Genomic DNA, 461,373 nt, shown 5'->3' on the forward strand with positions numbered 1-461,373 from the left:
GGGGACGGTCACCAGGTTCAGTCCTACATCGATACACAGACTCTGCTCTCCAATAACTTCGATGGTATTTCGGCTTTTGCCGCCAGTAGTCCGGAAATCGGGAGCGAAATCGATCCCGCCTTAACGTTACAGACCCGCATCGCCGACCTGCATAGTGGGCGGGGGGCCAAACTGGGGTCGATCTCAGTGACGCTGGATAACGGGACTCCCGAAACTCAGACGATTGATCTTTCCAGGGTAGAGACCATCCAGGATCTCAAAACCGTGCTGGAGAATGCGTTTTCCGGTAGTCCGGTCACGCTGACGGTCGACATCGATCCTTCGAGTCAGAACGGACTGCGGTTAACTCCCTCTGCGGGAACCGTGGCGGTTTCCAATGTTTCCGGTTCGAGTCTGGCGACGCAATTGGGGATTGCCAGTACCGCGGTGGCACAAATCAACGGAGGCGACCTCGATCCGGGGATCACCCTGCAGACCACGCTGGCTTCTCTGAATGGGGGGGGCGGAATCGGCTCGACTGTCGGAACCGGACTTGTCATCAATCATGGAGGCGAGACCCACACTGTCGACCTGTCGACGGCGACCACCATTGAAGATGTCTTCAACCTGATTCGTACGGCTGATCCTAATCTTAATCTGGGAATCAATGAGGCCCAGAATGGACTGGCGATTTCAAGTCGCATCAGTGGTGCGGACTTCTCAATTGGTGAGAACAACGGCGGATCCAATGCCGCAGGACTGGGGATTGCCACCTTTTCTGCCAGTACGCCCCTTTCGGAACTGAATTACGGGCGGGGCGTCGATGTTAATTCTTCGAATAAGCTGCAGATCAACCGGCGCGATGGAAGTACCATCAATATTGATCTGAGCGGTGCGACGACCGTGCAGGACGTGCTGGATAAGATCAATGACTTTGAGACGTTCGACGGTACCACGCCGCTGGCGGATCTGAATCTGGGGCAGGGCGTTCCAGTCGGGGCGACCACCCTGGATATTACCCGGCGAGACAGTTCCGTGGCGAATGTGAGTCTGGCCGGCGATGCGACCGTGCAGGATGTGCTGGACTCGATCAACGCCGTGGATCCAGGAAATCTGGTTGCGAGTATCGACCCGAATACGAATGCGATTCGCATTTCCGATAATTCGGGGACCGGGCCGTTGAGTATCGCCAGCAATGCGGTTTCCGATGCACTGGGGCTGGCGGTCAGTGAGACCGGGACCGATAACAGTGTGCCTCTGCAGGGAAACTTTATTCCCATCAAGCTGCAGGCCACACTGAATAGCACGGGGAACGGCATTACCATCTATGATGCCTCAGGCACCGGACCGTTGGAGATTCCGCCGATTGAACTCGCCTATGCATTGGGGATCGATGGTACCGAATCCGGCAGTGACCCGCTGGTGGGGTTGCAGGGGAAAGAACCCAATCCGAAAGAAGCGACGGGAGTGCTAAATCTGCTGTCCCGCCTGGAAACGGCATTGCGGAACAATGACAATCAGGGAATTGAGCGGATCGGGGTGAAACTGGATGCCGAAATCAATCGCGTGAATGGCGTGCGATCGGAGATCGGGAACCGGTTGAGTATTCTCGAGGACGCCAGTGGTCGACTGCAGGATCAGGAAGTGCAGATCAGGGAAGCCATTTCCCGGGATTTTGATACCGACCTGACGGAAGTGATTGTTGAGATCACCCAGCGCCAGACGGCCTTTCAGGCAAATCTCCAGGTAACCTCGCAGGCCTTGCAGCTGACGCTGCTCTCCTTCCTTTAATCAGGACTGACAGGACGCATTTTCGCCACCTGATGCCAGCCCGTACCGGTTTTCTCTCCTTTTTTGCCTTCTGGCCCGGATTTTCCTCCTCGCTGAAGTTGAAGATCGCCTGCAAAAAGGTTACTGTTACCCGCTCCCTTGAGGTTGGTATGCGCTCTCTTTACCGGCGTAAACCGGCCTGCTACAGACTTTTTGAAGTCAATCTGAAGACGCCCGGATGTTGGGCGTTTTGATATAAGTCTATAATATAGTATCGTTTACGTTTGAGGAATAACCGGTGTCTACTACAAAATCTTTTATGGCGAATGCAAAGACTGTCGACCCTCAGTGGCTCGTTGTTGATGCAGATAACATGATTGTGGGACGGCTGGCTACCAAAATTGCTACCGTACTGATGGGCAAACACAAGCCAACTTATACTGCCCACGTTGATACCGGTGACTATGTCGTCGTCGTAAACTGTGATAAGGTCAAGTTTACTGGCAAAGAGCTGGCCCACGATTCGCATCCCTACTTCTCCCGCAAAATGCAGGAAAAGAGCTACGCGAAGTACAGTGGTTATCCCAGCGGTCTGAAAAACGTGACTGCAGAGCAGAAACTGGAACGCGGACAAGCAACACAGGTTCTGTCAGAAGCCGTTCGTCGCATGCTGCCTAAAAACAAGCTGGGGCGTCAGATGCTGAAAAAGCTGAAGCTGTATTCCGGCCCGACTCACGATCATCAGGCCCAGCAGCCCCAGGAATGGCCTGAGTACCTGCTCCCGTAAGACACTGAGAGTAAAGACTCGATCTTCCCTTTATCCCTTTTCAGTAAAACAAGATAAGAGTAGTTGACCGTTATGGAAAATGAGACTCCAGAATCAGAAGTAACAGAAGAAACCACAGAACAGCAGACCCCGGTTGAAGCAGAAACAGCGACATCAGAGGATGCGACTGCCGAATCGATGACAGTCTCGTCTGGTGTTCCTGAGTTGACTCTGGGATCAGGTCTGGCCACTGAAACGGAAGAGGAAGATGTCGTCAAACCAGAGCCCGTCATCCGTGGCAAACTGGACAAGCATGGTGTCGCCATGGGAACCGGTCGTCGTAAGACCGCTGTGGCCCGCGTTCGCATCAAAGCCGGTTCCGGTAACCTGACCATCAACGGAGTTGGTTTGAATGACCACCTCAAGGTCGAACGTGACCGCCAGATGGTGGAAGCCCCCCTCAAAGCGACCGACACCTACGGTAAGGTTGATGTCTGGGTTCGCGTCAGCGGTGGTGGAACGACTGGCCAGACTGGTGCGATCGTTCTGGGTATCGCCCGTGCTCTGGAAGCTTACAACAACCAGCTCCACGAAGCTCTGAGTGCAGGACGCTTCCTGACTCGTGACAGCCGTATGGTTGAACGTAAGAAATTCGGATTCAAGAAAGCCCGCAAAAGCTTCCAGTTCTCAAAACGCTAAGCGACCTGCGAGCAACCAGGCAACGTTCCACTTACTTGCCTGTTAGAAGTCATCAACACCCTGACTGGCGTTCTCCGGTTAGGGTGTTTTTTTACAGAAAATGGACCGGCCGGAAGGCAGGCAGGCAGGCGCTCTCATCCTGTCGCGGATCATCATCGTAGCCGGTGCGGGCGTCTGACCAACATCACAATCAAAAGGAGCGTTCAGCATGTATGGGCGGTTATTGCTACCTGAGCTCCGGGTGATGCTGGATGAAAATGATAACGCAGGCATCAGGGAATTCTGTGAAGCCCTCTATCCGGCTGTGACTGCCGAAATTCTGGCTGAGCTGGACAGCCGGGAGGTCTGGCGGGTCATCTCCTGTTGCGATCCTCAGAAGCAGGCTGAGATCTTCCAGTTCCTGTCTCTGCCTCAGCAGATTGAAATCGTGGCGGTCATTGATCGGGGACCACTGTCCAAGCTGATTGAAGAGATGGCGCCGGACGACCGTGTCGACCTGCTCTCGCGGATGGACGAGGAACACGTCGAAGAGCTGCTGCCACTGATTGCCCAGGCCGAACGCAGCGATATTCGCAAGCTGCTCTCCTATCCGGAAGACAGTGCCGGCGCGATCATGACGACCGAATATGCGTATTTACCTGCGAATATCACCGTGGCACAGGCCCTGGAGAAACTGAGGCAGCAGGCACCCGACAGTGAAATTATCTCCTACATTTACGTGGTCGATGAAGGCCGCAGACTGCAGGGGATTGTCTCGCTGCGAGAGCTGATCTTTGCTCGCCCGACGCGGCCCCTCTCGGAATTAATCAACCGGGATGTGATTTCGGTCCGCGTTGATGATGACCAGGAATTTGTGGCACAACAGATGGCGAAATTCGACTTCGTGGCGATTCCCGTGGTCGATAACCAGAACCAACTGGTCGGGATTGTGACGCACGACGACGCGATCGATATTATGCAGGAAGAGGCGACCGAGGATGCCTACCGTCTGGCTGCGGTCGAGCCACTTGAAGACAGTTATCTGTCAACGTCTCTGGTCACAGTCATTCGCAAGCGGATCGGCTGGCTGATCTTCCTGCTGGTCCCCTCGTTCCTGGCTGCCAGGGTACTGGAACATTACGAGGCGGTGTCCGACAAGTTCGAATGGCTGGTGTTGTTTATTCCCCTGATCCTGGCCAGTGGTGGAAATGCGGGATCGCAGTCTGCCACTCTGATCATTCGGGCGATGGCACTGGAAACGAATATCCAGCGCGAAGAATTAAATGCGCTGTTAATGAAAGAGTTTAAGCTGGGCCTGCTACTGGGAAGCATGCTGTCGCTGATCAGCTTCGGTATCTCGTGGGCTTTTACCGGTGCGCTGATGCAGGCGACAGTCGTTGGTCTGGCAGTCTTCCTGGTGGTGCTGATGGGAATCTCAGCTGGGGGAATGCTGCCCATGGGCTTTCGCAAACTGGGTATGGATCCGGCGCTGATGTCGAATCCGTTTATTACCGCCCTGGTGGATATTCTGGGGCTGATTATCTATTTCCAGGTCGCGATGTACATCGTCAGTTGAGTGGCTGCGGTCTGCGGTTTGCAGCTCAGGATTCGGGGTCGATTTCGACTTCTTTCAGCTGAATGCCCATCATCTTCATCAATTCCAGGGCATTGCTGTGCTCGACGACACCGGGACGCATGCGGTAGTCGAACGTCATTTTGCCGTCCACCAGCTGATCCTCAAAATGCACGTTGCGGGCCTTATCGCCGAACAGGTCCGTGATTTCGGTTAAGGCCAGGTCGTGAGTTGTCACAATGCCGATTCCGCCCCGTTCGATGAGCGTTTCAATCACGCTCTGAGCGCCGATCCGGCGGTCATGCGAGTTGGTTCCCTGCAGGATTTCGTCGAGCAGGAACAGCACGGGTTCGGGAGCGTCCGCCAGGTGCACTACGGCTGACAGACGGGCGACCGACTGGTAAAACAGGGAAGCCCCCTGCTGCAGCGAGTCCTGCACCCGCATCGCGGTTCCCGCCTGCATGGGTGAGACGCGAAGTGAGACGGCCCGCACCGGCGCTCCAGCCAGGGCGAGCACAAAGTTCGTGCCCACGGTTCGCATCAGCGTACTTTTGCCGGACATGTTCGAACCGCTGATCATCAGCAGGCGGTCCTGTGAATTCAGTGTGACATCGTTGCGAACGACCTGATGTTCGGGAATCAGGGGGTGTCCCAGGCTGGTTCCTTCGAAACAGGGACCATCTGTCGGTTCCACGATTTCGGGGAACCGATCTGTGGGGTGTTCATAGGCGTGGCCAGCCAGGGAGCAGAGGGCCTCAAATTCGCCGACCGCGGCCAGCCATTCGGGGCAGTGTGGTCCCACGCGTTTGAGCCAGCGTTCGATGGCGCTCAGGTAGTGAAACGGGATTCCCAGCAGAATCGTCAACGGGGCGGAGAACTGATTGCGGAAGCAGTTGTTCAAGCCTTGAATGTATCGTCTGAGCTGGGCGATGCTCTTTGAAGGAGGGACGCCGTCGGTCTGCAGGGCAGCGATAATTGCCTGGAGGTGCGGCGAGTTAAATTCGCGCTGTTCAATCAAAGACAGAACATCGGAGAGCACCGGCAGTCCGTCGCGGACTTCATCGGTCTGGCTCAGCAGTTCGCGGATCTGCGGACCCACAAAGAAGAGCAGGCAGACCTGAATGATGATGGCGACCACGATCGGGGCGATTCCGGTCCAGGAGAACAGCCAACTGATGACTGACAGGGCGGCGAAGATCCCCGTGATCATCGAGGCCCACTGCAGGGGAGCGGGAATGGAGATCAGGGGTTGCCCGACCCAGTCGGCCAGGTGAGTCTGTTCGATTTCACTATGGGTTTCCGCTTCGAGCAGTTCTAACGTCTCGCGAAAATCGAGTTCGTTGCGGAGCTCTTCGACGGATTGCTGACGCGCGCGGATGACACTGGTCTCAGCCGGGCCAAGCAGCCAGCGGGCCAGCGTCTCTTCTCCCAGCTTCGTACGGGCGGCACAGATCAGCTGGAACAGAGAGCCTCGCCCTAACAGGTCCAGGTCGCCGGCGTACATGTGTTGCGGGTCGTAATATTCCTCTCCCGTGGGCCGGACGTCAATCCACTTGTCGTCCAGGCGATCCAGGGCGGTTCGATAGTAGGCTTCCGCGAGCCGGGCCCGTTTGAGGCGGCGGATACAGCGGGCGTGCAGAACCACCAGTACAATGAAGGCGACCACGGGCACAAACAGCCACTGCGCGCTCAGGATTTCGCCCAGCGTTGAGGCCAGCAGGATTCCTACTGCTGCCAGAAAGACAAAGCCCCGCCACGTCGAATAGCGGTCGCTTTCCTTCACAAATGCCTGTACGTCCGCCGCACGACTGGCGAGCCGTTGTTCGTATTCGGTCCGGGGATTCTGCTGATTCTGGGGGGCTTGCATCGAGTTCGTAATCTTCTGAGAACGCTCTTCTGGTAAAGCTCACTTCTAACGGATTGACGGGTTCTTTGCCAGCGTAAACAACGGTGAATTCTGATTTGCAATGAGTCTTCGTACAGGGTAAAACAACCATGCATCTCAGTTATTTTTCAGGAGAAACCGGGCATGGATCAAGTACCTGTTATCGACACGCATCAGCATCTCTGGGATCTGGATCTATTCGAGTTGTCCTGGCTGCAACTGCCTGGAATGGATGTCCTGCGCCGCAGCTTTCGGATGTCCGACTACCGGGAGGCGACACGAAATTGCCCGGTCTCCAAAACAGTTTACATGGAAGTAAATGTTCACCCGGATCTGCATCCGAAAGAAGCCCACTACGTACTCGAGTTGTGCGCTCAGTCTGATAATCCAATGTCAGGAGCCGTCATCGGAGGGCAGCCGGGCGAAGCCGGTTTTGAATCGTATCTGGAAGAGTTCCTTGGGAATCCGTTCCTGAAGGGCGTGCGGAGCATTTTACACGATCCGGATCGGCCTCGGGGCATGTGCCTGACGCCTCAATTCAAACAGAATATCCAGCTGCTTGGTCAGCATGATCTGAGTTTCGATTTGTGTATGCGACCGGCGGAGTATCTGGATGCGGTGGAACTGGTTGATGCCTGCCCGGAGACGCGGTTCATTGTCGATCATTGCGGCAACATGAGTGTGCAGCCCGATCAGCAGGAGGCCCGTGCGGAATGGGAATCGGGGCTGAGGCAACTGGCTGAGCGGGAGCAGGTGATGTGTAAGATTTCGGGAATCGTGGCGACCGCGACTCCCGAAACATGGAAACCGGCAGACCTCAAACAGAACATCGACTTCTGCCTGGACACGTTTGGCGATGACCGTGTCTTCTTCGGAGGGGACTGGCCCGTCTGTACGCTGACGGCGACGTTTGAAACATGGTACGAGGCACTGCAGTGGATTGTGCAGGATCGCTCCGAGGCTTTTCAGCGAAAGCTGTTCCACGACAATGCGGAAGCGTTCTATCGACTTTAAGCATGAGGTCGTTTCAATCTAACAGCTGATTCTCATTCAGGGAGGCAGGAATATGAGGCACTTACTTTTTGCGGTTCTGATCTTGATGGTGCTGCCACAGGTGGCTTACTCGGAAGGACCGGATGCCGCTGCAGGAGACGCGCTGCTGAAGCTGAATGGGGACTTCATCAAAGCACATGCGGCCGCGAGAAAACTGGATCTTGCGTCTGGGGGACCGATCATTCTGCTGAAAGATGGTCAGCTCGTGTTGATCCGTGGCGGGAAGGAAACGACTTCGGAAATTCTGTTTCCCCGGTACGACACGGTGAAAGTCTTTGCGCATATGCCGGTCGCGATCTACCTCATGCTGGGGCCGGCTGGTGCAGGAGAACTGGATACGGAACGCCTGCAGCAACTGGCCGAGTATCATGGTCAGATTGACCGGGTCGAGAAGCAACTGGATCACATTGGCCTGGAGGGAGAACAGTTGAAGCGGCAGAAACAGTTGCTGGCCGGTTCAAAACAGTTCTTGGAACAGGTAATTCAACAGCAACGCTTTAGTACTGAAGAGCTTTATACGTTCACACGCAGTATGCTGCCGATGATTCAGGCGAATATTGCGGAGGCGGCCGCCAGTCAGCTTGATGCCATGCATCAGCAGGTCATGGCGTGGAAAAAAGAGATGACGTCTGAAGAATGGCAGAAACTCCGGGTGTCGGTGAAGGGGGCTGTGCTGGCCCGCGAGGGTAATCTGGCGATGCAGTATTTCGAACGCCTGCTGAATCTTGAGGGACCCGGCATGCGGCTGATTTACATGGAACGCTATGTGCCTCCCACGCCGATGCAGACCCTGCTGGCGACCCGCTCCGTGGATCGCGGAATCAGCATCGCTTTTTTCGACAATCCCGACCGCATGTTCCGCGACGTCCTGGCAGACGCCGCGGCGGCACACATTAAGCAGATGAACTTCGATTAAAGTTTCGTGCGAGTGTTAGTGCCTTCGGTGGGGAAAGCAGAAAAATGCCTACTCCTGTTCGAAGTCTTCCTCCAGTTCGTCGCGCATATCCAGGCTGGGGCCGATGTCTTCCTTGAGATCCTTGGAACGGTAGTAGATCTTGATGGGGATCTCATTGAAGGGGAGTTCTTCCCGCAGCACGCCGCTGAGGTAGCGTTTCCAGGACTCGCTGAACAGTTTCGAATCGTTGCACTTCAGAACGATGGTCGGCGGTTCGGTGGCGACCTGGGTGGCGTAGAAGATTTTCGGACGCCGGTTCTTGGAGTAGGGGGGCTGATTATTTTGAATCGCCGCCCGCACGACCTTGTTGAGCCGTCCGGTGGAAACCCGCTTGCGGGACTGCTTGTAGATCGTCTGTGCCAGGTTGACGACCTGCTTGATGTTTTTCGAATCGCGGGCGGTCACCAGGGCGACCGGGGCGTGTCGCATGGTGCGGAACTGGCTGGTCAGGTATTCGTCCCACTTCTCCGATGTCATTTTGCTTTCGCGGGCCAGGTCCCATTTATTCACGACGAAAATACAGGGCTTGTGGTTCTCTTCAATTTCCGCGACCAGCTGTTTGTCGACCTTGGAGATGGTCTGCTGGGAATCGAAGAACATCAGTACCACATTGGCGCGGCGGATACTGCGTTTGGCCCGGGTCAGGCCGTAGAATTCGATATCATTCGCCAGACTCTTGCGTTTCCGCACACCCGGCGTGTCGATAGCCAGGAATGATTTGTCGTCGAACTCAAACCGGATGTCGACACTGTCCCGCGTGGTACCGGCGACTTCGCTGACGATCATGCGTTCTGACTCGGCCAGGGCGTTGATGAAGGTACTTTTCCCGACATTCCGCCGACCGACGATGGCGATTTTGAGTTCGGGTGGATTGGAGAGATGTTCGCCTTCCGATTCTTCAAACTCTTCAGCCGGGGGGAGGTTATCCAGAATTGTGTTGATCAGTTCATTCCGGTTGCGGTTCCCTTTGACGCTGGTGAGCACGACGGGCGCTTTGGTCAGGCCAAAAAACTGGGCCGCTTCGTCATCGGTGCGGGTGGAATCGCATTTGTTGACGCAGAGGATCTTGGGCTTTTCGATTGAACGGAGCCGCTGGGCGACTTCTTCATCCAGGTGGGCCAGGCCCATGGAACCATCCACGACAAACAGGATCAGGTCTGCTTCGTCGATGCCGACCTGGATCTGGCGTTCAATGTCTTCCGACAGATCGTCGCTGTCGGTAATGCCGATGCCCCCCGTATCGACGAGTTCGAAGTAGCGTTCTTTTTCATGTACGAGGTACGTGACGCGATCGCGGGTTACGCCGGCGGTCGGATCGACAATCGCGATCCGGTGTCCGGCGATCCAGTTAAAGATTGAGCTTTTGCCTACATTCGGGCGGCCGACGATGGCAATTTTGGGTATGGCCATGATGAATCTATATTATCCAAAGGAATCGTTTTCAGTTTGAATTCGACGGGAGCCGGTTCACTCGCTTGATTTCCCGCTGTCGGGGCTGTATCCCTGAAAGCTGGCAGGGGGAAACGGTGAAGCGCCTGTCAAATCGGAGCTGATTGCTGCTGACATTCAAGCCGGTGAGGGGACCGGGCGGTCACAAACAGAGCTCGGCGAACCACAGCCTGCGGTTCGCATATTATAGCGGCTGAGTCATATTTCTACAGGTTATCCAGTTGACCGGCGATTGTTAATCAACTGGAGCCCTGCGTTTGGGAACTTCCGGCTAAATGACGGTATTTGAGCACGAATTAGCAGCCTGGGGACCGGATTCGGCCTATTTTGAGGGGACGGATGCTCCTGTTTCCCTGTCGGAGGCACAGGCCTACTGTCGGCGGGTCGCGCTGGGGCATTACGAGAATTTCCCCGTCGTCTCCTGGGTGCTGCCGCGCGAGTTACGTACGCACTTCTTCAACGTGTATGCCTTCTGCCGCTGGGCCGATGATCTGGGGGATGAAATCGAAGGGGCAGAGCGATCGCTGGCACTGCTCAGCTGGTGGCGGTCGCAGCTTGAGGCCTGTTACGCCGGACTGCTTCAGGCAGGACAACAGCATGGCTCAGAGACGGTCAAACTGCACCCGGTCTTCATTGCGTTGACGCCGACGATTGTTGAGTTCGATCTGCCGCAGCAGGCCTTTGATGATCTGATTCAGGCGTTCGAACAGGATCAGCGGGTACAGGAATACGAGACCTTCGCACAACTGCTGGAGTACTGCCAGCGAAGTGCCAATCCGGTGGGACGACTGGTCCTGCATCTGTGCCGATCGGTGACCGAGGAGAACCTGGCGTGGTCCGATTCGATCTGCACTGGCCTGCAACTCGCGAATTTCTGGCAGGATGTGGCCCGGGATTATGAGATCGGCCGCATCTATCTGCCCGCGGAGGATCGACGTCAGTTCGGTTATACCCGGGAGCAGTTAGAGAACCGTGAATTTAACTCTGCCTTTCAGTGTCTGCTGGCGTTTGAGGTCGAACGGGCGCGTAAATATCTGCGGGACGGATTACCTTTGGTGCCCCGCCTGCCGGGCCGTCTGCAGGTGGATATCGATCTGTTCGCGCGGGGAGGCTTGAGGATCCTGGATCATGTGGAAGGCGTGCAGTTCAACGTCTGGAAAACACGACCGGTGGTCTCCAAGGGGGAGTTCTTCGGCCTGTTGATGCAGAGTCTCGCCCGGCGGTGGGGGTTGTTGGGACGTTAGGTTCCTGGTTCAGCCGTTGCGTTCCTGCAAATTCAGTGGGGATTAAGTTCTGATGAAGAATGGTGAGTTCGCCCCGTTTGCCCTCTTTTAAGCTGGTCTCATTTTGCAAGATGCAAGGGGATCGGTGAGTTTGACGATGGGCGGATTCGGAAAAGATTCTTTTGATTTTTTTCGTGAGTTCGGGGTTGGATTTGAATGAAATTTGTGTGTAATTTCTACAAATACAGGCTTTTGATGAGTCTGGTTAATGATTCTTGACATCTTTGGACGATGTCCAACATTTAGTATTGACTACTGAAATATACACACTATATTGGGTGTTATGAGTGAGTGACACAGACGAAACAGTACACAGCTGTTCCGTTCTGGGTCAAAAAGAAGTTGGTTTTCACAAGCCTTGGGATGGTAAATCTCCGGATCGTTGCGGGCCGCGTTTTTGTCGCTTTTCAGAGTGCGCAACGTGTCTGCTGATGACTCGAAAAACCTGTCTGACAGAGACTTGCTGGAGCCTCGACTCTCACATGCGGTTATTGTTCAGAAATTGAATTTCAGATCAGTGAGGGTTCTGTAAGAGCAAACGGAGTTGCCAGTTCATGCAATGCGTAAATGCTGCCTGCCTGCTCCATTCTCTTTACGTTTCCTGTCTTGTCTGTTGTGCCTTTTCTGGCATTCGGAAGCGAGAGCACTTCATGTAGTGTCACTGGGGGTGTCACTGCAGATCATCTCACCACACATCTTTTGGATACACCTAAGCTGCTGTCGGCATGGACACAGCCGGATTTTTAGCATTCCATTTTAAGGAGGCAATCGAATGATTCGAGCGCAAACAGAATGGATCGTCAGGAAGCGCGGGGGCCGCAAAGCTCCGTTTGATGCTTCGTTGATCGGTCGAGCAATCTCCAACGCTTTTCGTGCAGAACTGAATCTCGCGGAAAATCAGCCACTCGATGATGAAATCCGGATGGAAATTCCGGAGATGGTCGAGACAGTGGCCAACGAAATTTCTTCAGCAGCCAGCAGTGATGAAGGCATTGAAGTCGAAAAGATTCAGGACGTCGTCGAGATGATGCTGATGCGTCGCGGGCACTACCGGATCGCCCGTCGCTACATCGTCTATCGTGCTGAACGCGCCAAACTGCGAGCCCTGCGTGGTGCCTCAGAGCTGGAAGACGATGCAGATACCGTCAAGTCTTCCGCACCTCGTTTCCACGTGGTCCTCAAAGACGGCACGAAAGTTCCCTTTGACGAATCACGAATTCTGGCCCGCCTGTCGGAAGCCTGTCGCGGCCTGGAAGGGGACTGCTCAGCAGAAGACCTGCTGGAAGAAGTCATGCGTTCCATCTTCGATGGTATTTCGGTAGAAGAACTGTATCGCGCCATGATTCTGGCAGCCCGGACCCGTATCGAACGGGATCCTGCTTACGATACCGTTGCTTCACGCCTGATGCTGAAGATCATCTACAACGACGCTCTGGGTAATGCTCCCGCAGATGTAAATGAGCTGAATCAGCTGTACGTTGATCGGTTTCAGCAGTTCCTGAACGACGGCATCGAAGCCAAACGTCTGAGCCCCGATCTGCTCAGCTTTGATCTGAACCGGATTGCTCTGGCCCTCGAGCCCAAGCGGGATCACCTGTTCCAGTACCTGGGACTGCAGGCGATCTTCGACCGTTATCTGCTGCACATTGGCGGCCGTCGCATTGAAACACCTCAGTATTTCTGGATGCGTGTTTCCATGGGCCTGGCAATCCAGGAGCAGGACGATCCGACCGGACGGGCGATTGAGTTCTACAATATTCTTTCAACCTTCCGCTTCACCTCTGCGACGCCGACCCTGTTCAACTCCGCCACACTGCACCCGCAGTTGAGCTCCTGTTACCTGTCGACCGTCGATGACGACCTGGATCATATCTTCAAGTGTGTTTCCGACAACGCCAAGCTCTCCAAGTGGGCCGGCGGACTGGGGAACGACTGGACTCAGATTCGGGCGACCAACTCGCACATCAGTGGTACCAACGGCCAGAGCCAGGGCGTGATTCCGTTCCTGAAAGTGGTCAACGATACGGCAGTGGCTGTGAACCAGGGTGGCAAGCGGAAAGGGGCTGTCTGCTCCTACCTCGAAACCTGGCACCTGGATGTCGAAGAGTTCCTCGATCTGCGGAAGAACACCGGCGATGATCGTCGTCGTACTCACGACATGCACACCGCCAACTGGATTCCCGACCTGTTTATGCGTCGCGTTCGCGAAGACGCCGAATGGACCCTGTTCAGCCCGGACAGTGTACCCGATCTGCATGACCTCTACGGTCACGATTTCGAAAAACGGTATGTCGAATACGAGCAGATGACCGAAACCGGCGAGATTGAGCTGTTCCGGAAGGTCTCTGCCGTCGAACTGTGGCGGAAGATGTTGACCCGTCTGTTCGAAACCGGTCATCCCTGGATTACCTGGAAAGATCCGTCCAACATCCGTTCTCCGCAGGATCATACCGGCGTGGTTCACAGCAGTAACCTCTGTACCGAGATTCTGCTCAACACCTCCCGTGATGAGACCGCGGTCTGCAACCTGGGTTCCGTCAACCTCAAGCTGCACATCGTCGATGGTCAGCTCGACCTGGGCATGCTGGAAGAAACGGTTCGCACCGCGATGCGGATGCTCGACAACGTGATCGACATCAACTACTACCCGACTGCCGAAGCACGCAACTCCAACACCCGTCATCGTCCCGTCGGTCTGGGCGTGATGGGCTTCCAGGACGCGCTGCTTGCCCAGGGAATCAGCTATGCCAGCATGCAGGCGGTTGAATTCGCCGATGCCAGCATGGAAGCCATTTCCTACTTCGCGATTCTGGCTTCGTCCGAACTCGCCGGAGAACGGGGACGCTATGGTTCCTATCACGGTTCCAAGTGGGAGCGGGGGCTGCTGCCGATCGATACGCTCGACCTCTACGAGAAAGAGCGGGGCGTGCCGATTGACGTGGATCGTCAGACCCGTCTGGACTGGCAGCGTGTTCGTGATTCGATCGCGACGAACGGCATGCGTAACAGTAACGTGATGGCGATTGCCCCTACGGCAACGATCTCCACGATTATTGGTGTATCACAGTCGATAGAGCCTTCCTACAAGCACCTGTATGTGAAGAGCAACCTGTCTGGTGAGTTCACCCAGGTCAACCGCCAACTGGTGGACGACCTGAAAGGGCTTGGCCTGTGGGATGCCGACATGCTGGAAGCTCTCAAGTACTATGATGGTTCGGTCGTCGAAATTGAGCGGATTCCCGATGATGTAAAGGCCCGTTACCTGACGTCATTCGAAGTGGAACCCAAATGGATCATCGAATGTGCGGCCCATCGCCAGAAATGGATCGACATGGGGCAGTCACTGAACCTGTACCTCTCAGAACCGTCCGGGAAGAAGCTGCATGAAATGTACATGCTGGCCTGGGAACGCGGTCTGAAAACTACGTACTACCTGCGAACGCTGGCAGCCACCCAGGTTGAGAAATCGACCGTGGACGTCAACAAGTTCGGCATTCAGCCCCGCTGGATGAAGAACGCCAGTGCTTCCGGCGACATCCAGGTGGAACGTGCTACTGCTGCAACAATCGTCACTCCCGGTCAATCCTGTAACCTGGAGGATGGCGAGTGTGAGGCTTGCCAGTAATCGGCTGTCTGTTCTCGCGACCAATTTTGTGCTTATGTTACTTTTCCAAATGGATTTTAATGAGGTGTTATGATGACAATTCTCAATTCCAATACATCCGGTTCTCCTTCACTGACTCCCGTAGGAGATACCCCCACGGGCCGCTTCAAGGCGGATAAAAAACGACTGATTAACTGCTCGCAGGTCGACGTGAATCAGCTGATGCCGCTGAAGTATCACTGGGCCTGGGAACATTACCTGAATGGCTGTGCCAACCACTGGATGCCCACCGAAGTCGGAATGACCAAGGATATCGAAATGTGGCGTTCCAGTAAGCTCAGCGAAGGCGAGCGGTTTGTGATCATGCGGAACCTGGGTTTCTTTGCGACTGCAGAGAGCCTGGTGGCCAACAACATCGTGCTGGCGATCTTCAAGCATGTGACCAACGCCGAGTGCCGTCAGTACCTGCTGCGTCAGGCGTTTGAAGAAGCCGTGCACTCGCATACCTTCCTGTACATCGTGGAAAGCCTGGGACTCAACGAGTCTGAGGTCTTCAACATGTACCACGAAGTGCCTGCGATCGCCAAAAAAGATCAGCTGGAGATGGAACTGACTTCCGAAATTCTGGATCCTGATTTCTCCACCGATTCCTTCGAAGGAACTCAGGCATTTCTGAAGAACCTGATCGGCTACTACCTGATCATGGAAGGACTGTTCTTCTACACCGGTTTCGTGATGGTGCTCTCGTTCCATCGCCGCAACATGATGACCGGAATTGGCGAACAGTTCCAGTACATCCTGCGGGATGAAACCATTCACCTGAACTTCGGGATCGACCTGATCAACGGCATCAAGCAGGAAAACCCGGAAGTCTGGACTCCCGAGTTCCAGCAGACCATTATCGAACGCGTCAAGTACGCAGCCGAACTCGAAATCGAGTACGCTAAAGACTGTCTGCCCACCGGGATTCTGGGACTGAACGGCGATCTGTTCCGCGAATACGTGCAGCACATTGCTGACCGTCGTCTGGAACGCATCGGTCTGCCCGCCCAGTACGGTTCTTCGAATCCGTTCCCGTGGATGAGTGAAACCATGGATCTTTCGAAGGAAAAGAACTTCTTCGAAACCCGCGTGACCGAATACCAGAGCTCAGGATCACTGAGCTGGGACTGATTCGTTCGCGACAAAATGGAATGCACCCTCGAAGGGACCACCAGCCGGTGGTCCCTTTTTTGATGCGTGTGAAGTGTTGGGAGAAACGGAAGGGAGGCTCTCAACTAAGCGTTTTGTCTGTGGCAATTCGAAAGAAAGAAGCTAACGCAGCTGGCGATAACCGCGTGTATTAGAGAGTTCACCGTCCTATGATTCTGCTGATCTCTGGTGCGAAATTAATTGGCAATCATCAAAAAGTTATGGCACTCACGAAGTTCTCCTCCAATGTCTCAAAGTCTGCCCATTCTGAGGCGACGAAATACAAGTTCCCCTAAGTAAAGCATGGATAACAGGTTGTGTCTCGATGTCTGGTGTCCGGCAAGCTGAGAAATTTAACTGCCCCTTTTGATACCCGTGACGGCACATGCTTTGCATTACTGTGTGCTGGAACATTGTGCTCTGTCCCCTCCCGTTGAAGACCTCTCTTCGAGCCTCACGTTGAATGTCCTCCTGCTGCATTTCATCCACTACTACATCAGGACAAGAACAAGAGTTACTTATTGGAAAACAATTCCTTGTGCCATTCTACAAGTCCCCTTTTTCTTTCCTAGAAACGGTGATTCAGAAGGTGGGGCAGAAGTCAGCAGAGTTTTGTTGGCGACTCCCTTTTAATTCGGGGAACTTATGTTCATTTTAGGATTTAGTATTGAATCAATGGCTTAACCATAGTTTAATAAATAATTAAAATAAACGATCTGTTTTCCCTCCAATAAGTGACCCTCCAATACGCTATAGACCTCCGTTTGTGAGAATCCTTCTCATTATCATCATCACGAAACTAATCCAGCACACATATTAAGCTTCTGTACTTTCTAATCCTGTGGATTTATCTCTAAACCTATGAATTTTAAGAGGGAGTTATTTGATGTCGAGGACCATACACAACAAGAAGGGTTTTACTCTGATTGAACTGCTGGTGGTAATTGCAATTATCGCTATTTTGATTGCATTGCTGCTGCCTGCCGTACAGCAGGCGCGCGAAGCCGCCCGCCGTTCCACCTGTAAGAACAATATGAAGCAGCTTGGACTGGCGTTGCACAATTATCACGATGCTCACAGCAAGTTTCCCTACTCGAGTGCCAACAATGCCATGGTCTGGACGCAGGCCGGAGATGCGATCCTGAATCAAACAGGCTGGACGCTGCTGCTGCCCTATATTGAACAGACTGCACTCTATAATCAGTTCAACTTCAGTGCCGCCCAGCGCAACAGTACATTTAGCGGATGGTCTTCGAACAGTGCGGGAACCGTGATGGGCGCGTCTGCAGACATCACCGCGAATATGGAGCTGACGAAAAAGGTCATCGCTGTTTTCAATTGTCCGAGTGATGACAACAACCAGACCTACAATGCCGTGTCTCCCAACTACGGCTGTGGTGTCTCGGGAAGTGCCATGACCAACTATGGGTTCAGTGTCACCTCCGGTACGGGCCCCTGGGCGTTGTGGCGAAATGAAGGAGCTACCACAAGAGCGCTCTTCGGGGAGAATTCCGATTCTGATATCTCGAAGATCAAAGATGGGACCAGTAATACCGTCATGGTCTGCGAAACGACTCGTCAGGTGCGGGATGGAACCGGTAACTACTGGGGCTGTAGCGTCTATGCAGGAAATGGCGTCAACCTGGGTCACAGCCGCGGAATCAACTACTGGCTCTGTTGCTCCTGGACTCCTCCAATGACGGAACGTCCCGGCGTACTGGGATCTTACAGTATGCCCGGAAGTGCCCATGTCGGCGGTTGTATGATTCTGCTTGCCGATGGTGCAGTGCGTTTTCTCAGCGAGAACGTCGATGCTTCTATCCGCACCGGCCTCTCCAGAATCAAAGACGGCCAGGTACTCGGTGAATTCTGATCAGGGAATTTGTTTTCCGATATGTCTGATGCTTACGGATGAGGAAATCCGTGAGCATCAGACTCTTTTCTCTTATTCAATCCTGCTTCTTCTTACTCTGGTGGAACAACATGAGCGCGTGCTTAGATACGATGCGTCAATTGACTCGAGGAACCGCGATCCTTTTTGCGGTAATGCTGACTGCTCTTTCCGGTTGTGGCGGTTCGGATACCGGTCCCGGCACTGATATGATTCCTGTTACGGGATCCGTGACGATGGATGGAGAACCGCTTGTCGGTGCCATGGTGGAATTTCATCCCACGAGCGGAACGAAAGGGAATGGCGCTTTTGGCCTGACCGATGAGGCGGGCAAGTTTACTTTGACGGACTACCATTCGAATCCGGGATGCCCTCCCGGGGACTACGGTGTGACCTTCTCGAAGATCACCCTCCCGGACGGATCTCCGATTCCTCCTGATTCTCAACAAGGTGGAGTCGGGATGAAAGAACAGATTCCGCCGGGCTATAACCTGTTCAAGCCACATGCGATTATCCAGGCAGCCTCAGTCAAAGCGCCGGAATCGACATTCGAATTTCAACTCGACTCAAAATTCAAACCCCCGCAGTCGTTTTATCATGAATAGTCAGCGGGGCTCAAATGTGACCCGGGACTGATTCGTCTGCAACAATATGGAATGCCTCTAAAAGGGACCACCGGCCGGTGGTCCCTTTTTTGATGCGCGACCGCGTCTGCGAGAAAATGACAGACTCTGGATACTGCATGATGCTGTCAGGGGATGAGTGTAGTAGACTGATGGGGCTGGTCGTTATTGAAACAGGTTGCTTAGCAGCATGTCTGTTCTTAGTGAGAGATTATTGTCAGGAGAAAACTGTTGAGAAATGCCATTCAGGATTTAATGAAATTAGTTCCCCCTTCAACAGGAAAAACCAGGTTTAGCTACGAGGATCAATTGAATGTTTAATATGGTAATCCTGTTCAATTGCCGCGCGATTATATCGATTTTCTAAATCAATATTCCGTGGGTGCATTTACCGAAGATGGTTATCCAAGTTGGGATATCCTGGATTTGATTTCTGACGGGGGGACATCATTCTCAATGGAATACATCGCATTAGCCTGGGAAAAATGCGCAGAGGAACCTGAAATAAATCCTGCTGTCTACCCAACTCTTCCGGGCTTATTGCCATGGGGTGCGTACAACCAGGGTTGCACATTTTACTGGTGGGTCGCAGGAGATCCCGATACTTGGGAGGTTGTTGCCGATCGAGGTGATCAAGCATTTCACTTCCAATTAACAATGACCGAATTTTTATTGAAACTGTTTTCAGATCAGTTACATGAGTTGTATCCGCAGGGCTTTCTGAGCGACCTTGATATTGGTTACATGCCCCGGGATGAGGGGTAAGCAAACACGAAACAGCCGGAGAACAGTGAAGGGGGGCCTGACTTTTTTATATTCCGTTCAAAATTTCATTGATCTAAAGGTGGTCCGCTTGCGTTCAACTTCAGTCGGCCTGTTTAACAACATGACTTACTGGAGATTCTCATGAGTACAATACCACGGTGCCCTGACTGCGAAACGGAGATGGAAAAAGGATTTGTCCCGGATAATACCTTCCTGGGGGCCCTGCAAACGGTGTGGCATCCAGGTGATCCCGAAAGTGCAGGCGACACTTTTTTCGGGATGAAGGTGAAGAACAGAACGAAGACGGTGCATGTCGACGAATCCGGAACGAGAAAGATTACAACCTATTGTTGCCCGGCGTGTGGTCTGCTGCGGTCGTATGCGGAGTGAGTGGATTTCTAAACGGTTGAATAAAGAGGCGATACAGATTTGTTCTGTCCCCTTTATTGGCGATTATTTATTACGTTGTGTTGAAGCGTATGAAGACATAAAAGGGTGAAGAGAAAAGGGGGCTCTGATAATTATTCTATAAGTTATGAGGTCGGTAATGCGGACATATGGTCTCGGGCGAATGAGAAGTTTGCAAATGTATGTCTTGAATTTGGGAGGTGCACTCTGCGGGGTGCCAAGCGACTTGGCAAAAGAAGAAGATCGAATTGATGCAATGAGAAGAGCATTGCATTATCTTCGCGAATTGACGGGGCAGAATTATGGATACGATTTAGAAAAATGGCATCACTATCTTCAGTCATCTGATGAATTTAAAAACGATTACACTAATCGATACGGTTGGACGGCGGTATGTGTAGGGATCAAAGAATTAATTGCTGACAAAGACCACTCACGGCGAGTTGAATTGGCCCAGCAAACAATGGATGAAGAGATGTAAAAGTAACAAGAAGACATAAAAAGGCTTTTCGTGATTTTCGTGTCGTTCGTGGTTCATCAAATGATCAATCAAAATACAGAAAACGCCGGGTGCCCCCGAATGTAATTCGGGGTTGTCGGAGACAACAGGAAACTTTCAGAGCACTCTGGCAATGGAGAAAGCAGAAACCGATTCGACTTTGGTCCGCAGAGGAGTGGTGCTCTGAAAACGTGAGACTTCACTGTCAGTTTCCCGCTCGCTGCGCTCGGCCCGAATTGCATTCGGGCCTACCCTCTCTTCGGTGTTGAAATCAAATTGGCTCGATAGTCAAGGCGCGGGACTCTTAAAATATGACACCAATGTAAATGTACTGCGAACAGAATATTTTCGTGTGTTTCGTGCCTTTCGTGGTTCATAAAATTGATCAAGCAATACACAGAAAATCGCAGCGACTGTTTGAGACAGTACTATCTGGACTGGAACCAGTTTCTCTTTCGTGTGTCTTCTTGTCAGATTCGGTTCTCACACCGACTGATCGTTTTGACTGATTTTCAAGTTGACGAATCTTGTGTCGACTGTTAAGCTCGCTGTCCGTTGGAATTGATGAAACGTTGAACGCTTCGTTTCACTTCCTGGCTTTGTTTCGTTTTCACAGGAAAACAGCTATGACTCTCTACATGCAGCGCGTCCACTGGTGTGACCGACTGTATGTCTCGCCCGAATACAGACGGGTTGGAGACGCAGATGATGCAGAGTCTGACATGCGCCTGGTCTAAGACTGGCACTGCTGTTGCGCGCACCGCGAGTTGAGTGTGCGGCCCTCGTTCTCGATTGCGTGTTCGATCCTGCGCGAGTGTTAATGCCTGTAAACCCCGTCAGATCCCTGTTCGGTTTCTGCCTGCGCGCCTTGAGGTTGCGCCGGTAATCGTGCCGGCGTGGTTCCTGTCTGCAGTGCTCCGTCAAAGATCAGCGTGCTGTGTCTGATCTCGATCGCTTTTTGTTTTTTCACGGTCTGTGAACTCAGGGAAGGTCTGCGCACAACGTGCGCGCTGCTTTCAAAAAATTCACAGACACGTCGCCGCTGCCGGTACGCACCGATGTCACGTGCGCTCGCGGTACGCGCGGTGGCGGAATGCATACCAACACAATATTTATCAATACACTTTGAAAGGAGCCAGCAGATGGCTATTGCTACCAATCTTGGATTTCCCCGTATCGGCGCACAACGAGAACTGAAACGGGCCGTTGAAAAATTCTGGTCCGGAAAAATTTCGGAAGCGGAATTACACAATGTCTGTCGTGAACTGCGTGAAACTAACTGGAAACGACAACAGCAGGCGGGGATCGCGCACATTCCCTCCAACGATTTTTCGCTTTACGACCAAGTGTTGGATACCGCGGCGCTGGTCGGTGCGATTCCCCGGCGGTTTGACTGGTCAGGGGATGAAGTTGACCTGGCGACCTACTTCGCGATGGCGCGGGGTGGCAAAGGGGGGCAGTCGGTGACCGCCTCAACCGAAGGTGTCGCGGCACTGGAGATGACCAAATGGTTCGATACGAACTACCATTACCTGGTCCCTGAGTTTGAGGGGGATCTGCAGTTCCAGCTCGCTTCGCGGAAGCCGATCACGGAGTACCTGGAAGCGAAGGCGCTGGGAATCGAGACGCGTCCCGTACTGCTGGGGCCGGTTTCGTTTCTGCTGTTGGGGAAGACCTGGGAGGCGGATATCGATCCCTTAAGTCTGCTCGATGCATTGTTGCCCGTGTATGCGGAAGTGCTTGCGGAACTGGCGGCAGCCGGGGCGGAGTGGGTGCAGATTGACGAACCGTGCCTGGTGCTTGATCTGACGGAGGCCCAGCAGGCGGCATTTCAACGGGCCTACGATCGGCTGTCGATTAATGGAAACCAGCTCAAAATTGTGCTGGCCACGTATTTTGGTGATCTGAAAGAGAACCTGTCGACGGCGGTGTCGTTGCCGGTCGAAGCGCTGCACATCGATCTGGTGCGGGCACCGGAACAACTGGAAGACGTACTGGCCCAACTGCCGGAAGAGCTTTCGCTTTCATTGGGAGTCGTCGACGGCCGGAACATCTGGAAGAACGATGTCAGCCGCTCGATTTCACTGGTGGAAACCGTCGTGGAACGGCTGGGGACAGATCGCGTTTTGATCGGTCCTTCCTGTTCGCTGCTGCATACGCCCGTCGATCTGTCACTGGAATCAGCGCTGGATCCGGAAATCCGCCAGTGGTTGGCTTACGCGCAGCAGAAGCTGGAAGAGATCAACCTGATCACGCGAGCCAGCAATGGCGGACGGAATTCGGTGACTGCGGAACTGGCGTGGTACGATGAAAAGATGGAATCCCGACGCAAGTCGGAACGCGTCCATCGTGCGGAGGTGAAGGATCGCTGTGCCGGGGTGACGGAAGAGATGCTGCGACGGCAGTCTCCTTATCAGGACCGGCAGACGATCCAGACGCATGAACTGCAACTGCCTTTATTTCCGACGACGACTATCGGTTCGTTCCCGCAGACCGACGACATCCGCAAGGCGCGGGCCGCGTTCAAGAAAGGGGAACTGCAGGAAGCGGCGTATGAGGAGTTTCTCAAGAACTGTATCGCCAGTGATATTCGCTGCCAGGAAGAGATCGGTCTGGATGTGCTCGTGCATGGCGAAGCGGAGCGCAACGACATGGTCGAATACTTCGGCGAACAGCTGGAAGGCTTCATCGCGACGAAGCATGGCTGGGTGCAGAGTTATGGCTCACGCTGTGTGAAGCCGCCCGTGATCTTTGGTGATGTGCTGCGAAAAGAGCCGATGACCGTGAAGTGGACTGCTTATGCGCAGTCCTGCACCGAGAAGCTGATGAAGGGAATGCTCACCGGTCCGGTGACGATTCTGCAATGGTCGTTTGTCAGAGACGATCAGCCACGGAGCGTGACCTGTCAGCAGATCGGGCTGGCGATTCGGGATGAAGTGCTCGATCTCGAGGAGAGCGGCATCCGGGTGATTCAGATTGATGAACCGGCGATCCGCGAAGGTCTGCCGCTCAGGAAAGCCGACTGGGACGCGTATCTGCAGTGGGCAGTGGACTGTTTCCGGCTGGCCTCGGCGGGAGTGGAAGACGAAACGCAGATCCACACGCACATGTGCTATTCGGAATTCAACGATATCATCGAAGCGATCGGGGCTCTGGACGCGGATGTGATTTCGATTGAGACTTCACGGAGCAACATGGAACTGCTGGATGCGTTCGTGCAGTATCAGTATCCGAATGAAATCGGACCCGGCGTATATGACATTCATTCGCCCCGGGTACCGACGGTGGAGTCGATCGCGTATCTGCTGGAGAAGGCCCTCGAAGTATTGCAGCCCCGCCAGTTGTGGGTGAATCCGGATTGCGGCCTGAAAACCCGCAAATGGGAGGAAGTCAAACCTTCGCTGGAGAATATGGTCGCGGCGGCACAGCAGCTGCGGGCCCGGTGGCTGTCACGCGTCTGAACGTGTGATTCATAGGAAAAGATGACTGAAAACGTAGTCAGCTGCGGAATGTTCGTTGTCGGACATTCCGGGCTGATCTACGATAGGGACTGGTGGGGCTGTTCCCCGCGAAAAGAAATAGAAACAGACACTGATATGAAACATCAATTCGAATTGAAACTGATCCTGTTGTTACTGATGCTGGCCTGGTTGGTGGGTTGTGGTACGCAGGAAGCGGGGTCGGTTGCATCACAGACAGAGCAGGGGGTGCCGGCACCTGCGTCTGAGCTGCCGGCTGCTTCGGAAGAGGCTGCAGTCGACGTTGTTGCGGAGACGCAGTCGTTCCCGGTGACGGTGAAAGATTACCAGGGGCGGGATGTCACGCTGGCGAAACAGCCGCGGCGGATTATTTCGCTGCTTCCCTCGCATACGGAGACGCTGTTTGCGCTGGGGGCGGGTGAGCAGATGGTGGGCTGCACGTCGCTGTGCAATTATCCACAGGAGACAGAGGAACTGAAACAGATAGCGCTGGCGAACCCGGGCAGCATCAGCCTGGAAGCGCTGGTGGAGTTACAGCCGGACCTGATAGTAACCGGCGGGGATTATCATCGGCAACTGGCGGCGCAACTGGAGACACTTAAGATTCCGGTGCTGGCCCTGGAGTCGCAGTCGGTAGCGGATATCGAAAAAGCGATGCTGGGAATCGGGCAGGCGACCGGGCATTCTCGACAGGGGCAAAAGTTGATCGCCCGGTTGAAGGATGAGATCGCTGGAGTACAGAAACAGATCAAACCGTTTCAGAAAGAGGAGCGGCCCCAAGTTTTTTACCGGGTCTGGGATCAGCCGTTGATGACCGCCGGCCCGCATTCGTTTATCGGCGAGTTGATCACGCTGGCCGGGGGAGAGAATGTGTTTGCGGATGTGGAACCTGCTTATCCCCAGGTGAGTGAAGAGACCCTGATTCTGCGCAACCCGGACGTGATTGTACTACCACGGATGAAAGCGGGGCCCAGCGACGCGCGTGAGGTGGTTGAGAAGCTGCGTCAACGTCCGGGGTGGTCGGACATGGCTGCGGTGAAAGAGGGACGCGTGTATCTGATTGAAGACGATGTGATTTCCCGGCCCGGTCCGCGGGTGGTGCAGGGACTTCAAAAACTGGCACAGGCGTTGTACCCTGAGGCATTTCCCCATCCTTAAGCTTGAGAGTGGATTCTGCAGGTGAGACCCACGCAACCCCGTTTTGCTGTCTGGCGGATACTCCCGTTTTGGGGAGGGCTGCTGCTGGCGCTGCTGGTGGGGATTCATTTTGGTGCGGTGAAGTTGTCGCTGTCCGAGATCTGGCAGGGTCTGACAGGGGCCGCAGCCGGCGCGCAGATCGAGACGATTTTATGGCAGATCCGCCTGCCGCGAGTGGTGCTGGCAGCTTGTGTCGGTGCCGGGCTGGCGATTGCGGGCGCTGCGTTTCAGGGAGTGTTTCGGAATCCGCTGGCCGATCCGTTTGTGATCGGTGCTTCAAGCGGTGCCGCGTTGGGGGCGACACTGGCTTTGCTCTGTCTGGCGGGAAGTGTGACGGTCATCACGAGCACCGGTCAGGTACCCTGGCTGATCCTGGCGGCGTTTGGCGGGGCGATGCTGATTGTCGGGGCTGTGTTTGTGATTGCCTCACTCAGTAAATTGGGACGAAGTGCGCCGCTGTTGACGTTGATTCTGGCGGGGATGGCACTCAGCAGTTTTACCGGAGCGCTGGTTTCGCTGATCATGTTTCTGAATCATGAGATGCTGAATACCATTTTCAACTGGCTGCTGGGGAGCTTTTCCGGCAGACACTGGAATGAAATTGCGATTGCCGGTCCGGTGATCCTGGTGAGCGGCGGACTGTTATGGATGTTGTCGCGACCATTGGACCTGTTGTCATTCGGGGATGAGACGGCGATGTCACTGGGGCTGCCGAGCGGCAAGGTGCGGTTATTGATTTTAGCGGCGGCCACATTGTGTACGGCGGCCTGTGTGTCGGTGTCGGGGGTGATCGGCTTTCTGGGACTGATGGCACCACACATGACGCGTATTCTTCTGGGCCCTAGACACGGACTGTTGATTCCGGGCAGTGCGTTACTCGGGGCGACACTACTGGTGATTGCCGACACGCTGGCGCGGACCGTGATTGCGCCGACGGAGATTCCGGTGGGTGTGGTGACTGCCTTGATGGGCTGTCCGTTTTTTCTGTTCCTGCTGATCAGCCGCGGCCGACAGACGATGTGAAAGGTCTCCCATGCCTGAAATTCAACTGGAGAATGTGACGTGCGGCTATCCCAACCAGGAAGTTCTGCACCAGGTATCACTGGCAGTGGAGCCGGGTAAGGTGCTGGTGCTGCTGGGACCCAACGGGTCGGGGAAGACGACGCTGCTGCGTGCGCTGTTTCAATTGATCGTGGTGCAGAAGGGGACGATTCTGGTGGAAGGACAGGATGTGCAGCGACTGTCTCGACGGGAGATGGCCCAGAAACTGGCACTGGCACCACAGCTGGAGATGCCTCAGTGGCCGATGACAATTGAAGAAACCGTGCAACTGGGACGCTCGGCGCATCGAGGCTGGGTGCAGCCGTTTAGCGGAGAAGATGCGGAGCATGTCGAAACGGCGCTGGCGCAGACTGGATTGACAGAACTGCGGGGGAAGAAGATTACCGAGATCTCCGGCGGGGAATGGCGGCGGACCCTGATTGCCCGGGCGCTGGTGCAGCAGACGAAGGTGCTCTGCCTGGATGAGCCAACAACGGGCCTCGATCTGAAATACCAGGTGGAGGTGCTGTCACTGATTCGCGATCTGGCACACGAGCGGGAGTTGACGGTGCTGCTGACCATTCACGATCTGAATCTGGCCAGCTGTTTTGCCGACCAGATTGTGCTGCTGGCCGGGGGCGAGATTGCTGCGTTGGGAACCGCGGCGGAGGTATTAACGGAAGCACGTTTGAGCGAGGTCTATCAGACCCGGGTCAAGGTTGTGCCCCATCCGGAATACCAGACGCCGCTGGTGGTTCCCCTGCTGTGAGCGAGATGCACGTCACAGATCAGCTGGTGACATAGCTGTCACAGACCTGGACTTTAGCCCAGGAGGCTTTGTTCTCTTCGATGAATTTCAGGTGATCGGGAGCGGTCTGGTAGATATCGTGCGATTCCTTGTTGTCGAAAACCACGTTCAGCGCGACGTGAAATTCCTGATTATTCACTTCCCGCTGGAACTCGGGGCCACGCTGGCCGGCGGAAAAATAGACGACGCCGGGATGGTCTTTGAGATATTTATGACAGGCGTCCACCATGGTCTGGATCGCTTCGGGAGAGCCGTCATTGAGGGTGAAATAGACCATATGAGCCAGTTGTGTGTCTGCCATGGGGGTTCCTTTGCGGGTTTTCTAGTGTTCTAAGTGTAGAAATAGAATGATGTTAGGTGCGAGCAAGGCGGTCCTGCCCGGATTCAATCTTCCTATCTTCTCAAAAACGGGGGTAAATGTCACCGGTACCGAGAGTGAATGAATTTTGGAATTCCGGAAATTTAAAATAAAGCGACTTTAACGATTATGCCGATAAAGAAGAACGGTGGGTAGTTCGTTCGGGGACCTCATTCGGGGAACCCATGTTTCAGTGAGTCTGAAACAGGAACGAAATCAAGGAGTGCCTTTCAGCACACTTAGTCAAAAAAAGGAGTTTTTCGATGTCCCCCTGGATTCGAAATGTCATTGTAGTCGCATCACTGTTTCTGATTTTTGCTGATAGTAACGAAGCCGACGCGCATCTGTTTCGCAGATTGTTCAACCGTGGTGGCATGGGTTGTTATTATCCGCAGCACAGCCGTTGTGGACATCGTTGTCGCAAACTGGCCCGGCGTTATTTCCGTCGTTGTGCTCCTGTTACTTCCTGCTGCCCGGGCGTGTGTACTCCGCCTCCGCCGCAGATCTGTTACCAGGACATTATCTGCACCGAATATCGTATAATTCCCCAGACACGGAACGTGCCTGTAACGACCTATCGTCAGGTGACCGTGGATGAAGGTGGCTGGCAGCGAGTCTGGGTTCCCAAAATGGTGACCAAACAGATTCCTCAGACCTGCTATCGTCAGGAAACCACTTACGTGCGTCAGCCTTACCAGGTTCGCAAACGGGTTCAGGTGATGGCTCCTCAGTCAACCTGCACGGATTGTGTGAATGGTATGAACGGACTGCCTTCGATGATCAGTCCTTCGCCAACTGTAATTCCTTCTACACCGACACCTGCTCCTTCGACCGTACCGACACCGTCTCCGATGTCTTCTACATCGCTGGATCTGGGAGCCTACCCGACTCTGGCACCAACTGTGACTGCACAGCCGGCTGCTTCCTGGGGAATGGGGGCCACAACTTCATACGCGAGCACTGCCAGTGTGGGGACTTATCCGATCTCTGGTCCGGCTCTGCCTCCCAATCCTGCCATGCTGCAGGTACCACAGCTGACATCAAATTCCGGTTCCGACTGGCAGACGATTCCTTCGCTGAATGCGACTCCGGCGACATCCGCCTATGATGATTCTGCTTCACGGAGTGCTGCCGCGAGAGGGGCTTTCCGTCCTGCACCATCGGCTGCGACCGTCTGGAATACTCCGCGTCGCCAGCCTTTGAACTAATCGTGCGAGCGATCTGAATCCATACTCGAATTCGAACCGGGATCTGTGGCAGACTGCTGCGGATCCCGGTTGTTTTCGTAATTGTGGAGTGCATCCTGTTCACGGCGGTTCATTTTGTAGAAGGCAACGCCGAAGCCGCTGAAGATCATGGCGGGCATGGCGAGCATGAAAGCGATGCTGTACATGTAGGCCCGGGGTTTGCGATCATCGGTTTCGTTCAGCTCTTTGCACATCGGGCAGGCTTGAGCCGGACGAATCAGCGCAGGACTGGAGAACAGACCAAGCAGGGCTGTGGACAGTAAACAGGACCGCAGGAATCGAAATCGTTTGCACATGATGATGAAACTCGGTTAACGGGTACGTCTTCAATACTATCAGGATAACAGACCGGCGGGGCTGTGCCAAATGATTACTGGTTCGATCAGGCAGCTCCGGGAAGATGGTAAAGCATGAAATAGATCACCACGCCCGTGATGGAGACATACAGCCAGATCGGAAATGTGATTTTGGCGATGCGGCGGTGTGCTTCCCACTGCTGTTTGAGTCCGCGGCGGATGGTCATCCAGGCGAGAACAGGCACCGCGGCGGCCAGGACCACGTGGGTGATCAGAATGAAATAATACACGGGGCGAATCAGGCCTTCTCCCTGAAATTTACGGGAGGCATCACCGGTGTAACTCTGCAGGGCAAAGTGGTAGATCAGATAGAAGACCAGGAACAGGACCGATGTACCAAATGCGGTGAGCATCGTTTTCTTGTGTTTCTCCCGTTCCCCTTTGCGGATGAATCCGTAACCGACCATCAGCAGAATCGTGGCCAGTCCGTTCAGGGCCGCGTTGAGGGTAGGGAGTTGCATGACCCAGTCGGGAGCCTGACCTGCTGGGGCTTCTGCGATGACAGTCTCGACGGTTTCCGTTTCGACTTCAACCGGTTCCGTAGGGGCAGCGGGGGCGGATTCGGTTTCGGACTGTGCCAGCAGCAGGGGGAGCAGCAAGGTGCTCAGTGAGATCATACCCGCTTTGGCCGGAGGCTTTGCGACTGGCTTGGGCTCTTCTTTGGCGGAGGCTTCTGCTTTCTTCTTTGAGTCTGTTTTGTCTTTCGATTCTGCTTTAACCAGCTTGCGGACTTCGCGGCGGAGCTCGGCCATTTCGGCGTCGTTGACGGCGTTGAATTTCTGGAGTACGCGGCCATCGGGGCCGACGAGCATCACGTTGGTGGTGTGTATGACTTCAAAGCCAGGCTTACGGGCAGGGCCGACATTTTCCTCCACGGGCATCAGAAAACTTTTTTCGATGAGGTGGAAGATCTCTTTCTGGTCGCCGGTGAGGAAGAGCCATTTCTCGGTATCGGCGCCCATCAGCTCTGCGTACTGAGAGAGGACTTCGGGAGTGTCATGCTTGGGGTCGACGGTAATCGTGACCAGACGGAAGTCGAGGTCTTTGAGATCTTTCTGCAGCTGGTAGAACTGGCCGGAGACGCGGGGGCAGGGACCAGCGCAGCGGGTGAAGACGAAGCAGGCGACCCAGGGTTTTCCCAGCAGGTCTTTCTTCGTGATGGTTTTGCCACTGCGTTCGGTGAGCGTGAAATCTTCGATACCTTCCTTGGGCCAGATAGGACCTTTGACGCTGATTTCTTCGGTCTCTTCTGTATTTTCTTCCGCCTCAGCCTGGGCTGCCTGTTCGGCTTTGCGCTGTTCGAGGGCCAGATCGCTCTGCTGCTTGAGCTGCCAGGTGGCGAAGGCACTGACGGCGACGAGAACCCAGAGTGAAATCGTCAGAATCAGGGGAATGCGGCGGGGAGGTTTGTTTTGTGTTTCAGTCATTTTGAATACTTCAAATCTCGTTTGATGGTCGGTGTGATTCAACGGGCGTTACGGGTGGCTCGTTTCCCGGTCATCCAGATGGCAAGAACTACATAGATTATACACACGACGGCGGTGACGGTCAGGCAGACAATCATCGACGGATTTCCGGGCGCTGTCGGGAGCGTTTCTGCAGACGACAGAATTCGGCGGAGACCGGTGACGCCGTAGGTTAAGGGGTTGGCGCGAATGATCCACGAGAGCCAGCCCGAATCGCCCGCGGGGAAAAAGGAGCCCGAGAGCAGCCACATGGGCATCAGGAAGACCGACATGATGGCATGAAAGCCCTGTGTCGATTCCATGGGCCAGGCGATGAGGTAACCCAGTGCGGTCAGACTGAAGCCGAGCAGGAACAGAAACAGAATCAACGGAATCAGCCCGGCCAGTGTGACACCTGTTTCAAAGTCGGGAGCCAGTCCCACGAGATTCAGTAAAGGTCCCAGGAAAAGGAACAGGACAGCTTGTAAAACGGCCAGAATCGTGCCGCCCAGCAGCTTGCCCAGCACAATCGAGGCACGGGGAACTGGCGCGACGAGTACGCCCTGCAGGAAGCCTTCCTTACGGTCTTCGATGATCGAGATCGTGGAGAAGATGGCAGTGAACATCAAAATCATTACGGCGACGCCGGGGAAGAAGTATTCCTGGTAGGTCATGCCGGCAGGCGCCCAGGCGGGGGCTTGAAACGATCCGCGGAGTCCGGCACCGAAGAGGATCCAGAACAGGACCGGTTGGATCAGGGCTCCGATGACGCGGGTGCGCTGTCTGACAAAACGGACGACTTCGCGATGGGCGAGTGTCAGGATCGGCAGGACAAAGGCAGGCTTGTGGACGGCGGGCATGTTTTGATTCATTCCGATTCCTCCGCCTGCCAGAACTGATGACCAGTTTCGTGGATGAAGACATCTTCCAGTGTCGGCTTGCCGAGGGAAACGGAAGTGACCTGGTCGGGAAAGGCGTCGATCAGATCTTTGAGGAATTCGTGTCCGCGGGTGTGCTCCAGTCGGAGGCTGGCGTTGATGCGCTGCGGAGTAACGCCGAACTTCTCAGTGATAAGTCGGGCGAGTTCATCGGGGTGTTCGGCCTGGATGGTCAGGCAGTCGCCGCCGACCGAGGCCCGCAGTTCATCGGGAGTACCACAGGTGACGAGTTCGCCCCGGTTTAAAATTCCCAGGCGGTCACAGTGTTCTGCTTCTTCCATGAGGTGTGTTGTGATCAGGATGGTGACGCCGTTCTCCTGCTGGAGTTGTTTGAGGTATTTCCAGAGGTCGTGCCGGGCACCGGGGTCGAGGCCGGTACTCGGTTCGTCGAGCAGGAGTACACGGGGAGAGTGCAGCAGGCCTTTGGCGATTTCCACGCGTCGCTTGAGACCGCCCGAGAGGGATTCCGCCAGATCCCCTTTGCGGTCGGTCAGACCCAGGTGGGACAGGGCATTGGCGATGCGGTCCCGCATGAGGGCTCCGGAGATGCCATACAGGTGGGCCTGATGCTTGAGGTTTTCCTGGACCGTGAGTTTGCCGTCGAGGCTGGGTGACTGAAAAGTGACGCCGATCAGGTTACGGATTTCCTGCGACCGGGTGGCCAGGTCGAGCCCCGCGATTTCCGCAGATCCGGCCTGCAGGGGGAGCAGGGTTGAGAGCAGACGAAAGAGTGTGGTTTTTCCGCCGCCGTTCGGACCGAGCAGACCGAAGATTTCACCGGAGTGGACTTCGAAACTGAGCTGGTTCAGGGCGCGGCGTTGCCCGTAATGGTGCGAGATGTCCTGCACGACGATCTGGGACGCGCGGGCGGTTTCCTGCGGGGGCGTGTTACTCAACATGACTCGTTTCGGGCTGGTCGGGCGCAGTGTCGGCTGAGGCCTGCTGTGCCTGTTCCAGGTAATCAATCTGGGGGGCTTCACTGGTGTAATAATGAATGCCGATATCGGGGGTCATGGCGATGGTCAGTCCCATGGCGAGGATGATGGTCGGGCTGAGCAGGACGTATTTCCATTTGCCTTCAAACTTGAGGTGCATGAAGTAGATCAGCACGAACAGCGCTTTGGCACAGGCGACGGCGAGCACGAGGAACGCCAGCAGAATGACACCCTTGATGCCGACCACGTCTTTCTCGCGCAGATCGATGAGGTCGAAAACGATCGAGAGCACGGTGCAGAAGCAGAGGGCGTAGAAGATCTTCGTGTAGATGCTGGAGGCGGGATGAGCTGGTTCTTGGGACATCTTAATTCGGTCTTTCCGAACTTGAAGGAGATCGCTGGATGATCAAAGGATGTAAATCAACGGGAACAGGAAGATCCAGACCAGGTCGACGAAGTGCCAGTAGAGGCCGATATTTTCGACATAGTCATTCCACTTTTCGCAGAGTCGTTTTCCCTGGACGAGGACAATCGCGAACAGGAGCATGCCGATGATGACATGCAGTGCGTGAAAGCCGGTGAGCAGGAAGTAGACGGAAGCGAAAAGGTTGCCATAAATAATGGGTTGCAGATGATGGACGGGGGCCAGGAGAGAACCGTATTCGGGGTTTTCTCGGAGGGTATCCAGGGCTTTGTTCATTTCAGGAACGGTGATCGATTCTTCGAGAGCCTGGTTATTCAGTTTGCGGTATTGACTCTCGAGATCGAAGTAGGCCTGGAGTTCTTTTTTGCGGGCTGCCGGAGTGTCTTCGGCTGAGAGTTCCGTCTGCAGTTGTTGGCGGAGCTCTTCGACCGGGGGCACGATGGCTTCGGTTTTTTCATCGGTGACGCCGGCTTCTTCGACTGATTCGGCGTCTTCGGTGGGTTCGGTTTTTTCCGGGTCCATCACGCCGGACAGGGCGATGGCGCGGTTGTCGACGACCTGCTTCATTTCGCGCATTGATTTGTCGATGGCCATCTGAGGCGTTTCGGGAATGTGTCCGGGGAGAATATCGTATTTGAATTTGCCTGAGTACTCGTAGGATTTGATTCCCAGGAAGAGACAACCCAGGACGAAGGTCAGCAGCAGATATTTGCGTGCCTTGGAGAAGTTTTGGGCCTTCATCCCTTCGAGGGCCATGACGACGAAGTAACTGGAGAGAATCAGGACGAAGGTATTCAGTCCGCCGGCCCAGATCCGCAGGTGGGTCACTTCGGGGTCGGTGGGCCAGCCGGGAGAACCGGCACGCAGGACGATGTAGGCCCCGATGAAGGCGGAAAAGAACATGATCTCGGTCGCCAGAAAGAGCCACATGCCCAGTTTGGAATGTGGAATGGGGAGTCCCATGCGATATTGTGGCGAATTACTTTCGTGACTCATTGTCGTCTTTCACTTTGCTTCGCAGGCAGTTAAACGGTCGTGGTCTTCAAGACAGGGATGCTGAACGTTCTCAGTTAAACAGCTGCAGGCGATCCCAGGTGAGGGTGATCAGCAGCACGGGGAGGTAGATCAGAGAACACCAGATCAGCTCCCGGGCGGTCTTACGGGTTTCATTGCCCAGGAAGCGGATCGAGAAGATCAGGTAAGCGATTCCCAGCACCAGCGCGACGCCGGAATAGACGCTGCCGGCCAGAGAGACGTACTGTGGCAGGAGGCTGACGGGAATCAGGAGGGTGGCATAAATCACGCACATCCAGCCGATCATGCGTGGTCGGGGATCGGCGGCGGGCAACATTTTGAGTCCGGCCTGGTGATACTGATGGCGGTACAGCCAGGCGATCGCCAGGAAGTGCGGGAACTGCCAGAGGAACATGATGGCAAAAATGGAGAAGGACGCAGTATTCAGATTTCCGCCGGCAGCGGTCCACCCCAGGATGGGAGGCATGGCGCCGGGGATGGCTCCGATGGTGGTACAGAACGAGGTACAGCGTTTGAGTGGTGTGTAAACCACAACGTAGAGCACCAGCGTCAGCATCGACAGAAATGCGGTCAGCAGGTTGACCATCAAAGCGAGATAGAAGATACCGGTCAGGGCACAGAGGATGCCGAACACCAGAACTTCGGAGACGGAGAGTCGTCCGGAGGGAAGCGGGCGGCCCGTGGTGCGGGGCATCAGTTGATCGCTCTTGATTTCCAGCAGCTGATTCAGTGAGTTACAGCCTACGGCGACCAGTCCGATGCCGAACAGGGCGTGGATCAGCGGGAGCAGCGACCAGGCATGGGCGCTCCCCAGAGTGTAACCCAGGGCAACGGAGATCAACGCCATTGTCGAAATGCGGGGCTTCGTCAGTTCGAGGTAATCGGCGAGCCGTGCCAGGCTGATGGGCCGGGCTGCAGCTTTCGGTTCTTCAACGGCGATATAAGATTGTTGAGTCGTAGACATTTTCAGGCATTACCTTCAGTCTCAGGTAAGGAATCAGTAGCAGAGAGAGTTTGCTCTGACGAACGATTTTTATTTAACTGGTGCAGCCGGAAGACCCGGACTGAATACAGGGTGGTGGTCATCAGGAACAGAATCCCCGTGATCAGGTGCGCGGTGCGGAACAGCGACTGTTGCAGGGAGCCGGGTTCACCGATAATTCCGGCAGCGGGGAGTCCGAACCGGGTCAGCCAGGCGCCGATGCCGAGCATGATCTGGAAGATTCCCAGATGCAGCATACCCATTGCAGGGCGTTTCAGCCATTTAATTCCGCTCTTGCGGGCCGTGCGGAATTCGATAATCACAAAAACCAGGACCACAAAGGCAAAGCTGATGTGGGGATGCAGGCCGACTTTAAAGTGGCTCAGGAAGCCTCCCAGGAAATACTGAAAGAGGACGACCAGCGGAACCGTAATCGCCAGACGGCGTCCGTAACCCGGGGCAAGCTCGGGAGGATCATTACTGTTTTCGATCCAGCGTTTGCCGGTTGCCATGGTGAGGAATGCCATCAGGGTGAAGACGCAGGCAGCGAACAGTCCGTGTGTCATCGCCAGTCCGACGCTGTTTTCTGTCACCCGTGTACCACCCAAAATGCCTTGAATGATCACGCAGACCAGGACAGCGATCGCAACCTTGCGGATCCATTTTTGCGGCTGCACTTTGAAGGCGACGATCACCAGGATGATGGACAGGAAGCCCACCAGTGTTCCCAGCAGTCGGTGCACGTGCTCAAAAAACTTATCCGTGGGGAGCCCGAAGACGGGGTACGTAAACATATTCTGTCCGTCGGATCCGGGCCAGCCATCGACTGCCATGCCATATCCTTCGGTAGTAACGTGTCCGCCCATAATCATCAGTGGCAGCGTAGCGACGGTGGTCGCCAGTGCGATGCGAAAGAGCCACGGATGGTATTGTTGCTGGTTCATAAAATTGTTTAACACTTCGTTAGCGGGTTAACTGGAAGTTTCCTGATCGTTGTCGGTGTTGTTTTCTGTTTCTGAGTCAGACGGTTTGGGTGGTTCACACTCTTTTTCGGTCTGCAGCAGGAAATCTTTGTCGCCGTTATGCACGGCGTATTCATTGGGCCCATGGAAGATGATGGGCGGTTCGTCAAAGTTGCCGTGAGGCGGTGGAGACGGTGCGGTCCATTCCAGAGTGGTTGCATTCCAGGGGTTCCGACCGGCTTTAGGACCGAAGAACATGCTGTAGAAAATATTGATGAACAGCAGAATCTGGGCCGATCCCATGAGGATGGCCGAGATGGTCATGAACTGGTTCATGGGGAGCAGGTGTTCGAGGTAGCCGTGCAGATAGGGATCGGCATAGCGGCGGGGCATGCCCTGCATTCCCAGGAAGTGCATCGGGAAGAAGGTTCCGTTGGCACCGATGAAGGTCAGCAGGAAGTGCGTTTTGCCCAGTTTTTCGTTCATCATGCGTCCGAACATTTTAGGGAACCAGAACTGGATTCCCGCAAAGACGCCGAACAGCGTGGCACCAAAGAGCACATAGTGGAAGTGGGCCACGATGAAGTAGGTATCGTGGAAGTAGACGTCCACGGGGATTGCCGCCATGAAGATTCCGCTGAGACCGCCGACCACGAACATCGACAGGAAGCCGATACAGTTGAGGGTGACGGTATTGAATTCGACTTTGCCGCCCCAGACGGTGGCGGTCCAGTTGAAGGTTTTCACGGCAGAGGGGAGGGCGATCATCATGGTAGCGACCATGAAGGCCATCCCGACGGCGGGGTTCATACCACTGGTAAACATGTGGTGTCCCCAGACGATGAAGCCCAGGCTGGCGATCGCGGACATGGAGAAAATCATCGGTCGGTAACCGAAGATCGGCTTACGGACCATACAGCTGAGCATATCCGAGATCATGCCCATCACGGGGAGCAACATGATGTAAACAGCAGGGTGCGAATAGAACCAGAACAGGTGCTGCCAGAGCAGGGGCTGTCCCCCGCCGATGGTCGGATCAGCGTTGTTGATGATCAGCCCCGACGGGTAGAAGAAACAGGTACCCAGCAGACGGTCGGTGACCTGCATGAAGCCGCCCGCGGTCAATACGGGCAGAGCGAAGGCTTGCAGAATCGCGGTGATGAACAGACCCCAGATGGTCAGAGGCAGACGGAAGAACGTCATGCCGGGGGCCCGCATGTTGATGATGGTGGTCATGTAGTTGATCGACCCCATCATGGATGAGAAGCCGACAAAGGTGACACCCAGCAGCCAGAGGGTCTGAGCGGTTCCCGATCCGGGAGCTGCCTGGGCCAGGTCGGCCAGAACCGGGTAAGCGGTCCAGCCTGCTGCCGGGCCGCCTGCGTAAGCGAAGCTCATACCGAAACAGATAATGGCGGGCCAGATGAACCAGTAGCTGAGCATATTGAGTTTGGGGAAGGCCATATCGTCGGCACCGATCATCAGCGGGATGAGCAGGTTGCCGAAGGTTCCAGCGAGGATCGGGATAATGACGAGGAAGATCATCACGGTGGCATGCATCGTGAAGAGCATGGTATAGAACTCAGGCGAGATCTGTCCTGCTTCGGCGGAGAAGAGCCAGGGGCCGACGATGGGCATCGATTCCCAGGGGAAGGCGAGCTGCCAGCGGACGGCCAGCGCGAGGGCACCCCCGACGATCAGCATCAGCAGTGTTGTGAACAGGAACTGGATGGCGATGATCTTGTGATCGGTGGAGAAGATATACTTCGTGAAGAAATTACCGGGCGCATGATGTGCCTGAGGCTTCAGGATCGGTTGCAGGCCGGTGGGGGATGGATGCACAACGCTCATTTCTCGGTTGCCTCACTCTCAGAATCATTCTCGTTGGCGGCAATCTTGCCCAGCCCGTCGTAAAACTGCTGTTGGGTGAGATTTTTCAGATAGTTCTGGTAGTCTGCTTCTGATTCCACAATCACGTGGGCTTTCATCTTGTAGTGACCCCAGCCACAGAGTTCGGCACAGACCAGGTCATAGACGCCTTCTTTGTTGGCTTCGAACCAGACCGGGATCTGCAGGCCGGGCAGGGCGTCCTGTTTGATTCGCAGGGCGGGCAGGAAGAACGAGTGCTGAACGTCTTCGCTGCGGAGCTGAATCATGACCGGCTTGCCGAAGGGGACGTGCAGTTCGTTAACCGAATAGAGATCGTCGGCCTGCGGCTTGGGTTGTAGTTTCTTGCCGATGGCGGGGTAACGGAAACGCCATTCGAACTGACGTGCGGTGACTTCCGCGATCGGTGCTTTGACGGCTGCTTCGGGGAAGTATTTCTTGATACGGAAATCGGCCCAGAGGTTCATCTGATACAGGGCGAGGAACAACAGAATCACGCCGGGGATGATGGACCAGATCAGTTCCAGTTTGTGGTTACCGTGGGTGTAGGTAGCCCGTTCGTCGCGATTATTGGAACCACGCCAGAGAGCATAAACGAGTACCGCCTGTGTACCGACGAAAACGACCGCGGTCACGAGCAGGATCAGGTAAAACAGCCCGTCGATGCGGATTCCGAGGTTACTGGCTGCCTGGGCGTTATCGTAGGGAAACGACCAGCCCACCATGGGAGCCATCGCACAGGATACGACAGCCGCCACCGGCCAGAACAGAAAAAATAAACACCATCCTTTACCCACTACAGGTCTCCCCTCTGGTTTTCTGGTTGAGGATATGATTCGTTTTCATTATCAGTCGCTGAAACAGTTGATCCGGTCAGGTTGGGACCTGAACTTATTTGCTGGAATACGGCAGGCTCATCACGTAGTTGACCAGGTCCCACAATTCTTCATCCGAAAGCGGACCACCGAAGGCCGGCATCGGTGTTCCCTTAATGCCGGAATACATTCGTCGGTAAACGTCGATCGGACGGCGTCCACCTCGATAAATGCCGCGGTGCAGATCGCGGGGCGGTAACTGGTTGCCCCAGATGTCGTGCAGTCCGCGGTTGGGATATTTTTCATTCGTGGCCGGATTGGTCCAGAAGTCTTGAGTCGCCGTTCCGTTGCCGCGTCCCTGGAGGCCGTGGCAGGTGGCGCACTTGGTTTTATCGCCGAGGTAGAGTTTACGGCCTCGTTCGCGTGATTCGGGGGTGTCGGGAACCCGTGGGGTTTCGGGCACGACCACGGCGTCTTCCATGTTGGCTTCTTCCCAGGCTTCCGCAACGCTGGAGGTCGCGAATTCGAGTGTGTCCGGGAAGTCGAGTTCCATGTATTCCTTGAGCTCTTCCATGACGTCTTCGCGAGATTCGCCGCCGTCCTCACTGGTTCGTTCGGCGACCACTTCCTTGGAATAGTCGAAGAAGAGTTCATCGACGATTTTCTTTTCGGTTTCTCCGCGAATGGAAAGCCAGACGACGTAGTTTACGATTGCGGAGACTTCATCTTCTGTGAGCAGTTTGAAGGAGGGCATATAGGTGCCCGCGATACCTTCTTTGACAGTGCGTTCCAAGTCGGCATTCTGTGCTTTGGCCGTTGGTTTGGTCGACGTGTATTTGTAGATGCCCTGGCGGAAATCGCGGGGCGGAGGATTCAGGTAGCGTGAGGTCGGCCCGGTGCCTTCACCGCTCATGCCGTGACAGTGCATGCAGTGGCGATTGTAGAGATCGCGACCGAACTGCAGCCGCGTGCATTCCACCAGAAAGGTGTCTCCGGGCTGGGGCTCGATGTCTGCGGTCTTGTCCACGGCGATGGTGCCGGTTTCGTAGTTGTATTCTTTGATGCGGGAGATCTGTCCCTGTCCCTTGCCCGAGGTCCATTCCAGGGGGAGCCCCAGCAGCTTGGGGTAAGCGTCCTGCAGGCCTTCGACCTGGAAGCGGATTAATTTCTCGTCGCCGGAGCTGGACTGGACGGTTTTGACGGAGCCTTCAACGTCGCCGAAGTCGGTGGGGAGCCCTTCAAACTGAGTGAGTTCAAAGGGATTGCCAAACTGTCTGACCAATGCTTCTTTCACCGGTTTGGCGGCTTCCGGAACGAGTTCGTTGGTCTTTTCGGAAAAGACGAAGTTGACCTGAGGCTGTTCGCACCCGGTCAGACTGAACAACGGAAAGAGGAGCAACAAGCTTAGACGACTTAACCCAAATCTCACAGAAGTGAATCCTCACTTTATATTATAAGACTGATTTCTGTTCGGGTAACACTCGGGGGTAACCCCGTCTGCTCACGGATCCCGATAATCCGCTAGCGAAGCAGCCACACTGATGGTCTTCAAGTTCTATGAAAATACCCGGTTGAGCGGCTTAAGACCGCCATCATGTCTCAGACAGGTTTGCTTGCGCGGGGTGGGAGGTCTTGCGACCTGATTACCTTAGTAATTCTGGCGATGCCCAGACGTTCTGACAACCAGCGAATCCGTGTAGAGGGTCTTTTCTCACAAGCAGGAAGGTCATTTCGTCGCTGGTCCCAATCGCGGGAATCACAGCTGTAATATGGTATTTTCTTTGCCTGGCTTTTTCAATCGGCACGGCCTGTCGTTTCCTGAGGAACCAGTGTAAACTGTAGGATCGGCGGTCTCGGGCGAGACTTCCGCTGATTCCTGCATGCATAGAGTCTGACTGAGTTTAAGTGACGCGTTCTCTCTCCCTGTTGTCCACATATCAGTGGAAGTAGATGGGCCGGAATGGGCAACCCGCAAACGGAACTGATTCGAGAATTTGATCGCCTGATCCGCCGGGATCCGGGCAAACGGGGGCTCATTGATTCGGAAGCCCGGTTTGGGCCTTTGTGCACTGATCATTTACTCCGTGCCGCCCAGGACCTGGTGCAGGCAGGCACCCATGTCGCGATTACCACCGGTTTTTATATTCCCGCTGCGGAAATCCCGTCTGCAGAGACGGATGGCCCGCCGGGATCGATTCTGCTGGCGATGGTACTGCAGGAGTGTGGCATTCAGACATCCATTGTCACTGATGCGTTGTGTGCGCCCGTGGTGGCAGCGACGGCGCGGGCATTTGCTTATCCGGAGAGCCAGATCGATGTAATAAAGGGGGATGACCCCGACTGGGTGACCCGGTTTTATGCGACCCGGAAGGTCAGCCATCTGGTAGCGGTGGAACGGGTCGGCCCCAGCCATACCCCGGACTCCTGGGGCCGACAGGAGCGGGTGGCTGGTTTGGAGCCGACCGCATTTCACGAAAAAGTCCCCTGCGACCACCATGATCGCTGTCACAACATGCGGGGAGAGATCATTGATTCTCATACGGCGCCTCTGCACCAGCTGTTTGAACGACTGACCGATTTTTTTCCGGAAGCGAAGTCGATCGGGGTCGGAGATGGCGGAAATGAGATCGGGATGGGGGCGATTGCCTGGGAAGAACTGGCCCGCCGGATCGCTTCGGCGCATGCGGGATTGATTCCGTGCCGGGTGGCTACGGACTGGAACATCGTGGCGGGAACGAGTAACTGGGGGGCGTTGGCCCTGGCGGCGTCGGTCGCGTTGTTAAAAGATCGGAGTGCGACCCTGTTTCGCTGGCAGCAGGAGGAACAGTTGCGGATTCTGGAAGTGATGGTCCGTGAAGCGAATGCCGTCGATGGTGTGACCCGTCAACGGGAAGCGACGGTGGACGGGCTCCCCTTTCTGACTTACATGCAGCCCTGGGAGGGGATTCTCTCATTTCTGGCCCGCTGATTTCTGCTTTTCTGCGTAAGACAACCAGCGAAAGTCGGCCCGGAAACGGGAAATGGCTTGCATTTCGACAGTGAAACCGGGTTAAAATGGGTTGATTCTCAATCTGATTTTGCTCGCATCCCCGATGCTTAGACTTCAAGACGAACAGTGATTATCTCCATGAACGCTCTCCGCAATCTGTCCACCCGGCTCCTGGTGACTTCCCGTTTCTTAATGCTGACCCTGTTGCTCCTTTCCGGATCGACGCTCTACGGGCAGGCCGTCAGTAACGATAAATTCAAGCAGGAAGACAAATTCCGACAGCTGGATGAAGTGCTGCCGACGCCAAACGGGTTTCGGAATGCATCCGGCGCACCGGGAGAAAAGTACTGGCAGCAGCAGGCAGATTATGAGATCGATGTGGAGCTGGACGACAAGCTGCAGAAGATCATCGGTTCGGAAAAGATTACTTACACGAATAATTCGCCCGATACGTTGAGCTATCTCTGGCTGCAGCTGGATACGAATATTCTGTCTTACGACTCAGATGCACACCTGACCGGAACGGATTCTCCCTTGGGGAAAGTGGGCTACAAGTCGATGCAGCAGTTGATGGCCAAAGAGACATTTGACGGCAGCATGAAGGTGACTGCGGTCCTGGATGCCGAGGGGAACAAACTGTCGTATCAGATTATCAAAACCATGATGCGGATCGATCTGCCCCGCCCGCTGAAAACGGGGGAGAGCACACAGTTTTCCGTGGACTGGAGTTACCTGATCAACGATTCCGAGAGCCGTCCCGCGCGAACCGGTTACGAGTATTTCAAAGACGATAAGAACTTTCTGTATGAAATCGCCCACTGGTATCCGCGCATGGCGGCTTACACCGACAACACGGGCTGGCAGCATAAGCAGTTCCTGGGCCGCGGAGAATTCACGCTGGAGTTTGGTGACTTTCTGACGCGGATCACGGTGCCCGACGATCATGTGGTCGCGTCCTCCGGGGTACTACAGAATCCGGGAGAGGTACTGACCGAGACGCAGCGGAAGCGTCTGGATGAAGCCAAAACTGCGAAAAAGCCGATGTTTATCATCACTCCCGAAGAAGCGAAAGCGAACGAGAAATCAAAGCCGAAAGGCAAGAAGACCTGGGTCTTCAAGGCGGACAATGTCCGTGATTTCGCCTTTGCCAGCTCGCGTAAATTTATCTGGGATGCCCAGGGACATCAGCTGGAGGGTAAGGCTGAGCCGATTATGGCCATGTCGTATTACCCCAACGAAGGGGAGCCGCTCTGGAGCAGGTATTCGACGCACGCCATCATTCATACGTTGAATGTTTTTTCGAAGTATACCTTTCCCTATCCCTACCCGGTGGCGATTTCCGTTAACGGCCCGGTGGGGGGCATGGAATATCCGATGATCTGCTTTAACGGTCCCCGTCCCGAAAAGGATGGCACTTATTCCAAGCGGACCAAGTACGGGTTGATCTCGGTTATTATTCACGAAGTCGGACACAACTATTTCCCGATGATCGTCAACAGTGACGAGCGTCAGTGGACGTGGATGGATGAAGGGATCACGACGTTCCTGCAGTTTCTGACCGAGCAGGAGTGGGAAGACGAATATCCGTCCCGCCGCGGGGAACCCCGTGACATGGTGGATTACATGAAGAGCGGTTACCAGGTACCGATCATGACGAACTCAGAGTCGATCCTGCAGTTTGGTAACAATGCCTATGGCAAGCCGGCGACGGCGCTGAATGTGCTGCGGGAAACCGTGCTCGGCCGCGAACTGTTCGATTACGCGTTCAAGGAATATTCCCGTCGCTGGATGTTCAAACGGCCGACGCCTGCGGACTTCTTCCGCACCATGGAAGACGCGTCCGGCGTCGATCTGGACTGGTTCTGGCGGGGCTGGTTTTACACAACCGACCATACCGACATGGCAATCGAGAACGTGCGGCAGTATCAATTGGAGACTGGAGATCCCTACGTGGATAAGGTCCGGCGGAAGAAGCGTCGCGATGAAGAGCCCGAGTCGCTGTCGGAGATGCGGAACAAAAAGCTGCCTAAACGGACCGAAAAGTTTCCGGAGCTGAAGGATTTCTACAACGAATACGATGAACTCGACGTGACCGATGCGGACCGCAAGAAATTTGAATCTCATCTTAAGGAACTGGACGCCGATGAGAAGAAGCTGCTGGAAACACAGAATTACTTTTACCTCGTCGACTTGAAGAACCATGGCGGACTGGTGATGCCCGTGATTCTCAAGCTGACTTTTGACGACAACTCCAGCCGGATGTTGCGGATTCCGGCGGAAATCTGGCGGTACAACAACCAGAGCGTTTCCAAGCTGATTCTGACTGAGAAGCCCCTCAAAAGCCTGACCCTGGACCCGCACCGGGAGACTGCAGATACACAGCTGTCCAACAACGAGTTCCCCCGGACGATTGGCAAATCTTTCTTCCAGCTGGAAAAATCGAAGAAGTCGAAGAACGAAATGCAGAAACAGCGTCAGGCAGAGGAAGAGGAAAAGAAAAAGGACGACACCAAACCGGCTGAGAAAAAAGAGGAGTAGCCGGGATTACCGGCCGGGATCAGCCGGGCTGGGAAAGTGGTACACGGATTCGATTTTCGCAATTTCGACCGTATAGTGGGCGTACCATTTGTCTTTCCCAAGTTGTTGTGCTGTAATATGTTCCGGATGCTGCTTCCAGGCCCGGATGGCCTCCAGGCTGTTCCAGTAGGAGATTGTGACTCCCGTTCCGTCGGGGGCACGAAACGAGGTCAGCTCCAGAAAGCCGGGCTGCTGGCGTGCCTGTTCTTCCATACGGGTGGCCATCTCAGCATAGCCTGCTTCGTCCTGCGTTCGCCGGGAGCGAAAAATGACGGCGTAGCGGGGCGATTTCTGGTTGTCAGTCATGGGAAGAGCCGATTCTGCTGAAAAACAGGAGTCTGGGATCGGGGAGGCCGGATTTCAGGCTTGCCACAAATTCTGGTTTCATAAATAATTTAGACAGTACAACCGCTGTTTTCGATTCATTTTTTCAATGGGAGGACGTTCAAGTGACGGGTTATACGGTCCACACAGGGTCAAGCGAGGATTTTACGAAGGGCTGGGACCGCATTTTTGGTGACAAGACCGTCGAAAAAACGAAGAAAAATAAGAAATCAAAAAAGAAGACGAGCGCAAAGAAAAAGGACTCGAAAAAGAAAAAGAAATCGTGATTCGTTTCACTTCTTTTCCGACAAAATCAGTGGCGCTGTGACGTTTCGGGCGAAGTCGAGGATCGGCTCAACTGACGTTTCAGCTGGTAAAAAATGCACAGGGCCGTGCTAATGCTTTAGGTGGGGAAGACCGATAATAAACTTCGTGCTTTTCCTGCTTAACGTAGTCAAACACACGACATGGAGGTAATGATGTCAGAAGAAAATGAAGAGTTCGAAGAAATCACCAGTGAAGAAGTCGACCGTGTTGTCGCTGCACTGGAATCACTGATTGAATCTACAGACAGCGAAAATATTCGTTCCTATCTGGAAGAAGCCATGAACGAGATCTACTTCCTCGTTTATGAAGAGGAAGAAGACGAGCTGGATTCTACCGTAGAAGCCTGCGACGACAGCGACGAAGATTTTTCTGAAGCTGCGTAAGTCTCCTCAGAGATACAATGATTGCTGCGCAAACCAGCAAAACTTAAGGCCACTTCCTATGTTCACAGGAAGTGGCCTTTTTTATTGCCTTGATCGGAATGGAGAGTTTACCGGTTACTCCAGTTCCACGGTGATCGAGCGGGAATCTGTATCGACCTTGGACGGCTTACCGAACTTGATCTTCTTCGAAAACGCTTCGATGTCTTCGACCGGGTAAACCTTGAAGGTGGTGATCTCTCCATCGACAGTCGGAATCACCTGCAGGGATTCGGTATCGTTGGCTGACTGCAGGATTTCATCAATGATCGGATCCTGTTCGCCTGGAGAGAGCTTTTTGTTGACGACGATGCTGATCATCGTGTTCGGGTTAATCGGTTTGGCTTCACCGGGGCTGCCTGCCATGGCTCCACCTCGGGCGGCAGCTGCTTCGGAGAAGCCCTGTTCCATCACGGCTGCAGCTCCCAGCATCAGGAGCATTGGCGCCATTTGAGCCAATGGTCTGACCTGATTGGTGAACTGTTCATTGAATTCTTTTTCCGTTTTCGCATTTTCCAACTGGGCCAGGGTGGCGTTCAGCTGCTTGAAACCTGCCATTGCCTGGGTTTTTTGGGCAGCCATGTCTTCCGGCTTTAACTTGTCCAGGCTTTGTTTCGCGCTATCGATTTTGGATTTCCAGTTTTTGGCCAGGGTCTGGGGAATCCATTTGTCTTCCACTTTGACCATGACTTCTTCCTTGGTTTTTTCACCCGGAACTTCAATTTTGACATTGGCCTGATCTCCTTCTTCGGAGACAACCGTGACTTTGGCCTGCTTCAGCTTTTCGATAAAACCAGGGTCGCCTTCTTTCTGAGGCATCAGGCCCGAGATGGTGGCGAAGTCTTTGGCAATCTGAGAGCCGCTGGTCGACAGGAATTTGCCGCCATCAAAGGTTTTGAGTTTCTCGATGGTCGACAGGTCACTGTTGGCCAGGGAAGCCAGGATATCGACACTGGGATCATAGTATTTCGCGACTTCTTCCGGTGAGGTCTTAGGGCTCTCAAGCATTTCGTTTTTGAGAATGAATTCTTTTTTGTCCTGCAGCAGTTTGGCCACTCGTTGAGCGATGGCGAACATCTCATTGTAAATTTCCGGATCCATTTTATCCGCGAACTGGTGAGCCAGGCCATTCACATCGCTCTGGTAGCTGGCGGGCAGAAATTCCCAGACCACTTCCATTTTCTGATCCGCGACGCCCTGCATCAGATACTGCATCGATTCTGCAGGACCCTCTGGTGGACCGGCCTGCTGGGCTGAGGAACCACACCCGGAGAGCAGAGGCAGAGTTCCGATGAGGAAGAGTGTGAATAGCGGGATAAGTTTTCTCATCAAAGTTCCTTGTTTTGGATGAAGAGAGGCGGCGGACGTGGAATAGGGATTACTGCATCCCTTTACAGTAGTCAGTCTCGATATTAACCACGCGCGTCTGTTTTGAACAGGTTCGCAGCTGGGTCTGTTATTTCAGATTTGGTGATTCGAGGAACGCAGAATTGCGTGAGGGGGTTTAATAATAATGAGGGATTCCCGCGGCGCTGCGGAAGGGTTCTCAGCTGAAACATAGGTTATTTTCAGCGGATTGCAGGCGGTTTCGATCAGTATAAGTAATTTTAATAGAACCGGTGTCTGGCATAAGTGTCTGACAGATGTGGGAGGCCATTCCGTATCGGAATCTGTTGATGTCTGAGCCGAAGCTGGCAGACCTGATATCAGGCTGCTGTCGTCCCACTTCTGGGACAGTTCAGAGGCTGTAAGCGTAAGTATAATATAGTTATATGATTACAGTTTTCGGACATTGCGTAAGTCCGTGGTCCCCGTTTTTCATATGAGCAGACGCTTGACTTATTGCCTTCAGCAACTCTACACTGTGCCGTATTCGAAATTTAAATAGTTCGAAGCAGCTATTATTAGTTTTCCTTATAAAAGGCTCTCGATTCTCTCCCATGCACCTGCGTAATGCCGAACTGTTCTGTGATGTCGTCGTGCACGGCAGCTTTTCCAAAGCTGCTGAGGTTCGTCGTGTGTCCCAGTCGGCAGCCAGTCAGGCCGTGCATGCCTTAGAGAAGCGGCTGGGAGCGCAGCTGATCGATCGTTCGAAGCGTCCGTTTGAATTGACGCCCGCTGGTTCGATTTATTTTGATGGCTGCCAGCAGTTGCTGAGATCCTTCGAGCAGGTCGAGGAACAGGTTCGTCGCGCGATTGGTCAGACAAAGAACCGGGTGCGAATTGCCGCCATTTACTCGGTGGGTCTGGCCCAGATGCACGATTATGTTGAGCAGTTCCAGCACCTGTATCCGGAAGTGATGATCACCCTCGATTATCTGCATCCGGATGAAGTCTATCAGCGTGTCAGCGAGAACCAGGCCGATCTGGGACTGGTTTCTTTCCCCAAGGAAGACAAAGATCTCACCAGCATCCTCTGGCAGGAACAGCCAATGGTACTGGTGGTTTACCCCGGTCACCGGCTGGCAGATCAGGTCAGTTGTGAGGTAGGGGACATTGAAAATGAGCCCTTCGTGGCATTCACATCAGAATTAGTCGTTCGACAGAAAATGGATCGCTGGCTGAAAAAAGCCGGTGTGCACGTACAGCTGATCCATGAATTTGACAATATTGAGAACATCAAGCGTGCGGTGGAAGCGGAAGCGGGAATTGCGATCCTGCCTCTGCCGACCGTCAGCCGTGAAGTTCAGGATCAGTCATTAAAAATCGTACGCCTGGAACAGGTGGAATGGTTTCGTCCGATCGGAATCATTCAGAGAAAACAGAAGTCGGTACCCGATGACGTGGTATCGAAATTCATAGAAGTCCTGCATGAAAACCCCGCGAATTTCTCAAGCGCTCATCGAGAAACGACCGAGGGATCTGCATCAACGGGAGAGAATTCTTCCAGTATGGATGCATTTTCATTCGGTCCGTTAATAGCGCGAGAGTAAACTGGCAGTTTTCTCTGCAGGTTGTTTCTGGTTGGGATGGATCCAGCTTTTCTGAGTCGGGAGCAGACTCTCCCTTTAAGAAGATTCAGAATTACCGATGGTAGATCTTTGACAGAAAACGTTCCGGTTTCGGCCGGGTCAGGCAGACATGGTCTCCTCCAGGGGAGCGTCGTCTGCTGAAACAGATAACTGAGTGCGAAGCTTGTTCGCGATAAACTGAAGGTGCCCGGGTGGCATCGATTTTGAAAACATTAGTTTGAATGGTGAAGTAAGATGACGAGTCGAACCGTTCGACGTGGAACTGATTCCGAAAACAAAGCACAAAACTCCCTGTTTCAAGTGGGGCGTTTCCCGGAAGCTCATGGGCTCTACGATCCGGAATTCGAGCATGACAGCTGTGGTGTGGGTTTCGTCGCCCATATCAAAGGCAAACGGTCACACCAGATTGTGGTCGACGCCGATGAAATGCTGCGTCATATGACTCACCGTGGCGCCTGTGGTTGCGAAGAAAATACGGGCGATGGTGCCGGTATTCTGGTTTCCATGCCTCACGACTTCCTGCAACGCGTGGTGAAGGAAGATCTGAACCTCGATCTGCCTCCCTCTGGTCATTACGGCATGGGAAATGTCTTCCTGCCGACCGATGAATCACAGCGGGAACACTGCAAAAAGGTCGTGGAAGAGACCGTCAATGCCCAGGGACTGGTTGTCCTGGGCTGGCGTGAATTGCCTGTGGAACCGACCACGGCCGACATCGGTCCCTCCGCGCTGCGTGCTCTGCCGCACATGGAGCAGGTCTTTATCTCCACTTCAAATCACAAGGTCGCCGATCACGATCACCTCGAACGTCAGCTGTATATCATCCTGAAGGCTTCCAGCCGCCAGTTGCGTGAAGGCAGCAATCTGCCCCAGGGACTGATGTTCTACTTCTGTTCGCTGTCCAGCAACATCCTGGTTTACAAAGGGATGCTGACTCCCGACCAGGTGATGCCGTTCTACCCCGACCTGCAGGCGGAAGACTTCACCAGCCACCTGGCGATGGTACACTCCCGCTTCTCAACAAACACCTTCCCCAGCTGGGACCGGGCACAGCCGTGCCGCTTCATGGCTCATAACGGGGAAATCAATACCCTGCGTGGAAACGCCAACTGGATGTTTGCCCGCCAGGGAATGATGTCCAGCGAGCTGTTCGGCGACGATTTGAACAAGCTGTTCCCGATCATCGAGCCTCACTGCTCAGACTCGGGTAACTTCGACAACGCATTGGAACTGCTGCTGATGTCCGGTCGTCCGCTGCCGGAAGTGATGATGATGATGATTCCAGAAGCCTGGCAGAACCATCATTCCATTTCCGTCGCCAAGCGTGCGTTCTATGAATATTACTCCGCCTTGCAGGAACCATGGGACGGGCCGGCATCAGTTTCCTTCACCGATGGTAAATGTATCGGCGCCGTGCTGGACCGGAACGGTCTGCGTCCGAGCCGTTACTATGTGACTCACGACGATCGTGTCATCATGGCCAGCGAAGTGGGAACCCTGGAAGTCGATCCGAAACTGGTTAAGGAGAAAGGTCGTCTGCAGCCCGGGAAGATGTTCCTGGTTGACTTCGAAGAAGGCCGCCTGATCCCCGATGAAGAGATCAAAGAAAAGTACGCCACCAAGCGTCCTTACCAGGAATGGCTGCAGAACCAGCGTCTGCGTCTGCAGGACCTGCCACCCGCGGAGAAGATCGATTCGGTTCCGACCGAAGAGCTGCTGTCTCGTCTGCAGGCCTTTGGTTTCACATTCGAAACGCTGAAGTTCATGTTGATTCCGCTGATCAAAGCCAAGAAGGATCCCATCGGTTCCATGGGGAACGATGCGGCCCTGGCCTGCCTCAGCGATCAGCCACGCCTGATTTACGATTACTTCCACCAGCTGTTCGCCCAGGTGACGAACCCCGCGATCGACTCGATCCGCGAGGAAGTCATCATGTCGCTGGAATGTTACATCGGTCCGGAAGGCAACCTGCTGGAATCGACCGAAGACCAGTGTCATCGACTGCTCATTCCCGAGCCGATCATCACCAACGAGCAACTGGCCGCCATCAAGAAGATGGATTACCGTGGCTGGAAGACCAAAACGATCGACGTGACTTATCCCAAGTCAGAAGGGGAAGCCGGTTTCCGGGCAGCCCTGGATCGGATTCGGGAAGAAGCCTCACAGGCGATCGCCGATGGCTTCAGCCTGATCGTGGTTTCGGACCGGGCCGTCTGTAAAGATCGTGTCGCCCTGCCGACCCTGGTTTCCTGTGGAGCGATTCACCATCACCTGGTTCGCAACGAACAGCGTACGCAGATCGGGATCGTGCTGGAAACCGGCGAAGCCCGCGAAGTGCATCACCACTGTCTGCTGTTCGGCTACGGTGCCGATGCAATCAACCCCTACATGGCCTTCGAAGCCCTCTGGCACTCGCTGGAAGTCGGCGAGCTGGATGCTGCCAAGTGGGATCGTAGTTCCATCGTGGCTGCCTATCGCAAGGGTGTCTGCAAAGGGATGCTGAAAGTGATGGCCAAAATGGGCATCTCGACCCTGCAGAGTTACAAGGGCGCCCAGATCTTCGAAGCCGTCGGTCTGAACCAGGAAATCATCGAAGCCTGCTTCTCAGGAACCGCCAGCCGGATCAAGGGAATTGGTTTTGACGTGGTTGCCAAAGAATGCGAAATGCGTCACAACATCGGCTACCCGCAGCGGGATCAGAAGCGTCTGCCCGTTCTGCCTAACCCCGGTGTGTACCACTGGCGGGCCAACGGAGAAAAGCACTCCTGGTCACCGGAAAACATTGCCAACCTGCAGGCCGCTGCGAGCTCGGGCGATAAGAGTGCCTATAAGCAGTTCGCGAAAGCCGTCAATGAAGAGACGACCCGGCAGTGTCACCTGCGTGGTCTGCTGGCCTTCAAAAAGCGGGAACCGATTCCGCTGGACGAAGTCGAACCGGTGACGGAAATCGTCAAGCGATTCTGTACTGGTGCGATGAGCTACGGTTCGATCTCGGCTGAATCTCACGAAGCCCTGGCGATCGCCATGAACCGCCTGGGTGGCAAGAGTAACACCGGTGAAGGGGGCGAAGATTATTCGCGCTTCAAGCCGCTGGATAACGGCGATTCCAAACGGTCGGCCATTAAGCAGATCGCTTCCGGGCGGTTTGGTGTGACCAGCTGGTATCTGACCAACGCTGACGAACTGCAGATCAAGATTTCTCAAGGTGCGAAGCCGGGAGAAGGGGGCGAACTGCCCGGGCATAAGGTCAACAAGATCATTGCTTCGGTACGTCACTCCACTCCGGGGGTCGGGCTGATCAGTCCTCCTCCGCACCACGATATTTACTCGATCGAAGACCTGTCGCAGCTGATTTACGACCTGAAGAACAGTAACCCCTCGGCCCGGATCAGCGTGAAGCTGGTATCGGAAGTCGGCGTGGGTACGATTGCTTCGGGTGTGGCCAAAGGTCATGCCGACAACATTCTGATCTCGGGAGCCTCCGGTGGTACCGGGGCCTCTCCGCTGACCAGTGTGAAGCACGCCGGTCTGCCCTGGGAACTGGGGATTTCGGAAACCCACCAGACGCTGGTGCTCAACGATCTCCGCAGCCGTGTGCGACTGCAGACTGACGGTCAGCTCAAAACCGGTCGCGATATCATTATTGCGACTCTGCTGGGAGCCGAAGAGTACGGCTTCTCCACCGGACCGCTGATCACCATGGGCTGTATCATGATGCGTAAGTGTCACCTGAATACCTGCCCGGTCGGGATTGCGACTCAGAATCCGGAACTGCGTAAGAAGTTCGCCGGTCAGCCCGAGCACGTGGTCAACTACTTCTTCCTCTTGGCAGAAGAGGCCCGTGAAATCATGGCTGAACTCGGATTCCGCACCATCAACGAGATGGTCGGACGCAGCGATGTACTGGAACTGGATGAAGGGGTTGCTCACTGGAAAGCGAAGCACCTGGACCTGACTCCGATTCTGCGACTGGCTGAAAAGCCACACGAAAACGTGGGTACTTATTGCACGATGGACCAGCAGCACGGTCTGGAAGTCGTGATTGACAACCTGCTGATCAGCGAGGCACAGCCTGCGATCCAGAATGGTGAGTCGGTCACCATCGATGTGAAACTCAAGAATACGGACCGGACCTTCGGTACGATGCTGAGCCACGAGGTTTCCAAGCATCATGGTGCAGAAGGTCTGCCTGATGAAACGATTCACATCAATAGTAAGGGTTCCGCAGGACAGTCCCTGGGGGCCTGGCTGGCACACGGGATTACCATCGAGCATGAAGGCGATGCCAACGACTATGTTGGTAAAGGTCTCAGCGGCGGACGGATCATTATCTATCCACCCGAGAATTCGACCTTCAAGCCGGAAGATAACATCATCGTCGGTAACGTGAACCTGTATGGTGCGACCGAAGGTGAAGTTTACATTCGCGGTCAGGCTGCAGAACGTTTCTGTGTGCGTAACTCCGGAGCGAAAGCGGTTGTGGAAGGAATCGGCGATCACGGTTGTGAATACATGACCGGCGGTCGGGCCGTTGTTCTCGGTGAGACCGGACGCAACTTTGCAGCCGGGATGTCGGGTGGTGTGGCTTATGTCTACGACCCCGAAGGTCATCTGCTGCAGAACAGCAACCTGGAAACTGTGGAACTGGAACGGCTGGAAGATGCCGAGGATATCGCCGAACTGAAAGAGCTGATTGACAATCATCGCAAGTTCACCGGTTCGACCGTGGCTAAAACGATTCTGGATAACTGGGAAAACGAACTGGAACTGTTCAAGAAAGTCATGCCTGTGGATTACAAGCGGGCTTTGCTGGAAATGGCAGCTGAAAAAGCGGAAGCTGCCGCCAGCGTCTAGTGACAAACTGTGTTCCTGTCGCGTCTGAACCGCGTGACAGGAACGCCTTCCCAGGAGCATATTGCTTCTTCTGTATAAGAGCTAACACATTTTTAGAGTGAGATAGAACTATGGGTAAGCCAACCGGCTTCATGGAATTTGCACGAGAACTGGGTGCCGACAAAAAACCGGAACTGCGGATTCTGGACTGGAATGAGTTCCACGATCATCTGACCGATGAAGAGCTCAGCAACCAGGGCGCTCGCTGCATGGACTGTGGGATTCCCTTCTGCCACACCGGGAAAACTCTGGCAGGCATGGCCTCGGGTTGTCCGATTAACAACCTGATCCCCGAGTGGAACGACCACATCTACAACGGTCGCTGGCAGGATGCACTCGACAGTCTGCACAAGACAAACAACTTCCCGGAATTCACCGGTCGTGTCTGTCCCGCACCTTGTGAAGGGGCCTGCGTACTGGGGATTCACGAACCTCCAGTAACGATCAAGAACATTGAGAACTCAATCATCGACCACGCTTTCGATCAGGGTTGGGTCCAGCCGAGTCCTCCTAAAACACGTACCGGCAAGAAAGTCGCTGTCGTCGGTTCCGGTCCTGCCGGACTGGCTGCCGCCGCGCAGCTGAATACCGCCGGTCACAGCGTAACCGTTTACGAACGCGACGACCGCATTGGTGGTCTGTTGATGTACGGCATTCCCAACATGAAGCTGGAGAAGTGGATCGTACAGCGACGTGTCGATCTGCTGGCTGACGAAGGGGTGGAATTCATCACCAACACTTCAATTGGCGTGGACATCACCGCGGATCAGCTGATGAACGATTTCGACGCCGTCGTGCTCTGCACCGGTGCGACCAAGCCCCGCGATCTGCCCATTCCGGGACGTGATCTGAAGGGTGTGCACTTCGCGATGGAATACCTGTCGAAGAACACGAAGAGCCTGCTGGAGTCCGGTCTGGAAAGCAAGCATTACGAGAACTCGCCGGTTGAGGGTTTCATCAACGCTGAAGGCAAGAAAGTTGTCGTGATCGGCGGTGGTGATACCGGTAACGACTGCCTGGGTACCGCGATGCGTCAGAACTGCGAAAGCCTGATCAACCTGGAAATCGTGCCTCAGCCTCCGATGGAGCGGGCTGCGAACAACCCCTGGCCTCAGTGGCCGAAGATCTTCCGCGTGGACTACGGTCACGAAGAAGCAGCTGCCGCGTTCGGTAAAGATCCGCGGATGTTCCAGATGTCGACCCTCGAATTCGTGGGCGACGGCAAAGGCAATCTGAAAGCGATCAAGATCTGCGAAGTCGACTGGTCCAAGCCGGTCGAGAACGGCCCTCCATTCAGCGTGGTTCCCGGTTCGGAACAGGAGCTCGAATGCGATCTGGTCTTCCTGGCACTCGGGTTCTTAGGCCCCGAGCATATCATCAGCGAGCAGCTGAGCCTGGAAACCGACGCCCGTTCGAACTTCAAAGCCGAGCATGAGCAGTACACGACGAACATCGACGGCGTCTTCGCTGCCGGCGACTGCCGACGTGGTCAGAGCCTGATCGTCTGGGCGATCAACGAAGGCCGCGGCGCTGCCCGTGAGTGTGACCGTTACCTGATGGGAGCGACCGAACTGCCGTAATTTCGGTTTTAAAAACGGTTGAATTTGAATTAGCAGAAGCCCCGATGAATTGAGGTGTCAGTATGAATGTACGGCCTGTCGTAATTTATTCACTGATAGCAGTCTTCGGGATGCTTCTGCAGCTCGGGTGTGAACGTTCAACGGCACCATCTTCTGCTCCTTCTTCGAAAGCCGAACTAACTACGAAAAGTGATTCTCTGAAAAGTGAGACTCCTGTCGCAGATTCGACTTCGGAAGTTACCCTCAAGTTCACTCCACGTTGCGCAAAGAAAATGCAGCAACTTCTAAAGCAGACTGCTCCTGGTAGTGTGCTTGAGGTTTCGGTCATCCCTGTGGTTAATTGTCAGGGATTCAATTATTCGATGTCCTTCATGGAACCATCTGAAGAGACGACAGGGATTTTAACTGTTATCGACAAGATTCCAATTGTGGTGGCTCAGGATGATGCCGTCTTTCTGCAAAAGGCTACCATCGATTATAAGAAGGATGAAGGTGGCTTTGAATTTATCAATCCTGACGCTGATATCGCTGTGCTCGACGAGTACAAGAAGTTAAAGGAAGAAGAAGAGCGCCGTCGTCCAATAGAAGAAGCACAAGCGAAGCAGATTGATCCAAAGCTAGCTGCTGCCGACCTGTTTACGGATCAGCGTCAGCAGGCATTTGAAGCTCTGAATCTCTGGTGGAAATTCAATCAACCGGAACAGGCAATCTCATATCCTGCTACAGTCGGACGTGTTGATCGCTATCAATTATCAAGTGGGGAAAACGTTGCCGTTGTCTTTACAGGGGCTCCTGGAAAGCAGGAAGGTGGCGTGCATCTGGTTGATGAAAACGGTCGAAATGTCTTCTATTCCTATACAGACTATATTGATGAAACTGATCAATTTATAGATGTGAACGGTGACGGTGTTCCAGAAATTGTCAGTGAAAGTAGTATGAGTTACCATTCAGATGATTCTACAAACAAGGCTGTGACCGAGGCGACATCAGTTAGTGTGATTGCATTAAGCACGAAGAGGTCAACCTTACACCGTCTGGTCTTTGATGTACGTCCTTTTAAAGAGGAATCGACCTGGCGATGGAAGTTGGTCGAGAATCCTGCTGGAACAATGGATCTGATAATCGAAGCGCCTGTTGAAGATGGTTGGGAAGAACGGGCAAAATTTGCCTGGTCGCGAGAAAAAACAAGATTTGAAGGTCCTGCAGGATCAAAAGAGGAGGGCTTTATCTCCATGCCTGATCAATTCTCTAAAGAACGGTTCAAGGAGTTTATGAAACCGTTAAAAAGCGATTGAACTGTTTCAGTATACCCTGAACGTCGCCTCTGTTTTTGTGTCATCTCTGCAGTCGTGGTGATTTATCGTCAATCTTGCCAGTCTGCCAGTTGTCTACTCTCAATTATCCGCCTGGCAGTGGTGGTTCATTTCTCACGACGGGTATTCTGTCAGTTTCCTGCGCGCTGCGCTCGGCCCGAATTGCATTCGGGCTCACCCGGGAATGTGAGCGGAATGGCGTTAGGTAGCGGTTTCTGATGTCAGCGTTGACCTTTTTACCGGCGGTAGCGCCTTGCCGCTCATGGTGGGGACGCGCTTTTGAATTGCCAGGGGAGGTTACACCAGAAAGATTGTCGCCAGGCGGAGGGACACATGGAGCCTCCCCTGCACCTTGAGGAATTTTATTCATGAATTTACCTGTGCCTAATTCCTTTCGACTGCAGATTCGTTTGTCTGCCATTGATGAGCGGCTGTACGCGGCCTGGCAGCGGTGGTGTGGTGATCTGCCGTTTGTGGAGGTGCAGCATGGTTCGATCTTTGATGTCGCAGCGGATGCGATTGTGAGTCCGGCGAACAGTTTCGGTTTTATGGATGGCGGCATTGATCGGCTCTACCTGGAACGCTTTGGAACACAACTCCAGGATCGGGTGCAGGCACAGATTCGCACCGACCATGCCGGGGAACTACTGGTAGGGGCTGCGACGCTGGTGGAGACCGGTGATGCAGAGATCCCCTGGCTGATTGCTGCTCCCACGATGCGAGTGCCGCTGCCGGTGGACTCGACGATCAATGCTTATCTGGCGGCACGGGCGATCTTTCTATTGATTCGAAAAGGGTTGATTCCCGCGGGCGACAATGCAGGACAGCCGGTGCGTGAGCAGGTCAAAACGATTTCGATCCCTGGACTGGGAACCGGCGTGGGCAGGATGGACCCGGTGCGATGTGCGAAGCAGGTGCGTGCAGCGATCGAGGACGTCGTACTGGGGCGATTTGAGTTTCCCAAGAGTACGTCACAGATCCGCAAGCGGCATGACCGGTTACTGGGGAAGTGACTTCGTCCGCTGAAAGAGGTGTGATCAATGAGCCGTTCCAGAAAAAAGTCTCCTTTTATGCCGATCACCACAGCCAGATCGGAAAAAGAAGATAAGATGCTGGCGAACCGACGGCATCGCAGGATCAATAAGCCGCTTTTGAATCAGACCCATGATCAGGATGCTCTGCTTGAATTACGCGTGCTGAGTAATGTCTGGGGGTTTGATAAGGATGGTAAAAGAATGGTCGACCCTGATCTGCAGAGGCATCTGTTGCGCAAATAGATCTTTCGATTCTGATGGTGATTGGTCCCCAGGCACATTGAAAAACGTTTGTCGTGATTATAGATGAGTGAATTATCTCTAAAGATTGAGAACAACCCTGTCAGTTTCCTGCTCGCTGCGCTCGGCCCGAATTGCATTCGGGCTCACCCATTTTTTTCATCTTCCTGTTGGTTGGATGTGAGTCAGCCACTATCATCGTATGTGAACTTAAACGGAATCTGCTTTCGGGAAGCTGGAAAATTGTCAGAATGGAGTGAGCATTGCAAGAGCCGACGCCGGAGATGGTGACTTTCTATGAACGCCGGACGCGGGCGCATATTGAGCGGGTGCGGCGGAATCTGGCGCTGCTGGCGTCGGAGTGGGCGTGCGGAGAGGAACTGCTGGCGCGGGGTGAAGTGCATGATGCTTCCAAGTTCGAAGACGCGGAACGGGTGCCTTATATCTGGCTGACCGAATATCATCGCTGCCGATGGCGGAACATTCCGTTTACTTATCCGGAGGGAATGGAAGCCCGCACGCAGGCGGCGGTGCGGCATCATGTGAGCCACAACCGGCATCATCCGGAATTCCACGCCGATCCGAATGAGATGACCGACGTGGATCTGATCGAGATGGTCTGTGACTGGACGGCGATGTCAGAGGAGTTCGGTCAGGACGGCGGCAGTGCCCGGGGCTGGGCCATGAAGACCATCGGTGAGCGGGTCGCATTTAATGATGAGAAGACGCGGTTTGTGTTTGAGGTGATCGAACAACTGGACCGGCTGCGATGCGAGGACCAGAGACCATGAAGATTCTGAGCCTGGATCCGTATGAATTTGAGTCATCCAGTTCGGAAGAATTTCTGGTGATCGCGATTGCGAACGCAAAACAGTTTCCTGGCTGGGAGGCCTTTTTTCAGGCGACGATTGAATCAGGAGCATTCGAGCCGCGTGAGTCACCGTTTCCTGCTCAACCGATTGCATTTCAGGACTTTGAGTATGCAGACGCGGTTCGCATTTATCTGCAAAGTTATGCCGGAATTATTCCTGAGAGCAATGCTTCTGCAATCCCGCTTGCCTGCGAATGGTATGAACAGGAAATTCTGATCGAGGAGCGAGGAACTTATATCCGTTATGCCTGGGAGACCTCGGCATGAGTTTGTGTGATTCAGCTGTGTTTGACGGGATCGAAACCTGACTCGTTGCGGTGTGAGGAATTTTACTTCGATGGACTTTGAAAAACTCTGGCCGGATTTAGAGTGGGTAATTGATGAACTGAAGGATGGCATGTCATTCTTTGAAGGGTACGTGACTTCCATTGCTCCGAACCGAATTGCAGCAGGGGTGTCAAAAATCGATGAGGCAGCAGTGCGTTGCGACTACCATCAGCATCTCTGGTCATGTGTTGTCGTTCAAGCTGATCAAGTACAGGAATATTCGCCTGAGGAGTATGAAAGACGATTTCGCGAAGATCAGATCGTTCTGTTTTGTGTCGACTATGAGAAGAAGATCGCAGGGAATACCTTTAAATTCAAACTTGTTATAGAGGAAAACGACGCTCCGTCGAGTACATCGCTGGAAATTCTCTGTTATGGAGAAGCTGTGCTCAATAGCCGTTCCCCTAAAGCTGCCGTCGAAAAAGTAATCCTGGAATGTTGCGATCTGTGTGAGTTATTCGAAGGTGATGCACTCTTCATCGGACCTGATACGATTCATTATCCCCGAAGTAAAGATGACAAGCTGCAGGAGTGGACGCGGATTAAATAGCTGGCTCCTGCTGATATTTAAATAGATACGAAAGATTTATGGCATTTACTCTGGAGCAGGTGGTTCCCTGGGGGCGTTCGTTTGAGGAATATCGGGCGATGTTTGACCTGGGCGAAGTGGAGCTTGCGCAGCGAATTCTGGGCTGCGGGGACGGGCCGGCCAGTTTTAATGCGACGCTGACGCGGCAGGGGGGCGCGGTGGTCTCGGTGGATCCGTTGTATGGTTTCTCTGCCGGGGAGATCTGTCAGCGGATTGACGAGACGTTCGAGACCGTATTGCAGCAGACGCAGGAGAACGCGGGTGAGTTTGTCTGGGAACAGATTCGCTCGGTCAAAGAACTGGGAGAGATCCGCAGAGCTGCGATGCAGGAGTTTCTGGTCGACTATCCGGCGGGGGAGGCGCAGGGACGCTACCGGGAGGCGGCGCTGCCTGTGTTGCCGTTTGAGGAGGCTGCCTTTGATCTGGCAGTCTGCTCGCACTTTCTGTTTCTGTACAGCGCGCACTTTTCCCTCGAGTTTCATCTGGCTTCCCTCAGGGAGTTATGCAGAGTGGCCCGCGAGGTGCGTGTGTTTCCGTTGCTGGAACTGGGGGCGAGGCCGTCCCGGTATCGAGAACCGGTCGTGGCACAACTGTCCGCGGAGGGTTATGATGTGCAGATCAGGCGTGTGCCTTACGAGTTTCAGAAACAGGGAAACGAAATGCTGGTGGTTTCGGTTCCTTAATACTGAGAACCCGCCCGACAATCTTACTGTTTCAAGTTGCCCTGTATGAGAATCGGTTTTCTACTGCTGCTGATTGCGGTGCTGCTGGTGCTGGCTGCCGGGATGCACCAGGGGCTGCGGTGGCTGCTGCTCTGGCCTGCGTTCAGCTTTGCGCTGGTGGCTGCGGGGTACCTGGGACTGGGACCACGGGTCTTTAATAAATCGCAGGATGGACTGGTGCCGTTGTTCAATCGGTGTCTGTTGTTTCCCTACCTGCTGTATCTGAACGGGGTCTGGCATGGGACGCGGCTGTTGAGACCGGAACCACCTTTGAATCAGTTGACGGAAAATCTGTTTGTCAGTCGGCGTCTGTTGTCTCATGAGCTTCCGGCGGAGATTGTGCACGTGATTGATCTCACGTGCGAGCAGAGTGAACCACGGGCGCAGCGTTTGCGCGGCTATCACTGCTTCCCTGTTCTGGACCGAGAAGCACCGGCGGTCGCTGCGTTATCTGAATGGATTCCCCAGGTCGCAGCGTTGCAGGGACCTGTTCTGATCCACTGCGCTGAGGGGCATGGTCGGACGGGGCTGTTTACTGCAGCGCTGCTGTTATATACCCGGCAGTGTGGGAGTGTGGAAGAATCGCTGCGTTTTATTCAGAGCCAGAGACCCCTGGTGCGCTTGAGTGCAGCGCAGCGTCGCGTGTTACAGACTTTTTATGAAGGGCTGGAAACCGCGGCACCGTTACCGGTTGCAGACGGGTCTCGGAGTGACGATGATTGAACTCGCAGAGTAAATATTCCGGCTGAGTATCTGTCTTAGCGCGAGGCAGCCGGGCAGAGGAGTTTAATCAGAGAGGAGTCAAGCGGTGGATACCATCGTCTGTATTCCGATGTCAATTAAAGGGCCGGAGGAACTGCTGCCGCTGGTCATGAATGAGACCGGGGGCAAGTACCTTTATGCCGGTTCCATTTTGATGTCGGTCGAACATAAATTCTCGGCGCATTGTGAATTTGGTGAGCATGATGATCAGATCTCGGTCGCCTTTCAACTGGGAGGGCAGGGCAGCATCAGCGGTGAAGATATCGCGACGCTGGATACGCATCAGTGTGTGCTGTACCTGATCTGGCCCAATGCGGGGCTGAATGAGTTGGACCGGCTGCATGCCTTGATCAATGTCTGCCTGGATTGTGGCGGGCTGGGTGTCAAATTCGAAAATTCGGGAGTCGCCCATTCAGCGGCTGACTGGCGGGCGAAGAACTTTGCTGAAGATACGCTGGACCTGCTGCAGTCGCATGTGATGCTGGTGGGATGTGAGACGCATTTTTACAGCACCGGCATGCACATCTTTGGTCTGCCCGATGCAGCGGTGCCTGCGAGTGTGGAGAATCGTGAGGCCGCTTTCCTGTTGACCGAGTTCAATCACTACCAGATGTGCGAGTCGCCTGTGTTTGAAGAGGGGCATACGTTTTCGACGAGTGCAGACGCGCCTTATTATCGCATCTCCCGAAAAGATGACTGGATCAATGCGGACGAAGAATGCTTTGCTAATCCATTCGGCAGATATCTGCTGGAGCCACTGGACCTCCCGGCCTGAGACTGGAAAACAGTTGCTGATTTCAGCTGTCAGACCTCGCCCGCGGTTCCCTGGATTTTCGCTTTGACGTGGAAGCTCTTCGTATTCTAATTTCATTGGAATTTGTCCAATAAAATCGATGTCAGATCGAATAGCTGGCGGTCCAGACTGCGCTGATTCTCATCTGCGAGGTTTAGAATGAGTTGCAGACCGTTTATCTCTCGATGATCAAACGGGTTATGGTTAGTCTGCCGGGTTGGTTCGGTTGTGAAGGCGGAGCAGATCCGGCAGGGGGGATTGAGTCTGGAATCTGATTGACCCCGGCCTGGCGGGTGGGTACGATTTGAATCCATAAATTTGTTCACATTTAAGGGACGCTATGACAGAGCAGGCTGGAACCAGTTCCTGGTTGAAACGGATCAGAATCTTTGCGGGCTTACTGCTGATGGCACTGGCCGTGGGTGGGGCAGTGATGCTGGCGACCGCTGGTGGAATGAGTAGCGGCACCCTGGCCAGTGGGCGTTCGGTGACCGCGCAGTCTGACAGCTGGAAATTAGATGCTACTTACTCTGGTGATACGGCGACCATCAAAACCGCGGGGTTCAACATTGAGGTGACCCCCGATCGACTGAATGTGGATCGGCAGCAGATTGCGTTTATCGACTCCAGGGCGAAGTCGGTGGGAGTGAATGTGAAAGCGAATGAAATTGTCTTTCATGCGGATGGGAAGTGGGTGGCCACTTATCGCCGGTAACGGTTCTGAAGTGACCTGACTGCTGAGCCGTGACAGTCGCCAGCCTGTCTGAGTGCCTCGTGGCTGGTGCCAAATACTATTGCAAATCCGGGAAGTTCTGTCATGATAATCAGACAGTTATCCGCCCGTGCTTCAGCCGCTCTGTCGTTTTTGTAACAGGCAGGTTGGTGTGAAGCGGATCCCGTTGAAAGAGCAGTACCGTGACTCCTGCGCCTCAGGTCATGACTTCCGCTGCTGGTGATTATTCCCGAAACCTCTGGCTGGTGCCGGGACCGCGGGACAGCGTGCATCCACTCTGTCTGTTTCTGGACGCCGAACATTATCTCCGCGATATGGACTGTCTGCCGCTGATCAGTAAGTTGATGGCGGGAGGGCAGATTCCACCCCTGACGCTGGCGTTCGTTTCGCATGTCAGCAGTGAAGATCGCCAGCGGGATTATCTGTGGAACCCGCGTTATGCACAATTTCTCGCGGAGGAAGTCGTTCCCTGGGTATGTGCCCGTTCCCATGCGCGGGCTGAGGGGAACCTCATCTGTGGTCTGAGTCTGAGCGGTCTGGCTGCGGCGCATGTCGCGTTTCAGTATCCCGGGCTGTTCAGCCAGGTATTGTGCCAGTCGGGTTCGTTCTGGTGGCTCGCGCAGCAGGAACTGGAGCTGCCTGTGAATCATGCGCGGTTCTGGTTGAGCGTGGGGGATCAGGAGACCGAGACCGAGGTGACACATCCCCCGTCAGGCCTGTACCAGGAAATTTCGCAGATCGAAGGCGTGGAATGGGCAGCAGCCCAGTTTCAGGATCAGGGGGCCACGGTGCAGTATCAGCAGTACAAGGGGGGGCATGCGATTGCACCCTGGCGGGCCGAGTTGCCTGCGGCGCTCTGCTGGTTGCTGGCGGCGCAGCAGGTGGATAACGGCGTACATTCGCAGGGGATTTCCTGAAATTGGAGGCCGAATCACTGAAACCGTCGCTGGATCAATATGAGTCGAGATAAAACAGCCCGCTGCCTGGAAGAGATGCTCGCTTTTTTTCTGCGGCATTGTGAGGATAGAGGTACGCTGGGAGAGCTGTATCTGATGAGTCGCGATTCCGAGAGCTGGTGCCGGGGGCATGAACTGCATCGCCGGATTCGCGAAAAGACACAGTCTGCAGAACGCAGTGGTGATCTGCTGGGAGAAGCGCAGTACACGTTTGAAGAATGTTGCGCGAAGACGTTTTATAATCTCTCTGATGCGATGGTGCCGTTTTCAGAGGACACGCCCTTCTGGATTATTCCTCAGGGATTTCGACTGGCACGGCGGCTGGAGCTGGAGAATCCGTACGCGTTTACCTCGCTGCTGAGTTCGGAACGTGAACCGGGCACGAAGTTCATGTGAGGGAATTCTGTGGATCTCGTGTATTGTGATCAGTTGCTCTGAGTATCGATCATTGTAGGGGCCGCCCTGTGTGGCGGCCCGCGGTATCGATGTCGTGTGGGTGGAGACGTTCGAAAGTGGTGTCTGGGTCCAACAGATGTCTGCTTCAGTTCAGAATGTCGCCAGGCGGGCGGGCACGCAGGCGCCGCCCCTACGGATTTCCCTGCAGCGATGTCTGTTTCTACCAGCACATATTCTCTGACAGTTTCCTGTTCGCTGCGCTCACCCCAAATTGCATTCGGGGCTACCCCTAGAGTGTTGGGTTGTTTCGTGGTCAGCCGGTTTTCAGGAGATTTTCTTGCTTTGACGGTGAAATCGTGTCAGGATTGGTTTCATGACTGGCGGCACATGTTGATTTCGCTGTTCCCGAATCAGAAAAAGCGAGGGTGATCTGCGATGGGGCTTGAAGACAGAATTGCAATGAGCAAAGGCGATGATCCGGAGATGCTGGCTGCGAGTCAGCAGGCGCGGAAGACATTCAAGTATTTCTGGCGGGAGCTTTCGTGGGAACGGCGGCGGATCTTACCCGCGCTGGATTTCGCGGCGGTGAAAGTAGGATTCGCCGATGAGGGGATGTCGCCCGATGATCCCGAGCTGGAACACATGTGGGTGAGTGATGTGGAGTGTAATGGTCGCGAGATCATGGGGACGTTGAATAATGACCCCGAGTGGGTGACCAGTGTCAAAGCCGGGGATCCGATCTGCGAACCGCTGTCAGCACTTTCGGACTGGATCTATTCCATCCGGGGGCGGGCTTATGGCGGGTTTACCGTCAACCTGATCCGTTCGCGGTTGCCTGCCAGTCAGCGACGGGCACACGACAAGGCGTGGGGCATGGAGTTCAGCGAGCCCGATGAGATCGAGGTGGTGTATGTGCCCACCGAGCCGGTCGGTTTTCTGGGACGACTGCTGGGAAAGAAGCCGGTGATCGACCCGGAAGAGCGGAAGTTGAATATGCTGGAACATCCGATGTGCATCAACATGGGAGATTCTCTGCGGGAAGCCTTGCAGCAATCCAAAGAGATGGTGTATGAAACCGATGACGAAGGCTGGACGATGCTGCACCGGGAAGCGCTGGCCGGCAATGGTGTGGTCGTCAAAATTCTGCTGGAAGCAGGTGCCGACCCGACGTTAAAAACCCCCGAAGGCGATACACCATTCACGCTGGCCAAACGCTTTGGCTGGCGACATGTGATGAAACTGCTGGAGAAGTGAGTCAGAAATAAGTTACTATGACCGATATTACACTGGATTTGAATAACTACCGCGTGAATCTGCGGGTGGCGGCGATTGTGCGTCGGGAGGATGAGGTGCTGTTGTGTCGGCCCGTGGATCGGCAGTGGTGGTATCTGCCGGGGGGACGGATCAAGACGAATGAAGATTCGCTGACCGCCATGCATCGGGAGCTGACCGAAGAGATTGGTCCGGGGTTTGAAGTACTGCGTCCGGTAATCGCGGCGGAGAATTTCTTCGAACTGGAAGGACGGAACTTTCACGAACTGAGCACCTATTACGAAGTCGCCTGGCACGGCGAGGAACTGGCGGGGACAGAAGAGAACGAACTCGAAGTCTTTGAATGGTGTCCGCTGTCTAAAATCTCTGGCCTGACGCTTAAACCGGATTTTGTGATCCCGCGAATTCTGGAGCCGCGCACTGAACTGGAGTTGATTGTGCACAGGGAAAACCAATGAAAGTGACGGATCGCGAATGATTCCGCTTTCATTAGATTCTGACTGCAGCATCGTTTGATAAATGCATCAGGTGGGGAAAACAGGGACAGCGCATGAAAACACTGGCGGATATGACGTTTGAATATATCTGGCTCATGATGTTTGGGGACGAAGACCAAATTGCGCCGGACTATGCAGTTCAGCTGCAAGAATCACTCAGCCTGTACTTCAACGAAATGACGAGTGCTGAAAAATCAGCCCTCAGTCAAGCAGCGGAACGGGCCAGGGATTTTCTGTTAGCAGATCCAGACGAAAATGGTTTTACACCACAGGCACTCGTTAGTAATGAGCAAAGAGAGATGTTGGATGCGTTTATTTCAGGAGAAGCTTTTGAATCATTCCTTTAATTGATTCAGCAATCCAATGAAATGGCACGCTTCTGGTTTCACTTATATTTCAACTGTGTGTGAAAAATGAATTACCGCGATCGCGTGTTTACGTATATCACCTGTGAAGACGCACTGCTGGTATTCGATCATGTTGCGGTGCCGGAGGCGGGAACGCAGATTCCGGGAGGCACCATCGAGCCGGGTGAAGATCCAGCCGCGGCGGCGCTGCGCGAAGCCCGGGAAGAGACAGGGCTGGATGCGTTTTCCACACCTCAGCTGATCGCCCGCCAGACCATTGATCTGAAACCGTTCGGAAAACGGGAAATAATTGATGCATGGTATTACCATGTGCAGTATGCTGGGGAGCGGACAGATCGCTGGCGGCATTGGGAACAGACGCCCGGAGACGGCAGCCGGCAACCGATTCTGTTTGAGTTGTACTGGCTCCCGCTGGAGGGGGAGATCAAACTGCACGGTGCGGACGGCTGGTACCTGGAACAGGTGCGAAGCAGCTAAGTGATCTCAGCTTGCATCCATTGATGTCTGTCTATGAGAGGTCGTGATCAGGATGGATAAAGAACGAAAGAAGCTGCTCAAGAAACTGGGCAAAGCAGAAGTGGAGCGAAGGTCACAAGAGTTAAAGGATCAATTAAAGGCTGCCAATCCGGCTGACTTAAGTGATGCTGATGCCTGGATGGCGAACTACAAGACCGGAACCAGACGAGAGCAATGGCTCAGGAAAAAACTGCCCACGCTACACAAAAAACGCCTTGAAGAGCTCTTTGTTGTGAATCCCTGCAACAGTTCCGGATGGTTTTCTGCAGAAGGAAATTATCTTCAATGTGAGGACTGTGGTTCGGCAGTCCCTTCGGTTAGTCGTGCCAGATTGATTAAGTACACGGGATGCCGCTGCAGGAATATCATCTTTTGGCGTTTTTTTCGCTGGCATTGTTGGAGAATCAGACGACGAGAGCGCGTGATCACAGTCAAATTAATTGGCCGGGGCTGAGCGCTGAATCTAATCCAGGGGACAGCAAGTCAATGGTTGAATTGCTGATCCGGTAATAGAAAAGGAATCTGAATCGTGGGTATGCATGTTGGTCTGATTGCAACAAAATCATCTGTTGCCGATTTTTTGAAAGCGTTTCCGCGGGTGTTTCCTCACCTGGAGATCGTGGATGCGGCGGGTGATTTCCCTGATACTGATTCCATCTGGGAATGGAAAGACACGCACGAGGAGTTTGTCCCCGCCAGTGACTGGCGCAAAGACAATCCAGGAAAAACAGTGTATCTCCTCTGGCAGGATGGTCCCTGGACGTTATTGTTCGATCCCTCTTACCTTCTGCCATCCGCTAATAAGGAGCTGGCAGTATTGAGCAACGAGATGGGACCGGTGCTCTCTTTCGTTATCGATACGACGGGTGGCTGTGCGTTTTTCTCGTGTTTTGAAAACGGAGAGTTGCGGCGTGAGGTGATCTATAATGATGCCACAATACAGGAGCAGGGAACGCCCCTCCCTCAAGAGGCTGGCATTGATATGACGCAGTATTACATGGATGAGACAGAAGCGCTCTGGTCGGCATGGGGAATTTCGCCTGCAGAGAGACTGGCATCACCGCTTGGTTGTCAGGCGATCTGTGTCATCGATCATACGGATTACAGTGATCTGTGACGATGGGGTAGTCCGAGGAGGGCTGCTCGCCGATTGATAGTAGACGTAATTTCTGCCGGGTTGGATGCTGCTGAAATCAAACGCACGGTACCGGGCGAAGTGGGGAAGCCCCACTGACTGAACTCTGAATCAACAAAGGTGTTGTATGGCTACTCGTTATATTATCGCATTGGTGATCTTGCTCGCAGTGATTGTGGGACTGCAGATGTCAGGTGTCTTTCGTATTGCAGGGAATATTTATCGCGAATGGTCTCTGATGAACGTTGAGCGCGGTGATGTGGAAGCACTCAAATGGAGTCGGGAGTATCTCGATTCCGATGAGATACAAATCCGCGCCGCGGCGGCAGCGAGTATCGGAAGGATTGGTCAGGCAGATCAGGCAACACTTACTGACTTGATTCAGAAGGTCGATAACGACGTCGCCCGGGTCGCCAGCTCTGCTGCCTGGTCATTGGGGCACATCGAACTCATGGGACCTGAAGGAGATCGTACCGCGTACCAGTCGGACGTTGTAGCTGCGCTGATTCGTGGGTTGTCGCATCAGGATAAAGAAGTGCGGAGATATGCAGCATACGCACTTTCCAATTATGGCATGCGGGGAATTGACGCGAGCCCGGCGATACCGGCCCTGGTGGGGAAACTGAAAGATAAAGGGATGGGATATATGGCAGCACGGGCCCTGGGTGAAATGGGAGCCAGGGAGTCAGCCGCTGATATCGCTGTATTGCTGGAAGGTGAGGACGAAACTTATCAATATGAGGCAGGTGTCGCGCTGGCGAAACTGCAGCCGTTGCCCGAGGAGATTCAGGCACAGTTGGATAGGTTGCTGAAGGCGCATGATGATATCCGCAGGGCGGTCGAGATAGAAGTTGCTGATTATCAGACTGCCGGTACAAAGCAGCCGGTAAAAAAATGAGAATGAGCTAACTTAATTTCACTACTTAAATTTTCCAAATCGTAATTGTATGATAACGGCATGAGCCGGGCCGAATCTGGTGCTTAAACCGGATTTTGTGATACCGCGAATTCTGGAGCCGCGCACCGAACTGGAGTTGATTGTGCATCGGGAAAACGGGTGAGGGAGGGCACGGAGATCCCATTTCTCTTGCAAGGAATGAAGTACGTTACTCGAATGACAGGACGCGCCATTCTGTGAATCGACAGCTAGAAACAGAAATTTTTCAGCGGTTCATCCAGAAAGCAAAAGTAGATCGTTTTCTGTGGATGCTGGAGTCGCCCGGTCGGCGTCGACGGATTTTTGACGACCTGCGGGATCTGCGCTATTTTAATCGCGATTCATGTGAGGAATTGACGGGCGCGGCGAAAGAGTCAAACGCACTCATTGAAAGGCTCACCAGTCTCCAGGTGAGAGATCCGCTGTATCTCATCTGTTCTGATGAAGATTACGACGGTACAGAGCAGGGACTGATTCCTTTTGTCAGGGAAAGGCTTTGGCAGATTGACGAGGTGATAGGCTACTGTCGTCAGTCCTGCGTTGGTTTTTTTAAGAACCATGAGGGATGGTTTTATATCCTCTCAAAATAATCACAAGGCAGGTCTATTCGCATTCTGACCGCGGTACTCTGTCAGTTTCCTGTTCGCTGCGCTCACCCCGAATTGCATTCGGGGCCACCCGATTTATTAGCGATCCCCGGGTACTATTCATCGGGTTTTTTTATAAGGAAGAATGACATTTCTACTTCACAGCAGGATTTTGAGCTGGACCTGAAACTGGTGAGTTCAGGCGCGGGTAACCCGGTGTTTCGGTTGTCCTTTCATTCCAGTCGTGAGCGACTGCTGTTGCCTTACCCGGAAGTGACGGGGCTGCAGTTTCTGGATGAGAGCGGGGAACAGGCAGGTCAGTGGGGCGCACGATACCTGACGATTGAACCGCTGGACGAATTTGTGCTCAGGCCCGGTGATCGGATTGCCTTTGATTTAACGGTGCCTTTCGATGGTCAATCGACGTCCGAACGGAAGTGGATGCTCAGCTTAGCATCGGGGCGCTTCCACGTGCGATACGTATACGAGGTGGAGGCCGATCGGCGGCGGTACGATTTTCTGGCGAAACAATCCCGGTTTGCAGGGATAACTCAATTCTGGGGTGGTCGGGTAGAGTCGACGGTAGTCAACTTCGAACGTTAAGGTCTGGGGGCGACGGCGCTTGAGGGCCGATCAGCAGATAACTTAATTTCACTACTTTAATTTTCCAAATCGGAATTGTATGATATCGGCATGAGCCGGGCCGGATCTGGCGTGATTGATCCGGTGGCCGGTGCGTGTCTTTATGATCAGAGTTGGAAACCATGGCATCACCATCACAGTCCCTGTCCCAGGAGCGGCTGTCTGCGGAAGAAGTTGAGAAATTCGAGCAGGACGGCTACCTGATTTTTCGGAATCTCTGTCCCGAATCGCTGCGGCAGGAGATGCTGGCGGCGACGCAAGAGGGGCTGGCGCAGGTTGTGGAGCCGGTCGAGTATGAGGCGGACGTCGAGTATCCCGGTTCGCCCGCTTCGCGGCAGGTGATTGGCGGGGAGACCGTGCGGCGGCTGAAGCAGGCGCACAGCCGGGGGATGAGTTTTACCGATCTGGTGAACCACCCGGCGATTGTCAATCGCCTGGCTCCGCTCCTGGGGGACGACTACGTGATGCCGCTGGCGCACCATAACTGCATCATGACCAAGCAGCCGCAGTTCAGCAGCGATACGTTGTGGCACCAGGATATCCGTTTCTGGTCGTTCGAGCGGAAAGAGCTGATCAGTGTCTGGGTGGCACTGGGGGAAGAGAACCGGGAGAATGGCTGTCTGAAGGTGATTCCCGGAACACACCGGATGGAATTCGGTCCCGAGCGTCTGGACGAGCGGATCTTTCTGCGTCCGGACCTGCCGGAGAATCAGGCTCTGATTGAGACCGGTGTATTGGCAGAACTGCATCCCGGGGATGTGCTGTTTTTCCACTGCCGAACCTTTCATGCGGCGACGCGGAACTTTACCGATCAGCCCAAGTTCTCGGCTGTGTTTACGTTCCGGCCGGCTGATAATCCGCCGGTGCCTGGTTCGCGGTCGGCGGCGCTGCCGGAGCTGATTATTCATACGCCGCGCTGAGGTGCAGATCCTGTGGATTGGCGGGGCGAGAAACAGATATTTCCTCGGGTCAATTCAGGTAATCGTCGCTGACGGATTTCTTTTCGGCCTGATCCTGAGGGCGTGCATTTCCAATGAGTGGCGGAGTGGAATCAACATCATCCGAATTGGCTTCTTTTAATTTCCTGGCCAGGACATCTGGATCTTCAGCAAAGGCAGGGCCGTCAAACGATTTCAGCGTATGGTCTTCGTTTTCGACCAGCGTCAATTGATACGAATCACCTTTAAAGAGGCTGAACCATCGATAGTGATAGGTATTCAAGCCTGCTGCATTTGGCTGGGGGCCTTCCTGCTGGCTGAATCCGACAAGTAATCCGCGGGCCTCGTCGATGGAAACATCGCGCAGCCCGTTAGCGACCTTTTGCAGTGCGGAAATCGACGCATCGTATCGCTGTTTCGCACGATATTCGATGACCAGGATGACGAGTAATATTAGAATTGCTCCCCAGACAATGACGCGTTCGATGGGATTGCGTTTCGCCTGAGAACCGGACTCCGGCTGTGAATCATTCTGCTGATTTTGATCCTGGTTCATGAAACTTTCTCTGAATCGAGCATGACAGAAAAAGCACCGCCCTGATAGGCGGTGCTCATGAAAGGTAAGGAGAGCCTGATAAGCCCATGTTTAATCAATTTTAGCCGGCAGGAGTTCTTCCATTTTCTCCCCTTCCTGCTTCATCTCTTCAATGGACTGTTTTTCTTCCTCTTCAGTCAGTTCGTCGCTGCAGCCATAAAAAACTGGGGCCATTAGTGCCGTAGCGCAGAGACACCATGCAAACCACTTCATCTCACACTCTTTCTATAAAGGGATGTTGAAGACACCAGCCCGCACTATCAAACGGGCCGGTGTCATTAAGAATGACGCTCGGGGATCGTTGAGAACGTACGGTGTGGAGTCCGGTCTCAGAATTCTCCGATGACTTCACCGCCATTGTGAGTGTTTAGTGCCATCCAGATACCACCGGACCTGGGATCACTCAAGCCAATGGAAGTGGTATCGGGCCAGGGTGTCGTGTCGATACTTTCCGAGATAAATCGCACTGCTCCGTCAGCCATCAGGTAAAACGCGCCGCCTTCGTGGACACTCCCCGAGCCGGGCCAGTTGGCGTTGGGGCCCCAGGCAGCCAGATAGGTGGGCTGGAAGGCGTAGGGAGCTGATCTCCACCATGTCGCCGTTGCAGGACTTCCACCACGGGGTGTTCCTTCCGGGTCAAGCAGGGGGCCTGCATTGACATCTCCATTGGAGTTGGTTGCCAGTAACGAGGCTCGAAATACGCCATCGTTTCCCCGTCGTGCCGTACCCGTCCCACTTGTGCGAATCGCTCCATCTTTGTAACCGTGTGCAGAGACTTCGCCCACCATAATGGTATTGGAAGTGCCATCGACGACGTCACGTACTCCTACGGGAGTCAGGATTTCAAAAATACCACTGAGACGGTGACCGGGTCTGCGATGCCAGTCGTAGCCTTCCGATCCGGCGTAGTTCGTCCAGGCAATATTATGTTTATTTGCACCGCCATAGCCAGGATCGCTGGGACAGAGTAGTTGTGGTAGTAACGTGGAGGCGATCCGCTTTCCACTGTTATCAGTCTGAGGCCAGAGGGGCACAGAAAAATTGATCTGATTGTAGAGGGGGGCCTGGTCAAAATAAGGCAGAATCATTGTGATCCAGGAATAGTTCAGAGGCTGTGTTCCGCCATTGTCGATGTTTGGATAACGATAGATGGCGGAAGGTGGAAACTGTTTGAACGTGCTGTGATAGTTGTGTAAGGCGAGACCAATTTGTTTCAGGTTGTTTCGGCATTGAGTTCTGCGGGCAGCTTCGCGGGCCTGTTGGACAGCCGGTAGCAGCAACGCAATTAAAATGGCAATGATTGCAATCACTACCAGAAGTTCAATTAATGTGAATCCACGCCGTGATTTCCTGGATCGAGTCATGGGGCACCTTCAGATAAAAAAACAGAAGTGAAAATAGATGAGATCAAATAGAAAGGCCTGCTTTAGTATATTACTACACGGGTGATTCGTATAAATCAATAACATATCATTCAATTACGTACAAAATAATATATGAGATTAGTTAATTAAAAATGATTTATAGCATACATATGAACTTGCATTGATTGTTTGATTGATACGTTTCGCATCCTGATCATTGCACAATCGATATGAATCCGTTGCAAAGAAGTGCAGATTGTGTGGCAGCTATAATCAGCGGCCCTGATTACGAGTCCGTTACTGGCTGATGTGCGCTGGTGATGCTTCCTCTATGCGCGTTGACGCCGATCGGTATGATTTTCCTGCGCTGTCTTCGATTCTGTGAGGGTCGGAGGAGTTGTTGAGGGAGAAAGGCTGACGCTGGTTCTGGTATCGGCGGTGAGCATTTTTTTCCGCTTAAGATAGGTGGCGGGCTGTGATTTCCTTGGGACGTTGATATTGGTGGCAGGTCGCCGGGCGGACACAGGGGTACTGCTGCTGCGTTTCACAGGGATGGGATTCTGCTGTGGTTTATGCTCTTGCTCTGTCGGTTTCCTGCTCGCTGCGCTCGGCCCGAATTGCATTCGGGCTCACCCGGATTTGTGGGTGAAATGGCGTTTGCCATCGGTTTCTGTATTCGTATTCACGATGGTTACCGGCGGCTGGCGTCTTTTCACTCAGGAGGGCACCGCTAATGGAGGTCCATTGGATGTTGAAGCGAGTGGAGTATTGCGAGGCGGGTTGGCATACAGGCAATACTGCTGCATTTTGTTTTGATCGTGGGGCTGATTCTGTTGAACGGCAGCGGAGAGTCAAGACAGAATTTTGTCCCGATGTGGCCGGATTTTGTCCTGGTGTGTCGTGGATTTTGTCCTGGAGTGGCCGGGGTTTGTCCTGGTGTGCCGTGAACAAAGTGGGGAGAACATTTCGCATGGGTTCAAATTGTTCCAGTGGAAACAGAGTGAAAAGCAGCGTTGATTCAGGTGGAAACAGGGCACTGGTGTTGCGTGTTCCGGTGCTCGCCAACCTGCCTCGCGCGCGAGCCAGAGGGAGTAGCATACGATTCGGGAGAGGCGAATCAAGGGGAGTCTGTTCAGCGGTGAGTGCGGGAGATTCAGTGGTGATGTTGTCAGGTCAGGGAGGGAGAGGTTGTGGGAAACGCCCGTGATATTATGCCGACGGATTCCTGGTTGCTGTGCCCGGTTCGAATTGTATTTGGGGTCTCCCGGTTTTGGGGGCGGTTTCTGGATCTTCGTCAACCGAGGTTACCGGCGGATAGCGCCTTGCCGTTCAGGGGGATGTTTCATTTGAAACGCCATCACGGGTTATCTTGTTTGGATTATCGCTCGGCGGAATTATTTGGTGTGGGAGGTATCGAGTTCGGGGCGGGGCTTGGTTTCCAGGAACTGGGCAGCGCCAAGGTACTTGCCCCAGGAGCCGAAGTAGCCACGATAGAGCATGATCAGATAAGCGGGAACGATGATGGGGCGGATGATGAAGGTATCGAGCAGAACGCCGAAGGCGAGGGCGAAGCCCAGCTGCTGCATACCGACCAGGGTACCTGCCATCAGCGAGGAGAAGGTTCCGGCCATGATGATCCCGCAACTGGAGATGATCCCGCCGGTGCTCTTGAGGGCGGAGATGACGCCTTCGACGGGATCGAGGCGTTTCTGTTCTTCGTCGATGCGGGTGATGAGATAGATATTATAGTCTTCGCCGACCGCGATGAGGATCGTGAAGAGGAACATGGGCACTTTCCAGTCGAGACCGGCAAAGTTCTGCGGGTCGAGTGCCCAGAAGACGGCGAAGGTGATGCCGAGTGTGACGAGGTAGCTGAAGAAGACACTCACAATGAGGTACGCGGAAATTGCAGGTCTTCTGAGCAGGATGACCAGGATGATAAATACGCTGGCGAGCACGAGGACATCGATGCGGGCCTGGTCCTGATCGGTGACATTTTTCAGGTCGCTGATACTGGCGGTGGCACCGATGTAATACAGGTCGGTGTTCCCTTTGAGTTTATCGGGGAGTCCTTTGCTGACGGCGGTCTTCACGCGTTCGAGCTGTTTCATGCTGTCGTGCGAGAAGGGATCTTTTTCGAGGATCAGGTCCATGCGTGTGACATGATTTTCGAGTTCGGGTTCCGAACTGACATAATAATTTTTGATGAGCTTGATGCGGCTCAAGGCGCCAAGTTTTTTGAGGCCGGTGAGGTTCCTGGCCTTTTCCATTTCGTCGGCGGCACCAATTCCGAAGGGTTTGGTCATGTTGCGGATGTCAGCAATTCCCAACTCGTCTTTCTGATCGAGCAGGGAAGCGGTGAGTTTCTCGATGGAATCGCGGCCTTCTGCGTCGGAGAAGTTGATTTCGGGGTTCTCGAACAGCAGGGTCAAAGGTCCGGTAGCACCGGCGGGATAGTGTCCCTGGACGGCCTTGGTGCCGATGACGCTGGGGTCTTCACTGGGCAGTTCCGAAAGCAGACCGTAGCTCAGGTTGCCATAACAGGCGAGGCTGATCAATGCGAAGGGGAACAGGACCAGGAAGGTGGTGAGCCAGATTTTACCGGGATTCTTAAGCAGTCCCTGCGAGACCGTTTCCCAGACAGAGCCGGCCCAGTTGCGTTGCATGAGCCGGGCCATGACGCTGGAGGGGGTGAGCCAGCCTGCGGAAATAGCGACGCGTTCATTGAAGCTTTGAGGCCAGTATGCGAAGCGTCCCGCCAGGCAGAGCAGGGCAGGCGTGAGGGTCAGCGAAGCCATCAGGACGAAGGACAGGCTGAGGGCCATGGCGACACCGGCCTGTTGAAATTTACCGAACTGCGCGAAGACCATCATGCCGATACCGCACATGGTGGTACCTGCACTGGCGGCGAGAGCCGCACCGACGGTGGCGATCGAGTTGGAGACCGCTTCTTTAAATGTACATTCTTTTTCCAGTTCCTCGCGATGGCGGGCAATGAGGAACAGACAGTAATCGACGCCGGCCCCGTAGAGGATGACGGTCACGTAGACTTCAATGCCGGAGAAGAGTCCGACCCAGCCCCAGTCTCCCAGGATCGCCAGTACGGAGAGGGCGATCTGTACGGAGACAAAGACGGTAAACAGCGGGATGAGTGCCAGGATCGGTGCGCGATAGATGATGATCAGGAGCAGGATCACGAGCAGCACGGTCCAGAGTTCGGTGGCTTCGGCGCTCTGGTTGGCAGCGCGGATCATATCGCGTCCGACGGTGGCGATACCGCTCAGCGAGATATCCAGTCCGGGCTCGATCGTCTGTTTGAATGCTTCGTCATTCTGAATCAGGTTTTCGATACTCTCGACGGTCTGCGCGTTGCTCTGATCGAGAAATTCGGTCGAGAGTTCCACTATGACCAGCGAGGCTTTGTTGTCTTCACTCTGCAGCAGGTCGCCGATCGATTTATCGGTGTAGGTGCGGATGCGGGAGATGTTCGATGTCAGGGTCTGACTGTTGTTATCTTTGCGTTCGGTGGCAAAGCCGCCCTGTTCTTCCGCAATTTCTTCAAGCCGGGGTTTGAGTGTCTCCTCAATGAATTTCAGATCTTTGGGGCGGAGTCCCTGGTCGCCATGTTCGCGACGGACGACGAGCACGATGCTGCTGGCCAGCAGGTCGTCGGGGAAGGCGCGTTTAAAGAGTTTCTCACCCTGCAGACTGGGCGAGTCAGCGGGCATGAACGCAAATTCCCCATTTTGCACGACACTGGACCACTCGGGCGCAACGTAAGAGATACCGGCTACTGCCAGAATCCAGAAGACAAGAAAGACTTGCCAGTAGCGGACAACGGTGTTACCCAGAACTCGAAACATAGGGACTGCTAACAAGGGAGCTTAGGATGAGACGTAAATCAAGCCCGACAGCGATTCAGCTGTTGCTGAGGAGTTTTTGAAACCCCAGCCTGAACAGTAAGGTATCAACGGTAACTTACAGGGCTTCGTGAGGGTTAATCTTCACACATTCCGGTAGCCGTTTGCAAGTCCAAGGGGGTTTGAATTGTGACGAGAGCCTGAAAACTGAGTTTATGTTCATTTTTTAGTTGAGTTGGGAAAATAGATTTTGTAAGACTGAGTGATTCTGGCATAATGAGGCAGACCGGAATTCACTTCTCATCAACCACTTCCGATCGTTGTGACTAGAGCAAAGGATCTTCTCATGCTTCGTAATCCGCGCCGTTTAACAGGTTTATGTTCTCTTCTGTTTCTAGCCTTGATCTGTCTGTCAGCGCAACCCGCTGCGGCTCAGACGATTGCCCGCTGTGGTGATGGCTGGTTGGAGAAAGTGGATGGCTACCTGGTGCTGCATCTCAAAGGGACGCATTACGAAATGGGTTACCAGCAGGGAGTGCTGCTGAAGGAACACATCCGCAAGAACATGTATAACCTGTTGAATGAGAAGGGGGATACGACGCTGGTGGATTTCGGGCTGGTGAAGCTCAAACCCCGCCAGGCGATTGAAACGGTGATTCAGATCCAGAAGCCGTACACACCGCAGAAGTATGTCGACGAAATGCAGGGGCTGGCAGCGGGGGCGGAGATCGCTTACGAGGATGTACGGGCGACGAACTTCATCCCGGAGATGTTCCACTGCAGCGGATTTTCGCTGGCGAACACTGCGACGAAGGATGGCACCCTGTATCACGGTCGTGTGCTGGACTATGCCTGTGACTGGGGATTGCAGGATCATGCGGTGCTGGTCGTCGCGGAACCGGAGGGGGGCATTCCTTTTGTGAATGTGACCTATGCGGGATTCATCGGTTCGGTCACCGGAATGAATATGAAGTCGGTTTCAATTGGGGAGATGGGCGGTCGCGGGCTGGGACACTGGGCTGGAGTACCGATGGCGTTTCTGGTGCGCGAAGTTCTGGAGACGGCCAAAGATCTGGACGAAGCGATTGCGGTCTTCAAAGACAACTATCGCACGTGTGAATATTATTACGTGATCGCGGATGGAAAAACGAATCGCTCGGTCGGGATGGCGACCAGCTGGGAGAAGATGCAGGTGATTCAACCTGGTGAATTTCATCCGCTGCTGCCAAACCCCGTTAAAGATTCCGCACTGCTGTCTGCGGGAGATCGTTATCAGGAACTCTCGAAGCGGGTGAAGAAGGGCTATGGCAAATTCACTGCTGAGTCTGCGATCGAGCTGATGAGCCGTCCGGTGGCGATGAAGTCGAATCTGCATAACGTTCTGTTTGAGCCGAAATCGACGAAGCTGTGGGTCGCGAATGCCAGCACCGACGGTCAGCCGGCTGCGAATCAGAAGTATTTCAGCTTCCAGTTATCGGAACTGCTGAAACGGAAGCCGGACGCGAATTCACCCCAGTATCCGATGCCCGTGGCCCAGGAAGTCTCACAGAAGACGAAATAGTCCCGGTGCGTGTTTACTGGTGCCCGATGTTTCGCTTTTCGGTTTCGTGGCGATCTGTATGATGCGCCGTGGCCGACGGCAATCGCTCACTCACTTGTCTGATTGGCGAGGAGTTCGTGCCAGGCATCGGGGAGGTAGTCGATCAGGTCAGCGGCGATCATGGCGGGTTGCGTCAGATCGTCAGCAGCCAGGTCACCGGCGAGGCCGTGCATATATGCACCCAGTTGGGCGGCGTCAAAAGGGGGAAGTCCCTGGCCGGCAAGGGAGGTGGTCAAGCCGGTGAGCACATCGCCTGTGCCTCCGGTCGCCATACCTGCGTTACCGGTTGGATTAACGGCGATGCGGGAGCCATCGGTGATGATGGTGCCTGCGCCTTTGAGGAGCAGGATGACCTTGTGCTGTCGGGCGAATTCCATCGCATGTGTTTCCCGGTCAGCGGCGATCTCTTTGATACTGAAGTTGGTGAGTCGCGAAAATTCGCCGGGATGCGGCGTCAGAATTCGGGGGCCGGCTGGATCGGGGAGAGGTGAGTCTGCTGCGGCGAGTGAGTTCAAGCCGTCGGCATCGACGATCAGTGGTTGTGTGAGATTCTCATACAGGTGCAGCGTTAGATCGCGGACCCAGGGACGTTGACCACAGCCGGGACCGATGGCGACGGCGTCGAAACCGGACAACTGATCGAGCAGATTTGAGCGGGACTCGGGAGTGAGCTGATCTTCTGAGTCCATCTCAAGCGGAATGGTGAGGTAACAGGGATTGACCGAGGCCACAATGGATTGAACGGAAACAGGAGTCGCGATGAAGACCAGCCCCGAGCCGCCCCGCAGCGCACCCATGCCCGACAGACAGGCCGCGCCACTCATGCCGGGACTGCCGGCGATGATCAGAACTTTGCCGAAGGTTCCTTTATGTGAGTCAGTCATGCGTTGTGGCAGAGAGGGCAGGTCTGTGATGCGCTGAATATTCATATTAAAATCTTTCAAATCCGGCGGACCTGATTACAATGTGTTCGCTTTTCGTCAGCCTGAAGGGAATCGAAATATGATCCAGGGCTGATATTGAAAGCATTGTAGCAAACCGGAAATCGGGGTGCAGGGGTTAGTCTGGGTTGGCTGGGAGAGACAGGTTGAGGTTCTTTGTTTTCAGATCGCGTTAACCTGTTGAAAGATTGGTTGTTAAGGCTCCCAGACGCCGTTGAGATCATTATACTTTGAGTACCTTTTTTGAACGGACTACTTTTTCTATCATAATCCAGAGATCGCAGTTACGCGATGATTCCGGGGGCAGCAGTCAATCAGTCCCGGTATCGTTCTGGGGGATGACGGACTCGCATAAATCGAAATCGATTGGATGGATCTTCAATGCCAAGCAAGAAAACTGTGTATGAGAAGCTATGTGACCTGGCCGGTAACCTGTGGTGGAGTTGGCAGCCTGACGTTACTCAGATTTTTCATCTGATTGACCCGGATCGATGGGCGGATTTAAACCATAATCCGGTGCTGCTGCTGGAAGAATACAGTCCTGAGCAACTGGAAAAGAAACTGAGCAGCCTGAGTCTGCACTCTCGCGTGAACGTGGCTTATCGTCGCTGGCGGGAGTACATGGAGCGTTCGGAGACCTGGGGGTCGACCAACGCAACCATTCTGGGGCACCGCTGTGCGGCTTATTTTTCCGCGGAATTCGGGATTCATGAATCGCTGCATATCTACTCCGGCGGTCTGGGAGTTTTGGCCGGTGACCATCTGAAAAGCTGCTCTGACCTGGGGCTGCCCCTGGTTGCTGTCGGCTTGTTCTACGGCGAAGGATATTTCTCGCAGCATATCGACAAAGAAGGCTGGCAGCAGGAATCGTACACGGAAGCCAAGACCAAAAATCTGCCGATCTCTCCCGCTTACACTCCTGATGGTAAGCCGGTGATGATTTCCGTGGCGACCCGTTCGGGGGAGATTTTTGCCAAGGTCTGGCGAATTGACGTCGGTCGCATCAAGCTGTATCTGCTGGATACCGATGTGCCGGAAAACAGTGAAGAGGATCGGAACCTGACCGCGCGTCTGTATGGCGGCGATCAGCGGACGCGTATCCGTCAGGAAATCATGCTGGGCATCGGCGGTGTACGGGCCCTGGCGGCGATTGGAATCAGTCCGAGTGTAATTCACATGAATGAAGGTCACTCCGCTTTTGCACCGCTGGAGCGGATCCGTGGTCGGATGCACGAAGATGGTTTCTCGTTCGACGACGCTCTGCGTGATGTCGCGGCATCTTGTGTCTTCACCACACATACCCCCGTACCAGCCGGACACGACCGGTTTGATGCAGGCCTGGTGGAAGAACATGTGGGACCGCTGGGAGATCAGCTGGGGCTCGACCATCATGCGTTGATGGGACTGGGACGCGTCGATCCACAGAACGAAGGTGAGACCTTCTGTATGACCGTGCTCGCATTCAAGCTAAGCCGACTGGCGAATGCGGTTTCGAACCTGCACGGTGTTGTGAGCCGCCGGATGTGGGCTTCGCTCTGGCCGTGGCGGAGTGAAGAAGAAATTCCCATCGGGCATATCACCAACGGGGTGCACATGCCGACCTGGCTGGCAGCTCCCATGCGTGTGATTTACGACCGTGTCTTGCCGACCAAGTGGTACTATCGAACCGGTGAAGCCAGCGTCTGGGCGGGCATTGAAGAGATTACCCCCGGGGATTTGTGGGAGACGCATCAGGCATTGAAAAATCGTCTGATCATTTACGCCCGCGATCAGCTGGAAATCCAGGCACGGCGGCGTGGGACTTCAGAAGAAGAAGTTGGCCATCTGCGAAATGCACTGAACCCGGACGCGCTGCTGATCGGTTTTGCCCGTCGGTTCGCGCCTTATAAACGGGCGGACCTGGTGATGAAGGACATGGAAAACTTCCTGAAGATCATCGAAGATTCCGAGCGGCCCGTGCAGTTCATCTTTGCGGGTAAAGCACACCCGGCCGATGAACGGGGTAAGCAGATCATTCAGCGGATCTTCAAGCTGACCCAGGAACCGCCGTTCCGTGGTAAGATCGTGCTGCTGGAAGATTATGACATCAACCTGGGACGTCACCTGGTACAGGGTGTTGACGTCTGGTTGAATAACCCACGGCGTCCTCTGGAAGCATCGGGTACCAGTGGTCAGAAGGTGGTGTTGAACGGTGGTTTAAACTGTTCCATCCTGGATGGCTGGTGGGCCGAAGCCTTCGATGGCAGCAACGGTTTTGCGATCGGCGAAGGTCGGACTCATGTCAACCAGGAGATTCAGGACGACCGCGACGGTGTGAACCTGATGCGGGTCCTGCGTGATGAAGTCATTCCGTTGTACTACGATCGAAACTACGATGACCTGCCTTTAGGCTGGATCCATCGCATGAAACGGGCGATCCGGACACTGGGCTGGCGGTTCAATGCGGACCGGATGGTGATGGACTATGCAGAGAAAATGTATCTGCCCGCCGCTGGTGGTCTGTCCAGCCAGATCAAGGGAGATTCCTCCCTGTAGACGGAACTGATCAATTCCACAGTCATGAAAATCGCTACAACGGTCACAGGAGAGATGATCATTATTTCTCCTGTGACCGTTTTTTTATTAGGATCTGACAAAGCTGAAAGCGAAAGGGGATGGACTTGTAAAATCTGTGCTTCCCGGGAAACATGGGGGGCAATTGGGAGCTAATTTTTAGGTGAATCTAGTAATTCGCGAACGGGCCGACGGCGAAAGCACGGGCAGGAAGTTAAAGCCAGCCAGTTGCTTACGAAGTGAGAAGCCATGGCCTGCTCAAAATCTCCCGGTAGCAGAAAGCGTTTCCCCATGAGTTCAGTGCTGGCAAATCAATCAAAAACTCCCGTCAAAGGTACGATCCCACCCGGAGAACTTTCGGATCTGGTGAAGGGCTATCTGGATGTGGAACTGTGGCGTTCCACGGGATGGCTGACCCGGCTGCATCTGGAAGAGCCGCGCGTGGATGTACGGTGTCTGTCAGAGCGAACTCGGCTGATCAAGCGTCTGTTGGACATCTTCGTATCAGCGACCATGCTGGTGATCCTGTCGCCGTTACTGCTCACGCTGATTGTGCTGGTCAAGCTGTCTTCACCCGGCCCCGCCATCTTCAAGCAGACCCGCGTTGGTCTGAATTACCGGAAGAAAAACAAAAACGATCGACGACAGGAACAGGTTGATCTGGCAGATTTGAACCTGTCCCGGGATCGTCGTGTTGCCGGCAATGACCGCCGCGATGAGCGCGGTTATGGAATGCCGTTCACGTTGTACAAGTTCCGTACGATGAGTGTAGATGCGGAAAAGAACGGCGCACAGTTCGCTGTCAAAGGAGATCCACGCGTGACGAAGCTGGGACGCTTCATGCGAAAGACGCGACTCGATGAACTGCCACAACTCTGGAACGTACTCAAAGGTGAGATGTCACTGGTGGGGCCACGGCCGGAACGGCCTGAGTTCATCGAAGGCTTGAACAAAGAGATTCCAGGCTACATCGATCGGCTGGGCCTGAAGCCCGGGTTGACCGGAGTCGCCCAGATCGTCAACGGCTACGACAACAACGTGGAGAGTTTCCGTAGAAAGGTCTCTCTGGATCTGATGTATCTACAGAACTGCTGCATCTGGAACGACATCAAGATCCTCTTCAAGACGATCCGTGTGATTCTGACGGGGAGCGGGGCGCTGTAAGCTCATCGGAATGTTTTCCAGTCAGGGAACTCAGGGATCGACCAATTTCAGGCCAGTAGAGAAAGAGGAACGCAGCGAGGAGCATGCCAAATGTCTGTCGGTTTAACTGTTCCCGAATGACTTCTGCGGGAAGGAGCCCCTGCTGCGTTGCCCGGGGGCTGAAACTATATGCCGGGCCTGCGAGTAAAAAAAAGAAAAACCAGCCAACTGTAATTCCGGTCAGCGAGAGCCAGAGTGAAGTTCGTTCTTTCCAACTGGCTACGAGAGTTGCGAGCAGAGAACTGCCGTAAATCAACCAGAAGCAGATGTTTTGATCACGGGTATCGATGACCGGCTTCTCTTGCCACTCTTGCAGGTGGTTCGTCCAGTACTCGTGGGCGAGAAACCAGCCCAGACCGGTGCCGAGAAGAATGCAGAGAGAGATCATGGTTTTAGAGCGAAACATGCCGATCTGCTTTCATTAAAATCCTCTTTCATTTTAATGAATCGTTGTTTCAACTCCCAACAAATTCATGCTGAGTATCGGATCTTCACCACGATTTGCTGTAAGAACAGTGCAACAATTTCACCTTGAGCCGCTGGTGTCATCGCATAGAATGCGATGCGTTTTAATAATGGTGACGTGTCATTCAGCAAATAAAAAACGCCCTGTTGCCAGGGCGTGGGTGAAATTCATTGTCGCTATGGCAGCGATCAGGTGGTTTCCGGGAAGTGGCTGAGTTCCAGAGTATTAGCGGGAGCCATCTTCTCGTTTTCGGTATCCCAGCCCATCATCTGGCCGGACCGCCATGATTCGTTGGCCATGTTGACGGCGACGACGCCCGCCAGTCCGAGTTCGGTCGGGCAGTTGAGTGGTTCGCCGTTGCGCAGATGGTTCTGCAGGTTCGTATGATGCAGCTTCGTATCTTCTGCACCCGACTTTTTATGCTCCGCAAGCACTTTGCCGTCTTTGTCTTTGGCGACCCAGCCTTCACGGGTGAAGTAGAGCGTGCCACGATAGCCGCGGATCAGGTGATCGATGCCCACCCGGTTGCTCATGGTACCCAGCACGTAAACGGTCATGCCTCGCGGGTACTCGCAGATCATTTCGAAGTTATCCGGCAGGTTGCGACCATCGTTCCATTGCCAGATTCCGCCCATCCCAACGACACGTCGTGGATAGAGCAGGTTACAGGCCTTCATGATGCGGGTGATGCGGTGAATGAACAGGTCGGTGCAGATACCGCCCGAATACTGTCCATAGTTCCGCCATTCGAAGTAGTGGTGCGGATTCCAGTCGATCTTCGGTGCTTTACCGAGCCAGGCGTTCCAGTCGAGGTCGGCCGGTTTGGGGTCATTGTCTTTCAGACCGGGACGACGCCAGGGACCCTGTTCGCCGTAACGACGCACGTATTCGATCTGGGCCTGCACAACCTGACCGAGCACTCCCTCTTCGATGGCCTTGGCCGCGGAAGAGTAAGAATCGTCAGACATGCCCTGCACACCAACCTGGATCGGCAGCTTAGTCTCTTTCTGCTTTTTGATGACTGCCTGAGCTTCGGGGATGCTGTGCGTCATCGGTTTTTCACAGTAGACCGCTTTGCCGGCGTCGAGGGCATCGATGGTCATCTGGGAGTGCCAGTGTTCCGGCGTCGCGATCGTGACATAGTCGATGTCCTTGATCTCGAGCACTTTCTGGTAGTCACCGAATGAGTGTTGTGCGCCAGTTTTGGTTTTGCCTTCTTCTGCCCGGGTTTGCCAGCAGTCGGCAACGGCGATCGCTTCGAGATTATTCTTATCTTTGATCGCGTTGAACGTATTCATGTGGGCGTTGGCCATGCCGCCCGCACCGATAAATCCGATGCGAATCCGGTCGTTGGCGCCCAGGATGCTGGCATAACTTTTTGCGGTCCAGGCCAGACCGGCGGCTGCGGCACCGCCGGTGCGGAGGAAACTTCTGCGCGTGACTTCGCTGGAAGCCGGTTGCTGTTCAGAGCTCATACGTACTTTTCCTGTTGTCGAGGTGGGAAGAATCAGATTCCGTCTGGAGCGCGACTATTTGAGTTCTTTGATTCGGAAATCTTTGAACTCGATTTCGGCGCCATGGCCGCACAGACAGATATAGCCTTTGTCCCGTTTGAGGCCGGGATGATCTTTGTGATCGATCGTGCCATTCTTCTTGGCGTCACCCATGTCATAGTCCAGAATAACAGTGCCGTTGAGGGTCACTTTGACATGGTTGCCATTCACGAGAACTTCCTGAGTGTTCCATTCTCCTACCGGATTCAGATAGCCACGCTTGGCAGCAGCTGTTCCGTAGAGCGAACCGTGGAACTGATAGTCCTGCAGCTTGGCATATTTTTCAGCGGTGTTGTCCAGGATCTGAAGTTCTTTACCGGCATAGGCAGGGCTGGTTTTGGGTTTCAGGGGAACGTGGAAACCGATTCCGTTGTTGGCACCGGCATCGAGTTTGAAATCAAAACGCAGCACGAAGTTGGAGTATTCTTTATCCGTGAAGAGATTTCCGCCACTCTCTTTCTTACTGATCAGCATGCCATCTTTGACGAAGTACCCGTCGGTTGCACCTTGCCAGCCATCCAGATTCTTACCATTGAAGATGCTGACGAAATCGCTTTCGCAGTGTTCTTCAGCGCTCAGGGGGGCTGTGACGGTAACCATCAGACCGGCGATGGTCAGCAGAGAGAGGGTAAAGATTTTACGGGCAGTCAGAAGCATAGCGTTGATTCCTTGAATTCAGCTGTTATTCAGTTAAGCAGGAAGGAAAAATCCTGTGATATTTAAGGATCTTTAATAAGGAGAGTATTTTGAGCATACCAAAGAGAGATTACCAGAATCAATGGAAAAGCTCGTGAAAGCACTGGGTTTTTTGTTTGAGGTGATTTCGATTAGAATGCACTTTCGACGCTTCCATTGCTAACTGATTTCTCACATCTAATAAAAGACGAATTAATATGAATACCGAGCACGAGGCCACTTCCGATGTCGCCACACTTCACTGGGTGGGTGGAACAGATGGATATCTGAAGATGATCGATCAGACCCTGCTGCCGACCGAGTACAAAGAGATTGAATGTCACGATGTCGAAACGGTCTGGGAGGCGATTAAAAGGTTGAGTGTACGCGGCGCACCAGCGATCGGGATCGCAGCCGCCTATGGTGTGGTGGTAGGATTGCAGACGGAAGCAGGCACTTCGCGTGCGGAGTTTGATCAACGACTGAAAACCGTTGCCGCGTATCTGGCTGGGAGCCGGCCGACGGCGGTGAACCTGTTCTGGGCACTCGATCGATTGCAGAAGCTGGCTGCGGATGCAGCGGATCTGGACAGCGGTGAAATGCATGCGCTGCTGCTGGAAGAAGCGCGGCGGATTGAAGTCGAAGACCTGGAGATGTGTCATAAAATCGGTGAAGTAGGAGCCGCGTTGCTCTCTCCCGGCGATGGTGTGCTGACACACTGTAACGCCGGCGGCCTGGCGACTTCGGGTGGAGGGACGGCCCTGGCGGTGTTCTTCGAAGCTGCCAAGCAGGGGAAGGGGATTCACGTTTACGCCGACGAGACCCGTCCGTTATTACAGGGGGCACGACTGACGACCTGGGAACTGATGCAGCGGAATGTTCCCGTGACTCTCATCAGTGACTCGATGGCGGGCTGGGTCATGAAAGAAGGAAAAATCCAGGCCGTGGTGACCGGAGCGGACCGGATTGCAGCCAATGGTGATTCCGCGAACAAGATCGGCACGTATTCCGTCGCGCTGCTGGCGAGCCTGCACGATATTCCCTTTTATATTGCCGCTCCGTCCAGTACGTTCGACTTAAGCCTGGAAAGCGGTGCCGAGATTCCGATTGAGGAACGGCAGCCGGAAGAGATCACCAATGGATTTGGTAAACAGACTGCGCCAGAAGGTGTTGATGTTTACAACCCCGCGTTTGATGTGACTCCCGCCAAATTTATTCGGGGGATCATCACCGAACGGGGACTGATTCAGCCTGTCACGAAAGAGCAGGTTTTGCGCGTTCTTAACTCAGAACCGGTGCAGAGTTAAGCCAGGAGTGACTGTGTTTGATCAGCGGTTAATGTAAACCGGGTTCTGGTTGTAGCCGGGAGCATTCGCAGGGTACTGCGGCTGCATCTGCTGAGGCTGTGGTTGATATTGCTGTGGCTGGTACTGCTGCTGTGGGTACTGAGATTGCTCGTACTGTGGCTGCTGATTCTGATAAGACGACTGAGGGAAGTTGCGCGGTTGAGGCTGATATCCGCTCTGGGGCTGGTAATTGTTCTGCTGCTGGTAGTTGTTACTTTGCTGCTGGTACTCCACCGGTACCATGCCCCGTTGAGGCTGGTAGTAAGAAGAAGAACTCTTCTGGTCGATACGCTTTTCCTGGAACTCGCGTTTGCGTTTCTGGATTTCTTCGATGTCTTCCTCGCGAGGAGGCAGAGCGTAGTTCTTCCAGGCTGCCTGCTCATGGTATCGATTCCAGAAGTGCTGCGAGTAAGCCAGCTGTGGGGTAATTCCCCAGCCGTTAGCTGTCTGAGTCTGAGACAGGACGTGCCGGTAGTTATAAGGCTTGAAGTAGTGATAGCCACTGTAGGGGGAAATTTCCTGGAAGTAACCGTGCTGCCAGGGGTATTGCGAATCGAAGGGATAAAGTGGATCCCCAAAGATGCCGCCCGTGACACCAGCGCTGGTCATAGGGGTACCTTCATTGTAGGGAACTTCAGTCATACCGTAAGCACCATAGGTCTGGTTGGGGAGCGATGGGTCACCGCCGACTGCGGCCGCGATTGCCAGAGCGAGAAAAGTGGTCGACATAGCTGAATTTCCTCTGTATGAAAAACAGAGTTCCTGTTTATCTGAAACCATAATAATTGGGTGATTTCGTCAGCGCAAACTGATGGCGCTGGTATCTACTTTATCGGATATCGTAGCGGGCATACCTTCAGGCTCATCACAAAATTCACAGCGGGTAGATCACATACGCGCGCTACAACCTGAATATTTTCAAATCGGGTTAGAGCATCCAGTCAAACTGAACCGGCAGATTCTGCCGAAACCGGGGCGGGAACTCCTCAATTAACAGAGATTCCCGTTCAGGCATCAAAAAATGGTGTAGGTTTGAGTGTCATCGCGAAAAACTCCTCGCTGGTGGGTTGCGCCACGATCAATCGAGCGGACTTGGAATGTTGTTCAGTTCCAGAGCGAATTTCTCAACCGGGATTTCTGGGAATGAACTGGAGTTTTTGGTGCTCATTCATAAATTGAACATAGATATTTCAGGCATGTCTATTCGCAGGCGTGCCTGCTGACGAGCGATCATCATCATTGATGGTGTTTTTAATTACATACATGAGGTAGAAGAGACTTATGAAACCACATGCGAAAATATCATCTCTGATGTTGATGATCTGCATTTGCGCCAGTCCCGTGTTTGCAGATGATGCACTAATTCCCGGAGCCGATCTGGGGAAAGCTGGGACTTTGCCCCCACCTCCCCCTCCGCGGGGAGTCGCTCCACAGCCCGATCCGGCCGCGAATGTGCCTTCTCCTTATAATACGCCTGCTCCCTATCACAATCAGCCACAACAACAGCAGCCTCAGGTACCTCCACAGGTACAGCAGCAACAGCAGGGGAATTATCCCCCCGCAGATCCGGATGCGTTGACTCATCCTGTGCCAGGATATTCGGGAGGTCCCTACGTTAAAGGAGGCAATCAGTACTGGTTACCCAACAACCAGGTGCCTCAGGTGGGGAGTCCTTATTACTATAGTGCAACACAGGGAGCCGGTGGAACCTATGGGATGACAAGCCCACAGGTGGGAATTCAGGCCGGTCAGACGTGGTATGGTGGTCATGGTGAAGTGAACACAGGTCAGCAGAATCAGGCGTTGATGGGCAGTGGGGGGGACCCGTACACGCGGCACTTCGGCCCCGGTTTCTACCGCTCTAATGAATACGGCCACTACTACTTTCCGTCATACAGCTACCGTCGTCCCTGGTACAATCCGGGAGCACCCACTTACAACCGCGATACCAATTACCGTTGGTAAGTTTCGACCAAATGACAACTTAGCGTAACTGATTCCATTTCAATCTCAGGCCCGGGTGGCGAAACCCGGGTCTTTTTTATTGGCTGTGATCTAAGGGTTTTCACTCAATCTTTCTGTGAGATCAGGAAATTTAACACGAACCGTTCTAATCCCCATTTCATGATCAGCCGATACAAACAATACAATATGGACTCTATCCACCCGAATTACGTCTGCTGTTACGTCGATTGGCAGACCGAAGTTGCGTATCCTCGGAAGTACGTGAGACGGTGGAATAGAGAGTAAATCATAAGCAGAAAGTAAGTTAAGGATAACTTGCTGGATAAAGATAAAGTTCTTACTGATTCTTCAACCTGGTTACAAGAACTCGCAGGTAATTAATTCCGGGCCGAGAAGTCACGTAAAACGCAAATACCTTTTTCCTCTTTGCAGGCAATAGGGGAGCGACTGCGGATGTACAAACAGAATTGCCATGGATCGGCATTTCGAAATAATGAAAAGCGACGTGCTCAGCTTGTCATGAACTGGGCTGCGTTGTTCTTCATCACTTTTTCGTCGATCGCTCATACTGCGTTTGCCCAGGGGCCATCCATGCGTCCGCTGCCACCCAGGCAGCCCGTAAACCAGTATGCTCCCACAAATCAATATCAGCCTGCGAATCAATATGGCCCTGCTCCCATGCAGGTTTCCGCTCCCCCTGCTCAATCGTATCAACAACAGGTACCCGTTGCCCAGCAATCACAGGGTGTGATTCCGATTCAGGATGCGCATGCACCCAATGCTGGTCCACAGATTCAGATGGTGCAGGATACGGGGCGCATTACCCGCAAGCCGCTGCCGACTCAGATTCGTTCCACTCCCGGCATCTTCGACGAGATGGAAATCATCATTCGTCGCAGCCAGTTGATTATCACCAATTCACGCATTCGTCGTTACGCAATTGCTGATCCTTCGATTATTGAATTCGTGACTTATTCCCCGACCGAAGTTTCGATCGTGGGTCTGGAGTTGGGAACAACCACTCTGACTCTCTGGTTCGAAAATGATGAAACGCCGATCACTTACCTGGTTCACACGATTCAGGATCCCAGCCTGGAAGGGCAGCGACGGATCGACTACGGTAAGCTGGAACGCAAAATTGCCGTGCTGTTCCCCAACAGTAAGGTTTATCTGATTCCCCTGTCACGTAAGATCATTGTAAAGGGTCAGGCTTCTGATCCCACCGAAGCGGCGAACATCATGAATGTGATCCGTGGTGAAGTCATCAACTACGAAGGAAACCTGGGCGGACCACAGCCTGCCGGTGTGGGGGCGGGTTATTATGGGGGAGGGGGTTATGGCGACGCACTTAACAGTTACGGCAATAACCTCTATGGATCTTCGCTGATTGTGAACATGCTGGAGATTCCCGGTGAGTTCCAGGTCATGATTCATGTGACCATTGCCCAGATCAATCGTACAATGATGCGGCAGTTGGGTGTTGACCTGAGTGTCCTGTTCGACGGTGGTCGTCAGTTTCTGGGATCAACGATGGGTGGGGTCCCTTCTACGCTGACTGGTATCTTTGAAGCCGGCGAGGTCAATGTATTGATCAACGCTCTGGCCGAGAATGGTACGACCAAGATTATGGCCCGACCGACGCTGACTGTTTTAAGCGGTCACTCTGCCAGCTTCCTGGCTGGGGGTGAATTTGCAGTGCCGACCATTGTCGGGGTCGGGGGAGCACAGGGAACATCAACGACCTTCCGCGGTTTTGGTACCTCAATCGTCGTCACACCGATCGTACTCGATAAGGACCTGATCCGGATGCGGATTGTACCTGAATACAGTCAGGTGAATGATAACAACTCGGTACAGGGGATTCCTGGACTGAACTCACGTCGCGCACAGACCACGGTCGAACTCCGTGAAGGCCAGACTATCGTACTGGCTGGTCTGTTTGGTCACGATACCACCACGGGAGTAACACGAATTCCCTGGCTGGGAGAAATTCCCCTGGTTGGAGCGTACCTCTTCAGTTCCAAGAAATCGACTCAGGGTGAGTCTGAGCTCTTGATTACCGTAACGCCACAACTGGTACATCCGATGGAAGAGGATGAGGTTCCTCCCTATCCCGGGCATGAAGTTACCGTTCCCCACGACAAAGAATTCTATAAATATAACATGACCGAAGGTGCTCCCGATCGTGCCGTCTATCAGTTGCAGCCCTACGGTCGAGGAGCCGGACAGGGAATTGAGGTTGGTTACCAGCCATTCAATCCGTCTCCTGCTTCTCCTTACTATCCGCCGGAACAGACAGGCACCTATCAGCAGGGACCTGTGACACAACCGATTCCGCAACGGGGCGGTGGTTTTCCCACCCAGCCTCAGCAACCGGCTCAGTCACCAGGTCCGATCCAGTCGCATCAGCCTTTACCGCCACCACCGGCTCCCGGTGTCAGCGGGCCACAGGCACAGTCGACCGGGTTTTCAAGAAGAAACCAGGGACAACAACCGGGACAGCGTCGGTTCACACAAATGATCAAGGATCGCTTCCAGAATTCGGCTCCCGAGATGGACAGCCAGATTCAGCCAACCGGTTACATTGATACCCGCATGAGACAGCAGTCCGCAGAACCGCAGGGCAGCCGATCCGGATTTCCCTGGATTGGTCAGGGAAAATAAATTTCAGGTGAATGGGCAGGCACGTTTACCAGCAGCAAATCAGCCTGCAACATAATGATGGACCGTCAGCATTCATTGTTGTCGTTCATCACCAGATATTAAGTCGTAAGTACCGAGGGACATGATGGCCCGTTTCACGATAATACAAAAATGGATCCTTACTACCAGCTGTCTGATGCTGGTAGCTGGTTGCTGCCGCTGGGGTGGAGGCGGCAACTGGGGATTCCATAAACGCTCCCTGGCGATTCCGGAGGTCTATCCTCTGGGAAGTGTCAACCGTGCGCATTATCACACCATGGAATCGAATGCCGAAGCGGTTGACTTCATAATCAACCGGAACGAATTCGTCGAAAACAGTGCCGAACTGACCACCAATGGTAAGGATCATATTCTGGAAATTGGTGCCCGCATGCGAAGCACCCCTTACCCGGTCATTGTGGAACGCAGTGATAACAACTATGCGCCAGAGCTGGACGCTTATCGTCGCCAGCTGGTCGCGCGGATCCTGACCGATCTCGGAAACCAGGACGCCGATCAACGTACAGTTGTCGCCACTCCTTATTCCCGTTCGCTGAACTCACGTGAAGCGGAAATCGACTACTATCGTTTCATTTCTACCCGCGGTGGTTTTGGTGGAGGATTCGGTGGCGGTGGTGGTGGATTCGGCGGCGGAGGCGGCGGCGGCGGTGGTGGACTCGGTGGTTTCTAAAATCCACGCCTGCTGAGAATCCTGTAATCTCATTCACACTTGTTAAAACGCCACAAATCAGTCTGGTTTGTGGCGTTTTAACTTTCTATATCGCAGTGCTTTACGTGAAACAGGCCTCTGGCATTTTTCCTGTCATCGATTTCGAAAATGTGGGGATATTCGTATCGACACGTTTCTGATTTCCTCTTAGAATCCGCGCCTGATACTCGAATAGAGTCCTTTCTCTCATACTCGACCTCCCTGTCACAATTTCTCATTTCATAACTGTTCCACCAGTCTCTGGTGCCTGGCTTCAGTCAGCGCATTGTTTTCGGATGATTGAGCTCTCTCAACACCGAAGAGGAGATCTGGTGAATCGCAGTCTATTTTCATTCTACATTGAATTGAACGAGACAAAGCGATCTGCACTCGCGGAAACAAGGTTGATCTCCGATGAAAACTCGAATGTTTCAACAGATTCTCACACTCACGTGCATGGGCTTCCTGTGGACGGGCTGTCAGTCTGGTCCTTTCGCCAGCCGTTCAGATTCTCCTCGTAAAGCGCTCGTTGAACGCTCTCCGGAAACGGAAGAAGAATCCGCCATGCAGAAGAAGCTGAGAGAAGCGATGGCGCAAGAACGTTCCAAGGCACGGAGACATCGACTGCGTGACGAACTGAAATCGGGAGTGTCACCGGAACAGCTGGCTGCGCTGAAAGGTTCCGAGCAGCAGATCGTACAGACCGCTGCTAAAGTAGAAGCCCAGGCATTACCACTCAGTGACCTTCAGGCTGCAGCCTCCCAGTCCGCAGCACCGCAAACCGATGCATCGAGTCTGCAGCGGGAATTGAATCAGGCCTATGAAGCAGATCGTTCTGGCAACCTGGAAAAGGCACAAGGCTATTATCAACGTGTCCTGGCAATAAATCCGGAGCATTATGAAGCCCTGCATCGTCTGGCGATTATCGAAGACAAAAAACAGAACTTTCCTGCGGCCGAAGCCTATTACCTGCAGGCTTTGAAACTGGATCCCTCCAACGCAGACCTGCTGAGCGATATCGGCTATTCCTACATGTTGCAGGGACGCGACGATTATGGCGAAAAGTATCTGGAAGAAGCGCTGAAGTATCAGCCAGCACATGCCCGATCACTCGATCACCTGGGCTGGTATTACGGACGCACCGGTCGCTACGACCAGGCGCTGGCCATGTTTCGTCAGACCAGTGGAGAAGCCCAGGCGCGGAAAAAATTTGCCCGCTTGTTCCCCGGGGTGAATCCAGGATCAGCCACCGGCGGACAAAATCCAGTCCCACAGTATCCAGATCAACTTTCGCAGTATCCCGGTAATCAGCAGAGTGCAGAACGTAATCACGCAGGAATTCAACCTGTCGGACAGATGCAGTCCACTCCCGGGCAGCCCGTTCAATATGCGAACAATGGCAATCCGGAACAGCAGCCTTTGAGCTCCCCCGATGCCGCAGCGATGAATCCCACACAACAGATTGCAGAGATGATGCGACGCGAACGCGAAAAGGCGATACAGGCACGACAGTCTCCCCAGCAGCTGCCTGCGATCAGTCCGAATCCTGCGATGACACAGATGCGTCAGGTAACGGGATCGCATGCACCAGCAGCTCCCCTGCAGAAATCTCAGTTGCAGTCGCCACAGTTCCAGGCCGCTCAATCTCAGATGCCTCATCAGCAACCAGTTGATTCACCTCAGCCGGTCAACCAGTATGCAAATCAGCCAGCCGTCGAACCGGGGCAGATTCAGGCATGGCCCCCCGCCGATGATCCGGCTTTGAGCCAGGCAGCGGAAGCCTCGCAGTACTGGGCCGAAAAAGAGCAGCAACTTCAGAATCGTCAACAGCCACAGCAGCGGATGGCTGCCAGGCCAAATCCGAATCAGCCTTTTGCTCAACAACAGAACCCTCAGGGGTACCCTCCGCATCAATTGCAGGGACAGTACCGAAATGTTCCACCCGGTTATCAGCCAATGCAATCAGCGCCTCGACAGACGATGCCCGTTCGTGGTCCTCAGCCGGGACAACAGCTGTATGGAAATCAGTATCAGTCGACTCCAGGTCAGTTTCCCGATTACCGTTCGACACAGAGTGGCGCTCCGGAAGCCGGACAGAATCCTCCACAGAACGATCAGGAGCTGATGCGGGAAGTGGCCCGCACTGGCATGAACATGGGCCCCGGCCAGATGTTCCCCATGAGCGATGCCGCCCCGGGACAGCTGCAGGGAAATAACTCTCCCCTGATGAGTTCTCAGATGGGATCCGGAGGCGTCATTCCTGCTTCAGCCCAGGTTCCTTTCCAGAACGCCTATGGAACGAACAGCCCGAACGGACTCCAGCCGCAAATGGGTCAGGGCATGTCGGAGGGTGGTGTCAGACAGGCCGGGTATGAATACTCGGGTCAGCCTGCCGGACAGGGCAATGTCTATCATGCCTCGATGCCGCAACGTTTTCCTGCACAGGAACAACCGATGTCCTCGGCTCTGCCACAATCGGCGATGTTCTCCAACAACCCGGTGGCGGCTCCGGCAAATGTGCGTTTCCAGAACGCATCAGGAACGGCCGCTGATCTGCGAACTGGCTATCAGGGGAGCCTGAATGGATCTCAAAATCTCAATCAGCAGTCGGCTTCGCCCTTCCAGTGGGGAAGTCAGCCGACAAACTCTCAATATCAGTTCCCAGAGCCACAGAGACAATATTGAGTTCACTCTGACCCAGTCTCGCTGAATCAGCTGGCGAGTAACTGTTGTTCCAGTGATTCGATGATCTCTTCGGTTGGCCATGCCTGGAGAGCAACCTGAATGGAAGAGTGGCTCTCCAGCCATTTGCGAACCTGCTTCTCGGCAGACATGACGGTGCTGTGATTGCGTCCGCCGAAGTAGTCGCCGATTTCGCTGTAAGCCGCCTGCGTCAGTTTGCGTGCCAGGAACATGGCCAGCATCCGAGGCTGGCTGATATTTCGGGCGCGACGTGACGATTTCAGATCTGCCTCGGAAACACCAAATGTGGAACAGACAATCTGGTTAATGTCATCCAGCTTTATGATGCGGATACAATCCCGTTCCAGGTCTGCCAGAACCTGACGGGCCATGCTGGTGGTCACTTTCTGGCCGGTCATCAGGTGGCAGGTCTGCAGACAGTTGACCGCACCTTCGAGTTCCCGGACATTGCTGGTGAAGCGGCGAGCCACGTAGGCGAGCGCCCCTTCGGTAATCGGCGTCTTCAGTTTATGAGCCCGTTGACGGGCGATTTCCAGACGGAGTTCTTTCTCGGGAGCTTCAATGCGACAGACCAGTCCGGACAGGAAGCGAGTCGTCAATTCTTCACTCATCTTGGTCAGCAGTCGGGGGTGACGGTCTGAAGAAAAGACCAGTTGTCGCCCATGGCTTTCCAGATGTTTGATCGTGTGCAGCAACTCTTCCTGGAAGTTGCGTTTTGATTCGAAGAAGTCGATGTCATCAATAATCAAAACATCAACATTGCGGAATCGCTGACGAAAGCCGGGCAGCGAGCGTTCCTGCAGCGCCTTGGAGAAATAGTTACCGAACGCTTCCGCCGTCAGGTAAACTACATTCAGTGCAGGATACAGCTGACGGACTCTGCGATAGAAACCTTCCAGCAGATGCGTTTTACCAATGCCCACGCCGCCGTGAATAAACAGTGGATTGTAAAGTGCTCCCGGTTCATCGCTGGCCTGGGTTGCTGCAATGTAAGCCAGTTGATTCGACTTACCCTTGATGAAGGTAGACAGGTCCGCAAAGCGTCTGCCACGAAACGGATTTGACTGCCGGGCCGCTGGGTTCTTATTCGGGGAACTCAGGGACGGAGCAGATGTCTTCCGCTCCACAAACGGAACGTTACCAGACGAAGTCACCTTACTGTCAGATTTCTGCTGGCTCTCTTCTGGAGAACTGGTCAGGGCAGCCAGTTCCGGATCGACTTCCAGTCGATATTCAGCAGAAGGTCCCACGCAGGCAATCGCGGTGGCATAGATTTTCGAAGCGAATTTTTTCTGCATCCAGGTGAGCAGAAACGGACTGGCAACGCCGACAATCAGCAGATTGCCATCCAGTTTGAGTCTGACTTTTCCTGCGAACCAGTTCTGGAAACCACGTTCACCGACTTGTTGTGCGAGCAACCGATAAATTGATTGCTCCTCTGACCCGGTTGTTGCTGGCCCCAGCTTGGCTTCCGTTGGTCGAATTGCAGAATCACAAAACGTACCCTCCACTGCCAAAGACGTGGGTTGCATCTTGCACCCTCCCCCCGCGCGCACCGTCTCCGTCCATAATGGTAGAAAGAGCCAAATCCTGCTCTCTCAAAGTCGTGTATGGTAGTGAGGTTTATTTGGAAATGATGCGCTATAAAGCTCCATTGTTAACAGCATCGTAAAGTTCTCAGGCATTGACTTCGGCGACACTGCGTTTACTCATTCAGTGGTTCTGATACTAGCCTGAATTGCTTGAGAGTCAAACGGAAACAGCGCGGAATTTATTGAGAATTTTCAGACCGAAATCAAACACTGTTTTACCAGTAGAAAATGACATCCCGCGGAGAAAATATTTTTGGAAGCCCCGCTTCACGCTGTCGAAAACGTGTTAATTAAATTTCGGTTTTTTTCCCGGGAATTGGGAACGAAGTCGCGCGTGGACGCTTAATGTGTTTTGTCTGACAAAACCCAACTCTTCATAAATCTTTATCGCATAGGAATTTTTGTGATCCACGGCGAGAGTCAACGCAGACTGATCGTGTGCTCGTGCCTGCTCCAGTCCGAATTGAATCATCGCGGAACCTGTACCTTGTCCCCGCTGGTTCGGAGCGACCCCCATGTAAACGACTTCCCAACTCAAATCGGACTGATGTTCAGACAGGAGTAAAATGCCCAGGTCGGATTCTCCCCTTTGAAACAGGTACCAGTGGGCCTGGTCTGAGTCCCCTGAACTGCGATGCGATTCCAGCGATTCCTCAGCCGTGCGTACCTGGTTCAGGGCAGGGCAGTCGTGAGATTCCTGGTGCGTCAATTCCAGCATATCCAGGAATCGCTGACGGTTCTGCACTGCATCGAAACGGACTGGTGCAATCTGTTTCTGTTTCAGCAACTCTGTCGACGGCAGGTTTGTCAGTGGGTGCCGCATGAACTGAAGATTCGTGAGGTGCGGAAACCCGTTTCGTGTGAGCAGGCGACGGGTGTGAAGTTGTGCCGGATCGATCAGCACCTGGCCGATACTGACACCGGAATCATCGATTCGTCGAGCCATTTCCTGCAGGATCTCATCGGCACAGTCCTTCCGTGAAGTAAAGGGAGGCCAGAGGCAGGAAGTGGCGGGATCGGAAAAGACCAGAATACCGACCCCTAGCAGCAGTCCAGCTTCATGGGCCAGCAGCACCTGGTTCTGTCCTTCGAGTCCGGCCGAGATGGTTTTCTGAAACTCCTGAATCTGTATTTCACGCTCGGTCTCCGGAACATCAGCAAAGATAAAGGCGGAGGCTTCGGGAAGCTCTTCCACTGAGGCAAGTGAGACCGTGATCGACATGGGAGGTGTAGATATCCGAAACTGATTGAAGTCACCCGTCAGCCGCAGTTCAGCGGCTAGTCTGGATATCATAAAAAAAAGGCTGGTCGATTGACCAGCCTGAGTTCAGTAAAGATGAGTCGAAGTTAGAATTTCACGGAGTGCAGCTGATAAGGGCTCGAGCTGTCGTGTTTCAACCGTGGTAAATTATAACCGTAGGGATTGTTGCTGTTGTCGATGGTCTGATTCGACGCGCCCCACTGTTGATCGTGGAAATCCCGGATTGGGTTATCGACCGGGCTTAAGTGCGAGTCGTTACCCATCCAGCCTACCGGTGCTGACGGATGAATCGATTCTGCAGCATCGTGAGGGCTGTGCTCATAACGTGGTTGTCCCGTGACCAGCAGCAGTGCCAGACAGCAGGCTACGGTAGTCAGCGTCGGCAGCAGAAAGTTAAACCGGGTTGGTCGGTTTCTCCTCCGTCGTGCTGCAATCTTGGCCGAAACCTGGGGCCAGACACTGTCCTGGAGTGAAGGAACTGGCGCACTGTCTAACTGTTGCTGCAGTGCAGAATAACTTTTCTGTAGCTCTTCATATTGTGCGCGGCACTGGTCACAGTTTTTCAGCTGCTTTTCCAGTAGCTCCAGCTCTTCGCCCGACAGGTCGTTGCCGACTGCCAGTGCGACGCGCGATTTCAGACCGTTACATTGTGTGCAATACATGTCTTATTATTCCTTGCCCGACATGGAATTTTCAACGTTTTGCCGATGAGACCATAATTTCTGAAAACGATTTCTGGCTTCTGCCAGCCGCCAGCGGATGGTTGCTTCTTTCCGATCCAGGATGGCAGCAATCTCAGAAGTGGAGAAATTCTCCAGATCTCGTAATACGAGCACGGTACGGTACTTTTCGGGAATCTCTTCCAGGATGGCTTGAACTTCCTGATTGATGTCGATCTTGTTCCTGGGGTCAGGAACAGAAGGATCGAACGGAGTATCCGAGGGGCTGTCACTGAATAACAACCACCAGCCTCTCCGTTTTTGTTTACGCAGATAGTCCAATGCCTGATTGACTCCAATCCGGAACAACCAGGGGCCAAACCGCCTGGATGTATCGAACTGATCAAGCCGCTCGTAGCTCTTCAGAAACGTATCTTGAGCCAGATCTTCAGCCAGCTCGGGGCTTTTGACAAACTGAATCAGTACACGAATCAGTCGGCGTTCGTAGCGCAGGACCAGTTCGCCGAATGCGCTGTCATCGCCTTTACGAGCAGCTTCTACGAGGCGTGCGTCACTGGTGACACCGCCCGAAGCCAGAGATTCTCGTTGCTCTATTTTCTTATCGACCATTTGTAACTGCATGTCTACCTCCCCTCTCCGCGTTAAATGACACGCTTTGTTCTTATTACGTCAGAGGGAGGAGGATTGATGGAATTTACTAAAGATTTTGTAACGGAATCCCAAGTTTTCCCAGAACAACGCGCCTGTCTTTAATTATACCTGTCAAATCCCTATTTTGGGGAGGAATCAGATCTTTCAGGAGATTATTCCCTAAGTTATTAAATAATATTGAGTTATGGTGCCCGTTAACTGTAGTGTCTTGAATTATTAACCTAATTTTAGTGTCCAGTTGCCAATACATAACATTCTTTAAAATTCTGCTGTCGAATAAGCGGGAATCAACAATATTTTTTCTCCAGGACATCCCAGGTCCGAGGCTCCTTTGAAAGGGAAGGACCAGACCTGTCAGGCTGGCAGCAACTGGTGTGCTGCTGACTCTCCTTTGCGAGTTGCCCTTCATCCATCTGAACTCCATTCAGTCGATCAGGGACCAGGCGAACAAATCCTGTTTCTGCATTACATTTACGCATGGATTTGTTATTCTGGTCTGGAGTAATTGAGCAGGATTAAACTGGTCCAGATAACCGGGTCTGAGGAGAGAACACAGTGATGAATCGATGGAAATGCTGCAGCGGACTGTTGAGTGCCCTGATTCTGCTGGCAGGTTGTGCCGGTGAGAAAACTCCGCCTGCTGACCCTTCTCAAACTGCTGCAGATCAAGAACAAACTAAGGATGCCGAAATGAATACCGGAAGTGAATTTCAGCTGGCCGTACAAAGTGAACCTTATGGGACCACCGCCGACGGTCAGGATATTACCCAGTTTCTGCTCTCCAATAATAAAGGGACGAGCGTCAGCATCATCAACCTTGGTGCGATTGTGACCGCCATCTATCTGCCGGACCGGGAGGGCAAAACGGAAAACATCACACTCGGCTTCGATTCCCTGGCCGGATATGAAAAGAAAGGTCCTTACTTCGGTGCCATCTGTGGCCGTTATGCAAACCGGATTAAAGACGGCAAATTCGAACTGGATGGCAAAACATATCAGCTCGCCCAGAACAACCCACCCAGTCACCTGCATGGCGGCGAATCAGGATTCGATAAAAAGGTCTGGGCGGCAGAAAAATTTTCCGAGAAAGACGTAGTAGGCGTTCGCCTGAGCCTGGTCAGTCCGGATGGTGAAGAGGGGTATCCGGGCAAACTGACTTTGAAAGTCGTCTACACCCTCAACAACGAAAATGAGCTCAAGATCGACTATACAGCGACGACAGACAAAGCCACTCCTATTAATGTGACCAATCACTGCTATTGGAATCTGTCGGGAGCCGGTGACGGAACGGTTCTGGATCACGAACTGTTGTTAAACTGTGATAAATATCTCCCGGTAACAGACGAAGCGATTCCCACCGGCGAACTGGCTCCGGTCAAAGGGACGCCGATGGACTTTACTTCCACTCACAAGATCGGCGAACGCATTGACCAGGTCGAGGGGGGCTATGACCATTGCTGGGTCGTTAATCCGGCCGAAAAACAGCCTGCTCTGACCGCTCGGGCAAAAGATCCAGTATCGGGACGCGTGATGGAAGTTTATACGACAGAACCAGGCGTGCAGTTTTACACCGGGAATTTTCTGGATGGTACTCCGGCCAGCGGCGGCTTTCCCAAGCATGGCGGCTTCTGTCTGGAAGCACAGCATTTTCCGAACTCTCCGAATCAGCCTGAGTTTCCCAATACGATCCTCAAGCCAGGTGAAGTCTACGAACAGACGACCATCCATAAATTCTCAGTCGAATAAGCTTCGAGAGCGGACTTTCAAACTCGAGAAAGGGCCATCATGGTTTTGCGATTGCTGCCTGCTGCGCTGCTGACTGTTTTGTTGCTGGTTGTACCAGGCAAGAATTCACTGCTGGCAGCCGAATCCGTGGAGGTGGTTGACGTCGAAGGTCAGCCGCTGGGGGCCAATGTTAAACGACTGATTTCTGCCCTGGATTATCTGGGAGCCCCGCTGTCTGACGATCTGGTGCAAAAACTGACTGCCGCCAGCGAACAGCGCGACGCACGACAGATTCAGAAACTACTCGACTCCGAAGTCCTGTGTGTTGTCTCGCTGAATCCCGAAGTCCGAACCAAAGTCGCTCGGGGGCCTGCACAAGCAGTGCTCCAGCAGGGGGGCTTTACGCCTTTTCTGATCAAGGTGATCAATCAGAGTACGGTAACCCGTCAGTTGCAGATTTCCAGCCCGCAGGCAGGTGCCGTCTATTCGGGAGCCGCGTTGAACAGCCTGAAACGGCAGGCACAAATCGAACTCAATCAGAACGAGAATAAACAGTCGGCCTCGGATCGCTTTCTGGAAGTCGAACTGTTCCAGGCCAGTCCCATGACGGTTCGTCTGAGTGGGCTGGAATGCGAATATGTACTCGCTTTGATTTATTGCCATGAATCGGGCAAACGGGAAGCAACCCTCGGCTTTGATGTCGGGGCCGGCACTCAGGATATCGGATTTCGCGGGGAAGTACCGATTCTGTTTACCGTAAAAAAGGCGATTCCCGTAAAACTCGCGATCCGGGATTTCGATGGCAAACCGACTGCAGCGCGACTGCAGTTCCGCGATCAACAGAAGCGGGTTTACCCACTGCAGGCCAAACGACTGGCTCCCGATTTCTTCTTTCAGCCACAGATTTATCGACAGGACGGCGAAACCGTTCTCTTGCCAGCCGGTGAACTGGAAATGGAATATAGCCGCGGTCCCGAATACCAGCGACTGACTCGAAAGATTACTGTTTCTGCCTCAGAACCGCAGACCGTGGAAGTCAATCTGCAGCGCTGGTTGAATCCGCGTGATTATGGATTCTATTCCGGGGATCACCATATTCACGCGGCCGGATGTGCCCACTATGATAATCCGACCAAAGGTGTCACTCCGTTGGATATGTTCAAGCAGGTCAAAGGGGAAGGGCTGAACGTCGGCTGCGTGCTGACCTGGGGCCCCTGCTTTGATGTGCAAAGGCAGTTCTTTTCGTCTTCCGCCGATCGCGTCAGTGAGCCATTGACGATTTTGAAATACGACCTGGAGATCAGCGGCTTCGGCTCAGCTGCCCTGGGACATGTCTGTCTCTTGAATCTGCAGAATCAGACTTATCCCGGCACCCTGGGAACGGTCAAAGGCTGGCCCAGCTGGACGGTGCCTGTCTTAAGGTGGTGTAAGGAGCAGGGGGGCATCACCGGCTACCCCCACTCGGCACTGCGGGTGAATCCACCCCAGGCGGCGATCAGAATGATCAACGAACTGGATCGGGATCAGTCTGAATCGATCAACGCGGAAGAAGCCAGCCAGGGCCTGTTACCAAAAACGTTCGCGTCAATTGACGAAGACGGTGATGGCCAACTCAATGGGCCGGAGCTGACACACGCACTGCAACAGGCTGCTGATGAATTGCCTAATCTGGCAGTACCCGAGATGAACGGTGGAGGTGCCATGGAAATCTGTGTCAGCACCGCTGAAGGTGTCTGCGATTTTGTGAGTGCCATGGATACCGAACGGATTCCGGAGTGGAATACCTGGTACCACATTATGAATTGTGGCTATCCCCTCAAAGTCAGCGGTGAAACGGACTTTCCCTGTATGAGCAGTCGGCGGGTCGGCCAGGGGCGCGTCTACGTAAATCTGGGGGATGTCGCCGAAGTCGATTTCCCGGAGTGGTGTCGGGGAATTCAACAGGGGCGTTCCTATGTTTCAGACGGCTACGCTCACGCACTGGAATTCCAGGTCGGTGGCCAGTCTCCCGGTTTTGAGGACATCCAGCTGAAAGAATCAGGACAGGTAGAAGTCACTGCGAAGGTCGCGTTTGCCGCAGAGACTCCCCGGGCGGTCGCCTATGGTCTGCTGGATCCCCCTGAGGGAAAACGGGCTGTGGGAGACACGCGTGTCCTGCACGCACCGCGTAATTCGGAATACGTCACCGGGGGCGAGCGGCTGGTAGAAATCGTGAGGAACGGCGAGGTAGTCGCGCGAAAGAAAGTTCCCGCCGATGGTCAGGTGCATGACCTGACGTTCACGGTTCCCGTGTCTCAGAGTAGCTGGATAGCGTTGCGTCAGTTTCCCCAGTTGCATACCAATCCAGTGAATGTGATTGTGGATCAACGTCCGATTCGCGCTTCACGGGAAAGTGCACTCTGGTGTGCGGAAACAATCAAATTACTCTGGAAGAACCGTCATCAGAAAATCGCAGAGCGCGAACGGCCCGCAGCCGAAGAAACCTATCAGCGGGCCATTCAGAATTATCTCAAGCGGGCGCAGGAAGCAGACCGGTAAAGCGGAATCGATCTGACTTACTTAGAGAGGTCAGTAGAGCGAACAGCCTTCTGCTTCTGGATGCGTGAACGCTGCACTGCTTTTTTACCAATCACCACAGCGGCGGCGAACAGGGCGATCGCTGCAAAGGGGACCAGGTGAACCGGCTCTGTGAGGTAATGCAGAATGCCATGCGGATTGGCAGGCTGGCTGGTGCCATGGCCCGGATGTGCAAAAGCCTGGGAACTGTGAGCCACGGTAATGATCATCGCTAGAGCGAGATTGAATCGATTCATATCTAAAACACTTTCTAAAGCTGAAGCAGCAGGTGAGAGTACGATTCCTGCCAGATTGCCTATTCTAAAAAAAACAGCTGGCTGGCTCAAGCGATGTTGGGGATGAGTTTAGGGGGAATTGAGTCTGTTTTGCAGTTCCTCGATGGCGTCCGAATACACATCCAGTACAGCCGCCCGTTCCTGCGGATCAGCGAAAAGAAACTGACTGGCGATCTTTTTCCGGTTCTGTTGCATCTCTGTCAGAAACGATCTGGCCTGTGTCGGATCAAAGTGTGCTTGTCCGTTCCATTTCAGATAAATCGGGCTGGTATGGGCAAACAGCTCACGCCCATATTCATTGAGGGGCGTCTGTTGTTGTCGCTGGGGATTCTGAGGAACTGAAGGGGAAGGAGTACGAACCGCGATCCACCCCGGTTCGTCAATTTCCAGATTCAAATCGAGGTGTGCTTCGAAATGTTTTCCGATGGGTTTTGTACTCTGAGTCTGGATGACTTTGCCGTTGTGAATCAGTTCCAGCTTCTGGAAATCAATCCGTCCCCGTCCCGTGGCCTGAATCGTCACTCGATTCTTTCCCGGTGAGAGTTCAAGCTCATCGCCGATGGTTTTCCCATTGATATGCAGATCAAGCAGGGGACCATTGGTAATAAAGGTTCGCCCTGACCTCAGGCTCTTCAGCCACGAGGCCGGGGTGAGCGGCTGCTGCAGGCGGGCGTAGACGCGAGAGAAATCATATTGGAACCAGTCGGTGCCGGTGGAAAAAGGAACTTGACAGCCGGCATTCAGATAACGATAGAAGCTGTCTTCATAAGTACTGCGTGTTCCTCCATCAAAGATGTTGAGTGCATGCACGCGGCCTGCCAGGAAATTCGGCGTCGATTCCAGTCCCCAGGCATTGTGGCACCAGACAACGGTCGCCTGGTCAGCCAGTGCCGTGCGAATGCCCCGCGCCAGTGGAATGCCGTCCGTCCCCTGTTTCATAATCCCGGGACCAATACTCACGGGGTGAATCAACTGCTGGATATCGAGCAGCATCACGTGCCCGTATCCCTCGTCATAACCGGTGCTGTTATGACGATGCTCCTCTCCCCAGCCAAACTGGACTCCGGCCGACCGGGATATTTCCTGCAGATCCTGCCTGGAGTAGCGATTCGAAATGTAGGTCTTGTCGGCAATTGCGCGTTCCAGATAGGAGACAAATACGAGGTCCAGTCGATCCGCAGCGGGGATCTGCTGTAGATAGCGGTCACACTCCTCGCGGCTGAGCTTCATCAGGTGCAGATGGGTGTTGGCCGTTTTCCATTCCGGGGAGAGATCCGCGAATCGCTTCAGTTTGAGAGTGATTTCCGCGGACGACTTCCCTGTGAGATCGATTTCCGTTCGAGTGAGTTCTATAGCAAGACCAGAGAAAGCTTCGAGTGTCAGTCGAGATTGGGGAACGGATAACCGAACTTCGCCAGGGATCACGAACCAGCTGTGAATCCCGGCTCGTTCAGACTCCGGGCGGGAGTTCACTCCGGTTCCCCGATTGAGCAGTTCCGGAAGCGGAATCAGATTTCCCTGGGCGTCACGAATTCGCAGCATGCCCCGTACGACCTGCTGCTGGTCTGACTGGGTTTCGGTAAGTTTCAGTGTAATCTGGCAGAGTTCAGGGTTCTCCGTTGCTGATGCAGCGGAAGCTGGTTTATCGGGAATCTGCAGCAGGGCCAGATCCGCATTCGCGGGGCTGCACCACCAACAGAGTAGCAGCATCAGGGCGTAATCAAGAGCCGGTCGCGGCGGGGTTCGAAGCAGTCGCATCACGCAATCCTCCCGGGGAGAAGTCTTGGCTCATAGTCTGTATCCGACTTCTCAAGAGTAGCCGGGAGACACGTTTACTGCAAAGGAGACTGGCTTGATCATCAAAATAAAAAACGGCCTGACAGGGAAAGTCCTGTCAGACCGTTCAGTTCGCACACTGTCATGTATGGTTTCAATAAAGTTTATTCGAAGTTGGTGATCTCACCGCCGCGGATGCTGGAGAGTGATCGATAGACGCCCTCATCAATGTTTTCTGAGATGAATCGTACTCGGCCGTCTCCAAACAGGAACTGGGCTCCGCCTGTGTGATGGCTGCTGAAATCGTCGAAGTGGGCTGCAGGATCATTCGGGGGATGGTCGGTGGCTCCCAGCGGACGGGCAAAGGTCTCTTCACCCTCGGGAACGACGCCCACCCAGGTGGAGTACCAGCCCTGATCGGCATCCGTTTTGCGTTCGCCGACAAACACGGTCTGCGAAGTCCCGTCAGTGATGTCGCGGAAGCGGGTATTGCTGTTCTGATAGAATACGCCTGTGCTTTTACAGGTGGAGCCAGCGGGAACGGAGTCGCAGCTGTCGAGTTCCTCATCACCAAAGACACCGACGTAGTTTCCGGTGGCGAGTGTCGCGAGCACAGTCCCGGGGCTGCCTTCTTCCTCCAGTTCGAAAGTTTGCGGGGCGGGATCAGAGGGACAGCGATAGACAGAGAGTGAGATATCAATGACGCCAGGTGTTTGAGCGGGATCGTTGATGGCCAGATTAAAGTTGATCTGGTTATACAGCGGGCTTTGATCGAGATAAGGCAGGATCATTGTCCCCCAGCCCCAGCCACTGCCATATTCGACATTGGGGCCCACCCCAGGCTGAACTCCAATCCAGCCGGAAGGAAACAGTCCATGGGTTTCGTGATAATTATGCAGGGCCAGTCCGATCTGCTTCAGATTATTCTTACACTGGCTGCGGCGGGCCGCTTCACGGGCCTGTTGCACAGCAGGGAGAAGCAGGGCGATCAGGATGGCAATAATGGCGATCACCACCAGCAGTTCAATCAAGGTAAAGCCGCGGCGGGTATTATTGGCTTTTCGCATGTGAGGACTCCAGAGCGTAGTATTTAAGATAACACTTGATGAAACAATACGATCATTGTTGCAAATGTTTTGCAGAAGTCAATGTTAATTGCAAGTAAATTGCATTAACTTTCTGTGTGCATCACTTTATTTATAAATGACTGAACAGAAGATACAGGGCGGACGCTCGGGAGTAAGAGGGGGGCCGCAGGCTCTGTTTTTCTATTTTTCGCGGGTCTGCGGCAAAATCAAGAGGATTTCTTTTGGAAAGACTGAGAACCGGTTGTCGAGGGTGGCTGCTGGTTTTCCCCATTTTCCGTTTCTTCAGCTGATAATCTCAAACTGTTGCATTCTGATGTATTAGACAATCTCGCACCGGGGCGTCGCCGATTTGAATTTGACGGGGCGGCGGTTATGATGTCGATTCGATCCCGGACTCACTGAAATCAAGATATCGGTCGCTGAGGCGTCATGACGACTACCCTGGAAAATTCCTATGCCTACTGCCAGCAACTGGCAAAACAGACAGCGGGGAATTTCTATTATTCGTTTCTGGCGCTTCGCAAAGAACAGTTCCAGGCGATGTGTGTCTTGTACGCCTATATGCGGCTGGTCGATGATCTGGGCGACAGTCCGGAACTCTCGCTTGAAGAACGAGGAGCCGCACTGACACGCTGGCGTCAAGAATTACAGCGTGCATTAGATCAGCAGCCACTGGATCAGAGTGAGGACTTTCATCCCTGTCTGCCGGCTGTCGTCGATATGATCCAGCGGTATGAGATTCCCGTGCACTATTTTTTTGATGTGATCACAGGTGTGGAATCCGATCTGCAGCCGGTTACTTTCCAGACCTTTGATGATCTGGCAGATTACTGTTATCACGTAGCGGGAGTCGTCGGCTTGTGCTGCATCCATATCTGGGGATTTCATGATGACCGTGCTGTGGAGGCCAGCATCGATTGTGGCCTGGCATTTCAGTTGACCAATATTCTCAGAGATCTGGCGGAAGATGCTGACCTGGGGCGTGTCTATCTGCCTCAGGAAGATCTGCATCGTTTTGATTACAGTCAGTCGGATATTCAGGCCCGTGTGTATGACCAGCGTTTTCGCGCGCTGATGCAGTTCGAGGTGGATCGGGCCCGCGTCTATTATCAGGATTCAGAGCGACTGTTTGAATACATTTCACCCGAGGGACGACGCATTCTCAAAGCCATGCATCAGATTTACGGTGGTATTCTCAACGAGATTGAGAGACTGGATTATCAGGTCTATACCACCCGGGCCGGGCTTCCCCGCTGGAGGAAGCTGCTGATCGCCGGCGAAGCACTGATCGCGTCCCGCTGGTTTTCCGGACGGGCTGCCCGCTGAATTGTCTGGCTGCTCAACAAAGAAAGCCCCCGATAATCGGAAAGATTATCGGAGGCTTACCAGGAGCAGCAGGAACAAAGCTCACTTTTTATTCGACACCAACATAGAGTGCTGGTGTTTTCATAAACACATCCATATTCTTCTGGCTACTGAAGAGGTAGAGTCGGCCCTTGTACCAGGATGCAAAATCCAGTGTTCCCTCTTTGTCATCCTGATTGTCGACCAGGAGAACAATATCACTTCCGCCGGCAGCCGGTGCATATTTAGCAGGCTCGCGGTCGAACTTCAGCTTGTTCTCCAGTGAGGCGAACTGATAGTTCATGGATTTGTATGAGGAACTGAATTCCGGACGGGCATCGACGAGCAGTCGGTTGTCTCGCAGGGCGACCGGACAGAAGCCTTTCAACCCTTTAATATTTCCCCGACTGGCGATCATAGCCATTTTCTTTTCCACAGTGCTGTTCTGCTCAGTCTTAGCGACCTGTTTTTCAGGTTGCGGAGCAGGTGTTTCCAGTTTGGGTTCTGGTTCTGCTTTAAAGGGATTGTCTTCTACCTGAGGAGCCTTCGGCTGTGCTGCTTTCTCGGTCTCTGCGATCTGTGGAGCAGGCACTGCAAACGGGTTCTTTTCAGTTTTCGTTTCCGGAGCAGCGGGCTGAGGTTGTGGCTCGAAGGGATTCACCTCTTTAACAGGTGTTTCCTGGGCCACTTCAGTTGCTTTCTCCGACACAGGCTCGGTCTTGGTTTCTGCCTTTTCCGGAGCCGCTTCTTTACTGTTTTCTTCCAGAACCAGACCACTGAATGGGGTCTGTGGTGTAGAAGTTTTCTCAACCGGCTTCTTCATACCGTCTGCTTCTTCTTCCGACATTTCGGGAAACAGATTGTTGAAATCATCTTCCGAATTTTTGGCAACTTTTTCTTCTACCACTTCTACCGTTTTCTCTTCTATGATCAGAGGCAGTTCAGCGGCTTTTTCTTTCAGCATCTTTTCTGCCTTTTCAGCAGCGATTTTCTGCTCTTCGAGGCGTTCGGCTGCTTCCTCTGCTGCTTCTTCCAACTCCTCGCGAGCTACTTCATCCAGTTCTTCCTGTGAAGGAACCATGGATTTCGTGAACTTCGCTTCATCGTCTGCAGTCGGTGTGGTTACGGCAGACTCAGGAGCCGGTGCGGGAGGCAGCTCAGGAGCTGCTGAGGTTTGAACTTCTTCGACAGCCGGTGAATCGACGGGTGCTTTTTTAACAACCTGATTCGATTGAGGCAGTCGTTTGGGAGTCTGCTTGGTTTTGCCAGGCAGAAACTTGTCATACCATTTCCGCTCTTCGGGAGCCGGCGGTACCTGCTGTTGAGGCATGACGACTACGTTCTGTGGTGTGGCAGGTGTCTGAGCTGGAGCCGATTGAGCTGGTGTGCTCTGAGCCTGAGCGGCAGGCTGCTGATTGACGGTTCCCCGACCTGCAGCAGATCCACCGTTTGCGGTTTTGGGAAGAGACTGCACCGACATCGGAGGCATCTGTCGACCGTCACGACGGTACAAAGCTTCCAGCTGACGCTGGATCTCACTCTGTCCCGGTTTCGCTGTGGTCTGTGGAACGGCTGTCTTGTACTGAGGAGCGGAAGGTTGTCCGCTGCCAGGCACAACGATCTGTCGTTTCTGTTCGGGCTTCTGCTGTTCCTTGCTGCTACTCTTTTTCTGGAATAACGAACGAGGATCCAAAGTGAATCCGACCTGTTGAATTTCACCAGGCTGGTGATTCACCTGCTGAATTTTAGTGTTCTTCTGCGGAAAACGAACCCGTGGCTCGCTCACGTGACGTGCAGAGTGCATTTCACGTTGAATCGCATTTTTGAGTGTATTTTGTGGGTTCCGCTCTGTTCTGGCGCTGCGCGGCTTAAAAGAATTGATCTGAACGGCGGTGTCGTCCGCAGTCAGTAAATTCGAATTCGTCAGCACTAAGCCAGAAATCGCGCTGAAAATCAATACGCGAGCGGAGAAGCGAGTTCCTGCTTTCATCTCCTGAAATCTCCTGGTTCCTGAGTTTTGAACTCCGGGGCGACTAAGGTCGCTGGCGGGTGTTCAATAAAGTTCCCGGTTGAATGAATTCCTGAATCGACAAGACTTCATTAATCGGAATATTGCTTTCAAATGGTTGGTTCCGCATAATCGACACAATCATGCAGAATAATCCCTGCTGCGTGTTTCTATCGTCGTTAAGCTGCTCCGGTTTTGATGCCTATGGCGATTGTAGAATCAGATTCTGGCGGGATCTTCGCGACAACCCGGATGACCGTTTTTATCGACAAGCTCATTGCAGTCTTGCTATGGTCTGCAGGTTTGCTATTTTGACAGCGGGGCAATCCAGTGATTTTCACCTGAATGCAGAGTAATTCAGCGACAAATCTGTTCTGTATGTCGACAGCAAACCACATGAAATCAAGGAGTTAGATCAAATGACAGACCCAAAGCCCGCAGGAGAGGCTCCCCGGCCGGAATCCGATCCGCATCAAGGACCTCCACCTCCGCCTAAACCTCCCCGCAGGAACTGGCTGGCTCGGATTCTGTTGCTGCTGTTACTGGTGTCCATCCTGTTTAACCTGGGTTTCTACGCCATGTACCAGGAGTTCTTTGCATCCAGCGATGGACCTTCTGAGCAGTTTGAGAGCGGCGATCGGTTCGCTGAGCAGAAAATCGCCATCATTTCCATTTCGGGGACGATCATGCCGCCGTTCACGGAACGGATTCTCAGAGCAATCGAACAGGCTGATAAAGATGACCAGGTCAAAGCCGTGCTGCTCGAAGTCGACAGCCCGGGCGGTCTGGTCGCAGACAGCCATCAGATTTATCATCGCCTGGTCGAACTGCGCGAAAAGAAGCCGATTGCGGTTTCGATGAAACGGATGGCTGCTTCCGGTGGATATTATGTCTCCATGGGGGCCGGAACCGACGGAGTGATTTTTGCCGAGCCGACCACCTGGACGGGATCTTTAGGAGTGATCATCCCCCGCTTCGATTTAAGTGGCCTGGCAGATAAGGTCGGCATCGTTTCCGATCCGCTGAAAACGGGAGAGTTCAAAGATGCGTTGAATCCGTTCCGGAACATGACCAAACGGGAACGGGAAGTCTGGGATCATATCCTGGATGAGTCGTATCAGCGATTCATCAACATCATTGCCGACAACCGTAAAGATCTGGATTATGAGCAGGTTAAGAAACTCGCGACCGGGCAGATTTATACCGCCACCGATGCCAAAGCGAATGGTCTGATCGATGAAATCGGCTATCAGGAAGATGCGATTGCCTATTTGCAGAAAAAAACGGGATTCGAGAAAGTACGTGTGATACGATACACGCATCCGGCTTCGCTGGCAGATATTCTGCTCAGCACTGCTGAAGCGGGGCAGGTGGAAAACCGTAAACAGGCGCTGCTCGAATCCACCGTACCCCGGGCGATGTATTATACATCCTGGCTGGGGGATGTACCGGGGCTGCAGTAAGCCGGATTTCCAGAGATACAACATAAAATAAAGCATGCCGATGTTTGCCCAACAAGAACCTGTATCAACACCTCCACCGGACCCCTATCTAAACGATCCGGCTTTGTATGGAGCTCCTTCGCCTCTCTGGTCATTCATGGAGAGCGTGATTGGCATCGTTGTAATGGTGTTCTGGATCTGGATGCTGATCGACTGTCTGCGCAAAGATCCGGATCGGTTCTTGTGGTTCTGGGTGATCCTGTTCTTCCCCCCTTTTGGCGCACTGATCTATTTCTTCCTACGCTGGTTACCTTCAAATCAGTTTCAGCTGCCGGAATTTGCCCGGCCTTTTTTCCGGCAACGACGCCTGAATGAACTGGAAACGGCTGCCATGCAGATTGGAAACCCTTACCAGTTTATCCGCTGGGGGGACGCCCTCAGAGATGCCGGAGTCAATCAGAAAAGTCTGGAAGCCTATCGGCAGGCTCTCGCAAAAGAACCCGATAACCTGCAGGCCCTGTGGGGCGCAGCACAAATCGAGATGAAGTTCAAAGACTTCGAAACAGCCCAGCAGCGCTGTAAGCAGATTCTGGAGGCGGACCCCGAATACAAGTTCGGCGATGTCTCGCTCATGTACTGTAAAACCGTTTGTGAGCTGGACTCAGCAGAGCAGGCGCGTCAGGAACTGGCCCGACATGCCAAACGCTGGCGTCAGCCTGAGGCACTTTATCTGCTGGCTACACTCGAAGCAGAAGCCGGCGATCATCAGGCCGCCCGCAAGACACTGCAGGGCATGCTGCTGGATATTAATGCCAGTCCCCGCGGTATCGCACGGAAATTTGTCCGCTGGAAAAGTAAGGCCCGCCGCCTGCTCAAACGCCTGCCGCGGTCTTGAAATCTGGCTGCAGCCAGTCCCCGTTCAGGACTTCTGCTGCGCCGCCTGACGAAAATTCTCCGCATGGAACTGCATCAGTTTCAGTCCTTCCTTCTGGTAGATCTGCTGCGCACTGTGTGGAACATCAGGGATAATCAATGTCTCGAACGGGATCTTGAGCGATTTCAGAAACGCCATGTAGGCCAGATTGTTCTCGTAATTGAAGCCTTTTGTGCCAACGTGAATTAAAATACGCAGTGGGGGCTGTGGATCCTTCGCGTATTTGCGAGCCAGATCATAAGTATTATCCCCCGGGACGAAGACCAGGTTCTCGCTTTCGCGTCCATTGTTCTCTGAGATCCGTTTTTCCGTCGCCTGGCCAGCACCGCCCGGTGCGGCGGAACAGAAGAGTTCCGGATGTTTGAACATGATACGCGTCGTACCCCGGCCTCCCTGGGAAAATCCTTCGATCGCACGGGCTTTCCGATCGGCAATGGTGCGATAGGTGGCATCGATATGCGGTATCAGTTCTTTGACGAAGACGTCTGCCCCCATGGCGTGCTTACGGTCCGGCAGGTTGTAATGGCTCACCGGTCCACCGTTAACAAAGACGTAGATCATGGGATCGACCTTGCCTGCGGAGATTTGCTTGTCGATGTACTGAGCCAGTTTCACGCTTTTGGTTTCGCTACCGGGGCGACCGCCGTGCAGATAGTAGACTACGGGAAAACGTTTCGTTTTATTTTCGGCGTTCCGGTACTGCGGAGGCAGGTAGATGCAGTAGCCGACATCCACATTCATTGACGGACTGCGAAACGTGGCATGCTTGACACCGGGGATTTCCTGTTTCAGTTCATTCACCCATTGGAAGGGCTTTTGTTTCTTTTTCTGTTTTTGTCCCTGGACGGGAACCGAGAACAGGAGAACGGAAACAAGGGCTGCCAGGCTGGCGCGCAGAGTATGGTTCGGGTACATCATGGAAGTGGTTCACTCCGGTGCAGGAAACTGGTGAATCAAATGACTGATCAGAAATTGTAAACGTTCGCCTGTGTTCCTGTCGAAACCGTTTCCGAGTTCCACTGCAATTTTTCCGGAAACGTTTAGATGATTCCGTGCAGCGGACCACCGGGCGCTCCCAACTGATCGACGCGCCGGGTGATCTCGGGATCTTCGATCAGGGGGGGAGCATGATGCGGTTTAATGCGGGCATCAATGACGAGAGCACCTCGACATCCCCAGTGCTTCTGCTCGGTGAAGGCGTCGATCCCATCAATATCGGATGCCGGATTGGAGCGGGTGAAGACGGTCCACAGGAAATTATTCAGATTGGCCGCAGTGAAATCGCTGTCATCGACAAGTACGACCAGCGGAAAGCGATTCAACGGATGAGAGGAATTCAGGGCCGCACAGAACTGTCGCAGGTCCTGATTCCCTTCAACAAAACGGGGGGCATGAACCGCCAGGATTCCGGGATGACACAGGCGTGGTGCGGTAAACCCGTCCGGCAGGGAGAAGTCTCCAGGAATTTCGGTAGCCAGTTCACGCGTCACAGGTCCTGCCGCAGCCATGACGACCTTCGAGCCCATGTTAAAACCGGTGCCGGAATAATCGAGCGTATCGATGGTGGTGCAGGTCTGGAAATGCAGATCCCGCCGCCAGTCAATCCGCTCTAGCAGATGCGAGAGGAAGTCGTCAATCTCTTCCGCATCCAGTTCCGGATTGTCTTCGCGGGCGACGATCATCAGGTATTTCGCCAGGCTCAATTGCCCCTGTCCCAGGATCGCATTGGCGTTCGTCAGAATTTCCTGGGGTTTCCGCTGTTGATCGTAGGGGGTATAGCGTTCGCTGCCGACTGCGAGTAACAGGGGATGCACGCCGGCTGCATCTACTGCGTGTACCTGATGCACCCCCGGAATCACCGAGGGTATTGCCGGACCGGTGATTTCATGAATGATCGCGCCAAAGGCGGTATCTTCCTGAGGAGGACGACCCACCACAGTGAAAGGCCAGATCGCGTCATTACGATGATAGACTGCTTCCACATTCATCACTGGAAAGGGATGCTTGAGGCTGTAGTAACCCAGATGGTCTCCAAACGGACCTTCAGGCAGCAACTGTTCGGGATCGACCCAGCCGGAGATACAGAAATCAGCGTCCGCGTAAATCGGTAGTCCCCCCGGATTGCGGACCATACGAATCGCCCGTTTACTCAGGGCGCCGGCAAAGGTAAGCTCGGAGAGTCCTTCCGGTAAAGGCATGACAGCAGAAAGTGTCATTGCAGGAGCACCGCCGACAAATACATTCACTTTGAGGGGCTCACCTTTCTCGATTGCCTCCGCATGATGCACGCCGATGCTGCGATGAATCTGGTAATGCAGGCCGATCTGACGGTTCAGTTGATAGTCATTTCCGGCCAGTTGAATACGGTACATGCCGAGGTTGGAATTCATCAGTCCGCCGCGACGTGGGGATTCTGTGTAAACCTGGGGCAGAGTGACAAACGGACCACCATCATCGGGCCAGCTTTTGAGTTGCGGCAGGTCTTCGAGTTGGATCCGGTTCTGCATGATCGGCCCCCGCGAACAATTGCGAGGCAACATATGCAGCAAGGAAAAGGGAACGTCACGATACCGCCAGGGCTGTTTCCAGAACTGGGTTGGGTCAACCTTGAGTTCGACCAGATGATTCACGGCGCGGAGTGCATCGCGAAAAACATAGCGGGTGCGATCAATGGTACCAAACAGATTGCTGACCATCGGAAAACGACAGCCGCGCACATTTGCAAAGTAAACCGCAGGACCACCTGCCTGGTAAACACGGCGCTGGATTTCCGCTGCTTCCAGGTTGGCATCGATTTCCTGCTCGATTCGAATCAGTTGCCCCGTCCGTTCGAGGTCGGTGACGCATTCACGCAGTCCGCGGTATCCCATCGGGGCACGTTTCCATTCATCCAGTATTAAAGCTTGTTCAGATTCCAGTCAGCAGATTAACGATTGCCGGTGAATTATACCACGCATAACACACTGGAACACTGGATTGCTGTTCCGTAAGCATTTGCATTCCGGTACTGATTCTCTATGATTCGCTTGCGCATTCGTATTTATTTTGGAGCCCGCTTTGAGCAAACAGTGAACACAACATGGACGTAATCACTAATGGACTGATCTTGCTGATGCTCTCGATCGGGCATGCTGAGCTCTGGACTTCGGTCATCAATCGCACGCATGCGATGAAGATACATGAGGTTCACCTCAAACGCTTGCGGCACGTGCTGGAACTGCTCATCGTCCTGTTCCCGATAGCCCTGTTTTTTACAGTGGGACTTTCAGATCCCGGTGTCTTGGCCGGAGGAGAATGGAGTCAACTGCCTGGCTGGTGGAAACCCGTTCTAATTCCCTGTGCTTTGGGGTTCGCGGGATTGATGTATTCCGCGGTCCGCCACCAGTGCTATCGACCACCCCGACAGCAGACAGCCCAGTCATCGGAACTGATTCAGATGCGCGAGCGACTGCAGGATGATCTGATCGGGGAGGGGCCTTATCATTACCTGGCGGGACTTCCATTCAATGAAATCTTCAGTGTGGAATTCACAAGGAAAACATTTCAACTGCCCCGTCTGCCCCAATCGTGGGATGGATTGAAGATTCTGCATGTGAGTGATTTGCATTATTCAGGCACATTGAAACGTGACTACTTTATCGAACTCTGCCGCATCGGCCAGGAAGCTCAACCCGATCTGATTATTTTTTCCGGCGATCTGCTGGATGAGATGAACTGTCTCGACTGGCTGCAGGAGACGCTGGGGTCCCTGCAGGCACCTCTGGGTTGTTTTTTCATTCTTGGAAATCATGACTGGAATCAAAACAGTCAGCAGATTCGACACTCGCTGACGGAACTGAGCTGGATTGATTTGACTCTCGAACCGGTGTGTCTGCAACACGCGGGGCATTCGTTTTATCTGACGGGAACCGAAGCCCCCTGGATGGGGGGACTGCCTGCTTTGAAGCGGTCCGTTGATGGAGCAGGCATCGACGTAGAGTCCGACTTTACACTGCTGGTCAGTCACACACCCGATAATTATCACTGGGCGGCCCGCCAGGGATACGATCTGGTACTCTCGGGGCACACACATGGGGGCCAGGTTCGGATTCCGCCTCTCGGTCCTATCTTTGCGCCCAGTCTGCATGGAACCCGCTATACGAGTGGAACGTTTTTTCGTAGTTCAACGCTCCTGCACGTCAGTCGCGGCGTTTCGGGCATTCACCCCTTGCGCTGGTTCTGCCGCCCCGAGATCAGCCTGTTAACTCTGCAGGCACCGGCGGAGCGTGCTGCTTCCGCTTAACGAGGCTGCGCACCCTGAACACCAGCCTGACGGATTCCCCCTTTTTCGGTGATCTGGAACTCGGCCCAGACCGGGAGATGGTCGGAGACCAGCAGTGCTTCTTCCTCGGTGAGTTTGAAGCGGGTTTTGAAATCATACACACCCGAAATGCCGGTGAATTCCTGCGAGCGGTGTTGGCTGAACAGGATATTGTCATATTGCTTGGACTGCCGGGTGTTGGTGGGCGTTTTCGAGACAGTCCACATCAGATCTCCGACCCGTCCCAGTTCACCCAGGTTCTGGTCATCCACATTCAGATCCCCCAGCAGGATTACATCGTCCTCCTGGCTGCCATCGTTGGCGACGACCCGGTACACATCGTCAAGAACATTCAGTTCCTGGTCGGTTTCATCCGGATCGGTGTGAATATTGATCAGCGTAAAAGTAAAAGGATTTTCGCTGGAAGGGCTCAAGGTCTGGAAGTGGGCCACATACGGCGGGCGATGCAGTTTGTCATATTTATCGATCACGGTGTACGTCCATTTGTGATTCACAATGACCCGGGCGGTATCGTAAAAGTAGGCGTACTGTTCTTTGCTGATGGTTCTTCCCTGCGGCGCGCCAATGATATAAGCGTAACGCCGCTCTCCCGAATTCAGAATCGCCAGGAATTCATCCAGAAAGGAGAGATCCTTGGAGCGGATTTCCTGAACTGCCACGACATCGAATTGCTGAATGATCCGGGCCAGGATCTGGGGGACCTGGGGTTTTGACATCTTACTGACGCCAAAGACCTGAATATTGAAACTGGCAATCCGAATCGTGTCGTTCGAACGGGGCAGATCAATCTCAGTCGAATTCCAGTCAGCCGGTGTGGAGCTGGAAGCCGTGGTCGAGATAATCTGCTTGACCCACTTTGTCAGCTGGGCGGGTTTGACGACGTCAAAGTGAAATGCACCACCGCCGAGCAGACCGATCAGCAGTAAAGCCAGGCCACGTAATTTCCAGGATTTGACGAACGAAGTTTTATTTTTGGATTTGGAAGCCATAGTACCATCCGTGGTATTGCGTATGACGGGAAATCGAAGGGAGAAAGGAGAGTGCAGTTGCGAAGCAGAGCCTCGGGGGGTAGAGAGGAGCCGGAATCTAGCAGATATTGGCTATCAGGTGTAGAGCAATTCTGTGTAGACTGGACTGGAAGCACAAGTGCCGCTTGCCGCAACTGAAGAGATGCGATAGTCTGCAGTGCACGCTGATTTCCATTGTCATTTTCTTACGTATCTTGCTGTCTGACTGCATCTTAGATAAAAGGCGAATTCTGCATTGTCTCGACGGATCACCATCACGATTCCTTCGCTCAGTCTGGGCGGTGCAGAGGGGGTGGCTGCGATGATGGCCAATCATTGGGCTGCAGAGGGAGATCAGGTCACTTTGCTGACCCTCGATTCCGCAGAGACCGATACCTTTGAGCTCGCACCGGAAGTTCAGCGCATTGCCCTGGGACTGATGCGTGATTCGGGAAATCTCCTGCAGGCAGTAGTGAATAATCGTCAACGGGTGCGAAAGCTTCGCGCTGAAATTGCCCGATCCAGGCCCGATGTGGTCATCAGCCTGACGGATCGGATGAATGTGCTGACGCTGTTGGCGGCCGGGAAAGCAGCTTATCCCGTGATTGTCTCTGAACGCTCGGACCCGCGCTATCATCTGATGGGCCGCGTCTGGTCATACCTGCGTAAGAAAACATATCCCCGTGCAGCAGCCGTGGTAGTACAGACGCAGGGGGTGTCCGACTTTTGTCGTCCCTGGTTCCCAGCAACCCGCATCGAAGTCATTCCGAACGCAGTGCCTGCGCCACGCTCGGCGGGAATTCCCAAGGTGACGGAAGAGATTGTCAAAGCGCGGCCTGCTTCACATGTGGTACTGGGCATGGGCCGGCTCTCTCATGAAAAAGGCTTTGATATGTTGATCGATGCCTTTTCTAATCTGGCAGATGATTTTCCGGATTGGAAATTACGCATTCTGGGAGAAGGCCCCCTGCGTGAGACGCTGCAGGCCACGATTGATCAGCGGGGTTTGCAGGCACAGATTGAACTGCCCGGCTGGGTGGCCGATCCCGAACTGGCCCTCGATCAGGGGGATCTGTTTGTGCTCCCTTCCCGTTATGAAGGTTTTCCCAATGCACTATTGCAGGCAATGTCGCGCGGGTTACCCTGCATCGGATTCGACTGTCAGGGAAGTCTGGCTGATCTTTCCATGCGTGAACTAAAAGCGTTACTTTTACCTACGAAAAATCAACGTGAATTGACTTCCATTCACGCGCTCGAAGATCTGATGAGATCGCTCATGGTGGATGAAAAATCGCTAAAAGAGCTTGCACTTCTCAGTCTTCAGGCAAGCGAGAAGTTTTCCATCCCCCGCTATTTTGCATCGTGGGATCAGCTAATCAAAGAGTCTCTGGCCGGAAGTGAGAAAAAATGCAGCAGTACGTGATTTTGAGACATGACCATCCCAAACTGCACTGGGATCTGATGCTGGAAGAAGGGGATGTGCTCAAGACCTGGCGTCTCCCCCAGCCGCCGGAGATCGACCCGGCGTCGGATGAAACGTCACTCGATTTGACAGCAGAGGCGTTGCCCGATCATCGACTGGTTTATCTGGAATATGAGGGTCCCGTCAGTGGAGACCGGGGGGAGGTCAGCCGCTGGGATCGAGGGACTTTCACTCTGCTGGAACGGAGCGAAGATCAACTGGTGGCATTGCTCACCGGTGAGGAACTGGCAGGACGGATCACTTTGAAAAAACAAGATGCCGAAAACAGGTGGAGTCTGAACTATACCGCTTTCTTTTGATCGCGAGCCAGTAACGGCTCACACGCTCATTGCTTCTGTGCGTCGTTTGCTTTACCGGCGATTTGAAACAGCCCCGGTTCGACCTTGAGAGTCGTCAGGTCGGGTAGATCGGAATCCTGGCGGTCCAGATGTACGATCAAAACGTCATGCTCATTCATCTGGCTCCATTCAATCTGCCAGCCTTCGGCACGGGCTTCCTGAATCAGTTTGGTAATCGCTTCATCAATGGGGATCGGCAGCAGTCCCGCCCGGGCCTGTTCCAGTTCGAGCACCAGACGATTTTCTTGCATCAGCCAGGGTTTGAATTTGAGACTGATAATTCCAGACCATTTTTTTAAGGTCAGATGGAAGCCAACGATGACCTGGTCCTGTTCGAAGTGGACCCGTGGATCGGTGATGCCTTCCGGCACCCATTCGTTGTATTTCTGATGCAGTTCTTCGGCCAGCCAGGCGTTGACTTCCTGTTCGCTGAACTCCTGCGACCAGAGTGGTTCCTGGTTGCGGACGTCATTCACGATCTGCATCGAGTGCTGGACAAAATCCTTGGCTTCCTGCTGCCGGATTTCCGGGGCTACCTGTTGCTGGAGGGCTGCCTGGTAGAACTCCGGCACCTGGGCAGAGGACCAATACAGGCCCCCGGCGGTCCCACCCAGGATCAGCAGCAGCAATAACAGGAAGAGCAGAAAGCGTTTCATGCAGAAATGCTAGGTCGCCGGGGAAGTACCGTCAAGACCGTTCAAGGAAGCCGGAATCGCCAGAAAACGTGAAATTGCGCTAAGTTGTCTCTTCGAATATACTTGTCGAATGCATGTGGGTGTTTTATGATCAGCCGGACCCGGTTAGGACTGTTACCTGCCATCTTCCGGCTGTGTCCTTGTCCAGCAGCGGGAACGCTGGAATTCCCCTCGGTCAGCCCGTCAGTTTGATAGAGAAATAAGAGCCCGTTTATGAGTACCGTACGAACCCGTTTTGCACCCAGTCCCACCGGTTATATGCATATTGGTGGGATGCGTACGGCCCTGTTCAACTGGCTCTGGGCCCGGCATAACGGCGGTCAGTTTATTCTACGAATTGACGATACCGACCAGGAGCGCAACATCGCAGCCGCCCTGGATCCGATTCTGCAGGCATTCAAATGGCTGGGCCTCAACTGGGATGAAGGCCCGGAAGTCGGTGGTGACTTTGGTCCCTACTTCCAGTCCGAGCGAAATGATCTATATCGGGCTGCCGTCGATCAATTGCTGGCCGACGGAAAGGCTTACTACTGCTACGACACCCCGGAACAGATTCAGGCTGATCGAGAGGCAGCACAGAGTGAAAAACGCAACTACCTGAATATCCGCCGATCACTGGAACTGACAGACAGCCAGAAGGAACAGTTCGCCGCTGAAGGGCGTCCTGCCGTCGTACGTCTGCTGGTTCCCCGGGATCAGAAAATCCAGATTGATGATGCAGTTCGCGGACATGTCGAGTTCGACGCCGGTCTGATGCCCGACCCGGTCATTCTGCGAGCCAATGGGACGCCCTTGTATAACCTGGCGACGGTGGTCGATGATGCCCAGATGCAGATCACACATGTGATTCGCGCCGAGGAGCATCTCTCCAACACGCCGGTGCAGGTGCTGATTTATCAGGCGCTGGGTTATGAACTTCCTCAGTTCGCACACATTCCGTTCGTCGCGGCACCTGGTGGAAAAGAGAAACTCAGCAAACGCAAACTGGACAAATATCGTAAGAGTCCCCAGTTCAAAAAGATGTTCGACAAAGCTGACTCGGTCTTTCCCCGCATCGGTCTGGCTAATGCGGAAGGGCTGGATCCCGTGATGGTCGAGTATTACGAAAAGATTGGCTACCTGCCGGAAGCAATCCTGAATGCCCTGGCCAGACTCGGCTGGTCTTTGGATGATAAAACAGAGATCATGTCTCTCGATACGATTGTAGAGAACTTCACACTGGACCGGGTGGTTAAAGCGGCAGCTGGACTCGATCCGGATAAGCTGCTCAGCTTTCAGTCACACTGGATGAATCAGCTGACGCTGGAAGAAAAGGTTGCGATGTGCAGTCCCTTCCTGGTGAAAGCCGGGCTGGTACAGGATGCGGACGACGAGACAACAAAACAAAAAATTGGTCAGGTCATTACCGATATGGAAGACCGCCTCAAAATTGCCAGCGATATTCTGGATTTCGATGAGTTCTTTGTCGCCGACGATCAAATGGAGTACGATTCTAAAGCGTTCAAGAAACGGATTCAGAAATCGGATCAGGCAGTTGAACTGCTGGGGAAAATTAAAAGCCAGCTGGCAGAGGCGGAAGACTTCAGTGCGGCTGGCCTGGATAAGCTGCTGCACGATTTTGTGGAAGCGGAAGGGATCGGCATGGGGCAGATTATTCATGCCCTGCGGGTCGCCGTCAGTGGAAAAGCAACCGGGATCGGCATGTTTGACTGCCTGTCGATTCTGGGAAAAGAGAGTTGTGTCAGACGCATCGACCGGGCGATGGCGCTCGCTCAGAGTGACGAAAACTGAAAATGGTAACAGGCTGGTCCTGTGATTGATGCAATCATTTAAGGAGTAGGGGATGTCAACTCCCGAAGAAAAAACGCCAACGGATTTTATTCGTACGATCATTCAGGAAGATAACAAATCGGGCAAGCACGATGGTCGCGTCCATACGCGATTCCCCCCCGAACCGAACGGATACCTGCACATTGGTCATGCCAAGTCGATTTGTCTTAACTTCGGTATCGCCAATGAGAACCCGGGCGGGAAATGTAACCTGCGGTTTGATGATACGAACCCTGAGAAAGAAGATGTGGAATACGTCGACTCGATTAAGGAAGACGTGCGCTGGCTCGGCTTCGACTGGGACGATCGCGAATTTTACGCCTCCGATTACTTCGATCAGCTTTATGATTTTGCAGTCACCCTGATCAAGAAGGGGAAGGCCTACGCCTGTGATCTGCCCGCAGATAAGATGCGCGAATATCGCGGTACCGCGACCGAGCCCGGCAAACCCAGTCCCGGACGTTCCCGCTCTGTTGAAGAAAACCTGGATCTGTTCGAACGGATGAAGAATGGCGAGTTCAAAGAAGGCGAGTATGTGCTCCGTGCGAAAATCGATCTCGCTTCGCCGAACTTCCACATGCGGGATCCCGTGATCTATCGGGTTCGTCATGTGCACCATCATCGGACCGGGGATAAATGGTGTATTTATCCCATGTACGACTATACGCACTGTATTTCGGATTCAATCGAGAAGATTACACATTCAATCTGTACGCTCGAGTTTGAAGATCACCGTCCGCTCTATGACTGGATCCTGGATGAACTGGAAGTCTTTCATCCGCAGCAGATCGAGTTCGCCCGCCTCAACATGACCTATACCGTGATGAGCAAACGCAAACTGCTCGAACTGGTACAGGGCAAATACGTTTCCGGATGGGATGACCCCCGGATGCCTACCATATGCGGGATGCGGCGTCGCGGCGTCACCCCCGAAGCGCTGCGTGAGTTCTGTAAAACAATCGGGGTTACCAAATATAATTCGATGACCGATAAGGTTGTCCTGGAAAACTGCATACGGGATCACCTGAATCAGGTTGCCCCTCGTGTGATGGGAGTCTTGAAACCGTTGCGCGTTGTGATCGACAATTATCCGGAGGATACGTCCGAAGAACTGGATGCGATCAACAATCCGAATGATGAATCAGCGGGAACCCGCAAAGTACCGTTCTCGAAGGTGATTTACATCGAGCGTGACGACTTTATGGAAGACCCGCCAAAGAAGTTCTTCCGCCTGTCACCGGGTAAAGAGGTCCGCTTGCGCTACGCCTACTTTGTGACCTGTACTGATGTCATCAAAGATGACGATGGTGAAGTGGTTGAACTTCGTTGTACCTACGATCCGGAAACCCGCGGCGGCGATGCTCCCGATGGCCGGAAAGTCAAAGCGACGATTCACTGGGTCTCAGAAGCGCATGCCCTCGATGCAGAAGTCAGACTATATGACCATCTGTTTGATCAGCCTGATCCGGAAGATCTGCCTGAAGGAGTCGACTACAAGTCGAACCTGAATCCCCGCTCATTGCAGGTCCTGTCGGGTTGTAAGCTTGAACCGGGGCTGAAAGAAGCTGAACCAGGCAGTCGTTTCCAGTTTGAACGTCTGGGATATTTCTGTGTCGATACAAAGGATTCGGCACCAGGAAATCCCGTCTTCAATCGTACCGTTACTCTGCGTGATACCTGGGCCAAAGTCGGGAAGCAGAAGTAATCGAACTTCTTCGGGGCGCATAAAAAAACACTCGTCGAACGAAGTTCGACGAGTGAGCCCATGCACTTCAAAGTGCTCATGTCTTTCCAACTTTGAGTCAGGGTGTCCGCTGTGCGACAGAGATGTCGCTGCCTGATGCTACAGGAGCAGTCTGCTCCGGACGAGCGACCCGACGGGTCCAGCCGCTGGCACGCACGATCGAAGGCAGTGGTCTGTCGGAAGTATCAGGTTCGTAACCAGCCCGGCGTGTGGGGGGGAATGTCGGGGCGGTAGATTCCTGTGGTACCTGGTAAGAAGAGCGACGTAAGGACGAATCGTTGTCCAGGCTCGACCGGCGAGGGTCGGAAGCAGGATCACGCTCGTACTTGTCTCCGTTCGCCTTGAACGAATCATCGTACTTCTTTTTGTTCTCGGCAGAACGCTGATGAATTGTCTGTGGCGCTTCTGCAGACATGTAAGGATCAGCACTGGGCAGCAGTGCGGTCGCAGTGCCACCAAATCCATCGCTGGATGGATAGACATAGGCCGTCCGAGTGGTTGGAATAGATCGCATGACGGTCACTGGTTTCATTGCAGTCACAGTAGTTTTGACGTAGCGAGTGGAGTTCACAGCGACTTTCCGGGTCGTTGTATAAGGCACCATTCGAGCGACGTTATAAGTCACTTTGCGAGACTGCTGTACGGCAACCTGACGGGTAACCGGAACATTTTGGGTCACGACGTTCGGTACGTAGTGACGGGTGGTTCGATACTGAGGTGTGAATGCCATACGCATGGAATATCCGGTACGGTTCATCCAGCCCAGGAGGTTGGGGCGGTTGTCGTACTCGCAGGGAGCGACTTTGGGGATACACTGACGCTGAGTCACCCAGCGACCCATGTCTTTTTGTACCTGCTGGCACTCAGTGACATTCTGATAAGACGTGTAAGGAACGTCGACCGTCCGAGGCTCCAGAACCTGGCGATAGGCGGTGACCTGCTGATCCACGTACTTGGTTTCCACCACAGGTTTCATTACGGTCTGCTGAACAGGCCGATACTCTGTGACCGGAACCTGACGGTAGGTGGTCTGGGTCACCGGGATCGGACACTGGACCACAGGCTGTGGACAGCAGTTCTGAACCACCGGCGGCGGTGCACAAGAATTACAATTGTTGAAAGGCAGCCATTGTGCCTGGGCGGAACCAGCGGCCATCGAGAACAATGTAACTCCCACAACGGGAATTGAACGAATAACGCGTTTTAACATGAGCTTGTCCTACAAAGAGAGTCTTTGAGAGGGGTATTGGAAAGAGTCATTGAAGTGAACAACGTCTGACAGCCAAGGCGAGCCGCCAGACCATTGCGATGGGGCAGGTTTTTTATGAAAAATCGAAAATGGGGTCAAGTGGGATTCAGCAAAATGCCGATAAGCCTGCTCCCCAGATTCAAGAGACCGCAGCTAATTCACCATTTTAATTAGACTTGCGCATTTTGTTTCTTTTTCTGGGTTTCCGGATCTTGTGGAAAAATCTGCCGGGAAGCCTCGGATTCGCCGAGAATGTTGATCTTAGAAAGACCAGATTGCCGATGAACTTCCTGTCATCGGGCAAAATATCGTGTTCAAACCGGGAGGTCCCTCCCTGATCCACATTATTGCGACCCGAATTCCTGAGGGGATTAAAGTTTGGTTATCTATTAACTTACAACCTCAAATCAGGATATATTCAGGTTGTCGGCAATACGGAGATTGCTGTAAAATCGATAGCTTCATAATACGATCAACGCTCTCAATTAATCGATCCCTTCACTTCTGCCCGGTTGTTTAGATCGAACGAGAGATCGACTTAGGTGCACACGGAAGTGTTCTGTGGATAATCTCTCCCCTGAAAATCAGGAACGCTCATTCCTCGGCGAGGCGCTGGCTGCGACAACCCAGTTTGTGGTGACGCACGCCCGGCTCAGTCTGGCTTTGGCCCTGGTTGTGTCCGTCGGCTGTATCCTGCTGACCGTCTTCAGGCTGGAGTTCAAAACCGACCGGGCTGATCTGATCGATCCGACAGCAGCCTTCCATCAGAAATGGATGAATTACACCGAGAGTTTCGGCAGTTCATCGGATCTGGTCTGTGTCGTCGAAGCTGAGAATCCCGAATCGATTAAATATGTCCTGCGGACCCTGGGACAGCGGATCGAGCAGCATCCCGAACTGTTTGAGAATCCGCTCTATCAGATTAACCCAGGCGATTTACCTTCTAAAGGACTTCAATATTTAACTCCGCGACAGCTGCAGGCTGGTCTGAATCGGCTGGATGAATATGGTCCGATTTATCGTAATGGTCGCTGGGATCTGACCCAGGTTGATCTGCTGTATGATCGCTTGCGTTACCAGATTCAATCCCGGTCTGCCAGTTATCGAGGCACCGAACGCGATCAGTCACTGGAGCCACTGTTTACCCACGCTGCGATTCTGACATCCAGCATGGCCCGCTACCTTTCAGACCAGAATGACTTTCAGTCTCCCTGGCCTTCGATTGTCGCAGTGAACGAACGGATGCGCGAACGGTCTCGTGAAATCATTTACCTGTTGAATGAATCCGGCACGATGGGCTTTCTCAAGGTCTTTCCGGTGCATCAGGAAACAGGATTTGACGGTGCCACGCAGGCCATCGAACAGATGCGGACCATTATCGGCGAAGTCGCTGCTGAGAATCCGGAAGCCAAAATCAGTCTGACTGGAATTCCGGTTCTGGAAAATGACGAAATGCGTAAGTCGCAGTCCGATATGATCAATGCATCGATCATTTCCTGTTTCGGCGTGGGACTGCTGCTGTTCTTCGGTTTTCGTGGAATCCGTCATCCTCTGCTGACTTTGCTCATGCTGGCAGCCGGGATGGCCTGGGCCTTCGGTTATACCACACTTACCATTGGTCATCTGAATATTCTCTCGGTTTCCTTTGCCGTGATTCTGATCGGGCTGGGGATCGATTTTGGTATCCATTACCTCGCCCGCTACATTGAATTGCGGCATAAAGGGGAAGATCTGGAACCGGCTCTGCTCAAAACATCGCGTACGGTGGGGACCGGGATTGTGGCTGCTGCTGTGACGACGGCTCTGGCTTTCTACTGTGCTGGACTGACGCCCTTCCTGGGAATTGCGGAACTTGGTTTCATCGGTGGTGGTGGAATTATCTTATGTGCAATCGCCACCTTCCTGGTGCTGCCGGCACTGCTTTCACAGGCAGATAAAAATGTAGAAGTCAAACAGATGCCCACTCCCTTCCAGGGAAAGTGGTTACAGAAAATGATTACGCGGTTTCCCCGCATGGTAGCTTTAAGCTCCCTGGCTCTGGTAGCATTCTGTGCCAGCCAACTGGTTCAAAAATCGGATCAGGGATGGGAATCGCGCGTTGTTTATGACTACAACCTGTTGAACCTGCAGGCAGCGGGACTGGAGTCAGTCGAAGTCCAGAAACGGATTTTCAACGATGCTCAGAACTCGCTGCTGTTCGCAGTCTCCGTAGCGAACAGTCCGGAAGAGGCACGGGAACTGCGTAAGAAGTTCGAAGCTCTGCCCTCCGTGCATCATGTGGAAGAGCTGGCCTCACGCGTCCCTGCACATTCTTCGCAGGAAACCAATCTGCTGGTGCAGTCCTATCGGGCACAGCTCTCACGACTGCCGAATAATGTGCCTCCCGTGAATCGTCTTAATCCTTCGACGATCGGGCGGAAACTCGAACAGTTTTATGTGTTACTCTCAAACTACCAGAGTCCAACAGCGAAGCAGACTGCCCGCATGCTGGATCAGTTTCTCAACCGGTTTGAATCTTTGACGCTGGCCCAGCAGTCCCGCTTCCTGGATGAATTTCAGTACCGGACTACTGCGTCACTGCTCGGTCAGTTCCGCGCCATCCGTGGTGCCTCCGATTCTTCGCCGGTCCGTTTTTCCGATCTGCCCCGTTCGTTGACTTCACGCTTCGTGAGTCCTGAAGGAAAATGGCTGATCCAGATTTATCCCCGCGATCACATCTGGGAAATTGAACCGCTGGAGGAGTTTGTTAATGAGGTACGCTCTGTCGATCCGGATGTGACGGGAACCCCGCTGCAGAATTACGAAGCGGCTCAACAGATCAAAATCAGTTATAAAACCGCTTCGATTTATGCTCTGGCAGTCATCTGTATCGTTTTACTGATCGATTATCTGAGCCGTCGTCATGCAACAATGGCGCTGGTGCCTCCGGCGATTCTGGCTATCTGTACCTGGTTCATCCTCTATAACCGTGGAACACCGGTCAGTGTTGAAGCTGCCATCGGTATGTTCCTGATTATGTGCTTCAGTGTGGCCTTTGTGCTGGAACGAAGCAGTGTGCTGCATATGTTGTTGACCATGATTCCCCCGGTCGTCGGTGGCCTGGTCATGTTCGGGATTCTGGCGATGACTTCGATCGATTTGAATCCGGCCAACCTGATCGTGCTGCCTCTGATTCTCGGAATCGGCGTTGATGACGGCGTGCACGTGGTCCATGATTTCCGGATGAAACAGGGACCCTATAAAACATCTCCCAGTACCATCAATGCGATTGTGATGACCTCACTGACTTCGATGATCGGTTTTGGCAGTATGATGGTGGCCACACATCGTGGACTTTACAGCGTCGGTCTGGTATTGGTGATTGGTGTGGGCTGCTGCCTGTTCGTTTCTCTGGTAACCCTGCCGGCTCTGCTGACCTGGATTTCCAATCGGGAAGAAGCCGCTGATTCAGTCAGCATGGAAGATTCTGACGAACATTCCAACAGCCGTAAGAAAAAGCGACAGAACCGTGATCGGATGGAAGCGGAAGCCGCTGCCTGATCCGGGTTACATGATCCAGCCGCCACCAATCACGCGCTCCGCATCATACAGGACAACCGCCTGGCCCGGGGCGACACCGTATTCCGGGTTATCGAAGGTGACCCGGAACCGTTCTTCATCCAGAATCTGTACCGTGCAGTCAGCTTCTTTATGCTGATAGCGAATCTGGGCCTGACAGCGGATCTCGGAACCGGGACTGTCAATCAGCCAGTTACTGCGATTGGCTTCCAGTGATTTCCGTGCCAGGTCGTCGCGCGTACCGATTACGACTCGTTTCGTCTCAGGTTCGATTTTGATGACATAACGGGGCGAACCAAAGGCGACGCCCAAACGCTTCCGCTGACCGATGGTGTAATTTTCATAGCCGGTATGCTGGCCGACGACATTCCCCGCGGTGTCAACCATTTCGCCGGCCGTTTCCTGCTCGCCCCGGTATCGGTTGAGGAAACCGAAATAATCGTTGTCGGGAATGAAACAGATTTCCTGACTGTCAGGCTTATTGGCTGTCCTCAGGCCCGCCTCACCTGCCATCTCCCGGATTTCCGGTTTGACGAAGCCGCCTACGGGAAAGATGATTTTGTCGAGTAGATCACGATTGATACCAAACAGAACGTAGGACTGATCTTTCGAGCGGTCGAGGCCGCGCACCAGGGCCGGCTGTTCTTCTCCCGGGACAGACTTCAACTGTGCATAATGCCCGGTCGAAATGTAGGAGGCGCCCACTGATTCTGCGAATTCCCAGAGTTTGCCGAACTTGAGCCAGTTGTTGCACATCACACAGGGATTGGGAGTGCGGCCGGCCAGATATTCATCGGCAAAGTAATCTTTGATACGCCCAAACGCATCTTTGAAATTCAGCGCATGAAACGGGATGTCGAGCATGTCAGCCACCCGGCGGGCATCTGCAGCATCACTGGCGGAACAGCAGCCCTGCTTGTGTGCTTTCGTGTTCAGAACCGGAAGGCTATGGGGATCCTCAATCGCGCAGGCCGTCTCTTCGGTGGCACCGGACCGCATGAACAGACCGATCACCTCATAACCCTGTTCCAGTAAAAGATGGGCGGCTGCGGAGCTGTCAACTCCACCACTCATCGCCAGGACAACACGCTCAGACATCAAACAATACTCAAACAAAAATTCAGACGAAAAACAGGTAACACTGCACTATTATAGGCGCCTCTGAAACTGATCACAGGCTTGAGACTCTGGCCGAGGGACGAAATCGCAGGTTTTTCTGCCTCGCTGCCGACAAAACACCAACTTCTGGCAGCTCTCTCTGTTGTGAACGTGAGGCGGGCTGCTTAATTGGCTTCCAGATCGAGGTGCCTGGCCTCAGGGACCTGTCGCTGGATTTCCGCTTCGATCTTATCGATCTCCTCAGCCAGGGTATCGAGGATATCCCGCGTATACTTCTGACAAAACTCCTCGAAGTCCTGTTCGCTCTGAATTTGAGGATAGGCGGCAAGTGCTTTCTTTTTCAGACGTTTTGATAATTCTTCGGGATCAAAACTCAGGTCGACCTTAATGCGGTAGTTATCGATTGAGAGGATTCTGGATCGCAGGTCCAGCACATCGTCAATCAGCGGATTGTTCTTCAGGATGCGTTGTACCTGTTCTTTCGTCTCTGGTGGGATACTGGGACCGACCAGCAGTTCCTGGTTCCGGATAATCAACCAGACGGCAATCCCCCCCAAGAGAACACCAATTCCAATAGAGCCGATGGCATCCCAGTAGGGGGATCCGGTCATCTTGGTAAGCAGAATTGCGATCAGTGCGATAATCACCCCCAGGCAGGCAGCACCATCTTCGAGAATGACGGCAACGGAGGCCGGGTCAGCTTCCTTACGCAGATACTGATGAAACGCCTTTTTCTCTTTCTGAGCGTTTTTCCACTCGGTCTTAAGCGCGAGAAAGAAAACTACACCATCGATAACCAAGGCAAACAGGAGCGCCGCGATGGCCCATTTCATTTCGCCAAAGTTGAGCTCAGGTGGATGAAACAGCGATTGCACACCGTGGTACACCGTCACTCCACAGCCCAGGAAAAAAATCCCGACTGCGGAAATCAATGCCCAGACATACCGTTCACCAGCGTAGCCATACTCATAACGACGGTCCGGCATCCGGTCAGCACGTACCAGACCAATGAGCAGCAGTAACTGGTTAAGGAAGTCGGCGACTGAGTGAATCGTCTCGGACAGCATGGCTCCCGAACCGGTGATCAGGAAGGTCGTTCCTTTGGCGATCGAAATCAGGGCATTTCCTGTCAGGGCGGCTACGACCGCGAATCGGGAATTACTTTGAGCCATACCGGGATGCTCCTCGTGTTCTGCTGGAAGTTCAGTCACAATGCTATCGACTGACCAAAATAACAGAACCTTGGGGCGAGTTCCAATCGGACCGATGTAAAAAAAGCCCTTCAACCTCTGGATTGAAGGGCTTAAATCAGATCAGGGTCTTACTTAGCAGTGCTGGCCTGGGCGTTGTTGAGTTTCTTGGAGAATTCAATTTCTGCCTGCCAGTGTTTGACTTCATTCTGAGCGGCAGCCAGTGCGCTGGCGGCCGACTTGGCTGCGTTCTGAGAAGCAGTCGCCTTGTCGGTCGCCGGTTTCAGAGATTTCTGCAGAGCAGCTACTTTTGCCTTGGCCGCATTCAGCGCATCCGTTGTCTGTTTGATTTGCGGCGTGTAAGTTGCAATTTTCTGCTGGTTCTCTTTAACGGCTGCCTGATGTGTGGCCACTATTTTCTGCTCGGCTGCGATGGCTGCAGTGCGCTTGTCGACGGCCGCTTTCAACTTGGCAGCAGCTTCGGCAAGCTCTTTGTCGCCAGCAGCCTGTTTACTAACAGCGTCAGCCTTTGCATGTGCTTCCTTGATTGCCGGGAGTGGTTTTCCAATTTCGGTAATCTTGTTCGTGGAAGCCGTCACACCGGCCTGTGCACCTGCCAGAGCTTTCTGGGCGGCTGCCAGGTTGCCATTCAGGCTGTTTAACTGATTCTGCAGATCGGTCTGCTGTTTTTGAGAAGCAGCAATGTCTGCGTTAATCTTAGTCACTGCAGCCTGGTCTGCCTGGGCGGTCGCTGCCAGTTTCTGGTGATTGGCTTGCGCTGCACTCAGGCTGGCTGTCGCTTTCGACAGTCGCTCGGATAATGGAAGCGGATTGGCTGTCAGTTCACCTGCTTCTTTTCCATCGGCGGCGTTCCAGACTTTGATCTTTCCGGTCCAGTCAGAAGAGATCACCTGGTTGGTTTCATCACAGATCGTGACACAGACGCCGATATCTCCAAAAGCAGGGAAGGCACGCAGCTGTTTGCCCGCCTGATCCCAGAGTTTGGTGACCTTGTCACGGCCGGTGGTGACCAGACGACCGTCGCGGGCGAATTCCACACTGGATGTTCCGCCGCCATGGGCGTTCCAGGATTTAATATTATTCCCGTTTTGAACTTCCCAGAGTTTTACGGACTGATCTTCGCTACTGGTGGCAACCAGGTTGGAGTCGGACCGCCAGGTGATTCCGGTGATTCCGCCTTTATGTCCCTTGAGTGTGAGATACTCATTTCCCGTTGCTGCTTCCCAGACAAACGCACCGCCGTTCCGGTCTCCGGAACAGAGCAGGACGGAATCAGGGCTGAAGGCCAGCGAGGTCATCCAGTCGGTGTGTTTACGGATTTCGTAAGCGAGTTCGCCCGTGCTGGTGGAATAAACGCGAATGACTTTGCTGGGGCTGCCCAGGGCGATAAAACGCTGATCGGAGCTGATGTCAGCACAAAGGACGGCATCCAGTTCGTCACCAACTTCAAAGAGACGCTTTCCGGTTTTGACATCCCAGACCACAACGCGGCCACTGGCAGCAGCATGTCCGCCACCGGCCAGTAAGAGACTGCCATTCCGGCTGAATTTCAGGACATGAGCTACGCCTTCAGGGAAGGGGAGCACCCCCAGAAGTTCCAGGGTTTTAGTGTTGTAGAGCAGAACCTGTTTCTGACCAGCAACAGCAGCCAGAGGGGACCAGGGGTTGGTGGCCATAGCCGTGATGGCGGTAGGCAGGCTGCTGTGCACAACCGGGTCCAGGTTCAAGTGTGGCGGCATGGGAGGCGGTCCATCCGGTTTCCCGGAAGATGCGCCCTGCAATGAGAAATCAAACTTTGGTTTTTTGATGCTGACCTTACTACCTGCATTTTCTGGAGCACCGATGCTGATCCATTCCTGAATCAAAGCCAGTTCTTTATCGGGAAGCTTGTCCGATTTGGGAGGCATGAAGGGTTCGGAATCGTGTGTAACCAGCATATACAGATAGCTGCCTTCGGCGTCGCCGGGCGCAATTGATTCACCCGCGGCGCCACCCTGCATCAGACCGGTGTAGTTGGTCAGATCGAGGCCGGAAGCTTTCTTATCGGTGTTATGACAGGCAAAACACTTCGCCCGAAAAATCGGTTTGATGTGTTCGTCATAGGTGACTTTCGGCTTCTTGTCTTTCTCGTCCTTTTTTTTGTCTTCCGCAGACAGAGGAGATAACATCAGTGTGACAGTCAATCCGGCTGCAAGCAGAGTGTTACAGATCTGGCGGCACCGGTTTGCAGTGATTAAGTTTTTCATAGTTTCAGCCATATATTAAATCGGGCTTAAAGGTCTCAGTCTGGAATCAGAGGGCTTTAGTGGTTAAAGATAAATTCACGCGAGTTCAGCAATGACCAGAAGATGTCATTTAACGCGTTCTGTTCGTCTTTTTTGTTTTCATCCAGGACCTGAACCAGGGTGGAATATTCCTTGTCAGTCGGTTTACGGGTCAGGCAGGAAATATACATTTCATCCACGATCTCCAGTGGCTTCTTGCCGGCTTTGATTCGGGAATCTACAAATTTACCCTGCACGATCTTACTGTTGACGGTATCGCCGTTGAGCAGGTGAAGAGCCTGTGACAGACTGGGTTCCATCCGGACTTCACACGAACAGACGGTGTCACGCTTGGCACGACCAAAGGTGGTCAGGAAGTAGTTGGTTGTGTTTCCGTCGGCGATCTGCACTGCCCGTGCTCCCAGCGGTAAGCCGCGGAATTTATTGGGTGCACTGGTGACCTGGGAAATACAGTCCAGCAGAACTTCAGCACGCAAACGACGTGGATGTGCATGTGAGAAGTTTGTCAGATCGTTTTCATTGGATGGATTAGTCTGTGTGGAAAGCTGGTAAGTTCTCGAAGTACAGATATCGCGAACCAGCTTCTTGAAGTCGTAGTTGTAATCGGTGAACCGTTTGGCGAGTTCATCCAGCAGTTCCGGGTTGACCGGAGGATTACTGATGCGGACGTCATCCACTTCATTGATAATGCCTTTACCGAAGAAGTGTGCCCAGACGATGTTACTCAGGTTCGTTGCAAAGTAAGGGTTTTCATTGGAGGCGAGCCAGTTGGCCAGCACGACGCGGCGGTCTTTACCTTTAACTTCAGGTTGTGCACCACCCAGGAATTTGGGCTGCATGACCCGGTTATCAACCAGATGTCGGACTTCGCCGCTGCCTCGGTTGTAGATAATAGATTCGCGGGGGTCCTCACTGCCTTTACGTCCCACCTGTGAGAAGAATGCAGCGAAGCTGTAGTAATCGTCCATCGTCCAGCGGTCGAACGGATGGTTGTGACACTGGGCACATTGAATTCGCATGCCCATGAATACCTGGGCCACGTTTTCAGCGACTTTGAGAGTGTCACGTTCGTTTTCGTAATAGTTGGTCGCAGCATTAGCAAAAGTACCGCCGGTCGAACCGAGTAGTTCCTGTACCATTTTATCGAGGGGCACGTTGCTGGCGATTCTTTCCTGCAGCCAGTTGTAATATAGTAATGCTGACTTGTAACTGATGCGGTTATTGACTGTGCGGATCTGCAGAAGCTCAGACCATTTCATCACCCACATCTCGACAAACTCTTTACGGTTGAGTAACTGATCAACCAGTTTCTCCCGTTTCTTGGGATCTTTGTCAGCGACGAAAGTATTGAATTCTTCAATGGTGGGCATTACGCCGCAGATGTCCAGGCTGGCACGACGCAGGAATTCGGGATCGGAACAGACTTCAGAGGGAACAACCCGCAGCTTTTTCAGCTTGTTGTGTATCAGGGTATCCACATAGTTGTATTCCGGAACATTGGGCCATTCGAAGTCCAGGCCCTTGGGGAGTACCACAAAGTGAGATCCGACCGTGTGTGTGTCGAAGCGGGCCATAATGAAGGCTTCGCCCCGATTGTTTGCGGTGATCTTACCATCTTTGGTAATGGTGGCTGAGTTGTCGTTGTTTGATGAGAAGGCTGACAGAGTCGTTACGTCACGAGTCGTGCCATCTGAATAGTAGGCCAGAACGGACACCTGCTGTGTGGTGCCTTTCCCGTCCATTACCCCACCTTTGGGATAGATTTCCACCTTATCAACAGTCGGAATTGCGCCCGCGTCGTAAGGAGCACCTGCCTGCAGCCAGCGTAAAGACGCGTTATAATATTCTGAGTCTTTTTCGTAGAGTTTACCGCCGGTGTGAGGAACAGCGCCGATGGCTTTTTCAAGCAGCAGGCTTTCCTGAGGCATACTCAGGTTAATTCGACGACCGCTGAGTTCACGGGTTAGACGATGATAGTCTCCCTTGGGGTCAAACCCGAACAGTGAGAGGCGGAAGCCGTCCTTACCGCGGGCAGCACCGTGGCAGCTACCGGTGTTACAGCCAGCCCGCATGAATGTAGGCATGACGTCCAGGGTAAAACTGATGGGACGGTCTTCTTTTGCTTTAGTAACCTTGGAGTGCAGCTTGACACTCGCACCGCCGAAAGTGGTAACCACATCGGTCTCACCATCGCCGGCCGGGTAAATCATATTGTTTTCGATACGCACGATGCCTTCTTTGGTCGGCTTGAACTGAAGTTTCGTGGTGACGTCTTCGGTCAGACCGTTGTCATAAACTGCCTGTCCGATTATGGATTGTCGATCCCGGCTGGTCGTGAGCTGGATATCCTGAGGATACACATTCAGTTGAACCATCTTGGGAGCTGGTTTTGGAGGGGCCGGTTTGGGAGCAGCAGGCTGCGCGGGGGCCGGTTTTGTCTCCGCTGGTTTCGTTTCAGCCGGTTTGGCTTCAGCAGGCTTGGGGGGCTCTGCTTTGACCGGTTCCGTTTTGTCTGCTGCAGTTACGAGAGAGATTCCACCCGCCAGGAAGGCCAGGGTGAGAAAACTGCGAGTGATTGTTTGATGACGCCACATAATCGAAAACCTTTTCTGGTCAACAGGAATTAGTTGATCAAGGTGATATAAACGTAATGCTCTGAGTCTAAATCAGAGTTTGAGCGATTGAAGTTGAAGACTACTTGGTACCCTCTTCCAGTCGTTTTTTAGCCTCGAGACGGAGCTGCTCCAATCGAGTCAAACGCTTGGGTTCTTCCTTCTTGGGTTCTTCTTTTTTCGCTACGGTTTTAGGTTTGGCCGGTTCGTCTTTTTTAGGTGGAAGCGGCTTGTCAATCCGCAGCTCGGTTCGGCCAGCGGTATGTACGACGGTTTCACCGTTCACAGGAACTTCGACCTGACAGAACAGGCTCTTATGCCGTCCCTGAGGAGAAGCCGGATCCGTTTTTACTTTGAAGATCAGTTCTTTGCTCTCTTTGTTGAAGGTGATATCTTCTGTGGTCACTTTCGGAGGCAGACCGACCAGTTTAACTTTGGCATCTCCATCGAAGGGAGTCTTGAGGTCAACCTTGCAGATGATCTCAGTCTCTTTTCCCTGTTCGACGGCAGTACGTGCGAGATCCAGGTCAACGTAGGAATCTGCAACTTCCAGATTTGCCAGCTGTGAGGAAACCCAGGCATTGCCACCCACGTTAGCCGAACCAATGACGAAGACCTTCCATTTTTTTATCTCGGCCTTGCTGTTGGCGTTGATCGGGTAGAAGGCTTCATTTTTGCCCTTGGGGATCGTAACCCGGCTGGAAGCACCCACTCCCGGTGGACGGAAGGGGAACTGGAGGGTAATCGCTTCGTCGAAACCTTCTTTTCGAGTAGCGACAACTTTGAGTTGTAACGAGCCGTTCCGTGCCAGCGGGGCTTTGGGTTCAACGATATCGAGTTTGAAAGGAACTTCCTCGACAACCGCGACTGGAATCTGGGCGACGTCTTTCATCCACAACAGCTGGTTATTCCGCACGCGAACCAGGTCGGCCCGGTTGGTGAAGACCCCCGAAATATTCAGTTTAGGATCGACATGTTTTCCCTTAAGGGCGATCAATTCGCCTTCAACGGGAGCATCAGCGGCTGCTTCAAAGACCACGGGCATCGTTGTCAGATTCGCTGCCATCGGTTCGGCGACAACTTTAACTCCCTTGGGGAAGTTCGAAGAATCGAGAGCGATTTCGCCACCAAAGTTAGAACGGCTGGCACTGATGACTGCTGCAAAACGGTTGCCCCGAGGGACTACAATCTGCTGTCGCTCCTGGGAGTAACGGGCATTGCGGGGAATGCCCAGTTCGAGGCTGGGTGAGACCGGCAGCATTTCAATGCGGTAGACAAAATCGGCTCCACCACGCGAAAGGTGATCGGTGATGGAGATATAGTAATCTCCATCAGCAGGGAACTTATAACGGAAGTAGCTGTCGGGACCACGTGAGTCGTCGTTGCCGGCAACGCGACCGAATTTGGCGTTATACAGGTTCACAACCGCATCAAGTGGAGAACGGATGCGACGGGCGTAGCATTCGATTTCCAGGGTCTGGTCTTTCTTGCCCTGAAATTTGAAGTAATCAATATCACCGTCGGTTTCGATGATCCCGTTAAATGCATTGGGCAGTGCTGCTGCAGAAGCCGTTTTGAAGTCGTTGTTGGGCTCCTGTTCCATGGAGTTACCATGAGGGAACAGGCGGAATACGTTTCCAGAGGGAGCGGTTCCCCCGGCATCGCTGGCGAACAGTTCGAACTCAGCATCCGGCTTATCCGGGAGCTGGAATTCCTGAACCAGGTTATCGACGGTATTCCCTTTGAAGGTGACTTTCTGTTTGGATCCCAGTTGGCCGCCAGCGGGATAAACGGCTGTCGGACGAGGATAAGTACCGACGTGCAGACGGTAGAATGCAGCACCGTTTCCGCCGTATGAACTGTCACGAACCAGGATCGTGTATTTGCCATCAGCGGGTGCGATTACCGAGACCGCGGCATCATTTCTCAGCAGGGGGAGATCGTCTTCGGCTTTGAGCTCAAAACGTTTTTCGTCCAGGATGGCGATGTAGGGGTCGAACAGTGTGGTCGCCAGACGAATGCCCTCGATTTCTGCAGAGATGCGGTCACCTTTTTTAGCCGTGACAACATAGTGATCCACGTCTTCATTCTGAACGACACCACTCACTGTGTGGTTCATTTCAATGGACTGGGGCGTTTCGAATTCGCTGTTCGGTTCTTTTTCGGCGATCTCGGGGAAAGGCCCGACCCAGAAGGTTTTGTACTCGGAGACACCGGTTTTGGTACGGACCTGGAAAGTATGCTCACCCAAGGCACAGTCGGGGGCGATTTTGACTGTCGCGGTGCAGATGTTCTTGTTTTTTGGATTTTCTTTGATGTCCTTGAATTCGAATCCTTTTTTGTAGGACAGAATTTCGACGGCATCGGAAAGACGGGCACCAATGAACGTGAGTTCCACCTCAGTACCCCGTTGTCCCCCCCGGGGGCGGACGTAGTTCAGACTGGGATCTGTGGCCCAGGCGGAGTCTACGAGTAGTAAGCTGAGTGCGAGTGTTAAAATGCCGGTGCAGACAGACTTGAAATTCTGCAGCATCACGGTTCCCCCCTTGGAATGTGAATGTTCGAGAATCAGTTTTTATTTCCGCTGGAACGAGAATGTTAGCACGGGTCAGACCCGTGCTAACAGACTGTTCTTTTAATTCCGGTTAGATTGCTCTCAGACGAGCAGCTCTTTAACGACTTTACCGCCATCAACGATTTCGATGGGACGATCGCCGGGAGCCATGAGTTCTTTGTCTGAGACAATCCCCATGCAGTGGTAGATGGTGGAAGCCCAGTCCATAACGGACAGTGGTTTGTCTTCAGGTTCACTGGCAATGGCATCAGACGAACCATAAACCTGGCCACCTTTGATACCGCCACCGGCCATGACCAGACTGAATACTTTCGGCCAGTGGTCGCGGCCGGCAGTACCATTGATTTTCGGCGTCCGACCAAATTCACTGCAGACGCAGACCAGGGTGCTGTCCAGCAGTCCGCGGTCGTAGAGGTCTGTAATCAGTGTGGAGAATGCCTGGTCGAAGGAAGGCAGGTTCCGTTCGATCCCAGTCTGGATCCGGTCGTGCATGTCCCAGCCACCATAAGTCATGGTGACAAAACGGGCACCTGCTTCAACCAGACGACGGGACAGCAGCATGCGGGCACCAGCCTGGTTACGGCCGTAGGCGTCACGCACTTTGGCGTCCTCTTTGTCGAGGTCGAAGGCTTCCTGTGAAGCTTTCGATGAGACCATGTCGTAGGCCTGCTTATAGAAGGTATCAACAGCATCCAGAGAGTCAGCTTTTTCTTTGGTAACAAAGTGATCGTTGACAGCATCCAGCAGAGAGCGACGACGGGTGAACCGCTTGTCGTCGACACCGCCGGGCAGGTTCAGGTCACGTACTTTGAAACCGTTGGAGGCAGGATCAGATCCGACGCTGAACGGAGCGAAGGAAGAGCTGAGGTATCCGGTACCGGCGAATTCGTTCGGCTGATTCGGGATACAGACATATTGAGGCATGCTGTTCCGGGGACCGAACTCGTGGGTGACAACACTTCCCATGCTGGGGAACTGCAGAGCCGGGCTGGGTCGATAGCCGGTGAACATATTGTGTGTTCCCCGCTCGTGAGCCGCTTCACCGTGTGACATGGAACGGCAGACAGTCAGCTTGTCCATGATTTTGGCGGTCTTGGCCAGTTTCTCATTGAAACGAACGCCTGCGACGTTGGTTTCGATGGAACCCATCGGTCCACGGTATTCAACGGGTGCGTAGGGTTTGGGATCCCAGGTTTCCTGGTGTGCTGCACCACCTGGCAGATAAATGAAGATCACAGATTTCGCTGTGCCTTCCTTGGTCTCATAATACTTTTGTTCTGCCTGAGCGCTTTTAATACGCAGAAACTCAGGTAGAGTCAGCCCGATTCCACCCGCAAAACCAACGTGTAAAAAGTCACGACGTGATTGTTTGAAGCTCATTGGGTCATCTCCATTTCCGAATGGGGGGGATAATTTGTGTCCGGTTTTTGGCTCACGGGGCCAGAGGCTAAACGCTTGCAACAGGGTATGAGCACTTAATTCTTATCAGGTTGGAATATAGCCAGTTTGACCTGGCGGATGGCTCTGATCGCCACTGAGCGAAACAGAGTTTAATATCAGGCGATTCCGACGAAGCATGCTTCTTGTCATGCATCCGCCAGTGGGGGAAGGAAACTTTTTAATCACCCGAACGTGTATTATGCCAAATTCGGTCTCAGTAATTCAAGGACAATTTCAAATTCGCATCTGCTTGTGCACACCTTGATACCCTATATATCAAACAAAGTTGATGCGAAGATGTCAAGGATTTCCATTTGAAATCCGCTAAGTCCAGAAAAATAGGAGCACGGATCAGAGACCGTTGTTGCTATTTGTCAACAAGACCATCCTGTTCAGAAATCTGGTATAATTTGTCCGCTTTGAGATTTTCCAGAGTCGTCACTTTTCCAGACGGCCATTGGATGTTCACGGACTGAATTTCTGTTTCCGTGCCGAGCCCAAACGTAACGGGCAGCTCTGTTTGTGAGATATAGCTCCGGGTGGGCATCAGCAGACGGCTCTGGGTACCCGCCTTCGTTTTAATCCTGATCTCAGCGCCCAGGGCATCATGATTGGAGACAAGCTGGTTCGGTTTCCGTTCTCCGGTGGGCGAACTGGTCAGCCGGAAGCGAACCCAGTGATTGCCCGTTGCCTGCTCGTTACGGAGCAGGCGTGGCTTATTTCCAGTGGTCATAATGAGCAGATCCAGGTCGCCGTCTGCATCGATGTCGGCAAAGGTCGCACCGCGGCCGACCAGTGGTTTAACAAAATCAGAACCAACCAGCGCTTCTCCCAGCGGGAGGAATTCCGTGGCGTGTTGTGCTCCACAGTTCCAGAACAGCTGGGGTGACTGTTCATAATGCTGACGTTCCTGGACGATGTTGATGTCTTCCTCCAGGTGCCCGTTGGCCGAGAACAGATCGAGCCTGCCATCCAGGTCGGCATCGAAGAAGAAGACGCCAAAGGTAAGTGCCATGCGGGTTTGCGGTCCCAGACCGTTCGAGACCGCTTCGTCAATGAACTGCATCTCTTTTCCAGGGGAAGTGTAGAGGGCCGTCATTTCGTTGGCGAAGTTCCCGATGGCAATGCCGAGGGTTTCGTCATTGCGGAAGGTTGCGATATCGACGCCCATGGCACCACGGGCATTGCCGTCCATATCAAAGGCGACCCCCGAGAGTGCGGCGATTTCTTTGAAGGTGCCATCCTGTTGATTGTGGAACAGCAGGTTCTGGACGGTGTCGTTCGTGATCAATACATCCAGGTAACCATCCTGATCAAAATCATAGAAATGCAGGCCCAGCGATTTGGCCAGAGGGACTCCGGTGCCGGGAGAAATGATTTTCAGTCCTGCCTGATCGGTCTGATCACGAAAGGTGCCGTTGCCCAGGTTCTCGTAGAGCAGGGGGTTTACGCCATTAAAGTTCTGGGGACGACCATAGGCGCGGATTCCCCCTTTCAAGGTAAAGTTCTGCGCGCGGTCGTAGGCGGGGGTCCAGTCAACGTAGTTGCAGACCAGCAGGTCGAGGTCGCCATCCCGGTCATAGTCAAACCAGCCACAACTGGTACTCCACAGTTTATCGGGACCGCCGACACCTGCCTGACTCGTCACATCGACAAATCGGTTGCCTTCATTTTTAAACAGATAGTTGGATTCCAGGCAGGAGACGAACAGATCTACCAGGCCATCGTTGTTATAGTCTCCGCAGGCGACGCCCATGCCATACATCGAAACATCCAGACCCATGTCTTCAGTGACGTCTTTGAATTTACCTGTGCCATCATTCTGGTACAGTGCCAGCGATGACGCATCGGGTTTTACTTGCCTCGAAGAGTCGGTCCAGGGCCAGTCGGTAGAACCAACGAGCAGCAAGTCCTGATCGCCGTCGTTGTCATAGTCAAAGAAGGCCGCGCCCCCCCCCATGGTTTCCGGCAGCAGTTTTTCTCCGGCAGCACCATTGTTGTGGACAAAAGCGATGCCTGCTTCCTCAGTGATGTCTTTAAACGGAATCTTGGGAAGGATGATTTCTTCCACTTCCCGTTTTTCAGGCAGAGACAGTGGCGTCTCCTTGACCACGGTTTCCGGTTCGTTGAGACGGTTTACCAGAAAGACGGTACCGCCGATGACCGCCAGGACCAGCATCACGGAGAGTGAATACCAGAAGGCGCGGCCGATCGACTCGTCGTTCTGTTCGGTCTCTTCTTCGAGATTCGGATCAAGTTCCAGATCGGTATTGTTCTGATCTGTCATGGGAAAATCCTTGGGTTGTTTATCAGTCACCGCAGGCGTCAGTCCTTAAGGGCTGTCGCATTCGGTTTGGTTTCAGTCTTACGATGTAACGAGTAAATCACAGGTTGTTCCGCAGCGTGGTTGGCTGCAGGGTATTTCTCACGGGCCTTGCGTTCGGCAAAACCGCGTGCGGTATCGTCCGCTTTATACTTCAGGTGCAGATTACGATGCTCCTCGGACAGTTCCTGTTTTCCCAACTGATCGTAGATCAGGGACAGGTTGTAGTGCGCTGTCACGTTTTCCGGATCGAGGACCAGTGTTTTCTGGAACTGGTCCACCGCCTGATTGAGTAACTGGTCCCGTTGATCCCGATTGGCTTCGGTACGGAACCGTTTGGCCTGATCGAACAGGTTTTGTCCCAGATCGTTGATCACCACGTAATCTTTGCTGAAATCAAAGCCACGACTGGTGCGTTCTTCGGTCTGGTCTTCCAGGACACTGCGGTAGTTCTTCTCGGCTTCCTCCAGGTGTCCCTGTTGCTGGTTCACCTTGCCGCTCAACCAGGCGAGCGTCCACGGCGGGGCGGGGGGATCGGTGAAGGTCGAGGATTTTTGCAGGGCCTCGACGGCGTCCTGCAGACGTCCTTCGCGGAAGTAGACCCGCGCCAGGTTCAGAGTACCATCATAGCGGCCCAGTTGATCAACCTGGCTGAACGCCTCGGCGGCCTGACGCAGTTCGGCTTTTCCTTTGAGGAACAGACCGATGCCATAATCGTTCCAGCGCTGCCATTCCGGGATCTCCACTTTTTTGTTCTCCACTTTCGCTTCCACGCCCTCCACGGGGAAGGTGATCGTGTCGGAAGCGATGGTGGTGATGGGCAGCGTATTCACATAAGGTACTCCCGGTTCTTTCCAGGAGAGCTTCTGTCCTTTCTCTTCCAGGGAAGAGGCGACGTACTGCATGTAATGCGTATCGAATTTGCGATACTGCAGTTTCGCTTCGACGGTTACCGGTTCGGTCAGATCATCGGGCAGGTTGAGTTCGTAATGCACGGTCTGACCGGCACCGGGGGGCATCTGGTTGTTATACAGGGCCACGAAGATGTCCTGGGCATTACGGCGGTCGATGCGATTGCCTTCACGGTCAATCACAAACGCGTTCACGAAATGCGACCAGGGATCCACGGTGCCATCCGCTTCCCGGGAACCGCTGCGGCCGATAATCCGGTCGCCACTTTTGACGGTGACATCCAGCCAGATTTCGTTGGAGTCGGCTGTTCCCTGGGTGAAGTGGTGGCCGACTTTCAATGTACGCAGCACGGTTTCCAGAAGATACTTGTGCCCCGGTTTCAATGTGGGTACTTCCGGTCGCAGTGGTGCGGTCAGCTTGCCTTCGATACTGCCTTCCTCGCGGATGCCGAAGAAGTCGACGCGAAGGTTGTCTTTCAGGAATTCCTGATGGACGGCCACTGTTTCCTGATCACCCCGCAGGGCGGCGATACCAGTGTTCGCGGCGGGGAACAGGTGGTTGTGCACACTGAGTTCCTTCGCGCCGTAGAAGTGACGGGCACCGAAGTCGTTTGACTCTTTCGCGGGCATGTGGCACTTGTTGCAGTTTTCCTGTGCCTTGGGGGGATAATAGAAACTCCGCGCTCCATGGCCGGAGACCCCACTCAGCAGGAAGGAATCATAATGGTTCTGTCCGCGCAGGAATTTGTACTGATTGAGTTCCTCGGGCAGATGCACCTTATGACAGGTGCCACAGAATTCAGTTGATTTATGGAAGTCTTTCAGGAAGGTCTTCTTATGGAACTCAGGCTTTGCTTTGACCAGCTGATTGTTGACCCACTGCAGGAAGGGATTGTCGCTGTAGGCGAAGGGGTAGTGGATCGGTTCTTCGATCGTGTAGTCACTGTTGCCGCGGACACTGTTAACGTGCGTAATCGCATGACAGGTCGTGCAGGTGATGCCCGCCTGGGCGGTGATGTGGTTGATGTCGTCAAAGTTTGGATCATCAAAGGCGCCACTGAAGAACGGCACCGGATCGTGGCAGCCCGCACAGAAGCGGGAGGCCTGCAGGTTTCCGTCACGTTCAAAAGAGACTTTACGCGTTTCGCGTACCGAGGCGAGATAGTTCGGGTTATTAAATGAACTGAAACGGTGGACGCTCTTGGACCAGTCTTTGTGAGTATCGGGATGACACTTCTTACAGTAGTCATCCATCATCAGTGCTTTGGAGGGGATGAAGTCCCCCGTCGATGTTCGAGCCAGGGAGGGGAAGAAGTATTTCTCTCCCGATTCCGGCCCGACGACATTCCATTTGCGGGGGTCGGCAGAATGGAACATCAGCATGCCGACCACCATGGCCGTAATCACTCCCATATAAGACAATCCGGCTTTCCAACGGATCTTGGGACCTACCAGCCGGTGTAACCAGTAGAGCCAGAGCGCAAATATGGGAGCGATCACGTGGCACCAATACGTGATGGATCGGGCAGTGGGATTCTTTAAATCAAAGGAACCGATACGTAGCAGCAGCAGTCCGGAAATCAGTACCAGGCAGGAGATAATAAACAGGCCGTACCCCACGCCTACTGCGCGGCGGTTGAGCCGGTTCTTTGTGTTATAAATGTGAACAATGCCGAACAGGATGAATGGCGCCAGGAGCAGCAGCCCCAGAATCAGGTGCGCCAGAAACATGTACTGATAGAACCAGTTTTCCAGAGTCTCGCCACTCAGCCAGTCATAGGTAGTGATACTGACCAGGTAGATCGAGTTCGCCCCTAACAGGGCAACCAGGAAAAATAAGAGATATAAAACTTTGCGCAACTTTGGTCCGACGGCACGACGGACGATGCGACGGGGCCGTGATTCATTCACGGACGTATCAGTGGTAGCCATGGTTAAAAGAAATCCTGCACAAACTGTCTGTGAGGGGAATCGGCTGAGATTAGAATTCCAGCAGCGCGCAGTCGCGAGTCTGTTGTATCAGACGCGGAACAGCGCAGGCAGATTCCCTGAAACACAACAGAGACATTGTCCCTGTGACGATCGCGTTTCAGACAGCAGAAGTGCGGGGAGGACGATCGACGCGCGTGCGGCAGGCATTCGTGTAGTGCCGATTCTGTCCCGCGCTGGTAGCGGTCAGCGGTGCTCCTGATTTCAGCTCAACCCGGGCGAAGGCACAGGCGGGCTTCGAGACTGTCAACACGATGACAGGTGATTCAGGAGCCGGATCGGGCAGATGGTTCTGGCACTCGGGACCAGAGCAGGACTGCTGGACCGGCAGAGGCTGGGGATGCGTCAGCTGATCGGATTCTACCTTCGCTGGTTCCGGTGAGCCTGCATGATGCAGGTAATCGCCGCAGGTCGCGTGGGCAGACGAGAGCGATGTCAGCGTCAATACGTAGACCGCCCCTGCTGTCAACAGGGAACGCACAACGGATTGCCAGTGAAATCGATCAGACATGTCACACACGAAATGTACGGTGAAGCGATACTTACAGCTAGAACCTGAGCCCCATTACAGAGCACTCTCCATGTATATTACTGTGGCATCCACTTAAATCCGAGTAAAAATCGGAGAAGATATCGGAATCGAGCCGGTTTTTTGCTGCTCCCATATGCCTGTTCAGGCCCTGGGCCCTCAATTGGGGGTTGACGAATTTTTGTATTCCGAAGACACTTTCCCCGCTTTGTGCCCGAGTGGGGGCTCAGTCTGGCCAAAGAAGCAGGAAGCGAAAAGGGATAGGACATGATTAATTGGCGCATGATGCGATACCGACTGGAATATCTGGTTTTTCAGACCCTGGTCTGTGTAGTTCGATCATTACCGCTGAGGGAGTCAGTAAAACTGGCCAAAGGCCTGGCGTTTGTCATTCACCGGTGTCTGCCGCGCAAGCTGACCCGGTATCATGTTGCTGCTGACAACCTGCGGACCGCCTTTGGTGAAGAACTTTCAGAAAAAGAAATCGACGAGACCATCTATCAGATGTGGACGCATCTGTTTCGTATGGTCGTCGAGATCATTCAACTGCCTCGCAAACTGCACAGGGGCAATATCTTTGATGTGCTCGATTTCGATTATCCCCCCGAACTGATTACCGCCCTCTGTTCCGGGCGGCCGGTCATTCTGCTCAGTGGTCATTATGGTAACTGGGAGATTGCGGTCTCGGTGTTTGGTCTGTTTGGCTTTCCCATGGGCGTTGTGGCGCGGGAACTGGATAATCCTTACCTGAATAAGTGGTTCGCGCAGTTCCGTCAGCATACCGGCCACCGGGCGATGGCGAAAAGTGGCGGTTATGATGACATGGTCGCTACCATCGAACGACGAGGGCATTTGGCGCTGCTGGGCGATCAGGACGCCGGTAAGCGGGGACTGTTTGTGAACTTCTTTGGCAAACCGGCTTCGACTTTCAAGTCGATTGCTCTGCTGGCCCTCGAATACCGGGCCTATATCTGTGTGGGTTATGCCCGCCGTCTCCCCGATGACTTCGAACAGAATCAGTGGATCAAATTTGAGATGGGTTGTGAAGAGTTGATCGACGCTACCAAATGTGTCTCCAAAGACCCGGTTGGCGAACTTACTCAACAGTTTACCTCGTCGCTGGAAAAGGCAATCCGCAAATCACCCGAACAGTATTTCTGGGTCCATCGCCGCTGGAAGAGTCAGCCACGTGTGCGTGAGAAAAAGAAGCGCCAGGCAGAGTCGATAGCGGAAAAAAGAGCCGCCTGAATTGATTCCCGCCCGCGTCTCCACTACAACCTGATTGAGGAAGAGCCGGCGTCAGTGAACCCGGAAACGCGAATATCAGTCTGGAGTGATGAATGGGAAACAAAGTGCGGATTGCCGATGTAGATCAGGTTCCGGAAGGGACCGCTGCCGAGTTTGTGGCCGAAGATCGCATTATCGCCCTGTTCCACGTTGATGAGCAATATTATGCGATGGATGGTGTCTGTCCCCACGCAGGAGGACCACTGGGTGAAGGCGCACTGACGGGAACGGTAGTGACGTGTCCCTGGCATGGCTGGCAATTCGATGTGACTACCGGTCAGCATTGTCTGAATGAACGGCTCTGCCATCCGACTTATCCTGTGACTGTTGAAGCAGACGGAATTTACGTCGAGCTGCCAGACGAAAATCCCTGATTATTAATTGAGTCTCGAAACAGCGTTATGAAGTATCAAGCGGTTATTTTTGATTGCGACGGCGTCCTGGTCGACAGTGAAACTCTGGGGAACCGGGTCTTGGCGGAGATGATTACCGACATCGGTTTTCCGCTCTCTCCCGAAGAGGCGGTGCAGCAGTTCAAGGGGGGCAAGCTCGCGGATTGCCTGGCGGTAGTCGAAGCACAAATGGGACAGAAGCTACCGGCAGATTTTGCCACTCAGGTACGGGCACAAATGGCGGTGGTATTTCAGTCCGAGCTCCAGCCGATCCTGGGAGTCCGAGAAGCGTTGGAGTCGATTCCCGTACAAAAGTGCGTCGCTTCGAACGGACCCGAAGAGAAAATGGCACTGACGCTCAAGATCACCGATCTGGCGCATTACTTTGAAGGCCGGATTTATTCGGCTTATACGGTGGGAGTCTGGAAGCCCGAGCCCGACCTTTACCTGTATGCAGCTTCCCAGATGGGGGTCCGTCCGGAAGACTGTGTAGTGATCGAAGACAGCCATCTGGGAGTCCAGGCAGCGGTCGCAGCGGGCATCCCTGTACTGGGTTATGCCGACCATAGTTCACCTGCCGAACTCCAGGCATTGGGAGCGCAAACCTTCCGATCCATGCAGGAACTGCCGGAGTTGCTTGGGTTTTCTGCCCCACATTCCGGCAACTGAACGCCGGTCGTCGATTTTCGCTCGGCAATCTTTGCTGTTTCAATATTCTCCAGGCGGTCTCAATGCGCGAAAAACGCCGATCGTCTGGTAATTCTTACATCACCGATTTCAAATTAGAGGAACTGGCGAGATTTTACAGCCGCTATTTTCAGAAAAAACTGAACTTTTTCTTTCAAGAAGCCAAATTGCTGAAGCCGATAAATACTATGAGGTCGGGTCAAACCCGGTCTCTTGTTTGTTCAGCTCAATGGTTTTGATGATTGTCTGCGGGGTGTTTCCCCTGCCCGAGAGCGGAGTCTGTCGGTCAATTCATCAGCGAGTTCGAAATAGGAAGGATCCGCCATGCAACATCGGCTTCGTATATTCACGGGTGAAGAAGATACTCTCGATCAGGCAGAAAGCCTGGTGAATGTCCGTTTTGGTGAAATTGCTGACGCTTTGGCTGAAGCAGTCTATTACCGTCGCACCTGGGTCTCTGATTTTTCAGAAGACGAAGTGAAAATTCCCGCAGATCTCTATGCAATTCTGACTGCATACAGTCATCTCCGTCCGGGCGCCTGATGGTCTCCCGACCTCTTTCCCAAAAGTTTCTGATCAGTGCGCTGGTGGTCTCAGGACTCTATCTGATCATTCTGGGAGCCCAGCGTTTTTATGAGCATTATCAGGTAAGGCAGATTGCGCTTGAGTTTGTGTCCGCCCTGGAAACAGGCAACCAGGCACGAATTCGCGCTCTGCTGACCCCTGATAAAGCCGATCTGGCCGACCAGCTCAAACAGGAATCTCAGGACAGCACGGCCCCGCTGGATTGTCGGGTACTGGATGTGAAGATCGAGGGTGGTGCAGCCCAGGTTCGCATTCAGATTCAAAAAGAGGGCTATGCCATCAAGCCTGACATTCATCTCTTAAAAAGTCAGACCGGAGTCTGGAAAGTCGCCTCCATCTCACAGGCAAAAGTCGACCCGCTCTGGTATGATCAGGAAGACCGGAAGTACCGGGAGGAGCTGATCAAAGAGGGGGTTCCGCCTCAGGAAGTTCAAGGACGCGTGCTGGCAAAGGAACTGGCTCGTGCCCTGGATACGAGTGTGGAAGACCCTGCTCAAGATTCGGCCACTCCCTGAAAATACAATAAGCTTGCCCGCCTGTTTACCCTGATGAGGTAGCCATGTCTGAGATGACCTCTCTCGCCGAACGTGCTCTGCAGATCTGGAAGAGCGGTGTCCGGGCCGTTGATTCCCAGTCTCTGGTCCGCCAGGCGATCCAGGTTTCGGGGCAGGAACTTTCGATCTGTGGTCATAACTTTCCACTCGCAGGACACGAAAATCTGGTTGTCGTGGGAGCCGGTAAAGCGGGGTCCGGGATGGCGGCCGGAGTCGAAGCAGCTCTGGCCGGTTCTCCTCTGTTGGAACGTTGTCGCGGGTGGGTGAATGTTCCCGCTGACTGCGTCAGGACGCTCGGAAAAATCAATCTCTATCCCGCACGCCCTGCCAGTCTGAATGAGCCTACGCCGGAAGGCGTCTATGGATCGCGGCAGATTCTGAAAATGATCTCTCAGCTTCAACCGGATGATCTCTGCCTGGTATTAATCTCGGGGGGCGGCAGTGCATTGTTGCCCGCTCCGCTTCCGCCGGTGACGCTGGAAGACAAACAGGCCGTCACGCGGCTGCTGATGTCGTCTGGAGCTACGATTCAGGAACTCAACTGTGTCCGCAAACAGATCTCTCAGGTGAAAGGGGGCCGTCTGGCGCAGTCCGCTACTTCAGGGACAGTGATCGCACTGATTATCTCTGATGTTGTGGGAGATCCGCTGGATATCATTGCCTCAGGGCCGACTGTAACAGACCCTGCAACCCCGGAAGAAGCGATCTGGGTTCTGGAACATTATGCCACAGATCTGAACCTGGTTCCGAAGTCGATCTGGCAGGTATTACGCGCGCATGAGGATGAACCTGAAGCGCGCAGGGCACAGCCACAGGCAAACGTCATCAACGAAATCATCGGCAGCAACGCGACGGCCCTGTCGGCTGCTGAGAACGCGGCCCGTAGTCTGGGGTATGAAGTCTACTCCCTGGGTTCGACGAATGAAGGGGTTGCTTCAAAAGTGGGTGTCGATCTGGCTGAACTCTGTCTGAAGATCCACAGTGGTCAGGGACCGGTTTCGCGGCCTGCCTGTATTTTGAGTGGCGGTGAGCCGGTAGTTGATCTTTCCTCCACTCCGCATCCCGGTAAAGGGGGCCGCAATCAGGAGGTCGTTCTGGCTGCACTTCAAAGGCTCTGGGAAGAAGATTTGACAGACCTCTGTCTGCTTTCAGGGGGCACTGATGGTGAAGATGGTCCGACCGATGCGGCCGGTGGAATCATTGATGCCCGGATCCAAAAGAAGGCGCACGAGCTTAGGATTAATGTCGACGACTATCTGCAGACGCACAATGCCTATCCCTGCCTGTCGCAAATCGGGGGGCTGATCAAGACCGGAGCGACACAGACCAACGTCATGGATTTACGGGTCGCACTCATCGGTTGAGGATGTTAAACCGGCTGGCAAATGATACCTGCCTCAGAAGTTTCTGCAGCAGGCTGCAGATCATTCCGGGAGAGAGCACGCACGACGGTGAGATCATCGTGTGCCAGCAGGTTGAGGATCGACTCGTTGTCGCTACCATCCAGCAGCTTGACGATCGGCGTTCCATAGTGCAATCGATTGGTACGTATTACCTGGGCCCGTTGACCGTTATTCAACTCAACCAGTGATCCGACCGGATAGAGTGAAATGGACTGCAGTAAAGCGCGAACTGCCTGGACGTCAAGTTTGCCGTGGGCAGCGTCGAAAATCAGCTGTTCCGCGGCCTGGTAGGGCAGTAACCCTGGAGACAGTGCATGGTCCGAAACGAGATTGATGTATTCATCGGCAACGGCGGCAATTTTGGACAGAGGATGAATCTGATTCCCCTGCTGCCCCCGCGGATAACCCGAACCATCACAGCGTTCGTGAATCTGGTACGCCACCATCCGGGAAACCATCGGAATTTCATGCAGCTGATTGAGCAGGTCATAGGTGAGAATCGGATGTTTTTTCACTTCCAGTCGTTCGAGCTGGCTGGCAGGCTCGTGGCTCAGCGAAGTGCAGGCTGTGATTTTCTGCATGCCCACATCATGTAACAGGCAGCCGATGGAGAGCTGCGATAATGTATCGCGGTCCAGTCCCAGCTGCGTGCCCATCGCCAGGGCCAGGCTCGACATCTGCAAGCCGTGTCTGCAGAGATTTCCATCCTCCACAGGTGCCGTCCCTTCCAGCACAAACAGGTCCAGATCGTCAGACAGTTGTGCGAGAGAAACATCAGTCATGTTATTGAGCTGTGACATGCTGACACTGGTTGTGATCAGCAGCTGTTTGTAGATCTCCCCGGTCGCTTTGGTCAGTACTCGGAATTGTTCGTGGTATTTCGATTGCAGGGCAGGGACGTAGTCCGTGGTTTGAACCGGACTGACCTGGTGCAGGAAAGAACTGGTCTGAATCTGCCAGGGGGATCCGGCCTGGCGGGTTTCCGGCACCTGCTGCTTTCTGCTGGAAACGCTGGTGCGCAGTTGGGTCCGTCTGCGCTTGAGTCTCCTTGCTGACCCCGGTTCTGACTGTTGGCTTTCCCCTTCGGGGAGCATCAAATTGGACAGGTCCCGTTCGTGGACCCGCACGCTGCGGATGCCACGCTTTTTCAGGCTTTCAATATAAACCTGAGTGATTTTCTTGCCGCGGGCCAGCAGCAGGATGTTTTTTTCGGCTTCCGCCTCATAAATGGGAGCCTGCAGGGTGACCCCGATACGCAGGCGGTCGATATCCAGCGCGGTGTAAGGACTGTTTTTCTTGTCAGCAGCTTTTGAAACCATAGGATTGAGACGCTGTTCTGATGCTTTCAGGTCAGGGGGGCTACGATCACAGTCGTGGCATGCGGAATGGCTGTCTGCGCATTCCTCCCCGTAGGGTCGCTAGCTTCATCAAAGCTATGTCAGGCGCAGCGAAGGACAAACGGGAAGATGCGAACAGGTACCAGATGCAGGCAGTTCGGCGTCAAAGATGAGGACTGTAGCAGTTGCAACGATTGATCAGCGGTCTTGAAACGACTCAGAAGGCCCGATTTCAGTTGCGTTCCTGCTGGTAGAGTGCGGTGAGGAACTCCTCGATGCTCTTGAACTTCTGGCCATCCTCGGCCATGGTCTCTACCTTATCGCGGGCTTCATTCGCGGAATAGCCCAGACTGAGCAGCGCCTCGTATGCTTCTCCAAAGACATCGGTCTGTGCTTCGTCGGCAGGAAATTCCTTGGCGACAATCAGCGCAAACTTGGCCATTTTGCGGCGGAGCTTGGCGACGATCCGTTCTGCCACCGCGGGGCCGATGCCGGGGAGTGTCGTGAGTTGCTTGATGTCTTTTTCTTCGATCGCGGTGGCAACCTCTTTCACGGGACGCACCATGGCCCGCAGCGTTTTCTTGACGCCCACACCATCCACGGAACAGACCAGTTCAAAGAACTCCCGCTCGGCATGGCTCATGAAACCGATCATCCGTGGCGTCAACCGACCCTTCTGCGGGTTTCCTTCGATGTATTCGATGGTTTTGAGGCTGACCTCTTTACCGATCAGAGGCTGCAACTGGCGGCGGACAAACTCGGGAATAAACACTTCATAGTCAAAGGCCCCCACCGAGATGATCGCCTCGGTCAGACTCAGTTCGCTCAATTGGCCACGGATATTTGTAATCATGGGAATGCTGTTCTCAGGGGATAAGGGTGTTTAATTCAGAAGCAGGCCACACGAATCGTATGGTAGTGGCACAGCGCTGCCGCGAAGGCATCGGCGACGTCGTTCGGTTCCAGGATGGTTTTTAATCCGAGTTCGTTTTTGATCGCATGCTGCATCTGTTCTTTCGATGCACGGCCGCTGCCCGTGATCAGGCGTTTGATCTGTGTGGGAGTGTAATGCACCACGGGGACGCCGGCGTCATGGGCGGCAAACAGAATCGCGCCGCGTGCATGGGCCATGATGATCGAACTCTTGGGAAATTTGGGAGTCGTAAACACCTGCTCGATGACCATCACGTCAGGGTGATACTCGGCAATCACTTCCCGGATCCCCGAGGCAATTTCATGCACCCGCGCCGCGAGGTTCATCTCCTGGTTCGAACGGATGATGCCTCCTTCGCACAGCACCGGACCCCGGGCCGACTGTTCCAGCAGGGCGTAACCCGTGCGGTTCAGGCCCGGGTCAATTCCCAGGTACCGTGTGGCAGGTGTCAACTCTTCATCATCCATTGTCGAGTTTGCCTTCATATGTGCTCAAACGACTCCGTTCGAAACAGGTGCGCGGCGGAATTACCCCCGCCGCCACAAACTGCCTTCGGGACGGTCTTCCACGGTGATCTGGCAGGCAGCCAGTCCATCGCGGATCTTGTCGGCAATGTCCCAGTTCTTGTTGGTACGGGCATCCTTGCGGATGTCGATGATCAGCTCCATCAACTGGTTGACCAGACCATCGTCGGCTCCCTGTTCTTTCACGGGGGCTTTGCGGAAAACGCCTAACAGATTGGAGAGCTCTTTCAACAGGCAGGCACCTGTTTTGAGAGCGGCGACCATCTGCTCGTTGTCTTTGCCGGGACTATCCAGTTTCTGTTCGTGGATCAACGCGTTTAATGCGGAACGCAGTTCGAACAGGACGCCGATTGCACCGCTGGTGTTGAAATCGTCGTCCATCGCTTCCCAGAACCGCTGGCGGAGTTCAGCCAGCTGCTGGAAGTATTCACCCGGTTCCCCTTCCAGCGTGACCGATTCGTCCCGCTTCTGGGCAGTTGTCAGGTCGTAGAAGCTTTCGCCTGTGATTCGCTCAAATGTTTCAAAGAAGCGGTAAAAGCCTTCCATGCCCTTGCCGGTTTCACTGATGTTTTCATCGCTGAAGGCAATCGGGCTGCGGTAATGCGTGGAAAGCAGGAACAGCCGCACGATTTCGGGGGGATGCACCGCGAACAGTTCTTTCACGGAAGCGGCTCCCTTGGAACCGGAGAGCTTATCGGCTTCCTGTGCCTGCTGATCGACGACCACGTCTCCATGACGATCGTGCTGACCGCCGACCTTGCCGGCAGCATCGCTGGCCTGCATCAGGCCATTGTGTACCCAGTAACGCACGTAAGTCTTACCGGTGCAGCATTCGGACTGGGCCCGTTCGTTTTCATGATGCGGGAACATCAGGTCCAGACCGCCGCCATGAATGTCGAAGGAATCGCCCAGCAGTTTGCGGCTCATCGCGGAACATTCAATGTGCCAGCCGGGGCGACCGGGACCCCAGGGGCTGTCCCACGCCGGTTCACCCGGACGCGATTTTTTCCACAGGGCGAAGTCAGCCGGATTCTTTTTCTTGTCGTTGGCTTCCACACGGGTGCCGGCGATCATCTCTTCGATCTTCCGACCACTCAGGCAGCCGTAGTTGTTGTCTGACTCAGCAGAGAAGTAGACATCGCCGTCCAGCGGGTAAGCGTTCCCCTGGTCAATCAGCGTCTGGATGATTTCCAGCATCGCGTCGATGTAGTCGGTCGCTTTGGGGAAATCGGTGATGGTATCAATGCCCATTGTTTCCAGGTTATCGAAGTAATCCTGGGTCATCTCGGCTGCCAGCTTTTCAACCGAAATGTTCTTTTCGGCTGCCCGATTGATCAGCTTGTCATCAATGTCCGTGATGTTGTTGACGAACTTGACTTCATAACCGTTGTACTTCAGGTAACGGGCGATGGTGTCGATGATCACCGGGCCGACCATGTGGCCGATGTGCGAATGCTTGTAAACCGTGGGGCCGCAGAGATAAATGCCGACCTTCCCTGGTTTGATCGTCTGGAAATCTTCTTTTTTGCGACTCAGCGTGTTGTAAATTCTTAGCGTCATGTTCCTGGATACCTGAATTTCTTCCTGTTCTCAAAAAACGAGTTCTAACGTCGCAGCAGAACGACAGCGTCGGCGGTCATCGCTTCCTGTCTTCCGACCGGTCCGACCCGTTCTCCCGTTTTGGCTTTAATGTTGACCTGTTGTGCGTCGAGCTGCAGTGTCTCTGCAACCGACTGGCGTATTTGTGGCTTATAGCTGGCTAGTTTAGGACGTTCCGCCGAAATTGTGCAATCCAGGTTTATGATTTGCCAGCCGGCCTGCTGAACTTCTGCAAAGGCAGCCTGCAGCAGTTTGCGGGAATCGGCGCCTTTCCACTGCGGATCGGTATTGGGGAACATCTCTCCGATATCCCCCAGACCCGCTGCTCCCAACAGGGCATCGGTGATTGCATGCAGCAGAACATCCGCATCACTGTGTCCAACCAGACCCAGTTCAAAATCAATTTCCACCCCTCCCAGGATCAGCGGATATTCCGCCTGCAGACGATGACAGTCCTGGCCATAGCCGACACGCAGGTCGGGCAGCTGTTCCTTAAGTGATTGAGTAGCCATGAGTTTTGTTCGCAGTTCTGGTTAGAAATCGAACCAGTTTCACCAAATAAACTGTTCGGTTGAATATCGTTTTCGGTTCGAGGCGTGAAAGCAGGCAGATCATAGCTGGAGCTGTCAAACAAGGCAATATGAGCCGGTGCTGAGAAAGACTTCCTGCTGTATTGTCCCCGGGAAAAAACCGTTTTTCGTCATCTGAGCAGCCACAGACTGCAGTCTCCAATTTCAAATTGACATAAATCCTGAATAGTAATAGACTCCCCATCCCTTCCCGTCCTTCGGACAACAGCATCTCTGCGTTCTTCGCTCTCAACCAGATCTCTGACCTTTTCCATGAAGTTAGTATCCCTCAAATTCTGTTTACTGTTTCTCACACTGGCCTGGCTGGCTCTGTTGATTACCGGCTGCGCGCTGATGCGTGAAGGGGCCGTACTGGGATTGGGTAAGTATACGGAAACGAACACCGTCAACAAGCTCCCATCCATACCTGTCTCACAGGACGCGATGCAGGTGGAAATTGTGTTCGTCGAACGTCCAGTGACCGATCCGCTGCTCGGGTCTGCCCTCTGGAACGAAGTCGATGAAATCGGTGCGATTCAGCTGACCGACCAGGAAAAACTGAACCAGAACGGTTTGCGGGTCGGTCACGTGAGCTCGGTGCCTCCCATGGCACTACAGACGCTCTTGGGATTGAAATCCCATTTCGGCGGTATCAAGAAGGAAGAAGAATCGCTGCTGCTCTCCGGCAGACGGCTGATGCTGCGATCCGGGGTACCCACTGATATTCAGACCAGCGAGCTGTTTGACAAGTGCACGCTGAATCTGATCACAGACGACGATGAAGAGCCCCTCGAGGTCAAAGACTTCGAACAGGCTCGCTGTGTCTTCCGCGTCAAAGCACATAAAATGCAGGATGGCTGGGCCCGGCTGGAGTTTACACCCGAGGTCCACTACGGTGCACAACAGCTCAGACGCACCGCTACCAATATCGGCTGGCAGCTGGAAAACCGTCAGAATACCAGCCCGCTCTACAACCAGAAGTTCGAAGTCACACTGAACGTCGGCGAAATGGCCATCATTACTGCCACCGACGATGTTCCCGCCAACTCAGCCGGCCGACTCTTCTTCCGTGGCGAAGGATCAAAGGAAGACATCCAGAAAATCCTGGTAGTCCGCCTGGCCAACATGTCCAAAATGGATGTGACCCGCTCTAAATAACTTCTGAGGCGATAAAAAAAGTGAGCTGCCTCGCTCGGAGACAGCTCACCTGATGTCAGCATATTACGCTTTCGGCTTGCAGGATTAGACCTTGCCGAAGATCGTTTTGCCTGAGGAGTAGAGGTCGTCGCAGGCTTCGCCCATACGTTCGACAACACCCATTTCGGCAGCTTTCAGGTAGCTACGTGGATCGTAGACTTTCTTGTTACCGACTTCACCGTCGATCTTCAGCACACCATCGTAGTTCTTCATGATGTGATCAACGACAGGACGGGTGAAGGCGTACTGGGTGTCGGTGTCGATGTTCATTTTCACAACGCCGTATTCCAGAGTCTCACGCAGCTGGTCTTCGGGAGTTCCTGAACCGCCGTGGAAGACCAGGTCGAATTCGGCTTCTTTACCGTACTTCACCATCACAGCTTCCTGACCGGCTTTCAGAATTTCCGGACGCAGTTTGACGGCACCCGGTTTGTAGCTGCCGTGTACGTTACCGAAGGTGGCAGCGAACATGTATCGGCCCAGACCGTTCAAGGCCTCGTAAACGGCAACCATGTCTTCAGGAGTCGTGTAGAGCTTGTCGGCGGGCTGATCAGAGTTATCGACGCCGTCTTCTTCACCACCAACAACACCCGCTTCCACTTCCAGAATGATTTCATTCTCGGCACACAGTTTCAGCAGGTCGACCGACAGTTCCAGGTTTTCTTTTAAGGGCAGTTCTGAAGCGTCCAGCATGTGAGACTGGAACAGGTTCGGCAGGCCAGCTTCCCGGCGACGGGCGGTTTCTGCGATCAGCGGCTTCAGGAAGGAATCGACCTTGCCGGGCTGACAGTGGTCGGTGTGCAATGCGATCAGCACATCGTATTTTTCTGCCAGACGATGCGTGGCTTCTGCCAGAATGATTGCACCCAGAACCGCATCCTTCGGATCCAGACCGGAAGCGAACTGGCCACCACCGGTGGAGACCTGAATAATTCCGTCTGATTTTTTATCGGCAAATGCTTTGAGGGCTCCGTTGATGGTCGGCAGTGAAGTCACGTTCATCGCGGGATAGGCATAGCTGCCCTCTTGAGCGGCATCCAGCATCGCGGCGTATTGAGCTGGGGTGGCAATCGGCATTGGTTTGTTCCTGTTCAGTAAAAAGTTGAAAATATGATAATTCTGAATGCATCCGGCCAGGCCGAAGTCGCCCTCAGCTTGACCCTGATCAGTCTGTAACGCTCTCCCGGTTTAAGAGAGAGGTTTTTTTCATCACGTCAGACGAGCAGCAGAGGACCGGAAGAAGTTTAGAGAGAATGGAATCAGGCTTCCGGCCATTCAGAACGTGTTGCCCAGAGTATTCAAACATTGAGACAGCTTTTCACTCTGTTTCTATACTGTTTATTATCAAGTTCTGCCCGCACCTTCAAGTGTCCCGCGCTGCCTCAGACACGATTGTCTGTGGATGTTCGGACGGCCTCCCGCATAGTCTGCCTATCATCTGACAGAGAAAGAAGTTAGTTTCAGAACTTTCTTCAGTAAATGCAGCCCGCCCCTCAGGGACTCAGGGGGGAATTCGAAGGAGATTCACTCCCGCTGGTTTGCTGGTAGAGCCTGGGTTCGGGTGTATAGGCAATGACGCGCAGGTCATCAAACAGGATCGCCCCCAGCCCATACAGGTACATCGAGAGCGTGAAGGTTTCGCTCCGGGGAACTTCCCGGATGACGTCAATCTTCTGCCAGCTGCTCTGCGCATTCCAGTGCAAAGCCCCGCCCGGACCCATAATGCTGTCTTCCAGCGTGGCTCCCTCGGTGTGACCGATGATCGGGGAGCTCACTTTCACCCAGCCGGTGATATGCACGATCTGACCGCTGCGGACTTCCAGGGGAGGCGTGGTTACTTTGACCAGCGGATCTTCAATATAAGCAGGCACTTCACCCCGGTTGATGGGAGCGGCCAGCAGTCGCAGGCTGAAGTTTCCGGATTTCCGGTCGCGGGGATACAGCTCCGCGATCGCCTGCGTTCCTGTAATCGGATTCTGTTTATGCTTCCAGCCTTCCGCCGTCATGGTGTCGATGTCTTCGAAATCACCGGAACGCAGCAGGTTCGACTGAATCTTACCGGAACTGCGGCCGATCTGTTCGATCATCCGCCAGTGGTCGGGCAGAGTACTGTAGGCAATCGTGTAAGGGCTGGTGACTGCCGAATCAAAATTGTGTGTCGCTTCCCGCCACTGACTTCTCTGCAGGATTCGCAGCAGCTGCATCGCATCGCGGGCCTGGAGTCGCGCGCGGTGATAATCTTTGCTCGCCAGGGACTGTTCTGCCTGGGTAGACAGTTTGCGGGAACGTTCCAGAATCGCCGGTCCATCCAGGCGGGCTATCTGGCTGACTCCCATATTCACCAGTAACGCATTCGTCTGTTCGCAGCGTTTCAGCTTGGCACTGCTCATCTGTACGCAGGCCTCTGCGGATTGCGCACTCATCCCGGCAATTTTCCGACGCAGATTTTCAATCAAGCCCTGATCCGACGTCATGATGATGATCGAGGTCATGTCAAATTTGGGAATGCGGATCTGCACTCCACCGTTGACCCGTTTACGGTCCAGGTTACGAATTTCGGTGGTACTCACTTCCCAGACAGAAGCAGAAACGTTTCCGCCTGGAATGACAATCGTCGCGTCGTTCCCCGCCATCTGGTCTGGAACAAACTGGGCATCGTGACGATACCAGACCGGGAGAATCAGGGTTCCGAACTCGGATTGAATCACGGCGGCCTGCAGTTCCTCCGCTGCCTGTTTTTCTCTGAGCATCTGCATTTCCCGCTCCGCGAGGCGCTCGTCACGGATCAGGCGGTCTTTACCCGAGGTCTTGAAGTCAGCTCCCAGCTGACCGATCCGGGGCGTTTCGCGTTGCTTCAGATTAAAGGGAACGTGTGAAATCACGGTTCCTGCTGCCAGCCAGGGCTCGATCAGGTCAATCTCCAGATTCAACTGCTCAATCGCCAGCTTCCGTTCCAGAGCACCTGGTGCAGAGGTCTCATCCAGTCTGCTGGTGGTCCAGTAGCCTGCCCCCCGGCAACCTGCGGAAAGGGCGCTATAGGTCTGCAGGCGAATCTGTTCGGGCTCCACTACGATTGGTAGCTTATTCGCAGTCTCCCGCCATTGACTGTTGGCTGCCGTGGGTTCTGTTTGAATCCACGTCCACAGAAATCGGCCCGGCGCAACCTGTGTTTTTTCAATCAGTGTTTGCCGGTAGTCCAGCAGGCTGATATCGCTGTTCAGAATCCGTGGACTGGAACCGATCATTGAGACTTCACGCGAGATCTGTCGCTCTTTGCCTTGCACATCCGCCATGATGGGACGTTTGAACTGCTGATCTGCACTCTGAATCTGACCGACGCGGCTGCGGATTTCGTTCCACTGATGACCGGGGATTCGGGTTCCCAGGTTCCAGAAGATGATTGGCGCGGTCTGCTCATCAAAGGGGATCAGCGTCGCATCCCGGGAGGGGAGAAACGATCCCTGCGAGTCCTGGGGACGGGGCGGGGTGGCCATCGCCCACAGACCCTGGCTGCGGAGTTGTCCCAGAAAATTGTAGTCGTCGAACTGCGGTGCCCAGATCACGTTCAGGCCCGCCTGTTTCATCGTGGCCAGGTTCTCGCCATGATAGCGGGACATCCGTGGAAACATCGGTTTTCCCTGCAGTTGAACCCGGTCCAGCAGGAACTCGACAATCGGCTTGACCTGTTCTTTCTGATAAGCGGCAGCAGTCTGCAGTACTGTCTCATTCGGATGGACGATGGGTGAGAGCTTCAGGTCATCCATCAGGAATTCCACTTTATCCGAAGAGGATCGGGTGACGACCAGCACCCGTTCCACGTACATCTCACGAGTATCCAGTTGACGCAGTTTGCTGCGGCCGCGTAACAGTCCCAGCGACTGATTCACCAGCGGCTCCGAAGTCGTGCACTTCAGTTTCTGCCACTGTCCTTCGTCGGTATAGGTGTCACCAATCAGGTAGATGCGTGCCGCTGTACCGGTTTCCGGGTCGATCTGGTGTGGCAGCACCGCTTCCAGTCCAATCCGTGTGCCCCGGCGGTTCGATTTCAGCCAGAGTGAGACCGTCAGTTCGTTAATGATCCGACTGGCCGGCAGTGCATGCGATAACTCGATCAGCGATCCCAGATTTCCCGTGGAGACCTGCAGATGCTCGCAGGCAGCGCCCGCATGTTGCGCGGTCGTATTACGGACATGCCAGTTCTTGCGGGCCATGTTGGGATCGATGCGGACCTGCCAGCTGACACGGGAGGTGTCATCAAAGCCGGCTTCAAAAGACTCGGCGCGCAACGAGAGCGGTACTGATAAAACCAGCGGGAGAACGAGTAGCAGAACCCACGTTCTTGAAATCAGTTCACCGATTTTTCCTGGCATCAATGCCTGTTCTCAGCCCATCCTGGGATAAAAAGATCTTGAAACTGTACCGGTCAGTCCGGTTTTGAACAGTCTGCAGGTTTAGATCGCTTTCGATCTTAAACCAAACTGGAGTCATACTTTTCCCAGTTTCAGCAGACAGATCACCGTTCAGCATTCTTTACGAAATGTTGAGTCCTGTCCGATTTTTGTTGCACATCGGCAACAGCCACGTTGTTAAAATACAACCCTTCGGTAAATCGCCTGAATCGAGCGATAAACCTCAGTGATTTTAGAAGAAATTGCAATCTGGGCCAATACGAAGCCTCGCTTTTTTGCGAAACTGTCTGAACAGATGCTTTTAATGCTGTATTTGCTAAGTCTCTGTACGATCATGATTTACTGTGATTGTCTAATTAAAAATTCATATTCGGCATGAAATCTGTTCTATTGGTACTGTGAGTTTTCCATCTGAAATATGGATTGAGCAGCAATCAAAGGTCTCAACTGAGAAATAGAAACTGATGAATATGCGACTGACAGACGATTCCGATAGTGCCAGCCTCCCTCGCGAAGTCATTGACCTGGGCAAGAAAATTGCCGAACTGCCTCGGGAGCATCAGGTACACCTCGAAGTTTCCTACTCCCGAGTGGTTGAATCCGTGAAACGCCGCCGCCGTATTCTGGGACTGATTCAGGAAGCGCTCGCACAACTCCGCCTCGATGTGAAATACCTCATGTTCGACCTCGATATTACAAAAAAAGAACGTGATGAACTCAAAGCACGGCTGGAAGAAACCTAAGCGACACCATTTACTCGTTTGACCCTTCTACCTGTTTTGCCTGGGACGCCGTTCTTCGCGACCAGATCTGTGCCAGAATCGTTCCCGTCAACATACAGCCAAACATATAGAGTGCGGGTGGCAGCGCAATCAACTCCTGGTCAGGAAACAGCTGCCCCGCCAGCACCGCACCCAGTCCTGCGTTCTGCATGCCGACCTCCAGTGTCAGTGCCCGTCGCTTCGCTTCGTCCAGCTCGAAAGCCACTCCCGACAGATACCCTCCGACGTACCCCAGCAGATTGATCACCAGCAGTACCAGCGCCAGCGAGAAAAACACCTGCTGCAGTCGCGCCGCGTTCAGGCTGATAATCGTGGCGATGATCCACAGGATCGAGAAGTTTGCAAACGTCGCCCCGTAACGCTGCATCACCCGCTGAAACGAATCGACCAGCAGCGACAACAGATGTCCCGTAATCACGGGTAACACCACCTGGGTCAGCAGATTGACAAAACTGTTCTTCGCCAGTTGAACAGCATCGATTTCCGTTCCTGAAACCGCCAGGTACAGAAACAGGGGCACCACGAGTGGCGAAAGCAGCGTTGCCGATGTCGTCAGGCAGACCGAATAACTCACGTTACCCCGCGCCGTCAGCGTGAGTACATTCGAAGCCATCGCGCCCGGCACACATCCCACCAGGATAATTCCGATCCGCAATTCAGGCTGGTCCAGGAAGAACAGACTCATCAGGTAACCCAGGCCCGGCATCAACGTGTATTGCACAAATGTGCCACTCAATACAGTGTGCCAGCGTCGGAAGACCTCACGAACTTCCTCGCGGGGCAGCAGCGCTCCGATCACGAACATCGTCGCGGTAAACAGATATCCCAGGTATGACTGTGAATCGTGAAAGGGGTGAAAATCTCCCGGGACGACGTCATCCCAGATGACGGCCACACCTGAGAGCAGGATCAGCCAGAGCAGCAGAAATCGTTGCAGCATGGTTCACTTTTCCGGAAAGATGGTTGTTTCAGGATCGGAATAATCTATAAGGTTCACAGTCACCATCATTTGTTGACAGTCCGCAATCGGTTATGATTCCTGACTGTAAACAAAGCCTCCCTGAATTACTATGAACAGCACCAGAATGATGAACGCGGACCAGCTGGCTGATTTTGTCGCCGACTTTGAAGAACATGGACAACTCGTCCGCGTCTCTGCTCCCGTCGAGTCGGAACTCGAAATCGCCGCCATCACCGAGCAGGTTCTCAAAACCGCCTCGACTGATCCGCCCCCCGCACTGCTGTTCGACCAGGTCCGCGGCCACAAGGTTCCCGTGCTCACCAATCTGTATGGCAGCCTTCCCCGTATGCTCCAGATTCTGCGCAGCGACAGCCTCGACGCCGTCGCCGACCGCATCGCCGGGCTCGTCGCACCGGATCTCCCCGAAGGCTGGTTCGACTCTTTGAAAATCATTCCCCAGTTCTCGCAGCTGCTCAACATCAAACCCCGCACCGTCAAAACCGCCTCCTGTCAGCAGGTCGTCAAACTGGGCCGCGATGTCAATCTGAGCGAGTTTCCCCTGCTCAGGAACTGGCCCGAAGAAGCGTTTCCCACAATCACCGCCGGCCAGATCGTCACACAGGATCCCGAACTCAAGAACCGCTTCGTCGACGCACGTCCGATTCAGGTCATCTCCGATCAGCAGCTCGCCATCCGCTGGAGCCAGCACGACGCCGGCTATCAGTTGCTGCAGCAATTCCAGGCCCGACAACAGCAGATGCCCGTCGCCATCGTCCTGGGTGCCGATCCGACCTGTCTCTACGCCGCTCATGCGCCACTCCCTTCGATTACCGATCCATACGCCTTCAGCGGTTTCCTCCGCAACCAGGCACTGGAACTCGTTCGCTGTCGCTCTGTCGATCTCGATGTCCCCGCCCAGGCGGAAATCGTAATGGAGGGCTTCATCGATACAACGGCAGATCCAATTACCGTGGGCCCCGTTGCTAATCCCACTGGTTTTTACAGTTCACCCACTGAAATCTTCCCTTTACAGTTGTCCGCGGTCACACATCGCTCCAATCCGATCTGGCCCGCTCTGATTCCCGCTGCTCCGCCTTCCGAGTCAGGTCTGTTCGCCCAGGTGACCGCGCGGCTCTTTCTGCCGCTGCTCAAACTGCTGGTCCCTGAAATCGTCGACGTCCATTTCCCCGCCGCAGGCATGGGACGCTACCTGTTATTTGTGAGCATCCGAAAATCTTACCCGCATCAGGCACGTCGCGTGGTAAATGCATTGTGGAGTCTGGAACGGTTACTATCATTAAAGATGATCGTGGTGGTCGACAGCGACACCGACGTCCAGGACGAACAACTCGTCTGGTCGCGCGTCTGCACCAACGTGAATCCGGGGCGGGACCTGATTTTTTCCGAAGGCCCCGGCGACGACGACGATCACAGCATGCCGGTGCAGGGGATCGGGCATAAGCTCGGTCTGGATGCCACCCGCAAATCCGCAGCGGAAGGGCACCCGCGTCCCTGGCCCGCCTCCCTGAGCATGCCTGCAGAACTACAAGAGCAGGTTCAGAGCCGCCTGGAAGAACTCGGCCTGGCCTGATTACAGAAGAATTGATTGAAACGTTATGAATGTAGATAAAACCGGTTCCCGCGTACAACAGATGTTTGGTGAGATCGCGCCCCGTTATGATTTTATGAATCATTTCCTCTCGGGCGGCGTCGATTATTACTGGCGCTGGCGGACCGTACGGAAAGTCGCCCCTGCCGGCGAAGCACCCATTCTCGATGTCTGTACCGGCACCGGCGACCTGGCCCTCTCGTATCTCAAGAAGACCCGCGGCAAAAACCGCGTCGTGGGGGCCGACTTCACGCATGAAATGCTCCAGCTCGCGCTCACCAAAAACGACAGCGATGCACTGACCTTCCTCGAAGCCGATACGCAGGAACTCCCCTTCAGCGATAATCAGTTCCAGATCGTCTCGGTCGCGTTTGGTCTGCGGAACGTCTCTGATACCCGTCGCGGGCTCAAAGAGATGATTCGTGTCTGCCAGCCCGGCGGACAGGTCGCGGTACTCGAATTTTCGATTCCCACCAATCCGCTGTTTCGCGCCTGCTACCAGTTTTATTTCAAACATATTCTGCCCCGCATGGGACAGCTGCTGGCCCGCAACCAGCAGTCCGCCTATAACTATCTGCCCGAATCGGTCTCGGAGTTCCCCTACGGCAAAGCACTCGCCGACATCATGGATGAGTGCGGACTGGAAGGAACCCGCTGGTATCCGCTCACGTTTGGTATCGCCACACTGTATACCGGCGTGAAACCCGCTGCCACCGCTTCTTAAGTTTATGATCCAACCGCGAGGTACTCGCTCATGTCCAACAATGTTGTAGTCGCAGTCACCGGCGCCAGTGGTGCCATCTATGCCGTCCGCCTGGTCGAAGTTCTGATGGCCGCCGGCTGCACCGTGCATCTCACCATCAGTGCCGCCGCCGCACATGTCTTGCGCCACGAACTCGGTCTGAAAATCGACCTGGAAAACTTCGATCCCAAGCAGCTGCTCCCCGATCCCGATAATCAGCCCAGCGACAGCGTGCTCAGTAAAATGAAACCCACGAGCAGCGAAAGCTTCGCGCTCAGCTCCGTACTGGGCGAGGCCGAGTTCAAACACGGAGACCTGATCTACCACCACTACCAGGATTTCTCCGCAGGCATCGCCAGTGGATCGTTCCTGACCGAAGGCATGGTGATCTGCCCCTGTTCCATGGGCACCCTCGGCACCATCGCCGCCGGTTCCGGCAGTAACCTGATTCATCGAGCTGCGGACGTGCACCTTAAGGAACGTCGCAAGCTGATCATCGTCGCCCGCGAAACACCGCTGGGGCTGATCCCGCTGGAAAACATGGTCCGTCTTACCCAGGCAGGCGCCACCATCCTGCCCGCTGCACCCGGCTTTTATCATAACCCGGTCACCATTCACGACCTGGTTGATTTCATCTCGGGCCGCATCTGCGATCATCTCGAAATCAGGCATGAGATTCACCAGCGCTGGGGAAAATAACGCCCCGCTTCCCGGGTGAAACTGGTTTAACTCTGTTCATCATCGCTGAACTCCTTCATTGCGATTCCGCCTCGTTCCGGTTAAAAACAGAACTGGAACTGGCACAATTTCTTGTCAATCGGACTGATCAAACTCATGGAACGGACCGCCCCCGTGCAATCGCTCTCCCGCATTCACCAACTCGATACCAGCGTGATTAATAAAATCGCCGCCGGAGAAGTCATCGAGCGGCCGGCCAGTGCGGTGAAAGAACTGCTCGATAACAGCATCGATGCCCTCGCGACCCGTATCGAAGTTGACATCATGAATGGCGGCGCCGATCTGATTCGCGTCGTCGATAACGGGGAAGGCATCCACCCCGACGACCTGCTGCTCGCCGTCTCCAGTCACGCCACCAGTAAAATTTCCAACGCCGACGATCTCTTCAGCGTGCAGACCATGGGGTTCCGCGGCGAGGCCCTCGCGTCCATTTCTGAAGTCAGCCGCTTCCGTATCCGCACCCGCACCGCCGACCAGACACAGGGACTCGAATTCGAAGTCAACACAGGCACTCCCGGAAAACCACAGCCCTGTGGCTGTCCGCTGGGCACCTCGATCGAAGTCCGACAGCTGTTCGCCAACACGCCGGTCCGCCGCAAGTTCCTCAAAACGACCAAGACTGAATTCGGCCACATCAGCGAACAGTTCACCCGAGCCGCCCTCGCGCATCCCCGGCTCTACATGGTTCTCAGACACAACAACAAAGTCATCTTCGATCTCCCGCCGTCCGATAATCTCATCGATCGGCTCCGCCTGTTCTACGGCAAGAAACTGTCCGACCACCTGATCTGGGTCGAATCGCAATTGGAAGACGTCCGCATCTGGGGCTATGTCTCGCATCCCAGCGAAAACAAATCGACTCGCAAAGGACAGTACCTCTTCCTCAACGGACGCTGGATTCAGGATCGCACCCTGCAGCACGCGTTGACCGAAGCCTATCGCGGACTGCTCATGGTCGGCCGTCAGCCAATCTCGTTCCTCTACCTCGACATGCCCCCCTCCATGGTCGACGTCAACGTGCATCCCACGAAATCGGAAGTCCGCTTCCGCGACAGCCAGTCGCTGTACCGACAGCTGCTCTCCACGCTCCGCAGCCAGTTCCTCAGCATGGATCTCCAGTCGCAGATGTCGCTCTCCAAAAAAGGCGACCTCCCCGAGCCGTCGCAACCCATGGTTCCGACACCCGAACAGAAACAGACACAGCTCGAACTGACCACCTGGGCCAAGGAACAGCTTAAACAGGTCGCCGACGATCTCCCCAGTCAGAAAATCAGCGGCGAAGCCCGCATGATTTCGCCCCCCTCCGACCTGGCGGCTCCCTTTACCGCCGCCGACGCGATTCCCCTCTCGCACTTCCAGCAACAGCGCGAACAGGAACAGGCTGGAGCAGGGGAGAGTACATCCCCCACACCGGCTGAACCCGCGGCGCCCTTCATTCCCGACATCGATCGCCCCGCAGATCAGTTCGCGGAAGCCGCTACCGCCGATCTCAGACCGATCCAGGTCCTCAACTGTTACATCGTCGTCGAAGTCAAAGGCGCGCTGACCATCATCGATCAACACGCCCTGCACGAACGGATCATGTACGAGTACTTCCGCAAACGTGTACTCGCTCAGACGGTCGAAGCACAAAAGCTGCTCGTCCCGCTGACCATCGAAATGAGCGCCAAGGAGACGGCCCTCGTTCTCGACCACGCCGAGATGCTCGCCAGCTTCGGACTCGGCATCGAAGAGTTCGGCGGCAACACACTGCTGGTCACCAGCTATCCCGTCATGCTGAAAAAGGCGAACCTCGAACAGCTCGTCCGCGACATCGCCGACAACCTGGACAACGCCAAACAGCCCTCCCGCCGCGATCTGCTGGATGAACTCATCACGATGATGTCCTGTAAAGCCGCCATCAAAGCGGGACAGCGCCTGACGCAGGAAGAAATCTACAGCCTGCTCGAACAGAGGCACCTCATCGACGACGCCCACCACTGTCCCCACGGTCGGCCTTCCGCACTGGTGCTCAGCCATGCCGAGCTCGACCGTCAGTTCGGACGCATGGGTTAAACGGCACACTGTAAGTTCGTCATTGGTGCACAGTGTCGGTTCCCGTTCTCGCTGCACAAAATGAACTTGATCCACCCCTCTCGATCCGTATGTTATTCCCCTTCTGGCTCGCGCGCGAGGCGGGTTCGCGTGCACCGGAACAGCCGAAACTGGTGTCGCATTCACACCTGAATCAACGTCGCTGTTCACTCTCGGATCACTGGAACCTGTCGCATACATTCGCATTGTGCTCCCTCCCATGTTCAGGGCAGACCAGGACACACTCCGGCCAGACGAGGACAAAATCCGGGCCACACCAGGACAAAATCCGGCCACATCGGGACAAAATTTTGTCTTGACCTCCCGGTGCCTTTTGACAGAATCAGACCCATGATCAAAACAGGATGTAGGGGCAGTGCCTGTGTGCCTGCCCGCCTGGCGACACTCCACTTGCTTCAACGTCCAATGGACCTCCATAGAAAGCTCCCCCGTGAGCGGAATGGCGCCACCACCGGTAAAACAGGGAGCGTCAACCCTCCCTCCCCGGCAGCCAACCTCCTCTACCCCCACGCTCAAAAAATAGAAACAACCAATCCTACAAATCGGCACCAGCAAGAAAAGACGAAGACCATCCACGGCACACAGACCACTACTGAACAGGAAGTAGCACTTTGAATTAGCCATCGCCTCACCGCGGCAAGTCAAAAATTTGGGACCACCCCCCGGAGTGCTTCACAAACCAAAATCCGCGCGTAGGTGCGACCCTGTGTGGTCGCCCGCCTAACGACAGACCATTTGCTTCAAATTCCAATGGCACCAGGAAATACATCTCGGGTAACCCCGGATGCAATCCGGGGCGAGCGCCGCGAGCAGGAGGTCACAGCTCACTCAAACAATTCAGGACCGGTTTCATCCATCATCTCTCCATCACAACTGAAAGATCTTTTCGTGTCTTTCGTGCTTTTCGTGGTCGTAAGCCCATCGCACCTTTCGTGGTAGTCAAACCCCACAAACTAAACCTCCTTTAGTAATCCAGAACCACCGCCGACTACTCTTCCCGACCCGTTTTCCGACCGGTACAATATTCCCTGCTCACCCTGGCTGGTCAGAACCGAACCGGCAACCACCCGCCAGCTCACTACCGAGTCCCGCCCGTTTGGAGAACCCCCGCGATGCTCTCGATCCCCGGCTCATCACAGCGACAGTGTAACGGCTCGCGCCGGCAGTTCCTCAACATCGGCGGACTGGCACTCGGTGGACTCTCGCTTCCGCAGATTCTCGCGGCACAAGACCAGGCCGGCACTCCCGCCGGCAAGCTGGGCCACAAAGCCATCATCATGATCTTCCTCTCCGGCGGTCCCTCCCACCAGGACATGTACGATCTGAAGATGGACGCCCCCTCGGAAATTCGCGGTGAATTCCGCCCCATCGACACCAATGTCCCCGGCATCCAGATCTGCGAACACATGCCCCGCCTGGCCGCGATGATGGACAAGTTTGCCATCATTCGCTCCCTGCACGGCTGCCCCGATCAGCACGCCTCCGATCTCTGCATGAGCGGCTGGCCCATCGGCGGCGGAGAGCGGCAGTCAGGGCATCCCTCGCTCGGCGCGGTCGTATCCAAAGTCCAGGGGCCGGTCGACAAAGCGGTGCCCCCCTTCGTCGGACTCAGCATCAAGAGCCGCCACGAACCGTACGGCAATCCCGGCTTTCCCGGTTTCCTGGGGAAAGCGCATGCCCCGCTGCAACCGACCGGCGAAGGCATGGACAACATGCGACTGCAGAGCATCACCCTCGATCGCCTCCGTGACCGAAAAGCGTTACTCGCCGGCTTCGATGCCTTCCGCCATTCCGCGGATCAGGCCTACGACGGTCTCGACGCCTATTCCCAGCGGGCCTTCGATGTGCTTACCTCCAGCAAACTGGTGGAAGCCATGGACCTCGAAAAAGAAGATCCCGCGCTCCGCGACCGTTACGGACGGGGCGACGATTCACCCGCGTTCGGCGAAGACGCCGGCCCGCACTGGATGGATCAGTTCCTGATGGCCCGCCGCCTGGTCGAAGCAGGCGTCCGTTGTGTGACACTCTCCTTCGGCAGCTGGGACCGTCACCATTCGAACTTCGCCCGTCTGCCTCTGCAGCTCGCGAAACTCGATCAGGGCATTACCGCCCTCGTGGAAGACATTCACAACCGCGGCCTGCAGGATGACGTCAGCGTCATCGCCTGGGGCGAATTCGGACGCACGCCCCGCATCAACGAAAACGCCGGCCGCGACCACTGGCCGCAGGCCTCCTGTGCACTCCTCGCCGGGGGCGGCATGCGAACGGGCCAGGTCATCGGCTCCACCAACCGCCTGGGCGAAGTCCCCCTCGATCGTCCGCTGCACTACCAGAACGTCTTCGCCACCCTGTACCGCCAGCTGGGAATCGACCCCGCCACCACGACGATCCCCGACCACGCCGGCCGCCCGCAATACACGCTCGATCTCCGCGAACCCATCGCCGAACTGATCTGATTCTGCGACCACGAATTGCTAGAAAAATTTTCTAGCACGAAAAACACGAAAAACACGAAAGAAAAAGGGCTGGCATCAACATATCGAAAACAGTGAGATCGGGTAGCCCCGAATGCAATTCGGGGTGAGCGGAGCGAACAGGAGGTCGCAGCTCATGCATCCAATTTCAGCACCAGGTCTCCTATGAACAAGCCTCAAGAGACACAACGATCACCAGTAGACCATTTCGCAGAGACTTCCTGTTGTCTGCGACAATACTGGATTACATCCGGTACCCCTCCCGGATCGATTATCTAAAATGACCGGATGCATCTCTTCTCCAGCCCCCATCTGATTTCCATTCGTGTCTTTCGTGGTTCCTCCCCACAATAAATCACAGTTTTTGATAGCCCTCACGAAACGCACCTGTTTACAATAGGCCATCCGCCATTTCTCGTCCTTTGATTCCCATTTCAGGAAAGTGCCCGTGATGCTCAAATCAACCCTCTGCTTCTGTCTGGCTGTGATGGTTCTGGCTCCCGCATTCTTACAGGCGGAAAAGAACGCCACACTCAAACCGGCTCTGGTCAAAACCGGCCAGCCCACTCAGAGTGAAGCATTCGACCAGAAAAAACTCGGCAAGCAGTGGGCCGTCAACAAAGGGGAATGGACTGTCTCGGAAGGTCTGCTCGTCGGTAAAGAACTGCCCGCCGACAAACATGCGGCCGTACTGACCTGGAAACTGCCGCACCGCAACTCCATGCTCCGCTGCTCGTTTCAGCTCAAGGATGCAAAGTTCTTTCACCTGAGTCTGAATCATCCCAAAGGGCATCTGTTCCGCGTGATGATCGACAAGAATGGTATGATTCTCCGCACCGACAAAGACAAGAAAGACCCGCAATCAAAACCAATCACGCTGGCAAAAGCCCAGGGCAAACTCGATCCCAACCAGTGGTACACGCTGCAACTCGAAATGCAGGGCGATCAGGTCGTCGCCCAACTGGACAACGGCTTGAAAGTCGCCGGCCAGCATCCCTCTCTCGACAGCCAGAAGACCGGCTACCGCTTCGTCCTCAAAGGCGACACACTCCTGCTCGACGACATGGCCGTCTGGAACCTCGACGATTAACCGTCACACATTCCTCCCAGTGAGCGGCAAGGCGCTAACCGCCGGTAATCACGGTTACCGTTGACCACCAGTACCGGCGACGGGACCCTTTCCGCTCACATCATCGGGGGCTCTCTCAAAGGCACCAGCGAAGTTTTCAGAGTTCGCCATTAGCCGCAGGGCGTTCGCCCCGGTTGAAACGACTTTGATATGGAACGTTCGAATTTAGAAACACGACGGGTGGGCCCGAATGTAATTCGGGCCGAGCGCAGCGAGCAGGAAATTGTCAGATCAGGCGTTCAATCCAGCCACAGAATTCAAATCCAGAATTGTAGGGGAGGACCTGTGTGTCCTCCCGCCTGGCGACATACAATCGAATATAAACTCACGAAGGAAACAGGGACGCCAGCCACCATTATCAGCACATCCACAATCAGCCCATGATCTCAACCGTACACAATCACGTAACAGCCAGCCTGACACTCGCCTGCCTGATTTACCTCAGTCTGGCGAGTTGCAGCGATCCGAGTGCACCGTTCGCCCAGATACAGGATGCAAAAACCGAAGCCAAAATCTTTCAGGAATTTGCGGCAGACAAAGCCACTTACGAAATCACATTCTTCGATTCCACTGGCGACAAGCTGAACTATTCTAATGCGAACCCGGAAATCCTCGACTCGGTTACCCGCATCAGCATCAATACTTCTGACGGCACCGAATTTGAGCATCAGGTACATGATCCGCAGAACCTGAAATTACTGCTGGTTGAATGAATCAACTCTCTCTCTCTGAAGTGACTCCACAATCAGAGAATTCGCGGGTGAGCCCGAATGTAATTCGGGCCGAGCGCAGCGAGCAGGAAATTGTCAGATCAGGCGTACAATCCAGCCACAGAATTCAAATCCAGAATTGTAGCGGCGGACCTGTCTGTCCTCCCGCCGGGTGCCACATCCATTCACAAATAACAGATCAGCCCTACTCAGCCTCTCGCTGATCTCCGTGCGAATACTTCCACACAATCTCCACCAGCTGAGCATGATCGATCGGCTTGGAAAGGTAATCGTTACACCCGGCCTGCAGACACTGTTCCCGGTCCCCTTTCATCGCGTCCGCGGTCAACGCGATGATCGGCGTCTCGACCCCCTGGGCACGTAACACCGCGGTGGCCTCCCGCCCACCCAGGCGCGGCATCTGCATGTCCATCAGGATGACATCATACGCCGTGTTGCTCTCCCGGGCCGCCAGAATGGCATCGACGCCTGCCTGGCCGTCTTCGGCCAGCTGAACCGTCGCCCCCGCTTTTTCCAGGAAGTGCTGACAGATGTGGCGGATCTCGCGGCGGTCGTCGACCACCAGCACCCGGCAGTTGAGCACGGGCAGCACGTCTGACTCTGCACCGGCCTCTTCTGCTGACAGCGTTGTCAGATCCGGTTCAATCAGAGGCACTCCCTCCAGTGAATCCAGCGGCAACCGCACATGGAAGACCGAACCCTCGCCGACCTCGCTGGTCACCCAGATCGAGCCGTCAAGCATCCCTACCAGTCGTTTGCTGATCGCGAGACCGAGCCCACTGCCGCCATAAGCGCGGGTCACGGAAGTGTCCCCCTGCGAGAACGGCTTGAACAGTTTTTGCTGCTGCTCTTCAGGGATGCCGATACCCGTATCCTGCACCGCAAATTCAATCTCGGGAGGCTCGGAATCAGAAATGAGCCGCACGCCCAGTCGGACTTCTCCCTCGTCGGTGAATTTGATGGCATTTCCCAGCAGGTTGATCAGCACCTGCCTGAGACGAATCGAATCTGTCTGGATCGTCTCGGGCACCTTGCCTACGAACTTGATGGTCAGATCCAGCTCTTTCTCTTGTGCCCGCACATGCATCAGCGACTGGATCTCGCCGATCAACACCGGCAGAGATACCGGTTCGAGTTCGACCTCCAGTTTCCCGGCTTCGATTCGCGACAGGTCGAGAATATCGTTAATCAGTTCGAGCAGGTATTCGCCGTTCCGCTTCATAACGATCACACACTGCCGGTCGTCAGGCTCCTGTAGACGTTCCAGCAGCATGTCGGCGTAGCCCGCGATCGCAGCCATCGGCGTCCGGATTTCATGGCTCATGTTAGCCAGGAATTCACTTTTCGCCACATTCGCCTGCAGGGCCGCCTGCTCACTTTTGCGTAACGTCTCTTCCAGTTGTTTACGTTCCGTGATGTCCTGGATGATACAGCTGACAGCCCAGACCGCTTCCGTGTCATCCACGAGGGGATGAAAATTCATCAGCCAGCAGTGACGCTCGTCATCGCCGGGAGTCTGGGCATAGATTTCGTAGTTCTCAACCGGTTTACCACTTTCAAACACGGTCTCATACAGGGGCTGAATCTGATCGGCAAGGCCCGGCATCAGTTCTTCCACCTGCCGGCCCAGTTGCTGATGACGGGAGATTCCGTTCATCTGTGCGTGCCGCTCGTTGATGCGCAGACAGCGATACTGCTGATCGATTAAACTCATTCCAACCGGGGCGGTTTCGTAGATCAGTTCCAGCTCCTTCAGTCGCTGGCTGGCCCGCGCCTCGGCGGCACTCAGGCTCTCTTCCGCCCGTCGCTGTTCATGAATGTCACTCACCGTGCCCACCCATTCCCGGACCTGACCAGACTGATCGATCACGGGAACCGCTTCGGTAATCACCGGGCGATAGCTCTGGCTCTCTGCATGCCAGATGTGCCCCTGGATCTGGCGGCTGGACCGGTCTTTCGTTGATGAACTCCAGAGGCCCGTGATTTCAGAACGGTCTTCCGGCAGCACGGCATTCAGCCAGCCGTTGTCTTTGTGCTCAGTCCAGGGTTGCCCCGTGAATCGCTCCCAGGACTTCTGGGGCACGATAAAATTCCCCTGCGCATCCGTCGTCCAGATAATACTGCTGGTGCCGCTCAAAAAAGCTTCATACCGGGCCTGCAGCCAGCGGAGATCGCGTTCCACCTGCTTGCGTTGTTCTATCTCACTGAGCAGTTGCTTGTTGGTCGCCATCATGGAAGGCAGATGCAGCATCCGCGGCGCATAGCGGATTAAAATGATCACGGCGATCCAGGAAACGATGGCGGTCGCCAGCTTGAGCAGTCCCGAAATCCGATAAATCGGATACCAGAAGATAATCGCTTCCGCCAGATGCACGGTGCCGCACAACAGAATGAATGCTGCGAACAGGCCGAACAGCTTTGTGAATGGGAAATCTTTTCGCTTGGCGGCAAAGTACAGCAGCACAATCGGAATCGCGGTATAAGCCGACCAGGTGCCGATGTCCGACAGGATGTGCAACCAGCCTTCACCGTCGCTCCAGTTCCCGCAATCCCAGCGGGGGGGATAATCTGATGTGTCAAAAAGTTTGGTGAAAAACTCACCCATCTCTGCAGCCTTTTCTGTTGAACCAGATTGTATTCTGGCGTTGTTTCCAGGCTGACTCCTGTGAGCGTAAGAGATCGGTGGACCACTACAGGATGTCGTCTAGGTTGTATCAATACGGGCAGGTTGCTCCTGTGAATCAGTTACGCCTGTACCAAGGGAGGCGTCAGCGTAACAACACAGGAACCTGAATAGATCTGGATCATAAAGTCTATTCTAACCCGGTGCTGAAAATATGAAAGGCTGGAAACCGTCCGGGTTTAGATTACAGAGCACCGGGCCCCGCAGTCGAACATAATTTCATCGACAGGCGCGATGATAACGAATCGAGATGCGACATTTAGTCGCACTTCTGGATCGGCAACTGCTTCCGACAGGCAGAGAGAATCTGTCGGGACAGGGCAGGGGAGTTGACCGCGCGCGCCAGCGATAGACCACCGAAACAGAGGGCCAGCGTCGCGAGAATTTCCTGGCGGCTGAATTCGTTGTCCGAGCGCTCCTGAAACTGCGCGACCATCCACTGGATGACCTCTTCGAACCGGGCCTTCGTCTCTGCATCCGCGCGACCCAGGTCGGACAGCAGAGGAGGGATCGAACATCCCTCCTCCACCTGCTCGCAATGCTTACTCGACAGGTACTTCTGCATGATCTCGATCAGTTGCTCCGGCGTCTCACATTCACTGAGGGCGCCGTTCATCGCCGCCTGGTCTTCGATGAAAGAATGGACAAAGGCCTCGCCCAGCACGTCGGACTTTGAATTGAAATGACCATAAAACGCGCCGGAAGTCATGCCGGCGGCTTCCATAATGCCATCCACGCCACTGCCGACGTACCCCTGTTGTTTGAACGTACGCAGGGCGGCGTCCAGAATCTTATTCCGGGAGCGTTGTTTCCGATCCGGGGGCTGGTTCATCTGCAGGACTCTCTTTCCAGACAATCGGGTGTTGTTCCAGGCGTTCGCCATCCAGAGTGCCGCCGGTCACACTGCTGTCCGCACGGTACTGGATCACCAGATAGTATAACGGCTCCTCGCTGTGGTTTCGCCAGACGCGCGGCACTTCCGGCGAAAGTCGAATAAAGAATCCGTCCGAAACCTCAAACAGCTCCTCCCCCGCCTGAAACTGTCCCCGGCCCTGGATCACGAAGTAAATCTCGTCGTTCGCCTGGTGGCGATGGACAAAAGGCATCTCGCGGCCCGCAGGTAGCACATTGACCGACATCTCCAGCCCGTCTGAGTTCAGCAGCTTCCGTAGAAAATACTTCCCGCGAACCGGCATGGGCGCGTCCGGCGGTGTGAGCTTGAACCGCGTCCAGCTCTCCAGCGGGCCCGCTTCAAAGCAGTCGTAGCCGTCTCCATGCACGCTCTGATCTGTCGCTTGAATCATGATTTTCTCCTGGTGAAAGTAATTGAGTCTGTAAATATAACGAGCGTTATATAGTGGTCGTTATATTTGGTCAACACGGATTCGAACAATGGTATAATCCCTCTAACCCCTCCAGTCGTTGTCAGAGTGACGGGAAATGTCCGCCGGCTCTCCGCGCGGTTCCGTCACGGAGCCTGAAACCGGGCAATAAACCTGACTTCCGGTCAGACTCTTGTTTGAGTCGCTTCAGGAGATTGGTTACACTGGGGAACACTTTAATGTCGCTTACTGATTCCAGGTTAGGGGAAGGTACGTCCGGAACCGTCCATGGAATCGTTCAGATCCCATACAGAAAGTCGAAACAGTCCCATGATTTGTGTCAGCATCGGTCGAACCCGGCACAAAATGATGATGATGGAACATCGCTCCCTCTCAGAGAAGGGGGCCGAACTCGTTGAATTAAGGCTGGACTGGATTGCCCGGACGCCGGACGTCACTAAACTGATCAAGGACCGTCCCACCCCGGTCGTCATCACCTGCCGACGTCCTGAAGATAAAGGACGCTGGAAGGGCTCCGAAGAACAGCGGCAGGCCCTGCTGCGAACCGCCATCGTCTCCGAAGTCGAATACGTCGACATTGAAGATGACATCGCCGACAAGATTCCCCGCTACGGCAAAACCAAACGCATCATCAGTCATCACAACTTCGATGAGACCCCCGATAACCTCGAAGAGATTCACGAGTCGCTCTGTAAGAAAGACCCGGATATCGTCAAGCTGGTCACGATGGCCAACTCTCCCGGCGATTCGATTCGCATGCTCAAGCTGGTCGCCAGTGCCAAAGTTCCCACTGTCGGATTCTGCATGGGTGAGTACGGCGTGATCAGTCGTATTCTCTGCGGCAAGTACGGTTCTCCTTTTACGTATGCCACCTTCAGTCGCGAACGGGAAATGGCACCGGGGCAGCTCGCCTTTTCTGAAATGACCCAGATCTACCGCTACGATCAGATCGGCCCCGAAACACCCGTCTACGGTGTGATCGGTGATCCCATCGCCCATAGCCTGAGTCCGCTGATTCACAACATCGCCTTCCGGCACGATAAACTGGACGGCGTCTATCTGCCGTTCCGCGTTCCGAAAGACCGCCTGGAAGAGACGCTCAAGGAATTCGAGTTCCTCAACGTCCAGGGTTACAGCGTGACCATTCCGCACAAAGAAGGCGCCCTCAAGTTCGCGGGTGCCGCGGATCAGGCCTCCAAAACCATGGGAGTGGCCAACACTCTCTATAAAGATGACCAGAATGTCTGGCAGGCCCGCAATACCGACTACGATGCCGCCCTCGACAGCATCCGGCTCGGTCTCGATCCGGAAGGTAAAGCCTCCGATGATCCCATCGACGGCAAACAGGTACTGCTCCTCGGTGCAGGCGGTGTCTCGCGTGCGATTGGCGCCGGGATCATCAATGCCGGCGGTGCGTTAACGGTTACCAACCGCAGCCGGGTACGCGGCGAAAGGCTGGCCCAGGATCTCGGTTGTGCCCACACCACCTGGGAAAACCGGGGCAGCGGACACTATGACATTCTGGTCAACGGCACCTCGGTCGGCATGCATCCGAATGTCAATGAAACGCCGTTCGCTCAGAACTTCCTGCTCGATGACATGCTGGTCTTCGACACGGTTTACAATCCCGAAAATACGCTGCTGCTCAAACAGGCACGCGAGCGGGGCTGCAAAACCGTTTCCGGAATCGAAATGTTCGTACGCCAGGCTGCAGCGCAATACAAACTGTTTACCGGTAAGGAAGCCCCCCTGGATGTGATGCGGAACACGCTTCGCAAGGGGATTTCCGCGGTCGCGAAACTCTAAGGAATGCCTGGCATGTCCCTGATCACCCTGATTGGCTACCGAGGCAGCGGCAAGAGCAGCGTCGCCGCCCCCCTGGCCGAACAACGCGGTTATGACTGGATCGACGCCGACGATGAAATCGAACGCGTCGCCGGCAAAACCATCGCCGAGATCTTCGCCGAGGGAGGCGAACCCCACTTTCGCCAGATCGAACGGTCAGTCATGCAGCAACTGCTCTCCGGCGATCAATGCGTGATCGCCGCGGGAGGCGGTGCGATCCTGAATGACCAGACCCGCGCGGAAATGAAACAGGCCGGCCCGGTGATCTGGCTCAAAGCAGACGCCGCCGACCTCATCCAGCGAATCGATGGCGACAGCACAACCGGCAGTCGCCGACCGGCGCTCACCGCCAGCAACTCGCAGCTCGAAGAAGTGCAGACCCTGCTCGCACAGCGCGATCCCCTCTATCGCGATGCCGCCACCCTCACCATCGAGACCGGCGGCAAAACGGTCACAGAAATCGTCGCTGAAATTATCGCCGCTCTGGATGCCGATTCTTAATCCACAACGAAAGCATTTCCGATCATGACCCCCTTTGGTATCAATCCTTACCTGATGCTGACAATGCTGTTCCTGCTGGGAACCGCACTGGGGCGGATCATCAACCTCTGCATCGAGGAAATTCCCCGCGAGGAAAAAGTGGGGGCCGCCTGGAATCGGGTCTTCCGTCGTATGCGGCACCTCGGCTCCCGCTATCATCTGCCCCTCATCGGGGTTTATCTCACGCGGTCGAAAAACTCGACTTATTCCTACCGCCGCTCGCATCGCGAAGCACTCGTGGAACTGTTGAACGGCGTGATATTCGTACTGCTCTACTGCGCCGAAGTTCCCCTGGGAGCCGGCGCACTGCTGCAGGACAGCGGACTCTTCTCCGCCTATGCACCCGACCTGGTGACCGTCGATTCCTGGCTCTCCCCCGCGGGACTGCTCAACCTGCGTTACTTCTATCACCTGGTGCTGATCGAATCCCTGATGATCGCCACCTTTATCGACTTCGATCACAAAATCATCCCCGATGGCTGTACCATGCCCGCCCTGTTTGTCGGGGTGGTCGGCGCGTTTGTCTTCGGAGTACTCTACCTGGTGCCCGTCTGGTTCCAGGAGCCTTCGGTGGTCCGCCTGTTCGGAGTTTATTTCCCGGAAGATTACCGGCACCATTTCATTGTCGAAAAGATTCCGCAGTGGGTCGTCACCTACCCGCACCTGCACGGTCTGGCCGTGAGTCTGGTAGGGCTCGTGGTGGGCGGCGGTGTCGTCTGGGCTGTCCGCGTCATCGGTCAGTGGACGTTACGCCAGGAAGCGATGGGCTTCGGCGACGTGATCCTGATGGCCGTCATCGGCAGCTTCCTGGGCTGGCAGGCGACGGTCACCGTGTTTGTGATTTCGCCTCTGTGTGCCCTCCTGGTGGTGGCCGTTTCCATCTTCTTCAAGCTCTCGCGCGAGATTCCCTTTGGACCTTACCTCAGCCTGGGAGCGTTGCTCGTCCTGCTCGGCTGGCCGAAAATCTGGCCGCTGGCCGAACGTATCTGCCATCTGGGACCGCTGCTACCCATCCTGGCACTATTGATGATGGTCCTGCTGACGGCCTGTCTGTTATTTACCCAGTTCATGAAATGGATCCTGGGCATCCCCCTCTACTGGCAGGACGAATGGGCCGAGGAATGGACGTCTGCTGACCAGTTGACCTTCCAGTCGGGCGAGAATGTCAACGAAACCCAGGGCCGCTGGGATCTCAACACAAACAACCACACCCGGGCCGGACGGGGAACGCAACACTACCACCAGTGGAAAAACGGCCGGTAATCAGGGCTTTTTTCAGTCCGGGACCCATATCATTCACAAAATCAACTCGAGAGACTAGAATCGGCTGCAGAAGCTGAACTTGTCACCGCCGTGCGTGTCCAAACTTAGTGGCTCGCCAACTGCTGACATGAAATTTGAGATCTGAAATTAGAAATACCTATGATTACAATTGTCGACTACGGAATGGGAAATCTGCGGAGCGTCCAGAAGGCCTTTGAAAAGGTGGGCGCGGAAGCACAGATCTGCACAAACCCCGAGGAAATCGCGAAAGCCTCCAAACTGATCCTGCCCGGCGTAGGCGCTTTTCGCGATGCGATCCAGGCCCTCAAGGATCAGAACCTGGTGGAACCGATTCTGGAACACGCCAACTCGGGCAAACCCTTTCTCGGCATCTGTCTTGGGCTGCAGCTCCTGTTCGATGTGAGTTACGAAGACGGCGAATACGAGGGGCTGGGCATCATCCCCGGCAAGGTGGTCCGCTTCCAGGATCAGCCCGGTCTGAAGATCCCCCACATGGGCTGGAACCAGATCGACGCCACCCGGCCGCATCCCCTGCTGGCCGGCATTCCCGAACACGAACACTTTTACTTCGTTCACAGCTATTATGTGGCCCCCGATAATGATGACGACGTTGCCGCCTGGACGGACTACGGCTGTCGCTTCGCCTCGATGGTCGCCCGCGACAATCTGGTCGCCTGCCAGTTTCACCCCGAGAAAAGCCAGAACGCCGGCCTGAAACTGCTGCAGAACTTCGCCGCGTTTTAATTCGACACCATCCGAAATAAGTATCAGAAAAATAGAAAGTCAGCTCAGCTATGGAAATTCTGCCCGCCATCGATATCCGGGGAGGCAAATGTGTGCGTCTGCGACAAGGCGATTACGGACAGGAGACCGTCTTCGGCGACGATCCCACCGAAATGGCCCGCCGCTGGGCTGACGGAGGCGCACAGCGTCTGCACCTGGTCGACCTCGACGGCGCCAAAGCTGGTCAACCTGTGAATCACGAAGTCGTCCTCAAGATTGTCGAAGCCGTTTCCGTTCCCTGCCAGATGGGGGGCGGCATCCGCGACGAAGCCTCAATTAAGCTGATGCTGGACGACGTCGGCATCGACCGCGTCATCGTCGGCACCCAGGCACTCAAAGATCCCCAGTGGTTCAAAGAAATGGCAACCCGCTATCCGGGTCGGCTGGCACTCGGTCTCGACGCCCGCGACTCCAAAGTGGCCACCGAAGGCTGGCTCGATGTCTCCGAAACCTCGGCCATCGACCTGGCCAAAGAATACGTGGGCGTGGAACTGGCCGCAGTGATTTACACCAACATCGCCAACGACGGCATGATGCAGGGCGTTGATGAAGGGACCATCCAGGACATGATCGCGCTGGCCGAACTCGGTCTCCCCGTGATCGCTTCCGGCGGTGTGACGACCCTCGACGATGTCACCCGCCTGGCCGAAGTCAGCCGCACACAGCCCAGGCTGGTTGGCGCAATCATCGGCCGTGCCCTCTACGAAGGGACGATCGCGGTTCCCGATGCCATCGCTGCTGCGACCCCTTAACATGCCGCGACCGCTTGAGTGGGAATGCCGGGGCCCGGCGGACAGGAATCACTGCAAATGACCGACGACGTCGATCGTGGAAAACTGTACCGGGCACGGCTGCTGGTGCTCCTCGCCTCGGTGCTCTGGAGCCTGAGCGGTCTGTTCATCAAGTCGCCGCCGTTCCAGTCGATCCCGGCTGAGGATCGCGGCTTGATCCTGGCCTGCTATCGGGCCCTGTTTGCCGGCCTGTTCCTGCTCCCCCTGGTCCGCTTTCGGCATATGCGCTGGCGGCCCGCTCTGATTCCACTGCTGGTCGCCTTCGCCACGATGAACCTGTTGTTCGTCACCGCGATGACCGGCACATCCGCTGCCGCTGCCATCTTCCTGCAGAATACGAGCGTCGTCTGGGCGATGCTCTTCGGTTATTTTCTCCTGCAGGAACGCATCGAACGCGGATCGGTCCTGTCCATCCTGATTGTCCTGGCCGGCATCCTCTGCATCGTGGCCGGCGACTGGGCCGGGGAAAACTATGACGGTAATCTGATCGCCCTCACCAGCGGCGTCTGTTACGCACTGGTGGTGACCTTCTTCCGCGTACTCCGCGACGAACATCCGGCCTGGCTGGTCGCGCTCTGCCTGTTGACCTCCGCGGCCATCGTCGCGCCCTGGGTCTGGAGTCTCGACATCACGCTGACCGGCCAGCAGTTCTTTCTGCTGGCACTGCTGGGAGTCGTTCAACTGGGGACGCCTTATGTTGTGTTCTCACACGCAGTCAAAACAGTCAACTCGCAGGAAGCAGCCCTGCTGGTGCTCACCGAACCGATCCTGAACCCGATCTGGGTCTGGCTCTTCTGGGGAGAAACGGTCTCGGTCTCCACGTTTGTCGGCTGTGCGCTGATCGTCGCCGGGCTCCTGGTTCGCTTCATCCTCTTTCGCCCGCGACAGGTGCTGCCGCAAGAGTCACAATAAGCGTCTCAGAGAAGACTTCCCCGTCTGTACGCCCTGAGAGTTAAAGGACATGAGGCCCGGCTGGGTATCACGATTGTGATTCGTTTGAATCCAGGGACTTTGCCTGGTTTTTCTTTTTAGGTGCCGGGGGCAGCCGTACCGTCTGCATCTCATGATATTGAGCCCGCTGCGGTTTCAGTTCGCTGCGAAAGAACTTGAGCGTGTCCAGCGTCGCTTCACCCCACTCCGCATCCCGCCGATCAGCCAACAGCTGGAACAGTTCTTCCGGCGGCTTGGCTTTGATACGGGCCAGTGTCAGATGGGCATGGAAGCCTTTGCGTTCCCGGGGGTAACCCAGTTTTTCGGTCTCGGCTTCGAGGTACTCCGCCATCTCTGCGAGCAGGGATTCGTCTTTGATTCCCGCCCAGACCACATTCGGTCGATCTTCACGGGGAAACGCACCCAGACCTTTGAAAGCCAGCCGGACGCATTTGAAGCGATTCCGCATCTCTTTCAGAGCACGACTGACGGGCATGATGTCTTCGAGCTCCGTCGGTCCCAGGAATTTGAGCGTGATATGCATCTGATCTTCGGGGATCGGTTTCACTGCCGACCCCATCTGATTCAGCTTTTCCAGAACTTTACGGAGTCCTCGTGTCGGTTGAACGGGGACGGCAATAAATGTGCGTGCGCGTTGATTCTTCTGCATCGTATTTCTTCAGCAATTCTGCGAGTCTCGCAGGTCGAGTTATTTCTTTTTCTGATTCCAGAGCGCCTTGAGCTGATCGAAGCCCTGAAGCGGCTGATCTCCTGTTTTCATTTCCTTGGTCAGCTTGGGCAGCGGGGCCTCTTTTTTACCAGGCTTGTTCCGTTTCTTTTTGCCGGGTTTCCGTTTGCGGGTCGCAGCGGAATCGCCCTGGTCCTGTTTTGCCTTATCCGGCTTTTTCTGCTCATCGGGTTTCGACGGTCCGCGTTGAGATTTCCGCGGCGGTCGTACCGTGCCCGGTTTGATCAATGTCAGGGAGACGCGGCGGCGTTCCAGGTCGACTCCCAGCACCCAGGCGGTAATCACATCACCGACCGAGACGAACTGGTAAGGACTTTCAATGAAATGATTCGCCATCTCGCTGACGTGAATCAGGGCGCTGTCTTTCAGGCCCACATCCACGAACGCGCCGAAGTCCACCACGTTCAAAACCGTGCCCTGCAGTTCCATGCCCTCGGTCAGCTGTTCCAGCTTGAGCACACCCTGTTTGAAGATCGGCCCCGGCAGATCGGAACGCGGATCGCGTGGCGGTCGGGCAATGGCTTCCAGGATGTCTTCCAGTGTCGGCAGACCGATCTTCAGACTTCCACTGAGTGCCTGCTTGTCGATCTGGGAAACCTTCTCCAGAATCGAAGCCCGTTCCTGGGCCGATGTTTTCAGACTGTCGGGAGGCAGCTCCAGCTGTTCCAGCACCTTATGCGCCGACTCGTAACTTTCCGGGTGAATCCAGGTGGAATCGAGTGGCTCTTCGCCCCGATCAATTTTCAAAAAGCCGGCGGCCTGGGTGAAGGTCGCTTCGCCGATCCCCGCGACATCGAGCAGTTGTTTCCGACTGAGGAACGAACCGTGCTGGTCGCGCCATTCGGTAATCCGTCGTGCGATTAACTGGTTGAGTCCCGAGACGTGTCGCAGTAAAGAAGCACTCGCCGTATTCAGGTTCACACCCACATAGTTCACGCACGATTCGATCACTTCATCCAGCGACTCTTTCAACCGCTTGGAGTTCACATCGTGCTGATACATGCCCACACCGAGGTGCTGTGGATCGATCTTCACCAGCTCACTCAATGGATCCTGTAAGCGGCGGCCAATCGAAATGGTGCCGCGAATCGTCGCGTCCAGATCCGGAAATTCTTCACGGGCGACCGGGCTGGCAGAATAAATACTCGCTCCCGCTTCGTTCACAATCAGGTAGCGTGCTTCGGGGAGATTCTGTTCGATCATCTCGGTGATGATCTCTTCCGTTTCCCTGCACGCGGTGCCGTTGCCAATCGCGACCAGCTTACAGTTGTGCTCGGTCATCATGTCGGCCAGTTTGTTCCGCGCGAAATCTTTCTTCTCTGCAGATCCGGTCACATACACCAGGTCAGTCGCCACGCAGTAACCGAGTTCATCGAGCACCGCCAGTTTACAGCCCGTGCGCAATCCCGGATCGATCGCCAGAATCCGTTCTCCCTGCAGGGGAGGCTGCAGCAGCAGGTTTTTCAGGTTCTGGGCGAAGACAGAGACCGCATGTTTTTCGGCTTTCTCGGTCAGCTCGCGACGGATTTCCCGTTCCAGGCTCGGCAGGATCAGACGTTGCAGGGCATCGGTAACCACTTCGGTCAGAAACTCGCTGAAACGATGACCTTCCAGCTTGAGGTGACTTACAATGGAATGTCGCGCCGAATCTTCTTCCCACTCAAACCGAACCCGCAGCGCTCCCGATTTCTCTCCGCGGTTGAGTGCCATGGTCCGATGGTGCGGAACCTTCACGGCCCGTTCGGAGTAGTTGAAATAATCGCGATATTCCTGGCCCAGCTCTTCTGCTTTTTTAGTCGCGTTGACCGTCAGCTTTCCGGAACGCCAGGCAATCCGGCGGGAGATGTCGCGCACATCGGGATCTTCGCCGATTTTTTCCACCAGGATGTCGGCGACCCCTTTGAGAACATCTTCGGTCGTCTGTGCGCCTTCTTCGTCTTTGATGTATTGTTCTGCGGCGACGTTTAAATCCGTCAGCCCTGCATCGCCGGCCCAGATCGCATTCGCCAGTGGTTCGAAGCCATGCTTACGGGCGGCCGCGGCGCGGGAGGTGCGCTTGGGACGGTAAGGGCGGTAAAGGTCTTCCAGACGTTTGAGCGTATCGGCCTTTTCGATTTCCGTTTTGAGTTCCGGAGTGAGCTGCTGCTGGGCTTCGATCAGACGCAGAATGGTAGTGGCCCGCTCGCGCAATTGACGCTTCAGCTGTACCCGTTTCTGAATATCGCGGATCTGAACTTCATCCAGGTTGCCGGTACGTTCTTTACGGTAACGCGTAATGAAAGGAACCGTGTTGCCTTCATCAAGCAACGCGATCACATTCTGAATCTGTTGTGATGTGAGTTTCAATTCCTCAGCGATTTGCGCTGCGTCACGTTCTGAGAACTGTGAACCGGATTGATTCTCTGGTATCTCAACCGCATCCATCTCGATCTCGATTCGTTTCGACCTATGGTTACGAAAACTTGCGATCAGAGCTCTGATCAATTACAGGATCTTCTCTGTCTCTATGTGTGTAGAATAACTGTTTTCAGAGAAAATAGAAATGGTCATTCCAGGTGACCGCCGTCTGTCGGGCGCCGAACAGATTTGCCATACACGAAAGTGTAGTGAGCGTAACATAAGTTTAACAGGCTCACACAACAGAAATCCGCTCCTCGTCAGTGCCTGTTCTATGAAGATTTTTTGAAGAGGCGGTTTCTAAACAAAGCTGCGCGGGCGGTCTGTATCTTTTTAAAAAAAGAGAGTCACCAGGGGGACCAGTTTCGCGTGTCGCGCAGCAGGCTTTTCGCACAGCATCAGCGGGAAATTATCTCACTCATTCTGTCGGCAGAATCGTTTTTCCCGTCAGGACCGGACCTCTTCGCTGCCGATAACTCCAGTACTGACTGTCTCCATTCATGCGCGGTCGGGCTGACGCGAATGAGGATTGCGGAATGAGGGAGACACACCAAATCTGACTAACACAGGGGGGAGATGGCATGACGACTGCCGTCAGATGGAGTACGTATCTACTTGTGATTTTTGCATTTAGCCTGACACAGGGGCACGAAGCCCAGGCCGGTTGGCCCTGGTCCTGCGATACCTGCAAAGAGGCTGAAAAAGAAGCAAAATGGGCCGAGCGCGCAGCACGCCCCGTTGGCTCGCGACAGAAATACAAGTTCGGAGAACTCTGGCCTCCCTATCCCCGGCCGACCGGACCCAAACAGCACTTCTGGAACCGCTACCATCACGCCCACTACTGGCCTTACCCTTATCAGTGTGAAGACCGGGCTTACGTCCGTGATGTCATGGACAGGCAGATGCACAATGGCTGGGCCGACCAGACCACGCTGTATGCATATCACTTTGAGAAAGACACTAACAAGTTAACCGAAGCCGGTTTAATGCATCTCCGCTGGATTCTCACACACGCACCGGAAAGCCGCCGTACCGTCTTTGTTCAGTCGGCCAATGAATCCATTGAAAGCCAGGAACGTCTGGCCAATGTGCAGTACGCTGCTTCTCAGATGGCCGGCGATGACAACCTGCCTCCCACGATGCTGCGTCTGGCACCAACCTACGGACGCCCCGCACGCGAAGAGGACATGAAATACCGGGCTTACATCGGTTCGATTCTGCCACCGCGGATTCTGTATACACCCGGCGGGGGAACAGCATCGAATGGCGGCAACTGAAACCAGTGCCGCCTGTCGTCTGATTCTAAATCTTTTTTCCTGCTCCGTTTAATTTGAACGTATCGCTGTTGCATGATTGATCGACCTGGTGATGATGAAACGCGGGATGCTGCCGAGGCAGCATTTCGCGCGCAACCTGATGCCCCAACAGATGAGCCCCGCATCGCTGCCCCCAGACAGGATGTGGCTGATCTGTATAGCGATCTGTTTCCGCAGAGTGATCAGCTGAAACCCACAGAGGCGACGCCCCGTTCCGCACAACGGATCACAGGCACAGCAGGCATGCGCAAGCGTTCCCCCGGCGCAGCGATCCCGGCCCCAAAAACACTCGAAGAAACCGGCCTGTCGCTGGTGCAGTTGTCGGGGCTGGTACTCAAACAGCTGTATCTGCAGGGGAGTGCCCTCGGGCTCGAAATTTCCCGCAGTGCGCATCTGCCGTTCAGCATTATCGATACGGCTCTGATCTTTCTGAAAGAAGAGAAGTGCATCGAAGTCACGTCCGGCAATGTCATCGGGCGGTCTTCCTATCGATTCCATTTAACAGAGCTCGGGCGGGTCCGCGCCCGGGAAGCGTTCGAACAGTGCCGCTATGTCGGGCCGGCGCCGGTCCCGCTGGATGCCTATGTCCGCCAGTGTCAGTTACAGACCGTGGTTGGCATCGACTGTACGCCGGAACGGCTCGAAGATTCCTTTTCCGATTTCATCATTCGTGAAGGGCTACTGGATGAACTCGGTCCCGCCGTCTGCAGTGGACGTTCCATTTTCATCTACGGCCCGCCGGGTAATGGCAAGACACTGATCGCCAAGGGGTTGGGACGCTTCCTGAATCGGCAAGGCGGTGAGATCCATGTGCCCTATGCTTTGCAGATGGAAAACAGCATCATCACCCTCTTCGATCCGACCATTCATGAGACGACAGACGACCATGAATTCCTGGATGCGTCATCCATCCAGCGACACACGGCAACCTCTCTACCTGACATGGAAGACTGGAGTAAACCGGAAACCGATTTGCGCTGGCGACGGATCAGGCGTCCGGTCGTCATCACGGGCGGGGAACTGAATCTGGAGATGCTGGATTTACGCTACAATAAAACCAGTAACTTCTACACGGCTCCATTGCACATCAAAGCCAATGGCGGCGTGTTTCTGATTGACGACTTCGGCCGGCAACTGGTCAGCCCCAAGGACCTGCTCAACCGCTGGATTATGCCGCTGGAAGACCGGACCGATTATCTCACGCTGGCAACTGGTAAGAAGTTCGCGGTCCCCTTTGAACAGCTGATCGTCTTTTCCACCAACCTGGATCCCAAAGACCTGGTCGATGAAGCCTTCCTCCGCCGGATTCGTCACAAGATTCACATCGGTCCCCCCACACGGGAACTGTTTACCGAAATCGCACAGCTCTGCTGTCACCAGCGAAATCTGCAGTTCGACCCAGTCTTTGTAGATTACCTGTATGACACTTATTACAACCAGGGACGGTCCCCGCGCTCGAGCGACCCGAGAGATTTACTGGAGATTCTTCAGTCAATTTGTCGATTTAAAGGACAGGAACCCATTCTTTCCACTCAAATTATCGCAGAGGCAGCTCAACGCTTCTTCTGTCAGTTATAAATCCTGTCCCAAACATCCTGTCAGATCGGAAGTTACGAAGATCTGTCAGACACCTCGATTGACTCATGATCATTCTGTTCTGTATCGGTTACTGAAACGTTCTGCCCAGCCTCAGCAGAAACGTCGTACCCATCAGAAGGTCTGATTTTCGGAGTACCGACTGAGAAAATCAAAAAAGTTTCGCTGCTGTATCTCATGGAGGGGATCACATGCCCGTAATACGTTTTACAAAACAGACCTGGCTTGCAGGAATCGCCTGTGCATTATTGATTTGCAGCGGTTGCTCTTCCATGAGAGAGCAGATCGTCAAGAAAAATGATCAGCCGCCGGATACGCTGGAAGAAAAGATTTCCGTCGCGAAAAAGAGGCTGAAGCACCCTGACAAGTTTTACGTGACACACGGCCAGTTGCAGGAAAAGATGGGCGATCTTGAATCGGCCCGCACCTCCTATCAGGTGGCCCTGGGAGAAAATCCCAAATCGATCGATGCCGTACTCGGACTCTCGCGACTGGACCAGGTCGCCGGTCGCAAAATCGAGGCAGAGAAGGGGTTCCAGAAAGCTCTGGAGATGGAACCCGAGAATCCCCAGGTTCGCGCCAGCATTGGTCAATTCTATGCCGCCGAACAGAAATGGGATAAAGCCATTCCCCTGTTGAGCGAAGCGATCAAAGCCGCTCCCGCGGATAAGAACATCCGCTACCAGTTGGGAATCGCGATGGCCTCTTCGGGAGATTACCAGGGCGCGATGCCACACCTGATCCGCGCCGTTGGCGAAGCGGAAGCACATTACAACATCGGTTACATCCTGAAAGATCGAGGCGAACTGCAGGCCAGCGAGCAGCAGTTTCTACAGGCCGTCCTGCTGAAGCCCGAGTTCAACGAAGCCCAATACTGGCTGGATGAAATCCGCCGCGAAAAAGAGAACCGGCTCATGCTGGCTGGCGTCTCTTCCAGTGCCGGTGCAAAGGGAACTGCCAAACAGGCCGCTTACACCAAAGCGAAGCCGCCGGCGAAAACCGTACAGAATGCCGTTTCCCAGGGAATGGCACCCGCCGGAATTCCTCAGTCACCTCGACGCATCTCCGCTCCTGCAGACAACACACAACAGCCACCGCCCGGCATGAACGCAGAACAGATGGAACAGTGGCGCAACCAGCGTCAGCTCTGATCTGAATCTGATCTTCGCATCAATTAAAAGGAAAAAATGATGGGTGGGCCCGAATGTAATTCGGGCCGAGCGCAGCGAGCAGGAAACTGACTGTGTTGCGTTCCTGAAAGAGTGATACTGGTTCGCTCTGAACTCATTTTGAGTTGAAGTGGTAAGTTCAAATTCGGTTCGGGCGTCTGCTCTGACAGTTTCCTGTTGTCTCTGACAACCCCGAATTTCATTCGGGGGCACCCATTCCGGCTTGATAAAAAGTGGTTTAAAAAAAACAGGCCCCGCATCACACGGGGCCTGTTTCATTTTCTAAGCGTCGCTTCTCCACTTAAGCGGAGGCAGGAGCTTCCTGCAGTTGAGCAGCCAGCTGTTCGCACAGACGCTTCAACAGGGCGATCGATTCTTTCGCTTCGGCTTCGGTCATTGTCATTGGTGGACTGACGCGAAGTACGTTACCGGCCAGGGCACCCAGCAGGTGAATGCCGTCGCCACCTTCTTCACCGAGGTAGCAGGTCTTGACCAGATCGATCGCAACCTCCTGGCTGGTCTTGCCACCCAGTTCGGCACACTCGATGCCGAAGACCATACCTTCGCCGCGGACCTTGGCGATCACGCCGGTCTCTTTCAGGCTCAGCAGACCTTCGGTGTAGAGAGCAGACAGCTTCTGTGTGTTCTCCATCACGTCCGTCGATTCAAACTCGTCCAGTGTCGCCAGTACGGATGCGGAAGAGAGCGGGTTGGCACTCCAGGTGTCAGAGGCTTCGCCGTATTTCAGGCTGGCAATGACATCGCTGCGACCCACGGCAGCAGCTACAGGCACGCCGTTTCCGAGGCCTTTACCCAGTACAACGAAGTCGGGCTCAACCTGGTATTTTTCAAAAGCGTACATGCAACCGGTCCGGCCGAAGTTGGCCTGCACTTCATCTAAGATCAGCATGATGTCGTGTGCCCGGCAGAAGTCCTGCAGCACTTTGTGGTAAGCCACCTGCGGATGGTAGCTGCCCCCACCGCCCAGGTAAGGCTCGGTGATCAGGCAGTTGATCCGTGAGCCGTACTCGGTCCACATGTCTTCCAGTTCTTTCTGGTAGGCAGCGGTATCCAGTACATCGTCCTTCTTGCTCATGTCGTCACATTCGGTACGCGGGAAGCTGATGAACTTCACGCGCGGATCGCGATCGGCATCTGTTTCCGAACCGGTGACGGCACCCGCCAGACCCTTTTTACCATGGAAACCATAGCGGGTCGCCAGGATGATGTCCCGTTCGGGATCGCGGTGCAGACAGGCCCAGAGTGCCTTCTGAACTGCTTCTGAACCGGAGGCTGCCCACATGACTTTGTCGCAGCGGTTGCCCCCTGTGAAAGATTGAATGTTGGCGATCAACCGTTTGCTGGCTTCGGTTTCAATCGGGGTGACGGCGTTGTAAGCAGTCAGGGTGACGGCATCAAAGTATTCGCCTTCTCCTTCGCCGGTCACATGTTCCGGTTTCCAGCCCATGTATTCGCTGAACCGCTTCATCCAGCGACGGGGGTTGTGACCCAGGTTCGCTACCAGCACGCCCGAGGTGAAGTCGTACAGACGTCGACCTTCCGGAGTCCAGTGGTAGCAGCCGGCGGATTTGGCCAGTACCGCCTGGCTGGGGGTGAAGGTTCGCAGGGCCAGGGGTTCGGTCTGGAACAGTTCGTCCCGCACCGCGTTAGATTGATTTTCGTTATCAAAGTGAATGGCAGTTGTCATGATGATCTCTTTTTACATAACAGGTAAATGACAATGGTTAATGAATGTCGATCCGGCACCGGGGCACGAATCTGATAGCAGGGTTAAACGGTGCCTTCGTAGAGCACTTCGAATTCGCTCGAACCAGGACGATACAGCACCAGGCCACCGTTCTCGTCGTTTACACGCACGACGCAATCCGGTTCGCCCGCAGCCCGTTTTTCCAGAATGGCTTCGAGTGCCTGGACGGCGGCTACGGTCTGACGATCCGCCGACAGATCGTTGTAATCCAGCGAACGAATCTGCGCCAGACGTTCTGCCCGTTCCGATTCGGGACCGCCGAACTCGACCTGGGCGACTTCTTTAGCAAACTGTTCGATCACTTCAATTCCATAACCCCGCTGCGAACGTTCGTTCCAGGGTTCTACAAACGGAGCGTTGAAGTGGTTGTTCAACGAGTTCTTGATCTCGTTCGGCGTTTTGTCTTCCACGGTGCATTCCACACCGCGTTTACGGGAGTGACCGTTCCACAGGCCATTGTCGAAGCGGAACTGAACTTCCTGTTCGACATAGCCGGGGAAGTTATCCGGGGTGACCCACGAAGTCTGAATATCGAAGGCAGCTTCGCGCCCCGATTCGTATTCGTAAACCATCTTCATCTGGCAGCTGTCCCAGGTCGGACCATCTTTGTCGCCTACCAGACCCCGCTGGCCAGCTGCGGTGATAGTCTTCAGTTTTCCACCGAACGAGAAGTCGATCAGTTTGATGTAATGCACGGCGACATAGGTTCCGGGGTTACGGCCGGTAATCCACTGTGCGAACTGCTGACCCGAAATCGCCTTGGGTTCCAGCAGCGAGCAGTAGCCGTTATTCACATGCTGCAATACGCCATCATAAACCAGCGAACGCATCCGCTTGTGATCGGGGTCGAACAGCTTGTGATAGACCACTTTGGCAGTCACATTGTTTTTCTCAGCCAGAGCCACCAGTTCGTCCAGTTCCTGCAGACAGAGAACTGACGGCTTTTCCACGATTACATGCACGCCTGCCCCTAAAAGCTTCTTACAGGCATCGAAGTGACGGTCATCGGGAGACGCGACACAGGCGAAGTTCACACCCGCTTCAATCATCTCTTCGATGGCGTTATCACCGACGAAGCTCTGGAAGCCGCCGACTTTGTCGCCGCGCTCTGCCAGGTACTTCTCGGCCCGGGATCCGGTGCGGGTGACCACTGCATCCAGCGAAACTTCCACCGGGCCGGTAGACCGCTGGTAAAGGTCCTGTTTGTAAACCGTTTCGAAGAAAGGACGATAGGTTTCATCAACGATCATCCCGAAGCCAACCATGCCGGCTTTCAGTTTGGGGAGTGTTCCTGCTGGACTCATTAGTTAATCCCTAAGTGAATTCAAAATATATGGTTTTCGAAGGTGTAAATTCGCAATTTCCTGCTATAATCGGGAGTATGATGCTTGGTGAACCCCCTCGGATAGCTTGAAAGTGAATTCACTTTATGGCGGGTTGACCGTTTTGTCAAGCCCGCAGATGCGCGGCAGAGGAAAAGATTTCGAGCTTTTCCCGCCCCGGTAGCAGAGTCCAGCCCCGGTATTTCTTGAGAAACTGAGATCCCTGTGAATAAAGAGACAAGTTTGCTGACCGAATCCACGGAATTGCACTCACTTCAGGAAGTCGAGAATCTCTCCCTGGTCGATGAGGTCTACCAGAAACTGCTGCTGCGGATCATTCGCTGTGAACTGCCCGGCGGAACAGAACTGAAGAGCACACAACTCGCTCGCGAGATTGGCGTCAGCCGGACACCGGTCGTTCAGGCCCTGGCACGCCTGCAGGCCGACGGGATCGTGATCCAGCAGAAAAATCACCGGGCCGTCGTCCGGGAAGGGGCCGAGAACTGGCTCGTGGAAATTCACGAGCTCCGCCTGTTGCTCGAGCCATCTGCTGCCGGGATGGCTGCCGGACGGATCAGCGCTGCAGAAATTCAGCGTCTGCAGGAACTGGCTGCCGGAGTCAAAGCCTGTCAGCAGGAGTACGAAGACGGCGATCAATCTGTGGAACAGGTCCAGAAATGGGGGGCCGCTTCCCGTAACTTCGACTACGCACTGCATCTGAGCATCGCCGACCATTGTGGCAATCTGCCAATCTGTGAAGCCATTCATAAATGCTGGAGCTATAAACGGGTATCCTACTCCGCCGCCGGGGAGACGCCCGAAATCATGACGCGGGGGCTCTACGATCACCTGGTGCTCCTCGATTCACTGAAACAACAGGATGCCGAGACGGCATCCGCCGCGATGACCATGCATTTACGTAATGCCTCCCGCATGCGACCTGATCGTTTGATTGTCTGATTACGGTTCGCGAGGGAATTCTTAACGAGCCTCTGAAAAAGCAGGGGGGAACTTCGCGTAGCTCTTGAAACTTGGCTCCAACCTGTCAAAATGGCCGGGAACTGGTCTGTTTTCGCGGTCCTGTTTCACCGGCAAATCACGCGAAATTTCTGCAGCACTGGCCGGTTACTTTCAAAGTGGAATAGTCTCCATCCCGATATGAGTGCTGATTGCTCCACGTTTATCCGCTTTAGATTTAGAAACAAAAAAGGTTGATCTCCGTCATGTCCGATAATCCAAGTGTCATTTTAAGTGCCTTTGCTGATGAAGCCGCCAATCATAAAACCGCTGTTGAACAGATGGTGGCACTCTCCGCGCTGGGATTGAAATACTACAGCCCCCGCTTTATCGATGTGAACGGGGATGGGAACGTCAAACATGTCGTCGATCTGAATAAATCGGAATACAAGCAGTTGCTCAAACTGCACGATGAATACGGCATGAACGTCACCAGCATCGGTGCCCGCGTTGGTAAGATCAAACTGGTCGACAAAGAAGATGGTTCACACAACGTCTTCGTGCCCTTCAAGGAATACCTTAAGAAAGAAGTCGCCAACACAATCAACGCTGCGACCACCCTCGGCACCAAGCTGATCCGTGGTTTCTCCTTCTACCCGCCTAAGGGTGAAGATCCCAAGCCTTACATGAACCAGGCCGTTGATCAGATCGGAGAAATCGTCGATCTGTGTGCCAAGGAAGGTCTCGTGTACGGTCTCGAAATCGAGCCCAACCTGATCGGCGAAACCGGACCGCTGCTGGCCGAACTGGCCCGCAAAGTCAAACGGCCCAACATGGTCACCATTTATGATGGCGGAAACATCGCCGCTCAGAACAAAGACGCGATGCAGTGTCTGAGCGAGTTCCACGACATGAGCAAATCCATGGGCTGGCTGCACATCAAAGATTACGCCGTCGATCCCGATCTGGAATGGACGGGTGTCGTTGACGAAGAGCGTCTGAAAAACTTCGTTCCCGCCAACGTGGGTGATGCCGGTCATGAATTCATCCTGCGGGAACTCCGCGACATGCTCCCCAAGATGGACAAGAAGATGAAAAAACTGGGCGTGCCCGGCGTCTTCCTGGAAGTCGAACCACACCTCAAGGGTGGCGGACAGTTCGGCGGATTCAGTGGTCCCGATGGAATCGGCGTCGCAGTCCGGGCACTTTGCTCCGTTCTCGATTATGTTGGCATCGACTATGAACTCCGCGGTTTCAAAGACATTCAGGAACTGCGTGGCTTCTAATCAGAGTCGCACTTAGAAGATTGAAGCGGGGCGGATTTCAGAGAAAACTGTTGATCTCCGCCCCCTTCTGTTACAATTCAGAGACAGTCGTTCAAGAGTAATTATCAATGGCCTTTGATCCACAACGTTTACAGGACATCATTGCCTGCCCCAAAACCAAAGCCAGGCTGGTCTGCGACGGTGATTTTCTGGTCTCCGTCGATCCGGCGACGCGACTCAAGTATCCCATTCGCGACGGAATCCCGGTGATGCTCGTGGACGAGGCAGAGGAAGTGTCCCCGGAAGAATGGGCGGCCATCATGCAGCGACATGAACGAAATCCGGAAACAGGAGAAGCGGTCTTCTGATTTTCCGTTAACACGGTTTAAGGAGATCTGATGAAACCCACGTCGAAGCTTTTCCGATCCGATACGTTCTGCTTCCGGTGCTACACACTGGCTCTCCTGGTTTTCGTCGGTCTGGCCAACTCCGCATCTGCCGCCGAGCCTGCTGCCACGAAACAGAAGCCCGACACGCAGGACGACCGCTATTCTTATCGTCTCGACGAACACGATCCCAACGGCATTGGCAAATTCTACCTGGGACGTGAAATCGCCCGCGTGATGGGTTACCAGGGCGCCCCCTGGCTGGAACGCACCACCCGCGAACGGGAAGAACGCCTGTCGTTGCTCCCCAAAGCACTCAAACTGCAACCCGGTATGGACATTGCCGACATCGGAGCGGGCAGCGGCGTGATCTCGGTGATTCTCGCCGAACATGTCACTCCGGGAGGAAAGATCTACGCCGTCGATGTGCAGCAGGAGATGCTCGACCTGCTCAAGAAAAAACTGGACAAAATGGGCGTCGATAACGTGGTGCCTGTCCTGGGAACACAGAAATCACCCGGTCTCAAACCGGAGTCCATCGACCTGGCAATCATGGTCGACGTCTACCATGAGTTCGAGTTTCCTTATGAGATGATGCTCGAGATCTCCAAGGCACTCAAACCTAAAGGCCGCGTCGTACTGGTCGAATACCGCAAGGAAGATCCAACCGTCCCCATTAAGCTCGTTCACAAAATGTCCGAAGCCCAGGCCAAAAAAGAGGTCTCCCGTCCCGAACTGAATCTCAAGTGGAAAGAGACCATCGGCCTCCTTCCCCGCCAGCATATCCTCGTCTTCGAAAAAACGGCTGACAAATAAATGTCGAGCTGTAGGGGCGGATCCATGTGTCCGCCCGCCTGGCGATACACGATTCAGAACCACTCTTCCGCAGGAACGAGAATAACACTCCCAAAACCGGGTGGGCCCGAATGCAATTCGGGCCGAGCGCAGCGAGCAGGAGGTCGCAGGAAATCGAGCGAGCTTCATTAGACTTACCAACCAATTTTCAGGTAGGGGCAACCCTGCGTGGTTGCCCGCAGTATTGAGTTCATTCTCATTTCAAATCAACAAAAAAGCCTGCTCACAACCTAAGCTGTGAGCAGGCAACTTTCGTTCAAGCTATCAGCGCGATCTAATACTCGCCGATCACTTCGCCTCCTGAGATCGTACTCAGTCCTGTATAAACACCGAAGTCGATGCTGGAACCAATGAGCCGCACGGAACCGTCACCCAGCAGGAACTGGGCGAAGCCGATGTGCGGTGCCGAGACATCCCGGTCATCACTCTGCGGTGAATTGGGCACATGCCCCGACTGGAAGAGCACCATGTGACCATGGTCGTCCGTTGGATCAGAGATATCACGCACGGCACCAGCCCAGGTCGTTTCGTACTCGAAATGGTTCCCGTGCGACGCCCCATTGCGGAAGGCACCGTTCTGGCGTTCTCCCACGCAGAGCGTATTCGACATGCCATCAATGATGTCCCGTGCGCGGGTGGAACTGTTGCGGCTGAACATTCCCGCTCGTTTCTCCTGGGTCGCATCAAGGTCCGGTGGACCGAAGTTGGCGACATAGCAGCCCATCGCGTAACGCTCCGCGGAGCTTCCCATCTCCACGAAATTGTTCTCGGAAACGGAGTCTGAAGGACAGAGCAGCCCCGGGATCTGTTTTTCCCGCGCCGTCAGGTTGGCGGCGTCGAAGATTGGCAGGTTGAAGTTAAACTCGTTATACAAGTTGGCCTGATCGATCATCGGCAGGATCATCGCCACCCAGCCGAATCCCAGTTGATTTCCGGAAGCGCCAGGTCGGTAAATATAGCCGGGCGGATAACAGCCATGCGTGTCATGGTAGTTATGCAGCCCCAGGCCCAACTGCTTCAGGTTATTTTTACAGGACGTTCTGCGCGCTGCTTCCCGCGCCTGCTGAACGGCAGGCAGGAGCAGGGCGATCAGAATCGCAATAATGGCAATGACCACCAGGAGTTCAATCAGTGTGAACCCTCTGGGGCGATGCGTTTGGACTTTCATCGTTTTACTTTCTGAAAGAATGTGCGCAGCGGTACCGACAGTTTCTGCGCGGACCGGCAGTGCACGAAAGACATTCTGGAACAAGGTGCGCAAACCGAACCTGTCAAAGTGGGGGAAAGTGATCTCCCCTCACGACAGGCGCAGCACACGCACGTTCCCTGAGGCAGATCGACAATGATCGCGACTGGGGAATTACGAGAATGAAGCAGAAAGTAAACGTTGTGGTGGAGGGACGGGGGGCGTGTCGCAGAGTCGTTGATAACAGGCTTCCGCTGAGTTGAGATTCGCAAAACAGTCTGCGCGCAAAGGCACGCGGCCACGCTCGGGAGGCGTAACGCACATCCAGGATGAAACCAGTTCCGAAATCAGCCGCTCCCAGGGGATCGCCGAGAATCGCAGGCCATCGGGCAGACTGTCTGTTTCCTGGACGCTGGTCTCCGAAGTTGCGCGGGCGACCGCGACTTCAGTGGCTGATGGCTCAGAGGGGGATGCAGGCAGTTGAACTGTGAATTCCCACCAGAGCAACCTGATATGCATATGCTTATGAGGCGACTGGGCTATCTTAGTGGCAGGCTCTTCCTGATCGTGATTAGAATGTCCATGCCCTCGTGCATGGTCGTGCCCATGGCTGTGACCTGCATGCGAATGGCTGTGAGCGTGACCATGCCCGTGGGAATGTGAATGACCGTGGCCGTGGGTATGACTGTGTCCATGCGAATGACTGTGCCCGGAAGAGTGGGAGTGCTGGTGCGCACTCTCTCCGCCGGAGTGGGTATGCTCGATCTGTACCTGGAGTGACTGGAGCAGAACTCCCAGCACTCCCAGGACACCGATGATCCAGGAAAAGTAACGCAGACGTTGTTTCATTACAGTTTGACGATAATTCTCAGCTCCCCCAAAATCAATCACCGCTCCGATTCTGATGAGAGTTCTTCGCAAAATGGCAGTATTCAGTCTCTTCAGGTAAGGTTTTATCTGTTCAGGTCAGGTTTGTTGGACAAAGGACTTTTTTCATATCAATGACCGTCAAAAAACAGGTTTTCCAGCTGAAAACAGGGGATTCATAACGGATTGACCCATTTTTCGCTTAGTAGTATACTTCGCCGCGACTTGCACCCCTCTCTTAAGGAATTCAGCGGTTCGCCGCTGTGTGAATTTCAGGGGGGAGGCAACCTGGAAGCGGCGAAGTTTGGATCCTGTCTGAGGAATCCAGACTTCCACGGAAAAGTGATCAACAGTCTGACCTGAATTGGAAGCGCAATTCATTCAGGGCCAGATAAGGGCTAGCGTGAAGTAATGGTGTTTGACAGTCTAATCACATCAACTGTGATGCTTATCGGCGTCACCGTAGCGACTCTGGTCGGTGCGCTGCTGATCATCCGGCTGGCCCCCAGTCTCGGGCTGGTGCAGAAGCCCACCAATCGCTGTTCCCACATTCAACCGACGCCCCGCGGCGGCGGTCTCTCCTTTGTTGTGATCAGCCTGTTGGCAACCACGGTCTGCCTCTGGAATGAAGTCAGCTCCGGATCGCTGTTGACCGTACTGCTCTGCGGCGGTGCGCTGATTGCGGCGATTGGATTTTGTGACGACCTGTATCAGCTTTCGATTAAAAAACGCCTCGGAGCGCAGATTCTGATTATCGCTGCCTCCGTTTATACACTCCTGCCGGCTCCCGCGATTGAACTCTGGGGAATCCGGCTGCAGTCTGATGTCATCTGCTGGGGGATCACAGCCCTGGCTCTGGTCTGGTGGCTGAACCTGTTTAATTTCATGGACGGCATCGACGGACTGGCGGGGATGGAAGCGACTTGCATTCTGACCACCGCCGGCGGCCTGATGTATTATCAACAGGGGGGCGCATCGTCGCAGGTTCTGCTTCCGATGGTGATCCTGACTGCCAGCCTGGCGGGCTTCATACTGGTCAACTGGGCTCCCGCGAAAATCTTTATGGGCGATGTCGGCAGTACCTTTCTGGGGTATACGCTGGGAATGCTGGCGGCAACCACCGTGTATTCCGGTGCGTTGAACCTCTGGGTCTGGCTCATCCTGCCTGGCGTCTTCTGGGTGGATGCCACGTTTACATTGCTGCGACGCATGCTGCGGGGAGATCGCTGGTATCAGGCACATCAGAGCCATGCCTATCAACGTGTTTCCCGTTACCTGGTTGAACCGGAAGGGAAAAACCTGACCCGCAAAGCCGCACATCGCAGAGTCACTCTCATTGCTCTGGCTCTGAATGTCTGCTGGCTCTTACCGCTGGCAACAATGGCCCTGTTCTGGCCTGCCTGGGGACTGCCTCTGGTAATGCTCGCCTGGGCGCCACTGGTGGCACTCGCCGCTTACTATGGTGCAGGTAAGCCCGGAAATATTCCGTTGCCTGCCGAAGGGAATGTCTCCCCCTCTACGCTGCGGAAAGAGCTGCCTCTCAAGATCTGAATCGAGACGCTGGCTGTGATCGCAACATCACGGGAGACCTGTTCCATTTGCAGGGAACAGAAGAGGCGGAGCCGCGACTGTCTGATCACGTCGCTGAAGGGGCCTCAAGAGAGAAAAAAGGGTGAGTAACGGGGTTCGAACCCGCGACCTCCGGAATCACAATCCGGCGCTCTAACCAACTGAGCTATACCCACCATATGTGTCTTGTTCAGACTGATTTTAATCGGTTTTCAGGCTGCTGAAAAGTCTTCAGGGACCCGAATCGGTTCAGAGCCTACGTTATCGAAGCACCTTTCGGGATGCAAGTATTCCAAGCCCCTGATTCAAGAATATTTCCTCGATACGTGCATCTCCTGCACACAATCTGTAGAATTGATACTTCAATATTCCCCGATGAATTCACTTGATCTCATAGACTTACAAAACAGGGAAAAAAGCGCATGAAAACCATTCCACTCTCCTGTCTGCTACTGGTCTCAAGTCTCCTCTGCCTCGCCCCCTCCCAAGGGCACGCGCAGGACTCGACCAATTACCCCACACTGGGCGAAGTCATTCGCATCGATCCAAGTCTCGATCAACTGATAGACAAGGATGCGAAGATTGAGGTTCTCTCCTCCGGCTTCGATTGGTCCGAAGGTCCTGTCTGGGTTGGAGATGCGAAAGACGGTTATCTGCTCTTTTCCGATATTCCCCGCAACTCGGTCATGAAATGGAAAGAGGGAACTGGTGCGTCTCTGTTCATGAAACCTTCGGGTTACACTGGAGTCGCTCCCTACGGAGGCGAGCCTGGCTGCAATGGTCTGATCCTGGATCCCCAGGGACGGCTGGTCTCCTGTGAGCATGGCGATCGACGGATTTCTGTCCTCACTAAACAGGGGGGCAAGCGGACGATGGTCGACAACTACATGGGCAAACGCCTCAACAGCCCCAACGATGGCACATTCAAATCCAACGGGGATTTCTACTTCACCGATCCCCCGTACGGTCTGCCCGATCGTTATAACGATCCCCGTCGCGAACTCGACTTCTGTGGCGTCTACCGCCTGGCGACTGACGGATCCCTGACTCTGCTCACGAAAGAAATGACCCGCCCCAACGGCATCGCCTTCTCACCGGATGAAAAAACACTGTACGTCGCTCAGTCCGATCCTGAAGCCGCCCTCTGGAAAGCATTCCCCGTCAATAAGGATGGGACACTGGGGCAGAGCAAGGTCTTCGGTGATGTCACCGAAAATGTCGGCAAGCTGCCCGGACTGCCCGATGGTCTGAAGACCGACTTCAAAGGGAACGTCTTCGCCACTGGACCAGGGGGCTGTTATATCTTCAGTCCCGAAGGTGATTTGCTGGGACGTATCAGCACCGGCGAACGGACAGCCAACTGTGCCTGGGGTAATGACGGTTCAGTCCTTTACCTCACCGCAGATACTTACCTGGTTCGCATTCAGACCAAGACCAGGGGACACGTCGGACCTCCCAAGGCCAAATAAGACGGTCGCCCCATCAGACGGTCCTGGAGCTAAATCACCTCCCTCCCGGTGTTCCCCTCAGCGGGACGCCGGGGGAGCGGGAGGCACAACTGGTGTCTGGCTCTGACTGTTCTTAAACACAAACAGCACTCTGACCGGGGGCTTATCCCCGCCTGCGGATCGCTGGTTCGTTGTCAGTTTCTGATCAGCAGCGTACGGCAGCAGACCCTGGTTCGGCTTGGAGGCAACCAGGGGCGCCTCGGGTGAAGCAGACCTGGCCTGACTCAGTGTCGGGAGTGGCGTCGCGCGTTTGTACTCTCTAGCGCGTCGCGTGAGCTGTTCGGCAGGCACCTGCATCCGATAGCGGGTCTGGTAACCTGTGTTTTCGTTCGAACGTGCCAGACCATCGTTAGCAGAAGTATCGTCGCTGGCTTTGCTATCCTGCTTTTGATTGCCCCCCGCCTGGAAGGGAGTGTCAGCTTCGGCTGCTGTGTTATCCGCCAGCAGACGTGGCAGGTCTTTGACGCTTTCCGTCAGTGAGGATTCATCGATGGCCGGCTGCAGGGACAGGCCCAGCAACTGACTCTGATTCAGATCTTTCTGCAAATCATTCAGCGCCGAGGCCACCTGGGTATCGGAGGCTTCCACGAAGACCGCGAACAGTTCATCCTCTTGAGCCGGTTCCGTCTTCTTTTCACCGGCGCTGTTACCGTTCTGGGAATTCAGGCGGTTCAGCTGACGTTCCACTTCAGATTGCTTTTTCTGATTGACCGGAATGTTATTCTTGCTCAACAGCAGTTCCATGGTGCCCAGTGCCTGTTTCACATCGACCACCCGCACTTCGATCACCGCAACCTTGCCATTGATATCCTGGAAGTAAGGCAAGACGTCGCCAATGCGGATCGCATCCATGGGAATATGTGAGGGCAGGCCTGTCATCGGAGGAATTGCCGGAAACGTGAGACGATTCTGGGCTTGGACTTCCGCCATGCGTTGCATGGCTTTCTGCTCTGCAAACGTGTTTTTAATCGCAAAGTCTGCCTTCTCTTTGCGGGCCAGATCGGTACCGCCCAACCCGGGTTGTCCTTTTGCCGGCTCGCTTTTTGCAGCGGCAGGGGCTGACATCCGCAGGGAGACAGAAGGCGCGTTTTCAGAGGGAGCTGTAGCCGTTTTCATTTTCAGGTCTGCGACCGGTTTACCCTGGTAACTGAAACTGTTATGAAACGCGTCTACCTGCTCACCTTCCTGCAGCGCGACCTCTGATTCGGGTGCGGGTTCAGCCTGACTCAGCAGTGTTGCCTGTTGATCGGTAGAGGTCATCTGCCAGTTGGTACCTGCGTTCGGCTCTGGAATATTCAGCAGTAAAACAAATAAGACCAAGGCTGCCAGAGAAGAACAGGTACTGATGGCGACCGCAATCCGGTAACGCAGCATTGAAGGACCCGACGAGGCCGGAGCCGTTTCGGGTGGTGCTGGAGTGGAGTTCAACAGGGTTTCCTGTTCGATCCGTTTGCGGATCGAGGGCGCCAGTTCGGGCGGCGCGGACTCCGTCGCTGTCTCCTGGATCAGCCGGGAGATCTCACCGAACTCGTGCAGTTCCTGTCGCGCTGCCGCTGACTCTTCCAGCAGCGACTCCAACTCCCGGCTTTCCTCAGCAGAGGACTCCCGGTCGAAGTAGGCGGACAGGTTTTCGTTAGATGATGGACTACTCATTTTGATTCACTTATAGATGACTCGTGGTCAGACTCGGAAACACGGGCCAGGGGTGCCTCCTGGAACAACGCGTTCAGTTTCTGTTTCAGTTCATTCCTTCCTCTAAAAATGCGGCTGCGGACCGTTCCCAGCGGAACGTCAGTGAGCTCAGCGATTTCTCCGTAAGACAAACCTTCCAGCTCCCGCAGAATCAGCGGGGTCCGGTATTCTTCCTGTAATTCATTCAACGCCTGGTGGACAATCTGTTTACGCTCGGTGCGTTCTGCCACGTCGGGAGGGTGTTGGTCGGGGTGAGGATCTTCCAGCCATTGACCTGACTGGTTTTCCTGCGGATCAATGGGGGTGGCGGATCGTTTCTGTTTTCGTTTCTGGGTGATCGCTGCATTAAAAGCGATGCGGAACAGCCAGGAGTAAAAGGCGGCTGTTCCCCGGAATGTGTTCAACTTGAAAAATGCCTGGGTAAAGCCTTCCTGGGCTGCGTCGCGCGCATCGTCGCTGGAGCCCAGAATCCGCACCAGCGTTCGATACAGACGGTCCTGATATTTTAGAACCAGCTGATCAAACGCCTCAGTACGACCTGCCAAACACTCTTGAATCAGGTATTGATCATTGTTGGTCACAGTAATAGAGAGACGAAACCAGGCTTAATGAAGTTCCCGCGGTTCACAGAAAACCGCAGTTTTACACAAAATCGATCAACGCTGAGATGGTATCTTCTTACTTTTCAGTATCTTACGTCAATGTCAATTCGTGAGAGCGACATAATTCAAGCCTGCGAATCAGCCGTCAGCTCACGATTATCGATCAATCGTGTGGAACCGGACCAGGCGGCGATCAACGCGACCATTCGGCTTTGAGAGTTTGAGAGCTCTTCCAGAGTGTCTGGATCAGCAATCGTCGCATAATCGAGTTTGATCAACGGCGTTCCCGACAGCAGCTCCCGCATCTCTGTTTTGATGCACTCGAGATCCGTCTCACCCGAGGCGATTTGTTCCTCGGCCAGCGCCAGCGCTCGAGAGAGAGACAAAGCCGATGCCCTTTCCTCCGCTGAGAGATAAGCATTGCGACTGCTCAGCGCCAGACCGTCTGTGTCTCGGATGATAGGGCACGTGATGATTTCCACCGGAAGATTCAGATCGAGACACATCCGCCGTACGATGGCCTGCTGCTGATAATCTTTCGCCCCGAAATAAGCTTTGTCGGGCAGACAGCTGAGCAGGAGTTTGGTGACCACGGTCGTGACGCCGCGGAAGTGATGCGGCCGGGTTGCGCCCTCCAGTGTCTCCGTCAGTGTCTCCACATCCACATGCGTTGAGAAGTGGGACGGATACATCATGTCTTTGGTCGGCGTCCAGACCAGGTCCGCCCCCGCAGCCTGGCATTTCTCCAGGTCTGCAGCCAGCGTCCGCGGGTACTTGTCGAAATCTTCATTCGGGCCGAACTGTGTCGGATTCACGAAGATCGATACCACGACGAAATCGCACTCTTTTCGTGCGGCTTCCACGAGGCTGGCATGTCCCTGATGCAGGGCACCCATGGTTGGCACAAAACCGATGACGGCATCTCCCTGGCGGGCTGCCCGTACTTGCTGTCGCAGTTCCGGGATTTCAGCAACCGTATCCATGCGCGCTTATTCCGATCTGTGGGTAAGATCTCGTCCCGTCAGGCGACTAGGATTTTTTCGGAGACGATTTCCGGTTTCCGCCACCCCGTTTTCCCGACGAACGACGCGAAGACCGTTTCGGACGTCGGCGGCTCTGATCGTCAGTTGCTTCCGGATCCGACTTTTTGCTGTCTCCCTCTTTGGCCTCTTTGGCTTTGTCCTGGCTGGAAGACTTACCGTTTACCAGCTTGGGGTCCAGCAGATAAGAGATGGCTTCCTCCCAACTCGGTACGTTGGGGTATTTGTTTTCAATCTCGTTCTTGCGGGGACGCGGTGCTTCGGAGCTGTCTGTTTCATCGTCAGAGTCAGACTCTGCAGCAGCAGGCTTTTTGCGACGACGAGAGCGGCGCGAGCGTTTCGGCTTCTGTTCGGTCTCCTCTTCGTCCTCTTCATCAGAGGCTTCATCGTCAACTTCCAGTTCCTCAACTTCGTCTTCCGTCTCTTCCTCATCCTCAGCGGTTTCAGAAGTTTCTTCTTTCTTACGCGAACGTGAACGTCTTCGGCGTCGACGACGACGGGGCTTCTTCGGTTCTTCCGCTTCTTCTTCCTCGGAGTCTTCTTCTGCAACAGCCGTCTCTTCTTCTTCGGCGACGGCTTCGTCCTCCAGATCCTCTTCGTCGTCTTCTTCAACTTCGAAGGAAACTTCTTCTGAAATCAGACCGAAGCCGAAGGAATCGTCGTCGTCCAGACGTTCGTCTGTCCGTGCGGTGGCAGGGGGATTTTCAGCAGTTTTCTTTTTGCGACTACGCGAACGACGGGAGCGGGCGGGCTTTTCCTGGACTTCTTCTTCAGCTTCAGCAACTACTTCTTCATCCTCTTCGTCTTCATCATCGGCTTCAGCGAAGACATCGTCCTCGTCGTCTTCGTCATCCTCCTCCTCCTCATCATCAGAGGCGGCGGGTCTCTTCGCTGACTTGGAATCGTCTTCGTCCCAGTCCCAGCCGTCCAGAGCATCCCAGTAGGTGTCTTCTTCGTCGTCATCGTCAACGGAAGACTCGGCTGCGACTTGAGCGGCGGGTTCGAAATCTTCTTCGATTTCGTCTTCCTCGTCCTCTTCATCGTCATCGAAGGACGCGATTAATTCATCTTCGTCGTCGTCCTCATCTTCGTCGTCGGCTTCAGCGAAGACATCGTCGTCGTCGTCTTCCTCGTCATCTTCATCAGAGCCGAGTACTTCGGGCTCATCGTCATCGTCATCTTCGAAGATGGCGGAACCGAATCCACTATCGTCGTCGTCATCTTCATCCGTCTCATCCTGAACACGGGAGACGGCAGCAGCCGACGGCTCTGCAGGGGCCGGGGTTTCCGGTTCCTCAGAGGTAGCCTCAACGTCTGCCTCGTCGTCTTCGGGCAGATCATCTTCATCGAAATCGACGGGCTCGGGTTTGACCTGCTGGTCAAAATCAATTCCAAACAGATCACCTGCGAGGGACTCCCAGGAGTCACCTTCACCCGACGGATTCTTGCCAAAAGGCTCTTTGCTTTTATTCATACAGCGCAAAATACACGTTCTTTATTGCTTTTACAAGATTTGCGCCATGTGCGAATCAGTGATATCAGCAGAATTCAGACTTATTTTGAGTACTCGATGTGGCGGATCACAGCCTGCAATTTGCGGGCTTTTTCCAGCATCGCATGATAGCGGGGAACTTTGGAATATCCCACCTGACGCGCCAGCAGGTCTGCTTCTGCACTCAGGACGACTGTACAGGGGATCGATTTCACCTTCAGAGTATCGGCGATTTCCCGGTCTTTGTCGAAATCGAGGTGTACAGGCTCGAATGCCTGATTCAGGTAGCGGGCCATCCGTGGATCGGAGAGGGTATCTTTCTCCAGTTTCCGGCAGTAAGTACACCAGCTGGCATCAAATACGATGAATACCGGCTTGTTACTCTTCATTGCGGCCTGGTGAGCCGTTTCCAGGTCCTGGTGCCACTTGATCTCCTCCGCGACTGATTCCGCGTTCGAGGCTTTTGAATCGGATTTCAAGAGCTCGATACAGATGCCAACCACGACGACAAGTGAAAAGCCAACAACGGCCCACTGGAGCTTCTGGGGAAGTCGTTTCATTTCATAGACTCCTTCATAAGTAAGGTAACCTGATTCGGTATCTATACTTATGTGACTGATAACTGATAGACCCGTTTTATGTGAGCAACTTACAAAATCGTTATAAATCGTTCACTGTGCTTTATCGGTATCAGATGAGGAACTTCTATGAATGATTCGATCGGAATTACCGGTTTGTCGGGCACATGGCCCGTAAAGTTTACCTAACCGGAACAGAATTGGGCTCTGCCACGAAAAAAAGCCAATCCTGAAGCGGGTTCGGCACGATTACCGACCGCCCCAGGCTTGGCTGAATGGACTGTTGTCCCGCCGATTACTCAGAACCAGCTGCCTTCTCGGGAGGCTTGGAATCTGTAGACTTTTTCTCAGATTCCGGCTGCTTCGGGGAGGCTTTTTCCGCAGCGGGCTTGGGTTTCGCCTCTGTTTTGGCGGGCGCCGGTTTACTCTTGCTGTCGGATTTCGCCGGAGCCGGTTTCGCGGACGGAGCCGGTTTCGGCACTGCAGGCTTCCCACCCGGTTGAGCCGGGGCCTTCATACCGGGGAGGTTCAGGCCCGGAATTCCCAGAGCGGGATTACCCGCTCCCGGTTTAGCGGCACCCTCTTCGGGTTTGTCAGCCGGCTCGACCAGGGCTTTCCGCGACATCCGCAGCTTCTCGAAGCTGTTGGCGGAAATTACGTAGTACCAGTCTGCAAACCGCTGATTCAGCTCCTGCACGCGTTCCTGGCCCTTGATGACCTTCTCGTCGTACTCCTTCAGCTGTTTCTCGTAGGTTTTGAGAGCCGACTCATACTTCTTCATCGCGGCTGCATATTCCACTTCCGGATCCGGTTTCTTCTCGCCGGCTTTCTCATCCTTCTTGTCAGTCGCTTTCGCATCGGCGGGTTTATCGCCGTCCGCTTTTTCTTTCGTCTCAGCCGGCTTTTCCGGTTTGGTCGGCTTCTGTGGCGGATCGCCGATAAAGGACGGGTCGAAAGTCACCGTCACGAACAGGTAGCGGCTGGTCTTCATGGCATCATTTTCTTCCGATTTGCCTGGTTTCTCTACCGCTTCCTCTGCTTTATCGCCAGCTTTCTTCTCTTTCGAATCCGCTTTTTCTGCATCTTGCGCTGGGGCTTTCTCACTCTTCTCTTTGCTGCCGTTACCGACTTCGATATCCAGCGTGCTGCCAGTGAAGATTTCACCAAAATAGAGCGAGTAGACCACACCCTGGTTGGTGACTACGATCACTTCCCCTTCGTTGGATACCAGCTGCTGACCGCCCGAAGCTGTCTGGGCCACGATGAAACCTTTGCTCTGCAGGTCGACAAAATCGAGTGCATTTTTCAGCTGCAACTGTCCCGACTTCTTGAGCTCCGCAGCGATGGCGGCCGGCTTGGGACGGATTCCCTGAATCTTGAGGTCGACCAGAGTGTTGATCATCTGGTTGACATCCGCGGTGTTCAGTTTCTCGGTCTCGGTATTCAGGCCTTCCAGTTCCCAGGGAGAGCTGGAGTTCTTGCGTTTCAGCGTCGAAAGTTCCTCGTCCACCAGGCGCCGATTGGTTTCATCGATCGAGTATTTATTTACGATGATTTCCACCAGTCGATCCCGGTCGACCTTCAGCAGATCCGGTTCGATCCAGTCCGAGAAATCAGAGGAGAGATCCACGTTGAGCTTAGTCCGGTAGACCGAATCTTCGTCGACTTTCCGCACATAATATTCATTGGGTTGTTCCGGCACCTGTTTACCGATAATAAAGTCGACCAGCGGCGCACCACCCTCTTTGGACAGTGTCAGACGCTGACCGCGGCCCTGCAGGTTGGTGTTCGATTCGTCCAGTGGATCGATGACGCCAAAACGTTCATGGTCGCTTTTTCGCCGACTTTCCAGGGCACCGCGAACTACTCCTACCAGGGAAGTGGCGGTTTCCGCCAGTTCGTCTTCGGCGTCAGCCGGGTAGTCGTGGTGCGACGGAATCCGCCAGGCACCGTTTTTATAGTCCACGTTGAAGACTTTCAGCGTGGCGGAATCTTCATCGTAGCTCACCACCCGCAGCGCTCGCGCCTGGGTCGGATCCGTGAAGTCCGGATAGAATTCTTCGCCTACCTTTTCATAACCCGTCAGCTCGACCGGTTGCGAGGCGCGATCGGTTACGAACGCCGCAATTAAGGCAACCACGGCGATTCCCACAAAGGTCAATGTTCTTGTCGTTTCATTCATGGCAAACGTTTTACTTAAAACAAGTGGTTTAAGATGGATTGAAACTGGCCGCGGGGGCTGCGTTTATTTCAGTCTCCGGTCCGGAGCAATATTCTGGTTCTCGTGCTTCAAGCGGAAGAACAGGAAACAGATTCCCAACAGGATCGCCGGGAAGGGGGGCACCAGAATTGCATACCAGCGAATCCGATTTTCAATTTCCCGAATCTGTCGCTCGGTCTGAGCTTTGATCTTTTCGACCTGTTGCTGTTTTTCCCGTTCGATCTTGGCTTCATCGACTTCCAGCCGACGACTTTCGTTTTCTTCAGCCATTCGTAAACGGATCTGTTTTTCCCGGCTGTCCATGGAAGGATCTTTTTCGATCCTTTCCCGTTGTTCTTTGAGACGGTCACGGGCTTCCTCCAGTTTGGCTTCAGCGACCTCGTTGGCCTTTTCCCGTTCCGCGTTTCGCTCTTTGATGAAGACCGAAGTTTCGCGTTCGACCAGTGTCAGCGTGCGATGCTTCTGACGCCGTTTGCGGAGCGAGATATAGGAATCGTCCCCGGCCAGTTGGTCGACACAGTTCAACAGGAAGGTCACGTTGTCGATCTTCAGACCGAAAGCCTGACGCTCGCGGATGTTAAACAGCTCATCGGAAATCAGGTCGGCATCTGCGACGAAGATCACATTCAGGTCTTTCACTTTTGATTTCGGAGTCGAAGTGATGTGGGCCGCCAGGACGTGGGCGTGTTCGTCGATCACGCGGACCGGATCCTGCACGATGCGGACCGAATTGAAGAACGGGCTGGTGATCTCACCCCAGGCCAGCAGACCGGAGTTGGGACCGGTACGCAGCAGCGGTTCGAAATTCAGATCCCGGTCTTTCCGCGGACGGATACTGCCCGGGAAGAAGGTCAGCATTTCCTGCAGACCACTGGTGATGTTACTGTCCAGGCTGAAGGCGCTTTTCGTTCCACTCTTGGGGCTGATGAAGATCAGCTCAGGACGCACGACTTCGGCAAACTCAGGATGCGGATTGAAGTAATCAAATACCACTTCCCCGTTATCCCAGGCGATCTCCAGCAGGTTCATCAGGGGCGTCAATCGGCCTTCATAAGCCTTAGGAGTTGGCGGCGGTTGACGCATTCCCATCATGCCTCCCGGACTCGGTTTGGGCATGCGAGGCGCCATCTGAATGCCGCGTCCTCCACCGAAGACGGGCAGCGGGTCATCACAGATCAACGTCGGTTTCCCTTTCTTGACGTAGTCCACCAGATTTTTGAGCTGGGGTTCGGTCAATGATGAGGGGAGTACCGCCAGCAGAACATCGTAATCGGTGTCGCTGATCGGCGAATCGGGTGAGACCTGCTCGACCCGGTACTGTTTCTTGAGTTCACTCACAATCAGCCACGGAGGCTGGTTGCCGCCCATGCTCATATCCAGACCACCAAAAATGCTGGCATCCGTATTCAGAATGCCGACCGTCAGACGATCATCTTTGGAGACTGTGCGGATGGAACGGGTCAGCTCGTATTCGATAGGTGTCCCGACGTTGAAGAACGGAATCACCACTTCATCGGTTGCGCTCTTCACGACGGCACCCATGAAGATGGTTTCCACGTAAGCCCGTCCACCCCGTTCGGTCTGAACCCGTTGGGGAGAGATGTCCAGCAGGCGGGCTTCCTCTTCTTCCTTGCTGAACGGCTCAACGTCAACGAATCGCACCTGCAGGCGTTTGCCGCCCAGCTGGTCATATTCCCGCAGCAGACCGATCAGTCGTTTGCGGATCGGCACGTATTCCCGCGAGACTTCCGGGCTGATGAAGGCTTCAATCGTAACGGGGTTTTTATCGTCGATCTTGGAGATCAGGTCTTTCGTCGTCTGTGACAGACTGTAAACTCTTTCGCTCGTCATATCGATGCGGCTACTGCCGTAGGAGACAATCGCATTCACGCTGATCAGAATCACTGCCAGCGAAACGGTTCGCACCAGGTACTGCAGACCCATTGAATTCTGCTCCTGGGAACTCCAGTGTCGGCGGGTGATGAGCACCCGGTTCAGGTACAGCATCATGATCGCCAGCGAGATGAAGTACAGCACCGAGGCCAGCGGCAGAACACCCGTGTTGAAATCCTGGAACTGTTCGACCAGGCTCAGGCTCTGAATCAGATTACTGGAAGGAACCACCTGTCCGATGAAGACCGGGATCGCGCAGATCACGGTTCCCAGCACAAACGCGACCGTGGTGCTGCTCGTCAGCGCGGAAGCGAACATGCCCGCAGAGAGCAGGGACGCACCCGCCAGCCAGTATCCAAAATAAGTCGTGAACATCAGCCCCATATCCGGGTTGCCGATGCTGGAGAGCACAAAAATATGCGTGACCGAGAACAGCAGGGCGATCGTGTAAACCGCCAGTACCGCCAGGAATTTGCCCAGCAGGACTTCCAGGTCCGAAGCGGGTAGGGTAAACAGCAGTTCGTCCGTGCCCAGTTTTTTCTCATCGGCCCAGACACCCATCGTAATTGCCGGGATGATGAACAGCAGCAGCAGGGGGTACCACAGGCTCAACTGATCCAGGTTCGCCTGGTTGTTGGCGAAGAACTGCTGGTTGAAGGCAGCGAAGGCACCGGCGACCACGAACACGACAATAAACAGATAGCCGAGCACTCCAGAGAAGTAGCTCTGTACGTTTCGCTTGAAGACGGCCAATACAACGTTGTTCCGCAACATAACAGAAGGGTCCTTACGTCAGCTTTATGAGATAACGAAATTGGTCGGTGAAAATGAAATTATGCGTGTGTCAGTTTGTGGAAGCGTTCTTCCATGTCTTCCTGACTGTTACCCAGCTCATCGACAGGGCCATCGAATACAACCGAACCCTGGTTAATCAGGATCACGCGGCTGCAGACGGCTTTGACTTCCTGCAGAATATGAGTCGAAAGCAGAATGGTCTTGGTTTTCCCCAGGCTGCGAATCAGGTCTCGAACAGACTGGTTCTGGTTGGGGTCGAGACCGCTGGTCGGTTCATCCAGAATCAGGATGTCTGGATCGTGCAGCAGGGCCTGGGCCATGCCCACACGTTGCCGGAAACCGCGGGAGAGTTTGCGAATCGGCTTTTTCCAGACGGTGCTTAAGTCGCACTTTTCCATCACAAACTCGAGTCGGTTACTGAGCTCGGCACTCGACATGCCCCGCACGCCACCCACGTATTTCAGGAAGCCCAGCGGCGTCATTTCTTCGTAGAGTGGACCGTTTTCCGGTAGATAGCCCAGTTTCTGACTGGCTTCAATCCGGTGCGTGCTGACATCAAACCCGCCGACGCGGGCCTGTCCTTCGCTGGGGGACAGAAAGCCGGTCAGCAGTTTCATCGTAGTCGATTTGCCTGCACCGTTTGGTCCCAGGAATGCTGCGACCTGGCCGCGGGGTACGGAAAATGTCACATCGCGGGTTGCAGCGAACTGGCCATAGAACTTACTCAGCCCGATCGCCTCGATCATGTTTTCGGAAGCCGTGCCCGTCGCTGACCCGGCAGGAGCTTGCTGAACCTGTTCCGACATTAGAATAATTCTCCCGATGATTATCTCGTGGTTGATTCAACAGTATGGATGTTCCAGTCCGGTCCGTCCGCCGGACCGCCTCGTTTATTGATACGGTCCCAGTCGGCAGACAACTGGAAGATTTGTCCATTTTTAACTGGTAAGTGTTGAAAATACAACGTAGGTGGTGAGTACGTTTTGAGTTACCTGGATCTTCGTGGCTGGCTCGTTCTCACCGGCGTCCTTCTGTGGAACCGGAAAACAGAGTCAGATCCGACGGTACCTCTATAGAAATAAACGCCTTTTTTTCGCTTGTCCAGCCGGTTTTACGAAAAATCAGTCCGCTGTCAGGGAATAAAAAATCGGTTGTACCGTCTGCCGATACAACCGATTTGTGTCTGTGATCCTGTTCGAGGATTACTCCTGAACGACTTCGACTTCCTGATCCATGGTTTCAAAGTGCTTCTGGACGTTGTACTTCGCCAGCAGATCTTTGCCCCAGTTCTGGATTGTCTGCACCTGCTCCTGCTGGGCCATCGGCAGGTAAGGTGAGAAGAAGAAGAACAGGTCCGTTTTCAGGAATTCCTGGTACATCGCAGTCTGGCCGCCCGGTGTGGACGGAATCCGGTTGATGACTTTGACCACGTAGCAGATCGACTTGTCGGCATTCAGAGCCACGCCCACATCCCCTTCCTGCATGTTGTCGAAGACCTGTTCCATGAAGTCGTTGCCGGCTCCATCGATGGCAGAGATCGTCGAGAGTTCAGGCCGGGGGAAAGCGAACGGGTTGCTTGCACCGGCGGTTGAGGTCCGCATCCAGCTGAAGGATTCGGTGGTCTGCGTTAACAGTTCCGTTCCCTCTTTTTTACCGGTGATGGTCTGCCCCTTCAGAGCAGTCTGCATGTCTTCGTCTTTCGCTTTGGTGATCAAAGCCTTGAGTTCTTCTGCCCGTTTCTGAGCCAGCGGACGGGCTTTTTCAGTTTTGATCTGGGCAATGATCTCCTGCTTGATTTCCGGATCGTCGAACTTGGGTACCATTGTGTCGGTATGAGCGACTTTCCAGTAAGAAATCAAAGCACTGGAGAAGGAATCTTCCGCTTCGAAAGTCGTGTAAAGCTGATCCATGGGGGTACCGAACAGCTGCTCGAGCACGGTTCGCGGCTGCGCCGTGAATTCATTCAGGGTGGGCTCACGTGCGGTACCCAGCGGGTATTTCTCAGACTCCATGAGTTCCCGGGCGGTCATCATGGGGGTGATGTTATACACGAGCTTGTTCTTGGCTGCATAGCTCTTGAGCTGCTCGGTGATCTCCTTTGGGGTCGGAGGATTCTCACCAGTAGCAGGACTGTTGATCTTGTAGCTCAAGTCATTCATGAAGGTCGCGGCTGCGTTGTTCTTCTGCTGCATCAGCTCGAGAGTGCGTTCCCGCAGCAGCTGATCGCGAATTTCACTTTTCAACTCATCGTTGAGTGGACGGTAAGGTTCCAGCGGAGGAGCAGCCGTCGTCGCACTTTCCGGTTGAGAGTCTGCCGGTTTGTCAGCAGGTTTCTCAGCTGGCTGTGCTGGTTTGCTTTCAGGCTTCGCAGCTGGTTTGGCAGGCTTATCAGCTGGCTTCGTTTCTGCAGCGGGAGCCGTTTCTTTTTTCGCAGGTTCCTTGGCTGCAGACTCTTTCTTGGCAGGCTGCTTTTCATCCAGCAGTGCTACGAAAATTGTCTGGTTGGAATCGAGAGCACTTGTTTTGTCTTTCGATTCTGTTTTGGGTTTCTCTGCTTCCGGTTTCGCTTCGGGCTTGAGTTTTTCCTCAGCCTTGGGAGCCGGTGTTTTGGCTTTCTCTGCCGAACCAGCCTTGGGAGCCTCTGGCTTCGCAGGTGCTTTCTCTTCAGCAGCTGGTTTAGGTGCAACAGGTTTAGGTGCTTCGACCGGTTGATCTCCCTGCGGAGCGACAGGAGCTCCCGGGAAGTTCATGTTCGGATCGTTGGGAATCGGATTATTTTTGTAAAGCGTTTCCTTGTTCTCTTCGTAGAACGCTTTGATCTCTGCTTCTGTAACAGCCTTTACCTGCTTTTCGGTCTCTTCGTAGTCGGCCAGCAGGTATTCGACTTTCACTTTGGGAGGCTGCAGCAGCCCCGGTGCTCCCGGACCTTTTTCGTTGGGCATGACCGCTTTGTAATTTTCGTAGAATGCCTTCATCTCGGCTTCAGTCGGTTCGGCGATCTCTTTCTTGAAATCTTCGACCGGCAGGGCTGCCACTTCCAGTTCTTCGCGTACGTTGAATTTCTGATAGAAGTTCCAGTACTGATCCGGGGTCAGCGAGACTTCAGGGCTCTTCAGTTGGAAGGCGAGACGGGCCTTGAGCTGGTCCCGCAGGATTTCATAGATCCGGCCCTGGGTGACACCCAGTTGCTGGCAGACCCGTTTGAAAGCGTCCTGGCTCAGTTTGTTATTGGTATAGCGTGAGATGTAATTGGAAACGGCATCGTCAGAGACCACCAGTTGCATCTGGTCTGCTTCTTTACGGAGCAGGAATTCCAGAATCATGTCGTCTTCGGTGCTCTGCACAAAGGGGAAACCGAACAAGGCACCCTGCGGCACCCGTGCGCTCTGCATTTCTTCTTCAGTGAGTGAAGCGAAATACGACTGGGCAACGAACTGATTGGCGATCTGTCGGTTTTGCAGCATGATCTGGTACTGCTGCTGGTCGATTTCGCCTGCGGTGGAGGTTACGACATTCGCGGTTCCCATCCGGGGCATGTACATGTAGCCCAGCAGAAAGCCGACCACGACTCCGACGGCGGCAAACTCTTTTCCTTTACCACGGTCTTTTCCCAGGAACCAGAATAAAGGTCCCACGAAGAGCATGCCCAGGATCGGCGGGACCTGGTCTGCATTCATCTGGCCCAGCACGATAAATGCGAACATGGCCAGAATGGTCAGGGGGACCATTAATACTTTTTGATTTTTACGAAACAATTCCAGTGGCGAGGCCATGCTGTTTCCTTCTTGAGTCTGCAAGTCGAACGAAATCGATTTCCTGTCGTCAGTTTCCGGAAGAACAGGGTTACCCCGGTGCCCTCCGGCGGGATTCGTATCTCCCGTTCGGAAAAGAGTTTTCCGTTTAATCCATGTGTTGTAATTTATTCCGGCAATTCGTGAAAGTCTTCTCTGAAAGAATCCTGCGGTTTCCCACCTGATCTTACGCCGAAAACAGCCCGTTTGGGGATCACGATCCGCTGTGAAAAAATAATTACAGGCTTGACAGGGACTTTTATCGCGGTTATGGATTGCCGGATGAAATTGATCAAAGGAATCCGCAGCAACGATTCAAAACAGTCTCTGTCAGAAGTACATTGAGCCGCGTATTGTAGCCGGGAGAGCTCTGGTGACAAGGTTGACGTCGGTTTTCCAGGAAGGATAGATCTGGTGGCAAAGAAAAAGCTGAAAGCTTTGGTGATCGTGGAATCACCTGCCAAGGCGAAGAAAATCGGCAGCTATTTAGGCAGTGATTATAAGGTACTGGCCAGCATGGGCCATGTGCGCGACCTGCCCGCCAAAGCTTCCGATGTTCCTTCCGAATTCAAGAAGAAACACAAATGGGCCACCCTCGGGGTCAATGTTGAATCGGAATTCGAACCCTATTACCTGGTTCCCAAGGAAAAAAAGAAGACGGTCAAAGAACTCAAAGATGCTTTAAAGGACGCTGAAGAGCTGATTCTCGCGACCGACGAAGACCGCGAAGGAGAAAGCATCGGCTGGCATCTCACCGAGCTGCTCAAACCCAAAGTGCCTGTAAAACGCATGGTTTTCTCGGAAATCACCGAAGAAGCCATCAAGGAAGCCATCGAAAATCCACGTGAACTCGACCTGAACCTGGTTTCCGCACAGGAAACCCGCCGGGTCCTCGACCGTCTGTATGGGTTTACACTGAGTCCCCTACTGTGGAAAAAAGTTTCCCGCGGACTCTCCGCCGGTCGCGTGCAGTCTGTCGCGGTTCGTATCCTGGTTCAGCGGGAACTGGAACGACTGGCGTTCCGCAGCGGTACCTACTGGGACCTGAAAGCCCTGCTCAAAACTGACGAAGGCGCCGAATTCGAATCGATGCTGATGACCGTCGGCGGTAAGAAAGTCGCCAGTGGTAAAGACTTCGACGAATCCACCGGGAAACTCAAAGAGGGCGCCGATGTCCTGCTGCTCAACGAACAGCAGACCGAAGAACTCCTGGAACGCGTTCAAAAATCGGACTGGACCGTCACCTCCGTCGAACAGCGGATGCAGTCACGCAAACCTCCCGCACCGTTCACCACCAGTACGCTGCAACAGGAGGGGAACCGGAAGCTGAACATGTCGGCCCGGGAAACCATGCAGGTCGCCCAGCGGCTCTACGAAGACGGTCACATTACTTACATGCGTACTGACAGTGTGAACCTCTCCAACGAAGCGATCACGAGTGCCCGTCAGCGGATTGAAGATCTCTACGGTCAGGATTACCTCAGCCAGGACATCCGCCGCTTCGAGACCAGTTCCAAGGGGGCTCAGGAAGCACACGAAGCGATCCGTCCCGCAGGTAAACTGATGAAAACCGCTGAGGAACTGAACCTCAAAGGACAACAGGCTAAGCTGTACGCCATGATCTGGAAACGGACGATGGCCACCCAGATGGAAGAAGCCCGCCTCCGCTTCCAGACCGTTACGATTACAGCAGACGACGCTGAATTCCGGGCTACCGGCCGCCATGTCGAGTTCCCCGGTTTCTTCCGTGCCTACGTGGAAGGGGTCGACGATCCCGAAGCTGCACTGGACGACAGTGAATCCATGCTGCCGCCACTGGAAGAAAATCAGAAGCTGGATCCCAGCCAGGTCGAACCGCTCAAGCACGAAACCAAACCCCCCGCGCGGTACACGGAAGCCACGATTGTCCGCAAGATGGAAAGCGAAGGGGTGGGCCGTCCGAGTACCTACGCCTCCATTATCAGTACTATTCAGGACCGGGGCTACGTCAACAAATCAGGTAGTCAGCTCGTTCCGACCTTCACCGCGCTGGCGGTCACGCGACTCCTGGAAAAGTTTTTCCCGAACCTGGTCGACCTGCAGTTCACCGCTGCCATGGAACAGGAACTGGACGACATCGCTGTCGGCGAAGGGGATCGTCTGCCTTATCTGAATCACTTCTACCGGGGTAAGGAAGGGCTCGACGAGCAGGTCAAAACCAAGGAAGAGACCATCGATGCCCGCGAAATCTGTACGCTGGATCTGGATGGCATCGAGTCTGCAGTGCGTGTCGGTCGTTACGGACCGTACGTTACCGATGAAAACGTGGAAGAGCCCGTATCGGCATCCATTCCCGAAAACATCGCCCCGGCTGACCTGACCAACGAACTGGCTCAGAAACTGATTCGCCAGAAGAGCGAAGGTCCCAAGGCACTGGGGATGCACCCCGAAGAAAATTCACCCATTTACAAGTTGCACGGCCCGTTTGGACCGTACCTGCAGCTGGGCGATGTGACCGAAGACGGCCCCAAGCCAAAACGGGTCAGTATTCCGAAAACCGTGGACCCGGATGACGTCGACCTCGATCAAGCTCTGAAATACCTGAGCCTGCCCCGTTTCCTGGGTGAGCATCCCGAGACCGGTAAGAAGGTCAACGCAGGCATCGGACGCTTCGGTCCCTACGTCCTGCATGACAAGGTTTATAAATCACTGACCAAAGATGACGACGTGCTGACCATCGAACTGGATCGTGCGGTCGAACTGCTCAAGCAGGCCCGCCGGCGCAGTGCCCCGACTCCCATTCGCGAACTGGGTAAACATCCCGAGGACGAAGAACAGGTCGCCATCTTCGATGGTCGTTACGGACCTTACGTGAAACACGGAAAGATCAATGCCACGATTCCCAAGGAATACGAGGTCGAAAACGTAACCCTGGAACAGGCCGTCGAATGGCTGGAAGCCAAAGCGGCTAAGAAGGGCATCAAGAAAAAGGCGAAGAAAGCCACCAAGAAGAAGACGGCGACCAAAAAATCAGCCGCAAAGAAGACTACGAAAAAAGCAGCTGCCAAGAAAAAGACGACCAAGAAAAAAGCCGCCAAAAAAGCGACTAAGAAGAAAGCTGCTGAGAAAAAAGAGGACGACGAATAGTCGCTCAGGCGGACGCCTTCGACTGATCGGTGTCCGCCTCGGCAGGCGTTGTCTCGCTCTCGAGTTTCTCAGCACAGTTTTTACGGTCCGCTGCTTCAACTTCGGATTCATCCAGGTCGAATTCTTCTATCAGTTCCCGTCGCCGCTGGTTGACCTGGCGGTCAAATTCTGAAAGCACATCCAACGCGCGATCGCGTGAGGTCACCAGGCCAATGATCAGATACTGGGCGATCGCCATGCCGTAACAGACCCAACCCACGGTATCGACGGCGATCGCAGACAGGATTGCAAAGACGGGTGACGAACGATTGATATGCTGGCAGACAAAACCTTTAAGAATGGCTCGCCATTTTTCTTTCAGCTCACGCCAGATTCCGTACTCCCGGGATAACTCCAGTTTCGGGGGGCCAGGGTGAATAATCGAGAACAGTTCCTGGTCGGGCATCACTTCAATCACACCAATCACCAGCATGATCCGGAAACCCATTAGAACCGGATTGCTACTCTCCTCGGGTTGCACATTGGGCAGCCAGGAGAAGAGCGCTGCTTCCATGTTTTTGGTTGCAACCAGCAGCAGCAGAGAACCACGAAACCACTGTTCCAGGTCTTTCTCGAGCTCTTCATCAATTTCCTGAACCCGTACGACCTTGTTCATGAACAGATGAAAAACAGGAATTGCGATCAGCCCCACAAAGAAACGTGTTAAAGGTTTCAACACGTTTCGCAGGTAGGGAAACATGGGGCTTAAATAGGAAAACAGGATTCTGATCAATCCACCCACAGCAAATCCAATCTGGTCGAAGGGCGTCAGCATGAATTCGTCTCCCTGCTGATTAGAACGAACGATTCTTCAGCAGGGATCAAAAAAAGGCCTCGAAAAACCGGATTGGCAACTGAGACCGGGCCTCTATTATGTCGCATAAAGCGTCACTGAGACAAGGCAGATTCGCGTGTTGCGCTTACCAGCGAATCTGTTCGTAGAGATGCAGTAACCGCTGACCACGATTTGGGTTGAGCTGCTGCACATGAGCAATTTTGCCTCGCAGATGATTTGCAAAATCAGGATGTTGTTCCCGGTTTTGCGTCTCCGGACCCTGGCGGATGCAATTCGTGAGAATCGCTTTCAGACGGTCAAATTCCTTGCGGGAGACATTCGTGTGTTCGTTCACAACAACGCCCGTGACGGTCTGCCGCTGGTTGTTTCTGATTACCCGCCGTTTCGACAGATTCACCTGAAAGCGTTCCGAACGGATCACCTGCTGGACCAGCGGGATGAACACCTTCAGCGAACGCAGAAATGCCTCCGACCCCGAGAAGGTCAGGTCGTCTGCATAGCGTGTGTAATCGGCTCCAAAAGATCGTGCCAGTCCTGACAGTCGTACGTCCAGTGAGTAGGCTGACAGATTCGCCAGAGCAGGGGACGTTGGTGCCCCTTGTGGCAGGTGACGTGACAGATAGGGAAGCAGCGGCCGCAGCGTCCCATCGGGAAAGGGCAGGTTCGCCGGGATCGCTGAAGTCGTCAGACGCGCCAGCCAGAGGGCAGCTTCCCGGCAGTAACCCAGGCTGCGAAAAATTGAAACCACGCGCGAGAACTTCACGCTCGCATAGAAGTTTTCCAGGTCGAATTTCAACACCACCCGTTTGCCTGCATGCGGTCGGGCATTGGTCACGGGGGAATGCCCCGAGACAAACCCGTGTGCACTATGGTGCATGGGGATCCGGCTTAATATTTCCTGTTGGATCTGCTGCTGCGCCATTTTGATGAATGGACGCGGCGCTTCAATCAGCCGGAACCCGTTCCGTTTGGGCAACCAGCGATAAGTGTAGTGCGACTCATTCACATCTTCTGGGCCGTCGCTGTGATTGTAACGATGCGTCAGCCAGGCGAGTTTTCCCAGCGGAATTTCCAGCCACTGTGCCAGTTCCAATGGCGTCGCAAACTGAGGCAGGTCATGACGGCTTAACTGCTCTGCATCCGTATCCTGGGTCATGTCAAAATAATGACCAGTCATCGCACCGTAGCGGGCGAGCTCGTAGGGAGGCGCAGGGACCTCTTCAACAATATATTCAGTCCGTGGTCGTCTCTTGGGATAGCGGAGCGGATGCAGACGGACGGGGCGTCGCTTCTGAGGTGGTTCGTGGGGGGCCGGCTCGGGGACAGGATCGGGAGCCGCTGCCTGACCGGAGCGGTCGGGAGGGGACCCGAAGAGCTGGCGAATAAAATCAAATAAGCCCATTCGAATAACCTGGAGTCAGTTCAATGCTATGCGGATCAAAAGCGGGTCAGCGCAAAACAATGGCCAGCGGGCCGCACAACCCATCCTGTGACGAAGTGTTGCAACGAAAATGGTCTTTCGTTGCGACACTTCACCTGTCGTAGTCTGGTCAATTCTTCTCCCGCGGGGTATCCCCGCAGTGCTCTGAGAAATCGGTCAGGATTCATTCAGAGTCAGAGCTTGTGCGACCCACTGCCCATCTGACTGCAAATCGTATCCTTTTCGTGAGATGCGTCAATGTTAAGTCCATTGAATTCAGGTCTCCCCCTGATTTTTCGTGCAGGAAATCTGTACCCTAAACTGTGTGGACCGGGTCAAATACAGTCAATTTGTCCGATTTTGGACATCCAAACTGCAATTGCCCTGTTTTCAGGACCTGACTACAGTGCCGCCGCCGGTCCGGACCATGCAGGAGTGCATTTCTGTTGACCAGTCGATATGCTGTCCTCTAAACCGGATTGAAACTTCCACTCCGGGATCAATACAACAATAGAAAGTGAAGCTGATGCTGGGAAATGTCGCTCCCACAGAATTTGATTTACGTTTTTCCATATTTGGCATTCCGATCCGCGTGCATCCACTGTTCTGGGTTGTGGCCGCCTTCATGGGCTGGAATCCAGATGATCTGAAATTTACCTGGATCTGGATTGCCTGCGTGTTCGTCTCCATCCTGGTTCACGAACTGGGACACGCCATTATGGCTAAAATATTCGGCTGGCCTCCCCAGATTATCCTCTACCATTTCGGCGGTCTGGCCGTCTATCAGCCATATTCGGGGCTCACCACACAACGCTCGATCATCATTTCCGCCGCTGGCCCGATGGCCGGGTTCATCCTGTTCGGCATCGTGTGGGTCTTCCGCTATTATTCGATCCGCTTTGGCCTCTGGGACGGATTCAGTCCGCAGGCGAGAGGGTATATTGCGCTCGCCTTTTATGACCTGATCTTTATCAACCTCTACTGGGGGTTGATAAATCTGGCACCGGTACTCCCACTGGATGGCGGACACATCTGCGAAGATATCTGCAAGTCGGTCAAACGTTACCGGGGCGATATCCTGGCGCTGCAGATATCGATGGTCGTTGCCGGCGGTCTGGCCGTTTATTTTTTTTCACAGCATATGCGCTACGCGGGAATCATGTTTGCACTCTTCGGCGTCTTCAACTTCCAGATGTACCAGCAGCGCAATCGGTCCTGGTAAGACGAGAGTGATGCTGAGAGTAGCTTAGAAGCCCAGCCCGTCTCCGTTCAGCTCACCGGTCTTTACTGTACCATCGGTGAGTTTGAACATCCCGGGATACGAGCGGGTCCACTTCTTGTTCGGTCCAGGACAGTACTGCCGTCCGTTGCCTTCAATCGCCGCAACCGTGGGAATACGGGCGGCCAGGCTTGCGGAGTGCAGGAACGAATAACCGCAGCAGGTCAGGTCCTGCACGCAGAGGAACATGTCGAATTTCTGGGCAGCGGCCCCGAGGAACAGCGATTCAGTCTGTCCCTTACAGGCTTTGAGTGCCACGCCGGAATAACCCAGATCGCGGCTCAAGAGCAGCGATTCGTAGTCGACCAGTGATTCATCGATGACCACCGGTTTGATCTTGGCAGCCTCATGCATTTTATTTTCGGGGTTGGCTTTGAGATCCCGATTGGTCGGCTGTTCGATGTACTGCACCCGATCAAAGGCAGCCGGGGATTGTTCGCGGACTTTGTTCAGAAAGTCCAGCACGTAATCGACGTTCTCACACTTTTCGTTGAAGTCGAGTGAGTAGCACCAGTTATCCTGTCCCCGCTCAGCCTGGGCTTTGGCGGCTTCATTTTCGACCGCAATCACACGGCTGATGTCCCAGTCCAGGTTGTCCCCTGACAGCTTGATCTTGAGGTGGGTCAAACCGTCAGCCTTGATCCACTCGCCCAGAGTTTCCGGCAGTCCATCGTCGATTCGCTCGGCGACGTCAGCTTCGGTGATTGGATCCAGGGCTCCCACCAGGTGGTACAGTGGGAGAGTCGGTTTAGGATCGCGAAGCGTGTACTGATCCAGGTATTCGCCGGCGAACTGATCGTCCAGGTACTCCGTCAGGTCATGGATCATGTACTCGGAAGACAGACCGTTGTAGCTGTTGATATGATTGGCCCGGCCAAAACCGTCATGAATCGCGGCATCCAGGGGGCTGGATGCGACCAACTGAGCCAGTTCGGGGATCTCTTCTTCCAGTCCCAGCTTCTTGGCAATTTTCTTGGCCATGAAGTGGTATTCAGCGGAAATGTGATACATCAGGTCGATGGGATGAGCGATTTCCGGGCAGATATTGGCGATTTCCACCGCTTCTTCCAGAAACTCGATCATCGCTTTCAGTGCATCTTCAGGACTGACCACGCTGGAAGGCCAGGCCCAGATATTCCCGGCCGGCATACTGCCGATTCCGATGCCCTGTTTTCCTGAGCGTGTTTCAACGATCACTTCCACGTTCAGCAGCACGCTGCTGTCCATCACCCGACCACCAAATTTCAGGGGTGTGCGAAAGGGAACTTGTTCCGTTGAAAATTTTGCCTCAACAATTTTGATGTCTGTTGACTTGGCCATCGGTCCTGACTTTTTCCTTCATACTGCTTGATGAACCGGAACGGTCGATCATCTGTGAAATATTATGTCGTCTGTTTGAACGCTGATACTGGAGTCGTTTCAGAGAAAACCAGACACGTAAGTATCGACTATACCCGGCCCGGAAGACCTTGCAAACTCAATCCGAAACGCGGAACGCGATTGAATTTGATTTTATAGTCAATCAGGAGATTCTTCAAGAAACGAAAGTCTTCCCGGGACGCTTGAGAAAAAACGTGAAAAAAACAGATTTTCCGGTTCCTTTACTGTTCCCGGGCTGGTATGCGGATTGTCACCAGACTCTTCCGGCAATTCCCCTGATGCCAGTAACTGCTGATATTTGTTGACCCGCCTCGCCAGGACCTGCAGGCTTTCCCGGGGATTCTTGCCCGTCCCATACACCGAACAGAACGGCGTTCCTCGAGGGATCAAAGTACCGAGATAGGGAAGATCGGCGCTTTCGGGGATCGCATAACAGTCGTCCGGGATGCCCGAGAAACGAATCTCAGGAGCCGTCCGGTCCCGCTGGGCATACAGGATTCCTTTCGAGATTTGCTGAAATGGCTCTCGCAAGGCCCGTCCGAGTTGTGTCTTTAACTCACCAGCGGCAGCCGGCTCTGCTGAATTATCTGCAAACGAGCGACAGGCTTTTAAGTGCCAGCCCAATAGCGGCACTTGGGATTGCAGCTCAAACAGTTCCGTCAGCCCGGTATACCGCGGGTTGACCTCGGTCAGCCAGAGCGGCTCTTCGTCGTCCGGGCTCCCGATCAGATCACAGCCAAAAAGACCCTGAATCCCGCAACCCCGGGCGACGGTGGTGCCCAGTTCTTCGAGATCGGATCGCAAACCATCTGGGACCGGCGAGATAGTCACTCCGCCACAGAACTGAAACGCAGCAGCCCCCAGCGTCGGGTTTCCACAGAACTGCAGTGCCATTCCCACCAGAACGACCGCTTCCGGAAAGGCGATAAACAGCGCCGACAAGGGGGCTCCCGACTGATACCGCTGCAGATAACAGTCGCCGGACGCTGCGTTCTCCCCAGGACGTTCGCCCATAAAATAAATCCCCTGGCCAGCAGCACTCTCGAGTGGCTTCAGGAGCCAGTTTTTCGCATCGGCAGGTTTCGCTTCCACAGGCAGACAGGGAGACATGCGGATCGAATTTTCGGACAGCAACGTCTCTAAAAAAAATGGATCTCGCACCCGACTCAGACACTCAGGATCGCAACCTCTTAGCTTGTGCTGCGCGCTGATCTGCGTGATCAGTTCGCTTTGGTTCTCCACCGCACCCGTAAAGATCCATTCCATTGGTTCCAGGGCAACCAGTTCGTGCAGCCAGTCATCCGGTGCGGATGTCCGGGGAATCACACGGGCCAGGGCATGCAGATCCTGGTCGCCGAACTGATCGACACACACGGGACGCATGCCCGCACGAAGCGCAGAGGCGGCAGCAGCGCGCGTACTGGCACCTACAATCAGCAGGGTAGCTGCGTCGGTTTCAGAGTGTGTGAATTGGCTATTCATGAGTGTGGGGTCGGGGTCTGGGGACATGATAATTTTACGAGGATTTAAACTGAATGTCAGCCGTTTACTGGCAATCCCGTTCTTAAATTGTTATTACTTGATACAGGCTACGAATGATCCAAGGCGAACCTGACTTTCGCAGTTTGTTTCGCCGTCCGTTCAGGACTGCGGTATTCGTGATCCGTTTTCAAATTGTGCTGAAAGCATATCGAAGCAAACCTCATATGAAATGGAGAACGAAGAATGTCTATGTTTGTCGGTGAGTCACTTGTCGGTGAAGGTAATGAAGTTGCTCATATCGATCTGTTGATTGGTGACAAAAACGGCCCTGTCGGGGCTGCCTTTGCAAACGCCCTGTCCAGCCAGAAAATGGGTCACAGCAACCTGCTGGCTGTTCTGACACCCAACCTGGCCGTTAAGCCCGCTACCGTCATGGTTACCAAAGTGACCATCAAAGGTGCCAAGCAGGCCGTTCAGATGTTTGGTCCTGCTCAGTATGCTGTTGCCAAAGCTGTTGCAGACAGCGTTGAAGCTGGCGTGATCCCCAAAGATCAGTGCGAAGACCTGGTCATCGTCTGTGGCGTCTTCATCCACTGGGAAGCTGACGACGACAAGAAGATCTTCGATTACAACTACGAAGCCACCAAAGAAGCCATCGCACGGGCCATGAAGAATGAGCCTTCTGTTGATGAAATGATCGCCAAGAAGAGTGAAGCATCTCACCCCTTCTACGCCGGCTGATCATTCCGCTCTAAGTGGATAGATCGAATTCAGACCCCTGTTCGCATCGAACAGGGGTTTTTCCATTTGCCAGTTTCGCATTGATCAGGTTGCAGAACTCTCATGAAAAAAATACTGATTCAACTGGATTCCAGTCAACATGCCAGCACGTTTGATCGCGTCGTCGCCATTGATGCCGGCGTGGATGAATTGATGAGCTACCACGAAGTGACTCCCGTCAACGTCGAAGCACTCGTGCATGGTGCCATGTTTACCCGCGGACCGGAAGATCTCAAAAATACCGCACTCTTTATCGGCGGCAGTGATACCCATTCGGGTGAAAACCTGCTACGGAAAGTTCAGGAAACATTTTTTGGACCCGTGCGGGTTTCGGTCATGATGGATTCCAATGGCTGCAATACCACCGCAGCTGCAGCCGTGCTCGCGGCAGATAAGCATCTCGATTTCTCCGAAACCAAAGCGCTGGTGCTCGGCGGCACCGGCCCCGTCGGTCTCCGTGCGGCACAACTGCTGGCCCGTCGTGGCGCTGAAGTGGTCCTCGCCTCCCGTTCGGAAGAACGCGCCCAGGCTGCCTGTGATGCGATTACAGGACTCGTCGAAGACGCCCGGGTGCAACCGCTGTCTCTTAAAGATCACAAACAACTGGAAGCCGCCAATCAGGATACCAGCCTGATCATCTCCGCCGGAGCAGCCGGCGTGCAACTGTTACCCGCAGCCTGCTGGAAGCCGCTGAAGAATCTCAAAGTTGTCATCGACCTAAACGCGGTTCCACCTGCCGGCATCGAAGATGTCGACGTGATGGACAAGGCTACCGAGCGGGACGGAAAAATCTGTTTCGGTGCCATCGGGGTCGGCGGGACTAAGATGAAAATTCACAAAGCCGCCATCCGTAAACTCTTCGAAGCCAATGATCTCGTTCTCGATACCGAAGAGATCTATCAGATTGGCGTCGAACTGCAGTCCTGACTCCAGTTCATTTTCACTCCAGATTCGCGAGTTCCGGTTGCATCGGAGTGACTCTTACCGCTAAAATCAGGAATGGATCTGTGTGGATTTCCGCACAGGTCGTTCCTCCCTTTCAGGCCGTTTTACTTCGGTAACCTGGTAAGCCATGAATCAGAAACTGGACGATGCCGCCATCATGAAACGCGTCTGTGCAGGAGAATATCTCCTGTTCGACGAACTCGTGTTGCGCTATCGTCAGCGTCTGTTACGCTTCGCCTGGAGCAAATACGGGAACCAATGTGCCGCGGAGGACCTCGTGCAGGAAGCATTCCTGGCTGCCTATGCGGCCCGGGAGACTTACAATCCTGCCTTTGCCTTTTCAACCTGGATCTGGACGATTTTCCTGAACCTCTGTCGTCGGCATTACAAGCGGGAAATGAAGCAACCCCGCGAAGTTGTGCGGTCTGCATTGGGAACCAGCGAAGAAATCAGGATTCCCGAGCCCAGTTCGACCGAAACACCCCTGCAGACCGCTCTCAGAACCGAGCAGTTTGAACTGCTGGTGACTTACCTGGCTGATCTGCCGGAAGTCCAGGCGGATGCACTCCGTCTGCGGTTTTTTGGAGGACTGAAATTCTCTGAAATTGCTCTGACGATGGAATGCAGTCTTTCGGCTGCAAAAATACGTGTGAAAAATGGATTGCTTCAACTCGCTCAGCGTTTTTCTGAAGAGACCCCTTCAGAAGGAGAAGTCTCATGAATTGTGACGAAGCTTTTGAATTAATGACTCATCCTGCGGACTATAACTGTGACGAACTGCAGTGGCACCTGCAGATGTGTCCCCGTTGTCGGCAGATGCAGGAAACGCTCGCGCCCGCGCTGACCTCGTTCCAGAAAATCTCAGACGGGAATGATCTCTCTGAAGAAGAGCTGGCCCTGTTCGACGCCCATTTTACACACCAGAGTGATTCTCAAAATGACACCGGCTTTACGTCTGGTGGAAAACCGTTCCTCTCGCCGGAGGCAGTACGGATTGCTGAACAGGCGGCAACCCGGTTGAATGCTGAAGTCGGACTCAGCCAGCCGAGTACCGAAGTATCGCCGGCAATCATCCAGCGCAAACGACTGCTGCAGGCCGCCCTGGTGCTGTTCGTCGGTTTCGTTCTGGGCTGGGGAATTTCCATGGATGTTCCCTCTGAGAATATGTCCGCGGGAGCAGCCTCCCTGCCTGCTCAGGAGCCCTGCCTCTGGATCGCCCAGCGGGATCAGAACATCAGTAGCAGTGAGCAACAGAAATCGACCCGCAGCACGAAAGCATCGGCCCACAGCGTTGTCCTCTCCTGTGTTGCCTGCCATCTGCAGTCCTCTGCCGACTAGCTCGAATTCCTCGCTTTGACCAGCTTCTCCAGATTCCTGAAACAGCGGTCGAAAACCCTTCTGCGCTGCGGATAAATCCCGTGGTTTTGTAACTCTTACACGCTTCAAACTTTGCCTGCGTAATTTTTTCTCTACGAACCCGCCAAATCTGAATGACGCCGGGAAACTCGTCTTGCGGCTGTTTTCGTTTTCCGTTATTTCTACGCAACCCACTTCGAATCAGAGGGTAACTTTCCTGTCTTTCAGTCCCGTTTCTCAAATCCTCTCTGAGTCACAGGGACAATGAAAAAGTGATTTCCAACCTGTCACAAGAATGTGAACCTCATATCTTTTCTCGCAATATTTACAATTGGATCTGACATGATAAGAGGTGTCTCGTCTGACACCAGATGCGGCAACGCATTGCGATTGGCTCTAAGCCTGATCCTGGTACAGATAATAATTTTCGGAGACTGCATCAACGGAATCATTCCGTTGATTGATTCCGTTAGCGCGCAGGAACCACAGAAGCGTTCTATCGATCTGAATCAGTCAATCTTTGATGTCCGCGTCGAAGGCAATGAATCAATTCCTGCACTCGCCATTCTCCAGAAAACGAAAATTCAACGTGGCCGTCCCGCCACACGCGACATGGTTCTTGAAGACGTCCGCCTGCTGTTTGCCACACGCTGGTTCGCCAGTGTGGTTCCCGTGTATCGTCAGACCGAACAGGGGCTGGTACTTGTTTATAAAGTCAAAGAACGTCCCATCGTGGAAAAGGTGGAATTCCGCGGCTATAAAAAAATCAAAATCAAACGCCTGCAGGCAACCACTGGTCTGAAGGTGGGTTCGCCTTTCGATATTGCTGCCAACCAGGAATCCGTTAACCGTATCAAGCAGCTTTACGTCGAACGGGGTTACCGGTTCGCTGAAGTGAAACTGCTCAAAGGGGGAGACCCCAACGACCGTGAAGTCATCTTTGAAATCAAAGAAGGCCCCAAGGTCGTGGTTTCCGGTATTAAGTTCCGCGGCAATAAGTTCGTCAGCGACGGCGTGCTGAAGACTAAGCTGCTGACGAAAAAAGCACCGCTGGGAATCAGCTTCTTCGGCGGCAAGTATGATCCTGCTACGATTCAGGACGACCTGATTTCTCTCAAACAGTACTACAATGGCCTGGGATTCTTTGATGTGAAAATCGATGAGAAAATCGGTTACAACAAAGATAAATCCCGCGTGCAGGTCGAATACACGATCAACGAAGGCAAACGTTACAAAATTCGCGACATCATGATTGAAGGCAATCGCATCTTTTCGGAAGAAGAGATCCGCGAAGATATCAAACTGGCTGCAGGCGAATACTTCAACAGCCGCACCCTCGCCACCGACGTGGAAAAACTTTCGGAACGCTACGGCGAACTGGGACACCTGTTTGCCAAGGTGACACCGCAGCCTCGTTTCCTCGAAGCCCCCGGTGAAGTCGATCTGGTTTACAGCATCAATGAAGACAAACCTTATCGCATCCGTAAAATTACCGCCCATATTTCAGGCGATAACCCCCGTACAAAAAGTTCAGTTCTCTTGAACCCGATGATGGTCGCCCCTGGTGACCTGGCCAATCAACGACTGATTGCCAAGAGTAAACGCCGCATCGAAGGTAACCAGGTCTTCCAGAAAGGACCTCAGGATGGACCGCGCATTAATGTGACACGCGTCAATCCAGAGCGGGAAATGCTGGCCAGCCGCGAAAACGATGTTCTGCGGGGACAGAATGCAGACGAACAGCAGGCCCAGAAATTACGTTATCCCAACCTCAAGTATCGCAGCCAGACTTACAAACAGCCTGCTCCTCAGCAGAATCAGGATCTGTTTGAAGGCATCAAAACCGAACCCGTTTCTTATCAGTCCCCTCAGCGGACAGGGCAGATCTTTCGCGGGCAGAACTATGACAACGGTATTCCGGAACCACTGAACCCGCTGTTTGGGGAAAGCCCTCTCGGCGATCCGATGGGCACCGAGTTTCCTCAGCAGCAACCAGGCTGGGTCGACCTGGACGTCTATGCCTCTGAAAGCCGTACCGGACGTCTGATGTTCGGCGTGGGTGTGAACAGTAACGCCGGTGTGGTCGGTTCAATCGTCCTGCAGGAAGAAAACTTTGATATTCTCCGTCCTCCGCGCAGCATGGAAGATATTCTCGATGGTACTGCCTGGCGTGGTGGCGGACAGCGGTTCCGTGCCGAAGCTGTTCCTGGTGACCAGGTCAGCCGTTACCTCGTTAACTGGACCGATCCCTACTTTCTGGATACCAACTTCAGTCTGGGTGTTAGTGGTTTCTACTTCACCCGTTACTATACCGACTGGGACGAACAACGTGTTGGTGGTCGTTTCTCACTGGGCCGTCAGTTGACCCAGGAATGGTCGATCAACACTCAGTACCGTCTGGAAGACGTCAAACTGTATAACCCGCGTACTCCCACCCCCGCCATCGTGCAGGCGTCTGTGGGCGACAACACGCTGAATACATTCCGAATCTCACTGAACCACGATACGCGTGACGCGGCCTTCCTGCCAGCCGAAGGTCACCTGCTGGAATGGGCGGCTGAACAGGCAGTGGGCGACTACACTTACAGTCGTCTCGAAGCCAACGGCAGCCAGTACTTCACGTTATACAAGCGACCGGATGGCGGCGGACGCCACATCCTCTCGCTGAGTGCACAGCTCGGCTGGACCGATACTGATACCCCGGTCTTCGAACGTTACTATGCCGGTGGTTTCCAGACCTTCCGCGGCTTCGAATTCCGTGGTGTGACTCCCCGCGAAAACGGCATCGCCATCGGTGGTCGCTGGAGCTTCCTGGGTAGTGCACAGTACATGATGCCGATCACCGCAGACGAAATGATTCAGATGGTCTTCTTCAGTGACTTCGGTACTGTAGAAGAAGATGTTTCACTGGATCAGTTCCGCGTCTCCGTCGGTGCCGGTCTGCGACTCACGGTTCCCGCCATGGGCCCCGTTCCCGTCGCACTGGACTTCTCTGTGCCTCTCGCCAAAGAAACCTTCGACCAGACACAGGTCTTCAGCTTCTACGTCGGATTCACTCGCTAAGTTGAATGTATCCCAGGCAGGGCTGACAGCGCTGTTCCCGTCGATCTCACGCAATTGGTGCAGCCACTGGTTTCCCCTCAGTCGCTTTCTGAACTATGATAGGGTCTGTGAAAAAACATCGGATTCCGGCAGAAGGCACATTGGAAATGATTCTGGAAGGCATGGTCACCAGTCGCAATCAGGATGGCGAGTATAATCTCGCGCCGATGGGGCCGCTGGTCGATCAGGAAATGACCCAACTCGTCCTGCGTCCCTTCCAGACTTCACGGACCTGTCAGAATCTGAAAGAAACCCGCTGCGGTGTCTTTCACGTCGTTGATGATGTGCTGCTCCTCACAAAAGCCGCTATCGGACGTTTGGAGTCACTGTCGGAAACGTTTCCCGCAGAACAGATCGAAGGGGTCGTGCTCCAATCCGCCTGTCGCTGGTATGAATTCGAAATCGAATCGATCGATGATTCTGACCTGCGGACCGTGATGCAGGCTCGGGTTGTACACCAGGGACGCATTCGTGACTTCTTTGGTCTCAACCGGGCCAAGCACGCCGTCCTCGAGGCCGCCATCCTGGCCACGCGAACGCATCTGATCCCGCAGGCCGAGTTATTACAGCAGTATGAGTCACTCGCCGAAATTGTGCGTAAAACAGCCGGTCCCACTGAAACAGAAGCGTTCCGTTTACTGGAAGAATATGTCACCAGAGCGTATGCTGAGTTGCAGTCTTAAATCGTCTTATCCACACTCACGCCAGCTCGGAAACCAGATTCGCCATGTCACCTGAAGTGATCGTCACCACCGGAAGCCGTCTGCACTGGGGATTGCTTTCGCTCGCCCCCCGCACCGGGCGCGAATTCGGTGGCCTCGGTCTGATGGTGGATGAACCCACGCTGGTGCTCTCCGTGAGATCTGCTTCCTCGCAGGAAGATCAGATCTCGGGCAGTGCAGGCAGCGCTGAGAAAATTCAGACCGCGCTGCAGGTGCTCCGTACCAGTTCTCCAGACTGGCTCGGCGATTACCGTTTTGAGATCACGCTCCAGTCCGAAATCCCCCAGCATTCCGGCTTCGGTTCGGGGACACAGCTCAGTCTCGCAGTAGCCCGAGGACTGGCAGCACTCATGGACCAAGACGAACTTTCATCGGTCGAACTGGCTCAACTTGTCGATCGTGGTGCACGGTCTGCCTTGGGGGTTTATGGTTTCGACAAGGGGGGATTTCTCATCGAAGCCGGAAAACGGGATTCCGCTGATATCAGTCCCCTCGTGTTTCAGGCTCCCTTTCCGGAACAGTGGCGGATTCTCTTAATCACCCCGCAGGACCAGGCTGGTATCTCGGGAGCCGTCGAAGCCGATGCCATTCAACAACTGGGGCCGATGCCGGATGCGTTGACGGAAAAACTCTGTCGTCTGGCGCTGATGCAGCTGGCACCAGCGGTTCTGGAACAGAATTTTTCAGAGTTCGCCAGTGGCCTGACAGAATTCGGACATTTAGTCGGTGAATTCTTTGCACCGGTCCAGGGGGGCGTTCTGGCTCATCCCCGGATGCGGGAACTGGAGCAACTACTGCTCTCACAAGGAGTTGAGGGCATCGCCCAGACCTCCTGGGGGCCGACATTATCTGTAATCTGTCCTGATGAGGGAGAAGCAGAGAGTCTCTCAAGTCTAATTAAATCAGCAGGTTACGGCGAAGAATGCCTGGCCCGTATCGTCAAACCGTTCAATCAGGGCGCCACGCTCGAACACCGGAAATCGGTCTGAACTTTGGATTTTGACTATGAAGTTTCAGAAACAGGTTGAATTCTCTGTGAGGATTTCTTCGACTATAGTCGAGGGCTGGTATAATATTTCACCCACAGCGTATACCTTTGAGACTGTATTCAATCGAGTAAAAGACGTATGAACTCCAGGCAAAAACAATCGGAAGTATCGCGGCGGGATTTTCTCCGCGTGGGCAGTTTAAGCTTTGTCGGCCTCTCCATGGCCGAGCGGGCCGCCCTCGCAGCGACTCGCAGTGATCGCTCTGAGAAAAACTGCATCCTGATCATGATGACCGGCGGCGCCAGCCAGATGGAAACATTTGATCCCAAACCCGATGCACCTGCCGAGATCCGGGGACCTTTGAAAGCGATCTCCACGACGGTGCCTGGTCTGCAGGTGAGTGAAGCCTTTCCGCAACTCGCACAACGAACCGGGCAGTTCTCACTGATTCGTTCTCTCTATCACGATGCCGCCCCGATTCATGAAACCGGTCACCAGTTAATTCAGACCGGTCGCGTCTCACGCGGTTCGCTGAACTATCCCTGCTTTGGTTCAGTTGTCGCCCGCCAGTGGGGACCGCGGGGCGATGCGCCACCGTTCGTTGTACTGCCTCGTCTGGTACACTCCCTGGGAGTCAACACCTACCGAGGCCAGCAGGCAACCTTCCTGGGCGAAGAGTTTGCTCCCGCCACCACGATTGGAACAAAGTCAGCTTCTACCGAATATGAAATCGAAATCGCCGGCGAGTCTCCAGCCATCCAGCAGCAGTACGGCAAGCATCGTTTCGGCAAGCTCTTGCTCCAGGCACGGCAACTGGTCGAACGGGGTACGCGGTGTGTCGTCGTCAATCTGTTTGACGATCTGCATGAGCAACTGACCTGGGACTGTCACGGCACCGGCGCCGGGACCGCAGGAAAAGTTTACGAATACCGCGATTCACTGGGCCCTGCTTTTGACAAAGCCCTCTCCACGCTGCTCGACGATCTGGCCTCCCGCGGTTTGCTTCAGGATACACTCGTCGTAGCCACAGGTGAGTTTGGTCGCACACCACAAATCAACGCTTCCGGCGGACGCGATCACTGGCCGCATGTCTGGTCGGCCCTCGTAGCCGGCGGTGCGACTCCCGGCGGTCAGGTAATTGGCGCCAGCGATTCGCGGGCCAGCAGTCCCGTTGAGCGACCCGTCCATGCAGCCGAATTGACGGCGAGCATTTATCAGCATCTGGGCCTCAATCCTCAGAGCTGTCTCGCACGTCAGGACGATCAGCAGATCAGCCTGGTGGATGCGGCACCCATTGGTGAACTGTTCCAGGGCTAAGCTGCGACTCTGTCAGTTTAAGGTCCTGAAGTTGATCCACTTTCAGGCGGTCTCGGAATCGGGACGTGGCAGATCTTCTGCTAGTACCTTTTCAACTTCCTGCGGACTGCACTGAAAACAGTTGCTGATTTCCTGCGCGGAAAAGCCAGCCTGGCTTAAATAGACCATCATCAGTCGTTGTTCTGCACTCGCGGAGAGCCGCCTCCGCTCCTGCTCATACATCAGAATATCCGGCCCCGCAGCAGATTGCTCAGCCGACAGCCCCTGTTGTGCCAGCGCCAATTGCGTCCGTAGACGATTGATTTCCTGATCCGCTTCCTGCAGCAGTTCATCCAGCACCCGCAGTCGATCTTCACTGCGGGCCTCCACCTCGCGACCGTAATCGTAGAGTTTGACCTCCAGCTGATTCAGCCGGTTCATCTGGTTCTGTTCCATACTGGTGAGTTCGCTGCGGGCCTCTTCCAGTGGATCGCGGTTTTTCGATTTGTGCTGTGCGCGAAAGTTTCTGCGAAGCGACCAGGCAATTACCAGGATCAGCACGCCCGTCAGAATTGTATTGGTATTATTCAGATCAAACATGTTTGGAAAGTCATCCTTTACTTCCAGACAATACCAGTGAGGAACGCATTCTATAATCGCGGGCTGTGATCTTCCTGATCAGGGGCCCGCGTCGATTAATGATCGTGATCGTGATCGTGATCGTGATCGTGGTCGTGATCGTGATCGTGGTCGTGGTCGTGGTCGTGGTCGTGGTCGTGGTCGTGGTCGTGGTCGTGGTCGTGGTCGTGGTCGTGGTCGTGGTCGTGGGGCGCATGTGCACCCGAATCAAATGCGGTTTCTGCAACGCCTTCCAGCAGAAACGCCGCTTCAGCAGCCCGGTATACGGTTCTCAGCGAAATCTGATGGGTAGCGGCTAACTCGGCACACGCTTCATATTCGGGAGTAAAAATCGACTGGTAGTTCGGTCCCAGCGACAGTTTCCCGGCGACTTCTCCCCAGGCGGTTTTGACCTGATGTGGTTTACGGGCGCGGATCGCACGCTGTAACTGATGTCTGCGGAGGCCGAGGGTCTCGGTTTCTTCAAACAGAATTCCTTCCAGCTTCTCGGCCGACTCCGGTTTGCAGATCACACTCAGCATCACCGCGGGGCGATCCTTCTTCATCTGGATCGACGTGCTGTAGACATCCAGGGCTCCCGCTGCCAGCAGCTTCTGTTTGGTATGACCGATGATCTCTCCGGAGATGTCATCCAGATTAGTTTCCAGCAGGGTGACATAATCTGTATGAGCGGGTGTTGCGACTTCGCCGACAAACAGCCTTAACAGGTTGGCCCGCTCCGGAAAGTTTTTGGTTCCCGCTCCGTAGCCGATCTCTTCGATCGTCATCGGGGGAAGCATGCAGAAACGATCGACGAGCGTGGAAACAATGGCAGCGCCGGTCGGCGTGGTCAACTCAGCCTGAATCGGAATGTCCGCCAGCGGAATCCCTTTCAGCAGCTCAGCGGTCCCCGGTGCCGGAACCGTGCAGATTCCATGATCGATTTTGATCTGTCCAAAGCCGGTAGGAACCGGGCTGCAGAGAACCTGGTCGACTCCCAGCAGATCAAAGCCGATCGCGACGCCGACGATATCCACAATCGAATCGATGGCTCCCACTTCATGAAAGTGGACCTTGTCGATTGATGAACCGTGCACTTTCGCCTCCGCTCCTGCAATCGCCGAAAACAGCGAGAGGGCCAGCTCGTACTGGTGGGGCGTAAGCTTATCCGACTGCTTCAAAATAGTGACGATGTCACTCAGATGCCGATGTGCATGCTGCTCGGGATGTTCGATGGTCACATAGGTCGCGTGAAAGCCCCCCTTGATTGTCGAGGAGAACGTCAGTTTCACACCGGGCAGTCCCAGGGAATCGATGCCGGCACAAATCTGATCCGGGTCCACACCCGCATCCACGAGGGCGCCCAGGGTCATGTCGCCGCTAATTCCGGTAGAACAGTCTAAGTAAGCAATCCGCACAGTCAGGTATCCAGGGAAAAAAGGTTAAAAACAGGAAGCGAATTCTAAAGATAACGGGCGGGATCTCCAAGATCAATTCGCTGTCAGGTACTGCTGGAGAAACGGGGTAAGTTTATATCTCACAGCAGGATATCAAGCAGCGGCTTCTCCACCCAAGCGGGGAAAACACAGAAATATCACGGGTTTCGTGCTGCGAGGAAGAAAAGTGCGCCGTGACAGGACGGGCTCTCAACGCTGATAAATGGGCAGATATTGATATTCAACCGCCAGCGCAAGCACTGCCAGCGATGTTGCATAGACCTTGCCGGCTTCTTTTTCACTCCCCTTGGTCGCCAGCCAGCTGCCATCATGCTTCTGCATCTCCAGCAGTTGGGGCATGATCGTATCCCGAGTTTTTTTCCAGTACTCGCCACCCATCTGGAACATCCCGACACTGCAGTAGTAAGCCCCGTAGAAATAATAGAATTCATCCGGGTGCAGGGGACGCTGCACGAGATAGTCGCCGGCTTCAAGGGCATCCTTGGTGTGATGCTGTCCGCAGATTTCCAGCGCCAGTATTCCGGTTCCCGTCCTCGTTGCACTGGGGGCACCGCCGGGCTGGTAGGCAAAGCCCATGTTGTTCCGTCCCCGACAGTGACGGACATACGCGACCGCTTTGTCGATCTGATCTGCAGAGATATCACAGCCGATGTTCTTTGCGGCACGCAGGGCCAGCAGCTGCCAGCCGGTCACACTCAGATCGCTGTCTTTACTCGTCTGGTTATACCGCCAGCCTCCGGCGTTCCGTTTGTCTTTGGGAACATTCTGGGCTGCGACAATCAGTTTCACCGCCCGCTCCAGCACCTGACGGCACTTTTTCTCCCGTTCGCCCGTCAGCATCCCGGCCACTTCGGCCAGCATCAGCGTGCTGATTCCATGACTATACATCGGCCCGTGGCTCTTATGGTGCACTACCAGCCCGTTATCTGCCTGGTGAGCGAGGACCCAGTCGATGCCTTTGTTGATCTGGTCGCCATAAGGGCCTTCTTCAGGAACATAGCCTGCCGCCATGAATGCCATGACCGCCAGGGAGGTCGCTGCCGTCGATTCACCGTAAGAATTGAACGACCACGCACCGGATGGCTGCTGTGATTTTGATAAAAACTGAATCGCCCGCTGGATGCTTTCGTCAGTTTTCTTTTTCTGTGCATCCAGTTCCTGTGCCCGGCAGAGGGCAGGGGGGAGCAGCATCAGCAGTCCCAGCGGGTAAGCGATCAGCCTGAGTAACATTGAATTATCCTGTGATTGAAATCGAACCGGTCGCTTATTTGCTGTCGGATTTCGATTTGGCGATGGCTTCAAAATAATGTTTGATCAAGCGGGCGTATTCGGGATCAGTTCTGCTTTGTGAGCCTTGCAGAATCTCGGTATCCAGTTCGCCGGGCAACTCACCCCAGTTCCGATTAGACATGGCTTTCAGCTTCATTTCCAGTTTGCTGAAGTCCACATTCGTGCGGGCACCGCCCCCTTCGCTTTCTCCCTGTCCCTTACCGGGAGCCATATTGCGGGAAGCAGTCTGGGACTGCTGACCCTGACCGGGATCCGAACCCTGCTGCGCTTTCGACTTCAATTCCGTCGCTGCCTGCGAAAGTGATTCCGCTGCCTGCTTGAGCGATTCCGCAGCCTGCTGCTGGGCAGACTGCTTCCCAACCTGCCCCGATTCTGCCGACTGTTGACTCTGGTTCTTTCCCTGCTGGCCCTGCTGACTTTCAGAGGATTTCCCATTCTGACCCGATTGGGAATCACCTTGGGCCTGCTGCTCGCCCGATTCGGTCGCTTCCTGTTTCTGGTCAGCTGGATTCGACGAGTCCGGCTGTGACTCGGCATCGCGGGGAACCGACTGCTGCTGTTCGTTTTGAGCCATCAGTTGATCCAGGGCACTTTTGAATTCGGGGTTCTGCTCCATCTGTTGCTGAGCCTGGCGGAGCTGCTGAGCAGCATCGGTGACCTGGTTGCCGACCTTTTCGGGAACCGGCGAATCATGGGCTTGCTGCTTGCGAGACTGCTGTGCCTGTTGGGCGGCAGCCTGTAATGCCTGGGCCGCCTGCTGAGCCTGTTTCGCAGCCTGCGCCAGGTCTTCCTGTTGTAGCTTATCAACCGCCTGTTGCATTGATTGACCAGCCTGTTCGGTCTGCTTACGGCTCTGATCTGCCTGGCGGCTTTCTTTATTCAGTTTAATCGGATCGTTTTCCAGCTTCTGCGAAGCCTCAGAGAACTGTCGCGTTAATTCCTGGGTCTGTTGAGCCAGTGTCTGTTGAGAATTCTGGATCGCTGCCTTCCGTGCCTCTTCTGAATTGGAGGCTTCTGCCAGCTTGTTCGCGACTTCACCCTGCAGTTGTGCCATGCGTTCTGCTTCTTCGAGGAACGCATCCCGTTCGGTATTCTGCTGCTGTTCTTTGCGTGCCTGTTGTGCTTCCTTGATTTCATCCGCAATCTGGGCAGCCCGATTTGCTGCCTGGCTCGCTTCGTGGAACTGCCCCACATTGGCCTGCTGTTCTGCCTGGATCGCTTCGCGCGCCATCTGAGCCGCCTTTTGGGTCGACTCCGATTCGGCGCCAAACTTCTGGGCTGTCTCCAGCAGGAAGTTCGCTGCGGCATTCGCCAGATTTCGTTGCTCCTGTTGCAGGGCACGCATCTTTTCCTGAGTCGTAGACTGCCCCTGTGCCCGGGCAGGCTCGTTGCTCATGTTGGTTTCAGCAGGTTGACCATTCTTAGACGGCTCATTATTCGCAGCGGCAGTAGCGGCGTTCTGCGAAGCATCGCCATTCGCTGGGGCTGCGGGTTGAGCTGGAGGCGTTGCCTGGGCAGGGGCCGCATCGTTACCTTGAGGTGCCGCACCCTGTGGGGCCGCTGGTTCAGGCGCTTCCGCATCGCGGGGCAGGGGACGACCCGCAGATACCGGGGCCTGCTGCTGCATTGCTTCAGCGAGTTGCTGTTGTGGCTCGACCAGTTGCGATGCCTGGGTGACCAGGGAATCGAGCTGTTTTAACTGAAAGTTGCGGGCAGCATCTACCAGTTCCGGTCGACGATCCAGCAGGTCATCCAGGTCTTTTGTCAGACGGGACTGACGGTGTTTGAGTTCGGCCTGTTCGTTCGACAGCTCCTGCTTCATTTCCGGTGTCAGTTTTAACTGCTGATGCGGATCATTCTGTTTCTCAGGTGTCTTGTTATCCGCCTGCTGAGGCTCCTCTGGTTTTTGCATCTGCTGTTTGACCGACTCTACCTTGTCGTTGAACGCCAGCATGTCATTCGCCAGGTGATCGGTCTCTTCCGCCAGACGATCCAGATTGTGCAGATCGTTTTCCAGTTCGACCAGTTTTTCATACTGGCGTACCATGTCATCGATCTTCTTTTCTGTCTGCTGCATGGCAGCAGGTACTGGTTTGAGTTCCTGCTGTGCCTGTTCTCGATTGTTGGCTGCTGCCGCAGATTTCAGTGTGTCGTGGTTTTTGACGAAGTCGTTCCGGGCAAGGTTCTGTGTCTGTTCTGCCAGTTTCTGATAGAGGGGCAGTTCCAGAAATTCATTTGCTACGGTTTCCAGCTGCTGGGCCAGCTTGCGTTCCTGCTTGGTCAGCTCTTGCAAAGACTGTTCATCCTCGGGGGAGAGCGCCTCCTGCTTTTTCTGATCTTTCAGGTCAGCAATCTCTTGCTTGACCTGTTCTTGATGTGTCTTGAATTCCTGCTGAATCTTCTTTAACTCGTCCCGCAGTTTCTGCTGCCGGGCCACCACACCTGCCGAAAGCTGCTGCTCAGCATTCTTATCAATACCGAAGACACGCGGCGTCGACCAGACCACATTCGGCCCCGGAACTTCGCGATTGTCTGCAGCCTTGACGCGATAGGTAAAGATATCCGCCTGATCGGCCTGGAGCTCTTTCAGATCGATTTTAAATTCATGGTCCACCGTGGACGTTCCCAGCTTGTCGGCGGGAACTTTAACCACGGTCGCTTTCTCATCCAGTTTCTGAATCTCCAGTTCCAGTTCATTCACGGCATAGTCGTCCAGAACCTTAACAGGAACCGAAAGCGTCTCTCCGGGTTTATAGAACTCCGGTTGATTGTAGAGAGACAGCTCAATTTCCGGTGCGCGGTCCTGAGTGATCTTCACCAGATGCTCAGAAGTCTGGTTTTTCAGTCCGCCATCTTTGCTATGAAAGTCAATATGAAAGACGAAGCTCTGGTTGCCAACAGGCAGGTCCAGTTGCGCAGTCAGCTGATCCTGACCGATGTTCAAAGGCTGTTCCTCAACCGGCGGACGTTCGTTGTTCTCTGCACCAGATGCGTAGTACTGATAAAAGAGAGTGGCCTGACTGACCGGTCGATCGAACGTCAGCTGCAGGGCGATCTGGCTCTGTTCCATCACGCGGATTTCGCTGGGAAACACTGTCAGCTCTTCCACCGCCTGTCCGGTATAACGGGGCGGTGTGATGACCACTCGCGTATCGGTGATCGAGGGAGGCTCCGCCACCTGGATGGCATACTGCTTCGTGCGGCTCGATCCGCTGGAAATTGAATAGGTAAATCCGCTCAACAGCCGCGAAAACTGCGTTGTGTAATGACCGGCTGCCTGATCGAGATCCATCCGGCGTGAGAACGGTTGTCCTTCCGCGTCTTCCCAGGCAATCCAGACTTCATCAATGGTTCCCGGCTGTTTGGTATGCCAGTGAGGAGTGGCGATGATCTGCAGGTCCTCGCCGCGGGCCACAGTTCCGTCTCCCGGTTCAACTTCAAAATAGAGTGAACTGACTGTCGCGAAATTCCCCCAGGGAACGATACTGCGAGAGATCAGCAACTGATAGGCATCGGGCCAGAACAGGAGCGGCGTCAGGAAGACGATAATGGCAATCCCGGCACTCATCACGAAACGCATGGCGCGATCGGAGGGTACCGAGTCGGTAATATTGAAGTTTGTCAGGGAAGCGATGGTCTCCCGTGCCAGGCGTTCGCGCATCACGGAGGAACTCGTGTCGTCGTGGGCGACGGAGAGTTCCAGGACAGACGTCAGTCGTTCGTTGAGAGACGACTGCGATTCCTCGACAATCGCCGCGAGCTCGATAGGCGTTCGTTTATGAAGGACCCGCCGGAACATTCCAAACCAGAGACAGCCCACCAGAACCGTTAATGAAAATGAGGTCAGAGCAATCCGGGCCGTGTTGTTCAGTGAGAACACAAAATCGAGACTGATCTGCACCGTCACCAGGCAGATCAGAACCAGGATCACAAACCCCAGTCCCCGCAGCAGAGCCAGTGAGCGGATGCGTCGATCCAACTGGCCTAATTGCCGTTTGAGTTCATTGACGAATTGATCTAACTGTCCATCCATAGTCGTTCTCTGAGAGAAGTAGTGATCTGGTCAGGGTTTGCGAGCGATCTGTTCCGTCCATAAATCGAACATCCGGGTTGCAGTCCAGATGGGGAGTCGGAACGGAACTCCTGATATTGTAACAGGAAATTCCGTGAAATAGGGATGAAAAAAGGGTGGGAACCCTAAAAACTTTTAAGGCAGGCCGTTCAGCTTACGCAGAGCCCATTCGACAGTCAGGATTCCCATGATCAGTACCAGAATCAGCCAGTGATCCCAGAGCGAAACTTCGTCCTGGTTGGAGATTTCCTGGTTCAGATTGGGGATCAGCTCCAGCAACTCGTCGATTGTTCCCGGGGTCAGCAGCTTCCCTCCACTGGACTCAGCCATTTCGGTGAGCAGTTGCGGGTTGGAGGCAAGGTTGCCCAACTCGATCGTCTTGACCTCATGTACGAACAGGGGCGTGATAATTTCTTTGTCGCCCGGCTGCTGAGTCGACGGTTTCAGCCTCAGCTCGTATTCTCCCGGATCCAGCTCGGGGAGGTTCGCCTCCTGCAACTGCGGATTGTTTTTCTGGGTCTGCAGTTCGAATGAAGCAACGATCTGATCCGGCTCCGCTGCCCGGACGATTTCGACGGTTGATTTTATATTCGGATGTTCTTTCAAATACTCCTGCGTCCATCGCGCGGTCGCGGTCGCGATTTCGCCGGCGTCGACATCGGTTTTATTCAGACTGAATTTGACGAACTCATTCCCTGCCGAGGCTTTGTTACGTGCGGCCCACCGCGCCATCTGGCCCCAGAAACGATGGTGGTAGCGATCTCCCATGCGGAACCGCCAGCGCCAGGTGCTGTCGATCCCAATCCAGATCACCTGTCCCGCGCCATACTGCCTGACCACAATCACGCCATCCCGCTCTTCATTCAACGGCGCGTTAAAGGGAGACAGACCATAGGCGAGGACCGTTGCCCCCGGTTTGAGTGTCCCCTGCAGAAACCAGAGGTGGCCCGGCAGATTTTTCCAGATATCCCGATTCACATCCGGCGTGGCATCAAACTGAAACAGGGGCTCCAACTCTCCCTCGGGGGTCAGAGTCAAGTGCATGCCCCGTTCATTGGGGGGCACTTTAAAATTTGCCTGGTTCCAGTCGACGACATTCAAATCTTTCACGGGCAGCAGTTCGTTCAATGTTTGTGAACGATGTTGCAGCGGCAGATACTTTTTGCCGGCCAGCAGCACCAGGGTTCCTCCCTGATCGCCGACAAACGCTTGAATCTGCTTCCAGTGTTCTTCCTGAACATGTTCGGGTGAGACATCGCCGATAATGATCAGATCTTTATCGGCAAACGGCTGGGGCTGCTCAGCGTTATTGTCAGCCACCTGGTTTGCCTGCGGGACGTTGATCAACAGCTGATTCGGAAAGAAGGGCTGCGGCAACAGCCCCATGTAAGGCTGTTCGAACAGCACCTGCTGCAGGTCGATGCGTTTGTCCCGTTCCAAAGCGTTGTGCAGAAAACGGAATTCCCATCGCGCGGTCTCTTCCACCAGCAGCACATGCGATTTGTCATCGACGAAATTGATTGCGAAGGTTTTCTCGTTGTTATCCTCGCGTGTCTCTCCGGGAAGAATGTCCGTTTCCAGCCGGTACTCCTGTCGTCCCTGTTTGTCGGATCCCAGTTCAAATTCGAGTAACTGGCTCACGCCGGAAGACTTGAAGCGTTTCACCGCCAGTTCCTGGTCTCCCTGCATCAGCGCCACGCGGACATCCTGTCCCTCAAAACCACTCGTGCCGATGCGGGCTTTAAGTAAAGGCTTGTCGTCTTTGAAAGCAGTTTGTGGATAGTCAAGGGCTGACACGGAGATGTCTTTCGGCTGATTGGCCGAACCAAGCAGCACTGGATAGACGGGGACCTTCATCTGCCCCAGTTGTTCTGCAGTCGAGACCGGATCTAACTGGCTGTTATCGCGTCCGTCGGTCAGTAGGATGTAACCGGAAATCGGTGAGTTGCCGGACTCCGAACCGCTGCCCGCCGCTTTCAGCGCCTGTGATAGATTCGAAAGTTCCATGTGTACCTGGTCGGGAACTTCCGCCAGTGAATTCTCCAGGGTTGTCTGTTCGGTGGGGACTGCATCACCGGCAAACAGGACGAGGTCGATGTCGCCGCGCTGTTTTAACTGGTCCAGAATCGGATGCGCGGGATTGGTCAGCAGTTTCTGGGCGATCTCTTTGCGGGACATTTGGTCGATTTCGTCAAAAATCGTCTCCAGATTCTCGCGGCGGCTCTCTGCAAGTTGGGTCCGTTTTTCCGGGTTCGCGGTCTCACTCTCTTCGACCCACGCGGGTTCTTCACCCGCTGCATAGGCTGCCTCCCACCGATCGAGTCGCGCGTCGATCTGATCGTTGCCAATCATTTTCAGGGCGCGTGCCAGTTGCAGCTTTTCCAGCTTGCTCGCGTGGCGGTCCTGCGTATTCATACTGTCCGAAACATCGAGGGCAACAATCAGACGCCCTGTTTTTTCGGTATTGAATGACCAGGTAAGCACTGGCTCGAGGAAGGTGAGCAGAATTAGAATCAAAGCGGAGATGCGGAGTGCAATCAGTGCATTGCCGATGCCGTGCGAGACCAGTCGCCGCTCGTAACGGAACAGCAGGATGATGCTGACCAGCACCACCAGCACCGCGCAGACGCTGACGATGGTCCACCCGCTCCATTCGAGGCTGTTAAACTGGAAATGCTTTTCCATCAGTACGACAACGTTCTTTAATTCAGGATTCTCAGGGAATTATTGATTCTCTTCCGGGAGCGACACATGTCCTCCCTGCACCAGTCTCCTGGTCAGGAACAACTCCCCAACCATCAGTAGTAAAAAGATCAGCAACAGAAAACGCCAGAATTCGGTCTCTGACACATCGGAGAACATCAGCTGTTTCAGTTCGTCCAGCGTTTTGAAAAAAGTAAAGTGATACGAGTCGGTCAGCGATTTCTGCTCGACTTCTGAGAGTGGGGTCAGGTTCGATTCGCTGCGATCAAAGTTGACTACGAAGCGATCGGACCGCAGTTCCTGGTTCTGGTCTGATTTCGGATTCAATTGATAGACGCCGGGCAGAGAGGTGTTTGTGCACTGAAAGGTCGCGCTATTGACGGCCTGATCGATGGTGCCAACCGCCGGTTTCCCGTTGGGATCCAGAAAGGTGAACTGTTCAATGGTCGTCCCACCTGGCACCGGAACCACAATTGGTTCATCCAGTTGCAGGTTGCGGAACACGCGTCCCGAGGAAAGCTCAAATACCGCCTCGTGCAGGAACGGAACATAATCCGGCTTGCTGGGTAGATTGTTCCAATCCGCATCGAGTGACGACGTCATCAGCAGCACACGTCCCCGTGCGTGGTTCATCATTACCAGTAACGGTTTCTGATTGGACAGCCTGGCGATGGACTGTGGTGCTGTCGAAGGACTGGAGTCGGTCGCATCCCCTTGCTCCTCAGCAGGGAGGGCCTCGACATCCAGTAGTGTAAGATCACACCAGTGATTGAACCGAGCCGCGGTCAAACCGTTGGCATACTCACCGCGAAAACGTTTCAGCCAGGGAGTCTGCAGGCTGTCGGAGTTGATCTGAATCACGTTACCGAATTCAAGACCCTGGGCGGCTTCCTTTGATTTCAGCTCAACGGGGATCAATCCCTCAGCTTGGAATAACTGTCGCTGGTACTGTTCCGGATCGACCTGGTCCCCCAGAGCCAGCATGACGCCGCCCCCCTGTTGATTGACAAAATCGATCAGAGCTCCTGCCTGCACGTCAGTCAGCGCATCGACGTTCGCCAGGATGACTACCGCCTGGTTCTTCAACAGGTCTGCTGTCAGCTGGTCTTTATCAATAACCGTGGTCTGAATCCAGGGGGTTCGGTTCGTGGGTGCCGTGAGTGCCAGGTTAGCGAAAAAGACTTCACTACGGGTCGGGTCGAAACTGGGCGTGCCATCCACCAGGAGCACAGGCAGTGCGCTGGTGACCTGCAACGCTGCATCCGATCGGTCATCGCCAGGCAGATTGTCTGGATCGAGGACGACGCTAATGACGTGCGTCCCTTCCTGGTCGAAGCGATGCTGAAACTCGACCGCCGCTTCGCCGTGGTTTTCAATTTTGATCGACTGCGTTTTTTCTTTGATTCGCTGACCGTCGATTTCGAAATAGACCGGGCAGATCAGTGTCGGCTCCGGACCGTCATAGCGGATGGTGGTTGAAATGCGGACGGGCAGATTTTTGACGCAGACTTCCCGCGAAAGGGTGAGCTGGTCCACGCGCAGGTTGGTTTGCAACCCTTCATTTTTTTCGCCGGCAACATTAGTCGCCCAGAGGTCGATCGGAACCGCAGACTGCTGCATCAGATCATTAACCTGATCCCAGAGCAGGGTATCCTGGGGCGTCCAGCCGAATGCCTGGTCGTCGGTCAGCACGATGATCTCGCGTTCGAGGTTAGAGGTCTTGCCCAGAATCTGAATCGCTTTACTGACAGAATTCGCGAGATTCGATTCGCCTGCAGGGGGCGGCAACTGGTTCAACTTCTCGCGAACCATCGCAAAGTTATGGGTGGGAGATTCGGTCACCAGTCGCGGTTGATGCCGGGCATCAATGACTGCGATTGTGTCACCCGGATTCAGTTCTTCCAGAAAGCGATGCACCCATTGAATGGCTGCGGAGTGAGGCGTGGTGGTTTCCCCTTCCCAACCCATACTGTAGGAACCGTCGATGACAAAGACGACGTCTCGAGACTGGGTCGAAATGAACTGGGAGAGAAAACCTCCGGAAATCCACGGGCGGGCCAGCGCGAACGTGATCAACGCGACCAGCAGCATCCGGATTGCCAGCAGGAGCCAGCCTTCCAGACGGATCCGTCGTCGCGTGCGGCGACCCAACTCCAGAAACTGCATCGCCCCCCACTGCACAATGTCATATTTCTTGCGGCTCAGTAAATGCACCAGTATCGGCAGCGATAATCCCAGCAGGCCGAGAAGCATCATCGGATTTAGGAAATCAAATGTCATGACTGCCTGCTGAGAACGGGTATGGGACTGGAGTTGAGCACGAGGATGGTTTCAAAAAGGAGACAAGCCGCATTATATGGTGAAATCGTTGTAAATGGTATCGCCTGTCTGATTTCCTTTTTCAGGGAGACTTAAGTACAGATTTGCGTGGAACCGGTTGGGAATTCCCTGTCCAACGATTATGATGGACTCAACGGCCCTCTGTAAACATGTCCGCCCCCATTTAATTCTGATTCGACCCTCCTGAGAGACCAACGAGGCTGATTGTATGCTGTCCTGTTCTACGAAAATTCTCCCCGTTCTGTTAGTCACGATTTCTCTGTTCTGCAGCGTCCCTGCGATTTCCGCACAGGAAATTCAGCCCGACAAACTGAAGTCGGCTTATGACGTTGTCGTTTATGGGGGGACTTCCGGAGGCATTGCAGCCGCGCTTCAGGCACACCGCATGGGGAAAACCGCACTGCTGATCGAGCCGGGAAAACATCTGGGTGGTCTCTCTTCCGGCGGACTGGGAGCGACTGACATCGGCAACAAAGCTGCGATTGGCGGCATCGCCCGGGAATTCTACGGAAGACTGGGTACATATTACAGTCAGGATGAATCCTGGGTTTATCAGAAACAGAGTGACTACAAGAGCCGACGCAAAAATACTTCTGAAACCGAAATGTGGACTTTCGAACCTCACGTCGCGGAAGCGACCTTTGAGCAGATGCTGACCGCCGATCAGGTTCCCTGGCTCAAACAGCAGCGACTCGATCTGAAACAGGGCGTTCAGAAAGCAGAGGGACGCATCTCCGCGATCAAAATGGAAAGTGGCCTGGTCGTCAAAGGCAAAGTCTTTATCGACGCGACTTATGAAGGTGATCTGCTGGCGGTCGCCGGCGTCTCCTATCATGTCGGACGCGAGTCCAACGCCACTTACGGCGAAACCTTAAACGGGATTCAGACCCGCAATGCCGTCTTTCATCAGTTCATCAAACCCGTTGATCCCTATGTCGTTCCTGGTGACAAAAGCAGTGGTCTGCTCCCCGGAGTACAGCAGGAAGGACCCGGTGGAAAAGATGGAGACGGCGATCACCGCGTGCAGGCTTACTGTTTTCGTATGTGTACCACGGATGTCCCCGAGAACCAGCGGGAATGGGTGAAACCAAAGAATTACGATCCCCAGCGATACGAACTGCTGTTGCGCAACTTTGAAGCCGGCGATCACCGTGTCCCCTGGAACCCGGTTCTGATGCCGAACCGTAAGACCGACACGAATAATAACTTTGCGATCTCGACCGATAACATCGGGATGAACTACGAATACCCCGATGCGGATTACGAGGAACGCGATGAGATCTTCCAGGAGCATCTGACTTACCAGCAGGGCCTGATGTGGACCCTGGCCAACAGCCCCCGCGTGCCTCCCGAGGTGCAGAAACAGTTCCAAAAATGGAAACCGACGAAAGACGAATTCCAGGAGACAGCAGGCTGGCCCTTTCAACTTTATGTCCGTGAAGCCCGCCGCATGATTTCAGAATATGTCATGAATGAGAAACATTGCACGTCGGAACTCATCGCCGATGACAGTATCGGTCTGGCCGCATATACAATGGACTCACACAATCAGCAGCGGTATGCCATTGATGGTAAGACGCTCAACGAAGGAGATGTGCAGGTCGGCGTTCCAAACCCCTATCCGATTTCCTATCGTTCCATCCGGCCCCGCAAGTCAGAATGCCAGAACCTGCTGGTGCCGGTCGCGATGGCTGCTTCACATATCGCTTACGGCTCAATCCGGATGGAGCCTGTATTTATGGTCCTGGGACAGTCTGCAGCAACCGCAGCCAGTCAGGCCATTGATGCTGATTCCGCAGTACAGGACATCGATTACCCGCAACTCCGCAAACAACTGCTGGCTGACAAACAGGTTCTGATCTGGACCGGTCCCCGCAAGGAACCACCGATTCGCGTTAAATCGCTGGCAGGTATCGTGGTGGATGATCGAGACGCCCGAAGTTCACTCGGCTGGAAAAAAAGTTCATCCATCACCCCCTATGTCGGACAGGGCTATCAGCATGATGGCGACACTGATAAGGGAAATCGGAAAATTGTCTTCACAGCAGAGATTCCACAGGATGGCATTTACGAAGTGCGTGTGTACTACGTTCCCTCATCCAACCGCGCCACTAATGTTCCTTATGAACTGCGGACTGCTGAGGGACCAGTGACCGTTCGTGTCAACCAGCGTAAAAAGCCCGAGCAGGGTAAATATCAGGTGCTCGGGACATTCCTGTTCAAATCAGGAAAACAGGAAATTCTCACCGTTTCGAACCAGGGGACCGATGGGCATGTCATTGTAGATGCCCTGCAACTGGTTCCCCTGAAATCGAAATAAGAGGAAGCGACAGCAGGCACTCGATGAAAAAGCAGGCACAGCGTTTTTCATTCAGCATTACTGCGAACGGGAAGGTTTCTCATGCGACAGCTTTGTTTCAGGTTCTCTCTCTATTCCTGCCTGATTATTTTCACGACATTATTGACCGCGCAGCAACTTCACGCGGATCTGTTTACCTACATCAATGAAGAAGGAGCCTTAGTAACCGAGGAAGCGACATTATACGGCTCTGGAAAAGAAGCGGGTGAGATGCTGCACGCGCTGCTCAAGCCGGATGGATCGCTGACTCTCGTTCCACAAGGCAAGATTCAGAAACGGGAACTGAAGGCACCGCCGAAGCCGTTGACCGTCGAACAAATGGCCAAAAACCTGGAGCAGAAGTTCGGCGCGAAAACGTTTCGCTACTACATCGAAAAGCCATTCGTCATCGGCATCGTGCTGGCGGCACCGCTGGATGGTTCGGATCGAACCGAAGTCCGCGTGCAGTCGTTCATGAAAAAAGCGGGACGCTTCATGCACAATGTGGACGTCATTTTCGAAACCTATTCGCGGAAGCTGGGGATCGAACTGCAGGATTATGAATTCCCGATGGCCATGCTGATTTTCGAGTCGGACGACGACTTCGAAAGCTTCGCGAAAGAGACTACCGGCCTGGGTGACGGCGCGTCGAATGTGCTGGCTTACTATTCGGGGATCTCCAATAACCTGATTCTCCGCATGAGTGAATGCAGTTCGTTTGATACACCGCTGCACGAAGCAATTCACCTGCAGACCACCAATCGCGGTGTGGTCAAACGTCTGGCTCCGATTCCCACCTGGTTTATGGAAGGAATCGCGACCGGCTTTGAAGGGGATGGCGACCGGATCAACGTCAGTCCGGAACGGATTAATACGCATTATGCTCTCCTGTCTGGTATCGCGAAGCTCCTCAACTGGGGAGAAGTCGTGGCCCTCAATGGCGTCTTTCAGGGAAGCATTCTTTCCGGGGATGCTTACGTACATGCCTGGGGACTGCACTGGATGTTGGTGACGCAATACCCCGATGAATATGTCAAGTACGTTCAGCACCTTTCGGCCATGGAACCCTTCGAGGAATCCTCGCCGAAACAGCGTTACGAGGACTTTGTCAAGATTCTGAAAGTTCGTCCCGAATCGCTGCAGCTACGGTTTAAAGTAGAACTGATTCAGGCGATCCTCAATCAGAAAATCAAACTGCCGCCGCTCGAAGACCGGACAGTCCATCTGGAAAAACACAAACAGGAAATGGCCATCGTCAAAGTGACGGCGACCGCTTATTCTCGACTTGCACCTCCCCGGATTGAAGGCTGGCTGCAGAACATCTCACCCTTTCGACCGATGACGTTTCACGTCACGGTACAGACTGATGCCGGCACCTACGCCGAATGGTATCTGCCCGAAGTCGGAATCCGCCGTAAGGTCAAGTTGAATCCGCAGATTGCCAAACAGTTGATGCGGGGTGGACAGGGAGGTCAGTGGAAGACTTATCATGTTGAAGTCGAATCTGCTTATCCCGGTGGCGAGACGGCTCAGGCCTGGGCTGCAGGAAGATTGCCGGTACCTGTTGTGTCGCGCCGCGTTGAGATACAATCTGGTAACTGAACCCATTCGTAATGTTAAAGGACGAACGATGAAACTCTCCCTCTCGGTGCGGATCGCGGAAGCGACCTGCAAAACCAGGTTGAATATCCCCTTTGCGGAACTGGCACAGATGGCCGCAGATCTGGGGTATGCGGCTCTCTGTATGCGAGCCAGCGTCGTGGGGGTACAGAGTTCCGATGCGGAACTTCAACAGGTGAAATCGATCGTCGATGCCGCCGGTCTGGAGATCTCCATGATCACCGCCGACATGAATATTCCTCAGAATAATGATCAGTCCCCCCAGGCTCTGCAGGAATTCGAACCGACGCTGCATGTCGCTGAAATGCTGGGGAGCCCGCTGGTGCGGGTCTGCCTCAAACAGGAGTCCGATATTGCACACGCCCAGAGGGCCTGCGATCTGGCGGCAGAACGGGGTGTGCAGCTGGTACATCAGTTTCATCCTGCTTGTCTGTTCGAGGAACTGGAACGCTCGATCGAAGTCTTAAAGCAGATTGATCGTCCCAATTTTGGCGTGATCTATGAGCCGGCCAGCCTGCTGATGTGCGGACAGCCTTATGACGAATCCGTCATAAGGCAGATTCTACCCTGGCTGAAAAACGTGTATGTGCAGAACCTGGTCATTACCGAGGACGGGCCCGATCACCTGGAGACCTGGTGCCTGGGAGACCGTCCCTTTCAGTTGCTTCCCTACTGGGATGAGAGCGGCCGTGGAATCAATTTTCGCGAGGTGCTGGCAGGATTAAATGCAGTGGACTATGATGGCTGCTTCACCATCCATCAGGCGGAAGGTATTGTCACCGCCGACGATGCCCGCAATTATGCGGCTCGCTGTAAAGAGTGGGTGGAATCGCTCAACTCCTGACAGATTCAAAGATGGGAATGAAGAAAGCTTTTGTCGTCAGTTTCGAACAGTTGCCCGCATTTATGCTGGGCTGTTACGGGCATCAGTGGATTGAAACACCTAACTTCGATCGCCTGGCGTCCCAGTCTGTAGTCTTTGATCAGCATTTTGCGAACGATCTCAGCTCTCGTGGCAACACGTTTCCCTGGTGGTCGGGACAGACTGTTCCCGCTCAAGACAATTCTTCAGCAAGCGAGACCGCATGTTTCGTCTCGCGTTTAAAAACAAAAGGCGTGCTTTCAACGTTGCTGCTCGAAACGGAAGCCGACGTCGGTCGCACCGCATCCATGCGTGAACAGGAACCGTTCTTTGATCAATTCGATGATGTAACAACGGTAACCGGAAAGAACGGTTATGAGCTCAGCGAAGCGGATTCCCCATTCTCGCGACTGATTCAGACCGCCCTCGAACACCTGCCCGACTGGATGGCGTCGCCCGATGATCAACTGATCTGGCTTCGTTCAGAAGGAGTACCTTCACTGCCACTGGCACCGGAATTCTATGCCACGCTCTATCTGGATGAAGTCCTCGATCAGGGAGACGATCCAGAGGAAGAGAGTGAGTTTGTCACGGAAGAACTTCCGCTAGAGCCTGCAGAAGCAGATTCTGAGGAAGAGCTGGATGATGCCCTTGATCTTGAAGAGGACGATGACTGGGAAGAACTGATTAGTGCTGTCGTCGCCCTGTTTCAAAGCCCGGAGGAGTGGGGTGATCTGGATGATGACGAACGCCGGATGGCGCGGGCCGTCTACGCAGGCTACGTCACACTGCTCGATCAGTGGCTGGGACGCTTTCTGGATTCCCTGCTCGAGTACGCAGAACAGCACTCCATTTTATTGATCGTCACGGCGGCACGCGGTGGTAGTTCTCTGCTCGGTCCTGTAAGAGACGTGGAAGACTGGGGACTGTTCGAAGAAACTACGCACGTCCCCCTGTTGATATTTGATTCCGGGAATCAGCAGCAGGGGAACCGACGCCAGTTTCTATCACAATCGGCAGATATTCCCGCGACCTTATCAGCCTGGTGGGGCCTCGAACCTGTAGAAAATACAGTAGGGGGAGCGGATCTCCTGGCGATGATTGCAGGTCAGGAAGACATGTCGGAACCGGTCATTCACGCTGCCAGCGATGAGGCGGTTGCAATTCGTACCCCGGAATTTTATTATCTCCTGCGCCGAATCAAACAGCCTTCTGTCGCAGAGCACGAAACGCATCCCCTCCCGGAGACAGCACCAGTTCAGCTCTATCAGAAACCCTCAGATCGCTGGGACGTCTACGAGCAGCATTCACAGCACCCGGAGACGGTGGCTGCGTTTGCAGAACTGCTGAATACAAAACAGACCGGAAGTACATCATGAAGATCTATCATAATCCCCGCTGTGGCAAGAGCCGCCAGACACTCGCCTTAATCAAAGAGGCTGGTATTGAACCTGAAGTCATTGAGTATCTCAAGACTCCGCCCACGGCTGAAGAACTCGACGCCATTCTGAAGAAGCTCAAGATGGAACCGCAGGAGCTGATGCGAAAAGGTGAAGCGATCTATAAAGAACTCAAGCTGGCAGAGCGGGAGTTGACTTGTGATGAAGCGATCGCTGTCATGCTGGAGCATCCCAAGTTGATCGAACGTCCGATTGTCCTTCAGGGACGCAAAGCAGTCCTGGGACGTCCCCCTGAAAACGTAAAAGAACTACTGTAGGAAAATCTGTCTACAGATTGCGGCCGACGAGTAGTCCAATCGCAAAGGTCAATGCACCAAATGTCAGCAGCAGTATGAACCAGGTGCCGGTAGGTAATTCAAACCGGGAACTCCGTTTCAGTTTCCCCTTCTTTTTCTCGGCCAGTACGTTTGATGCCCGCTGTTGTGCAAGACTGGCCAGATGAGACAGCTCTTGTGCATGGTTCACATCCGTCATATCGGCCACAGCGACATTCTGCTGGCTGACCGGTGTGACGGGAGTTTCAGGTGTTGGGTGCGAGGCAGGTGCATCAACCGGTTCGGGGGTAGAGGATGTTTGCACCGATTTAACGGGGATCGCCTTGAAAGCCTCTTCGGGAACGGATACCGGCTCCTTCGAAGTGGATGTTTTGGCCTGACTCTGAAGTTCGTGTTGTTTTTTCTCCAGAGTCACATTGCTGCCCAGGGCAGCTAACTCATCCAGGGCGCTGGCCAGTTCAGCATCTTTAAGGTCCAGCTTGGGTTGCGGTAAAGGGACGACCTCTCCATCCAGGCCGGGGACGCGTACTGACATTCCGCAGGTCGGACAGTCTACAACGTCACCCGCTTTGGAACGGGAAATCCCCATCAGTTGATCACAGTGCTGGCAGCGAAATTTGATCGGCATCTTCAAATGTTTTTCAGTATCAATATCGTAGAACAGGTAACGACCGTCAGATTGAAGTTTCAGCATCTGATCCGTCACCCCTTTTGTTCTGCAATCCCCTTTTACAGACTGCGTCTCTCTGCCTGTAAAGCTCGGTATAACAGGAGTTTATGGCGAAAATATAGCATCTCTTCCCCGGTAGAGGATATTAAATGCTGATTCTTCTGTTATAATCATAGACAGAGCGGAGTACAGAATAAATCCATGATCTGGAACAAATTGCGAAGTTCTGAATTCTTGGAGAGTTAACACAAGAGGCCTTGAAGTGGATGTAGAAGAATTTCTGAAAAGGGATGTTAACCGACGACAGTTTCTTGATCGGAGTGCGCGCAATGCAGCAGGAATGGCTGCAGGCGTCGTGGGGCTGGCCAGCAATATGGCTCTGGCAGATTCCGCCCCTAATGAGCGCGTCGTACTCGCCGGGATCGGAATGCGGGGACAGGGGAAGTTTCTGACCTCCAGTATGGCTGCCTTTCCGGATGTTCATATCAAGACGATCTGTGATGTGGATGAAGCCGTCATTCCGGCTGCCCTGAAATCGATCGAAAAAGAGCAAGGGGCTCCCCCGGAAGTTGTCAGCGATTTTCGTAAGGTGCTCGACGATCCCGAAATTGATGGCGTCGTGATTGCCACTCCCGATCACTGGCACGCTATGATGGCGATCATGGCCTGTCAGGCTGGTAAAGACGTCTACGTAGAAAAACCGGTCTCACACAATCTGAACGAAGGCCTCAAAATTATTGAGGCGGCCCGCAAGCATCAACGCGTGGTACAGTCCGGCATCCATCAACGCAGCGGATCGCATTTTCAATCCGCGGTCGAATTCGTGCAGAGCGGAAAACTGGGCGACGTCAGACTGGCCAAAGCCTGGATTATCCATCGTCGCAAATCGATCGGTCGGAAGAAAGACATCGCGGTACCGCAGGGCGTCAATTATGATCTCTGGCTGGGACCCGCTGCCAGCCGTCCGTTCAATCCGAATCGCTTCCATTACAACTGGCACTGGTTCTGGGATTACGGGACTGGCGAAATGGGAAACTGGGGCGTCCACATGCTGGACATCGCCCGCTGGGGACTCGGAGTCGATTTACCCGAACGGATCTCATCTTCCGGCGGCAAGTACTTCTTCAACGACGATCAGGAAACACCTGATACCCAAGTCGTGCAGTATCATTATCCGGGCAAAACGCTTGTCTGGGAGCATCGACTCTGGAGCGTGCATGGAATGGAAGGTCGTAACGCGGCTGCCGCACTCTACGGCGATAAGGGAACACTGGTCGTCGACCGTGGAGGCTGGAAGGTCTACGATCAAAAAGACGCAGCCACCTCCGGCACCAGCGATCAGGCGACAACCCATCACCGGAATTTCATCGACTGTATCAAGACCCGCAATAAGCCAACTTCGGACATTGAGATCGGTCATATTTCCAGTGCACTCTGTCACCTGGGGAATATCGCTTACCGGGCCGGGCAGGAGATTGAATTCGACCCGCTACAGAATCAGATCATTGGCAATCAACAGGCACAGTCACTCCTCGGGCGGGAATACCGCCGTAACTGGGAACTGCCCCAGGTCTGAAACTCAGCAGCTCCACTGATAATTGAAAACGAAAACAGCTTCCCGACAGTCGAGTCTGCCAGGAAGCTGTTTTCTTTGAGTCCACCAGAAGCGAACTGGTTTATTGTTGTGTTCCCACCTGCTGGAACATGTCGGTTGTGGTGTTCAGACTGTCTCTCCCTCCGGAATGGAAGAAGTCAGACAGTTCCACAATCGCGGGACCGAGCAGGAAGATGTAAATTGCAGGCATCAGACAGAATACGGTCGGGAACAGCAGTTTGAATGTGGCCTTGTTGGCTTTCTCATCCGCCCGCTGTTGCAGACTTTCACGCATGTTATCACTGTATTCCTGCAGGGCCGAAGTCACGTCGGTTCCCATCTGATCGGTCTGGATCAAGAGGGCCGCAAACGAGTGGACTTCCGGCACATCGATACGCTTACTGAAGTTAGACAGCGCTTGAGTGAAGGTGCCGATAGAGGCCTGCTCCATCACGATTTTCAGTTCCTGGGCCAGCGCCGGATACACCTTCGCCAGTTCCCCGATAATTTTCTTCAACGCGTGTGGTACGGTCATACCCTGGGAAACACACATGTTGAGCATGTCCAGCATGTCGGGAATCCCCTGTTCAATTTCACTACGACGGTCAGAAGCCTGGCCGCTGATGAACAGGAAGGGAACCGCCCAGGCCAGGATTGGTACGAGCAGCAGACCGAGTAAAATCGGGATTTCGAATCGCTCGGGAGCGATAAGCAGCAGGATCCCAAAGAACAGCATGGTACCCAGAATGGCGATATAACGAATCGCAGAAAAGTTCTGCAGAGCATGAGGCTGGTAGTAACCTGCCGCCTGCAGTTCTTTTTTTGTCTGGGCCCGTCGTCCTTCCGATTCCGGCATCATTACCGATAAAGCGGGAGTCGCCGACCCGAAGACATAATCATCGGTGCCCATCGAGGGAACATCACCGGCTTCGATTGGAGGCAAACCCTCTTCCTGACCATTCTGATATGGGTTGTCAGCGGTAAACAACTGACGGTGTTCCCAGGTTACAGGAGCGGCGCTCGAGGAAGAGGCTGAAGGAGAATAAGTCTCCTGCGGCTTCGTCTCGACCACTTTTTCCGGTTGTTGTTCCGGTTTCTGACTCCGCCGTCTGCGGATGATGCGGAACAGCATCCACAGAATGATGGCACCACAGAGTGCATAAAAAACGGTAATGGTTGTTGGTGTAAACATATTCTTACCCTCGCCAGTTTCTGGCAGGACGCAGTAGTTTCAAATCAGGTACGTTGACTGGTTTTCAGAACTCGCAAGACCCACAGTGATCCAATGACCTGCAGTCCGATAGCGGTAAAGGTCGCCCCACGACCCCATGCAGACGCCATCAGGGTTGTCAGGTAAGTAGGATCGCGTAACACGAAGAACCCGAGGATCAACGGCGGTAACGAAATCATCAAAACCGCTGTCGCACGGCTACCGGCGGTCGCGGTGCGCAGACGTCCCAGGAACAGCATACGGTCACGGATGGTACGGGCCAGACGCTCCAGCACCTTCACCAGGTCTCCCCCGGTTTCCTGATGGACGATCAGGGCCATCGAGAGAATGTTCAAACTGGCAACCCCGGTCCGTTCATACAGACCATCCAAGGCCGCTCTCATGGATACACCCATTTGCAGTCGACGGGAAGCTTCCTGTAGTTCGGTTCCCAGGGGGGCGGGAGTCTTTGCAGACACATTCACAAAACAGTGAGTCAGGCTGCGTCCGGTTTTTGCGGCACGAGCCAGCTCGTCAATCATGTCGGAAAGTTGTTCGTTAATCTGTTTCTGACGGCGACCACGTTGGTAAAATAGATAGCCGATCGGCGCCAGTCCACCAGCCATAAAGGCGATTGAAGTCGACAGAAAGTTTTCCTGAATGATGTAGATCAGTCCGCCAGACAGGACCGAACTCAGCAGGCAGAAAAACAGAATCACTGCCGGATTGGCTTGTACGCCGGAGTGTACGATCAGCTCGTCAAAACCGCCGTTCAGCCGGTTGCTTAACTGGGTCGAATCCGGAACTGCGTAGCGGTCCCGATCACGCAGGATATCGCTGAAATCGGCTGCGGTAGCAGAGCTGCTGGGGTTCAGTGTGGCATCAGTTGCCATGATTAGCTCTCCTGTTCATTCTGCTGGTCGTTTTGTCTACCAGACAGTGGCAGTTCCCGGGCATGGAACAGATCAGTATTTTCATTGAAGTTGGTCTGGGTTAACCAGTTCAGGGCCAGAGGCTGATGACCGGTCGCATAGAAGTTGCCATGCACGGTTCCATCCGGATCGACGTTGGTAATGCGGTAGACAAACAGGTCCTCCACCATGTATTCGCCGTTCTGATACCCGATCAGTTCCGAAATACGCATCACTTTACGTTCCCCGTTTGGCAGACGGGTGATGTGTACCAGCAGATGGATCGCGGAAGCGATGTACCGCCGGGCAATCGCGTTCGGAAGTTCTGCCCCGGAAAGGGCGATCATCAACTCGAGACGGTCCAAGGCGTCACGCGTATCGTTCGCGTGGACGGTACTCATGGAACCATCGTGACCGGTATTCATCGCCTGCAGCATTTCCAGAACTTCACCGCCGCGGGATTCGCCGACGATGATGCGGTCAGGACGCATTCGCAGAGAGTTCTTCAACAGCTCACGCTGGTTGATTTCCCCCTGACCTTCGATGTTGGAAGGTCGGGCTTCAAGCGAAACCACGTCCGGCTGCTGCAGCTGGAGTTCTGATGTCTGCTCAATCGTCACAATACGTTCGCGGTTGGTAATGTAGTTACTCAGGTTATTCAAGAGGGTCGTTTTACCGGCACCGGTACCACCACTGATCAGAATATTCAGCCGACCTTTGACAGCCATTTCCAGGAAGGTTGCCATGTCTGGAGCGAGTGAGCCCATCTGAACCATGTCATCAAACAGGAGGGCCTGGGTTCGGAAACGACGAATGGAAAGTGTAGGGCCCTTCAATGCCAGGGGAGGAATTACCGCGTTCAGACGAGAACCGTCAGGCAGCTTGGCGTCGACCATCGGCGAAACTTCATCGATACGACGTCCGGCCCGTCCCACCAGACGGTGGATCAACTGCAGCAGGTGTTCGTCATCAGCAAAACTGATATCGGTTTCTTCCAGCAGCCCCCGGCGTTCCACGAAGACCCGATCGGCTCCGTTGACCAGCACATCGCTGACTTCCGGATCGCTCATCAGTGGTTCCAGTGGACCAAAACCATAAATTTCATCCAGGATCTCCCGCACCATGATATCGCGGTTCTTCTGATCCAGTGCGATATCCTGCTGCATACAGAGATGCTCGGCGAGGCCGCGCAGTTTCTGACGCAAGTCGGCTTCCTGCAGTTCGCCCGCTTTGGAAAAGTCGATCGCATCCACCATCTGCCGATGCAGCTTGGTTTTCAGACGCTGAAAGGCTTTGCGGGAATCCGCAGAGGAATTGGCAACAGGAGTTTCACTTTGTAAAACCATAATCCATCTCCACCCTTACTGGGTCAGATAAAGCTTATAAATATATTTGTTTTGATTTGATTCTTTCAGGCCGGTAGTCTGTCCGACCTTGTTCACAGTCTGCTCAATTTTCTGAACCGGTTGATTCAGGCTGGCCTCATCTTCAGGAGCCGCCAGTACGACGGAACGTGAAGACAGTACCCCAGGTTGCAGAATGATTTCACATGCCTGGTTATCCAGCCGCTGGACTGCCATAATCCGACCACCCACCAGATTGGTGCAGAAAGCAGTCCCTTCAAACGAACCGGACTGTTGTTCCAGTTGATCGTATAAAAAGCAGATGCGACATTGGCCGATCATTTCCTGAAACGCATCCTGCTCACCATTTTCGATATTCGGGCTGCACTTCACGGGCAGGGGACCGGCATCGAAGTGCAGTTCGCCCTGGAATTGCTTCAGGTTTTTGCGGGTCAGTCCCGACAGAATCTGCTGCATCACGGTATCTGTATTAAAGTGAGAACCGAAATCCAGGATCTGCATGTTGGCATCACTGATCTCACCCCGACGGGGTTTCCCTGTAAGAATGATCTCTGGTATTCCGTCAGATCCTTTGGAGACTGTTTTGGTTTCCAGATCGTAGCGGTATTCATCTTTTCCCTGTTTCTGATCGATCTGCAGTTCCCAGGTCTGCGTATGCTTGCCCGAAGGGTCCGTTTTCAGGATCGCCAGGGGATATGCGGGGACCGCCACGTTTTCAAAAGGACGAACACCACGGACATGGTTGTCGAGTGTGGCCTGAATCTGGGCTCCCGCTGCTCCCGGATGGGAACGGGTCAGGTCTGACAGAAATTCAGCAACCGGATTGGCAATCCGGCCCGGAGATTGTGTCTGAATCTGAATACTCCGCGGTTCATATTCGGTTTGCAGAAAACGTCGACTTCCCGTTTCAACCACGGGTACTGATTTACCGAACAGTAAATTCTCACCTTTAGTCAACTTGATACCGACCTGCTGGCCCGCGACAGAATTTAATTTTAGAGCCTCATTGGCTGAATGCTCGGCCCGCTGCATCAAAGTCTCATAGTCCGGCTGATCCTTGATCAGTTCATCCGAAACCATCTCATGACCAGCGGCCAGGACTGCTGTTTCGATGCAGGTCGTCACTTCCAGAGACGCTGCATCGAGCCAGAGCCGATTGATGATCAGCGCAATCCCAGCCAGCACGACCAGCAGCACGCCGGCTGCCAGAGGGGTGATCACCCCTCGTCGTTGATGCGCAGATCGGATTGTCTGGTGACGTCGCATGAGTTACGAATTCAATCTATGGAAACAGGATAAAGATTTCAGCCGAGACGCTGGTTCGCTTAACGTCCCACTGAAGGATTCTGCGGATACACACTGCGGGCATAAGATCCCTGCTGACGCATTGGACCACCCGGATAATTGGCCGGAGGTTGTCCCTGCTGCTGCTGGGCTGTCGGTCCATTGGAATTCTGAGCAGGGGGGGCCTGCTGACGCCGTGGAGCACTGATGGAATCACTGTCCAGGTCAGAACCGTTACCACCGCCCCAATATGGATCCAGGTAGCCACCTGAATTGAAACCACGACCGCCTCCACGACTGTTAGAGTCGTAGTCACCGACCCGCAGGCCGTTCTGGTCGAACCGGTTCACGCTGCGACTGGTGCCATAGTAGCCTTCGACCACGAAGGGTTCAGGTGGTTCTTTTTCTTTGGGCTTTTCGGGGGTTTTGAGGCCCAGGATTTCATAGAGAGTCGCTTTGTCTGCATTACTGACAGCCACACCACCATCCCCTTTACCCTCGGGGGTATAACTCATGGTGATTGCACCACGATCGCGGGCCAGAATCATGATATTGGCCTGTTCGGGCGTCAGTTCCAGAGTCACGTTGGTTCCCCGACGGGAGTTGCTGATCTGGGTATAACTGCGGTTAATCGCGATCACCCGCACCCCTTTGAACAGGGTCAAAGTCATCCCACCGTTCATACGTCTGTCGTTGTTCAATCCACTGGGAGTCATGTGCACGTCGACATATTCACCCGGCTTGATCAGGCCATCGACCAGATCGACTGTAGATTCCAGCGGCACGGATATCGCCCGCATGCCCGGTTCCACTTTCAGTGGGGGAGTTTCACCAGCAGGGTAGAGCTGACTCGTGGAAATCGGGGTCGCTGCAGGAATGCGTTCCTTAACGACACGACCGACAATGACCTTATTCGAAGTCATCATTTCCGGCTTCAGGTTCTTGATGGCAATCGGACCCAGACCGAGGTGTTCTTCGGTGACCAGGGTACCCGGCTCCAACTCACTGATGGCCATGGGAATGTTTCGAGTTGCAACTGGCGGAGCTTCCTCTTTTCCTGCCAACAGTCTTTTACCGATATATGCTGCAATCAGGACACCGAAGACGCCAAACATCAACAGAGTCACTTTTGCAGGGGTCAGGCTTTTCACCGGATCAGTCTCCCATATTTTAAATCAGCGAGGCAACCGCCTGGCTTCTAATCTTTCCCTCCCGTTACTTCGTCGGAGGGGTTTACGAATTCTTCCAATGTTGACTTTTCGAGCAGTTTCCCGAGGGAAGCTTACTCTTTAATCATTCTTGTTTCCGAGTACAGGTTCTGCCCCTTGAGGTTATAACCCACGGGCCAGAGCAGGTTGGGTGAGGCGAGTGTCATGGGGATGCTTACCGCCACCATGACCACATCACCCGAATGTTTTCCTATTTCTGTTTTTATCACGGCTCCCTGTCCCAGTTGGGGAGGCAGAATTTTTTTGACTTCCGCTTCCACGTTCTGCTGGGTGATGCCGGGCATGGTTGCCAGGCGGGCACCGATTCGGCTGGCTTCGACCACATCCGCCCGCGCGTAAAACAGGAGTGTAAACTCCACCAGCGCGAACAGAACGATTGCGAAGATCGGCAGAACCAGAGCCAGTTCCATGCTCAGGAATCCGCGACGTTGCAATCGCCGTTGTTTATTTTGTTTGCGTTTGACTCTCATAGCAGAAATGCTTTCCTCAATTTCTTCTGGCTATGTATTACCGTTTCGCAGGCTTACAGAACCGCTGCTTTGATAATCATCCAGGTCGTGACGCTCCAGGTCGCCAGAACCACGGGCAGTGCGAACGGCATGATTCCCCGTTCCAGTTTCTGTTTTTCTGTCTCTGCGACGTATTTCTTTTTCTTGCCTTTAAACTGTTTCCCGGTCGCCAGGTATTTCTCTTTGGTTTTTCGGGCACCTTTGGTTACCACACTCCAGAACAGCACCAGCAGCGTTCCTGCCAGCACGAATACCGTACCGACAATCATCACGGCAATCGTTGCTCTGAAACCCAGCCACATGGACAGGGCACCCATCATTTTGACATCACCGGCGGCACCACTGCCTGCCATCCAGATCAGGAAGAAGATGCCGAAACCAGCAAGGAATCCGAGGAACCCATACAGCAGTCCTTCCCAGCCATTGAAGGCCAGCTGGTAAACGATGCCCAGCACAAAGAAAGGGACTGTCAGCACGTTGTAGATTTTGCGCGACTTATAGTCAGTGATGGCAGCGATGATCGTGAAGATTCCCACGCTGATGGCCATGACATACAGGGATAATTGGGTGAGCTCAAAATCCATCGGTTATCTTTTCAATCAAGTAGTCTGGTTTTGGTATTTCTGCCGATTCAGGCAGCTCATATACGTATTAATTCCAGTCTGTCACATGACAGCAGATGTTGAAAATATACCTCACGTTTCTCTCCTGAAACTTTCAATCTGGAAAAATTCCACACCTTCGCAGCTCTGCCTGTTTTCAAAAAGCGACACCAATCCGGGGAATCATTGCGATCGCTGAAACTGACATAATCATCGCAGACAGCAGAACCCGTTGTGCACTGTTCAAATCCTGGTGCCACCCCGAAGCGAGCTATCACTGATCTGTGGCTGTGACCACTGGCAGACTGAAATGAGTCACGTAAATCGTTACGAGGCTTGAGACTTCACCACTGGTATTTCCTCCCGCCGGTCAGAGGACGAAGATTTCGTGAAGAGCACAAAGAATTGTGAAATCGTAATCCTGACGGTTCGCGCTGCGCTGTACGATTCATAAAATAGGTAAAACCCGCTGAAGCGGTACGATCCGCATCATCGGACCGGTTTTGCAGGTTTTTCCCTGCTGGCTGAACGGACCAGACGGAATCAGTGTCAGGAACAGCGACACTTACGCAGAATATCACGAGTCAAATGTGTTTCACGGAAGGATCAACAGTGCATTCCACGGAATTGCTTGAGGTAGCAGAGACCGCAGCTCGTAAAGGAGCGAAATGTCTGCAGGACTGGGTCAACGAATTTCGCGTTTCGGAAAAAGGACGTGCCGATCTGGTCACCGACGCCGACTTCGCTTCTCAAAAAGCGATTGTTGAGCATATCACCACACACTATCCCGATCATAAGATGCTGGGCGAAGAGGGACTGACCCGACATGAAGGGGACTCAGAGTATCGCTGGGTGATCGATCCTCTGGATGGAACATCCAATTACGTACATGGCTTCCCCTACTACTGCGTCTCCATCGGCCTGGAGTATCAGGGAGATCTCATTCTGGGAGTGGTCTATGATCCCAATCGGGATGAGCTCTTTTCCGCGCTGGAGGGGCACGGAGCGAAACTGAACGGAACGCCCATTTCACCTTCCCGTATCCCCTCCATGGATCAGGCTATGCTGGTGGCCAGTCTGCCCGTCGGTACCAATGGTCGAGATGTCTCCATTGATCGATTTCTGAAAGTACTTCCGGCAGCACAGACACTGCAACGTACCGGATCTGCGGCCTTGAATCTCTGTTACGTTTCTGCCGGTCGTATCGAAGGTTACTGGTCCAGTAATCTGAAGCCCTGGGATATGGCAGCGGGGGTCCTGATCTGCAGAGAGGCGGGCGGCCTGGTGACCTCAATTGAAGATGCAAGTTTCACCATCGAAAACCCCAGTATCCTGGCGACAAATGGAACAAACATTCATTCTGATTTACAGTCATTGCTTACAACATAGGTTTTTTGGGCAGCTTTGAGATTACTGCTTTAATGTCCCCAAAAGACGACGTATGATAATAAGGGTCAACAGCATTTCTGATAACACAGAGTATACGTCTGACTACAAAGAGCTGGTTGCAGGCTGACCAGACCAAATTCGTCAGCAGACGCGGATGGAGCCGCCTGATGTCGAATTGATTCAGAGGTTTTCTGCTCCCGAAGTTGGGGATCAATTGACGAACATGTCACAGCTGAAACGTTTCATCTTAGTCGCAGCGGGTCTATGCGGGCTTTGCATGCTGCTTCCATTGGAGTACGTGCATGCACAATCTTCAGGGAGTGGTAGTTCTGCGCCCATGGAACGACCTGGTTCTCCTGCGTTTGACAGAACACTACCCAATTCCAGCCAGCCTGCGTCATCTGATAAGCAGAACGGCACACCCCCTTCGGCAGCAGAATCGACAGGCAAACCGGCTACAGAAGAAGCAACTCAACAGGGGCTCTACATCCGAGGAGCCGATGGCCAGTTTTTACCACTGCCCAATCTCAACCTGGATCAGGTACTGGAATATTTGAAACAGAAACAGGCTCCCCAGACGACAGCCTCGCCTGAATATGCTATCTCTTCGGTTTCCTTGCAGGGAAACATCAAAGAAGACCGCGCGATCCTTGATGCCCGCCTCGTGATCCTGATCAATGAAGCAGATCAGTGGGTGCGCGTGCCTTTGAAACTGAACGAATCCATTTTCCTCAAGACGAATTATAACGGTGCAGGTGAGTCGAGCCCGGGCGGTTTCAACCGGACGGACGGTTATCTCTGGTGGTTCAAAGGCAAGGGGACTCACGAACTCAATCTGACACTGAGCGTCTCCCTCAAACAGCAACTGCCTTCCCGGCGTCTGCAACTGGTCTTACCTCAGACCGCGGTCAGCAATCTCAAACTGACCGTTCCACTTCCCCAGATCAGCCTGGAAGTTCCTACGGGAGTCGCCGTCTCCAAGAAGTCGCTGGATGACGATCAGAGTCAGATTGAACTGTTCGGCCTGGGGGAACAGCTGGATTTGTCCTGGCAGCCGATTCCCGATGAGAAAAAAGTCGACACGGTTCTTCAGGCCGAGACTTTGTTAACGACCGATTTCACTACGGATTCGGTATTACTCAACGCGACACAGTCTATCAAAGCGCTGACCGGCAGTTTTCAAAATGTGCAGGTTAAACTGCCCGAATCATTTCGACTGCTGGATGTGAAGTGTGATGGCTATAAAAGCCATAAAGTGATCAAAGACAATCTGGTGGAAGTCTCACTGATTGAGCCCACGGTCGGTCCCATCGAAGTGCAGTGGACACTGGAGACCGATTTCCCCGAACAGAGTGGGAAATTCCTGATCGATGGATTCGAAGTCAGCCGTGCCAAGCGGCAAACCGGCTTGATCGATATCCAGACACTGGATGGATATCGTATCTTTCGCATGGAAGGTCAGAACCGGTCGGTGTATCAAATCAAAGCCAATCAGAAAGATCTGGACAGTTCCTATCGCTTCCTGAAACAGCCATTCCAGTTACCGCTGAATATCGAGCGAGTGAAACCCTACTTCTCTGCAAAGCCATTTTACCTCGTGCAGATGTTTGGTAACCGGGCTGAACTGGATGCCCGCGTGCAGATCAATGTATTTCAGGGTGCCCTGGATAAAGTTGCACTCGACTGGCCCAATCGGACGGAGGAAGGCTGGGAGCTCGAACTGATGCAGGAGCCTTCGCTGACAGAAGCGATCGTGGTCGACCCGTCACAGCCTAACCGGGTGAATATCAATCTGTTGAAACGATCCAAGGGAACTTTCGAAATCACGTTTCGTGCCCGACGTCCCGTGATTGCTGACCGTGAACCCTTCAGCTTTACCTTACCCGAAATCAAAGCACCCAGCCTGTCAGCCACTTCACTGGTCATCGCCAATGATACGAATGTTGTGACGGACCTGACCCCGGCTCCCAAAACGCAGGTGATCTCCTCTCCCGCAGCCCAGCTCAAACAGTTCGAACTGCCTGCAGAAGTTCAGAGTCTGCGGAAGACCGAATACCAGATCCAGCCGGGGCCCAATGAATTTTCAGCGATTGTCTCGATTCACAATCAGCAGATTACCGCCAACAGCAACGCCCTCCTGGAACTGGATGGTTCCGAGATTCGGGTCGAACAGGAAATACAATATCAGATCGAATACGATCCCCTCTCCGAAATCCGTCTCCGCGTCCCACAGGCGCTCAGGAACCGGGTCAACTTCTACCTGGACAACGAACAGAATCCGCTGGTTCCGACCTGGACTTCGGACGATACCGATCCGATTCAAAATGCCCGGCTCTCTCTTCGCAGCAAACAGCTGGGCCCCGTTAAAATTACGGCCGTTTATCTCCTGCCTCAGGATTCCCAGGCTGAACTCAACGTACCTCTGATTCGTTCTGATGATGTTCCATTTACGGAAAGTCAATTCGAGTTATCTCTCTCCAATGAGGAAGATACACAGTACCTGGAAGTCTCCAGCCTCAATGACGCCTGGCAACAGCAACTGGGGATGAATAACATCGCCTTCTGGCGTGCCGTCGATCCCCAGGCTGACATCAGCCTCAAGTTGAAAAAAAGTGATACCGGTTCGTTATTCTCTTACTCGATCAGCCAGGCCTGGATTGACTGCAGCCTGGATGCTGCTGGGTCTTATCTGGCCCGGGCCCAGTATCAGTTTCCGGTCTCTCCGCGCACACTGGCATTTCGCCTGCCGGAGAACGCGGGAATCAAAATCGAAGCGGTCTGGTGGAATAATCAGCGAGTCACAGAGAACCTGGTACAGCAGGGGCAGGCAACCGAATTTCAACTGATGCTGCCTGCACCCAAAGAAAAAGAAACTACTTCTCATATTCTGACAATCGACTACGGCTCAACGCGGCACCAGCGCGATTCTCAGTTCAGTCCACTGTCAGTTGTCGCTCCTGAATTCGTAAATAATCTCTGGGTGGAGAAGACGTTCTGGAAAGTCAATCTGCCCAGCAACGAGCATCTGTTTACAATTCCCCGCGGCTACACTCCGCAATTCAGCTGGGTTCATCAGGGAGTCTTCTGGTCACGCGAATTTGCAGGCGAAGATGAGATTCCGGTAAAACTGAAGAATGCACCACCCGAACGACAGGACTTCCTGGGCGTGAACCATTATCAGTTCTATCGGCTGGGGCCTGCCACGAGCCTGCAGTTTCAGGCATTGTCCCGTTCGATGATTGTCTTCATCGGAGCCGGAACGGCCCTGCTGCTCGGCTTCATCCTGATGAGTATCTCCGTATTGCGCAGCATGCTGGTTCTGCTGGTTATGACCACTGTCGTTTCCGCAGTTGCCCTCTGGTATACCGCTCCTGTGGAAGTATTGCTCCAACCTGCTGTGTTCGGTTTACTATTGGCAATTGTGGCTGCACTGATTAACGGAACTTCACGCAAACGCAGAGAGACTAAACTGCTCACGATGTCGGCACCAAGTGACTTTATTCCGCCGCCTTCCTTCTCAGAGCGAATTCATCCTTCCGAGGTCGATCCGGAAGATATTACAGCAGTGCGTCCCGGATCTGAAATTGTGGACAAACCCGTCTCATCCTCGGAAGCCGGGGCGAACCGATGACAGCGGTTCGATCTATTTTTTTAAGCGAGCGCTTGCGCATCACCCGGTTCTGGATGTGGTTCACCATACTCTGCAGTGTTCTGGGGCTAAACCAGTTACCAGCCGCTGAACCACAGACCGTTGACCTTTCTCCAATAGCACGGATCAGAGAAGTCACGGTGCCCGGGCAGGACCCTTCGCGCTGGCCGGAAGGCAACTGGTATCCGGTACCTCTCAAAAAGTATGCAGCCCTTAAAGCGGCAGCATTGAAGAAAAAGAATACGCCCCCCAATTCCTGGATCCAGCAGGCGACATATACAGCCACGCTGAGGGGGGATCACCTGGTGGACGGACAGTTGACCTGGGTGATGCACTGCTCCCGCAATGAGCCGGGGTTTATCGACCTTTCGCGTCTGAATCTGGCGGTTCATGAACTCAAATGGGGAAATCACCAGGCGGTCTGGGGACTGGCCCCCGATCAGCGAACCTTACTGCTCGTCGATCATTTCAGTGAAGATCTCACGGGCAGTTGGAGCCTTAAAGGCAGACAGCAACCGCTGCGTACGGAATTTCAGTTTGAACTTCCGGAAACGGTAGTTTCACAGGTTCATTTAAAGATTCCCAAGGGGAAAGTGTTGACCACTTCAGTGGGGTATGTAAGTGGTCCCTTAAAAGCAGACGACTCACAGTACAATTTGTGGCAGATCGAACTGGGGGGGCAATCTGCTTTTAAAGTGACCGTGCATCAGGCAGAGAAACCACAAAGTGCACCACAGCAGATACTGTATCACCAGTTTGCTCAAGTGGGAGTTCGCGAAGACGGTCTGCGTCTGAGAGAAGATTTTCAAATTGAAGTTCTCAACACCCCCATTCAAAAGCTCGAATTCGAGGCACCTGCCGAATACGAAATCTATTCGGTGAACCTGGGCAATGATCTTTCTCTTCCCTTTGAAATCAAAAAACAACAGGGGAAACAACTGGTCATTGTCGATCTGATTGATCCGCTGCTGGGGATCAGCCGCCCCCTGTCAATCCGGGCACTGAGTTCTCCCTCGCTGGATAATGAGATCGAAATTCCACGACTGAAATTAAAGCAGGCACACTTCCTGGGGGGAACCGTTCACCTGGATATCTCCTCGCCCCTGGAAACACATGCAATTCGCTCATCCGATTTAAGGCAGACAGGCGTCCTGATTCAGGATGAGCAGGGCGAAGCCTATGATTTCAAACAGTATTCTCCCGACGCCAGACTTTCTTATCAGCTGGCCCTCCCTGATCTGAACCTGTCGGCAAAAGTGCATAGCCTGGTGCAGATCGAAGAGAAGAGCTGGCGTCTGAAAACACTCATTAACTGGTCTTCAGCCGCTGGCTCCACGTATCGACTGGAAGCCATGATTCCTGCCGGTTGGGAGATTACTCAGGTCAGCAGTCCCGCCGAGACAAGTTCAGGTAATCTCGTCTGGGACGTGGAGCAAAGTGAAAAACAACAGAAACTGAGCGTGCGACTTCCAGTCTCTGTCTCACCTGAAGCACCCTACACACTGGAGATTCAGGCGCGCAGACTGGTCCCCGTTGCAACCCGCAACATGAATCTGTTTGGCGTCAAACCTCTCGGATGTTACAGCGTGGATCGGGTTCTGGAAATCTCTGCTCCCGAACAGGTCGCCTTGCTCTTTCAGCCCGACAAGGAAGTGCAGGAACTGACTCCCGCTGAGTTGCCTGCCAGTTGGAAATTTCCGGCCGTGAATCAGGATGATTCCCGTTATTTCCATCTCTCTCCTTATTCTGGAACTCACTGGGGAAGCCTGAGACGTTCCGATCTGGAACAGAAGTTTGAGGTCGTTGCCAGTTCCTATATCGCATTGAATGACAAGTCGATCCAGGAAAACTTTATTCTGAACTGTCTGCCTCCGGTTGGCGGGATTCAGCGAGTGCTGGTCTATCTGTCTGAACCTGGTCCGCCGGTGGAATGGACCTTACCCGCCAGCAGTGGATTACAATCCAGGCTCTCCATCAAAAAACTGCCAGTCTCTGCACATCAGAAATGGTATCTCCCCAACCTGGGAGAACTCTGGGAACTCTCTTTTACGGCTCCCGTATTTAAAGAGATCGAACTACGGGGAGAGCGTCAGCGACCGTTTGGAAAAAACGTGCGTGCTTCTCTGGTCTTCGCACCGCAGGCTCAGCCTTTTCAGGGAGTCGTACGGGTCCTCAATTCGAATGAACTCAATCTGCGCATGAAAACGGAAGGACTGCTGCTCCCTCCGGATTCACAGGAACGAACTGGTAATCAGCGCAATCAGCGAAACTATGAATGGAACTACGAGCAGCCTCTCGGATCTTTGACGATTACTCGGGCTTCCGATTTGCCAGAGAACGCACTCGAGCAGGGAACCGCTACACTCGTGATCGACTCCCGGCTGGGGCACGGGAATGGCGAACCGGACGTGCATGAGGCTACGATTACACTGGATTTGTCTAAAACATTTGAAGATAAATTTCTGTTCCGGTTTCCGGCTGCGGTAAAACTGATCTCTACTTCTGTCAACGATCGCCGCATCACACCGATCGAGGCAGAAGGCCAGTTTCTGGTTCCACTGTTCGACCAGTTGGATACGTATCGAATTACGATTCACTACCAGACCCAGGCACCGGAAAACCAGTTGACCGCCTCCAGACAGATTCCTTTCCCGCAGATCAATCAGCGAGTCCTGGAGACAGACTGGAATTTTATCGTTCCCAAAGGGATCCGTCTGCTCAGCGGACCAGCAAAAATGGTGCTTCAGGAACCTCTGCCGGCTGAATCATTGACTCGCCGCTTTCTGGGAGTGCTGGGCAGAGAGTCTACCGCGAACCCGACTGAAGGGACTGAGTGGAATGCCCTGGTATTATTTCCGGTAAGCTTCGGTACTCTAGAGACAACGAATATCACTGAATCTGGGATTCTGTCCTGGATGATGCTGCTTTTAACGCTGTTTTGCGGATTGTTGCTGCGAATATTCCGCGTTGGTTTACGGGATAAAATCTGTATCGTGGTAGCATTGAGTGCGCTCCTGCTTTCCTGGAACCTGTCCTACCCGCTGGCCCAGATATCCGGGAGTTGCTTTACAGGTCTGTTGATCGTAATGTTGATCCCCCGACGGTTCCTTAGACAGGAAATCGTCAAACCGGTTGAAGATCAGAGCACAAAAGCCTACGAGCAACCTCTGTCATCTCTGTATTCTGCTGCTCGGCTGCTGCTGTTTCTCGTACTGGGCTATTCTGTAGCGACAGCTCAAGCCCAGAACGGGTCAGCGCCTGGGCAGACGCCAGATAGACGCCCCACAGTCACACTGAATGAAATGGTTCTGATACCGGAATCCACAGATACTTCGCGCGAGTCTTATGCTTACCTGAATCCACAACTGCTGCAGGTATTGGAAAACTTCGTCAATGAAGCCGCTCAGCCGGATTATCTTCTCTCAGCGGCTCATTACCAGGGTGAGATCCAGGATAACCAGCTGTTAACACTCCAGGCCCGCTTCAGTGTTGAAATTCCCTCGGAACGTACGGAGGTGAAGATTCAACTGCCCATTCAGGGGGGGAATCTGAGCGGACCGGAATCCTGCCGCGTTGACGGTAAGGTCGTTCCGGTATTACTGGCGGCTGATGGACAGAGTATTCTGGTTACAGTTGATAATGAAGTCCCGCCTGTAACGAATTCCAGGTCAGCATCAGATGGCCCTGTAGAAGCAGTCCGACCTGTCCTGCCTTATTCCTATCAGAAACATGAGATTGAACTGACGCTGCATCCCGCAGTCAGGTTCAATGCAAACGGCGGACAGTTTGAACTGGCGATTCCGCCCGTAGCCACAAATGATTTTGTGTGTGCGTTTCACGAACCGGTTCAACTCGTCGAACTGTTTGAATCAACGGGGATTTCACGTTATCAGCTGGGCGGTAAAAAAGAGTTTTCCACCTTCTTCAAAGAAAACAGGCAACTCAAACTGAAGTGGTTTAATAACCGGGACTCAGAGGTCAGCCCCTTGAATCTGTCCGCATCGGTTTTGACCAACGCCGATATTTCTCCGTCACTGATTCGTATGGATGTGCAGGTGAAATACAATGTGCTGAACGGAAAAGTCGATTACCTGTTCTGGAAACTACCTGTAGGTACAATTGTCCGCAGCATCAAAGTGGCGGGCATGACAGTCACGCCTGCCATCACCAGATCTGAAGATGGTAAGCAGGAAGAACTGCTGCTCGAACTGTCAGAATCGAAAGAAGGAGAGTTCGTCGTCGATGCGGTACTCGAAATGCCCGTCAATTATGGATTAGACTCCGTCATTCTGCCTTCACTCGATTTCAGCTCTGGAAAGCTGGACTCGCAATCTGCCACCATCAAAATCAATTCGTGGCAGGTAGGCGTCCGAAGTGGCCCTGAGTTCGATATTGAGCAGGCAGGTGCATTGCCCGAAGGGGTACTTTCGATTTCGTCCAAGACACCCAGTAAACAGATTGAAAGCAGTATTCTCAAGTCTTCCGCTCTGCTGTTTCAGCTCAACCAGCCTGCCCAGATCGCATTGAAGCTGATTCCTAAAAATCCACAGCGATCGGCACGGGTCAATCAGTCACTGGTCGTAAATCAGAAGAACATCGACTGGACCTTTACTGCAGAATTGCGCATCAGTCAGGCACCGGCATTCCGGCATACCCTGATCGTGCCCGAGGCCCTGCGGATTGAATCCCTGTCAGTCAAAGAAGAAGATGTGGAACGCCTGGCACACTGGCATCGTATCGGCAACCGTATCACGCTGTTCCTCAAAAATAAGACATCCGGTTTACAGGATCTGACACTCAAAGGCTGGCTGCCGGTTCGGAAGATGGGAAGCATGTCTATTCCCAATATTCAGATTGTAGATGTAACCGTTGATGACTCAATTCTGACATTGTTCAAAAAACCCCAGGTTGATGTGAAACTGATTTCATCCAATTATCGAACTCTGCAGGACGAGGCACCACAGCCAGCATCCGCCGAACACTCGACTCTGGTAGGCCGCTATCAGATGCTGAATTCCGACTCGGGGCCGATCCAGCTCTCGCTCAAGCCGCGTAATTCGGTGACAACTGTTGATATCCTGACCATTGTGGATGCTCTGGAAGATCATCGGATGGAATTGACACAGACACTCAGGTTTACTCAACCCGTGGGTGAAGTTCAGAAACCGCAGATCCTGATTCCCGCTGAATATGGCGATGAATTTTCACTGGACGGCATGCCTTTCGAACTGCTCGACAAAATGGCTGATGGACTCCAGCGTGTTGAACTGGATCCGACTGGTTCTCCGACACGTGAAAAAACAGTCACCGTCCGGGGTACCGTTATTAAACCTCTGGGAGAACTGACAATTCCTCCTGTAATCCTGGAGAATGCCCAAGGACAAAATCACTATCTGCTGCTGTCTGACAATCAGGAATTTAAGCTGGTAGACAAAAAACTACGGAAACCATTGGCAGCCGACCAGGTACCACGTTGGGTTCAGGCCCGTTGCGATTCAGCGCCGCACTTCGACTGTAATCGCGTATTCTCTACCACCCAGCTTCCCTGGCGGCTGACTCCTGAAAACCAGAAAGAAGGAGTTGCGAATGCTGAGTCCATTCCTTTTATGGAAACGGAAATCATCCTGAGCAATCAGGATTTCGTCCACGGACTGACGCATATCAGACTTTTTAATCAGACCAGTCGTGCACTCACTCTCACCTGGCCGGGTAAAACCAAGCTGATGGCGGTACTGATTAACGGAGAAAATGATACGACGCTTAAACAGGATACCGGAACACTGGAAATTCCCCTCAATGGAGGACCGCAGTTTTACAACATCACTTTGTTCTGGGAATCGTATCAGATTGAGCACGAATATTTTGTGGATCATGTCTGGCTGGAGACACCGCGACCGGTTAACTTCCCGGTGGATCAGAATCTGGTCAAAATCGTAACCTCAGAAAATCATCGTACGTTTCTGACCGACTATGTGAACCCGTTTACTTATTATGCAGACAAGCTCGAAGCGCAAATCAAAATTGCCGGAATTGAACTGGAGCTGTCAGAAGATGGATTCATCTCTCCCGAAACCTGGAATTCGATTTCACGCGAATACAATGAACTGGAATCAATCGCGACCGACTCTCGACAGCAGCGAGATACTGTCAGCGAAGAGTTAAACCGTTTTGCGGATTTACGGGAACGGGTCTTTTTCCTCAGGCAATACGTGGACTCTGACCAAAAATCCAAATCAGCCCCCGATTCCTTCGTCAGCCAGTTTCATCAGAAACTGGAACCGGTCTCAGCCAGTAAAATCCGTTATTATGCCGGACCATTGATCAGTGATTCCGATACGGTTCCTCTCTCAGCCTGGGTGATCCCGAATCTGTATCTTAACCTCATCCTGGGAGGACTGGGCTTGCTGATCCTGTTGCCAATTCTGGGGCGATGTGTGCAATCTCGTTCGGCTGACTGGTTGAATCTGCACCCCGCAGTTGCCTTGCTGGTGCTGGGGACCATCTGGTTATTCTTCCTCTCACCCGTTTACCTGGGACTGTTTATTTTAGCCACGGCGGTTCTGATGGCTTATCGCAACCGGGAACCGGAGATCCAGGAATCAAATCATTCCGTAGCCAGTTCTACGGGAACTCCCAGTGCTCAAGAATAAGTGTCCTTAAATCCGGTCCAGGCTGTCGGCCCAGCGACCAATTTCTTCGAGAAATGGTTTCTCAGGATACTCGCCCGGTTGCTGATCATTTTTGATGAGCTGAAACACCGTGGGGTAATTCATCTCGCGGATCAGGTCCAGCCGGGGTTGAAGTAGCTGGTTCAATGGATTGTGGGCATTCAGAGCGAAGTACAGGCTCAATGGATAATCCGGGTCAGTTTCCGGAGGAAGGCTTTTGAGAGACCCTTCGGTGACTGCAACCCCCCGAAACAGTTCTCGATATTTAAATGCGAGATCAAAGGCGAAATCAGCTCCGTCAGCATGACTCAGCACGAAGATCCGCGTGGGATCAATGTCATACCGCTGCTGCATCGACTTCACAACCGCCTCTACAAACTCTGTTTCATCCCGGTTCCAGCGAATCACATCTTCTGCTGCTGGCCCGACGATGATGATCCCCCGCTGCTCACAGATACTCTTCCATTCATTGAAGATGGTCGATTCCATTGTGTTTCCGGGAGGATGAATCCAGACCATCAAACCGTACTCGTAGTCAGGATGATAATTCTCCGGCACATAGGCCCAGTAACTCGAATCACTGCCAGGCAGCTTCTCTTTATAGTGGCCGACTTTGATCTTCTGTGTTTTATTTTCCTGGGCGGTCCGGGAGGGGATCGCCTGTGTGGAAAGTTCTGCAGGAACGGCATCGGGAGTCTTCTGCAGTTTGACGTCCAGTTTCACAGGTTTATCGTCACGGGAAATCAGCAGGGATGCCTGGTCTTCAGGACGCAGATGGTTTACCAGAAATGCCAGCATTTCCGCACTGGTAACTTTCTGCTGATTGAATTCCAGGATTCGATCTTTGGCTTTCACACCGGCTTTCTCAGCAGCGGAATCGGGAATTACATAACGTATCCCCACACCGGTGGTTGTCTGATTCTGAGCCTCTCTGACAGGGAGAATCCCCAGGAAGCCGGATTCGAAGGGTACCAGTTTTTCTGTCAGAGTGGCTTTGAAGGTTAACGGTTCTTTGGCTCCTTCACGGGTCACGGTCAGGCTGACTGTGTCGCCTGCGTACAGGCTCATCAGGACCGATTTCACCTCGGAGTGCAATCCCACCGGTTTGTCGTTCAACTTGATAAGCGTGTCCCCTGCTTTGAGACCCGCTTCCTGTGCAGGACTGCCATAACGGACACGATCCAGATTCATTTCGGTCGAGAGATCCCCTTTGCCACTCAGGGTGATTCCCAGCAGCCCGGGATGGAGATCCTTACCGGTATTCAGGCGGGGGATGACTTTCAACACGTCGGTCATGGGGATCGCAAAACCGATCCCTGAGTCATACCATTCGACTCCTGCCGTCTCTCCTGTTGCACCGGGAGAAAGCGGAACGAGGATGCCCATCAGCCGTCCCTGGATGTCAACCAGGGGACCACCATAATTGATGGGAGAAATCTTGGCATCGGTCTGGATCGCCTTCCCCCAGATACGTTCCAGGGCGCTGACAATACCAACCGAGATACTGGGCTGATCCAGTTCAAAGGTGCGTCCCAGCGCGATCGACCACATCCCGACCTGCAGATCTTTTTCCGGGACAGCGGTCGGAATCGGCAGATTATCCGCTTCAATTTTAAGCAGAGTCAGCATCCGCAGATGGTCGGTAGCCACAACGACGGCAGGGAAGCGACGCCCATCGGGCAATGTCACCAGGATTGAGGACGGCTTGCCGATGAAATTGAAGGCGCTGGAGATAATCAGGCCGTCCCGGCTGACGACGACTCCTGATGTTGGGCCGGTGCCGGTAATCAGCTTTCCTACCCGGTCCTGTCCGCCTACCGTTTCGATACGTACGATGGATGGGTTCATCAGCGCTGCAGCCTGTTTGAAGGCACGTTCCTCCAGGCTCTCCAGATCAGAGGCAGGGGCCTGGGCCGGCAGGGGAGAATTCCCCAGACCGCACACGGTCCAGAACAGCAGCAGTGACAGAATTAAATGTCTTCTCATAACAGGGGTATCACTCTTTTATTTTTTTTCGGGCGGGACCTGGAGTTCAACGGCAACCAGCTGGTTTTCTCTGCGGACGACCAGTCTGACGGTATCACCGGCTTCCAGTTTCCCCAGCTCTGATTTGAGGGTTTTACAGGACTTGATCAATTCATCGTTTACGAAGACCACCAGATCGTCGGGTTTAAGACCTGCCTCGGCGACCTGGGAACCGGGGAGAACAGTGTCGATAAAAGCGGGGGTACGAAATAAAACATCGGGGACCATCACCAGGCCAAAATCGATCGGTTTGTAGCGTTCAACGATGGAAGGTTCCGGTTCATTCTGGTCTTCGCTGGATTCGAATTTGCCGGTCACGATCTGCCTGATGCTTTTGCTTAGTACATCGATGGGCAGGGAATAATTCACCCAGGTATTCGTCTTGGCGTTACGTACCTGTTTGCCAATCATCCCCAGCAGTTTGCCATCATAGGTCATGATCACCCCGCCAGCAGCTCCGGGGTTATTCGTGATCGCGTCTACCACGTATACATCACCCGTATAAGACAGCTCGAAGGCGCCTCTCCGCCGGGGCAGATCGGTGCGGGCTTCAATGACGCCGTGCAGCACGGAGACCGGTTCGTCTCCCGTAGCGACACGAAACATGTTGCTGAAACCCAGGATCCGTGTGCCTGCGCCTGCGGTCGCTTTTTCTTCATAATTGAAGTAAGGCAGATTCAGGTCACGTTCGGATTTGAGTTTAATAATCGCCAGATCCAGGTGAGGTTCGGCTCCGAGAACTTCCGCTTCAAAACGTCTCCCGTCGTGCAGTACGACAGACAACTGGTCCGTATCCAGCACCGGGCTCCAGATCGTGGCAATATGACCTTCTGGAGAAACCAGAAAACCGGAACTGTAGCCGTATAGATTTTTAACTCCCCCCGCCCCAAAAATTTTGACCAGGCGTGGCAGGGCATACTGAATCGTCTCGCGCGAAGAGGCATCCAACCTGTGCATGGGAACCAACAGTACTCCCAACAGACAGATACAGATCAGGATCGGTTTAATTAATTTAGCTTGATTCACAGAGTATTTACTTTCATCACGAAAGGATGCTATTTCCCGCTGGCGTCCGTGGTTTCCAGTTTCAGCCGATCAATTTTCAATTTCATGACAGGACGGTTTTCATACTGGACATCAAGCTCACCCGGAAATTTCTGTCCGTTGAGCGTGCGAAACTGTTCAAAGCGGATTGAACAGGGTTCTGAATTCTCCGTCAGGTAGAAATCACATCCACGCAGTGAAAGGTCCGACTTGTTGAAATACCAGCGGGAGATGGTGCCGGTTTGTGTGGCTACCATAACGTCGACCATCTCGTTCTTCCCATCCAGGGGTTCGCTGCCCAGATAATAGAAATCCGTAAAACGATCTGTCTGTCCGGAGAGTAAGAGACGGAAGTGATGCAAGGCTGCCAGCAGTCCGCCTGTTCCTGGAGGCTCGTCGACAGGCATCCCTGTTTCCAGTGATTGCAGGAAGACATCATTACCCGATTCCAGGCCGATCCCTTTATCAGCCAGCGTGAGTGTGAAGTCTGCTCCGTTATCCAGCTTCCCGATCAACGTCCAGTTGCCTTTGCGATCAGCGAAGTTACTGTGAGCGTGCAGCGCCTGTAACAGACGCTCCTGTTGCTTTTGATTGAAGTAATAATTGGTAAAACCGGTTTTGGGAACATACAGATGTTTGTACTGTTCCGGCGGTGCAGGGGGAGCGGGATGTCCATGAGGCATGGGGATCGGCATCTTCGGCTGTTTGGGATCCTCGTCGTCCGGTTTTTCCTCGGGGAGCATCTTGGGGGAACTTACATGTTCCTGGAGTTCCGCAGCCGTGTGCAGTGGCTGCAGACGGACGTAAATTTTCGTTTTCTGCTCATCTCGACGATAGACCAGAGGCAATGTCCAGCCTGCAGGGTAAATCCCCAGGATGTTCTTGAATTGATTCACACTGCGGATCGGGCGACCGGCGAAGGAGACAATCTCATCTCCGAGCCTCAGCCCTTTGCGATACGCGTCTGAGTCCTCCAGAATCTCAGCCACATCCACTTTGGCATCAAAACCGGTCGCCACGGTGGCTCCCAGCGACGCGTGGTCGACAATTCGGCCGCTCTTGAGATGATCCCAGAAGTGTTTGATCTGATTGATCGATATCGCGTAGCCTGCTCCCGAATTGACGCGTCCCCGCTTTTCAAACGAGCCACGGCCATTGATGCCGATCAACTCACCCTGGTCATTGAACAGGGGGCCGCCCGAGTTTCCGGGGTTGATGGATGAGTCTACCTGGATACAGTCGGTGTATTCCAGGAATGTTCCAGCCGGGTACTGGTAGCGATGTACGCCGCTCACAATCCCATAGGTAATGGTCGGTTGGAAATCGGTTGCCAGCAGGAACGGGTTACCCATCGCGTAGGCCCAGTCACCCACCTGAACTGTGTCGCTGTTCCCCAGTTTCGCGACGGGAAAATCATTACGGCCCAGCAGTTTGATCAAAGCCACATCCCCGGTCGGGTCAATGGAGACAATGACAGCGTCATACAGCTTGCCGTCATTCAGTCCACACTTCATGAAGTTACCCGCACCGGAAACGACATGGAAGTTGGTCAGCGCGTAGCCATCAGGAGTGACGAGCACACCCGAGCCACCTCCATCACCAGCACCACCGAAGATGGCAACCACTGAAGGTGAGACTACTTTGATGACATCAATTCGCTGCTTCTGGGCAGCCAGTACAGCTGGATCTACATTCGAAGTGTCAGCTGACGCGGGAGCCTGGCAGAGCAGGCCGATGATCAACAGCGCACAGACAAAAACGTTCTGCATTGATTTCCCTTATCATTCAGGACCGTGGTAGACCAACCCGTTTTCGGGAGAGTCATCAACGAATCCGGGTTATTTAATCAGGCGGGCATTACACAGATCCAGGTGATCGCAGATCTCCAGGTTGTCTCCAAAATCAACCAGGATCTCCAGGTCACGGACGCCACTGACATCCAGATCTAAATCGACAGGTGAGTCAGAACTTTTCACGTTGCCGGCGAAGAGCGTACGGCCATTGCCTTTAATTTCCACATATACAAAACCGATACCAGGGACCGAGTCATCAATTCCCATCACAGCCCGGAAACGGCGGTAATCGTCTTTGAGTCGATACTGCAGCAGGGTTTTGGAATGAATATAGAGTCCCCGTGAGTATTCTTTGCCACCCACACGCAGCGGTCCTCCATCGCGATGTTTGTCACGGCGATACTTCCAGACGGTGTCGAAGAAGGGCGTGTATTCAATGTTGCGTGGTTCCAGATCGGACAGGTAACGTACCTTTCCCTGGCTGAAATCCAGATTCGCGATTACCGAAGGAGAAAGCCTGGTGCGGGCGCCTGTCTGCAGAGTGGCTTGGAAAAATGTCCCATTATAAGAAATCGCTGAAGCCTGCAGGGTGCCTTCGTCGGTCAGCTTGACTGAACAGAAGGGGGTTGTCTCTGCCGTCGCTGGACGAGCGTAAATAATACCGAAGACCCGCTGACGATTCACGGGGACTTCATCTTCACCGGCAAAGAACTGAATCCGGTCAGCGGAGATGTTGCCGACAACACCATCAATGTAGTCGAGCACATTTTCTTTCTGGACGACCAGCAGATCCTTATTGTTTTTGCCGTTGAGTAGTTTGTCCCATGATTTCTCAAGATCGGAATTCAGGGCTCCGAAGCGAACGGATGTGACCGCTTTGGTAGGAACAGTCAGGCTTCCCGTCTGCTCCCCCTGCAGAACAGTCTCCCGATCATTGCTCTTCAAATCCTGAATCGGAAAGCGGGAACCATCAGCCAGCCGCACCATTAGAGGAGATTCGAGTGTGCGTTGAAAGCGATTCTGAGTGAACCGGACATTCAACACACCTGAGAGAGGATACTGTCGATCATCCTGCCCCTGCTTCAGCTGGATTGTACCCTGGTTCAATGACTGCAACTGACCAGAAACGCTTGTTCCCGTCAGAGAGGTCACTTCGACTTCGGGGGAGGCTGCCAGCAGCATGGTCATGGTGGCACAAAACAGGGAATGCATAAACGTCTCCAGTATTTATATTAAAATCGAGGCGAAATACGGTCTGGCATGTCGCTTATTTGCCGGAACTCGCTTTCTCGGTCGCCAGCTTTTTAAAGTACTTTTCGATCGCCTTCCGATAGTGGGAAGGGAAGTTACGGTTAATGATATTTTTGGCCGAAGCCTGTTTCTTGGGAGGCAGTGTTCCCCAGCCTCCATTATTCGACAGCTTCTTCTTATCGACCTCGCCGGGGGCTGTAGACCCTTTGACGCGGCTTTCATCTGCGCCCTGCTCAGGAGAACCGGAACTGCTGGAACCCGAACCGGAAGAGGGGCTGTTCTTGGACTGGTCTTCCATTTTCTTGATCATCTTGTCGAGTGCCGCGATGATTTCGTCTTCAACTTTCTGAGTGTCTTTTCCCGACTTACCCAGATCAAGACGTCGCTCAACATCGCTCATCTTACGGGAAATTTCATCAAGACTGTCTTCTTTAAGCGATGTAAGATCTGCCTGCATCAGTGTGGCCAGCTGTCGATAGCGTTCAGGGATTTCCTGAGTCCGATCAAGCAGTTGTGTCAGTGTCTTTTCACAAGCTTCTTTCTGCAGGAGATGATGCTCGCAGACCGCTTTGTAAAACAGGTATCCGGCTGGATCGACCAGTTGGACGGGTTGGATGGTATTGAAAATGACCAGTGCCTGATCAACCATGCGATACTGCGTCAGGTTGCGGGCGACGTAGTATCGCAGATTGGCGAGATAGAATTGATCGGCTTTGCCCTCTACTAGAAGTGGTTGATTGGAAAACACCGGGTACTGATCCGACAGCTGATAGGCGCGGGCCACTTCACGGGCTTCCGGTTTCACTTCGGCAAAGACCTGCATGGTCAGATTCAGTTTGTCTTCCGCATTCAGGCTGGGATCCAGTTTGGCCAGCAGGGATGCGACCCGCTTTAACAGTTCCGGATCTTTGGCTTTCTGTTCGACGGTCCAGGTCTCCAGCTGAATTTTCAGATCGACGGCTGATGGAGCCGCGTAGAGTACCGTCTTTTCTTCTTCAGCCGGTTTCTGCGCTTTCGTTTCCAACGGAAGGGCGTCTTTCTCTGAAATCTGCCCATACACCGTCAGGGCAGGACCGTTCCACAGGAGCAGCAGAACGCATACTTTGAGCAGATTTCTGATGCCGCTTTGATTCTGACAGTTGAGTAACTGCTGTTTCATCTTGGTCTGTTACCTTTGTGTAAAACAGGTACGCTGCTATTTGTTTTTTCCGGTGGCCAGAATGTAGGTGGCATTCTGGATGCGTGTCTGTCGATCCGCCAGATTCTGCAACTGTTCCAGCAGGTCAGCACGATTGGCATCCTTTTCCTGGGCCAGTTTTTCGATGCGGCGGGTTCGGTTATTCACTCGTAGCTGCATGGAACGGAGCATCTTGATCTCAGCCAGCATGTCGACCAGGGATTTATCTTTGGGAGAGCCCTGTTGTTGCTGCTGTTGCTGTTTCTTCTCGTCTTCCGATTTCTCCATCTCTTTCTGCAGCGCTTCGATCATTTCTTCCAGCGTGCTGATTATGTCCTGCTCGATTTCCTGTGTCAGGGTACCGACTTTAGTCTGGTTGAGCCGATACGAGACCGACTGCACATCTTCCCGCACCTCAGTCAGAGCTTCGCCAAAGGCGACAGAAGAACCTTCGTCTTTGATCATCAGAATCGCTTTATCAACTTCGGTCCCGATCATGGTCTCTTCACGCGATAACTGTACCGCTCTTGCGGTATGACGGCTGTTGCGTTCTTTTTCTGGTACCTGGTCGATCGACAGGGTGCCGGCATAGACACGTTTCTGCTGTGCGAGAATCTTCTGCAATCGGGCCTCCATGGCAGCCAGCTTCAATTCGCGTTCTTCTTCGCGTAACTGACGCAGCATCTCTTCCAGCTTCTCTTTGGCCTCTGTCAGTTTACGAATCGCTTCGTCCTGATGTTTTGAAGCGTTTTCCTTCTGTTGCTTCTTCAGTTCTTCAATCGCTTTTTCCATCTCCTGACGGGCTTTTTCCAGTTCTTCGCGTCCCGGAGTTTTCTGCTGTTGCTGCTGGTTCTCTGACTGCGGAGACTGTTGCTGTTGCCCCTGCTGGGACTGCTGCTGTTGCTGCGATTGTTGCTGTTGAGACTGCTGCTGTTGCTGTTGTTGAGACTGCTCTCCCTGTTGAGGAGACTTTTCCTGGGGAGAGCCTTTCTGACTCTGGTCTGATTTCCCTTGTTGGGGAGATTTATTCTGAGATTTGGAATCCTGAGACTGATTCGATTTTTGATCAGACTTTGATTCGGGCTTGCCTTCTTTCGGGTCAGATTCTTTCTGCTCTCCTGATGGCTTCTGATCCGAATCTTTCTGTTCCTGATCGTTTTTATTTTCAGACTGCTGTGAGTTCTTATTCTTCTCTGCATCCTGCTGGTCGATCTTCGCCTCCAGCTTTTTGGCGTTATCAGCGGTCTTCTGCTGTTTATCCTGGAGGTCAGCCGGGTTCCCCCCGCGTTCCGTTGCCGCTCTGACATCCCGTTCCTGGCCGATCAACCGGTTTACATCTTTAAGCAGATTCTGCAGCCGTTCTTTTTCTTTCTCCACTTCGCTCATGCGGTCTTCGCTTTGAAGCAGTGCGAGCAGGGCCTGCATGTTTTGAAGCAGGTTTTCCTGCCGTTCGACCGCTTCGCCCAGCTGTCCGTCCTGCAGCATCTGCAGGACCCTCTGCATTTCGACCGTCATCTGGTTCTGCTTACTCTGACCAAACGCACGAAACAGCAGGTCGGCCCGGGCAGGGTCAGTCTTTTTCATGTACTCGCCCAGATCGTGCAGAGTCGATTCAAATCGTTTGAACTGCTGGGAGATGGCTTCTTGTTTGTCAGAGAGATCCCGTTTCCCATTTGCGGTCCCAGAGTCTGCGGCATTATCCTGAGCGAAGGTGTAAGGGGCACAAAACAGAACGCCTGTGATCGCGAACAGCAGGCAGGCGATGCGGGGGCGATTCAACATAAGAAGTGCTCCTGACAGAAAATTCATATCGAACTCAGAACCGATAGGGAGGGAATACGTAAGGGCTGTGTCTTTCTCAACATAATGAGCGCGCTGAGAAGAAAGCACAGCAATTTATTATATCATGTCGGGGACCATGTTCGAAGCATGTTTTTGTGTTCAGTCAAAAGCGGGTTGAAAATCGTATTTTGACTGAAACGCGGATTGGCGACAGATTATTCCAGTCCCAACCCTTTGAGACGATCGAGCAGCTTGTTTTTGCGATATTTTTTTGTCTCTTCGGTTAATTCTTTTTCGCGTTCAATCAGATTCTTCAGCATTTCAATGGCTTCGTGAAACTCCAGCAGGTCCTGCATTTCATCAAGGACACTCTGCATCCGATTCAGCATGGCATTCAAAAGTTCAATACTGGTCTGCATTTCCGGTAACGGGTCGTTTTGTTTCTCGATGGCCAGTCGGAGCAGTCCCAGGTGTTGATCGACCTCTGGGAAGTCCTGCTCGTGGATCATAGTCAGGGGGCTGAGAATTTTGTCGTCAATCCGGCCCAGAATCTGTGCTGTGGCGACTCCGTTGTTCACCAGTTCTTCGCGGATGTCATGAAATGATTCTACGATCGACGCCGTTTCTGTCGCATTCTTACGACTCCCATACAAACTGCGGTCGGCTGAAACTGCGACCGCCGTCTGGATTTCCAGCAGCGTGTCATTCCATTTGGGATCGCTTTGTCCCTGCTTTTGTTTCGCTTTGATCGATTCTGCCTGCTTGAGTTGTTCGATACGCTCGCTCAGTTCATCGCGCGTCTGTGTGACTTCTTTGAAGATTTGTTCGAAGCGTTTCCGCAGGTTGAGTTCCTTGGAATAGAGCTGGGAGAGCAACTCTTCGTCGGTAACAATTTCAAAGTGATAGGTTTCGCCATGCACCTGATGCGGACCGCTCAGATTGTCTGCATCTTCCGCATGGACGGTGAGGCTGATTTTCTGACCGACTTTCAGATCCAACGGGAGAACTTCAAAGCGTTCCCACTCCTCCCGGTCATTCCGCTGCAGGGTGAATTCCCGGGGGCGTTCACTTGGTTTCTTGCGGAACGGCCGGGGGCGGAAGTTTTTATCTTCATCGACCAGGAAATCAAATCGTGCTGCCTGAATACCGTAATCATCGGTAATGGTTCCCTGTACCGGAATCATGGCCTTACGGGTAATCGATTTGCCAATTCCTTTGAGCTGCGTATCAATTTGGGGTGGTTGATCGACAATTCCGTTGATGCTCAAACGGATCGGCTCGGTTACCAGCAGCCCGTCTGCATCCTCCAGATAAATCCGGATCGGTTCGTCCGCCATGAGTGGAATGCGGGCAGGCAGAGAGCCACTCTGGGCCTCAGACTGAGGTTTACTTTCACTGATCAGCGTGAAGGGAATCTGGAACTGTAACTGGTCTGACCCACACATCTGTGACAGTTGGGGGCCCGTGATCTCAACCTGCGTGACAATTTCTCCCTGAGGGTTTTTCCAGGCCAGATAACTCTCGGTCTGGCTATTTTCCTGCGGTGTTTCGAGTTGCAGTTTGAGACGATCTGTTTCGAACAGGTATCGGGTGATCGGTTTATTGGCGCTTGAGATCAGATCAAACTCAGTATTTACAGGGATCGAAATCTGAGTGCCCTGTACGGCCAGAAGATCGGGGACTGGTTTGCCCGAAGCCGGCTCAACCTGGTTCAGGCCCATATAGGGCGGGTACACACATGAGAGTTGAATCTGGTCCAGCACGGGATTTTCCACAATCTCAATAGTGTAAGGCTCGGGATTGGTATAATCATTCCCCGACACCCAAACCTGAATGTCTTCCAGCAGATCGGTAATCGTGTGTTTAAAACGGCCTTCTCCCATACGGGACATCACAGTCCGGCCGCCTCCCCGTCCACTTTGCATCCGATAAGTCAGTTGGACGCGTTCGGGAGCCTGCTTTCCATCTGCCGTTTCCACCAGCAGGGTCAGATCGTTACCCAGCCCGTGTTTGTAGACTTGATTCTGAAAATCTTTGACCCGGTCACCAGGCTGTGCGATGACTTTAACCACCAGTCCCGTCTCTCGATTCCAGTAATCGGTTTTTAGCTCGAGGTAACCCTTGGCCCAGCGGGCCATTGCCGGTTGATTGAACACCGCCAGCGTCAGGATCGAAATACACAGGGCCAGCGCACAAAGAAAGGCACGCCGCAGCGGACGTTTGTCAAACACATCTTCCAGCGGGAGCTGTCTGCTGCCCTCGGCGACCTCATGCACGGTCCGTTCCAGCATCGCACGGGTCAGGGCATTCTGTGGTTCTTGGGTCTCGTGCAGTTCAATCGCGGTCGCCAGCCGGTCATTCAGTTCGGGGAAGCGTCGCTCCAGCACCAGTGCGAGTGCTTTGCGGCGCATTTTTTTCATCAGGCGAAAGAGCAGCAGACTGACCGCCAGCATGAGAATTGCCGAAACGGAAATCAGGACCAGCGAGGCACGAAACCAGACCGGCAGTTCAAAATGGCTCAGCTGAAAGTAACCCCAGTCAACCAGGAAGCTGGCCCAGAAGATCAGACCGATCACTGCCAGCAGCCGGGCAACTCCTTCCAACAGAATGTATCTGCGGATTTTCCCACGCAACCGATTGAGGAGATCGGTGATTTCCTGGGGGAGCGTGATTTTTGATGGTTCATTCATAGGTCTGCTTTACAATCATTTGGGACGTCGATTGATGTGCCGGAGTTCCCTGAAATTCTTTCCATTACTGATTATCATGATAATTTAAACAGTTTTCGTGTCAGCCACTCCGTCGCCAGCAGGCCTGCTAACAGGAAGAAGACCCAGGCCTGATCCCAGAGGGTTCTCAAGCGTTCGTCGATCAAAAACTCTTCACCCTGGTCGGGCAGCAGTGCGGGAATTGTTTCCGCTTCTTCCAGTGCAAGATACGCACCGCCCGTATCGCGGGCCAGTTCCTTGAGGCCTTTGACATTCTGGCTCAGTGATTCATCCTCCAGTCGGGGCAGCAGGACATTCAGACTGCCTTCGACGGCCTGTCCCTTGGAATTTGGAACGGTCACATTGAAACGATACTTCCCGGGCAGGCTGGCTCGGAAGCTGGCCGTGTATTCCCCCGGACGGTTCCGGTCCTGCATTAAGAGCAGATTGGGTACCAGAGGGCGTCCGCGTGGATCAATGACTTCCATTGGCACCGATTCCTGAACCAGCGGCTGGAATTCCGGATCCAGCAGTCGAACCCGTACCGAGACGGTCTGTCCCAGAACGTATTCATCCCGTTCGAGAATCAGGGTCCCCCGCTTCGTACCCCGTCGAGTACGTCCCTGTCCGACATTGCGGATCAGTTTGGTCCAGAAGCGGTCATAATAATCTTCATCAACGGATCGGAGACGCCACATTTCGGGACTGCCGAGGTAGAAGCAGCGGCCTTCACCGAAATACTGCGAAGCCATCAGAATCGAAAAACCGTGTTCGGTTTGCGTTTTGGGATCGGGGAAATGAGCATAGACTGTCGCCGCAGCTTTGGCTCCGTTAGAGGGATAACAGCGATACAGCCCCGGGAATGTTTCCCAGAGCTCTTTCGAGGTCGCCGGATCGTCGGTCAGCATGAGGAAACCGGCATCCAGTCCCGCTTGTGTCCATTCGATGCGGCGAATCTGTGTCGCTTCCTGATCGAGATAATCCCTTACAAAGGAATTAATGAAGACTGGGTACAGATCGAGAATCGACTGATACTTGTCACTTTCCAGTGACATTTTAGGGGTATAGACATCACCGGCAACCAGCACGATGCCACCGCCCCCGGAGGAGACCCACTCATTCAGATTCAGCATCTGTTCTTCGGATAACAGGCTCCAGTTCACATCGAAGGCCAGCACGACGTCATATTCAAACAGGTCAGCTCGTTCGGGAAATTCATACAGCAACTGGTCTGCATCTTGTGAGACACCCGGGGGAGCAGATTGCAGCCAGACATCTGACTTGATGGAGGGGTGGCGGTAAAGCATTGTACGGGCGAAGCGGTAATCCCGCATCGGACCACCTGCGATCACCAGGACCCGAGTCGGACGGCTGAAGACATTCACTGTGTGTTCCAGTTCGTTGTCCATCGCGTTCGCATCCTGGGCCAGCTGATTGCCGCGCACCCGGATTGCGTAGGTGATTTCTCCCTCTTCGGCGGGCGTCCGTTCAAATTTGACATCCAGAGGCAGACCGTCTTCTGTCGGCAATAGAATGTCGCGAGACTCAATCACCGTTGGTTCTGCATCTCCCGGCAGCTTTTTCAGCAACTCCAGTGTGATATTTTTTCCTGGCATTCCGACCGCCTGCAGCAGAGCGGTGATTTCAAAGGCATCACCGAACTGTACATCGGTGGGAGCGATGATTTTTGAAACCTGCAGGTTAGCCGGTCGTGTCGGGCTGCCGACCCCGAGAGTAATCAGACGAACTTTGGCTTCCTTTGCTGCTTCGTTGGCAGAGAGTAAATCAGTGCCTGCATTAGAGGCACCATCGGTGGCCACGATAATTCCCGACAGCGTTGAACCATTGATTTCGCGGATCAGTTGCCCCAGTTGTTCCCCCAGTCTCGTTTCGAGCCCTTGAGGTTGCAGCAGAGTGCTCCAGTCAACTTTAGTATCCGTCTCTGTGGATGTAGTATCAGCTGATTCTTCAGTATTGGAAGTTTTGTCTTGTAACTCACGCTGGAAGACATGGTGTGGCCCTTTCAGGGCCTGGTCGAACGTGTAGACACTGACCTGGTGACTCTTCTGCAGGTCTGCGATCAGAGGAGAATCCGCGAGCAGTTTTTCTATGGCTTCCATCCGACTGGGGACGTTTCGACTGGCAGGGGAACTTGCATTTGCAGAGACTAGCTCATTCGGGTGCCTCATGGAGAGTGATGTATCGACCAGCACCGCAACCCGGGATGGGCGGAACGACATTTTCTGTGTGCGTTCATGCGGGTTGAATACGATGACAATCAATGCAATCAGCACCGCCAGACGCAACCCGGTCAACCAGCACCGCCAGAACACGGGCAGCTGAAACGAATCTTTCCAGATGGTGCGAATCGACAGGACCAGTACCAGTGCCAGCCCCCCCAACAGTAGCAGCCAGCCCCAGCCGGTATCGGGCGTATCGTATTCGATCGAACGAAACGCCGTGGTTTCGTCGGCAGCCAGCATCATGAATTGGGAGACAGAGCTCAGTAGGTTCATGCGGCAACGCTCGCAGTCTGGGGATGGTAGCTCAGGCGGTAAGCCAGCAGCTGTTCACAGAGCAATAGTATAAACAGGATGATCAGAATCGTGTTGGTGATTTCCCGCCCCGCTTCCTGACCCTGAATCCACTGGAATTCACCGGGTTCCTGAATCTGAATTGAGGGCGAGTTTCCTAGCTCGGCTGTGAGTTCATCTGTCGTCGCCAGTTCCAGATTGCTTTCGGTGACAGGGAAATTGAACGCATACATCTGGGATTCAACAGTCTGGTCCTGACGCTTCAGCTGTACTGTGTAGACACCCGGCTGGTCGGTCTCGCGAAAAGTCGTAATCAGTTTCAGGTCACCTGAGTTACTCGCGTCACTGTCCTGTTGGGGAGTGGCTTTGAGTCGTACGGTCCGTCCGCCGGCGGTCACGGGTGTTTGGATTTCTACTTCATCGGTGTAGGCGGCTGCATCCAGTGAGAAGGCGATCGGATCCCCGGATGTCTCAGCCTGCTCGTGGGAGCGAGACTGGACCAGGTATTTCTGCAGTTCCAACTGGAAGACGATATAACTTGGATTCAGCGCCCAGGAATTCCAGGGCTCTCCCTGGCTGGTCTGGACAGGACCGGCAGAAGTCAGACAGGTAATAATGCGTCCTTTCCCCAGTCGGTGTTCCAGGATCAGCGGATCCTGATTTCTCAGCTTGGCGATGATGCTGACTCCCGAAGCGGCGGCAGCCTTGTTTTGCAGCCACTGGGCAGAAATCGGGAAGTAACGCATGATCGACACCGCTTCGATCAGGGGATTGTCCTGACCTGCGAAAACGGAAAACAGCGGATGGTCACCGACCTCCAGGTCGACCAGGGTATTCGAGTCACGTGCAGGCAGGTCACGAGGCGCAATTTCCAGCGGCGCCGGGAACAGTCCGTTCCCTTCCTTGTAAAGTTTGTCGTTGTAAAACGCAGGCTGGACCGAAGGACCTGCGAACCAGATCAGGCCGCCCCCGTTTTTGACGAAAGTCTCCAGGGCATCAATTGCATCGAGAGGCAACTCGGCCACATTGAGCAGGTAGATATTCTTAAACTGATTCAATGGGTGTCTGCGCAGGTAGTCGACATTTTCGACCGAGGGCGCAAATCCTGTGATGGCGGCGTCGGGAGCAATCGCGGTCTGGACGTACATCCATTCGTTGCCGGAAGGATTCCCGTCCACAATCAGAACTGGATTTGACTGCTTGACGTTGATGGACAGAAAACGTTCGTTGTCGCTGTCGAGTGCATCGTTACTCAGACTGACATTAATCTGATGCAGATTCGGTTTATTGAACACGACATCAAAATCCTGGGAGACTTCGCTGCCGGCTTCAATCTTGTCAAATACAATGCTCATCGGCAGTTTGTTCTGATCCACGAAAGCCGAGACGCGGACATCTTGAGCCACCTTGTCACCAAAGTTTTTAACGCTGACACGTAAGCGGAGCGGGACATCGACGGCTGCGACCTCCGTAGCGCCCGAGAGTTCCGTAATCGCCAGGTTGGGCTGTGAGTCCGGAACTGTTTTGACCAGATTGACCGTAGTATCGTTGCTGCTCAACTTTTCGATCGTCGCTGCGACCGATTTTTTCTCCTGCCAGTCTGCTTTACGGAAGTCGGAAATCAGGTGCAGGGTTTTAATCACCGCCCGGTCTTCATTCAGCAGATCCGCGGCCGCTTCCAGACCCTGATTCAGGTCCAGGCTCTGATGGGAACAGGTGAGATTTCCGAGCTTGGCATCGAGTTCGTTGATCAGCTCCTCGTTGATGTCACGTTGCAGGAACAGTGGCGCGTCCGCGCGGGAGAGCAGGATCAGAGAGAATTTTTCGGTGTTGGGACGACTCGTCCCCTCCGCGGCAATTTTACGGACGACCTGCAGTCCTTCCTGAAACGCCGACTGCTCACCCCAGACATTGCGCATAGAGCCGCTGTCGTCGAGTACGATCACGTGATGCGACTTGGCTCCTTGAAACATCGAGAGCTGATCCGGATCGAGAATCAGCCGCGCAATCAGCAGCAGCAGACAGACGATTAACAGGATCCGCAGCAGCAGAAGCAGCAGTTGTTCCAGAAGCACCCGCCGCTGGTTGGTCTGCTGGCTTTGCAGCAGGAATTCCATGGCGGCAAATCGGACGCGTTTATACTGGAAGCGGTTAATCAGATGGATAATGATCGGCGCAGCGACCATCGCGACACCGGTATAGACCAGTGCTGAATTCACAAAATGTTGTGTTAACCAGGCTTCCATAAACTATTTATCAGTTGAGTGTGTCAGGGGGTGGTCAATTCGTTGCTTATTGTCTGATCGACTGTTGCATCCCGATCCGGTGGTTCAGGTAATGCGCCAGGGCGGCATCAAGATACTCGCTGGTGCGAATGGTCTGATAGTCAAATTTATTGCGGGCACAACGGCGTTTTACGTCATGCAGAAACTCATGCATAGCCTTAAGATAGCCCTCGCGCAGCGAGCGGGGATCGCAGACCAGTTCGCCTGTTTCTTCCATTCCTTCAAACCGAGTCGTACCTGCATAATCAAAATCGAGCTCCTGATCATCCAGAATGTGCAGGAGCATCAGATCGTGTCCGCGATACTGCAGCAGTCGCAGCCCTTTGAACAGACTTTCACGGTTAACGAATAAATCGGATATGAGGATGATCGTCCCTTTTTGCGATCGCGTTTCGGCGACCTCTTTTAGTACGTCATAAATGTCCGTTTTTTGAGCAGGTTTTTCTGCCGCCAGGGCACTCAGTAGTGAATTCAGGTGAGTTCGCTTACTTAGTGCAGGAACTTTGGAGCGAATGGCGTCATCAAAAGTGACCAGTCCCACTGAGTCCTGCTGTTTGAGCAGCAGGTAAGCCAGGGCGGCTGCTGCCGTACACCCATATTCATATTTATTCAACGGTCCCGTACCAAACTGCATCGATTCGCTGACATCGACGAGCAGGGTGGTGCGGAGGTTGGTATCTTCTTCGTACTGCTTAATGTAATACTTGTCGGTTTTCGACCAGACCTTCCAGTCGATATTCCGGACGTCATCACCCGGGGCATACTCGCGGTGCTGAGCGAATTCCACCGACTGGCCGAAAAAAGGACTACGGTGCAACCCGGACAGAAAGCCTTCGACGATCGAGCGTGCCCGAATTTCCAGCCGCGAGATGCGGGAGATGGCTTCAGGCAGCAAAAATTTTCTGTAATCTTGGGTCACTGGTCAGTTCGCCTTCCTTAGACGGTGTCTCTTTTATCAAACGCTCAATCACCAGGTCGGAGGTAATCCCTTCCGATTCCGCAGCGAAGTTCGTCACGATACGATGCCGCAACACGGGAGCGGCCAGAGCGCTGATATCTTCTGTTGAGACGTGAGCGTTTCCGTTCAACAGAGCACGTGTTTTTCCACCGAGCAACAGGTTCTGTACCGCACGCGGACCAGCGCCCCAGCTCAGCCACTCATTGATGAAATCAGGGGTTCCCGGTTCATTGATCCGGGTCTGTCTGACCAGTGCCAGTGCATAATCGATGACGTGGTCCGAGACAGGGACCTGTCGTACGATCTTTTGAATCTCCAGTACATCCACGGCCGTCAGGACGTGTTCGATTTTGTCGTTAGAATCAGATGTTGTCCGGCGGGCGATCTGTCGTTCTTCCTGGAATGACGGGTATTTCACATACACTTTAAACATGAAGCGGTCCTGCTGTGCTTCTGGCAGTGAGTAGGTCCCTTCCTGTTCGATCGGGTTCTGCGTCGCCAGGACGAAGAAGGGATCACTGAGCAGGTGCCGCGTCTGTCCGACAGTCACCTGGTGCTCCTGCATCGCTTCCAGCAGCGCTGCCTGTGTTTTGGGAGGCGTTCGGTTGATTTCATCCGCGAGGACCATATTGTGAAACAGCGGACCAGGAATGAAACGAAATTCGCGTTCGCCTGACTCGCGATTTTCCTGGAGTACGTCGGTTCCCGTAATGTCGGCGGGCATCAGGTCGGGGGTAAACTGGATGCGGCTGAACGACATCGACAGCGTTTGTGCCAGCGAGCTGATCATCAGGGTTTTCGCCAGCCCGGGTACCCCTTCCAGCAGACAGTGCCCCCGGCTGAACAGGGCAATCAGCAACTGTTCGATCACGTCATCCTGACCGACAATTACTTTTGACATTTCGCCATGAATCTGCTGGTAAGCAGAACTCAGTTTATCAATCGACTCCCGCGTGATTTCCAGATCGGGAGATCCTGTGGATTCATTTTGTACGTCCGACATCCGTTTAAACACCTTTCTACAAAGGTAAACACTGCCTGCAGCAGAATGTTCCGTAAGAACTGCTGGTTCATCTTTCCTGTCTTCACAGGTAATCGACGCCGGGCGAGCACGCCAACGAGCATGCGAACCATTTCAGACAACGTGCCATTCCAAGTCTGACAAGACTCTATCGTAATGCCTGAGAATAGACTTTGCGACCATAAACCGAGAAATTACAGGGGTTTCCCGTCAATCTGGACTACCGGGAATATTCCGTACAGATCCCCATGATCAGTATAAAATCCATTTTCAGACGTCTGTCATTATTCTACTCGAACCGGCCCCCCGGGGAAGGATTATTCTGGGGGGAACCGGGAGTTCTCAGGGAAGAGGTGCGCAGGGAAAAGCAAATTTTGTTTGTAAATCAGATCAGAAAAATGTCCACTTTGAGACCGCTTAATCCCAGGCCAGTGGATTTTTCCAGGCGGACTTTAGTTCGTCCAGGCCGAGATTGATTACATTGCTTCCGGAAGTGCCCTTGATCGTGAGCTGTCGATTTCCGATGACTTCCCCGATTTCCACCAGGGGCAACTCCCCAAAGCAGAGTTGCAGGGCGGCAATTTTATCCGGAGCGACCTCGATCAGAAAACGGGTATTACTTTCGGAGAAGAGCAGACTGGCGGTGGACAGTTCCAAAGCTTCCGGTAGCCGGGTTGGATCCAGTTTCATTCCGTAGCCGCCGGCAAACGCCATTTCTGCCGCTGCAACAGCCAGTCCCCCTTCGCTCAGGTCGTGACAACTGCGTACGAGCTGCTGCTGAATCGCGGAGTGCAGGGCGTTGAAGATCAGCGGGGCGTCCTCTTTATCGACCTGCGGAACCTCTCCCCCCTCCAGGTTATTGACCAGGGCATAATGGCTTCCGCCCAATTCATCACGGGTGGCACCTACCAGGAAGATCCGGTTGCCGGGAGACTTGAGGTCCATTGTGATCGCTCTGCTCACGTCCGGGATCTGGCCGATAGCACTGATCAACAGAGAAGGCGGAATCGCGACGGTCTCTTTTTCTCCCTTTTCGTTCTCGTAGGAGAATTCGTTATACAGACTGTCTTTACCACTGATAAACGGTGAACCATAGGCGATTGAGAATTCCTGGCAGGCCAGGGCCGCAGCAACGAGACTGCCCAGGGTTTCTGGTCGGTCGGTATTGCCCCAGCAGAAGTTGTCGAGAATCGCGATCTTGTTGGGATTAGCCCCCACAGCAACACAGTTACGAATGGCTTCATCGATGGCCGAAGCCGCCATCCAATGTGTGCTCAGGTCGCCATAACGCGGATTCATACCGCAGGAGATGACCAGTCCTCGTGTTGAAGTCAGGTCCGGACGTACCACTGCCGCATCTGAAGGACCATCGTTTTGTACTCCAACCAGGGGTTTGACCACGCTACCGGCCTGGACTTCCTGGTCGTACTGGCGAATGATCCACTCCTTGCTGCAGACATTTAGTGAACTCAGAATGGAAGTCAGGTCTTTGTTGTAGTCATCTTTCTGTGTTGGAATCAACGGGGTGAATTCCGGTGTCTTGTAGACCGCATCACGCACGATCGGCGGTCGTCCATCGTGGAGAAACTCCATCTCCAGATCTCCAACAATCTGATCCTGGTATTTCAGAACAAGATGTTGTGTGTCTGTGAACTGACCGATGACAGAAGCTTCGACTCCTTCACCAGCGCACAGTTTCTCGAAGGCTTCCCAGTTTTTCGGGGGGACAGCCAGTACCATTCGCTCCTGCGCTTCGGAGATCCAGATTTCCGTGTACGACAAACCTGCGTATTTGAGCGGGCACTTGTCCAACCAGACTTCTGCGCCCGTCTTTTCCCCCATCTCACCGACAGCACTACTGAATCCGCCGGCACCACAGTCGGTGATTGCGGAAAACAGCTCTTGATCGCGGGCTTCAAGGATCACGTCCATTGTCATTTTTTCTGTGATCGCATTCCCGATCTGTACTGCACCTCCTGAAAGGGATTCGCTCTCAGAGGTCAGCTCTGCTGAGGAAAACGTGGCTCCATGAATCCCGTCTCGCCCGGTCCGGCCACCCACTGCGACAATATAATGCCCCGGCTGTGCCTGTTGTTTGGCCGACTTACCGACGGGCAGCATCGCGACGTTCCCACAGTAAACCAGAGGATTTCCCAGGTAGCGTTCATCAAAGTAGACCGCTCCGTTGACCGTAGGAATTCCCATTCGGTTTCCATAATCGCGGACACCCGAGACCACACCGGTGGCAACCGCTTTGGGGTGTAAGACGCCTGCGGGCAGTTCATCGTAAGAGATATCCGGAGGCGCGAAACAGAAGACATCGGTATTACAGACCGGCTTACCACCCAGACCGGTACCCAGCGGATCCCGAATCACGCCCCCCAGGCCCGTATTGGCACCACCGTATGGCTCCAAGGCTGAGGGGTGATTGTGGGTTTCTACCTTGAAGCAGACGTCCTGCTTGTCGTCGAAGGTGATTACGCCTGCGTTGTCGGCGAAGACACTGACGCACCAGTCTTTCTCGCCCAGTGATTTCCGAATTTCGGTTGTGGCAGCAAAGATGGTTTCTTTGAGCATGTTTTCGAAATGGATATCCCGTTCACCATCCCGGAAATGGATGCGGCCAGCGAGGGTTTTGTGCGAACAGTGTTCGCTCCAGGTCTGAGCGACACTTTCCAGCTCAACATCGGTCGGATCTTTCTCCTGTTTGACGTAATAGTCCTTAATCGTCCGCATCTCAGCCAGATTCAGATACAGCTGGCCTTCGCGACTCAGGGTTTCCAGCTGGCTGTCGTTCATATCCCGAATGGGTACTGTGACCAGTTCGAACGTGTACTCGCTTCCCAGGCGAATGCTGTCCATCAACAGGGGACCGCGGACGACATACTCGATGGCGTCGTTTGAGAGAACTTTGGACGCCATGCGATCAATCTCGTCGCTGTCTGCATCGGAGTTGACCCAGTACTTGCGACAGGTGGCGACATTCTCGATAGCCAGTCCGAGGTCAGCAATCGCATCGCGGGCACTGTTGGCCACGTTGTCAGTCACGCCCGGCTTGAACATCACATTCAGCAGCGGTTCGCTCGATCCGGACTCAGTCGATTCACCCGAAAGGGTGCGAATCTCGAAAGTTTCCACCACCGGGTCAGCCAGCAGATTACGGGCAATCTGTTCGAGGCCGGCCTGATCCAGGTTTCCTTCCAGCAGAAAGGAATGAGCCGTCTGCACGGAACGAATGGAATTCGCACCCAGAACCTGACATTCCTTGAGAATCCGTGCACCTTCACGGTCAATCTGGTTCTCGGCTGGTTTAATTTCGACTTCGCAAAGCATAGTGTGTTCCGTTACAGTTGATTTGAGTCAGTGACAGGCTGAGATTGTGGATTTTTGGGATCAGACTGGTTTCCACTTACGGTGCTGAATTTAATGCATCGTGATTCTTTTTGCCATCTTCCAGCAGCTGACGCAGCTGTTTTTCATCCTGGTTGACGATGGCCTCCCTCAACCGGGCGAGGGACTGGGTATATTTGTCGATGCTTTCAATAATGGCATCGCTGTTGCTGAGCAGGATATCGATCCAGATCGATGGGTCACCGCCGGCGATCCGGGTCGTATCGCGAAACCCGGTAGACGTAAACGGACGATTCTCTTCTGACAGAGTCATCGCTAGGGCTGAGGAAATTACATGCGGTAGATGACTGGTTTCTGCCAGGATCCGATCATGATTTTCAGGCGTGGTCTGCAGAACGTGCATCCCCAGGGCTTCCCAGAAACCTTTAACCCGCTCGATGGCCTCATCCGGTGTTTGATCATCGGGCGTCACCACACAGGGACGACCCGCAAACAGTTCGGGGTCGGCAAATTCAAAACCGGCTTTTTCAGATCCGGCCAGGGGATGTGATGCCACAAATGTGACTCCCTCAGGCAGGCTCCCATACAATTCGGAGCAGATTTTCTGCTTCGTACTGCCAACATCGGTAATTACCGTTCCCGGGCGGCTGTTTTGAGCCACGATGCGAATGAACTGGACGATGTTGTTGACGGGTGTGCAGACGATCACAAGGTCGGACTGGGCTGCCGTCTCTGCGATGTTGGTTGATCCCCGATCCAGCAGTCCTGACTGCTGGGCAGCCCGCATCCTGGAAGGATTTCGTCCTGCTCCGAGAATCGTTTCCGCCAGATGTCGCTGTCGCGCTGCAGCGGCAATAGAACCTCCCAGCAGACCGACGCCAATGACGCCGATCGTTTTGAAGAGGTGCGAATTTTGAGTCGATGATTCAGTCATGCTCCGTATTGTAGAGCTCCTGAATCGGGATTTCCAGCGGTTCGACGGTGGTATCAGGGAGCTACGTCAAAGTCGTGAGCTACGGTAAGTGATTTCACCAGAATCGCTTCGGTCTATTTCTATTTCTGCTCCGTAATTCGATACAGATAACCGTTGGTCCGCAGGTAAATACTCCCCTCACTGACTGCCGGCGAAGCATTAAACAGGTCTTCATCAGACTTGATTTCATTCCGTGCCAGTTCAACGTACTCCGGCACCGCTTTGAGCACGACTACCCCATTGTCGCGGGTCGTGACATACAGTTTGTCATCTGCTAAAACAATTGAGGCATACAGCCGGGATTTGGTCGGCAGCCGGTTTTTATAGACGACTTCGCCATTTTTCGCGTTCAGACAGAATGCAATCCCGCGATCGCTGGCCCAATAAAGATGCCCTTCGTGGAAGACGGGTGAAGTTACGTTGGCACCGACGTTCACTTCCCAGAGTTTATGGGTTTTTGTGACGTCTCCCCGGCCACCAGGCCGAACGGCAATACTGCGATTGCTGCGCCCTCCAAGGCAGTAGAGGATGCCTTCGTTTTGAACGACGACCGGAACGACATAGTCCTGAATCCCTTCGCAGGTCCAGAGCTGTTTACCGGTATCAGGATCGAAGCCCAGGATCTGGTTTTTCTGATTCACTACCAGTTCCTGTTTGCCTCCCGGTACATCGACGATAGAAGGAGTCGTCCAGGCCCGGACAATGTTCTCAGCTTTCCAGGCGACTTTCCCGGTGGCTTTCTCCAGAGCATAGACTGTCTCGCTTTCGATACTGGCATTGATGATCACGAAGTCTTTGTAGAGGATCGGCGAGGAGGCGGAACCGAATCCCGCAGTCTTATTGCCGACATCGGCCTGCCATTTGAGGTTTCCCTTCAAATCGTAAGCGACCACTCCCGAGGTACCAAAGAAGGCGTAAACGCCGGTTTCATCACAGGCAGGTGTCCCACTGGCGTAACCATGGTCCACAATACGTTTGGTGATTTTCTGCACCTGGTTCAAGGGGGCCACTGACTGGTCCCACATGATTATGCCATCTTCCCGATTGATTGAAATCACGTGCAGCCGCAGGTCAGCTGGGTTTCCGTCATCTTCTGCTGTCAAACCGTAATCGGTATAAGCAGTCAGAAAAATCTGGTCCCCGTAGAGAACCGGGCTGGAAGAGCCATGCCCGGGAAGTTTCGTTTTCCAGAGGATGTTTTTCTCGGCACTCCATTCCGTAGGTAATCCCGTCGATTCTGAAACTCCATTCCCGGAAGGACCTCGAAATTGAGACCAGTCAGCAGCCTGGCTGACATGACTGACTGAAAGACCAAATCCAACAAAAAGAATGAGCAGGGGAAGGATACGCTGCATGATCGGATTCCATAAGAAACAGGAATGAAGGAAAGCGGCTTGATACGGGAAACAGACATCCCTGGGGGAACTGTTCTCCTTAACAAGTTAGAATCTTTCCTGCGCACTCGCAAGCATTTTCCCTGTTTCCCGGAATTTTCTTCTCTGGCGGTAGAGTATACAAACGCAGGCTCAGACCAGCTTGGCAATCGGAGTTCCATCGCTGAGTGCCAGCGGTCGGCCGATGGGGGAAATCAGTTCTTTGGTGAAGTCGATTTGAAGCTTCTGCAGAATCGTGGCGTACAGGTCCTGAATGCGAACCGGTTCGGTCGGATCTTTTTCTTTTCCGTTGGGATCGGTTTCGCCGATGATTATATCCCCTTTCAAGCCACCTCCGCCCACAATGCAGGAGAAGCCTGAAGGCCAGTGGTCGCGTCCGTCCAGCGGATTGATCTTGGGGGTCCGACCGAATTCGCCGATACAAAGCACAATTGTCGAATCGAGCAGATCCCGTTCTTTGAGTTCCTTGAGCAGCGTTGCAAAAGCGGGATCGAGGATTTTCGATTGAGTCTGATGACCAGTGTAGTTATTCGCATGGCTGTCCCAGCCATTCAGATTGACTTCGATTGCATGCACACCCTGTTCGACGAGTCGCCGGGCGACCAGGCAACCCCGACCGAACGGAGAGTCGCCGTACGCGGCGCGGACGGCTGCCGGTTCTTTTTCAATTTCGAATGCCTGCAGTTGTTCGGAACTCATCATGGTCAGGGCACGATCGATAGTCGACTGATGCAACGTTTTTTGGGTCTGGATGGTGCGTCCTCTGCGAAATGCCTGTGAGACGACATTCAGGTTTTCCAGCCGCCGCTCCTGGCGAGGATCTCCCACCCCGGATCGCATATTGCCAATATTCTTACCGGGATCGGGAACGCGAAACGCATCGAGGTGTGCCCCCAGATAACCGCCTCGAGCCGGAAACTGGGTGTTACCCATGGAAATATGTTGTGGGATTTCCAGTCCTTTGTCGGGGGCTTCGTGTGTGATGATCGCACCTAGTGCCGGATAGACAGTCGTCGGTTCAGGGCGGTAACCGGTTTTGAGATATTTCGTACCCCGTTCGTGGTCTCCCTCTTTGGAGACCATCGACCGAATCACGGACATTCCCCCCAGCTGTTCTGCGAGCAGTGGATACATATCGGAAATCTGTAAACCCGGGACAACGGTAGAGATCGCTTTCCCCGGACCGCCGATTTGAGTCCCCGGGTGTGGGTCCCATGTCTCAAGCTGACTGGGGCCGCCTCCCATCCAGAGTGTAATCACAGATTTCCGCCGTTCCGGCCCTCGCTTTTGCGCAGCCTGAAGATCAAAGCCGGGCAGCATGAAGGAGAGCGTACCTCCCAGTGCAACTTTACAGAGGTCCCGGCGACTCAGCGATTGTGAAAATAGAGGAAAGTCGAACATGGCTCAATGATTCCATGAAAATTCAGGTGAATTATACAGCGCCCAGAACAGGTCCTCGGTGACTTTTTCGCGCTGTTCCTGATTCGAGGCAGACTCATACTGTTTCAAAAAGTGCGTCAGCTCTTCTGCTGTCGGTGGTCGGGACAGGCAGACCAGGAAACAGGTTTCAATCCGCTTTTCGTTCGAGATGTCCAGCGACGTGATCCGACCCACGGCATTAAATGGGGAGGCACTGCCGTTATCTCTGGCAAACTGACCGTTCATCCGCAACAGTGCTTGGGGAATCGTTCCCGGAAAGTCATTCAGTTCGTCACTACCCAGGTCCCCATATTCGCGTACAAAATCGATCTCCGAGAAAAAGCGACGGGCCCGCATGAACAGATTTGAATTCTGGTCAATGGTTTTCAGCGAGGATGATTGCAGCATGGAACCGATGATCTGCTCGGGACGCAGCCGGACCAGTGGGAACAGTGCCCATGCACGTGTCGCCCGTTGGATCTCTTCTGCGTCAACCATGTCTGTGGATGATGAACGTTGAAACGGTTTCGATGCCACAATAATCTGAATCAGGCGTTTGATATCGTATCCGTTCTTGCGGAAGTCCTGACCCAGAATGTCGAGTAGTTCGGGGGCTTCCTGTGTGAGATCGGTAGGTGCGGGCAGGTCATCCACCGGATCGATATAAGGTAAGCCGAATAATAGCCCCCAGATTCGATTGGCAGACGCACGTTCGAAACGACGGTTGTCGGGGTGTGTCACCCAGGTCGCCAGTCGCTCACGCAGTGTCCCTTCCTCAGGCAGGCACTCATTCAGGAAAGGAACCTGCGGAGCAACCGTTCGCGTTTCCAGCGTATTTCGGTCCTCAACTTCGTACTTCAGTTTTTTGTTCTGCCGCACGCCGAGGATCTGTACTTCCACCTGGCCATAAAAAGCAGTCAGGCCTTCGAAATCGGTCTGCTTCCAGTGATCGAAGGGATGATCGTGACACTGGGCACAATCGATTCGCTGTCCCAGAAATGCACGTACCGTACTGCCCGTCAGTTTGTTCCGATCCAGGTTACCATCTGCGACTGCCGCAGTGATGAAATTAGTTTCCGGGTCGCCGGTCCAGAGCCCTTCGCCGGCAATCAATTTTCTGACCAGTTCATCATAAGGCGTATTGCCCTGAATCTGTTCGCTCAGCCAGGCTTTGAAGCGATCGCGACGAAAGACAATGAATTGTCCCTGTGCGACTCCAACAAAGGCGCGTGTGAATCGCTCTGAAAAATAATCGGCGAAGCGGCGGTCATCGAGAAGTTTTAAGGTCCAGCGCTCCAGTCGATCATCCCCCGACATCGCCTGGAATTCACGTATCTCTTCCAGGGATGGGATTGTGCCATGCAAAGCGAGTGAAAGCCGACGCATCTGTGTCAGTTCGTCTGCCTCCGCTGCGGGGGCGAGATCTCGCTCCCGCCATTCTTGTATGAAGAACTGGTCCACCTGGTCGACCGTGCGGATCAGTGAATCTTCATTCTGCAGAACGGGGATTGGTTCCGCCTTCTTCAGGGGGCTGCTCGAAGCCCAGGCAACCAGCGAGATCACCAGCGCCACAACTCCCGCGGGGAGGCAGGTCAGGATCCAGTTGCGAGCGGAAGCGGGCATGTGATTGTCCTGAATGAAGAAGGTTCAAGGGGAATGGACATCCGGGAATCAGCTCCCGGGAATACCTTATCATACCAGTTGAGTCATTCGAAAGTTTCACTCATTTCTTGAAACTTCCCGCTTTTTTCCGGGTATCACTCTCTGCGTTCTGGCATCAACCAGGAGATGAATTTCTAAGCAATTTAAATAAAGCTGTTATATATTGGACTTACCAGAGGGCAGGTGGTACCTTGAAAACGCATGCAGAAACCGGGAATACCTTGAACGTTCCTGCAACGGCTCATTTCTCAGGAGGCGAAGCAGAGCAGACCGTGAGTGAACATGCGACACATGCCGGCGATTCGAACAAAAACGGACAGGGGACTTCCGCACTGACAACCCCGACTAGTGACGAAGTTGTTCAACCCGCTGCAGTCAGTCCGACCACCGAGATTGATCAGTTCTATCCCGATGAAGTAGTGGGAAATATCCCGCCATTCCCTCATCTGTTTAAACACCCGCTCAAGGCGACATTCTGGACAATTCGTATGCTGTTTGGCATCGTCTGTCTGGTTTTGTTTCTGGCCGTGATTGCTGCCATTCCCCTCATTAACTTTATTGCCTTGGGTTACCTACTGGATGTGGAAGGCAGAGTCGCCCGTACGGGAAAAATTCGCCTCGCTTTTCCGCTGCTGGATATCGCGCCTCGACTGGGAACCATAGTGCTTGGCACCGGTCTCTGGCTGATCCCATTGTTTCTGCTCTCCGGTGCTGCCGCGGATGCTCGACTTGTTGATCCGGGGGGCACCAGCTATCAGACGCTCCATTTTATCAATCGTCTGGTTTCAATTTTTGTTGCCTTGCATCTCTGTCTGGCATTGGCCCGCGGGGGAACCTTTTCCTGCTATCTGCGCCCACTCAAGAATGCGATCTGGTTATTCAAACAGCTTCGCGCCGGCGGGTACTGGGAACGGGCGGCACAAAACGTCAGTGAGTTTGTCTCTTCGCTCAAACTGGGGCAGAACTTCTCACTGGGGTTGCGTGGTTTTCTGGGGGCCTTAGCCTGGCTCTTGATCCCTTCACTCATGTTTGCTTCCGCCAGTTCCCCTGATGGAGGCAAGGGAGGTCCGGTTCTGGTCACCCTCCTGGGAGGCTTGATGCTGGTGATCGTCCTGGGCTGGCTACCTCTGTTGCAGGCTCACTTTGCAGCGGAGAATCGATTGCGGGCTATGTTTGAACTGCGGACCATCCGCAGGAAATTCAAACGGACGCCGATCGCCTGGCTGGTGGCTTTGATCGTTGTCTATGTGCTCTCGCTTCCTCTCTACCTGTTTAAGGTGGCTGCACTCCCCCGGGATGCGATGTGGGGCATTACCCTGATCTTTGTTGCCACCATCTATCCCACAAAAATTCTGCTGGGCTGGGTCTATTACCGCGCCTCCTCCAAAACCCGAAATGCCTGGTTTGGTTGGCGCTGGTTGAGCAGGACTCTGATTCTGCCACTACTGTCACTGTATGTCTTTCTGTTGTTCTTTACACAGTTTATCGGCATGCATGGCAATCGAGTGCTGATGGAACACCACGTCTTTTTGTTGCCGGTTCCATTCTGACGGAATTCGTTTCTGAGACACGCTTCTCGTTTAAGTCAACACGTTTTTGCGATTTCATTCGACACACTTGAATTTTCTGAAAATCTCTTAGCCTTTTGAATTCGGGGCGGATATGATTTCAGTAGCGGAATCGCGCTTGATCCGCTCGATCAACTGCCTTTCCGCTGTCATCAATCGTCGAATTGATCCGGCTTTCCAACGGGGATTCCGGTTACAAGGATATGCAGGGGAAACGTTCTGTTTTTCCCGGCACACGTTCGCATCATTTCCTGGCTAAGCGTGTTGCCTTTTATTTGGAACGGAAGACAATTGCGCCTGGCCATTTTTACGAAAAGGCAGGACGAGCGATGAACGATTATAAGGTAGACGACGTTAGGAATGTGGCACTGGTCGGCCACGGGGCTGTTGGCAAAACAACTGTAGCCGATCTTTTGCTTTTTCAATCGGGAATGACCCCCCGACTTGGGTCTGTGGATGAAGGTACCAGTTTGCTGGATACAGACGAGGAAGAAATCGATCATCGGATTTCCATCGCCTCTACCCTGGTTCACTTTGATCATGCCGGTCACCACATCAATCTGATCGATACCCCCGGCTATCCTGATTTCATCGGGCAGGTCTCCGGTGCGCTGCGTGCCGTCGAGACCGCCCTGATTCTGCTCAACGCCGGTCATGGCGTGGAAATCAATGCCCTGCGAGTTTCCCGGATGGCCCAGGAGGCAGGCATCGCCCGTATGATCGTCCTGAATAAATGTGATACAGAGAATATCGACTATGATTCACTGCTCGATTCCATCCGTGAGACGTTCGGCTCCAACTGTGTTCCCATTAACCTGCCTGTGGGACTGGGGGCCGATTTTCAAGCGGTGTGTGATCTGGTTAATTATTCTGAGCCACCTGCAGAGGGAACGCTGGGAGATCCGGAGGCGACCCGTCAGGCGCTGATCGAATCAATTGTGGAATCGAATGAAGGGTTGCTGGAGCGGTTCTTTGATGGAGAGGAACTCAGTGCCCGTGAACTGTCTGCAAACATTCCTAAGGCAATGGCGGCGGGGACACTGATTCCCGTGCTCTTCATGAGCGCAAAAACCGGCGTGGGGGTCAGTGAATTCATGGACGCCATGTCCAACTACACATTGTGTCCGCAGGATATTCAGCGGATGGAACAGACCAAAGATGGTCGTTCGGTGGTGATTGACCCTTCGCCGGAGCAGCCGTTTGTTGCTCAGGTGATTAAGACACGCATCGACCCCTTCATATCAAAGATGAGCTATCTGCGTGTCTTCTCCGGAAAACTGGATAAAGATACGGCTGTGGTCAATGTCCGCACGGGGAAGCCGGTTCGAATCAATCAACTGCTTGACGTCCAGGGTGGCAAACAGGAACCCGTCGATTCTGTTTCCGTGGGCGATATTTTTGCGGTAGCCAAAGTTGATGACCTGCAGCCGGGAGATACCCTTACCGCCGATGCGAATGGAGACGGTCTTTCACTGCCGGAAATCAAGTACCCCCATCCGGTGGTCGGGTTAGCTGTGGAGCCTAAAAGCCAGAATGACCAGCAGAAGATTTCCGGTGCACTGCACAAACTGGAAGAAGAAGACCAGACCTTCCATGTGATCCACGATGAAGAGACACATGAAATGGTAATGCAGGGGATGAGTGAACTGCATCTGAAAATCATGCAGGAAAAACTGCTACATCGTGATAAAGTAGAAGTGCTGACGCACCAACCCAAGGTCCCGTATCGCGAAACGATCATGGCGAGTGCGGAGGGTAGTTACCGACACAAGAAACAGTCGGGTGGTGCAGGGCAGTTTGCCGAAGTACACCTGCGGGTCTCACCTATGCCTGCCGGCGTTGATCCCGAGACCTATTTCACGAAAGAAAACTTCGATCATCTGCGCAGTTATCAATACGATCCGGATTTGAACTTTGCCTTTGTCGACCGGATTTCAGGTGGCTCAATCCCCAATCAGTTCATCCCGGCGGTCGAGAAAGGAGTTCGCGAGCGAATGAAGCAGGGGGTGATTGCAGGCTGTCAGATTCAGGATCTGATCTGCGAGGTTTACTTTGGAAAAGATCATCCAGTCGACAGTAACGAAACTGCGTTTAAAATTGCGGGGAGCAAATGTTTCTCGGAACTCTTCGGAAAAGCACGTCCGGCGCTGATGGAACCGATCGTTAAGATTGAAATTCTGATTCCCGAAGAATGCGTCGGCGATATCAGCAGCGATCTTTCCAGTCGACGGGGACGTATGGAAGGTATGCAGGTCTCCCAAGGAGGCTACGAAATCATTCAGGCGCGTGTCCCTCTGGCTGAAATCATGACCTATGCCCGTACGCTTTCCAGTCTCTCCGGAGGCCGGGGAACCTATGACATTGAACTGAGTCACTACGAAATGATTCCGCCCAACGAGCAATCCAAGGTGATTGAGATTCTCAACCAGGCCAGAGAATGATCTGGTCTGTCAATGAATCACGATGGTGGAAAAGCACCAGCGAAAGCGTGTACTCCCTTTTGCTGGTGCTTATTTTTTGCGCTTCCGTTCCCGTCCCAGGGGCTGATTCCAGAGCTTCAACTGCTTCTTGATGTCGTCCAGTGACATCGGGACGGGAGAAAGTTTGATCTGTGTCTCCAGGTCGTAATGTTCGCTGGTAATTTTTTCGTCCAGACGATCAATTTCATCTTCCAGATTACGCATCCAGTCCGGTACATCAATACCGGAGCCGATAGTTGATGCCAGATAGCGTTCGATCTCTTCCTGTAGAATCGAGAAGGTGGCGGAATCTTCATTGCCGTTGCGGGCATCTTTCATCGCCCGGGGAACGAGGGCCATCATCCGGTTGACTGACAAAGGTTTGACGAATCGTTCATTCAGATGATCCGAAATCAGCGGCAGATTGATTTTGTATTCCGCTTCGGTCTGCTTCAGCTTTTTCAAATGCTTCTTGGCCATCTCTTCCGAGGTGGCTTCGAAGACAGCTTCCCAGATCAAGGCTGATTCATTCCGGTCCTGCTGAGCCAGGACCTTGTGGGCAATCAGCAGTGGGACCATCTTCCAGTCGTCCCGTTCGTAGGCTGCTTCGATCCGCAGGAAGTCGAGCAGACAGTAGAACATTTCGCCGTAGTCCGATTGGGTGGTGGTGCTGTTATACTCGACAAACCGGTCAAATTTATCGACCACCGATTCAAAGATGACTTTGAGGTTGGTGACCGCTTCATCCATCTCGATGCTGCCTTCTTCGAGATCGGTGAGCAGCGTCATAGGATGGGCCGGATCCTGATACTCAGCCAGATAATTCAGGTACTGTTCGATGCCATTATGCAGGATCGTACGCAGATTACCCAGGGTCAGGTACTGGGCGTGGAACAGGTCCGCTCCGTACTGCTTGATAAAGCTTTTGACTTCCTGCCAGATATACTCCTGGTTCAATGCTTCTGCGCTGGAAAGTCGCATGGTGCGACTGTGCTTGAGCCATTGTTCCCGATATTTATTCACCAGTTTTTCAGCGATATCGATCAGTTTCTCGTCATCGAGTTGCTCGGACTCCCAGTTGCGCGAGGATGTAATGATGGCCACCAGGGAGCTTTTAAGAGCGGTGCGGAACAGGCGGTCGAACTCGCTGACAGCAATCCCTTCAGGACGCGCACTGCGTTCCATCCGGTAAGCAGTCTTCAGCAACTGCCAGGTTTCGCGGAGCAGTCCCAGACCGGGAAGCTGTGTCAGCAGGAACCGCAGAATCATCTGTAACGAGCGAACTTTGAGTACGGTGTTGGGCCTGCCTCCCTGATCGATGGGCGTGTAGAGCAGAGGTGTTTCCGCGATATTGCTCAAGAAGGCCGGGAACTCTTTCCGCACCAGTTCGATGTCGCGGGTCAGCACACCACGATAGACGGGGACCAGCAGACGTTCGTTTTCGGAAAGTTCGTTTTCTGCTTCTGATTCCGGCAGAGTCGCCAGCAGCATCAAACGAGCAGAACGGCAATTGACGGTCGTGATAATGATGGCGTGCATCAGATAGAATTTGGTCTGTAACTGCAGATCGTATTCGATATTGGAATCGTGGTCGCCACTCGGCTTAGGCAGCTGGTAGCTCCAGATGGAATTGAGGAGCACTACCAGTTCCTGCTGCAGATTTTCGGTATGCTGGATCCAGCCTTCAATCGACTCGCGCGTTTCGGCGTCAAATTCCGTATCGGCTTCCGGGTGAGTGACATGTGAAAGTTCGGCCTCTGCGAAATACGCTGCCGACAGTTGCCAGAGTTGTGAGAGCGTGTTCAGGAACTTAAGACGAGGTTCGAGCAGGCGGTTGATCGATTCGATTTCGGAGTTGTTGGGTGAGTATCCGGAATCCATCATCTCTCCCTGCACCCCGTCATCAGCGCTGTCTCGAAAGGTGACATCTTCATAAGCCGCACCAAACAGCTCGTCTTCTTCGTCGGGCTCTGCAGGATCCATGTCAAACGGATCCTCAATTGCTTTTTCTGGAACAGGCAGCACAGAATCGAAATGAGGGACCGACCAGTAGTCAGCGGCGTTGGCTTCGAGGTAATCGAACATTTTGCGGATAGACTGTCCATTGCCGGATCCGGATTGAATATTCGCAGTTAACTGTCGCATCCACTGCAGCAGGACGGAATGAATCGAGTAAGGCCCCGATTCCAGACCTGTCTGGTCGACCTGGCTTAGCCACTGCATGATCAGACCGATGGCCGCCACATGATCCTGTTTCTGCAGCAAGGCATCGACAGTCAGGGCATAGGCTTTTGCCGATTCAAATCGGTCGACATGCTGTCGCCAGAAAGAAATATCACCCACCGCCTCGCCGCCGTTCTTCCACTCAGTAAGAATCTGAGAGACATGGGCCGCTGATTCAAAGGAGTCCTGACCATTCACGTGGGGAAGATCCTCCACGGTGGTCGTTGCGTAACGATCCCATTTTTCAGCAAGCTTCTGGAAACGCTCAGAGATTTCCAGTTTAAGCCGGTCGTTCCCCTGTGCAGCAGCTTCACTCAGCGTGGCCGAGTACGCTGAGAATGTTTCTTCCATCAGTTCCAGCAGAACTTCGCTCCGCTGATCGGGAATACTGTCCTCTCGGGAAATGAACAGGGGGAACAGCCCCTGGAATCCCAGAATGTTCCAGGGATCGATCAGGGCACCGCATTCGATCCCGCGAGTCAGATGATCTTCGATTTCGGGGATCAGCTTCCAGGCTTCATCCAGCTCGTTCCGTTCCAGGTGCAACTGGACCATGGTAATCCGCCATTGGATTTCACATTCGAAGCGGACCGAGGTGCAGGGAATGACGCCGGCTTCGCAGCGGGCAGCACGCGAAAAACCCATCCGCGCATAGATGCGGGATAACTGGCGGTGCTGAACCTGCTGGGCGCCGTAGCGTGCCAGATGCAGATTGAGGTAGTGCCGTATGTGTCCGAAAGGCTGCTGAGACTGCTGTGCTTCTTTCAATAAGCGTTCCGCCCGGGAACCTGTCGCGGAGGCCAGCAGACGGTTGTAATAATCATCACGCTGGCGGGCGACCTTAGGGAGCAGGGAGGTCAAGCTGATATCACTGGCGTGGGTATCAGGTCCGGAACCACTGATCGAAGACGCCATCAGCATGGTGCCACTCAAGACGGCTGCCGCATCCTGCAGTCGTTCCTGCAGCGGGATCTCTTTGTGTTCATCAATCCAGGCCAGCAGGGAATCGAGGATCAGTCTGCGGATGACAAACCGTCGGTAATAGCCCTGGTTGTCAATGATGTGCGGATCCCATTCCCCGAACATGTAGTTGGTGCGTTTGTTGACCGGGTGCAGGTGATCGTGTGCTCGGAGATCGATGGCGATCTCATCCATTTTTTCCAGATTGAAATGTGCCTGATGCAGCAGATCTTCGGGAGTCGTTTCCAATGTCTTGATCGTCTGTTCGATCAGACGCTGGTAATTTCCACAGGCGACTCCACTGCCACGAAAAAAGACCGGCATCGGGCGAAATTTTTCGTGAGAATAGACCTGCATCTGTCGACCATTTTCCAGAACGGCGACTGGCCGAAAACCGACGAAGTCATTCAGCTTATCGATGGCAGCGGTGACCAGTTCCTGGTCGGTATCCCAGCGGCCGGTCTGTTCGAGCAGAGCTTCAAACATGACCGCGAGGAAATAAGGCTGCAGGAACTCTTTTCGGCAGATATGGAACAGCAGGTCCCGGTGATGGGTGATGTATTGCGGCAGGCATTCCTCGAATGCAATTTTGAGGACTTTCTCTGCCTGATCGATGGACTGAAATGCCGGGGTCGTCCCTTTGAGTTCATGTAAGTGAGTGCGCAGCAACGATTCCAGCAATGCAGAATCACGCTGAAGGTCCAGTTCAGCAAAGAGCTGATTCCAGTTGAAGCGAAACTTGGGATCTGGCTTTCCGTTAGAGAAATTCAAATAGCCCAGAATCTCTCGAATAATATGTTTATCGACGGCGGGCAGAGTCTCCAGACCCTGCTTTGGATGGCGCGGTACTGTCATATTGGTAAACGTTAATATAGAAATCAGATTCTTAAATTTGCTGGTGTTGGATTTCGCTCAACAGCAGTAAAACAGTCTATTTCCTGAATGAACAGTCCAAACGGAATGAATCCCCGAATCAATTATGCATTTTCCGATCTGGCAGTCAAAAGTTCGATCTCTGTGTCTTGATTAACTGCTTTTCTGGCAGCAGTTTAATGTACCTGTTCTCCCTTGAAATCGCCAGCTGGTATCTCTGAATCAGGGCACTGTTCGCCTGAGCATTTGAGATTCCTGCCCGCTTCTCCCGCTGGAGAGCAACTTTTCTTCAACTCGTATGTCAGAATATGACGATTATAACGAATGTGCGTATTTCTCAAACGAGCCTTAATTGTGTGCCTTTCAGGCGCTGGTATCAAGGCTGACAGGAGTCGGCAGCCGGCGTTGAGGGGTTTTCTTACCAGAAACAGGGCACAAAACACGGGAATTTACCCAGTTGAATCAGGACAACGGATTCTCAAAAAGTCTTTCATTTCTTGAGTTTCCTGCATTCTAACCTGAGATCTGGAGTCACCGGTGTGAACTGTGTCTTCAAGGAAGTGAAAAGTCAGATGGAACACTTGGATTCGATGCCCGATGGTCAGCCGACACTGCCAGAAGCTCAAACAGAAGATCACTTTTTGAACTGGTCCAAGGCAGTCTTGAAGTCTCCTCTTTTCTGGGGAACCGCTGCTACTTTCGGGTTTTATGCCCTGATTCCCCATCTCCCCCTGTATCGCGACCTGGTAGATCGCTACTTCTGTAGCCACCCGCTTGAGTATGCCACAGCCGCGCTGTTCTTTATCGGAATGGCCATCATTGGTGTGAAGGGCATGGGCATGTTCGTCCAGAAGAAATCCCTCACCGAAACTCAGATCGACTGGGACACCATTGGCGAGATTGAGAACCTGCACGAGCGGATCGATGTCTTTGAGGAACAGGTTCAGTCACAACCCTCGTGGCTCAGTGAGACCTACCTGGGCAAACGACTGCTGGATACGGTCTCGTTTGTGAAAAGCCGCCGGTCAGTACAGGACCTGGATGAGCACCTCAAGTATCTGGCCGAACTGGCTGCCGAGCAACTTCATGCCAGTTACTCACTCATTCGAACAATCACCTGGGCCGTGCCTATCATCGGCTTTTTGGGTACCGTGATCGGGATTACCATCGCGATTGCCAACGTGACTCCCGATCAACTGGATACATCATTGTCTGAAGTGACTGGTGGTCTGGCTGTCGCCTTTGATACCACAGCTCTGGCTTTGGGGTTGTCGCTGGTTCTCGTGTTTTCCACCTTTATTGTGGAACGTATGGAACAAAAACAGCTCGAGCAGATCGAATTGTTTGGTATCGAGCATATCGCATCCTGTCTGAGTGAATCAGAACGTGTCGTCAGTCCGCTGGAATCTGCCGAAATTGAAGCAGCACAGCAACTCGTATCGCGGACCGAAGAAATGATTCAGCGTCAGACCGATCTCTGGCAACAGAACCTGGAGGGACTCCGTGGTCGCTGGGCCGAAATGATGGATCGGCAGCAGTCGTCCTTCGACCAGACATTGCAGGACGGCATGTCCAGCACGCTGGGTAACCATGCAGTACAACTGGAAGAATTTCGGAGCGAATTTCTGAACGCATATCAGTCTACGACTGAGCAGATCGAACTCATGCTCAATCGCTGGCAAAACAAGCAGGAAGAGTCGAACAGTCAGTTCTCAACTCATCTGGCTCAAATCTGGAGTGAAGTGCATGAAGATGTCATTTCGGCCCAGACGAGGCAGACCACACAAATCGAAGAAGCGACTCGTGATATCGCTGATGAAATCCGCATCTGGAATCAGCAGATGAAGGACTCGGCCGAAGTCTCGACCCTGCAGATCCAGGCACTGAATAACCAGAGTGAGCACCTGCTGAAAATCGTCGATCAGGAAGAGCATTTGATCGGATTACAGAAACGTCTCACCGAGAATCTGGATGCGATTCGTGCTGCCGAAACGTTTGAAGAAACCCTGCACAGCCTGAGCGCTGCCGTTCATCTGCTGACAGCCCGTTCCGGCCGTAACGCTGCCTGATTGTCACTACGTCTCACTTGAGTCTTTCGTTTTTCCTCTGAGCAGATAAGTTCCGGTTTCATTCATGAGTAGAAAAGGCAACGAAGCACGTTCGGTATCGCTGTTTCCCTTTCTGGCGGTACTCATCTGTGCGATGGGAGCATTGATCTTCCTGCTGGTTGTCACCACGCGCCGAATTCGACACCAGGCGGTCCTGCAGGTGCAGCAGGTGGTGATTGAAGAAACCGTGGAAGATGATCTCTTTCCACCGATTCTGTTTGGAGCAGAAGAAGCAGAACCGGTGCAGGCCCCTCCCGTGGTGATGATACCTGAACCCGAGGTCAAAGAGCCGGAACCAGAACCTGAGCCAAAAATCATCAATCTGGCAGCCGATAAAGAGGCTCGCTTGAGAGCGCTGCAGTTGCAGAAGGCGAAAAAACTGGCTGCATTGAAAGATCAGAATCTGATGCTGGTTCGACTGAAAAATGAGTTGAGTCGGTCCGAAAGTCAGCTCAATGAAACGCAAAAACAGTTTCAGTCACTGCAGTCAAAAGACAAAGAACTCGACCAGAACCTGGCTAAGTTGAAAGAGCAGAAGGCACGTGTGGCAGAAATGCTGCAGGAAGAACTGAATTCGCTGGCAAAGAAAAAACAGTCACAAAAAACGGCCCGCAGTAAATATTCCATCGTTCCCTATGACGGAAGAACCGGAACAGCCAAACGCCCCATTCTGATTGAATGTACGGATGAAGGACTGACCTTCCAGCCCGAAGGCATCACATTGACTCCAGATGATCTGCAGGACTTTACGCCGGGACACAATCCACTGCTCTCGGGAACTCAGGCTCTGTTTCGCTACTGGAGTGGTAAAGATCGGAATTCAGGTCAGGAACCCTATGTTCTGATTCTGGTTCGTCCCAGCGGTAGTGTGGGTTACTATGTTGCCCGTAAGCTGCTGGGGAACCTGGATCTGGACTCTGGATACGAATTGATTGATGCTGACTGGGAACTGGCATTGCCCAAACAGGATCCAATTGCGAAAGAGGTCTGCCAGGATGCGATCGACCGTGTGTTGAGTGGACGAAAGCAACTGGTCTCCCAACTGAATCAAAAACAGGCAGCCAGTCCCCAGGAACGTCGACTGCAGTTTGATGCTCGTACCGGAATGGTCCGTGTAATCGAACCGGAAGAAGGACTGGGAACTGGTCAAGGAACCGAAAAATCAGCCGTGGGAGGGACGGGTTCGGGAGATGGTAAATCACATTTCAGTGATGTTCTGACACCGCGACAGCAAATGGCTCGCGCCGAGTATCTCCGTAAGGTCGCCAATCAGCCAAACATTGTCTACAAAGAAGGCTTTGATGATGGAGACAGTGCACAGGGTGAGCGTGGCTCAGGCTCTGAGCTGGAACGGATCACAGGGAGAGGCACCTCCACCGGGAAAAGTGGACTGCCCGGAAGTCTGGAAGGGGCCGAAGTCTACGATCTGGATGAACTCAAACGCAGACCGGGCAGTGGATTCGGCGAAGAAGGAGGTTTGAAGCGGGCCAAGGTTATGGGCCGTGATCAATTGCGGGAAATGGCCGAGCAGCACCTGGTAGAACTGAAAAAATTACAGGGGCAGGGAGCATCTGGAGAACCAGGTCAATCGGGAGATCAACGAACACCAGGCGACCAGCAACTGGCAGGCAGCGCGGCCAGTGGTTCGACGAGGTCTGGACAGAGAGTGATCGAAAATCCGTACCTGAAAAAACAGGGGAGTCGAGAGGGAACTGCAGAGTCTGGTCAGACAGTCGCCGGACAGCAGGGTATGCGGTCTTCGGAATCTACTCCGGGAGCTTCTGCAAATCCATCTTCGTCGAACGCATCTTCCCAATCCAGCAATCCATTCCAGAGTTCTGCATCCGGTTCCTCGGCAGCAGGAGCAGGGAACGTGAATTCGGTTTCGCTGAGCCGCAGTCGCTCAGCACAGGCAGAGAGCGAGTCCTCAATGAACCGTCAATGGGGCCCACCTCAATCCCGTTCCGGTATTGGATTTGAAAGAGAAATCAGTATTCAGATCGGTTCAGATCGCATCATTGTCGGAGATGAAAAACAGCTGCAACTCGATCCGGGAATGTCGCCACAACGCTTACAGGCGTCGCTGTTCGCAGTCATGGATCAGTACGTACGATCCTGGGGACCTGCTCCTAAAGGTTTCTACTGGGTGCCTTCTCTGCAGTTTACAATCAGTCCCGGTGGGAACCAGTACTACGAACGGATAAAATCATCCGCCCAGAAAATGGGACTTGAGACCGAGGCACAGTATACGCTCGAGCCTTTACCGGCTGGTCCTGCTGCCTCAACGGGAAAGGAGCAGTAATATGAGCCGCCGCACACCTCAGGGGGAAGCCGGATTTGGTTCAGATTCCTTTCTGGATATCGTCGCGAACATTGTCGGGATTCTGATTATTCTGATCGTGATCGCTGGCGTCCGGATGAGTCAGGCACCGGTAACGATCGCAAATACCGAAATCATACCACCTGCGGCACCCACTGTGATTGATGCCGATCTCGATGCCTTTCCCCCTGAGTTGGAAGCACCTCCTCTGCCGGCCCCCGTGGTCATATTGCCGGATCCGGAACCGGAAAAGCTGGTGCCGAAAGAACCGAAGATCATCTATCAACACCCCTCCGCAGAACTGCTGGCACAACTCGAAGCAGCGGAAGCCGAGCTCTCTCGCCTGGATCGCGTCATGCAGGAGCGGTCATCAGGAGCTCAGGATCTGCAGTCGCGTAAGCAGGCTGTCCGCGGTCAGGTCCAGTCGATGTTATCCGAGATCAATCAGAAGAGCAGTCGACTGGAACAGGAGTATCGACAGTTACTCAGCCTGGTCGATGAAACGAAGGCGGCACGTCAGCAACTGGAGCACGTGGTCGCCAAAGCACGGGAAGTCTCTGAGCCACGTGAACAGGTGAAAGAGCTGAAGCACCGTCTCACGCCCGTCAGTCAGTTGGTGACGGATAAGGAATGGCACTTTCTACTCTCTGAAAACCGTGTTTCTTATGTGCCTATCAATGAACTGCTGCTGGAGTTGAAACATGAGGTCATGAAGCGAGGCAGCTGGCTGGCCAAGTACCGTGAACATCATGGCAAAGTGGGGCCCATTCAGGGATACACCATGAATTATGTTGTCGAGCGACAACCCCTTTCTGCGCTGGATCAGTTACGGACCGGTGGCACGGGCGGATTTCGAGTCGGGGTCACCAAATGGGAAATTGGCCGTAGCGATGATGTATCAGGCGAAGCTCAAGAGGCAGCATTACGGCCTCAATCACAGTTCTCCCGGGCGTTGACTGAAATCGGGACCGGTTCGACGGTTACTTTCTGGGTGTACCCGGACAGCTTCGAACTGTATCGAGAGCTGCAAAAATATGCCCATTCACTCGGATACCAGGTAGCCGGTCGTCCGCTGCCTTTTGGGGTACCCATTGCGGGGTCACCCGCAGGAACGCGTTCTGCAGGACAGTAAACTACTTTTAATAGAGAAGAGTCGCCAGCTTGCGACGGTATGCGCTGGTCAGGGCTGACTGTGGCCCCAGCAGATCGAAGATTCGCAACATCGTGGCTTTGGCTTCCACGCCAGCTCCCGCCTTATCTTCTGCGATGATCGCCAGACAGATTTCCAGGGCTTCTTCATGTTTGTTGGATATGGCCAGGGCGTCAGCCAATGCGATTTTCAGGTCTGCATTATCAGGATCCGCCTCCAATGCTTTGCGAGCCTCTTCCACCCCACCCGCTTCGTCCGCGGCAGCCTGCAGTTCGAGCTGTGATTTAATCTGCTCCGCCTCGGGCTCCAGAAAGCCGCGGGTTTCCAGTTCTGCGATGATCTTGCCAGATTCATCGAAGCGAGACAGCTTTGCCAGCACAGCGGCCAGTCGCAGTTTGATGGCATCGTTTTTCGGATCGAGTTCTGCTGCTTCACGGTACTTGCCTTCTGCGGCCGCTGGATCGGTCTCTTCCAGGATCTGACCTTCCTGCAGCAACATATCGAGGGGGGAAGGTACCAGCTGCGTTACCCATTCCCGCAGTGACTCTTCGGGCAGGATCCCCTGGAAATGATCGACGGGTTGCCCGTTCAGGAAGGCGACCACAGTCGGAATCGACTGCACGCGGAATGCGGCCGCCAGGCCCTGTTGTTCGTCGATATTGATTTTGGCCAAGTGGACTTTTCCCTGGAATTCGTTGAGCACGTTTTCCAGCATGGGAGCCAGCTGCTGACAGGGCCCGCACCAGGGAGCCCAGAAATCAATGATGATCGGTATTTGTTGCGACTTCTGCAGGACTTCGGTTTCGAAGTTCTCTTCGGTAACATCAATGATCCAGGGGGCATTGGCTGACATGTTGTGTTTCCTTATCTGAGATCCCCAGGAAGGGAAACTCTGGTGGTTTGACAATCAGTTCCGGGGGACAGGGAGTTCGCAGATTGCCCACTGCCCGAAATTTTCTTCTACTTCAATCTGGACTGATTCGATCTGACTTGCGGTATCTGATCCTATCACAGTCAACAACTCCTGGCCAATCCAGTGCGCGATTAATTCAGCCGTTGTATTGGCAATCGGCAGCAGGATGCAGTCCTCACGCGGGAAAACCCAGCGCCGCTCTTCGAAAGTGGCTTCGACTTCATTCTGATCTTCCCTGACTTTAATTTTATCGTGAAGTGTGGGAAGCAGAACACGGTGATCGAGCGCGTCTACCGTTTTCTGCAACTGATCGCGAAGCGCAATGAAATCGAAGACATAACCGTTTTCGTCGAGAGGCCCGGTCAGCTCAGCAGCGACACGCCAGTTGTGACCGTGCAGACGCTCACAGATATTGCCGTTGAATGTGATAAAGTGTGCCGCACTGAAGACGAGGTGGTCTTTGGTAACGCGAACTTTGTATCGGGGGACGCTATCCTTCATGAATTAACGAGCTCAATTCCGCTTGAAGAGGTGGAGGGACTTTTTCTCTGATTGTAGCCAGTGCAGGGGGCTTGATGAAACCGTCCCGCAGGGCAACAAACAAAGCCGCGACGATTAAATCGGCTGTCGTTCCCGGATTCCTGCGATTTCCTGTCTCGCGCAACCAGTGGTCAAGTTCCTGCAAGCTGCTCTCAAGGTTTTCCGCCTGTAAGGTCTCGCGAGCTCGCCGGGCAGCTTCCTCCGCTTCAGCTAGCCCACACTTACGGGCGATCAATGTATCCGGACAGTCGGCCATCAGTTGGAGCTGCAGACGAATGACGGCGGTCTCCCAGTCTGAGGATTGATTCCAGAATTCCTGCAGTGCGGGGACCGCTGTCTGGAGGGTGATTTGAAATCCGCTGGCATATTCTCGCGCGATGGCATCCCGCTCAGCTGCCAGGGCCATGACTTCGCGCAGTGTGCCCGTTGGTTCGTCTGAGATATCCTGCGTTTCCGTCGCTCCCAGGCCCCCCGGACAGGCCACTCTGATTGCCTCGTAAACCAGAAGTGCGTCGGCGATACTCAATCCATCCAGAATCGATTCAATCCCCTCAGAGATGGTTAGCTCAGTCGGTACGGCCAGCAGAGGGGCCAGTAACAGGACCATGCCCAGGTTGGAGTTGCTGGCAGAGACATCCCGGGTTGCTGTGATGCAGTTCAAGACGGTTTCGCCTATACTGCCTGGCTCTGACTGTGGGAGCAGGGGGGCAATCGCCCGTGCAGAGTGGAGGAAATCGACGTATGTCAGATCGGGAAACGAGGCGCCGGGGTGCACATTCCCCGGCTTTTGTGAGGTCGCTTCGAGCAGGCAGGCCAGATAGCACCAGTTTTCGAGTTGTGCTTTATTTTGACTCATATACGCTGGATTGATTGATGGTCGGTGAAAATCTGCGTACAACAGTAAGTAAAGACTGTTAAGTATCTTGCGGGGGAATTCACTCCGAGGTCAATTCTGCAGAATCCATCCAGAGAATTGAAGTCTCTGACAACTTGAACCGAACAGGTAACAGGAATTGTTTTATGAGCCCATCGATTGAGCGTCAACAGCTGCAAACTGTGCATATTGTCCCACTGACCGCCTTCGATCAGCAGGATCGGATCAACGTCGAGATGCAGTCGGCACACACGGCGAAACTGTATGAGGCAGGCATGCGTGTATATCTACCTGGGGCAGGGACCAGTGAATTTCATAGTCTGCTACCAGAAGAAATTGTGCAACTGGTGAAGATCACTCGCGAAGTGACCGGTCCGGAAACCCTGATTTTTGCACCCATCGGTTACCAGGTAAATGCAGCAAAGCAACTGGCGGTTGACTGTCTGGAGGCAGGGGCCACCGGCATCATGTTCATGCCTTTTGCTCATCCTTACATGAGTGATCGCGGGGCGGAAGAGTATTACCGTGCCGTGATGGACGCTGCCGACTGTCCTACCTTGTTCTATAAGAAAGCGGCGATTCCCAGTGATGAGCTGCTGCTGGAACTGGCCGCTGACGAGCGGGCCGTGGGAGTCAAGTATTCGGTGAATCAGATGCATCAGTTCCGCACAACGGTCAGCGCCGATACGGAAGGCATGGAATGGGTCTGCGGTTCTGCGGAGCGGTTTGCGCCTTATTACATGCTGGCTGGTTCAGGTGGATTTACCAGCGGAGCCGGGAATGTGTGTCCGCATCTGTCGCTGGCGATGCACGCGGCGTTTCTCGCGGGCGACTATGCCGACGGAATGCGGATTCAGCAACTAATCCTGCCGATCGAAGATTATCGGGCACGCTGCGGGGACAGCTTCAACATCAGCATGTTGAAGTATGCCATTACTCTGACCGGTGCAGATTTCGGGCCTCCGCGGCCACCTCAGCGGACACTGACCAGCGAACAGGAAGCAGAAATTCGTCAGCTGATGGAGCCGGTTCTGGCTGCGGAAGCTGAATTGGCGCAACAAAAAAGCCCCGTTTCGTAAAACGGGGCTTTTCGTTTGATTCTCAGAATCAGGCAGTTGCCATCCGTTCTTCTTTTTCTTTCAGACGACGGGCAACGACTTCTTCCTGAATGTTACGTGGAACCTGGGCATAGCGTGAGAATTCCATACTGAATCCACCTTTACCCTGGGTCATGGAACGCAGTTCGTTGGCATAGTCAAACATGCTTGCCAGCGGGACTTCAGCGATGAAGACACTCGTTCCCATTTTGGTTTCCGATGTATTGATCACACCACGTTTCTGAGCGATATGACCAGTGACAGCACCCTGGAATTCTTCAGGAACTTCCACTTCGAGTTTCATGATCGGCTCGAGCAGTGCCATGTTTGCTTTCTTCAGAGAGTCACGCATACAGTTGAATGCGGCAACGTTGAACGCCATTTCTGAAGAGTCAACATCGTGGTAGCTACCGTCTGACAGAGTGGCGGAAACTCCCACAACTTCACATTCGCACAAGGGGCCTTTAACGAGAGCCCGCTGGAATCCTTTGTCCACAGCCGGAATGTATTCTTTGGGAATACGCCCCTGAGTGATCGCATTATTAAATTCGTAGGTTTCGCTGTCGTTTTCCACTGCCATCGGCTCAATTTTACCAACGACGTGTGCGTACTGACCGGAACCGCCAGTCTGCTTTTTGTGCTTGTGGTTGTATTCCACAGGGATGGTCGGTGTTTCGCGGTAAGCCACACGGGGTTCACCCACGATACATTCGACTTTGTATTCGCGTTTGATACGTTCGATGTAAACATCGAGGTGCAACTGACCCATACCAGCGATGATGGTCTGATTGGTTTCTTCATCAGTCATCACGTGGAAGGTGGGGTCTTCGCGGTTGAATCGCTGAATCGCTTTAGCCAGACGATCGGCACCGTCCCGGTCGAGTGGTTCGATCGAGAGACGAATCACAGGCTCAGGTACAAAGATACTTTCCAGAGCGTAGTTTTCACCATCGCTACAGAACGTATCCCCGGAGGCACACTCCATACCTACAGCTGCGATAATGTCACCAGCTTCACCTACATCAACGTCTTCACGGCTGTCAGCGTGCATACGCACCAACCGGCCGAAGCGGGTAGAGTTCCCGGTTCGGGTGTTGACGTAGCTCTGACCTTTTTCAATTTTACCCTGATAGATTCGCATGTAGGTCAGCTGACCGAAGGTTTCGTCGACAATCTTGAAGGCCATGGCGACCAGAGGTTTGTCGGAAGAGTGAGACAGCTTCGTACGGAACGAATCGCTGTGAGTATCTTCTGCTCCTTCTTTGATGGCTTTCTGCTGGGCGTCCAGGTCAATCGCGGAGATTTCACGATCGAGCGGGCTGGGCAGGAAGCGAACCACGGCGTCAAGCAGAGTCTGCACACCTTTGTTTTTGAAAGCTGTTCCCATCATGACGGGGGTGATTTCGTGAGACAGAGTCGCTTCACGAATGACTTTGTAAATGTCGTCAACGGGAATTTCTGCCTCTTCCAGCAGGGCGACCATCAGGTCGTCGCTGAACATGGAGAGGGTTTCCAGCATCGCGGCGCGAGCTTCTTCAGCAGCAGCTTTGAACTGCTCAGGAATTTCGCCGAGGACTTCTTTTTCACCCTGTTCGCCTTCGTAGGTGACAGCCTGCATGGTTACGAGGTCAACCACACCATCGAACTGAGCACCTTCGCCCATCGGAATCTGCAGCGGCAGAGGGACAACGTGCAGCTTTTCTTCGATCTGCTTGATTACACTGGCAGAATCAGCACCGGTACGGTCCATCTTGTTGATGAAGGCAATACGGGGGACGCCATAACGTTTCATCTGACGGTCAACGGTCAGAGACTGGCTCTGTACACCGCCTACCGAGCAGAGAACCAGAACGGCACCGTCCAGTACGCGAAGACTACGTTCCACTTCCACGGTAAAGTCAACGTGGCCCGGGGTATCGATGATGTTGACAGTATAGTCTCTCCACTGCACCTGTGTGGCGGCAGAAGCGATGGTAATCCCACGCTCACGCTCCAGGTCCATACTGTCCATGGTTGCTCCACCGTCACCCCCTCGCACTTCACGCACTTTGTGGATTCGGCCTGAGTAGTACAGAATCCGTTCGGTAAGTGTGGTTTTACCAGAGTCGATGTGAGCCGAAATACCAATGTTTCGATACTTGTCCAGATTTTTCATGGCTTTAGTGCAGGTTTACTTTAGGGAACGTGTTATGGATACAAAATGATCGGCAACGTACCGACCTTGATCAAGAGCTCAATATTATTCGGAACTTTTGAGAAGAAGCTCTCAAGTTTTACAGGGAGGCAGGCCCCGCAAATCGCATCACTCTACTGGTGTGATGGTTGACCCGGCAGGTTTTCACAACAAGGGATCACTGACATCCGATACATTCGCAAGTAGATAATCTGAGCGTAAGGTGTGAGCGTAGAATCTTATCGTTGTATCGACTTCGGGGGAAGAGGATTTTTGGTTAAATTCCGAAAACTCCCTGATTTATTGCCTCAACATTGTATACGTCAGAAGCCGAATGTGAAAGGGAAAAAAACAGGGAGAATTTCAGATGAAATTCTCCCTGCAGGTAAGTTCAAACTTTAACTAAGCTTATGCTTTTTCTTCCAGCACAGCCTGAGCTGCTGCCAGACGGGCGATTGGAACCCGGAAAGGTGAGCAGCTGACGTAATCCAGACCCAGTCCGTGGCAGAAGATCACACTGGCAGGATCACCACCGTGTTCACCACAAATCCCGATCTTGAGATCAGAACGAGTGCTCCGACCACGTTCGACACCGGTCTGCATCAGACGTCCGACACCATCCTGATCGATGGTCTGGAACGGGTCTGCAGGAATGATGTCATTTTCTCGGTAGTGACCGATGAAGGTACCGTAGTCGTCACGACTCATACCCAGAGTGGTCTGGGTCAGGTCGTTGGTCCCGAAGCTGAAGAACTGAGCGGTTTCTGCGATCTGATCTGCACAGATGGCAGCACGCGGCAGTTCAACCATGGTTCCGACCATGTACTCAACCTTGACGCCTTTTTCTTCCAGAACCTGCTCTGCAACTTCACGGATGATCTTGGCCTGGTTATCGAATTCTGTCTGGAATCCAGCCAGAGGCACCATGATTTCAGGATGCACTTTGATGCCTTCCTTTTGCACGTCGCAGGCGGCTTCCATAATAGCCCGGGCCTGCATCGCGGTGATTTCCGGATAAACAATACCCAGACGACAGCCACGATGACCCAACATCGGGTTCAGCTCGTGCAGCTCTTCTACGCGGCGACGGATGAATTCGACTGTTACACCCAGTTCGTTTGCCAACTCTTCAGCCAGAGTCGGGTTCTCTTCCAGATGGCGATCAGAGAGGAACTCGTGCAGCGGCGGATCCAGCAGACGAATGGTTACCGGCAGGCCGTTCATGGCCTTAAAGATGCCGGTAAAGTCTTCACGCTGGAAGGGCAGCAGCTTGTTCACAGCTTTGGTGCGTGATTCCACATCGCCGGCAGCGATCATTTCGCGGATCTCAGCGAGGTGGTGGAAGAACATGTGCTCGGTTCGACACAGACCAATCCCTTCAGCACCGAAAGCAATGGCTTCAGCTGCCTGATCGGGCTGGTCAGCGTTAGTCCGAACACGCAGCTTGCGGATTTCGTCAACCCAGCTCATTAGTTGCTGGTATCGTTGAAATGCTTCTGAGTCTTCCGGTTTCATGGTTTTGGAGATCAGCACTTCCACGATTTCACTCGGTTTGGTTTCCACTTTACCGGCGAAGATTTCGCCTGTGAAACCGTCGATACTGATCCAGTCGCCGCTTTTGAGGACCTTGTCGCCGGCAGTGATGGTTCCAGCTGCGGAGTCAATCTTCAGTTCAGAAGCACCGACAACACAGGCTTTACCCATCTGGCGGCTCACCAGGGCAGCATGTGAGCTGGCACCACCCAGGGCGGTCAGAATCCCCTTGGAAACACGCATCCCGCGAAGGTCTTCGGGGCTGGTTTCTCGACGAACGAGTACCAACTGCGCCGAATTGTCACGGTTGAAAATGGCTTCGGCTTCTTCAGCACTGAAGCAGATGTGACCACTTGCAGCACCCGGACCGGCGTTGATTCCCTTGGTCAGCAGATTGCCTTCCTGGGCGGATTTCTGTTTTTCAACCGGGTCAAAAATCGGCTGCAGGAGCTGGTTCAGGTCGTCAGCAGGAATCCGGCGTTTGGTGATAGCTTCTTCTTTGCTGACCAGACCTTCATTAACCAGATCGACGGCGATGCGGACGGCGGCAAAACCGGTTCGTTTTGCGTTACGAGTCTGCAGCATCCAGACTTTACCACGCTGAATGGTGAACTCGATGTCCTGCACATCTTTGTAGTGTTTTTCCAGGATCTGACCGATTTCTTCGAGCTGCTTATAACCTTCCGGCATATCGCTGCTCAGAGTGGCTTCGATCTGTTTGGGAGCACGAATACCGGCCACCACGTCTTCACCCTGGGCGTTGATCAGGTAGTCGCCACAGAAACCAGGTTCACCGGTAGAACAGTTACGGGTCAGGCCCACACCAGTCGCACAGTCGTCTCCCAGGTTTCCGTAAACCATAGCTTGTACGTTACAGGCGGTTCCCCAGTTGTGAGGAATCCCGTAGTCACGGCGGTAAACAACAGCCCGGTCGTTGTCCCAGCTGCTGAATACAGCACCGATGGCACCCCAGATCTGCTGTTTGGGGTCGGTGGGGAATTCCTTACCAGTGCTTTCTTTGATGAGGGTCTTGAACTCGGCAACCAGTTCTTTGAGGTGTTCGGCACTCAGTTCAGAGTCGTAATTGACGCCGGCTTTTTCACGCTTGGCTTCGAGAGCATGTTCAAAAGGATCTTCGTGCTCACCTTTCATACCCATAACCACATCGCCGTACATCTGCACGAAGCGGCGGTAGCTGTCCCAGGCAAATGCCTCGTTGCCGGACTGTTTCGCCAGTGCTTCGACAGTGGTATCGTTCAGACCGATGTTCAAAACGGTGTCCATCATACCGGGCATGGATTCCCGGGCACCTGAACGGCAGGAGACCAGCAGCGGGTTGGTGTCACAACCGAATTTTGCGCCCATGGCTTCTTCGACTTTGGCCAGTGCTTCTTCAACCTGAGCTTCTACACCCTCGGGGTATTCTCCACCGGTCTTACTATAGTGAATACAGACGTCTGTATTCAGGGTGAAACCAGCGGGGACCGGGAGCCCGATGTTGATCATTTCTGCCAGGTTGGCCCCTTTCCCCCCTAGGGAATTGCGCAATGTGGCGTCGCCATCTGCTTTTCCATCACCGAAGAAGTACACATACTTTTGACCTGACATACTTAATTCCTCTAAATGTTAATCAATCAGCTTGTCGGTCCCTTCACGCAAAGAAACCGGACGCTGACTAGTACATATCTATTGTTCAGAAGCTCGCAGCTTCCCAGTAAGATGCGGGACTGAAGATTCAGTCCCTCTCCTGCTCAATTCCTAACACGCGACAGTCGGCAAGAATTTGCCAGCTGCTGATTATTTTGTTGGAAGACAGACTCGTCTCTGGCGGTTGCTATCCAGTGATTCCGATGGGACCTCGTTCGAAGTCGTTCCGTCCGGGCAATCTGCTGTTAGTAGCGGATGTGGTAGCTGTACGTTAAGCCATCGGATTGCAGCATATTTACTAGGGACACTACCATTGCTCCGTCTGGCCGTCAAGCGACTGGATAGATTCGGGTTAAACGCTCCCGGAAATCCTCTGAATCATCACCAAAGCTGACGTAATCAGCGCTGGCAGCGGGTTGATTCTCCTGAAGTGAGCAGAATTAGCGTGGAAATTTGCTTCAGCTGTGATAACATTTAATTGAGCGCTTGTGATTCCGGGCAGGGGGCCGATCTCGGGATCATGTTAACTCACTTCCATTTCTTCACTTACAAATCTCGAGTTCTCGACGCGGGCTGTACCATGATAGCGAAACTGATTCCATTAAATGGTGGTCAGCCGATTCTGATTGATAAAGACGTTACAGTGGTCGGTCGGAAATCGGACCTGTGTGACGTTCAAATCGATAAAAATAGCATCTCTAAGATTCATTGCGTGATTATCAAAACGGACGGTCTTCTATTCGTGAGAGATCTGTGCAGCACGAACGGGACTCGTGTGAACGGTCAGAAAATCACCCGCGGTGCTCTACTGCCAGGGGATGAACTCTCGATTGCTTCGACCCGTTTCGAGGTAGAACTGACTGGCAAGCACAAAAAACAACAGGTCTCGGTGGAGGAGAATAACCTGCATACCGAGATGCTGACCGCGTTTAACCTGGAAGTCGAGAGCGTGGATGAAAAGCCAGAGTCCGATGGTGACAGTGAGATGAAACTGGCGTCAGAATAAACTGCTAACTCAGCCAGCCAGTTGCAGTGAGAGTTCTTCTTCGTTGAGTGAAACGATCGCGATTCCCAGTTTGTCTGCCAGGTCGGCAACTTCCTGTTGATCGATCATGATCGTCTGGTTGCTTTCAATTGCCAGAACCCGTCCGCCTGCTTCGTGCATGGTCTGTAGTGTTTTGATACCGACCGTTGGGACATCAAATCGACGATCCTGCTGAGGTTTAGCAACTTTGACGACGGTAAAACCGCCTCGTTTACAAAGCTGGCCGGCCCGTTGAATCGCACGATCAGTCCCTTCAATCGCTTCAACAGCGATGATGGCTTTATCGTTCACGACAATACTTTGTCCAATGTCTAACTGGCCCATCTGCTTGGCAATATCCCAACCCATTTTAATGTCTTCCCACTGTGAGTGGCTGGGACGTCGTTTTGTCAGAAATCCGTGTTTCACAAGTAACTCCGGGCAATAATCCAGTGCTGATTCGAAAAATAGATCGTCACGCTCAAATTCTTTGATCACCGCCAGGAGCAAAGTATCGTCTTTACGATCTTCCCTGGCGTAACGATACCACATATGCAGCGTGCGGAAATCGGGTAACAGTTTGAAAATTCGAAACGGGCTGAACAGGACGGTTTTTTCAATCTTGCCCGCCATCACAATGCGTTTGACTTGTTCCCGTTTGAACAATTTGATTGCCCGGCCGATGCGTGCCAGGGGAATCCAGTGGAACGTATCGCAGATGTCCATCAGTTCGTCACTGGCCATGCCGAAGATGCCCAGGCAACAGACGGAATAACCCTGTTGCTGTGCCTGCTCCGCGAAGACGATTGGGAAGCGGCCTGCACCAGCCAGCAATCCGATCTGTCGTCGGGTATCGGGAGGGGGAGTTTGTAATGTATTCATCATGAATCAGTCAGTTTCACGTTGAAACGGGTTTTGAAATGAAGACTCAGGTAAGCGCTGATTTGTCGTTGATCTGATTCGAATCGTTCAGAGCTTCGAACTGCTGTGTGAGTGCTTTAAGTTGCTGTTCCAGTTCACGGATCTGTTTCCGCATTTCAGGAACCTTGCGGATAGACATCACAATTTTCCGTTGTTCTTTTTCAGGCGCTGCAGGTGTTCCGATATGGACTTCGCCGGCCGGGATATCGCGGTGGACACCAGCCCGGGCGCCCAGCGTAGCCTGATCACCGATGTGCACGTGGTCTGCGATACCGACCTGTCCTGCACAGCGAACGTAATCTCCTGTGGTAATCGAACCGGCAAAACCGACTTGTGAAGCAAACGCGTTATGTTTTCCGATTTCGCAGTTATGGGCGATCATCACCTGATTATCGATCTTAGTTCCCAGACCGATGACTGTTGGGCCGATCATACCCCGGTCGATGGTTGTTCCGGCACCAATTTCCACGTCATCTTCAATACGCACACTGCCCAGATGAGGAATCTTGACGTACCGACCATTTTCGAAGCGATATCCAAAGCCGTCACATCCCAGGACAGCTGCTGCGTGAATTAAAACCCGGTCAGCGATTTTGACATCCGGGTAAAGAACTGTATTGGCATGAATGGTCACATCGTCACCGAGGACGCAATCATCACCGATGTAGACGCCAGGGTAAATCCGGCAGTTGTTTCCAATTTTGACACCAGGGCGAATCGTGACCCGCGGATAAATGTGACAGTTCTGACCGATTGTGGCCTGGTCACTGATATCAGCTGCAGGAGAAATGCCGATTTCGGGAAGCTCCCGAGCAGGGCGGAGTTTTTGAATGACTTTGATGAAGGCAGCCTGGGCATCCACCACGGTCAGGGAGGTCATCGGGGTGGATTCAAAAGCTTTCTGGAACGACTCTTCCAGGCGTTGCTCAATGATCACGGCGCCAGCCTGACTCGACTTGAGGCGTTTCAGGTTGAGTTCATCGCCCACAAAAGTGATATCATGAGGACCCGCTTTAAGAACGGATTCCGCTCCATGTATTTCCAGCCTCTGATTGCCACGGGCCGGGCAATTCAGTTCTTGGGCGATCCACTCCACCGTCGTCGACATCAAGGAGTCCTTTCCGAGAGATGTACGTTTGCGATTTCAATTGTCTGATTGAATACGGGAAAATGAGATACCATCCTGGCACTCTTAGAATCCTGATTTCCCGGAATCGGATGATTTTTACCTGATTTTACAAAAGTAACGCAAGAGCATTTTTTAACTGAGACGGAAATTGTTTCCACATCTTGAGATGATAAGCAGGGCGGTGAGCTGTGCTGCTTCTTTGTCTTGTGGTCGGAGTCTCCTCAGAATTCAGGAATGCCACTGGTAGCCAACAGCCGAAGAATTAGTTAGGATGTTATTTTGATGGAATAGGCTTAATTTACGTTGATCAGGTTGCATGGGCTGATTCGTATGTTCAGTTGTGCGGCAGAAGATTTTTCAGGAATGCTTGGTAATAACGATGTCGGTACGTGGAATTCGTGGTGCAACAACAGTGACTCAGGACGTTTCAGCAGAGGTTTTGTCTGCGACACGTGAACTGCTGGAACAACTGCTCAAAGCGAATCGGATTGAAAACTACGAAGACATTGTCTCCGTATTTTTTACCACCACGCCTGACCTGACATCCGCCTTTCCGGCAGAGGCAGCCCGTGAGCTGGGAATGAAATCGGTCCCTCTGATTTGTGCCTCTGAAATCGCCGTAAAAGGTGCGATGCCTCGCTGTATTCGTGTGATGATTCACGTAAATACTGACCAGAAACAGTCCGAAGTGGTACACGTTTACCTGAATGAAGCTCAAAAACTGCGGCCGGACGTCGCCGCAGCTCAATAGGTCCTCTTACTGAATCCGGGTTTGTTCCGGTTCGGGGTCTGGCTCATCGTTGCCAATAATTGCATTAGTCGAAGTCCAGTGCAGCAGCTCGTCCGCGTCGTCCTCTGGGAAGGTGAAGGGAATCCCTCTTTCTTCCAGGATGTCGCTGAGTTCATCCAGCGGATTTTTCAGGAACTCCGGAGGAAGAACTTTCTGTAATTCATCCCAGTGGGCTCTAACGAGATTCATGTTTTCCGGGGGAACCTGTATCAGGTGTTCGGCCCGGTTTACCCGGGAAATCCACATGGCTTCATGCAAAGTGCGGTGACGCTCTTCCAGGGAGAGCGAAGAGAAAGGGCGTTTATCCAGTTTCAACTGATGAATCGTTTTATTACCCTTTTCAATGACTTCCTCCAGGTCCTGATCCTCGCGCAGCTGATTTCGGCTGGCCGCCAGGCCCAGTGCAAGCGTGTAGCAGATAAACTGTTCTTTCGACATGTCCCGTCTGCGGAGTGCTTTCTTCAGGCTGCGATTGCGAAGTCCGAACTGATCCCCAATGCGATTCACATCCCAGAGCAGTGACAGGTTATTCTGCTCGCTGTGAACCAGATCCTCGATCGGCAGCGACCGGATGTGGCTCCAGGATGGCGCCGGAGCATAAACCGATGGGAAGGCAGGCAGCTTCTGTTGTGGCAGAAGCTCAATGACTTTGAGGTAACGCTTGAGTTCTGCCTCAGTCACCTTCTCATTGACCTGCTTGAGTTCGGTGAATTCCAGGGAGTCGTCCGCACATCCCGCACTCAAAAACAGAACCATGCACAGGCAGTTGAGTGTAGAAAGGAAACCGAGTTTAAACTTCGCCATGAGAGGCAACCTGCAGTCTGGCTCTGGAAGTATTCGGGGTTGAAACTAAACGGTCAAGGGAGACACCTCTATCAGTTCAGGCAGCGGCAAACCACAGTTACAGAACTGGACCGCAGCGATTGATCAGGCAGGGCGCACACAATGCTTATCGTCGGAAACTGTGAATTGGGAAGACTGTTTTGCCGGGAATTCCGACTTATCGGGTTGTAGGGAATATAGCGGATCGCGACGCTGGAGTTAAATCGCTCTGGAGATATCTAACCTGGGGGGAAATGAAAACCGGTGATACGAAAGACCGTCGCGACGCAGACAATTGCCTGAGCGACCAGAGTACCAATCCAGAAAGTCTGCTGTCTGAGAGAGGAAGGAGGCTGTTCTTGAGAAACCTCAAATTGCTGCTGGCGAAGCTGCCAGACAGGAATGGTCATCAAGAGGAACCAGGGAAGAAAGATGAGCCAGAGGCGAGCGGCTTCTCCCATGTTTTTGCCAGAGAGCCAGAGTAGTCCGAGCACAAGCAGACAGGAATATAACAGGGGATACACGGAGGTCGCGTGGGTTGATCCTGTTTTGAGATCTGGATCAGGGCGCCGACATAGTGACTTGAGAACCAGCCAGATAACAGGTAGCCCGATTGATAGACTGATCTCCAGGGGATTCAGCAACAGCCACTTCCAGTATGTGCGGGGATATTCATCATAGAAGCCGGCATGGTTTTGGAGATTCAGAATCCAGACCCGAGGCAGATTGAGCTGAAACAGAACCGCACACAGGATCAGCGGGACAGCAAATCCCAGGAGGCTCCAGCCTGCCGCTGCAAACAATCGTTTCCAGGGGAATTGATGTGGAGTTGTTTCTGCTCTCTGTTTCCATGCGGAGAGTAGTGAATAAAGAACGGCACACAGCGCAACCGGTAGAAAGGCGAGCGTTAGAAACAAACCACTCCAGATCAATAGTCCCGCCAGGATAAAGCAGGCTGCAGACTTCCGACGCCAGGCGGCAACCCAGCAGTAAAGAAACGATACCGCCAGAACGGAATAAAGTGCATCTGACTTAGGTTGAAAGATGAGTGCTGCAGGTATCAGTGGCCAGAATGCAACGACCTGCCAGCTGATTCTGCGCGAACAGAATTCGTGGGCAAGTAGAAAAAGGGGAATCACGGCCAGTGCAGAAGCGAGCAGGGTGATCAGGGTCGCCAGCCAGAGTACGGCCCGATCCCGTTGGGTCAGTGGATCAGGAGTGACCGCGGTCGTCTCTGCAATAATTTCACAGGCGATCTGAAAGGACGCTGGTTGCGTTTCGACTAGGAAGGACTGCAGTCCCGGCCAGGTGTCACAGAGCCAGATCAACGATCGATAGAACAGGGGCAGACCGGGAGGGTGCGTCCCTTCGTGCAGTACGTCTCCTCCCTCCATTTTGGTTTCGTATTCAGAGAGGTAGGTGGCAACGTCTTTGATGTTGGTATTTGCTTCTGTGAAGTATCCGGAAGATCCTTTGTAGTACAACACGAAAGGAGCCTTGGAGAGAGAGTATTCCGCCGGGGGGCTGTCCTGCAGGTAGAATGACCAGGTCAGGCTGGCGATGACTAATCCTGTGAGCCAGGCAAGCAACTCGCCACGACGGCAGTTACTGATACGCGTATGGCCCCAGACAACCAGCAAGAGATATGCGGCGAGAATCAGGCCGGCGACTATGACACCGAACAGGACGCTTGGTCCTGTGAAAGGGATTCGTTGCCAGCTCCATTCTCCGGGGATACCCAGTGAGATGGAATCAGAATAAAACAGACCCAGTGTAAGCAGAATGGCGATCAGAAACGGGATGAAGGATCGGACTCGCATTGATCAGCCAGATAGAAAACAGGGCGTCGACGAAAAAGGGCTCCGTTGCCGCTGCCGGATATGAACCGGCATTTCTGAAAGGGGGGGTCAGCTGACGTGCAGCACAATACAGGTGATGTTATCTTTCGAGCCACCTTCCTGGGCCGACTTGACAATTTCTTCAGCCGCCTGTTGCGGGTCGTCATACTGACTGAGCAGTTCCTGCAGTTTCTCGTCGGGAATTCCGTCGGTAACACCATCCGAACAGAGAATGATGCGATCCTGTGGCTGCGGTGCCAGTTGCTGGGCCTGGGTTCCTGCACTGCCATCTTTGGTTCCCAGGTACCGATAAAGCACATTTTTATAACGGTGCGTTAATGCTTCTTCCGGGGTGATTGTGCCTGCATCGACCAGTGCCTGGGTCAGTGAATGGTCGGTGGTAAGCTGATGCAGTTTTCCGTCTCGGAGCAGGTAAACTCGACTATCACCGACTCCGCCAATAAAGAGCTCTCCGCCAACCTGAACCACGAAGACAATCGTTGTCCCCATGCTGCGACAATTGGGATCCAATTCGCCCAGAGCCATGATCTCACCATTGGCATGCGCAACAGCTTTATCGATCGACTGCACAACCTCTCCTGTGGGAGTGGAATTAAAGTCGATGAGCTCATCCAGTCGTTTGGGAATCAACTCAACTGCTAACTGGCTGGCTTTCTCTCCGGCACATTGTCCGCCCATACCGTCGGCAACCAGAAAATACTTCCGCGATTCATCAATGAAGAAATTATCTTCATTGTTCTCCCGGAAATTTCCCGTGATGCTGACTTTGCCGTAACGAATTTCAACCATTAATGAGCCTGTATGTGCGTCGATAAAAAATCAAAAAGTGGCTACTCAATCCCGATGTCCGTAGGGGACACATGTGCGATTTCTGATAATATCATAACATCTTTTTATGACGATGGAAATTTTAATAATGCCGTATCTGCTGGTTTTTTAGTGTCTTATGAAGCATTTCAGGGGCAGACCGTTTGTACCAGATCCCGGACTCCCAGGGTCGTGGCACAGATGAAGAGTTCACCTGCTTCAAAACCGGCACTGGTGCCGACCAGCCTGTTCTGGCTCTCGACCAGCCGGTAGACACGTTTCTTTTCTGGGGGAAACTGCGACTGATAGGCGCGAATCGATTCCAGTTTCTGGTCCATCGTTTCGGAAATATCGACCACGAACTGCCCGCTGCCTTCCGGGTAATTCAGTGAGCCGAAGCCGAGGGGGTACCAGACCTGCTTCTGAATGGTATGCGGCTCTGTGTGACTGAAGTGCTCATTCCATTTTGTCAGACGCGAATAGAAAACTGCGGCGTCCGTGATCTGCATCGCCTGCCAGTGATCAGGGGAGGCCATGGGGGTTTTACCTGCCAGGCCCAGGACGACTTTGGGGCGGTATTTGCGAAACAGCGTTGCCAGTGCGACACGATTTTCAAAACTGTCAAATAACCGCCGGTTGGTCAGTTCCAGGGTTTCCCGGACATGAATTCCCAGAATCTCTGCAGCCTTTCGGGCTTCCTCGAGACGATGTTCAGGCCCGGGGCTGAGAGGAGTGGGTTCACCATCAGTCAGATCGATAATGCCCACCCGGTATCCCTGCTGGACCAGTTTGGCCAGAGTACCGCCACAGGCAATTTCGACATCATCGGGATGGGCACCTACGGCAATTACATCCAGCGGTTCAGGCAGTTCTACGTTCATGGCGGTTATTCTTTATCACGTTCAGATATGATTGATGTTGATCGTTTTAATTCTTTGCCCGTTTGTTTTCTGGTAGGGGCGCCCTGTACAGAACTTGATTGTGAGCATGGTTTCAGACAGGGGCGAAAGTTCGAGCAGTGAAAACTATTCTTTGTGCTTGAGACAGATTCGTCAATGATGTCTGTCGGATTATCTCAGGAAACGGATCAATCGAGTCCCGGACAGATTTCGATGTGACTGCAGGATGAATTTCAGATGAATCATCAGGGACACAGAGAACCGGCTGAGCTCACTGGTGACGAATGTTACTGTTCTGCAACCTGTTTTTCCGCTTCGATGATCACCTGTCTGGTCTCCTGAGGAGAGTTTGCCTCGCGCAGCAGATCAACAAAATCGGGAAGTTGCAGCATTCGTCCCAGTCGCGCCAGAACAGAGAGGTGTGTCGCTGTGTCCGAGCAGATCACCAGGAAAAAGATGTCCGTCAGACCGCCTCTGTCTGAGCCAAAAGGGATTCCTGTGAGTGTTCTGCCATAAGCGATGACCGGTTCTCCGACGGCATCAGAGAGTGGATTACGGGGGTGTGGGATTGCAACGCCGTTATCAAAGGCGGTCGGGTACGCTTCTTCACGTTCCTGGATAGCGGTCAGGACGGCTGACGGCTCCCAGATCTGCCAGGTTCGACCGGCAATTTCGATCAGACTTTCCAGAACGGAGCGTTTGGTGCGGGCATCCAGGGGGACTTCCATCAACTCTTCAGGCATCAGGCTGCTGATCAAGTGCTCTGAATCCAATTGAGTCGTGGGGTGGGTCTGTTCTACAAGTTCCAGCTCGGTTGTGGAGTAGCTCCGCATCTCCTGCTCAAGCCAGTGTGTGATTTCGGTCGAGTTGAACAGCCATTCTCCGTTAACCTTACGGCCGGGAATTCTGCCCCGGCTCACCAGTTTTTCCAACTCGCGTTTGTCACGACCTAGCTGTCTTGCTAAATCATCCAGGCTGTAAGATTCATGCTCCATTGCTGGTTACCATGTCTGTGAGTGGGACCGAGACGGACTGATTCGGGGTATTTCTTCACCGCATACTGGAGAGCGGGGAATTGCATCAACTCAAGAGACATTCTGCTTACCAACAAAAGCAGGGAGTATGCGGGGAGGAATAAACTGGCTGGAATTTAGAAGTTGGTGTGCTGCATGTGCAGATCGTCTCTGTCAACCATGGTAAACCAACTGGGAGCCCGGAATCAATCTACAGACGCGATGATTCCCAGCAGTTCCGGGGAATGGGGGCGGTTGCTGTACGACTATTCGTAGCGGGAAGACTCTACCTGAGTGAGTTGTCGCACACGGCTCAACAGGGATTCGTAGTCGGATTGCCAGACTTCTTCGGACCAGATTTCCAGGTCATAGAAACCTTTGTAGCCGGAATCATGGATCATCTCGAGCAACTGGTACTGAGGGAACTCGTCGGTCAGTTCTTCAGAGATGTCCCCGTCGGAAACTTGAACTGAGGCAATGAGTGGCATGATTTCGGAGAGTAACTGCTCTGGATTATCTTCGTTGAGCAGCAATGCCGGTTCCAGTGCCAGGCCAACTGCAGGATGCCCGCAGGCATCAATCAGTTCCAGGTTCGCATGCAGAGAATTCAGAAATGTCCAGTGGCGGGACTGCGGGGATCGCATTGTTTTGAGTGCCAACCGGGTCCCGGTGAGTGAGGCAACATCCCCCAGTCGTTTGAGAGCTTCCGTGGTCAAGTCACGGGCGTGATTGAGTGTGTGTCCCGCTCGAGGTCCACTGGCGATCTGGATGGCGGAGGCATTAACCTGACCACCGAAGCAGATCAGTTGGATCGCATCAGCAATGGCATCTTCAAACGCATATTCATTGCAGCCTGTAAAACCTCCAGCGAGGGAGACTGAGGAGACCTTCATTCCGGAATCGATGACCAGTTCCGCTGCCTCTGCAGGTTCGAGGTCCAGAACTTTTCGATTCCACAGACCAATCGCAGGGATGCCTGCCGAAAGCAGGCCGTTCAAACTTTCTTTGAACGACCAGTGATAGGTGGTTATCTGGTTGATTGAAATGCGCTCTGACAGCGAGAGTGACGGGCTGGCATGATCTGGTTTTATTGAGGAAGCTGGAGTTGAGAACGAACTGACTTTTTGCTGTGAGAGAAGCTCTTTAGTCACTCGGTCACCTGCTGTCTGGAGAGTAGATCAGGTCTATATTTACAATCAGAAAAAAGATTCCGATTGTGAATAACAAAAGTATCTGCCAGGGCTGCCCGGCTTTTACGCTGTCAGATTTTTTATTCTGCTGACAGCGAAACTGATACGGCAGAGCGTATCATAAGTAATCGCAATTATTTTTCCATACTAAAACTGGAAAACAAGAATTGCTATCAACCAATATTGTCTATCGCGACAGAAAGTCAACCGACATCAAACAAGGTTTTAATGAGTTGAAAGAACTTTCTGTTTCTCTTCTGTTAGCCTGGGAAATATTTTTTCTGCGCTTGAATTATTCATGAGTTTCCGATTGCACTAAATTTTTTGCAGTTGATTCATGACTATTCGAAACGGGAATCAAGGCAGGGATACAACACGCTTAGTGATTAGTTTCGATGTGGATTGATCATCAGTTTTACGTGGTGAAAATGATGACGTGCACCCGTAGCGGTGAGTTATGTAGACCGAGGCCCGCATACTCAACCGCTCATTTATTTTCCACTGGTGGCTTATACTTTGCCCGGCAGTGGGCAATTGTGGGCGCACTGTGATCCCGGTTTTTCTGTAAAGATGAAAAGCCACTTAGCGTTGTCAATTCAGTGGAAGTGAACGACAGAAGCAGGGGCTGGAATTCAGTCCCCTGCGGCGCACATTCGCTTAATTAAGTGGTGGTGATCTTCGTTTTGGGATCATCTGATACGTTGACCCACACATGAACGTGGGGGGCACCGCGGTAATGCCAGACGAAGGAAGGACCTTCCAGCCGCCAGATGTCCCAGGTTTCATCATTGCCGATATCTCCGGACTGATAGAATGAGACTCGGCACTGGTCCAGTCCACCCTGGGTGTCAATGCACTTGCGCACTTCCTGCTGGTCTGAGGTTCGGAACGGTTCCAATAACAGGCTGAGAACACTCTGCATTTCCTGTTTCTGGTCCTTAGTCATATCGGCAATCTGCAGACCGGTGATCTGGTTTGCTGACTTTTTGAATTGCACCCGTGATTCCTGGGGGGCTTGAGCAATCAGTGCCTCTTTGCGTTGTTTCCCATCAAGGATTTTATAAACCTGATTGGCTTTGAGTGCCTGTTGCCAGAAAACATTTCCCGGATGATCCGGTTTTTCATTGAAGTCTTCAGCAGCATGACCGTAGAAGATGGGGCCACCAAATGCCAGATGCTCGGCGCTGTCACCATCGCAGCGAACCGTTGTGTGTCGGCCGGTCATGACAAACTGAAACCGATCTGTACCAGGGGTTCCAAAAATGGCAATCGACTGTTCTTCACCGTAGCCTCCCTGGTCATCCAGGAGCTGCTGACGGATATTTTTGTGCCAGCTCGGGTCGAAGTGGCCGAAGAAGATGGCTTCAATCAACTCCTGCTGGTCTTTGGTGTAGAAATCACTGGTAACATAAGGCTTGGTGATGTTCCAGTTAGCTTGAATCTTCTGGCGGAGCAATCCTGATTTGCTCTTATGATCCCAGTCGAAACAGACTTTGGATTTCTGGGCCGGTGTGAGGCTTTCAAATAATTGTTTAACCAGTGGTTCTGGAGCAGATGTTTTGGCCGGAGGATCCGACTGGCCTGCCAGCAGATGCTCTGCACCCAGTAGTGGAGATCCTGCCAGGGCGGCTCCCATGGTCCTGACGAAGTGCCGTCGAGAGATCTGCAGAAATTCGGGAGATTTATTATCAGGGGAGGAGCCAGGATTAAATTGCATGAGAGCACCAATCTTTTTTAAAGGAGAGAGGGTAGATTGTTCCGGTTCTTAGAACAGTTTATCAATCCCGGAACTTGACCGTCAAATAAAATTCACAGATCGCTGGAGATTGGAAGTTCGGTGCAGGCTTTGGTGGGCTGCCTGACAGACCCATTTAATCGTTATAGAAGTTCCCGAATGTAGCGAAATGCATGGAATTGGTACTGGTATCCCCTCCGGGCCATTGTTAGTCTGATGGTGTGGCTTTGTGTTCAGAGAATGGGGAGGCAGGCCATTTTTGAAAACTGGCAGATGGAGCGCCGGCCATAATTGAATGTTGATGAATGTGGGCTTAGAATAATTTGTTCTTTATCTACATTTCCATAATCAGGTTCTTTTAACAGTCAAGTCGGGCAAAATCAGCGTGTTGTATTTCCATCATCGATCTCGGGAGAAGTGGAGGCGGGGGACTGTCTGCGCCAGACCAGGTTTCTTGATCAGGAGATGGTCTTCACTTTTATTGTCCATGGCGGCACTCTGTTTTCTCTGTAGTCCTGAAACAGTTTGGGCACAGTCTTCTACACCGGCTGAAGCACCGACTGAAAGCGAGAAAAAGACTCCGGAACCTGAAGCGAAAAAAGCACCACCCGCTCCCAAGACTTTGCCAGGACCTGAGAAACTGCTCAATGGAGGTGATTTCTGGGATCACTGGAAGTTCGTCAGTGAAGAATCGAAGGAAACTGATCCGAACGTAACCTGGAAAGTGGTGAGTGGCGGGCAGGATCAACCCAGCGTTTTAACGTGTACCGGGAAGCCTTACGGTTACATTCGCACCCAGAAGACATACGAAAATTTTCAGTTCAGCATGGAGTGGATGTATCCGGGTGATCCCAATGCCAATAGTGGCATCCTGCTTTTCACAGCAGAGCCTGATAAGGTCTGGCCTAAAGCATTTCAGGTACAGTTGCATCGACCGGAAGCTGGTTTCGTGTTTCCTACTCCCGGAAGTGGTGCGAAATCTGCCAACAAGCTTTCGCCGACTACTCCGCTGGATCTGCCTGTCGGGAAATGGCACAAGTGTGTGTTGACCTGTCGCTCCGGAAGTATTTCGGTGATGATCAACGGCATCAAGCTGGGAGAGGTCACAGGTTGCGACCCCAGCAAAGGGGCTATCGCACTGCAGAGTGAAGGTTCCGAAATTCACTTTCGTAATCTGGTTGTGGAAGAACTGGCTCCCGCCCCTGCACCGGAATCTCCCGCCAAGCCAAAGAAAAACGGCGAATCCTGAAAAGCGAAATTCAGGGTTTGGGTTGTCTCAGTACCAGCGTCGGGCAGGGGGCATGTCGCAGGACCCGCTCAGCTACAGATCCCAGTGCCAGTCGGGTGATGCCGGTATAACCGTGTGAGGGGATGACAATCAGGTCCATCCCCTTTTCTTTCGCGAAGTCGGCGATTTTAATTCCAGGGTCTCCGATCAGGGTTTCGAAGGTGATACCTTCAATCTGATGCTTCGCGAATTCTTCTTTTGCCAGTTTGTTGACGTGGTCAGTTCGTTTTTCATCGGTCAGTCCGCCGAACAGCACGCCAGGGGAAACCAGGTCCAGCGGGATCATCACATGCACGACGGTCACCAGTGCCGGGTCTTCTGCAATTTCAATGGCTTTCTTGATGGCTTCCAGAGAGGTTTCTGAGAAATCGACGGGAACCAGAATTTTTTTGCCATGAAAGTAGCTCATGATGTCATGCTTTCCTGAATGGGAGAGAGTGAAAACAAACGACTGATTTAATTATATGTAATCGACGTCAGGGGCAACAGCACTGTTCGAAATTTACGACAGGTCAATTACTGGCCTGCTCATCGAATTCCCCTGACTTATAACGGCTCCAGTATTTATCCAGTTCCTGTTTGACCCTGTTAGAGAGCAGCAGCACACCCAGGATGTTGGGGAAGGCCATGCCCAGGATCATCAGGTCACCGAAGTCAAGTACGTTGGTCGCCGAGACAATCGAGCCCAGGACTACAAATACCAGGAACAGAATTCGATAAGCCATGGATACTTTCTGGCTGTCGCCGAACAGAAACGCCCAGCATCGTTCTCCATAGTAAGACCAGGAGATCATTGTTGAGTAGGCAAAGAGAATCACTGAGACAGAGAGCACGTATTTAAAATACGGTATCTGTGAGTCCATTGCTTCTGCTGTCAGGGCAGCACCTTCATTGGACGCGATCAGGTCTGCATATTGCGGATCGTTATAAGCACCCGTGATGATAATAACCAGTGCGGTCATTGTGCAGATCACAATGGTGTCGATGAAGGGGCCCAGTGAGGCTACGATTCCCTCACGGACAGGATATTCGGTTTTAGCGGCTGAGTGGGCAATCGCTGCCGACCCGACGCCGGCTTCGTTGGAGAAAGCCGCACGCTGGAAGCCGATGATCAGCACGCCCATGATTCCACCATACAGCGCGTCCGGGGCAAAGGCACCTTCGATGATGGCCATAAACGATGCCGGGACTTTCTGGATATTCAGGATGATGATCGCCATTCCAGCCAACACATAAATACCGCACATGAAGGGGACGATCTTTTCCGTAGTTCGGGCAATGCTGCGAATTCCACCGATAATCACAATTCCGACAAAGATCGCCATTAACAGACCATACACCCAGCTGTTTTCTTTCAGTAAGGGAAAGGTCTCTGCTACGGCACCCAGAGATAGTTTAACCTGAAAGGCATTTCCCCCTGCCAGTGAGCCGCCGATACACATGACGGCAAACAGGATGGACAGGATACCTCCGAGGCCTTTTAAAAAAGCATTGCCGGGGAACTGTTGAGTTAATCCGGTAGACAGGTAGCACATCGGTCCCCCCATCACGCGGCCATCGGGATTAATGCGTCGATAGATCTGGGCGAGAGTACATTCTGCGAATTTCGAAGTCATGCCCAGCAGGCCGGCGAGCATCATCCAGAACATGGCGCCCGGACCACCCGTGCTGATCGCCACAGCCACCCCGGCAATGTTTCCCAGGCCCACAGTGGCAGACAGGGCAGCGGTTAAAGCCTGGAAGTGAGTGACTTCCCCTTCGTCTTCAGGGTTATCATATTTCCCCAGAACCAGCAGAATTGCGTGCTTGAAGGCGCGGATATTAATGAAGTTCATTCGTAATGTGAAATATGTGGCACCGATCACCAGCCAGAGTACCGCCAGCGGGACTCCCGTTCCCTTTTCGATTTGCGTCGGTGTGATGGGGACAGGATAAAAAATGATTTTCGCCAGAATACCGTTGAACTTTCCGAATAGCTCATCCACCTTTTGTTCAACCAGGGCAAACCCACCTGTGGCAGGTTTGTCTGCCTCGGCTTCAGCTTTCTCCAAAGCGGCTTCCAGTGATTCGGATTGCTGTTCCGCTTTGGCTGGCTGCTCGGCGGGGGAGTCATCCTGTGCCTGGCTTGGGGAGGCTAACCATCCACAGAAGATGAGGATTAAAGCTGTCATAAACAGGGGACGCAAGATAACAGGGGCAGGTAGCCTTTGGTATTTCATTTTCAGTCGGTTCCCATTTGCAGGTAACATTGGTCGGCGATTGACTCCGATTTCATCCGTTGTCTGTCTTCAGGTACAGTTCCCAGCGACAGAGTTTGAGTGGTGTTACAGCATTTCTTGAGAAAATGAGTTCAGGATGGTAGTAAAGTGGGTCTGGTGTAGGACCAGGTTTGAGTGGTCCTGAAAAGCGCTACTCCGAATCAGGCGACCCTGATTGTTGTATGATACTATCAAATATAGATTTACGCTCCAAGGCGATTCTGGAAAAACGGGCGAATTCCAAGGTGATTTTGAAACTGGATCTCAATTGATGAATTTTGACAATATTGGTTGTCAAAAATAATAAATCTGCCTACGATGCTGATATAAAGAACGAGTCAAACAGGTGCTGGCTTCCGGCATAATCCGAAGTAGGCGAGCCTGATAAGTTTTCTCGAAACTGTTACCCCTTATTACTTTATGAGAGCACGACCAATGCGCGTTTCAATTGATGAAAATGATCGTAGCTTTCTGCTGGGGCTCAATCGTCTCAAGTCTGCCACTATTCAAGACATTTGTGATCAGGAAGGCGTGACGGCAACGGCAGTCCGTCAACGGCTTGTGCGTTTACAGGGATTAGACCTGATTGCACGCACCCAGGTGAAAGAAGGACGAGGTCGTCCCCATTATACTTATTCCGTGACCAGTCTGGGCATGCGGCTGTTGGGCGATAACTACGCTGAGTTGGCCAACATCCTCTGGGATGAGCTCAAGGGTATCGAGAACGAAGAATTACGCTGCCGCCTGGCTTCCCGTATTCAGACAGCACTGGTGCAGCAGTATGGGAAACATGTGGATGCACCTTCCCTGCAGGGGCGGATGGAGCAGTTGAAACAGGCTCTGGAAGAACGCGGTTTCGTCGTAGAACTGGATCATACCGGCCCATTACCGATCCTCCGGGAACATAACTGTCCCTATCACGATATTGCCAGTGCAGATGCTTCGATCTGTGAACTGGAGCAAAGAGTTTTTGAACGCGTGCTCGGCACCAAGATGCATCTCTCGGAATGTTGTCTGGACGGGCATCATTGCTGTGAATTTGAAGCACAGACAAGTTAATTGAACACAATTCCGTTTTATGAGGTTTCCGAATTCGAGTCGAATTCTGAATGACAGGATGAATTACGAAAAATGAGTTTGTTGAAAATTACCGACCTGCATGTCTCAGTCAGTGGTACACCGATCCTCAAGGGGGTCAATCTGGAAATCAAACAGGGTGAGATTCACGCTTTGATGGGGCCTAACGGTTCCGGTAAAAGTACGCTGGCCTATGCAATGGCTGGTCATCCTAGTTACGAGATTACTCAGGGTAAAATCGAAATCGATGGCACGGATATTTCGGAGCTCGATCCGAATGAACGTGCTCGCCTCGGGCTGTTTCTGGCGTTCCAGTATCCTGTCGTGATTCCAGGAGTCAAAGTCGCCGACTTCCTGCGGCATGCGATGTCAAACGTTCGGGATCCGGAACGGAAAGAAGGCGAAAAGCTGATTCCGATGCGTGAGTTCCGTAAGGAACTGCGTGAGCAGATGAACGATCTGGGCATGGATCTCGAGATGGCCCGTCGATACCTGAATGAAGGGTTTTCAGGTGGTGAAAAGAAGCGGATGGAAATCCTGCAACTGGCCCTGCTCAAACCCAAGTTCGCTGTACTGGATGAAACTGACAGTGGTCTGGACAGCGATGCGGTAAAAGTCGTGAGTGAAGGCCTGAGTCGTCTCTCCGGTCCGGAGATGGGCGTCTTGATCATTACGCACCACGAGCGGCTTCTGGAATTCAACGAACCGCAGTTTACACATGTGATGCTGGCAGGTCGGATTGTGGAAACCGGCGATGCCCGGCTGGCTGCTGAGCTTCACGAACACGGCTATACGAGTATTCGCGAACGTCATCCCGAAGCGGCTGCAGAGGAAGTTTCTGAAACCGTTGAGCCTGTGTAGTTGACTGGCAGACTTTTGGTAGCAGATAAAAAAGCGATTGAGTTTAAAACTAAACATCCTCAACATTGAGAGATGTATCCGTTAATACAAAGTGGGAGAAGTTGAAATGGCAACCAGGTTGGATACCAATTCGGAAAATGAAAGCGTTGATATTGGTGAATACCAATACGGGTTTCATGATCCCACCGACAAATATGTATTTACCGGCAAAAAAGGTTTGAATGCGGAAGTCGTCGCACAGATTTCCGAGATGAAAAACGAACCGGCCTGGATGCGTGAATTTCGTTTGAAGTCATTTGAGATTTTCGAACAGAAACCGACACCTGAGTGGGGGGGGAATTTATCTGAGCTGAATTACCAGGACATTCACTATTTCGTCCGCGCCTCGGAAGGGCAGGGACGCAGCTGGGATGAAGTGCCTGATGACATTCGGAAAACTTACGACCGCCTGGGGATCCCCGAAGCGGAAAAGAAATTCCTCTCGGGAGTCAAGGCACAGTATGAATCCGAAGTGGTATATGGAAGCCTCCAGGAAGACCTGGCTAAGCAGGGCGTGATCTTTACCGATACCGATTCGGCACTGCGTGATCATCCCGAGCTGTTGAAAGAATATTTCGGCACCATCATTCCACCCAATGACAATAAGTATGCTGCTTTGAATTCGGCTGTCTGGTCAGGTGGTTCATTCGTGTATGTGCCGCCCGGAGTTCACATCGAATTTCCTCTGCAGGCCTACTTCCGGATTAACTCGGAAAACATGGGGCAGTTTGAGCGGACGCTGGTAATCGTCGATGAAGGGGCTTCCTGCCATTACGTCGAAGGTTGTACCGCTCCGACTTACAGCTCGGAAAGTCTGCACTCTGCTGTCGTGGAAATCATCGTGAAAAAAGGCGGACGCTTCCGCTATACCACGATTCAGAACTGGTCGAACAATGTTTATAACCTGGTGACCAAGCGGGCGTTTGCCTATGAAGATTCGCTGATGGAGTGGGTTGACGGTAACCTCGGTTCTAAATTGACCATGAAATATCCCGCCATCTATCTGATGGGAGAAGGTGCCCGTGGAGAGACTCTCTCTATTGCCTTTGCCGGCAAGGGACAGCATCAGGACGCTGGTGCGAAAATGGTGCACTGTGCTCCGAATACGTCCAGCCGCATTATTTCCAAGAGTATTTCCAAGGATGGCGGCCGTTCCAGCTATCGTGGTCTGGTGAAGGTTGATCCTAAAGCGGATCACTGTAAATCCAACGTGGTTTGCGATGCCCTGCTGCTCGATCCGGAAAGCCGTAGTGATACTTATCCTTACATTGAGATCGAAGACAATGATGTGGCAATCGAGCACGAGGCCAGCGTTTCCAAGATTGGTGAAGAACAGCTGTTCTACCTCATGAGCCGCGGCTTAACCGAGGCGGAAGCATCATCCATGATTGTCACTGGATTCATTGAACCTCTCGTTAAAGAATTGCCTATGGAATATGCAGTCGAAATGAACCGACTGATTGAATTACAGATGGAAGGTTCGATTGGTTAATTCCCGAGATAAGTCTCGGGATTTCAGTTCCATTATTCAAGTCATCAACTGGTTGTCAGCGAGCATGGCCCGTGGCCGAATTGACTCGTACTGATTCCGATATTGAAAGTATAACAGAGAGTACAATGAGCACTCCGTCCGTGAATACGTCTGCTGAAATTCCCGCCGGTTTTGGTGAAGCAGCATTTGAAGCATTTCTGGCCACGCGCGACGAGCCGGCCTGGGTTACCGAATCCCGACGTCAGGCATTTCAGCGTTACCGCGAGCTTCTGGAAACGGAACTTGATCCGGAAGAGTGGAGACGTGTCGATTTACGTGCCCTGCGTCCGGACCGGTTTCAGCTGTGTACCAGACAGACTGAACAGTCAGTTGCACCGGAAACGGAAACACTGCTCACTGGACAGGCTGATTTTGCTGGTCATGTGAAGCACACGGACGGGCAGTTGATCTCCAGCGAAATGTCGGAAGAACTGGCTGCCAAAGGAGTGATTTTTGGCGACCTGGCGACAGTGGTTCGCGAACATGGCGAATTGATTCAGCCCTATTTTATGACCCGGGCCGTTGACAGTCAGCGGGACCGTTTTTCCGCATGGCATGCTGCATTCTGGACCGGTGGTACTGTTCTGTATGTGCCTCGTAATGTAGTCGTGGACGCTCCGCTTCACAGTCTGATCACACTTCAAGCTGACAAGGCGGCTGACCTGAGTCACACGCTGGTCATTTTGGAAGAGGGGGCCTCCGCAACTCTGTTGGAAGAAACCACTTCCGTGAGCGATGATCTGCTCGGGCTGCATGTGGGGGCCGTTGAACTGCTTCTCGCCAAAGAGGCACGCCTGCGATACGTCCAGTTGCAGAATTGGAATCATAAGGTGTGGCATGTTGCCCATCAGGCGGGGCGAGTCGAAAACAACGGCTTCCTGCAGTGGACCGTCGGAGGAATTGGTGCCAAGCTGGCTCACATCCATCAGGATGTCGTTCTGGATGGCCGCGGCTCAGAAGCTGAAGTCAATGGTGTCACCTTCTCGACTGATAATCAGATCCATTCGTTCTACACACAACAGTCACATAACGCGGCTGAAACACGTTCTGACCTGCTGTATAAGCAGGTACTGCGGGATCAGGCCCGTTCCATCTGGCGTGGGATGATCCGTGTCGAAAAAGAAGGCCAGCAGACAAACGGCTATCAACGTAACGATTCTCTCATGCTTTCGCCCACCTGTCGGGCCGATGCGATTCCAGGGCTGGAGATCGAGGCAGATGATGTACGATGTACACACGGTGCGACGGCCGGGCGCGTTGATGAAGAGCAGATCTTCTATTGTATGTCACGAGGCATGTCCGAATATGAGGCCATGCATATGATCGTGGAAGGGTTTTTCCAGACCGTATTCGATCGAATCCCTGTCGAGGCCGTCCGTGAGACGCTGAATCAGGCGATTATCAAAAAATTAGGTTTTGGTCGGTAAATTTTCACTGGATACAGACAATAGAGTAATAGACAAATGCTCGACTTTGAAGAAATCGCATCCATTGACGATTTTCAGGATGCTGACCGTCTGGAAGTATTCGTAGAAGATACTCCCGTGCTGCTGATTCGTGCGGGGGACCAGTACTTCGCGATTGAAGATGTGTGTACGCATGATGGTCAGCCATTGACTGATGGGTGTATTGAAGAGGGGGCGATCGTTTGTCCCCGCCATGGTGCTCGGTTTGATTTACAGACCGGTAAGGCACTCTGTATGCCTGCCACCAAGCCCGTACGTACATTTGAGGTAGAAGTCAGAGATCATAAGATTTTTGCTAGACCTAACTAAAGACTTCTTGTGCGTATTTTATCGGGCTTTTTCAGGTCGTATTCAATTAAAGCAAGAACTAATGCCTCTTTGAGGCTGTATTCTAATAATCATATTATTAAGCAGAATTACTGAGTTTTCTTCGCAAACTTGTAAGGTTCTGTTTGGTATCAGGTAAATTTAATAAGTGATCGAAACAGGGCGTCATCACTTTCAAGAGGAGAAGCAGAACCATGTCCGATGAATCCAGAGACGAGACTGGAGAAAAGAAAGAAGAGAATCAGCTACCGGTATTCTCTGCATTCAAAGGGGTCGGCGGCGATGATGCGCTGGTTGAAGCGTTGAAGCAGGTCATTGATCCCGAATTAAACATCAATATCGTGGATCTGGGACTCGTTTATGAAATTCTTCGGTCGGAAGAAGATCCGTCCAAGGTCACGGTTTCTATGACGTTAACCAGTCCTGCCTGTCCTGCCGGTCCACAGATTATCACGCAGGCCAAGATGGCGCTGGAGAGAGTGGATGATGTGAATGAAGCAACCATCCAACTGACAATGACTCCGCCCTGGTCGCCTGACTTGATGACCGACGACGCCCGAGATGAACTGGGGATTTTCTAGACGCGATGTTTGGCGACGAATGGCTGAATGCTCGCCAGCCATTCCTGTTGCCTGTCTGAACGATGCCGCCGCTCGTTTGGATATAGCCGTGTTCAGCTCATTTTCTTGATCAGGAGTTCTCTGACAACTTTTGCATCAGCTCCTTTGATTTCCCGCATTACCTGGCCAATCAACGCTCCGACCGCAGCCTGTTTGCCGCTCTGGAAGTCGGCGACTGCTTTCTCGTTTTTCGCGACAACAGCCTCGACGATCGCTTCCAGTTCTCCGGTATCTGATACCAGGCCCAAGCCTTTTTCATCAATCACAGCCTGAATTCTCTCGACGCTTGCGGCGTCTTCTTCCAGCAGGACCTGAAATACGGTGCGGGCACTTTTGATTGTGATCTCACTGGCTTCGACCTTCTGGAGTAAGGCTGCCAGCACTTCAGGGCGGATGGGGAAGTCAGCGATCTGACAGCTCCGCTCGTTTAATTCCCGCTGAACGTCCTGAGTGACCCAGTTCGCTGCCTGTTTACCGTTGCCACATCCCTGGGCTACCGTCTCAAAATAGTCTGCAACAGCAAGCCCCTGGTCGATGATGACTGCAGCGTCGTAGGTAGAAAGCCCATAGTCGGCTTCGAAGCGGTTTCTGCGGTTCGCGGGGCGTTCGCAAAGTTCGTTCATAACTTCTTCGCGTTCCGCATCGGTTACCGTAACCGGGGCCAGATCGGGATCCGGGAAGTAGCGATAGTCGGCTGCTTCTTCTTTGCCGCGCTGACCCAGTGTAACCCCTCGGTCTGCGTCCCAGCCCCGAGTTTCTTTGGGGACGTCTTTTATGCTCTGGCCTGTCTTCTGCCATTCTTCCCACTGGCGTCTGACTTCGTACTCGATCGCCTGTTCGACCCCTCGGAAGCTGTTGAGGTTTTTGATTTCGACAATTGGCGTGGCGATCGCATCGCCGTTTTCCTGGTGGATGTGCAGGTTCACGTTGGCATCACAGCGCAGGCTCCCTTCCTGCATATTACAGTCGGAGACGTCAATGTAAGTCAGGAGCAGTTTCAGTTCTTCCAGGTATTTACGTGCTTCCTGTGCCGAACGCAGATCGGGTTCGGAAACAATCTCCACCAGGGGAGTACCACACCGGTTGAGGTCGACTTTACTGTCCTGGCCCCTTCCTGATTCATCGTGACTGTTTTTTCCGGCATCTTCTTCGAGGTGGGCACGGATGATGCCCACTTTTTTCGTTTCACAAGTTTCCGGATCGATTTCGATTTCCAGCCAGCCATTCTGGCTCATGGGGAGATCGTACTGGCTGATCTGATAGGCTTTGGGCAGGTCTGGATAATAATACTGTTTACGGTCCCATTTGGTGAAGGATGGGATTTCACAGTTGATGGCCAGACCGGTTTTCATGCCTAAGCGAAATGCTTCACGGTTCAGCACTGGTAGTGCGCCGGGCAATCCCAGGCAGACAGGGCAGGTCTGTGTGTTGGGCTGGTCCGGGTTAAACTTCGTAGAGCAACCGCAGAAAAGTTTGGTTCTGGTCTGTAACTGCACGTGGACTTCAAGACCGATAATCACCGTATAGTCCATGATGTCACGCTACCCTTTATATCAATGTCTGAGAAATTCAAAATTCGTATTGTCTGGTTTGCCAATAGTTGTTGCGGGTCAGGCTGGTCGTCGCTGGTGCCAGTCTGTTTCCCGTTCGAACATGCGGGCAGCTCGCAGGAGCCGCTCTTCTTCCAGCGGCGGTGCGAGCAGTTGCAGTCCAATTGGTAGCTGGTCCTGGCTCATGCCTGCGGGAATGGAAATGCCGGGAACTCCTGACAGGTTGGCACTGGTGGTGAAAATGTCAGCCAAATACATTGCCAATGGGTCATCGATCAGTTCGCCAATCTTGAAGGCCGGAGTGGGAGTGACCGGCGTGGCAATAATGTCAACATTCTGGAACGCCTGTTCGAAGTCATTGCGGATCAGGCGTCTGACTTTGAGTGCCTTGAGGTAATAGGCATCGTAATAGCCTGATGACAGGGCATAAGTCCCCAGCATGATCCGGCGTTTCACTTCGTCACCAAATGCTTCTCCCCGACTGGCGGCATACATGTCGACCATGTCTTCAAACTGGTCAGCGCGACGCCCGTAGTGCACCCCGTCATACCGGGCGAGGTTACTTGAGGCTTCTGAAGGGGCAATAATGTAATAGGTGGCAACGCAGTATTTCGCGTGTGGTAATTCAATCGGAATCAGTTCCGCGCCCAGAGATTTATAAACATCCAGAGCCGCCTGCGTGGCTGCTTTGACCTCTTGGTTCAGGCCCTCGACATGTTGATCTTCCAAATAGCCGACTTTGAGGTTTTCCAGTGGCTGTTCCAGGTTTGTCGTATACTCGGGGACGGGGGAGTCCAGGCTGGTAGTATCCCGCTGATCTTTTCCTGCAATCACTTCCAGCAGCAGGGCAGCGTCAGTGACGTCTCGTGAAAAGGGGCCGATCTGGTCGAGTGAGCTGGCGAATGCGACCAGGCCATAACGGGAGACGCGGCCATATGTTGGCTTCAATCCCACAACCCCACAAAAGCTGGCTGGCTGACGAATTGAACCACCGGTGTCGCTGCCCAGCGATAGAGGACTGAACCCGGCAGCAACCGCAGCAGCAGAACCACCGCTGGATCCCCCGGCGGCGTGAGCTGTGTTCCAGGGGTTGGCGGTCGTTTTAAAAGCGGAGTTTTCGGTTGAAGAACCCATGGCGAATTCATCGAGGTTGGTTTTGCCAATCAGAATGGCGTCAGCAGCTTTGAGTTGCTCGACGATGTGAGCATCATAGGGTGGCTGAAACTGTTCCAGCATCCGACTGGCACACGTTGTGGCGCTCCCCTTTGAGCAGATGTTGTCTTTAACTGCGACCGGGATCCCCGCCAGCTTTCCCAGCGGTTCACCTGCCTGACGTTTGCGGTCCACTTCGCGAGCTGCATTCAAAGCGGCTTCCTGCTGGATAGAAAGGAATGCATTGATTTCACGATCGCGCTGAGAAATCGCTTCCAGGCAGGCGGCGGTGATCGCTTCGCTCGTGAGTTCTCCCGCGTTCATTTTTGCCAGCAGAGCGCTGGCAGTGGCTGACGTGATTGACATGGGATGTTCGGTCTCCCTGAAAGTTGGAAAGGCCCGACTTGTCAGCAAGTCGGGCCTGGAGATGATTGCTTTGATGTACTCAATGTTCAAGCCGCCGGCCGATTACAGGATCGCGGGTACGAGGAAGTACTTTCCATCGGTCTGGGGAGCATTGGACAGTGCCTGTTCCCGGGGCAGGCTTTCGCGAAGTTCGTCTTCCCGAAAGACGTTGGAGATCTCGATTGCATGCGCCATCGGCTCGACAGACGATGTATCCAACTCATCCAGCATGGCGATGTATTTCAGGACGGACCCCATCTGTGTTCCCAAGGCCTCCAGCTCTGTTTCGGAGAGCTTCAGGCGGGAAAGGCTCGCCACTTTTCCAACTTCTTCACGGTTGAGTTGCGTGCTCATCGTGTGTGGCTTTCAGCAGAAGGGCCTGTTAGGTGGCAGGCAGGCTGAATGGCTTACGAGCGACGGCTTTGGTCACTTTGCCAGAGCGGATGCACTGAGTGCAGACCCGCTGTGTCTGTACGCTGCCACCAACCTGAACCCGGATTTTCTGCAGGTTCGGACGGAATACGCGCTTCGAAACACCGGTTGTCTGACGACCGTTACCACCCAGATACTTATATTTACCACGCTGGCGAACGCGATTACCGATTACGGGAGTTTTGCCACAGGCATCACACTTTTGACCCATTTGTACACTCTTTGTCTATCTAGTGGGTTCTGAAATTATTCAGCTCGAGCTGATTTCAATTGACGTAAAGCGACCGCAGACGAATAGATTCGGCCATTTGAAGAACCCAATAGTATATTTGCCCGGTCTGAGAATGCAACCGATGCTGCTGACTTATCATTTACTGCACCGGGAAAAATTGAAAAATGTGTCCCCAAAATGATTCTGGAGAATTGAAAATTGTACTATTGGGGACAGTTTTTTTGAAATTCGCCCCCATCGCATTCATGACCAGCAGGAATTGAAAATGTGGTAAGTCACTATGGGAAAGTGAGTTACGGAAAATGTGAAAAGGAATCTCTGTGATTGGCACGCGAATCGCATTTGTCTTTATGGCATGAGACATGAGTCGCTTGTGGACAAGTCGACTTTGACTCAGGTAAACCAAACTATGACAACCAGATTCAGTTTAAATAATAAGTAAGGAGTGATGATCATGCTGGTTTTGACACGGAAGTTGGCTGAAGGAATCCGAATTGGTGACGACATCCTGGTGAAAGTGATTCGGACGGGAAAAGGTTCCATCAAAATCGGCATTGATGCACCCGACGACATGCGTGTGGTTCGTGCAGAACTGCTTGACGAGGAAATGGAGATTGAGAGCAAGCCGGTCGTCAAAAGCCTGGGAAAGCATCAGGACAGCGACGGCCTGTCTGAGACCAATACCCTGGGGACGCTGTCTGTCGTCGAGGCAGCCCGTCTGGTTTGTTAATCCATGAACAGATCGCTGCTGACATGGCATTGCCCAGGGGGGGATTTTTACCAGGGTGGTTGTGTTCCGAGGAGTCAAGGCAGCTCTGACGAGTAGTAGCGATGCGGTGAGGAAGAGATGTACGACGAAGCAGGGGACTGTCGTGACAGGAGTGGCTTGGATGGGTTGTTAACGTGAAGTGACAAGTTATTCCGGTTGACTGCAGCTCTTTGCGGGCAGGAAATGATCGAATCCTGATGGTTTTCTGTGTTGTCATTAATTACCGGGTGTTCCAATCTGATGGTCAGTGTGTATGTGGGGTAGGTTGACTGTCATTTGAAGAACACCCGGTAATTTTTTGCGCGCTGGAAAAATAGAGAACAGCTGCCTGGTGGACGCTCCCTGCCAATCGCGATTGACGATTGGCATCTCGAGTGATCATAATCAAATAGAGGGGTTGAGATGCGCTGTAGAACTCATTCACCACTTATCTGACATTAGAAAAGGCGGATTCCGCGATGCCCGTTCACGTAGATTATCTGGTGCTGGGCTTAGGGGGCATGGGGAGCAGTGCCCTGTATCATTTAGCGCGTCGGGGCTTGAAGGTGCTCGGGGTCGAGCAGTTTGGCATCGCCCATGACCGGGGCAGCTCGCACGGTGAAACGCGTATCATTCGCAAAGCATATTTCGAGCATCCCGATTACATCCCTCTCCTGCAGCGGGCTTATACTCTGTGGGAAGATCTCGCGCAGGAATCCGGAAAGTCGCTGTTGAATCTCTGTGGTTTGATGGTCGCCGGTCCTCCTGAAGGCGATGTCATTAAAGGAGTGCATCTCGCCGAGGAGAGGCACGACGTCCAGGTGGAAACACTGGAGACTGCCGAGGCACGGAGACGCTTCCCCGGCTTTCAGCTTCCAGAAGGCTTTGAAGTCACATTTGAACCCGAGGCTGGTTTCCTGCGCGTCGAGGACTGTGTGCAGGCTCACATGGATTGTGCACTCGCTCAAGGTGCACAGATTGTGTTGCACGAGCCCATTGAATCGTTACTTGTGACTGAAACAGAAATCGAGATTCAGACGGCAAATCAGCACTGGGTGGCTGAGGGCGTAATTGTCACTGCGGGGGCCTGGGCTGGTGAATGTCTCAAGGACCTGCAGCTTCCACTGGAAGTTGCCCGCAAGGTACTGTTCTGGAATCCGGTTCAGAGTCCGGTATACAATTTGGACCAGGGAGGATGCGGTTTCCTCTGCCAGATGCCCTTTGGCGAGTTTTATGGTTTCCCTTCGCTGGATGGGAAAACGGTTAAGCTGGCGGAGCATACCGGTGGTGACCTGGTGACCGATCCGACCAACGTGAACCGGGAGCTTCAAGAGGCGGACTCCACGTCTGTCAGCCGTTTTGTGGGCGAAGTGATGTCAGGGCTGAGCCCTGAACCCGAGCGGCACGCCGTCTGTATGTATACACGTTCTGCCGACAGACACTTTATTATTGATCAGCATCCCCGGAACCAGCGGCTGGTATATGGAGCCGGTTTTTCAGGGCACGGATTTAAATTCGCCTCGGTGATGGGCGAAATCCTGGCCGATCTGGTGACCGAGGGAAAAACCAGTCACCCGATCGATTTTCTGAGAGCGGGGCGATTTCAGAAAGAAGACACCTAGTCAGCTGGACTGGCGGGGAGGATGTGTCCCATTTTATCCCGTTTGGTCTGCAGGTAGAATTCTCGATCTTTGTGTGGCGGTGCTACAATCGGCACCTGCTCTACCACTTCCAGATTGAATCCGGTGTAGACATCGGAATCGGTCTTCTTGGGATTGTTCGTCAGCAGCCGGACTCGAGTCAGTCCCAGATCTTTGAGGATCTGCACTCCCACGGTGAAGTCGCGGCTGTCCGCTTTAAAGCCGAGCTGGATATTGGCTTCAACAGTGTCATATCCTTCGTCCTGCAATACGTAGGCTTTCAGCTTGGGGATTAATCCAATGCCACGGCCCTCCTGCGGGAGATATACTACAGCACCGGTTTTTTCGCGACAGATTGCGTCCATTGCCATGTGCAACTGGTCGCCACAGTCGCAGCGAAGCGAATCCAGCAGGTCCCCGGTAAAGCAGGATGAATGCATACGGATCAGGGGCGCTTCCACGGATGAGAGATCGCCCCAGACCAGCGCCACAGGTTGCTGACCTTCATGCTCTACAGAGTAACCAATAACCTGGACAGTACCATAATTCTTGGTATTAATAGGAACTTCAACTTCGCGGTGAACCAGTTTTTCGCTGATGTAGCGATGTCGGATCACCTCGGCGGTGGAAATGATGGGGATGTCAAACTCTTCAGAAATCTCTTTGAGTTCCTCGGCATCCGCCATGCCGAACCCCTTTTGGCTCAATATTTCAATCAGCACACCAACCGGTTTCATGCCTGCCATCTGTAAGAGATCGCCTGTAGCTTCAGTGTGACCGGCTCGACGGAGAATTCCGCCCTGTTTGGCAAGCAGGGGGTGAATGTGCCCCGGACGGACAAAGTCGCTGGCCTGGGCGTTCTCATCACTGAGTGCCTTGATTGTAATGGCACGGCACTCAGCACTGACTCCGGTGCCACTGTCCTTGTGGTCGATGGGAATCAGAAACTGGGTCTGGTTGGGGGCCGTATTTTCTTCAGGGCCGACAATCGGGTTTAACTGCAGGCGGTTTGCAACCTCTTCGGGCAGCGAAACGCAAAGCTCGCCGCTCCCATATCGCAGCAGGAACTGCACGATTTGAGGTGTGATTGCCTCAGCGGCGACAATGAAATCCCCTTCGTTTTCCCGCTCGCTGGAGTCCGTCACAATGACCGGTTTACCTGCCTGCAACTGTTTGAAGACACGCTGGATTTTGGGAAGCGGGGAATCTTGTTTGGTAGAATCAGACATGGGAGTGCTTCAATGCCGCCAGTAATTGAAAAAATGTGGAATCTTAAAAAATTCTCCTGCAGAAAGATCTGACAGGAAAATCTATGCTAACTTTATTCTATAGAAGTGTGTTTGACTGGCAATCATAGAAATCCGCTTTTTGTCAGAACGCTTTGATTCAAACTGAAAAATGGAGTTTCGCCCCTGTTTTAAAGAGGGGAGACTTTGGTCTGGATCTGCCACCCGGGAGATTTCAACTGGTTATACCAGTCATGACGCTTTCCGTTGTGTCTGAGTTCAGTTTGACTTGTTTCAGATTCAAGTGTGTTCATATGTTCGTAAATATATGAGAAGCGGTTTTAAAATATTGACAATTCAATCAACTTTGATACATTGAAGTATTAGGAAAACTCTGTTAAGAAATTAGAGTGCTCCTGCCCGCAACAATTAGCCAGACGGTGAGGACTGTCTGGTGAACTTACCTAAAAAAGCTTACCTGACCAAAACCAACCAAAGCGTTTGCCATAATCAATCGTAATTGAGAGTAGCGTCTGCCTGAGATCTCGCAAACTGGATTGCCGACAGACCTCATCAAAGAACAACTCAGTCACACAGGAGTTTGACGTATGGACTTCCGAATTCAAGGCTCTCGGACCCCTCAGATCCTTATGCTCAGCGGCGTGCTGGTCCTGTTGCTTGCCAGTGGGGCAGGTATTACAGAAGTTCACGCTGCCACCGCAGAAAAAGCAAAAGTGGATTTCAAGGAACTCCAGATCGGTCCGCATGCAGGTGGTTTTGAAAAACTGCAACTGCGGGGGCCGGACTCACGTCAGCAGGTCATTGTGACCGGCGTGCTGCCGACTGGCAAACTGCTGGATGTGACTCGTGACGTCACCTTCAAAGTTGCCAACCCGGAAATGGCAACGATTTCCAGCGACGGCTATCTCACTCCACTGAAAGATGGCGAGACCAGCTTGGTCGCGACATCGAAAGATGGCAAGACCGCTTCGATTCCTGTCGCCATCAGTGGCATCGCGACTCCGGATGCCATCAACTTCAAAAACCAGGTTGTGCCCATCTTTACCAAGTTGACCTGTAACAGTGGTGGCTGCCATGGTAAGGCCAGTGGCCAGAATGGATTCAAACTGTCACTTCTCGGTTTTTATCCTGAAGATGATTATGAGTTCCTAGTAAAAGAAGGCCGCGGTCGTCGTCTGTTTCCAACTTCACCAGCGGAAAGCCTGCTGTTGATGAAGGGAACTGGTGTGACTCCTCATGGAGGCGGAAAGCTGGTTAAACAGGATTCATACGAATATCGACTGCTCTACCGTTGGATTGAGCAGGGCATGCCTTACGGGAATGAAAGTGACCGGAGCGTTGCTTCAATCAAATGCTATCCTCCTACTCGTACCATGGGCCAGGAAGAAGAACAGCAGATTTCAGTCATCGCGACTTACTCAGATGGTTCTACAGAAGACGTGACCCGGATGGCTCTGTTTGAAGCCAACGATACGGAAATGGCCGAAGTCAACAAAACCGGTCTGGTCAAAACATTGAAGCTCTCTGGTGAAGTCGCCATCATGGCACGTTATCAGGGCCAGGTCTCTACCTTCCGTGCTACAATTCCCCTGGGTATCGAAGTAGCAAATCTTCCGGAAAAGAAGAATCTGATCGACGAGGCCGTATTTGGTAAACTGAAAGAACTGGGTATTCCACCTTCACCAGTTGCCGATGATGCGACCTTCATGCGTCGCGTGTATATCGATATCACAGGCGGTACTCCGAGTGAAGACGAAGTAAAGAGCTTCCTGGCCGACAAGGATCCTGCCAAGCGGGATAAGCTGATTGATAAATTGATCGACAGCCCTGCCTATGCGGATTACTTTGCCAACAAGTGGAATATGGTTCTGCGGAATAAAAAACTGCAGCCCGTTGATATCGCTGGTACCAACGCCTTCTATCAGTGGATCTGGGACAGCCTTTACGAAAACAAGCCTTATAACGAATTCGTCGGTGACATTCTCTCCGCTTCTGGTGAGTTCCGTCAGAATCCGGCTGTAGTCTGGTATCGTGAAGTAAATACAGTTGAAGAGCAGGTTGAAGATACCGCCCAGTTATTCCTGGGTCTGCGTATTCAGTGTGCCCGTTGTCATCACCATCCCTTCGAAAAATGGAGCCAGGATGACTACTATGGTCTGGCTGCCTTCTTCAGTCGGGTGGGTAGCAAGGATCCCACTATTGGTTCAATTGGAACCCGTGGATTCCGCGACAAGCGCGTGTACCACAAAGAAGGGGTTGCGACAGCCAAGAATATCCGTTCTGGTGAAAGCCTGAAGCCAACCGCGCTGGGAATGCAGCCCATGGAAATCAGTCCGGAACGTGATCCCCGTGTCGCTCTGGTACAATGGCTTTCACGGACGGACAATCCGTTCTTCGCGAAAGCATTGGTTAACCGCTACTGGAAACATTTCTTCGGTCGCGGCATTGTTGAGCCTGAAGATGATATGCGGGCCACAAATCCACCTGCAAACCCCGAACTGCTGGATGGTCTGGCCAAACACTTTGTGGAGAGTGGTTTTGACCTGAAAGAACTGGTACGTCAGATTTGTCGTTCTAATGCTTACCAGCTCAGTTCTCTTCCCAACGAATATAACCTGAAAGACAAACAGAACTTCTCCCGTTATTACCCCAAACGACTTACAGCAGAAGTGCTGTATGATGTCTTCCATCAGGTAACGAACTCCTCGCAGCGATTCTCTGGTCTGCCCGCTGAAACTAAGGCAATTCAGATTACCGATGCGACTTCTGCTCCTTACTTCCTCAAGGTGTTCGGTCAGCCACAGGCAGATACTGCCTGCGAGTGCGAACGTTCTCAAAGTGCCAACCTGGCTCAGAGTCTGCACCTGTTGAACAGTAAGGAAGTCCAGGACAAAATCACCGGTGCTTCCGGTCGGGCTGCCATGCTTGCCAAGGATACGAAACGTACCGATGAAGAAAAGGTCAATGAATTGTATCGCTGGGTTTATGCCCGTGCTCCTAAGGATGAAGAAATGAAATTTGCTCTGTCCTACATCGCACGGCATAAAGAGAAACCACAGATCGCCTACGAAGATATTATCTGGGCGCTGATCAACACTAAAGAATTTCTGTTTAACCACTAAATTGGAATTCTGATAAATCTCTCTGAAATTTAAGCTGACAGCCATTTTAGGTTTAGACAGGGGCTGTCAGCTTTTTTAGAATAAAGTTCAGTAATCCCAGACTGACGGAATCCACTCTCGTTGGTATGGGTACCCTCCTGATATCCTCCCGAAACTTCCATCCAGAAAATTGGTAGCAGTATCATGACGCATACGCGATTTTTTGACGGACGTCGTTTAGTTGCGAAGCTCGTTTGTTTTCTTGCTGCAGGGATTGGAACGTTTTCCTTAATGAATCCGCCCACTGCAGAGGCACAGTTACCTCAGACAACCATCTATGCTCTGTTCCCAACGGGAGGGCAGAAAGGCCAGACCGTTGAAGTGCGGGTGACCGATGGTAAGGATCTGGACGAACTGGACGGCCTTTGGTTCAGTCATCCCGGCATCAACGCCGTTGCAAAAACTCAGGACAGCAATGGGAAGAAGATTCCCGTTGCTAATACCTTCCTGGTGACGATCGGAAAAGATGTACCTGCAGGCGTCTATGATGTGCGGGCACATGGACTGTTCGGTATTAGTAACCCTCGATCATTTGTCGTAGGGGATCTTCCGGAAAAAGCGGAAGCCGAACCCAATAATACACCGGCACAACCAACGGCAATGGCCATGGATTCGGTCATCAATGCGACTCTGCAAAGTGCAACTGATGTCGATTACTTCTCTTTTCCCGGTAAAAAGGGAGAGAAGGTTTCCGTCAACTGTCGGGCAGCACGCATCGATTCTCCAATGGTGGCGCTTGTGGAAGTCTATGGGCCCGATCAGCGGCGTCTGGTCAGCGAACGTGATACGTTCCGTCACGACCCCTATATCAACCTGACTCTGCCTCAGGATGGAACTTATCTGGTGAAAGTGCATGACCTGACTTATTCAGGTGGAGCTCAGTATATTTATCGTCTGGGAGTTCATAAAAAACCGCACATCGAATTCATCATGCCTCCTTCAGGTACGCCGGGAGCCACGGAGCAGTTCACTCTGTATGGTTATAACCTGCCAGGCGGAAAACTCTCGGACTGGAGTATTGATGATAAACCACTCCAGGAAGTGCAGGTGTCCGTCGCGCTGCCCGCGAAAGCCACTACACTCGAAATGGGAGAACAGGGCTTTCCACATGAAGTCAGTGCCGATGGTTTCTCGTATGTCTGGAATTCACCCGCCGGAAGTTCTAACCCTGTGACAATCTATTTTGCTGATGGCAAAATTATTCGGGATGAACAGACCAAAGAAGAAACTCTGACTCTGCCCGGTGAATTTGTCGGTCAGTTTGAAGCTAAGAATGACACCGACGCGTTCCGGTTTCAGGGGAAAGCAAAACAGAAATATTCCATTGAAGTCTTTGGTCAGCGAAACGGAATCGTCATGGATCCGGTGATTGTCGTTGACCAGGTAATCAAAGATAAAGACGGCAAAGAGACTTTCAAGCGGATTGCGAACGTTGGAGCCACCAGCGTCTTTCCTGATCTGGGAGACAAACTGTTCGACACACGCACGGACGATCCTTATTACCTGTTTACTGCACCTGCAGATGGGGAGTACCGGGTCACTCTGCGGGACCTGCAGTTCGAGACACGCGGTCATCCCCGGATGGTTTATCGAGCAGTCATTCGCGAACCCAAGCCGGACTTCCGTCTGGCGGCGTTGCCCCTGTATCCCCAGGCGGTAAATACAGGGGGTGCTCCAGCCGGGATCACCTTACGCAAAGGGGATTCATTCAAGATCGACATCATGGCGCTCAAGCAGGATGGTTTCAACGAGACGATCGAACTTTCAGTCAAAGGACTGCCTGCCGGAGTTACCTGTAAAGCAGCCACGATTGGTCCCGGAGACAATACCGCGGAAATGATTCTCACAGCAGACGAATCTGCCAAGCCGTGGTCAGGACCGATTGAAATCGTGGGGACTGCAACTGGCGCTGATTCCCAAAAACTGGAACGAGTTGCCCGAGCTGCTACAGTTTTGCGTCCCGTTGCTAATAATATTCGTGCGGAAGCCCGCATTGCCCGCTCACTGGTGCTGTCCGTGATTGATGAAGTCGCCCCCTATCAGGTGGTTGCCGATGTTGCTGAAGTCAAAGCACATCAGGGACGTCAGATCCTGGTACCCGTCAAAGTTCTGAAGCGGACCGGTTTTGATGAAGCTGTCGCCCTGGCATGGAATGGAGTTCCCAAGAACAGCAACATCACAACGCAAAACAAAACGATCGCCAAAGGCAAGCAGGACGAACTCTTCCAGGTATTCGTCAAAGAAAATGCGAAACCCGGGGTTTATACCACCTACCTGCAATCAACAGTCGACGTTTCTTATCGGCGGAATCCCGCGCAGGTTGATGAAGCCAAAAAAGAGCAGGCCGAAGCAGACAAAAAACTGAAAGATGCGCAAGCTGCTCTGGCTGCTGCGAAGAAAAAACGGGAAGAAATCGCCAAGGCCTCTGACAAAACAGCAGAACAGAAAAAGATAGAGCAGGCCAAGGCTGATGAAGAAATCAAAATCGCGGATGCACAGGTGAAAGCCGCTGATGCTGCGAAGAAAGCCGCTGATAAGAAGGTGGCGGATGCCGAAAAGGCTGCCGCACCTAAGAAAATTAAAGTCTACGCACCTTCGACACCGCTTGTGATCCGAGTACAGCCTGCACCGGTGACTCTGAGTCTGAATGTGCCGGGTGGGGGAGCTCTTAAAAAAGGAGCTTCCATCGATGTCAAAGCAACGATCAAGCGTATCAACGATTTTAAAGGACCGGTCGAGCTGACCTTGCCTCTCCCTCCGGGAGTGACCGGGGTTACCGCAGAGACTGTGCAGATACCGGCCGATAAAACGGAAGTTACCATTCCAATTAAGGCTGCTGCAGATGCCACTGAAGGCGATCTGGCGAATATGGTTGTGCGTGCTAAGGCTGACTTCTCAGGAGAAGCACTGGTAGACGCACCCATTAAGCTGAAAGTGACCAAGTAAGAAATCCAAACTTATAGAGATTCCAATACAGACAGTTGTTTGTTTACAGCTGTTGAAACAGTGATATCAGAGGGGCATGTTATGCGGAACCGGTTTGCCAGTTTAGGTGTGATGTTGGCTGCAGTCTTTGTTGCCACCAGTGTGGCAGTGGCGGAAGAAAAGCCGATCAAACCAGAAAAAGTCGATTTAGGCCGTCCTGTCAGCTTTGAAAAGGATGTCTTTCCCATTCTGGATGCAAACTGCATCGCCTGTCATAACGTTGCCAAAAAAGAGGGCTCACTCGTTCTGGAGAACGTTGAAGACCTCATCAAAGGGGGCGACAGTGGTGCTTCCGTCGTTCCCGGCAAGCCGGACGACAGCTACCTCTATCAGGTTGCTTCCCGTACCGAAGAGAGCTTCATGCCGCCACTTCCAAACAAAGTTGGCGCCAAGGCACTGACTCCCAAAGAAGTCTGGATTCTGCGTCAGTGGATTCTTGAAGGGGCTAAATCCAGCGGCAAGTCGGCTGATGCCGGAGTTGCCTGGCAGTCACTACCCCCGGGATTGAACTCGATTTACAGTACCGCACTTTCACCCTGGGCCCGTTATGCAGCCGTTGGTCGGGCAAACCGAATTGCCATTTACGATCTGGCTGCTGGTAGTGAAGTCGCCGTCCTGAATGATCCAGCATTGTTGAAACTGCAGAAAGACGGTAAACCCTTCTATCCGCAGGGAGCCGCTCATCGTGACTTTGTTCATTCACTGGCATTTAACAACGATGGCAGCCTGCTCGCCTCAGGTGGGTATCGCGTTGTTAAGCTCTGGAAAAAATCACTGGGGAATGTGGTCAAGAAAGTAGATCTGCCTGCTGCTGTGACCGGGATTGCTCTCAATGCGGACCGAAGCGTTCTGGCGGTTGCAACCGCTGACAATACAGTTTCACTCTGGAAACTGCCTGAAGGAACGAAGCTGATCGATCTCAAAGGGCACACAGGAGCCGTTCAGGGACTGGCTTTCACTCCCGATCGTTCTAAAGTTGTGACCTCCTCGGCTGATCAGAGCCTGCGGGTCTGGAATGCGGCCGATGGAAAACAGATTTCAACCATGAAAACTCCTGCGGTAATCAGCGCCCTGACCGTCAGTAAAGACGGTTCACAGGTGATTGCCGGTAGTGCCAATAACAGCATTTACGTCTGGCCTATGACGATTCCTGCTCCCAAAGAAGGGGAGAAGGCTCCGGAAACACCCGCTCCCCTGTTTGAACTAAAAGGACATGCAAAACCAGTCTCGTCTTTGAAACTGGTCCTGCCCGCCGGTACACAACTTGTCTCTGGTAGTGAAGACGGTACGGTGCGTGTCTGGGATCTGGCTGGTAAGAAGCAGATTCGTTCAATCAGCCATGGTGCTCCTGTGACTGATGTTGATGTCAGTCCAGATGGGAAAAACCTTGTTTCTGTCTCAGTCAACGGTACCGGTAAAATCTGGCAGTTGAGTGATGGCAAAATGCTGAAAGAGTTCCGTGGAGACTTGAGTAAGGAACGTCAGCTGGTACTGGCAACCGAAACACAGACCGTTACCAAACAGCAAGTGGCCCTGGCAGATGCCGCCGTCAAGGCAGCAGACAAGAACGTTAAGGACCGTGAAGCAGAGTTGAAAAAACGGAATGAAGAACTGGATGCTGCGAAAAAAGCACTTCCGGAAGCCAAGAAGAAATCCGATGAAGCTGCCCAGAAATTGAAAGCGGCTCAGGATGAACTGGCCAAGCTGATTGCTGATCATAAGAAGAAAGGTGAAGACGCTGTCAAAGCTGCGGCTGCACTGAAGGCAGCTGCGGATAAAGCAGTTGCTGATGCAGAAGCCAAGCTGAAAACGACCAATGAGCAGAATCAGCAGGCGATTGCCGCTGTTCAGAAAGAAGTCGATGCTGCCAAGAAGGCCCTGGATGCAGCTAATGCGACCAAACCCGATCCAGCGGATAAAGAAGGCGAGCAGAAAAAGAAGGACGCCGTCGCAAAAGCTCAGGTAGACTTCGATACAGTTCAGAAAAAGCTGACAGCTGCTCAGCAGAAAAAGACCAACGATGAAAAGACCGTGACACAGGCAATCCAGACAGCCAAACAGGCTGTGCCCAAAGCGGATGCCGCGGTTGTTGCTGCGAAGAAACTGGCTGAGTCTAAACCGGATACCAAAGCTGCCGATAAAAAAGTTGCTGATGCAGATGCTGCAGCCAAGAAAGAGGCGGAAGCGGTTACTGCAGCAGAAAAGAAGATTACCTCTGCAGAGCGCTCGGTCAAAGTGGCTGAAAGTACTCTGACCAAAATTAAAGGTCAGCTGACAGAACGGACTAATGAAAAGACCTCCTTGGATGAAACAGCCAAGAACGTCGACGCTGCCCTCGAAGAAGCGAAAAAACAGGCTGCTGTGCTGACGCCGATCAAGTCTGTTGCATTCTCTGAAGATGGGAAGCAGGTAGTCACTGGCGATGACAGCCAGCAGGTTAGACTGTGGAGTGTCGAGTCGGGTAAAGAGCTGGATACTCTCTCTGGTCACACGGGAGCGATTTCTGCTGTTGCTTACACAACACGAACCACTGTTGCTTCCGGTAGTGTTGATAAGAGCATTCTGATCCAGAGCATTCAACCTGTCTGGTCTCTGATTGCTCAACTGGGAGCCGATCCCAAAGATTCCAGCAAAGTAGGCGCTTCCCCCATTTCTAATCGGGCACTCTGTCTGGATTTCAGCCCGGATGGCAAACTGCTGGCCGTCGGTGGGGGAGATCCGTCACGAAGTGGTGAGGTCATCCTGTTTGATGTCGCCTCCGGCAGTGTAGTGAAAAAACTGGGAGATGCTCATAGTGATACCGTTTTGGGAATCCGCTTCTCCCGTTCTGGAAAGCAATTACTCACCGGTGCAGCTGATAAGTTTGTCAAAATCTTTGATGTCGCATCCGGGAAATTCGTGAAATCATTCGAAGGTCATACCCACCATGTGCTGGACGTGGCCTGGAAAGCGGATGAATCCACAATCGTGAGTGCGGGTGCAGATAACGTGATCAAAGTCTGGAATATCGAGACCGGCGAACAGAAGCGTACGATTTCAGGTTATTCCAAGCAGGTCACCTCAATCGCATTTATGGGACTGGGTGACAACATCATCAGCGGTGGCGGAGACAAGACCGTTCGGATGCACCTGACGACTAACGGCTCTAATTTCCGCAATCTGAGCGGATCTACTGATTACGTTTACAGCGTCGCATCCAGCCGGGATGAAACGGTTGCGATAGCCGGTGGTGAAGATGGCGTCCTGCGGGTCTGGGATGCCAAAACGGGTAAACTGCTCCATAGCTTTAATCCGCCTCCCGTTCCTCAGGAACAGCAGGCCAGTGCCGGTAAATAATACTCAGCCTGACTGATTTCGCTGCTTTTTCCAGGCGGTTCCACGATTCTAATCGTGGGACCGCCTTTTTTATGCAATTTGGTTGATAGGTTGGGGCGGAAATCACCGCCTGATTGCACTGTCTCAGCGGACTGAGTATATTCGCAGGCTGGTTAGAATTATCTTTAGAAACAGCAGGAACTATTACATCATGTCTGATCAATTGAGCAAGCGTATTTTCGCCGAATTAGAGAGTCTCGTTCTGATCGATCCTCATACCCATATTAATCCCCATGCAGCCGCCTCAACTACGCTGGCCGATATCATGGGATATCATTATTACACTGAACTGGCCCATTCTGCTGGACTTCCTAAGGAGCAGATTGAAGAGCCGGGACTGGATCCAAAAGAAAAAGTCGGTCGACTGGTCAAGCAACTGGGGGATCTGGATAACACCATTCAGCTCAGCTGGCTGTTGGATATCTGTAGTGAATTCTTCGGTTTTGAAGAGGAAGCGATCACCGAATCTAACTGGGAAAAACTTTACGACACTGCTGCCGAAAAGATGGCACAGCCGGACTGGGAACAGCAGGTTCTCAAGCAAAGTGGTCTTGAGCAGGTCTTCCTGACGAACGATTTCGACGATCCATTAGAGGGCTTCGACACGAATCTGTATATCCCCTGTCTGCGTACAGATGATCTGGTGTTCCACTTAGGCAAAAGCGAAACACGCAAACGCCTGGCAATAGCCACAAACCTGGATATCGGTTGCGCCCACACACTCCGCGATGCAATCGCCAATTTGTTTGAGCATTTCACATCCCGAGGCGCCCGCGCCTGTGCAATCTCACTGCCTCCCGATTTCTCTCCGACAGCAGTCATGCCTGAAGAAGCGGATGCCGTCGTGCGCTCGCTGTATGCAGGTAATGAGCTGAGCTGTGATGAATCGAAACTGCTCAGCCAGTATGTATTCTGGACCCTGGCTGAGTATTGTGCCGTCCACAACCTGCCTTTCGATCTGATGATCGGTGTCAATCGCCGGGTTTATGAAGCGGGCGTTTACCAGGGGCAGGACCTGTACGACAAACGGACTTCACTGATTCAGTATAAAGAACTGTTCAATGCCTTCCCCAATGTGACTTTTCCGGTCTCAGTCCTGACCAGTACCAGCAACCAGGAACTGGTCAGCTACAGCTGGATTTTCCCTAACGTCGTCATCAATGGACACTGGTGGTATTCAAATACACCTGCGTTCATTACGTTTGACTGTAAAAGCCGGCTGGAAGCCGTCCCCAAAACCAAGCAGATCGGTTACTACAGCGACATGTACAAGCTGGAATTCGCACTCCCGAAATTCCGCATGTATCGTCGCGTTCTGGCGAATGTGCTGGCCAGTGACTTTGTGATCGGCCGCAGCTGGTCAGAAGAGCGGGCCATCGAACTCGGCAAGCTGGTTCTGAGAGGGAACGTTGAGACCATTTTTGGTCGTTAATCGGCCAGAGGGGAATCAGACGGTGATTGCATCGAGGGCTGGATCATTTTAAAATAAGGATCAGATCCCTTTTTTATCATATCATTTATCGTTTCGTCACAAGGGCTTCATTTATGGCGACTCTAGTCATGCTACAGGCGGGCCAGGCGGTCTCTTATTCCCTTTCGGGTGATGAGATGGTGATTGGCAGGCATCCTGACTGCCAGATCCAGCTTGATTCCAATATGGTTTCCCGTCGACATGCTCAGGTTGTCGGTGATGGCGATCAGTTTTTCGTTGAAGACCTGGGCAGTGGAAACGGGACTTTCGTCAATGGTAAGAAGATTGACGGAAGGACCCTACTGGCACATGAAGATCGTCTGAAAGTCGGTCCCATTCTGTTCCGCTTCGAAGCAGATAACAAAGCGGGCGGAAAAAAGTCCTCGGCCATGATGCAGGTCGAGAGCGGCTTTGATATCGGTTTTGCTACTGATGAAGATGGTGGCGCCGGTGCCACTATTATGGGGGCGGTATCCGGAGTCGGTGGATTCGGGGGGCTCGATGTGCGTCCCGAGGCCAAGCTGAAGGCGGTCATTGAGATCAGTCGTAGTCTGGCAGGAACCGTCGATCTGGAAAAGCTGCTGCCCCAGATCCTGACGACGCTGTTTCATATCTTCCCCGCTGCCGACCGCGGCTGTATCCTGCTCAAGGATGAAGAGTCAGGAGAGATGGTTCCCCGTGCGTTCAAGCATCGTCGCGAAGGCGAAGATGCAACTGTCAAGCTGAGTCGGACAATTGTAAATAAAGTGCTCGAGGAGAAAACTGGTATTCTGTCGGCCGATGCCGCCAGTGATTCCCAGTTTGATGCCAGTGAGTCAATTTCGAATCTGTCGATTCGTTCCATGATGTGTGTTCCGATGCTGGGGCTGTCGGAAGAGCCGATCGGGATTATCAACATAGATACGCAGAACCCGCTGCAGCAGTTTCAGGAAGAAGATCTGGACCTGCTGATGTCCGTTGCAGGCCAGGCGGCTCTTTCCTATGAAGGGGCCCGGCTGATGAACTCCTATCTGGAGAAACAAAAGCAGGACAACGAGATGAACATCGCTCGCGGGGTACAGCAGGGGTTGTTGCCCAGTTCGGTACCGGAAGTGGACGGGTATGAGTTCTTCGCGTCCTATCATTCCGCACAGGCCGTGGGTGGTGACTATTATGACATCTTCGAACTGCCGGATGGAAAGATCGGTCTCTCCTTCGGCGATGTTGCCGGTAAAGGGGTCCCCGGGGCAATGATCATGGCTCGTATGTCGAGCTGCGTGCAGCACACAATGCGGTTTCTGCATGAAGTCGGACCCGCGGTGGAGGCAATTAACGACCACATGTGCGACAGTGCTGTCGAGGGACGTTTTGTGACCTACGTGCTGGCTATTCTGGATCCCCAGACGCATCACATTTCGCTGGTCAACGCAGGGCATATGTCACCCATGATTCTGAAGCCGGATGGTTCGATCGATGAGTTTCCTGAAGACAGTATCGGCGTTCCGATTGGTGTGATGGAAGGCTTTCCGTTTGAAGTGGTCGAACGGGATCTGGCACCAGGCGAGATTGTGGTTCTGTTTACTGACGGCGTAGATGAAGCGATGAATCCGGAAGGGGAGTTGTATACCCTGGACCGGATGCGGGAATTCATCAAGGCCAATCGTGAAAAGAATGCTGCTGAACTGGGGCAGGCACTGCTGGCCGATGTCCGCCGGCATGCGAATGGTCGCCCCCAGAATGACGACATTACCATCATGACTTTCGGGCGTGTTTCCTGAAAGTGAAATTTCCAGTCACCCAGTCTATGGCCTCATCATGTCCGCCAGTCTGTTTATGCAAAATAACGGCAGTTCGTCCAGGCTGGAGATAACGGGCGACCAGATGACGCTTGGTCGTCATCCGGACTGTGATATCTGTCTCAAGTCAAATACGGTTTCGCGTTATCATGCGAGAATCTCTGTGCTTGATGAGGAACGATTCGAACTGGAAGATCTGGGAAGTGGTAACGGCACGTTTGTGAACAACCAGCCGGTCAATGATCCGGTGCTGTTACAGTCCGGAGATCAGATTTCGATAGGTCCCTTTCTGCTGGAATTCTCCAGTGATGCCGAGTACGAGGCCGAGCAGCATGAGGGGCTCTTGACCGCATACGGTTTGATTCCTTCTTTGAAGAATGTCTCCGTGAAGCCACCAGCAGTCGATAAGAGTACGATCCTGCGGTCCAGCGGTTCGAATGGCGATTTTGATCAATACCAGGTCAAACCAGAAATCAAGCTGAAGGCGATCCTGGAGATCAGCCGTACGATTGCGACGGCTTCTGACTTGGATATGATGGCCGAACGGGTTCTTGAGGGGTTGTTTCATATTTTTCCGGCAGCAGATCGGGGCTGTATTTTACTGCATGACAGAAACAATCAACGGTTTCTGCCTAAAGCGGTTCGCCATCGCAGGGATGACGATCAGGAAGCGCTACAGCTCAGCCGCACTGTTCTCAAAGCGGTCATCGATAATAAAACCGGGGTGCTTTCTGCCGATGCGGCGAATGATGAACGCTTTGAAAAAAGTGAATCCGTTTCGACACTCACGATCCGCTCGATTCTGTGTGCTCCGATGCTGGGATTAGACGGGAGTGTGATTGGAATCATCAACCTTGATACTCAGCTGGCAGGGCAGATGTTTTCCAATGATGACCTGGAGCTCCTGATGGTTATCGCCAGCCAGACGGCACTTTCGTATGAAAGTGCCCGGTTGATGATCTCGCATGTGGAAAAGCAGCGTTACGATAACGAAATGGAAATAGCGGCCCGTGTCCAGAAAGGTCTGCTGCCAGCAAAAATTCCTGAAGTTCCCGGCTATGAATTTTTCGTGTCATACGAAGCAGCTCGGGCTGTTGGCGGCGACTACTATGACCTGATCCAGACCGAGGATGATCTCGTCTGGTTTGCATTGGGGGATGTGGCCGGTAAAGGAGTCCCCGCTTCGCTGGTGATGTCCCGAGTCTGCAGTGCGGTACGCAGTACTGTTGAGTTTGTTCCCGATGTTGCCGATGCAGTGCACCGTGTAAATCATCACATTGATGAGGCAGCCCATGATGGTCGCTTTATCACGTTTATTCTGGGGCAAATCAGACTCAACCGGGATCTGGTTACTTTCGTCAACGCGGGACATCTGGAACCGCTGTTGCTGCAGGCTGATGGGTCGCTTCGTGAACTTTCAGCCGATCAGCCAAGTATTCCGCTGGGGGTGATGGATGACTACGAATACGAGGCTTTGACCCATGTGTTGCAGCCGGGAGAACAATTGATTCTCTATACCGATGGTGTCACAGAAGCGATGAATGAGGACCGAGAAATGTTCGGAATCGAACGACTCAAGTCTGCGATACTGGAGTCAGCAGCGAGTCCCGCTGAGCTAGGCCCCCAGATTCTACAGGCCGTAAAACAGTTTGTCGGTCAGCACGAACAGTATGACGATCTCACGCTGGTGATCATCGGTAAGTCTGCCGCGCAATGAAAAAGGTGGGAAGCGAATAAATCACATCCCACCTGCAGGTTAGACCTTATTTGTTTTGAGATCAGAGCGAAATATCTGTTGGTTCAGCAACCTTGCGATAGCCCATACTGTGGAGGACTTCCAGTACTTCACTCCAAGTAGGGAACTGCCGACCGCTGCGTCGTTTGTAATCATCCATGGCTTTCATGAAATCGATTTCCTGTTCGCTGTAGTCGCGTTCGCAGGTGGTTGGATCGATCTGGCGGCGACGCTCAATTTTCCGCTCATCCACAACGCCATGCTTCTCATGAATGGTACCTTTGCTGCCGGAAACTCTACGATTAACACGACGACGGTCAACAACCAGTTCAGAGGGGGGATCGAGTTGATTTACCATATTCAATTTCAGCTTTCTTTGAGGGAGTTCAATTACCTGAGGCTTTCACATATACACCAGTGTTGAGAAAAAGGTCCGATACAAAAGGACTCCCATTCATTCTCACACAATCCGTTCATATGCTTTGGGGAAGAATTTCTCCACGATTCCAAAATAGTTCTGGCCCGAGTCGGAAAGTGGAGCTAACTTACTCAATTATTCCCACCAAAATCCGGATTGGGAGATTTGTTTAAAATAATTAACACCGATAAGCATGATCGACCATGCCGATTGAGTAGTCATCCCGATTATGAGGATTATCGGGCAGCTCCTGCCGTGCTTTGTTCAGAATTGTGTACAGAGTTGAGATTGCTCACCGTCTCGGTGAGAGTGATCCCAGACCGATGACGATCCGGACCTGTGTTTTTTGCAGTCCTGCCGCCAGAAAGACTCCATCAAATGATTCCAGCAGGCTTTTGAGCCCTGCCAGCTTGCTTTTACCCTTCGCCAGATCACTGTCTTGCTGTCTTGAGAGTTGTTCCGCCAGAAAATCGGAATTCTGCTCGATAAAAGTGCGAATCGAAGAAATGTTCAGGAAGCAGAGCTGTTTCTCTTCCTGGAAAAAAGTCTCCTTCCAGGATTGAAACAGGGGAAGTGCTGCAAGACTGTCCTCGGACTTCAAGGTGAAAAACTCACGGACGAGATCCGGGGAACTGGCCAGGACCAGCTGTTGATCACTGATGCCATAAGCGGGCTGGTACGGTCCCAGGTGGTCGATCCAGCGTAGATGATATAAATCATGATCTTCCACCTTGAGAATCGCTGGTTCATCCTTGTGCTTCGCATCCGTATTGTGCTGGACAAGCACGCTGTTCATCAGGAAGTGGGCTACATTCTCGAGAGCCAGATGATAACTGGATTTTTCTGATGAGGATGATGCATTCTCAGGAGGAGAGAGCTGCATGGCGATCAGACCGTCGAATGAGATCGCATCGAAGGACAGTTGCTGGCGGGGAACCGAATAAAACAGGACGTTAGGCCCCAGGGCACTGGCAATATCGGTAATCGGATCCAGACCTCCCAGCAGGCCAACACTGGCCGCATGAATTTTTTTCCACTTTTCCGGGTGTTTCTGGGCATAGAAATCAACAAACTTTTGCGTCAACAACTGCAGGTTCAACTGGCCAGCCATCACCGCCAGGGCCTTCTGTGGAATCAGCGTGTAGGGATCCGGAGTGCTGGCTGAAGTCTGCAGAATATTGAGCAGCGGCAGATCGATCACTTCGGAATTGAACAAAATCACGGTCTCCAGGGCGAGTGTGTTTTTCAGATGCAGACCTGCGATCAGTGCACCGGTTTTCTGCCACCAGTTAACAATTCCCTGTTCGACTTCATTGCGCGGAGGTTTGATAAATTCATCCCAGGCCCGTGGGTTCAGGAAGGCGGAACCTGTGGCATCATCGGCGAGCACTGCACGCGCTCGCTGGTACATCTTGAGATTGTAGAGGCAGTTCTGCTCCTTAAGAGGTTTCCCCTCCTGCAAAGCGGCAAAGAGTGCGACACTGGAGTGGAGCAGGTTCTCATTTTCAGAGAGAATCAGAGTTTGTTCCAGAAACGTATAATGGATCCCAGCAGAAGCGTTTTCGGCATCCTCTGTTTGTTGGCTGGCAGTAAAGCAGGGAATATCAAGATGAGTTGATTCCGTCACTTTAACGCCTGTCTTTTGAAACCAGTCTGCAAACAGAGCACGGGTTGCAGCGGGATCCTTAACATCGGTTAATAGCAATATGGAGGGATTCTGATCCGGGCCGTTATTAAATACTGCCAGGCCAACCGATTCTCCGAAGAGATCCCGTAGCAGGGGAAGTAACGGGCGTTGAGTCAATGTTTCCAACTGAGTGAGGCCCTGTTTCAGGTTTTTCACATCCTGGCTGCGAAGCCAGTGCTGGAAGACCTCTGTCTCACGAAAGCGAGATGCGAGCTGGGAATGCAGGAACTGCTTTATATGTTGATCCAGCTGTGTGGCTTCAAGATACAGCCCCGCTTTCTGGTCGACGAGTTGACTGAGTGGCCTGGCTGCGAAGGCTGTATGGGCGGAAAGACAACAGAGTAGACTCAGGAGGAGGGCTGGCACGAACCGAAGTGTGGTCAAGCGTCTGCAATTGACTAATGGATTTGGTTTCATGGACTGTATTCCTGATGAGACTCTGCGCGAATTGAAAAGAATCAAATTTTCGTTGATGACTCGGGGACGGAATGAATTATAAAGTTCCAGGCGTGATTGAACTGATCTTTAATGGGTTGCATTTCTGAATTGATATCATCAACCCAGTTGGATTCAGAAGGAAGCGTATCTACAGACTGAGGGGCCGACGGTGAAACCGGGACCAGGGTGACAGCCTCCGACATCGCTCCGGCTGTACTTTGGGCAAGTCCCCACGAAGCAGCGCCTGCATTTTTCAGCAGCTGATTCAGATCGTGCGGAGCGGTGGGCTGTTTAGCTGCAGGCTCGGGAGTCGAAGGGCTGGTAGCTACCGGGATGCCGGTTTCCTTTTCTGATCGATTAGTGAAAAACGGAATCACAATCGCCGTCAGCAAGCCGGCGGCCGCCAGACTGGTCCAGATCCAGGAAGTGGAAAGACGATGAGGACGGGCGATTATCTCTGTGCTCACAGATGGCAGGTCACTATTGCCCGATGTGTCAGTAAACTGGGCCAGCACCGCATCAACCAGATCAATCTCAGGCATGGTCTGTTCCCATACGGGGAGTGCCTGTTCCAGGATGAGAAAATCTTCCCAGAGCCGCTGATGTTCCGGGGAAAGTGCGGACTGTTTTTCCAGTTGGGAACGTTGATCGAAGCACTGTGATTCGATCATGGATTCCAGTTTCGATTGATATTCAACGAGATTCATGTCTGACCTCTGGTACGATTCCACGTTGTCTCAAGGTAGATGCCAGTTCCTGACGGGATCGGTGTAGCCAGGTTTTGATGGTCCCTTCCGGACGTTCCAGCACTTCTCCAATCTCCTGACAACTTAAATTTTCCTGGTGAAACAGAATAAAGCAGGTACGGTGGTTTTCCCGCAACTGACTGATGGCATTTTGAAGTTCTTCTCCCAGATCCTGCAACTCTTCAGACGACTGACTGACGGCCAGTTCCGATGCAAATTCAGCAGGAACGGGGCGACGGGACCGTTGACTGAGGAAAGTCCGACAACGATTGGCAGCGATCGTCAGTAACCAGGGCTTTAAAGTCCTGGTCGGATCCCACTGATGCAGGCTGCGAAAGGCGCGGACGAAGACTTCCTGAGCCACATCCTCCGCGTCCTGGCGATGCCCCAGCATCCGATAGCACAAACCAAAGATGGAACTCTGAAACCGTGCTACGAACGCGCGCATCTCCGCTGTATTACCTTCCAGGCAACTTTGGACCAGTACCGCATCTTCTTCGTTCACGGAAAAATCCCGTTTCGACTTGCACAACAACAGAATTCGGAATCAGAACTTCATTCGATTTCACTAACTATACCAGTTTTCTGCTGTGGGAGTTTCAGAGGAGGTTAAAAATTCGGTCCGGTTTTCGTCAGGGGGCCAGGCGAAGCAAAAAGGGATTGCAGCATACTGACAGTGAGTAGTGATCATATGGATGTGTGTGGTGTGTGCCTGATTTTTTAGACGCTACTATTCTAGGTTTATCGATCTTATTAGCTTGAAATTGTTCAAGTAGTCGAATGTGCGGGTTATTGTGAGGTCTAAGTCCCTATCTGAAAAACCTTTAAATCTGAAAGTTGACAACCTTCGATAAGCATCCGAAACTTATTATATATCATTTAATAATATGTTCTAAATTAACGGTTTATTATTAAAAGATATGTTTTATTAATCTGTATTTTTAAGGATGTTCAAAATGAGGCACTTGAGAACCTTCCCCGGAAAGCGTGGATTTACGTTGATTGAGTTACTGGTGGTTATCGCGATTATTGCCATTCTGATTGCGCTGTTGTTACCAGCCGTGCAGCAGGCTCGTGAGGCAGCCCGACGGAGTACATGTAAGAACAGTGTGAAACAGATTGCCTTGGCAATGCATAACTACCACGAAACCCACGGCTGCTTTCCCTACGCTCACATGGCACATTATTCAGGGTATCCTCAATACTGCCATAATCGGGATACTTGGTTTCACCGTCTACTGCCTTTCGTTGATCAGGCACCCATGTATAATCAATATGAAGGCGATTGTGCGAATGTGTCGGCCAGCACCAGTAACCATGTCCACAATATTTCGAGCAGCAAGGTATTTGTCAAAACGGCGTTGCCGGTTTTCATGTGTCCTTCTGATATTGGACCTGCTTTTGCTGAGAATTCTGGTGTGCGTTGGGGAGGAAATTACCTTGCCTGTATAGGTTGGGCAAATAATCGTTCTACTGGCACGGACAATGGGATGTTCGGTCAGAATACCAAGACTCGATTTAGGGATGTGAAAGACGGGACTTCGAATACGATGATGCTCAGCGAGTCTGTGCAACGCGTAGAGGTTCCCAGTGGTTTTTCCTGGGGATGCCCGGGTTGTTATTGGATTGGAGGGGCTCACGGTGAAGTGACATTCACTGCATACGAAACCCCTAATACTAAGGCAGCCGATCAGAATTATCTCTGTAAGTCGACTACCGATGTGAATGCACCCTGTGTGACTAATCAAACAGACCGTTGGAATTATGCACGCAGTCAACATGTAGGTGGTGTACACGTTGGAATGGCTGATGGTGCCGTTCGTTTTATTTCTAACAATATTGATCTCAATAACTATCGAGCTCTGTCAACGCGTTCGGGGCATGAAGTGGTGGGTGAGTTTTAATCGTCTCTAGTTAAGGAATTCTGTCTGCCCCGACAGAGTTAGTGCGAGGCAGGCAGAGCTTACAGGAAAAAGTCAATGAAAACAGTTGCGTATTATCTGATGTTGGCCTGCACTGCAGGTGTGCTTGCTGGATGTGGCGGTGGTGAGTCAGGACCGACTAATTATCCTGTCTCTGGTAAAGTAACCGTAGATGGAGAACCTCTGGCAGAAGGGGATATTATTTTCCGCGATGCAGAGGGGAAAGCGACCAGTGGTGCTGGCAAGATTGAAGAGGGGGCATTCTCATTTGAAACCGTTGCGGGTAAAAAAGCTGTTGTGATTACTGCTACACGTGAGATTCCCGGTAAGACCGTGGCTGGTGGCGCTCCCGGGGAGCCAGCAGTACCTGCCGTGGAGCAGTATCTGCCTGCGGAGTATAATGAGAAGACCACACTGGAAGCTGAAGTCAGCGAGTCCGGGCCAAATGAATTTACTTTCGAATTGAAGACTAAAGCAGAGTAATCCCTGCTGTCATGGCAGGGGCAAGTGTCACCTCTGTCTGAGCTTTAGTTAAACGTAAAAAAAGCCGCACCTGCCTGGTGTGGCTTTTTTATTGATACTGGCCCAGAGCGAATCTGATTCGGTAGATCAGTTATTTCTGAATGCATTCCCGAGCGAGGATGCGAGCCTGCTTGAAAGCATGTTTGATGGTATAGGCGCGCGCCTCGACCTGCTCTTCGGTATAATATTTACCGTGATCACTGGCAGGGAGTCCTGCAAGTGACAGGGTCAACGGCAGTAGATCGAGAAATTCACGATAACGACGCTGGATATCATTGCTGGCACTGGCTGAGTCATTCACTGAAAGTATCTCCCTTTGGAATTCGTCCTGGTTCGCATAGTCTTGTAAACCTGCTTAATGATTCTGATTTTCCCAAACAGGAATCAGAAAAGCAATGGGCAGTTCGCAGAATGACGCATTCTCAAGCGGAAACGGAGGTCAATATACCTATAAAAAGAGAGATGAGAACTGAAAGCTCAGCGTCTCATCTCTGATCTGACTGGATTCTGGTTGAAGCTTCAGAGTGGGTTATTCTTTATTCTTCAGCCCGGTTTCCTCAGGTTTTGGTAGAGTCACTGGTGGGAGATCAGGGACACCTGATTGCCCTTGTTCCCCCTGTTGTTCCTGGGGTTGTTGAGGTGGCTGCTGCGGGTAACCCTGTGGCGGCATCTGGTATTGTTGAGGGTATGCCGGCATGGGTTGTTGTGGATATCCCTGCTGCGGATAATACTGAGGCGGCATGGGATATGGATAAGGCATCTGCTGCGGGGGATAACCATAAGGTTGCTGTGGGTAACCCTGCTGTTGGGCGGCCTGATCGTAGGCCTGCTGAGCCTGCTGCTGTTGCTCTGCAGTCAGGATCTGGGTGTCTCCTTCATAGACCCCGGGAGCATCAGGTGTATCTGTCGCAGGTGCAGCTTCACTTTCAGTGGCTTCTGGCTCTACTTTAGCCTCTCTGGTTTCCTCTTTATGAACGGGGATATCGAAGACCGTATCGGAGCCGGTGAGGATATCACTTCCCGGAGCTGCTCCCGCTGGAGCCTCTTTCGCATCCGGACTGTGTGAGATTACAATTTCAAAGTCCAGCTTGCCTACCTGGATTTTGTCTCCATGTGACAGTTGAACTTCACCTTTGATGCGTTTGCCGTTGACCAGTGTCCCGTTGGTGCTGCCGAAATCTCGCAAGCGTACGCTGTATTCATCGACCGTAAAGACGCAATGGTGACGACTGACCATATCACTGTTAGGTCGTAGATGGCAATCTTCTTCACGCCCAATGAGGAATTTTTTACCCTTAATGGGAATCTGTTTGCCATCATGGCGACCGCCAATGACTTTCAGAGAAAGCTGTAACATAAATCATTCACTCCGTGGGTGCCCGCAGAACGTGTTAATGTTCTGGATTGTGGAATGGCGATAACACGCACCATTCTAACTCAGGTGACTTGTTTTCATTTTGACAGAAGAAAGGAGACAGGAATCGAAAATGAACAAGAAACAGAAATGAGTGAAAAACTTCTCGTCAATAAATGGAAGGAGCAAATAACAATGCCCTTTTGGCCCGCATTGTGTGGTTTGTCTCACTTCATCGTAAGCAAAGATCCACTACTTCTTTCCGTTACACACAATTTTTAAACTGCTGAAAGAAAATAAAATAAGAGCTTTATATATGTAACGCTATCAGGGATTTGACGGTATGTCAACAAGTATCAATCCTGCATCCAATACGTAAATAATTTATTAATAACGTATCGATTTTGTTTGATTTTAGTAACTGCTGAATTCTCAACCGCTAAACCTGTTTTTTGCGGCTGGTCCAACTGTCTTGTGAATATTTTTCTTTTTCCAGTGTACGGGCTCGCAGGGATTCTTCGTCAGTCAGGTTTCCAGACTGGAGCGGTAATTTTAATGCTGTCGAAATTGCCTGTGAGAAGTCTGAGGTGAGCGCGTTGAGAAATTCTTCACTGTAGCGACCGGGTTGCTCAACCAGATTCAAAAGTCCGGGAAATTCGGGAGCGTACTCTGAGGTCAACAGGAGCAGGCTGCCATGCTGAACGATGGCCCCTCGCCGGCGTCGCTGTGCACTCCCCAGTATTTTCTGGCCCTGGTACACCAGATCCCTTTCATCTCCACGTCCAAAACAGAGAAATGGTTCTGAGGCGGAACGGTATGTAATTCCCCGGAATTCTACATTCAGACCATGTGCCGCCAGTACTTCGATTAGAGGCTGGTGGATGGCGATATACAACTCTGGTGGTGATTTGGCGAGAGGGTGATTGGCGGGTACTGTAAATGAGTAAGTCAGCTCATGATGATGTAAAATCGCACCTCCGCCTGAAAGGCGACGGACACGAGGGAGTCCTTCCCAGGGCCCCTGTTGAGCGTCGTTGTCATTCTGCTGAAAGTAACCCAGAGAGATCGTTGCCTGATCCCAGCGGTACCAGCGTAGCGAGCAGACCTGGTCTGACACGGCTGATTCCAGCAGGGATTCATCCACAGCCATATTCCAGCTTCCCGGCTGGGGGGCTGGTTCATTGAGCAGTCGACAGTGATCTGGAAGAGGAGAAGCTGTCATGCCGGGAAGCAGTTCATTCAAGAATACAACAAGCGGGTCGTTTTGTTATTCCGACTCGCAGCATTGGAGAATTGGATTACGCGCCGCAACCACTTCGTCTGGTCGACTGACGTCTGTAGAGTGCGGAGCCTGATGGATGAACTCGGGATCTTCCTGCAGGATTTTAACAATCGTCTCAGCGAAGGCATCCAGAGTCTCTTTGGATTCTGTTTCGGTCGGCTCAACCATGATGGCTTCGGGCACTACCAGTGGGAAGTAGACTGTGGGAGCATGGAAACCAAAATCAAGCAGCCGCTTGGCGATGTCCATGGCTGTGATTCCATTGGCTGCTTTGCTTTTGGACGCGGAGGCCACGAACTCATGCATGCACAGATCACCGTTGGGAACAGGCAGTACGTCTTTGAGCAGGGCCTTGAGGTAATTCGCGTTCAAGACCGCATTTTCAGAAACCGCTTTTAATCCTGCTGCACCCAGTGTGCGCAGATAGCAGTAGCCCCGTACCAGAATGCCGATGTTGCCGTAGAAGGAGCGGACACGACCGATTGATTTGGGTGGTGTTACAAGCTGGTATGCTTCGCCTTCTTCAGCGGAAGTATCATGGCTGATGACGGGGCCGGGGAGGAAGTCGGCCAGGAAGTCACGAACGGCGATTGGACCGGAACCAGGTCCACCTGCTCCGTGAGGACCAGTGAAGGTTTTATGCACATTGAAATGCATCATGTCGCCGCCAAAGTCTCCCGGACGGGTATAGCCCAGGATCGCGTTCATATTGGCACCATCAATGTAGACCAGGCCGCCTACGTCGTGAACCATCTGAGCGATCTGTTTAATGTCTTTCTCGAACAGTCCCAGTGTGTTGGGGTTGGTGACCATGAAAACGGCGGTCTGATCATCCAGGTGTGATTTCAGATCTTCCAGGTCGACCAGTCCCTCTTTACTGCTGGCCAGCTGGACACAGTCAAAACCTGCGATTGCGGCACTGGCCGGGTTGGTGCCGTGAGCACTGTTGGGGAACAGAACCTTGGTTCGTTTTTCCCCTTTGTCCTCAAAGTAGGCTTTCGCTGTCAGCAGGGCAGTGAATTCTCCCTGGGCACCAGCGGCTGGCTGCAGGGAAACCGCAGGTAGTCCTGAGATTTCTGCCAGCATTTCCTGCATCTCATAAAGCAGACCGAGCATGCCCTGCAGGTCAGCCTGATTCTGGTAGGGATGCAGGTCGACGATTCCGGGCAGACTGGAAAGCCGTTCGTGTCGCTTGGGGTTGTATTTCATCGTACAACTGCCCAGCGGATAAAAGTGAGTGTCCACACACATGTTTAAGGTGGAGAGATTGACAAAGTGCCGAATCACGTCAGATTCGGTGACTTCAGGCAACCCTGTGGGTTCGGTGGCCAGTGCCTGCGCGGGAATCAGCTCTTCAAGCGGTTTAACTGGAACATCAGCAGCAGGAAACTGCGCACCGCGACGTCCGGGCTGAGAGAGAGCAAATAATGATTGAGTGGCCAGTTTGTTTCGCATGGTAGTAGTTATCGCTTCGAAATAATTGACGATTGAAACGGTGAACGCGGAGTCGAGCGTCGCGTTTATGCCTTGAGTGCGGTCACCAGGCGATCAATTTCTTCCCGGGTGCGCTGTTCTGTGATCGCTACCAGTACGGCGGTTTGATAGCTTTCTGGATTATTTTCAAAGGTAAAGCGGGAAAGCTCCGGTCCCAGATCGAAGCCTGCCTGACGCGCTTTTCGCAGCAGAAAGTCAGCTCCTTCCGAACAACTGACGGCAAACTCTTTGAAGAAGGGACGCACAGGAAAGAGCAGTTCAATACCTTCCACACTCGAAAGTTGGTCTGCTGCGTAGTGAGCTTTCTGGCAGGAAAGTTCAGCGACTTCCCGGATGCCCTGTTTACCCAGCAGGGAGAGATAGACGGCAGCCCGGATTGCAATCAGTCCCTGGTTACTGCAGATGTTACTGGTTGCTTTGTCGCGACGAATATGCTGCTCGCGTGCCTGGAGATTTAAAACATAACAGCGTTTACCGTTGCGGTCGACCGTCTGGCCAATCAGACGACCAGGCATGCGGCGGACGAATTTCTCACTGCAGGAGAACAGGCCCAGATAGGGGCCACCAAATTGCAGAGGAGTGCCCAGTGACTGACCTTCGGCGATCGCGATATCGGCTCCATAGTCGCCGGGACGACTCAGGATTCCAAGGCTGATTGGATCGTAGGAAACTACAGAGAGTGCTCCGTAGCGATGTGCGATCTCGGTCAGCTCAGCAGCTTCTTCCAGAGTACCGAAGAAGTTGGGATGTTGAATGACCAGGCAAGCGGTCTGATCATCCATGGCTGCGTCGACATCGGCAGGATCGACAGAACCGTCTTTGCAGGGAACGATCACCACTTCGCAGTTGAGGTGTTTCAGATAGGTTTCCACGACCTGTCGATATTCCGGGTGCAATGATCCAAGCAGGACAACCCGATTGTGTCGATTCGTGACCCGCATTGCCATGAAGGCGGCTTCACTGACACAAGTTCCCCCCTCGTACAGGCTCGCATTGGAAACGTCCATGCCAGTGAGCTGGCAGATCAGAGACTGGAATTCGAAGAAGGTCTGCAGGCTTCCCTGACTGGCTTCAGCCTGATAGGGAGTGTAAGCGGTGTAAAACTCACCCCGACGGGCAATTTCATCAACGGCTGCCGGCACAAAATGGTCATAGGCTCCACCGCCCAGCATGCAGACGCGGTCCGCGGGACCGACATTCTGACTGGCCAGTTTAGAGAAGTGCGCCTGCAGTTCCATTTCTGTCAGAGCAGGGGGGAGATCCAGAGGGCGATCCAGTCGCAGGTCTGATGGAATGGTTGAGAACAGGGCTTCCAGTGAGTTGACGCCGATGGTCTGCAGCATCTGTTGCTGCTGTTCTGGTGTGTTGAAGAGATAAGACACGGTTCACTCAATCATAAATGTAGAGGGTGATGATAGCTGAAGCTTCAGCCTGAGGGTTTATAGTAGGGCTGGATATATTGGTAATCTGTTTTTTCCAATTTGCCACGAAATCATGATCCGAAAGGCAGGCTGTCTATTTCAGCCTGCCGCAGTGGAATGCAGGAAGATTGCCGGTGGTGGAGCAACTCTCAGTGCGCTTCGGATTCGCAGAATTTTTTGTATTCGTCTGCATCCATGAATTGTTCGAGCTCAGCCGGGTTGGACATTTTGATTTTAGTAATCCAACCGGTGCCAAACGGATCGTCAGAAAGCGGAGCCTGATCATCAACCAGTGATTCGTTGACTTCTGCAATTTCTCCACTGACGGGTGAGTAGAGGTCACTGACTGCTTTAACGCTCTCGACTTCGCCGAAAACTTTTCCTGCTTCGCAGGTTGAGCCAACTGCTGGCAGGTCAATATAGACCAGGTCGGTTAACTGATTGACGGCGAAATCCGTGATTCCTACTGTTGCCAGTTCGCCTTCAACGCCGACCCATTCGTGAGTTTTTGTAAATTTTAAATTGGCCTGATCCATGATCGTAAAACCCTCTGTGTAAGTTCTTTTTCCCAGAAATTGAACAGCGGAAATCTGGAAAAAAGAGGTCAAAAAATCCCTGATATCTCTCTGTTGACGATACAGAGATTTGATCCATTTGAAAAGGATTCAGTGAGGGAAATTCTACGACTACTGAGGACTATCTTGTAGAGGCCACGGAAGAGTCTCACAGGTGAAACCTGCCGCAGGATGGTGATTTCCGAAGGTTGGATGGACACAGGCGACGGGCGCAAGCAGAACCGGTGAAAACCCTGTCCGCTGCGCTGCCTAGGATTCTTCGTGAGGATGCATGGTCTCTTCTTCGACCTTGTGGAGTTTTTCCAGTCGACGTGCGTGCCGGCCCCCCTCAAATTCTTCCTTAAGCCAGATTTCTACCATGCGATTGACAAGCCGGTCCCCCAGCAGGTCGGCTGAAAGGCAAAGAACGTTGGAATCGTTATGCAGGCGGCTCATTTGGGCAGTGATGTCGTCGTGACACGGTGTCGCCCGGACTCCCGGAAATTTGTTGGCTACGATGCACATGCCCATGCCGGTACCACAGATCAGAATTCCCCGATCTATGGACTTGTCGCCGATGGCTTTTGCCACTTTCACTGCGTAGTCAGGGTAGTCGACGCACTCTCCATCTTCCGGGCCATAATCGTAAGCGACATGTCCCAACTGGTTAAGGAGTGTGAGGATCTTGGCTTTGGTGGAGAATCCCCGGTGATCGCTGGCAACTGCAATTTTCATCGAAACTCTTTGATATTTGGATGATCAAAAAAAGAGAGCCCTCTGCACAGGCTCCATGCAACCTAATTGGATTATGGCAGGCTGCTGAGCTTAGGACGCCTGGCTAACAGGCTCGCTGGCCAGGCTGAGACTCTATTCACCGTGCGTGAAATGAGCTCGCGGGTGCAGAGTTAACAGTATCTTCATAAAGGTAAGGTTAATGATTACTAATCTATTATAGCAAGCGAGTGCCTGCTGCTGTTAGGTATATTTTGTCGTAAAAATGAGAACTCAGGCGGGTGGATATTCAGTCCGGTCAATTTTCACTCAGGGAGATGGAGTTGAGTGACAATCGTCTTTAAACAGTTTTCAATTTCTTGTTTACAGTCTACGTAGCACTGATAGCCACCACCGATCGGGTCTGAAATATCTTTCCCATTGGGTGAGAGCAATCTGACGGTTTCTGCCAGATCGGGGCGTTCCGCGAGAATCGCGGATCGATGCCCTTGTGTCATCGTATAAAGATGATCGGACTGGTCAAGTAGGCGTTCGGTCAGTGGTTGACTTTCATGAGCCTGAATATCAATGCCCTGTTCAGCCAGAATCGAGACTCCTTCGGGGCTGGGAGGGGCTCCCATTGCAGCTGCGAGTCCCGCTGAGGCGACAATATAGCCACGATCCGACAGTTCATCTTCCTGGCAGCCCAGTTTATCAGAGAGCAGTTTTCGGAACAGGCCTTCAGCCATCGGGCTTCTGCAGGTGTTTCCTGTGCAGACGAACAGATAGATTTCGCTGGAAAGTCGCTTCAGTGTTGTATCGGTGACGACGCCCGGTTGGAGAATGCTCCATTGATTGTCCTTGATAGAGACCAGGGTAGACTGATCTCCGAAGCGGGATGGGCCATCATCGATCACCAGGGCGATCTGGTCTCCGAACGCCTCAGTCACGGCGTCTGCTGTCTGCAAACGAGCGTCTTCATTGAGTAGAACCAGTGGTGAAGGAGAGAGCCGCATGGTCTGAAAAATAATCTCATGTGCCGGGGCACGCAGTCTGATACGCTCTGCAGGGCAGATCTGCTGCTGTACTTCAGTAGGCAACTCAGAGAACAGCGTGTCAGGACCGGGGCGATCGAGTTCCAGTACGACCGGGCCGGGCCAGCAGCGTTTTGAGAGTTTGCGGGCAATCGGAGGCATTTCCGGCAGATAATCCTGTGCTTCGTCAAAATCTTTGACACAGAGCACCAGCGGATCTGCATTCCCGGCAAGATCTTTAAGTTTTTGCATGCCATCCGGACTCAAAGCCTGTCCTGCAATGACATAAGCGGTTGCCGTTGGAAACGCAACTAATTCGCCTTTAGCAAGGTACTGGACTGCCAGATGGATCACATCACGGATATCGTCAGTCTGTTTTAAATTGATCCGTTCGGTCATTGAACAATTTAAGCCTTAGATTTTCTGCAGAAATTGTTTTGCGGCGCAATTCAACGGTCAAAAAAGTAAGATTTTCGATCCCGCGACGAATCACGATTCAGGTCTAACTGCTTAGGAAATACTGATTTGAATCTGTCCCAATGCACTTGATCATAACCGGCGCAATTCGATTGATCAAGCTGCTGGAATAATTGACTCTCTTAAGGTATTATCATTAGGAAGTTTATAACGCTTGCGTAAAAAGTGTTCTTACGTGATTTTTAAGAAATCAGGAATACCTGACGCGTTGACCAGGGCCCCTTGTTAGGATGGGGGACTGTTTCAGTCCTGCATCTGCTCTAAACAGCATTCCTTCCGGTTTCACAAGCACAGTGCACTATGGCTCCATTAAGTTCTCCCCAAAAAAATAATCCAAAGCGGCAACGCCTCAAACAATCCATTCGCTCACTGATCGAATTTCGTGGTGCTTCTGAATTGGATCAGAACCAGTTTCAGTCGACTGCTCGGAAATTATATGACGGTCCGGCAGGAGCAGTGCTCTATCTGGCCAGTAAACTATCACTGCATGATCCTCTGGTAGGGCGGATTCTCAAAACTCGTCGTTTCGATGTGACCGAGTTTCGGAATATCCTGGATATCGGCGCTGGTGCCGGACAGATTTTGGGACATCTGCTGCGGGAAACGCATCCCGAAGCAAGATTAGTCGCCTGTGATCTCTCACACCAGATGTTGAAACGGGCGCGAACCCGTATGGGAAGTCCACGTCCGGATTATCTTTCAGCAGATTTGACCTGTCTGCCATTTCAGGATGAATCTTTTGACTGTGTTACCTGTGGCTGGGTGCTGGAATACTTGACGGATCCCCGCCATGGCCTGTCAGAAATTCACCGTGTTCTGCAGCCCGGTGGCAGCCTGTTTCTGATGGCTACCGAAGATCGTCTGTCCGGAATGCTCAACAGTGCAACCTGGAAGTGCAAAACCTATAATCGGATTGAGCTCCAGCAGGCCTTCGAAGAGACCGGGCTGCCCTGGAAAGAGCAGCACTGGTTCACACCGATCCATCAGTTCCTGAAACTGGGCGGAATCATTGTCGAAGCGACTAAACCGCTGGAGGCTTCTGAAGAACTTACAGCAGATACCGTTTCCGCGACAACTCAGTCCTGATAACGGACCTGACTCCAGTCTTTTGCCAGTTCACAGAGTGTTTTTAACGTCTCTGGATTGGCGCTGCAGGCGGTGATACCGGGCAGACGCAGCATGTCAGCCCGCTCGTCGAGCCAGTGTTCGTGAAAGTTGACCGGTTCGCCATTGTGTACCCAGACCGCATCGCCACCCAGAATGCGGGCGATGTGCAGTGAGACCGGAAAGTCGTAGACATTCGGGGTGTGGATCAGCGAACCGCCAAAGGCCCCTGTTGCCAGGTGGTCGTAGATACTGCCTGGCATTTCATCCGGTGGGACTCCCTGCAGTCCGGTTTCGGTCACCAATCGGGCGTTCGATGTATCTTTATCCTGGAAGCCGATCAGGTAGATGCGTGGTGAATCGGGGCGGGTCTGAGGATCGATGACAGGCATCGCATCCAGCACTTCCCGGGCGGGGCGGCTCAGGTCATCTGGACCACAGATCACTTTTTTGTGTACTGCTTCTACCCAGGTGCCCTGTTCTCCTGTTTCCGGAATATAAACCAGTGAATAGTGGACTGTTTCACTATCGCGCAGATGAACCATGACACAGTAACCGTTGGCTGTTTTATCGCGATACTGTTTAGTGCCATCAATCGGATCGATCGAGAGTACATAGGGAGAGTCTTCTGAGAAGCGATCCAGGTCTCCGGTTTTCTCTTCGGCTTCGATGCGGCACTCACGAAAAATGGGATCGCGATCACGTAAGGCAGCGACAATCAATTCCTGCAATGTCAGATCAGCCAAAGTCAGGGCATCAGTGAGGGCACTGCCCGATGATTTATTCTCGACGGCGATATTAAAATTTCGCAGCCGTTTCGCGATGGCACCGGACCAGCGGAGGATCTCGGGAAGATGGGCCTGTAATGCGTCGAGCAGAGGATTGAGTTCCATGGTTTTGAATCTTTATTGTTAGCTGTGATAGAGATTAAATCGTAAATCAGGTCTGGCTGGCACCTGCATTGTTTCGTTTCTGTTCCAGATATTCAATCACCAGTGCAGCCACATTCACATTTGTGGCTGATTGCAGTCCTCTCCAGCCTGGTACCGCATTGACTTCGAGTAGATAACGGGTCTCAGGTTCATCGACGGGAGTCAACAGATCAACGCCCGCGAATTCGGCCTGGGTCAGTTCGCAGGCCCGCAACGCCAGTTGAACTTCAGACTCTGTCGGCAAGTAAGCTTCCGCTCGTCCCTGACGGGAAATGTTGGTTCGAAAATCGCTCTGATTGTGTCTGCGGATTGCTCCAATGACGGAACCATTGAGAATCAGAATTCGCAGGTCGTAGCCCGGGTGGGGAATGTAACGCTGCAGATAGATGACAGCCTGTGTGCGTTCGAGTGTGCGGAATGAGCGATAAGCAAGATCGGAATCGCTGATCCGGAAGATGCCACGCCCCTCAGAACCAAACAGCGGTTTGACGACGACGTCTCCCCCCAAATCCTCGAAACGTTGCATTGCCGCTTCTGAGGATTCACAGACTGCGGTCGCAGGAACAGGCAATCCTGCCGCCGACAGGCGGGAAGTTGTCAGATATTTATCGACTGCGCACTCTATGGCCCGGGGAGTGTTGAATACAGTCACGCCTGCCTGTTCCAGACGCCCCAGCAGATCCATGCGAAAGATAACCTGTTCCAGCGAGCCGGGAGGCATCGTGCGAATGATCAGGGCATCAAACTGATTGAGATCAATCTGACACTCTTCTGCATCATAGCTGCTGAACTGCTCTACAGAACAGCCGGGGAGCCAGGCTGCGAGATCCCGGAATTCGAGAGTGCAGGACGAATGCCCGCGTGCTTCTGCAGCCTGCTGAAGTTCACGGCAGTACCAGCTTCCCTGATTTCCCAGAATGGCAATCCGCACGAAACTTGTTCCTGGCTAAACGGGATCGGAAACAGGTGGCTGTATCAGAAGCCGAAGCTCTGTTTGAGCAGATCGGGATTCATCTCGCCGAACCGAAAGACATTACCGGTCTCCAGGTTCTGCAACGTGACAACGGCAGGACTGAAGAAACTCGGGTCGATTTCATAAAAGTCATGGTTGGCTTCTGCAAAGACATCCAGAAACGGTTTGCCATAACAGGCTGCCGAACAGGAGGGGAGCGAAGGGCCAATCTCCTGCAGCGATTCGTCGTCGCCGACAACCCAGAGTGTGACGGCACTGCCATATAGAATCGCATCATTAGTGCGTCCGATGCCCGTCAGGTGATCTTTGGCGACAGGTGCCAGCGGTGCGGTACCGAAGCCCGCCTGGACGCGATGAACGTCAAACTGGCTTTCAAACAATTTATGCATGGCCGTCTCTACCGAGCGGGCAATCACCTGAATGTTACCGGCGAGGCTCGACGTGGGAGCAACCAGGAGCATGATGTTCTTCGGATCGACGCCCGTCGATTGTGCAATTTTATCGACCACGTTAATATCTGGCAGTGTATTGGATTCCAGAACACCGACCGTTTTCTCAGGCGACTCACCAAAGGCAAGAATTCGGTACAGATCTTCGACTTCGGCAGCAGCCCGCATCGGGCCGGAGCCCATAGCGAAGAATTTGCCGACATCAATTTTCCATCCGGCATACTGACTCAGGAGACAGGATTCGACTGCATGATCAGTCTGCACCTGCAGGTAGGGGAGCGGTAGACCGTCGAGTTCTCCGGGAACCAGTTTTACTTCGCCGAGGTCCGCCATACAGATCCGTGCCAGGAGCAGGCCTGCCTGGATTCCCGCCGGTGTTTCTATACCGCAATCAACGACAATGGCGCCGTTCTCCAGGGCATGCGGAAAGACTTTCAGTTCGCCGGACCTGGCCAGCAGCTGTTCTGTCAGCTGACACGCCCGTTCGTTTAAAACACCGCTCATGGTTTATTCAATTCATTCCACATTCAGGTTGGTATGGCAGGCACTCGATGGAGCCAATCTCATCAGAGACAGCCGACTTCTTTCATAATCGTTTCGGTGCGTTCAATCAGTTCGGGTGTGCAGGCAGGGAACGGATGGAACAGGGTATCATTCTCAATGATGCCGCGGAGACGCAGTGCGGTTTTCATCGAGCCGATAATGTAACCCACATTCATGGTTCCGTCAGGGCAAACGAAGACTTCGAACAATCTGACAATGGCTTCCTGAAGACGAACTGCTTCCTGGTGATTCCCAGCAGCAGCAGCTTCATAAAGTTGTACGAATAGTTCTGGACCTACGTTTGCCAGGCCAGGAACGGTACCGTCTGCTCCTGCCATCATGACGGCATGGACCAGCATTTCGGCACCCGTGAAGAGCTTCATTCCGGGAGGCTTGCTGGCAACAAGTCGATGGAAACCGACGGCATCACCGCTGGAATCTTTGACTCCGATAATCGTGCCTTCTTTCCCCAGAGTCATGAGAGTGTCGAGTTCGATTTTTATCTTTGTCATGACAGGGATGTCATAAGCAAAGATCGGAATGTCGACTGCTTCCCGAATTGTGCGATAGTGGACGAGCATGTCTTTCTGGCTCGCCGGATAGTAATAAGGAGGGCAGACAACGACTGCATCCGCACCCTGATCTTTGGCGACCTTGGCCTGTGCGATAATCTGTTCGGTTCCCGGGGCAATCACGCCCACCAGTAATGGGACGCTGCCATCCACCACTTTAACGGCGATTTCGGTGGCCTCTTCCCGATCTGGCTCGCAGAGCAGGGGACCTTCACCTGAGGTGCCGAACAGGAACAGTCCGTGCGCGCCTTGTTTCAGCATGAAACGGTAGACGGATTCTGCTGACGCTGCATCCAGCCTGCGTTCGGACGTCAGTGGTGTAATGACCGGAGGGAGGACTCCCTTCAGTTGAGTGGAAAGATCAATTGTCATGAGTTGTGTACCAAGAGTCTGTGTTGAACTAAACGGAACAGCGGTCCTGAGCAGGTTCGATTCTGGACCTCTGTTATACCAAACTGGAAACCAGGATGCGATGATTCCAGGGGATTGACTCCCGGAATCAGACACACAGCCTGCTATGGGTTGCCACCGATGGTCTGTTATGACGGTCAGGCGGGTTTTCGGGACTGTAGTGGCTGATCGGAACAGGCAAGCAGACAAATTTCCAGAAGAGAAAGCGAGGCCGTTCGGGTTCCCTGAAAATCTTGATTGACGGCTCAAGAAAAAACTGGAGAGTGCCCGGACGGGCTCGGTATAATTCAGCTGCTATGAAAAACGAACACGCAACGACAATCTGTCTGGAACATCAGTCTGCTGAGACGCAGGCGACTCCCCATGGGACGGTCTGCCCGCGCTGCAAACAGAGACTGTATACGAATCCTCCCGAGGGCAATCTGATGAGCTTCTGGGAAAGTCAGCCTGTGGCTTACACGCTGGAACGGGAGCCCTGCTTTGCGTATTCGCTTCTGTGGGAGAACTTTCGCATACGATCACTGCATCTGCCGGATGCCTCTACAGCAGACGAGCCTGCAAAACAGCTGAAGTCTCACTTCTGAACCCGCGATTTAGCGCGTGGCCAGTTGTTCGTCTTTCCAGTCAGTGACGAACATGCAGCCGGGACTGTGCGTGATCGCAAATTCCGGCTTCGCTTCCATCAACACCGTCTGCGGCGTCACTCCACAGGCCCAGAAGACAGGTAATTCACCCTCATGGACCGGAACGGGGTCTCCAAAATCCGGCTGGCCCAGATCGGCAATTCCCAATTGGTCGGGAAAACCCAGATGCACTGGTTCCCCATGGACAGCCGGGAAACGCCCCGTGATCTGGATCGCGCGGATCGCATCGGCCGGGAGAAAGGGACGCATGGAAACGACCAGTGGACCGGAAAAGATCCCCGCTGATTCACAAGAAACATTCGTGCGATACATGGGGACGTTAACGCCCAGATCGATGTGTCTCACAGGCAGTCCTGCACGAATCATTTCTGCTTCGAAAGTGAACGAGCAACCGATCAGAAATGCCACCAGGTCGTCCTGCCAGAGGTGGGAGATGCTTGTTGGTTCTTCTACCAGTTCACCCGATTCCCAGACGCGGTAACGGGGCAGGTCGGTCCTCAAGTCCGCGTCGGGAGTCGACTGCCGCGGGCAGGGATCTCCGGCATTCGTCACTTCCAGAACAGGGCAGGGTTTTGGGTTTTTCGCACAGAACTCGCGAAAGTGAGCTGCCTCGGCTTCATGAAGGATCACCAGATTCGCCTGGGCGAACCCGGGAGCGAGTCCCGAGGTCTGCCCGGAGAACTGATCGGTACGACAGGCTTCACGCACAGCCGCACCGGTTAACAGTGAAGCACGATCAATGCTCATCGCGGTTATTTTTCCTTGGCGATCACTTCGGAACCCGTGATTTTGACTTCATCCAGTGGACGATCACCGTGGTCGGTATCGACATTACCAATTTCGAGTACGACGGCTTCGCTCTCTTTGTCGCTGGTTCTGCCAAAGACGGTATAGGAGTTGTCCAGGTGAGGTACGCGGCCCAGGCAGATGAAGAACTGAGAACCAGCGGAATTCGGGTCACTAGTGCGAGCCATCGAGAGCACGCCGGTTTCGTGGGGAATATTGTTGAATTCCGCGTCGATCGTGTAACCCGGACCACCAGTGCCTGTGCCTTGGGGGCAGCCGACCTGGATCACGAAATCGGGAATAACACGGTGGAAGATAATCCCGTCATAGAATCCGATTTTTGTCAGTCCGATCAGGTTCTTGCAGTGCCCGGGAGCCACATCGGGATAGAGGTCCATGCGAATGGTTCCCTTGGTGGTTTCAAAGACGACCTGGTAGTCAAACTTATCGAAATCAACATCAGCCAACGCGGCATCAACTTCGGCGCGACGGTTTTGAGACACGGTACTCTTCCTTCTTAGATTTTGTTCTATAAATAGTGAGTGATACGTTTCTATTGGGTATAGCGCTACCTTACCCACTGCAGGGCGAAATCACAAAGCAGAACTCCCGATTATTAAATGAGAGGTCCCAATTAACGTCAGCTAATTCACGGCAACAGTGAACAAACTGTTGGTCACTTTGCTGGTGTGTTACCGGGTGTCCCGTAGCCACCGCCACCTGGCGTTTTGATGGTCAATGTATCGCCCGCATCTACAGAAATGGAGAGTTTCCCTCCCAGCGATTCCTCGGTCGACGTGCCTGCTTTCTGCAGCAGATTCTCGCCGATCTGTCCCGGTTCTCCTCCATCCAGGCCGAAGGGAGCGTAGTCGCCCCGTCGTTCAGAGAGCAGCGAGATTCGCAGCGGTTTCAGGAATTCGATCCGTCGGACGATGCCGTCACCTCCCCGGTGTTGACCTGCTCCTCCAGACCCGGTGCGGATCGAGAATTCATGCAGTCTGACCGGGTAGCGACGTTCGATAATCTCGGCATCGGTCAGTCGGGTATTGGTCATATGCGTGTGGACGGCGTCAGTACCAGCGCTGTCTGCGGTCGCGCCACTACCACCGCAGATGGTTTCGTAGTAGCCGAATGTCTCATCGCCGAAAGTGAGATTATTCATCGTTCCCTGGCTGGCAGCTGCTTTACCCAACGCTCCGAGCAGAGTATCGACGGTTCGCTGCGAGGTTTCCACGTTGCCTCCCACCATCGCGGCACATTTGGCGGGAGAATCCCGTTCTGGAGGATTCAGGAAGCATTCAGGCAGTATGATTTCGACCGGAGCCAGTACGCCGCTGTTGAGCGGAATGTCTTCCTGAATCAGACAGCGAAAGACATAGAGCACTGCCGCGTTCACAATGGCGCGATTCGCATTCAGGTTGGTCTCCAGCACCGGTCCGGTGCCAGTGAAGTCGACAATGGCACGACTCCCCTGAATGGAGATTTTCACACAGAGCGGCGCACCATTATCAAGATGATCGGTAAACGAATAGTCGCCGTCTTCAATCGAAATCAGTGCGAGCTGCATCTTTTCGGTGGCTGCCTGCTGAATGTGTTTCATGTAAGCCTGGACGACCGGCAGGGAATAGCGATGCACGAGATCATTCAGCAAAGTGACACCACAATTATTCGCCGCAACCTGCGCGGAGACATCTGACAGGTTATCAGCCACTGAACGCGAAGGATGTTCGCCAGAAAGTAACAGTTCGCGGAGTTCCGCTTCACGGGAGGTGCCATGGTCGACCAGTTTGAAGTTTCGAATCAATACACCTTCATCGGCCAGTGTCTTAGAGAAGGGGGGCATACTACCGGGAACAATTCCACCGATCTCGGCATGATGTGCGCGGCTGGCGGTAAAAAATACGAGTTCTCCGCTTTCCGGATGATGCACAGGAGTGATCACGGTTACGTCGGGCAGATGGGAACCACCTCGATAGGGATCGTTGGTTACGAACACATCTCCCGGTCCCAGGTCCGGATTATCGGCGATGATCCGCTTTACCGTTTCACTCATGGCTCCCAGGTGAACGGGGATGTGGGGCGCATTTACGACGAGGTCTCCCGTTGCGGAGAAGACAGCGCAACTGAAGTCCAGTCTCTCTTTGACGTTGGTGGAAATCGATGTTTTCTGGAGAGTGATTCCCATCTGCTCGGCGATGGACGCGAACAGGTTGTTGAAGATTTCCAGCATGACAGGATCGGCTTCGGTACTGATATCTGCATGCCCGCCTGACTGCGGAGAGGTCTCCCGCATCAATGTTTCTCCGCGGGACAGAATCTCTGCAGTGAAGCCGGGATCGATAATCACCGTCGAGATCGCTTCACAGATGATCGCGGGGCCTGCGAGCTGATCGCCGGGCTGCAGGTCTTCCCGCAGATAAACGGCGGTCTCCTGAGCCTGTCCCTGAAAGTAGGCTGTTGTAGTTTCAACAGGTTGAGGGGTACGCGAGACCGGCTCCTTTGCGGGTAAATGGGGTTCTTCCATCAGTCCGACGATTTCCGTACGGATTGCAGTAACCTCAATTTCGCGGGCCGTGTGTTTGTAGCCATAGAGTCGCTGATGTTCCTGTTCGAACTGCGTACGCTCATCCAGTCCCTGCTGGCAACGAACCTGTATCGTGGCGTCGGTGCCAAGGTAACGCATCTCAAGGGAATGTTCGGGGTCTTTGATCCGTTCCGGAGGAATACCTTCCGCGCGGACTTCGTCGTAAACACTCTGGTCGAGCGCTGCAAAGCGGTTCTGCAGTTCCTGCTGTAATTTATCTGACCAGGTCTCAAGAACCGACTGCTGACCAAAACGGCGTACATCGGCCTGCCCGATACCAAAGGCACTGAGGATACCGGAATAAGGATGGATCAGTACTTCGTGAATTCCCAGAGAACGGGCGATGGCACACGCATGTTGAGAACCGGCGCCGCCAAAACTGACCAGCACGTAGTCTGCAGGATCGTAACCACGGGCTACGGAAATGTTGCGGATCGCACGTACCATGTTGGCATTGGCGATCTGCAGGAACCCCTCAGCCAGTTCGAGGGGAGTGTATGTTTTTCCCATCGGGGAGGCGGCAATTTCCTCGCAGAGCGCCGTCAGACGCTGTTCGACCGCACCATGATCGAGAGCAAACGGGAATCTGCTTGGGAGAATCTTTCCGAGGAAAAGATTCAGGTCAGTCACTGTCAGGGGGCCACCTCGTCCATAGCAGGCAGGGCCCGGATCCGCGCCTGCACTGGCGGGGCCGACGTGGAGCTTGATGCCGTCAAATCCGCAGATACTTCCCCCGCCGGCTGCGACGGTTTCGATGCTCAGCATCGGGGCAACGATCCGCACGCCGGCTTTACGGGTTTCGAATTCCCGCTCATAGACGCCGTCAAAGCGAGAGACATCGGTGCTGGTCCCTCCCATATCAAAGCCGATCGAACGGGGGAAACCAGCTATTTCAGCGACTCGGGAATAACCTATCACACCTCCCGCGGGGCCCGAGAGGATGCTGTCTTTGCCGACGAAATGGGACGCGTCAACCAGACCGCCGGCGGAGGTCATCAGTTTGAGTTCGCAATTTTCCAGCGGAGTGCGGAGCTTCTTAATGTAGTCTTTAAGGATCGGATTCAGGTAGGCGTCCATGACCGTCGTGTCGCCGCGCGAGACGATTTTGATGAGTGGTGAAAGTCGGCTGGAAACGCTGATTTCATCAAAGCCGGCCTCTTCCGCGAGTCGGGCGACGAGTTCTTCATGCTCTGGGTTGGCAAAGGAGTGCAGCAGGCAGATCGCCAGAGATTCGACGCCGGTTGCTTTGAGTTCTGCTAACTGCTGGCGGATGATTTGCGGGTCAGGGGGCTGGAGAACATGCCCCTCAGAGTCGATTCGCTCGTTGATTTCGACCGTGCTTTCGAACAGAGGCTCCGGTTTCTGGATCATGAGATCGAATAGCCGGGGGCGATCCTGGTTACCGATCAGGAGCACATCTGCGAAGCCTTTGGTGGTAATGAATGCGGTGCGGGCACCGTTACGGGTGAGCAGGGCGTTTGTCCCACGTGTCGTGCCGAGTTTCACAATGACATTGGAAATCGGTTCGGTTTTTTTGAGGCCGAGGATCCAGCGAATAGCGAGAACCGGAGCTTCTTCGCCTGATGAAAGTTCATAACCAGACGAGACAGAAACAGACTCAGGCAGACCGGGCGTGATTTGTAGAGAACCGGTGGCGGTGTCAAAGGAAGTTACTTGTGCCGAATGCACAGTCTGTCCCGCTTCATTCAGAAATACGATCTGGTATTCCTGCCAGAATTCTGCCGGATCACCCTGCCGGGAAGGGTCGATAATGATCGTGGGATCAGGGATTTCCTGTATACGCCCTTTGGTGACACCCGAACTAAGAGTCTTAAAGGGGATGAACTCATTCCGGGGAGAGCGGGCGATACAGTCTGTGAAGGTGCCGCCGACGTCGATCCAGAATTCCCACTTTTTTTCGATCTGATCCATTTTTGAGCCATTCATATCAGCAAAAATTTCGTAGCGATTCCCCGGATTTTGGTGGAATTTTTTGAATTGCCTGACGTAGACTTACGTATGAAATAACAGAACCGGCGGGCGGACACAACGAACCTGCCGGGAAGTCGGACCCGGGGATCCGGCTGTGGTAAATTATGAAAAACAAAAGAGTTTCTGCTGGTACTTGAATTATGTGCAGTGTGGCTTATAATTGTCTCGCCCGCCTGCCCTTCCTCAAAACCGCAGTGCCGGCGGAACCGATGTTTAAAACGATGACCCATTCCGTGTTCGTCTGGAACATCTTTTCTCAATCACATGGAGAATTCAGTCAATGAACAACTACAGTCCTGACTACTATGACCAGGATACGACGGCCGGCCGCGGTATGTTTGCAATCGATGCGATTGCAGAAGAGCGCGCTGCTTTTATCCGCAAAACGTACATGCACCTGACCGGTGCGATCTTTGTGTTTATGGGACTGGAATTTATCATTTTCAGTTCCCCCACCTTACTGCGCAGCGTACTGAGCCTGTTTACCGCCAGTCCCTGGATTATTTTGATTGCCTTCCTGGGAGCCAGCTGGTTAGCCAGTTCACTGGCATCAAGTGCGAAGTCCCTGGGGACACAGTATCTGGGCTTGGGATTATATACCCTGGCGGAAGCGATTATCTTTGTGCCGATCCTGTTTCTTGCCAGTCAGATGTCTAACCCGACCGTGATTCCGATTGCGGCGGTCATAACCCTCTGTATCTTCGGGGGCTTGACAGCTTACGTACTCGTGACGGGCGCAGACTTCTCCTTCCTGGGGGGAGGGCTGACGATTGCCCTGCTGGCAGCAATCGGGATTGCCATCGGTGCTGCGATCTTTGGAATCTCACTCGGACTCTGGTTTGCTGCTGCCATGGTCGTGCTGATGAGTGGTTTCATTCTGTATGAAACTTCGAATGTCCTGCATCAGTACTCGACCGATCAGTACGTTTCGGCTTCACTGGCGCTGTTCGCCTCCGTTGCCACTCTGTTCTGGTACGTGCTGCGGATCGTAATGATGTTTGCTTCGGAAGACTAAGCAATACGCTGGTTGGACGAACCAACAATAGAAAATAGAGACCGGGTAGAGCATTTCTATCCGGTCTTTTTTGCGCATTAAACTTGAGGTCTCAAGGCTTCCAGTTCGAAATTCGGGCGCAACTTAACCTGTATAGAGACCGCCGACGTATTCCCCGTAACCATTATAGATCTGGGTGTCGTAGCGTTTCTCGGTGCCCAGCATCCATTCCGTGCGTTGGCTCCAGCGGGGATGAGGTTGATCCGGATTCACATTGGCGACGAACCCGTATTCCCCTGGATTTACCGTGTTCCAGAAGGTCGCGGGTTGCTCTGCGGTGAGTTTGATCTTTTCGATCGATTTACCCGACTTGAAGCCGTATTTCCAGGGAACGACCAAACGGATTGGCGCTCCATTTTGTTTCAACAGTGGCTTCCCATACAGGCCGGTGGCGATGAAAGCGAGATCGTTCATCGCTTCCTCAATGGTCAGACCTTCGGTATAAGGCCAGGGCCAGGTGCCAGCTCCACTTCTCTCCATGTAAGGCGCCTCCTGGGGTTTGTTGAACGTTTCAAAGGCGACGTACTTGGCTGAGGGTTTCGGTTCAACCAGCTTAAGCAGACTTGCCAGCGGGAAACCGGTCCAGGGAACACACATGGCCCAGGTTTCGACGCAACGATGGCGGTAGGCCCGCTCTTCGAACTGCATTTCCCTGTAGAGGTCATCCAGGTCAAACGTGCGGGGTTTGGCACAATCTCCTTCGATAGAGACCGCCCAAGGCGTAGTCTGAAATTTTCCGACGTACTTCCAGGCTTCTTTACTGGTGGGGCCTGTGAATTCGTAGAAGTTCGTGAACTCCTCTGCCTCGATTTCTGCTGTTTCAGGGCGGCCGTATTTAAAAGCTTCATTCCGCTTAGCCGGATAGATGGACTGCAGGGCTTCCGGCAATGGTTCGACTGCTCCCGCCTGTTCGATTTCTTCCTTGGTTGCCTGTTCACAGCCGGAGAGCAGATCAGCGAAGCCGGCGACACCCAGGCCATAGCCCATCAGTTTGAGGAATTCACGGCGATGCGATTTGCGCTTCTGATAAACGGATTCGGGGGTGTGGGCATGTTCCGGGACATGCCAGATTTTTCGGAGCAGGTGATTCATCAGAGTTCCTTTGATCTGAGATCAGAGCTTGAAGCAATTTGGGGCGAGAAAGACACTTCCATGGTCCTGATCAGGAGGAGTTTCACCCCGGGGAGTTTTAAAGTTGAGCTATGCAATCAGTATAACCGTCAGTCTGGGCGCAAAATAGCCTGTTTCAGAGATCAGATCAATCTTTCTATCTTTTCCATTTCAACCCATGACCGAAGTTAGAGGTGGTTGTTTACGCAATAAATTTTAACCAGACTTCTCAATTTGACATGCGGGGTTGAAAAAACCATTGCTGAGAAGACTGGTGTGAGTGATTGAGAATAGATCCATGAAATTCGACATTGTAATTATCGGAAGCGGTCCTGCTGGTCAGAAGGCGGCGATAGCAGCTTCGAAACTGGGGAAACGGGTTGCGATCATCGAACGCAATTTTCGCGGCATGGGGGGCGTCTGTCTGCACAAAGGGACGATTCCTTCCAAGACGATGCGCGAAGCAATCTTATATTTAACCGGATATCGGCATCGGGACGTCTACAGCAAATGGTATCGTCGGAAGCGACGAGTCACGATGCAGGACTTGCGACTGAAGCTGGCTGATGTCGCAGAGCATGAACTGGAAATCATCCACGATCAGCTTGAACGGAACGGCGTCGACATCTTTATTGGAGAAGCTCAGTTTGTCAGCCCGCATGAAGTAGCTGTCGACTGTGAGACCGGACGCAAGATTTTGCACGGGGATTACATTCTGGTCGCTACCGGCACCAAGCCTTCGCGGCCGCCTCATATCCCCTTTGATGGCGAAACGATTTTTGATTCCGATGAAATTATCGATCTGAAACAGATTCCCCGATCGATGATCGTCGTGGGCGGTGGTGTGATCGGCATCGAATACGCAATCATGTTCGCCACTTTGGGTGTCGAAGTTACCGTACTCGATGGTCGGGAGCACCTGCTCGAGTTCTGTGATCGTGAAATTATCGACGCTCTGATTCATCATGCCCGTTCACTGGGGATGGTTTTCCGGATGGGCGAAGAAGTCGTTGGAATTGAGCGGTTTTCCGATTCAATGGCCGCAGTGCAGACCGAGAGTGGCAAACGACTGGTGGCCGATTCGGTATTGTATACTGTGGGACGTGTGGGAGATGCGGACGAACTGAATTTCCAGGCCGCGGGGCTCGAACCGGATGAACGCGGTCGTCTGTGGTGCAACGAAGATCATCAGACCTGGGTACCTCATATTTACGGTGCGGGCGATATTGTTGGTTTTCCTGCTCTAGCCAGTGTGTCTATGGAGCAGGGCCGCCGTGTGATCTGCAACGCTTTTAATGAACCATTTGAAGCGTTTGATCTGATGCCTTACGGGCTGTTCACGATCCCGGAAATTTCGATGGTGGGTAAAACCGAACAGCAGCTGACTGAAGCTCACATTCCTTATGAAGTCGGCGCGGCACGCTATCGTGAAATTGCCCGCGGGCAGATCTCGGGTGACCGGGACGGGATGCTGAAGATTCTGTTTCACCGTGAGACACTCAAGATTCTAGGGATCCACGCGATTGGGGAAGCGGCAACCGAAATCGTACACATCGGACAGACGGTAATGTCATTTGGAGGCACGATTGAATATTTCCGCAACGCAGTATTCAATTATCCGACGATGGCAGAATGCTATAAAGTCGCGGCTTTCGATGCACTGGAAAAAATGAGTCTGGATCGACTCTTCGAAGCATCGAAGACATCCAAAGCAGCTGCTCCGTTGAATAAAGAGCTGCAGGAGACACAGGAGGAAGCATCCTCAGTGGAAGTCCTCACTCAGACGAAGTGAGGCAGTAAAAAGGAAAAACCGAGAACAGCTTTAGGCGCTCCGTAACCGCTCGAGCGCCTGGTGGAAATCATCAGGCGCTCCCGCGGAGAGCTTCATTTTCAATCCCGTCACCGGATGCGCAAACTCGATCTGTTCAGCGTGTAATGCCTGTCGGGTGATTAACTGCCGGTCTGTTTCCAGTCGTTCGTCATTGCCATAAAAATCGTCGGCGATAATGGGAAAGCCAAGATCGGCCAGATGCACACGGATCTGATGCAGGCGTCCCGTCTGTGGAAAAGCACGGACCAGCGAATATCCGGTATACCGTTCAAGGACTTCGAAACGCGTATAAGCGGACTTGGCTTTTTTCGCTTGGGGGTGTGTCGACATGCAGACCCCGGCCTGGGTGGGATGCTCACCGATGGCAGCATCGTTCTCGAAGTGATCGTCCGGAGGCTGGTCGCGAATGATTGCCAGATATGCTTTGCTGACCCGGTTCTGCTGAAACTGAATCGAGAGACTGCGGTGTCCCAGATGCTCTTTGGCCACAATTAGAATCCCGCTGGTAAACTGGTCGAGCCGATGCACGATTCCTGGACGGAGCAGACTGCGGATTCCTGTCTGCTGATCGAGGTAATGCTGTAGCGCGTTAGCGACAGTACCCGAGTGGATATTCCCCGCGGGGTGGGCGATCATCGCCGGCGGTTTGTTGACAATGACCAGCCATGCATCCTCGTAGAGGATCTCCAGCGGCAATGCCTCAGGCTGATAGGTTTTGTCCGGCGGTTCAGGCAGGAGAATACTGATCTGCTGACCGCGGAAGACTCGTTGCAACGGTTCGGCAGGGATGCCATTGACCTTGGCAAACCCTGCCTGAACGATGCGTTGCAGACGGTGCGTCGAGTAATTTCTGAAATGACGGCTGAGAAACCGATCGATGCGGGAGCCATCAAGGTAATCCTCGACAATCAGATCGGTCTCGTAGGCCGGTTTCATCAATTCAGGGATCAGGCTTTCGCCAGATCGCGGAGAACTTTGTGCAGAATTCCGCCGTTGCGATAGTATTCGACTTCAACGGGGGTATCGACACGACACTGAACGGTAAACAGGACCTGTGTACCGTCTTCTTTGGTAGCGGTCACGCGGATCGCCTGACCTGGTTTCAGGTTGTCATCCAGTTCAATGTCATAAGTTTCAGTGCCATCAAGGCCCAGTTCTTCGCGGCTTTCGCCTTCGCGGAACTGCAGCGGCAGGACACCCATGCCGACCAGGTTGGAACGGTGAATCCGCTCAAAGGAAGTCGCGATGACAGCCTTGACGCCCAGCAGGAAGGTTCCCTTGGCGGCCCAGTCACGAGACGATCCCATTCCGTAGTCACCGCCGGCCAGAACAACCAGCGGCGTGCCGGCGTCTTTGTACTGCAGTGAAGCTTCATAGATCGAAGTCTGTTCGCCGGTGGGCAGGTAGGTGGTCACGCCACCACTGGTGCCGGGGGCGAGCAGGTTGCTCAGGCGAATGTTCGCGAAGGTACCACGGGTCATGACCCGGTCGTTTCCGCGACGGCTACCGTAGCTGTTAAAGTCAGCAGGAGTCACTCCATTTTCCTGCAGGTATTTACCCGCGGGAGAATCTGCTTTGATGGCTCCAGCAGGAGAGATGTGGTCGGTGGTAACGGAATCGCCTACTGAGACCAGGACGCGGGCTCCGTTGATGGAACTGATCGGGGCCGGCTCTGCGGGCATGTCGACGAAGAACGGAGGTTCCTGAACGTAGGTGCTTTTTTCATCCCATTCAAAGATGTCACCGTCGCCACCGTTGATAGCCTGCCACTCAGGAGAACCCTGGGTGGCTTTGCCGTACTCGTCACGGAACATTTCCGGGTTGATGGACGATTCGAGAGCCGCGTTGACTTCAGCCTGTGAAGGCCAGATATCTTTCAGGAAGACATCATTACCATCTTTGTCCTGGCCGAGAGGCTCGGTGCTGAGGTCGATATCTGTGGTACCTGCCAGGGCGTAAGCTACAACCAGCGGCGGGCTGGCGAGGTAGTTTGCCCGGACATCGGGGCTGATGCGTCCTTCGAAGTTCCGGTTTCCGGAGAGGACCGCAGCGGCGACGATGTCGTTGTCGTTGATGGCTTTGGAGATCGGTGCGGGCAGTGGGCCACTGTTACCAATACAGGTCGTACAGCCGTAGCCAACCAGGTTGAAACCGAGTTCATCGAGGTAGGGAGTCACGCCGGCTTTTTCAAGGTAGTCGGTTACAACGCGGCTTCCGGGGGCCAGACTGGTTTTTACCCAGGGCTTGCGGGTCAGGCCTTTTTCAGCAGCTCTCTTTGCCAGCAGGCCGGCACCGAGCATGACTGACGGGTTACTGGTATTGGTACAACTGGTGATCGCGGCGATGACGACCGAACCATCTTTGAGTTCAAAATCCTGACCAGCGTAGTTCACGGGAGCGTGAGTGGGTGAAGGATCCTGTTTGCCGAAGGTGGAGCTGAGATCGCTGTGCCAGTGTGATTTCATGTCGGTCAATGCGATCCGGTCCTGTGGACGTTTCGGGCCTGCCAGCGAGACTTCAATCGTGGAAATATCCAGACTCAGCTTGCTGGTGAAGGATGGCTCGGGCGAGCTTTCCGTGCGGAACATACCCTGTTCTTTGTAGTAACGCTCGACCAGATCAACTTCAGCGTCAGTACGTCCGGTGCGACGCATGTAGTTCAGAGTTTCATCGTCGACGGGGAAGAAGCCGATAGTGGCCCCGTATTCGGGAGCCATGTTGGCAATAGTAGCCCGGTCGGCGAGGCTCATGTTGGACAGGCCAGGACCATAGAATTCGACGAACTTGCCAACGACACCGTGTTCGCGGAGCATCTGGACGATGCGGAGTACGAGGTCAGTCGCTGTTGCGCCTTCAGGTAGCTTGCCTTCCAGACGGAAACCGACGACTTCGGGGGTCAGCATGTAAATGGGCTGACCGAGCATCACGGCTTCCGCTTCGATACCACCCACGCCCCAGCCGACAACGCCCAGGCCGTTGATCATGGTGGTGTGACTGTCGGTACCAACGAGACTGTCCGGGTAAGCAACGCCGTCTTTAGTCAGAACGGCTTTGGCCAGGTATTCGAGGTTCACCTGGTGCACGATCCCGGTTGCCGGTGGTACAACGCCGAAGTTGTCGAATGCCTGCTGTCCCCAGCGGAGAAACTGGTATCGTTCCTGGTTCCGTTCGAATTCTTTTTCGACGTTATGCTGCAGAGAGAGCTTGGTCGCGAATTCGTCGACTTGCACACTGTGGTCGATGACGAGGTCACAGCGAACCAGTGGATTGATTTTCTGAGGATCTCCGCCCAGACGAACCATGGCACTTCGCAGAGCTGCCAGGTCGACCACAGCGGGAACGCCGGTAAAGTCCTGCAAGACCACGCGACCGGGTTTGAAGGGGATTTCCACCGGATTAGGAGATTCTGCACTCCAATTGGCGAGATTGTGCACGTCGGACTCGTTGACGACGAACCCATCTACGTTACGCAGACAGGATTCCAGCAGCACACGAATCGAGTAAGGCAGCGACTCAATATTTCCAATGCCATCGTCGATGAGTTTCTGTAAACGGTAGTATTTAAACTCACCACCGGCTGCTGTTAATTGACCTTCCGCGCCAAAAGGATTTCCGGAAGCCATTTATCTCTCCTCAGTGCTACATTAAAAATCAGGTAAAGTATTGAATACAGGCTGCTTCGGCGAACCTGTCATAGATTGATTGCTGTTTAGAACGGAATATGTTGCATTCTAGGATTTCGCTTCCCGCGCGACAAACGGCAGGGGGGCGAAAAACGCAAAACATCCCCAGAAGCTGGAGTTTAGCGGCAGATTCGGGTCAGAAAGGGCAAAATTTAACGCTGGCGAGGCCTATTTTCCATTGCGGACCTTCTCGACCTGTCGCTGGGCACTCTCGACGATTTTGTCTTCAATTTCGTCGGACCAGCGGTTGGCGGGCATTCCATAGACGGCCATCGATGTGTTGCCTTCATAGCCCCAGCGGGATGACTTGCGGGGAGGCACGTCCTCTTCCAGAACACGGAGAGAAGGAGTATAGGCCATCACATCATTACAGTAACCTGCAATCCAGGTACTGTCCCCGAACAACTTTTTCATTCCCAGGGCGTAGTCGACGACAACCTCACCCCCGATGGTGACCCAGAGCTGTCGCTTGCCCATCAGCCAGACCTGAACCGGGAAGGGATAGGAAGTCCGGAATGGTTTACCCGAGTTGAGTTGCTTGAGCAGGCGGGCGCCCCAGCGGTTACGGTAGTTATTCTGATTACCGGCAGCGAGTTTTTCGAGTTCCTCTTTAGTCGGAGCATCACCCAGTTTGATGTCAATAATTTCGATTTCGGTTTTCAGCACAGGATCGAGTTCGACCATCGGCAGACGGACGGTATCGGCGACGGTATGAGCCAGACGGGAACCATAGGACTGAGCCAATTCCATGGTTCGGCGGGGCAGTGGGTTCTGGTCAGCACCACAGCCCATGTAAAACATGGCGGTCACGCCGGGAAACATGGCCTCGAGGTCGTACTGGGCAAAACCTGCATAGTCGCCACACCACTGCTGAATACCCAGAGTCGTATTGTGACAGGCATAGCCGAAGACGATGGTTTTCAGTTTACCGTTTTTGTCTTTCACGGCCAGGATTGGGACGCTGTGATCGATGGGGCCTTTCAGCTTTCCCTCTTTTCGCAGTTTGGGAACATCGGCTTCTATATTATTGCGGCGGTTCACTGCGAAACTGGTATGGCCTTCACCGGTCCAGAGGCTCGCTGGCTCCAGGTTCTTGATTGCGGTGGTGACGGCGTCGACGAGTTTCTGTTCCAACTGTGTGGAATACTTGTTGACCTGTGCGATCTGTTCTTTATTCAAGGGGTAAATATCATGCAGAGCGCCGCGTAAGACAGGGCCACAGTGGGTGTGGGATGCATTGAGCATGATCTGGCTGCGATCAAGATCGAATTTTTTCTTAAGTGCAGCACAGACGTTGTTGTAGATCGACTGGGGAATTCCCAGAGTATCCGTCGAGACGATCACCCCACGATGACCGTCGCGCGCTTCAATCACCAGTACTTTGAGCCAGAGGTCGTGGATCTTACCATCAGCCGGTTTGGTGCGACCACCATAGCCAGCCATCCAGAGATCTTCCTGCGGGGTGATCACAGCACTGGCAGATCCGGCTTTCCAGAGTGCCTCGTCAGCGTAACTCTGTGGAGTTTGTGAAAGACAGACACAGGAAATCAATAAAAGTAGAATGCCGGCGCGAAACTGCGTTAGATAATGCATGGAGAATCCCTCTTAACTCTGGGAGGTCGAAACAGAAGAAACTAAACCTTCTTTATAAACGGTTTTCCCTCAGAGTAAAGGGGGGATGGTTACATATCAAGCGACTGGGATGTGTTATCCCTGTTTTAGCAATGTAAATTGTTTCAGGTCGGATACGTGTTAGAATACTATGAACACATCATAAAACTCTGTTGTGTGGTGAAGAAATCAGTTGAATTGTCGGAGTTGAGATCAGAGGAAGGAAGTTTGTCTGTGTCAGGACTTTTGAATATCTGTAAGCCACTTATCGTCTGTTTGACTCTCTGCTGTTACTGTCTGTGGTTCGGCGGTGGAACAGAGTTGGCTGCCCAGGGAACCCAGGTTCGAAGTGGATCGACTACCACAGAGCCCCGCGATTACCGCTCGAAAAATTTCCTGATTCATACCGACCTCTCTCCAGATGAAGCCCAGGATTTACTGGCACGACTGGAAAAGATGCTCGTCATTATTTCGGCGTACTGGGCCAGTCCGAATCGTAGCGTGATTGAGTGCTATGTAGTGAAAGATCTGACAAACTGGCCGTCGGGGAGCCTGCATCCGGTCGGATTGCAATCGATTTCAGGAGGCGGAGGTGTCACCATCAGTCGTGCGCGCTACCGGGGAGGACGTCTGATTCAGTCGAAATCTGTTGTCTATGCCGTTGCTGAACGGGGGACGCCCCAGCACGAGGCCGTGCACGCGTATTGTGGGCAGAATTTTGGTCATACCGGGCCTGTCTGGTACAGCGAGGGAATGGCAGAGATGGGCAATAACTGGAAAGAAGTGCCTAAGAAGGGACAGCCTCTATCGGTGAACTGCGAACGCTATGTAGTGGATTACATCAAGAACAGTGAGCCCAAAAGTCTGAATGAGATAGTCAATTCGAAGGAGACCACCGGTGATTCCTGGGAGAATTACTGCTGGCGGTGGGCGTTGTGTCATCTGCTGGCCACGAACCCGAATTATGCGAATCGTTTTCGTCCCCTGGGGCTGGGGCTGTTGATGAAGAAGCCGGTTTCGTTCAACCAGACTTATGGATCGATGGCACGCGAAATCTCGTTTGAGTACCTGTTTTTCCTGGAGCATTTCGATCAGGGATATCGTTGTGACCTGTGCCAGTGGGACTGGAAAACGAAATTCCGCAAACCCAATTCGGTTCGCCCGCAGACTTCAAAGATCGAAGCCCGACAGGGCTGGCAAGCGTCGCATGTGCTGGTAGAGGAAGGGCAGGAGTATGAAGTCTCAACCGAGGGGGACTGGAAGATCAGCGAAGAAGACGAACCTGTGACCGCGAAAGGGAATGCAGCCGGCCGGGGGAAACTGGTAGGAGCCGTGCTAATAGAAAATGACAGTGATGAATATGAACTCAGTGAAGAATTCGAACTGGGTGAAGCGGGGCGATTTCAGGCCCCGGCCAGTGGCAAACTGTACCTCCGCTGTCGCGATGCCTGGCATGAACTGGCAGATAACAGCGGTAAGGTCATTGTGAAGATCGGCGAGTGATAGCGGAATAGGCTTTAAACTTCAGTCTTCATTCTCCCGTAACTGATTGATGACCCGCTCTTCAAATTCAAGTCCCTTCCGCATTGCTTCTGCAGGATCCGTTGAAAGAGGGAGACCATATCTACGAGCAATGGGCACAAACGTAAATGGGTCGGCAAAGATAAAAGAGGCGATCTGGCCCCCACTTTGCTCAGTGATAAAGCGTTCTGGTCGTCCGGTGGTTTCCAATGCGAAGTTGATCAGCCGCACGATTGCCTCGACATCGTACCAGTCTCCATAATTTTCAGCCCCCGTGCGATAAAGTCGATTCTCCAGCACAAATTGAACTGTATACGGGGCGTCGAAATCCTCTTCATTTTTGCTATGCCAGTACTCAACGGGCCATTGGGGGGTAAATTTTCCTTTAGAAGCATTGGCAAAATCCAGAATCAAACGATCGTGACGACAGGGGATCTTACTGGTTTCGGCGTCGAACATCACCACGATGCCTTCCAGGAGTAGAGTGAGTCTGGATTAGATGGATCGAACAGATCAGTATCCTCGCTTCGGCTTCCAGCTTCATTTATTTTTTTAATCAGTTCATCCGGGCTGGTCTGTATAACGCCAGAGATATGTAATTCTTTGAGCGCTGAGTGCAGGTTTAATCCTTCAAGTTTCCATCTGGCTCTCATGCGGGCCTGATCTGTAAGTTGATCCAGATGTTCCCGGACAAATTGCTCTCCCCGGTTGCCGAATTTGAGGAGACAAAGGCGCAGGACCTCGGTGTCTAAAACATCTTCTGATTTTTGCGTCCATTCCTCGATGATCGGGATAATCTGATCATAATCCTGCTCAGTAGCATATGTCTGAAGCAGACGCATTGTACTGTATCCGGGGCCTTCCTGTTTGATGTGACTGGTCAATAAGTCCAGTGCCTGATCGGGTTGCAGTCTGGCAAGTGCACCGATTGCATAGGTACGACTGACAGGGTCTTTTGCATTGTTCAGAATCTCTTTCAGTACCGGGATCGCTGCCTTGTTTGCAGATTTTGCCAGGCACTCAACAAGTATCTGGTCATTTCGCTGCTCGGGAAACTGCAGAGTGTAGTCATACAGGGCCTGTTTAACAGGACCCGAAATTTTCGGATCGGGATTTTCGATTAACTGCTCGAAGGTGTAACCGGTCCATTGTGAGAATTCATCCGACTTGTTCTGAAGCACATGTGGCAACAATGCCTTGACGGCCTGCTGTGTGGTGGCAATTTCGGCCAGTTCCATAGCAACCGGTTCTGGATCTGTCAGTTTCCCGGCTTCCAGGAGAGTGGTCAGCCTGTCTTCTGTTCCTGGAATTTTGCGATAGATACAAAGCTCCGCCGCTGCCAGGATGATCTCCTGGTCTGCGGTATCCAGTTGAGCAAGCAGTATGCTGGTACGTTCTGGAGAAGAAAAATCCAGGTCCAGATTCCATTCACGCAGGCTTTTCAAAGCAGCAAGCCGTAATTCTTTCGAATCCGAATCCAGAGAATCAAACAGGAACTTTTCACCTCTGGTATCCCCCAGAAGGATCAGTTGTTCTGCAGCTTTAGTTCGTCCTTTGGCGGTCAGTGATTCATTATCGAGGAGAGCGCTTAGATCGGCAATCGCCTGTTGTTTGCGTTGTTGCAGGGCAAACTCGTGTTCTGAAAAGATCCATTCACCCTGGGAGATGTTATTAATCGCCTGTCGATAAAGTTCTGCGAGTTCATTATCGTAGATTTCCCTGCATCGCTGAATTTCATCAGAATCATCCAAGACCACAGGAGTACGACTAACCCGGGCTGGGGCATCTGGAGAGCGGGATTGATAATAGATCAAGTTGTCATCTCTGTTACATCCGCAGAGAGAGGTGGCGAGAAGAATTGGGAAAAATACTGAGACCATTTTTGGCTTCATATGCAGGTCCATCCCCACAGAAGTGTTTTTGTACGCAATCAGAATTGAAGATAAAAGTGCCTGCTGGGCAATTGTACCTGACGGGGTTGTTCAAAGGAAACCACCGTCAGGTAGAGGCTGTGCCCTGTCGGAAAAATACCCTGTAGCACGTATTCGGATCGAGTTATGATCTGAGTGACACTCAGATTGATTCAACCCGTCTGGCTGGCCTGCTCTTCTTCGAGTTCAGGCAGTGGCCAGAGCATGACGATGCTGAGCAGCAGGGCGTAACACTGATATGAGAGCGCCGTGAGTGACTGCCAGGGTTGGGCGACCATGCCTCCCTGTTCCCAGGGCGTGGCACCGGATCCCGGCGCTGTCTGTTGTTGTGAGATCAACAGTGCCCAGGTAAGCCGGGGGCTGATGGCCAGGGCGATGATCAGCAGGTTGACAAGCCAGCGTTTTCCCGAATAAGGGGTATACATGGTGAGCAACAGCCCGATCGGCAGGAGCAGAATGATGAAGTAGTGATGCCAGGTGGTGGGCGTCATCAGCAGCATCGCGACGATTGTAATCCCGAAGGCCTGATCGTCGAAATTCGCGTTGCGCGTCCGCCAGGCAGCCAGTCCGGCGATGGATGTCACTGCGATCCAGGAAGACCAGACCGCGAATTTCAACAGTGCGGGGGAATCGACAACTGGTAGTACGCTGTCAGACGACTGTTCGAACAGTCGTTCCCAGAATGCCAGCAGCGAAGCATTGCCCCAGTTGTTTGTCACATCTGAGAGAGAAGGTAATACGACCGAGAGATAATCGCGATAGGCGTCGATTCCGAAAAGTCCGATGGTGAGAAGGGTAACCAGCCCCAGAGAGAGTGCTCCCCCCAGCAGGGCGCGGAAGTCGCGCCGGACCAGGAAATAGAGAAACAGGTACGCCGGATAGATTTTGACTGCTGTTGCCAGGCCAAGACAGCTGCCGGCCAGGAGCGATTTGCCGCTACGACCGTTTTTCCAGGCGCCGACAATAAGCAATCCCAGCAGGAGATTGGGTTGTCCCTGGATCAGGGTCTGCTGCAGGGGATCGGTGGCGAGCAGGAGTGTGAGCAGGGCCAGAGTCGTCCAGAAGGTCATCTGAATCTTCAGGCCCTCTACGATCCAATAAAGCGAGAGAGCAAGCATGCCCAGGGCGGCCAGGTTCCAGGCCAGCTGTGCTTCCTGGTAACTGAGCCAGGCAAAAGGGACTGCAATCAGGTTGGCTGAAGGGGGGTGTGTATTGTATCGGTCAAAAAAAGCACCGGGAGTTGAGAGCTTGAGATTCAGATGCTTTTCCAGCGCCAGTTCCTGATCCGAATAAACGGGCTGACCAGTCAGGCGGTTCTGGACGGATGCCCATTCCTTGAAGAAATCGAAGACCTGGCCATCGGCGGGTCTCAGAGCGGCGATATATCCGGGCGCAAAGACCATCAGGGCACACAGGAAAAGAATGACCCACAATATTTTTCTTGCAGCTGGCCAGTGATTCTGTTGAGCGACGATAGCTTCAGACACGAGGGACTCCACAAACAGGGACATAATACGGTGCGCATCAAGATCCTGTTGTCATGGGGTTTGGCGGGTTTTCAGTCCGGAGACTGACTGCCGGTCATTAAACTATGTGTCGCCCCCTGATGTCCAGTGCAGGTCGGGATTTCGTAGAGATTTCCCGATCGGAGGTGAAGTGAAGTAGATGAGTGCCGTGTCCGTATCAGGTCTCAATTCGATTTGACTGCTTCAAGCGGAGAGATCAGGCTGTCATGATCCTGATCGAGACGGTCGAAGGCGGCTGGGGGACCGGTGAATTCGCGGCGTGAAACGTCGCCGTCCCGGTTGTGGTCCATCAGGTTGAACCATTCCACATCGGAAGTCGTCGTCTTTCCCAGTTGATCCGGGTATCCCTGACTGACCACGAATAGTACGACATGCGGGATCTGCTGAAGATTCACGTGAGAGCCGGTAGTACATCCCGCCGCTTTCAGATTCTGCCAGATGTTCCTCAGTTCGCGAATGGAAAGTCCCGCATCGTGGTTCGTATCCAGCAGTTCAAATAACCCTCCGCCAGAGTAAATGCTGATTAGCAGCTGGCCGTGAATCAGTCGCTGTTGTAGCTGCAGCCATTGATCAATTTCATCCTGCGAGAGTACGCCGTTCCCGTTCCGGTCTCCCAGGGGAGTCAGCCAGGCGCGAGAGGGACGCCGATTTCGTGAGCGTTGTTCTGGTTCGGCTTGTGGTGGATCGGGATCTGCGTTAGCAATTTCCTCACGCAATTGAGAAAAAAGTTCGTTGAGGGGGCCGGGGATGCTCCAGCTTTCAAAACGTATTTGGGGGGGTGTCAGGTTCAGTCGCTGGTCGGAGATGTGGTCGGTTACAGAGAGACGCCAGACCGAATGATTCTCCGGTTTGACTTCAGCTTGTGAGTTGTGTCGTTTCAGGGTGAGATCGGATTGACCTGTTGGTGTCAGGGAGACTTCCTGTTCTGCCTTGAGTGCATGTGCGGCCCAACTGCCGGGATAAGTGGCATTCGGGATCAGTTCACCGACGCCGATGAGCTCATCATCATTCGTATCAAGTCTGCGGAGAACCGTTTCTGCCCGTTGGAGTTCCACTTCGGAAAGGTGGTGGTCTTTATCCGTGTCGAGAGCTTGTACCAGGGCCTGTGTCAAAGCTGAGGTATGTGGCAGAGTACCTGTGCCGATCTGAAGTTGCCCCGCGCCATGGCGTAGATAATAGTTTCGAAGCTGTGTCTTTGTGCATTTCTGAGACGAATCTTTGACGATTTCACTCAGCGAAGTAATCGCGGCGACGGGGGGCGTGAAAGCATTGCCCAGTGAGAGACGGACGGCGCGGGCGGAGGGGACCAGTTTGATTTCGTTTTTCTCGAGAGTTCCATTCTGGTTGGTGTCCACAAAATCAAAAATGGCATCGAAGGTCCCGGACCAGTAGACATCGAAAGGTTGTCCATTGATGGTGACCGGAATCTCAATTGTTCGAGGATGACCATCTCCCTGAAGTTCCAGAACAGTGGTGGCCTGCTCCGGTTGCGTCTGTCCCGCCTGAAGTTGAATTCCGGCTGACCAGAGAGCGAATGTGAGGATCAATGCAGTTTTCATAGTAGTTCCTCAAGGGGAGTGCCATCTGGATCTGCCAGTCGGATCGGGCGTCCGACGTTGGACATATTTTGTTTACGGGGATCGAGGCCTACGCCTCGGAAAATGGTGGCCATGAGATCTGCGGTGCGGGTGGGTTTCGATTTGATTTCAGCGCCATCAGCGCTGGTCTCTCCAATCACCTGACCTCCTCGAATGCCGGCACCGGCCAGCATCATGGCCCAGGAAGCGGGCCAGTGGTCCCGCCCATCCTGTCCGTTGATGCGCGGGGTGCGACCAAATTCACCCTGGCAGACAACCAGTGTATCTTTCAGGAGCCCCCGCTCGCGGAGATCGTTGAGGAGTGAGGCACAGCCACGATCCAGTTGTTGCGACAGTTCCTTGACGCGTTCAAAGTTATTCGAATGCGTGTCCCAGCCGTTAAGGGATACTTCCACAAAGCTGACGCCCCGTTCCACGAGCCTGCGTGCCATCAGGCAGCCCTGTCCAAATGAACCGGGGCCGTAGGCTTCACGGACTGATGCCTGTTCTTCTTCCAGGTTGAAGACAGAAGCAGCCTGGGGATTCATGAGTCGCAGGGCCCTGTCGCGGGCAGAGTTGAGTGCATCCGTAACTACAGAAGTGGGCATGGTAGACAGGGAGCCCAGTTCGGATTGCAGTTGCAACCGTTCTGTCTGCTGGTCTGGAGAGACCGGGGCGAGGTCCGCGACCTTCAGATCTGCATTGTCGGGGCCTCTGCGACGACTGCGTCCACCGACGACAAAGGGGGCGAACTGCGGACCAAGAAATCCGCCGCCACTGATAGCCGGTCGTCCTCCAATATGCACATAAGAGGGGATATCATTTTCGACATTGAATTCATGAGCCACCAGAGAGCCGAACGCTGGAAACTTGATCGCGCCCTGAGGTGTGTAGCCCGTCATCGAGACAAAGCGGGCACGGGAGTGATCCCCTTCACGTGTTGACATGGAACGAATCAGCGAGAAGTCCGCTGCCTGGGCAGCCAGTCCGGGGAGATGCTCACTGATCTGCATTCCGGGGACTTTCGTATCAATTTTCCGGAAGGGGCCGCCGTTCTGGTTTCCGGGTTTGAGATCCCAGAGGTCGATCGTGGCAGGGCCGCCGTTCAGCCAGATCAGAATCACTGATTTGGGCTTTTTCCCTGTGGCAGACGCCACATCGGCCAGGGCGGGGAGCCAGCTGGAAGTCGACCAGGCAGTGACTCCGAGGGCCATGTTTTTTAAAGCGGTCCGTCGTGAAAATGGGGGGGTGACCATAGGAAACTTCGCTTGTCTTAATGGTTGGTGTTGAACTCAGACGAATTAATCAGAGCCCAGAACAGGTTTCCCAGATGCTGTGAGTGGGAAGAGTCTGGATGAGATTTGAAACTGCGTTGCACAGCCTGCAGTTCGGCTGGTTGTGCATGTCGTCCCAGCACGGCAATAAATACGGTGTCAATCTGCTCTGCAGGAGTCATAAAGGGGGAGCTCACCAGAGAAGCGAGCACCCGATTCCCGTCGGGACAAGTCAGTTCGTTGATGAATCTGCCGTTCATGAGGGTCAGTGACTGTGCAATCGAACGTTCGGCACTGTGTGCGCGTTCGATGTAAAATTGTGTTGAAAACTCTTCTCGCTGACTGCGATCGTTACCGCCTCGAACATCGTCCCTTTCAGGGGCCAGCCCGGCTGCAGTCTGCAGGCTATCGTAGATCTGCTCGCCGGTGAGCCCACGTATGGTTGCTTTTGTAATGCGGAAGGTTGCGACGCTGTCTGCTTTGGGGTCGTTTTCCGTGGCGGGATTCTGTTTCTGAGTACTGCCCTTAGCGTCAGTGATACTTTGTGGCGACGATGACAACCGATATGCATTGGAGCTGACGATACCTTCCACCAGCGTCTGCAGATCATAGCCACTGTCGATGAAAGTCTGAGAGAGTTCATTCAACAGTTGGGCATGGGGGCCTGACTGGAATTCATCGCGACTGAGGTCATCCATCGGTTCAATGATAGCTTCACCGAAGAAGTGAGCCCAGAGCCGATTAACGGCATTTTTCGCCAGCAACTGTTCCTGGTTGGTTTTCATCCAGTCAACCAGCACCAGTCTCAGGGAAACGGAGTCGAGCTGCTGCGGCCATTGAATTTTCGTTTTGGAGAGCAGGGCTGGTTTATAAGCGAGTTTGGTATCGGGTATCTGGACTTCAGGGGGCTGTGGCTGATCTCCTTTGCCCATTACCGGCGGTGCGAAGAATGCAGCGGTCTGCCAGAACTGCTCGCGAGTCCAGCGGGAAAAGGGATGGTCGTGACATTGTGCACAATCGAGATTAATACCCAGGAATGCACGAGTGGAGCTGGCAGCGAGATTTTCCGGTTTTGAAAGATTGGCATCGTAAAATCCGACGGGAGTGGTGCTCTCAGGGACAATAGCTACCTGGTCTAAGGTTAGAATTTTCGTGACGAGTTCGTCATAAGGCGTCTTTTGTTGCAGCCGGTGAATGAGCCAGCGTTCGAAATTGCCGGTGACGGAATCAAATTCAGGGGTATCAGCCTGAGGCACCCAGGAACGGCGCCAGAAGGTCGCCATATTTCGGTAATAGACGCCCGAGTTCATCAGACGCGTGATCGCTTCACTGTGACGTGATTCGGAGGTATTTTCCAGGTAGTCATAGACTTCGATACTCGTGGGAATTCGCCCACCCAGATCGAGGGAGACCCGCCGCAGAAACTCGGCATCGGTAGCGAACTGGAGTTGGGGCTGGTTATCGGTTCCCAGGCGTTCGTCGATCAGATGGGAAATTGATCGCGGTGTGATCTCGGTGGCGAAGACGGTGGGAGCAAACGAGAGCGTAGCGACCAGGAAAAACAGGCTGGTCCCGATTATTCTCTGCACTGAAAACACCGTGCGTGGACACTGAATCCCCGGTGAATGAGTAAGTGGCTTGAATTTAGAAGTCGTCATGTTGAATCAGGTGCCCGTCATCTCGAATGGTGAGGTAAGCGAAGGTGAGTGGATCGAGTTTTTTTCCGATGAGTCGCACGCTGCCGTCGCAAAATAAAACGTTACCGCCTTCTTTGTGAAAACCGTAGATTCCCAGCCAGTTGTTACAGTTGACGCTGCAGTCGGTGCTGTCACCTCTCGGGGGGCGTTGTCCGGTTTCCGGATTGACTGCTCCAAAGGAAATCGATCCCCAGCCGGCCCAGGCACCGCGAGCATTAGGGCTCATGCCGAACTGTCCATCGCCGGGTTGTTTTTCCCGGTTGTACCAGGCCGCAGGACGTCCCGCCTGTTCGATCAACAGGAGTGTGTTCGAAAGCCCGTCAGTCACTTTTGAAAGGGGAAGATCCTGGTTGTCGGTCATGGGCTGACGCTGGTTGCCGATACGCCCGTCTTGGCCCATCGCGTTGATGCCGTAACCGCTACGGGCCATCTGCACGCCATTCGACGTGATGAAATCGACGGCTGCTGCTTTGCAGGAATAGACGGTTTCCTTATTCGGGTTGAGTGACTTGGTTGAGGCCTGCGACTGAATCTGTACGAATCGCTCTGCGGGACTGGCGGGGCAGAGGAAGACCGGTAGTTGCGTTTCGACAATTTGTTTGTTGCGGGGGTCGAAGAAATCAAAGCGCGTGTCGTAAGCGGTCGCCTGGTCGTCTGTCAAGAGGTGCGGCAGGATGAAACCACCCCAGCCGCCGTAAGCATTGCCGTCATTGAATCCGGAACGACGGGGAGGCAGGCCGCCGTGAACTTTTTCGTACTCGAAGAAAGCCGTTCCCAGCTGACGCAGGCTGTGCTGACAGGATTGTTCTCGTGCGGTATCCCGGGCGACGAGCATGCCAGGCAGCAAGATGACTGTCAGAAGTGCGACACAAAGGGTCGTGACGATGACTTCCAGAAGGGTGAACCACTCTCGCATAGGTGTTCTCTCTTTATTAAAAGGAGCGTACAAGTCTGTATCAGAATTCTCCAATGACTTCTCCGCCATTGATCGTAATGAGGGCGAAGAGGATGTTGGCATCAATCGATTCCGAGAGCATGTGAACCGAACCATCTGCGAAAGAAGCTTGTGCGCCGCCTGTATGAAAACTGTAGATTCCCTGACTGTTATTACAGTTGATGGAACAGGTCCCTACGGGGCCATCGCGGGTGACGGCATCACTGCCGAAGACCTGGACCTGAAACACCTGATAGGACGGCCAGGATCCCCAGCTGGTTGCCTGGCTCAAACCAGCATTCGATGGTTGTTTAATTCCACGAATGTAATAGTCGGGACGGCCCGCCTGTTCGGTAATCAACATGGTATTCGTCGTTCCATCTGTGATATCCCGGAACTTGCGAGTGCGGGGCAGATCGTCCATGGCTGTGATCTGGTTGTTTCCGCTTAAGCTTGAGACTCCATACAGATTGGAGCGAAAGCTGTTCGGACCGAAGTAGTCTCCTGCAATGCCTTCCGATGAAACACCACTGACGAGAACGGTGATCGGACGCGGTCCGGGAGCAGAAGGGCACATGAAAACTTTGAGAGGTACTTTTATATTGTCTGCGTTTTCGGGGTCGTAAAAATTCTTGTTGAAATCATATCGTCCCTGCAGATTTGCCTGATCGAGATAGGGTAGAATTGAAGGACCCCATCCGCGGCGGTTTCCTGATGAAAGAATTCTACGCGGGGGAAGAACTCTGAATGCGGATTCGTAGTTGTGCGCCGCCAGAGCAATCTGTTTGAGATTATTCTTACAACTCATCCGTCGCGCGGCTTCACGAGCCTGTTGTACGGCTGGAAGTAAAAGTGCGATCAGAATCGCGATGATGGCGATGACAACTAGCAGTTCAATCAGCGTAAAGCCGAAACGCGGTTTTCTGGTGGACAATCGGGCCACGAAATCTGTTCCCCCTCATTTAAATGCTCATCAGGCAGGTAGCTAGAAAGATTTAACTGTCGCAACAGTTGTGCCAAACCAGTTTGTCGTTGATTCTGGTATATTTCGCAGCTTTGAAAGGGGGGGCTGCAGGTGATGTGTCGGTATGGTCGACCTGGGTGGCGAATTATTCGACGCCTGTCAGGAGATGAGTGTGATGACTTCTGGGGCGGTTCCCGTCTTTTTTATTTCCCGTTTCAGCTTGCTGGTCAGTCCAGCCAGAGCAATCCGTGCCTGAGTCTGTTCCACCGGATGGGTGATCTCAACTTGTTCCTGATCGGCCCGATAGCAGAATTCTCCTGAGAGGTCCCCTGCGTTAATAATATCCGGAAAAAACTGGTACCAGAAATGGTGGTTTGACTGTCGGATCAGAATAGCCTTGAAGTGTGAAATTGTCATTGGTGATCCACTTCAGGAGCAGTTGTGGTAGAGCTGGAACAGGGGGCTGTCATCTCGACGAGCAGAAGCGTGATGTCATCCTGTTGAGCGCCACCTGCCCGAAACTGGGAAAGCGTTGAGCGGATCTGCTCAGCCGTTTCGCTGACTGACAGGTGCTGACACTCCTGTAGCAAGGCGGTCAAACGTTTGCGACCAAACATTTCCCCTGCGGGGCTGTGGGTTTCGGAGACGCCGTCAGTGAGCATCAGCAGGCGGTCTCCCTGATTCAGTTGGAGACAGATTGTATTCCAGGACGTCTCCTGCTCAATTCCGACCAGGAGCCCGGTTGTTTCAGACTCGGAAATTTCTCCTGTCGAGCTGAGAATGCAGGCCGGTTCATGCCCTGCACTGGCGTATTCAATGGCATGAGTCTCAGGATGGATTGAAATCAACTGCATGGAAACGAATTCGCCCACGGGACTGATGACAGTAAAGCGACGGTTTATGAATTCCATGATTTCCGCCGGGCAACTCGAATGTTCGCAGGCCTGGATGAGCAGGGTCTTCAGAACTGCGGCGCTCATGGCGGCTGAGATTCCATGACCGGTAATATCTGCGACACAGAACAGCCAGGCACCATCTTCGAGTTGCAGAACATCATAATAGTCACCGCCAACTTCGTCAGCGGGGTGGTAGATGGTTGCAACATCCAGGCCTGGTACATCGATTTTTCGGGGATGCAGATTCTCCTGAATCATACGTGCTTTATTCATCTGGCGTTGGCGCACTTTCTCGACTGCAGCGAGCGAGGTACTCATCGCATTGATTTCATGAGTCAGATAATTGAGCTCCATACTGTGGAAGGTTTCCGACTGCGTTCCGAGTTCGCCCTGTCCAATGAGCTGGACGGTTTGCATTAACTGATCGAGGGGACGGGTGACAATGTAGGTCAGGGCCAGGTTGATCATGATCCCTGTGATGAAGGCGAGCACGATGAAGCCGGTGAGGCGGTTCAGCACTTCCGATAAGACATCGCCGTACAGATTGTCTACGGTTTCAGAGACGGAGACAGTGATGCCTCCCTCACGGAATGTTCCGACCACAATTTCGGAATTATGGAAGTGGGTTAGTTTGCCGGGGGAACGGGCTGCCTGACGGATGGCTGTGATCAGTTCCTCTGATTGACCTGCGTCGGAGATGGCGGGGCGTTCCGGTTTTTCAAATGTAATTAAGATGTGATGTTCCGGGGCATGGATCTCCTGCATCTGGCGATGGATGGTATTGATATATTTCTGAATTTCGGTTCGTTCTTCCTGCTGCATTTCCAGAATGGTGGGGAGGATGGTGGCAGCTTCTTCTTCGAGAGCGATGCGTTTGTCATTCAGGCGGGCTGCGAGATCGCGCTGGTAGGAGAAGAGCAGAAAAACAACCACAAAAATTCCCAGTACCATGTTCACGACCAGCAGAAGCTGGAAACGAATTGTTCGTTTTACCGGTGGCATTTGTGGGGGCTTCATGTCGATCGCAGGTATTGACCTTGAGGCGGGCTGGGTTGAAGAAGTTATGAAAGTCTTCCCACTCTTTTAGTGTTGCGAGGAGTAAAACACAACAGTCTGTCTGGCTGAATGGTCTGCTGCTGATCTGTAATATCAAGTGAAATGAATATCTGAACAAATTCTCAAATTTATCAATAGTCATCTTTACAGTTCATGTTGCTGAGGTATGTTCTAAATAAGATCTTGATATTCAGGCTGCGCTCTGTACCTGCATGGATTCCAACTCATTTCCCCCATTTCCATGTTCAATGTCAGCATACATTGTTTTCCGTCCGGGTACGCGCCTGCGCGCTGGAAAGGACTTGTATCATGCGTCTGCTGTTACTCCTGGTGTTTGTGTTACTGACTTCTGTTTCGGCTGGTTGCAGCAGCCATGGTGCCGATATGCCCGAACTGGGGCAGGTGCATGGAAAGGTAACGCTGGATGGTCAGCCGCTCTCTGGCGTGAATCTGCTGTTCGAGCCAGAAACGGGGCGCACTTCCCGGGCTACTACGCAAGAGGATGGAAGCTACTCAGCCCAATATCTGATTGATGAAGCCGGTGTCAAAGTGGGGCCCAGTGTGGTGCGACTGGAGTGGGGCATTGATGCCAGCGGCCCCAAGATCCCGGCGAAATACGGGACAAAGAGTGAATTAAAACTGGATGTGCAACCGGGAGACAACGTGTTCGATATCGAAATGAAATCAAAGTAATGTTCGCGAAGAGACTGCTGCGTTCTCAATGAGTGGTATGCTTCGTTTCAGTGTTTTGAGATAAAGAGGAGCGTCGACATGAGTCAGTCTGGAAGCTTGAGAAAACGTGGGTTCACATTGATTGAACTGCTGGTGGTGATTGCCATTATAGCAATCCTGATCGCGCTGTTGCTGCCTGCGGTTCAGCAGGCACGTGAGGCAGCACGACGTTCGACCTGCAAAAACAGTATGAAGCAGATCGGACTGGCGATGCAGAACTATCACGATGTGCACAACACCTTTCCTCCAGGATATGTCACTAAAACGCACTGCAGTTCTGCTTCGGTCTGGTCTGGCTGCAATCAGGGGGAACTGGGTGTTTACGGCTGGGGGGCGTTTATACTGCCCTTTATCGATCAGGCTCCCTTGTACAATCTGCTTAATATTGGTGGTGTGACGCTGGATCAGAATCTGGCGAATGCCAGTACTCGACAGGCATTGCAGCAGCCATTGGCTATTTTTCTCTGTCCCTCAGATCCGGGGCCGAGCCTTAACGACTACGTTTCCGGTACGAACAATTATAATTTTACAGTTACAGATGGAACGACACCCTATCAGATTGCCCGTTCCGATTATGTGATGGTGGCCAATGCCTGGGACAGTACGACGCCTCCCGTATATTCCGTTTCCTATGGCGCGGCACATGGAATTGGATACGCGAATTCCCGGGTTCGTTTTCGGGATATCATCGATGGTAGCAGCAACACCATTCTGGTTGGCGAACGAGCTTACATTTATAAGAGTACAAATAAGGTGGGTGGCGCCAATGTGATTGGCTTTTCCGGATCGAATAATACCCAGAGCAGCAGTTATGCCCGCAAGGGAAATGGCATGGCGGTGCTGGGGCTGACGTATAACGGTATCAATGCATTGGCGGGAGCCGAGCATGATGTGCGAGGATTCAGCAGTAATCATGTTGGTGGGGCGCATTTTGTTTTCTGCGATGGATCGGTGCATTTCCTCAGTGAGAACATTGATTACAAGAAAGGATCGGTGTCCACGGCCAATTATCTGCAGAACATCAATTCCACGTTTCAAAGGCTGGCGGTTCGAGATGATGGCCAGGTGGTTGGTGAATTCTAATTTCTGATCAACGGTGGTGCCCCACATGTATAAACGAAATCACCAGCAGGGGAATGGTTTCCCGCTGCTGGTGATTGAATTGTGATCGTCTCTGGTTGAGATCAGTTGACCGAACCCTCTTTAGGCTGAGCGGCAACTTTCTTGACCGACTGCCACTGTTTGAACTGAGGGGACGCAGTAAACTTATCAAAGTTGTCCAGTTCGCTCAGGTCGAGGTCTTCGTAGGCAAAACCGAACTTGTTGTTGAGAACATCAAGGTATTTGATACTCGCATCGAACTGTCCCTGCATGACCGAAAGATTGATCAGGTGCAGGTAAGGCTGCAGCAGGTCTGGTTCGAGCTCAGACGCTTTACTGGCGTATTTTCCTGCGAGGTTGTGATCTCCCATTTCAATCAATACTCCGGCCCGTACTGAATAGAGGTAAGGATCGGTGGTTTTGATGGCAGCCGTCAGGCGATCGATGCTTTCGAGGGCCTGTTTGTATTGTTTGGTCATTGAGAAATAATCTATGCTGAGCAGTTCTGCTGCCGGGTCCTGTGGGTGATATTTCCGATAGGCGCCTAGTACAGACTGGTATTTTTTATCGTTCTCAGTTTCGATCGTGTTCTGAGCCAGGAAGAGCAGGACGATTTTCTCGTTTTTGTACTCGTTCGGGAGTTGTGTGTATGTCTGGAATGGATCTGTTTTATCAGTTGCTGCTGTCAGGAAGTCGTACCGCTTTTTCTGGTTAATGATCCGGCTCTTTTCCTGATCGCTGAGTTTATCTTTGACGTCCAGATGTGCTTTATAGATTTCGGGCAGGTAAAGTCGCTGCAGGGACTGGGAAATCAGTTCGCCTGTTGACAGGCTGTCGATGTCGACAATTTTCAGTTCGCCGGAGGCCTGCTTCTCGATGATCAGGGCCTGGTAGTTCAATGTCCAGTCGGGACGCAGGAAGCGGAAAATGACTTTGAACTGGTTGTCTTCCTTACGCATCGCGAGGAAGCGGTAATCTGCTCCGCTACCGACTTCGGCCAGAATCTCGGAATCAATCCCCTGGTTATTTTCAGAGTAGGCGGTTTCCAGCTGCTTGCGGACCGGCTGGATAGCCTCTTTGACGGCTGGATTCTGTTCGTAGTCCCCCAACACCCGATTGATGAAGGTGGTCCAGTCAAACAGGGCGCGGAATTTGGCAGCGTCCTGCGAATAGGCGGTCAGCTGAATTTCCTTACCGAAAGCCTGCAATTCCTGAGGTGTCATGGGCCCGGGAGCTGCTGACAGGTGTTCAGTTGATGCGAAGCTGGTTGCCAGGACGGTGATGGCGACGAGCAGGGACTGGAAAAAGGGGCGATTGATACGATGATCCGTCATGTCAATTCTCGATCTTCCTGATCTTGTGGCTGGTGATGATGTATACTGATGTCTTGTCAGGTGTCACAAACAAAAAATATCATTTTTGATATCGTCTGATGTGTGCCCTGTAGCTTGACAGTTGTTTTAAAAATTGCGTAGTATGTGCGATTCCTGTCAGAAAGGTGGGTGGGAGAGATCCCGGTGCGCTCACTGAATGATAATAATGCTGTCAATATGCAGTAAGTTGTTTTTCTAATACAGTTTAAGTTAAGTCAGGTGTTTTAAGGCGGTCTGATTCATGGCAGTTCCAAAAAGACGGATGTCAAAATCCAACTCTCGTAAGAGACGTAGTCACAATGGTGTAAAGGCTGGCAAGCCTACCTATTGCCCCCAATGTGGTACCGCGTCCCCTTCTCATGCCATTTGCCCTCACTGTGGTTTCTATCAGGGGCGAACCATCGTTGATACTGAGGACTAAGCACCCATGCGGATTGCACTGGATGCAATGGGGGGAGATTTTGCCCCTGAACCGAACATAAAGGGAGCGATCGACGCATTGCAGGCGGAACCCGCTCTGGAAGTGGTGCTGGTGGGTCCGCAGGATCTTCTTGAATCACAGATTGAGGCTTCCGGTTACAGCGGAGATCGTCTGTCGATCGTGCATGCCAGTCAGGTGGTGGGGATGGAAGAAAAACCCACCGAAGCCATGCGGCAAAAGCCTGACAGCTCTATCTCGGTCTGCTGGAAACTGATGGCGGCGCACGAAGTAGATGCAGTTGTCAGTGCAGGCAATACCGGTGCGGTAGTCGCATCGGGTTTGAAGACGCGGCTCTTTCTGAAAGAAGTTAAGCGTCCCGGGATTGCCGTCACGCTGCCAACTGTGGCTGGCCACGCTGTTCTGATGGACGTTGGGGCAAACCCTTCTGCTCGTCCGGCGCACCTGTATCAGTATGCAGTCATGGGCGAGATCTATGCACGCGAAGTGCTGGGCGTGGCATCACCTAAGGTTGGTCTGATCAATATCGGCAGTGAAGACGTTAAGGGGAACGATCTCTATCGTGATACCTATCGTCTGCTAAACGACAGCCCGCTTAAAGGGAGCTTCGTAGGTAACGTCGAAGGGCGGGGCTTATACCAGGGAGAGGCAGACGTTCTGATCTGCGAAGGTTTCGTCGGAAATGTGGTGCTCAAAGTCAGCGAAGGTATGGCTGAATTCCTGATGAAGGAAGCGTCACAGCAGATTCTGGGGAGCCTCGATCAGGAGAAGGGGCAGGCATTGCAGGCGTTTCAGGAGATGGCCAAGCGATTCCGCTATCATGAGACAGGCGGAGCTCCGCTGCTGGGAATTGACGGGATTTGCATTATCTGTCATGGTTCCAGTGATGCCCACTCTATCACGAATGCCTTGAAAGGAAGTATCATGTTCAAGGATCGTGGCATCAATTCCCAGATCGCCGAACATCTGGCTCAAAAGCCGGTAGCTTAATATAGCGGCGTCATAACTAGATCAGCGCAAGTTCAATTTAGAGGGATCGACCCGTGAGCAGAATCGCCTTTTTGTTTCCCGGACAGGGTGCTCAACACGTAGGTATGGGTAAGACCATCGTCGAGAAATATCCGGCTGCGAAAGAGCTGTTTGATCGCGCAGCGGATATTCTTCAGTATGATCTGGCAAAGCTCTGCTTCGAAGGGCCGAGTGAAGAACTGGATTCTACGGTCATCAGTCAGCCGGCACTGTTTGTGACCAGTCTGGCTGCTCTGGAAATGCTGCGGGCGGATTCTCCCGATAAGGTTCTGGCGTGCGAAATGACGGCCGGATTGAGCCTGGGGGAATACACGGCTCTGGTATTTGCCGGTGCAATGAGTTTTGAGGATGGCCTGCGGGTCGTTCAGCGTCGTGGCGAAGCCATGCAGGCTGCTGCGGATGCCAACCCTTCCGGTATGGTCAGCATTCTGTTGCTGGACCGGGATAAGGTCGCAGAAATCTGTGAGGCCGCTTCTTCAGCCGGAAGGATCTGGATCGCCAATTATCTGTGTCCGGGTAATATTGTGTTATCAGGTGAAAACAGCGCCTGCGAGCGGGCAGCAGAACTGGCTGAACAGGAAGGTGGGCGTGCGATTCCCCTGGCGGTGGCTGGTGCGTTTCATACTGAAATCATGAAGCCCGCTGATAGTAAACTATCCGAAGCTCTGGCAGGAGTAGGACTGAAAAAACCGGAAATTCCGGTGATTTCCAACGTGGACGCCAAAACTCATGAAGATCCGGACGAGATTCGCGAATTACTGATTCGCCAGGTTCTCAGTCCTGTGCTCTGGGAGGATTCGATCCGCGCCATGCTGGATGCGGGATTTGATGAATTCTATGAAATCGGTCCTGGGAAAGTTTTGAAGGGGCTGATGAAGCGTATTAATCGCAAGATTTCCTGTGAGACGGTTAACGATTCATAGGAAATCTGGGGCAAAAGTGCCTCAGATGCGAAAGTGCATGCAAAAAGGCAGTAGTGAGTTCCGGTTCATCTGTCTGAAAAATTCAGAGCTTGATCTATTCTATCGATCTGTGCTACAACAACTTACGAGGCTCCGACAGGGAAATTCTATCAGAAGACAAAATCAGCAGTTCTCGGGCTGGTAAAGTTGGTCGAGGCTGATTATGAGAGAACTCTGGTGGAGTAGACAAGACTCATAATTCTTGTCGCAATTTAAGGTTTACATAAATCGGGAAACTGGATATATCATCGCTACAACTGTTGGTGAATCCATACAAGTTGATATGGTAAAGATGTTTCCAGCCATAGAAAAAGTAAAAACTATCACTAAGACGGTGAAGGAGAAGAAGCGTGTCAATTGAAGAAAAAGTGGTTGGTATCGTAAGCGAGCAGTTAGGCCATCCTAAAGAAGACATCACTCTCGACAGCAAGTTTATTGACGACCTGAAGGCTGATTCACTCGACATTGTCGAACTGGTAATGGAATTCGAAGATGAATTCGATGTCACCATTCCTGACGATGATTATGACAAAATCAAAACCGTTGGTGATGTGGTTGGCTATATCACTGAAAAAGCCAGCTGATTAAACACGCGTTAATCAGACAAAAACCACAAGTGTTTTGAATCTACAGGGTCCTGTCTTTTCATTGTAGGAAGTGTTCTCGGATGCGCAGGAGAGTCGTCGTTACCGGAGTTTCTGTCGTAACGGCTCTGGGTTTAGATGTCTCAGAGTTTTGGGACAAGTTGTGCGCTGGTAAAAGCGGTATCGGTCCCCTCGAACGTTTTGACTGCTCCGACTACAAAGTCCGTTTTGGCGGCGAAATCAAAGATTTCAACGCAGCCGATTATACGAATCTTTCTTCAAAAGATCTGAAGCGAGTCGATCGTTTCGTCCAGTTTGGTCTGGTTGGGGCGCATATTGCCTACCGCCAGGCACAGTTGGAAGGGTTTGAGGGAGATCCTTATCGCAGAGGCGTCCTGATTGGCAGTGGTATCGGCGGTTTGAATGAAATTGAAAACCAGCACGATAAGCTCTACAACCAGGGCCCGGCGCGAGTATCGCCTTTCATGATCCCCAAGTTGATGGTCAACGCTGCCAGTGGGAATATTTCAGTTGCTTATGAACTGAAAGGTCCTAATAGTGCTGTGGCGACCGCTTGTGCTTCGGCGACAAATGCGATCGGCGATGCCTACAAGCTGATTCAGAATGATGTGGCTGATATCATGGTGACTGGCGGCAGCGAAGCGGCAGTCACTCCGATGGGGCTTTCCGGCTTTGCCCGGATGAACGCTCTGTCCACGCGAAATGATGATCCCCAGGCGGCCAGCCGTCCTTTCGATCGTGATCGCGACGGGTTCGTGATGGCGGAAGGTGCCGGCATCGTCGTTCTGGAAGAGTACGAACACGCCAAAAAACGGGGTGTACCAATTCTGGCTGAGGTAGTCGGTTATGGCATGTCTGCTGATGGCACGCACATGACGGCCCCTGATCCGGAAGGCCGTGGTGCAGCCCGTGCCATGCTGCATGCAATCAAGGACGCCGGGCTGAACCCGGAAGATATTGATTACATCAATACGCATGGTACGAGTACCCCGCTGGGTGATGTTGCAGAAACCGTGGCCATCAACACCGTCTTTGGTTCGCACGTCAAATCGATGCCTGTTTCCAGTACGAAAGGGCATCTGGGGCACCTGCTGGGGGCTTCTGGTGGTGTCGAGTTCGTGGTGGGCGTCAAGGCGCTGATGGAGCAGGTCGCACCTCCTACGATTAACCTGGACAATCCAGACGAGCGGTGCAATCTCGATTATGTTCCCAATGAGCCACGCGAAATGAAGCTCGAGCGGGTGATGAAGAACAGCTTCGGATTCGGTGGACATAACGCCTGTCTGATTATGCAGAAAGCCCCTTAATAGCAGGGCTTGTTCTGGTGTCTGGTGTGTGCTCGTCTGTATATATCTCCGGCGCTCGATGGTTGTCCTGCTGCTCCCGAAGAGATTTCCCGGATAATTATTGATCTGGCAGTCGCGTCAGGCTTGAAAATCGCGCCTCGATTGTCTTGACTATCTCCTGTTGCCGGTTCATTACTGGGTCAAAATAGTGTACGAATGTCTGATTTTTGTGGTTGAGCTGGGTTCAAGTCCAAAGCAGACGCTCGTCAGTTGGTCTCGGCGTGCTGAATATCAGCAGTATCTATCCTGGGAAGAGGGTTTTTAGTGCTGAGGTAGGCAAAAGTCTTGTCTGGACCAGATTATCCTCTACGATGAAGTTACATTATTCACAAGCAGCCGGCATATTCGATTAGCGGGACTTTCAAAAGAGATTCAAATGAATACAGAATCACGACGTCGTATTCTGATTACCGGGATGGGGATTCTCAGCCCGATCGGAATTGGAACAGAAGCGTTTCAGGCCAGTCTGATGTCGGGGACTTCGGGCATTAAAAAATCAGAGCTGTATGATTTCCTGGCAGCTCCTGACACCTGCGTGGCGGAAGTCTCTGATTTCAATGACAGTACGATTAAAAAAGAGTATCTGAAGCAGCAGCGCAGAAGTCTCAAAGTGATGTGCCGCGAAATTCAGCTGGGTGTTGCTTCTGCCAATCTGGCGATGGATGATTCAGGGATCGACTTGGAAACCGTCGACAGCGAACGTTTTGGGATTGAGTTTGGTGCGAACCTGATGCTCAGCCCTCCGGAAGTGCTTTACAGCGCCTGCATGGCCAGCACCGAAGGCACCGAGTTTCAATACGAAAGATGGGGGACAGACGGCCTTCCCAAGATGGAGCCACTTTGGCTGCTGAAATATCTGCCGAACATGCCGGCCTGTCACATCGGAATTGTGATGGATGCGCGCGGTCCCAGCAACTCGATCACGCAGGCTGAAGCGTCCGGTAATCTGGTGCTGGGTGAAGCTCAGAGGATTATCGAACGTGACTGGGCTGATGTCATGGTCGCTGGTGTGACTGGAACCCGGATACATGAAGTCAAATCGATTCACGCGAAGTTGTGGGATGAACTGGCTGACTCTCCGGCAGATTTCTCAAAACGTTCTCGTCCTTTTGATAAGGCACGTAATGGTCAGGTCGTGGGTGAAGCAGCCTGCTCACTGTTGCTGGAAGAGAAATCTCATGCTGAGAAGCGTGGGGCCAAGGTCTGGGGCGAACTGCTCGGGACTGGTGCTTCCTGTGTTGTAGGTCGGGATGGTGTTCCTGATACCCGGACTTCGATTGCCAATGCCATTAAACTCGCATTTAAGCGTGCTGGTGTCGAAGCAGGGGATATTGGTCATATTAATGCTCACGGTTTGGGTGATACCAAGCTGGATGTCGAAGAGTATCAGGCGATTTGTGACATCTTTGGTGACAAGGCGACAGAAATTCCGGTTACTGCTCTGAAGAGTTACTTTGGTAATTCCGGATCCGCCTGTGGAATCGTGGAGGCCAGTGGTTCACTGGTGGGGCTGAAGCAGGGAGTTATTCCGGTGACATTAAATTATGAAACTCAGGATGCAGATTGTCCGTTGAATGTGGTTCGAAATGAGCCGCAGCCGACCGACAACAAGCTGTTCCTGAAGATCAGTACCACGACTTTTGGCCAGGCCAGTGCCTCGGTTGTCTGTGGCGTCTGAACTCGAATCAATCATTGAAAAAGCCCCGCCGGGATGATCCTGGCGGGGCTTTTTTTATTGTCATTTCAGGATGAATCAGAATTTCTTGAGTGCGTACTGAGCACCGCGGTAGGCGGACAGGTTACGCATGCCGGTATTCAGTGACTGCTGGAAGTTCTGCGTAGCGGTTGCTGTCTCGCCAGCCAGCAGGGCCTTCTGACCAATGAAATAGTGAGCTTCACAGGTTTGTGCCTTGGCGCGTTGCGGGTCCTTCTGGTCAATGGATTTAAGCAGGTCTGCTTCGGTCACGCCGCCCATCAGGTATGCGGTGAGCATGTCGACCGAGTCGCGCGCTTCGGGTTTTTCGGCGAGGACTGTCTGGAATTTTGCGTCCGCCTCTGCCTTCTGGTTGTTGCGGACCATGGCTAGATAGACCCAGGGGTTAAGCACCTTCATCTGGTCCTGTGCCAGTTGGGTGGCCTGATTGAACTGGGTCAGGGCTTCATCGTAATTCTGGTTGAAGAAGTAGGAGAAACCCAGGTCGGAGTGCAGTGCAGGGTTCTGAGGGTCGAGTTGCACGGCGCGGGTCTGGTCCTGGATGGCTTCGGCAATTTTCCCTTGCAGCAGGCGGGCTTCCCCACGCATTCCCAGTACAAAGGGCTGCTCAGGGGCGATCGAGAGGGACTTATTCAGGTCCGCTTCTGCAGTGTCGGGTTTGCCCCCTTCCAGGTAGGCGAAGCCGCGGTTGGTGATGGCGTGGTGATAGTTGGGGTCGAGCTGGATTGCCCGGGAGAAGTCATTGATTGCCTCCTGGAGCTTTCCCTGCTGCTGGTAGAACATCGCCCGGTTGTTGTAGACCACGGGGGAATTGGGTTGTTTTTCGATGACCTGGTTAAAGCTGGCCAGTGCCTGGTCGTTTTCACCAGCCAGGGCGTAAGCGTCGGGCAGCGCGAGCAGGGCGGCGAAATGGTTTGGCGAGAGTTTGATGGTTTCTGAGAAGTCCTGTGCCGCTTCGCGGGGCTTGTTCAGAGGAAGATAAATCATGCCCCGCTGATAATGGAAGTTGGCGCGTTCCTCTGTGCTCAGGTTGGGGCGAGCCAGGATCTGGTTGGCCACATTCAGTGCTGTCTCCGCATGGCTTTTCTTGTTTTCCATGACAGCCAGGTTCATCATGCCGTACAGGTAGGGCAGGTAGTAATTGACATTCTGGTTCTGGCTGTAGCGAATGGCTTCACGGGCATCACTGACGCCTTCCCGGATCGTCTGGGTATTTCCCTGCTCCCGGCCTGATTCCACGCGGGCACTGGCACGCAGGTAGTAGGCGACATGGTCGTCGGGCTTCTGCTGCAGAACCTGTGAGGCGAGCTGGACGGACTTGTTGTAGTCTCCCTGCTGCTGGGCCTGGTCGGCCTGCATTTTCAGTTGGGAGAATGGATCATTGGTGGTGGCGGTTGGTTGGGCTGCCGCGGCGAGGGGAAGCCCCAGGCAGAGGATCAGTGCAGGCAGTAAGCGAGCCATGGGTGAGTTGTCCTTATTGAATTTCAGGCTTGATATTCAGATACTACAAACCCGGATCCGCAGAAAAAGGGTCGACGAATCCGGGAGTTCTCCTATGATACTATGATAGTTTGACGTTTTGATGGAGATCAATTTCCGGTCATCGCCGGGATTTCGGAAAAATGAGCGTATGGCGTCCCTGATCCGGTATTCGGGAATTGTATCTGTCTGATCTGGCCGATTGAACACTGATTCGCTGACTTTCTGGTAAGCAGAAGCGCTGAAGTTAAGTCGTTGTGAAATAGTTGCCTGCGGTGCTTGACATCTGAACGCGCGAAGATTAATTTCTGAGAGTAGAGCATTAACCATGGTGCTCTATGCGCAATGGTTTTGCATACTGATGTTCAGTAGGCATTGTGTTTGCAAGGGGTGACATGCCAGTTTGGCTGTTTGTTTCTTTGTGATGAATCGGCATTCGTAAACTCGAATGGAGTCCTCTCATATGTAGGCTGGTTGGAACTCGAGCATTTGCTCACCAATCCGATTGTCGCGTTTGCTGCATTAAAAATGCCAGACGCGGCTATGCCTGGCTACCGTTTCTGCGGTGGTACGGGTAGTCATAAAGTGGGCATGTTCCCGCTTTTTTTTGTTAATGGCCTGGCCATAAAGCAGTTGAGTCCTCAGGACTCAGTTGATAATAGATAGAAATATGACCGACAGTGGTCTTGTTTGAGTAGTTTTCGAGTCAGTTGGATTATCAACTGTCGAATGAAGGAAACACATTATGGACGGTAAGGAAGTTCTCCGAATTGTTGATGCGATTCAACGCGATAAGAGCATCGATAAAGAGATCGTGTTCAGCGGGATTGAGCAGGCGATCCTGTCAGCAGCCCGCCGACACTTTGGGGATGATCAGGAATTGACGGTCGACATCGATCGTGAATCAGGGGAGCCAACCGTCTATTGCAATCAGGAACAGCTGGCACAGGACATTCTGGGGGAAATCCTGGGACGTGTGGCAGCCCAGACGGCTAAGCAGGTGATGATTCAGAAAATCCGTGAAGCAGAACGCGATACGGTGTTTGATGAATACATGGAGATGCAGTACCAGTCCGTGTCCGGGACAGTGTCCCGCGTGGAAGGTGGTGCGGTGCTGATTAACCTGGGGAAAATCGAAGGTATTCTGCCGCGTGGCGAGCAGATACCCGGAGAATCATTCCGTGTAAATGACCGTGTGCGGGCGATTGTCTTGGATGTCCGCAAGGCGGGCAGTCGAGTGAAAGTGATTCTTTCGCGAACTCATCCCGACATGGTGCGTCGTCTGTTTGAACTGGAAATTCCGGAAGTGGCCGATCGGATCATTGATGTTCGGTCGCTGGCACGCGAAGCGGGTTATCGCTCAAAGGTCGCCGTCTCCTGTATCGACAGCAGCATTGACTGTGTTGGTGCCTGTGTGGGGATGCGTGGTGCCCGGATTAAAAATATTGTTGATGAACTGGCGGGCGAACGCATTGATATCGTCCGCTGGAACGATTCACTGCAGGTACTGGTGCCTAATTCACTGCAACCTGCAGAAGTAGAAGACGTGATTCTCTGCCCGATGCTGGGCCGAGTGATCGTGCTGGTGCGAGATGATCAGTTGCCTCTGGCCATTGGCCGCAAGGGGCAAAATGTGCGTCTGGCATCGAAACTGGTTGGCTGGGACATTGAAGTCATGACTCAGACCGAACTGGATGAACAGCTTGATAAAACCGTGGAAGCCTTTTCCTCGATTCCGGGAGTCTCTGAAGAGCTGGCTGAAAGCCTGGTCTCTCAGGGCTTCTTCAGTTACTACGATCTGTCAGTGATTGAGCCGGATCAGCTGGCTGAACTGGGCGGTCTGACCGCCGAGCAGTGCGAGCAGATTGTCGAGGTTGCCGATCGTGAAAGCGAGCGGGTGGAAGCGGAAGAAGAAGCAATGAAACACGCGCAGCAGAAGCAGCCGGCAGCACAGGCACCGGCTGCACCAGCTCCGGGACTGTCAGATGTGGCAGCTGCCTCGGAGTCGGAAGAAGCAACTGCGCCTGTTGTTGAAGAGAATGCAGCAGAGACTGAAACTGCTGAGTCTGAAGAAACTGCATCCGAGTCGGAACCGATAGAGGAGCCGGCGGTCGCAGAAACTCAGACAGAAGAAACGACCGATTCTGAAGATGTGTCGAGTTCCACGGAAGAGCCTTTGCAGGTGGAAAGCGAAACAGAAGAATCGACAGAAAAGCAGGAATAAATCGTTTTATTACGAGTAAGTGTCAAGAGGCGCATGCCTCAACAGGCAGGGTGTCTGGGCTGATAAGGCCCGCAGGCAGATTGCCGATTTGTTCACGGGAGAAGGGCTGTTGAAGATTCGTATTTTTGCTCTTGCAAAAGAGTTGGGAATGGACAGCAAGGTGCTGATCGATGAATGTAACAAGGCGGGGGTGAAGCTCAAAAACTCCGCTTTGGCCAGCATCACGCCCGAGGAGCGCGATATCGTGATCGATTACCTCCAGAAGCAGGATCAGCCTGCTGAAGGAGCCAGTGATCAGACCGAACAGGCTGCGATGGCCCCCCAAAGGGAGCCTCAGAAGATGCGGACGATCAAGGCGATGACCTCGCGTCCTCAGCCATCCCGATCCTCTCAGAAAGCACGCACCGAAGAAGAGAAGCCGGAAATAGAAGAGGAAGTGTCTTCCGCTGATGTTGAGCAGACGGAAGACGCGGCTGAAGCAGCAGTTGCTGAGCAGACTGCTTCGGAAACAGATCTTCCTTCTCAAGAGGTTTCAGAGCCTGCAGCTACCGAAGAACAGGCAGAAGAAACTCCGAAACCCAAAGATGAAACTAAACCTGAAACCGATCAGGGAATGAGCCGTGAAGATTATGTTCCGGCAGGGGGCGCGCCGACCTCCAGTATCCGCGAGATGAAACCGATTGGTTCGCCGCGGTCTTCCAAACCCCAGTCCAAATCGAAGAAAAATACTGCATTACCTTCCGTTGCTGCTCCACCGGCCTACAAACAGCCCGTGATTCCCAAGCAGAAGAAAAAAGAAGAGAAGGCGCAGAAGCCTGAGGTGCGTTTGACAGCAGATATCCTGGAACAAAAAAGTCCTCTGGCAGCACATCTGGCTCAGCATTCAGAGCAGAAGAAACGCGACAAAGATCGCGACGTGCAGGACGATGATTCGAAACAGCGTCGGGGCAGTCTGAGCCTGGTTGAGGCTCGAAAACAGCGTCGCGAGCAACGTAAAGAAGGGCGCAGAGGTTTTAATACCGAAGGTGGCGAACAGCAGGACGTCGTCGGTCGTCGGCCTCGCCGGTCCAGGCGTAAGCATGATTCTTCCAATATCGTTCACAAGACAGAGGCTGAAGTGGAACTGCCAATGACAGTGCGGAGTCTCTCGGAAGCGATGGGACGTCCGGCAAAAACAATCATGTCGATCATGTTCAAAGAATTCGGTGAGATGGTCACCATCAATCAGATCATCGAAGAGGACACTGCTCTGGCCGTCGCCATGGAACTGGGCGTGGATCTGACCTTCAAGAAGCAGAAAGGTGCTCTGGAACTGGTTGAGGAGATCGTGGAGCAGGAAGATGCTCCCGAAGATCTCGTGACACGTCCTCCGATCATCACCGTACTCGGCCACGTGGACCATGGTAAGACGACTCTGGTTGATACCTTGCGTAATTCCAAGGTTGTGGAAGGTGAAGCCGGTGGGATTACCCAGCACATCGCCGCTTACCAGGTTGAATATAATGGCCATAAACTGACGTTTGTTGATACTCCTGGTCACGCGGCATTCAGTGAAATGCGATCCCGTGGGGCTAACGTAACCGATATGGTTGTCCTGGTTGTTGCTGCAGACGACGGTGTGATGCCTCAGACTGCAGAAAGTATCAGCCATGTGAAAGCCTCGGAAGTTCCGATGGTCGTGGCGATGAATAAAATTGACCTGCCGGACATCAACGAACAGAAAGTGCTGCAGGAGCTGACAGCACAGAACGTATTGCCCGCCGAGTGGGGTGGTGAGACAGAAGTCGTGCGTGTCTCCGCGCTCCAGGGGACCGGCCTGGATAACCTGCTGGAAACCCTGCTGCTGACCGCTGAACTGCATGAACTCAAAGCCAATCCGAATCGACCGGCTGTTGGGGTCTGTCTGGAAGGTTTCCGCGATGAAGGTCGTGGTTCGGTCGCCTGGCTGATCGTACAGAAGGGAACCCTGCGGATCGGCGATGCGGTGATCTGCGGTAAATCCTATGGTTATATCCGTGCGATGTATGATGACCAGGATCAGCAGATTGAAGAGGCTCCACCATCTACTCCCATTAAGGTCACAGGTCTGGATTCAGTGCCTGGTGCCGGTGACCACTTTGTGGTTGTGGGCGATATCGAGCAGGCCCGCGAACTGGCTGAAGAACGTCGTCACGAAGGACGAACCGATGTTCTGTCGCGTCATAGCGGCGGACCTCGAACTCTGGATGACATTCTGGGGTCTGCCCGTGAGGGTGCTATCCAGGATCTGCCGCTGATTATCAAGGCTGATACGCCAGGTTCACTCGAAGCGATTCGCAGCGAAATCAACAAGTTTGAGCATCCGGAAGTTCGGGTTAAAATTCTGCACGAAGGTATTGGTGGTGTGAACGAGAGTGATGTCTATCTCGCAACCGCCTCCAATGCGATTATCATCGCTTTCCATGTGGTTGCTGAAGACCGGGCAATGAGCCTGGCAACCCAGGAAGATGTCGAGATCCGTCGCTACAGCATCATCTATGAAGTTGTGGATGATATCCGGGCTGCACTGGAAGGCCTGCTGCGTCCTGAACTGGTACAGGAACAGACAGGTCGGGCACTCGTACTGCAGACATTCTCGATCAGCCGCTTCGGAAAGATTGCCGGTTGTCGGATTCTCAATGGAACCATCAACCGCAATGACCGGGTACATTTGATCCGCGATCAGAAAATTCTGAATCAGTATCCGATTGCGTCGCTGAAACGCGAGAAAGATGATGTCAAGGAGGTTCGTGAAGGCATGGAGTGCGGTATTCTCTTATCCGGTTTCAATGACATTAAAGAGGGAGACCTGCTGGAAGCATTCCGGATTAACGAAGTCAAACGAACTCTGGATTCGAGCTCATAAGCAGCTGTGATCAGACAGGGAATGCAGGCGAGAACTGAATGACATCACGTCGACTAGCAAAAATCGCTCAGGCGATAAAGGAAACGGTAAGTACAACGGTCCTGTTTCAACTGCGCGATCCTCGGATCCGCAATGTGACAGTACTACACGTTGAAGTTGCACCCGATGTGCAGTCAGCCAAGGTCTATATTTCGATCATGGGGGATGAGCGGACAAAAGCACTCTGTATGCATGGACTGGAGTCGGCCCGCGGGTTCATCCAGTCTAAAATTGCAGATCGCATTCAGACCCGCTACACACCGGTGATCAAGTTTGTCCAGGACACTGCCGTCAAAGATACCATGGATACGCTTCGTATTCTGGATGAGTTACAACACGAGAGAGAACAGGAAGAGGCAACACAGCATCTTTCTTCTGAAGAAGATGGTCCTCTTGAAGAGGCACCACCGGAAGATTGAGGGACAGAGTTGATGTGAGTAAGCACAGACGCTGTTTTCATATTCATTCCTTTTGAAATAACTCAAATATTACGCAGACAGATATGGTTGCTAAAAAAATATCGACGTCGGATAAACAGGCGATTTGCAAAAAGTTGATGACGCTCCTGAAGAAGCGGTATTCAGCGACATTACCCAAATACGACCGTCCTGTCCTGGAAACGATTCTGCACGGCATCTGTCTTGAGAATACAACGAATGAGCTGGCAGATCAGGTGCTGGAAGATCTGCTCGACGGGTTTCATGATCTGAACGAGATTCGGGTCAGCACCATTTCCGAACTGGAACCGGTCTTTGATTCAGTGGGTGATGCTGAGTGGCGTTCGTATCGAATCCGCTCGGTACTGCAGTATGTCTTCGATAAAGAATTCTGTTTTGACCTGGAAGGGATGCGTAAGAAGACCCTGGAACAGGCTCAGAAACAGTTGACCCGCATGAAGGCTCTGACGCCATTTGTGCTGAATCACACGTTACAGGTGGTGCTGGGCAGTCACCTGGTTCCGGCAGATGAGAAGATCCTGAATGCCAGCAAATGGCTGGGCCTGCTGCCTGCCGATGAGAGCATTGAGACTGCCAGTGACAGCCTGAAATCAACTGCGCGGAAATCAGATGCTCCTCTGTTGAGTCACCTGCTGCGTTGTCTGGCCACCGATGAAGAACTGCAGGCCGATTTTAATCTGGATAAAAATCCGCTGCCCGAGGATGGCGTGGATCTGATGGAAGCCCCCAGTCGGCTGGAAGATCTGTTTGCCAATCCGCTGTCGAAGCAGAAAAAGAAGACAGTGAAGAAAAAGAAGGCTGCTGTCAAAGGCAAGAAGGCGGTCACCAAAGTCAAAAAGAAGGTTCCAGCCAAAAAGACCAAGTCTGTTAAAAAGGCAGTGAAGAAAACGGCTGCCAAGTCCTCAGCGACGAAAAAGTCCACCAAAAAGAAGGTGCCGAAGAAATCTTCGTCGACTAAAAAATAGAGCTGCTTTACTCTGACGCTTTTCAGTTTCTGCTGTTTTGTACCGCTGCCGCTTCCCTTCTTCACATGGGCGGTATGCGTATTCTTTTAGAGTCCCAGCTGAAAAAACGGGATTCCGGCAAAAGCAGGCTTGGAGAAGATAGTGAAAACGCGTTACAATGGATGCACGCATTGATTGTATCTGCTGATGCTACCACTGTTTTCCACAGCCCGAATCGGGGCTGTCTGTGGCGTTTCCTGTAGCTGATCCGGTTGGGCTGACTGCTGTCCGACGATCACCGGTTGGGGGAATACGCTCAAGCGTAAATGAAATCTCTGTTTTTAATGGAGTTCAAATTATGAGTCGGTCTATCAAAATGCCAGTCTGTGGCTGGCTGTTCCTGCCCGCCGTTTTGCTTCTTCTCATTCCAGGGGCGCTTGCGGCAGAGATGCCCGGGAAGAAGGGAGATGAGCCAGCTCAAAAGCAGACCTCGCCTAAAGTGATCACTCTGGAAGAGGGAATAGCGGATGATGTGACGCTCCCCTTTGTGCCTGCCAAACCTCGTTCGAAGACCGAGCAGAAAAAGATTGATTCCGCCGCCTGGTATATGACGGGACGGATGCGCGAAGCACGCAACGATTTCGTCGGGGCGTATGAAGCATATAAGCTGGCGATGGAAGACAATCCGAATTCACTCGAAATTTATCGGGTACTGATTCGTCTGGCCTCTGGACTGGATAAGACTGACGAAGCCATTCAATATGCCCAGAAAGCCGTCGAACTCGATCCGGGTGATTATGAGCTGATGCGGAAACTCGGTCTGCATATGGCTGGTCAGGGCCGTTTTGAGGAAGCGGTCAACTTTCTGGAGAAAGCTTCTGAGTCTCCCGCGATCGATAAGAAGTCTGGCGTCTACGTCATAATCAAACACGATCAGGCCAATCTGTATGAGCGGCTGGGAAAACAGGAAGAAGCGGCCCAGTGCTGGGAAGTGGTATTTAAGGCGCTGACCAGGCCGGATGATTATACGTTCGAATTCAATACCCGGGCTCAACTGGAAGCCAAGCAGGGCAAGCTCTTCGAGCGGATCGGTCAGTCATTTCTGGAGACCGATCGTCTGAAACTGGCTGTGGAAGCCTTTAACAAGGCAGCGGAATCACAGAAGGGGCGTCCCGGGATTCTCAAGTATCACCTGGCGCAGGTTTACTATCGTTCAAAACAATATCAGCAGGCACTCGACTCACTGCAGTCCTATTTCGATGAGCAGTTGCAATCGAAAGGGCGCAAGGCTTATGAGTTCCTCGGAGAAATTCTGGTGGCTTTGAATCAGTCAGACGAGCTGATTCCCCGTCTGGAAAAACTGGCTGAAAAAGACAAGTACAACCGAACCCTGCACTATTACCTGGCTGAGCAGTATGGAGAAGCCGGACGATTCGATGACGCCGAAAAGACTTACAAGACATCAATCGGAGAATCATCAGACATCGAGGGGCTGGCAGGTCTCTTGAGGCTTTATGAAAAGAATCAGAAATACGAACAACTGATTACAACCCTCTCTGAAATCGTGCAGTCCGGTGAAGGGATCCGTAAAATTCAGCCGGATCTGCAGCGGATGTCTGAGGATAAAAAGCTTGTAAACGCGCTGGTCGCTGAAGCACAAAAGCAGAAAAAGAAAGATCCGCCGGGAGTTGACGTCTTTTCGGCATTCATCATTGCGAAACTGGCTGCCGAAGCGGGCGACAACAAGGCTGCTGGAGAATTTTACGAGTACGCCATTGATGCAGCAGGGAAACACGCCAAACCCCAGATCCGTGGTAACTGGACGCTGTTGATTCTGCAAGAGTACAGCACTTTACTGCGCGAAGAAGGGAAGTACGGCGAACTGTCTGACCTGTTGCGGAAAGCGGTAGAGAATCCTTTGCTGGCACCGCAGCGAATTAACCTGATGTCGTTTCTGGCTGACGCACTGGAGCGGAATGGAGAGACTGAAGCGGCCCTCAAAGTCAACGAGGAAGCACGCCAGGCTGCTCCGCGGTTTCCGATGCTCGACTACCAGCATGCCTGGATCTACTACCATGCACATGACTGGGATAACGCAATCGAGCAGATTCAGAGCTTCATCAAAAAATATCCTCAGCAGCAAGACCGGATCTATGAGGTCAAGATGATGCTTTCGAACAGTTATGTTCAGAAGGGGGACATCGCCAAAGGTGAGAAAGTGCTCGAGGAGATGCTGGCAGAAGATCCGAGCAGTCCCTCGATCAACAACGATCTGGGATATCTCTATGCAGACCAGGGAAAGAACCTGGAGAAGGCGGAAAAGATGATCCGGATTGCTTTGAAGTCGGAACCAGACAACATGGCTTACCTCGACAGTATGGGCTGGGTGCTGTTCAAGCTGAAGAAGTACGAAGAGGCCGTGGGATATCTGGAAAAGGCCAGCAAACTTCCCGGAGGGGGAGACAGTACGATCCTGGATCATTTGGCAGATTGCTACCATAAGCTGAATAAGAACGAGCAGGCTGCTGAACTCTGGAAAAAAGCTCTGGAAGCAGCCCGGAAAGCAACTCCGCCTGACACCAAACTGATTGATCAGATCCAGCAAAAACTGAGTCAGTGATCGATTTCAATCCCCCGTGAGTTTTTGTACTATTGGCGCAAATCCATTCCATACTGCGTGATTTCCGCGCGGTCATCTTCCACCTATTTTGAGTTAAGCGAAATACATCCATGGCAGGTCATTCACACTGGGCTAATATCGCCGCCAAGAAAGGGGTGGTAGATAAAAAGCGAGGGAAACTCTTTGGCAAATTAAGTCGCGCTATCATCGTGGCTGCTCAGCATGGGGGTGGGGATCCGGTAATGAACCTGGCCCTGCGTTATGCGATCGATAAAGCCCGCAAGGCCAGTATGCCTAAGGAGAACATCGACCGGGCTGTCAAAAAAGGCTGCGGCGAACTCTCCGGAGAGAATTTTGAAGAACTGGTTTATGAAGGCTATGGTTCAGCCGGTGTCGCCGTGCTGTGTGATATTCTGACTGAGAACCGCAACCGGACGGCAGGGGAAGTTCGAAAAATCTTCGAAGTGCACGGCGGTAATCTGGGCAGCACTGGTTGTGTTGCCTGGATGTTTGAGCGGAAGGGACTGTTTCTGGTTCCCTGTGAAAACGTGGAAGAGGATGAGTTGTTCGAAATCGCCCTGGAAGCGGGCGCCGATGACGTTAAAGCAAATGGCGATGTCTACGAGGTGACCTGCAGTGTGGAAGCATTCCAGCAGGTGGCAGATGAATTCGAACAGAAACAGATTCCCACCAATCTGGCAGAAATTTCACGGATTCCCGAGACAACTGTAGACTTGGACGTGGAAGATGGTAAAAAAGTGCTCAAACTGATGGAAGCACTGGAAGACCATGATGATGTGCAGAGCGTCACAGCGAACTTCAACATTCCAGATGAAATCATGGCCGAGGTCATGGCCGAATAGCTGACAACATTGACAACCTGATTTTGAGGGGGACAGCGGCTTGACGATTGAATTTAGTTGCTCACACTGTGACAAAGTTCTCAAAACTTCAGACGACAAAGCCGGCCGCAGAGCAAAATGTCCCCAGTGCGGCGAAGCGGTGACCGTACCGGCGCCGACAGCAGATGTCAGTGCTGACGATGGCTTTGGTGAATTTGACGCCCCCGTCCCGGAGGAGTCCAGCTTTCTGGGAGAGCAGACGGTCAGCGAGGAACAGAGTTTTCTCGCCGGTGGTCAGCAGGTTTGCCCGATGTGTGGTGAATCGGTCCCTGCAGGCGCTGCGAAATGTGACTACTGCGGCGAGACCCTGAAAGCAACGACTGGCTCTGGTCGAGGTGGATGGGAGCCCCGGATCTTCAGCATCAATGACACATTCTCCCGTGCCTGGGAGCTTTATAAAGCCAATCTCGGAATGGTCATTGCCATTCCTCTGGTCGCCGGCAGTATTTATTTTGTGGCTTCCATGGTCATCGGAATTTTCATGCAGATCGTTCAGAATGCGGTTCTGCAGGGAGGAGGACGCGGAGAAGGGACCTTGGTGGCAATTGCAGTCCTGGCGCTCATGCAGAATTTCATGACCTACTGTGTCATGTTTTATTTTCAGCTGGGAGGGCAGAGGGTCTTCCTCCAACTGGCCCGCGGAGAGAACCCTGAATTCAATGAACTCTTCAGTGGAGGTCCGTTTCTGGGGCGGATGATTCTTTGCAGTATCATTTACGGACTGGTAGTCACGCTGGGATTCATCGCTTTGATCATTCCCGGAATCATTCTGTTGCTGATGTTCTGGCCTTACTCGTTTATCCTGATCGATCGGGATCTGCCGGGGATTGAGTCATTCAAAAAGGCAAAAGAAGTCATGGCCGGCAACAAGTTGAATTTCCTCGGGCTATCCATTTTAAGCTTCCTGATCGTAGCGGTCGGGGGGCTTGTGACTTTGTTCGTCGGTTTGATCTTGATTGTCCCCTTCACTTACATGCTTCAAACGGTCGCCTACGCCGAAATGACTAACCAGTAATTGATGGTTGCTTAAACGCCGCGAAATCATCAGAGAAAGTCCTGATTCGTTGACGATTGAGTTTGAGTGCCCGTTTTGCCAGAAAGTATTGTCTGCTCCTGACGATAAGGCGGGAAGCCTGGCACGATGTCCTCAGTGCACTGAAACAATTTCCGTTCCGCGTCCCGATGACTCTTTGGCTGCTGACGTCTACGACGATTTCTTCGAGGAACCACCCCTCCGGCAGCCTGCCACTGAGACTGTGGAATGCCCCATGTGCGGGGCTGTGAACCTCAAATCCGATGACGCGTGTACCGATTGTGGAGAGATCCTTAGCCGGAAATCAGTAACAACAGACGAGTATCAGTCAATCAAAGTCGGGCAGGTTCTGGACCGTTCCTGGCAGTTGTTCTGGGAGTATCCGGGCCTTTGTCTCCTTGGTCCTCTACTGGCCAATATTCTGTTTGCCTGCTTTGCTGGGCTGCTCCTGGGAGTGTTTCTTCTGGTCTGTATGGGGATGCAGTCGGTGCTGCCGGAAGGTCCTCTGATGGTGTTGTGCGTGGTATTAGTGGGGCTGATCCTGGTTATTGTGACGTTCTATGGTGCCGCTTACTGTGAGCTGGGAAAAGTGCTCCTGTTTCTGAAAGTGGCGCGGGATCATCAGCCCGTCATGGGGGACTTGTTCGCGGGCAGACCTTTTGTCGGCCGGATGGTTCTCTGTACAATCCTGTTTCAGGGACTCATCTTCTTTGCCAATCTGATATTTGCATTGCTGGGGTATGTACTGGCGCTGATGTTCTGGCCTTATCCTTATCTGCTGGTAGACCGAAACCTACCCGGGGTCGATGCTTTCGGCAAGTCGGTTGATGTCACCAAGGGAAATCTGCTGACATTGTTTCTGATATTTCTTTCGCTATTTGGGCTGGTTCTGCTGGGTGTCGCAGCATTATTTGGGATCTCGTTTCTGCTGGTGTATTCGCTCGAACTACCATTTGAGGCAGTGCTGGGAGGAGCCATTCTGCTGAGCCTTCCGGCGATGGTCTTCTTTTACTCTTATGTATTACTGGTCAAAGCGGTAGCCTACGCGCAGATTACACACTCACCGTGAACTTTTTCGACCTGTGAGCTGTCAGAATTCTCCAGAGCCTGCCTGTCTGGGTTTTACGTCAGGGGAGTCTGTCTGCTATGATACCAGCCGATTTGCAGAGGCCGTGGGGCCTCCGGATGATATACATAAGGTCCTGGTCGAAACTATGGTTCGTGAGCCTGTAATTAGAGGGGAAGACGAGCCGGAAGATGATTTTTCCGGCAGTGGCGGGGGCTGGAATTCCGGCTATCTGGCCGATGATCCTGAATACGATGACGAACTCAGGCCCCAGCGCTTAAGTGAAGTGGTCGGTCAGCGACAGGTCGTGGAACGCCTGGAGGTCTTCCTGGATGCGACCCGAAAGCGGAATGAGCCGCTGGGGCACCTGCTGCTGGATGGTCCGCCTGGTCTGGGAAAGACGACCCTGGCGTCCGTATTGCCTCGCGAACTGGGAACCGAACTGCAGATCACGTCTGGTCCTGCACTCAGTGCTCCCAAAGACCTGCTGCCTTACCTGACGAATGCCAGCCACGGTTCGTTCCTGTTTATCGATGAAATTCACCGAATGCCGGCGACTGTGGAAGAATTTATTTATCCGGCCATGGAAGATTTTCGGGTCGATATCACCCTGGGTGAAGGATTGAATGCCCGGACGGTGAATATGAAACTGCAGAAGTTCACCGTTATTGGGGCAACGACACGGAGCGGTATGCTGACCGCGCCGCTGCGGGATCGCTTTGTCCGCCGCGAGCACCTCGATTTTTATGAAGACCAGGATCTGATCGAAATTGTGCGGCGGAATGCCCGCAAACTCAGAACACCGATTACCGACGATGCTGCTTTTGAAATTGCCCGCCGTAGCCGAGGCACCCCACGTAAGGCAAATAACCTGTTACGCTGGGCGCGGGACTTTGCGACGAGCAAGGCAGATGGTAATATTACCGATGAAGTCGTCAAGCAGGCATTTGACATGCTGGAAATCGATCAGATCGGTCTGGAACGCCAGGATCGTCGGTACCTCGAGACTCTGATCAAGACATTTTCCGGCGGGCCTGCAGGAGTCCAGGCGCTGGGACACAGTCTGAATATCCCGGCTGATACGCTGGAAGATGAAGTCGAGCCGTTTCTACTGCGTTCCGGTTTCATTCAGCGTTCTCCCCGCGGGCGAATCGTCACGATGGCGGCATTGGAGCATTTGAAGCTCAATCCCCCTGATGCGGGTCCCCTGTTTCGATAAGTTAGCACGCCTGGCGTCTCTGAACTGCAAAGAAGAACCATGAGTTACTCTGTCACGTATGATTATGATGTCGTTGTTGTCGGTGCCGGCCACGCCGGTTGCGAAGCGGCTCTGGCTGCAGCCCGGTTAGGGGCGAAAACGGCTCTGTTAACCATGAACTGCGACACCGTCGGTCAGATGAGCTGTAACCCCGCCATTGGTGGAGTTGCCAAGGGACAGATCGTGCGAGAGATCGATGCGCTGGGTGGCGAAATGGGGCGGGTGATCGATGAGACCGGGATCCAGTTTCGGATGCTGAATCTTTCCAAGGGACCGGCGATGCATAGTCCCCGGGCTCAGGCTGATAAAAAGGCTTACCAGTTCTGTATGAAGTGGAAGGTCGAGCAGCAGGACAATCTAGCGTTACGCCAGGAGATGGTCAAAAGTCTGATTGTGGAACAGGATCAGGTTACCGGAGTGCTGGTACACGGCGATGCCTGTTATCGAGCGCAAGCCGTAATCCTGACGACGGGAACTTTTTTGCAGGCGATTATGCATACCGGTGAAGCGAAAACCAAAGGGGGGCGCGCCGGAGAAGGGACCACGGGAACCCTGTCTGACAGCCTGGCCCAGCTTGGCTTTGAACTGCAGCGATTCAAAACAGGAACTCCCGCCCGTCTGAATGGAAGGACCATTGATTTCTCTGTACTGGAAGAACAGCCCGGTGATGAAGCACCGCAGCCGTTCTCTTATCTGACAGAGAAGCTGACACAGCCGCAGATGCCCTGCTATCTGACTGAAACCAACGACTACGTGCATCAGTTGATCAACGAGAATCTGCACCGCGCGCCCATGTATTCGGGGCAGATCAATTCGACTGGGCCGCGTTATTGTCCATCGATCGAAGATAAGGTCGTCCGGTTCGCGGAGCGGAATTCTCATCAGATCTTTCTGGAGCCAGAAGGACGTTACACCAACGAATATTACTGTAATGGGATCTCCACCAGTCTGCCTCGTGATGTGCAGGATAAGATGATTCATTCGATTCGGGGACTGGAGCAGACCGAGATTATGCGCTACGGCTACGCAGTCGAATATGACTTCGCGACCCCGACGCAGCTCAAGCCGACGCTGGAGACGAAACGGGTTTCCGGTCTCTACTTCGCTGGTCAGTTGAATGGAACGACTGGTTATGAAGAGGCAGCCGGGCAGGGGCTGCTGGCCGGTTTGAATGCAGCTTTGAAGCTGGCTGGTAAAGAAGACCTGATTCTGGATCGGAACCAGGCCTACCTGGGTGTGCTGATTGATGATCTGGTGACAAAAGGCGTCGATGAGCCTTACAGAATGTTTACTTCAAGGGCCGAGTTTCGACTGCTACTCAGACAGGATAACGCAGACCGCCGGATGACACCGCTGGGACGGAAAGTAGGCTCGGTCGATGATGAACGCTGGCAGAAGTACCAGGCGTATGAAGCCGAGATTGACCAGGTCAAACAGTTCATTCAGGGAACCCGTTACCAGGGGAACACGCTGGAGGAATGGCTGCGTCGACAGGACACAGGCTGGGAAGAAATCTGTGAAATTGCTCCGGCCCTCAAAGAGATGCCGCTTTCGGAGAGAGCCATCAAACAGACGCTGATTGAGGTCCAATACGCTGGTTATATCCGTCGTCAGACTGCAGAAATCGAAAAGCAGAAGAACGTAGAGACACTGCACATACCTGACCATATTGACTATCAGCTGGTCCCCAACCTGAGAAATGAGGCCAAAGAGAAGCTGAGTCGTGTCAAGCCGCGTAACATTGGACAGGCAGGAAGGATCAGTGGAGTGACTCCCGCCGATCTGACGGTTCTGGTGCTGTATCTCAATAGCAGCAGCCGCCTGGCGACCTGAAATTTTCCGTTCTGGAAGAATATTTCTCATAACTCATTGTGAATGTGTCAGTTCTGTGCTGCGCACTGTTTAACTGTCTGATTAAATGGTCGTTGAAATAGTACGATTTCAGCCTGCCCGACTTTCTCTAAGTTCATGTTTTGTACATGTTTATTTCAATAAATTGGTCAACCGAGCGAATGCGTGTTGACCAAATCGTCAGAATAGATACAATCGGAATTATTGATAATACTGGTAAAGTCAAGCGGTATTGAAAGTTTTGGCGTTTGGATCCATGTGGGATACCTGTGACGTCTGGCCAATCAGTAGCGTTTGGCAAGTGACGGGCCACAGAACTGCACCTTGGAGGATGCGGTTTTTTATCGCTTTACCTGAATTCAGTTGACTGGATTCAAGTGAATAGATAAGAGGCTGATTATGGAGATGTCAGTTTCAGGCAGGTTGATCAGTGAACGGGTCACTGTGGCACCTGCGCAGGGGCTCGGTTATTGCATGTCGTAATAACCTTACAGCGCTTGGTCTTTCCCGCTCAACAGGGTCGGGTCTTCAAAGGATGGATGAGCAATATGAAAACGGTCTTTACCACAGGCGAAGCCGCAAAGATTTGCAAAGTGAGTCAACAAACGATTATTCGCTGTTTTGATTCTGGCCAATTAAAGGGATTTCGGGTACCCGGTTCTCGTTTTCGACGTATTCCGCGTGATGTTCTGTTCAAGTTCATGAAGGACAACGGAATTCCCACTGATGCCCTGGAAAGTGGGAAGCGCAAAGCTTTAATTGTGGACGACGACGAAGAGTTGGTAGAGTTGATTCGCGACGTTCTGGAAGCCGATTCACGCTTCGAAATTCGTGTTGCGAACAACGGCTTCGATGCAGGGATGATGGTAAAAGAATATCATCCGGACATCATTATTCTGGATGTGATGCTGCCCGATATTAATGGTAAAGAAGTCTGTCAGCGGGTTCGCAGTGATTCATCCATGGACGATGTGAAAATTATCTGTATCAGTGGTATGGTCGAAGCAGACAAGATTGATGATCTGAAAGCAGCCGGCGCCAACGACTTCATGCAGAAGCCGTTTGAAGTTGAGCAACTGGCAGATCGGGTCTGCACACTATTGAACCTGGAGTCTGTTCACACTGCCTGAACCAGGGCGGTCATCGGTTTCATGACGATCGGAAAACGTCCGGTCGTCGTGGAGACTGCTGCAGGGAGTGTCAGATGTCGAGCGAGACCGGTGGCGTAGAGACTCACTTACCGGCTGTCATTTATCGACGTCTCTGGTCATTGATCCCCACGCGCTCACTGGGATCGACCATTTGTGAACTCGCTTCAGTCTGGTGTGAAGCAACAGGTTCCGCTGCCGTTTATCTGGGGGTACTGAAGTCAGCGCCCTCTCAGTTTTCGGCTGCTGTGCTCCATGCTTCAGAGCAGGAAGCCTCTTGTGTGCAGCGTGAGATTGTTCCCGTACTTCCCGGGACTTCCCGCGAAGAACAACTGTACGCCTTGATGAATGAGGCTCATGCTTTTGCCGAGATTTCGGATCAACCTGCACGCGCTTATTATCAGGCCTGTCATCGGGAGACGATGCTGGGCCTGTTTCTATTTACTCCCAGTATGAGAGACGGGTTTGATCTTCTGGTTTCTGAATTGCTGGATGTGAGTCAGCGTCTATTGAGTCAGGCCTTGCTACAGGGAGAATCTGGTTCAGGGCAGGCGGCTTCCACACCGGAATGGATTCTCCCCGATGCTGATAAGCTGGAAGCGATGGCGGAATTTGCCGCCGGGGCCGGACACGAAATCAATAACCCCGTAGCGACCATCGTCGGGCGGGTGCAGATGCTGCTCAAATCAGAGACTGACCCCGAACGTCGGCAGGCCCTGTCGACAATTGGCGGACAGGCTTACCGGGTCAGGGATATGATTGGTGATGCGATGTTGTTCGCACGTCCGCCTGCTCCCCGACCCGAAGCATTGTCGCTCTCACAAACGATTGACGACGTGCTCACAAGTCTGCAGGAAGAAATCAAACAAGGGGGAGTACAGCTTGAGGTCAACGTTGCTGAGTCGCTTTCTTTGCACGCAGATGAGATACAATGGAAAGTCGTGTTGAGCAATCTGCTGTTGAACAGTCTACAGGCGATGGAAGCAGGTGGGCAGATCAAGATCAGTGCGTCCCCGCTTGAGACGGAGTCAGGGCCATTCATTCACTTGAGGGTCATCGATGAAGGGGCGGGTCTGACAGAGGAAGAGCGCATCCACCTGTTTGATCCATTTTACTCGGCTCGACAGGCGGGACGAGGGCTCGGGTTTGGTTTGTCCAAGTGCTGGCGGATTGCCACGCAGCACGGTGCTACGATTGCTGCAGAACCCAACTCCGATCGCGGGGTGACCTTCCATCTTTACTGGCCCGCTGAGAAGCCAATTAACTCGGTAGCTTAGCCAGTTTCACATCTGCCGGCGGTGATTGCGCAGCGATCAGGCGTTTCTGGAAATCCTCGCTTGCGGTTCGGATGATGATCCGTTTCAATATGTTTTCACGAGAAATGGAACGTCTGATCTGACGCGGACAGGCTCTGTCCCAATCTTAGAATCACTCAGCAGCCTGAGGGACGATGGCGGCGACTCATTCACTTCTGATTATTATCACCAGCCTGCTGGGGCAGACCGCACCGATTGCGGAGGTGCCACTCAAACAGGAGCCGGCACGCTACCAGATTGAAGCCCCCAATGTGGCTGTGATCGACATTCCGGTGAGCAAGGTCACAATCCGGGCGCTTAATCTGGATGGTAGTCTGGATACCGATTTTTCAGAGCATCCTCAGAAAGTTGTCGGTCTCGAGCTCTGGGTCCATGAAGTCGACACGGCACTGCCGCCTTTTAAAAATGGAGTATTGGAGCTTAAAACGGATCTCGCTGAGAATCGAAAGGTCTACATTACCAGTGATGTGATCCGTGTGGATCCAGACCAGCGCCGGTCAGGAGCTGTGGAAGTTTATCGAATTTCCAAATGGCTGAGCCTGTTACCTCCTTTGATTGCGGTGATACTGGCGATCTGGTTTCGGAATATCATCCTCGCTTTGCTGGTCAGTATCTGGGTGGGAGCTGTGATCTTAGCGCATGGAAACCTGTTTCTGGGATTTGTGCATACGCTGGACACGTTCGTGATCCATGAGATTGTCGAGCCAGGCAGTACCAGTTATTCCCACATGATGATCATCATGTTTACGATGTTCCTGGGAGCGATGGTCGGTGTGATGTCCGCAGGGGGCGGTACGGCTGCTCTGGTCAATCGTCTCTCCCGCTATGCATCAAAGCGAGAGCACAGCCAGGTTATGACCTGGTTTCTGGGGTTGATTATCTTTTTTGATGACTACGCGAATTCGTTGCTGGTCGGCAGTTCAATGCGACCATTTACCGATCGGATGAAAGTCTCGCGGGAAAAGCTGGCTTTCCTGGTCGACTCAACCGCGGCACCCGTTTCAGGAATTGCGATTATTTCCACCTGGGTTGGTGTCGAGATCGGATACATCGCAGATACCTACGCAAGTCTGGGGATGACCGGGGACTACTATACGACCTTCTTATACAGTCTGCCTTACCGGTTCTATCCGTTACAGTTGCTGGCATTTGTCTGGCTGGTGGCTTACATCGGAAATGATTTTGGGCCGATGTTAAAAGCAGAAACACGGGCGATCGCTTATGGACAGTTGGTTCGTCCCGGGCGGTTTAACGTGACGGAAGTAGAGGGACACGCAGAAAGTGGCGAGCTCGCGAGACGCCAGTTGTTGCGGAATGCACTGGTCCCCCTGGTGGTATTACTGGGGCTCGCGATGATCGGACTCTGGTGGACAGGGACGATCGAGATTAACCGACTCAATCTGGAACGGGAACAGATGGGGCAGGCAGAACTCAAAGTCAATTTTCAAAATGTCCTTGAGCATTCTTCTCCCAACCGCGTACTGTTGATTACTTCTTTTCTGGCTTCGATTGCAGCGGTCGTGAGTTGCAGTCTTTCCAAATCGCTTCCGTTGAGTGAATGCGTAGAGGCCTGGGCGAACGGGGCCAAGAGTATGTTCCTGGCGATCCTGATTCTGGTACTGGCCTGGTCCGTAGCGACCGTTTGTGATCAGCAGCACCTGAATACTGCCGGTGTGCTGGTGGAACTGCTTTCTGAAAAACTGTCTCCCAACTGGATGCCGACGATTACATTTCTGCTGGCAGCCGTCGTCAGTTTTGCAACCGGCAGTTCCTGGTCCACCATGGGCCTGTTGATGCCTTTGTCGATCTCGTTGACGTACAGTCTGCTGGTGCCACTGAATGAAGCCGATCCGAATCATCATCTGATGCTGGGAACAATCGGTGGTGTGCTGGCTGGCGCTATTTTTGGCGATCACTGTTCTCCCATCTCCGATACGACGGTTCTGTCGTCGGCAGCATCAGGTTCTGACCATCTCGATCACGTGTTGACCCAGATCCCTTACGCTTTGACAGTCGCGGGAGTCTCGGTGCTCTTCGGGTACCTGCCGGTGGGCTTCGGATTTCAGCCTTATATCCTGTTGCCGGTCGGTCTGGTGGTGCTGTTCCTGATTCTGTTCTTCTATGGCCGATCCGCGGAGACCGAGGCGAAGGCCCTGCTGGAAGCGGGGGTGACGGCTGAGGAGTTTAACAGCAGGGATAACGGATCTGAGGAAGAAACGGAGAGCGCAGGTGAATCGGATCAGACGGATTCCGATTCTGAGGACCCCTCCGAGTCCCCGGAAGAGTCGCGAGAAGAGGTCTGAATCCGTGTCCCCGGGCTGATTTATATGTTATACTTCACCTAAATTCTTCAAACTCCCAGTCCTGTTTGATTTTCAGTATAGGTGTCCCCCAACATGCAGTCCGAGACCAAGCTCCGTGGTATCTTCACTCCCAACCTGGTTCCCTACGATTCTCGTGGTGAAATTAATGAGCCCGAATTACGCCGTTATATTGACTGGCTGATCGAAAAGGGAGTTCATGGGCTGTACCCCAACGGTTCTACGGGGGAATTCACTCGTTTTACTCCTGAAGAGCGCAAGCGGATTGTAGCCATCATTGCGGATCAGACACGCGGCCGTGTGCCGATTCTGGCCGGGGCTGCAGAAGCCAATGTGCGGGAAACGATCAAGGCCTGCGAGTACTACTACGAACTGGGTATTCGGGCAGTCGCCATCGTGGCTCCTTTTTATTACAAGTTGAGCCCAGCCTCTGTTTATGCCTATTTTAAGGAAATTGGGGATAATACTCCCATCGATGTGACGCTGTATAACATTCCCATGTTTGCGAGCCCGATTGATGTGCCTACGATCCAGCGTCTTTCTGAAGAATGCGAAAAGATCGTGGCGATTAAAGATTCCTCGGGCGATCTGCCCAACATGATTCGTATGATTCAGGCCGTGCGGCCCAACCGTCCGGAATTCTCATTTCTGACAGGCTGGGATGCGGCACTCATGCCTTTGATGCTGATTGGTGCAGACGGGGGAACCAATGCGAGTTCTGGTGTCGTACCGGAACTGACACGCAAGCTGTATGACCTGACCACTTCCGGTCAGCTCGATGAAGCCCGTCGTGTGCAATACGATCTGCTGACGCTGTTCGACACGATGATCTATTCCGCTGAGTTTCCGGAAGGGTTCCGGGCTGCGGTTGAACTCCGTGGATTCAACATGGGGCAGGGGCGTCAGCCGATTACCTCGGAGCAGAAAACGGACATCGTGACTTTAAGACGTACTCTGCAGTGCATGCTGTCAGAGCATGGCTTCACCAATGAGCCTATCGGTGGCTGTGCGACAGGAGTCAGCGAAGATCTCAGCGCCAGCGACGTGTCGCAGATTGTACAACATGTCGTCGCTGAGCTGAATCGTCGTAAGCTGCTCTAGGCGTCTAGCGCGTCTGAGTTAACCTTCGAGCTGACTGCGGTAGTAGTCTGCGCCGGTTTTCAGAGCGGCGTCGAGTTGTTCCGGATCCTTACCACCGGCTTCGGCCATATCGGGACGACCACCGCCGCCTCCGCCGACCACTTTGGCAGCCGCTTTCACGCAGTCACCGGCTTTGAGTCCCTGTTTTACCAGCTCCTGGTTAACGGCGGCCATCAAAGCGACTTTGCCGTCAATCTCGGTACCCAGAATCAGTGCGACCTGTTTGCCTTTCTTCCGCAGGTGGTCTGCCAGTTCCCGCAACTGATCGCGTGAGACATCTTTCGCGTGGTAGGCCACAATTTTGACATCATTCACGACGGGGGCTTCCTCCAGCAGTTCATCGGCGGTTCCCGCCAGTGATTTACTGGAGAACTTGAGCAGTTGTTTTTTCATTTCCCGGATTTCGTCCTGCAGATGGGCGATCTTCTGGGGAAGTTCATCGAGTCGCGGCGCTTTGAGCTGACCAGCGATTTCCTGCAGCAGCTTTTCGCTGTTGCGTGTCTTTTCCAGAGCTTTCGGGCCGGTTAAAGCGTGGATACGACGAACGCCTTTGGCGACCGGTTCTTCATTGACGATCTTGCAGAGACCGACCTGTCCCGTATTGGTGAGGTGGGTTCCCCCACAGAGTTCGATGCTGAAGTCACCCATCTGGACCACGCGGACATTGTCAGGATATTTCTCACCAAAGAGAGCCATGGCTCCCAGGTTGCGGGCATCCTGCAGTTTCATCAACTGGGTGGTGACAGAGGCGCCTTCGGAAATCCGCTGGTTGATGATATCTTCGACCTGGCTGATTTCTTCGGGGGTGAGTGCCTTGCTGTGTGAGAAGTCGAAGCGGAGAGTATCCTGTTCGACTTTCGACCCACGCTGCATGGCGCTGTCGCCGATGACGGTGTGCAGGGCATGATGCAGCAGGTGAGTGGCCGAGTGAGCACGCTGGATACCGGACCGGCGTGGTTCGACCACCGTTGCTTTGAGGGTTTGTCCCTGTTCCAGTTTGCCTTCCAGCAGATGGCCGATGTGCAGAATCAATCCACCGTTACGCTGGGTATTCACGACTTCAAATTTCAGGCCCTCTCCTTCGAGGTGACCCGTGTCTCCCACCTGACCACCGGCTTCGGCGTAGAAGGGAGTCTGATCGAGTACGACAACGACGGGATGGGCATGACCCTTTTCTACGACAGATTCCACCAGGCGATCCTCAGCGATAATGCCGACGACTGTGCCTTCATCAACGGTGGTTTCATAGCCTTTGAATTGCGTGTCGCTGGTGGTTTTGTGCAGCGCTGTCAGCGGACCTTCTGACATAACCGAATCGAGGAACGCCCCGCTGCCGCTGCCTTCTTTGTGCTGCTGCATCAGGTTATTGAATTCCGTGCGATTGACGCTGATATTGTTTTTAGCAGCAAGGGCTTCGGTAAGCTCAATCAGGAAGCCGTCAGTCTGGTGCAGATCGAAAGCATCTTCACCGGCGATTTCCGATTTGCCTTCCTGTTCGGCTTTTTTCAGGAAGCCTTCGAAGCGGGTGAGACCTTTTTCGATGACGCCCAGGAACTGCTCTTCCTCTTCCTTGATGGTGTGCTGCACGTGTTCGACGGTCTTGGCGATTTCCGGATAGGGAGTCTGCATGATGTCGACGACAGCCGGCACCAGTTGAAACAGGAACGGTTCCTGTTTGCCGAGGAGGTAGCCTTCGAGCAAGGCGCGACGGAGGAGCTGCCGAACGACGTAGCTTTCTTTATCGCGACCAGGGTTAACCCCTTCGTGGATACTGAAGGTGATGGCGCGAACGTGATCAGAAATACGGCGGAGCGGACGACCCGTTGGTTTGTCGAATCCATAGCCGGTGCCGACAACATCGCCGGCTGCCAGACAGAGTTGCTTCAGCGTATCGATTTCGAAGTTGCTCCGTACGCCCTGCAGAACGGAGGCGGTACGTTCCAGCCCCATTCCGGTGTCGATGTTTTTCTTAGGCAGCGGTTTGAGATTGTTGGGCGGATCGCCAACGCGGTTGAACTGGGTGAAGACCAGGTTCCAGATTTCGACGTTATCTTTACCGCCGTTGGGGTGGTAGAAGATTTCGCTACAGGGGCCGCAGACGCCGTCGGGGCCATCCGAAGGAGCACCGGCGGGCCAGAAGTTTTCGTGTTCGTTTTCGCGGCTGATGCGGTTGGCGGGAAGCTTGATTTCATCGTGCCAGATGTTGTAGGCCTCATCGTCATCCAGGTAGACGGTGACGGAAAGCAGGTTGGGATCGAGGCCCAGGTATTTCTTATCGGTCAGGTATTCCCAGGCCCAATGGATGGCTTCGCGTTTGAAGTAATCTCCGAAGGAGAAATTACCCAGCATTTCAAAGAAGGTATGGTGGTAAGCGGTGACGCCGACGTTTTGAATATCGCCGGTGCGGAGGCACATCTGACAGGTGGTGGCTTTTGTGAATTCCAGCTTGCCTACGCCCAGAAACTGATCTTTGAACTGGTTCATCCCGGCGGGTGTAAACAGAACCGTAGGGTCATCCCGGGGGACCAGAACGTCGGATGGTCTTCTGACACAGCCTTTTTCTTCAAAGAAGGAAAGATAACTCTCGCGAAGTTCGTCTGTTTTCATTGTTTCTTATTGCTTACTGTTTGGAAGAACGACCTTGCGGTCATCCAGAAGTTGTAATGTTACCGGTGAAGTGCTGGCCCGTTGTGCTTCCTGATAGAACGCGTCAGGCGTTTGTACCGGCTGATCATTGACCAGGCGAATGAACGTTCCTTCTGTCAGCCCGGCCTGTTGTGCGGGACTGTCGGGAGCGACATGCGTCACAACCACAGCGGGCGGGTAAGTGAACGGACTAAACGTATATTTTGCACGGGCAGTGGGATAATCGACTCTTAAACCGCGCCAGAGGGGATGCCGATAGCGGGTTTGTACAATCCCTTCATCATCCGCCACGGGCCATTTTCCCAGTTTCACTGTCAGAGTCAACTCACGCGGATTTTTTCCTCTCAAGATTTGCAGCTTTGCCTCGGTCCCTGCGCCTGCTTTCCCTACTTCACGCATCAGGTCAAGTTCGTTGCGTAGCGGCTTACCGTTGATTGAAAGGATCAGATCGCCGGTGCGCAATCCCGCCTGTTGGGCCGGTGAATGCTGTTTGACGCCGCTCGTCTGAACATAGCTCGACTCTGTAAGGTTGACAGCACCGGCAAGATTTCGGTTCGCTTCATTGCGATCAAGTGTACCAGGGGTGATCCCCAGGAAACCGTATTCCGGCTCAAGCCCGTTTGCCAGGCTGTCGATGATCCGCCGCGTATCCGGGTCAATGGGAATCGCGTAGCCTGCCGATTTTTCATAACCTTCCAGAGCCGCCAGGGATGTTGTGACTCCGATCAGATTACCATCCAGATCAAGCAGAGCGCCGCCACTGGTTCCCAGGTCGAGGTGTGTATCCACCTGAAGCAGGGTTCCGAAGTGATGGATGGTTTCTTTCTTGGACAGCTCCTGATTCAGGAAGTTTTTAAATATGGGGACGGGGTAGCGGTGGAAGTTACTTACAATGCCCCAGCTGGCACTCGGTGAACCATCACGGGCAATGGCGTAAGGGTTCCCCAGTGCGATCACAAACTGTCCCTTGCGGACTGATTCCGTGTTTCCATACTGGACCGGTTTGAGAGGGCGGGAAGCATCTGCTGCTACTCGTCCTGCGGGAACCAGGACTGCGAGATCACTTCTGGGGTCGGCAGCGAGGAGCGTGGCATAGAATCCGCGGCGGTCCTCAGTGTGGACGTATAGACGGTACTCAGGAACCTTTTTCTGTCCCGTGATTGGACCTCCCTGAGTGAGGTGGAAATTCGTCAGCACCAATACCCTTTGCTGATTGGTGGGATCCGGAATGATCACACCTGATCCGAATTCGGTGGGAATAAAATTCAGATCCTGCGGGTCATGGCTCAGATTCAGATCCTGATTGGGATCGAGTCCGAACGGAGCGGGGATGCGCGACTGGAACTGCTGTTTGCGGGTTTTGATTTTGGAGATCGCGACGACGGAGTGTTCTGCTTTCTCAATTGCCTTGACCAACTGCTGCTGGACGGCAAAGGCGACAGCGCGAGCATCGGGCGATTGAGCGTTCAGATGTCGCGTCGGCAAAGAGAGCCAGCAGACACTGATGGTAATGAGGCAAATCAGCGTGTGATGAAAGCGAATCAGATTTTTCAGAGCTGCAGACATACTTTGCCTCAGAGTAGAGCGTCGGGAACAGAAATCATGCGGAAAGCGAAATCGCTGATATTCGGATAGTCCTTATTTTACAGTGTTTTCGTACAGAACCCAATGCAAAACGACCTTGAATACCCGTGGGGCATCAAGGTCGTTTCATCGTTAGCAGGTGTATTTGTCAGGCTGTGGCCAGCCGAGAGGGTCAGGCCTCGACAGCTTCGGGTTCCGTTTCCGGTTCCAGTTCTTCCTCGGTGGAGGCAACCAGCCCCTGGGCTTCCAGGACCTTCTGTTTAATCTCCAGACAGAGTTCGGGGTTTTCCTCGAGCACCGCTTTGGAACGGTCCCGCCCCTGACCCAGTCGCGTTTCACCATAGCTGAACCAGCTGCCGCTCTTCTTGACGATTTTGTTTTCCACGGCAAGGTCCAGCAGGTCGAGTTCGAAATTGATGCCTCCGGTGGAGAGCATGTCAAACTCAGCAATGCGGAACGGAGGTGCAATTTTGTTCTTGACGATCTTAGCCTTCATGCGAATGCCTGTCACCGTGTCACCGTCTTTGAGTGTTGCGATACGACGGACGTCAACTCGGACAGAACTGTAGAACTTCAGTGCGCGACCGCCGGGAGTCGTTTCGGGGCTGCCGAACATGACGCCGATCTTTTCACGGATCTGGTTGATGAAGATCACTGTCGTTTTGGATTTGGAAATGGCACCGGTCAGTTTCCGCATGGCCTGGCTCATCATACGTGCCTGCAGGCCGACGTGTGTGTCACCAATTTCGCCATCCAGTTCCGCTTTGGGGACCAGTGCAGCGACGGAGTCAACAACGATGACATCGACCGAATTGGATTTGATCAGCATTTCAGCGATCTGCAGGCCTTCTTCGCCGTAGGTCGGCTGACTGACCAGCAGTTCGGAAATGTTGACGCCCAGTTTTTTGGCCCAGACAGGATCGAGAGCATGCTCGGCGTCGATAAACGCGGCGATGCCACCCTCTTTCTGGGCGTTGGCGATAACGTGCAGGGCCAGGGTGGTTTTACCGCTGGATTCCGGTCCGTAGAGTTCGATAATACGGCCACGGGGAAATCCATGGCCTCCGAGGGCCAGGTCAAGGGACAGGGCACCGCTGGCGATCGAGGGGACCGCGCGGGCGTTTTCCCCGGTGAGTTTCATGATGGAGCCTTTACCGAACGCCTGTTCGATTTGTCCCAAGGCGTTTTTGAGCATCCCCTCGGAATCTTTGGTTCCGTTGTTGCTGGGAGCGGGGGGGGTAGCGGCCCGTTTTGATCTTGCTTTAGCGGCCATTGAGGTCTTCCTTCAATAATATGCAATTGCCCCGCAAATGAGTTCGAGTCCGTCAGGCGAAGCAAGTGCCTAATTTATCGAGAATTGCGGGGACGCCTATTATTGAACGCCGTCTCGACCCATGGTTTTCAAAGAAGTGCCTGTTGTGAACAAAGATATATTATCTTGAATCAACTCCTGTCACAACGGCAAACATGAGACATTTATAGCTGTCGGCAATTATTTCAGATTTTCCACAGTCTGAAAAGTACTAATTGGCCGGAAAACGATGAAAAATTGGAGAAGACCGCTTCCGTTCAGGAGTTCTCAGCCTGTTGCATCAACATTCCCAGGTATGAGGTGCGGATGGGGGAGGAGAGCCCGAGTTGTTCTGCCAGCTGGATGACTGCAGCTTCGGCCTGTTCCAGTTCCGCTTCTTCTGCCAGAGTTTCTACCTCGGCAAAGGTGCCGAGCCCTTCGACTTCGTCAATGGTGATCTCGAAGTGCCGCTGCTCATGATGAAAAGAGTAGGGGGTCCGCTGTTTTTTCACATTTCGCACGGGCTGGAAGCCGAGGAGTTCGAGCATCTCTTTCAACTGGTCCAGAGCCTCGGGGCCCGTTTCGAATGAAAGTTCGATCTCTTTACGGATCTTGCTGACCGTGGCCCGCTTCGGGCCTTTGTAGGTAATGTGATTCTCTGTGCCAATCCGGCGGATGCGGAGTGCCTCGTCAGTTTCGACAAAGTTCCGACTGGGATGAGCGAAGTAATAATCTTCCTGATCCAGCGTCGCACCCTGCTCAGCACCAATCTGTTCGAGTTGCGCAAGCAGCTGCGATTGATCGGGGATTCGAAATTTCTGTTCGATTTCCAGCATGGGGAAACGTCTCTGATGAAAGTAGAAGTCTGTAGTGTTGGGCAACTGGTACCGAATTAATCCCGCCAAGGGTGCTTGATCTTTTCCCAGTAAGAATCGAACTCAAACTTCGGGCTGTTATCCAGATCGTGACACTGATAGCAGGTCGTTTTTTTGGCTTCGGCAAGCGTGACCCGCATGACCTTTTTGGCCTCTTCGACTTTGTCCATATCGATGAGTTCAATGTGTCCGCTTCCCGGGCCGTGACAGTTTTCACATTGCTGTCCGAGCAGATGCGGTGACTGTTGTTTGTTGACAAAGCCGCTTTTGTAGCGGATGACTTCCTGCGGATGCCAGCCTGTGACGTGGCAGGAGAGACACTCGGGATCATAGATGCGGGAGATGATTTTCTCTCCCCGTTCAATCTGATCCTCCCGGCCGTTGATCAGGCTTTCGTAGGCATGGGCGTGGGCGGTCGTTAACCATTTTTCATAGGCTTTGGTGTGACATTCACCACACTTTTCCGCTCCGACGAAGGTCGCACCGCGGGGGTGGTCAATCGGCAGTTCTTTGGCAGCAAGATCTTCCTGCTTGAGGCGATCCTGATAGAACTGCATGTGTTCGGCCATTTTCGGTGTTTCTTTAAACCGCTGTCGGTCGAGAGAGATGACCGTGAAGCGGAAACGCTTCTTGGGATCGCCTTTGGCATCGGCATCGGGATAGTAACCGACCACGCCAGCGCTTTTCCCTTTGTGTCCCACGTCGACCATCATCGTTTTGCCAATGTACTCGGGATCTCCCAGTGGGTCTTCGACTCCGCCGGCGGTGAGTAGAATGTCGAAGTCGGGGAACTGTTTGGCGAGTTCCTTGGATTCATCCTTGCTGGATTGCGACAGCAGCAACATCAGGTCCGGTTTGGTGGCCTGCATTTCTTTGATGACTTCGGGCAGAACTTTGGCGGGTTCCTGCCAGGTAATGTCCGGAAACTGTCCTTTGCGACTTTTCCCCAGAATGGATGTGACGGCGATCTTCACGCCATTCGACTCAACGACTTTGAATTTGGTTTTTCCCAGTTCGGGGGTTTCCAGGATCAGGAGATTTGCCGCCAGGAAGGTTGGTGTGGTATCAGGCTGTGGGGGATCCGGATTGTGTAACTGCAGAAAGATATCGGCTCCAAAGCGAAGTTCTTCCGGTCCGAGAGCCAGTCCGCCATACTTCATGTCTTTCATGGCAGCCAGAATGGTTTCGTATTTGATCTGGCTCTGTCGACGGTTGCGTTTGACCAGACCGCCCAGATCAAAGGCAGTGACGGGCCACTTACGGTCTTCAATCTGCTTGAAGAGATTAGCCAGTAACGAGACGCCGCCTGTCTGGTTTTGTGTACAACCACAGGGTTCCAGATATCCATGGCGTTCGCCGGTCAGGACAATGGCCAGTTTAGGGGTGGGCCAGCCTTCGAATATTGGTTTGGGCGGAGGTGTATCAGATGATTTCGGGTGCGTTTTTTCTGATTTGGCCGGCGTGTGCCCCGCGGCGACTGGAGTCTGTTTTTCCTCAGATTTAACGGTTGGCTGCTTGGGACTGGTTGTTTCCGCCGGGGTTTTCTCTGCTGACGGTTCTGGTTCTGTCTGAGCAGTGCTCTGCGGAGTTGTTTCGGTGGCTGTTTCCGTGGTGGCGGGCGGTGTTGATTGCCCTTCGCATCCCAGCAGGAGAGTCAGAAAGAGTGCCAGCAGGCAGGTGAAAGAGGATTGTGGCAGGTAAGACATTCAGTGCGGCCTTCCATGGAATTGATTGAGTAACATAACGATGCAGAAGGAACTCCGCATGGTTTATCTTAGTTCAAAACATGGTCTTGCGTCAAAGTCGATCTGCCTCTGGCCCGGGAGGTTGATCTGATAATTCAGATCCATCCCAGAGAGGTGAACGCCCGGGTGTTCTGAATTGGTAACGTATTGAAATTTATACTGCTTACAGTGAAATGAACTGAACCTTGAACTCGATGTTTTTGGCGCGGGGGTGGTTGGTACTTAATTTCACCTTTGCCAGATTCCCACGGCCGAATGAGACAGGAGGTTGCCCTTCAGGAATGATAAATTTCAGTAAGTAGCGCTGTTTGTTTTTGGAATCAAAGGATTCGTCTTTTTCAATTTCAAATTTAAGGGAGCCGGGCTCGATTTTCTGGTCGAGGATTTTCAGCGGTTCGTCAAGCCCTTCCACGAACATGGAAAGGACCGCTGTTTTTCCTTTTTCTGCTGAAAACTCACCCAGATTCAGGTGCATACTGGCCGGATCCCAGCGGACGCCGAATGTGGGGACGATGCGGATGGGGCCGGTGTGATTTCCCGATACCTGGACGATGAAATCTCTGGTTCCCGGATCGGCGTCATGTTTATGATCATGTCCTTCGCCCTCTGGATGGTCGTGTGGCTCGTTGGGGATGTCGGTTTTGAGCAGCATGCGTTCGTTGAATCCACCCAGGGGGAATTTATCCGGATCTGCGGTGACTTCAACCGCGTAGCCGGTCTTGGCATCCACTTCTTTGAGTTCCTGTTTGGTGAGCGGCCGAAAGGTGGAAGTGAGGCCGGGGTGATCGGCTTCGATTTCCAGAATTTTGAATTCATCCAGATATTTCGTATGAATCTTTCCGGTGTATTTAACTGGTTCCGTACTGCTCATGACGGGTAAGGCCCAGTTTGCAGAGCCCTGATAATCGCCAGTAAAGGAGATCAGGCTGTTTGCGGCTCCTTCGATCTGGAGTTTGATTTCTTTTTTCTCGGGATCATTGGTCCAAATCGTTGCGGTCTGGCCGAAGCGTTCCTGAGCTGCTTTGGGGGTCCAGGTGAGTTCGACTTCAATGTGTTTGCCAGGCGGGACCAGATTGTCCTGCATCTCACTCATAGTACATTTACAGGTGGTAGCCCCTTTCTGGACTTCCAGAGGGACTTCGCCTTCGTTTTTGATGACAAATTTGTGGGACATGGACTGCCCGACGGCCATGCTGCCGAAGAAGTAGATCGGCTGTGGTACGACTGCTTTGGGATACGGTCCGGAAGCGGCGATTTTGGGACGCTTCTCATCCGGCTCGGAGGCGGGTTTGACGGGGGCAACTGTCTTGAGTTCACTATTGGTCCGGCCCAGCCAGACGGTACCCGCGAGGGCGATAAACAGAACAACCACAGTTGTAACAGTTCGAAAATTCATTGTGACACCAACGAAGAAAGAATTAAAATACCAGCAATAAAAACAAGTCTGTAATCAAACCTTATGTCATTATGAGCCCAAGCATGGTTGAGTTCAATTCTGATTCGTTTGTCTCTCGTTAATTATTTGTTTCATGCGACTTACCGTTTCGTCTGTCAGATATTTGTCCACGTGTTGTGCACTGCGGTTGGCCTGATCGAGCTTAAGTGCCTGTTCGGCCTCTTCTCGGCTTTCGCTGATTTGTCCCGCTGCGTGGAAGACCTCCGCCAGTAGAGCGCGGTAGCGGGCATTGTGCGGGTAACCGGAGACGGCCCGATTGAGATTCTCGATCGCGTCGGTCAGATCCTCCTGCTGATGAGATGCTTCGAACTGTTCATAGTACCGACGTCCCAGCTCAAAATAGTTGAGCGGACTCAACGGATTTCGCTGGATGGCTGCCTGTTTCAAGGAAACAGCCTCCTCGAAAGCCTGTCGATTCTGGACTCCCTCTCTGAATTTCAGCTCAGCCAGGGCCTGCCAGGGTTCGGGGGAGAACGGGTCCGCCTGACCGGCCTGACTGAATAGCTGTTGCGCAATCCGAGCCGACTGCCCACGCATGAGCGTCTGCTCTGCCCTCTTTACGAGCGATTGACGCTGAATTGTTGGCGCAAAGTCGCTCATCACGAATAAAATCAGCAACAGACTACATATTACGAGAACCAGGGTTTTCTTATGTACACTTTGGGGGGGGCGCTGTTGTGTTTGATCTGAGTCGACCTGTTCTGAATTTTCGGGAGACGGAGCGGGAATCACAGGGAAAGCCAGCGCGAGCAGGAGCAGCCAGGTCTGGGTGATGGCAGGCATCGCGATGCCTCCCGCCACCAGCAGATGCACAGAGAGAGCGACAAAGCCGGCTGCCAGTGAAAGGGGGACCAATGATGTAGCAGACAGATCCAGTGCGGCTTGGGCGGCGGTCTGTTTTCTACCACCTCGGAGCAGGACATAAATGACAACCCAGCCGGGAAGAAACAGCCAGAGCACCGATTCATCGATGCCCGACAGAAAGAGCTGCAGAATCCAGAGCAGGGGAAATGTGAAAGCGAAACCCAGAACCAGTGCCATTCGCAGGAAGGAATCAGCTTCATCATTCACGGGGGATATCGAGTCTGCCGGCTGCTTTTGGAGCAGCGGCTTCAGGAACCACTGATAGCCTGCCAGCGCGATGATCAATAAAAGACCGGCCAGGGCTATCAAGCCGGCATTCGCCCAGACGTCGAGAAACAGATTGTGTGGATCGGCGATTTCCTCGCTCGAACCGGGGAGCTTATATTTCAGATAGTGTTCGCGAAAATTGCCTGGACCGGTTCCCCACATCAGGTTTTCTTTAATGACGCCCCAGGTCCCGGTCCAGTATTCGATGCGGTACTGCAGTGACTTGGGGGCTTCGGAAAGAACGGCGCGGTCGAAGCCACCGCTGAGTGTGGCGAGCAGGAAAAATCCGGCCAGCACACAGACAACCAGGGTGATGCCTGTGATCAGTTGTTTGCGGGAAAGCCGCTGCGTGGTCTGACGGAGGCGTTGACGCTGGAGCAGTTTCAGGAGACCCAGGCAGACCAGGCCCGCCAGGGCCCCGCCCCAGGCACTGCGACTTTTCGTCAGAATCAGGCAGTAGATTATGAGCATGGTCGAGATCAGGTAGACCGCGATCTGGAGCCTGTTACGGTTCGCTGGCGGACTACCTTCGGTTCTGGGAGGCAGGAGACTGTTAACACTCAGTCCTACGGCGATCAGGAAGCCGACAGCGAGCAGGCCGGCGAAAGTGTTGGCCAGGGCGAACATGCCCAGCGGTTCGCTGCTGTCCAAGAGGCGCGCTTCGAACTGCTTTCGGCCGCTGCCACTGAGGGCATTCGCGGGGACCCCCATTGAGATGAGTTCGTGTTGGAATTTTGCCTGCGTTTCTGGAGTGACGGCGGCATCGTACTGCTGCCTCACCGACTGATATTCCCGGGCGAGCTGCTTGTACATCCAGTGATGTTGCCAGATTCCGTAGAGGGAGAGCAGGACGATGGTGGCCATAAAACAATGCAGAAAGGTCATCCGTTGAGAGGGGAACCTTACGATGCGGCGGAATAGAGAAAACGTCAAGCCGAGGGCCATCCACTCCCAGAGCATGTGGAGCGCCGCCCGTTGTTGACCTTCGTAGAAGAGGATCATTACCAGGACTGACAATGCCTGTCCCAGTACCAGCAACCAGACAGCTGCGTCAAACCGGTCGAGTCGGAGCGAACGGGCGCAGTCGGTAAATTGAGACGTGAAGAACAGGATTGCGACCAGAAACCAGGCCAGCACGAGCGGGAGTGTCTCTCCCTGGGGGGCCGATTCCGCCGGCAGGAAATAGCGGGCGGTGATCAGTAACCCGGTCAAAAAGAGCAGCTTGGCGTCACAGAAAAGTCCCAGCGAAATCGGTGCTGCATCCGGTAGTGCAGGGCTGGACGCCTCTGGTTGTGATCGGTTTTGTTTTCGGCGTTTACTCATTCCGATTTTTCCGACCTACGTTCTCCAGAATCGTAACGATGGACAGCACGCAGAGAATCATCAGGATAATCAGCAGTGCCGCGTTCCAGGAGGAAACCTCATACAGGATCAGGCCTCCGACACCGGTGGTGAGTGTTGCCAGGTGAATGGTCAGCACGGTGTCCCGTTTGCTGAGTCCCAGTTCAACCAGACGATGTGAAAAGTGACTTTTATCTGCATGGAACGGGCTGCGTCCTTCCTTCAGGCGAATGATCATCACCGTACAGAAATCATACAGGGGAATCGCCAGAATACAAAGCGGGGCCAGAATCACGTGGCGGGCACCTTCGGACGCACCTGCAGAAGAGTTCCCCGAATAGAAGGTTCCCAGAACCGTCATGGTAGAGAGCAGTAACCCGATGAAATAGCTGCCGGAGTCTCCCATAAAGATTTTTGCCGGGGGCCAGTTATGACAGAGGAAGCCAGCGATGGCTCCCGCCAGAACGAGCAGGACACCTGCTACCAGCCAGCGCGGTTCTCCGGTGTAACGCAGCATGATCCAGGCGAAGAGTACTGCAGCGATCAGGCCGATGCCCGAAGTGAGTCCATCCATATTGTCCAGGAAGTTCAGGGAGTTGACGAGGACGATAATCCAGGCAACTGTGAGTACCATCCCCACCCAGGGTTGTTCGACAAACAGGGTGCCCCGCACGCCGCCCAGCACCAGGCCGATGGCGACAAGCAGTTGAATGATTAACCGGGGTTTCCAGGAAATATTAAGTTTGTCATCGAGCAGTCCCATGACAGCGAGGATGGTGCCTCCGCCCAGGACCATCCAGAGTTGCTGGGAGCGATAGAGGACACCTTCCAGATGCGGAGCCAGTTCGCGGGGAATCCACGCGGGAGTGCTGCCTGACTTCAAAATGATCCAGGCAATCAGTTGAGCGGAAGCGATGGGAATGATCACGCCCATCCAGATGCCGACTCCCCCTCCTAGCGGGGTGGGGGTGACATGAACTTTCCGCTGGGCGGGTTGATCGATGAGTCCCCAGCGCGGGGCCAGTTTGCGCATGAGTGCCGTTGCCAGAAAGGAAATGACAAAGGCCGGAACCAGGCAGGCAAATACGAAAAATAACATGTTTATGGATTATCAGCTTGGGTAAGAGAGTTCTTGCGAAGTTAAGTTCAGAGTACTTTATCAGGCCGGGAACAACACACTGAATCAAGTGATCTGCCCGCCGACTGGCGTGCGCTTGCTATCGATTACCAGTCCCTTCCAGGTTGATGGACCCCTAGTTTGGCTGAATCAACGCGGTAGTGGTAGCGAAAAATGCATTTCTACTCCGTTTTCGATTGATATATCTGGTGCAGGAATTACAGTTGAACTGACTCCTATAATCCGAGAACCCACTCAACATTCCAAAGTGTTCAGACCAGGTAAATGAATCCACTATTCGAGGAAGAATTTCGATTTAATCAAGCCAGCCGTCCCAGCTGGGAATCGAGTCAAGGGCATCGAGATGCCTTGACCGGTTATCTGAAACAGCTGTCCCGTGTACAGGGGAATCGGCTGTGTGTGCTGGGGGCAGGGAACTGTAATGATCTCGATTTGAACCAGCTGTTGCAGGTCTACGCTGAAATTCATCTGGTCGATCTGGATCAGAGTGCACTGGAGTATGCACTGGAAGCCCAGAACCTTGCTGAAGAGTCGGCGGTTTTCTGCCATACAGGTGATCTGACCGGAGTCGGTGAGCAGCTTGCGGAATTATCCCGGAAGGAGGACACGTCACAATCTCTGCTGGATGAAGTCCTGGAAAAATTGTCGGGATCGAATCCGCTGGAATTGCCCGGTCCGTTCGATGTGGTCTGTTCCACCTGCATTTTGAGCCAACTGGTTTTGCAGGTCATTCATGCGGTCGGGGAGACCGATCCCCGGTTCGAGGAATTAATGCAGGCTGTCCGCGCACAGCATTATCGCACGATAGTGGATCTGATTACTCCGGGGGGCAGCGGCTTGATCGTGAGTGATTTTGTCTCATCAGAGTCGGCTGCTGATCTGAAACAGGTTCCCGATTTCCAGTTTACGCAGTACCTTTCGCAGCTGCTTTCGTCGCGTAATTTTTTCCACGGTGTGCATCCCGGAATCCTGCTCGCGCAATTGCAGGGTAAGTCGCCCCTGGCGAAACAGGTCTGCAATCTGGAAATGTTGCCACCCTGGCGCTGGGATCTTGGTATGCGGCAATACGCGGTGGCCGGGATCCGCTTTGAGCGGATTCCCGAAGCCTGACCGTCGTAGAGTTAATGCGGCTTACTACTTCTGCTTCTTCGGTGCCTTTTTCTTCTGAGGCGTACCGCTGTTCCGCGGTTTCAGATACAGAGACGGGGGATCCTTCTGGACCGAACCGGTGTCATCAGGAACCTGATACTGCTTCTGGAGACTTTTGAGTTCTGCTTTCAGCTCTTTAACAATGGGAGCATAGGCGGGATCATCGTACACGCTGTGCATTTCCTGGGGATCCTTCTCCAGGTCATAGAGTTCCCATTCACCCAGGTTATAGAAGTGAATCAGCTTGTAGCGTTTTGTACGGACCCCGTTGTGTCGACGAACCATATGGGCGGAACGGCGGTCGTTGTAGAACTCGTAGTAATGGTAATACAGGCTTTTACGCCATGCGGTTTCTTCACCTTTGAAAAGGGGGACCAGGCTGACTCC

General features: G+C 53.3%; 342 protein-coding genes and 1 tRNA gene (2 of these 343 running past the window's edge). 168 read left to right on the plus strand and 175 right to left on the minus strand.

Annotated elements, in window-relative coordinates; translation table 11 throughout:
* The 4 genes from flgL to mgtE form a co-directional block, all read left to right on the plus strand.
* Positions 1–1,770 carry the 3' portion of a flagellar hook-associated protein FlgL gene (flgL, locus tag RID21_RS22380; protein WP_350192760.1) on the plus strand. Its footprint begins 492 nt before the window's first position, so 1,770 of the gene's 2,262 nt are visible here — the last part of the coding sequence; its start codon lies beyond the left edge, outside the window; it ends in the stop codon at positions 1,768–1,770.
* A 298-nt stretch (positions 1,771–2,068) separates the two neighbouring features.
* Positions 2,069–2,536: a 50S ribosomal protein L13 gene (gene rplM, locus RID21_RS22385; protein ID WP_350193564.1), complete on the plus strand. Its 468-nt coding sequence runs from the start codon at positions 2,069–2,071 to the stop codon at positions 2,534–2,536.
* Positions 2,537–2,608: 72 nt separating this feature from the next.
* Positions 2,609–3,214: a 30S ribosomal protein S9 gene (gene rpsI, locus RID21_RS22390; protein WP_350193566.1), complete on the plus strand. Its 606-nt coding sequence runs from the start codon at positions 2,609–2,611 to the stop codon at positions 3,212–3,214.
* 208 nt (positions 3,215–3,422) lie between these two features.
* Positions 3,423–4,769 (plus strand): magnesium transporter, encoded by a 1,347-nt coding sequence (gene mgtE / locus RID21_RS22395; protein WP_350192762.1) that lies wholly within the window; start codon positions 3,423–3,425, stop codon positions 4,767–4,769.
* 25 nt (positions 4,770–4,794) lie between these two features.
* Here the strand turns inward: mgtE and RID21_RS22400 are convergent, their stop codons facing one another.
* The gene (locus RID21_RS22400) at positions 4,795–6,633 is read right to left on the minus strand and encodes a MutS-related protein (protein ID WP_350192764.1); all 1,839 of its coding nucleotides are present in this window, start codon (positions 6,631–6,633) and stop codon (positions 4,795–4,797) included.
* Positions 6,634–6,795: 162 nt separating this feature from the next.
* Here RID21_RS22400 and RID21_RS22405 point away from each other — a divergent pair, with 162 nt between their 5' ends.
* Together RID21_RS22405 and RID21_RS22410 are read left to right on the plus strand one after the other, a co-directional pair.
* A complete protein-coding gene (locus RID21_RS22405; RefSeq protein ID WP_350192766.1) occupies positions 6,796–7,665 on the plus strand; it encodes an amidohydrolase family protein in 870 nt (289 codons plus the stop codon).
* A gap of 52 nt (positions 7,666–7,717) precedes the next feature.
* Positions 7,718–8,620, plus strand: a complete 903-nt coding sequence (locus tag RID21_RS22410; RefSeq protein ID WP_350192768.1) for a hypothetical protein — start codon at positions 7,718–7,720, stop codon at positions 8,618–8,620.
* 48 nt (positions 8,621–8,668) lie between these two features.
* Here RID21_RS22410 and der read toward each other — a convergent pair whose 3' ends face one another.
* On the minus strand, positions 8,669–10,069 hold the full coding sequence (gene der / locus RID21_RS22415) for a ribosome biogenesis GTPase Der (protein ID WP_155364005.1): 1,401 nt from the start codon (positions 10,067–10,069) through the stop codon (positions 8,669–8,671).
* A gap of 314 nt (positions 10,070–10,383) precedes the next feature.
* On the opposite strand from der, the gene hpnC reads away from it, so the two are divergent.
* The 8 genes from hpnC to RID21_RS22455 all read left to right on the plus strand — a co-directional run bounded on the left by hpnC (position 10,384) and on the right by RID21_RS22455 (position 20,354).
* Positions 10,384–11,352: a squalene synthase HpnC gene (gene hpnC, locus RID21_RS22420; protein WP_350192770.1), complete on the plus strand. Its 969-nt coding sequence runs from the start codon at positions 10,384–10,386 to the stop codon at positions 11,350–11,352.
* Between the two features lie 811 nt (positions 11,353–12,163).
* Positions 12,164–15,016: a ribonucleoside-diphosphate reductase subunit alpha gene (locus tag RID21_RS22425; RefSeq protein WP_350192772.1), complete on the plus strand. Its 2,853-nt coding sequence runs from the start codon at positions 12,164–12,166 to the stop codon at positions 15,014–15,016.
* 72 nt (positions 15,017–15,088) lie between these two features.
* Complete coding sequence (locus RID21_RS22430) at positions 15,089–16,168, plus strand: ribonucleotide-diphosphate reductase subunit beta (RefSeq protein ID WP_350192774.1); 1,080 nt, start codon at positions 15,089–15,091, stop codon at positions 16,166–16,168.
* A 904-nt stretch (positions 16,169–17,072) separates the two neighbouring features.
* Positions 17,073–18,059 carry a DUF1559 domain-containing protein gene (locus RID21_RS22435; RefSeq protein ID WP_149341813.1) on the plus strand — a complete coding sequence of 329 codons (987 nt, stop codon included), beginning with the start codon at positions 17,073–17,075 and terminating at the stop codon, positions 18,057–18,059.
* Positions 18,060–18,169: 110 nt separating this feature from the next.
* Positions 18,170–18,682 carry a carboxypeptidase-like regulatory domain-containing protein gene (locus RID21_RS22440; protein WP_350192776.1) on the plus strand — a complete coding sequence of 171 codons (513 nt, stop codon included), beginning with the start codon at positions 18,170–18,172 and terminating at the stop codon, positions 18,680–18,682.
* A 357-nt stretch (positions 18,683–19,039) separates the two neighbouring features.
* Positions 19,040–19,465, plus strand: coding sequence for a hypothetical protein (locus tag RID21_RS22445; protein ID WP_350192778.1), 426 nt, complete (start codon positions 19,040–19,042; stop codon positions 19,463–19,465).
* A 141-nt stretch (positions 19,466–19,606) separates the two neighbouring features.
* Positions 19,607–19,855, plus strand: a complete 249-nt coding sequence (locus RID21_RS22450) for a PF20097 family protein (protein ID WP_350192780.1) — start codon at positions 19,607–19,609, stop codon at positions 19,853–19,855.
* Positions 19,856–20,051: 196 nt separating this feature from the next.
* Complete coding sequence (locus RID21_RS22455; protein WP_350192782.1) at positions 20,052–20,354, plus strand: hypothetical protein; 303 nt, start codon at positions 20,052–20,054, stop codon at positions 20,352–20,354.
* An 835-nt stretch (positions 20,355–21,189) separates the two neighbouring features.
* Here the strand turns inward: RID21_RS22455 and RID21_RS22460 are convergent.
* A complete protein-coding gene (locus RID21_RS22460; protein WP_350192784.1) occupies positions 21,190–21,342 on the minus strand; it encodes a hypothetical protein in 153 nt (50 codons plus the stop codon).
* A gap of 172 nt (positions 21,343–21,514) precedes the next feature.
* Between RID21_RS22460 and metE the strand changes: the two genes are divergently transcribed.
* The 4 genes from metE to RID21_RS22480 all read left to right on the plus strand — a co-directional run bounded on the left by metE (position 21,515) and on the right by RID21_RS22480 (position 26,858).
* Positions 21,515–23,833, plus strand: coding sequence for a 5-methyltetrahydropteroyltriglutamate--homocysteine S-methyltransferase (gene metE / locus RID21_RS22465; protein ID WP_350192786.1), 2,319 nt, complete (start codon positions 21,515–21,517; stop codon positions 23,831–23,833).
* 135 nt (positions 23,834–23,968) lie between these two features.
* The gene (locus tag RID21_RS22470) at positions 23,969–25,009 is read left to right on the plus strand and encodes an ABC transporter substrate-binding protein (protein ID WP_350192788.1); all 1,041 of its coding nucleotides are present in this window, start codon (positions 23,969–23,971) and stop codon (positions 25,007–25,009) included.
* Between the two features lie 21 nt (positions 25,010–25,030).
* Positions 25,031–26,071 (plus strand): FecCD family ABC transporter permease, encoded by a 1,041-nt coding sequence (locus RID21_RS22475; RefSeq protein ID WP_350192790.1) that lies wholly within the window; start codon positions 25,031–25,033, stop codon positions 26,069–26,071.
* Positions 26,072–26,081: 10 nt separating this feature from the next.
* Positions 26,082–26,858 carry an ABC transporter ATP-binding protein gene (locus tag RID21_RS22480; RefSeq protein WP_350192792.1) on the plus strand — a complete coding sequence of 259 codons (777 nt, stop codon included), beginning with the start codon at positions 26,082–26,084 and terminating at the stop codon, positions 26,856–26,858.
* A gap of 19 nt (positions 26,859–26,877) precedes the next feature.
* Here RID21_RS22480 and RID21_RS22485 read toward each other — a convergent pair whose 3' ends face one another.
* Positions 26,878–27,198 carry a Dabb family protein gene (locus tag RID21_RS22485; RefSeq protein ID WP_350192794.1) on the minus strand — a complete coding sequence of 107 codons (321 nt, stop codon included), beginning with the start codon at positions 27,196–27,198 and terminating at the stop codon, positions 26,878–26,880.
* Between the two features lie 320 nt (positions 27,199–27,518).
* Here RID21_RS22485 and RID21_RS22490 point away from each other — a divergent pair, with 320 nt between their 5' ends.
* Positions 27,519–28,463 carry a hypothetical protein gene (locus RID21_RS22490; protein ID WP_350192796.1) on the plus strand — a complete coding sequence of 315 codons (945 nt, stop codon included), beginning with the start codon at positions 27,519–27,521 and terminating at the stop codon, positions 28,461–28,463.
* On the opposite strand, the gene RID21_RS22495 is transcribed toward RID21_RS22490, so the two are convergent.
* The 11 genes from RID21_RS22495 to RID21_RS22545 form a co-directional block, all read right to left on the minus strand.
* Positions 28,460–28,798: a hypothetical protein gene (locus RID21_RS22495; RefSeq protein WP_350192798.1), complete on the minus strand. Its 339-nt coding sequence runs from the start codon at positions 28,796–28,798 to the stop codon at positions 28,460–28,462. The two genes, RID21_RS22490 and RID21_RS22495, sit on opposite strands and share 4 nt — an antisense overlap.
* 86 nt (positions 28,799–28,884) lie before the next feature.
* Entirely contained in the window at positions 28,885–30,285 is a 1,401-nt protein-coding gene (locus RID21_RS22500; protein WP_350192800.1) for a DUF420 domain-containing protein, read from the minus strand.
* 38 nt (positions 30,286–30,323) lie between these two features.
* A complete protein-coding gene (locus RID21_RS22505) occupies positions 30,324–31,175 on the minus strand; it encodes an ABC transporter permease (protein ID WP_232102129.1) in 852 nt (283 codons plus the stop codon).
* Positions 31,172–32,140: an ABC transporter ATP-binding protein gene (locus RID21_RS22510; RefSeq protein ID WP_350192802.1), complete on the minus strand. Its 969-nt coding sequence runs from the start codon at positions 32,138–32,140 to the stop codon at positions 31,172–31,174. The genes RID21_RS22505 and RID21_RS22510 overlap by 4 nt, the downstream gene beginning before the upstream one ends.
* Positions 32,130–32,540 carry a cytochrome C oxidase subunit IV family protein gene (locus RID21_RS22515; RefSeq protein WP_145439149.1) on the minus strand — a complete coding sequence of 137 codons (411 nt, stop codon included), beginning with the start codon at positions 32,538–32,540 and terminating at the stop codon, positions 32,130–32,132. The genes RID21_RS22510 and RID21_RS22515 overlap by 11 nt, the downstream gene beginning before the upstream one ends.
* A 42-nt stretch (positions 32,541–32,582) precedes the next feature.
* Positions 32,583–33,596, minus strand: coding sequence for a cytochrome c oxidase subunit 3 (locus tag RID21_RS22520; RefSeq protein ID WP_350192804.1), 1,014 nt, complete (start codon positions 33,594–33,596; stop codon positions 32,583–32,585).
* A 70-nt stretch (positions 33,597–33,666) separates the two neighbouring features.
* Positions 33,667–34,599: a heme o synthase gene (gene cyoE / locus RID21_RS22525; protein ID WP_350192806.1), complete on the minus strand. Its 933-nt coding sequence runs from the start codon at positions 34,597–34,599 to the stop codon at positions 33,667–33,669.
* Between the two features lie 2 nt (positions 34,600–34,601).
* On the minus strand, positions 34,602–35,561 hold the full coding sequence (locus RID21_RS22530; RefSeq protein WP_350192808.1) for a COX15/CtaA family protein: 960 nt from the start codon (positions 35,559–35,561) through the stop codon (positions 34,602–34,604).
* A 27-nt stretch (positions 35,562–35,588) separates the two neighbouring features.
* Complete coding sequence (locus RID21_RS22535) at positions 35,589–37,430, minus strand: cytochrome c oxidase subunit I (RefSeq protein WP_350192810.1); 1,842 nt, start codon at positions 37,428–37,430, stop codon at positions 35,589–35,591.
* Entirely contained in the window at positions 37,427–38,263 is an 837-nt protein-coding gene (coxB, locus tag RID21_RS22540) for a cytochrome c oxidase subunit II (RefSeq protein ID WP_350192812.1), read from the minus strand. Before coxB ends, RID21_RS22535 begins: the two co-directional genes overlap by 4 nt.
* A gap of 94 nt (positions 38,264–38,357) precedes the next feature.
* Positions 38,358–39,710 carry a cytochrome c gene (locus RID21_RS22545; protein WP_350192814.1) on the minus strand — a complete coding sequence of 451 codons (1,353 nt, stop codon included), beginning with the start codon at positions 39,708–39,710 and terminating at the stop codon, positions 38,358–38,360.
* A 531-nt stretch (positions 39,711–40,241) separates the two neighbouring features.
* On the opposite strand from RID21_RS22545, the gene RID21_RS22550 reads away from it, so the two are divergent.
* Positions 40,242–41,249 carry a glutamate cyclase domain-containing protein gene (locus tag RID21_RS22550; RefSeq protein ID WP_350192816.1) on the plus strand — a complete coding sequence of 336 codons (1,008 nt, stop codon included), beginning with the start codon at positions 40,242–40,244 and terminating at the stop codon, positions 41,247–41,249.
* A 159-nt stretch (positions 41,250–41,408) separates the two neighbouring features.
* A complete protein-coding gene (locus RID21_RS22555; RefSeq protein WP_350192818.1) occupies positions 41,409–43,808 on the plus strand; it encodes a M1 family metallopeptidase in 2,400 nt (799 codons plus the stop codon).
* 6 nt (positions 43,809–43,814) lie between these two features.
* On the opposite strand, the gene RID21_RS22560 is transcribed toward RID21_RS22555, so the two are convergent.
* Complete coding sequence (locus RID21_RS22560; protein WP_350192820.1) at positions 43,815–44,153, minus strand: antibiotic biosynthesis monooxygenase family protein; 339 nt, start codon at positions 44,151–44,153, stop codon at positions 43,815–43,817.
* A 497-nt stretch (positions 44,154–44,650) separates the two neighbouring features.
* On the opposite strand from RID21_RS22560, the gene RID21_RS22565 reads away from it, so the two are divergent.
* A complete protein-coding gene (locus RID21_RS22565) occupies positions 44,651–44,881 on the plus strand; it encodes a hypothetical protein (RefSeq protein WP_155363981.1) in 231 nt (76 codons plus the stop codon).
* A 114-nt stretch (positions 44,882–44,995) separates the two neighbouring features.
* On the opposite strand, the gene RID21_RS22570 is transcribed toward RID21_RS22565, so the two are convergent.
* Positions 44,996–46,246 (minus strand): hypothetical protein, encoded by a 1,251-nt coding sequence (locus RID21_RS22570; RefSeq protein WP_350192822.1) that lies wholly within the window; start codon positions 46,244–46,246, stop codon positions 44,996–44,998.
* A gap of 611 nt (positions 46,247–46,857) precedes the next feature.
* Between RID21_RS22570 and RID21_RS22575 the strand changes: the two genes are divergently transcribed.
* The 25 genes from RID21_RS22575 (at position 46,858) to RID21_RS22695 (ending at position 69,972) form a co-directional block, all read left to right on the plus strand.
* Positions 46,858–47,850 (plus strand): LysR family transcriptional regulator, encoded by a 993-nt coding sequence (locus tag RID21_RS22575; RefSeq protein WP_350192824.1) that lies wholly within the window; start codon positions 46,858–46,860, stop codon positions 47,848–47,850.
* A 273-nt stretch (positions 47,851–48,123) separates the two neighbouring features.
* The gene (gene gltB / locus RID21_RS22580) at positions 48,124–52,743 is read left to right on the plus strand and encodes a glutamate synthase large subunit (RefSeq protein ID WP_350192826.1); all 4,620 of its coding nucleotides are present in this window, start codon (positions 48,124–48,126) and stop codon (positions 52,741–52,743) included.
* Positions 52,744–52,853: 110 nt separating this feature from the next.
* Positions 52,854–54,362 (plus strand): glutamate synthase subunit beta, encoded by a 1,509-nt coding sequence (locus RID21_RS22585; RefSeq protein ID WP_350192828.1) that lies wholly within the window; start codon positions 52,854–52,856, stop codon positions 54,360–54,362.
* 62 nt (positions 54,363–54,424) lie between these two features.
* Positions 54,425–55,657, plus strand: coding sequence for a HesB/IscA family protein (locus RID21_RS22590; RefSeq protein ID WP_350192830.1), 1,233 nt, complete (start codon positions 54,425–54,427; stop codon positions 55,655–55,657).
* Between the two features lie 386 nt (positions 55,658–56,043).
* Entirely contained in the window at positions 56,044–56,688 is a 645-nt protein-coding gene (locus tag RID21_RS22595; RefSeq protein ID WP_350192832.1) for a macro domain-containing protein, read from the plus strand.
* Positions 56,689–56,715: 27 nt separating this feature from the next.
* Positions 56,716–56,952: a hypothetical protein gene (locus RID21_RS22600; RefSeq protein WP_350192834.1), complete on the plus strand. Its 237-nt coding sequence runs from the start codon at positions 56,716–56,718 to the stop codon at positions 56,950–56,952.
* Positions 56,953–57,212: 260 nt separating this feature from the next.
* On the plus strand, positions 57,213–57,740 hold the full coding sequence (locus RID21_RS22605) for a DUF5662 family protein (protein ID WP_350192836.1): 528 nt from the start codon (positions 57,213–57,215) through the stop codon (positions 57,738–57,740).
* Positions 57,737–58,087: a hypothetical protein gene (locus tag RID21_RS22610; RefSeq protein ID WP_350192838.1), complete on the plus strand. Its 351-nt coding sequence runs from the start codon at positions 57,737–57,739 to the stop codon at positions 58,085–58,087. The genes RID21_RS22605 and RID21_RS22610 overlap by 4 nt, the downstream gene beginning before the upstream one ends.
* Before the next feature lie 70 nt (positions 58,088–58,157).
* Entirely contained in the window at positions 58,158–58,697 is a 540-nt protein-coding gene (locus RID21_RS22615) for a hypothetical protein (RefSeq protein ID WP_350192840.1), read from the plus strand.
* Positions 58,698–58,735: 38 nt separating this feature from the next.
* Positions 58,736–59,419 (plus strand): class I SAM-dependent methyltransferase, encoded by a 684-nt coding sequence (locus RID21_RS22620; protein WP_350192842.1) that lies wholly within the window; start codon positions 58,736–58,738, stop codon positions 59,417–59,419.
* A gap of 45 nt (positions 59,420–59,464) precedes the next feature.
* Entirely contained in the window at positions 59,465–60,181 is a 717-nt protein-coding gene (locus RID21_RS22625) for a dual specificity protein phosphatase family protein (protein ID WP_350192844.1), read from the plus strand.
* A gap of 85 nt (positions 60,182–60,266) precedes the next feature.
* Positions 60,267–60,995, plus strand: a complete 729-nt coding sequence (locus RID21_RS22630) for a DUF4261 domain-containing protein (RefSeq protein WP_350192846.1) — start codon at positions 60,267–60,269, stop codon at positions 60,993–60,995.
* 358 nt (positions 60,996–61,353) lie between these two features.
* Positions 61,354–61,728, plus strand: coding sequence for a hypothetical protein (locus tag RID21_RS22635; RefSeq protein WP_350192848.1), 375 nt, complete (start codon positions 61,354–61,356; stop codon positions 61,726–61,728).
* 200 nt (positions 61,729–61,928) lie between these two features.
* Entirely contained in the window at positions 61,929–62,663 is a 735-nt protein-coding gene (locus RID21_RS22640) for an alpha/beta hydrolase (protein ID WP_350192850.1), read from the plus strand.
* 39 nt (positions 62,664–62,702) lie between these two features.
* Positions 62,703–63,098 (plus strand): hypothetical protein, encoded by a 396-nt coding sequence (locus tag RID21_RS22645; protein WP_350192852.1) that lies wholly within the window; start codon positions 62,703–62,705, stop codon positions 63,096–63,098.
* Between the two features lie 459 nt (positions 63,099–63,557).
* Complete coding sequence (locus RID21_RS22650; RefSeq protein ID WP_350192854.1) at positions 63,558–64,352, plus strand: DUF2314 domain-containing protein; 795 nt, start codon at positions 63,558–63,560, stop codon at positions 64,350–64,352.
* Positions 64,353–64,369: 17 nt separating this feature from the next.
* Complete coding sequence (locus RID21_RS22655) at positions 64,370–64,828, plus strand: NUDIX hydrolase (RefSeq protein WP_145181049.1); 459 nt, start codon at positions 64,370–64,372, stop codon at positions 64,826–64,828.
* Positions 64,829–64,920: 92 nt separating this feature from the next.
* A complete protein-coding gene (locus RID21_RS22660; protein WP_145181050.1) occupies positions 64,921–65,214 on the plus strand; it encodes a hypothetical protein in 294 nt (97 codons plus the stop codon).
* 66 nt (positions 65,215–65,280) lie between these two features.
* Complete coding sequence (locus RID21_RS22665; RefSeq protein WP_350192856.1) at positions 65,281–65,712, plus strand: NUDIX domain-containing protein; 432 nt, start codon at positions 65,281–65,283, stop codon at positions 65,710–65,712.
* A 52-nt stretch (positions 65,713–65,764) separates the two neighbouring features.
* Positions 65,765–66,205: a hypothetical protein gene (locus RID21_RS22670; RefSeq protein WP_350192858.1), complete on the plus strand. Its 441-nt coding sequence runs from the start codon at positions 65,765–65,767 to the stop codon at positions 66,203–66,205.
* Between the two features lie 75 nt (positions 66,206–66,280).
* Complete coding sequence (locus RID21_RS22675) at positions 66,281–66,868, plus strand: hypothetical protein (protein ID WP_350192860.1); 588 nt, start codon at positions 66,281–66,283, stop codon at positions 66,866–66,868.
* Positions 66,869–67,013: 145 nt separating this feature from the next.
* A complete protein-coding gene (locus tag RID21_RS22680) occupies positions 67,014–67,784 on the plus strand; it encodes a HEAT repeat domain-containing protein (protein WP_350192862.1) in 771 nt (256 codons plus the stop codon).
* A gap of 236 nt (positions 67,785–68,020) precedes the next feature.
* A complete protein-coding gene (locus tag RID21_RS22685) occupies positions 68,021–68,413 on the plus strand; it encodes a hypothetical protein (protein WP_350192864.1) in 393 nt (130 codons plus the stop codon).
* Between the two features lie 189 nt (positions 68,414–68,602).
* On the plus strand, positions 68,603–69,013 hold the full coding sequence (locus RID21_RS22690; RefSeq protein WP_350192866.1) for a hypothetical protein: 411 nt from the start codon (positions 68,603–68,605) through the stop codon (positions 69,011–69,013).
* 161 nt (positions 69,014–69,174) lie between these two features.
* Positions 69,175–69,972, plus strand: coding sequence for a phytanoyl-CoA dioxygenase family protein (locus tag RID21_RS22695; RefSeq protein ID WP_350192868.1), 798 nt, complete (start codon positions 69,175–69,177; stop codon positions 69,970–69,972).
* 49 nt (positions 69,973–70,021) lie between these two features.
* Here the strand turns inward: RID21_RS22695 and RID21_RS22700 are convergent, their stop codons facing one another.
* The 4 genes from RID21_RS22700 to RID21_RS22715 all read right to left on the minus strand — a co-directional run bounded on the left by RID21_RS22700 (position 70,022) and on the right by RID21_RS22715 (position 75,812).
* Positions 70,022–70,546 (minus strand): hypothetical protein, encoded by a 525-nt coding sequence (locus RID21_RS22700; protein WP_350192870.1) that lies wholly within the window; start codon positions 70,544–70,546, stop codon positions 70,022–70,024.
* A 90-nt stretch (positions 70,547–70,636) separates the two neighbouring features.
* A complete protein-coding gene (locus RID21_RS22705) occupies positions 70,637–70,798 on the minus strand; it encodes a hypothetical protein (protein ID WP_155363962.1) in 162 nt (53 codons plus the stop codon).
* Positions 70,799–70,914: 116 nt separating this feature from the next.
* Entirely contained in the window at positions 70,915–71,949 is a 1,035-nt protein-coding gene (locus RID21_RS22710) for a DUF1559 domain-containing protein (protein ID WP_350192872.1), read from the minus strand.
* Positions 71,950–73,343: 1,394 nt separating this feature from the next.
* Positions 73,344–75,812 (minus strand): MMPL family transporter, encoded by a 2,469-nt coding sequence (locus tag RID21_RS22715; protein ID WP_350192874.1) that lies wholly within the window; start codon positions 75,810–75,812, stop codon positions 73,344–73,346.
* A gap of 343 nt (positions 75,813–76,155) precedes the next feature.
* Here RID21_RS22715 and RID21_RS22720 point away from each other — a divergent pair, with 343 nt between their 5' ends.
* Positions 76,156–77,370, plus strand: a complete 1,215-nt coding sequence (locus RID21_RS22720; protein WP_350192876.1) for a C45 family autoproteolytic acyltransferase/hydrolase — start codon at positions 76,156–76,158, stop codon at positions 77,368–77,370.
* 86 nt (positions 77,371–77,456) lie between these two features.
* On the opposite strand, the gene RID21_RS22725 is transcribed toward RID21_RS22720, so the two are convergent.
* Complete coding sequence (locus tag RID21_RS22725) at positions 77,457–78,338, minus strand: NAD(P)H-hydrate dehydratase (RefSeq protein ID WP_350192878.1); 882 nt, start codon at positions 78,336–78,338, stop codon at positions 77,457–77,459.
* A 393-nt stretch (positions 78,339–78,731) separates the two neighbouring features.
* Here RID21_RS22725 and glgP point away from each other — a divergent pair, with 393 nt between their 5' ends.
* Together glgP and RID21_RS22735 are read left to right on the plus strand one after the other, a co-directional pair.
* Positions 78,732–80,885, plus strand: a complete 2,154-nt coding sequence (gene glgP, locus RID21_RS22730) for an alpha-glucan family phosphorylase (protein ID WP_145181059.1) — start codon at positions 78,732–78,734, stop codon at positions 80,883–80,885.
* A gap of 309 nt (positions 80,886–81,194) precedes the next feature.
* Positions 81,195–82,067 carry a sugar transferase gene (locus tag RID21_RS22735; RefSeq protein ID WP_350192880.1) on the plus strand — a complete coding sequence of 291 codons (873 nt, stop codon included), beginning with the start codon at positions 81,195–81,197 and terminating at the stop codon, positions 82,065–82,067.
* Here the strand turns inward: RID21_RS22735 and RID21_RS22740 are convergent.
* The 3 genes from RID21_RS22740 to RID21_RS22750 all read right to left on the minus strand — a co-directional run bounded on the left by RID21_RS22740 (position 82,024) and on the right by RID21_RS22750 (position 84,782).
* Complete coding sequence (locus RID21_RS22740; protein ID WP_350192882.1) at positions 82,024–82,512, minus strand: hypothetical protein; 489 nt, start codon at positions 82,510–82,512, stop codon at positions 82,024–82,026. The genes RID21_RS22735 and RID21_RS22740 overlap by 44 nt on opposite strands.
* Before the next feature lie 248 nt (positions 82,513–82,760).
* Positions 82,761–84,047 (minus strand): Gfo/Idh/MocA family protein, encoded by a 1,287-nt coding sequence (locus tag RID21_RS22745; protein ID WP_350192884.1) that lies wholly within the window; start codon positions 84,045–84,047, stop codon positions 82,761–82,763.
* 54 nt (positions 84,048–84,101) lie between these two features.
* Positions 84,102–84,782, minus strand: coding sequence for a 3-keto-disaccharide hydrolase (locus tag RID21_RS22750; RefSeq protein WP_350192886.1), 681 nt, complete (start codon positions 84,780–84,782; stop codon positions 84,102–84,104).
* 236 nt (positions 84,783–85,018) lie between these two features.
* Here RID21_RS22750 and mtnA point away from each other — a divergent pair, with 236 nt between their 5' ends.
* Positions 85,019–86,107, plus strand: a complete 1,089-nt coding sequence (gene mtnA / locus RID21_RS22755) for an S-methyl-5-thioribose-1-phosphate isomerase (protein ID WP_350192888.1) — start codon at positions 85,019–85,021, stop codon at positions 86,105–86,107.
* A gap of 21 nt (positions 86,108–86,128) precedes the next feature.
* Here mtnA and RID21_RS22760 read toward each other — a convergent pair whose 3' ends face one another.
* Positions 86,129–86,875 carry a hypothetical protein gene (locus RID21_RS22760; protein WP_350192890.1) on the minus strand — a complete coding sequence of 249 codons (747 nt, stop codon included), beginning with the start codon at positions 86,873–86,875 and terminating at the stop codon, positions 86,129–86,131.
* 552 nt (positions 86,876–87,427) lie between these two features.
* Between RID21_RS22760 and RID21_RS22765 the strand changes: the two genes are divergently transcribed.
* The 4 genes from RID21_RS22765 (at position 87,428) to RID21_RS22780 (ending at position 94,187) form a co-directional block, all read left to right on the plus strand.
* A complete protein-coding gene (locus tag RID21_RS22765; RefSeq protein WP_350192892.1) occupies positions 87,428–88,111 on the plus strand; it encodes a hypothetical protein in 684 nt (227 codons plus the stop codon).
* Between the two features lie 453 nt (positions 88,112–88,564).
* The gene (locus RID21_RS22770; protein WP_350192894.1) at positions 88,565–90,775 is read left to right on the plus strand and encodes a type II and III secretion system protein family protein; all 2,211 of its coding nucleotides are present in this window, start codon (positions 88,565–88,567) and stop codon (positions 90,773–90,775) included.
* Between the two features lie 124 nt (positions 90,776–90,899).
* Positions 90,900–91,484 carry a hypothetical protein gene (locus RID21_RS22775; protein WP_350192896.1) on the plus strand — a complete coding sequence of 195 codons (585 nt, stop codon included), beginning with the start codon at positions 90,900–90,902 and terminating at the stop codon, positions 91,482–91,484.
* Between the two features lie 432 nt (positions 91,485–91,916).
* Positions 91,917–94,187: a tetratricopeptide repeat protein gene (locus RID21_RS22780; protein ID WP_350192898.1), complete on the plus strand. Its 2,271-nt coding sequence runs from the start codon at positions 91,917–91,919 to the stop codon at positions 94,185–94,187.
* Between the two features lie 26 nt (positions 94,188–94,213).
* Here RID21_RS22780 and dnaA read toward each other — a convergent pair whose 3' ends face one another.
* The 4 genes from dnaA to RID21_RS22800 all read right to left on the minus strand — a co-directional run bounded on the left by dnaA (position 94,214) and on the right by RID21_RS22800 (position 98,359).
* On the minus strand, positions 94,214–95,737 hold the full coding sequence (dnaA, locus tag RID21_RS22785; RefSeq protein WP_350192900.1) for a chromosomal replication initiator protein DnaA: 1,524 nt from the start codon (positions 95,735–95,737) through the stop codon (positions 94,214–94,216).
* A 346-nt stretch (positions 95,738–96,083) separates the two neighbouring features.
* Complete coding sequence (locus tag RID21_RS22790) at positions 96,084–97,091, minus strand: GNAT family N-acetyltransferase (RefSeq protein WP_350192902.1); 1,008 nt, start codon at positions 97,089–97,091, stop codon at positions 96,084–96,086.
* 53 nt (positions 97,092–97,144) lie between these two features.
* The gene (locus RID21_RS22795; protein WP_350192904.1) at positions 97,145–97,720 is read right to left on the minus strand and encodes a hypothetical protein; all 576 of its coding nucleotides are present in this window, start codon (positions 97,718–97,720) and stop codon (positions 97,145–97,147) included.
* A 6-nt stretch (positions 97,721–97,726) separates the two neighbouring features.
* The gene (locus RID21_RS22800; protein ID WP_155363947.1) at positions 97,727–98,359 is read right to left on the minus strand and encodes an RNA polymerase sigma factor; all 633 of its coding nucleotides are present in this window, start codon (positions 98,357–98,359) and stop codon (positions 97,727–97,729) included.
* A gap of 588 nt (positions 98,360–98,947) precedes the next feature.
* On the opposite strand from RID21_RS22800, the gene RID21_RS22805 reads away from it, so the two are divergent.
* Entirely contained in the window at positions 98,948–100,135 is a 1,188-nt protein-coding gene (locus RID21_RS22805) for an aldose epimerase family protein (protein ID WP_350192906.1), read from the plus strand.
* A gap of 39 nt (positions 100,136–100,174) precedes the next feature.
* Positions 100,175–102,652 carry a CehA/McbA family metallohydrolase gene (locus RID21_RS22810; RefSeq protein WP_350192908.1) on the plus strand — a complete coding sequence of 826 codons (2,478 nt, stop codon included), beginning with the start codon at positions 100,175–100,177 and terminating at the stop codon, positions 102,650–102,652.
* A 17-nt stretch (positions 102,653–102,669) separates the two neighbouring features.
* On the opposite strand, the gene RID21_RS22815 is transcribed toward RID21_RS22810, so the two are convergent.
* From RID21_RS22815 to RID21_RS22825, 3 genes are all read right to left on the minus strand, one after another.
* The gene (locus RID21_RS22815) at positions 102,670–102,927 is read right to left on the minus strand and encodes a hypothetical protein (RefSeq protein WP_350192910.1); all 258 of its coding nucleotides are present in this window, start codon (positions 102,925–102,927) and stop codon (positions 102,670–102,672) included.
* Positions 102,928–103,035: 108 nt separating this feature from the next.
* The gene (locus tag RID21_RS22820) at positions 103,036–104,724 is read right to left on the minus strand and encodes a CehA/McbA family metallohydrolase (protein ID WP_350192912.1); all 1,689 of its coding nucleotides are present in this window, start codon (positions 104,722–104,724) and stop codon (positions 103,036–103,038) included.
* 182 nt (positions 104,725–104,906) lie between these two features.
* Positions 104,907–105,809: a DUF1559 domain-containing protein gene (locus tag RID21_RS22825; RefSeq protein WP_350192914.1), complete on the minus strand. Its 903-nt coding sequence runs from the start codon at positions 105,807–105,809 to the stop codon at positions 104,907–104,909.
* 450 nt (positions 105,810–106,259) lie between these two features.
* Between RID21_RS22825 and RID21_RS22830 the strand changes: the two genes are divergently transcribed.
* Positions 106,260–107,156, plus strand: coding sequence for a phytoene/squalene synthase family protein (locus RID21_RS22830; RefSeq protein ID WP_350192916.1), 897 nt, complete (start codon positions 106,260–106,262; stop codon positions 107,154–107,156).
* Between the two features lie 88 nt (positions 107,157–107,244).
* Here the strand turns inward: RID21_RS22830 and RID21_RS22835 are convergent, their stop codons facing one another.
* Entirely contained in the window at positions 107,245–109,164 is a 1,920-nt protein-coding gene (locus RID21_RS22835) for a hypothetical protein (protein ID WP_350192918.1), read from the minus strand.
* Positions 109,165–109,601: 437 nt separating this feature from the next.
* Here RID21_RS22835 and sppA point away from each other — a divergent pair, with 437 nt between their 5' ends.
* Both sppA and RID21_RS22845 read left to right on the plus strand, forming a co-directional pair.
* Positions 109,602–110,645 carry a signal peptide peptidase SppA gene (gene sppA / locus RID21_RS22840; protein ID WP_350192920.1) on the plus strand — a complete coding sequence of 348 codons (1,044 nt, stop codon included), beginning with the start codon at positions 109,602–109,604 and terminating at the stop codon, positions 110,643–110,645.
* Between the two features lie 40 nt (positions 110,646–110,685).
* Complete coding sequence (locus tag RID21_RS22845) at positions 110,686–111,519, plus strand: tetratricopeptide repeat protein (protein ID WP_350192922.1); 834 nt, start codon at positions 110,686–110,688, stop codon at positions 111,517–111,519.
* A gap of 24 nt (positions 111,520–111,543) precedes the next feature.
* Here RID21_RS22845 and RID21_RS22850 read toward each other — a convergent pair whose 3' ends face one another.
* Together RID21_RS22850 and RID21_RS22855 are read right to left on the minus strand one after the other, a co-directional pair.
* Positions 111,544–112,476 (minus strand): alpha/beta hydrolase, encoded by a 933-nt coding sequence (locus tag RID21_RS22850; protein ID WP_350192924.1) that lies wholly within the window; start codon positions 112,474–112,476, stop codon positions 111,544–111,546.
* Positions 112,477–112,598: 122 nt separating this feature from the next.
* Positions 112,599–114,428, minus strand: coding sequence for a UbiD family decarboxylase (locus RID21_RS22855; protein ID WP_350192926.1), 1,830 nt, complete (start codon positions 114,426–114,428; stop codon positions 112,599–112,601).
* Between the two features lie 209 nt (positions 114,429–114,637).
* Here RID21_RS22855 and RID21_RS22860 point away from each other — a divergent pair, with 209 nt between their 5' ends.
* The gene (locus RID21_RS22860) at positions 114,638–115,840 is read left to right on the plus strand and encodes a metallophosphoesterase (RefSeq protein WP_350192928.1); all 1,203 of its coding nucleotides are present in this window, start codon (positions 114,638–114,640) and stop codon (positions 115,838–115,840) included.
* Here the strand turns inward: RID21_RS22860 and RID21_RS22865 are convergent.
* Positions 115,837–116,868, minus strand: coding sequence for an endonuclease/exonuclease/phosphatase family protein (locus RID21_RS22865; RefSeq protein WP_350192930.1), 1,032 nt, complete (start codon positions 116,866–116,868; stop codon positions 115,837–115,839). The genes RID21_RS22860 and RID21_RS22865 overlap by 4 nt on opposite strands.
* A 274-nt stretch (positions 116,869–117,142) precedes the next feature.
* Between RID21_RS22865 and RID21_RS22870 the strand changes: the two genes are divergently transcribed.
* Positions 117,143–118,309, plus strand: a complete 1,167-nt coding sequence (locus tag RID21_RS22870) for a glycosyltransferase family 4 protein (RefSeq protein WP_350192932.1) — start codon at positions 117,143–117,145, stop codon at positions 118,307–118,309.
* Positions 118,294–118,668: a DNA polymerase ligase N-terminal domain-containing protein gene (locus tag RID21_RS22875; protein WP_350192934.1), complete on the plus strand. Its 375-nt coding sequence runs from the start codon at positions 118,294–118,296 to the stop codon at positions 118,666–118,668. The genes RID21_RS22870 and RID21_RS22875 overlap by 16 nt, the downstream gene beginning before the upstream one ends.
* Before the next feature lie 26 nt (positions 118,669–118,694).
* Here the strand turns inward: RID21_RS22875 and RID21_RS22880 are convergent, their stop codons facing one another.
* Positions 118,695–119,363, minus strand: coding sequence for a hypothetical protein (locus RID21_RS22880; protein ID WP_350192936.1), 669 nt, complete (start codon positions 119,361–119,363; stop codon positions 118,695–118,697).
* Between the two features lie 252 nt (positions 119,364–119,615).
* Between RID21_RS22880 and gltX the strand changes: the two genes are divergently transcribed.
* Both gltX and RID21_RS22890 read left to right on the plus strand, forming a co-directional pair.
* On the plus strand, positions 119,616–121,193 hold the full coding sequence (gene gltX, locus RID21_RS22885) for a glutamate--tRNA ligase (protein ID WP_350192938.1): 1,578 nt from the start codon (positions 119,616–119,618) through the stop codon (positions 121,191–121,193).
* A gap of 52 nt (positions 121,194–121,245) precedes the next feature.
* Positions 121,246–122,937 (plus strand): glutamine--tRNA ligase/YqeY domain fusion protein, encoded by a 1,692-nt coding sequence (locus RID21_RS22890; RefSeq protein ID WP_350192940.1) that lies wholly within the window; start codon positions 121,246–121,248, stop codon positions 122,935–122,937.
* A 97-nt stretch (positions 122,938–123,034) separates the two neighbouring features.
* Here RID21_RS22890 and RID21_RS22895 read toward each other — a convergent pair whose 3' ends face one another.
* Positions 123,035–124,186 carry a hypothetical protein gene (locus tag RID21_RS22895; protein ID WP_350192942.1) on the minus strand — a complete coding sequence of 384 codons (1,152 nt, stop codon included), beginning with the start codon at positions 124,184–124,186 and terminating at the stop codon, positions 123,035–123,037.
* Positions 124,187–124,786: 600 nt separating this feature from the next.
* On the opposite strand from RID21_RS22895, the gene RID21_RS22900 reads away from it, so the two are divergent.
* Positions 124,787–127,765: an MMPL family transporter gene (locus RID21_RS22900; protein ID WP_350192944.1), complete on the plus strand. Its 2,979-nt coding sequence runs from the start codon at positions 124,787–124,789 to the stop codon at positions 127,763–127,765.
* A gap of 6 nt (positions 127,766–127,771) precedes the next feature.
* On the opposite strand, the gene mnmA is transcribed toward RID21_RS22900, so the two are convergent.
* From mnmA to RID21_RS22945, 9 genes are all read right to left on the minus strand, one after another.
* The gene (gene mnmA, locus RID21_RS22905; protein WP_350192946.1) at positions 127,772–128,881 is read right to left on the minus strand and encodes a tRNA 2-thiouridine(34) synthase MnmA; all 1,110 of its coding nucleotides are present in this window, start codon (positions 128,879–128,881) and stop codon (positions 127,772–127,774) included.
* A gap of 185 nt (positions 128,882–129,066) precedes the next feature.
* A complete protein-coding gene (locus RID21_RS22910) occupies positions 129,067–130,074 on the minus strand; it encodes a cation diffusion facilitator family transporter (protein ID WP_350192948.1) in 1,008 nt (335 codons plus the stop codon).
* Positions 130,075–130,223: 149 nt separating this feature from the next.
* A complete protein-coding gene (locus RID21_RS22915) occupies positions 130,224–132,281 on the minus strand; it encodes a c-type cytochrome domain-containing protein (protein WP_350192950.1) in 2,058 nt (685 codons plus the stop codon).
* Between the two features lie 134 nt (positions 132,282–132,415).
* A complete protein-coding gene (locus tag RID21_RS22920) occupies positions 132,416–134,992 on the minus strand; it encodes a DUF1549 domain-containing protein (RefSeq protein ID WP_350192952.1) in 2,577 nt (858 codons plus the stop codon).
* Between the two features lie 100 nt (positions 134,993–135,092).
* The gene (locus RID21_RS22925; RefSeq protein WP_350192954.1) at positions 135,093–137,543 is read right to left on the minus strand and encodes a PPC domain-containing protein; all 2,451 of its coding nucleotides are present in this window, start codon (positions 137,541–137,543) and stop codon (positions 135,093–135,095) included.
* Positions 137,544–137,666: 123 nt separating this feature from the next.
* Entirely contained in the window at positions 137,667–138,965 is a 1,299-nt protein-coding gene (locus RID21_RS22930) for a DUF1501 domain-containing protein (protein WP_350192956.1), read from the minus strand.
* Between the two features lie 427 nt (positions 138,966–139,392).
* Entirely contained in the window at positions 139,393–141,312 is a 1,920-nt protein-coding gene (locus tag RID21_RS22935; RefSeq protein WP_350192958.1) for a CRTAC1 family protein, read from the minus strand.
* Positions 141,313–141,350: 38 nt separating this feature from the next.
* Complete coding sequence (locus RID21_RS22940; RefSeq protein ID WP_350192960.1) at positions 141,351–144,191, minus strand: tetratricopeptide repeat protein; 2,841 nt, start codon at positions 144,189–144,191, stop codon at positions 141,351–141,353.
* 157 nt (positions 144,192–144,348) lie between these two features.
* On the minus strand, positions 144,349–144,759 hold the full coding sequence (locus tag RID21_RS22945; RefSeq protein WP_350192962.1) for a hypothetical protein: 411 nt from the start codon (positions 144,757–144,759) through the stop codon (positions 144,349–144,351).
* Between the two features lie 285 nt (positions 144,760–145,044).
* Between RID21_RS22945 and RID21_RS22950 the strand changes: the two genes are divergently transcribed.
* From RID21_RS22950 to RID21_RS22975, 6 genes are all read left to right on the plus strand, one after another.
* Entirely contained in the window at positions 145,045–146,025 is a 981-nt protein-coding gene (locus RID21_RS22950; RefSeq protein ID WP_350192964.1) for a lysophospholipid acyltransferase family protein, read from the plus strand.
* 92 nt (positions 146,026–146,117) lie between these two features.
* The gene (locus tag RID21_RS22955; protein WP_350192966.1) at positions 146,118–146,438 is read left to right on the plus strand and encodes a Rieske (2Fe-2S) protein; all 321 of its coding nucleotides are present in this window, start codon (positions 146,118–146,120) and stop codon (positions 146,436–146,438) included.
* Between the two features lie 27 nt (positions 146,439–146,465).
* Positions 146,466–147,125 (plus strand): HAD family hydrolase, encoded by a 660-nt coding sequence (locus tag RID21_RS22960; protein ID WP_350192968.1) that lies wholly within the window; start codon positions 146,466–146,468, stop codon positions 147,123–147,125.
* Positions 147,126–147,467: 342 nt separating this feature from the next.
* On the plus strand, positions 147,468–147,686 hold the full coding sequence (locus RID21_RS22965; RefSeq protein ID WP_145037101.1) for a hypothetical protein: 219 nt from the start codon (positions 147,468–147,470) through the stop codon (positions 147,684–147,686).
* Complete coding sequence (locus tag RID21_RS22970) at positions 147,686–148,243, plus strand: hypothetical protein (RefSeq protein WP_350192970.1); 558 nt, start codon at positions 147,686–147,688, stop codon at positions 148,241–148,243. Before RID21_RS22965 ends, RID21_RS22970 begins: the two co-directional genes overlap by 1 nt.
* A gap of 44 nt (positions 148,244–148,287) precedes the next feature.
* The gene (locus RID21_RS22975) at positions 148,288–149,646 is read left to right on the plus strand and encodes a glycerate kinase type-2 family protein (protein WP_350192972.1); all 1,359 of its coding nucleotides are present in this window, start codon (positions 148,288–148,290) and stop codon (positions 149,644–149,646) included.
* Between the two features lie 5 nt (positions 149,647–149,651).
* Here the strand turns inward: RID21_RS22975 and RID21_RS22980 are convergent, their stop codons facing one another.
* The 5 genes from RID21_RS22980 to ispF all read right to left on the minus strand — a co-directional run bounded on the left by RID21_RS22980 (position 149,652) and on the right by ispF (position 154,591).
* A complete protein-coding gene (locus RID21_RS22980; RefSeq protein ID WP_350192974.1) occupies positions 149,652–151,004 on the minus strand; it encodes an HD-GYP domain-containing protein in 1,353 nt (450 codons plus the stop codon).
* A gap of 250 nt (positions 151,005–151,254) precedes the next feature.
* Positions 151,255–151,875: a Holliday junction branch migration protein RuvA gene (gene ruvA, locus RID21_RS22985; protein WP_145037109.1), complete on the minus strand. Its 621-nt coding sequence runs from the start codon at positions 151,873–151,875 to the stop codon at positions 151,255–151,257.
* A gap of 35 nt (positions 151,876–151,910) precedes the next feature.
* Positions 151,911–152,441, minus strand: coding sequence for a crossover junction endodeoxyribonuclease RuvC (gene ruvC / locus RID21_RS22990; protein WP_350192976.1), 531 nt, complete (start codon positions 152,439–152,441; stop codon positions 151,911–151,913).
* A gap of 42 nt (positions 152,442–152,483) precedes the next feature.
* Positions 152,484–154,040 (minus strand): cysteine--tRNA ligase, encoded by a 1,557-nt coding sequence (gene cysS / locus RID21_RS22995; protein WP_350192978.1) that lies wholly within the window; start codon positions 154,038–154,040, stop codon positions 152,484–152,486.
* Between the two features lie 44 nt (positions 154,041–154,084).
* A complete protein-coding gene (gene ispF / locus RID21_RS23000; RefSeq protein WP_197999694.1) occupies positions 154,085–154,591 on the minus strand; it encodes a 2-C-methyl-D-erythritol 2,4-cyclodiphosphate synthase in 507 nt (168 codons plus the stop codon).
* 330 nt (positions 154,592–154,921) lie between these two features.
* Here ispF and RID21_RS23005 point away from each other — a divergent pair, with 330 nt between their 5' ends.
* Entirely contained in the window at positions 154,922–155,806 is an 885-nt protein-coding gene (locus RID21_RS23005) for a hypothetical protein (RefSeq protein ID WP_145037113.1), read from the plus strand.
* Positions 155,807–155,890: 84 nt separating this feature from the next.
* Here the strand turns inward: RID21_RS23005 and fbaA are convergent, their stop codons facing one another.
* A complete protein-coding gene (fbaA, locus tag RID21_RS23010; protein ID WP_350192980.1) occupies positions 155,891–156,922 on the minus strand; it encodes a class II fructose-bisphosphate aldolase in 1,032 nt (343 codons plus the stop codon).
* Positions 156,923–157,338: 416 nt separating this feature from the next.
* On the minus strand, positions 157,339–160,215 hold the full coding sequence (locus RID21_RS23015) for a hypothetical protein (protein ID WP_350192982.1): 2,877 nt from the start codon (positions 160,213–160,215) through the stop codon (positions 157,339–157,341).
* Positions 160,216–160,718: 503 nt separating this feature from the next.
* Here RID21_RS23015 and RID21_RS23020 point away from each other — a divergent pair.
* Positions 160,719–160,997, plus strand: a complete 279-nt coding sequence (locus RID21_RS23020) for a transcriptional regulator (RefSeq protein ID WP_145037118.1) — start codon at positions 160,719–160,721, stop codon at positions 160,995–160,997.
* Between the two features lie 10 nt (positions 160,998–161,007).
* Here RID21_RS23020 and RID21_RS23025 read toward each other — a convergent pair whose 3' ends face one another.
* Positions 161,008–161,976, minus strand: coding sequence for a bile acid:sodium symporter family protein (locus RID21_RS23025; RefSeq protein WP_350192983.1), 969 nt, complete (start codon positions 161,974–161,976; stop codon positions 161,008–161,010).
* A 130-nt stretch (positions 161,977–162,106) separates the two neighbouring features.
* Between RID21_RS23025 and RID21_RS23030 the strand changes: the two genes are divergently transcribed.
* The 7 genes from RID21_RS23030 to RID21_RS23060 all read left to right on the plus strand — a co-directional run bounded on the left by RID21_RS23030 (position 162,107) and on the right by RID21_RS23060 (position 171,496).
* On the plus strand, positions 162,107–163,588 hold the full coding sequence (locus RID21_RS23030; protein WP_350192986.1) for a UbiD family decarboxylase: 1,482 nt from the start codon (positions 162,107–162,109) through the stop codon (positions 163,586–163,588).
* A 25-nt stretch (positions 163,589–163,613) separates the two neighbouring features.
* Positions 163,614–164,330, plus strand: coding sequence for a bifunctional demethylmenaquinone methyltransferase/2-methoxy-6-polyprenyl-1,4-benzoquinol methylase UbiE (gene ubiE / locus RID21_RS23035; RefSeq protein WP_350192988.1), 717 nt, complete (start codon positions 163,614–163,616; stop codon positions 164,328–164,330).
* Between the two features lie 30 nt (positions 164,331–164,360).
* A complete protein-coding gene (locus RID21_RS23040; RefSeq protein ID WP_350192990.1) occupies positions 164,361–165,047 on the plus strand; it encodes a UbiX family flavin prenyltransferase in 687 nt (228 codons plus the stop codon).
* A 135-nt stretch (positions 165,048–165,182) separates the two neighbouring features.
* On the plus strand, positions 165,183–167,141 hold the full coding sequence (gene mutL / locus RID21_RS23045) for a DNA mismatch repair endonuclease MutL (protein WP_350192992.1): 1,959 nt from the start codon (positions 165,183–165,185) through the stop codon (positions 167,139–167,141).
* Positions 167,142–168,292: 1,151 nt separating this feature from the next.
* A complete protein-coding gene (locus RID21_RS23050; protein ID WP_350192994.1) occupies positions 168,293–169,636 on the plus strand; it encodes a DUF1501 domain-containing protein in 1,344 nt (447 codons plus the stop codon).
* 469 nt (positions 169,637–170,105) lie between these two features.
* Entirely contained in the window at positions 170,106–170,744 is a 639-nt protein-coding gene (locus RID21_RS23055; protein WP_350192996.1) for a hypothetical protein, read from the plus strand.
* Positions 170,745–171,163: 419 nt separating this feature from the next.
* A complete protein-coding gene (locus tag RID21_RS23060) occupies positions 171,164–171,496 on the plus strand; it encodes a hypothetical protein (protein WP_350192998.1) in 333 nt (110 codons plus the stop codon).
* Between the two features lie 202 nt (positions 171,497–171,698).
* Here the strand turns inward: RID21_RS23060 and RID21_RS23065 are convergent, their stop codons facing one another.
* From RID21_RS23065 to RID21_RS23075, 3 genes are all read right to left on the minus strand, one after another.
* The gene (locus tag RID21_RS23065; RefSeq protein WP_350193000.1) at positions 171,699–174,119 is read right to left on the minus strand and encodes an ATP-binding protein; all 2,421 of its coding nucleotides are present in this window, start codon (positions 174,117–174,119) and stop codon (positions 171,699–171,701) included.
* 337 nt (positions 174,120–174,456) lie between these two features.
* Positions 174,457–175,029 carry a TetR/AcrR family transcriptional regulator gene (locus tag RID21_RS23070; RefSeq protein ID WP_350193002.1) on the minus strand — a complete coding sequence of 191 codons (573 nt, stop codon included), beginning with the start codon at positions 175,027–175,029 and terminating at the stop codon, positions 174,457–174,459.
* Positions 174,989–175,501: a cupin domain-containing protein gene (locus tag RID21_RS23075; protein WP_350193004.1), complete on the minus strand. Its 513-nt coding sequence runs from the start codon at positions 175,499–175,501 to the stop codon at positions 174,989–174,991. Before RID21_RS23075 ends, RID21_RS23070 begins: the two co-directional genes overlap by 41 nt.
* A gap of 348 nt (positions 175,502–175,849) precedes the next feature.
* Between RID21_RS23075 and aroE the strand changes: the two genes are divergently transcribed.
* The 6 genes from aroE (at position 175,850) to RID21_RS23105 (ending at position 181,695) form a co-directional block, all read left to right on the plus strand.
* Positions 175,850–177,346 (plus strand): shikimate dehydrogenase, encoded by a 1,497-nt coding sequence (aroE, locus tag RID21_RS23080; protein WP_350193568.1) that lies wholly within the window; start codon positions 175,850–175,852, stop codon positions 177,344–177,346.
* Between the two features lie 12 nt (positions 177,347–177,358).
* Entirely contained in the window at positions 177,359–177,886 is a 528-nt protein-coding gene (locus RID21_RS23085) for a shikimate kinase (RefSeq protein WP_350193006.1), read from the plus strand.
* Positions 177,887–177,910: 24 nt separating this feature from the next.
* Positions 177,911–179,188 (plus strand): prepilin peptidase, encoded by a 1,278-nt coding sequence (locus RID21_RS23090; protein ID WP_350193008.1) that lies wholly within the window; start codon positions 177,911–177,913, stop codon positions 179,186–179,188.
* Positions 179,189–179,347: 159 nt separating this feature from the next.
* A complete protein-coding gene (hisH, locus tag RID21_RS23095) occupies positions 179,348–179,953 on the plus strand; it encodes an imidazole glycerol phosphate synthase subunit HisH (protein ID WP_145181128.1) in 606 nt (201 codons plus the stop codon).
* A 50-nt stretch (positions 179,954–180,003) separates the two neighbouring features.
* A complete protein-coding gene (gene hisA / locus RID21_RS23100) occupies positions 180,004–180,744 on the plus strand; it encodes a 1-(5-phosphoribosyl)-5-[(5-phosphoribosylamino)methylideneamino]imidazole-4-carboxamide isomerase (protein ID WP_350193010.1) in 741 nt (246 codons plus the stop codon).
* Positions 180,745–180,801: 57 nt separating this feature from the next.
* Positions 180,802–181,695: a DMT family transporter gene (locus RID21_RS23105; RefSeq protein ID WP_350193012.1), complete on the plus strand. Its 894-nt coding sequence runs from the start codon at positions 180,802–180,804 to the stop codon at positions 181,693–181,695.
* Between the two features lie 67 nt (positions 181,696–181,762).
* On the opposite strand, the gene thpR is transcribed toward RID21_RS23105, so the two are convergent.
* A complete protein-coding gene (gene thpR / locus RID21_RS23110; RefSeq protein ID WP_145181131.1) occupies positions 181,763–182,383 on the minus strand; it encodes an RNA 2',3'-cyclic phosphodiesterase in 621 nt (206 codons plus the stop codon).
* Positions 182,384–182,422: 39 nt separating this feature from the next.
* Positions 182,423–184,885, minus strand: a complete 2,463-nt coding sequence (locus tag RID21_RS23115) for a Tex family protein (RefSeq protein WP_350193014.1) — start codon at positions 184,883–184,885, stop codon at positions 182,423–182,425.
* Positions 184,886–185,439: 554 nt separating this feature from the next.
* Here RID21_RS23115 and RID21_RS23120 point away from each other — a divergent pair.
* From RID21_RS23120 to RID21_RS23130, 3 genes are all read left to right on the plus strand, one after another.
* Positions 185,440–186,135, plus strand: a complete 696-nt coding sequence (locus RID21_RS23120) for a hypothetical protein (protein ID WP_350193016.1) — start codon at positions 185,440–185,442, stop codon at positions 186,133–186,135.
* Positions 186,136–186,207: 72 nt separating this feature from the next.
* A complete protein-coding gene (locus RID21_RS23125) occupies positions 186,208–187,752 on the plus strand; it encodes a DUF8689 domain-containing protein (RefSeq protein WP_350193018.1) in 1,545 nt (514 codons plus the stop codon).
* 209 nt (positions 187,753–187,961) lie between these two features.
* Complete coding sequence (locus tag RID21_RS23130; protein ID WP_350193020.1) at positions 187,962–188,921, plus strand: tetratricopeptide repeat protein; 960 nt, start codon at positions 187,962–187,964, stop codon at positions 188,919–188,921.
* A 319-nt stretch (positions 188,922–189,240) separates the two neighbouring features.
* Here the strand turns inward: RID21_RS23130 and RID21_RS23135 are convergent, their stop codons facing one another.
* Together RID21_RS23135 and RID21_RS23140 are read right to left on the minus strand one after the other, a co-directional pair.
* A complete protein-coding gene (locus tag RID21_RS23135) occupies positions 189,241–190,647 on the minus strand; it encodes an aspartate aminotransferase family protein (protein WP_350193022.1) in 1,407 nt (468 codons plus the stop codon).
* An 83-nt stretch (positions 190,648–190,730) separates the two neighbouring features.
* A complete protein-coding gene (locus RID21_RS23140) occupies positions 190,731–192,011 on the minus strand; it encodes a Gfo/Idh/MocA family protein (protein WP_197996988.1) in 1,281 nt (426 codons plus the stop codon).
* Positions 192,012–192,272: 261 nt separating this feature from the next.
* On the opposite strand from RID21_RS23140, the gene RID21_RS23145 reads away from it, so the two are divergent.
* The 4 genes from RID21_RS23145 (at position 192,273) to RID21_RS23160 (ending at position 195,453) form a co-directional block, all read left to right on the plus strand.
* The gene (locus tag RID21_RS23145) at positions 192,273–192,989 is read left to right on the plus strand and encodes a GntR family transcriptional regulator (protein WP_350193024.1); all 717 of its coding nucleotides are present in this window, start codon (positions 192,273–192,275) and stop codon (positions 192,987–192,989) included.
* Between the two features lie 263 nt (positions 192,990–193,252).
* On the plus strand, positions 193,253–194,272 hold the full coding sequence (locus tag RID21_RS23150; RefSeq protein WP_145037177.1) for a sugar phosphate isomerase/epimerase family protein: 1,020 nt from the start codon (positions 193,253–193,255) through the stop codon (positions 194,270–194,272).
* Positions 194,273–194,379: 107 nt separating this feature from the next.
* Positions 194,380–194,619 (plus strand): Trm112 family protein, encoded by a 240-nt coding sequence (locus RID21_RS23155; protein ID WP_155363892.1) that lies wholly within the window; start codon positions 194,380–194,382, stop codon positions 194,617–194,619.
* A gap of 30 nt (positions 194,620–194,649) precedes the next feature.
* Positions 194,650–195,453 (plus strand): class I SAM-dependent methyltransferase, encoded by an 804-nt coding sequence (locus tag RID21_RS23160; RefSeq protein WP_350193026.1) that lies wholly within the window; start codon positions 194,650–194,652, stop codon positions 195,451–195,453.
* Between the two features lie 313 nt (positions 195,454–195,766).
* On the opposite strand, the gene RID21_RS23165 is transcribed toward RID21_RS23160, so the two are convergent.
* Complete coding sequence (locus RID21_RS23165; protein WP_350193028.1) at positions 195,767–196,660, minus strand: DUF1559 domain-containing protein; 894 nt, start codon at positions 196,658–196,660, stop codon at positions 195,767–195,769.
* 192 nt (positions 196,661–196,852) lie between these two features.
* Positions 196,853–197,527, minus strand: coding sequence for a hypothetical protein (locus RID21_RS23170; RefSeq protein WP_350193030.1), 675 nt, complete (start codon positions 197,525–197,527; stop codon positions 196,853–196,855).
* Between the two features lie 432 nt (positions 197,528–197,959).
* On the opposite strand from RID21_RS23170, the gene RID21_RS23175 reads away from it, so the two are divergent.
* On the plus strand, positions 197,960–199,096 hold the full coding sequence (locus tag RID21_RS23175; protein WP_350193032.1) for an MraY family glycosyltransferase: 1,137 nt from the start codon (positions 197,960–197,962) through the stop codon (positions 199,094–199,096).
* 120 nt (positions 199,097–199,216) lie between these two features.
* On the opposite strand, the gene RID21_RS23180 is transcribed toward RID21_RS23175, so the two are convergent.
* Positions 199,217–199,290: transfer RNA gene (locus RID21_RS23180), tRNA-His, on the minus strand.
* A gap of 246 nt (positions 199,291–199,536) precedes the next feature.
* Between RID21_RS23180 and RID21_RS23185 the strand changes: the two genes are divergently transcribed.
* Positions 199,537–200,583 (plus strand): SMP-30/gluconolactonase/LRE family protein, encoded by a 1,047-nt coding sequence (locus RID21_RS23185; protein ID WP_350193034.1) that lies wholly within the window; start codon positions 199,537–199,539, stop codon positions 200,581–200,583.
* 57 nt (positions 200,584–200,640) lie between these two features.
* Here the strand turns inward: RID21_RS23185 and RID21_RS23190 are convergent, their stop codons facing one another.
* From RID21_RS23190 to RID21_RS23230, 9 genes are all read right to left on the minus strand, one after another.
* The gene (locus RID21_RS23190) at positions 200,641–202,275 is read right to left on the minus strand and encodes an anti-sigma factor family protein (protein ID WP_350193036.1); all 1,635 of its coding nucleotides are present in this window, start codon (positions 202,273–202,275) and stop codon (positions 200,641–200,643) included.
* Positions 202,272–202,859, minus strand: a complete 588-nt coding sequence (locus RID21_RS23195) for a sigma-70 family RNA polymerase sigma factor (protein ID WP_228030590.1) — start codon at positions 202,857–202,859, stop codon at positions 202,272–202,274. The genes RID21_RS23190 and RID21_RS23195 overlap by 4 nt, the downstream gene beginning before the upstream one ends.
* A gap of 182 nt (positions 202,860–203,041) precedes the next feature.
* Positions 203,042–203,899 carry a pantoate--beta-alanine ligase gene (panC, locus tag RID21_RS23200; protein WP_350193037.1) on the minus strand — a complete coding sequence of 286 codons (858 nt, stop codon included), beginning with the start codon at positions 203,897–203,899 and terminating at the stop codon, positions 203,042–203,044.
* A gap of 46 nt (positions 203,900–203,945) precedes the next feature.
* A complete protein-coding gene (locus RID21_RS23205; RefSeq protein WP_350193039.1) occupies positions 203,946–205,430 on the minus strand; it encodes a hypothetical protein in 1,485 nt (494 codons plus the stop codon).
* Positions 205,431–205,510: 80 nt separating this feature from the next.
* Positions 205,511–206,008 (minus strand): thioredoxin family protein, encoded by a 498-nt coding sequence (locus tag RID21_RS23210; RefSeq protein WP_145181148.1) that lies wholly within the window; start codon positions 206,006–206,008, stop codon positions 205,511–205,513.
* A gap of 313 nt (positions 206,009–206,321) precedes the next feature.
* On the minus strand, positions 206,322–208,208 hold the full coding sequence (locus RID21_RS23215; RefSeq protein ID WP_350193041.1) for a DUF4340 domain-containing protein: 1,887 nt from the start codon (positions 208,206–208,208) through the stop codon (positions 206,322–206,324).
* Between the two features lie 63 nt (positions 208,209–208,271).
* Positions 208,272–210,914, minus strand: a complete 2,643-nt coding sequence (locus RID21_RS23220; protein ID WP_350193043.1) for a Gldg family protein — start codon at positions 210,912–210,914, stop codon at positions 208,272–208,274.
* A 59-nt stretch (positions 210,915–210,973) separates the two neighbouring features.
* Positions 210,974–211,741: an ABC transporter ATP-binding protein gene (locus RID21_RS23225; RefSeq protein ID WP_350193045.1), complete on the minus strand. Its 768-nt coding sequence runs from the start codon at positions 211,739–211,741 to the stop codon at positions 210,974–210,976.
* A gap of 396 nt (positions 211,742–212,137) precedes the next feature.
* Positions 212,138–214,708, minus strand: a complete 2,571-nt coding sequence (locus RID21_RS23230) for a SurA N-terminal domain-containing protein (RefSeq protein ID WP_350193047.1) — start codon at positions 214,706–214,708, stop codon at positions 212,138–212,140.
* A gap of 447 nt (positions 214,709–215,155) precedes the next feature.
* On the opposite strand from RID21_RS23230, the gene topA reads away from it, so the two are divergent.
* Complete coding sequence (topA, locus tag RID21_RS23235) at positions 215,156–217,852, plus strand: type I DNA topoisomerase (RefSeq protein ID WP_350193570.1); 2,697 nt, start codon at positions 215,156–215,158, stop codon at positions 217,850–217,852.
* A gap of 4 nt (positions 217,853–217,856) precedes the next feature.
* Here the strand turns inward: topA and RID21_RS23240 are convergent, their stop codons facing one another.
* Together RID21_RS23240 and RID21_RS23245 are read right to left on the minus strand one after the other, a co-directional pair.
* Positions 217,857–218,666 (minus strand): DNA topoisomerase I, encoded by an 810-nt coding sequence (locus tag RID21_RS23240; RefSeq protein ID WP_350193049.1) that lies wholly within the window; start codon positions 218,664–218,666, stop codon positions 217,857–217,859.
* Between the two features lie 145 nt (positions 218,667–218,811).
* Entirely contained in the window at positions 218,812–220,089 is a 1,278-nt protein-coding gene (locus RID21_RS23245; RefSeq protein WP_350193051.1) for a reverse transcriptase family protein, read from the minus strand.
* Positions 220,090–220,633: 544 nt separating this feature from the next.
* Between RID21_RS23245 and RID21_RS23250 the strand changes: the two genes are divergently transcribed.
* Positions 220,634–221,329 carry a M50 family metallopeptidase gene (locus RID21_RS23250; protein WP_350193053.1) on the plus strand — a complete coding sequence of 232 codons (696 nt, stop codon included), beginning with the start codon at positions 220,634–220,636 and terminating at the stop codon, positions 221,327–221,329.
* Positions 221,330–221,353: 24 nt separating this feature from the next.
* Here the strand turns inward: RID21_RS23250 and RID21_RS23255 are convergent, their stop codons facing one another.
* Together RID21_RS23255 and RID21_RS23260 are read right to left on the minus strand one after the other, a co-directional pair.
* Positions 221,354–222,706 (minus strand): enolase C-terminal domain-like protein, encoded by a 1,353-nt coding sequence (locus RID21_RS23255; RefSeq protein WP_350193055.1) that lies wholly within the window; start codon positions 222,704–222,706, stop codon positions 221,354–221,356.
* Positions 222,707–222,904: 198 nt separating this feature from the next.
* Positions 222,905–224,248 carry an ATP-grasp domain-containing protein gene (locus tag RID21_RS23260; RefSeq protein ID WP_350193057.1) on the minus strand — a complete coding sequence of 448 codons (1,344 nt, stop codon included), beginning with the start codon at positions 224,246–224,248 and terminating at the stop codon, positions 222,905–222,907.
* Positions 224,249–224,491: 243 nt separating this feature from the next.
* On the opposite strand from RID21_RS23260, the gene fae reads away from it, so the two are divergent.
* From fae to RID21_RS23300, 8 genes are all read left to right on the plus strand, one after another.
* Positions 224,492–224,989, plus strand: a complete 498-nt coding sequence (fae, locus tag RID21_RS23265; protein WP_155363878.1) for a formaldehyde-activating enzyme — start codon at positions 224,492–224,494, stop codon at positions 224,987–224,989.
* 102 nt (positions 224,990–225,091) lie between these two features.
* A complete protein-coding gene (locus RID21_RS23270) occupies positions 225,092–225,955 on the plus strand; it encodes an NADP-dependent methylenetetrahydromethanopterin/methylenetetrahydrofolate dehydrogenase (protein ID WP_350193059.1) in 864 nt (287 codons plus the stop codon).
* A 145-nt stretch (positions 225,956–226,100) separates the two neighbouring features.
* Positions 226,101–226,694, plus strand: a complete 594-nt coding sequence (locus RID21_RS23275) for an RNA polymerase sigma factor (protein ID WP_350193061.1) — start codon at positions 226,101–226,103, stop codon at positions 226,692–226,694.
* Positions 226,691–227,311, plus strand: coding sequence for a hypothetical protein (locus tag RID21_RS23280; RefSeq protein WP_350193063.1), 621 nt, complete (start codon positions 226,691–226,693; stop codon positions 227,309–227,311). Before RID21_RS23275 ends, RID21_RS23280 begins: the two co-directional genes overlap by 4 nt.
* 474 nt (positions 227,312–227,785) lie before the next feature.
* Positions 227,786–230,392, plus strand: coding sequence for a BamA/OMP85 family outer membrane protein (locus RID21_RS23285; RefSeq protein WP_350193065.1), 2,607 nt, complete (start codon positions 227,786–227,788; stop codon positions 230,390–230,392).
* A gap of 107 nt (positions 230,393–230,499) precedes the next feature.
* Positions 230,500–231,114 carry a DUF447 domain-containing protein gene (locus RID21_RS23290; protein WP_350193067.1) on the plus strand — a complete coding sequence of 205 codons (615 nt, stop codon included), beginning with the start codon at positions 230,500–230,502 and terminating at the stop codon, positions 231,112–231,114.
* A 44-nt stretch (positions 231,115–231,158) separates the two neighbouring features.
* Positions 231,159–232,142 (plus strand): beta-ribofuranosylaminobenzene 5'-phosphate synthase family protein, encoded by a 984-nt coding sequence (locus RID21_RS23295; RefSeq protein WP_350193069.1) that lies wholly within the window; start codon positions 231,159–231,161, stop codon positions 232,140–232,142.
* Positions 232,143–232,280: 138 nt separating this feature from the next.
* Complete coding sequence (locus RID21_RS23300) at positions 232,281–233,459, plus strand: DUF1501 domain-containing protein (RefSeq protein WP_350193071.1); 1,179 nt, start codon at positions 232,281–232,283, stop codon at positions 233,457–233,459.
* Between the two features lie 42 nt (positions 233,460–233,501).
* Here the strand turns inward: RID21_RS23300 and RID21_RS23305 are convergent, their stop codons facing one another.
* From RID21_RS23305 to RID21_RS23330, 6 genes are all read right to left on the minus strand, one after another.
* Complete coding sequence (locus RID21_RS23305) at positions 233,502–234,038, minus strand: hypothetical protein (RefSeq protein ID WP_350193073.1); 537 nt, start codon at positions 234,036–234,038, stop codon at positions 233,502–233,504.
* A gap of 95 nt (positions 234,039–234,133) precedes the next feature.
* A complete protein-coding gene (gene larC / locus RID21_RS23310; protein ID WP_350193075.1) occupies positions 234,134–235,474 on the minus strand; it encodes a nickel pincer cofactor biosynthesis protein LarC in 1,341 nt (446 codons plus the stop codon).
* 228 nt (positions 235,475–235,702) lie between these two features.
* Positions 235,703–236,743 carry a prenyltransferase/squalene oxidase repeat-containing protein gene (locus RID21_RS23315; RefSeq protein WP_350193077.1) on the minus strand — a complete coding sequence of 347 codons (1,041 nt, stop codon included), beginning with the start codon at positions 236,741–236,743 and terminating at the stop codon, positions 235,703–235,705.
* Between the two features lie 34 nt (positions 236,744–236,777).
* Positions 236,778–240,836 (minus strand): coiled-coil domain-containing protein, encoded by a 4,059-nt coding sequence (locus RID21_RS23320; protein WP_350193079.1) that lies wholly within the window; start codon positions 240,834–240,836, stop codon positions 236,778–236,780.
* A gap of 174 nt (positions 240,837–241,010) precedes the next feature.
* On the minus strand, positions 241,011–243,560 hold the full coding sequence (locus RID21_RS23325; protein WP_350193081.1) for a hypothetical protein: 2,550 nt from the start codon (positions 243,558–243,560) through the stop codon (positions 241,011–241,013).
* A 39-nt stretch (positions 243,561–243,599) separates the two neighbouring features.
* A complete protein-coding gene (locus RID21_RS23330) occupies positions 243,600–245,858 on the minus strand; it encodes a BatA domain-containing protein (RefSeq protein ID WP_350193083.1) in 2,259 nt (752 codons plus the stop codon).
* A gap of 268 nt (positions 245,859–246,126) precedes the next feature.
* Between RID21_RS23330 and RID21_RS23335 the strand changes: the two genes are divergently transcribed.
* From RID21_RS23335 to arsC, 5 genes are all read left to right on the plus strand, one after another.
* Positions 246,127–248,238, plus strand: a complete 2,112-nt coding sequence (locus tag RID21_RS23335; RefSeq protein ID WP_350193085.1) for an FAD-dependent oxidoreductase — start codon at positions 246,127–246,129, stop codon at positions 248,236–248,238.
* Between the two features lie 81 nt (positions 248,239–248,319).
* A complete protein-coding gene (locus RID21_RS23340) occupies positions 248,320–249,858 on the plus strand; it encodes a DUF1570 domain-containing protein (RefSeq protein ID WP_350193087.1) in 1,539 nt (512 codons plus the stop codon).
* 28 nt (positions 249,859–249,886) lie between these two features.
* A complete protein-coding gene (locus tag RID21_RS23345) occupies positions 249,887–250,720 on the plus strand; it encodes a sugar phosphate isomerase/epimerase family protein (RefSeq protein WP_350193089.1) in 834 nt (277 codons plus the stop codon).
* A gap of 17 nt (positions 250,721–250,737) precedes the next feature.
* A complete protein-coding gene (locus RID21_RS23350; protein WP_350193091.1) occupies positions 250,738–252,117 on the plus strand; it encodes a sulfatase-like hydrolase/transferase in 1,380 nt (459 codons plus the stop codon).
* Positions 252,114–252,455, plus strand: coding sequence for an arsenate reductase (glutaredoxin) (gene arsC / locus RID21_RS23355; protein ID WP_350193093.1), 342 nt, complete (start codon positions 252,114–252,116; stop codon positions 252,453–252,455). The genes RID21_RS23350 and arsC overlap by 4 nt, the downstream gene beginning before the upstream one ends.
* A 10-nt stretch (positions 252,456–252,465) precedes the next feature.
* Here arsC and RID21_RS23360 read toward each other — a convergent pair whose 3' ends face one another.
* On the minus strand, positions 252,466–253,167 hold the full coding sequence (locus RID21_RS23360; RefSeq protein WP_350193095.1) for a hypothetical protein: 702 nt from the start codon (positions 253,165–253,167) through the stop codon (positions 252,466–252,468).
* 316 nt (positions 253,168–253,483) lie between these two features.
* Between RID21_RS23360 and RID21_RS23365 the strand changes: the two genes are divergently transcribed.
* Positions 253,484–254,719: a Gfo/Idh/MocA family protein gene (locus tag RID21_RS23365; RefSeq protein WP_350193097.1), complete on the plus strand. Its 1,236-nt coding sequence runs from the start codon at positions 253,484–253,486 to the stop codon at positions 254,717–254,719.
* A 100-nt stretch (positions 254,720–254,819) separates the two neighbouring features.
* On the opposite strand, the gene RID21_RS23370 is transcribed toward RID21_RS23365, so the two are convergent.
* From RID21_RS23370 to RID21_RS23400, 7 genes are all read right to left on the minus strand, one after another.
* Complete coding sequence (locus RID21_RS23370; protein WP_350193099.1) at positions 254,820–255,929, minus strand: type II secretion system F family protein; 1,110 nt, start codon at positions 255,927–255,929, stop codon at positions 254,820–254,822.
* 44 nt (positions 255,930–255,973) lie between these two features.
* Positions 255,974–256,840: a type II secretion system F family protein gene (locus tag RID21_RS23375; protein WP_350193101.1), complete on the minus strand. Its 867-nt coding sequence runs from the start codon at positions 256,838–256,840 to the stop codon at positions 255,974–255,976.
* A gap of 2 nt (positions 256,841–256,842) precedes the next feature.
* The gene (locus tag RID21_RS23380) at positions 256,843–258,204 is read right to left on the minus strand and encodes a TadA family conjugal transfer-associated ATPase (RefSeq protein ID WP_350193103.1); all 1,362 of its coding nucleotides are present in this window, start codon (positions 258,202–258,204) and stop codon (positions 256,843–256,845) included.
* 15 nt (positions 258,205–258,219) lie between these two features.
* The gene (locus RID21_RS23385; RefSeq protein WP_350193105.1) at positions 258,220–259,488 is read right to left on the minus strand and encodes a hypothetical protein; all 1,269 of its coding nucleotides are present in this window, start codon (positions 259,486–259,488) and stop codon (positions 258,220–258,222) included.
* A 59-nt stretch (positions 259,489–259,547) separates the two neighbouring features.
* Complete coding sequence (gene cpaB / locus RID21_RS23390; protein ID WP_350193107.1) at positions 259,548–260,657, minus strand: Flp pilus assembly protein CpaB; 1,110 nt, start codon at positions 260,655–260,657, stop codon at positions 259,548–259,550.
* 131 nt (positions 260,658–260,788) lie between these two features.
* Positions 260,789–261,205 carry a TadE/TadG family type IV pilus assembly protein gene (locus RID21_RS23395; RefSeq protein ID WP_350193109.1) on the minus strand — a complete coding sequence of 139 codons (417 nt, stop codon included), beginning with the start codon at positions 261,203–261,205 and terminating at the stop codon, positions 260,789–260,791.
* 53 nt (positions 261,206–261,258) lie between these two features.
* Positions 261,259–261,828, minus strand: coding sequence for an A24 family peptidase (locus RID21_RS23400; protein ID WP_350193111.1), 570 nt, complete (start codon positions 261,826–261,828; stop codon positions 261,259–261,261).
* A gap of 630 nt (positions 261,829–262,458) precedes the next feature.
* On the opposite strand from RID21_RS23400, the gene RID21_RS23405 reads away from it, so the two are divergent.
* From RID21_RS23405 to RID21_RS23415, 3 genes are all read left to right on the plus strand, one after another.
* Positions 262,459–263,235 carry an inositol monophosphatase family protein gene (locus RID21_RS23405; protein WP_145439295.1) on the plus strand — a complete coding sequence of 259 codons (777 nt, stop codon included), beginning with the start codon at positions 262,459–262,461 and terminating at the stop codon, positions 263,233–263,235.
* A gap of 337 nt (positions 263,236–263,572) precedes the next feature.
* Positions 263,573–266,866 carry a hypothetical protein gene (locus RID21_RS23410; protein WP_350193113.1) on the plus strand — a complete coding sequence of 1,098 codons (3,294 nt, stop codon included), beginning with the start codon at positions 263,573–263,575 and terminating at the stop codon, positions 266,864–266,866.
* Between the two features lie 158 nt (positions 266,867–267,024).
* Entirely contained in the window at positions 267,025–273,534 is a 6,510-nt protein-coding gene (locus tag RID21_RS23415; RefSeq protein ID WP_350193115.1) for a hypothetical protein, read from the plus strand.
* A 6-nt stretch (positions 273,535–273,540) separates the two neighbouring features.
* Here RID21_RS23415 and RID21_RS23420 read toward each other — a convergent pair whose 3' ends face one another.
* The 16 genes from RID21_RS23420 to RID21_RS23495 form a co-directional block, all read right to left on the minus strand.
* Positions 273,541–275,538 carry a PDZ domain-containing protein gene (locus RID21_RS23420; protein WP_350193117.1) on the minus strand — a complete coding sequence of 666 codons (1,998 nt, stop codon included), beginning with the start codon at positions 275,536–275,538 and terminating at the stop codon, positions 273,541–273,543.
* An 18-nt stretch (positions 275,539–275,556) separates the two neighbouring features.
* Positions 275,557–276,603: a S1C family serine protease gene (locus RID21_RS23425; RefSeq protein ID WP_350193119.1), complete on the minus strand. Its 1,047-nt coding sequence runs from the start codon at positions 276,601–276,603 to the stop codon at positions 275,557–275,559.
* A 29-nt stretch (positions 276,604–276,632) separates the two neighbouring features.
* Positions 276,633–278,390 carry a S1C family serine protease gene (locus RID21_RS23430; RefSeq protein ID WP_350193121.1) on the minus strand — a complete coding sequence of 586 codons (1,758 nt, stop codon included), beginning with the start codon at positions 278,388–278,390 and terminating at the stop codon, positions 276,633–276,635.
* A 69-nt stretch (positions 278,391–278,459) separates the two neighbouring features.
* A complete protein-coding gene (locus tag RID21_RS23435; protein WP_350193123.1) occupies positions 278,460–279,626 on the minus strand; it encodes an NPCBM/NEW2 domain-containing protein in 1,167 nt (388 codons plus the stop codon).
* A 55-nt stretch (positions 279,627–279,681) separates the two neighbouring features.
* Positions 279,682–280,824 (minus strand): hypothetical protein, encoded by a 1,143-nt coding sequence (locus tag RID21_RS23440; protein ID WP_350193125.1) that lies wholly within the window; start codon positions 280,822–280,824, stop codon positions 279,682–279,684.
* 36 nt (positions 280,825–280,860) lie between these two features.
* The gene (locus tag RID21_RS23445) at positions 280,861–282,624 is read right to left on the minus strand and encodes a hypothetical protein (RefSeq protein WP_350193127.1); all 1,764 of its coding nucleotides are present in this window, start codon (positions 282,622–282,624) and stop codon (positions 280,861–280,863) included.
* A gap of 215 nt (positions 282,625–282,839) precedes the next feature.
* Complete coding sequence (locus RID21_RS23450) at positions 282,840–285,314, minus strand: hypothetical protein (RefSeq protein WP_350193129.1); 2,475 nt, start codon at positions 285,312–285,314, stop codon at positions 282,840–282,842.
* 74 nt (positions 285,315–285,388) lie between these two features.
* A complete protein-coding gene (locus tag RID21_RS23455) occupies positions 285,389–287,848 on the minus strand; it encodes a vWA domain-containing protein (protein ID WP_350193131.1) in 2,460 nt (819 codons plus the stop codon).
* Positions 287,845–290,112 carry a BatA domain-containing protein gene (locus tag RID21_RS23460; protein WP_350193133.1) on the minus strand — a complete coding sequence of 756 codons (2,268 nt, stop codon included), beginning with the start codon at positions 290,110–290,112 and terminating at the stop codon, positions 287,845–287,847. The genes RID21_RS23455 and RID21_RS23460 overlap by 4 nt, the downstream gene beginning before the upstream one ends.
* A 46-nt stretch (positions 290,113–290,158) precedes the next feature.
* Complete coding sequence (locus RID21_RS23465; protein ID WP_145037292.1) at positions 290,159–291,046, minus strand: DUF58 domain-containing protein; 888 nt, start codon at positions 291,044–291,046, stop codon at positions 290,159–290,161.
* Positions 291,036–292,112 carry an AAA family ATPase gene (locus RID21_RS23470; RefSeq protein WP_145037294.1) on the minus strand — a complete coding sequence of 359 codons (1,077 nt, stop codon included), beginning with the start codon at positions 292,110–292,112 and terminating at the stop codon, positions 291,036–291,038. The genes RID21_RS23465 and RID21_RS23470 overlap by 11 nt, the downstream gene beginning before the upstream one ends.
* Before the next feature lie 435 nt (positions 292,113–292,547).
* Positions 292,548–295,463: a phosphoribosylformylglycinamidine synthase subunit PurL gene (gene purL / locus RID21_RS23475; RefSeq protein WP_350193135.1), complete on the minus strand. Its 2,916-nt coding sequence runs from the start codon at positions 295,461–295,463 to the stop codon at positions 292,548–292,550.
* A gap of 76 nt (positions 295,464–295,539) precedes the next feature.
* Positions 295,540–296,415, minus strand: a complete 876-nt coding sequence (locus RID21_RS23480; protein WP_145181195.1) for a prephenate dehydrogenase — start codon at positions 296,413–296,415, stop codon at positions 295,540–295,542.
* A gap of 119 nt (positions 296,416–296,534) precedes the next feature.
* Positions 296,535–297,809: an outer membrane protein assembly factor BamB family protein gene (locus RID21_RS23485; protein WP_350193137.1), complete on the minus strand. Its 1,275-nt coding sequence runs from the start codon at positions 297,807–297,809 to the stop codon at positions 296,535–296,537.
* A 171-nt stretch (positions 297,810–297,980) separates the two neighbouring features.
* Positions 297,981–299,249 (minus strand): DUF1501 domain-containing protein, encoded by a 1,269-nt coding sequence (locus RID21_RS23490; protein WP_350193139.1) that lies wholly within the window; start codon positions 299,247–299,249, stop codon positions 297,981–297,983.
* Between the two features lie 3 nt (positions 299,250–299,252).
* Positions 299,253–300,890, minus strand: a complete 1,638-nt coding sequence (locus tag RID21_RS23495; RefSeq protein ID WP_350193141.1) for a DUF1549 domain-containing protein — start codon at positions 300,888–300,890, stop codon at positions 299,253–299,255.
* A 230-nt stretch (positions 300,891–301,120) separates the two neighbouring features.
* Here RID21_RS23495 and RID21_RS23500 point away from each other — a divergent pair, with 230 nt between their 5' ends.
* Together RID21_RS23500 and RID21_RS23505 are read left to right on the plus strand one after the other, a co-directional pair.
* Complete coding sequence (locus tag RID21_RS23500; RefSeq protein ID WP_350193143.1) at positions 301,121–302,479, plus strand: DUF4013 domain-containing protein; 1,359 nt, start codon at positions 301,121–301,123, stop codon at positions 302,477–302,479.
* A gap of 347 nt (positions 302,480–302,826) precedes the next feature.
* On the plus strand, positions 302,827–304,938 hold the full coding sequence (locus tag RID21_RS23505; protein WP_350193145.1) for an elongation factor G: 2,112 nt from the start codon (positions 302,827–302,829) through the stop codon (positions 304,936–304,938).
* A 69-nt stretch (positions 304,939–305,007) separates the two neighbouring features.
* Here the strand turns inward: RID21_RS23505 and RID21_RS23510 are convergent, their stop codons facing one another.
* The gene (locus RID21_RS23510; RefSeq protein WP_350193147.1) at positions 305,008–308,994 is read right to left on the minus strand and encodes a hypothetical protein; all 3,987 of its coding nucleotides are present in this window, start codon (positions 308,992–308,994) and stop codon (positions 305,008–305,010) included.
* Positions 308,995–309,584: 590 nt separating this feature from the next.
* Here RID21_RS23510 and RID21_RS23515 point away from each other — a divergent pair.
* The 3 genes from RID21_RS23515 (at position 309,585) to RID21_RS23525 (ending at position 314,572) form a co-directional block, all read left to right on the plus strand.
* Positions 309,585–311,081 carry a MotA/TolQ/ExbB proton channel family protein gene (locus RID21_RS23515; protein WP_350193149.1) on the plus strand — a complete coding sequence of 499 codons (1,497 nt, stop codon included), beginning with the start codon at positions 309,585–309,587 and terminating at the stop codon, positions 311,079–311,081.
* A gap of 64 nt (positions 311,082–311,145) precedes the next feature.
* Entirely contained in the window at positions 311,146–313,422 is a 2,277-nt protein-coding gene (locus tag RID21_RS23520) for a hypothetical protein (RefSeq protein ID WP_350193151.1), read from the plus strand.
* A gap of 1 nt (position 313,423) precedes the next feature.
* Complete coding sequence (locus RID21_RS23525; RefSeq protein WP_350193153.1) at positions 313,424–314,572, plus strand: hypothetical protein; 1,149 nt, start codon at positions 313,424–313,426, stop codon at positions 314,570–314,572.
* Between the two features lie 7 nt (positions 314,573–314,579).
* Here the strand turns inward: RID21_RS23525 and trxA are convergent, their stop codons facing one another.
* Genes trxA through RID21_RS23540 form a run of 3 tightly spaced genes read right to left on the minus strand, consistent with a single transcriptional unit; the run spans position 314,580 to position 316,899 of the window.
* Positions 314,580–315,443, minus strand: coding sequence for a thioredoxin (trxA, locus tag RID21_RS23530; protein ID WP_350193155.1), 864 nt, complete (start codon positions 315,441–315,443; stop codon positions 314,580–314,582).
* Positions 315,444–315,497: 54 nt separating this feature from the next.
* Positions 315,498–316,004, minus strand: a complete 507-nt coding sequence (locus RID21_RS23535; protein ID WP_350193157.1) for a 6-pyruvoyl trahydropterin synthase family protein — start codon at positions 316,002–316,004, stop codon at positions 315,498–315,500.
* A complete protein-coding gene (locus RID21_RS23540; RefSeq protein ID WP_350193159.1) occupies positions 315,994–316,899 on the minus strand; it encodes a triphosphoribosyl-dephospho-CoA synthase in 906 nt (301 codons plus the stop codon). Before RID21_RS23540 ends, RID21_RS23535 begins: the two co-directional genes overlap by 11 nt.
* 164 nt (positions 316,900–317,063) lie before the next feature.
* Here RID21_RS23540 and RID21_RS23545 point away from each other — a divergent pair, with 164 nt between their 5' ends.
* Positions 317,064–317,996, plus strand: a complete 933-nt coding sequence (locus RID21_RS23545; RefSeq protein WP_350193161.1) for a dihydrodipicolinate synthase family protein — start codon at positions 317,064–317,066, stop codon at positions 317,994–317,996.
* Positions 317,997–318,024: 28 nt separating this feature from the next.
* On the opposite strand, the gene fusA is transcribed toward RID21_RS23545, so the two are convergent.
* The gene (gene fusA / locus RID21_RS23550; RefSeq protein ID WP_350193163.1) at positions 318,025–320,169 is read right to left on the minus strand and encodes an elongation factor G; all 2,145 of its coding nucleotides are present in this window, start codon (positions 320,167–320,169) and stop codon (positions 318,025–318,027) included.
* A gap of 426 nt (positions 320,170–320,595) precedes the next feature.
* Positions 320,596–323,328 (minus strand): pyruvate, phosphate dikinase, encoded by a 2,733-nt coding sequence (gene ppdK / locus RID21_RS23555; RefSeq protein WP_350193165.1) that lies wholly within the window; start codon positions 323,326–323,328, stop codon positions 320,596–320,598.
* A gap of 619 nt (positions 323,329–323,947) precedes the next feature.
* On the opposite strand from ppdK, the gene RID21_RS23560 reads away from it, so the two are divergent.
* Positions 323,948–324,373: an FHA domain-containing protein gene (locus RID21_RS23560; RefSeq protein ID WP_350193167.1), complete on the plus strand. Its 426-nt coding sequence runs from the start codon at positions 323,948–323,950 to the stop codon at positions 324,371–324,373.
* A gap of 9 nt (positions 324,374–324,382) precedes the next feature.
* Here the strand turns inward: RID21_RS23560 and RID21_RS23565 are convergent, their stop codons facing one another.
* Together RID21_RS23565 and lpxD are read right to left on the minus strand one after the other, a co-directional pair.
* Entirely contained in the window at positions 324,383–325,273 is an 891-nt protein-coding gene (locus RID21_RS23565; protein WP_350193169.1) for an LpxI family protein, read from the minus strand.
* Between the two features lie 46 nt (positions 325,274–325,319).
* Complete coding sequence (lpxD, locus tag RID21_RS23570; protein WP_350193171.1) at positions 325,320–326,420, minus strand: UDP-3-O-(3-hydroxymyristoyl)glucosamine N-acyltransferase; 1,101 nt, start codon at positions 326,418–326,420, stop codon at positions 325,320–325,322.
* Positions 326,421–326,820: 400 nt separating this feature from the next.
* On the opposite strand from lpxD, the gene aroH reads away from it, so the two are divergent.
* Positions 326,821–327,192, plus strand: coding sequence for a chorismate mutase (gene aroH / locus RID21_RS23575; protein ID WP_145181212.1), 372 nt, complete (start codon positions 326,821–326,823; stop codon positions 327,190–327,192).
* 6 nt (positions 327,193–327,198) lie between these two features.
* On the opposite strand, the gene RID21_RS23580 is transcribed toward aroH, so the two are convergent.
* The 7 genes from RID21_RS23580 to RID21_RS23610 all read right to left on the minus strand — a co-directional run bounded on the left by RID21_RS23580 (position 327,199) and on the right by RID21_RS23610 (position 335,538).
* A complete protein-coding gene (locus tag RID21_RS23580; RefSeq protein WP_350193173.1) occupies positions 327,199–328,035 on the minus strand; it encodes a hypothetical protein in 837 nt (278 codons plus the stop codon).
* 257 nt (positions 328,036–328,292) lie between these two features.
* Positions 328,293–329,873 (minus strand): hypothetical protein, encoded by a 1,581-nt coding sequence (locus tag RID21_RS23585; RefSeq protein WP_350193175.1) that lies wholly within the window; start codon positions 329,871–329,873, stop codon positions 328,293–328,295.
* Between the two features lie 87 nt (positions 329,874–329,960).
* Positions 329,961–330,701: a PP2C family protein-serine/threonine phosphatase gene (locus RID21_RS23590; RefSeq protein WP_145037342.1), complete on the minus strand. Its 741-nt coding sequence runs from the start codon at positions 330,699–330,701 to the stop codon at positions 329,961–329,963.
* Positions 330,702–330,868: 167 nt separating this feature from the next.
* Entirely contained in the window at positions 330,869–331,600 is a 732-nt protein-coding gene (locus tag RID21_RS23595; protein WP_145181216.1) for a PIG-L family deacetylase, read from the minus strand.
* A gap of 305 nt (positions 331,601–331,905) precedes the next feature.
* Positions 331,906–332,613, minus strand: a complete 708-nt coding sequence (locus tag RID21_RS23600; protein WP_350193177.1) for a PTS sugar transporter subunit IIA — start codon at positions 332,611–332,613, stop codon at positions 331,906–331,908.
* Between the two features lie 284 nt (positions 332,614–332,897).
* The gene (locus RID21_RS23605) at positions 332,898–333,782 is read right to left on the minus strand and encodes a sugar phosphate isomerase/epimerase family protein (protein WP_350193179.1); all 885 of its coding nucleotides are present in this window, start codon (positions 333,780–333,782) and stop codon (positions 332,898–332,900) included.
* Positions 333,783–334,482: 700 nt separating this feature from the next.
* Entirely contained in the window at positions 334,483–335,538 is a 1,056-nt protein-coding gene (locus RID21_RS23610; RefSeq protein ID WP_350193181.1) for a DUF3500 domain-containing protein, read from the minus strand.
* A gap of 505 nt (positions 335,539–336,043) precedes the next feature.
* Between RID21_RS23610 and RID21_RS23615 the strand changes: the two genes are divergently transcribed.
* On the plus strand, positions 336,044–336,805 hold the full coding sequence (locus tag RID21_RS23615; RefSeq protein ID WP_350193183.1) for a 3-keto-disaccharide hydrolase: 762 nt from the start codon (positions 336,044–336,046) through the stop codon (positions 336,803–336,805).
* A 10-nt stretch (positions 336,806–336,815) separates the two neighbouring features.
* On the opposite strand, the gene RID21_RS23620 is transcribed toward RID21_RS23615, so the two are convergent.
* Both RID21_RS23620 and RID21_RS23625 read right to left on the minus strand, forming a co-directional pair.
* Positions 336,816–337,253 (minus strand): universal stress protein, encoded by a 438-nt coding sequence (locus tag RID21_RS23620; RefSeq protein WP_350193185.1) that lies wholly within the window; start codon positions 337,251–337,253, stop codon positions 336,816–336,818.
* A 103-nt stretch (positions 337,254–337,356) separates the two neighbouring features.
* Complete coding sequence (locus tag RID21_RS23625) at positions 337,357–339,015, minus strand: alanine/glycine:cation symporter family protein (RefSeq protein WP_350193187.1); 1,659 nt, start codon at positions 339,013–339,015, stop codon at positions 337,357–337,359.
* A gap of 522 nt (positions 339,016–339,537) precedes the next feature.
* Here RID21_RS23625 and RID21_RS23630 point away from each other — a divergent pair.
* The 6 genes from RID21_RS23630 to RID21_RS23655 all read left to right on the plus strand — a co-directional run bounded on the left by RID21_RS23630 (position 339,538) and on the right by RID21_RS23655 (position 344,984).
* On the plus strand, positions 339,538–340,161 hold the full coding sequence (locus RID21_RS23630; protein WP_350193189.1) for a helix-turn-helix transcriptional regulator: 624 nt from the start codon (positions 339,538–339,540) through the stop codon (positions 340,159–340,161).
* Positions 340,162–340,233: 72 nt separating this feature from the next.
* Positions 340,234–341,040, plus strand: a complete 807-nt coding sequence (gene sufC, locus RID21_RS23635; RefSeq protein ID WP_145439330.1) for a Fe-S cluster assembly ATPase SufC — start codon at positions 340,234–340,236, stop codon at positions 341,038–341,040.
* A 106-nt stretch (positions 341,041–341,146) separates the two neighbouring features.
* The gene (sufB, locus tag RID21_RS23640) at positions 341,147–342,571 is read left to right on the plus strand and encodes a Fe-S cluster assembly protein SufB (protein ID WP_145181224.1); all 1,425 of its coding nucleotides are present in this window, start codon (positions 341,147–341,149) and stop codon (positions 342,569–342,571) included.
* Positions 342,572–342,696: 125 nt separating this feature from the next.
* The gene (sufD, locus tag RID21_RS23645; RefSeq protein ID WP_350193191.1) at positions 342,697–344,037 is read left to right on the plus strand and encodes a Fe-S cluster assembly protein SufD; all 1,341 of its coding nucleotides are present in this window, start codon (positions 342,697–342,699) and stop codon (positions 344,035–344,037) included.
* A 36-nt stretch (positions 344,038–344,073) separates the two neighbouring features.
* Positions 344,074–344,385 (plus strand): Rieske (2Fe-2S) protein, encoded by a 312-nt coding sequence (locus tag RID21_RS23650; protein ID WP_350193193.1) that lies wholly within the window; start codon positions 344,074–344,076, stop codon positions 344,383–344,385.
* 212 nt (positions 344,386–344,597) lie between these two features.
* Positions 344,598–344,984 carry a metal-sulfur cluster assembly factor gene (locus RID21_RS23655; RefSeq protein WP_145037367.1) on the plus strand — a complete coding sequence of 129 codons (387 nt, stop codon included), beginning with the start codon at positions 344,598–344,600 and terminating at the stop codon, positions 344,982–344,984.
* A gap of 92 nt (positions 344,985–345,076) precedes the next feature.
* On the opposite strand, the gene gatB is transcribed toward RID21_RS23655, so the two are convergent.
* The 4 genes from gatB to rpmB all read right to left on the minus strand — a co-directional run bounded on the left by gatB (position 345,077) and on the right by rpmB (position 348,773).
* Positions 345,077–346,555, minus strand: a complete 1,479-nt coding sequence (gene gatB, locus RID21_RS23660) for an Asp-tRNA(Asn)/Glu-tRNA(Gln) amidotransferase subunit GatB (protein WP_350193195.1) — start codon at positions 346,553–346,555, stop codon at positions 345,077–345,079.
* Positions 346,556–346,633: 78 nt separating this feature from the next.
* A complete protein-coding gene (gene gatA, locus RID21_RS23665) occupies positions 346,634–348,091 on the minus strand; it encodes an Asp-tRNA(Asn)/Glu-tRNA(Gln) amidotransferase subunit GatA (protein WP_350193197.1) in 1,458 nt (485 codons plus the stop codon).
* Positions 348,092–348,193: 102 nt separating this feature from the next.
* Complete coding sequence (gene gatC / locus RID21_RS23670) at positions 348,194–348,484, minus strand: Asp-tRNA(Asn)/Glu-tRNA(Gln) amidotransferase subunit GatC (protein WP_350193199.1); 291 nt, start codon at positions 348,482–348,484, stop codon at positions 348,194–348,196.
* Between the two features lie 28 nt (positions 348,485–348,512).
* The gene (gene rpmB, locus RID21_RS23675; protein WP_145037375.1) at positions 348,513–348,773 is read right to left on the minus strand and encodes a 50S ribosomal protein L28; all 261 of its coding nucleotides are present in this window, start codon (positions 348,771–348,773) and stop codon (positions 348,513–348,515) included.
* A gap of 475 nt (positions 348,774–349,248) precedes the next feature.
* Here rpmB and RID21_RS23680 point away from each other — a divergent pair, with 475 nt between their 5' ends.
* Together RID21_RS23680 and solA are read left to right on the plus strand one after the other, a co-directional pair.
* Positions 349,249–349,524 (plus strand): carbon storage regulator, encoded by a 276-nt coding sequence (locus tag RID21_RS23680; protein WP_350193201.1) that lies wholly within the window; start codon positions 349,249–349,251, stop codon positions 349,522–349,524.
* A gap of 497 nt (positions 349,525–350,021) precedes the next feature.
* On the plus strand, positions 350,022–351,164 hold the full coding sequence (gene solA, locus RID21_RS23685; protein WP_350193203.1) for an N-methyl-L-tryptophan oxidase: 1,143 nt from the start codon (positions 350,022–350,024) through the stop codon (positions 351,162–351,164).
* Here solA and ribA read toward each other — a convergent pair.
* The gene (ribA, locus tag RID21_RS23690; RefSeq protein ID WP_350193205.1) at positions 351,161–352,411 is read right to left on the minus strand and encodes a GTP cyclohydrolase II; all 1,251 of its coding nucleotides are present in this window, start codon (positions 352,409–352,411) and stop codon (positions 351,161–351,163) included. The genes solA and ribA overlap by 4 nt on opposite strands.
* 605 nt (positions 352,412–353,016) lie before the next feature.
* On the opposite strand from ribA, the gene RID21_RS23695 reads away from it, so the two are divergent.
* From RID21_RS23695 to RID21_RS23720, 6 genes are all read left to right on the plus strand, one after another.
* A complete protein-coding gene (locus tag RID21_RS23695) occupies positions 353,017–355,551 on the plus strand; it encodes a DUF1549 domain-containing protein (protein ID WP_350193207.1) in 2,535 nt (844 codons plus the stop codon).
* 270 nt (positions 355,552–355,821) lie between these two features.
* Positions 355,822–358,536 (plus strand): hypothetical protein, encoded by a 2,715-nt coding sequence (locus tag RID21_RS23700; RefSeq protein ID WP_350193209.1) that lies wholly within the window; start codon positions 355,822–355,824, stop codon positions 358,534–358,536.
* An 81-nt stretch (positions 358,537–358,617) separates the two neighbouring features.
* Positions 358,618–361,911 carry a c-type cytochrome domain-containing protein gene (locus RID21_RS23705; RefSeq protein WP_350193211.1) on the plus strand — a complete coding sequence of 1,098 codons (3,294 nt, stop codon included), beginning with the start codon at positions 358,618–358,620 and terminating at the stop codon, positions 361,909–361,911.
* A 190-nt stretch (positions 361,912–362,101) separates the two neighbouring features.
* Positions 362,102–363,382, plus strand: coding sequence for a glucuronate isomerase (locus RID21_RS23710; protein WP_350193213.1), 1,281 nt, complete (start codon positions 362,102–362,104; stop codon positions 363,380–363,382).
* Positions 363,383–363,495: 113 nt separating this feature from the next.
* Positions 363,496–365,178: a SpoIIE family protein phosphatase gene (locus tag RID21_RS23715; RefSeq protein WP_350193215.1), complete on the plus strand. Its 1,683-nt coding sequence runs from the start codon at positions 363,496–363,498 to the stop codon at positions 365,176–365,178.
* A gap of 37 nt (positions 365,179–365,215) precedes the next feature.
* Complete coding sequence (locus RID21_RS23720; RefSeq protein ID WP_350193217.1) at positions 365,216–366,913, plus strand: SpoIIE family protein phosphatase; 1,698 nt, start codon at positions 365,216–365,218, stop codon at positions 366,911–366,913.
* A gap of 61 nt (positions 366,914–366,974) precedes the next feature.
* Here RID21_RS23720 and RID21_RS23725 read toward each other — a convergent pair whose 3' ends face one another.
* The 4 genes from RID21_RS23725 to RID21_RS23740 all read right to left on the minus strand — a co-directional run bounded on the left by RID21_RS23725 (position 366,975) and on the right by RID21_RS23740 (position 370,725).
* The gene (locus RID21_RS23725) at positions 366,975–367,289 is read right to left on the minus strand and encodes a hypothetical protein (RefSeq protein WP_350193219.1); all 315 of its coding nucleotides are present in this window, start codon (positions 367,287–367,289) and stop codon (positions 366,975–366,977) included.
* Between the two features lie 352 nt (positions 367,290–367,641).
* Complete coding sequence (locus RID21_RS23730; protein WP_350193221.1) at positions 367,642–369,453, minus strand: DUF3352 domain-containing protein; 1,812 nt, start codon at positions 369,451–369,453, stop codon at positions 367,642–367,644.
* A gap of 41 nt (positions 369,454–369,494) precedes the next feature.
* Positions 369,495–370,181 (minus strand): hypothetical protein, encoded by a 687-nt coding sequence (locus RID21_RS23735; protein ID WP_350193223.1) that lies wholly within the window; start codon positions 370,179–370,181, stop codon positions 369,495–369,497.
* Positions 370,168–370,725: an RNA polymerase sigma factor gene (locus RID21_RS23740; protein WP_350193225.1), complete on the minus strand. Its 558-nt coding sequence runs from the start codon at positions 370,723–370,725 to the stop codon at positions 370,168–370,170. The genes RID21_RS23735 and RID21_RS23740 overlap by 14 nt, the downstream gene beginning before the upstream one ends.
* 451 nt (positions 370,726–371,176) lie before the next feature.
* Here RID21_RS23740 and RID21_RS23745 point away from each other — a divergent pair, with 451 nt between their 5' ends.
* Together RID21_RS23745 and RID21_RS23750 are read left to right on the plus strand one after the other, a co-directional pair.
* A complete protein-coding gene (locus RID21_RS23745) occupies positions 371,177–372,124 on the plus strand; it encodes a DUF1559 domain-containing protein (protein ID WP_350193227.1) in 948 nt (315 codons plus the stop codon).
* 75 nt (positions 372,125–372,199) lie between these two features.
* Positions 372,200–372,625, plus strand: a complete 426-nt coding sequence (locus tag RID21_RS23750; RefSeq protein WP_155363799.1) for a hypothetical protein — start codon at positions 372,200–372,202, stop codon at positions 372,623–372,625.
* Positions 372,626–372,755: 130 nt separating this feature from the next.
* Here RID21_RS23750 and RID21_RS23755 read toward each other — a convergent pair whose 3' ends face one another.
* The 8 genes from RID21_RS23755 to RID21_RS23790 all read right to left on the minus strand — a co-directional run bounded on the left by RID21_RS23755 (position 372,756) and on the right by RID21_RS23790 (position 380,913).
* Complete coding sequence (locus tag RID21_RS23755; RefSeq protein WP_145037406.1) at positions 372,756–372,965, minus strand: hypothetical protein; 210 nt, start codon at positions 372,963–372,965, stop codon at positions 372,756–372,758.
* Between the two features lie 228 nt (positions 372,966–373,193).
* Positions 373,194–374,021: an FHA domain-containing protein gene (locus RID21_RS23760; protein WP_350193229.1), complete on the minus strand. Its 828-nt coding sequence runs from the start codon at positions 374,019–374,021 to the stop codon at positions 373,194–373,196.
* Positions 374,022–374,457: 436 nt separating this feature from the next.
* The gene (locus tag RID21_RS23765; RefSeq protein ID WP_350193231.1) at positions 374,458–375,240 is read right to left on the minus strand and encodes a lipoate--protein ligase family protein; all 783 of its coding nucleotides are present in this window, start codon (positions 375,238–375,240) and stop codon (positions 374,458–374,460) included.
* A 45-nt stretch (positions 375,241–375,285) separates the two neighbouring features.
* Positions 375,286–376,755 (minus strand): aminomethyl-transferring glycine dehydrogenase subunit GcvPB, encoded by a 1,470-nt coding sequence (gene gcvPB / locus RID21_RS23770; RefSeq protein WP_350193233.1) that lies wholly within the window; start codon positions 376,753–376,755, stop codon positions 375,286–375,288.
* A 65-nt stretch (positions 376,756–376,820) separates the two neighbouring features.
* Complete coding sequence (gcvPA, locus tag RID21_RS23775; RefSeq protein ID WP_350193235.1) at positions 376,821–378,176, minus strand: aminomethyl-transferring glycine dehydrogenase subunit GcvPA; 1,356 nt, start codon at positions 378,174–378,176, stop codon at positions 376,821–376,823.
* 188 nt (positions 378,177–378,364) lie between these two features.
* Positions 378,365–378,751, minus strand: a complete 387-nt coding sequence (gene gcvH / locus RID21_RS23780; RefSeq protein ID WP_145037415.1) for a glycine cleavage system protein GcvH — start codon at positions 378,749–378,751, stop codon at positions 378,365–378,367.
* Positions 378,752–379,039: 288 nt separating this feature from the next.
* Positions 379,040–379,504 carry a ribose 5-phosphate isomerase B gene (gene rpiB / locus RID21_RS23785; protein WP_350193237.1) on the minus strand — a complete coding sequence of 155 codons (465 nt, stop codon included), beginning with the start codon at positions 379,502–379,504 and terminating at the stop codon, positions 379,040–379,042.
* 302 nt (positions 379,505–379,806) lie between these two features.
* Positions 379,807–380,913, minus strand: coding sequence for an arsenate reductase/protein-tyrosine-phosphatase family protein (locus tag RID21_RS23790; protein ID WP_350193239.1), 1,107 nt, complete (start codon positions 380,911–380,913; stop codon positions 379,807–379,809).
* Positions 380,914–381,291: 378 nt separating this feature from the next.
* On the opposite strand from RID21_RS23790, the gene RID21_RS23795 reads away from it, so the two are divergent.
* Positions 381,292–382,077 (plus strand): class I SAM-dependent methyltransferase, encoded by a 786-nt coding sequence (locus RID21_RS23795; RefSeq protein ID WP_350193241.1) that lies wholly within the window; start codon positions 381,292–381,294, stop codon positions 382,075–382,077.
* Here RID21_RS23795 and RID21_RS23800 read toward each other — a convergent pair.
* The 4 genes from RID21_RS23800 to RID21_RS23815 form a co-directional block, all read right to left on the minus strand.
* Entirely contained in the window at positions 382,068–382,988 is a 921-nt protein-coding gene (locus RID21_RS23800; protein ID WP_350193243.1) for an inositol monophosphatase family protein, read from the minus strand. The two genes, RID21_RS23795 and RID21_RS23800, sit on opposite strands and share 10 nt — an antisense overlap.
* A 46-nt stretch (positions 382,989–383,034) precedes the next feature.
* On the minus strand, positions 383,035–383,958 hold the full coding sequence (locus RID21_RS23805) for an ATP-grasp domain-containing protein (RefSeq protein WP_350193245.1): 924 nt from the start codon (positions 383,956–383,958) through the stop codon (positions 383,035–383,037).
* A gap of 44 nt (positions 383,959–384,002) precedes the next feature.
* Complete coding sequence (mch, locus tag RID21_RS23810; protein WP_350193247.1) at positions 384,003–384,953, minus strand: methenyltetrahydromethanopterin cyclohydrolase; 951 nt, start codon at positions 384,951–384,953, stop codon at positions 384,003–384,005.
* Positions 384,954–385,015: 62 nt separating this feature from the next.
* Positions 385,016–385,936, minus strand: a complete 921-nt coding sequence (locus RID21_RS23815; RefSeq protein WP_350193249.1) for a dihydrodipicolinate synthase family protein — start codon at positions 385,934–385,936, stop codon at positions 385,016–385,018.
* Positions 385,937–386,271: 335 nt separating this feature from the next.
* Between RID21_RS23815 and RID21_RS23820 the strand changes: the two genes are divergently transcribed.
* Positions 386,272–386,559, plus strand: coding sequence for a hypothetical protein (locus tag RID21_RS23820; RefSeq protein ID WP_350193251.1), 288 nt, complete (start codon positions 386,272–386,274; stop codon positions 386,557–386,559).
* A gap of 9 nt (positions 386,560–386,568) precedes the next feature.
* On the opposite strand, the gene RID21_RS23825 is transcribed toward RID21_RS23820, so the two are convergent.
* From RID21_RS23825 to RID21_RS23835, 3 genes are all read right to left on the minus strand, one after another.
* The gene (locus RID21_RS23825; protein WP_350193253.1) at positions 386,569–387,366 is read right to left on the minus strand and encodes a putative hydro-lyase; all 798 of its coding nucleotides are present in this window, start codon (positions 387,364–387,366) and stop codon (positions 386,569–386,571) included.
* A 5-nt stretch (positions 387,367–387,371) separates the two neighbouring features.
* Positions 387,372–387,908 carry a peptidylprolyl isomerase gene (locus RID21_RS23830; RefSeq protein WP_350193255.1) on the minus strand — a complete coding sequence of 179 codons (537 nt, stop codon included), beginning with the start codon at positions 387,906–387,908 and terminating at the stop codon, positions 387,372–387,374.
* A gap of 173 nt (positions 387,909–388,081) precedes the next feature.
* Positions 388,082–391,921, minus strand: coding sequence for a hydantoinase B/oxoprolinase family protein (locus RID21_RS23835; RefSeq protein WP_350193257.1), 3,840 nt, complete (start codon positions 391,919–391,921; stop codon positions 388,082–388,084).
* Between the two features lie 340 nt (positions 391,922–392,261).
* Here RID21_RS23835 and RID21_RS23840 point away from each other — a divergent pair, with 340 nt between their 5' ends.
* On the plus strand, positions 392,262–392,996 hold the full coding sequence (locus RID21_RS23840; RefSeq protein WP_350193259.1) for a Bax inhibitor-1/YccA family protein: 735 nt from the start codon (positions 392,262–392,264) through the stop codon (positions 392,994–392,996).
* Positions 392,997–393,119: 123 nt separating this feature from the next.
* Here RID21_RS23840 and msrP read toward each other — a convergent pair whose 3' ends face one another.
* On the minus strand, positions 393,120–394,127 hold the full coding sequence (gene msrP, locus RID21_RS23845; protein ID WP_350193263.1) for a protein-methionine-sulfoxide reductase catalytic subunit MsrP: 1,008 nt from the start codon (positions 394,125–394,127) through the stop codon (positions 393,120–393,122).
* 316 nt (positions 394,128–394,443) lie between these two features.
* Here msrP and sthA point away from each other — a divergent pair, with 316 nt between their 5' ends.
* Complete coding sequence (gene sthA, locus RID21_RS23850) at positions 394,444–395,937, plus strand: Si-specific NAD(P)(+) transhydrogenase (RefSeq protein ID WP_350193265.1); 1,494 nt, start codon at positions 394,444–394,446, stop codon at positions 395,935–395,937.
* A gap of 30 nt (positions 395,938–395,967) precedes the next feature.
* Here sthA and RID21_RS23855 read toward each other — a convergent pair whose 3' ends face one another.
* From RID21_RS23855 to RID21_RS23865, 3 genes are all read right to left on the minus strand, one after another.
* Positions 395,968–396,912, minus strand: a complete 945-nt coding sequence (locus RID21_RS23855) for an RluA family pseudouridine synthase (protein WP_350193267.1) — start codon at positions 396,910–396,912, stop codon at positions 395,968–395,970.
* An 11-nt stretch (positions 396,913–396,923) separates the two neighbouring features.
* Entirely contained in the window at positions 396,924–399,599 is a 2,676-nt protein-coding gene (gene acnA, locus RID21_RS23860) for an aconitate hydratase AcnA (protein WP_350193269.1), read from the minus strand.
* A 228-nt stretch (positions 399,600–399,827) separates the two neighbouring features.
* Positions 399,828–401,252: a neutral/alkaline non-lysosomal ceramidase N-terminal domain-containing protein gene (locus RID21_RS23865; RefSeq protein WP_350193271.1), complete on the minus strand. Its 1,425-nt coding sequence runs from the start codon at positions 401,250–401,252 to the stop codon at positions 399,828–399,830.
* Between the two features lie 252 nt (positions 401,253–401,504).
* Here RID21_RS23865 and RID21_RS23870 point away from each other — a divergent pair, with 252 nt between their 5' ends.
* Positions 401,505–402,773: a hypothetical protein gene (locus RID21_RS23870; protein ID WP_350193273.1), complete on the plus strand. Its 1,269-nt coding sequence runs from the start codon at positions 401,505–401,507 to the stop codon at positions 402,771–402,773.
* A gap of 21 nt (positions 402,774–402,794) precedes the next feature.
* On the opposite strand, the gene RID21_RS23875 is transcribed toward RID21_RS23870, so the two are convergent.
* The 10 genes from RID21_RS23875 to RID21_RS23920 form a co-directional block, all read right to left on the minus strand.
* The gene (locus RID21_RS23875) at positions 402,795–403,250 is read right to left on the minus strand and encodes a hypothetical protein (RefSeq protein WP_350193275.1); all 456 of its coding nucleotides are present in this window, start codon (positions 403,248–403,250) and stop codon (positions 402,795–402,797) included.
* A complete protein-coding gene (locus RID21_RS23880) occupies positions 403,250–404,605 on the minus strand; it encodes a HEAT repeat domain-containing protein (RefSeq protein WP_350193277.1) in 1,356 nt (451 codons plus the stop codon). The genes RID21_RS23875 and RID21_RS23880 overlap by 1 nt, the downstream gene beginning before the upstream one ends.
* A 269-nt stretch (positions 404,606–404,874) precedes the next feature.
* Positions 404,875–406,209 (minus strand): glycosyltransferase family 87 protein, encoded by a 1,335-nt coding sequence (locus tag RID21_RS23885; protein WP_350193279.1) that lies wholly within the window; start codon positions 406,207–406,209, stop codon positions 404,875–404,877.
* Positions 406,210–406,412: 203 nt separating this feature from the next.
* Positions 406,413–407,807, minus strand: coding sequence for an EF-hand domain-containing protein (locus tag RID21_RS23890; RefSeq protein ID WP_350193281.1), 1,395 nt, complete (start codon positions 407,805–407,807; stop codon positions 406,413–406,415).
* Positions 407,804–409,081 (minus strand): DUF1501 domain-containing protein, encoded by a 1,278-nt coding sequence (locus RID21_RS23895; RefSeq protein ID WP_350193283.1) that lies wholly within the window; start codon positions 409,079–409,081, stop codon positions 407,804–407,806. The genes RID21_RS23890 and RID21_RS23895 overlap by 4 nt, the downstream gene beginning before the upstream one ends.
* Before the next feature lie 17 nt (positions 409,082–409,098).
* On the minus strand, positions 409,099–410,688 hold the full coding sequence (locus tag RID21_RS23900) for a DUF1549 domain-containing protein (protein ID WP_350193285.1): 1,590 nt from the start codon (positions 410,686–410,688) through the stop codon (positions 409,099–409,101).
* 55 nt (positions 410,689–410,743) lie between these two features.
* Positions 410,744–411,712 carry a DUF1559 family PulG-like putative transporter gene (locus RID21_RS23905; protein ID WP_350193287.1) on the minus strand — a complete coding sequence of 323 codons (969 nt, stop codon included), beginning with the start codon at positions 411,710–411,712 and terminating at the stop codon, positions 410,744–410,746.
* Between the two features lie 40 nt (positions 411,713–411,752).
* Positions 411,753–412,673: a DUF1559 domain-containing protein gene (locus tag RID21_RS23910; protein ID WP_350193289.1), complete on the minus strand. Its 921-nt coding sequence runs from the start codon at positions 412,671–412,673 to the stop codon at positions 411,753–411,755.
* Between the two features lie 180 nt (positions 412,674–412,853).
* Positions 412,854–413,111 (minus strand): hypothetical protein, encoded by a 258-nt coding sequence (locus RID21_RS23915; protein WP_350193291.1) that lies wholly within the window; start codon positions 413,109–413,111, stop codon positions 412,854–412,856.
* Positions 413,108–414,592 (minus strand): PP2C family protein-serine/threonine phosphatase, encoded by a 1,485-nt coding sequence (locus RID21_RS23920; protein ID WP_350193293.1) that lies wholly within the window; start codon positions 414,590–414,592, stop codon positions 413,108–413,110. Before RID21_RS23920 ends, RID21_RS23915 begins: the two co-directional genes overlap by 4 nt.
* 363 nt (positions 414,593–414,955) lie before the next feature.
* Between RID21_RS23920 and RID21_RS23925 the strand changes: the two genes are divergently transcribed.
* Together RID21_RS23925 and RID21_RS23930 are read left to right on the plus strand one after the other, a co-directional pair.
* Entirely contained in the window at positions 414,956–415,339 is a 384-nt protein-coding gene (locus tag RID21_RS23925; RefSeq protein WP_350193295.1) for a carboxypeptidase-like regulatory domain-containing protein, read from the plus strand.
* 78 nt (positions 415,340–415,417) lie between these two features.
* Positions 415,418–416,461, plus strand: a complete 1,044-nt coding sequence (locus tag RID21_RS23930) for a DUF1559 family PulG-like putative transporter (RefSeq protein WP_145037458.1) — start codon at positions 415,418–415,420, stop codon at positions 416,459–416,461.
* 101 nt (positions 416,462–416,562) lie between these two features.
* On the opposite strand, the gene RID21_RS23935 is transcribed toward RID21_RS23930, so the two are convergent.
* Positions 416,563–417,813, minus strand: coding sequence for a hypothetical protein (locus RID21_RS23935; protein WP_350193297.1), 1,251 nt, complete (start codon positions 417,811–417,813; stop codon positions 416,563–416,565).
* A gap of 280 nt (positions 417,814–418,093) precedes the next feature.
* On the opposite strand from RID21_RS23935, the gene rpmF reads away from it, so the two are divergent.
* The 6 genes from rpmF (at position 418,094) to RID21_RS23965 (ending at position 423,911) form a co-directional block, all read left to right on the plus strand.
* Entirely contained in the window at positions 418,094–418,273 is a 180-nt protein-coding gene (rpmF, locus tag RID21_RS23940; protein ID WP_350193299.1) for a 50S ribosomal protein L32, read from the plus strand.
* 6 nt (positions 418,274–418,279) lie between these two features.
* Entirely contained in the window at positions 418,280–419,281 is a 1,002-nt protein-coding gene (gene plsX / locus RID21_RS23945; RefSeq protein ID WP_350193301.1) for a phosphate acyltransferase PlsX, read from the plus strand.
* 53 nt (positions 419,282–419,334) lie between these two features.
* Positions 419,335–420,243, plus strand: a complete 909-nt coding sequence (fabD, locus tag RID21_RS23950) for an ACP S-malonyltransferase (protein WP_149341290.1) — start codon at positions 419,335–419,337, stop codon at positions 420,241–420,243.
* Between the two features lie 389 nt (positions 420,244–420,632).
* Complete coding sequence (acpP, locus tag RID21_RS23955; RefSeq protein WP_002649181.1) at positions 420,633–420,866, plus strand: acyl carrier protein; 234 nt, start codon at positions 420,633–420,635, stop codon at positions 420,864–420,866.
* 83 nt (positions 420,867–420,949) lie between these two features.
* Positions 420,950–422,194 (plus strand): beta-ketoacyl-ACP synthase II, encoded by a 1,245-nt coding sequence (fabF, locus tag RID21_RS23960; protein ID WP_350193303.1) that lies wholly within the window; start codon positions 420,950–420,952, stop codon positions 422,192–422,194.
* A 415-nt stretch (positions 422,195–422,609) separates the two neighbouring features.
* On the plus strand, positions 422,610–423,911 hold the full coding sequence (locus RID21_RS23965) for a beta-ketoacyl-[acyl-carrier-protein] synthase family protein (protein ID WP_350193305.1): 1,302 nt from the start codon (positions 422,610–422,612) through the stop codon (positions 423,909–423,911).
* Between the two features lie 75 nt (positions 423,912–423,986).
* Here RID21_RS23965 and RID21_RS23970 read toward each other — a convergent pair whose 3' ends face one another.
* Positions 423,987–425,408 carry a tetratricopeptide repeat protein gene (locus RID21_RS23970; protein ID WP_350193307.1) on the minus strand — a complete coding sequence of 474 codons (1,422 nt, stop codon included), beginning with the start codon at positions 425,406–425,408 and terminating at the stop codon, positions 423,987–423,989.
* A gap of 763 nt (positions 425,409–426,171) precedes the next feature.
* Here RID21_RS23970 and nusA point away from each other — a divergent pair.
* From nusA to RID21_RS24040, 14 genes are all read left to right on the plus strand, one after another.
* Positions 426,172–427,650: a transcription termination factor NusA gene (gene nusA, locus RID21_RS23975; RefSeq protein ID WP_350193309.1), complete on the plus strand. Its 1,479-nt coding sequence runs from the start codon at positions 426,172–426,174 to the stop codon at positions 427,648–427,650.
* A 19-nt stretch (positions 427,651–427,669) separates the two neighbouring features.
* Positions 427,670–430,534, plus strand: a complete 2,865-nt coding sequence (gene infB / locus RID21_RS23980) for a translation initiation factor IF-2 (RefSeq protein ID WP_502892628.1) — start codon at positions 427,670–427,672, stop codon at positions 430,532–430,534.
* 38 nt (positions 430,535–430,572) lie between these two features.
* Positions 430,573–430,992 (plus strand): 30S ribosome-binding factor RbfA, encoded by a 420-nt coding sequence (gene rbfA, locus RID21_RS23985; RefSeq protein WP_350193313.1) that lies wholly within the window; start codon positions 430,573–430,575, stop codon positions 430,990–430,992.
* Positions 430,993–431,129: 137 nt separating this feature from the next.
* On the plus strand, positions 431,130–431,996 hold the full coding sequence (locus tag RID21_RS23990; RefSeq protein ID WP_350193315.1) for a hypothetical protein: 867 nt from the start codon (positions 431,130–431,132) through the stop codon (positions 431,994–431,996).
* Between the two features lie 337 nt (positions 431,997–432,333).
* Entirely contained in the window at positions 432,334–434,595 is a 2,262-nt protein-coding gene (locus RID21_RS23995) for a tetratricopeptide repeat protein (protein ID WP_350193317.1), read from the plus strand.
* A gap of 110 nt (positions 434,596–434,705) precedes the next feature.
* Positions 434,706–435,458 carry a YebC/PmpR family DNA-binding transcriptional regulator gene (locus RID21_RS24000; protein ID WP_145037486.1) on the plus strand — a complete coding sequence of 251 codons (753 nt, stop codon included), beginning with the start codon at positions 434,706–434,708 and terminating at the stop codon, positions 435,456–435,458.
* Positions 435,459–435,498: 40 nt separating this feature from the next.
* Positions 435,499–436,512 (plus strand): zinc ribbon domain-containing protein, encoded by a 1,014-nt coding sequence (locus RID21_RS24005; protein ID WP_350193319.1) that lies wholly within the window; start codon positions 435,499–435,501, stop codon positions 436,510–436,512.
* A 265-nt stretch (positions 436,513–436,777) separates the two neighbouring features.
* A complete protein-coding gene (locus tag RID21_RS24010) occupies positions 436,778–437,599 on the plus strand; it encodes a hypothetical protein (RefSeq protein WP_350193321.1) in 822 nt (273 codons plus the stop codon).
* 145 nt (positions 437,600–437,744) lie between these two features.
* Positions 437,745–438,815: a Holliday junction branch migration DNA helicase RuvB gene (gene ruvB / locus RID21_RS24015; protein ID WP_350193323.1), complete on the plus strand. Its 1,071-nt coding sequence runs from the start codon at positions 437,745–437,747 to the stop codon at positions 438,813–438,815.
* Positions 438,816–438,854: 39 nt separating this feature from the next.
* Complete coding sequence (gene mnmG, locus RID21_RS24020; protein WP_350193325.1) at positions 438,855–440,687, plus strand: tRNA uridine-5-carboxymethylaminomethyl(34) synthesis enzyme MnmG; 1,833 nt, start codon at positions 438,855–438,857, stop codon at positions 440,685–440,687.
* Between the two features lie 566 nt (positions 440,688–441,253).
* Positions 441,254–441,835 carry a response regulator gene (locus RID21_RS24025; RefSeq protein WP_145037498.1) on the plus strand — a complete coding sequence of 194 codons (582 nt, stop codon included), beginning with the start codon at positions 441,254–441,256 and terminating at the stop codon, positions 441,833–441,835.
* Between the two features lie 74 nt (positions 441,836–441,909).
* A complete protein-coding gene (locus RID21_RS24030; RefSeq protein WP_350193327.1) occupies positions 441,910–443,130 on the plus strand; it encodes a sensor histidine kinase in 1,221 nt (406 codons plus the stop codon).
* Positions 443,131–443,303: 173 nt separating this feature from the next.
* A complete protein-coding gene (locus RID21_RS24035) occupies positions 443,304–445,472 on the plus strand; it encodes a Na+/H+ antiporter NhaC family protein (protein WP_350193329.1) in 2,169 nt (722 codons plus the stop codon).
* Between the two features lie 93 nt (positions 445,473–445,565).
* Complete coding sequence (locus RID21_RS24040; protein WP_145037504.1) at positions 445,566–446,591, plus strand: dihydrodipicolinate synthase family protein; 1,026 nt, start codon at positions 445,566–445,568, stop codon at positions 446,589–446,591.
* Positions 446,592–446,609: 18 nt separating this feature from the next.
* On the opposite strand, the gene alaS is transcribed toward RID21_RS24040, so the two are convergent.
* The 8 genes from alaS to RID21_RS24080 all read right to left on the minus strand — a co-directional run bounded on the left by alaS (position 446,610) and on the right by RID21_RS24080 (position 459,798).
* Positions 446,610–449,237, minus strand: a complete 2,628-nt coding sequence (gene alaS, locus RID21_RS24045; protein ID WP_350193331.1) for an alanine--tRNA ligase — start codon at positions 449,235–449,237, stop codon at positions 446,610–446,612.
* Positions 449,238–449,243: 6 nt separating this feature from the next.
* Positions 449,244–450,842, minus strand: a complete 1,599-nt coding sequence (locus RID21_RS24050) for a trypsin-like peptidase domain-containing protein (RefSeq protein ID WP_350193333.1) — start codon at positions 450,840–450,842, stop codon at positions 449,244–449,246.
* A gap of 190 nt (positions 450,843–451,032) precedes the next feature.
* A complete protein-coding gene (recA, locus tag RID21_RS24055; protein WP_502892629.1) occupies positions 451,033–452,133 on the minus strand; it encodes a recombinase RecA in 1,101 nt (366 codons plus the stop codon).
* Between the two features lie 296 nt (positions 452,134–452,429).
* Positions 452,430–453,056: a class IV adenylate cyclase gene (gene cyaB, locus RID21_RS24060; protein WP_350193335.1), complete on the minus strand. Its 627-nt coding sequence runs from the start codon at positions 453,054–453,056 to the stop codon at positions 452,430–452,432.
* The gene (locus RID21_RS24065) at positions 453,044–454,732 is read right to left on the minus strand and encodes a multiheme c-type cytochrome (protein ID WP_350193337.1); all 1,689 of its coding nucleotides are present in this window, start codon (positions 454,730–454,732) and stop codon (positions 453,044–453,046) included. Before RID21_RS24065 ends, cyaB begins: the two co-directional genes overlap by 13 nt.
* 202 nt (positions 454,733–454,934) lie before the next feature.
* Positions 454,935–456,167 (minus strand): DUF1573 domain-containing protein, encoded by a 1,233-nt coding sequence (locus tag RID21_RS24070; RefSeq protein WP_350193339.1) that lies wholly within the window; start codon positions 456,165–456,167, stop codon positions 454,935–454,937.
* 93 nt (positions 456,168–456,260) lie between these two features.
* Positions 456,261–458,681: an O-antigen ligase family protein gene (locus RID21_RS24075; RefSeq protein ID WP_350193341.1), complete on the minus strand. Its 2,421-nt coding sequence runs from the start codon at positions 458,679–458,681 to the stop codon at positions 456,261–456,263.
* A complete protein-coding gene (locus RID21_RS24080) occupies positions 458,674–459,798 on the minus strand; it encodes an MraY family glycosyltransferase (RefSeq protein ID WP_145181295.1) in 1,125 nt (374 codons plus the stop codon). The genes RID21_RS24075 and RID21_RS24080 overlap by 8 nt, the downstream gene beginning before the upstream one ends.
* 303 nt (positions 459,799–460,101) lie before the next feature.
* Here RID21_RS24080 and RID21_RS24085 point away from each other — a divergent pair, with 303 nt between their 5' ends.
* Positions 460,102–460,947: a hypothetical protein gene (locus RID21_RS24085; RefSeq protein WP_350193343.1), complete on the plus strand. Its 846-nt coding sequence runs from the start codon at positions 460,102–460,104 to the stop codon at positions 460,945–460,947.
* Positions 460,948–460,971: 24 nt separating this feature from the next.
* Here RID21_RS24085 and RID21_RS24090 read toward each other — a convergent pair whose 3' ends face one another.
* Positions 460,972–461,373: the 3' portion of a sulfatase family protein gene (locus RID21_RS24090; protein WP_350193345.1), read on the minus strand. Its footprint extends 1,227 nt past the window's final position; only the last 402 of its 1,629 coding nucleotides appear in the window; its start codon lies beyond the right edge, outside the window — the gene reads right to left on this strand; it ends in the stop codon at positions 460,972–460,974.

This window comes from Gimesia sp. (assembly GCF_040219335.1).
In the GTDB taxonomy this organism is placed as follows: Bacteria; Planctomycetota; Planctomycetia; order Planctomycetales; family Planctomycetaceae; genus Gimesia.

Excerpts from the sequence above, each read along its gene's own strand:
- rpmF (WP_350193299.1), top strand. The coding sequence starts at position 418,094 with ATGGCAGTTCCAAAAAGACGGATGTCAAAATCCAACTCTCGTAAGAGA.
- aroH (WP_145181212.1), top strand. The coding sequence starts at position 326,821 with ATGTCGGTACGTGGAATTCGTGGTGCAACAACAGTGACTCAGGACGTT.
- RID21_RS23600 (WP_350193177.1), bottom strand. The coding sequence starts at position 332,613 with ATGGAGCATGAATCTTACAGCCTGGATGATTTAGCAAGACAGCTAGGT.
- RID21_RS23715 (WP_350193215.1), top strand. The coding sequence starts at position 363,496 with ATGGCGACTCTAGTCATGCTACAGGCGGGCCAGGCGGTCTCTTATTCC.
- RID21_RS22610 (WP_350192838.1), top strand. The coding sequence starts at position 57,737 with ATGAAGATTCTGAGCCTGGATCCGTATGAATTTGAGTCATCCAGTTCG.
- RID21_RS23865 (WP_350193271.1), bottom strand. The coding sequence starts at position 401,252 with ATGCATTATCTAACGCAGTTTCGCGCCGGCATTCTACTTTTATTGATT.
- RID21_RS23585 (WP_350193175.1), bottom strand. The coding sequence starts at position 329,873 with ATGCGAGTCCGATCCTTCATCCCGTTTCTGATCGCCATTCTGCTTACA.
- RID21_RS23295 (WP_350193069.1), top strand. The coding sequence starts at position 231,159 with ATGTCACCTGAAGTGATCGTCACCACCGGAAGCCGTCTGCACTGGGGA.
- RID21_RS22600 (WP_350192834.1), top strand. The coding sequence starts at position 56,716 with ATGAGCCGTTCCAGAAAAAAGTCTCCTTTTATGCCGATCACCACAGCC.
- RID21_RS22585 (WP_350192828.1), top strand. The coding sequence starts at position 52,854 with ATGGGTAAGCCAACCGGCTTCATGGAATTTGCACGAGAACTGGGTGCC.
- RID21_RS23650 (WP_350193193.1), top strand. The coding sequence starts at position 344,074 with ATGCTCGACTTTGAAGAAATCGCATCCATTGACGATTTTCAGGATGCT.
- glgP (WP_145181059.1), top strand. The coding sequence starts at position 78,732 with ATGCCAAGCAAGAAAACTGTGTATGAGAAGCTATGTGACCTGGCCGGT.
- RID21_RS22450 (WP_350192780.1), top strand. The coding sequence starts at position 19,607 with ATGAGTACAATACCACGGTGCCCTGACTGCGAAACGGAGATGGAAAAA.
- RID21_RS23520 (WP_350193151.1), top strand. The coding sequence starts at position 311,146 with ATGAGTAGAAAAGGCAACGAAGCACGTTCGGTATCGCTGTTTCCCTTT.
- RID21_RS22405 (WP_350192766.1), top strand. The coding sequence starts at position 6,796 with ATGGATCAAGTACCTGTTATCGACACGCATCAGCATCTCTGGGATCTG.
- rplM (WP_350193564.1), top strand. The coding sequence starts at position 2,069 with ATGGCGAATGCAAAGACTGTCGACCCTCAGTGGCTCGTTGTTGATGCA.
- RID21_RS23565 (WP_350193169.1), bottom strand. The coding sequence starts at position 325,273 with ATGAATACATTACAAACTCCCCCTCCCGATACCCGACGACAGATCGGA.
- der (WP_155364005.1), bottom strand. The coding sequence starts at position 10,069 with ATGGCCATACCCAAAATTGCCATCGTCGGCCGCCCGAATGTAGGCAAA.
- RID21_RS23460 (WP_350193133.1), bottom strand. The coding sequence starts at position 290,112 with ATGGAAGCCTGGTTAACACAACATTTTGTGAATTCAGCACTGGTCTAT.
- RID21_RS22700 (WP_350192870.1), bottom strand. The coding sequence starts at position 70,546 with ATGAACCAGGATCAAAATCAGCAGAATGATTCACAGCCGGAGTCCGGT.
- RID21_RS24050 (WP_350193333.1), bottom strand. The coding sequence starts at position 450,842 with ATGTCTGCAGCTCTGAAAAATCTGATTCGCTTTCATCACACGCTGATT.
- RID21_RS24065 (WP_350193337.1), bottom strand. The coding sequence starts at position 454,732 with ATGTCTTACCTGCCACAATCCTCTTTCACCTGCCTGCTGGCACTCTTT.
- RID21_RS22515 (WP_145439149.1), bottom strand. The coding sequence starts at position 32,540 with ATGTCCCAAGAACCAGCTCATCCCGCCTCCAGCATCTACACGAAGATC.
- RID21_RS22750 (WP_350192886.1), bottom strand. The coding sequence starts at position 84,782 with ATGCTTCTGACTGCCCGTAAAATCTTTACCCTCTCTCTGCTGACCATC.
- RID21_RS24070 (WP_350193339.1), bottom strand. The coding sequence starts at position 456,167 with ATGAATTTTCGAACTGTTACAACTGTGGTTGTTCTGTTTATCGCCCTC.
- hisH (WP_145181128.1), top strand. The coding sequence starts at position 179,348 with ATGATTACAATTGTCGACTACGGAATGGGAAATCTGCGGAGCGTCCAG.
- RID21_RS23280 (WP_350193063.1), top strand. The coding sequence starts at position 226,691 with ATGAATTGTGACGAAGCTTTTGAATTAATGACTCATCCTGCGGACTAT.
- RID21_RS22535 (WP_350192810.1), bottom strand. The coding sequence starts at position 37,430 with ATGAGCGTTGTGCATCCATCCCCCACCGGCCTGCAACCGATCCTGAAG.
- RID21_RS23820 (WP_350193251.1), top strand. The coding sequence starts at position 386,272 with ATGAAAAACGAACACGCAACGACAATCTGTCTGGAACATCAGTCTGCT.
- RID21_RS22735 (WP_350192880.1), top strand. The coding sequence starts at position 81,195 with ATGAGTTCAGTGCTGGCAAATCAATCAAAAACTCCCGTCAAAGGTACG.
- RID21_RS22760 (WP_350192890.1), bottom strand. The coding sequence starts at position 86,875 with ATGTCGACCACTTTTCTCGCTCTGGCAATCGCGGCCGCAGTCGGCGGT.
- RID21_RS23630 (WP_350193189.1), top strand. The coding sequence starts at position 339,538 with ATGCGCGTTTCAATTGATGAAAATGATCGTAGCTTTCTGCTGGGGCTC.
- RID21_RS23220 (WP_350193043.1), bottom strand. The coding sequence starts at position 210,914 with ATGTTGCGGAACAACGTTGTATTGGCCGTCTTCAAGCGAAACGTACAG.
- ruvB (WP_350193323.1), top strand. The coding sequence starts at position 437,745 with ATGGTTCGTGAGCCTGTAATTAGAGGGGAAGACGAGCCGGAAGATGAT.
- RID21_RS23245 (WP_350193051.1), bottom strand. The coding sequence starts at position 220,089 with ATGGGCTTATTTGATTTTATTCGCCAGCTCTTCGGGTCCCCTCCCGAC.
- RID21_RS24000 (WP_145037486.1), top strand. The coding sequence starts at position 434,706 with ATGGCAGGTCATTCACACTGGGCTAATATCGCCGCCAAGAAAGGGGTG.
- RID21_RS23300 (WP_350193071.1), top strand. The coding sequence starts at position 232,281 with ATGAACTCCAGGCAAAAACAATCGGAAGTATCGCGGCGGGATTTTCTC.
- RID21_RS23430 (WP_350193121.1), bottom strand. The coding sequence starts at position 278,390 with ATGCAGAACGTTTTTGTCTGTGCGCTGTTGATCATCGGCCTGCTCTGC.
- RID21_RS23395 (WP_350193109.1), bottom strand. The coding sequence starts at position 261,205 with ATGAGAGTCAAACGCAAACAAAATAAACAACGGCGATTGCAACGTCGC.
- RID21_RS23625 (WP_350193187.1), bottom strand. The coding sequence starts at position 339,015 with ATGACAGCTTTAATCCTCATCTTCTGTGGATGGTTAGCCTCCCCAAGC.
- RID21_RS22740 (WP_350192882.1), bottom strand. The coding sequence starts at position 82,512 with ATGTTTCGCTCTAAAACCATGATCTCTCTCTGCATTCTTCTCGGCACC.
- RID21_RS22790 (WP_350192902.1), bottom strand. The coding sequence starts at position 97,091 with ATGATATCCAGACTAGCCGCTGAACTGCGGCTGACGGGTGACTTCAAT.
- RID21_RS22830 (WP_350192916.1), top strand. The coding sequence starts at position 106,260 with ATGACGACTACCCTGGAAAATTCCTATGCCTACTGCCAGCAACTGGCA.
- RID21_RS23330 (WP_350193083.1), bottom strand. The coding sequence starts at position 245,858 with ATGACATTTGATTTCCTAAATCCGATGATGCTTCTCGGCCTGCTGGGA.
- RID21_RS22665 (WP_350192856.1), top strand. The coding sequence starts at position 65,281 with ATGAATTACCGCGATCGCGTGTTTACGTATATCACCTGTGAAGACGCA.
- RID21_RS23745 (WP_350193227.1), top strand. The coding sequence starts at position 371,177 with ATGAGGCACTTGAGAACCTTCCCCGGAAAGCGTGGATTTACGTTGATT.
- rpmB (WP_145037375.1), bottom strand. The coding sequence starts at position 348,773 with ATGGGTCAAAAGTGTGATGCCTGTGGCAAAACTCCCGTAATCGGTAAT.
- rpsI (WP_350193566.1), top strand. The coding sequence starts at position 2,609 with ATGGAAAATGAGACTCCAGAATCAGAAGTAACAGAAGAAACCACAGAA.
- RID21_RS23930 (WP_145037458.1), top strand. The coding sequence starts at position 415,418 with ATGAGTCAGTCTGGAAGCTTGAGAAAACGTGGGTTCACATTGATTGAA.
- RID21_RS23420 (WP_350193117.1), bottom strand. The coding sequence starts at position 275,538 with ATGAGAAGACATTTAATTCTGTCACTGCTGCTGTTCTGGACCGTGTGC.
- RID21_RS24080 (WP_145181295.1), bottom strand. The coding sequence starts at position 459,798 with ATGTTATTTTTCGTATTTGCCTGCCTGGTTCCGGCCTTTGTCATTTCC.
- sufC (WP_145439330.1), top strand. The coding sequence starts at position 340,234 with ATGAGTTTGTTGAAAATTACCGACCTGCATGTCTCAGTCAGTGGTACA.
- RID21_RS22485 (WP_350192794.1), bottom strand. The coding sequence starts at position 27,198 with ATGGCAGACACACAACTGGCTCATATGGTCTATTTCACCCTCAATGAC.
- RID21_RS23695 (WP_350193207.1), top strand. The coding sequence starts at position 353,017 with ATGGACTTCCGAATTCAAGGCTCTCGGACCCCTCAGATCCTTATGCTC.
- RID21_RS23795 (WP_350193241.1), top strand. The coding sequence starts at position 381,292 with ATGGCTCCATTAAGTTCTCCCCAAAAAAATAATCCAAAGCGGCAACGC.
- RID21_RS23305 (WP_350193073.1), bottom strand. The coding sequence starts at position 234,038 with ATGTTTGATCTGAATAATACCAATACAATTCTGACGGGCGTGCTGATC.
- mnmG (WP_350193325.1), top strand. The coding sequence starts at position 438,855 with ATGAGTTACTCTGTCACGTATGATTATGATGTCGTTGTTGTCGGTGCC.
- RID21_RS23090 (WP_350193008.1), top strand. The coding sequence starts at position 177,911 with ATGACCCCCTTTGGTATCAATCCTTACCTGATGCTGACAATGCTGTTC.
- acnA (WP_350193269.1), bottom strand. The coding sequence starts at position 399,599 with ATGGCTTCCGGAAATCCTTTTGGCGCGGAAGGTCAATTAACAGCAGCC.
- RID21_RS23260 (WP_350193057.1), bottom strand. The coding sequence starts at position 224,248 with ATGAATAGCCAATTCACACACTCTGAAACCGACGCAGCTACCCTGCTG.
- RID21_RS23020 (WP_145037118.1), top strand. The coding sequence starts at position 160,719 with ATGAATATGCGACTGACAGACGATTCCGATAGTGCCAGCCTCCCTCGC.
- RID21_RS22770 (WP_350192894.1), top strand. The coding sequence starts at position 88,565 with ATGTACAAACAGAATTGCCATGGATCGGCATTTCGAAATAATGAAAAG.
- sppA (WP_350192920.1), top strand. The coding sequence starts at position 109,602 with ATGACAGACCCAAAGCCCGCAGGAGAGGCTCCCCGGCCGGAATCCGAT.
- RID21_RS22595 (WP_350192832.1), top strand. The coding sequence starts at position 56,044 with ATGAATTTACCTGTGCCTAATTCCTTTCGACTGCAGATTCGTTTGTCT.
- RID21_RS23250 (WP_350193053.1), top strand. The coding sequence starts at position 220,634 with ATGCTGGGAAATGTCGCTCCCACAGAATTTGATTTACGTTTTTCCATA.
- RID21_RS22425 (WP_350192772.1), top strand. The coding sequence starts at position 12,164 with ATGATTCGAGCGCAAACAGAATGGATCGTCAGGAAGCGCGGGGGCCGC.
- nusA (WP_350193309.1), top strand. The coding sequence starts at position 426,172 with ATGGACGGTAAGGAAGTTCTCCGAATTGTTGATGCGATTCAACGCGAT.
- RID21_RS23050 (WP_350192994.1), top strand. The coding sequence starts at position 168,293 with ATGCTCTCGATCCCCGGCTCATCACAGCGACAGTGTAACGGCTCGCGC.
- RID21_RS23935 (WP_350193297.1), bottom strand. The coding sequence starts at position 417,813 with ATGACGGATCATCGTATCAATCGCCCCTTTTTCCAGTCCCTGCTCGTC.
- RID21_RS22940 (WP_350192960.1), bottom strand. The coding sequence starts at position 144,191 with ATGGCTACCACTGATACGTCCGTGAATGAATCACGGCCCCGTCGCATC.
- RID21_RS23040 (WP_350192990.1), top strand. The coding sequence starts at position 164,361 with ATGTCCAACAATGTTGTAGTCGCAGTCACCGGCGCCAGTGGTGCCATC.
- hpnC (WP_350192770.1), top strand. The coding sequence starts at position 10,384 with ATGACGGTATTTGAGCACGAATTAGCAGCCTGGGGACCGGATTCGGCC.
- RID21_RS22720 (WP_350192876.1), top strand. The coding sequence starts at position 76,156 with ATGCTTCGTAATCCGCGCCGTTTAACAGGTTTATGTTCTCTTCTGTTT.
- sufD (WP_350193191.1), top strand. The coding sequence starts at position 342,697 with ATGAGCACTCCGTCCGTGAATACGTCTGCTGAAATTCCCGCCGGTTTT.
- RID21_RS22825 (WP_350192914.1), bottom strand. The coding sequence starts at position 105,809 with ATGCGAAAAGCCAATAATACCCGCCGCGGCTTTACCTTGATTGAACTG.
- RID21_RS23270 (WP_350193059.1), top strand. The coding sequence starts at position 225,092 with ATGAAAAAAATACTGATTCAACTGGATTCCAGTCAACATGCCAGCACG.
- RID21_RS22520 (WP_350192804.1), bottom strand. The coding sequence starts at position 33,596 with ATGAGTCACGAAAGTAATTCGCCACAATATCGCATGGGACTCCCCATT.
- RID21_RS23005 (WP_145037113.1), top strand. The coding sequence starts at position 154,922 with ATGAAGTTAGTATCCCTCAAATTCTGTTTACTGTTTCTCACACTGGCC.
- RID21_RS23875 (WP_350193275.1), bottom strand. The coding sequence starts at position 403,250 with ATGTTCGACGCCGAAACCAGTAAGATCCCCTGTCGTCACGATCGTTTG.
- purL (WP_350193135.1), bottom strand. The coding sequence starts at position 295,463 with ATGCTTTGCGAAGTCGAAATTAAACCAGCCGAGAACCAGATTGACCGT.
- RID21_RS23205 (WP_350193039.1), bottom strand. The coding sequence starts at position 205,430 with ATGAATAAAAGCAAAGAGCCTTTTGGCAAGAATCCGTCGGGTGAAGGT.
- RID21_RS23700 (WP_350193209.1), top strand. The coding sequence starts at position 355,822 with ATGAATCCGCCCACTGCAGAGGCACAGTTACCTCAGACAACCATCTAT.
- hisA (WP_350193010.1), top strand. The coding sequence starts at position 180,004 with ATGGAAATTCTGCCCGCCATCGATATCCGGGGAGGCAAATGTGTGCGT.
- RID21_RS22615 (WP_350192840.1), top strand. The coding sequence starts at position 58,158 with ATGGACTTTGAAAAACTCTGGCCGGATTTAGAGTGGGTAATTGATGAA.
- RID21_RS22855 (WP_350192926.1), bottom strand. The coding sequence starts at position 114,428 with ATGGGATACCGCGGACTGCGTGAATGCGTCACCGACCTCGAACGGACG.
- RID21_RS22820 (WP_350192912.1), bottom strand. The coding sequence starts at position 104,724 with ATGCGACTGCTTCGAACCCCGCCGCGACCGGCTCTTGATTACGCCCTG.
- RID21_RS22970 (WP_350192970.1), top strand. The coding sequence starts at position 147,686 with ATGGTCTCCCGACCTCTTTCCCAAAAGTTTCTGATCAGTGCGCTGGTG.
- RID21_RS22845 (WP_350192922.1), top strand. The coding sequence starts at position 110,686 with ATGTTTGCCCAACAAGAACCTGTATCAACACCTCCACCGGACCCCTAT.
- gatA (WP_350193197.1), bottom strand. The coding sequence starts at position 348,091 with ATGTCAATCACGTCAGCCACTGCCAGCGCTCTGCTGGCAAAAATGAAC.
- RID21_RS23060 (WP_350192998.1), top strand. The coding sequence starts at position 171,164 with ATGATCTCAACCGTACACAATCACGTAACAGCCAGCCTGACACTCGCC.
- RID21_RS22895 (WP_350192942.1), bottom strand. The coding sequence starts at position 124,186 with ATGTTAAAACGCGTTATTCGTTCAATTCCCGTTGTGGGAGTTACATTG.
- RID21_RS23485 (WP_350193137.1), bottom strand. The coding sequence starts at position 297,809 with ATGCAGCGTATCCTTCCCCTGCTCATTCTTTTTGTTGGATTTGGTCTT.
- RID21_RS22865 (WP_350192930.1), bottom strand. The coding sequence starts at position 116,868 with ATGGCTTCCAAATCCAAAAATAAAACTTCGTTCGTCAAATCCTGGAAA.
- RID21_RS22775 (WP_350192896.1), top strand. The coding sequence starts at position 90,900 with ATGGCCCGTTTCACGATAATACAAAAATGGATCCTTACTACCAGCTGT.
- ppdK (WP_350193165.1), bottom strand. The coding sequence starts at position 323,328 with ATGTCAGGTCAAAAGTATGTGTACTTCTTCGGTGATGGAAAAGCAGAT.
- RID21_RS22530 (WP_350192808.1), bottom strand. The coding sequence starts at position 35,561 with ATGAACCAGCAACAATACCATCCGTGGCTCTTTCGCATCGCACTGGCG.
- RID21_RS23015 (WP_350192982.1), bottom strand. The coding sequence starts at position 160,215 with ATGCCAGGAAAAATCGGTGAACTGATTTCAAGAACGTGGGTTCTGCTA.
- RID21_RS22695 (WP_350192868.1), top strand. The coding sequence starts at position 69,175 with ATGGCATCACCATCACAGTCCCTGTCCCAGGAGCGGCTGTCTGCGGAA.
- RID21_RS22915 (WP_350192950.1), bottom strand. The coding sequence starts at position 132,281 with ATGTTATCTCCTCTGTCTGCGGAAGACAAAAAAAAGGACGAGAAAGAC.
- RID21_RS22815 (WP_350192910.1), bottom strand. The coding sequence starts at position 102,927 with ATGAATCGATTCAATCTCGCTCTAGCGATGATCATTACCGTGGCTCAC.
- RID21_RS22710 (WP_350192872.1), bottom strand. The coding sequence starts at position 71,949 with ATGACTCGATCCAGGAAATCACGGCGTGGATTCACATTAATTGAACTT.
- RID21_RS22930 (WP_350192956.1), bottom strand. The coding sequence starts at position 138,965 with ATGAGCTTCAAACAATCACGTCGTGACTTTTTACACGTTGGTTTTGCG.
- RID21_RS23525 (WP_350193153.1), top strand. The coding sequence starts at position 313,424 with ATGAGCCGCCGCACACCTCAGGGGGAAGCCGGATTTGGTTCAGATTCC.
- recA (WP_502892629.1), bottom strand. The coding sequence starts at position 452,133 with ATGGCCGCTAAAGCAAGATCAAAACGGGCCGCTACCCCCCCCGCTCCC.
- RID21_RS23165 (WP_350193028.1), bottom strand. The coding sequence starts at position 196,660 with ATGAAAGTCCAAACGCATCGCCCCAGAGGGTTCACACTGATTGAACTC.
- sthA (WP_350193265.1), top strand. The coding sequence starts at position 394,444 with ATGAAATTCGACATTGTAATTATCGGAAGCGGTCCTGCTGGTCAGAAG.
- RID21_RS22510 (WP_350192802.1), bottom strand. The coding sequence starts at position 32,140 with ATGTTGAGTAACACGCCCCCGCAGGAAACCGCCCGCGCGTCCCAGATC.
- trxA (WP_350193155.1), bottom strand. The coding sequence starts at position 315,443 with ATGTCAGCCAATGCCCCCTGGATCATTGATGTTACCGAAGAGAACTTC.
- gltB (WP_350192826.1), top strand. The coding sequence starts at position 48,124 with ATGACGAGTCGAACCGTTCGACGTGGAACTGATTCCGAAAACAAAGCA.
- rbfA (WP_350193313.1), top strand. The coding sequence starts at position 430,573 with ATGACATCACGTCGACTAGCAAAAATCGCTCAGGCGATAAAGGAAACG.
- RID21_RS23345 (WP_350193089.1), top strand. The coding sequence starts at position 249,887 with ATGAAACTCTCCCTCTCGGTGCGGATCGCGGAAGCGACCTGCAAAACC.
- mgtE (WP_350192762.1), top strand. The coding sequence starts at position 3,423 with ATGTATGGGCGGTTATTGCTACCTGAGCTCCGGGTGATGCTGGATGAA.
- fusA (WP_350193163.1), bottom strand. The coding sequence starts at position 320,169 with ATGAAAAATCTGGACAAGTATCGAAACATTGGTATTTCGGCTCACATC.
- RID21_RS22625 (WP_350192844.1), top strand. The coding sequence starts at position 59,465 with ATGAGAATCGGTTTTCTACTGCTGCTGATTGCGGTGCTGCTGGTGCTG.
- RID21_RS22635 (WP_350192848.1), top strand. The coding sequence starts at position 61,354 with ATGACAGAGCAGGCTGGAACCAGTTCCTGGTTGAAACGGATCAGAATC.
- RID21_RS23905 (WP_350193287.1), bottom strand. The coding sequence starts at position 411,712 with ATGCGAGAGTGGTTCACCCTTCTGGAAGTCATCGTCACGACCCTTTGT.
- aroE (WP_350193568.1), top strand. The coding sequence starts at position 175,850 with ATGATTTGTGTCAGCATCGGTCGAACCCGGCACAAAATGATGATGATG.
- RID21_RS24030 (WP_350193327.1), top strand. The coding sequence starts at position 441,910 with ATGTCGAGCGAGACCGGTGGCGTAGAGACTCACTTACCGGCTGTCATT.
- RID21_RS23680 (WP_350193201.1), top strand. The coding sequence starts at position 349,249 with ATGCTGGTTTTGACACGGAAGTTGGCTGAAGGAATCCGAATTGGTGAC.
- RID21_RS23535 (WP_350193157.1), bottom strand. The coding sequence starts at position 316,004 with ATGAAGGATAGCGTCCCCCGATACAAAGTTCGCGTTACCAAAGACCAC.
- rpiB (WP_350193237.1), bottom strand. The coding sequence starts at position 379,504 with ATGAAAATTGCAGTTGCCAGCGATCACCGGGGATTCTCCACCAAAGCC.
- RID21_RS23790 (WP_350193239.1), bottom strand. The coding sequence starts at position 380,913 with ATGACCGAACGGATCAATTTAAAACAGACTGACGATATCCGTGATGTG.
- RID21_RS23240 (WP_350193049.1), bottom strand. The coding sequence starts at position 218,666 with ATGCTGACGCCCTTCGACCAGATTGGATTTGCTGTGGGTGGATTGATC.
- RID21_RS22980 (WP_350192974.1), bottom strand. The coding sequence starts at position 151,004 with ATGGTTTCAAAAGCTGCTGACAAGAAAAACAGTCCTTACACCGCGCTG.
- RID21_RS23705 (WP_350193211.1), top strand. The coding sequence starts at position 358,618 with ATGCGGAACCGGTTTGCCAGTTTAGGTGTGATGTTGGCTGCAGTCTTT.
- mch (WP_350193247.1), bottom strand. The coding sequence starts at position 384,953 with ATGAGCGGTGTTTTAAACGAACGGGCGTGTCAGCTGACAGAACAGCTG.
- RID21_RS23075 (WP_350193004.1), bottom strand. The coding sequence starts at position 175,501 with ATGATTCAAGCGACAGATCAGAGCGTGCATGGAGACGGCTACGACTGC.
- RID21_RS22455 (WP_350192782.1), top strand. The coding sequence starts at position 20,052 with ATGTATGTCTTGAATTTGGGAGGTGCACTCTGCGGGGTGCCAAGCGAC.
- RID21_RS22645 (WP_350192852.1), top strand. The coding sequence starts at position 62,703 with ATGAGTCGAGATAAAACAGCCCGCTGCCTGGAAGAGATGCTCGCTTTT.
- RID21_RS23435 (WP_350193123.1), bottom strand. The coding sequence starts at position 279,626 with ATGCATTCCCTGTTTTGTGCCACCATGACCATGCTGCTGGCAGCCTCC.
- RID21_RS23765 (WP_350193231.1), bottom strand. The coding sequence starts at position 375,240 with ATGACAGCTTCTCCTCTTCCAGATCACTGTCGACTGCTCAATGAACCA.
- RID21_RS22400 (WP_350192764.1), bottom strand. The coding sequence starts at position 6,633 with ATGCAAGCCCCCCAGAATCAGCAGAATCCCCGGACCGAATACGAACAA.
- RID21_RS23835 (WP_350193257.1), bottom strand. The coding sequence starts at position 391,921 with ATGGATCAGATCGAAAAAAAGTGGGAATTCTGGATCGACGTCGGCGGC.
- RID21_RS23720 (WP_350193217.1), top strand. The coding sequence starts at position 365,216 with ATGTCCGCCAGTCTGTTTATGCAAAATAACGGCAGTTCGTCCAGGCTG.
- RID21_RS22440 (WP_350192776.1), top strand. The coding sequence starts at position 18,170 with ATGAGCGCGTGCTTAGATACGATGCGTCAATTGACTCGAGGAACCGCG.
- RID21_RS23155 (WP_155363892.1), top strand. The coding sequence starts at position 194,380 with ATGGCCTTTGATCCACAACGTTTACAGGACATCATTGCCTGCCCCAAA.
- RID21_RS23085 (WP_350193006.1), top strand. The coding sequence starts at position 177,359 with ATGTCCCTGATCACCCTGATTGGCTACCGAGGCAGCGGCAAGAGCAGC.
- RID21_RS23030 (WP_350192986.1), top strand. The coding sequence starts at position 162,107 with ATGAACAGCACCAGAATGATGAACGCGGACCAGCTGGCTGATTTTGTC.
- RID21_RS22800 (WP_155363947.1), bottom strand. The coding sequence starts at position 98,359 with ATGCAGTTACAAATGGTCGATAAGAAAATAGAGCAACGAGAATCTCTG.
- RID21_RS23385 (WP_350193105.1), bottom strand. The coding sequence starts at position 259,488 with ATGCGACGTCACCAGACAATCCGATCTGCGCATCAACGACGAGGGGTG.
- RID21_RS23230 (WP_350193047.1), bottom strand. The coding sequence starts at position 214,708 with ATGGCCTCGCCACTGGAATTGTTTCGTAAAAATCAAAAAGTATTAATG.
- RID21_RS23360 (WP_350193095.1), bottom strand. The coding sequence starts at position 253,167 with ATGCTGAAACTTCAATCTGACGGTCGTTACCTGTTCTACGATATTGAT.
- RID21_RS22860 (WP_350192928.1), top strand. The coding sequence starts at position 114,638 with ATGGACGTAATCACTAATGGACTGATCTTGCTGATGCTCTCGATCGGG.
- RID21_RS23855 (WP_350193267.1), bottom strand. The coding sequence starts at position 396,912 with ATGAAACCGGCCTACGAGACCGATCTGATTGTCGAGGATTACCTTGAT.
- gltX (WP_350192938.1), top strand. The coding sequence starts at position 119,616 with ATGAGTACCGTACGAACCCGTTTTGCACCCAGTCCCACCGGTTATATG.
- mtnA (WP_350192888.1), top strand. The coding sequence starts at position 85,019 with ATGAATACCGAGCACGAGGCCACTTCCGATGTCGCCACACTTCACTGG.
- RID21_RS23515 (WP_350193149.1), top strand. The coding sequence starts at position 309,585 with ATGGAACACTTGGATTCGATGCCCGATGGTCAGCCGACACTGCCAGAA.
- RID21_RS23505 (WP_350193145.1), top strand. The coding sequence starts at position 302,827 with ATGAACGATTATAAGGTAGACGACGTTAGGAATGTGGCACTGGTCGGC.
- RID21_RS23125 (WP_350193018.1), top strand. The coding sequence starts at position 186,208 with ATGATTGATCGACCTGGTGATGATGAAACGCGGGATGCTGCCGAGGCA.
- RID21_RS23210 (WP_145181148.1), bottom strand. The coding sequence starts at position 206,008 with ATGAAACGACTTCCCCAGAAGCTCCAGTGGGCCGTTGTTGGCTTTTCA.
- RID21_RS23410 (WP_350193113.1), top strand. The coding sequence starts at position 263,573 with ATGGAACGACCTGGTTCTCCTGCGTTTGACAGAACACTACCCAATTCC.
- RID21_RS23055 (WP_350192996.1), top strand. The coding sequence starts at position 170,106 with ATGCTCAAATCAACCCTCTGCTTCTGTCTGGCTGTGATGGTTCTGGCT.
- RID21_RS23150 (WP_145037177.1), top strand. The coding sequence starts at position 193,253 with ATGTCCGATAATCCAAGTGTCATTTTAAGTGCCTTTGCTGATGAAGCC.
- RID21_RS23995 (WP_350193317.1), top strand. The coding sequence starts at position 432,334 with ATGAGTCGGTCTATCAAAATGCCAGTCTGTGGCTGGCTGTTCCTGCCC.
- RID21_RS23710 (WP_350193213.1), top strand. The coding sequence starts at position 362,102 with ATGTCTGATCAATTGAGCAAGCGTATTTTCGCCGAATTAGAGAGTCTC.
- RID21_RS22470 (WP_350192788.1), top strand. The coding sequence starts at position 23,969 with ATGAAACATCAATTCGAATTGAAACTGATCCTGTTGTTACTGATGCTG.
- RID21_RS23620 (WP_350193185.1), bottom strand. The coding sequence starts at position 337,253 with ATGAGCTACTTTCATGGCAAAAAAATTCTGGTTCCCGTCGATTTCTCA.
- RID21_RS23315 (WP_350193077.1), bottom strand. The coding sequence starts at position 236,743 with ATGTTACTCAGGCTGATCGCTTACCCGCTGGGACTGCTGATGCTGCTC.
- fabF (WP_350193303.1), top strand. The coding sequence starts at position 420,950 with ATGCGCAGGAGAGTCGTCGTTACCGGAGTTTCTGTCGTAACGGCTCTG.
- RID21_RS23495 (WP_350193141.1), bottom strand. The coding sequence starts at position 300,890 with ATGCCCGCTTCCGCTCGCAACTGGATCCTGACCTGCCTCCCCGCGGGA.
- RID21_RS24025 (WP_145037498.1), top strand. The coding sequence starts at position 441,254 with ATGAAAACGGTCTTTACCACAGGCGAAGCCGCAAAGATTTGCAAAGTG.
- RID21_RS23065 (WP_350193000.1), bottom strand. The coding sequence starts at position 174,119 with ATGGGTGAGTTTTTCACCAAACTTTTTGACACATCAGATTATCCCCCC.
- RID21_RS23070 (WP_350193002.1), bottom strand. The coding sequence starts at position 175,029 with ATGAACCAGCCCCCGGATCGGAAACAACGCTCCCGGAATAAGATTCTG.
- ubiE (WP_350192988.1), top strand. The coding sequence starts at position 163,614 with ATGAATGTAGATAAAACCGGTTCCCGCGTACAACAGATGTTTGGTGAG.
- RID21_RS22725 (WP_350192878.1), bottom strand. The coding sequence starts at position 78,338 with ATGAATATTCAGCGCATCACAGACCTGCCCTCTCTGCCACAACGCATG.
- RID21_RS23580 (WP_350193173.1), bottom strand. The coding sequence starts at position 328,035 with ATGGCGAAGTTTAAACTCGGTTTCCTTTCTACACTCAACTGCCTGTGC.
- RID21_RS22555 (WP_350192818.1), top strand. The coding sequence starts at position 41,409 with ATGAACGCTCTCCGCAATCTGTCCACCCGGCTCCTGGTGACTTCCCGT.
- RID21_RS23190 (WP_350193036.1), bottom strand. The coding sequence starts at position 202,275 with ATGAGTAGTCCATCATCTAACGAAAACCTGTCCGCCTACTTCGACCGG.
- RID21_RS23350 (WP_350193091.1), top strand. The coding sequence starts at position 250,738 with ATGAAGAAAGCTTTTGTCGTCAGTTTCGAACAGTTGCCCGCATTTATG.
- RID21_RS23560 (WP_350193167.1), top strand. The coding sequence starts at position 323,948 with ATGATAGCGAAACTGATTCCATTAAATGGTGGTCAGCCGATTCTGATT.
- RID21_RS23920 (WP_350193293.1), bottom strand. The coding sequence starts at position 414,592 with ATGCCACCGGTAAAACGAACAATTCGTTTCCAGCTTCTGCTGGTCGTG.
- RID21_RS22435 (WP_149341813.1), top strand. The coding sequence starts at position 17,073 with ATGTCGAGGACCATACACAACAAGAAGGGTTTTACTCTGATTGAACTG.
- gcvPB (WP_350193233.1), bottom strand. The coding sequence starts at position 376,755 with ATGCGAAACAAACTGGCCACTCAATCATTATTTGCTCTCTCTCAGCCC.
- RID21_RS22650 (WP_350192854.1), top strand. The coding sequence starts at position 63,558 with ATGAGCAAAGGCGATGATCCGGAGATGCTGGCTGCGAGTCAGCAGGCG.
- RID21_RS23320 (WP_350193079.1), bottom strand. The coding sequence starts at position 240,836 with ATGGATGGACAGTTAGATCAATTCGTCAATGAACTCAAACGGCAATTA.
- RID21_RS23815 (WP_350193249.1), bottom strand. The coding sequence starts at position 385,936 with ATGACAATTGATCTTTCCACTCAACTGAAGGGAGTCCTCCCTCCGGTC.
- RID21_RS22550 (WP_350192816.1), top strand. The coding sequence starts at position 40,242 with ATGGGCAACCCGCAAACGGAACTGATTCGAGAATTTGATCGCCTGATC.
- RID21_RS22920 (WP_350192952.1), bottom strand. The coding sequence starts at position 134,992 with ATGTGGCGTCATCAAACAATCACTCGCAGTTTTCTCACCCTGGCCTTC.
- RID21_RS23895 (WP_350193283.1), bottom strand. The coding sequence starts at position 409,081 with ATGGTCACCCCCCCATTTTCACGACGGACCGCTTTAAAAAACATGGCC.
- RID21_RS23725 (WP_350193219.1), bottom strand. The coding sequence starts at position 367,289 with ATGGTAAATCAACTCGATCCCCCCTCTGAACTGGTTGTTGACCGTCGT.
- RID21_RS23590 (WP_145037342.1), bottom strand. The coding sequence starts at position 330,701 with ATGGTTGAAATTCGTTACGGCAAAGTCAGCATCACGGGAAATTTCCGG.
- RID21_RS23130 (WP_350193020.1), top strand. The coding sequence starts at position 187,962 with ATGCCCGTAATACGTTTTACAAAACAGACCTGGCTTGCAGGAATCGCC.
- RID21_RS22655 (WP_145181049.1), top strand. The coding sequence starts at position 64,370 with ATGACCGATATTACACTGGATTTGAATAACTACCGCGTGAATCTGCGG.
- RID21_RS22850 (WP_350192924.1), bottom strand. The coding sequence starts at position 112,476 with ATGATGTACCCGAACCATACTCTGCGCGCCAGCCTGGCAGCCCTTGTT.
- RID21_RS23545 (WP_350193161.1), top strand. The coding sequence starts at position 317,064 with ATGAGCCCATCGATTGAGCGTCAACAGCTGCAAACTGTGCATATTGTC.
- cyoE (WP_350192806.1), bottom strand. The coding sequence starts at position 34,599 with ATGTCTACGACTCAACAATCTTATATCGCCGTTGAAGAACCGAAAGCT.
- RID21_RS23375 (WP_350193101.1), bottom strand. The coding sequence starts at position 256,840 with ATGGCAACTGATGCCACACTGAACCCCAGCAGCTCTGCTACCGCAGCC.
- RID21_RS23225 (WP_350193045.1), bottom strand. The coding sequence starts at position 211,741 with ATGTCGGAACAGGTTCAGCAAGCTCCTGCCGGGTCAGCGACGGGCACG.
- RID21_RS23610 (WP_350193181.1), bottom strand. The coding sequence starts at position 335,538 with ATGCAATTTAATCCTGGCTCCTCCCCTGATAATAAATCTCCCGAATTT.
- RID21_RS23925 (WP_350193295.1), top strand. The coding sequence starts at position 414,956 with ATGCGTCTGCTGTTACTCCTGGTGTTTGTGTTACTGACTTCTGTTTCG.
- RID21_RS22875 (WP_350192934.1), top strand. The coding sequence starts at position 118,294 with ATGCAGCAGTACGTGATTTTGAGACATGACCATCCCAAACTGCACTGG.
- RID21_RS23800 (WP_350193243.1), bottom strand. The coding sequence starts at position 382,988 with ATGGAACTCAATCCTCTGCTCGACGCATTACAGGCCCATCTTCCCGAG.
- RID21_RS23750 (WP_155363799.1), top strand. The coding sequence starts at position 372,200 with ATGAAAACAGTTGCGTATTATCTGATGTTGGCCTGCACTGCAGGTGTG.
- RID21_RS22505 (WP_232102129.1), bottom strand. The coding sequence starts at position 31,175 with ATGAATCAAAACATGCCCGCCGTCCACAAGCCTGCCTTTGTCCTGCCG.
- RID21_RS23105 (WP_350193012.1), top strand. The coding sequence starts at position 180,802 with ATGACCGACGACGTCGATCGTGGAAAACTGTACCGGGCACGGCTGCTG.
- RID21_RS22965 (WP_145037101.1), top strand. The coding sequence starts at position 147,468 with ATGCAACATCGGCTTCGTATATTCACGGGTGAAGAAGATACTCTCGAT.
- RID21_RS23760 (WP_350193229.1), bottom strand. The coding sequence starts at position 374,021 with ATGTTACAGCTTTCTCTGAAAGTCATTGGCGGTCGCCATGATGGCAAA.
- RID21_RS23440 (WP_350193125.1), bottom strand. The coding sequence starts at position 280,824 with ATGAAACAGCAGTTACTCAACTGTCAGAATCAAAGCGGCATCAGAAAT.
- RID21_RS23140 (WP_197996988.1), bottom strand. The coding sequence starts at position 192,011 with ATGAGTCCAGCAGGAACACTCCCCAAACTGAAAGCCGGCATGGTTGGC.
- RID21_RS23825 (WP_350193253.1), bottom strand. The coding sequence starts at position 387,366 with ATGAGCATTGATCGTGCTTCACTGTTAACCGGTGCGGCTGTGCGTGAA.
- RID21_RS23025 (WP_350192983.1), bottom strand. The coding sequence starts at position 161,976 with ATGCTGCAACGATTTCTGCTGCTCTGGCTGATCCTGCTCTCAGGTGTG.
- RID21_RS22495 (WP_350192798.1), bottom strand. The coding sequence starts at position 28,798 with ATGTGCAAACGATTTCGATTCCTGCGGTCCTGTTTACTGTCCACAGCC.
- mnmA (WP_350192946.1), bottom strand. The coding sequence starts at position 128,881 with ATGTCTGAGCGTGTTGTCCTGGCGATGAGTGGTGGAGTTGACAGCTCC.
- RID21_RS22955 (WP_350192966.1), top strand. The coding sequence starts at position 146,118 with ATGGGAAACAAAGTGCGGATTGCCGATGTAGATCAGGTTCCGGAAGGG.
- arsC (WP_350193093.1), top strand. The coding sequence starts at position 252,114 with ATGAAGATCTATCATAATCCCCGCTGTGGCAAGAGCCGCCAGACACTC.
- RID21_RS23370 (WP_350193099.1), bottom strand. The coding sequence starts at position 255,929 with ATGTTTACACCAACAACCATTACCGTTTTTTATGCACTCTGTGGTGCC.
- RID21_RS22950 (WP_350192964.1), top strand. The coding sequence starts at position 145,045 with ATGATTAATTGGCGCATGATGCGATACCGACTGGAATATCTGGTTTTT.
- RID21_RS22835 (WP_350192918.1), bottom strand. The coding sequence starts at position 109,164 with ATGAAAGCAGGAACTCGCTTCTCCGCTCGCGTATTGATTTTCAGCGCG.
- RID21_RS22880 (WP_350192936.1), bottom strand. The coding sequence starts at position 119,363 with ATGAAACGCTTTCTGCTCTTCCTGTTATTGCTGCTGCTGATCCTGGGT.
- alaS (WP_350193331.1), bottom strand. The coding sequence starts at position 449,237 with ATGAAAACAGACGAACTTCGCGAGAGTTATCTTTCCTTCTTTGAAGAA.
- RID21_RS22575 (WP_350192824.1), top strand. The coding sequence starts at position 46,858 with ATGCACCTGCGTAATGCCGAACTGTTCTGTGATGTCGTCGTGCACGGC.
- sufB (WP_145181224.1), top strand. The coding sequence starts at position 341,147 with ATGGCAACCAGGTTGGATACCAATTCGGAAAATGAAAGCGTTGATATT.
- RID21_RS23400 (WP_350193111.1), bottom strand. The coding sequence starts at position 261,828 with ATGGATTTTGAGCTCACCCAATTATCCCTGTATGTCATGGCCATCAGC.
- RID21_RS22570 (WP_350192822.1), bottom strand. The coding sequence starts at position 46,246 with ATGAGAAAACTTATCCCGCTATTCACACTCTTCCTCATCGGAACTCTG.
- RID21_RS22670 (WP_350192858.1), top strand. The coding sequence starts at position 65,765 with ATGGATAAAGAACGAAAGAAGCTGCTCAAGAAACTGGGCAAAGCAGAA.
- RID21_RS22490 (WP_350192796.1), top strand. The coding sequence starts at position 27,519 with ATGTCCCCCTGGATTCGAAATGTCATTGTAGTCGCATCACTGTTTCTG.
- lpxD (WP_350193171.1), bottom strand. The coding sequence starts at position 326,420 with ATGTCGACGACGGTGGAGTGGATCGCCCAAGAACTGAATTGCCCGGCC.
- RID21_RS22410 (WP_350192768.1), top strand. The coding sequence starts at position 7,718 with ATGAGGCACTTACTTTTTGCGGTTCTGATCTTGATGGTGCTGCCACAG.
- RID21_RS23615 (WP_350193183.1), top strand. The coding sequence starts at position 336,044 with ATGGCGGCACTCTGTTTTCTCTGTAGTCCTGAAACAGTTTGGGCACAG.
- thpR (WP_145181131.1), bottom strand. The coding sequence starts at position 182,383 with ATGCAGAAGAATCAACGCGCACGCACATTTATTGCCGTCCCCGTTCAA.
- RID21_RS23965 (WP_350193305.1), top strand. The coding sequence starts at position 422,610 with ATGAATACAGAATCACGACGTCGTATTCTGATTACCGGGATGGGGATT.
- RID21_RS22660 (WP_145181050.1), top strand. The coding sequence starts at position 64,921 with ATGAAAACACTGGCGGATATGACGTTTGAATATATCTGGCTCATGATG.
- RID21_RS23540 (WP_350193159.1), bottom strand. The coding sequence starts at position 316,899 with ATGAGTCAAAATAAAGCACAACTCGAAAACTGGTGCTATCTGGCCTGC.
- RID21_RS22560 (WP_350192820.1), bottom strand. The coding sequence starts at position 44,153 with ATGACTGACAACCAGAAATCGCCCCGCTACGCCGTCATTTTTCGCTCC.
- RID21_RS22480 (WP_350192792.1), top strand. The coding sequence starts at position 26,082 with ATGCCTGAAATTCAACTGGAGAATGTGACGTGCGGCTATCCCAACCAG.
- RID21_RS23490 (WP_350193139.1), bottom strand. The coding sequence starts at position 299,249 with ATGTTCGACTTTCCTCTATTTTCACAATCGCTGAGTCGCCGGGACCTC.
- msrP (WP_350193263.1), bottom strand. The coding sequence starts at position 394,127 with ATGAATCACCTGCTCCGAAAAATCTGGCATGTCCCGGAACATGCCCAC.
- RID21_RS24075 (WP_350193341.1), bottom strand. The coding sequence starts at position 458,681 with ATGAGTAAACGCCGAAAACAAAACCGATCACAACCAGAGGCGTCCAGC.
- RID21_RS23445 (WP_350193127.1), bottom strand. The coding sequence starts at position 282,624 with ATGTTGAATCGCCCCCGCATCGCCTGCCTGCTGTTCGCGATCACAGGC.
- RID21_RS23215 (WP_350193041.1), bottom strand. The coding sequence starts at position 208,208 with ATGAATGAAACGACAAGAACATTGACCTTTGTGGGAATCGCCGTGGTT.
- solA (WP_350193203.1), top strand. The coding sequence starts at position 350,022 with ATGCCCGTTCACGTAGATTATCTGGTGCTGGGCTTAGGGGGCATGGGG.
- RID21_RS22945 (WP_350192962.1), bottom strand. The coding sequence starts at position 144,759 with ATGTCTGATCGATTTCACTGGCAATCCGTTGTGCGTTCCCTGTTGACA.
- RID21_RS22935 (WP_350192958.1), bottom strand. The coding sequence starts at position 141,312 with ATGACAGATCAGAACAATACCGATCTGGAACTTGATCCGAATCTCGAA.
- RID21_RS22780 (WP_350192898.1), top strand. The coding sequence starts at position 91,917 with ATGAAAACTCGAATGTTTCAACAGATTCTCACACTCACGTGCATGGGC.
- RID21_RS22910 (WP_350192948.1), bottom strand. The coding sequence starts at position 130,074 with ATGGCTCAAAGTAATTCCCGATTCGCGGTCGTAGCCGCCCTGACAGGA.
- RID21_RS23325 (WP_350193081.1), bottom strand. The coding sequence starts at position 243,560 with ATGGAAAAGCATTTCCAGTTTAACAGCCTCGAATGGAGCGGGTGGACC.
- RID21_RS23365 (WP_350193097.1), top strand. The coding sequence starts at position 253,484 with ATGGCTGCAGGCGTCGTGGGGCTGGCCAGCAATATGGCTCTGGCAGAT.
- RID21_RS24035 (WP_350193329.1), top strand. The coding sequence starts at position 443,304 with ATGGCGGCGACTCATTCACTTCTGATTATTATCACCAGCCTGCTGGGG.
- RID21_RS23890 (WP_350193281.1), bottom strand. The coding sequence starts at position 407,807 with ATGAAAACTGCATTGATCCTCACATTCGCTCTCTGGTCAGCCGGAATT.
- RID21_RS22925 (WP_350192954.1), bottom strand. The coding sequence starts at position 137,543 with ATGCTGCAGAATTTCAAGTCTGTCTGCACCGGCATTTTAACACTCGCA.
- RID21_RS23735 (WP_350193223.1), bottom strand. The coding sequence starts at position 370,181 with ATGAATCTCGTTGAATATCAATCGAAACTGGAATCCATGATCGAATCA.
- RID21_RS23595 (WP_145181216.1), bottom strand. The coding sequence starts at position 331,600 with ATGAACGTAGAACTGCCTGAACCGCTGGATGTAATTGCCGTAGGTGCC.
- RID21_RS22680 (WP_350192862.1), top strand. The coding sequence starts at position 67,014 with ATGGCTACTCGTTATATTATCGCATTGGTGATCTTGCTCGCAGTGATT.
- fae (WP_155363878.1), top strand. The coding sequence starts at position 224,492 with ATGTCTATGTTTGTCGGTGAGTCACTTGTCGGTGAAGGTAATGAAGTT.
- RID21_RS23120 (WP_350193016.1), top strand. The coding sequence starts at position 185,440 with ATGACGACTGCCGTCAGATGGAGTACGTATCTACTTGTGATTTTTGCA.
- RID21_RS23915 (WP_350193291.1), bottom strand. The coding sequence starts at position 413,111 with ATGACAATTTCACACTTCAAGGCTATTCTGATCCGACAGTCAAACCAC.
- RID21_RS23450 (WP_350193129.1), bottom strand. The coding sequence starts at position 285,314 with ATGAATGAACCATCAAAAATCACGCTCCCCCAGGAAATCACCGATCTC.
- RID21_RS23455 (WP_350193131.1), bottom strand. The coding sequence starts at position 287,848 with ATGAACCTACTGAGCTCTGTCTCCCAATTCATGATGCTGGCTGCCGAC.
- RID21_RS24040 (WP_145037504.1), top strand. The coding sequence starts at position 445,566 with ATGCAGTCCGAGACCAAGCTCCGTGGTATCTTCACTCCCAACCTGGTT.
- RID21_RS23480 (WP_145181195.1), bottom strand. The coding sequence starts at position 296,415 with ATGACTGAATCATCGACTCAAAATTCGCACCTCTTCAAAACGATCGGC.
- gatC (WP_350193199.1), bottom strand. The coding sequence starts at position 348,484 with ATGAGCACGCAACTCAACCGTGAAGAAGTTGGAAAAGTGGCGAGCCTT.
- ruvC (WP_350192976.1), bottom strand. The coding sequence starts at position 152,441 with ATGAAGGCAAACTCGACAATGGATGATGAAGAGTTGACACCTGCCACA.
- RID21_RS23340 (WP_350193087.1), top strand. The coding sequence starts at position 248,320 with ATGCGACAGCTTTGTTTCAGGTTCTCTCTCTATTCCTGCCTGATTATT.
- mutL (WP_350192992.1), top strand. The coding sequence starts at position 165,183 with ATGGAACGGACCGCCCCCGTGCAATCGCTCTCCCGCATTCACCAACTC.
- RID21_RS22565 (WP_155363981.1), top strand. The coding sequence starts at position 44,651 with ATGTCAGAAGAAAATGAAGAGTTCGAAGAAATCACCAGTGAAGAAGTC.
- fbaA (WP_350192980.1), bottom strand. The coding sequence starts at position 156,922 with ATGCCGATTGCCACCCCAGCTCAATACGCCGCGATGCTGGATGCCGCT.
- RID21_RS23730 (WP_350193221.1), bottom strand. The coding sequence starts at position 369,453 with ATGAAACCAAATCCATTAGTCAATTGCAGACGCTTGACCACACTTCGG.
- RID21_RS22620 (WP_350192842.1), top strand. The coding sequence starts at position 58,736 with ATGGCATTTACTCTGGAGCAGGTGGTTCCCTGGGGGCGTTCGTTTGAG.
- cysS (WP_350192978.1), bottom strand. The coding sequence starts at position 154,040 with ATGACGCTAAGAATTTACAACACGCTGAGTCGCAAAAAAGAAGATTTC.
- RID21_RS23990 (WP_350193315.1), top strand. The coding sequence starts at position 431,130 with ATGACGCTCCTGAAGAAGCGGTATTCAGCGACATTACCCAAATACGAC.
- RID21_RS23135 (WP_350193022.1), bottom strand. The coding sequence starts at position 190,647 with ATGACAACTGCCATTCACTTTGATAACGAAAATCAATCTAACGCGGTG.
- RID21_RS23115 (WP_350193014.1), bottom strand. The coding sequence starts at position 184,885 with ATGGATGCGGTTGAGATACCAGAGAATCAATCCGGTTCACAGTTCTCA.
- RID21_RS22795 (WP_350192904.1), bottom strand. The coding sequence starts at position 97,720 with ATGTATTGCACACAATGTAACGGTCTGAAATCGCGCGTCGCACTGGCA.
- ribA (WP_350193205.1), bottom strand. The coding sequence starts at position 352,411 with ATGTCTGATTCTACCAAACAAGATTCCCCGCTTCCCAAAATCCAGCGT.
- RID21_RS22745 (WP_350192884.1), bottom strand. The coding sequence starts at position 84,047 with ATGAGCTCTGAACAGCAACCGGCTTCCAGCGAAGTCACGCGCAGAAGT.
- RID21_RS23170 (WP_350193030.1), bottom strand. The coding sequence starts at position 197,527 with ATGAAACAACGTCTGCGTTACTTTTCCTGGATCATCGGTGTCCTGGGA.
- RID21_RS23275 (WP_350193061.1), top strand. The coding sequence starts at position 226,101 with ATGAATCAGAAACTGGACGATGCCGCCATCATGAAACGCGTCTGTGCA.
- gatB (WP_350193195.1), bottom strand. The coding sequence starts at position 346,555 with ATGGACTATACGGTGATTATCGGTCTTGAAGTCCACGTGCAGTTACAG.
- RID21_RS23160 (WP_350193026.1), top strand. The coding sequence starts at position 194,650 with ATGAAACCCACGTCGAAGCTTTTCCGATCCGATACGTTCTGCTTCCGG.
- RID21_RS22810 (WP_350192908.1), top strand. The coding sequence starts at position 100,175 with ATGGTTTTGCGATTGCTGCCTGCTGCGCTGCTGACTGTTTTGTTGCTG.
- RID21_RS22960 (WP_350192968.1), top strand. The coding sequence starts at position 146,466 with ATGAAGTATCAAGCGGTTATTTTTGATTGCGACGGCGTCCTGGTCGAC.
- RID21_RS23840 (WP_350193259.1), top strand. The coding sequence starts at position 392,262 with ATGAACAACTACAGTCCTGACTACTATGACCAGGATACGACGGCCGGC.
- RID21_RS22715 (WP_350192874.1), bottom strand. The coding sequence starts at position 75,812 with ATGTTTCGAGTTCTGGGTAACACCGTTGTCCGCTACTGGCAAGTCTTT.
- RID21_RS23510 (WP_350193147.1), bottom strand. The coding sequence starts at position 308,994 with ATGACAGTACCGCGCCATCCAAAGCAGGGTCTGGAGACTCTGCCCGCC.
- RID21_RS23380 (WP_350193103.1), bottom strand. The coding sequence starts at position 258,204 with ATGGTTTTACAAAGTGAAACTCCTGTTGCCAATTCCTCTGCGGATTCC.
- RID21_RS23970 (WP_350193307.1), bottom strand. The coding sequence starts at position 425,408 with ATGGCTCGCTTACTGCCTGCACTGATCCTCTGCCTGGGGCTTCCCCTC.
- RID21_RS23185 (WP_350193034.1), top strand. The coding sequence starts at position 199,537 with ATGAAAACCATTCCACTCTCCTGTCTGCTACTGGTCTCAAGTCTCCTC.
- RID21_RS23655 (WP_145037367.1), top strand. The coding sequence starts at position 344,598 with ATGTCCGATGAATCCAGAGACGAGACTGGAGAAAAGAAAGAAGAGAAT.
- RID21_RS22590 (WP_350192830.1), top strand. The coding sequence starts at position 54,425 with ATGAATGTACGGCCTGTCGTAATTTATTCACTGATAGCAGTCTTCGGG.
- panC (WP_350193037.1), bottom strand. The coding sequence starts at position 203,899 with ATGGATACGGTTGCTGAAATCCCGGAACTGCGACAGCAAGTACGGGCA.
- ruvA (WP_145037109.1), bottom strand. The coding sequence starts at position 151,875 with ATGATTACAAATATCCGTGGCCAATTGAGCGAACTGAGTCTGACCGAG.
- metE (WP_350192786.1), top strand. The coding sequence starts at position 21,515 with ATGGCTATTGCTACCAATCTTGGATTTCCCCGTATCGGCGCACAACGA.
- ispF (WP_197999694.1), bottom strand. The coding sequence starts at position 154,591 with ATGGCTACTCAATCACTTAAGGAACAGCTGCCCGACCTGCGTGTCGGC.
- RID21_RS22705 (WP_155363962.1), bottom strand. The coding sequence starts at position 70,798 with ATGAAGTGGTTTGCATGGTGTCTCTGCGCTACGGCACTAATGGCCCCA.
- RID21_RS22500 (WP_350192800.1), bottom strand. The coding sequence starts at position 30,285 with ATGACTGAAACACAAAACAAACCTCCCCGCCGCATTCCCCTGATTCTG.
- RID21_RS23335 (WP_350193085.1), top strand. The coding sequence starts at position 246,127 with ATGCTGTCCTGTTCTACGAAAATTCTCCCCGTTCTGTTAGTCACGATT.
- RID21_RS23255 (WP_350193055.1), bottom strand. The coding sequence starts at position 222,706 with ATGGCCAAGTCAACAGACATCAAAATTGTTGAGGCAAAATTTTCAACG.
- gcvH (WP_145037415.1), bottom strand. The coding sequence starts at position 378,751 with ATGGATCAGGCCAATTTAAAATTTACAAAAACTCACGAATGGGTCGGC.
- RID21_RS24085 (WP_350193343.1), top strand. The coding sequence starts at position 460,102 with ATGAATCCACTATTCGAGGAAGAATTTCGATTTAATCAAGCCAGCCGT.
- RID21_RS22890 (WP_350192940.1), top strand. The coding sequence starts at position 121,246 with ATGTCAACTCCCGAAGAAAAAACGCCAACGGATTTTATTCGTACGATC.
- RID21_RS22765 (WP_350192892.1), top strand. The coding sequence starts at position 87,428 with ATGAAACCACATGCGAAAATATCATCTCTGATGTTGATGATCTGCATT.
- RID21_RS23470 (WP_145037294.1), bottom strand. The coding sequence starts at position 292,112 with ATGTCGGACGTACAAAATGAATCCACAGGATCTCCCGATCTGGAAATC.
- plsX (WP_350193301.1), top strand. The coding sequence starts at position 418,280 with ATGCGGATTGCACTGGATGCAATGGGGGGAGATTTTGCCCCTGAACCG.
- RID21_RS22430 (WP_350192774.1), top strand. The coding sequence starts at position 15,089 with ATGACAATTCTCAATTCCAATACATCCGGTTCTCCTTCACTGACTCCC.
- RID21_RS22975 (WP_350192972.1), top strand. The coding sequence starts at position 148,288 with ATGTCTGAGATGACCTCTCTCGCCGAACGTGCTCTGCAGATCTGGAAG.
- RID21_RS22805 (WP_350192906.1), top strand. The coding sequence starts at position 98,948 with ATGAATCGATGGAAATGCTGCAGCGGACTGTTGAGTGCCCTGATTCTG.
- dnaA (WP_350192900.1), bottom strand. The coding sequence starts at position 95,737 with ATGCAACCCACGTCTTTGGCAGTGGAGGGTACGTTTTGTGATTCTGCA.